Here is a 334,042-nt window from a genome sequence, read left to right as displayed (position 1 = left end):
CTGTGTTGTTATTTTATGATAATGTCACCTTAGGATTAATTTTGGACTTTGTCACTTTTTGATATAAAATAATATTATGAAAGAAGGTAAAATAACATTATATTTATTTCCACTATTAAGATAATGATTGAAATACTTTCTTTTTAAATTCGAAGTTGTACTTAGTCATAAAAATACCGACCTCCAATTGTTAGAATATTGTTCTGACTTTTGGTGATCGGCCTAATTTGTATGATATTATCACATAATTTTTTTAATTATTATCAACACAATTTGACAAAGAATCTTTATTTTTTAGGTGGCATCCATCCTTCTTGATAATGCACTGACTTGAGGAAGGCTTTTCCTGTTTCCAAAACCAAACACGGTACACCATTACGGATTACTACCCCTCCATTTTTTTCTTCTTCGGTTAATTCAATATATACAGCTTTTCTAACTTTAACATCACAAGCATAGGTTTTACCAACATCAATATAACCTTTAGTCTCATACACTCTTAATATATTTTCTGCATCATTTATTACGATTGAATAATCACAATCATACAACAGCAATATAGCCTCAATATGATATTTTTCTCCATTTGTAGTTACTACGCTAATATCATCATTACACCCTATGGTAATCTGATAGCATCCAGTAGAAAAGTCTTTAAAAATGTTAACTGCTATATGGTGCTCCATAGTCTTAGAATCTACATCAAATACCTGCCCTTTTGCGGTATTATATGCCTTTTTTAAGAATTCAAGATTTGATATTCTACAGTCAGCATGTCTATTATTCATGTGGTCAACAACATATCCTTTTTCTGTCATCTCCTCTAGCACATCTTCGCCATACCATTTAGCAACAATATAACGATGGAGTAATCCTAACGTTCCATTCAACAAATAACCCTTATCCTCAGTATCATTATTGAGTTTAGTTAATGTCCAAGTCTTTGATGTTAATTCCTCATAATAATCTTCTCTGTATGTAGTAAGTCCTACTAATGTCCAACCTTCTCGTGTGATATGTATTTCGTTATTAACGATATCAAATTTGTTCTTACTTCGCCTAGGCATAACAACCTCCTCCTATAACATCTAATCCACTTCCTAAAGCCTTTGATTATTTTTTAAGTTGATATGTTTTAATATAAAAATTAGTTTTAATAAGTCCTGCCTTACTACTACTGATTGGTATTGAACCATTTTTACTCATTCACAATACCTTTTACTGAAAGTTTAGTGAAATACATTTGACAAGTGCTATCTATAATATAAAAATAGCATTTTGATTTATTCTTTCTTTGCATTAGTAGATTTACAGTATCTATCATATTTTGAAATTCTATTTCAATCGTCATACTCTCACCCGGCCTTAAAGTATTTGAATATGAAGTTGCTAAGTCTTTAGAACTAAAGCTAGAATTTACAACCCCCTGAAAACATATAGTACTATTAAAGTATTTCCTATTAAATAATGATAGTCCTTCATCAATGACAGTAGTCGGAATAGTCCCTATATTTACAATCTCAAAAATATGTGTCTTTTCAACCAAATCAGAACTATAGTTCATACAATAATGGACATATAATCGGGGTAGCTCATTTCTCCTAGATAACCACAAGGATAATACAACCGCTCCAATCGTTCCGATTGCTGACAGCATCTCCCAGATGTTCCCTAAATCTATAATAATATTCATAAAATTCTCCCTTATAAAAATCTACTGTTATTAATCTTAATAAAAACCCAAATAATTTTTTCAGACATTTTCTTAACTCTAGACTTGATATCAACACTACACTCTCCACATGAAACGATAATACAGTTTGAATTTTTTTATATCATTTCTTATTTTTGAACTTCCACCTGTATGTGACAATAAATCAATAACTTAATAAGATCGTTTTATATTAAAAAACTTAAAGGATACCGTACTTATTTTTCAATTCATTTATAACTAATTCAGCCTCTTTATCCGACAGATATGGACTCTTTATAGTTGATGCGAAGTAAAAATTCTTACCTAAAAGAACACGTAATTCCGATGCAGATATACTATGTATTCCTTTTTCATCTTTTATTTGTGGTGTGATTAGCTTTACATCACGATATAGTTCCTCATTTGCTTTATCCTCTCTAATAGTTGAATTCTTAATTATTCCAGCTCCAATTACACCCCATCCTTTATGATAATATAAAACGTTCACCTTTATTAAAACTTTTTATATATCTAGAAGCCTTCCCATAGGCGCTTATCTTTCTATTCTCAAACATCTCCCAAACAGCATTCTCATTGTACGAACAATTCGTGTCAAATAATATACTTAAAAACTTGCTTGAAAAAAGGAATATGGATTTAAAAAATACTAATATCAGAAAATATATGGCTAAACTCAATCGTTTTATTAACGATATGAATGACTCCCAATATATAAGAACAGAGCTATGGAAAATAGAAAACCTATTGTTTATAATCGTCTAGCTTTAACGGCTGTATCCGTATTGGCTTTAAGCCACTGGAGATTAGATATTACAGTTGTAAATTATATAGTTCAAAAATATATTTCATATACTTTAATAAATCTATTATTAAATTACTATTTTTAAATTTTTATATTAATTAATATAAAAGTATTTATTTAAGCAACTTATCAATCAACTCTTCTGCTTTTAGCCAAGGCCTTTTTCTATGTAACATTTTATGACAATTAGAACAAACCATAATTATATCTTTGATTTCAGTTTTATCGTTTTCATTTAGTTCTGATATAGGCCTTATATGATGACCTTCAATGAAATCTTTACCTATCTCACCATATGTTTTTTCAAAATCAAACTCACAAATTTCGCATATAAGCCTTCCATTTTCAGCCTTATACTTAGACTTTGCTTCTTTTATTATTTTATAGTTTCTCTCTCTACATATATGAGCTCTTAACATTTTCTTTCCTTCTGGAAACCCTTGATCGTCTTCTGTCATATCAACATCATTATCATGAGGTTCAAAATTTCTAATTCCCCAATGACCATCACCTTTTTCTCCAACTAAATAAAATATGTCTTTTTTTGATTTTTTTTTATAAAAAACATCTGAATCACTTGAAAACCTTTCTATAGTACCTCTTACCTGTGCTTTATAATCTTTAACAGATGATGTTTTTTCTGGATATAAATCTTCAATCATATCATATAAATCTTTATATTCTGCATGCCCACCTAATTTTTCCATTGAATTTATTATCATATCTATCCAACTCATATATACACCTCTCTAATTTTGCAAATTCTCTCCTATAATTCTTTGTAATTAGTTTTATATAATTTTTTACATACAACTTTAATAACTTCTGGAATTAAAAATAAGTTTTCTATTTCTGCAACTTCAGGAGCAAATATATTATAACTTTTATAACTTAATATCTCCTCATCACTTCTTCTATCTCTATCGATTATTCCTTTAACTTCAGTATAATGTGCACTTTTTAATTTTTGAAACGCTTTAGTGTATTGAATAACACGATTGCAATTATCAACAGGTATAACATTATAATCAGGAAATAAAACAGAATATAATTTTTTATCTATACTTTTTTTTGAATTTCCTTCAACAAGAAGAACTTTTTGTCTATTACCAAGTATTTCAAGTTGTAATTTTTCATATTTACTTACTTCATCAACTAATTCATACTCCCATTGAAAATCACTTTTTATATTCTTAATCCATACTATCTGACTGTTAATTCTTGAACTTGCAAACTCTATATTGTGTGTTATATATAAAAAAGTACAATCTTCCCTATGAGATTCTATTGAATTCCATAATCTAGATAATATGGAGTTATGCAAATGATTCTCAGGTTCATCAATGATTATCAAACTTCCTTCTGGCACTGATAAAACTTCTCCTATAAAATAAAAAATTGCTCTTTCTCCATCACTCATTTCACTAGCATTATAAAGCTTATCTGAACCATATACATTTGCATCATATGCTTCTATTTTACCTAAACTAATTTCAAGTTTTCGATGAAGAATAACATCCTCCCAAACGCTTTTTATTTTTTCTAACTTTGTTTCATTATTAAATTCAGTATCTCCACTTTTATGGATTTTACGAAATTCTATACTTTTTTCATAATCATCAGTAACCAATAATTCCATTAACTCATTGAAATCATTTAATAAATGTGTCACCGGTTTATCATTCCATCTAATTAATTTCTTTCCATGTTCTTTAAGCCATTCTTTATCATTAGATGAATTTCCGTACAAAAATTTTTCATTAGCTATTCCAGACTCTATCAGACTTACAGTTTCTGGCATATTTAAAGACTTTTGAGCTGATATTCTATGAACTGAAATATTTTTGTTATTTTCTTCAATCCAAATGCTCATTCTTGTTTTTCCTGAACCATTGGCACCTATTAATATAATTGATTGTTTGTTATCTATATATATTTCTTCTCTATCAATATCTGGTAATTTTATTTTCATAAATTTTCCTCCTCAAAAATAACACCATCCATTACTATTAATAAAACAACATTATTTACATCATCTCAAACCACTCTAAAGCCTCTTCTATAGCCTTCTCTTTTTCCTCTGGGCATTGTATGGTATTACTTTGCCTTTACTTGTGCTAAATATAGATTAGATACCTTAAATCCATATTTATCTAAGACATACTTCCTTATCTCTTCATAAGTAGCATCTTTCAAAAAATCTATTTCAGCTAGTTCATATTCACCAATTTTTATATTTATATGGTGGTCGACATCAGGTTTGGACAATAATGCTACACACTCCACATGTGTTGTCAATAGGATAGGAATACAAATTATTAACCTCGTCGCTTGATTGAGGATACAATTTGCCGCCAGTTTCCTCATTAACTTCCTTGGCATTTTTTCTTCTGCTCTTAAATAATCTCCCGTCCTGAGAATCTTTTTTCCCGGTCTTGTATATGATAGTAATCATTGCAGGATCAATTTCGCCTTCATCGTTAGTTCCCCCAATAATGATTTTATCTACTATACTTTCAAATACAGCTCTATCAAATTCCTCAAGGTATTTATTGGATTCAAGTAATTTTTTAAAACCCTCAAGCCTTTTCTTCAATGCTTTTTCATCAGTAAGTGTTACTTCTAAAGTCCTTTTTTCTGCAAGTAATTTCTCTTTGCTAATGGCTATTTCATTATACTTGTCCTGATATATATCCATGCTGATTGACTCATTCAGCCTTAATTCAACAAGATCTTTTTCTTTCTTTATTATTTTATCAAGTTGATTGCTTATCTTCTTCAAGTCTTTAGCTAAACTGTTGTCTTTCAATTCTTCTTCAACAGTTTTAAGGAATTCGTTGGTAATTTCTACATTATTGTGGCATACTTGACGATAACTTTCCATAAATGCTTTTTCTATAGCTGCTTCTTCAATTCCTTTGCTATGCGGACAATACTTTTTCCCATTTTTAGTAGCATTGACACACTGCCATATCACTTTTGTATATTCTGAACTTGAATGCCAATTTCTTCTTGAAAGATTATGACCGCAAAATCCGCATTCCAGCATGCTGCTAAAAGCATATTTTCTTGAATATTTTTCTCTTTTACCACCATTGTTAGCAACGGTATTTCTATTTTTTGACCTTCTTAATCTAATGCCTTGAGCTTTTTCAAAATCTTCTTTCGAAATAATTGGCTCGTGATGGCTTTCTATATAAAACTTATCCTGTTCTCCAAAATTATCCAATCTTCTCTTTGAAATAGGATCAACCGTATAGGTCTTTCCCATCATGAGATCCCCTTTATATTTCTCGTTTTTTATAATTCCTAAAACTGTTGTTTCAGTCCACCTTTTATTTCCTCTTGGTGATAAATATCCCTGTTCTTCCAACTCTCTTGAGATTACCATTCCACCGACGCCTTCAATATATCTTCTGAAAATATATCTTACAATTTCAGCTTCTTTTTCGTTTACAGAAATGCTTTTTGTCTCCGGATTATAGTCATAACCTAAACATCCTTGAAAGCCGACCATTTCTCCTCTTTCCATTTTCATTCTCAAGCCTTTTTTAACATTAGCTGAAATGTTCTCTACTTCCTGTTGAGCAACTGAACTTAAAATAGTCAAAAGCAATTCGCCATCCATTGTTAGAGTATTTATGTTTTCTTCTTCAAAAAATACCGCAACATTAAACTCTTTTAACTTTCTTACATACTTTAAAGTGTCTAATGTATTTCTCGCAAATCTTGATATAGACTTTGTAATTATCATATCTATATCGCCATTCATACAGTCATTTATCAGCCTTTGAAAGTCAATTCTTCGATCAACCTGTGTTCCTGTTATTGCTTCATCAGCATATATTCCAGCAAGAGTCCACTCTTTATTTTTCTGTATAAATTCTGTGTAGTGTTCTACTTGAGAATTATAGCTGTTAATCTGATCTTCAGTATCTGTACTAACTCTGCAATAAGCTGCCACTCGCTTTATTGAGCGTTCAACACAGCCTGATGCAGTTCTTTTCAGTGTGGTATCACCTTTAATAACTTTTACATCTTTCTTCACTGCATCCCCTCCTTATTTGTATCTTTCTATGCAGTTTAATTATACCACACTTACAAAACATTATAAATATAATTCTGTCAAAATGTTATACTTTTTCATTAGTTTTAACTTTATCTTTCTGTATTCAATATCGTTTAGTAAATGTTCTGAAAGTAAGATAGATAGCATAGATAATTGGAGGCTATATTTTAGTAATTCGTTATTCATTCTAAACCCTCCTCGTTAAAATTCATTTTTAAGTTTTATGACATTGACGGGTGCTTTGGATCAGCAACATTGGAATCTCACCACCGCCCCTGTTAAGATGAGCCGGCTTTCACTAAAGAAGTATCATTATCATCACTTAGGTCATGGCTCACAAAGTTGTCCTTGTTCTTTGCTTTAGAATCTTTATCTATCGCTCGTTTCCTTATATCCTCGCTTATGGCAGTATTCATTTAAACCGAATTTAATCAGCAGGAAAGTCATGGCGTAAATATCTTTTGCTCACTAAGTAATTAAAAGTCCCGTCTTGGTCTATTCAATTGTCAAAGAACAACTGCCTAATGGCTATAAGAGAGAATTCCCTTTAAATATCTTGAATTTCATTTCCTATCTTCTAAAAAATTAAAGAGGACAGATCTCCCTTCACTTTATAAAGGAAAATCCGCCCTCACATACAGAGTATTTTCTACAATAATTTTTCTAAAATCTCTTTGAGCTTTCTTAAAATTCTATCCTTTCGCCATTGTATAGTCTGATAAGTTACTCCCTTATCTCTTGCAACACTTGATAAAGTTTCATCATTGAAATACAAGCGTTCAATAATATCTCTTTCTTCTGCATTGAGCCTTGATATAGCATTTCTGACTGCTTCAATCATCATCTGAGTTTCCACAATCTTTTCTACATCAACACTCTCATCAATAATACTATCCACAAAATGTCCGTCATGATCCAATGACGAAAAAAAGAGCAAGTGGTTTTTCTTGTCCATCTGCTCTAAATACTTCTCGTGTTCTTTTTCTCGCCAGTAGACTTTATATATCTGCTCGCTGACTCTAACCTTTTGTCCATTCACATAAAGGTAATATTCTTTTTGCATATATGTTTCCTCCATTTCTTTTTTTTTCTGCGTTTTAAGACAAAAAAAAGGAGGACTTCTGCATCTTGGCATAAAAAGTCCTCGAAAATGAAAGAAACCTGTTCTTCCTTTAAGTTTATTTAATTGGTAATGAAAGTGCTCGTGAAAACATAAAAGTACTACAGTTATGGAAAAAAGGAGAATGCTTATTTCCATGTTCTATCTTTAATGGGTATATAGTTGCATTCATTCTTCTTCCTCCATCTCTTATAGCAAAAATATCTTCATAACACTCCCTTTCCAAAACAATTTCATTGCACGACAAAGCAGAGTTTTAAACTTTTACCTTTTCTTTCCCCATTTTATTCAACTCACTAATCATCATAAATATTCCAACAACAATCATAATGAAATCTACAAGCGGTTGAGTAAACCAAACGGCTTTTACACCAAACATCATTGGTAATAAAATCATGGCAGGAACAAACAAAAACAATTGTCTCAGCATTACAATGATTCCGGCTTTTTTTCCATTTCCGATTGATTGGAAAAATGTAATACTCATAACCATTACTCCATACAAAACAAATACAGAATAGAACAGCCTGAAATTACCAACTCCATGTGCAATAATATCTGCTTCTACTCCAAACAATGAAAGTATCTGACTTGATAGCAACAAGGATGGAATCCAAAAAATTGCTGCAAGGATAAGCCCTCCAATAGAAAATACTTTCATAGCCTGCCTTACTCTATCATATTGCTTTGCTCCAAAGTTTGTTCCGACAACAGGTTGTAAGCCTTGGCTCATTCCCCAAAGAGGAATAAATGAAAAGGCATATACACGAAGTGAGGCTGCCATCAAAATCCCATTCGGATCTCCGCCATATTTAAATGCCATTTTATATAGCATTGTCTGTTGTATCATAAATAGGAGTTGCATCATCATAGCGGAAGAACCCACACCGAACATTTCTTTTTTTATTTCAGCATCCGACTTTATCCTATGGATTTTAACAACCTTACTCTTCTTCAAGAAATAGTGCATCGTTACAACAGCTTGAACAAACTGTGCTATAATAGTTGCAAGAGCAGCACCTTCAATAGCATATTTTCCCATAACAGTCATTAGGATTGGATCAAGAATAATATTCAGCAAAGCTCCAAGCCCCATAATCGTCATAGCTTTTTTCATCAGCCCTTCACCACGCATAACCATGTTGGCTGACTGTGTAAAGTTCACAAATAGGGAGCCAATGAAAATTACTCTAAGGTATCTAATGCCATAGGCTTTGATTTCACCTGTTGCACCCACCATAGATAAAAAGTGTGGTGCAAGGATTATTCCTCCAACTGTGATAATTACAGAGAAGAAAATTACCCAATAGATTAAGTTCCCCATAATTTTATCGACAGTTTTCTGATCTCCTTTTCCTATTGCTCTGGAAAGAACGGATGCCGAACCAACACCAAGAAGTGTAGACACTCCACTGTTAAAAAATGTTAATGGCATTGCAACACCACAAGCTGTCATAGCCGTTTGTCCTATAATTTTCCCGGCAAATATTCCGTCCATCAAAGGATATAGACCGATAACTATCATTCCTATAACCGCTGGAATAGATAGCTGAAATAGTAAATCTATCGGTCTTTTAGTTAGTAATTGTTCTTTCATCTCTTGTTTCACTCTATAGCTCCTCCCTTAATCATTTAATTTCCACTGAATAGCTTTTTCTCTTTGTTCTATAAACTTTTTATATATTGAAGATGATTTCATCAGTTCATCATGAGTTCCTACATTCTCAATACTTCCTTTATCCATTACAATAATCTGATCAGAACTCTTAATTGTTTCAAGTTTATGGGCAATCACTATTACAGTCTTATCTTTTAACAAATCATTAAGAGCAGCTACAAGCTCTTGTTCATTTTCAGGATCTACACTTGAAGTAGCCTCATCCAGTATGACAATTTTACTTGGCTTAAGCATTGCTCTTGCAATAGAAATTCTCTGTCTTTCTCCTCCCGATAAGTTGGAGCCACCTTCTTGTAAAATGGTTTCATATCCATCCGGAAGTGCCATAATAAAGTCATGGCATCTTGCGTGTTTTGCAACCTCAACGATCTCATCATCTGTAGCATCAGGATTTCCAAAAGCGATGTTATTTTTCACTGTGTCATCAAATAAATAAACATCTTGGAAAACGAAACTGAAATTAGACAATAGATTGTCATATCTATAATCCTTTACATTCGTACCATCAATGATTATTTCACCACTATCCACATCCCAAAACCTTGCTATCAAATTACATATAGTGCTTTTTCCACTTCCGGACGCTCCAATCAATGCTGTTGTTTTCCCTGACGGTATAAAGGCACTTACACCCTGAAATAATTTTTTATCATCATAGGAAAAATCAATATTTTTTAAGTATATATCAGAGTTTTCAATTGTTACTTTCTGTCCCTCACTAATTGTTTTTATATCTCTAAGTTTTGTAATCGCATCAAGGTTTTGCACAGCAATTCCTCTTAAGTTCTGCATACTTCCTGCCATCTCAAAACCTGCAAAAACGATAAAACTCGAAACAATGAGCATTACTGTTTTATACGGCTCTAATTCTCCATTACTATATCTCACAATGGAACTTAAAATAATTGCACACATACCTAATTTGAACACAAGAAGAAAAATCAAATTTACCGGTACAATTACTTTTTCAACATTAAAGTATCCTTTTTTGTTATCACTGATGCTGTTTTCCAAATCTCCAAGCATTTCTTTGTTCTTGCCGAAAGATTTTATAACACCAATACCTTTTACAAATTCTAAAGTGTTTGCATTTAATTCTACCTTCAATTTTTGCAATTTCTTGGTTAGTTGATCCGCTTTATTTTGAAAAACCGCATTAACAAATAATCCAATCATTAAAGTTATCAGAATAATAACTCCTGTAATGAAATCAAAAGGCAACATAAAACATGCCATAATAACAGTCTGTATTATTCCTACAAACATCATTTCAATGATATTGACACCTACTGTTTCCAGTTCTCCTATTACGCTTGTTAATCCTCCTGAAATATGTCCCAATCGGTTAGAGTTGAAGTATCCCATATTTACTTGCTTTAGCTTATCTCCAATATACAGTCTATTTTCTGCACCCAAATTATAAGTTGCTATATATTTGTTGCGGTCTGCCAAATAGCCAAACACTATTTTGCCTGCAACACTAAGCACAGCTATTCCAAATACTATATAGACATCATTCATAACTACTTCTTTTTGCTCAAATAGTTTCTCAAAAATTTTAAGCAAGAGGAATAATATCGCCCCAAGCGAAATACCTTCAAAAATACTTTTCAATATTTCAAAAACTATCATTCGGCTTAATTTTTGCGACTCTTTTCCTGCAATACTATACAGTTTCTTTAGAAGTTCTCTCATTTATATCACCTCCCCATTTAAGTACACGCTGTTATGTGCATTCCACATTTTGGAGTAGGTGTCGCTACTTTGAAGCAGTTCTTGATGTGTACCTTCTGCTTCAATTTTTCCCGAATTGACTACAATAATTTTATTCGCATGAATAATCGTTGAAAGTCTGTGAGCAATCATAATAACAGTCTTATCTTTTACCAAAGCATCAAGAGATTTTTGTATTTCAGCTTCGTTGTCCGGATCTGAATATGCCGTTGCCTCATCAAGAAGGACAATCGGGCTATCTTTTAGTAAAGCTCTTGCAATGGTTATTCTCTGTCTTTCTCCTCCCGATAAGCTATTTCCCGACTCACCGATAACTGTTTCATATCCATTGGGTAAATTCATAATAAAGTCATGGCAACTTGCTTTTTTACAAGCACTTTGAATTTCTTCAATGCTTGCATCAGATTTTGCCATTCTCATATTGTCAACTATACTTTTTTGGAATAAATAATTTTCTTGAGAAACATAAGTTACAATATCCATGTTTCTTTCAAGAGAAATATCATTTAAATCTACATTCCCAATGCTTATTTTTCCGGAATCAATATTCCAAAAACCTGCAATCAATTTTGCCAAAGTCGATTTTCCTCCACCAGAATATCCGACAATAGCTGTAAGTTCTCCTTCCTTTGCAGTAAAGGATAAATCCTGAAATACTTTTTTATTTTTGTCATAGCCAAATGTAACATTATCAAAAGTTACATCGTATGAATTTATTTTCTGTGATGTATTTCCTCTTTCAAGTTCAGGAAGTTTCATAACATCTTTTATCTCCTCAATGACCACTTTTATATTAGCCATAGTATCTAAATGGCTCATAGCCTTAATAAGTGGTTTATAAGAAGCATAAGATAATAAAACGCACATGATCAAAGTTCCTATATCAACAGTTCCTTTCATGAATAAAAATAAGGAAGTTGGAAGTACAAATATTAAAGTTGATGGTAAAACTTCCATAGCTGCTGTCATATAAAAGCAAATGCTTAGATACCAATCCAGCATACTATTTTTATTTCCTTCAACTGCATTTACAAATTTATCATAAGATGATGCAGATTTATTAAACGCCTTAATAATGTTAATGCCACGAATATATTCAACAACTGTGGTATTCATATTTTTAGATGCTTCTTGATAGCGTTTTGATTTTTCTTCATATCCACCCATCATTAGCATTGAAAATAACAAACCTAATGGTAATGTTATGAGATTGGCAAGACCTATTCTCCAATCCATAACAAATATACTGATTAATAAAACAATAGGGATAATGATATTTGCAATGACTTCAGGAATAACGTGGGCAATTGGTTGTTCCATTTTATTCAAAGTTTCAACCATAAACTGTGTCCACTCTCCACTTCCTTTCTTTTCTATTGTTCCCATTGGAAGTTTGCTAAATTTCTTTGCTAATTTTTTTCTTGAATCTTCAATAACACAAAATGCTAAATTATGTGAAATCAATGTTGATAATGTATGAAATGCTACACTTCCAACCAATCCAAATAATACAATCATTATCTGTTTACTAAAAACCATAAAGTCTGTACTGCCATTTGCTATTTGCGTTACAATATTTGCTACCGCAAAATATGGTAACACGCTACAAACAACACCTATTATGGCTATAAATATTGACAAAATTATTTGTCCTACATGCTTTTTCATCACATCCATGGTATCACCTCTCATATCCCATTGAATTTAGCAAAGTATTTATATCTTTAAGATAGTAATCTTCTGTAATCCTTCCATCTTCCATTTTTATTACTCTCTCACTAATCTTTACAATAAACTCTATATCATGTGAAATAATCAAAAATTTTGTTCCCAAGTCCCTTTGCTCTCTAATTAGATTTGCGACTTGTTCCATACTTCCATAATCCAAACCTGATGTAGGTTCATCTAAAATTACAACCGAAATATTTCGCATCATCGCTACACCTAAAACCAATCTTTGTTTCTGACCTCCGGATAAAGTTGACGGGTGCTGATTTTTTAATTCAAACAAACCCAATCTTTTTAAGATTACTTCCGCTTTTTCTATATACTTTTCTTTATCTTTTAATCCCGTAACAAGTTCATCTACTAAATCTTCTCCAAATAATTGAGAATCAAGATCTTGAGGAATATACCAAATTTTATCTAATCTGCTCTTTCTCTTAATAGGTTTGTCTTCTAAAAATATTTCTCCTGATGTTTCCTTTTGAAGTCCAGAGCAAATTTTACCTAATGTACTTTTACCTACACCGTTAGAACCAATTAGGGCAATAATTTCATTGCTGTCAAATTTGAAACTTATATTATTCAATAACAAATTTTTTCCATATTTTTTTGAAATTCCACTTATCTCAAAACTTTTATATCCTTGAGTACTCTGATTCGTAAAACCATCTAAAAAAATATCTTCAAAATGCAATGAGCGTAATCCTATATCATTTAACTCTTTTGAACTTATATTATTAAACTCATCAGATGTATAATTTTTCTTTATTTTCCCATCTACCATAAAAATATAGTTATCTACTATTGAATTTAAATAAAATAACCTATGTTCTACAATAATGATAGTTTTTCCTTCCTTCTTTAATTTTTGAATCAGTTTTGCAAATTGGTAAGTTGATTTTAAATCCAAATTTGCAGATGGTTCGTCCAATACATAAATATCAGGTTGCATAGCCTTAGCTGAACATATTGCAACACGTTGACGCATACCATAAGACAATGTATATATACTTGTATTCAACAGTTCTAATATATTCATCTCTTTAGCAGACTTATGAACTCTATCGACTATTTCATTATGTGATAGACCTAAATTTTCACAGCCAAAAGCAATTTCTCCTGCTACTTCATTAGCAAAAAATTGACTTCTCGGATCTTGAAACACATTTCCAACAAAAGAACCTATTTCCCAAGTGTTTAACTCCCCTAAGTTTTTATCATCAATGAACACATCCCCATCTAAATATCCCTGATAAAATGATGGAATTAGTCCATTTATTACTCTCGTCAACGTGGACTTTCCGCAACCGGATTTGCCTACTATCGCCAAACATTGTCCACTTAAAATAGTTAAATTAATATCGGTTAATTGCTTGTCATTTCCTCGATAGGAGAAGTTTATGTTATTAATTTTTATCTTATTTTCCATAACCTTCCCTCCTATCTAAAAATGCAGGCTATCATTAAGCAAATACTAATAAATAAAATAATGACATCTACTTTTGTAAATTTTGTTTCATAATAACTATATTTCTTAGCCGGATTTTCAATTCCTCTTACAATAGATGCAGCCGCCAATTCATCTCCAACCTTTATTGACCGAAAGATTAAAGGAACGACTGCATATTCCATTGTTTGTAAAGGGTGGAACAAAACTCTTTTTACACTTCCCGTAAAACCTCTAACTCGCATTGCTTCTCTAATGGTTTTAAATTCTCCTGATATTGTTGGAATAAATCTAATGATTACAAGCAAAATCAAGATGATATTCTGAGGTAAAGCACACTTTTGAAAAACTGCAATTAGTTTCCCTGACGGTATCTTAAAAGTTAAATATGCAGCCATAATAGGAACAATGAATTTGTACACCATACCTAATAGCATTGGCGAAATAAAAACTATCCCTTTAGGAATCATTTCTAAAAGCCAAAATGCTGTAAAAGTATATATCACAACATAAAACAAGCTCTGCTTGTAAAAGCCGAAGTATATCAAAATGATACAAAGCCATCCTACAAACAGAGCATGCATATAGTAATCTTTTGTAAAAATAGATACTGTACAGGAAATCAGAGTTAAGAGTAAGCAAGCCAATCCACCAAGACTGTCTATTTTTCTCATTCTCTGTTCCATAGCATTAATCTAATATACCCGCCTTCTTAAAATGTTTTTTCAATATTTTTTGTGCAAATAAAATTCCTAATGCAGATAAAATAACTGTTACAGCTACTCCTACTAATATCAATGATGGTGAAGATACCATTTCATACTGAAGCTTTAATGTAGTATCCGCAAATCCACCTGCAAGTGCTTGTTTTTGATAGCTTTCCCATGCAATCCAACAAGGTACCCCTATACCAAGAAACATTCCTATTGCATAGGTACACCAGCCAATCATGTTTCTAATTGGATTTCTATAAGTATTCTTTCCAATCATTGTAAGTTCACATATAATTGCTAATCCGATAAAATATGGAAGCATAAACACATATCCCATCGCTGCTGTTATCAAACCATAAATTAAAATCCAAATAAATAGTAGTCCATGCTTATTGACTCTATTTGCTGCAACAAGATAAAATATTGCTCCTATAAACATTTCAATTCCTGCTGTACCATACAAATATAAAATCGGCATAGTAACTGTCCCCATACCAATAACAATCGAAATAGCAAAAAATAATGCTATCATAATTGCAACTGTTACAATATCTCTTACTGTTAATTTTTTTTCTGACATCTTCTTCTCCTTTTTAAAATATTAGACATGGCTAACTTATTGGCATTAATCCAGCAAAAAATACCTGTCCTTGATAAATATTTTATCAAAGAACAGGTATTTCTCTTACTACCCAAAAGGTATGTTTTTGCTCCAATCAGGTCAAATTATTTTTCCTATATTGTTGAGGTGAAACTCCAAAATAAGTTTTAAAAGCAGAAGCAAATTTACTCGGATTTAAATATCCTGCAAAATCAGCAACTTCCCCTATCGTAATATGTGGTTTATCAATTAGCAACTTTGCAGATTCTTCCAAACAAGTATTTTTTATAAAACTTCCAATAGATTGTCCTGTTAAATGCATGAAGCAACGCTTTAAACTGGATTCAGAAATCGCATACTGTTTTGCAAGTTCAGAAATAGAATATTTATCAAATGGATTTTCAACAAGTGCCTTATAGCAATCTTGTGTTGCTTCATAAATTGGTTCAGAAAAAGTTGGTATTTTTTTCATATCTTCTGTTTTTATAAGACTTAAAAAAAGTAACAACTCAATGATTTTGATAATAGAATATGATATGCGAATGTCCTCACTAACCGTATATAATTCGTTTAATATATGGTTTATTTCTTTTCTTGATTTTATTATTAATGCCGGACCATTTTTACACAACATATCCATAATTTCTTTTATATTGATCTTTGCAAAAGGAAAATATTTATCTATGGATCTTTGGGCAATTTTTATATCTATAAATACAGTCAATCCAATATATCGTTTCATAGGTATGCTCGAACTTTCAAAAGGAACTTTTCCTAAATCCACAACACTAAAATCACCTTTCCCTACGAATGCTCTTTCATTACTTTTTAACTTAAATTCATAGCAGCCATCCAAACAATGGTCAATTTGAATTATACCCTTACAAGGATTAATCTTCTGATGCGAAGATTCCATGTTTAAATTGTTATAAGACAAAGTAAAACCATCTATTAAATTATAGCAACACATTTCTCCTGTACCCGTTTCATTGCTAAGTTTATAAATTTTCTTATGTCCTAATTCGTTCATGTCAGAAAAATTATATCCCTTATAGGCATTTTCTACTATTGTCTTTTCACTCACAGGTATCATCACCTCACTTTTATTTAAAAATTATTATGTATATCAGATTTAATAAATTAAAACACCGCTCAGTTAGTTTATGCTAATTATTTTTCAATCATCTCACACAAATAAAAAACATCTTCAACTCGTTTTTCTAACACCTCACAGATTATAAGAGATAATTTTGTTGTAGGATAAAATTGTTCATTTTCTATTGAGTTAATAGTCTGCCTTGATACCCCAACAAGTTGAGCAAGTTCATTTTGAGATATTCCAAAATTTATTCGTTCCTCTTTGAGTCTATTTTTTAATATCATCTCAGCACGCATGAGCAACCTCATTCTATATATCAATTATTATTTATTTTATTCTATATTCTATATGTCAATAAGTCAAGTTTACTTGACTTATTATGATTTATATTATAAAATTAACTTATAAATTTTTAAGTATATGCTTAGAGCTATTCTTATACTATTAGTATATGAGCAAGCACAGTAAGTGTACGGACACTTACGGAAAAATTGATGAAGCAGCCCTTTGGGAACTGCTTCTTTTTTTATCAATTTTTAGCTTGTTAGGGAGACCCTAATACCCCGAAAATCATACAAAGGAGGAAATATCTATGGCAAATAGGATACGAAATGAACGACTTGAAATTAAGTTGACCAAAGAAGAAAAAGCTCTTTTTGAGGAGAAAAGAAAGCTCGCAAGGTGCAGAAATATGAGCCACTTTGTCCGCAAATGCGTTTTAGAAAAAGAAATTTATCAAATAGATTTAGAACCGTTTAGAGATTTACAAGGCTTACTTTCCAACGCAACAAACAATATCAATCAGATTGCAAAGCGAGTAAATTCGACCGGTGTTATCTACAAAGAGGACATAGGCGATATGAAAAAAGAGATTGAACATTTCTCAAAAGAACTGTGGCAAATTCATTCCTTGCTTCTAAACAGGACTTCGGGAGGTGATTAGTTTTTATGGCTATTACAAAAATACATCCTATAAAATCAACCCTTAATCTTGCCATTTCATATATTGTTAACGGAGAAAAAACAGATGAGCAAATCTTAGTAACAACTCATAAATGCCATCAGGAAACTGCCCATACCCAATTTTTAAGAACACGAAATGATGCCGGAACAAACGGAACTGTTCTTGCAAGACATCTTATTCAATCCTTTTTACCGGGAGAAGCAACTCCGGAAATGGCACATCAAATCGGTCTTGAACTGTGTAAAAAGATATTAAAAGACGAGTACGAATATGTCTTGTCTACCCACATAGATAAAGGGCATATCCACAACCATATCATCTTCAATAATGTAAATATGGTAACGGGCAAATGCTACCAATCCAACAAGAAAAGCTACCACCAAATCAGGTATCAAAGCGATAAGCTATGCAAGGATAATAACCTTTCTGTGATTGATGAATTCTACGAGAGCTATAAGAGAAAGTACAAAACAAATGGTAAGTCATGGTATGAAAATGAGCAATCTAAGAAAGGTACTTCTTGGAAAAGCAGGCTTCAATTTGACATTGATCGTTTGATAAAACAGTCTAATGATTGGGAACAATTTCTAAATAAGATGGCGGAACTTGGTTATGAAATAAAGCATGGAAAACATATAGCCTTTAAGCCAAAAGATAAGCAGAGATTTACAAGGGCTAAGACGATTGGTGAGGATTATACCGAAGAAAGATTAAAAGAGCGTATTACAGAAAATCAAAATATCAAAGCCTCACCTGTCAAAAAACGAATCGGAAATGTCATCAATATGAATACCAATGCCAAAGTGAAAGAGAGCAAAGGCTATGAATATTGGGCAACAAAACATAACTTAAATACAATGGCTGAGTCAGTTGTTTTCATCAGAGAACATGGCATTAACTCCGTTAAGCAGCTTGATGAATACATCAAGAAAAGTGCTGAAGAAAGACAGAACTTACAAGATAAAATCAAAAAAATTGACAAGGATATGCAGCTACTTTCTAATACAATGGAACAAGTTCATACTGTTAAAAAATATAGAGCCTACTACAAGGAATATAAAGCAAATCCTTCTGATAAGGCATTTTTTGAGGAGCATAAGGCTGAAATCACACGCTACGAAACGGCTCTTGCAAAACTAAAAAAGTCCTATTCAAAGCTACCTGATTCAAAGGATATTTTAGATAAACTTGATAAATTGCAAGAAAAAAAGAATACCCTAATGCAAGAGTATTCTTCTACAAAATCTACTATGGACGAGCTTTATAAAATACGAAAGAATTATGGAATTTACATGGGTAAGGAGATGGAGAGATAGTGTTCTCTCCTCTTTTTAAATTTATAAATTTATTTTCATAACTATTTTTTACGAACTCTCATTTTCTTTAGTATTCTATGTGAAATAAAACAGCAACCAATATTTACGATTATGCTAATCAGCAATTCCATAACTGGTGTTTTATATAGTCCCGATAAAACGAATACAGATGATATTGGATATATGGCTCTTACAACTTCCTTTGAGGCAAAGAAAATTCCTATAAAGGAGTATATTTCAGCGATAATCAGAGCTATCCAGTAGCTTCTTTTTACAAGTCCAACGAATGCAATAATTGGAGATATTGCCATAAAAACACCTATTCCAGTTAATACATATACAACAAAATAATGAACTACTTCACTCATGTTTACCGCATTTAAATGCAATACCGCTTCTATAATTAAAGATACCATAAACAATATTAGATAAACAAAAATGCTACCCAACAGAGTAATTACCATTTTTGCAGTAATCATATTACTTTCATCTATCGGTATTAACTTTAATGATTTGAGTACATCTTCTTGTTCCTCACGACAAATAATATATCCTCCAAACAATGCTATCAAACTTGGCAATACAAAATATGTTGTTAAAGACTGCACTTGTAAAATATACCATCCAAATGTGTCTATATACTTTTTCCCACCAAATGAAAATTGTCCTTGAAGAAATACAACTCCCAAAGTCATCATGAGTGCAAATACAAGCAAAAATATCAATTTTGATCTGTGAAGTTTTTTATATTCAGCTAATAAAAGGGTCTTCATTTACCATCCTCTCCTTTTCAATAATAATTTTGTAACTATTGTAAATCCAACTACCCATCCTCCTATACAAAGAAGAGAATAAACTATATTTATATCTTGATTTAATACTATTCCCGGAACATCTCTCAAAACAATTGCTGTAGAGCTCGATAATGGGTGTACATACATATTAACCATCAAAATTACAAATCCCGAAAAAGCATAAACAATCGTCAAACAAATAGGTAAAATATATTTTTTTGTCAAAAATGCGATAGATAAAATGGGAAGCATAGAAACTGCTAAAAGTACACTAATCTCAAAACACTTTCTAATAAGAAAAATACACAAAGAGTAATCTATCTCTATATGATGAATAAATTTCCCAAAAAGAAGTGTAAAGAAAATTGACAAACTCATAAATACTAAAGTGTAAATAAGCATAATTACAAATTTGCTAATCAAAAGCTTCGTCTTTTGTATAGGAACAATCCACAACATCTTAAAAGTATCATTCTCATACTCTGCTGACACAATCATTGTGGAAAATATTCCTAATATAATTGGCAAAATCAGCCATAAATTATAACTAAAGATTGTCCATTTGAAATATTTCATTGCATTATCTGAAAGATCTATATTCCCAAAATATATAGTGGCAAGCAATGGCATTAAGAGTGTTGCCAGAAACATCATCCAAACAATCTTTTTCCTTTTCAATTTAAGAAACTCTACTTTAACTAAATTAAGCAATTCCCTCTCCTCCGGTTATTTTCTTGAAGTAATCTTCCAAAGACTCATTGCATGTTTGTGATGAAATCACTGATATTTCATTCATAACCAACAACTTATTAATTTTTGCCATATCTAATCCATGACTATATATCCTTATATGATTATTATCTTCAACGGAATAATTTGTTATTCCAAACTCTTTTTCCAAAATAGTCGCAGCTTTTGATACATCTGATACTTCCAAAATAATGTACTTTCTATTTTTCTTATTTAATTCTTCCATACTGTTTTCTTCTAATAAAACTCCTTTATCTATAATGCCCACTGTATCAGCAAGGAGTGTTATTTCAGATAGAATATGACTGGAAATCAAAATTGTTTTTCCTTTTTTTACACTCAAATCTTTTATAAAATCTCTAACTTCTGCTATACCTATTGGATCTAATCCATTTGTCGGTTCATCTAAAATTAAAACCTCAGGATCATGTAAAATTGCATTAGCTATTCCCAGTCTTTGTTTCATTCCTAAAGAATAATTTCCAAAGAGTTTTTTATCTTTATATGGCAGACCAACTACTTCTAAAGCATTTTTAACCGCATTAGGAAAAGCCGTTCCTCTTAACATTGCAAATATTTCCAAATTTTCTGTCCCTGTAAGATTAGGATAAAATCCGGGTGTTTCAATAATTGCACCAATTCTTGGATAAATCTTTTTCTCGTTACCTTTTATGTTTTGATTGAAAACACTTACTTCACCATTCGAAATATCCGTAAGACCCAATATCATCTTCATAATGGTTGTTTTACCTGCTCCATTTCGACCTAATAACCCATATATGGAACCTTTTTTGATGTGCAAATTTACCGAATTTACAGCCTTTTGTTCTCCATACACTTTTGTTAAATTCTTTGTTTCAATAATATAATTTTTCATTTTATTTTTCTCCTTAATAGTTTTGTCTTTTCATGGATTTTATAGCGAGTATAAAAAATACTATTCCGATTGATAAAATAGATACTAAACAACTAAACGGGGATGCATTTAGTGAATATCCACCAATACTATTTTCTACCATTTCTTTGGCAGCCGATGACACATTTTGATAAACCCCTAATAAGCTTGCAAGCGGATGTATATGGACTAATATTGATGCTCCAAATATCCCAATTCCTAAATAAAGCAAGCACATAGAAATAGGTAAAACATAACTCTTAGAAAAAGTAGCAATGTAAATCACTGGAAGCATTGCAATCGGAATTAACAAAGCTGCTAATATATATAAAATAGCTGCTTCTTTCAATGTGGCTAAATTAAAATCTAAGAATCCTATGCTTAATACAGCCCCCAAAACAGACGAGATATATGTTAATGTCATTAAAAAAAGTGTCAGTAATTCTATCAAAATAAATTTCACAAAAAATACTTCAAATCTACTAACCGAAGTTATTAGTACATTCTTTAAAGTGTCATTCTTCCTTTCGTCAAAAAATAACATTGTAGAAATTATTCCAATTACGACTGGCAAGAACACAAAGGTTATATTCTTGAATGCTAAACAATATAAATCTCCAAAACTATCCATGATAGGACTTTCTCTTGAAATTGAAAATGCTCTTTCGATTGCAAATAAATTTAAGACAACAGTTAATATAAAAATACCTATCAAAATTCTGCTTCTCTTCCATTTTTTTATTTCAGCTTTTATTAAGAGCATATCGCACCTCCTTACAATAAATATTGTAAATGATTAACCTTGCCATAATCTTGCGGCACTCTTGTTTTTATCTTGTTTCAATAAAAAAAGCCCCAAAAGAGACTTTCTAAATCAGCTATTTACATTGCAAACTCTACAGTAAAAACAGTTTTTATATTAGGCACACTACTTACGCTTATTTTAGCATTATTCACCCTCAACAATTCTTTAGCAATTGATAAGCCAAGCCCTGAACCTTTTGTTAATCTTGAACAGTCTGCCTGATACATTCTGTCAAATATATATGGTAAGTCCTTTTCGCATATACCATTTCCATTATCTAAAATTGTCAAAGTAACTTTTGTATCCGATTCTTCTAATTTCAAATGTACTCTATCACAATTACTATGAACAATAATATTATTTATAATATTGTTTAAACTTCTAAAATAAGCATTTTCATCTATCTTTATATTACATTCCTGTTCCGGAATTTCAATTTCATAGCTTATATGTTTTTCTTCAAAAATAGGAATCCAATCACTTATCACATTTCTTGTTAATTCGTTCAAATCCTTATCCGCAAAAGAAAACTTCCATTCTCCTGAATCCAATTTTACCCAATCAAAAAGTTTTTCTACAAAATCCTTTAAGTAATGTGCTTTACTTAAAGAAACTTTTATATAGTCATCTTTTTCATCTCCTATAACAAGTCCTTCTTGAACTGCTTCCAAATACCCAACCATAGATGCTAAAGGAGTTTTTACATCATGAGATAAACTTGTCATGAGTGATTTATATGCCTGCTCCGACTGTTTTTGCTCTATTAGTTTATTTTGACTTTGTAGTGTTATCTCATTTATATCGTGGCAAATTTTTTCTGTAGTATCATTTTTCTTAATTAAAATTCTACGATTGTAATCACCATGTTTGATATCAACAAGTACCTCCCTAATCCTATCTATTTCCTTTTTTATATGCGTGATCTTTTTTACTAAATATAGGATCACACATAAAAGTATCAAGATTATGATATTTTTTATATCCATACATCATTCCCCCTTACTAAAACGGTAACCCACGCCTCTTACTGTCAAAATATAGGTCGGTTCTTCAGGGTTAGGTTCTATTTTTTTTCGGAGTTTACTTATAAAGGACATGATATTACTATCATCAAAAAGGTAATCTTCTTCCCAAACATTCGTATATATTTGTTTTTTTGTAAAAATTTTCCCTTTATTAGATGCGAGAAAATATAACAAGTCAAATTCTTTATTTGTTAATTCGATACTGTTATCGTTTATTTTTACAGTTCTATTCTCTTTATCTATTCTCATATCTTCTATTATGATTTCTTTAAACTGGTCTATGCTTTTCTGATTAAAGTCTGTGAATCTTCTAACCATAGCTTCAACTCTTGCTTTAAGTTCATTGATATTAAAGGGCTTAGTTAGATAATCATCCGCACCTTGTTTAAGTCCATAAATTTTCGAATCATCATCAGACTTTGCAGTCAACATTAAAACTGGAACAGTGTATTCTTCTCTTATCATCTCCAAAACTTGAAATCCATCAAAGTCAGGGAGCATAATATCTAATAAAATCAAGCACAGATTGTTTGAACTTCGGATTTTTTTATATCCATCTAATCCATTATTAGCAATGTCTACAGAATATCCATCTGTGCTTAAACATTTTTTAATTAAATTACATAATGCAATATCATCATCTATAATTATTATCTCTCTCATATTTCATAACTCCATACTTCTTATTCAATATAATTATCATCAAAGGAAAATACATCATTTGATATACAATCTAAAGTCTAAAGGTTATTTATTAAAATTAAAACTTATTTATATTATTCGTCCTATTCAATGAGATTAGTTCACCGAAATCTGTGTCCAGTTCAATACAAATTCTATAGAGAATTTCCATGCTGACAAATTCACCTTTTCCCATTTTAGCTATCGTTGCAGGAGCTATACCAACTTTTTCCTGTAGGTCTCTTTTGTTCATATTTTTATCTATTAAAAGTTTCCACAGCCCATTATAGTTTATTTTCATATTACCATCCTTAATATTCATATAATTGAACTTTTATTTCGTTAATTATATCATAATTTCACCAAATAAAAAAGAGCCGGTACAGTCCTAAGACCACACCGACAATAAATTTATCTCTCAGCTTCTTTGTTTACTTCTTTCTTTTCTTTTGGTTTTTCCTTATCTTCAGCCTGATATTTCTTGATAGCTCCAAGTACAGACTCTTTCTTTTCTTCTTGTCCTTTCATTTGTTCCTTTGCCTTTAGTAGCTTTGAAGAAAGTATTCTGATATTGCTATGTTCCTTTCCGTTATCATCAATGGAAGTTCTGATTTGTCCAAAGAGCTTAACGAAATCTCCCTGCTTAAAGTATTTTGGAATATCGCTTTTTTCTCCATAAGCGGAGCAGTTGTGATACACCTTATTACCCTCATCATCTTTGGATACTACGGAAAAATTAGCTACCTTAAAGGCTTCTCCGTTTTTATTTTCTCTTTCAACTACATCAACCTCTCCAACAATGTTTCCAACTATATTGATAAGATTATCCTTTTCTTCCTTAACATAAGGCAGGTCTTTTATCTGCCCCTGTTCCCTTAAATCCTCAATCATATAGTCAAATTCCTCATGCAGTAAATTAAGGCTGTCATTGTCCATATAGGCGTTATATAGCTTATCTAAAGCACTTTCATCATTAATACCTTTTTCCATGCTTATAATCGCTTTTACAAAGTCCTTGTGGTTATCATTTACCATATCTTCTATTTGATTTCTCATTGTTTTGTAATCCATGTTTTTTTCTCCTTTCATGGCAAAAGGGAGGTTGCCCTCCCCTTATCTTAAAAATTCCTGTTCTTTTGTTTTTTGCTTTTCTTCAGTTTTACTTTCATTTTGATAAGCTCTTATCTGTCCTAAAATAGATGGCTTGTCATCTGATTTTTGTGCGGTTTCTTCTTTGTTATGAAGATTGTCCTCCACATCATAAGTTGACTCAAAATAATCACTGTCCTTAAAGTCATTGTCATATCTATCAGAAATACCGTCATTATCGAGGTCTTTAGAAAGCGGATCATAGAAGTTGCCTTCATCGTCAATATCAAGTCCCATAGCCTGCTTTAATTCTTCTTCATCCACAGAAACAAATGTACTAAATTCTCCATTTTCCATTTCAAACTTCATAACATCAAGAGCTTTTTCAACGCTACCATTTTCTTTTACATAATCATAATGGCTTACCGCCACATCATTTACATATTGAGTAGCTGTATATTCCTCAAGGTTTAACTCAAATTGAATACCATGCCTTTCATCCGGTGTATTGGTATAGGCGATACCGATATGCTTCAAGTCAGGATACAAGGTATTAAATTCATCATAGCTGTGATTTTCTTCGTACTCTCTGTTGCAGAAGTCAATGATTGCTCTTTTTACATCTTCTACAAGTGGATTATCATTTCTCTTTTCTTCCACTTCTCCCATATCAAGGAGCTTATTTAACTCTGCCAAGCGAAGCACTTTTGATTTTAGCTCATCTGCTTTTTCAAAAGGCTTTTTGAGTTCTTCTTTGGCATTTTCAAGTTGTTCCTTTGCGCTGATAAGTTTTTCTTCAAGCCTGTTTAATTTTTCAGGCATTTTCTCAAGAGCATTATCCAGTCTTGTAATGTTACCATCCGCACTTGTTCCAAGCTCTCCTGAATGCTTTGCAGCACCGTTTAGGCTAAAGTTATGCTCATTGGTAAAGAAGTTATAGCTTACCTCTAAATCCATATTTCTATACTTTCCTATAACCTTGCTTTCATTGATTTTAACCTTTGAAATAGCTTCAAGTAGTCTTTCTCCGGCTAATTTCTTATCGGTAATTTTTTCTCCTGCAATGGTAATGGAAGTAAACTTTTCCTCGCCTTCCGCTTTAGGCTCTACATCAGATATGTCTTTCTTGACAGCTTCTATGAGCTTTTCCGTTCTTGCGATTTCTTCAGGATAATTTTTCGCCACCTTATCCTCTAATCTGTAACGGTTAGACTTATAGTTCGCTTCAAGCATTTTTAGTTTTGTAACCTCATTGTCTAAGTCCATCTTCTCTTTAATCTTTGGATCACCTGTGGCAAGAGCTTTAATCTCTGCATAGTTAAGGGAGCTTTCATCCACATCTTCCGCAACTCTGACAGGTGTCTTACTGGTCATAATCTGAGAAATGAACTTCTGCTTATTTTCTATGGTCTGCCACAAATATGCATCAAAGGTATTCTCCGTAACATAGCGATAGATATTTACCTCTTTATTTTCATTTCCCTGTCTTACAATTCTGCCCGCACGCTGCTCTAAATCCGCAGGACGCCAAGGCACATCAAGGTCGTGAAGTGCAATCAGCTTGTTTTGCACATTCGTACCTGCACCCATTTTTTGTGTTGATCCCATAAGGATACGAATTTCTCCCTTACGCACTTTTGCAAAGAGTTCATCTTTCTGCTTGTCTGAGTTCGCTTCGTGAATAAAGGCTATTTCTTGTTTCGGAATTCCCATTGCAACGAGTTTTTCTCTGATGTCATCGTAAATGTTAAATTCTCCATCGCCTTTCGGTGTAGACATATCAGAGAAAAGAAGCTGTGTTGACTTATTTTCTTTGGTCTTATCCCAAATACTAAAGACATTTTTCACGCAAACATTCACCTTGCTGTCTGGATTATCAGGAAGTAGGGGATTGATCAGCCTTTGGTCGAGAGCCAGTTTCTTGCCGTCATTCGTGATTTTCAACATATTATCTTCATCAGGCTCTACCACTCTATTTCTTACATCATCAGCTCTTTCAGATAAGCTCTTCAAGATTTCCTTTTGTTCTTCACTTGGCAAAGTCTTAATAACTTCATAGTGTGCTTCAGGTGTTGGAAGATTGAGCATATCTGCTGTCTGAATATCTGCAACCTCCTTGAACATAGACATAAGCTCCGGAAGATTATAGAACTTTGAAAATCTTGTTTTTACCCTATATCCTGTTCCTTCAGGAGAAAGTTCAAATGCAGACTGTGTTTCCCCAAAGGTAGAAGCCCAAGAGTCAAAATGCTCTAAATTATTCTTTTTAAGGCTTTCGTACTGAAGATAACGCTGCATAGTATAAAGCTCCGTCATAGAATTACTTACTGGCGTTCCTGTGGCAAAAACAATGCCTTTTCCACCTGTCATTTCATCCATATATCTACACTTCATAAACATATCGGAGGACTTAAATGCTTCACTTTGACCGATACCTGCTACATTCCTCATTTTTGTGTAGAGATAGAGATTTTTGTAATTGTGTGCTTCGTCGATAAATAGCTTATCTACGCCGAGTTCTTCAAAGGTAACAACATCATCTTTCTTAAAATCATCATTTAATTTTTCAAGTCTTGTTTCAAGTTTCTTCTTGGTCTTTTCAAGCTGTTTTACTGTAAAGTTCTGATTTCTATCATGCTTATATTCCTCCACATAGTTAATGATTTCATCAATCTGATCCTGAATATGCTTCTCCTGATATTCCTTACTCATCGGAATTTTTTCAAACTGCGTATGCCCGATTACAACAGCATCGTATTCCCCTGTAGCAATCTTACCGATAAATCTTTTTCTGTTTTTCGGCTCAAAGTCTTTCTTATCAGCCACCATAATGTTAGCGGATGGATAAAGCTGCATAAACTCTCTGCCAATTTGCCCTGTTAAGTGATTCGGTACTACAAATAAAGACTTAGAACACATTCCAAGCCTTTTAGATTCCATTGCAGAAGCAACCATTTCAAAGGTCTTTCCACTACCCACGACATGAGCAAGGAGGGTATTTCCTCCATAAAGGCTTCTTGCTATGGCATTTCTTTGATGAGATCTTAAATCAATTTCTGTGGTCATTCCCTCAAAAGAAAGGTTACTTCCGTCATATTCTCTGTTACGGATGGAGTTAAAACGCTCGTTATATAATTTTACAAGACGGCTTCTTCTTTCCTGATCGTTAAATATCCAGTTCTTAAATTCTTCCTTTAAAAGCTCCTGTTTTTGTCCCGCAAGAAGCGTTTCTTTTTTATTTAGTACAGAAGTTTTTGAGCCGTCAGGATTTACAATCTGGTCAAATACCTTTGTTTCTTTAAGATTTAGGGCATCTTCAATCAGCTTATAGGCATTTACCCTTGATGTACCGTAGGTCATCTCTGCAAGGTCATTCCCTCTGTCCCTGCTTTTACCTTCTACATTCCATTCACTTGTCAGATTTGAAAACTTAACCTTTATATCCCATTTGGCATATCCCGGAGTTTTAAGCGTTTCAAAGATAAATTTTTCAATATCTTTAATCGGTATCCAAGTTGCTCCGAGTCGTACATTGATCTCACTTGCTTCAAGCTCCTTTGGTAATACTTTTGTAAGCTCTGCCTTTTGGTATTCCAAACGGTTCATCTCATAGCTTATCAGCTCTTTTTCTTTGCCATCTTCCGCATAGCCAAGATGAGGTAACTCTCTTTCTGTCTGTCTTAGCTTAGAAAGATAGCTATCTACTATGGCAATCTTATCTCTGATATTTCCACTTAGGTATTCATCTTTTGTTACATAGCCGTACTTATATGAATTGCTGCCATTAGCACAGGCAAAAGGCAAATCTCCATCTTCGGGGTTAAAGGATAATGGTCTATAAAAGTTTTGTTCTTCTCTGATGTTTAGGTATATTTCTCCCCTTAATTCTTCTATCAAAGTTGGTCTATCTTTACCTGTCAGGTTTTCCATGTATTCAAAGTCAACATAACCTTTTTCTGACATAGATAAAACAAGAGCTTCAAGGGAAGTATCTACATGGTCTATTGTCTTTGCCTTTGTGATTGTTCTCTTACTGAAAATATCTCCCTTTGCCTTAAAGTTTTCTTCTTCATCAAGAATTTCAATGGAAGATACAAGAGGGAAATTGCTATCCTCTTTTAAGGCTCTGGTATTGCTTAAATTATTTATAAAGCCATGCTTCTTTGAAAAGTTGTCATAGACTTCATTGAGCTTTTCTTGAGCTTTCTTTACCTCATCATCGGAATAGTCCTCTTTCTGCTTGTAGATAACATCTTTAAGGGCAGTATTCAGTTCAAGATAGTCCTTAATCTTTTCCTTATTCTTATCCGTTATCTCTTTCTTGATGAAAAGGGAGTTTTCTCTGTAATAGACTTCATCATCAATAACGGTATAGGAAAAGTTTTTGACATCATCCGTTGCAGGAACTGAAGTAATTTCATCATCTAAAAGCTCTATTTCTTCATACCTTGCATCTTTTGAAATTCTTTCTCCCGCAATCTCAAGTCTATCCTTTAAGGAAGCCATATTTATTTCTGCACCTAAATATGCAATTGGCTCACAAGTAAGTGTCTTGCCAAATCTTCCTGAAACTTCACACATTGTGCCGAGTACCTGTTCAGGATGATCTACAAAATATTTGTTATAGGTAAGTCCCTTATCATCTTCAGCAAGGTGAATCCAGTCCTCATCTCTTTCTCTGATGCTGTCCCTTTTCTTTAGGAAGATAATATCAGAGGTTACTTCTGTTCCGGCTACGCCCTTAAAGGTATTGTTCGGAAGCCTTATCGCCCCTAAAAACTCGGCTCTTGCTGCAAGATAGCGTCTAACACTTTCGTCCTTTTTATCCATCGTTCCACTTGATGTGACAAAGGCGATGATACCTCCGTTTCTTACTTTATCAATGGACTTTGCAAAGAAATAATCGTGGATAAGGAAATTATTTTTGTTATACTCCCTGTCATTTACCTTATATTCTCCAAATGGAACATTGCCGATAACTGCATCGAAGAAGTTATTGGAAAAAGAGGTTTCTTCAAGTCCTTTAATCTGTATATCACTTTCAGGGTATAGTAGTTTTCCAATTCGACCGCTTACCGAATCAAGCTCTACACCATAAAACTTTGACTTACTCATTTTATCAGGGATATTGCCTATAAAGTTTCCTATTCCCATACTTGGCTCTAAAATGTTTCCCTGTTTAAATCCCATATCCGAAAGCGTCTTATATATTCCGTCTATGACAGTTTTCGGTGTGTAAAAGCTCGTTAAAGTAGATTCTCTTGCAGCTTCGTATTCTGCCTGCGATAGATTTTCTTTTAAGAAACTCCTCGCTTTTTTCCACTGTCCTTCTCTGCTTTCGTCAAAAACTTCGGAAAGTCCGCCCCAGCCTACATACTTTGCTAAAACTTCCTGAGCTGTACTGTCAAGCTCTCTTTGTCCGCTTTCAATGCGACTCAGCATAGAGATTGCTTCAAGGTTATTATTTAACCTTTCACTTGGAGATAACTTGTCCGGGAGCGTTTCTTCCGTAATTTTGAAGTTATGAGCTTCCCCTTTCCTTATTTGAGTTTCTTCAGTATTCTGCTCTGGCTGTTTATATGTTTGATTTTGAAATACCCTCTCAAGGTCGCTTTCCAGACGATAAGGAATGACATCGGAGCCTGTTATCATACCGCCAAGATATTCGGTATTGTCCTTGACTGTTATTGTCTTTAGGTTATTTCCCATATCATCAAAGCGTGTGATGGTATAGTTTTTATCCTTATATTTAACTTCATCTCCAACAATAAAGTTAGGTCTTTCAAGACTTACCTGCTTTAATAAGTCCTCATTATCTTCAAAGGCTACAATGGGGATTTGATGATTTCCACTTCTTGCCGGATCAATCCATAAATCATATCTTCCTGTGATTTGGTTTTTAGAAATCTCCCTTACAGTGTATTCTTCATGGTTGAAATATACGGTATCGCCTGTTTTAACTGCAAAATCATCTAAAAGGCTTTCCTCTTTTTCATTAAGCTCTACTTCTTCTCTTTCTTTGAGGTAATCAAATAAGGTAGCTTGAACTGTGTCACGCTTTGTATCTTCTTCTGTTTCTTCAGGTGCTTCAAGCTCTGCTTTATTTTCAAAGCTAAGTTCTCCATTAAAGACAAACTGAAGTTCCTGCTCATCCATCTGCTTTTTAAGTTCACTGTCTTTAAGTTCTCTAAAGGTCTTTGGAAAATCTTCTAAAATGAGCCTTTGTGCGTTTAGTTCTTTCAACTCCTCAAGATTAAAATATCCCCATTCAGGCTCAATCCCAAGCACAAGTCCGAAAGCATCACCACTTTCCCTATCGTATTCTGTCATATACCAAGTCCAATTACTTCTCAATGGAATGATATATGCAGCATGAACTTGCTTATCTGCTAAAGATACATCTTCTTGTGCATAAAGTTCAGGCACTCTTTCAAGCATTTCATCCGTCATTAAGTTTTCAGGATTGTCTTTGGAATAATATTGCGGTTCTTTTTCTTCTATCTCTGTATTACTTTCTATTTTCTTTTCCTCAAGATAAAGATTTTTAGAAAGCAGCTCATCGATATGCTTTGCAACACTTGTCCAAGTAAGAAACACATCATTACAATCATTTTTCTGTAATTTAAGTCCCTTTGCATCGTGCCATTCATCACTTCCCATTGCCCCTGAAATTGCATGGGAATGTCCTCCGATTCCATATTCGTCTTTTAGGAAATTGGCTTTTTCCTGCAAAGTATGATTTTCTTTAAAAAACTTGGTGATTCGTTCTTTTCCTCTATCAATGCCGCTTCCTCTTGAAAGGCTTTCAAGGACTTCATCTTCTGTAATAAAAGGCTTTACCTTCGTAAGTTCTGTCAGATTGGTACTGTATTCCTTTCGTGGCAGTTCAAGTTCCTTGAGTCTTTGATAAAGGCTATCAACCTTGTGATAATGAAACCTTAGTACATCTCTGTTTTCTTTGTATCCTTCTAAAAATCTTTCGTATTCCCTGATTGTTTCTTTCAGATATTCAGGATTTTTTAATGCTTCAGATAATCTTTTCGTTTCTTCCGGAAATCCACCACCTCTTTCAAAAGAGTTGAAATATCCTTGCTCTATTCCTTCTTCGCTTAAATCGTGCGTTAGATACCATAAGGATTCTGAATTTCTATCCCTTTCATAGTCCTGTGCCTCTAAAAGTTCTACATTTGTAGCAAACTCACCTCTGTCAAGAAGTTCATTTATCCTACTTGCTGCATCACGCCAGCTTAAAATTTGTGTATTATCCTCTCTTGCCGATGTTCCATAAGCTAAATGAATACCTTTATCCGAATACCAGGAAGATACTTCTCTTTCATCAATGTAAAATCCATTTCCGCCTCTAAAGGTATCTTTAAGGTATTCTCCCAATTCTTCATTGCTTTTTCCTTTGGAAAATTCAGCTATAACAGGAAGTCTACCGCCATCGTGATTTCCTCCGTCAATAAGGACGGTATCTATATCCTTCTCAGTTAGCGGAATCGTAAGGCTTATCTGTCCATAAGAATTTTCGGGTAAAGAAAAAGAAGCCTTTTCAGCTTCTCTAATCTCTTCCTCTGTATGTTCTTTTAGATTTCCACTACTTCCTTGATGGTCACTTCCTTTAGGGCTGAAATCATCGCCCCATACTGCGGATTGTTCTCGTCCTCTATCTTCCAAGCTGCCATCAATTTTGGCTTCTCTCTTCTCATAAATTCTATTGCCTGTTTCTGAATATCCATCAGGTGTCCTGTCAGCTTCTTCTCCTTGTATAGATCTAAAAGCATCTCGAAGTGGCTCTGCTCCTCGCTCTGTGAAAGGTAATTCAGCCTCATCACTGCGTAGGTCGGATTCGGATATTCCATCATGAAATCTGTCTGTTCCTCCAAGCTGTTTAGCGTATTCTCCCTGATTTTCTCTATTATCTCGTCCGTACTCTCCATTTCGGAGAACTCGCTCGTTTTCATTTCTTTCCTGATCATCTCGTCGAAGTACATTTTCTTCTACCTCCTCTAATTCTTCTTTAATCCTATTATATCCTGCTTCTTTTCCTCTTAAAACTTTTTTTTGAAGCTCAAGTTCTTTGCTTTTTTGAATGGTCGCATCAATAATCTTTCCGCTAATATCCGATACGGTGTCACCAAGACTCATTAGAGATATGCTGTCAAGTCTTTGAAAATTCTCTCTTAAAAGCTCATAATCTATCGGATAATCTAACTTAAATCTTGACGCTACCGCATAGCTTACCGAATCCCTCACAAACTTGGTAAAGGATATTCTATCCTCATCCGCTATTCTAAGCTCATTCATAAGGCTGTCTATCTTTTCATCACCATAAAGCCTGCTTAAAGAAAATATATTTTCAAGAGTGCTTTCACTTTCCTCATATCCCTCACTTGTTATCATTCCCTTTAAGACATCCTTATGAGCTTCCTTATCAAATCTCCAAAGATTGACCTCATTGACATCTCTGTTTCTTGAAACTGTCTGGCTTATATCAAAGATATATGCCACTTTTTTGTATGTGCCGTAGTCCTCTAAAATAGGGATACCCTTTTGACCTCTCATAACGGTACGGTTAAAGCGTTCCCTCCAATAGTCGAACTTGGCACAGGCTGTCGCTTCAGAATTTCTATCATAGATACTTAATTGACTTCTAAAGTCGTATCTTTGATTATTTCCAACAACCTTTAAGAGCTTCAGGTATTCTGCTTCACTTTGCAAAATATCCTGTTTTATTAGCTCCAAAATGTTATGAAAATCATTTATTCGCATTTTTACCTCCTTCTTTTTTCAAACAAAAAAGGCGGTTAGATTTTACTCTAATCACCTTCGCTATATACCAAATATTATTACTCTATTTCAATTTTTTAATTGATTCACTTTCAGATAGTATCTTCATTTGTTCAATAGCTATTGCATTTAATTTTTCCAATCTTTCAGATTGGCTCATGCCTTCATTTATAAATACCGCATTAAGATTCTCAAGATTAGAAAGGCAGACAAGCTGTGATATATCCGCATAATCTCTAATATTGCCTTTTAAATCCGGATTTTCATCACGCCACTCCTTAGCTGTTATTCCAAATAGAGAAACATTAAGAATATCCGCTTCACTTGCATAAATAAAATTGATTTTTTCTTTTGAAAGTTTATCCGGTACAAGTTTGTTTTTAATGGCATCTGTGTGAATTCTATAATTGATTTTTGCCAAATTTCTCTTAATATCCCATCCTAACTTCTTTTGTTCTTCTTCCTTTAGGCGTTCAAATTCCTTGATTAAATATAATTTAAAGTATGGCGATACCCAAGAAGCAAACTCAAACGCTATATCTTTATGAGCATAAGTTCCACCATATCTTCCTGCTCTCGCAACGATACCGATAGAATTAGTTTTTTCCACCCATTGCTTAACTGATAATATAAAACGGTTAAATCCTGCTTCATTTTTAATTCCCTCGAATTCGGGGGAATTAAAATTCGTGTTATACATTTCTTCCCAAATACCTAAAAACTCTATTGTATTCTTGTTTCTGAGCCACTTTTCAATCAAAGCAGAACCGTTCTCAATATTTCTAACCATATCCGTTAAAGAAATATAATCTCTATTGTCTATGGCAATAATGCTGATTTCTGAACCTTCAACATTTATTTTAGACACATAATCACCTCTCAATCATTAAATTGATTACTTTGTATTATAGCATTTTTAGAGGATTTTTTCCACGCTGAAATTAGTGGCATCTTACTTGCGATATGTCAAAACAGCCTCTTTTATCTCATTTTCAATATCTTTCAAAAATTCTTCCTTTGAAGATTTTCCTTGAGCAATATACGATAATTCCATTTCCCACTTCGCTGTCGTTTCTGCCGACTTAAAGTTATCCGCTACAATCGTTACAAGGCTAATTCCTTTATGAGTGGCTATAAGATTTTTCTTATCTCTTTCTACAAATCCCTTATAAATTAGATTTTCGATAATCCCTGCCCTTGTTGCAGGTGTTCCAAGTCCTTTTCTTTCCACTTCTACACCTTTTTCTAAGGCATCATTTCCCGCAATCTCCATAGACTTTAAGAGAGTATCTTCCGTAAAGTGTTTTGGAGGTTTGGTAAATTTTTCTTTAATCTCTTTATTTTCAATGCTTAAAACATCACCAACACTTACATTAGGAAGTACAGCATCTTCATTCTTTTTTGATTTGTATTCTTTAAGGTATTTGCTAAAGCCTTCATCCTTAATTACCTTGCCTGAACTTGTAAATTCAAAACCGTCAAATGAAGCTACAATCTTTGTTGTATTTTCAATAAGTGGATAACCTACACTTGCGTGAAATTTATCGGATATAAGAAAGTAAACTTTAGCTTCGCTTAGAGGAAGCTTAGAAACATCTTCCTTTAATGAACTGATTGTCGGAATAATAGCGTGGTGATCCGTAACCTTTTTAGAGTTAAATACCGTCTTGATGCGCCCTGTATCAAAGTCATTTTTGCCCAAAATGTTATTGATGGTACTTGTAATCATATCCTCTGTTAAACACCTGCTGTCCGTTCTTGGATAAGTAATCAGTTTCTTTTCATACAGGCTTTGAGCATAGTCAAGTGTCTGCTTGGCACTATATCCGAAATACTTATTGCATTCCCTTTGAAGTGTTGTCAGGTCAAAAGGTAAATCAGGCTTTGTTATTTTCTCTTTCTGAATAACATCAGTGATTTCAATCTTATCGCCAACTAAATTGATTAGCTGTTCGGCAGCAACCTCATCATCAATTCTATCCGTTGATAGTGTAAAACCATTCATAGATAGCTCCACTGTATAGTATTTCTCTTTCTTGAAATTAGCTATCTCATCATCTCTTTTTACAATCATGGCAAGAGTCGGTGTCTGCACTCTTCCTACACTGTAATTTTGCTTATATAGGCAAGAATAGAGCCTGCTGATGTTCATTCCGACAAGCCAATCTGCAATCGCTCTTGCCTGTGCCGATTCAAAGAGATTGTCATAGCCCTTTCCGTCTTTTAGATTATCAAAGCCCTCTTTAATGGCACTATCCTCCATAGATGAAATCCAAAGGCGTTTCATCTTCTTTTTGCATTTAGCTTCGTTATATACCAATCTAAAAATGCTTTCTCCTTCACGACCTGCATCACAAGCGTTGATAACCGTATCAATCTCTTTATCATTCATCAGCTTTTTAAGGATGTTAAACTGCTTCTTGGTTGCCTTTGCTACTTCATACTTGTAGGCGCTCGGAATAATCGGTAAATCAGCCATATTCCACTTGGCGTACTTTTCATCATAAGCATCCGGATTTGCCATTTGAATTAGGTGTCCAACGCACCAGCTCACCCTATATCCGTTTCCTTCATAATATCCGTCTTTCTTTTTATTTGCTCCAATAACCTTTGCAATGGAGATTGCAACACTCGGCTTTTCTGCAATAACTAACTTCATCTATGTTTTCCTCCTGTTATAAATCAAAATAGGGCGAAAGATGTTACTCTCCCGCCCTAACTTTGCACCCAAAATAATATGTTTTTAGGTGCGTTTATTCTTCATCTTCTACTTCATCTGCATCATTTATTTCTTCCTCGCTTTCAGATTCAGAAAAGAAATCATCATCTTCCTCCTCTAAGGCTTCAAGTTCTTTATCTTCTTTCTTTTTCACAACCTTAAAATAGTAGCCTGCTCCTAATGCACCACCTACTACAAGAAGCAAAATAATATAGGTTCCTAAATTACTCTTTTCGTCCTTCTTCTCAGGCTTTACTTCTTCCTTAACAGGTTCTTCTTTTACTACTTCCTGCTTTGGTACTTCTTTTTTCTCCACCATGTTAAGCAAATCATCTTCAGATACTTCCGTAAGAAGCATTACATTCTCACTATCTTCATCATGATTGATGATTAAATGAAAAGTCTTACCGTTTTTCGTTTGAAAGGTAATAAACTGCCTTGCATCTGCCGAATACTGATCCGTTTCTTTGTTATCGCTGCTATCTCCATGATGAATCGGATACTCCTTATTTGCATTATCTTTATTCTCCGTAACGGATGCTCTCGCCTTTGACGGAGATGAAGCTACTCCCTTGTTGGTGTTTACACTCTTACTTGCAGACCCCATTGATGAATCCTTACTGTTATTCGCAGGAGCTTTTGCCGTCAACTTATTGGGATAGCGAACTTCCTTTTCTTTCTCCTTTACTTCCGTTTTGCCTTTACCGGTATCCTTTGTAGTATTACCTGAGCTTACCGAATCCGATGAGCCTTTACCGGTACTACTTACAGAAGTCTGTGGTGTTTGAGGAGAAATACCTGAACTTGTCTTAATTCCGGAAATAGGACTAATCGGTGTAACTGATTGTGATGTTACAGGAGCTTTATTTGTTTCAGTTGCCTTTTTCTCAAGCTCTTTCACCTTTTCCGTCAGCTTATCTATTTCCTTTTTCATATCTTCTGATAAGTCCTTATTTCCCTTATCTTTCTTCATTTTTTCTTTCAGGCTATCAATTTCATCTTCAAGGTCTTTAATTTTATTCTTTTGCTTATCACTTAATTTGTCTTTGTCCTTAAGTTCGCAATTTAACTTATCAAGTTTATCCTGAAGCTCTTTTGCCTCTTTTTCTATTTTTGAAATATCGTCTTTAGAAAGCTCTGTCTGCGTTCCCTTATCTTCCGTCTGAGTGCATTTATCCTGCTTTGGCTTTTCTTCTTCCGTCTGCGTTTCCTTATTCTTAACCTCTATCTTTGCTACCTTACGGATAATCTCATCTTTTCCATCTCCCTTTACCTCATAAAACAGAAACTCATCAATGAATTTCATATCATCAGGGAGCATTGGAAGATCTCCGCTATCAATAAGTTGTCCTTTCTCAGCCTTTATCTTTTCTTCCTTAAAGACCTTTTCATCTTCAAAGATATACCTTACATTTACTTCAACTTCCGTTTGAACAGCTTCGTTTTTTGTTGGAGCTTCAGATTTTTGCTCCTGTGCATAAACAACCGTCCAAAGACCTAAAATACAACTAATACTTACAATTACCGCAAGTGCTACCGTCCAAAACTTATTATTCTTTTTCAAACTGGTTTTCATTTGTTTTCTCCTTTTTCATTTCTGCTTTTTGTCTGTTTACCTTTGCCATTAAATCACCGATTGTGATGTTGTTCTTTCTGCAAATGGCAATGATTTCTTCATTTTCAAGCTCTTCTTCACGAATGAATAAAGGCTCCAATTCTTCATCAATCAGAGCCTTTTTATCCTTTAACTTTTTTATTCTGTTTTTTACTGCTATCAGTTCCTTTTTCAAATTCTTACCTCCTATTTCTTTACATTTGGCGGAAAACCGAATCCTACGGGATGGTGCTTACAAAATGTTGCTATCCAATCATCTAAGGTAGTTACTCTTATTCGACCGATGTTATCAATCACTTTTCCATCTCCAATGTAAATACCTACATGACCATAGGTAAGCCCTGCACTGCTTCCGCTACTGCTGCTTTCGACTGCCACAAGCATTCCGACCTTGAGCTTTGATCTGTCTGATGTAAAGGTATAGTTTCGGTACATATCACAGGCATTCCCGCCTATATATCCAAGTCCTGCATTTTGATAGACCTGTGATACCCACATGGCACACCAGCCTGCACCCGGAGATGGCGTAATGTATGCAGCATTAACAATCTTCTTTTGTACTTCCGTAGATGCCTCATACTCTTTTCCACCGCCGATACCTCCATTTGCACTGATAAGGTCAGAATTACCAAAGGCTTCTCCCATATTGCCTTGTGCAAGGAACAAGGCTTCATAGTGCTTTAGATTATCGGGATAGTTTGCAAAGATCTTTCGGATAATGCTGTCCATCTCTTTTTTATGAAGCGTTACGATGAGTTTTTTATACTCATAAGGTTCTTCGTGGCTTTCGGTATATTCATTGCCATCTTCATCGGTATAGGTTTTTGTAACCGTCCTGTATCTGATTTCAATTTCTTCCCTATACTCAAGGTCATACATGGACTCAAATAATTCTTTTAATATGGATTCTACTTCCGATACACTCTTTACCTCTCCGCACCTTGATGTAATGTAGGATAAAAGCTCATGGACATTATGACCGATGTATTCTGTATTATTTAAGATATATTCATCATATCCGGGATAATTTTCTTTCACATGGTCAACTTCACTTTGAAGCTCACCCTCCATATCTGAAAATTTCTGATTGATTTCACTTAGGACATTTGGCTTTGATAAATAGCTTGTTGTAAGCACAGAGCTTGTAGAGTTCATAAAGCCTGTCATTCCCGTTCCTGCAAAGTTAATCACAAAAGTCCCTAAGATAATGATACCTATGAAAATAAGCATTAGTCCTTTTGCTTTTCGGATAATCATATCCTTTGAGCTTTTCAGTGTTCCGATAAGTCCCTCTTTAATTCGATCTCTAAGCCTTGACTTATTCTCACGAGAAATTGCTACCTTTACCTGATTTTTCTTTTGAAATCTTTTATATGCACTTGCTCTTTTATACTCATCCGTCTTTTTTAGTTCCTTTTTGGCATCACGAAATTCCAACTTTGACTTACGCTTTCTGATTTTATAGTCCTTTTTCGTAAGGTCATAACCTTTATTCGCTTTTTTCCTATCCGAGTAATTCTTTATGCCATGAATGAGCTTTGAGCTTGTATCTGCTGTCTTTTCTCCTGCCTCTACGCCCTGATTTTCATCACTTCCATGAGATAAGTAATCTCTTACGGTTTCACTTCCTTTGGCAAGTCCTGAAAGGGCAGATACCTTTACCATATCTTTTTTTAGCTTTTTCTTTTGGTCTTTTGATAGGCTGCTATGAACTTTTTCGCTGACAGCATCTTTTCCCGCCTTTTTATCATCAGCCTTATTTTCCTTTGGTGCATCGTCCTTTTTCCTTGTATAAAGGCTTTCAGAATAGTTCTTCCTTTTGTACCTGCTTTTTTGAGTCTTATGATTTTTAAAGGAATTTTCTAATGATTTTTCTTTATGGGAAAGATTATCCTCCACATCATAGGTCGATTCAAAATAGTTGCTGTCTCTAAAGTCATTATCGTATCTGTCTATAATCCCGTCATTATCAAGGTCTTTCCCTAAAGGATCATAGATTTTTCCATCCTTAACCTCCGTAATATAATCTGATCTTCCCGTTTCAATTGCGGAATTTACGTCTCCCTTATCTGAAGTTCTATATTTTTCGTTTCTCTTGGATGTTCCATAAGACTTTTCATTATCAGCACTTACCTTACTTGTTTTTTCATACACTTTATCCTGAAACCGTTCTTTCTCATGAACGATTTTACCTCTGTAATCATCGTTATGTTTTAGCTTACTTTCTTCAGGTATCGTATCTGTTTTACTATGAAACATCTCTCTTTCAAGGCTTGCCTTATGCCTTTCCTTAAAATCCTTTTTCAGCTTCTTTCCCATAGGCTACCTCACTTCTTCCGGCTTGGTAGTCATCTTCTGATAAAGAATCGTATCTTTCGGGAACTTATCAATGAAAGGCACAATGGTATTTCCAAAGAATAAGAGTCCCTCACCTTCATTTGAATTAGTAACATATCTGAGCTGTGGAAGTGAGATTTTAAGTTTTCTTGCAAGTATCTCTCTATCTCCCGATGCTTGATTAAGCATTAAGACAAAGTCTGTATTGTCAAAGATATTTTCTATCTCCTTACTCATAAGTAGGTCTTTGACATTCTGCGTAATACCTGTTGGAATACCTCCCCATTTACGAAATCTTTTCCAAATCTCTACGGAATAGGATGCTGTCTGCTCATCTTTTAAAAGCAAATGGAACTCGTCGATATAGTACCTTGTAGCCTTGTTTCCTCTGTTTTGTGACACCTTATTCCACACCTGATCCTGAATAACAAGCATTCCTATTTTCTTTAATTGACTTCCAAGCTCCTTAATATCAAAACAAAGGAGCTTCTTATTTAAATCCACATTTGACCTGTGATTAAAGACATTGAGAGACCCCGATACATAGATTTCCATCTCTGTTGCCAGCTTCTTACCGACCTTTTCTTCCTGCCCTTTTAACATATCGTATAGGTCTTGAAGTATCGGCATATTGTCAGGAGTAGGATGTTCAAAATACTTTTCATAGATTTTAGGAAGGCACCTATCTATAACGGACTTTTCTTCTGCTGTAAGACCACTACCGCCTACTACAAGCTCAAGCATACTCATGATAAAGTTTGCCTTGTCTTTCAGCGGTGCATCCCCATCACCGTAGTTCATATTTATATCAAGGGGATTCAGGTAATCCTTCGACTTACTGCTGACCTTAATGACTTCTCCCTTAAACTGCCTTACGAGGTTTCCATACTCTCCCTCCGGATCGCAGATAATCACATCATCATCTGTTACTAAAATCGCATTTGCCATTTCTCTTTTGGCACTAAAGGACTTACCACTGCCCGGAGTTCCGAGGATTAGACCGTTTGGGTTCTTTAATTTCTTTCTATCTGCCATAATCAGGTTATGGCTTAAGGCATTTAGTCCGTAGTAAAGACTATTACTTGAATTGATAAAAAGCTCCTCTGTGGTAAATGGCATAAATACTGCCGTTGAGGAACTTGTCAGTCCTCTATCTATTTCAATCTTATTTACACCAAGAGGCAGCACGCTCACTAAACCTTGTTCCTGAGAATGGTCAAGTCTTTTCAGCTTACAGTTATGCTTGTTTGCAATAGAGCTTATCTGAGCAATGGTATTATCAAGCTTTTGCACTGTCCTTGCAAAGTTCATAAAGGCGATACTTACCACAAACATTCGCTCATCTCTTGTCTGCAAGTCTTTTAAGAGGCTCTTTACATCCTCACCATAGGTAATTAAGTCCGATGGAAGAATGTCCATATCATAACCGCTTCTTACCGCCTTCTTATTTTCCTCAATCTTCATCTTATCAATATCAGTGTTTTTTCGTTTTACCATCTTAATGGCTTCCGATTGGTCGATTGCCCTAATATGAAAGGAAATATTGATGTTATCGTCAATATCCAAAAACTCGGATAACATCCTATCTGAAAGCTCACTGGCAAGGATTTGAAAATGACTTGTTGCTCCGATGAATTTGCCGAACTTAAAGTATCTACTCGGTGTAAAGTTAAACTCATCAGGCACAATATATGTCTTTGTGCTTTCTCTTTTCTTTAGGTCTTTATAGGAAAATTCAAATGTTTTATTTGGATTTAAAACATCGTGGAGTATCTTTAGCCTTTCTTCTCCGTTTAGGCTTTCTGCTCTTACTCCCATGCTCTTTAAATTAGACAGTATATCTATCTCAAGTCTTTCAAGTTTTGATGTGGCTTGCTCTAAATTATCCGCTTCCACTGTAAAGGTTACATACTTTGATTTTTTAAGTCCGTTATTTCCCTTTACAATCTGGCTTTTAAGCATCTCTCTAAATTCAAAGCGTATATCGTCGAAACCGTCCTTTTTATCCGGTATCTGAATTGCCGACTTCATTTCTTCGTTTCGTCCGAGCTGATTGATATATGAAAACTCAATGCTGATGCTCGGATCAAAGGAATTTAGAAAGTTTGCAAACTGATTAAAAATCAAGTCCCTATCTTCATCTAAGGCAAGCTGATAGTTAATGTCCTGAAAGGCTATACTTTTACTGAAGTGCCTTTCATCAAGCTGGCATATTCCGCTTTTTAAAAGCCTTAGATAGGGAATGGTATCTTCTACCGTATATCTTTTCGGTTCTTTCTTAAAGATAAGGTCAAGGATTCCTCCCTTATCTTTTTTTGACTTGCAATTACTTTTCTTTAAGTCCCGCTTTTGACTTCTCAATGCCTTTTCGTTTTGCATGAGTTTTATTTGCTGAATTTTTCTTTTCTTGTTCAAGGTAAACCTCCTTTCTCACTCTCTTTTTTGGCTGATAAAACTTATGAAGGTAGATGTGCTTAAAATATTTCTCAAAGGTCAGTCCGTCCTTTTCAAATAGTGTGATGAAAAAGATAGGAAGCGTGGACACGATAAGGAATATGACAGCTATGTCATTTGGCACAAACTTCCTCATAAATAAATAGACTGGTATTCCAACCAGTCCTGCAAGTGTGAAGCCTATGAGCTGCCTTTTAGTTAGGTTAAAAGCAACCTTTGTCTTTACCCTATTTAAGTCTTTAGGGATTGGTACATATGCCATATCTTACCTCCCATCTTCTTTACCCTTTGACAGCTCCTCAAAGTGTTCATATACAGAGCCGATTTCTTCCTGAATAGTCGCAAGCTGTTCGTCTGTGTTCTTGTTATATCTTTGCTGCATTAGGTAAAAATCGTTATGGCAGCGACCAATGTCCTCTGTTTTTTCTTCCAATTCTTCCACCTTATTATGAAGTCTGATCCTATCAATTATCGCCATAATACCTGCTCCGATTACTACTGTTGTAAATACTGTTTTTCTTTTATCCATACTATCTTTCCTTTCTTTTAGTGTGCATTTAATATGCTTTTGGCCAGTGTTCCGCTCTTTAGCATCATTAACCCCAGCAAAACCGCATAGCCAAGTATCGTCATGGTGCTTGTGTGTATATCTGTTATCTTAATTGTCTTAACTAATACTGCGTATATTCCAAGACAAACCATTAAAAAGAGTCCCTGTAGTCCAAGTGCAAATAGTCCTTTGATGTAGTTTGTTCCAATCTGTCCCCACTCCTTGTTTCCCATTGTGGCAAATGGAATGGCTGAAACTGATGAGTAAACATAAATCTCAAACATTCTTCCGTAAACTACAAGCATAATCACAACGGATATTACCTGTATAGCAACCTTGATGAGTGAGGTTTCAAAGAGAATCATGACAAGTTCTCCAAGCCCCTTTTCTTTTAGGGTATCCATCATTGCCACTATCTGATCTCCGGAAACGGTGGCAGAGGTATTTATCACCCCTGCCGCCTTATTTACCATGTGCTGTGCCACATCAAAAACTGCCATTGAAAACTCAAAGGCATGGGATACTAACCATATAGCAATCCACATCTTGATGATGTACTTGAAAAATTCAAAGGTATCTGTATCGTGCATATTGTTCTTTTGCATTACCATATTGATAAGCTCGATACAAAGAACTGCTGTGATGATTAGTCCCGCTATTGGAATGATAACGGAATCGTTAATGCTTTTGATAAAGGCAAATACATCTCCGTTCCACCCCATAGGCGTTTTACCTACATCTGTTGCAACCGCACCAACTTTATCGTTGATATCAAGAAACATGGACTCTAAGTTTGCTTGGATACCGCCCAGTAGAAGTTCCTTAAAGAATTCTTCTATCTTGTCGAATATTCCAAACATCTAAGCTCTCCTTTTCTTCTTAATTGAGTACATTGGCAAGTAGTGGAATGAGCTTAAGTCCGATAAGAACGATACCTCCTCCAGCCATAAGCTGCTTAATACCTTGGCTCTTAGCACCGGGATTGTCATTACCATATCCTTCCATCAGGTTGATAACGCCCCATGCTCCAAGTCCTGCACCTACTGCCATAACCAAAATCTTTAATACATTAACTGCCTGTGTAAAAAATGCCATAAGTCATTCCTCCTCATTTTCTTCTTTCTTTTCAATTTTGTTGTAGGACTTCACTACAAAGTTTTTGTAAGTCTTTCCCTCTTTTTCACGCTTCTTAAAGTAGCCAAAGATATGGATTAAATCACCTTTTTCAAAGTCCTTTGCCTTCTCTGCTTTTTCTCCATAGGCTGCACAGTTGATGTACTCCTTACCCTTACCGTACTTTTTTACAAGCGTGAAGTTTGCAACTTCTACTTTCTTTCCTTCATTTTCAAAACTTGAGAAGGTAGGCTCTGCCAATAAGTTGGCGTTGATGTTAATCATTTCCTGCTTCATTAAAAATTTCTCCTTTTCATTTCAATAAAAAAAGCGACCAGAAGTATTACTTTTCCAATCGCTGATACTCTTACTATTTAGTTTTCGTTTAAGTGGGACTTCTGATCCTTATCATCTTGCCTCCTGATTTTGAATAAAAAAACAGCAAATCTTTTTAAGACTTACTGCATTCTTGTAATAACCGTTTCTCTATTTAATTTTGCTTTTCCTTTTCGCTTCATATAGCTCTCAATATTAAACACATTCTTCTTATCATAATCTTCAAGTAGCTTATAATTCTTGTGCTTTGTAATATCGTATTTATCTGAAAGAAAAGGTCTGACACCTCTAAGCTGAAAGATACATTTACCACCGTCCATTACAGTAATCTCATCTTGACTCATCAGTTCCTTACCGGTCTTTTGATAGTTTAAACCAAAGCTCTTTTGATTTGACCTTGTTTCCGATGTGTTATATAAATCTATCGTTTCTTTTCCCAGTGTTTCAGAAAGTTCCTTTAATGTGGTCTTTTCCTTGCCACCAAGAAACAAGGTACTATCACAGTTACCTACGATTGTGTCAGCGTTATCCTTGTAGATTGCCTTTAGCTGAGATTGTGCCTGTAATATAATACTTGCCGAAATCTCTCTACTTCTGATGGTTGCAATCAACTTTTCAAACTTTGGAATCAAGCCGATGTTTGCAAACTCATCAAGTAGGCATCGCACATGGACAGGAAGTCTTCCACCATATACATCATCGGCTTTATCACATAAAAGATTAAATAACTGAGAGTACATAATAGATACCACAAAGTTAAAAGTATCATCGGTATCGGAGATGATAACAAAGAGTGCAGTCTTTCTATCTCCCAGTGTATCCAGTTCCAACTCATCTTCTTTCATCAAATCCCTAAGTTCCTGAATATCAAAGGGGGCAAGCCTTGCACCACAGCTTATAAGAATCGATTTGGCAGTTTTTCCTGTTGCTACTTGTCAAGGACTTTTTAATCAAAATCATCTTTTTTTTCGTCCGATTTTCTCCTAAGCTCCCTCAGCATTATTCTTGTCAGCTTATCTTGCATTGTTTCAGTTGCATTTTCATTGAAATGGACAACAACCTCATAGGTGGTCTTTCCAATCTTTCTCTTTGTGCTAATGCCTTTTTTATCTGTGTTTTTCAGTTCTTCCATAAATTATCCTTTCCTCGTTGAAATAAAAAAAGCGATTAGATTTTTTATTTTCTAATCGCTCTTACCAATATTTTGAAATTAGTTCTAAAACCAAGAAGCTCCATCATCTCTAAATTGAGGTTTCTCGCTATTTTCATAAGGATTATAATGATTGATGTTGCAACCAAATTCTTTTAGTTTCTTGATTTTATTCTCTTTTGTCCACTCAACCAATGATATACCATCAAATTCTTCTATTCTTCCATCATTCATCTTATTTTTGAAGTACCATTCAACAACTGTTTGATGTTCACTATGGAAAAACTGCTTTATATCCCACGCAAGCACTTTTCCTCTTGTATTCCACTCATTAAACCAATGCTTTACAGTTGCTCGATTTTCATATTTAGGACACCAACTTTCAGTATAAACAACATCTTCCGCAAATATATCGTCTATTCCTAAATCTTGTTGTTTGAGCCACATATCAAACCATAAGCTAATGATCTTCTCTCGGTTTTTCATATTTATCACGCTCCTAATGATCAGACTTATAAATCCATTTTTAGATAAATCATATCTACTAATTGGACACCTTCTTCGTAAATCGGATGTTCATAATTATCTATAAAAAAATTCTTGATGATATGAGAACGAATAAAGCCACATTTTTCATAAAAAGGGATGGTAGTCTGACTTTCTCCTGTTCCTACTTGCAATACGGAATATTCCCCTTTGTATTTCTCTATAATAAAATCAATGAAAGCCTGTCCGTATCCTTTTCTTTGATAATCCGGATGAATGGCGATATTTTTGATTTCAAGAGTATTATTCCCCACATTTAGGACAACACACTCGCCCTTTACTCCATTATCGTCTAAAACATACATTGTGCCATCTGCTATATACCTGTCAATCATATCTTCTTGTTCATCTGCCAATAATAAAAGCGATAAAAACTGCTTCTTATTTTCTACAACTTCTCTTATTTCTATCAATGTGAATACCTCTCAAATCAATGATGTTTTATTTCTCTTAAATTTTATTATACCATTAATTCCCAAGCCTTTCCATTTCCAAATACCATAAAAGAATATTTTTAGTAAACCCACTATAAAACGGTGGCAAGCGTTTTAAGGCTCTTTTTCTCTCTCGACTTATCTTTGTACCTATTTTGCATTTAGAAACAAAATAGAGTGCTTGCACCGTCTTTTAAGCATATCTTAAAGATGATCTCCTATCATATATTCTTCAATCGTCGGAGCTTTGCTTCTATCATTTGTTTTCTTTCGCAATTCTTCCTCATCTTTCTCATACCAATGAAGCAAGGTTGCATAATGGTCTTGATAGGTTTTTCCACTGCTTTGCATATACCTTGATAGCTTTTCAATCATAGTATGTGCGTGGCTTTTTAACTTTTCCTTTAGTCTTTGATATTCTTCATCGCTTAGATTGACATTTTGAAATTCCCCGTAGATTTTTGAATTTGGGGGTGGGGGACTTTCTTCTTCTCCTCCTCTCCCCTTATCTATACTACCCTTATCTAACCTATCCTTACCTATCCTATCCTGTGTATCCAAATCGGATACATTTTGGATACAGATACGCTCCGTTTTCTCATAAAAATTGTTGTTACTGATGTTTAGATAGCTTTTTTCGTCTTTATAGATTGTCCCCTTGTACCTATCTTTCTGAATGTAGTTGTTTCGTTTCCAATGGGTAATCACAATAATTCCGCTCTCAAAAACAATCACAAAACCTTTGGTAACTAATATCTTAAAATCATCTTCACTTGCTCCTATCATCCTCAAGATTGTTTTGGGATTGCCTACAAATCCGTCATCATCGGCACTCATATTCAGGTGCATATACAGTGCCTGTGAGGATAAAGGCATTTCTAAAAACATATCGCACCAGATAACGGACTTGGAAAACATTCGTCTTTCTGCCATTTTTCTCTCCTTTCTTTTCTTACGCAGAAGGGAGTAACAAATCATTACTCCCCTCATAGTCTTTAAGGAAGTCGTGATTTACGACACCCTTCGTTTTTGTGCAAGTCCCTAAAACCGGGTATGCAAAACTTATGCACTGAAACAGTGCGTCAGCTTATAGGAGTGAACGATTTGTTCACCCCTTAAATGGTATCCCATTTCAGGACTTCATCTTTCCTCATTCCTGTGATAGTCCTTTGTCCTCTCCTTTCGTTTTTCGTAGGCTTCTTGTTGCTCTTGGTATTTCTTAATCTGTGCAATGACACTTGGTTTTTCTCCTCTCTTGATTGCCTTATCAATCTCAATGGATAGGTCAATTCCATAATCCTCATTGACCGTTTTGACGGCATATTTGATATGGTTGATTTGCTCGTACTCCTCTTTGATAGATTGAGATTGTCTGTTGAGTTTCGATATTTCACTTTCAAGACTTTCGATCTCTTTCTTCCAACTCTTTGGCTTTAAGGCACTTTTTCCGCTTAATTTTTCAATCCGTCCTTTTGCTCTTTGGTATTTGTCGATTTCTTCTTGATGGGCGTTGTAGAAGCTGTCTTTGAATAAAAAGGTTTTGCCTTTCCACTCCTCATAAACCTTTCTGTTTGCTTTAATGATGTCTGCATAGACAAGGCACTGATGAAATGTTTCTATTCTTTGGGTTTTGGCTTTGATGTCCTGATAGATGTTCTTATTCTTGCCTTGTAGTTCAGTGATTTTCCCTTGCAAATCTGCAATGGTCTGCAATCTGTTATCGGATAGATATATCTTTGCTTTGGAAAATCGGTTGAGGTCTGCACTGATCTTTTTGTTGCTTGCATAGGGCTTTAATTTTCTCGCTTTTTCTCCCTGTAAATCATAATAAATACTGATGTACTCATAGAGATTAAAGAGTTCCGCTTTGTTCTCATACTCTTCTTTCTTCTCCTGTTTGTACTGCTCATATTTGTCAAATAAGACTTTGGTAAAATCATTCAACCAAGAGGTGAGTTCAGCTATTCTTTCTCGGACTGCTCTCACAATAAAGTTATGCTTTTTGATTTCTCGGTTGATATTTCCTTTCTCGGTTTCCACTCCTTTTCGCTCTAAGGCATTGGCACTTGCTCCTAAATGAATGGTCGGGATTTCTTCTTTCCCTTGTCTTTTGTAGGAGCGATGATCCACTCGTTTTTCTTCTCCGGCTTTTTCTAAATACTGATTGCAAAGCGTGGCAAAATGTTCTCTCCATTTCTCCGCATTTTCTTTGTTGTTCCAATCAGTGAGGTCGATTTTCCTTGTTTTAGGTTTTCCGTTTTTACCTAAAATCTTGTTCCCCTGTTCATCAAGAAGATATTCTTTTTTGCTCTTTGCTCCCCAAGTGCCATCTTGATTTAAGGGGCGAACAGTGGTCATTATATGTGCGTGAATATTTCCGTTTCCCTCGTCATTTCCTTGATGAATGGCAAGGTCTGCAATCATTCCTTTGGATACAAAATTCTCCCGTATAAACTCTCTGATGAGGTCTTTGTTTTCTTCCAAACTTAACTCTTTGGGTAAGGCAATAATGAAGTTTCTTGCAAGTTGTGCATTGATGGCTTTTTCATTTAACTCCACACTGTTCCACAAGGTGGAGCGGTCTAAAAATTCTTTCGGTGCATTTTCCGGCAAGAAAATTTCTTTATACTCCAACCCTTTTTTGTTGTAATAATCGTGGGTTACTCCGTCCCATTCATTCGTCAGTTTCTCACAAGAAATATAGGCAGCACTTGCCACAGCACTTTTTCCTTTTCCTCTTGAGATGATGGAAATATTAAAGTGAAAACTGTCTGCCACTCTTATCAACTCCTTTCGCTTTTAGATTGTCTTTGTTCTTTTCTTTTGTTGTTTCAGGTGTCGGTCTTAGCGGTTTTCTTCTCGGATAGTCCGTAAAGTCAATGACCGTTTTGAAACGGTACAATAGAAAAAGCCGACTATACTGCAACTGTTTTTGTTGTTTCAGTATGTCGGCTTGCCGAATGGTATCCGTTTCAAATTTTTAGGGTCAAGGGTGAGCGATAGCGAATGCACTTTACCCTTGACGATAAAAAAGGGAATGGGGGATATGCGATCATCTTCGCTACTTCTCGATTGCTCCCTGCAAGGGTAAATGCTCCGCAGGACGCAAGGACACCCTTTAGGGTGTATAATTGCGCCCTTAGAAAATCTAAGGGAATTGCGATTATGTTACCTCTTTTCATTTCCATATTTTTTCTACCTAACAGAACGATCAGTTCAGTCAGCTTTTTGAAATGTTCTTTGTAAAATAGCCTTTATTTCTTGATTACTTTTTTCACTTGCTCCCTCAATAAAACTTTCTAAGATTGCCCCTCGTTCTATCAATCTATGGTTTCGTTTTTTTCGTTCTTCAAGGCTCGCCCTCTTTCTGATTTTCTTTTCCTGATTTTTTAACTGCACCAACTTTTTTTCGTACTTTTCAAGTTCATTTTCTTTGAGTTCAATTTCCGATTTTACTTTTTGTAGTTCTGTCCTATTGTCTTTCATATCCATTCCTCGCTTTCATTTTTATGAGAAAAGGTTAAGCACATTTCGCACTTAACCTTTCCGATTTATTAGATTTTACCCTCTAAGAGTTTTCTTAATTTCTCTAAAATCTTATCCCTCCTTTTCCCGATTGCCTGATAGCTTCTGTTTTTTCTTTCTCCGATAGAGCGTAAGCTCTCCTCTCTGAAAAATATGGCAGTAATGATGTCCCTTTCTTCTTCTGTAAGGGAATTTAATGCCTTATTCAGTTCTTCGATTTGCATTTTTACTTCTACAATTTTTTCAATATCAATGCTTTCATCTACGATGTTATCTATAAAATGACCGTCATAGTCAAATACAGAAAAGGGAAGTACATTATACTTCCAATCTTTTCTTTGGAGATACTTTTCGTGTTCCGTTATTCTCCAGTAAGCTCTGTATATTTCCTCATTTACCTTAACCGCTTTTCCTTTGACATAAAGGAAATATTCTTTTTTATCCATTGTGTAATCCTCCTTTTTCTGCTCTCTGATTTTGGTTTTTGAGCATAAAAAAGGAGGACTTCTACACTTTGGCATAAAAAGTCCTCTTATATTAAAAAACAATATTATTAGGAGTTCATCATATAAAATAAAATGATGATTTCTATCTCCAATTTTTTTGACATTTTCTTATTATTGCTTCTTTTTTGTATCCTCCCATTTTTCTCATCCTTATTATCCCAAACTCTTTAGATTTTTCCGATATTCCCTCATTTCTTCTTCGGATACTGTTTCTAAAATATATTGCAATTCACCGATTGCGTTTTCTCTTTCCTTTGGTAAATATGCAGTAATCGGATAGAAATTGGAAATGGTATTTGCAAAGACGTGGACTCGAATTTGAAGATGTTTGAGAAATGTTTGTAGTTCTTCAAGCCTTTCTTTTTCTCCCGCCGGTATAAATTCTCCACGCTGACTCATTTGGTAAAGCTCCGTATCTTCAAATAAAGTTAAAGAGTCCACCGATATAAATCTGGGATTTAACTTGCTAAACAATTTTGCACTGTTGATTGCATTTCTCTGTCCATTTCCTTGCCCCGCAAGTCCTGTCATATAGACAAAATAATATTCGATATTTGCTTCGTCCAGTTTCCTACACTGTTCAATAATATCCTTTGGCGTATATCCTTTATTGGCAAGTAACAGTGTCTTTTCATCACCGGACTCTGTACCGATACTCAATCCATTGATTCCCATTGCTTTTAATTTTCTTAATTGCCATACTTTTTTGTTCTTTATATCTCGAATACTTGCAAACATCGCCATTGTCTGACATTTAATGAGATAATCTCTGACAATCAAAGCTCTGATTTTTAAGTTTTCATAACTCATCGCAAAGGGATTTGCTCCTGTCCAAAAAATCCGTCTTGCATTTGGTTGATAGAACTTTAATTCTTCAAGATCTTCCTCCCACTCATTGAGTGGCGACATACGAAAACATTCGTGTTTATATAAACTGCAAAATCTGCACTTGTTATAAGTACAACCACTGGTTGCTTGAATAATAAAAGAACTGGCTTCATAGGGAGGTCGCCATGTTCTTCCTGTAAAATGCATAATTTTCCCCCTTTCCCTCTTAAAGATGTCGAATACTGTTTCGATAGTGTTCTAAAAGTCCTTCATCTGTGTGTTCCATCGTTTTTTGAAGCATATTCAGTATCTTTTCCCGATCTTTTGGAAGTTCTCCCACAAAAGGTGCTAAATTCGATATGGTATTTGCGTAGATGATGCTTGAAGTCGTCAAATGCTCAATAAAAGTATATAATTCATGGAGTTTCTCCAGTTCACTCGAAGGTTCATAAGTACCGTTCTTGATTTCCTGATACAAATCCGACTCCGGAAAAATAGTGAGTGCCACAATGTTAATACTGTTCGGTCTAAGCTGGTTATACACTTTTGCACTTTCCAATGCATTAATTTCTCCTTTACCCGCTCCTGCTAAGCCATTCATATATACAATGTTATAGCTGATTTCCGCCTGCTCTAATTTCTGACATTGCTCTATGGTATCTCTTGCTGTATTTCCCTTTCTCATATATCGCAAGACTTCATCATAGCCGGTTTCTGTTCCTATGCTAATACCGTCCAGTCCCAACTGATGAAGCTCTCTCAGTTCTTCCAAAGACTTTGTTTTAATATCCGTTATCCTCGCAAATCCCCCGATTGTTTTTACATGAGGTAAATAGCTTTTAATTTTCATTAGGAGCATTTTTAATTTCTCAAAACTTAAAACCATAGGATTTGCTCCTGTCATAAATACTCTTTTTGCAAAATGATGAAATACTCTTAGTTCTTTCAAATCGCTTTCAATTTCCTCTATGGGCGACATACGAAAGGGGACATCATATAAACTACAAAACTTGCACTTATTATGTGTACACCCTGATGTAATCTGCAATAATGCCGAAGCAGACTCAAACGGCGGTCGCCAAATCGTTCCTGTAAAATGCATATTCAACCCTCCCTTTCTATTCGTTGTACTAATTTTATCATTGTACAATAATTATTAAAATACTGTACTTTTTTGTAGTGCTTATTTTTGTGATGTACATTGATTTTTTAGTGTTGTCCTTGTATAATAGAATATAAGGAGGATCAGAGATGAGAAAAAACGAACAATCCATTCAGCGTTGTGTTACGGTTTCAACTGTCCAAAAGATACTCGGCGGAAAATGGAAAATCGAAATTCTGTATTATATCGGTATGCAAAATATTCATCGCTTTGGAGAATTGCGTCGCCATGTCGGAGAAATTACAGAGTCCTCTCTAACAAAACAACTCAGGGAATTAGAAAGTGATGGCTTTCTCCACAGACACGATTTTAAAGAACTCCCTCCTCGTGTGGAATATACCTTGACCGATCTCGGAAAGAGTTTTATGCCGGTACTCGAAGTCATTCGACAATGGGGAGAAGCAAATTTGAAATAAGCTTTGAAATGCAAAAAGCAGCTCATTATAGGGCTGCTCTTTTGTATTGGTTTTTATCCTGATTTTCTCATATTGCCTATTTCATCTTTTGCCAAATGATAATTTTTTGGTAGCGTTTCTTTTTTCTTATCTCTTATCTTTATTCTTTGCTCCTTGTACCTGTCCTCATATTCTTTTTGTTTGCCGTTTGCTTTACGCTTGAGGTAGTTTTGATGAAGCCTGTCTTTTCTTGCCCGTTCTTTTTCTTCCTCCTCCCTTAATTTCTGCATTTCTTCTTCGGATAATTCTTCTTTCGGCGGTTCATAGTTGCCAATAAAGTTGAAGTAGATTTCGACTTTCTGATTGGCGGTTTGACTGCCTTTTCGATCTCGTTCGTGGACTAAGATTTTTTCTACAAACTCATTGATGATGGTCGGTGTCAGTTCGTCAAAGTTATCATAGCGTTCAATCAACCGGATAAACTTTTTGGCTCTGTCGGTTTCTTTTTCGTATCGCTTGATGGCTTTTTCCAACCCATCAATTTCTTTGCTGAGTTCCCTTTGCTCGGTTTCATACTGATTGTTTAAGATTTCATATCGGGTATTCGGTATCTTCTCCAGTATCATATCTTCGTATATCCGGCACATTAAGCGTTCCAGTTCCTGAAGCCTGTTTTTACTATCTGTGAGCCTTGTCTTTTTCTTTTCCATTTCCATTTTTTCACTTTCTTCCATTTCGTTTTGAATGGAATGGAGAAAGGCTTCGTTATCTTCATCAAGACTTTTCTTAATGTCTTGTAGGGTGCTTTGAATGAGATTTAATACCACTTCTGCCCTTATTCGGTGTCCTGATTTACAAAGCGTTCCACAAGGCACTTTCGTGTAGGCACTGCAATTGTAATAAGGGATATTCTTGTAGTTATTTGTTCTGTGAACATACATTTTACTGCCACAATCGGCACAATACATTAGTCCTGTGAGTGGGTGGTATTCGCCCCAACCGTCAGGATACCGTTTGACATTTCCTCGTATTCTCTGCACATTATCAAAGGTTTCTTGGTCGATAATCGGTTCGTGGGTGTTCTCAAAGATGAGCCACTTATCTTCGGATACATAGGTGCTTTTCTTGTCTTTGAAATGCTTCCTTGTTTTGAAGTTTACCGTATGCCCTAAGTATTCTTGTTTTTTTAAGATACTTGCAATCGTGGAACTGCACCAACGATATGGATATTCAAACACTTTGCTTTGATGTAGTCCATATCCCAATTTCTGCTGATGATAGGCGGGTATATCTACCTTGTCGGCTTCTAATATCCTTGCAATGGCATAGGGTCCTTTTCCGTCCATCGTCAGATGGAATATTCTTCGGACAACCTCTGCTGCTTTCTCGTCGATAATCCACTGATTTTTATCGTCCTTGTCTTTGATATATCCATAGGGTGGACTGCTTCCCGTATGCTTTCCGCTTTCTCCTTTCGCTTTGAATGTGGACTTGATTTTCCTTGAGGTATCCCTTGCATACCACTCGTTCATAATATTGCGAAAAGGGGTAAAATCATCGTCTTTGTAAAAGCTGTCTACATTGTCGTTGATGGCAATGAGCCTAACTCCCTTTTGTCTTAGTATTTCCATACATTGACCGACTTTGAGGTAATCTCTGCCAAGTCTACTCATATCCTTTACGATGATACAACCGATATTTCCTTGATTAACTCCGTTCATCATTGCCATAAAGCCCGGACGATCAAACTGCGTTCCGCTGATTCCGTCATCGGTAAAATGAACGATGTTCTCCAAATGATTTTTCTTTGCGTATTCTTCCAAAATTTTCTTTTGATTGATGATCGAATTGCTCTCGCCTTGTAGTTCATCATCTCGGCTTAACCTTTCATACAAGGCGGTTATTTTCTCGTAGTTCCTCACGATACCCTCCTTTCTCCGGATTCTTAATACCAAGTATAAGAATGAGTATAGTGATACCATTCTCCATTTTTCAGCCTTGCACAAACAACCCCTTTTTCCAACCATACCTCTACAATGCTGATTCCATCTTTGTAATCCTTGCCGACTGCATTTTTATGGAGTTCATTGGTTTTGAATAGGATTTCTTTTTGTCTGTCATTTAGTTTTTCCAAGTCTTTTATCATAAATCACTCCTTTCAAACAATAAAAAAAGAATTAAGCAAAACATCTTTCACTCAAATAGTGATGAAGTGTTCTTCTTAATTCTATAACTCCCGCAGCTAATTTGTACTTTTTATATTGCTTCACTGCAAAGTGTGTAGGCTCTTTCCTTTCCAGTGCTTCAAAGAGTCTGTCTATCGGATTCATATAGCTCTCATCATCTTCTCTAACTTCTGAAGCATCTATCATATCAAGGAGCGTTGCGAAGTTCTTTTCCTCAAATGGAGCTTCATACCAAATGTATCCAATAAGTGCTGTGTAGTAGAGCTTCTCAGCTTTGACCCAAAAATCTTCACCTGCTTTTTCTCCCTCTCCTTTCGTATTTGCTATAATTGTCTGCACCAATTTCAAAATATCTTTCTCAGAACGGATATAGGCAAAAGGATTGTATTTCATAGACTTTTTGAAGTTAATGGTATTTAAGATTTTTATCTCATAGCCGTTATCTTCAAGCATCTTTCCACATTCAAGGACTATCGTTCCTTTCGGATCGGTTACGCAATATGACGAGTGCATCTGCATTAAGTTCGGCTTTACATAAAATCTCGTTTTTCCACTTCCTGATCCACCGATTACAAGCACATTTTTGTTACGAGCATATTTAGGATTAGCCGGTCTGCCATTCATGGTTAATCGTTCTGTTTGCGTAAGTAGGATATTGTTTTGAAACTTTTCATCCATATATGGCTCTATATCTTTTTTCGTTCCCCATCTTGCTGAGCCATACTCTTTCCCCTGTCTAAACTTTTTAGCATTTTTCCCTTTGGTATATACGATAATTTTGATTAAAACAGCTACTACCACGCCCATTATAATATCCGTAGGATGAAGGCTTGGAAGAAAGCTCATCGTATTAATCTCTAATATCCCTTGAAAAATTTTGTCAATAATATCGCCACCTATATAGGCTCTTACATGATGTGAAAAGATATTACCTATATAGAAAAATGCAAGATAGGGAATGTTCTGCTTTAGAAACTTTACCTTATCTTGCACCTTAAATAAGCCTTTGATGTCCTTTAATATTTTATCTATCATAGGCTCTGCTCCTTTTGTTTATTCTTGATTTTATCTTTGGAAACAGAGTTTTTAGCCATCTCCTTGAACTTCTCAATATTCTTATGGATAGATTCTTTTCTTTCCGTTTTCTTTTCCGATTCTGACAGGGCATGCTTAAATGCTTTGTCCATAACCTTCATATCTTTAGCCTGAAAGAATACTGAGTATTTCCCACTTTCCTTATCTTTCATGACTGAAAACTTTACCCCATACCGATTAAGTTCCTTTTTGAGTTCCTTAAGTTCTGCTTCTTCAACTGGAATTTCTTCAAGCTGCCCCTTTTTAACCATATCTTTTAGCTTTACTTCATTTCCGTTAGTATTAACCAGCTTTTCAAGTCCTCCAAGTTTTTCTGCTTCTTTCATCAATTTCTTTAACAAGTTCAGAATTAGCTTTCCTGTTACTTTAGCAGCTCTAACTTCCATATTCAGTGTTTTTCTTGCTATTTCTTCATTGATCAACTTCTCTCACCTCCATTCAGCAGTCTGTCCCTATTGCGATTCAGTTTGTCCTTTTGAATAACCTTTCTAAAATCCTCACCTACAACCATAACAGGAATACACATCTCTATGATTCTTGAGTAGATTCTTTGATACTCTACGCTATCCTTACAATTTTGGATTGTGTCGTAGGAAAGGTTAGTAGTGAAGATAGTCGGTTTCTGTTTTAAGTACCTGTTATTCACGATGTTATATACTTGCTCTTTGGCATAGCTTGTATCTCTTTCTATTCCTAAGTCATCCAAGATAAGAACGGAAGTATTTACAAGGGATTCAATATATGCGTTCTTGTCAAAATCAAATCCTCCCTTTTGCAGTTCATTGATAATCTGTGCAAAATTTCTTATTTTAACGCCTATTTGATACTGTTCAATAAGGCTATTTGCAATGGAGCAGCCAAGATAGGTCTTTCCGCTACCTACTGAGCCATAAAAAAGAAGTCCGATATTTTCTTTTTTCATTTCCTCATAGTCTTTTACAAAGTTCTTTGCAATGATAAGGCTTTGATTTTCTTCTCCCTGATAATTTTCAAATGTGTATGACCACTGAATAATCGAGTTAAAGCAGCTACTCTTTAATCGTTCAATCTCCATCTGCTTTTGTCTTTCTTTTTCTCTTTCCTCTCTATCTCTGTCGCATTTGCAAGAAATCTTAAATATCATCTTGTTATCAAAGAACTCCATCACTTTTCCGTCTTTTCTTTCATGGCAAACTTTACAAAATGCGTGTCCATCTTTGATATACTCTTTTTCAGGATCATAAGAGTACTCTACATCCTCTATCATTACTTTTTCCAATTCTTTCATCATAGGTGTTCTCCTTTATCATATTCTTCCCATGTCGGGATATTTGATGTTTTCACTTCTTTTCCTCTCCCCTGATCTTTATAAAACCAAGAAAGGATTGTCGCTTTATGGTCTTTATAGGTCTTTCCGGTGCTTTTGATATATGCTGATAGTCTTTCAATGTAATTATCAAGCTGTGAGTTCATTATGATTTGTAAATCGGATATATCTTCTACCGTTAAAAATACATTTTGAAATGTTCCAAGTCCGTTTTCGCTAAAACTATATTCTCTCTTACTATACTTACTCTTATTATTCTCTATATAGTTAGAGTCAAGATTTTGAACTTCCTGAAGTTCATTTTCTTTACTTCTGAGGTTAAAATCTTTTACTTCTGAAGTTAAGTTTTTTGACTTCTGAAAGTCATTTTCTTTTACCGCTAATATGCTCATAAAGTCTTTAACATATATGACATTCGGCTTACCAAGCCCAAGCCTTACTCTTTCAATCAGTCCGATTCCTTTTTTCATATCGAGTTCATCTAATGTTTTTATAGCTGTCGGCTTTGAGATATTTCTTCTTCTCATAATTTCTTCGACTGTGAAATAGATAAATACTCTGCCTTCCTTGTCCACCCAATTATTCTTAAAGGACATTCCTGTTCGTTTCAAAAGCATAGAATAAAGAATAATTGCTTCAGCAGACAGTCCCTTAAATTCTTCTTCGTCTACCAATATTTCAGGTACTTTTAGAAAGTTAAATCTTTCTGCTTCTCTGTTATAGAAATAGTCAAAGTCCATCGCTTCACCTCCTCCCCAAAAAATTTGCAAAGAAAAAGACGATAGTTTTTCTTCTATCGCCTTTGGTAACCATTTGTATGAAATTTTTTAGATTGATTTTATTGCTTCATTGATTCCCTGAAGGAACGCTATAACAGCTGCTCCGATCATCGGTATTCCATAAGGACTTAACAAAAATCCTAATACCAATGCCTCAATGCCAAGTGATATATCTTTTTGCATAAATGATCCTATTGCAGCAACTATACACATAAGCATTAAGAAATATAAAATAGTTGTTCCTATGCCAAGTATAAATGTCAGAAAGGCAGTAAGGATACTCAGCAGCAAGCTGATTGGAAATAAGATTATTTTTATTATCCATCTCATCATTTCTTATTCCTCACTTCCCAATTCATACTTTGTATCTCCACACACCATATCAATGCAAACATTCACATCTATATAATTTTTTAGGACTTTTTTTCGTCCACCTTCGCCATCTTCTACAAATACATAATGCTTGTAAAACTGCTTAAAATGCAGGATTTTCACGATTTCACTCTTTGTATCAACGCTATGCACTCCACATGAATACTATGCGGGAACATATCAACAGGCTGCACAATTTGACATTGATAACCCCTTTCATCTAAATACTTCAAATCCCTCGCCAAAGTTGAAGGATTACAGCTTACATACACTATCCTTTCAGGTTTCATTCCTACAATAGTATCCAATACTTTTTCATCGCATCCCTTTCTAGGTGGATCAACCACGACTATATTGGCTCTTTTACCCTTCTTATAAATTTCAGGCACGACCTCCTCAGCCTTTCCAACGAAAAACTCCAGGTTGTCCATATTATTTAATCTTGCATTTTTATTCGCATCATCTATTGCCTCCGGTACAATTTCAACTCCATATACTTTTTCGGCTTTTTGAGCGAGGAACAAGGATATCGTTCCTATTCCGCAATATATATCAAATACTTTATCGCCTTCTTTTATATCTGCAAATTCTAAAGCCTTATTATATAGGACTTCCGTTTGTATTGGATTCACCTGGAAAAAAGAAAGGGGCGATATTTCAAATTTTAATTTTCCAATATAGTCCGTTATCTTTCCATCTCCGTATATATTTATATTTTTTCTGCCAAGTACTACATTCGTTTTTTCTTTATTAATATTTATGACAAAAGTTTTAAATCCATCTATCTTGGATTTGAGTTCTTCCACCAAAGCCTCAGTCCCAGGCAACTTTTCAGTAGTTGATACCAATACTACCATAACTTCGTCAGTAGCATACCCTACTTTTGTAACTATATGTCTTATTCCGCCTTTATGTGTTTTTTCATCATATACACTCACATCATTTTTAATAATATATTCTCTTATTATTTCTATGATTTCATCATTTTTTTCATGTTGAATTACGCATTTTTCTATATCTATAACATCGTGAGATTTTTTCTTGTAGAAACCTATTTTTAACTTTCCATCTATCATTTTCACCGGAAATTGTGCTTTATTTCTATATCTGAAAGGTTTTTCCATCCCTATAGTGTCTTTTATCTCAATATCTTCCAATCCGGCAATTCTTTTTATATCTTCTTTTACCTGATTGGTTTTTATTTCCAGCTGCTTTTTATAATCCAATTCTTGAATCTGACATCCTCCACAGTTTCTGTATTTCATTGGACAGACTCTTTCGACCCTGTATTCAGATGCTTTTTTTATTTTAGATATGACTCCTTCTGCATATTTTTTCTTTGACTTTGTTATCTTTACATCTACTATTTCACCCAATAAAGCTCCATCAATAAATACGGTGAAGCCTTCATATTTCCCTATTCCTACTCCACCTTGACCAATATCAACTATTTTACATTCATATTTTTTTCCAATTTCTAACATTTTATCTCCTAATATTTTTCAATATATTATAAACTTATTGAAATTAGTATATCATATAGATATATATTTTTCAATTTAAAAAGAAAATAGGACTGAGTCAAAGGTCAAAATGCTTCTTTATCAAAATCAAAACCATCGAAAATGGTTCTTTTTTTGATAAGAGAAAAAATTGACTTTCGATCAGTCCTATTTTCTTTATTATTTTTTCTAGTATTATTTATATATCTATTTCTCTTCCCTTGTTATAACACCTACTGATGGCTCAACTTTTATTTTATCTCCATCATTTATTTTAAAAGTAATTTCAGGAACGGATACCACAACCGGAAGACCTAAGTTAATACCCACAATAGCAGCATGTGAAGTCATTCCTCCCGTTTCAGTTACTATCGCACTTGCTTTTTCGATATATTTTATCATATCTTTGTCAGTTCCGACTGTCACCAGTATGTCCCCTTCATTAAATTCCCTATCCTGACCCGGCATTATAACTCTTGCAATTCCTTCTACACAAGATTTTCCTATGCCGACTCCTTTACCTAAAAATTCCGTTATTATACTTACTCTTATTAAATTTGTTTTACCTGTCTTGCCCACCGGAACACCTGCTGTCACCACAACTATATCACTAGGATTGACAAAACCGGCTTTTTTTGTGGCTTCGATTGATGCTTCTACCAATTCATCCGTGCTTTGAGCCACTTCGCTAATTACCGGATATGTTCCCCAATTGATAGATAATTTTCTCATAACTTTTTCGTCCTGAGTTGCTGCAATAATTGGAGCCTGTGGTCTAAATTTAGATACCATTCTAGTGGTATAACCAGATGAAGTACAAGTAATTATAGCCTTTGCATCAAGATCCAAAGCTGTTGTACAAGTTGCATGGCTTATTGCATCAGTAACGGTTATATCACACTTTTTGGAATTGTAGTTATTCGCTAATGAGTATTCCAAGGTTTCCTCAGTTCTTATTGCTATTCTGTTCATAGTCTTTACAGCTTCAACAGGATACTTGCCGGCTGCTGTTTCACCGGATAGCATAATTGCATCTGTACCGTCATATATAGCATTGGCAACATCTGTCACTTCAGCCCTTGTTGGTCTTGGATTTCTAATCATAGAATCCATCATCTGAGTAGCCGTAATTACCGGTTTTGCAAGTTCATTACACTTTTTGATTATCATCTTTTGAACAATCGGCACTTCTTCGCTAGGTATTTCTACTCCCATATCTCCTCTTGCAATCATTATACCATCAGATACTTGAAGAATGGAATCTATGTTGTCCACGCCCTCCTGGTTTTCTATTTTAGAAATTATATGTATGTCATCAGCATTATTGTCTTCTAATATCTTTCTTATTTCGAGTACATCCGAAGCTTTTCTTACAAAAGATGCCGCTATAAAATCTATCCCCTGCTCTATCCCGAATTTTATGTCTGAAATATCTTTTTCAGTGATAGCTGGAAGATTGATTACTACACCCGGTAAATTAACTCCTTTTTTAGAAGATACTTTTCCTGAATTTTCAACTACCGTATGAATATCATTTCCCTCTATAGATTTAACCAATAACTGAACTAATCCATCATCGATAAGTATTCTATCTCCGGTTTTTACATCATTTATCATTTCCTTATATGAAACTGTACATTTTTCTCTGTTACCGATACAATCATCCATAGTTATTACAAATGACTCGCCCTCTTCAAGAACAACGGGGTCTTCAAAATCTCCAGTTCTTATTTCAGGTCCTTTCGTATCCAGAAGAATAGCAATTGGCTTATCTAATTCTTCTCTTATCCTTTTTGTACGATCCATTCTTTCTTTGTGCTCATCATGAGTACCGTGTGAAAAATTGAATCTGCATACATTTAGACCATTTAATGCCAATTCTCTAAGTATGTCATCAGAATCAGTTGAAGGTCCCATCGTACATACAATTTTCGTTTTCTTTAAATTTTCCATCATAATCACTCCTATCCAGTACTATATAGATAGCACTTTTGCCATTTCATACGTTTCTTCATCAAAAGTATTTGTCATTGATAAAGCTTCATCTATATCTAAGTCTATAATTTTATTGTCTTTGATTCCAACAACTCTTGAGCTCTTGCCTTCAATTAATAATTCCACTGCTTTATTCCCCAACCTGCTTGCAAGAATTCTATCAAAAGCTGATGGTGCTCCACCTCTTTGAACATGTCCAAGAACAGTTACTCTAACATCTGCACCTTCATCACCTTCATTTATTGCTTTTTTCAAACCAATAGCTCCGTCTGCAATTGATGTGGCACCTTCCGCAAGCACGATTATACTGTGTTTCTTACCTCTTTTCTGAGTTGTTTTTAATCTTTTTACTATGTCGTCAGTTTTTATATCCATTTCCGGTACAACTATTGATTCTGCTCCACCTGCAAGACCCGCATATAAAGCAAGATCTCCACAATGTCTTCCCATTACTTCCACTATGTTAATTCTATCATGTGAAGATGAAGTATCTCTAATCTTTGATATAGCATCTATTATAGTATTCATAGCAGTGTCAAAGCCTATTGTATAATCCGTATAAGCAAGGTCATTGTCTATTGTTCCGGGAATACCTATTGTAGATACTCCCAGTTCACTTAGTTTTTTAGCTCCGTTGAAAGAACCGTCACCACCAATTACTACCAGATTTTCTATGCCGAATTTCTCAAGAATTTCAACCGCTTTTTTTCTTCCTTCTTCAGTTCTAAATTCATCACATCTTGATGATTTCAGTATAGTTCCTCCTCTTTGAATGATATCACCTACCGATGATAAATCCATTTCAATTATCTCTTCACTTAATAGTCCTTTATATCCTTTTTCTATTCCATATACTTTATATCCATAGTAAATAGCAGTTCTTACCACTGCTCTAATAGCCGCATTCATTCCCGGAGCATCTCCTCCACTAGTCAATATACCGATTGCTTTCATAGTTTACCTCCTGTTACAATAAAAATCTTTCAACTCTTTTATATTATATTATTATCACCAAATCAAAGTATTTTTAAACATATTTATTACACTTGATTTGAATTCTTCTTATTAAAGGGACTTAATTAGTCCACATTGTACGTTTAATATCCCATATTGGATAAAAAATTTTGTGGTATTTTTCAAAAATAAAAACATCCACCATTTGTTATTATAACACATGATAGATGTTTTAAAAATACTTTTTACAAATTTACTTTATTATTATATTTTCTTTCGCAAGAGCCCTACACAAATCTTCTGATAGATTTTCGTCAGCAAATGTTCCCATTCCTGAAAGCTTATATGTTATTTTGCCACCATTTTCGTTTTCATCAATTGGAAAAAACAATACATCATCAGTTCCCTGATGTCTACGAATTATTTTGCAAATTTCATCAATTAACTCTTGATTTTCCATGGAGTCAATTCTGATATATACTTTTTTTCCGGTTCCACTATGTCCATTGTTATAGTTACTATAGTTATTTTTCTTATATGAATTTAAATTGGCAAAGTCGGAGTCGTCTTCAATATTTTTTACTTCTCCAATATTCAAAGAAACCATATCGTCTCCACGTACAGATATTTTTCCCTTTACCAGAACTATATTGTCTTCTTTCAGTAAATCCTGATATTTATCAAGTTCCCCCGGGAAAGCTACCATATCAACCTTTCCAAATAAATCTTCAAGTTCTATGAAAGCCATAATTTGGTTTCTTTTTGTGGTGCTCAATCTTTTCCCCTTTATCATTCCGCCCATTATGTGTTCTTTATTATTTAATTCCAATAAAGTTTGAGGATCCTCTTTAAGTTTATTGATTTCTGCACAATTAATGGATGTTCTTTTTTCCAATATATCTTTATACTCAGACAGGGGATGCCCGGATACGTACAGTCCTAAGACCTCTTTTTCCAATTCCAATCTAATTTTATCTTTAAATTCCTCTACAAATGTCAATGTATTATTTTCAGACTCCGCAACAAGTTCATCATCACCGGAATTTGCCATTATTTCAAATAAAGATATTTGCCCATCGACATTTTTCTTTCTGTTTTTTGAAATGCTCTCCATTAGCGTTTCAAATCCACTCATCAAAGTGGCCCTGTTCTGACCTAATGAATCAAAAGCTCCACATTTTATAAGGCTTTCTATTACTCTTTTATTGGTGTATTTTGAATCCAGTCTCTTTAATAGATTCGCTAAATCCGTAAAATCTCCATTTTCTTCTCTTTCAGAAACTATCATATCAATCACGTTTGAGCCGACATTTTTTACAGCAGCCAAACCGAATCTGATATTATCACCATCTACTGAGAATTTGGAATATGATTTATTAATATCAGGTGGAAGTACCTTAATACCTATTGCCTCACATTCCCCTATATATTCAACTACCTTATCCGTATTTCCCATTACAGAGGTCATTAATGCCGCCATAAATTCCACCGGATAATGAGTTTTTAAATATGCCGTTTCATATGCCAATACACCATATGCCGCAGCATGGGATTTATTAAAAGCATATTTTGCAAAATCGATCATCTCATCAAAAATTTGGTTTGCAATATCTTCCGGGACACCATTTCTAACACATCCCGGTATTTCTATCTGATCATCCTCATCTAATTTGCCATAAATGAAATACTGTCTTTCCTCTTCCATTACATCCATTTTCTTTTTACTCATGGCTCTTCTAACCAAATCGCTACGTCCGAAGCTGTATCCACCTAATTCTCTAACTACCTGCATTACCTGTTCCTGATATACAAGACAACCATAGGTAACTTCAAGTATAGGTTTTAATTTCTCATGCAAATATTTCACCTCATGAGGATTGTGTTTGCAATTTACATATGTCGGTATGGAATCCATTGGACCCGGTCTAAAAAGAGATATACCCGCTACTATATCTTCAAAATTACTAGGCTTTAATTGTTTCATAAAGTTTCTCATTCCTGCACTTTCAAGCTGAAATACTCCTAATGTATTTCCCAAAGAAAGTTGTTCATATACTGTCGGATCATCATATTCCATTTTTGCAAAATCTATTACTTCTTTATATCCTTTTTCTTTTCTGTTTAGTTCAATTAAATCAAGTGCATCTCTAATAACCGTCAGCGTACGAAGTCCCAAAAAGTCCATTTTTAAAAGTCCCAGCTCTTCAAGTGTAGTCATTGTAAACTGTGTCGTAATAGAATCTTGATTCCTGTATAGCGGAACGTATTCATATACCGGTTTTTTGGAAATAACGACTCCCGCCGCATGCGTTGATGCATGTCTTAACATCCCCTCTAACTTTTTAGATACATCTATTATTTCCTTTACATCTTCGTCATTTTCGTACATCTTAACTAAATTATTATTTTCATCAAACGCTCTATCGATAGTCATTCCAAGTGCAAATGGTATTTCTTTGGCGACGGAATCTACTTTATTATATGAAATATCCATTACCCTGCCGACATCTCTAATGGCTAATTTTGCACCCATAGTACCGAATGTTATAATTTGGGCAACATGGTCATCTCCATATTTTCTTTTCACATACTCTATTACTTCTTCTCTTCTTTCATAGCAGAAATCAATATCAATATCGGGCATTGTAACTCTTTCAGGATTAAGAAATCTCTCAAACAACAAATTGTATTTAATAGGATCTATATCGGTAATATGAAGGGTATACGCTACTATCGATCCCGCCGCAGATCCTCTGCCCGGACCTACCATTATTTTATTATTTTTAGCATATCTTATAAAATCCCAGACTATAAGGAAATATTCCAAATATCCCATTGATTTAATTACGTTTATTTCAAAATCCAATCTTTCCTTTATCTCATCAGTTATAATATCGTATCTTTCATCCAGACCTCTATAGCAAAGCTCTCTTAAATATGATTCTACCGTATATCCGTCCGGTATATCAAATGAAGGTATATGATATGTATTAAAATCAAAATCAACATTGCATCTATTTGCAATCTTTAATGTATTATCTATTGATTCCGGAGCAAATGAAAAAAGTTCTTCCATTTCTTTCCTGGATTTTATATAAAACTCATCATTGGGAAATTTCATTCTTGTTGGATCTTCCAGTATCTTTTGCATCTGTATACACATCAATACATCGTGATTTTTTGAATCCTCTCTGTTTACATAATGTGCGTCATTTGTAGCCACCATAGGAATATTCAATTCTTTTGAAAGCTTCATTATACCTGCATTTACTTCTTTATCTTCAAATAGCTTATGATCCTGAACCTCTAAAAAGAAATTGTCTCTACCATAAATATCCAAATACTCGTTTGCAATCCTTTTTGCCAAATCATAGTCTCTTGCTATTAATGCTTTTGGTATTTCCCCATTCAAACAAGCTGAAAGGCATATTATCCCCTCAGAGTATTTTCTTAGTTGTTCCTTATCAGTTCTAGGTTTATAATAAAATCCCTTAACATACGAGTCCGAAACTATTTTTATCAAGTTTTTATAACCGGTATTGTTTTCTGCCAACAAAATTAAATGAGATGAGTATTTATCTAAATTGGGATCTTTATCTTCCAGACTTCTTGACGCTACATATACCTCACACCCTAAAATAGGTTTAATTCCATATTTTTTGCATTTTTTATAAAAATCTACTACTCCAAACATTGAACCATGGTCTGTAATTGCACAGGAGGTCATTCCCAATTCTTTTATCCTTGGAATCAACCAGTCTAATCTTGAAAATCCATCTAATAAGCTATACTCTGTATGAACATGAAGGTGACAAAAATCAGTTTTTTCCGGATTAACTTCTTGACTGTCGATATCGATATCTTTATCATTTTCTTTATTATCCACATTATTATCTTTATTATTAACTATAGTATCTTGCAATTTATTCATCATTTCGCCTCCCTTCAAAAATAGCTGATGCATATGCATCAGCCAAAACTTACGATAATTTCAAGCTTATAGCTATATTATCACTCTTATATTAAAACAAATCTTCCAGAGATACCTCATCTCTATACTTATCTGCTATTTTCTCAATATTTTTGAATCTGTGATTTACTCCCGATTTACCCAATGGAGGATTAAGCATTTCTCCTAATTCTTTGAGACTCTTATCCTCATGCTCTAACCTTAAAATGGCTAATTCCTGCAAATTTTCCGGCAATTTGCTTATACCTATAGTTTTTTGAATAATAAGTATGCTTTCAACCTGCCTTACTGCAGCATCTACGGTTTTTGATAAATTTGCTGTTTCGCAATTTACGATTCTGTTTACATTATTCCTCACTTCTTTAGCTATAATAGTATTTTGAAATGCAAACATAGCATTTGTAGCACCTATAATCGCTAATAAATCAGAAATTTGCTCACTTTCTTTTAAATAAACCACATAATTATTTTTTCTGATTACTATTTTACTATTAAATCCCATAGAATTTATTAAATCGCATAGCTCATATGAATAGTCTTCATTATTTGTCACAAATTCCATGTGATAATTTTTTTCAGGATCATTAATAGATCCTCCTCCTAAAAAAGCCCCTCTAATATATGCATGTGCATGTTCAGGCTCACTTACTATTGAGTTTGGTATATCATTTCTTGGAAAAAAACTTCTTTCATTTTCAAGTATACCTAAATCCACCAATAGTTTACTTGCACCCATTTCCGGTGTGACAGTTAAAATATAACTGTTATTTTTTTTTAACATCTGATTTTTATTTACTGTGATACTAGTATTTATATTGAAGTGATTTTTAAGCATTTTAAATACTTTTCTAGCTATTGAGTTTAATTCAGTAGATATTTTTAGACTTATCTGCATATTTCCGGACAATTGTATACTTCCTGCTAACCTTATAAGTGCCGATAATTCAGCCATGTCTAAAGTTTTACTTTCAGGATTGACTCTTGATAACTCATTTTTAGCATCAGTTGAAAAAGACATAAGTTACTTTTTTAACTCCTTTTTTATCTCATCAAGGGCTACTTTTATTATTTCTTTTTCATCATCATAACGAGCCATATCTGCCACTCTGTCAATATGAATAAACTTGGCATCCACAAATCCTTCTTCTTTTTGTGGAATAGTATCCATATTTTTTGTATGCATTAAATACCAAAATACAATTTTATGTACCCCTTTATTGAGGTCCCAATTCTCTTTATAAGTATAGTGGATTTCGCCTAAATATTTATCTATTTGCGCTTTTACTCCCGTTTCTTCTCTAACTTCTCTAAGTGCTGCTTGTTCGCGGGTTTCTCCTTCTTCAACCTTTCCTTTTGGTAGGACCCAATCGCCATTGTATTTTCTCAATAACAGAATTGCATTGCCGAAAACTACAACACCACCTGCACTTACCTCTTCTCTCATAATATCACTCCCCAAATCAAATGTTAACTAAATATTATTTTTATAATTATGCTTTATAGCTATTTTCATAACAGCATTGGCAACTAATTCAGAATCATGTCTTATATATCCATTTTTTATTTCTATTAGTTTTTGCTCCAGATAGGTAATTCCCATCATATTAAGCGTGTGTTTTTGTTCATCATCTAATAATACTAACTTGGCACCATCTTTGGCATATCTTTCAAATACTCCAACAGGAAGTTCTTCGTTGTTGGATATTACATAATCTATAAAATTTATGCCTGCATGTTCGACTAATACATTTACATGTTCAAGTACATTCTTTCCATCTGTTTCTCCCGGTTGAGTCATTATATTGCATACATATATCTTAGGTGCCTTTGATGCTGACAATGCATCTATTATACCATCAACCAATAAATTGGGCAAAATACTGGTATAAAGACTCCCCGGTCCGATTACTATTGCATCGGCATTTTTAATGGATTGAATAACCTCGTCAAGTGGTCTGGCATCATTCTTATCCAAGTATAATCTTTTTATAGGACTATTCATTTTCTTTGATACCTTTGGAATATGTGATTCACCAATTACAACATCGCCATTTTCCAATTCAGCAACTAAATTTATATCATCCATCGTAACAGGAAGAACCCTTCCTGTTATAGCAAAAATCTGACTCATTTTATATACAGCTGTTTCAAAATTATCATACAACCCAGTCATAGCTGCTATAAATAAATTCCCAAAACTCTGACCTTTTAATGCCCCTTCCGGAAATCTATACTGCATTACTTCATTCATCGTCGGTTCTATATTAGCAAGTGCCAGTAAGCAATTTCTGATATCACCGGGTGGCAACATTCCAAGATCCTCTCTCAATGCTCCTGAACCACCACCATCATCAGCAACTGTAACTACTGCAGTTATATTCTTTGTTACGTGTTTCAAACCTCTTAAAGAAATTGATTGACCCGTACCACCGCCTATAACAACTACATTGGGTTCGAAATCCGCATGCTGAAATCTTGTAGTATTATTCTGACTTTGAACAAGAGATTTTTTATATAGTGAAATTAGTTTATATATAACTATAATAGCTACTATAAAAGCTATCATACCCAATAAAGCTAGTACAGATAGTATTATTTCTAATTTAGATAATTGAATTTGCATAAAATCCTCCATCAATCTAACTTAGCATCTCTATGCTTCTTTACTGTTCTATATCCCTTTTTATTTAGATAATCATACGTTAGGTTTACAAAAGTAACAGATCTATGTCTACCGCCTGTACAACCTATCCCTATTACAAGATGCTGTTTTCCCTCATCAATATATTTAGGAATTAGAAAATCATACATATCAAATAGTTTATCTCTAAATTCTATGCTTACATCCGAATTCATAACAAAATCCCTTACATCGTCACTGTCACCCGTCTTTGGTCTCAACTCCAAATCATAAAACGGATTTGGTAAAAATCTTACATCAAATACCAAATCGGCATCTAATGGCAATCCATATTTAAACCCGAAAGACACAACTGAAATAGTTATATTTGGACTATCTAATCCATCACCTTCATCATATATACTTGCTATTTCAGCTTTTAAATCTTTTGGTTTCATGTTAGTAGTATCTATTATCATTTTAGAGTATTTCTTCAGAGGCTCCATTATAACCCTCTCTTTTTTTATTCCATCAGAAATACGTGAATTCACTGCAAGAGGATGATTTCTTCTTGTCATCTTGTATCTTTTTATTAATACATCATCATCACAGTCTAAATATATCATATCAAACTTAAAATTAGCTGAGCCAAGATGCTCTAATGCCGAATTTAATTCTTGAAAAAATTCTCTTCCTCTTATATCAATCCCTAGAGCCACCTTATCTATATTTGAATTTGCGTGGAAAAATAATTCTGCAAAATTTACTATTAATGCAGGAGGTAGATTATCTACACAATAGAATCCCATGTCTTCTAGTGCTCTCATTGCTTCACTCTTTCCAGAACCGGAAAGTCCGGTTACTATTACAAACTTCATATTCCACTCCTCCTTTTTCATCGCATATTCAAAACTTTATATACTTTTTTTAATTATTGATTTTCTATCTTATTTTGATTATTGATATTTCTCAAACCTTTTCTAATATTAACTTAAAAACTATTTTTTATATTAATTTATATTTTTTCATCATTATTTTTGAATGTTTACTATTCTATCCAACTCTAATTCTGATTCTCTTACTATTTTCATAGCTTTTTCAAAGTTAGCTACATTTTTAGGGTCATGTGCATCGGACCCTATATAAAATTTTATATTTCTATGTTTAATTTTTTTTATCATATCCACATCCAATTTTGCATGATGCCCATTTATTTCAAGACCTGTGTTTGTTTCTTCTGCGACTTCTGCTATCTTTTCTATATCAACAGCACCCTTATCCCCTGGATGAGTAATATATAGTATATCATATTTTCTCATAGCATTAATCACTGCTCTGGTATTATATTCTTTTGAAAATTTACCTCTAAATAAAAAATTATCTATATGATGTAACAAAGATTCAAAAGATGTAGATTTAGAACCAAAATGATAACCTGCAAGTATATAGTCAAATTTTTCAATTTGATCGTCAGGCATATCTATTCTTCCCGTATCATCTAATATGTTGCACTCCATTCCCATTAAAATATTTATTTCGGCATACTTTTCATTAAGTCTATCAATTTCTTTTCTCTCTTTTTCAGCATTTTCCTTCGACAAACCATACATTATATGAGAAAAACCATGTTCTGAAATTCCAATGGTCTCAATACCTTTTTTTACTGCAGAAATCACATTATCCTCAATAGTACCTTTGGCGTGTCTTCTTTTATCGTTACCACCACAACTAAAAATAGTGTGGGTATGGTAATCTGCAAGAATTTTCATAATATTACACCTCCAGATTACTCCATCTCCTCTTTTAGATTAATTGCTTTACTAATCTTCGCCTAATATCTTTACTTCTTCCTCTAACTTAACCCCATGAACATCATATACTTTTTCTTTTACATGATCTATCAAGTTTACAATATCAGTGGCAGTAGCGTTATCGTAATTTATTACAAATCCCGAATGCTTTTCAGATACTTGTGCCCCACCTACTGACACTCCTTTTAAATCAGAATCCTGAATCAATTTACCGGCGAAATATCCTTCCGGTCTCTTGAAAGTACTACCCGCACTTGGATATTCAAGTGGTTGTTTAGTTCTTCTTTGATGAGCCAAATCTCTCATTTTTTCTTTTATTTCATCAAAATTGCCCTTTTCTAATTCTATTACAGCTGTAATAGCTATCATCTTTTCATCAGTCAATACACTGTGTCTATATCCGAATTTCATATCTTCATTTGTATATTCTACAATTTCACCTTTAGCATTTATCATCCTTACTGACTTGACTATATTTTTCATTTCACCGCCATATGCACCTGCATTCATTGCCAAAGCTCCACCAAGGGAACCCGGTATTCCGGATGCAAATTCAAAACCGGTAAGATTGGCATTCATAGCTTCTTTCCCTATAATAGAAAGTAATGCTCCAGTTTGAACAGTAATAGTGTTTCCCTCAACATGATAATCACTGAAATTATCAGCTATTTCAATTACTAATCCTCTAAACCCACCATCTTTTATAAGTATATTAGAACCATTTCCCTTTACGAAAAACGGTATATTATTATCTATTGCAAGCTTGAATACTTTTTGTATTTCCTCCTCTGTTGTTGGCCTGACAAGAAAATCTGCAGGACCTCCTACCTTGAAGGAAATATGACTATTCATTGGTTCATCTACAAAAATAGAATCTTCTTTTAGTATAGATTTTAACAATTTATGTAAATCATTTTTACACATAATTTCCTCCTTACAAACTTTTGAACAATAAGTACCACCTTATATAATAACCAATATACAAAAAAATGACAATAGTTAGAGAAAAAATAATTAACATTTTTATGTAAATATATTTTTATTATTGATAGAATATTAGATTTATTTGCTTTTTATTACATCATTAAGTCTATTCGTAAATTCTACGGCCGAATCTTTTCCCATCTGTCTCTGTCTATAATTCATTGCCGCTACTTCAAGTACCATTGCTATATTTCTGCCGGGTTTAACCGGAACTACAATTTTTTCTATTCTCTCACCAAGTATATATTCATAATCCCTGTCCAAACCAAGCCTATCATAATAATTATTATTATCCCAACTTTCCAAATATGCAACCATATCGATTCTCTTACTCAAATTTACACTTCTTGCACCATACAAACTCTGTATGTCAATTATTCCTATACCTCTTATTTCAAGATAATTTCTAAGTAATTCAGGAGCCTGACCCACTAATATTCCATCGTCTATTCGCTTTATTTCGACAGCATCATCAGCAACCAATCTATTTCCATTTTGGACCAAATCCAATGCCGTTTCAGATTTTCCTATACTACTTTCACCTCTAATAAAAACTCCAACGCCATTGATATCTACTAATACTCCATGCAAAGTTTCTTTTGGAGCCATTCTATCTTCTAAATATGAAGAAAGCTTATTAATAAACCTTGTAGTTTCTCTATCAGTTGAACACACTATTGTACCTGATTTTTTTGCCCAATTATAAAAATCTTCTCTAAGTTCCATACCTCTTGTGACAATTATTATAGGCATATTGTATGAAAAAAAACTCTCTAGAGTTTCTTCTCTGTGAGCTTCATCAAAATGACCAAAAAACGTATATTCAGTCTTTCCTATTATTTGAATTCTCTCAGGTGTAAAATAGTTAAAATAACCTGCAAGCTGTATTCCAGGTCTATTTATCTCTTTCTCTTCTATAAACATTTTTTCTGCTTTTCCAATAGGACAAATTATCTCTTTTAATTTTAGATCATCTATCAATTCCCTTACAGTAACTTTATTCATAATTTCTCCCCTTATACACATAAATGGTATTAAATTTCTATGATATATTGTAATTATTACCCAATATAACACGTTTATCTTAATTTACTTTTTATTTTTTCTGCGATGGATATACTTATACCTTCAACTTCAGTCAATTGCTCTATACTTGCCTTTTTCATATTTTCTATATCTCCAAATTTTAACATTAGAGCCTTTTTTCTTTTCGCTCCTATTCCTGAAATTTCGTCCAAAACAGATTTGGTCATTTTTTTATCCCTCAAACTTCTATGATAAGATATAGAATAATTATGAACTTCTTCTTGTATACCTGAAACAAATCTATATAAACTTGTAGTTCTATCTAATTCAACTTCTCTCTCCAAGTTGACTAAACCTTTAGTCCTATGTTTATCATCTTTATACATTCCCCATAACGGAATATCTTCTCCATTTAATTGAAGCACCTTTTTTACGGTTGAAACCTGACCTTTTCCCCCATCTAATAATATCAAATCCGGAAGGTTTCCATGTTTAAGTCTCCTATCAATAACTTCAGACATAGAAGCATAATCGTTAGGTCCATCAACCGTTTTGATTTTAAACCTTCTATATTCTTTTCTATCTTTTACTCCATTAGTATACACTACCATAGTACCTATAGAATCAACCCCCTGTATATTTGATATGTCATATGACTCAATCCTAATTATAGGTTTATCAATATTTAGTAATTGTCTTAATTCTTCCAATGCACCAATACTTTTCTCGTATTTTTTCTTTTTGATATCATCAAATTTCATTAAATATTCATCCGCATTTTTTCTGACCATAAGTACAAGTGCCTTCTTGTCACCTTTCTGGGGAACTTTTATATTCACCTTACTACCCCTTTTTGATGTCAACATTTCTTGAATTATACTTTGATCGGCAAATTCCTCTTCGACAATTAACTCCTTTGGTGTATACTCTTGAGATAGATAAAATTGCTTAATAAACGAACCTAAAATATCTGCTCTGCTACTGTCTCTTACCCCTTCAAGCATAAAATTTTCTCTTCCGGATATTTTACCATTTCTAATAAAAAATACTTGTACACATGCCTCCTGATTCATATTTGCCATAGCTATTACATCTTGATCCGTATCATTTTGAACATTCGATACTTTTTGCTTTTCAATTACATCTTTCAGGCTTTCAATTTTATCCCTATACTGTGCGGCTTCCTCAAACATAAGATTTTCTGAATAATACATCATTTTTTCAGTCATAGTAGAAATTAGTTTTTCTTCTCTTCCTGATAAAAAAAGCAATATTTCACTTATCATATCATTATACTCTTTTTTATCACATACTCCCGTGCAAGGTCCAATGCATTTTTTTATGTGATAGTTTAAACATGGCCTTATTCCAAGTCGAATTGATTTTTCTATATCTATATTACATGTTCTTATTGGATAGTTATTTCTGATTATCTCAAGTGTGTCATTGACAGCCGAAACATTTGAATACGGTCCGAAATATTTTGAACCGTCTTTTATTATTCTTCTTGTCTTTAAAACTCTGGGAAATTCTTCTGTCACAGTAACCTTTATATAAGGATATGTTTTATCATCTCTTAATAAAACATTGTATTTAGGTTTATACTTTTTAATCAAATTACATTCTAAAATTAAAGCTTCCAACTCAGAATCCGTCATTATATATTCAAAACTACTTATATTCTTAACCATTGATTTCACTTTATTAGAATGATTTTTTGATGACTGAAAATACTGCCTGACTCTATTTTTAAGAGATATTGCCTTTCCAACATATATAACATTACCATACTTATCCTTCATAATATATACACCCGGATTATCCGGCAAAGTCTTCAAATGAACTTTTATATCAAACAACTTTTTCCTCCAATCACCTTCGCCAATAGCAAATTCATTTTAATAAGTATATAATACCATAATTTTTATATTTTCTAAAAGAAACAAAAATATAAAAGGAGACCGAAAATACGATCTCCAATAGCATTATTATTTTTAATATCCACTTTAAAATTAATTTTTCATTTTCAAAACAATATTTTTCTCTAAACACAATATTAAATCATGTTATATAAACTTATTTATATATCAGCATTTTCTATATTATATTTAATTGCATCTGCCTTTACTGTCTGATAGTCAACCTTTCTTCCTGCTTTTCTTCTTTCAGTAAGTTCTGCTGTTGCAGTAAATAGTACGTCAGATGCTGAGTTAAGACCTGTTTCACAAGAATCTTGTATAACACCTATTATAAATCCTACACCTACTACCTGCATAGCTATGTCATTTGGTATACCGAATAATGAACAAGCAAGAGGTATAAGCAATAATGATCCACCGGCTACTCCGGATGCACCACAAGCTGAAATTGCAGACAATACTGATAATATAAAAGCAGTTGGTAAATCCACTTTTATTCCAACAGTAAATGCTGCAGCCAATGCCAATACGGCTATTGTCACAGAAGCTCCTGCCATGTTTATAGTAGCACCTAAAGGAATTGAAACCGAATATGTATCTTTATCTAATCCTAAATCTTTACATAATTTCATATTTACCGGAATATTAGCAGCAGAACTTCTTGTAAAAAACGCATATAGTCCACTATCTTTAAGTGTTCTGAATACTAATGGATATGGATTAGTTTTTATATTAAACCAGACTATTAAAGGATTTACAACTAAAGCCACGAAAAGCATACAACCTACTAATACACCTAAAAGTGCAGCATAATCTTTAAATACATCCAAACCATTTGTAGATACAGTATCAAATACAAGACCTAAAATACCAAATGGAGCAAAACTGATTACCCATCTTACAGCTTGTGATACTGCTTCAGAAATATCAACTAATAGTTTCTTAGTACTTTCAGCGGAATGTCTTAAAGCAAGACCAAAAATAATTGCCCATGTTAAGATACCTATATAATTTGCTGTTATTATTGCATTGACCGGATTGTCAACAATTCTCATCAATAAAGATTTTAAAACTTCAACGATTCCACCGGGTGCGGTCACATCTGTCGCTCCCTGAGCAAGTACTAATTTAATCGGGAATAAAAAGCTGGCAATCACTGCCACTAACGCTGCTGAAAACGTTCCTATCAAGTATAAAACTATTATTTGTTTCATATTAGTCTTGTGACCACTCTTATGCTGAGCAATCGCTGCTATTACTAGAACGAATACAAGTATCGGTGCTACTGCTTTTAACGCACCTACAAATAATGAACCCAGTATAGCTATTTCAGACCATTTAGGAACAACAACACCTAGAATAGCACCAATGATCATACCTACTATGATACGTTTTACCAAACTTATGCTATTCCATTTGATGAATAAGTCTTTCATAGTTAATACCTCCTATTTATAATATTTTGTCAATTAAAAATAATAAACCATTTCATTCAACAAAACACTGTGTAATAATTCAACACAGTGTTTTATTAAGTTATTTGATATTATATACTAAAACTTAAGAATAATCTAGTTTAAACTTAATTTTTTCTTAAATTCTTAATAATTTCAAATAAATATAAATAAACAGTTAACTTTATTTTTGCATTTATTGTTTTTTAATTAACTTTGATAGGTATTTACCCGTATAACTATTATTAACTTCGCATATTTCGCCAGGAGTTCCTGTCGCGACAACTGTTCCGCCCTCAGTTCCACCTTCTGGTCCCAAGTCAATTATATAATCTGCAGTTTTTATTACATCCAGATTGTGCTCTATTACAACAACTGTATTCCCAGTATCTGTAAGTCTTTGTAACACCTCAATTAACTTTCTTACATCTTCCGAGTGTAGACCTGTCGTAGGCTCATCAAGAATATAAATAGTCTTTCCGGTAGGCCTTTTACTCAATTCAGTAGCAAGTTTTATCCTTTGCGCTTCACCACCCGATAACTGGGTTGATGGCTGTCCGAGTTTTATATATGAAAGACCAACATCCATTAATGTTTCCAGCTTTCTTTTTATAGTTGGAATATTTTCAAAGAAATTTAAAGCCTCTTCTACATTCATATCTAACACATCAGAAATACTTTTATCTTTGTATTTAACCTGAAGAGTTTCTCTATTATATCTTTCACCTTTACATACTTCACATGGTACATATACATCCGGAAGAAAAAACATCTCAATTTTTAATATTCCATCACCTTTACAAGCTTCACATCTTCCACCTTTTACATTAAAACTAAATCTACCTTTTTTATACCCTCTAGCTTTAGCTTCATTTGTTGATGCAAATAGATCTCTTATCATATCAAATACTCCGGTATATGTTGCCGGATTGGATCTAGGAGTCCTGCCTATCGGACTTTGATCTATGTTTATTACTTTATCAACATTTTCAATACCTTTTATTTCCTTATGATTTCCCGGCCTAACCCTTGACTTATTCAATTTCCTGGCAAGTCCCTTGTACAAAATTTCATTTACAAGTGTGGATTTCCCGGATCCGGATACTCCGGTGACACTGATAAATTTTCCAAGTGGAAACTTTACATTTATATTTTTTAAATTATTTTCACAAGCACCTTTAACTTCGATATATTGACCATTTCCTTCCCTGACAGATTCGGGAACTTCTACACTCACTTCACCGCTTAGATATTTTCCGGTAATTGAATTCGGATTATTTATTATATCTCCTACTGTGCCTTGTGCGACAATTTCTCCGCCGTGTATACCCGCAGCCGGTCCTATATCGACTATATAATCAGCAGCTCTCATAGTATCTTCATCATGCTCAACTACAATCAGAGTATTTCCAAGATCAGTTAATTTTCTCAATGTGGCTATTAATTTATCATTGTCTCTCTGATGAAGCCCTATACTAGGCTCATCGAGAACATATAATACGCCGGTTAAAGCCGAACCTATCTGAGTTGCGAGCCTTATACGCTGTGCCTCGCCACCTGATAATGTACCTGCTTTTCTGGACAAAGTCAAATATCCCAAACCAACATTACTCAAAAAACTGGCTCTTTCCTTTATTTCTTTTAAAATATCCTTAGCAATAAATTGATTTTTCTCACTTAGTTTTATCTTTGAAATAAAATCTATCAAATCATCTACTGAAAGATCTGTGACTTCCATTATATTCTTTTCGCCGACTTTTACAGCCAGTACTTCTTGTTTTAATCTGTTTCCATTACATTTTGGACAAGGTTTTTCAGACATAAAGTCCTCTAATCTATCCCTCATTGCATCAGAATTTGTTTCTCTGTATCTTCTCTCAATATTTGTTATTACACCTTCAAAATAATTTTTATACTCTCTTATTCCACCAAACTTTGACTCAAATTCAAATGTGACAATTGTATTTTCTTTTCCATACAATAATTCATCCACAAATTTTTGAGGAAGATCTTTAAATGGAGTTTCAACTGATACCCCAAACTTTTCGCAAAGAGCTAACAACATTTTTGTATAATATGTATTATCGTTAAGGCCATTACTAGACCATGCAGCTATAGCCCCCTGTTTCAAACTTAAATCTTTATTTGGAACTACTAAATCCACATCTACTTCCTTACTTTCTCCAAGTCCATTACATACTTCACAAGAACCAAAAGGAGCATTGAATGAAAACATTCTCGGCGACAACTCTTCAATACCTATACCATGTTCTGGACAAGCAAATTTCGTCGAGTAAAGAGTTTCACTGGCATCAATTTCCTGAACTATTACCAAACCATCTGATAATTTCACAGCCGCTTCAATAGAGTCGGCTAATCTAGCCTCTATTCCATCTTTTACTATTATTCTATCTACTACAACATCTATATTGTGCTTTTTATTTTTTTCCAAATTTATATCATCAGTTACCTCATAGTTTTCTCCATCGACCCTGACTCTTATATACCCTTCTTTTTGTATATATTCAAGGGTCTTTTTATGAGTTCCTTTCTGTCCTCTCACAATTGGTGATAATATTTGAAGTCTAGTTCTTTCTTCATATTTTATAATATTATCTACTATTTCCTGAATGGTCATCTGACTTATTAAACTTCCGCAGGTTGGACAATGTACATCACCCACTCTTGCAAATAAAAGTCTTAGATAATCATAGATTTCCGTTACTGTTCCTACTGTAGATCTAGGATTTTTGGACGTGGTTTTTTGGTCGATAGAAATTGCCGGAGATAAACCTTCAATATAATCTACACTTGGTTTATCCATTTGACCTAAGAACTGACGAGCATATGAAGATAAGCTCTCAACATACCTTCTTTGACCTTCAGCATAAATAGTATCAAATGCCAGAGATGATTTCCCTGAGCCCGATAAACCAGTAAAAACTATAAATTTATTTCTTGGCAATTCTAAATTAATATTTTTTAAATTATTTTCTCTCGCACCCCTTATTATAATTGATTCTTTCATGATACCTCTCTTTCATTAGAGATTTTTCTTAATAATTGTATCTTCCGTAACAATTTTCGGTACATGATGTACCCCATTTTTATCTCTGTAGTATTTTATATCTTCACCCACTTTTATATTATCAATCACGGCTTCTTCAACCGGATATCCAATAGCCATAACTAAATGAATATTATATTTATCCCCTAACTCCAATATTTCTTTTATTGGTTCTTCTTTATAGGCCTTAAATATACAAACTGCCATTCCTTCAAATCTTGCTCCAAGAGATATTGTTTGAGATGCTATACCAACATCCTCAAGCATTGGTTTTCCATATTGACTATCGCTTACAAATACAATATATCCAGTGGGTCTTTCTTCTTTAACCGGACCATCCCAATCTTTTAGATACCCAGCCCACGCTATATTATCATATATTTTTTCATTTATTTCTTTATCATTTATCAATACAAATCTCAAAGATTGTCTATTTGCTCCACATGGTGTATATCTGACTAAATCTACTAATTCTTCCAGCTGTTTCATAGAAACCTTTTTTGAATTATCATATCTTCTACAAGTTCTATTGACTTTTACTAATTCCTTAAAATTCATTATAACCTCCACAATTAATAATTTAAACTTTCTTCTCTAATTCCATTATTTTATCTCTTAGTTCGGCCGCCTTTTCAAACTCCAGATTTTCAGCTGCCAACATCATTTCAGATTTTAGAATTATAATCATACTTGTAATTTCACTATCGTCTTTTAATTTTTTCACATCGACATTTGTATATGCTTCTACTTCTTCTGCTATTCTTGTAGCTTCTATATTATCTCTAATATCTTTTCTAATCGTCTTAGGAACTATATTATGCGACTTATTATAAGCCATCTGTATACTCCTACGTCTTTCCGTTTCATCAATTGCTCTCTTCATTGAATCCGTTATTCTATCTGCATACATTATAACTCTACCATTTGAATTTCTTGCAGCACGACCAATGGTCTGTATTAAAGATGTTTCAGACCGCAAAAATCCTTCTTTATCAGCATCTAATATAGCAATCAAGGATACTTCAGGAATATCCAAACCTTCCCTAAGCAAATTTATACCTACCAGTACATCAAATTTTCCAAGCCTTAAATCTCTTATTATTTCAGTTCTTTCAAGAGTTACAATATCTGAATGAAGATACTTAACTTTAATTCCCAACTCCACTAGGTAATTTGTCAAATCTTCACTCATTTTTTTAGTGAGAGTAGTGATTAATACTCTTTCACCATTTTCTATATTTCTATTTATTTCCACCACCAAATTATCTATCTGATTTTCAACAGGCCTTACATCTATAATTGGATCTAATAGTCCCGTCGGCCTTATAATCTGCTCGGCAAAAACATTCGTATGCTCTATTTCATATGGTCCCGGGGTAGCAGTGGTAAATAATATCTGATTTATATTTTCTTCAAATTCTTCAAAATTTAGAGGTCTGTTATCATAGGCTGATTCCAATCTAAAACCATTTTCTATAAGAGATTTTTTTCTAGATTTATCCCCTGCATACATTCCTCTTACTTGAGGAATAGTCACATGTGATTCATCAACTATAAGCAAAAAATCATCCGGAAAAAAATCCATCAACGTGTATGGTTTTTCTCCGGGATTTCTGCCTGTAATATGTCTTGAATAATTTTCTATTCCCTGACAAAAACCTATCTCTCTAAGCATTTCTATATCGTAATTTGTTCTTTGCTCAATTCTCTGGGCTTCAAGCAACTTATCATTATCTTTAAATTTTTTTACAGTATCAACCAGTTCCGATTCAATGGTTTTAATAGCCATTTCTATTCTTTCCGGAGTAGTTACATAATGAGATGCAGGAAAAATAACCACATGATTTCTCTCTCCTATAATTTTTCCCGTAACATAATCTATCTCAGTTATTCTATCAATTTCATCGCCAAAAAATTCCAATCTTATGGCTCTTTCATCATTTCCGGCCGGAAAAATTTCTAGAATGTCACCTCGTACTCTAAATGTTCCACGTATAAAATTAATATCATTTCTCTCATATTGAATTTCAACCAGCCTTTTTATTACATCATCCCTGTCTTTAAGCATCCCCGGTCTGAGAGACAGCATCAATTCTTTATAATCCTTTGGATCACCCAATCCATAAATACATGATACCGAAGATATTATTACGGTATCCCTTCTTTCAAGGATAGAAGCAGTAGCTGAATGTCTAAGCTTATCGATCTCGTCATTTATACTCGCATCTTTTTCTATGTAGGTATCACTATGGGCTACGTAAGCTTCCGGTTGATAATAATCATAATACGAAACAAAATATTCTACTGCATTATCAGGAAAAAATTCTTTAAATTCACTATATAACTGTGCCGCTAAAGTTTTATTATGTGCTAATACCAAAGTCGGTTTTCCGACATTTTTTATGATATTTGCCATGGTAAAAGTTTTGCCCGATCCTGTTACTCCCAATAATGTCTGATATTTATTTCCATTTTTTATAGATTCTGTAATTTTTTCTATAGCCTGAGGTTGATCTCCTGTCGGCTTATAATCTGAAACCAATTTAAACTCCATAACTCCCCCTTTAACTTTTAACTTTATAAACGCTATTTTTTATTGATTTTTTCAACTTCCTCTATCATCTTTAGGGCTATCAATTTTTTTTCTGTATTATCAATCTCAAAATAATATTCCTTACCCCACTCACTTTTCAAATATAAACAATCATCTTCATCTTTTTTTGCCAATTCAAATTTGACAATATCTTCTATTGGTATATTTAATTTTGTCACTTTTTTAGGTTTACTCCCATGTAGACTTTTTCTACTATACTCTGCAAAAAATGTCTTTTCAGTCAATATCAGTGTATATAAATCTGGAACTATACCAGAACTCTTTGAATGTCCTAATAGACAATTTGCCACCATATTTGTGCCTTTATTTGTCATATTAAGTTTTCTATGGGTTTCAAAACTCATCAATATCTTTTCATCATTATATACATCCATCATCTCAATTACCTCCTAAAAAATTCTTCTAAATATATTACATATACTATAAAATAAATTAAATATGCTTTTTAAAATTATGTAAATTTATTAACTCTATTTTATCATAAATTTTAGTTATTGTATTTGCTTTTTATTTAATATAGAATAGAAATATATGCATAGATTGGAGGTCTTTATGGAAAATAAATTTAAAATTAAAAATACATATAAAATATTATTATTTTTTGGGTTTATTCTAGCTATAGTTTTTAATATTAAAGAGATAAAAAATACAGTAGGAATAGTTATGTCCGTATTAAACCCGGTATTTGTCGGATGTCTAGTCGCATTTATATTAAATATACTAGTAACTCAATGGGAAAAAATATATTTTCCAAATACTAATAATAAATATCTAATAAAAACCAAAAGAGGAATTTGTATACTTCTTTCTTTATTTTCTATAACTTTGGTTTTACTGCTGGTTTCCAAACTGGTAATTCCTCAGGTACAAGAATCAGCATCAGTTTTTTCAGATTCTTTTCCTAAGATGTATGATACTTTTAGAGAAAAATCATTTGAGCTTTATAAACATTTTCCAAATTTCAAACAGATAGATAAAAATCTGGACGGTAAAGCAATTTTGGAAAATAGTATAAATATATTATCTACTTGGACAGGCGGTTTTTTATCATTTGTAGGCTCATTTTTCAGTTTCTTAATGAACATAATTATCGGCTTGATTATAGCTATATATATTGTGTCTACCAAAGAAACTTTAAAAAGACAGTTCGACAAATTATTCAATAAATTTATGCCGTCGAATATCAAGAAAAAATTTTATTATATACTTGACATAACAAATGAAACCTTCCACGCTTTTATAGTAGGACAACTTATAGAAGCAATAATATTAGGTACTCTATGTACTCTTGGTTTATGGATATTTAGATTTCCATATGCTCCTATGATAGGCTCAGTAATAGGGTTAACTGCTCTAATCCCATTAGTAGGTGCATATATAGGTGGTCTATTTGGTTTTTTAATGATTCTTACAATAAGCCCTTTTAAAGCTGTTTTATTTATAATATTTTTGACTGTACTTCAACAAATCGAAGGGAATTTGATTTATCCAAAAGTCGTAGGAAATTCTGTCGGCCTTCCCGGATTATGGGTAATTATATCTATAATAATCGGTGGCGGATTATTTGGTATAACGGGTGTATTCTTCGGTCTTCCAATAGCTGCAACTATATATAAAATTTTAAAAGACTTTGTTAATAATGAAAATAATTAAAAAAATAGCATTGTGGAAATATAGATAATCACTATATTTCATCAATGCTATTTTAATTTTTATCAAACTTTTAATTTGAAAATTATATTTAATTTTACTCTAGCTAAGCCTGAAACTTCTTATTTATAATCAGCCATTAACTTTTCAAACACTGGAAGTGCTTTTTCACACTTTTCAGTTTCAACGCAGTATGATAATCTCATATGAGCCTTAGAACCAAATCCAGTTCCAGGAACAACTAACATATCATATTCTTTTGCTTTTTCAGAGAATTTTTCTGAATCTCCATCTGGAGCTTCAATAAATAGATAAAATGCACCAGCTGGTTTAGCAACCTTATATCCTAACTTAGTCAATCCATCATATAATAAATCTCTGTTTTTCTTATAAACAGTTAAATCAGGTTCAACATCAACACATCTTTCAATTACCATCTGGAATAAAGTTGGAGCACAAACATATCCAAGAACTCTGGCAGAACCTGCTACTGCAGCCATAAGCATTTTATCTTCTACTGTGTTAGGAACTAGTACATAACCAATTCTTTCTCCTGGTAGAGATAAAGATTTTGACCAAGAATAGCAGACAACTGTATTGTCATACATATTTGGTATAAAAGGAACTTCTAGTCCATCTATAAGGACTAATTCTCTATATGGTTCATCTGTAATTAAATAGATAGGATGTCCATATTCTTTAGATTTTTCTTTTAGTAATTCGCAAAGACCCTCTACTTCTTCTTTAGTATAAACAACTCCTGATGGATTATTAGGAGAATTAACAACTATTGCTTTTGTATTTGGAGTAAGTGCTAACTTAATTCCTTCAAGGTTAAGTTGCATATCATCTTTACAAGGAACTAATACTTGTTTACCACCCTGTCCCTGAATAAATACTGTATATTCTGGGAAGAATGGAGCTAATACCATTATTTCATCTTCTGGAGAAGATATTAGAGCTTTGAAAACTATATTTAATGAAGCAGCAGCACCACAAGTCATCAAGAAATTGTCCATCGTATAATCAGTACCAAATCTCTTATTAAGATTTTCAGCTATTGCAGTTCTACAAGCATTGTGACCTGCACCTGAACTATAACTATGATATACCTTTGGCTCATAATTATTAATTATATCAACTATAGCATCCTGAACTGCTTTTGGAGCCGGAACGCTTGGATTACCTAAACTAAAGTCAAGTACATTTTCAGCACCTACAATTGCAGCTCTCTGAGCTCCAAAACCTGCAAGTTCTCTAATTATAGACTTAGCTGTACCTAATTTTACCATATCCTGTGAAATCATGTTGATTACCTCCCACTATTATAAAAATTATTTATATTCAAGCTCCTTTTCCCATTGAAAAGGAGCTTGAAATAATATATACACAATTATTTTTAAATTATCCTATTTACAAAAATTTATCTATCTATAGGATCATTTATTGTTTTACCTTTCTTAGTTGCCATACTGATTACTGTTAATATTATTGAACAAACAACTGCCGGTAATATCCATTCAAAACCAAATGCTGCAAGCGGTAATGATTTTACTACAGCAACTTGATCGGCAAGTAAATTTCCACCTCTCATTACAGAAGCTAAGTTAATGCTTTCTATCAAAGCAACTACAAAAGCACCTATTACTGCACCAGTATAAGTCCAATTGTACTTTATTTTGTGGTCAAATATAGACATTACGATAAGTACAATAATAACTGGATAAATTGCTGATAATATTGGAACTGCTATAGCTATAAGTCCATCAACACCGATTAAAGATAATACAAATGCAACGGCAACGCAAGCCATTACTATGTATTTATATTTTAATTTTCCGCCTGAAATAGTTTCAAAGTAATTTCCGCAAGTTGAGCTAAGACCTGTTGAAGTTGTCAAACAAGCAAGAGCAACAGCTACACCCATAAATACTTTACCAACATTACCTAACATCAATTCTACCATACCAATTAATAGTGCAGTTCTTTCTGTTTCACCATCAAAGTGTCCACCAACTGTAGCACCAGCATAAGTTAAACCACCATATACTAATGCAAGTAGTACAAACGCTACTATACCTACCTGAACACTAGCTTTGAACTGTGTTTCTTTATCACTATATCCACGTCTGATTAAGTCTGTCATAACTATACCAGCCATTAGAGGTGATCCAAGAGCATCCATTGTCTGGTAACCTTCTGAGAATCCCATTGTAAATAAGCCAGTAGCCTCAGTAGTAACCTTTGGATCAGGAGGATTTACTATTGATATAACAACAATTAAAGTTAATATTACCAATAATGCTGGAGTAAGATATTTACCAATAACATCTATTACTTTACCAGGATTAAGTGTAATATATAGCGTTAAACCAAAGAATACTATCGCAGTTGCCCAAATCGGCACACTTGGAAATAATGGTTTAACAAAAATTTCATGAGTAGTAGCACCAGTTCTAGGAACGGCAAAGAATGGCCCAATTGTCAAAATAGCAATAGTACCTATTAATTTTGCAAATGCAGGACTAACTCTCTTTCCTAAATCATCTGCTCTACCACCTAATCTTGCAGTAACTATAACCCCTAGTATAGGTAAAACTGGATCTGATAGTAAGAATGCAAACATAGCAACGTACCATCTGTCACCAGCAATTACTCCAAGATGTGGCGGGAATATTAAGTTACCAGCACCAAAGAAAATTGCAAATAAGGCAAATCCACACACAATAACGTCTTTTCTCTTAATTTCCATACTCGTCACCTTTTTCTAAAATAAATTCAGCAATAATGCCGTATAAATACTAAAGACCATTAACTATATTATTTGGTCTTTCACCATTCATAACCTTAACCATATCTGCATAAGACCACTCAGACATTCTTATAAATGCATCATCTGTTGTACCAGCTATATGTGGTGTTATAGATAATCTGGCTTTTCCAGCTTCAGTAAGGTTGAATATTGGATGATCAGCTGTAGGTGGTTCAGGAGCAATTACATCAAGACCAGCAAATATTCTTCCGTTGTTAAGAGCTTCAGCAAGATCTTCGTTATTTATTATTTCCCCTCTGGCAACGTTTATGATGATAGCATCTTGCTTCATCATATCTATTGTTTCTTTACGAACCATATCTCTTGTAGAATCAAGAACTGGAACATGGTAAGAAATAATATCACAATTCTTAAGTATCTCTTCATAAGTGCAGAATGTTAAGTCATTTTCTATTTCGTATTCCTCAGATGCTCTAAACACATCATAGTACATAATTTTACAACCAAATGCTCTAAGCATTCTAACAGCAGCCTTACCAATAGCCCCAAGACCAACTAGCCCAACTACTCTAGAACTTAATTCACTCTGTCCTTTAACTTGATATTCTTTGAAACTCTCATGAAATCCTTCTGCTCCCTTAGCCTTAATTTTTGCATCAGCTTCAGGCATTCTTCTTAAACAAGTAATCATATGACCAACTGCTAATTCAGCAACTGGAACTGCATTAACCGCTCTGTTATTACAAACATAGATTCCTTTTTCTTTAGCAGCTTCAAGATCTATCTTGTCGAATCCAACTCCCAAAGAGTGTATAAGTTTACAATTATCAAGTTTTTCTATTACTTCTCTTCTGAAATAGTCTACTGGTCCACAAAACACTATATCTGCATCCTTACACTGTTCAGCTAACTCTTCATCAGAACAAGGATAGTTGATATACTGGAAATCCCAGCCTTCTGGTTTCTTAACTCCGAATCTTTCAATAATGTTCTTGTTGCAAGTAACTCTTACCTTAACCATTTTTTCTCCTCCTATTTTGTTATTTATTTAACTATTTTTTTAAAATTTTTTAGATAAATAAATTTTACAAATTATAATGATATAGTTATATATCTAGGAGGAAAATGATCTCCTAGATATATTATACTATATTTCAAACATGTTTACTATTATTTATTAAAGTTAAATATACTTTTTTTGTAATGCAAACAATTTGTCTATAAACTATGTATTTCTCATTGATTACATATCTTTTTTAGATTCTTTTAATGCTTTTACCTTTTCAATTAATATAGGCATTATCTTATGTACATCCCCTACAATACCTAAGTCAGCAACACCAAAGATAGGCGCATGTGAATCTTTATTAATAGCAATTATATATTCAGAATCTTCCATACCAGCTAAGTGCTGTATAGCTCCTGATATACCACAAGCCATATATAAATCAGGTCTTACTGTTTTACCAGTCTGTCCAACCTGTCTTTCTCTTCCAATCCATCCAGCATCAACATTTGCTCTTGAAGATGTAACTAAGCCACCTAACTCATCTGCAAGCTCTTTTAATACATCAAAATATTCTGGACTTCCTATACCTCTACCACCTGAAATAAGAACCTTAGATTCAGTTATATCTACCTTTGCATGTTTAGATTTAACAACCTCTCTTATTTTTATATTCATATCTTCTGGAGTAAATTCAACCTTGAATTCTTCAACTTCACCAGTTCTGCTTGCATCTTTTGGAAGAGCTTGCATAACTCCTGGTCTAACAGTAGCCATCTGTGGTCTATGTTCTTTACAAACAATAGTAGCCATTATATTACCACCAAATGCTGGTCTAGTCATTAATAATAACTTAGTTTCCGGATCTATTTCCAACTTTGTACAGTCAGCTGTCAAACCAGTGTGAACTCTAGCAGATACTCTAGGAGCCAGGTCTCTACCTATTGAAGTTGCTCCATAAAGTACAATTTCCGGTTTTTTAGCTTCTATTACTGCATTAAGGGCTTTTGTATATGGTTCAGTTGCATAAACAGCCAACATTGGATCTTCTACAACTATTACTTTTTCCGCTCCATGATGAATTAGATTATCAGCTAATCCTTTTACATTATCGCCAAGTACAACAGCTACCACTTTCTGTTCCAAGTCTGCAGCTAACTGACTTGCTATACCGATAAGCTCGATGCCTACTTTTTGTACAACACCGTCTACCTGTTCAACTACTACATAAATATCTTTGTTCATTAGGTAATCTTCCTTTCAAATTATTATATTAAAATTTCTCTTCTCTTTATTCACAGTATCTTATATAAAATACTTTTCCTGTAGCTTAGCAAGAATTGCATCTGCTGCTTCTTCAGGAGTTAGGCCTTCTAATTTAACACCTTTACCCTTAGCCTGCTTAGTGAATGATCTTTTAACATTTGTAGGTGAACCCTTTAAACCGATATTTGATATATCTAGTTTGTCTTCTATGTCCTTAAGTCCCCAAACTTTAATTTCTTTCTTGTAAGCATTAAATATTCCGCCTATTGACATATATCTTGGATTGATTTCTTCAGCTAATGTTGTCAACAGACAAGGAGTTCCGATTTCTATCATGTGATATCTATCTTCAAATTGTCTTTTTACTATAAATTTATCTCCTTCTACTGTTAAACTTTCACAGTAAGAAATCTGTGGTATTTGTAAGTGTTCAGCAATCTGAGGTCCAACCTGTGCTGTATCTCCATCTATTGCCTGTCTACCAGCTATAATTATATCGTAATCTATATTTCTCAATGCACCAGCTATTGTTGATGATGTTGCCCATGTATCCGCACCACCAAATGCTCTATCTGATATTAATATAGCATCATCGCATCCCATAGCTAATGCTTCTCTTAACGCAACTTCCGCCTGAGGAGGTCCCATTGATACTACAGTTAAAGTACTTCCTGGAACAGTTTCCTTTATCTGAAGTGCCAGCTCTAAACCTGCTTTATCATCAGGGTTGATGATACTTGGAACTCCATCACGGATCAAAGTATTTTTAACAGGGTCAAGTTTTACCTCTGTTGTATCTGGTACTTGCTTAATGCAAACTACAATTTTCATCTATTTTACCTCCCCTTATTTCAATACGCTTGATGCTATAACCATCTTCTGAACTTCTGAAGTACCTTCATAAATTGAAGTTACTCTTATATCTCTGTAAATTCTTTCGATTGGATACTCTTTAATATATCCATATCCACCATGGATCTGTAAAGCCTTATCAATTATCCATTTAGCTTCTTCAGTTGCAAATAATTTAGCCATAGAAGCTTCCTTATCAGCACTTTGTCCCATATCCATTTTATAAGCAGCATCGTATACAAGGTGACGCATAGCAGCTAATTTAGTTTCCATTTCAGCAATTAAGAACTGAGTATTCTGGAACTTGGCTATTGATTTACCAAACTGGTGTCTAGCCTTAGCATATTTAATAGCTTCTTCCATTGCCCCTTCAGCAAGGCCAAGAGCCTGACAAGCTATACCTAATCTACCAACGCTTAGAGTCTTCATAGCATTTAAGAAACCTTTACCTTCTTTACCTAACATATCTTCTTTAGGTACTCTAACATTTTCTAAAACTACATCACTAGTCGGGCAACCAATCATACCCATCTTGTGTTCAGGTTTACCAAAAGATACACCCTCAGCCTTTGAATCAACTACAAAAGTAGATATTCCCTTTGCACCGTGTTGTTCACTAGTCTTAGCAAACACTATAATGTAGTCAGAAACCGGTGCACCAGTAATAAATGTCTTTCTTCCGTTTAATATATAGTCATCTCCATCTTTTACTGCTGTAGTAAGTATAGATGCCGCATCAGAACCTGCTCCCGGCTCAGTCAATGCAAAACAGAACATCTTCTCACCAGTAACCATAGGTCTTAGATATTTTTCTTTTTGCTCTTCAGTACCATCTCTTAATATTGGAGTAGACTGTAGTGAATTTGGTGATGAAATCCATATAGTAGAAACACCAGATGCCTTAGCTAATTCTTCCATAACTATTGCATATGAACGATGGTCTCCACCTGAACCGCCATATTGCTGAGGTATCTTAATACCTAAAAACCCAGCATCAGCCATTTTTTTGTAAATTTCCATTGGAAATTCGCTTGTTTCGTCAACTTCTTCTGCAGTTGGCTTAATTTCTTTTTCAGCGAATTCTCTTGCTAGCTGACGAACTAACTCATGTTCTTTTTCGAAAATCATAGATTGCCTCCTTAAAATTTAACTTTTATTAAATCATGTCTGCAAATGTCTGCAATGCAGTATTTGCTTGTTCGAAGTTAGTCATTTGTTGATCCACTTCAACTAAAATATTCATTATTCCTGCCTCGTTAAGTTCATTTCTGATAATAGGATAATCAAATTCATCTGAATCACTGAACTTAGTCAATAGATAAGCCACACCATCAGCATTGTGTTTTTTAACCTTATCCATTATTATTTTACCTCTTAGTTTTTCTGGATCGTACAGTAATGTACTACCTTCTATATCTGAAATCCACTTAGCTAAAGCTCTAACTGGATTGTCAGTTCCTTCATCTACTAAGTAGTCAAACTGTCCTGATTCATGGTTGATATTATCATCTACTATTCCTAGTTTATGATTCTCAAATATCTTTAAAATTTCTGGGCTGTTTGCCAATAGACCAGTTGTAACTACTTTCTTTCCATCAAATGCTTCTTCTGGCATAGCTTTTAATTCGTTGTTTATTTCTTCAACAATTGCTAAATGTTCTGCCTTATCCATAAAATATGCACTTGACATTACTCTAGCCCTATAAGTTGGAGTAATAGTATTTAAATGTTTAGCAGCTAAAGTATTGAATTCCTGCAATGCTTTTCTATGTTTATTGTATAGTAATATAGCTTCTTCAACTTTACTGTTTTCCAATTTACAGTCAGCTATTTTTTCAAGTTCAGCGATTAATTTTACATACTGTTTTTCATTAAAATCTAATCCTGCCTTGATTTTTCTGTTTTGTCCATATCCTATATACAAACATGGAACATTCTTCACGGCTCTTTTCCAGTTCTGGCTAAGACTCTTTAATCCATCACTTAGACCCGGTATAATCATACCTGACATTTTATCAAGCTTTCCTTCTAGTCCCAAATCCATAAGTCTTAAAATTGGAGCAGCATAAAAAGCAGGGAAATATTCTTTTGATAAAGTTACTTCACCTTCAGCCCCCCATATACCCATAGGTATCATTCCAAGTGCATATACTAATTCTTCCGGAGCGTAAACAGGTGCACAACCAATTACCTTTTTACCTTCAGCTACATATTTATCTAGCTGTTCAAATGGACATACGTCTAACTTATTTAATAATGCTTCTATATTACTCATTTGCCTGCCCCTCCTTCATTTTAGCTGCTTTATTAGCTTCCATTACTTCTATAAGACCTTGAACTCTTGTATCATATTGAGCTTCTGAGAAGTTTCTTGGATCCGCCTGGTCGCCATCAAATGTAGCAGTTGGGATACCAGTCTTTTCTCTTATTTCTCTTTCCATTTCATACATGATACCGCTCCACTGCTTACAACTTCTATTTATGTGAATCAACATACCATCTATGTTATTTTCCTCAACTAATTTAAGTCTCATATCAGTCGCTCTTTCATAAGAAATAGCATTTGGAGTTCCACAATAAGCCTGCATTAACTCATAAGTATTATTATAAATATATCCAAATGCATCTGCATATACCGTACCACAAACATTAACACCGTTATCCTTCAACTGTTTAAAAGTATGTCTTAAATGTGGCCAACATGCAATTCCTTCAAATAATATTCTATACTTTTCTTCTCCTTTAAAAGTCGACTTACCTGTTTTTACATTCTCATCAAATTCTTTTGCAAGTTTTTCAAAAGCAATAGCTGATTCTTCTTTACCTCTAGCACAAACAGCAACTGCCATATGGTTAAATACATCAAATCCACTGAATGGAGATGGAGTATACTTAGCATAGCCAGTAGCATCTAACCATGCTCTACCAGTTCTCTGAGAAGTTTCCATTACTTTTTCAAATTTTTCTTCATCCCACTTCTTACCTGTCAAATCTTCTAACTGTTTTATCGCATAATCAAACTGTCCCCTTAAATATTCTACTCTGTCTTCTCCAGCTTCATAGTCATTATTATAAGGTACATCTATTAAAATTAGTGGAACATTACATTCTTTCGCTAAATTTTCATACCATTTGATCATACAGTTACAGATATTGTTACAACAAGCAACGAAATCCGGCTGTGGCATATTTAACTCTGGAGCATCTTTCACATCCATATAAGCCAAACTTATTCTTGCATATGCACAAATATCATTAGAATATCCTTCATTTTCAGCAATTTCACACATTCTCTGTCCGCCGCCTTTTGCTGATATAGCCGCTGCCTGATTTTCCGGATAAACTACTTTTATTCCCATAGTTTCAAATATTTCTTGTGGGAAATTAGAAGCACACCAACCAACTTTTTCTCCATTATTTTTTGCATCCCATGCATCTTTATAATGTTTTGCAACAATCTCGCCCAACAATACTTTTGCTGGCTTTTCTTCAACCATTCCTGTATTACTCATGATAAGCTCCTTTCTAGCCCTTTAGATATTCATCGTAAGCGTATAAAGCCGCTCCAATCGCACCAGCCATTTGTGAATCTGGTGATATTTTAATTTCTGTTTCCAATTCTTCTCCCAATGCTCTTACTATTCCGGAGTTCTTTGTTACACCACCAGTCATTGCTACTGGTTGTGTTAACCCTCCTCTTTTTGCAAGTCCAGCTACTCTCGTAGCAACTGAAGCATGTATTCCTCTCAATATATTAGGAATAGGGATTTTCTTTGCCATACAAGAAATTACTTCTGATTCGGCAAATACTGTACAAGTAGAACTAATTGGTGTCTTTTCAGTTGCTTCTTTGTCAAGATCTCCCATGTCTTCTAACTTGACATCCAAAACTCCTGCCATTACTTCCAAAAATCTTCCTGTACCTGCAGCACATTTATCATTCATCAAGAAATTCGTCAATTGACCTTTGCTGCTAAGCTTAAGAACTTTTATATCCTGTCCGCCAATATCTATAATTGTTCTAACATCTCCAAATATAAAAGCTCCTCCTCTAGCATGACAACTAAGCTCACTCATCGTCTTTCTAGCACCTTCGTAACTGTTTCTACCATATCCGGTAGAAACAATCACATCGATGTCTTCATATGTTAAATTTGCTTTTTTAAGAACTTCATCAATTACTTGATCGGCACCTTTTGTACCAGCTCCTAAGTTTACTACGCCTTCACTTATAACTTCTTTTCCATTTTTGAGTATTACACACTTTGATGACGTTGAACCTATGTCAATACCCATTGTATATATATCGCTCATCTTCATTATCCTCTTATTTTATTTAGTTTTGTCCCTTAAAATCTTCAAACATAACAAATAATCGAATTAGTAATACTCAACTACTAATTAACCTTATTTATCTTCCCAAACGTAAAGAATTTTTTCTTCCAACATCTTATTAACTTCTTCGTCAGAATATCCTATTTCCTTAAGAATTTCTACCCCGTGCTCGCCGATAAATGGTCCTCTATTATATGGAGTAGGTCCCATTTCATGATATTTTACCGGCTGTTTAACAAGGACTCTTTCTGCATTTGGATATTGCATCTTGTGGAAGCAATCATTTGCCCAAGCCTGCTTGTCTTCTAATATTTCTTCCCATGACTGAGCTAATGAGAAAGGAATATCAGCATTTGTTAACACTTCTTTCCATTCAGAATAATCTCTTTCCCCAAATCTAGCCATTATTCTATCATATACTGTAACTCCTAATCCATTTTCAGCTAACTTCTGAACTGGGAATAAATTTTCATCATCTGCCATATCTTCTAATCCTAATGCTGTTGTAAATTTTTTAAAGTAAGTATTGTAGTCAGGCATACAAGTCTGAATATATCTATCATCCTTTGTGTGCCAAGCAGCATTAAGAGGATTATTAGCCTCTCTAATATTTATAGGATATTTAACACCATAATCTGGATATTGAGCAGCCTGAACCATCATACCCATATTGAATACGGCACTTTCAAATAAACTTGTTTCAACTTTTTCTCCTTCTCCAGTCTTCTTAGCATGATAAAGAGCAGCCAATATACCAGCAGCAAGATTCATACCAACATTATGATCTCCTATACCTGGAACCATATTCATAGGTACATCTGTTTTCTGTCTTAAAGTTTCAAGATAACCTGCTCTTGCAAAGAACGCTGTAAAGTCAAATCCTGGTAAGTCTTTATCAGGACCATATTCACCATAACCAGTACAAATACCATAAACCAAACTTGGATATTTAACCTTTAAAGTTTCATAGTCTAAACCTGCTCTTTCTAAAGCCTGAACTCTCCAGTTAGTTATCATGATATCTGCACCTTCTAATAATTTAAAGAATGCTTCTTTTCCTACTGGATCCTTCATATTGATAGAAATACATCTCTTGTTGGCATTTTCAAGTTCCCAAGTAGTATTTTCATACATATCTAGAGGTCTTCCTTCAGTTGGTGCAGTAAATCTCAACGGATCTCCTTTTGCACTTTCGACCTTTATTACGTCTGCCCCTAAGTCAGCTAAAAATCTTCCTGTAGTTGCCGCAGCAATAAAGTTTGCAAGTTCAACAACCTTAATTCCCTCTAACGGTTTTCTTTTTGTGCTCATTACAATACCTCCCAAAATAATATTAAAAATTACATTATTTAATTAAAATATATAAATGATATACATCATATTTTAACTTATTTGACTTACCTTGCAATCTATTCCTTCCAACTTCATATCAACCATTTCCTTTAGTTCTTTTTCATTAATCTTTCCTGTTGAATTTTTTGGAAATTCATCTATAAATACAAAGTATCTCGGAATTTTATATTTACTTATATTTTCTTCAAGATATTCCCTTATTTCCCTTTCTAACTTTGGATTATCCCTACCTTGAATACAAGCTACAATTTCTTCTTGTAGAACTTCGGATTTTTTACCAAATACGAAGACTTCTACTCCTTTTCTTGCTTCTTTAATAAATTTTTCTATCTCATTAGGCGAAATATTTTCTCCACCTCTTATAATCAAATTTTTTCTCCTACCTACTACATATAAATAATTGTTATCATCTAAATACGCTAAGTCTCCTGTTTTTAACCACCCATCTGATTGAACAGCATCACATATTACCGGATCAGATGATAAATAACCTTGAGTTACGTTATAACCTTTTACGTAAATTTCCCCAACCTCTCCTATTGCACACTCTTTTTTTGTTTCTAAGTCCACTATTTTTACAGTTACATTATCAATAATTTTCCCTGAAGAAATCGATTTTAATCCAACTGTATCATCATATCTAGCAATTGAAACACATGGGGATGCTTCAGTAAGACCATAAGAAGTTTGCAATTTTATATTAGGCAATTTATCACAAATCTCTCGATATTCATCTTCAAATATAGGAGAACCTGCTATAATACCACTTCTAACTGTGCTTAAATTATAATCTTTCATTTTAGGATTTTTTACCAATGCAAGAAACATACTCGGTACTCCATTCAATATTGTACATTCATCCTCTTCAATGGTTTGACACACATTTATAGTTTTATACTTTTCTAAAAGTGATATACTCATTCCCCCTATGATGCTAGTCATTAAACTTACCGTTATTCCGAAACAGTGAAACAGAGGAACTGCTAGACACATCCTATCTTTTGCATTCCATCTCATTTGTTTGACTACCTCTCTGGCATTATTTACTAACGAATAATGACTCAACATTACACCTTTACAATCATTTGTTGTTCCAGATGTAAAAAGTATACAGGACAAATCTTTTGCCTTGCTATTATTAACTTCTATGTCAAATTTCAACTTACTTCTTTGAACAAATTTTTCCCATTCTTGATATGTTTTCTCAATATTAAAAGTTCTCAATTTTTTCATCTTAATATTTTTTCTTAGGTTTTTTACTACAGTACTAATCGAATCGTTTTCTGAAAAACCTGTATAAAATAAATATTTAATATCTGCAATCTCAATGCAGTTTATTAATTCTTTTTCTTTATAACATGAATTTATCAATACTGCCACAGCACCTACTTTTTGAAGTGCTATAAAAGATATTATCCAACTAGGACTATTTAAACCAATTATTCCAACCTTTTCACCTGACTTTAATCCTTGTTCTATCAAAGCAGCCGCCATTTTACTGGTTATATTATTAACATATTCCCATGTAAAGACCTCTTGATTATTTTTTATAAAGATTTTATCAGGTGTCTTGGATACTCTTTCGGCAAAACACTCATGTATTGTTTTGTTAATTAGCTCCATAGCAATACCTCCAAACTGAAAACAATAAAAGCCTTTTAATAAATACAAATATCTTTTATAATTACTATAATATTATAAATCCAGTCATCCAGTAATTAATTTGTATTCCCTTAGGCTACTTGTATACCAGTTTTACTCTTAAGATAAGTTTACCATTTTTTTATAAATAAGTAAATAGAAAAAATTATTGTTAAAAAAAAATTAACAAACCTATAAACAAAATAACTTTTTGTAAAAAATAAACTTACCAATAGTTTAATTTCTAAAATAATGTTTATATTCATCACTTGATTTTATCACATATGAAACTGTATCTATATGATGAGACATTGAATCCAGTGCTTTTTCTAAATTATTATCCTTTATATGTTTTAAAATAGTATCATGTTCATCTATTAATCTAGATATTTTGTACCCGGATTTTATATATACATTTCTCCAACGACTAATATGCAATAAGTGTTCATTAATCAAACGAAGTATATTTTTAGTCTCCACACTCAACATTATATACTCATGAAATTGTTCATCCAATCTTTTAAAATCAAGAAGATATTCTTTGGCATCATAAAATTTTTTTTGTTGTTCGATATTTTCTTCCATTTTTTTTATTACACTAGATTTATCTTCTTTTTTCATGAATCTGTACAACATCTCCTTTTCAACAGATATCCTGATAAGTAATGCTGTCTTTATATATTCTAAATCGATTAAAGTAACATATGTACCTCTTTGCGGATAAACATCAAGAAAGCCAAGTTGTGCTAACCTCGCAATTGAATTTCTAACAACAGATCTAGAAACCTTATACTCTTCTGCAATCTTGTTTTCGCTTATTTTACAACCAGGCTCAAGTTCAAGATTAATTATTCTATCCAAAAGATTATTATATATAATATCTGAAGATGCTGGTTTTTCCATATAATCAACTCCAAACTATTTTTTCTATATACTAGTATACCACATTTTTATTTTTAATCAATGCAAACATTTTCTTTTTATACCAAACACTACAGAATAGATGTATTTTTCATTTACATTAAATATATTTTGTGTGCATTAGGAACGCTTATATATATCAATAAGTTTTTTTAATAAATGATATTTTTTTCGTTAAAGTGTACTTCTCTTTAAAAAGTAAAAAACCGTAGGAAATATTTCTATTTTCTACGGTAAAATTATTTATAATACAATCCACTTGATTTTTAATCCAAATTTTCAAAAACAAAATCTGAATCTTCCAATGGTTCATATATTCCTTTTTGATATCCATTCCCCTTTGTAGAGAAAAAATCGTGAGTTTTAGTTTCTGTGCTTAGACCGTTTAAAACAATCGCATTTACAGGCTCGACTTTATAAAATTCTTCAAACCCCATATTAGTAAGAGCTGTGTTAGCATTGTACTTTAAAAAATTAATAACCTGTTCTTCAAGCCCGGAACCTTCATATATTAATCTTGTGTAGTTTTCTTCATTTTCCATCAATTCTTTTAAAAGGGAATATACCTTATCTTTTAATTCATTTTTATCATCATAAGAAAATTCATTAAATTTTTCTTGGGCTAAAAGACCTATATATTTACCATGCAAAGATTCATCTCTCAGTATCAGAGAAATTATTTCGCCACTTGATATCATCTTACCCTGTCCTGCCAAAAATAGAGGATAGAAAAATCCACTATAAAACAGAAAACTCTCCAAAAATACACTTGTGGCCATTGATAAATAAAGACTTTTAGGATCTGTCGTATTTTTATATTGTCTAAGTATTATTTTTGCTTTATTTTGTAAAAGAGGCTCTTCTTCTATCCATACAAAGAGTTCGTCAATTTCTTTTTTTGAGAGAAGAGTCGTAAAAATACTGGAATAACTTTTTGCATGTATTTCCTCCATTGTTCCCATGAATGATAAAACTGCTTTTCTTTGAAAATTCTCAGTTAAATCCATCATAGACGGAATACCGTCGTTCCCCTGCTTGGTATCCAATAAGGTAAGTCCAGCTAAAACTCTTTTATAAAGTATTCTTTCTTTTTCAGACAAATTACTCCAACTGGGAATATCTTTTGATATCGGCACTTCTTCTGGTAACCAAAATTGCTTTACATTTTGTTCCCAAAATGCCTGCGTAAAATCATCATCCTCTGTATCCCAATTGACCGCTTTATGGACTTTATTTACTTCATCTTCAATAGTTTTATTACTCATATCATCCTCCATATTCCAAAAATTATACCGAACAAGATAAACATTCGTTATTTAATTCTCTCAACATCTTTGTTCTAGTATAATATAGACTCTTTAGTCCTTTTTTATAACCATATATATAATATCTTGCAATATCTCTAGTCGTTTTATCATCAGTTATAAACAGTGTAGTAGAAATTCCCTGATCCACATGTGCCTGCACAGTTGCAACTACATCGATTACTTTTAACATATCTGTATTGTAAGCACTCCTATAAAATAACATATTTTCATTAGTCAAAAATGGCATTGGATAAATCGTAGTTGAATCACCATAAATTCTCACTTCAATCTGCTCGGTTATAGGCATTACTGAAGATGTAGAATTTTGGACATAACTAATACTTTGAGTTGGTGCAATAGCCATAAGATATGCATTATATATCCCTGCTTCTTTTACCTCATCTAACAATTTTGCCCAATCATTTTTTGTAGGTATATATATACCATCAAATAGAGATTTAACTTTGTCAGTATTGGGTAAAAAATCTTCTCTATAATATTTTCCCAAAACATCACTATTTTTTCCCTTTGCATATTCTGACTTTTCAAAACCCTGGAAAGTTTCATTCTTTTCCTTTGCAATATACATGGAAGTTCTGATAGCATAGTATCTCATCATAGCAAAAAATACATTGCAAAAATCCACTGCCTCTTCCGAATCATACACAATATTATTTTTTATTAAATATCCGTGTAAATTCATGGCTCCTAATCCCACAGAATGACTTCTATCATTCCCTCTTTTCACAGTAGGTACTTCTTTTATACTAGTTCTGTCACTTACATCAGTTAAAAATCTTATAGCTGTTTCAACCGCCTCATCAATTTTTTTATTTTCCATCACATTAGATATATTTAAAGAACCCAAATTACAACTTATATCTTGTCCCCAAATACTTTCTTCTGAACCAAAACTTTTTATATCAGACGGCTCTTGATATTGAAAAATTTCACAGCATAAATTTGACATTCTAATCATTCCTACATCTTTTAATGTATGTTGCTTATTGGCGGTATCTATAAATACTATATATGGATAACCACTTTCCATTTGTGTGGCAGCAATTCTAGTAAGTATTTGTCTAGGATTTATTTCTTTCTTTATAACATCGGGATCATCAACCAATTTATCATACCATTCTTCCATGTTTAAATCATCTAAATGCAAACCATATTTTTTAAAAATAGAATGTGGATAAAATGCATATCCTATCGTATTTTTTTCTGCAAGTTCCATAAATTTATCCGGAATTATAGCACCAATTGACAATGTAGCTAATCGAACTCTTTCATCTGCATTTATCTTTTTTGTATCCATCAAATTATCAAAGTCAGCATGCAATACATTTAAATATACTGCACCAGCACCTTGTCTGGCTCCCATCTGATTAAAGTAGCTAAAACTCTGTTCCAACATCTTAGCAACTCCAACGACACCACCACTTGCACCTTCGATTCCTTTGATAGACTCTCCCCTAGCTCTAAGTCTAGTAAGATTCAAAGCTACACCACCGCCTATTTTAGAAAGATGATTTGCCGATGCTACAGCATAACTAATCCCTTCACAACTATCTTCCACCGTTATTAAAAAACAACTAACCAATTCACCGGCTCTTTTTCTGCCAAGATTTAAAAATGTAGGAGTTGCCGGTTGAAACTCTTGATTTATTAGTTTTTCTGCTACTCTTCTTGCTACATCTTCATTACCATTGGCTATAGCTAAAGAACATATCATTATTTTGTCTTCATAATTTTCAAGTATATACTTTCCATCATCTGTTTTTAAAGCATAGTTTTCATAAAATTTACTAGCACTCATAAACGACTGAAATTCAAAACTAAAACTATTTATAAAGCCGTATAACTCTTCAATAAAATCTAATGAATATTTATTTATTATCGATTCTTCATAATAATTTTCTTTGACTAAATATTTTATTTTTTCCTTTGTCGAATTAAATTTTTTTGTTCTTGCATCTATAGAATCACTTAGGTAAACTGATAAAGCCTCTTTATCCTTGTGTAGTTGATATTTACCATGAATATCTCTGACAATTACCTCATTGTTTAATTCAATATAGTTAGTTGTATTATTACTCATTACAATCTCCTCTTAAATATAACCTTCTATTATTTTTTAGTTATTTTATCCTAAAATCAAAATATATATCTAATAATAGATAAATATTTTTGATTTATAAATTACTCCTTTTTACAATACCCAAAAAATGAAAAAATACGCATTCAAAATCAATATATTGGTTTTAAATACGTATTTTTTATTCAAACACACTATATTTAGTATATATTTTGTATCTGTAATATGCTTATATTTATGTATACCTATCTTTATGTGATTATTATTACTTCTAAATTATAGTTTTTTAATAGTTCAAAAAATTCGTCTCATAAAAACTATTTATTTATCTTAATAATGCACTACAACCGGCATCCCTTCTTTTGCTAAAGAATAAAATTGAGCCATACTTCCATAAGGCGTATTTATACAACCATGAGAACCAGCATATAAATATCTGGAACCTCCATATACTGGTTGCCAACTTGCATCATGAATACCTATATCGCCATTGAATGGCATCCAATAGCTAACTGGTGAAGCATATCCAGGTCCTCTAAGAGTCGCATGTCTAGTCTTATAATTAAGAGGATAAATTCCAGTAGGAGTTGCATCTCCTCTATTAGGATTACCAGACACTATAGGCGTTGAAACTATTGCTTTTCCATCTCTCACAAACCACATATGCTGACTTCCTAAATCAATTTCTATAAATTCATTTCCCATATCATTTTTACTTCTCGATACAGCCGTTTGTGCATAAATAGGTTTTCTTTTTACAATATCTTTCTTTGCCTCAACTAATTTTAAGAGTGCATCTGTTTCTTTCTCCCTGTCAATAAGCCAGCCATAAACTCCACCACTTACTTTTAGCATCTCACCTGTAGAAGCAGATTTTATTTCCCTAGTATCGCCATAAGTAGAATATTTTCTACTTAAACTTCTAACAAATTCTCTGACATTATCTCTACTTAGTTCTACACTATAATCTTTTTCTGAATCGACTTTAAACATCTTAACTATGTCCTGCCCGGTAGCTGTAAATGTCTCATATTCAAAATCATACTCGATTTTCATATTTGTATAAGGTTCTATTTCATCTATTGCCTTTTTTAAACGAGAATCCTTGTATGTATTTTTTTGTGGTAAGTATACATAATCATCATAATTTGCAAAAACAGCTTCTGCCTTTATAGAATCTTTTACAAATTTATATACTTTTTCTTTGACGGGAGTACTTCCAATATCTCCTTTATTAGCAAACATCTTTTTTTCCTTGATATTATAATCTGGAAATGCACTTATAGGTGGCGTTATATTCTTCTTATCAAATATATTAAAATCGTCAACTATTTTTTCAAGCTTTGATTCATCAAATTTAATATTAAGCTGTCCGTCTATTTTTGAATCACTAAAAAATGCTTTCGGCCACGTCAAAAAACCTTGCTCTTTTTTAATATTTGTAGCACTTCCATCTGAAATATATTCTATTTCAATATCATCTCCCTTAATAGAATCTTTCACATTTTTTCTTCCATTAAGCGTTAATTTATATCCCTCCAACCTTGCTTTTGCTAAAGTATCAAGTTCTTTTGGGGTTTTAAATGATACATTAATTCCATTTACATATGTATTTGGATAAAATCTACCATTAAATAATACACATCCTATAATATATATTATTAGTAAAATTGCTATAATTATTCCAATAACTTTCTTAAAAGTTCTATTTTTCTTTGGTTTTTCATCCACTACACTATTGATATTTGAAATTAAAGGTGCAGACTTAACTTTCTTTTTTTCTATTTTATTCTTTTTAGCCTTTTTATCTTCGCTGGCATTATTATCTTTAGAATAATTGGATTTATTTATGTTTGCCTCTTCTTTTAAATCATTATTAGAGTCAGAGCCATTTGAATTATTTTTATCTTCTTTTTTATCATCTAACGATTTGTCTTGATTATTTAATAACTCTTTTTGCTTTTTCTTTTCTTGTTCTGCTTTCTGTTGTCTAATCAACCCTTCTTCTTTTCTTTTTTCTTCAGCAAGTCTTTTCTCCTCAGCAATCCTTTTTTCTTCCTCTTGCTTTTTTAATAGTTCTTCCTTTTTCTTCTTTTCCTCTTCCATTTTTTTCTCCTCAAACTCTGCTGCTAATCTGGATTCTGCAACTTTCACAACATCTTCAAATGGAGCATCTTCAATATCCAGTTTTTTAATACTATTAATATCTATTTCTTCATCTCCACTTTTTTCTTGTACTATAACCTCTTCATCATTAATTCCATTTTTTATATCCTCTGCAGTAAAAATAGAATCAACTGTTAATACATCCTCTTCATAGTCTTTACCACCCTCAGTTCGATTCTTTTTGTTATTTAAATACATTTTCTCATCTTCAACAGAAATTATTCTATCTGCAGTTTTCATCCTACTTGATGACTTTTCATTGCTTTTACTGTAAACATAACTACTCGTTTTACCAAAATCGTCTTCATTATTACTTAATGTTTGGACATTAGATACAACTTCCGGTTTATTCTTCGGTGTATCTTTTTTTTGCATTTCTTCTATTTCTTTAAAAGAATTTGCCTCTAAATTATATATATTCTCATCGTAATTAGAATCTACACTTGCCTTTTCTTCTTTATTCTTCTCTAAAACTATATCATTAGTTTTTTTTGAGAATGGAAATAACTTCTTTTTTCTAGACTCTTTTTCAAGCCTTTTTCTCTCCACTCTTGACATAAAACTACCCCTTTAAATTACACTATATTTTTTATATAAAACCATGAAATATCTTTAAGAATACATATGTTTTTAAAAGTAGCTTATAGACTTTCTAATCCGCTATTTTCAATATGTATTTTAAAATATAATCACTTAAAATATAGTTTAACATACTTACAAGTTCTATGTGTATATATTTACCGAATTGTTACTTTTATACTCAATTTTTCTATTAAAAAATCAAATTTAAACATTTTTTATTTTTTCCTCTAGTAAATTATATAATGTTTGATCAAAATAAAATTCTCTTCTTAAATTTTCGATTTCCATTAAAGATTTCTTTCTTTTATCACTACTTATATTAGATTTCACTGCTCTTATTAATATATTCTTGGGAGAATGTGAAATATCTATAAACTCCAGTAGTTGCGTTCTATATCCCATAACCTCCAGAAGATTCGCCCTGATTGCATCTGTAAATAGAGCAGACACTCTTTCTTGAACAATCCCATATTTGGTAAGTATATTCAAATTTTTTGCTTTAATACTGGAATTTATTTCATGCTGACAACACGGTACGGAAAATATCATCTTTGCATTCCAATTTATTGCATTGTATAATGCATAATCCGTGGCTGTATCACATGCATGAAGAGTAATAACCATATCCACATTATTTTCATATCTGTATCCGTTTATATCCCCTATCTCAAATTTAAGATTTTCATATCCATATTTCTTTGATATTTCATTACATCTATCTATAACATCTTGTTTTAAATCCAAGCCGATAACATCAACCTTCATTTTCTTTATTTCAGTAAAATAATAATAAAGTATAAAAGTTAAATAAGATTTTCCACAACCGAAATCCAGTACTCTTAAAGTATTATCAGACTTATCAGAATAATATTTCTCTACTTTTTTAATTTCATCATCTATTATTTCTATAAATCTATTAATCTGTTTATATTTATCGTATTTTGAATTAACAACTTTTCCATCTTGCGTAAAAATTCCTAAATCTTTTAATGGCGGTATATCCATTCCTTCTTTTAAAATATAATTCTTCTTTTTATTATGTTCTCTATTTATGGAAATAGTATTTTTTTGTTCCTTTTTTGAGAAGAATATCTTTCCTTTTTTTGAGATTCTCATATCGCAACTGTAATTTTCAGAAGTAGAAGAAAGTTGTTTATATTTTCCCATAAAATATATTAATTTTTCTCTTAGTTCTTTATCCTCAATATTTTCGTGAAATACCTGTTTTTCTGTAAAAAATTCAATCTGATAATATGATTTCTCTTTAGAGTAGTTTTTATTTATCTTAACCTTATTGTATTTATACTCTTTATCAGACTTATTACTTATAACAATCCTTATAGGATTTAATTTAATTATTATATCTATATATTCTTCTATTTTTTCCATGTAAATTTTCAATATATCCTCCATCTATGTATTATTAATCATAGTTAGGGGGCCAACTTGTGAAAAATAACCTTTATCAAAAATAAAATACAACAAAATGTTATTTTTACTTTTGAAAGATAAAATTTCATACTTCTAGTCGCCCCCTGTTTCAGTTATACTATCCAAGTTGATTATTTTATTTTTTTATGTTCACTATACTCTGTACCTAAATATTATTAATTAAAGTTTTGAATTTACGGATTGAAGTTTTTGTTCCATACTGGATTTTTTATCTCTTCTATCATCAACCTTTATTATTGAATAAACTCTATCTACTCCTTTATCAAAAACATCCTCTTGTATTTTTCTAATTAATCTAAATATTTCATCTATGTCACCTTCCATAACAGTCCCCATTGGATTCAACATATATTTTACTTTTTCCTGCTCACTTAAGATTTTTTGTGCTCCGGCTACATATTTACTTGCACTTGTAGTTCCTGTCCCCAAAGGACAAACTGTTAATTCTACTATTGCCATAACAATACCTCCTAAAATTATTCAGACTTTTCTTTTGATATATATATTGGTCTACTTTTTACCTCCAAATACGTTTTTGATAAATATTGACCTAATATTCCAATAGTCAACAACTGTATTCCTCCCAAGAAAAATATTGAACAAATAACAGTTGGAAATCCCTTTACAACTTCACCAAATATTATCGCCTTAAAAAAGAATATTAAAAGTAACACCGAGGATATTATAAAAGATACTATACCTAAAATACTAGATACAAATAGTGGCATAGTAGAAAAAGCTACTATACCTTCAATTGAATACTTAAATAAATTCATAAAATTCCATTTACTTGTACCTGTTGTTCTATCTATATTTTCATATTCAATATCAATGTTATTATATCCAACCCAACTAAAAATCCCTTTTGTAAACCTATTGTACTCACTTAAATCCAAAACAGAATTCACAAACTGTCTTGTCATCATTCTGTAGTCAGTCGCATTTTGCTTGATTTCCGTATCAGACAGTAAATTTATAAATTTATAAAATGTAGTAGAAAGAAATGCTCTCAATTTAGATTCTCCTACTCTATTTTTTCTGATTGTCCCAACGCTATCATAACCGTGATTCACTATTTTATCAATCATTTCATGTATTAATTCAGGCGGATGTTGTAAATCTGCATCCATAAGAACAACTAAATCACCTTTACTGGCTTTAAGTCCGGCATAAATAGCCGCTTCTTTCCCAAAATTTCTGGAAAAAGAAATATATCTTATTAAATCATCGCTTTTTTTCAATCTTTTTATATCTTCAAGAGTTTTATCTTTAGAACCATCATCCACAAAAATTAACTCATAACTCGAAATTTTTTCATTTTTATTTATTTCTTTTCTTAATACTCCATATAATTCATCTAAAACCCCTTCCTCATTAAAGCAAGGAATAACTATGGACAGAAACATTAAACCATCTCCCTCTTCTATATGATTGATAAGTAATTTTTTTATATCTCCAATCTGCATAACTACTTTATTACAATAGATATTATAACTACTTTTCCTTTATAAAAATTTAACTCTTATATATTTATATACACTTACTATTTAATATTTTTTAAACACCAATACTTTACTAAATATATAGTTTAGTATAACAACGACAAATGCAACTACTACTTTTGATATGTTTTCACCAAAATTAAACAGGTCAATCATGCAAAATAAAATTGCCGTTTCTGCAACACCAGATATTAGTCTTGACATAAAAAATAGGCACATTTCACGAAAAACGAATTTGAAACCTATATTTACTTTTTCAAATACGTATAACCTATTTGTCACATATGCAAACAAAACAGCCGCAATCCAAGCAATAATGTTAGCAATCAAATAATGTATATTTAATAGATTTGTAAAAGAAAAATATACTATAAAATTTACAAGTGTTGTAAAACCCCCAAATATAATATAGTTTATTATTTCCTTATTCTTTTTATATATTTTTATTATATTCTCCATAAAATACCTCTTTAACTTAATATATCTATTATTTTACTATATCATTAATATAATTTCAAAGAAAATTAAAATAGAGTTAACTTTTAGATATAAAGACGACTATATTTAATTTCACTATCTTGTTTAATATAAAATAGTATAATAATCATTGATTTATAGCCTTTATATATTTTATTATTTATCTCGTTTTATTTTCTCAAATTGTAATAACATTTTCTAGTTTTATTGATTATTTTTTAAGAATATGATACAATTTTATAAATAAACCTTAGATACTACGTTTGTTTATTTAAGTAAACAATCGGGGATGTACCGGTTTCGACGTGGGTTTTGAACTTGAGGTTGCATGTCGTGTTACTCTGGGTCACGTAAAAACTGGGGAAATTAAAACAAACGCAAACGAAAATAATTTATTAGCTGCCTAAGCAGCTCGTCCTTCTTAATCCTCCTGCCGATTAAGAACTGACGCCATTTATGCAGGGAACTACTTTAGGGGTGTCTTGACCTAAAAGTCGATTTATTAAGACTGGACTCATTTGAATCCTGTCACTCGGAGTCAAATGAGTCAAGAAAATAAAAGAGATGGCTAAACATGTAGATACAGCAGGGAATAGATTTACGGACAGGGGTTCGACTCCCCTCATCTCCACCAAAAAACAAATAGTTTATTAGTGGATATATTAGAAATACTAGATTGTAAAATTCGGTATTTCTTTTTTTATTGATAAAATAACAGAACTGTACAATTCTAGATTTTTTGGGGAGTGGATAGTGCAGATATTATGCGAATCAATTATATCGAGTCTATGAAAAATTAAGTTTTAATAATTTATGAAAACCCAAACAAAACCAACCAATACATTTAAAAATAGACTGTTATAAGTATCAGTCTATTTTAAAATTGCTATATCTATAGCTTCTATTAGTTATTTGGATCAAAAAACTGGAAATTGCTTATTTCTTCTTTTTAGGTTTTGAGGCTGGAAGTTCATCAAACATAGTATTAAATAAACCTGCCAAATATTCTTTATCATCTACATTATCTACTAATATCATTTCTTTTGCACCTTCATATGGTAACTCATATTCTGGAGTTGATATATAATTTATTGCTGATTTTACGGGTTTAACAAGCAATCTATCATCATATATTCCTCCAACAATCTTGCCTTTATAATATAGGATATACTCTCCCATCATTGCCCTATAATTTATATCCTCTAGCCCAGATAATTGCTCCATAATAAAATCTAAATACTCCCTACTGGATGCCATAATATCACCTCAATTCAAATCTCCAGTTGAAATTTTAATTTATTATAACATTTTTTCTGATTAATCAGCATCTTTTTGTTCTTTTAAATATTTTTCTACTTCTTCAGCATTCAGTCTTCTGATTTCCGAATTGGGAAACTCCATATATTCTGAATGCTGATAGGCAGGAGTCATTGTCTCACATGTCTTACCCTTGTTATTTTTCAAGTATTTACGTAGCTCTATTTCATTAGGAAAAATCTTATACAACTTTCTTCCTTTAGCACTTTTTATTTCATAGATACCACAATTAGTTTTATTTGTCACATCTGCCGTTCGTAAATATAACTTCGCTATTTCTAATGTTTTGAAAGGAAAATTCCACCTTTGCAAACCGCCTTTTTCAGTCTTATTTATACAAATACATCTACCACAAGTTCCGCAAATATATTGCAAATGATTTTCTAAACATTCGCGTGGCTCTATCATTGGTGTGATTCTTTTATTACTGCTATAACATTCTCTACATTCACTCATTTTCTTTCCCTCCTTTTGTTTCAATTATAATTTATCTAAAATAATTCAGACCATTATAGTTAGTTTCATAAAGTACGTATTCAAATTTACTCCTTTAGTATCATCTGTATTTTGACTGCAATTAGTTTTACAAAATACATATTTAAATTCTATTTCGTCGGCTTCTTTCTTTTGATATAATATTAATTATAAACGTTGTCACAGTTGCAAGGTCAATAGTAAATTTATGAAAGTAGGAATAGTTATGCTTAAGATAAGAGAATTTTCAGTTCTGTCTCAGATAGGAGTACGCATGCTTAGACACTATGATAAAATAGGTTTATTGAGTCCTGCCTATGTAGATAAAAGTAACAGTTATAGGTATTATAATGAAGAACAATTACTGATAGCAAATACAATACAAACTCTGAAAAGTCTGGGTATAAGCTTGAAAGAAATAAAATCTTTGTTAGACAAATGTAATGATTCAAAGTATATGAGTTCGTATCTAAATGATCTACTGATAAAACGTCAAAAAGAATTAAAGGATATAGAAAATAATATTACACATATTAATTCTGTTTTAAAAACTATAGATAACAGCTCAATTTACAGTTTTAAAATCAATTTGAAAAAAATTCCTCGACAAAATGTAGTAAGTTTGCGTAAAAAAGTAAATTCTTATCAAGAGGAAAAAGAACTTTTTCAAACTATACTTCGCGAAATTACTGAACAGGATATAAAGTTACAAAACCCTCCATATAATATATCAATTTATCATGACAAAGAATTTAAGGATGCAAATATTGATATTGAAATACAATGTAGTGTAATAGGAGAGTATTCGAATTTACATAATATAACTTTTAAAACTGAGAGTCCTAAGACTATAATTTCAGTTGTTATGCAAGGCGACTTTGATTTCATGAATGGACTAAATTTAGCTGTAGCAAACTGGTTAAAGGATAATCATTATGTTTTTGCCGGTTCTATGTATAACATATATCATAAACCGCCAAACGATTGTGTTGGTTCTGAAAATTGGCTTACTGAAGTTTGCTTTCCCGTTGAAAAAGAAACAAGCTAACCCAAGCTATAAGGATTAAAAACCATCATGAAAAACAATAGCGCAAATAAATATGTTATTTTTTTAACATAGGACTATATTAGTTTTTATCACATTGATTTCTGATAAAATATGTATTATAATAATGTAAAGATGATATTAGTAATTCTAAAAGAAGGGCGTACATACATTCGTAAGTTGCCTGTAATGGTAACCCCCTTTTAGTTGATATCATTTTTTTTATTCCAAAAACTCTTTTATCTTACAACTTGATTTAGGAAAATACTCACATTTTTCAAGGTTGCCAATTTTTATTTCATTAAATAAATCCATAGCCTTTCTTTGATCTACTTCGTTATTTTTTCCCTTTAGTAACCTCCATAAGAAATTTGCAAATACATCTGCTATCTGAATCATTGTATTTTCTTTTGAATCTAAATAACTAACTCTTACTTCATATAAAAGATCTTCCTCAACACAAAACTTTGTCGTCATGTAGTCTTGCAAAGATTTCAAGTTTTCTATAGCAACATTTCTATTGTCCAGATTAATATGCAATGTATCACAGTCATAAATTAAATGTTTCATCAATAAATACATTAAATAATTAAACGTTATTGCCGGTTTTGTCCTCATTTTATAAGGTGAATGGTAATTATCGAAAACTATAAAACTAAATTTAATATCGGTTTTTCTTATCAACTCTTCCAGTATAAACCTTTTAAAATCCAGATTCATCTGAGATCCTTTTATTTCATATCTGACATCTAACTCTAACTCCGGATTTTTACTTAAATACTTCACTTTTGCTTTTCTGAAAATTCTTTTGGTATGTTCAACATTATTAGTTTTCAATCCAGCTATAATCAAAAATCTATGATTCCCATTATTATATGTAGTTATTGTCCCTGATTCATCAAAATAATATATTTTTTCTGCCAATGCATCCATCTTTTCACCACCTATTTATTTGATTATACCATATGAAACAATAATCAGTTTCATTTTTTTATATAATGTAACTAATAAAAATATTTGCATAGTACATTTATATAATATAATATGATATAATAAAATAATTTTTAAAAAAGGGAGACCTTAATCTCCCCTAATATTTATCACTCATTTCTCTTTGAATCCTTCTTTCAGCATCTTTTTTAGCCATATCTTGACGCTTATCATATAGTTTTTTACCTTTTGCCAATCCTAATTCAACTTTAACTTTTCCATTTTTTAGATACATACTCAAGGGAATTAGAGAATATCCCTTTATAGTCGTCGCTCCAATAAGTTTTCTAATTTGATATTTATGCAAAAGAAGTTTTCTTACTCTAAGTGGATCCACATTGAATCTATTTCCCTGCTCATAAGGACTAATATGAACTTGTCTTAAAAAAACCTCACTATTATCAACAGTTGCATATCCTTCTTTCAAATTTATTTTTCCCTGTCTTATAGATTTAACTTCCGTTCCTTTAAGTTCTATTCCACATTCGTACACATCTTCAATGAAGTAATTATGTCTTACAACCTTATTTTTTGCTAGTATTTTTATTCCAGCCATAATTTTCCCTTTCAAATCCCTTTCTTAATATGAAATATACTAATAAAATAATTATACCTGCAATACTCGCATAATTCCCATAATTTTGCCATGGTCTTTTATATTCAAAATCAACATTATGCTTTCCTGCTTTTAATTTAATTGCCATAAAACCGGTATTTGCCCTTATTATCTCTGTTTCTTTTCCATTGTCTTTGGCAATCCATCCTTTACTATATGGTATAGATATAAATAGTATTTTATCTTTATCTAAGTCTATTTTACCATTAAATTTATCTTTTCCAATATTTACTTCTTTTAAATGATTTTTGGATAATTTTTCTTTATTATTTTCTAAATTATCTAAGTCTATACACTCTAACTTTATATCATTTATACTAAAGCTTCCTTTTTGAGGAATATTTATAATAACGGTATGTTTTCCTTTTTTTATATAACCAAGATTACATAGTTTTTCTTTTTCGCCTGAATACCAGTTGGAAGATTCTTTTGTAAATTTTATGGTAGATTTATTTTTTCCATTATCAACATATATTACATCATTGTTTATAAATGTGTCTTGAGATTTCAATCTCATATACAATTCCCCATCAAATCTTGTATTGAAATCCAATACCAAATTATATCCTTGATGATTATTGATATATGAATCACTTAAATCTACTTTATTTCCATCTTTTATAAAACCCGGCTTAAAATGTACGTCTGATTTTTTTAAATAATTCTTTTTAAAATAACTATTGTCTAATTTTTCAATATTTGACAAATCGTATTTTTCTTTTCTGTTTTTACTAAGAAATCCTATTTTATCAGGTGTATATGAATTTATTATACACGCATTCATTAATATGTCTTCCTTATCCAAAGGATTCATATATTTCAAATATTCTTCTTCTATATATTTATCATAAGTAAATCCAAATGGTATATAATTGCTATCTTCATATATTTTGCCTTTTTTTTCATATCCAAAAGGTACTTTATCACCATAATAGTACTTTGTGGATAAAATACTGTTTAATCTTGCTCTTGAATCAAAACTATGTAATTTTGTTACTGGTGCGGCTGCAGAATTCATGTATTCAAGATTAAACTCCGATAAATTTTTATTTTCAATACTGTAATACACAGATCCGGATTTATAATTATAGATATCAGATAAATTATATCCTCCATTCATTTGATTATCAAATCTAGAAAATCCATCATTCTTATTTTTTTCTACACTTTCATATTTGATCTTATACATTTTTTCTAGCTCTTTTTTATCGACTAAAGCACCATTATTTATACCACTCCATATATATACGAAGTTACTCATTAATAAAGAAGCTATCAACAACATATATATTAACCTTTTTTTGCTTCCAGCAAGCAATATAATCATATATATAATTCCCACAAATATAGGAATCGAAATGCCTAATATATATGATTTGTATATGTTTCCACCTTGAATTTGATTTGATATTATATTATAAGTTTTTAAAGTATATCCTCCAAGCAAAATAAAAGTTATTATTATCATTAATACTTTTTTATTTTTCTCTAAATTTTTTAAACTATCATATCTGTCTACAAATATATATGATAACAAAAGAATTATAATAAAATACCATCTAAAATTGTCATATGAAAATGCACCCATGACTTTATGTATTTTGGGAGACAATATAAGTAAAATAGAAAGAATCATTAATATTTTTAACTTGTAATTTCCTCTATTTATCCATAAATCAACAATACTAAACATTGTAACCATAGATATACCAACCACTGCAAAATTAGTCATATTTGGTAAGACAAACATATTATAGAAATAGTTTATGATCTCAGTTTTACTCATTAGATAGGACGGTTCAATTTTCCCTATTGTTCTAATACTATTGGTAAATAAGCTGTAGATGACTGGAACAAATACAACACCTGCAATTAGTATAGATAATAAATATGAACTAATACCACTCACAAATATTTTTACCGATTTTCTAAAACCGTTTTCTCTCGACAATAATAATATGCTCACAATTGCATATACAAATGCAGTCAAGGATAGCATATAAGCAAAATAAATATTCATAAATACCGCAATAACCATTGTAAATATAAATAAAAATGGTTTGTTCTTTCTTATCAATCTATCTACACTCAATATTAATATTGGCAGTATAATCATGGAATTGGTAAAATACAAATGCATAACCCCGGGAGTCAATGTATAGTTTGAAAAAGTGTAAATCAGTGCTCCGGCAACTATAATCTCTTTATTTTTCTTAAAATGTATACACATAATAATAAACGCAATTCCCGATAAGTATATTCTTAAAAATATTCTTATGGTATATAAAATTTGAGGTTCTATATTTTTTGAAAAAACCATTATTAAATTCAGTGGATCCGTTAATCCATAATAATGATATGTTGTCAATATATCTTGTCCAAGTCCCAAATTAAAATTAAAACTTGCAGCATTTTTTCCAAAACTTCTTATTGCATCATAAATATAATCATTCATAAAAAACTGAGCAGGAAAATGCTGAACCAATGCATCTGCATCATATACTAAACTTACTTCTTTAAAATTGGCAACCAATAATATTACTGATGATAACAATAAAAAAGCAATTGTATAGAGTAAAAAAATGTTATTAATTCTTAATTTTTTATGCATATAACCTCCAAAATTCATTTTATATTTAACAAAATAATAGTTTCATTTAGATTATATATTATTATAATATAAAAAACTTAACTTTTTATTACACCAGAGAAAAATCTATCTCTCTTAAATCAACATTTACATTTTCTACTTTTACCTGCAATTTTTGACCTAATCTATATATTTTTCCACTCTGTTTACCTACGAGAGTTTTTGATTTTTCAACATATTCAAAGTATTCCGGTATGTTTTGAAGACGAATTAATCCTTCTACTCCATTTGGTAATTCTACAAATATTCCAAATGAAGTTACGCTTGATATATGTCCTAAATATTTTTCACCAATTTTATTTTCCATATAAACTGCTTTATAATAATCATCTACATCTCTTTCGGCTAACTCTGCTTTTCTTTCCTGAATTGATGATTGATTACATACTTCTGCTAATAGATGTTCATAATGTTTAAATCTTTTTTTGTTATACTTTTTATTTATTATTTCTTTGATAATTCTATGTATCTGTAAGTCAGGGTATCTTCTTATTGGAGATGTAAAATGGCTATAATATTTGGCTGCGAGTCCAAAATGTCCCAAACTTTCCGGTGAATATCTTGCTTGTCTTAGAGTTCTCAACATCACTCTTCCTACAGATTGCTTAGTATCTAAATCTTTAATTGAGTTAAGTGCTTTCTGTAAATCCTTCGGTCTTACTCCTGTTCTTGAAAATATCATCTTATATCCTAACATATTCAAATACTCTTTTAACTCAATGATTTTATCCTCTTCAGGCTCCTCATGCACCCTATATACAAATGGAATCTTCATCCAATGATAATGTTCCGAAATAGTCTCATTAGTCAATAACATAAATTCTTCTATAATTTTATTGGATGTTCTTCTTTCATATGGAGAAATATCTATTGGTATCCCTTCTTCATCCAGTATTATATACGATTCTGGAAAATCAAAATCTATAGCTCCACGTTTTAATCTTCTATTTCTTAATACCAATGCTAATTTTTCCGCATTTTTTAAATTTTCAAGTAGAAATTCATATTTTTCTGAAAGTTCTTTGTTTTCATTTTCCAAAATATCACTTACTTCTGTGTACGTCAGTCTAGCCTTAGAATTTATTACTGATTCAACGATATCATAATTAATTACTTTCCCATTTTGTGGATTAATTTCCATAATACAGGAAAGAGTTAATCTATCTACATTTGGATTTAGCGAACATATTCCATTCGATAATTTAGGTGGTAACATAGGTATTACTTTATCAACCAGATAAACAGATGTAGCTCTTTTTAAAGCCTCTCTATCCAACGGAGAATTCTCTGTTACATAATGAGTTACATCGGCAATGTGTACACCCAATTTGAAATTACCATTTTCCATAATTTCAACGCAAACTGCATCATCAAAATCCTTAGAATCAGCTCCATCAATAGTATATATTATTTCATTTCTTAAATCTAATCTACCGTTTATTTCTTCTTCACCTATGTAATCAGGAATATCTTCTAATTGGTCGATAACTTTTTTAGGAAATTCTTCCAGTAGACTGTGATGTTTTATAATAGAATCAATTTCAACATAGCGATCGCCTTTTTTACCAATCACTTCTATAATCCTGCCTTCAGGTTTTTTACCATTTTCCGGCCATATATCTATCCTGCACACGACTTTATCATTATTTTTTGCACCACTAAAATATTTTTTTGGAATAAATATATCCATATCAAATTTTTTATTATCCACAATTACAAAACCGAAACTTGTATTTTGATGGAAAACTCCAACCACATCGTGATTTGCTCTTTTTATTATTTTTACAATTACGGCTTCGGCTTTTTTTTCAGGTGTTGAATTTTTTATTACTTTGACAATAATTTCGTCACCATCAAAAGCTCCATTTCTATCTTCTTCGTTAATAAAAATCCCTTCATCTTCTCCATCTACATCCACAAATCCATATCCATTCTTTGTAGAAGAGTATTTCCCTTTTTTCATAGAAAATAAATCCAATGTACCTACTTTTCCTTTTTTATTGATAAATAATTCTCCATTTGCAGCCAACTCATCTAATATGGAATTAAATTCTTCTATATCAGATTTATTTTCAAGAAAAATATCTGCCAACTCATTTCTTTTGATTATTTTATAGTCAATATGATTTATAAATCCCAAAATTCTTTCTTTTATATCTATCGGTAACATTCCCAGCCCTACCTTTCATTAATATTTAATTGAAAAAAAACACCTTTACAATGAATTGCAAGGTGCCTAGATTACAATTATTTTATTACAGTTAAAAGTGCAATAGCATTTATAAAGAATAAAATCGATAATATTTTAGTCATTTTGTTTAAAAATGCTTCTTTTCCCTTTGGTTTAAAATATGCTTGTGAATCAGTATCTTCTATAAATACCTGTGTCTGAGTCTGTTTACTTTCTTGAGGTAAAACAACTATAATTAATAGTATACTAAGAAGTAACTGTATACCCATCAATATATTTCCCATATTATATCCTCCCTTAATCTATCTCTTTGCAATAATTTTTATTAGTTATTTAAAATCCAAAACCTATTATATCATAAAGCGATAACTTTAACAAGATTTGGCAATATAATATTACGGTAAATTTCTTAATTATCAGCATATATATTATACTTCGAGAGTAATCTGCTACAATTCAATTTAACTATTAAAGCTAAAATTGTTTTAGTTGTATTTATTATATCTATAATTTATGTTTTTTAATAATTATTAAAACTTTATCCTTTATTTTAAAGTCACTGAATTTACGCCATAATACCAACTTATACTTTTATTCATCCAATTTTTAGGATTATCTTTTTCTATATCATCCAACTCAAAAGCCGCTTCATATTTATCTCCTCCTGCTTTTACCTCTGGCACGACTATATTATCTAAAACTCCTTTTTTCTTACTTTCATAAATAATTCTTTCTCTTTTTTCATATTTTTTTTCATATTCTATATTTTTTGATAAAGCTTGAGGATAATTCTTAATAAAGAAAAATGAACCAAGGCATAAAGCAAATAAAATTAACAAATATCCACATATTTTTGTATATAAAAATATATTGTTTATAGATATCATTATTGCTATAATTAAAAAAACCACTGTCATTATCATTGCTCTCGCAGGAAATGTAGGTGACATAATCATAGAGAAAAAGGTTGCCAAAGCTGCTAAAATATATATCTCCGACTCACTTTCAGATTCATTGGATTTAACAATACTTGATAATATATGTATCGTAATAGCAAGTAAAAAAAGTATTAATATATACATATAAAATTTATGAAACATATTATCTAATCTATTCAAATATCTCTCTATTAAATAAGGAGATTCTTTAAAGTAATTGATTCTTTTAAAATTCCCTGGAGCTGTGAGCATTAAAATATATCCAGTTAACATGCTTATTAACATTGCAATATAAATTTTTATGCTTTCTTTATGTCTAAATTTAACCAAATACATATAAGCGAATAATATGACTATTACTCCAACTACTGGATTTTCATTTGTTGAACCCGTTATAAATGATAATATTATATATAGAATAATTTTTTTTATTTCTATATTATTTTTTCCATTTTCTCTTACACATCTATCTTTATACACTTTTTTAATGGATAAAACCATAGCTAATATAAATACACTTGTCCACAAATAATTTGCAGCTCCTATTCTCCAAAGAAAAACTTGCCCAAATGCTGGTATAAATTTCCAGATTAATAAAAAAACTATCAATATATATAATATGGAAATTATTACTTTAGAGTTTTTAGACTCATATTTTTCCATGTCTATAAATCTATATATTTGGTATATAAAAATACAGAAGATAGTAGAATTTAATATTGCTATATACTTTTGATTAAACATAAGTAAAATACCACCTATACCATGAGAAAAAATTCTTCCATTTTCATTATAATATCGTCTTATTAAATTTTGAATAACTTGAAAAATAGAATTAATTCTGTTATGATTGATATCTATCTTGTTTAAAAAATCATCTGCCATCAGTGGTATATGTAAATTTAATACTAATATTGCAGAAAATATAAATATCAATGGCAAAATAATAAAAATATCTTCTTTTTTTACTTTAAATAATTTAATTTTCTCTTTCATTTATTTTCACTTCCTTTTCGTAATATATATCTTTTTTATTTTTTACCAGTATTTTTAAACAAGTTTAAAAATACTGGTAAAAAATAAAATCGTCTTCCTATAAGATTTAATAAAGCTATCTCGATAAAATGAAAATCACAGTATAAGAAGATATACTTCTTATACTGCAATTTTTGCTTAAACTTACTGGAAAAAATTCTTTATCAAATTTTTTCAGTATCAATTATTTACTTAAATTATAGAATGATTTTAATTGCTCGTATCTTGATGATTCTCCTACAATTTCTTCTATTCTTAATAACTGGTTATATTTCGCAACTCTATCAGTTCTTGATGGTGCACCAGTCTTAATCTGACCGGCATTTACAGCTACTGCAATATCAGCTATAGTTGTATCCTCTGTTTCACCCGATCTATGTGAGATAACAGCTGTATAACCAGCTCTTTTAGCCATTTCAATAGCATCTAGTGTTTCTGTAAGAGTACCTATCTGATTAACTTTTATAAGAATTGAGTTAGCTACACCAGACTCAATACCTCTTGATAACCTTTCAGTATTTGTAACAAATAGGTCATCTCCAACTAACTGAATTTTCTTTCCTAATCTCTCAGTCAAAGCTTTCCAACCTGTCCAATCTTCTTCATCAAGACCATCTTCTATTGTTATAATAGGGAATTCATTTACCCAACCTTCGTATAACTCAATCATTTCTTCTGAAGAAAGAACTTTTCCTTCTCCCTTTAATTCATACTTTCCTGTTTCTTTATTATACATTTCTGAAGAAGCAACATCCATTCCCAGCATGATGTCTTTACCAGGCTCTAATCCTGCACCTTTAATCGCATCAACAATTAATTCTAATGCTTCTCTATTTGAATTAAGGTTTGGAGCAAATCCACCCTCATCACCTACGCCGCAAGCAAGTTCTCTTTCAGCAAGAACTTTCTTTAATGAATGGAATACTTCTGCCCCCATTCTCAATGCCTCAGCAAATGAAGATGCACCCACAGGTAAAATCATAAATTCCTGAACGTCAACATTATTATCCGCATGTTCTCCGCCATTTAATATATTCATCATTGGCACTGGAAGTTGTTTTGCATTCACGCCACCAATATATTGAAATAATGGCAGACCTAATTCATCAGCTGCTGCTCTGGCTACGGCCAAAGAAACACCTAAGATAGCATTAGCCCCTAATTTGCCTTTATTTGGAGTGCCGTCAATTTCACACATTAATTCATCTATTCCCGGTTGATCAAATGCGTCCAATCCCTCAACTTCAGGAGCAATTATTTCATTTACATTATCTACTGCTTTCTGGACACCCTTTCCAAGATATCTTCCTTTATCACCATCTCTTAACTCTACGGCCTCAAAAGCACCAGTTGAAGCTCCTGATGGCACTATAGCTCTTCCCATAGCTCCACTTTCTAATACTACTTCAACCTCTACAGTTGGATTACCTCTTGAGTCTAATACTTCTCTTGCATATACTAATTCAATAATTGACATTTTCATTCCCCTTTCAATATATAAAATAGATTAAGTACAATAATATTATATCACAAACTAACGTATTTTAAGTATGTATAAAAATCCTATTATTAATTTTGTTTTGTTTACAAATAAATTGATGGGTAAATTTGTAAAAGTCTTTATCATATTATATTTCGAATTATACCTCAAACTTTTACCTGTTTGTTGATATTATTGTTCTTTCTAAAATATTTTTAAATTCCATCAAATCTACATCAATATGCAGCTTTTTTAAAATTGCACCTTATTTCTCACTACAACAGCTATCTTTTTATTAGTGAGTGACCTGTTATTTCTTCTGGCTGTACCATATTCATCATATCAAGTACTGTAGGAGCAATATCAGATAGTTTACCATCACTCAACAATTTAACATCTTTAAATGCTTCTCCAACTACTATAAATGGTACGGGATTCGTAGAATGAGATGTAATTGGTCTACCAGTTTCTAAGTCAATCATCAATTCGGCATTACCATGATCAGCAGTAATTATGCCACTACCACCTTTGGATAACACTTTATCAAATAATTTACCAACACATTCATCTACTGTTTTTATAGCTTTTTCAGTTGCTTTCATATCACCAGTATGACCTACCATATCAGGATTTGCAAAGTTTACAGCTATAAAATCATATTTATCTTCATCTATCTTTTCCAATAATTGTTCTAATAACTCATATGCCGACATTTCGGGTTTCATATCATAGGTTGCAACCTTTGGCGAAGCAATTAGTAATCTGTCTTCTCCATCATAAGGTTCTTCTTTTCCACCATTGAAAAAGAAAGTGACATGTGCATACTTTTCTGTTTCAGCTGCTCTTAACTGTAGTTTACCATTTTTAGATAGATATTCACCTAATGTATTCACTATATCTTCCGGTTCATAAGCCACTTTTACATTTTCCATAGTTGCATCGTAAGTTGTCATACAAATAAACTGAGTCGGAATAATATTTCTTTCAAATCCATCAAATTCTCTATCCGTAATAGCTCTAGTTATTTCTCTAGCTCTGTCCGGTCTAAAATTAAAAAATACAACTGAATCTTCATTAGATAATTTAGTAAGTGGCTCTCCACTATCAGTTATTATTGTAGGTACAATAAATTCATCGTTTATACCTGCATCATATGAATCTTTAATGCATTTCATAGCTGATTCAGAGTAGTTTCCTTTTGCATAAACAATGGCATCATATGCTTTCTCTACTCTATCCCATCTCTTATCTCTATCCATAGCATAATATCTTCCGGATATAGTAGCAATCTTTCCTACTCCAACTTTATTCATATAACTTTCAATTTCTTCCACAAAATCTATAGCACTCTGAGGATCCGTATCTCTACCATCAGTAAATGCATGAACAAAAACATTTTTCAAACCATTTTTACTTGCCATATCTATCAATGCTTTCAAATGATCTATATGTGAATGTACTCCTCCATCAGATAATAACCCTAATATATGAAGGCTTTTATCTTTTGCATTAATCATGGCTGATTTCAATGCTTTATTTTCAAAAAAATCTCCGTCCATTATAGATTTTGTTATTCTTGTCAAATCTTGATATACTACTCTACCGGCACCTATATTAGTGTGTCCTACTTCTGAATTTCCCATCTGTCCATTCGGAAGTCCTACATCCATTCCACTTGCTTTAATTAATGTATGCGGGAATCTTTCACTTAGTGCATCCAAGTTAGGTGTTCCTGCCAAAACTATGGCATTACCTTCCTTGTTTTGCGTATAACCAAAACCATCCATTATTGTTAAAACTACTGGTTTTTTCATAAACTCTTCCTTTTTTAAATATTTTTACATATTTTTATACACTTATACTTTTCAATATATGCAATACAATTTACCCTATATTTTATATACTACTAGAATCTTAATAATCCTAAAAAATCATTTGGATTAAGTGATGCACCACCTACCAATGCACCATCAATATCAGATTGTCCCATTATTTCCGATACATTTGACGGTTTTACACTTCCACCATATTGTATTCTAACCTTATCTGCCAAATCTCCAAACATACTTCTTATTATAGTTCTTATTTCTGCTATAACCTCATTAGCCTGTTCTGAAGTAGCTGTTTTACCTGTTCCTATAGCCCATATTGGTTCATATGCTACGACTACTTTATCAATATCCTCAGATTTAACATTAGCTAGACCTTTTATTATTTGCCCTTTTACCTTTTCTATTGTTCTGTTTGATTCTCTTTCTTCAAGAGTTTCACCGCAACAAAGTATTGGATTTATTCCAACTTCAATTGCTTTTAAAACTTTTTTATTACAAGTTTCATCTGTTTCATTAAAATATTCTCTTCTCTCAGAATGTCCAATTATTACATAATCAATTCCAAGTTCAACTAAATTTGCAGAAGATACTTCACCTGTAAAAGCACCAGAATTTTCAAAGTGCATATTCTGAGCACCAATTTTTATATTAGTACCTTTACTTGCTTCCTTTAAATCTTTTAATAAAGTAAATGGTGCACAAATTAATACTTCTGTTTCACCATCACTTTTTCCTTTTATTTCATTTATAAACTCAAGACCTTCTGCAATTGTCTTATTCATCTTCCAGTTTCCTGCTATAATTGGCTTTCTCATTTCATTCTCCCTTCGAATCTATTTATTTCCTAACGCGGCAATCCCTGGCAACTCCTTACCTTCTAAAAACTCTAATGAAGCTCCTCCACCAGTTGATATATGGCTCATCTTATTTCCAAATCCTATCTGATTTACTGCGGCTGCAGAATCTCCGCCACCTATAATAGTAGTTGCTTCTGCATCTGCCATAGCTTGAGCTATTGCCTTAGTTCCATTTGCGAAATTTTCGAATTCAAAAACTCCCATTGGTCCGTTCCATACTATTGTTTTTGAAGACTTAACAGCTTCTGTAAATAATTCCCTAGTCTTCGGTCCAATATCAAGTCCCATACAGTCGGATGGTATATCTCTGCCCTCTGTAATGTGTGGTTGTGCATCTTCTGCAAATCTATCCGCATACACCACATCAACTGGCAACAAAAGTTTAACACCTTTTGATTTGGCTTTATCTATCATCTCTTTTGCATAATCTATCTTGTCTTCCTCTAAAAGAGATGTACCTATTTCATGACCTAATGCTTTTATAAAAGTATAAGCCATTCCTCCTCCTATTATTAAAGTATCTACCTTTTCCAACAGGTTGTTTATAACGCCTAATTTATCACTTACTTTTGCACCACCTAATATTGCTAAAAATGGTCTTACTGGGTTTTCAACTGCAGCACCTAAAAAATCCAGTTCTTTTTGAATAAGGTAACCGCAAACTCTTTCTTCTAAAAACTCCCCTGCACCTACTGTTGAACAATGTACCCTATGTGCAGTACCAAAGGCATCATTTACAAATATTTCTGCCAATGAAGCCAGCTCCTTTGAAAAGCTTTCTTCATTTTTAGTTTCTTCTTTTCTATATCTTGTATTCTGTAATAATACTACATCCCCATCATCCATCTTTTCAATTGCATTTTTTGCATTTTCTCCTACAACATTATCATCTGCAGCAAAAACTACTTCCTTACCCAACATTTCAGATAATCTTTTAGCAACTGGTTCTAATGATAGCTCCGGTTTTGCTTCTCCTTTTGGCTTACCAAGATGTGAACAAAGAATTACTTTAGCTCCGTTTTCCACTAAATATTTAATAGTCGGCATCGCTCCTACCAATCTATTTTCATCAGTTATTTTTCCTTCTTTTAGTGGTACATTGAAATCACATCTCACTAGGCATTTTTTTCCCTTTACATTAATATCTTCAATTGATTTTTTATTTAGCATTGACATAATAGTTCTCCTTTTCAAAATATATTTACCTAAAACATTTACAATAAATATATTATATCATATTTGATAAAATAATTGAATTATGATGATTATATATTTATATATTGTATTATAAAAGATATATTCTTAAAAAAGTCCGAAGCATATTATACTATGCCTCGGACTGATTTTACTAAAGCCAACGAGGCCTTTTTGGCCATACGCCAGTTTTTTCTATATTATTTAGTTAAACTACCTACTAAACCTAATGTTCTAACCAACTGAGATGTATAAGACATTTCATTGTCATACCAAGCAACAGTTTTAACCAACTGCTTTCCTGCCACATCTATTACCTTTGTCAATGTAGCATCAAATAATGAACCGTAGCTTATTCCAACTATATCACTTGATACTAATTCTTCCTCAGTATATCCAAATGACTCATTTGAAGCAGCTTTCATTGCAGCATTTATTTCTTCTACACTTGTATTCTTTTCAAGTACGCATACTAATTCAGTTATTGAACCAGTTGTCACAGGTACTCTCTGTGCAGCTCCATCTAACTTTCCTGCTAATTCAGGTATTACTAAACCAATTGCTTTTGCAGCACCAGTAGTATTAGGAATAATATTTGCAGCAGCTGATCTTGCTCTTCTTAAATCCCCCTTTGCATGTGGTCCATCTAATGTATTCTGGTCATTTGTATAAGCATGAATTGTAGTCATAAGACCTTCTACTATTCCAAATTTATCATTAAGGACTTTAGCCATTGGTGCAAGACAATTAGTTGTACAAGAAGCGCCTGATACTACTGTTTCGCTTCCATCTATGATATCTGAGTTTACATTATAAACAACAGTCTTTATATCGCCAGTTGCCGGTGCAGAAATAAGAACTTTTTTAGCACCTGCTTTAATATGGGCTTCTGCTTTTTCCTTTGATGTAAAGAAACCTGTACACTCTAATACTATATCAACATCTAATTCACCCCATGGTAAATTTTCAGGATTTCTTTCAGAAATAACTTTTATTTCCTTACCATTTACTATAAAAGCACCTTCTTCAACTACAATTTCTCCGTTAAATCTTCCTTGAGATGTATCATATTTCAATAAATGAGCCAACATATTAGCATCTGTTAAATCGTTGATTGCCACAACTTCAAATTTATCTTCCTGTTCCATCATCTTTCTAAGAGCTAATCTTCCTATTCTACCAAAACCATTAATTGCTACCTTTACCATTTCAATACCTCCAAAAATTTCTTTTTTACACATTAATTTTAAAACTTATTATATACATTTTTATTTATATAAATATATCGATTACAAACACTAAAATTCAGTTGTTGTAACTTTTGTCAACATTTCTTTTGCACTTGCCTCATCGGTGATAAGCGAAATATTTTTATTTAACTTATATAAAGCTAAAAAAGAATCAACTTTATCATTACCGGCAAATACTGCAATTGCATTTTTCGAATTTTTATACATATCTATATCAATCCCAACGGTGTTTACCTTCATTACTATATCACCATCTTTATCAAAATAGTATCCAAATGCTTCACCAACTGCTTTCTTGTTTTTCAATATTCTCTGTCCTTCTTCCGACATTCCTCGTCTTTTTGACATAACATCTGCCCTACCAACACTAAACAATATCTTATTAGATATTTTTAAATGCTTTAGTGTATTTTTTATATCAGGAACAGACATCAATGTTTCTCTTGCATTTCCATCTAATTCATCAGGAACATATAAAAACTCTACTTTTGCTCCTAAATTTTTAGCTAATAATGCCGCAATACTATTTGCTTGTATATCTATATCCAAACCGACACTTCCTCTTGTAGGTAATACTATTACATCTTCAAACCCTTCTGCTTTGCTTATTCCAAGGGCAACTTCTCTCATTGTAGTACCACCTGCAATCGCAATTATATCACTATGATTTAACGTTTTTAAAAGATAATCTGCTGCTACTTTAGCAACGCCCTTTACAATACCTTCTTTAGTATCATTGACATTTTTTGAAATAGCTACAAATTTTATACCTAATTTTTCCTTAAGTTTTGATTCAAGTTCAGATATTCCCATTACTTCTCCCATAACCAATTCAAGTTCTTCTAAAACTTCTTTTCCTTCATCAGTAATCGTCATACCTGAAACAGCTATATTTATTAATCCTTGTTCCTTTAAAAAATCAATTTCAGTTCTAGTAGTCCTTTCACTCAAATCAAGGGTAGCAGAAAGCATCCTTCTCCCGATTGGTTGACTGATTGATATCTGCCTAAGTATCGCATATCTTTTTTCCATAAGCTCTATTGCCTGTGGAATAATTTTTCTTTGGATTTCTATTAAATTATTCATAATACCCCCTTCTTTTCGATTCGGGTTATTTTCTGTCCCATATATTTAACATCCGTCCCACAGGTTTATTATATACCCCGTAAAAGAAAAAATCAATACCTTTTTTAAATAATCGTTATATTATTTAAAAAAGGTATTGATTATATATACTTACTAATTAGTTATACTTCTTTTCTCATAGATGAACTTAGATAACCTATCTCTTCCCTATATTTTGCAATAGTTCTTCTCGCAATATCATAACCTCTAGTTTTTAAAATGGATTCAATCTTGCTATCACTTAAAGGTTTTCTCTTATCTTCATTTTCAATTATTTTTTTTATTTCATCTTTTATAGAATTTGTCGAAATAACTTCTCCATCGCATTTTTTAAATGATGTAGAGAAAAAATATTTAAATTCAAGTAATCCTTTCGAAGTTAACATATACTTTCCATTCACCCCTCTACTGACAGTGGATGGATGAAAATCTAATTTATCGGCAATATCCACCAAAGACATTGGCTTAAGGTCTCCATTATTTTTGAAATAATCTTCTTGAATTTCCAATATTACATTCGCTATTCTTACTATTGTCGAGTTTCTTTCATTCACTTCATTTATAAATTGCTTTGCACTGTTAAGTCTTTCTCTAATATAAGACTTAACGCTTTCATCATTGGTATTTAGCATTAAATCTCTATAAAATTGATTAATATTCATACTTATTTTTTTATCGTTATATGGCTTTGCTACATATTTTTTACCATCAAATTCAACTATTATATCTGGATAAGTATACACTATTTCTTCATTAGATAATTGAACCGGCTTTGGATTTAAGGCTTTTATTCTATCTATATAATTTTCAATAACATTCTTTTTTACATGGTACTTAGACGATAATCTTTTATAGTCTAAATTTGCAACCAAATTAAGATCTTTTTCGATAATTTTCTCTATTACAGGATCCTCTATTCCCTCTCTTTTCAATTGAATCAACATACATTCCTGTATATTTCTAGCTCCTATACCTGCAGGTTCAAGTTGCTGAACAATATCAAGACATAAATTAACTATATCTACATCTTCATTCAATTCTTTCGCGATATCCTCTGTTTTTTCTCTAAGGTACCCATCCTTATCTAAGCTATCAATTATATAATTTGAAATAATTTTATACTTAGGTTCCATATACATTATATTTATTTGTCCATAAAGACTATCGTACAATGAGTCAATACTCTTGGTCATGTTTTCAAAGTCATATTCAGAATTATCTCTATAGGCAAATTCATTTTTATCATAAATATAACTATCCTTAGCATCTTTGAGATATTTCTCCCAATTTATTTCATTTTTTTCTATAGTTACATCTAATAATGGATTTGTCATTGACTCAACTTCTATTTCCTCTTCTAACTCCATTCTTGACATATTTAGTATCTTTAATGATTGAACCAAATTTGTGGTCATAATCAATTTCTGACTTTGAACTTGCTGAATCTTATTTTTAAAAGACAAAGAATACACCTCATTCCATTTTTAAATTGAATTTTATCTTACTTTTTTAACATACATTATCAGCGAAATAATACCACTAAAAATAAGGGCAAAATAAAAATTTGCTATCCTTGTAAGCAACATTCCAGGTATTATTAAATCACCGAACAACCCCTTAAACATATCCAAAAAAACGGATTCACTTGCTCCAACAGAACCCGGAAGAGGCAAAGATGAAACTGCTATGTTTAAAATAGCTTGTGTCAATAAAATTTCCCACATACTATATTTACCCAATCCGAACCCAATATAAATAAAATACGGTATAATAAATAGTGACAAAATCTGAAATATTGTAACAATTGTTACGCATAGAATAGGTATAGGATTATTTCTCATATACCTTGCACCTGCCTCATATTCTTTAATTGATCTATCTATTCTTTTATGAAGCTTTTCTCTATTTTTTATCAATTTAACTTTATATAACAGTATACCTACTGTATTTAATATTTTAAATACCAATTTAGGAGAAAATATAAACATTAATATTCCTATTAAAATTATAGCATTTGATATAAATCCATAAAACAATAATATATTAAATCCTGTTTGATATGTTAAAGATACATCCGGTTTTATAAAAAATGCTATTATACCTAATACTATTATAACCAATTGATGGGCAAATAATAATATCATTAAGCTTAAAGAAGATGATGTAAATGTTATTCCATCTCTTTTCATAAAATATGCTTGAGCTGGTTGACCACCGGATGCAGATGGAGTTATAGAACTAAAATAAAAACCTACAAATCCATATCCCAAACAATTTATAAAAGATGCCTTTATTTTGAGAGCTTTCATGGTTATCCATATATTGATTCCCTCACATAAATTATAAAAAATCATCATTGATATGGACAATATAATAAAATTACTATTCGCACTGGAAATAACTTGTAATATTGAGTCTACAGATTCATCTTTCAATATATATGAAATAACAGCTATCATAAGAACTATCATAAATCCTATTCCCATTATTTGATTTTTCTTATTTTGTAATCCTTCCATAAACTCTCCTTTATCTATTTACTGCTATTATTATTTTCACTAAACTATACCCAACTTTACTAATCAGGCAATATAAATCTGTACCCTTTTTCCTTCAACTTTGGTATAGCTAGTCTTAATCCTTCAATTGTATTTTCAGTCGCACCTTTATCTCCACCTGAATTCTCACCGGCATCATGAAGACAAATTATACTCTTATTTTTTGTCCTCCTTAAAAGCTTATCACATATAGTTTTGGCATTACTCTCAATCTTCCAATCTTCTGCCATCACATCCCAGTATATAACCTCCGCTTTATATTTTCTAGCAAAGAACATTGAAAATATATTTGTGTGCCCCCATGGGGGTCTATAATAAAATTTATTTATATTTAGTTTATTTCTTACTCTTTCGGTATTTTTAAAATCTTTTTTTGTATAGTTATAACTATATAACATTGCATTCTTATGTTCCCAAGAATGAAATCCTATTTTATGTCCGTTTTTTATAATATCTGTAATAATACCTCTATTTTTTTCAGCATTTTTTCCCACTACAAAAAATATTGCTTTTATGTCAAAATCATCTAGCAATTCCAATAATCTATAAATATATCTGGAATCTGGTCCATCATCAAAAGTGAGCATTACTTCATTTTCTTTGTCTGTTTTCCTTATACAACTGGTATTAAAGTACTTATTATAGTATGTAGGAATAACAGAATGTATGAAAAAAATTATAATCAATATCAATATGATATAAGCTCCAATCATACAAATACCTCCCTATTTAATTACAAACTATTATACTTTAAATATCTTTACTCAAGCTTGCATTTATAAAAATAAATAAACGACTGCTAATTAATATAAATAATTAATTTACAGCCGTCTAACTTTTAAATAATATATAAATAATATATAAATAATATATAATTACACCAATTTATACCAACATTATAGTATCTTCTCAACCTCTTTCCTATGTTCATCAATTTCGTTTATAGTCTTTATATCATATAAAAAGTCTTTAAAATACTCTTGATCCAAACTAGATACAAATCTAATCATTGATTTTTTTATATTCTCTCTTTTCTCCACATCATTAATAAACTTTATAATTCTATCTATGTTTTTTTCCGCACTGGTGTGAAGAGAAATCCCAAAATTACCGTCCTCAATAAAATTAATATTATTTAACTCATTAGGCAAAATTGTATCAAATGAAATTACAGGCGTTAGTGAATATATAGCTTCAAAAACCGTTATTCCTCCCGGTTTAGTTACAACACAATCGGCATTTTCCATCAGCTCACTTATTTTATCAGTATACCCTAGCACATCTATATTTTCGTATTTTCTATTTAATTGATTATAAATCTTCCTATTACTTCCGGTTACTATTGTAGTATGCAAGTCAGTTACAGAGTTTAGCTTTTTATAAAAACTTTCGTTCTCTGGTAACATCCCCAGACCGCCTCCCATAATCAACAGTTCTTTTCTTTTTCTATAATTTCCAATTTTTATTAATTTTTTTTCATTTTGCATAATATCAACCTGTTTACTATGAAGTTTTTTAAATACATCGGATACGGGTATTCCATATACAGATAATCTTTCTGATCTTACTCCTTTACTAATCAGTTCATATTTTGAATCCACACAAGGAACTAAATACTTATCTGTATTCTCAGATATCCATTCATAGTGACTACTTATATCAGTTATACAAGTGATTAAAGGAGTATTTATACCATACTTTTTCTTACATAATGATATTGCCTGCGATATTATTGGAAATGTAGATATTATTATATCCGGATCCTCTTCTGCAACAAGTATTTGTGCAGAATTTGCAAGAATTCTAGTTACTGGCCCATATTTTGAACCTGGCTTATCATTTTCAGAATAGAATTTACCGTATAATTTCGTTGCATGCTTGAGAATGAAACTAAAAGCATCATAAAAATATCTCGATAATGATGAGAAAGTATAATTATAAAAATCTATTATTTTGACTTCTGCATCACTATTATATTTAATGATATCTTGTTTTATAGAATTTGATGCTGATATATGTCCCATACCATATCTAGCTGTCAAAATTAAAACTTTCATAAGACCTCCTCCTATTCCTTATATTCTTATCCTTATATTCTTATCCTTATATTCTTACCTATATTATACATAGTAAAACTAAATTTTAACTATACTTATTTCTTAAGATTTCATAAAGATAATTCTCTTTTTAACTATAACTATATAAACTGAATTCATATAAAAAGACTCCAGAACTGGAGTCTTTTTATACAATCATATGCTAGTTTTAACTTTTATAAGTTGGCAATAATTAAAGTGAATCTTTTGATCCCAATACGTCATCAATTTTCCCTATAACAACATCCTTAATTGCATCTCTACCAGCTCCAAGATATTTTCTTGGATCAAATTCCTTTGGATTTTCTGCAAGGAATTTTCTAAGAGATGCTGTCATAGCTAATCTCAAATCAGTATCCATATTTATCTTACAAACTGCCATTGAAGATGCTTTTCTAAGCATATCTAGAGGTATACCTTTAGCCCCGGCTATATCTCCACCATATTGATTACAAGTAGCGACTGCATTTTGATCCACTGCAGAAGCTCCATGAAGAACGATCGGGAAGTTTGGAAGTTTAGACTGGATTTCTTCTAATATATCAAATCTTAACTTAGCTTCACCCTTGAACTTAAAAGCACCATGAGAAGTACCAATAGCGATTGCTAAAGAATCAACTCCTGTTCTATTTACAAAATCAACCGCTTGATCCGGATCAGTATAATGATGAACATCGCTAGTTACATCATCTTCTGTACCAGCCAATACACCTAACTCAGCTTCAACTGTTACGTTATGTGCATGAGCATACTCTACTACTTCTTTAGTAATTGCAACATTTTCTTCATAATCAAAATGTGAACCATCTATCATAACAGAAGTAAATCCTGCATCTATTACTTTTTTAGCCATTTCAAAGTTTGGCCCATGGTCTAAATGAAGGGCACAATCTACACCTATTTCATCAGAAGCAGCCTTTACAAGTGAAACTAAAGTATCAACACCTGCATAATTTATTGCAGACTTAGAAGCCTGAATAATTACTGCAGAATTTCTTTCTTTACAAGCTTGTAACACACCTTGTAACTGTTCTAAATTACTAATATTGAAAGCTCCTATAGAATATCCACCTTCATACGCCTTTTTAAACATTTCTTTTGTATTAACTAATGCCATAATTTCCTCCTTATAAACTTTTAAAACTTACCCATCAAGGTAATTATACCAAAAAATGTAAATAATTACACAAATAAAAGCAAAAAACTGGCAAAACATTTTTTCATCATTACAATTTTCACCGTTAAAAATACTATAATTTTCTTTGAACTATACTAAATACCTCATTCCAGTTATCAAATCTAACCATGTTTTTCTCACTTAGTTCTTTATTATAATTTGCATTTTTTAATATTACTTTTATATCATTACATAATAATTTCTTCGCATTTTCCGGATCATCTTCAATAAATATATTAGAGTTCAATGACTTAGCCAAATAGGCTTTTTCATCATTTTCTCCCAATGAATATAGTTCTATATCACCTAAGCCAACATCAACAAGCCATTTTTTTGTAATTTCATGAATAGTATGAGCTCTTGCTGTAACAAAAAACACCTCATATCCATTTTCTATTAATTTATAAATAGTTTCATTTACACCAGGTAGTAACTTTGCCTCTTGATATATATATGAAAAATCCTCATCAAAATTATTGTATATCCACCCAAATTCCGTTCCATATACTAAATTCCAGTCAGTAGAAATATATTCTTTGCTCGTAATTTTTTTCCCAGTCAATTTATTTAGATATGGTATAAAATGGTATGGATCAGTTATTGTTCCATCTATATCAATACATATTTTATTCATAAATACCATAAACCTTTCCGACATCTTGAACAAAAATAATTCCATTTCCAGGTTTATCAATATTTACTTCTTTTCTTATAGAATCTACTATTTCATTTGTTATTTCTTTTTTAGAAATAATTATTACCATTTCTTTTTCAGGTTCTATTTCCATATTAAATAGCTTCATCGTTTCATGAATACCGGAACCTCTTGCATTAACAATAGTTCCACCTTTAGACCCCGCCAACTTAGCAGCGTCTATTACATCTTCCCCTATACCCCTATTGACAATTGTGAAAATAACTTGATACATATTTTCCTCAACACCTCTTCCAATATTTTTGCACGAACAACTTTTTGAACCTATTATTTCACAGGTTTTAACAGTAAAAATTATACCATGATTAGGTTTGCTAAACTGAAACTGTTTATTAAGTTTTTCTAATACATCTTCAATCAAAATACTCTCGGCACATATAACTATTATTTCTTTCTTTTGTTCACAAAGAGATAAAAAGTTCATTAATTTATTATTTACAGTGCCTTTCCCACGAAATATAGTTCCTCCTGGTATACCGTATTTTTTTGCTTTGTGTAAAACTTTACTAGCCATACCATCATTTACTATAATATACGCCAATTCAAATGATGAAACCCCAATTTTATTCATCTTTGTTTTCCTCGCTCCTTTTATTAGAAATAATCAAAAATATTATACCTAAAATTTCAAGTGTCAGAATAGGCATTAATGCAACCATTGCTATCATACCAAATCCATCCACCAAAACATCCGCTCCTTCGAAAGCATTCGCTGCCCCTTGTATAAAAGATAAAATAAAAGTTGCAGTCATGGGTCCGGTAGCTACGCCACCAGCATCAAATGCAATACCGACAAATAATTTTGGTGTAATAAACATGAGACAAATACATATCAAATATCCCGGCAGTAGATAATACCAAAGTTGTACTTCAGATACCAAAATCCTCACGGTAGATAATGCCACTGCAAGCCCAACCCCCACTGCTAACGGAAATAAAACTGCCTTTCTATTTACATAACCACTAGTCACATCTTCTATTTGATGAGTTAAAACATATACAGCCGGCTCAGCCAATATAGTTACAACCCCCATGATAAATCCAATTCCTATTATATATATTTTATTATCTTTTAGTGCTAAAGTATTACCTATACTTATTCCTACATCCATAAATCCGGCATTTACTCCCAAAAGAAAAATAAATAGACCTATAAATGCAAAAGTAAACCCCGTTAGTAACTTTCTAAATTCTCTTTTTTTTAAATTAAATGATATTTTTTGTAAAATTAGCAGTATTATCAGAACAGGTAATATTGCAAAAAAACTTTCTTTTAGATGTGCTATAATTATATTAATATATGATTCAAATATACTAGTCTTACTTACACTTCCAAATTCCAATCCAGATGCAAATTTTTCATTATTTTTAAAAATTCCTAATAATAATACAGATATAATAGCTCCTGTTGATGCTATTGCTACCAAACCAAAACTATCTTTTTCAGAAGCTTTGCTATCTTTTTTTAATTTCGAGATACCTGTTGATAACGATAATATAAACGGAACAGCTAATATACCGGTTGTCGAACCTGATGAATCAAAAGCAATTCCTAAAAACTCACTAGAAGAAAAAATAGCTATTCCCAATACTATTAAGTATAATATCATTAAGACTTTATACAGTGGTACATTGTAAAATATTCTTAAAAATCCTACAGATAACATTAAAGCCAAACCTATGGATACTACCATTAATATACTATTACTGGAGATATTGCCATTAGTTACTAAATTCACTTGACTTGCTAAAACCATTAACCCAGGTTCTGCTATTGAAATAAAAAAACCTAAAATTAATCCAGCCACAAGAACAATCCATATTTTATTTGTTTTTGCAAGCGATATTCCAGTTAAATCTCCTAATGGTGTAATGCCAATATCTACTCCTAATAAAAAAATTGTCAAACCTACTACTACGAAAACCGTTCCTATTAAAAATTTAATTATTAATGAAGTCTCTATTGGTGATATAGTAAAATTAAGTAGTATAACCAATATAGTTATTGGTAATACCGAAAAAAATACCTCTTTCAACTTCGATAATATAATATTCAAACTATCTCCTCTTTTCAAACTTATCTACATTTTTTAAAATTTGAGTTTTTATATAGCTTCAACTAAGAAATTATAATATAAATCAACTCTATTTTTTCAGTTTATTTACTTATATCTTGTTTCAGACTCTCTGGCCATATCTACTACTTTCATTACATCCATACTATGTTTCATCCGGATTTTTACAAAATCCATGTCCATATTTTCAATTACTTCAATAAACTTGTAAAATTCACTAAACATCCTGTGATCGTGAATATTTATATTAGTTTTTTCCACATTCATATCAATGCTTTTCAAAGTATAATTAGGCACTCCATTATTAGGACCGCTCACTGATAAAATACCTCTATCACCTTGAATAAATGAATAACTATTATCAAAAGTATCTTTGGCTGCTATGCAAATAGCTTTAAATTCAATATAATCAAGCATTAATACACCGGATGAATCTACTTTATTAACTATATTAGGATAATAATCAACTTTTTTAGGCAGTCCAAATAATCCAACTACAAAATGAATATTATAAATATTCAAATCCACTAAAGCTCCTCCACCCTTACTTTTATCAAATACAGGTGCCACTATACCCTTTTTAAAATTCTCCCATCTAGATGATAATTGAGAATAATTACATTCAACTATTTTAATATCACCTATTTTATCTATGTTTTTCTTTATCTCTCTATAGTTGGGAAGATATTGATTCGTAATAGCTTCAATTAATACTAAATCTTTTGATATAGCTAAATTATAAATTTCTTCCAATTCTTTAAAATTAGAAGTAAATGGTTTTTCACAAATTACATGTTTACCCGCATTTAAACTCTTTTTTACAACCTCATAGTGCATATTATTTGGTACAGCTACATACACTGTATCTATATCACAATTTTCTAAACATTCGTCTATATCAGTATAAACTTCTTTTATTTCATACATCTTCTTTAAATTAAAAAGATTTTCCACATTTCTATTGGTACCCACTATCGCCTGAAGATTTATTTTTGGTAAATCTTTGACTATAGTAAGAAAATCCTTAACGATAAGCCCCGCTCCTATAATTGCTAACTTCATATAATCCTCCCTAATTATTTTCTATATCTAGTTAATCACTCTTCAGTATCTAATTCTAAAATTTCCTTGACCTTAAAATTGATATAATCACATGAAACCAAATGATATTCTGTTCCCTTTACTTTACCTTTTATCCCATATGCAAAGCTTTCTTCTCCATGTAGATGCCCATAAATAACATATTGGGGCGAATATTCTTTTATAACCTCCATAAATAATGTTTCATTCAGCTCTTCATTAGTCGGAGGATAATGCATAAGAACTATAAACTTTTTATATCCCATTTTTTTTGCATTTTCAAGCGAAAGTTTAAGTCTATGTGCCTCTCTTTTATATATTTCAGAATCTTTTTGTTCAAATTTAATATCATTTGGTGTAATCCATCCTCTGGTTCCACAAATTGCATATTCTCCAAGTCCATATACATTTGTATTCATAAATATCATTTTATCATCATATAATTTATTTAATCCTGTTGCCGTAGTCCACCAATAATCATGATTTCCCTTTACAAAATATTTCGTTCCGGGAAGTTTCGATATCTTATCCAAATCTAATTTTGCATCTTCTAATTTCGATGCCCATGAAATGTCCCCAACAACAAACACAATATCATCCTCATTAACTTTTTCGATCCAGTCAGAAAAAATCTTTTCTTCATGATTTTCCCAATTGTCACCAAAAATATTCATTGGCTTATCAACCGCTGTAGAAAGATGTAAATCACCAATTGCATAAATTTTCATAATTTGGTAATATCCTCCCCTCATTTATCAAACTCTTTATCAAAATAAATCCTCTCTTGCCCTACCTATTTTCATCCCCTTCAAAACTTCATCTAACTCTTTCTTTAATTCAATAATTCCCATAATATCATTGATTTTGGATTTTTCATTAAGCTTATTCCTATAATAAAAATATTTTTCCATATCTCCAATTTCTTTTAGTTTTTGAACTCTTGCAAATGTATCAGTAGTTGCATACTCTTTTTCAGAAAACAATTCCTGTGCTTTGATAATATCTTCTCTTATTTCTCCCATTTCCTGATCAAGTCTAAATGCAGCATCTGCAGCTCTTTTTAATCTGGTTGCCAATTCATCCGGGATATAATGATCATATTTATATTTTAGAGAATGTTCAATAGTAGCCCAGAAATTCATAGAAAGGGTTCTAATCTGTATTTCGCATTGAACTTCCTTAAATCCATCGATACTGTGAAGAGGATACATAATAATAACATGATAACTTCTGTATCCACTTTCCTTTGCATTACTTATATAATCCTTTTCAAGAATTATCCTCATATCATTTCTCTGTTTAATTAAATCTACAATTGCATATATATCTTCAACAAATTGACACATAAGTCTAATACCGGCAATATCTTCTATATCCTCCAAATGATCTGTATCCAGCTTTTTCATCTTTGACATTATGGAAGATATCTTTTTAGTTCTCCCGGTAACAAATTCTATAGGGGAATGCTCTCCTTTTTCTAAAAATTCTTTTCTTACATTTCTAAACTTTATTTTAAGTTCTTCAACGGCATTAGAATATGGACCAATTGCAGTCATCCAACTTTGATAATCCATAAATCCTCCCTTCTAATTTACTAATATAATAAATATTAACAATAATTAACTCATCAGAAAGTTTTTTATATTATTTTATATCATAAATCTATATTCTATATAAATTATACACCTTCTTATAAGATTAAACTTTAAAAAATCTTTCGAATCAAATCTTACAAAACATACTTCCGCTTTCAATTAAAGTTTCATCAGAAAGTACGTACTTTAATATATTATCATCTAAAATATATTTTATGACGCCTGCATCAAGTAAATATGCAATTGTTGCATTTAAAGAATTTCTATATTCTAAATACGCTATGTAATTACATCTTAATTTTTTATGATCTAGAAAAGCTTTTATTATTTCATCAAAGTCTCGTGGTTCTTCTAATTGATTCAACACAAATTCTATCAATCTCATCAGAGTATCATAATTGTAATTTGCAATCTCAAGCGTTTCTCTCTTTGTAAATATTCCACTTGAATGTCCCAACACAGAATATTCAAAGTCTATATTTCTCAAATTATCCAATGATCTAATTTGACTTTCATAATCACACATAAATAAAAAATCAAATTTATCCAGTGAGTTTCTTGAAATCATCAAATCTCCTAAAAATAATATTCCATCATCCGTGACCACCCCTATACTTCCTTCTGTATGTCCTGAACAATCTATTATTTTAAAAATATGACCTTTAATCTCCAATTCGTCTCCCGGTTCTATAATATAATCAACTTTCGCCTCTTTAAATATATATTTTCCCATTTCATCCACAAGTTTTTGAGTTCTTCTACCACCTGTTATAAAATCCATATAAATATCCGGATTTTCAATATAAATTTTTGCCTTATGTGATGAGTATACTTTTACATCTTTAAAATACTCTTTTATTTGGTAATTTCCACCACTGTGATCCTCATGCTCGTGTGTATTTATAATATATCTTACTTTTAGTTTTTGTTCTTCTAATATATTTATTATTTTTTCTTGCCTATCTCCACCTATTCCGGTATCAATCAAAAGGACAGTTCTATCTTCAAATATATACACTCCTGTATTCGTTCCTCCTCGAATCCAGTTTGTCTTTCCTTTTATATTCTTTAATTGCATAAAATCACCTACCTTTATACAATACTTTCCTTATATATTTTACCATATATTCGATATTAATATTGATTTTGATTTGTTTTTCATATATAATTTTTGAGAACAGAATATGAATTTCAATTATATATTTTACATTTATTTTCATTAACATAAATATAAAACATATAAATCACATAAAAAAGTAAAATAATAGGAGGAAAAATGAATAGATATACCAAGATAATAAACATGATGGGAAGTTATTATACAAAAGACTATGAAAAAGAAAAAAAGAACATAATAAAAGTAAGAGAAATAAAGGAAGAAACTGTAAAAAAGTTTTTCTTACAGGGAAATACGGAGGTACTTGTAGTCTTTGAAGATACCGGACGAGAAATATTGATAGATGATTTTTCCTCCGATGAGGATATAAAAAAATATCTAGGTTCATCATTTATAAATAAGAAAAGATAAACAATTTGATTATGAGTAAAATATTGTAAAATTGCTAAGAATATGGCATTTTTGCCTATTTTATATGACCATTAAGAAAAAAACATAGAGTTATATTAACAAAATTATAATAAACTAACCAGACTGTCAAAAATTCATTGACAGTCTGGTTGGCTTACAAAATATATATTTATTTAAGGTAAGTTTTTATTGATTACCATATCATAATTATGTATACTTTTTAATTTATTTGAATATTCTTTGCCTCTAAATATGCCTAAGTTATAAAACCTTTTCGAGATTATTTCTAATTTCATTTGTATTATTTTCTCTATACAAAATTCTAATATTTTTTCTACAATTTTTCTTCATATTCATTTATTTTTCTTGTCTATCATATCAAGGAATTCTACTATTTTATTAATGTATTCCTTCGGTTGGTCAACATGAATATTGTGTGTAGAATCAAATCCTTCAACTAAAATGCTCTCAGGAATTAATTCATTTATACGTTGAGCATCTTTTTCATCCATTGCAGAGATGAGCATTCCTTCTGCTGTGTAATAAGAAGGAGCTGTTTCTTTTGGCGGATTCACATGGAAAATGCAAGTCGGAATGCTAATTCGTTTCAAAATTTCTTCTTGGTTTGTATCATTAAAAAAACTAAAATCGTAAAATGTATTCCCAAATCTTAAGTCAAAATCTCCTGTTCTATCCTGTAAGTTCGCTGACAATTGAAGTAAGGTATTAACACCTAACTCGGGAGGATAGTACCAAATGACAGGTATTTTTGTCATATCTTTTCTAAATAATTTCATAGCAGGTTCAGCCACAATTTTATGCCAGTTATCATTACCGTTTTTATTAAACAATATCCTCATCGGATTATTTTTTAAATAATATTCAAAATAAGTTACATTAGGTTTTTCAGTTAAATAATTGTGGATACTTTGAAAAGTTTTGTAAGAAAATGTACTTTCTGCCCGCCCCTTTTCTGTAGCGAAAAAAGGTCCATCCTCAAGGATTATAGCTTTGAGATTTTCCGGAAATTCAGCAGCAATATAGGCAGTAATTAATGCCCCAGACGAATGTCCTGAAATTATAGTGCTTAAACCAACTTTTTCTTTTATAAATAGAGCAATATCGGAACTTATACGCTCAATATTGTATAAATCGGGATTTTTGCTTGATTTTCCATGTCCGTAATAATCAAGGGCAAATACATGAAATTCTTTTGTTAGTTTAGGCAAAACTGCACGATAATCCTTCCAATCTACCATCTGTCCATGCAATAAAACTATATCTGGACCATTATCCGGACCTTCCGCATAATTGATTACACTCCCATCATCTAATCGAAACTGTTTTTCTTCAAGACCCAACTTTGAAGATTTATTTTTTAAAAATTTATCTCCGGAATAATCATAATTTATATTTCTAAATATATAAAATACAGCCATTATAATAATAATGAAAAGAAATATAACAATAAATTTTAATATTTTCATTTTCAAGACCTCCTTGGATGCTAATCAATATTTTTGTTGAAGCATCACCATTCACAATCGCTAAACTTCCTTCTTTTATCTCCAAGGATAGTTAGAATTTATTATCATCTATAAATTCTAATTTATTTACTATTATACCATTTTCATAGATATTTTTCTATTCTTGTAAGTATCATAAACTTTATCTTTCATCCCCTTTAAAAGTTTGTGTTTTTTATTTTTCTTTGGCTTTTTGTTTGTATGCTTCGTCTTTATCTATTTGTTTTTTATAGAATTATAATTGACTAATAATACTTTCTTTTCCACCATTTTGAATGGCATTATCTATGACTATACTTAAATCTATTTCATATTCTTCATTTACTATTTTTGTTGCATATTTGATGTGATTGATTTGATTGTAATGTTTTTTAATTTCTTCTTTTTGGTTATTGATTTCTTTTAGTTCTTGCTTTAATTCTTGTATTTATTTCTCCCATTTGTTGTAAAAGTGGTTGTTTGTTCAAATATACTTTCAAATACTGCTCCTTTTTCAATTATTCGTTTATTTCTTTTTTTACGATTTTTTCACTAAGTTTTCTCTTTAGTATTTTAATTTGATTCCTATCTTGTTGCAACTTTTCTTCTTTAATTTTTATCTGTTCTTCAATGCTTGTTTTTACTTTTTTCTTGTTTTCTGCTTGCATATTTGCTACTTTCGTAAATAAAAAAGACGACTGGATTTTCATTTCTAATCGTCTAAAAAATTTTTATATATCAAAAAGTTCTGTTGGGTCTATTTTAAATTGCAACATATTAGCAGTTTGTCTTCTTGTTTGTCAACACATATGTTACACTTCTAATCTTGACATTATTATTTTTCCCTACAAATACAGATTTATTGTACCCTTGTTGGAATAAAAACTGTGTTCTTTTCAAAAATACCAAATGCAAATCCGAAGTTATAAAACAAAGGCATGTTTTCAAATGAATTAAAACTTGTCCTATTTACAAATTCATTTAAGGAAATTATTTCAATATATCCGTATGGGTTTGCAATTATAACGCTGTTATTTCTTATGTCCATTCCAACTGCCAGTGAATAATGCAATGTCCATTCGTCATCATGTTTTGCTGCCCATTCAAATGGAACAGGAACACCATCTGCTAAACAGTCATATACTTTGTCAATCAACTCGCTATTGGTAAGGTATTTGTACATTGTTGTCTGAAATTCGGGGAACTGATGGTTAAACTCATCACAAAAAGCTTTCCCTGTGGAAGTCACGACTTTTCCATATTTTTCATAAAGATCTTCTTCCGTAACTTTTCCGCCATTCCATGCAGAAAACATTTCAATTACAGCATATCCACAAGAAACATCTTGATTTATGACCTCTATACCATCAACAAAAACTGGTGTCTGATACTTTTCACTATTTATAGCAACAGAATAGTCATCTTTGATTCTATTTGTTTTTACTGCCAACACTGTAAAAGCTATTCCAACAATAAAAATTAGAATGATAGCAAATAACAAGATAGCAATCAACGCTATTTTTCTATTATTTTTCTGCACCCCTTTAGCCTCCGCAAATTCTAATTTGTTTTACTCGATATTTATAGTATTGTACCATATTTTTGATTAGTTTTACAGATCTAACTCATGCTTCTTTGCCTGTGTCAGTTCTCAATTTTCTTGTTGTAATTTCTCTATACAGCTTCTAACACTTTCTGCTTGTTCCACTTCTTTTCATATATCTCTAATTTTGAAATATAGATTGTCTTTTTATTTCTTCAAAATATCAACTTCTGATTTCTACTTGGATATATTTAAGGTCTTGCTTTCGCCTAAATGTTTCCAAATCCAAGCCTTACCCTTTCAATAAGTCCGATTCCTTTTTTTCATATCAAGCTCATCCAATGTTTTTATGGCAGTAGACTTTGAGATATTTCTTCTTTTCATAATTTCTTCGACTGCAAAATAGATAAATACTCTGCCTTCCTTGTCTATCGCCTTTGGTAACCATTTTTATGAATTTTTTTAGATTAATTTTATCGCTTCATTGATTCCTTGAAAGAATGCTATAACAGTAGCTCCAATCATCGATATTCCGTATGGACTAACTAAGAATCCAATAATCAGTGCTTCTATACCAATACAAACATTCACATCTATATAATTTTCAGGACTTTTTTTCGTCCTCCTTCGCCATCCTCATTAAACACATAATGCCTGTAAAACTGCAAATACATGATTTTCACGATTTCACTCTTTGTATCAATACTACACTTTCACAATGAGGCGTATTAGCAAAAAGGTCCATCAGTTTAACTTTTTTTACTTTATATCCTCTACTTTCAAATTCCACTAAATTTTCAATCAAGGATCTAGGATTACAACTTACATATACAATTTCCTTTGCACCAAATTCAGCGATTTCTTTTACTCCGTTACCCAGTATACCGGCTCTAGGCGGATCTACTATAATCAACTCCGGCTTTTCAGGTAAAGAACTTACCACCTTTGAAACATCACCGGCTATAAACTCGCAATTTCCCAGTCCATTTAATTTGGCATTTTGATTAGCGGCTTCTACGGCCTCTTCTACAAGTTCTATACCATAAACCTTTTTTGCGGTTTTAGCCATTAATTGACCTATGGTTCCCGTCCCACTATATAAATCAAAAACCACTTTTCCGTCTCCTTTTCCGCCTGCAAACTCTCTCGCTATTTCATATAGAACTTCTGCTCCTTTTGTATTTGTTTGAAAGAAAGAAAAAGGTGATACTTTAAATCTCAATCCTAAAACTTCTTCATAGAAAAAATCTCTTCCATAAAGAATTCTCAATTCATCACATTGAACGGCATCAGCTAATCCATCATTTACAGTATGTAATATACTTACAATTTTATTTTTAAGCTCAAGATCTCTCAACATACTCACATATTCTTCCATATTGAAATCAATTTGAGAAGAAGTGACTATATTGACCATTATTTCACCGGTATTTTCGCCTTTTCTTATCACTAAATGTCTCAAATATCCTTTGTGATCAAAACTTCTGTAATAGGGTATTTTTCTATCATCAAAGAAATTTCTCGTGTTTACCATTATTTTTATAAAGTCACTGTCGACTAATCTACAATCATCTACTGTTACAATATCTATAAATCTTCCTTTTTTATGCATACCCAACGAAAGAGGTCCACCTTTGATTTCATCTCCAAAAGTGAATTCCATTTTATTTCTATATTCGGTGTTTTGGGGACTTCCCTGAATACCAAGATATTCAAATCCTGTAATGTTATTTTCATTAAGTAATTCCAAAATTTGATTTTCTTTTATTTCCAGTTGTTTTGAATATTCGACTGAAAGCATATTACATCCGCCACATTCCCTAAAATGACGACAAGTTAATGCAGTTTCCAGTGGAGATGCTTCCAATAATTCCAACATTTTTACTTCTCCACTATCACTTCTAGATTTTTTTACCACTGCTTTTACAAGCTGTCCGGTAATACCACCTTTCATTTTTATTCGTTTGCCTTCATAAAGTGAACGTGTTACTCCTCCAAATTCCATTTTTCCAACTTTTAATTCTATTACATCTTTTCTTTTCATTATTACCTCTTTATTTTCCTTCCAACATTGAAATTTCTTCGGCAGTCAATTCTCTATATTCACCTAATTCCAAAGTTTCATCAAGTTGAAGCTCACCCATTTTTATTCTTTTTAAGTATAATACTTCCTTACCCACAGCATTAAACATTCTTTTAATTTGATGAAACTTGCCCTCACTAATAGTGATATATACTTCAGCTCCTAATCCATCTTTAAAGTCGAACTTCTTTTCCACAAAAAATTCATTTTCTGTATTGAATAGATTGTCAAAATCGACATCTGTACCTTTACCAATAAATTCTAATTTGGCAGGCTTTGTCATATGTTCTTCTCCTATATCTATTCCCTTTTCAAAATATTCTATATCGCATGTTTTTACAAGTCTATCAATTATTGCATAATATTTTTTAGGAACATGCTTTTTAGGTGATAATACTCTGTGAGATAGCTGGCCATCATTAGTTAATATTAGTAATCCCTCAGTATCCTTATCTAACCTGCCTACCGGAAAAGGCTCAAATGTATAATATTTTTCATCAATTAGTTCTATGACAGTCGGTTCGTATTTATCAAATGTGGCCGAAACATATCCGGATGGTTTATTCAGCATTAAATATATAAATTCTCTGTAATTAACTTTTTTGCCATTGAATAAAACTTCGTCTAATTCAGGATTTACATGGATATCAGACTTTTTTGCTTCTTCTCCATTAACAATTACCATACCTTGCCTACAGAATTTTTTAATTTCTGATCTGGTTCCATATCCAAGATTTCCTAACATTTTGTCTAATCTCATTTTTACACCTACATTTCATTATATATATCTCTCAACTCTTCTTCTGTAAAAGTATAATGTTCATTACAAAACTGGCATCCTACTTCCGCTTTTCTATCTTTCTCAATAATATCTTTTAATTCCTTTTTTCCAATGGCTACAAAAACCTCTGATACCTTATCTTTTGAGCAGTCGCATCTGAATTCTACCCCTATCTTATCAAGAATAACCGGGTTTAATCCATTTAATACTATTTCCATAATATCTTCCGGAGTTTTTCCTTCTTCAAGGAGTTGTGTTATGGATTTCAAATTACTCAAATTATTTTCTATTGTGGTAATTGTTTCTTCTGTGGCATCCGGCATCATCTGTATTATAAATCCACCTGCTTGTTCAACCTCATCAGATTTAGTTAGTATACCTAGTGCAACGGCTGATGGCGTTTGCTCTGAAACGGTAAAATAATATGTAAAATCTTGTGCAATTTCCCCACTCATTATATCGTATTCACCATTATAAGGCTCTTTTAATCCCAAATCTTTAATTACTTTTATTGTACCCTCATTTCCAACAACTCCCGCAACATTTAGTTTACCATTGTCATAATTGGGAACATCCGCTTCGGGATTAGTCACATAACCTTTTACAATACCATGAGAATTTGATGTTGCAAGTATGGTTCCAATAGGTCCTCCACCTTTAATAATTACTGTTACTTTATCCGTCGGATTTTTCATCATAAGTCCCATCATAGAAGTCGCTGTAAGTGTTCTACCCAATGCGGCAGTTGTGACTTTTGTAGTATGATGAAATCCCCTGGCTGTTTCTACCATATTTTTTGTAGTTGAAAAAAATCCTCTTACTTCTTTATTCTCAGTTGTAACTCTTATACAATAATCCTTCATATTTACCTCTTTTCCTTAATTAATTTCCTTTTTTCTTTATCGCCGTAAAAAATATTCTTTCTGATTTTTCATCTGGTTTTAAGATACTAAAATCACCATAACAATTTATATTTTTAAATCCCACTTCATTTAAAATAGATTCTATTTCATTTATTTTGTGAGCTCTTTGCTGATGAGTTTCATGATAACGTTCAAATAGATTATCTTCTTCCTCATCATCTGCCTGTACTTTCACAAAAAAATCTAAGTCCATATCAATTAGTTGAGTTTTATCATCATAATAGTTAGACCACATATAAGCTATGTTTTCTCTGGCTTCTCCCATAAAATTATTTCCCAATATTTTACTGATTTTATAGTATGAACTTATATCAAATAAAAGTATACCACCATTTTTCAAAAGCTCATAAGACTTAGAAAAAATTCCTTTTAATTCTTCTAATGAAGTGACATAATTGAATCCGTCACAGGCACATAATATGCAGTCCAAATCGTAAATATCAAAGTCTAACTTTACCATATCCTGTTGTAATAAAACCAGTGGTATACCCATGTTTTCCGATTTATTTAATGCTACATCTAACATTTCCTCTGAAATATCAATTCCGGCTATGTCATAATTTTTTCTGGCTAACGGTATTGTTAAATTTCCCGTACCACATGCAAGTTCAAGTATATTTTTCACTTTTACACCATTTTCTATAAATAAATTTTCTATGTGATTCACCCATTTTTCATAATCAACATCATCCATTAATTCATCGTATATATATGCAAAGTTACCGTACTGTTCCATATAATATCACCTCTCATAAATTTCTATCTTATACTTAAATCTTATTTTATTATAATACAAAATCTATTTTAAAATTTCACGAAAAAAAGAGGACATATTTTGAAATATCCCCTCTATATTATACATCATATTCTTTTTAATATCATTATTTACTTTAGTATTTTCCGGAATTTATCTTTCATAGACTATAAGTACTAACATTCAAACCACTTAGCTAAACCACCTTTTGCAGTTTCTCTATATTTATCCATTAAATCTATTCCCGTTTCTTTCATGGTAATTGTAACCTGATCAAATGATATTGTGTGACTTCCTTCAGTATTTAAAGCATATTTTGCAGCGGCAATTGCCCTTTCAGCAGCCATAGCATTTCTCTCTATACAAGGTATTTGAACATATCCATAAACCGGATCACAAGTCATACCAAGATGATGTTCTAAACCTATTTCAGCAGCATATTCAATTTGCTCTAAAGTTCCACCAAATAAGTATGCCGCACCGGCTGATGCCATTGAACAGGCACTTCCTACTTCTCCCTGACATCCTACTTCGGCACCAGATATAGATGCATTTGTTTTTATTAAATTACCTATCAATCCCGCAACTATTAATCCTTCTATTACATGTTGTTTAGTATACCCATTATGTACCATTAATGAAAAAAATACTCCCGGCAATACCCCTGCGGCACCACAAGTAGGAGCGGTAACAATTGTTCCTCCTGAGGCATTTTCCTCTGATGCTGCAAGTGCAAAGGCATAATCTAAAGTAGTATAATCCTTTGTTGCAAGATATTTTTTATAAAATCTTGATGCTCTTCTTTTTAATAATAATTTACCCGGTAAAATTTCTCTGCTTTCAATCCCCTTGTCAATAGCCGCCTTCATTGTATCAGCTATTTTTTCCATATATTCTAAGAAATCATCATCTTCTCTATCCAATACATATTCAACAAAATTCTTATTATTTTCCTTGCAGTATTTAATTATATCGTCTAATTTGTTATGCTCATAATAAACTTTACCATCGGGCTGATTTCTTTTTCCTTCTTCAGCTAAAGAACCGCCACCAACAGAATAAACAGTCCATTCATCGAAAGGATTACCATCTTTATCTAATGCTTCTAATTTCATTCCATTTGGATGAAATTCGGGATTTATATCCTCTCTCCAAATTATCTCAACTTTTTTTGGCTCAATTGTCTTTTCAATTATATAGTCAGTCAAATGACCTTTTCCAGTAGCAGCAAGACTTCCATAAAGTGTACATCTGTAGCTTTCTGCATCTGGATTTTTTTCTATAAATCTTTTTGTGGCTCTCTGCGGTCCCATTGTATGTGAACTAGATGGTCCACATCCTATTTTGTATAATTCTTTTAAAGTATCCATAATTTCCTCCACTCTCTTAACACATATTATATATTTTGTCACTTTTCTAAAAAAAAATCAAGGAATAATTTTAAATTTATTACAAAAGTATCTATGGATGAATACTTTATTTTTTTATTGGGTATTAGTAAAAACACAAATAAAATAAAAATGTACTCAATTGAATTATATAATCACACAATAACACAATTATGTTATATAATTATAGTTGCTGAAATTTATTTATTTTTTCAAAAATATTTAAATTTGATATTGGAATTTAAGAGTAAAATATTATAAAGGAGTAAAGTATTATGTTAAGAGGATTAGGTATAAATGTTATCACACCATTTTTAGAAACCAATGAAATTGATTTTGAAAATATTGAACGTCAAGTTGATACTTATATCAATAATGGAGCTGATTTTATCGTAATAGGAAGAAACACTGGAGAATTTTATACTATGGATGATAACGAAATTATTTCCGTTATAGAAACCGTAGCCAAAAGGGTAAACAAAAGAATCCCTGTAATTGCTCAAACAGGATTTAATGACACAAGTAGATCTATAAAACTTTCAATCAAAGCGAAATTAATGGGTATTGATGGAATTATTCTATCGCCACCCTACTATAATATAGGAAATGAGCAGGGATTATTAAGCCACTATAAATCTATATCTATGGCAGCCAACCTTCCTTGTTACATAGAAAATGATCCCGAGAAATCAGGAGTCAACATATCTCATTCATTGCTTATGGAATTATCAGAAATTAAAAATATCGTTGGAGTAATCGAAAATTCATCCGATATTAAACAATATATTGACATTAAATCAAATTCTCCATATAACTTTGAAATAATATGTGCAAATGATTCTTTATTGTTCCCTTCGTTATCTTTGGGTGCCACAGGAGTAATCTCTACAGTTGCTAACATATACCCGGATATTATATCTAGAATTATAAATAATTTTGATAAGGGAAATATTTCCGTATCAAGAGACATATATTTTGGAATGCTTAAAATTAATGAAGTTCTAACACAAGAAGTTAATCCTGTACCTATAAAAACTGCAATGAATATGCTAGGATATGAAGTAGGTGATTTTAGACTACCTCTAGGTTCTATGAATCCGGATAAGGCGGCTAAACTTGCTACACTTTTAATGGATGAAAAAATACATAAATTATAGATTTAAAAACAGGCAGGATAATATTAATCCCGCCTGTTTTTTTATTTAACATAAGTTCTTCTTTATATTATATTTTTTATCATATTCTCTGTCCAACTCAAGGCTCAGCTCCATATTATGCATAAGCTCTAACGCAAAGAAAGTTTCATCCTCAAAAATTTCTCCAAATTTTTCTATCGCAATTTTTTGTTTGGCATGAAAAATTTCTTTATTTTCATGGATTTTTTTTCTTGCAATATAATTTTCTTTCTTCTTCATAATAGACACCTCTCACCTGTTTTTTTAAACACTCTTTCAATTATATCATAATTTCAAAAAAAATCTATTACTTTTTTTGTGAACTAAAATTTTTCATTTCTTATGCATAAGTTCTCATAAATTGTATATTTTTAAATACCATCCTTTAAAATTCAAAAATAGTATAAATGCTATTTTTCAAATAAAATCAATATCACAACCTTTTAGATTTATTTAAAAAAGTATATGTATTATTTTTTAAACAATATTTATGGTAAATCTAACTCTGATTTTTACTGTATTTTTTAAAAATTAAAAAGCCATTTATGAGAACTTCTCATAAACAGCGTTTTGAAATTATAAAATAATCAATTTAATTTTTTCTTTTATAAAGTTTATACGATTGTCAATTTCTAATTTTAAATTATTGAGGATATTTTGTAATTTTTCCTTTCCATCTTTTATTTTGTTTATCTTGTCCTGAACTTTATTTATAAAATTTTCAACTTCTTTCGAAATTTCCTTTATTTTCTTATTTATTTCCGCTATTTTATTTATCTTTTCAGCAATTGAAATATCTTTTCCGTCGTTTAAACTTTTAATTGCATTTTCTATATCATTTAGTTCATTAATTATTTTTTTGCCTTTCAACTCAATTTCGTCTAATATAATTCTTTCATCTTCACTCAATCCTGAATTATCGACATTTTTATCAAGCAATATATTTTCGGTAAGTTTATTTACCGAGTTTTTTCCTCCAACTATAGTTAATTTATCTATCGTTTTTGACATCTTGATCACATCGTAATAAGGTATAGTTGGTACCGGCATAATTATAGATTTATCTAAAATTACAAAATTACTGGAAGACAGTGCATCTGCATAATCTTTTCCACTGACTACAACCATCCTTTGAGGTTCGGATATCATTTGGGAAATTTTGATAGCTGTTTCATATCTCGATGTTCCATTGATTCTTTCTCCTCCATCTTGCTTGACAGAACTTTCTCCACCAAAAGTATACTTTACGCTTATTCCATCAGGTAATTGATATGACTTATTTCCTTCCACGAGTAGTAATCCTAAGGCCTCTTGATTCAATAATGGAGCCGCAGACAATGCATCAGGATAATTTCTTCCATCTGCTATACCTACCCTTGAGTATCCTGCAATATCTATAGTTTTTTTTGATGTTTCATACCTGTTTTTTCCTGCAATTCTCTCTACTTTAAAATCCATTTTTAGATTTGTTTCATATGATTTCGGTATAGTTTGATTGCCACCAATAATATATACTTTTTTTATTCCTCTATTTTTGAGTTCTGAATTAATAATCGTATTTCCATCTGTAAGTATTATCATTGCATCAAATCTATTTGATATATTTACTGAACTTAAAGCATCAGCAAAATTTTTTCCACTGGCAAGAACCGCTTTTTCAGTTTTAATAAATGATGATACCTTTAAAGATGTATCATATCTATCTCTTCCTTCTATTCTCTCAAATTCACTGTATGCATTTACACTAAATTTTGAGAAAATAACTACATTTATAAAGGAGAGCCCTACAAGAATCAGTTTATATAACTTATTTTTCATAATAACCTCCTAGCTTTAAAGACTTAGTCTTTTTTCATGATTATTATAACATAAATTTACTAAAAATATAAGAAATATAACCAATTCTTGTTAACTTTATATTTATATATAATATGTTTTTATATAAATAAATTTAAATTACCATCTTCTGCGTTAGATAGATAACTTGCTACTCCAGCTATTTCTACTCCGTCGATTAATTCTTCTGCTGTAATTCCCATTATATCCATACTCATTGAACAAGCGACAAATTTAACTCCCATTTCCTGAGCTCTTTTCATAAGAACTTGAATACTATCGACATTTTTCTTTTCCATTACGTCTTTAATCATCTTCGTTCCCATACCTGCCATATTCATTTTGGAAATCTTTAATTCATCAACACCCTTAGGCATCATTTTACTAAACATTTTTTCCATTCCTTCTTTTTTAACTTCTATATCACTTCTTCTAAGTATATTCAGTCCCCAGAAAGTAAAGAACATCGTTACTTCTTTGCCCATAGATGCTGCACCGGTTGCAATTATAAAGGAAGCAATTGCTTTGTCTAAATCTCCGCTAAATACTACCATTGTAGCACCATTTTTAGATGAGGAAGTTTCACATATAGATTCAATGTTACCTATTCCGGACTTTTGAATTACAGCTTTTGTACAACCATCTTCTATAGATGATTCAATTAACTTATATCCCATTTTTGCACACCAAGCAGCTATATCTTTTCCAAATCCGGGATCAGTAGCTTTTACTTCCACAACATCACCATCATTTGCTTCATTTAAAGCTGAATATACTTTCGCTATAGGTCCCGGACACTGTAGTCCCCTTGCGTCAACTTTAATTATTTTTCCTGTGCAGGGTATTATGGTTTCTTCTTTTATCTCTCCATTATAACTAGACGAATCATTAGTTAGTTTTTTTTTAAGTACATTTGAATTGTCAGTACAAGCCAAACCAGCTACATCCGGATTTTCTTTTGAAGATTCCCCTTTTAATTGTTCATAAGATTCATATCCGCCATCTAAATTCATTGCATTAATTCCATTTTGTCTTAATATCCTAAGAGCTACATACCCTCTAAGACCAACCTGACAAGATACATATATATTCTTATCCTTAGGTATTTCATCTAACCTGCTTCTCAATTCATCCAGCGGTATATTTATAGATCCCGGAATTGTCCCTAATATACATTCTTCCGGGTTTCTTACATCTATTAGTACACCCCCATCAGAAATTAAATCATCAATTTCTGCGACTGAAACGGAATCTGAAATTCCATCTAATATATTTGTAGCCACATAACCGGCCATATTTACGGGGTCTTTAGCTGATGAAAATGGCGGTGCATATGCCAATTCTAAATCCTGTAACTCTCTTACAGTAAGACCACCTGCAATTGCAGTAGAAATCACATCTATTCTTTTTTCTACTCCGGATGTACCAATCGCCTGTGCTCCCAATATCTTACCGCTTGGAACTTCAAAAATAAGTTTTAAATCAAGTGGTGCCGCAGTTGGATAATATCCTGCATTTGACAGTGGATGAATATGTACGGCTTTATAATTTTCTTTACCCATCATTTTTAATCTTTTTTCATTATGACCTGTTGATGAAGCATTCAAATCGAATACTTTAGCTACCGATGTTCCTAAAACACCTTTATATTTACTATCTATTCCATTGATTCTATCAGCTACTATTCTTGCCTGTCTATTAGCAGGAGAAGCAAGGGCTATACTTGATGCTTCACCATAAATAAGTCCCTGTGTTTCAATTGCATCTCCTACTGCATATATATGAGGTTTAGAAGTTTCAAGATTCTCATTAACTTTTATGTGTCCTCTAGGTCCTAACTCTAATCCTGCAGAAATTGCCAATGAATTTTCCGGTTTTACCCCAATTGAAAGAATAGTCATATCCGTTGAAACTTCTTTTCCACTATTTAATACAATTGTCTTTCCGTTATCTTTGAAAGAATTTACACCATCTCCCAAAATTAAGTCAACGCCTTTTTCAGACATATGAGCATGAAGAATCTGCGCCATTTCAAAATCAAATGGAGCCATTACTTGATCAAGCATTTCAATTAAATGAACCTTAACTCCTCTTTCAACGAGATTTTCCGCCATTTCAACACCTATAAATCCACCTCCGATTACTACTGCCTCAACAGGCTTTTCTTCATCAACATATTTTTTTATAGCATCGGTATCCGGTATATTTCTTAAGGTAAACACATTGTCAGCTTCACTTAATCCCGGAATAGGCGGCTTTATAGGGTTCGCTCCCGGAGAAAGAATTAATTCATCATAAGACTCCGTATATTCTTCCCCTGTATTAACATTTCTAACAGTTACTTCCATTTTTTCGGCATCTACAGCCACTACTTCGCTAAAATTCCTAATATCAAGATTAAATCTTGCACTCATCCCTTCAACCGTTTGAACAAGAAGAGCATCTCGACTTCCTATAACTTCACCTATGTAATACGGAAGTCCACAGTTTGCAAAAGAAATATATTCTCCCCTTTCAAACATAATTATATTAGCAGTTTCATCCAATCTTCTAAGACGTGCTGCAGCCGTAGCCCCACCAGCAACACCTCCGACAATTAATATCTTTTTCATATTTTTTCTCCTTTCAATTCAATAAATTGATAATCATTTTTTTAATCTAAAACTCAACAGTCATTATAACTTTTCACTAATCAAACAGTGATTCAATAACTTTTTTCACTTTTTCATTATCTACATAATATGAGATTTCTGTACCACTTCTTTCACCCTTTATTATTCCGGCCGACTTAAGCTTTGCCAAGTGTTGAGAAATTGTAGACTGGGGAGTTTCTAGACATGAATGCATTTTAGATACATTGCACGATCCATTTTCAATTAAGCCCTTCACAATACATAATCTTATTGGATGTGCAATTGCTTTTAATATTTCTGCATGCTCTTCAAATTCCTCCATAGTGTTACTAATCTCCATCTATATTACCTCCTTACTATATTTTATAATCCATATATTTATATATTACGATATATAAATATAGTTTGTCAATTAGTTTTTTAGTTTTTTCTTTCTATACACAAATTATGGATTATAAAACTCTAAAAAATAATAAAAACCTCTAGAAAAAGAAATTTTCCATAATAAATAATTTATTTTCACTTTTTTATAAATTTATTTTAAATATTACAATGCTCTGTGATATAATAAAAATTATTAAAGTTAAAGGTTTCATTTTATTACATGGAGGTTATAATGAATATAGAGGAAAGAAAATGGGAAATAATGTTTGATGAGAATGCCATAGATAGTAAGCTTACAGAACTTGGTAATATGATAAAAAATGATTACAAAGATAAAAATCTGCTTATTATAGCACTTTTAAAGGGAAGTTTTATATTCTGTGCTGATTTGGTAAGAAAAATAGATATTAAAACTCTAAGAGTAAACTTTATGACAACTTCTAGTTACGGACATGAAGAAGTATCATCAGGAAGGGTAAAAGTTCAGTCGGATATTACTATTTCGGATATTACTGACTATGATGTACTTATAGTAGATGATATAGCTGATACTGCCAATACAATGAATTTTGTATTAAATCATATCAAAGCGAAAAATCCAAAATCACTAAAAACTTGTGTATTACTTGACAAACCAAGTAGAAGGGAAGTTGAATTTAAACCTGACTACTGTGGATATACTATTGAAGACAAATTTGTTGTTGGATATGGATTTGATTTTCATGATAAATATAGAAATGTACCATATATATTTAATGTGACTAACGAACTTAGATAATTAATTATATATCTATTATAAAAAATATTATATATTAAGTATTGCCTTATCACTTGCAAAATAACTCTTATATAATATTTTTTATTTAAAACTATTTTTGGTAAGTTATTTGATAAACGTGATACTTAAAAAGGATAAAAATGAATATACAGAAATCCGCCAGCCTAGCTGGCGGTTCTTCATTTTCGGCCGTTAAGATCTTATTTACTAGCAGTATCTTAAAAATGTTGTGGTTCGACACTCGCAAATTTTACCTGCTACTCTTTAAAAAGGGCATTTATTTTACCTTTTGTATAATTCTCATCATTTACATTTCATCTTGCATGTGATAAACTGTGTATGTCTTTTGAAATACAAAATCCTCCTTCGTAAATAATTTTTGTAATTGTCAGACCACAAATTAATTATATGCTCTGGAGGATTTTTAATAGTTTTTCAATGCTAAAGCTAAAACAGAGCCTCAGTCTAACCGGGGGTTTCATTCATACAAAAAATCCTGGATAATAATATCTTCTAAGGTTTTTATCATGTTTTTAGTCGCTTTCTTTTTCACATACAATCGCTCTGATAAATTCTATTGCTCTTTTTTTTATTTTTCCAACTGTTGTAACTGAGATATTTAGCTCTCTAGCAACTTCTATTTGAGTCCTATCGTCTATAAAAATGCGTTTTATTATATAAAATTCACGCCTCGGCAATTTATGCATCGCATCTAGCACCATTCTATAGTCAAATGATATGTCGGTTTTTTCCTTATAATCTCTAAATACATTATTAAAATATTTATCAACAGAGTATGAATCTGCATCAACAACTTCTTCATTAGTAAAATAACACATACTATTTCTGCTTTTTATGGCTAAAAAGCTTTCTAAAATTTTTGTTCTTTCAATCTTCATATTTTGACTCAGTTGCTCTAGCATATTTGAACTAATTTTATCATCCAAAATATCAATTTTATCAAAGCATTTTTTATATACAGCTCCGGCTTCTCTAGAAACTGAAACTGCACCATATTTTCTAAAGTCATTCCTGATACTAAATCTAATATTATTAGCTAGAAAAGTTCTTACTTTTACATCTTTTCTAAAATCATATCTTCTCAATGTGTATAATACACCGATCATTCCGACTTGAAATAAATCTTCATCGTCAAGTCCTCTATTTTTATATGACATAATTTCCTTATCATACTTTATAACTTTTTTGACGAAATCGATTTTATCTCTGACAAATATTTCTTTTGTATAAGGATTCCCGATTCTACACTCCCAAATTAACAATCTATCCACCAGATCATATTTGTCATTAACATTAAGACAGACATTTTCCGGCAGTTTGAAATCCTCATCTTCAAATTTTCCCCTATATATTTTTAACAATTGCTCAACATCACAAATAAATTCTTCATTCACCATAATATACCTCCTGAACTTTCAATGCTAACAAATAAAGATTTTTAATATTGCAAAAACAATTATTATAACTATATATTAAATTATTATACACACTAAGTTTTTACACTTTTTAGAGATGATAAATTAGGTCAAAAATACTAATCTCTATATAAAAATTAGTAAATCTATAATTTTACATTTCTATTACAATATAGACTTTTTTATAAAAAAATCACACTTTTATTATAATTTATATTAAAAATTTTTTCTATACTAAAAAAATATTAGAACAAGTCATAACTTTTGACCTGTTCTAATATTTTTACTAATATGGCTATTTATATTTTATACTATATCTACAAGATTATTATTTTTACAGAGAAAACATGAGTTAAAAACATACTAAATGCACAAATTATGAAGTATATTCTCATAAAAATTTCTATTAATCTATAATTGATTTCTAATTAAATCATGCAATGATTCTCTTTTTATGACAAGCTTTGAATTTCCATTTTCCACAAAAACCACTGCCGGTTTTGTCATTTGATTATAGTTTGAAGCCATTGAATAATGGTATGCCCCCGTACAACTTACTACCAAAATATCACCTATTTCAGGATTTGCTATATAAACATCTTTTGCTATTATATCTCCGGATTCACAACATTTACCTGCTATCGTCGCAAGATAATCAGTATTTTTATTCATTTTATTAGCTATTGCAACTTCATATTTGGCACCGTATAGAGCAGTTCTAATATGATCACTCATTCCTCCATCTACTGAAACATAATTTCTCACATGTGGAATTTCTTTTTTTGTACCTACTTTATATAAAGTATAACCTGCTTCACCTACTATAGATCTTCCGGGTTCAAGCCATAATTGTGGCATTTGAACGTTATACTTTGAAGATAAACTTTTAAGTGAGTTAATTATTTTTTTTAACGAATCCTCTATCGGATAAGATATATCTTCATTAGTATATCTTATTCCAAAGCCCCCTCCGATATTCACGACTTTTGCCTTAAATAATATAGATTTTTCCAGTTCACTCAGCCATTTAAATATTTTTTCCATGGCAACAATAGTTCCATCTACTCCAAAGATTTGAGAACCTATATGAAAATGAACACCGATAATTTCCAAATATCTTGATTCTAAAATTTTAATTATAGCTTTTTCTGCCTGTTTATTATCTATATTTAAACCGAATTTTGAATCTGTATTACCCGTTGTAATAAATTCATGTGTATGTGCCTCAATCCCGGGAGTAACTCTGAGTAAACATTTCGTTTTTTTATCTAATTTTCTTAAATTTTTCTCCAGTTTATCTACTTCATCCATACTATCAATCACAAAACAACCTATATTATTTTCTAGAGCATAAACAATTTCTTCTTCTGTTTTATTATTTCCATGAAAATGAATTCTATCTGCCGGAAAGTCTGCAGCTAAAGCATTATATAGTTCTCCAATAGATACTACATCCAATCCCATACCTTCTTCTTTAATAATTTTTACCATTTCCTTACAAATAAATGCTTTACTTGCGTATGATATATGAAAGTTGGTTCCTGATTTTGAAAGCGTCTCTTTAAATCTTCTACATTGTTGTCTAATTAACTGTTCATCATATACAAATAGAGGTGTACTATAATCATTCACCAGATTAATGCAACTAACCCCTCCTATAATTAAATTACCGTCAATATCAACTTTACTCGTACCATTTAACTTCATATTAATTCCCCTTAACTATATTATCCTTTTATGAATAATGAAGTATTTATTTTACTTGTCCTAAATACTCTATATTTTCATATACTACGTTTAGCGTGTTATGATTAAAATATGATATTTGTTCTGAACAGGAGCCTACTCCTCTAAAAGTAAATTCATGAACAGGTATTTCTTTTCCATAATATCTAGCAATATCGCCTACATTTACGCTATTATCTACAATCGCTACGGTATGACTCATCATTATTGATACTAACTCATATCTTCTCCCATTTATTTCCACAATGTTATTCTTTATTCTTTCTCTTTTTAATCCGTCACCATAGCCTATATTTATGACTGCTAATCTTGTATTATCTTTTTCAGCTACATATGATGAACAATAGCCTATACTTTCGCCTAAATCCAAATTAATTATTGAAATTACACTAGCCGTTAAATCTAGTACATGTTGAATTTTATTATATACTTCGCTAGTTGATTCAATTTCATATGGCATACACCCATATAAAAATATTCCCGGACGAATATGGGTATGCCCTTCTAATTTACCATCTCTAGCAAAAGACGGACTATTTTGAGAATGGACATATTGGAAATCACATAAACTACACGCTTTTTTTTGTATATCAATCCATCTACTCTTTTCTGTTAAATACGTATTTTTATCATCAAACTCATCAGCATAGGAAAAATGAGTCCATATTCCATCTATATTTATATTATTATTACTTGCAAACTCTAAGGCTTGGAAAAATTCTTCCTCACTCCTGCAACCTGATCTCCTCATAATTCCTGCCCATTCCAGATGCCAATATATATCGTACATATTTTCTTTATTTTTTAAAAGAAAATCGTATGATGGTAATGTACAACTTATTTTATATTTTCTCAAAAGTTCAAACTCCTCACATGGATTTAAAAGAAATACCATAACATTAGGATATAGTTCTCTAATATATATACTATCTTTTAATGAGGTTGTTGAAAAAGCTCTTATTCCTGCATTATAAAATGTATGCAATACTTTTTCCAATCCAAAATTATATGCATTATTTTTAACTGTAGCAATTACACCACCATTTGTTTTCTCTATTAAATATTTTGCGTTATTATATAGTGCAGCAATATTTATTTTAAGAGTTGCCTCAATCATAAATCACCATATCCTTTCACTATTTCCACAAAAAAATCAATTCCATATACTAAAGCTTCTTCTCTCATCATAAGAGTTGGTGTATGGAGTCCACTGGTATAACCTAATTTTTCATTTCTTATACCGACAAAAGTGTAGTTTATAGGTGATATCCTTGAAAAAAATGAAAAATCTTCACCTAATAAATATGGTTCTTTGATTAGAATAAAATTAGCATTAGATTTATTTGCTGCCTTTTCAGCTGAATCAATTAATTCTTCTGAATTTACTACAGCCGGATACCCTTCTCTTACCTCTAGTTGTATTTCACAACCCGTCGATACTGAAACTCCTCTACAAATAGACTCCATTTTTTCTTTTATAATAACAAAGTCCTTTGAATTATATGTTCTAATAGTTCCTTCCATTTTAGAATATTCCGGCACCGAATTCATCACTTCACCGGAAGTTAATGTTCCTGTGTGAATGATACAAGTATGATTACTCTCAATATTATAAGCTACTATATTGGCAAACTGTTGGTATACTTGTATAATGGCATTTAATGAATCAATCCCACAATTCTTTTTGGCTACGTGAGCTGATTTTCCTTTTGCCTTGACCTCAAACTCATTGCAACTTGCCATTATATTTCCACTTTTTGTAGCTATATCTCCCTCATTATAGTCCGGATTTACATGAAGTGAGTAACTTGCAACTATATCATATTTTGAAAAATCATATTTTTCTATAAGTATATTCGCTCCTCCAAATGATTCTTCGGAAGGCTGAAAAACAGCAATAACGTTAATATCTAAATCATCATTCTTCGACATATTATAAATTTCATTTACTGCTGCAAGAAGCATAGTAATGTGGGCATCATGCCCACAAGCATGCATTATACCAATATTATCTGAAGCATAATATACTTTATTATCTTCTTTAATGGGAAGTGCATCGATATCAGCTCTTAATAAAATATATTTATTGCCTTTTCCCTCTATCTTCGCTATAGTAGCCGTTTCCATAGATTCTTCAAATTCGATACCCATTTCTAATAATTGTGTTCTTATATATCTTGATGTGTTGAATTCTTTTAGTGAAATTTCTGGATATTTATGAAAATATCTCCTCCATTTTTTAATTTGTTCCAGTGATGTATACCTCATTTACTTCTCCTAATCAAGATTTCTTAATGCATCAATTATACTGATCTTTTTATTATCTACTTCAGCAACACTTTTTATTATCCTTGCCGGTACTCCTGCAACTACACAATTTTCCGGCACATTTTCAGTCACTATTGAACCAGCTGCAACTACAGAATTCTTTCCTACTCTGACACCTTCGAGAATTACAGCATTAGCTCCAATTAGCACATTATCTTCAATAATTACAGGATTTGCATTTGCCGGCTCAATTACTCCTGCCAGAACGGCACCCGCTCCTACATGAACATTTTCTCCTGTTGTTGCTCTTCCACCAAGTACTGCTCCCATATCTATCATAGTTCCTTTTCCTACAACTGCCCCAATATTTATAATAGCGCCCATCATTATCACCGCATTTTCACCTATCACTGCGTGTTCGCGAATAATTGCCCCCGGCTCGATTCTTGCATTTATGTTAGTTAAATCCAACATTGGTATTGCACTATTTCTTCTGTCATTTTCAACTATATAATTTTTTATTAAATCCCGATTATTCTCCAATACAAGATTCCATGTATCAATATCTGTAAATAGTACCCTTGAATTGTCTGAGCCAAATTCAACTATATTTTCAGGTAATACCAAGTTATTCAGTTCTCCTTTTATATAGACTTTTACTGGAGTCGTTTTTTTCGAAGTCGCTATATAATCAATAATTTCCTCTGATGTTAAAAATTCTTTTGTCATATTCTCTCCTGTTAATAATTTTAAATTGTATCAAATGAATATATTCCATTTTGTTTTTCTTTTAATAAACACGCTACCTTTAAGGCCCCTTCAGCAAATATTTTTTTTGATTGGGCTGTGTGTGTAATTTCTATAACTTCGTCATTTCCTGCAAAAATCACACTATGTTCTCCTACAATTGTCCCTCCCCTTACAGAGCTTACACCGATTTCACCGAGTTCTCTTTTATGAGGTTCAGTAAACCTTTCATAAAAAGGATGTAAATTATCATTTGAACTAATTATTGTATCAATAATTTTTAAAGCTGTACCACTAGGAGAATCAATTTTTTTATTATGATGTTTCTCAATGATTTCTATATCAAACTCATCAAGAAGAGGTACTAAGTATTCCAATAATTTCGTAAAAACGTGAATTCCATAACTCATATTTTCACTGAAAAAAATCGGACAAAACTTAGCTGCATCCTCTATAGCTTTAATAACGTTATTTCTATTTCCTGTTGTAGCTACTATCATGGGTATTTTATGTTGCTTTGCCCCCTCAAGTAAAGCTATTATATTGTCCGGGTGCGAAAAATCTATAATTATATCAGCACTCGGCAAAGATTCAACATTCGAAAATATAGTATATGGAGATTCAATATTAACTATTGAAAATACCCCTTCTATGGTATGTCCCTTTTCTAATGCCATTTTTTCAACAATCTTACCCATAGTTCCATAGCCGCTTAATATAATTTTCATTAAAGATTATCCTCCTCTCCTTTTAGTAAGTTATACTCACGTATCACATTCTTTCTGACAGTGTCAGTAGTAGAAATAAGAGGAAGTCTAAAATATTCTTTTAAATATCCCATTTCAGCTAAAACAGCTTTTATCGGAGTTGGACTTACATCTGAAAATAAGGTTGAAATAAAAAGGTTTAACTTTATTTGAAGATCTCTAGACTTATTAATTTCAGCGTTACTATATAAATTGTAAATTTCTTTAAACATCTTTGGAAGACAATTTGAAATTACACTTATTACTCCATCTCCCCCATGTACAAGGAAATCAAAAAATGTTCCGTCATCCCCACTATATAGAGCAAATTCATCCTTACTATCCAATAGAGATCTAACCTTATCCATATATTTCATATTCCCGGTAGCATCTTTTAAAGCAATTATATTTTTATGAGTTGATAGTTTTGCCACTGTTTCCGGCTCAATTGTCATTCCTGTTCTACCTGGAACATTGTATAATATTAATGGTATATCAACATTATTAGCTATTTCAAAATAATGGGCAATTAAACCTCTTTGACTAGTTTTATTATAATAAGGAGTTACTAATAAGGCAGCATCCGCACCATTTTCTTTAGCAGACTTAGTCTGTCTGATACTCTCAGCGGTATTATTTGATCCTGTTCCCAATACAATAGGACAATCATATATATCTCCTCTGCATTCTTTTGCTATCTCTAGAAGTTTCAGTTTTTCATCCAAACTTAAAGTTGAACCTTCTCCCGTAGTTCCGGAAACTATAAGAGCATCAATCCCACTTTTTAATTGGAATTTGACTAATCTTTCAAAATTTTCATAATCAATCGTTCCATCTTCATTCATAGGCGTAACTATTGCTGTAGCAACACCTTTAAATAATCTAGTCATAACTATACCTCCAATTAATTAAAATACTTTTCACAATTTTTAAACGTACTTCCAAGTTTTTTATTAAATCATAAAATAATTTTATTTTGTTAAATCCTCAAGCATTTCAGCTATTTGAACGGCATTTGTAGCCGCACCTTTTCTAATATTATCTGCTACACACCATATATGAAACGCATTATCTTGAGAAATATCTTTTCTAATTCTTCCAACATAGACTTCATTTTTACCTGAAGTCATTATAGGCATTGGATATTTATTGTCTTGAGGATTATCAATAACAACTACTCCCGGAGAATTGGAAAGAACATCTCTTATTTCTTCAACAGTTGCTTCTTTGTTAAAAGACACATTAATTTCTACACTATGCGAATTAAGAACCGGAACCCTTACACAAGTAGCTGTAATACTGACATCATCACCTAAATCTAATATCTTCTTAGTTTCATCAATCATTTTCATTTCTTCTTTAGTGTATCCGTTATCCAAAAACGAATCTATATGAGGAAGAACATTATTATAAATTGGATGAGGATAATTAGTCGGATCCAATCCTTTTTGGCCATTTTTCAAGTCATCAATACCTTTTTTACCAGATCCTGATACAGCCTGATAAGTCGTATATGCAATTCTTTTTATCCCAAATTTATCATTTAATGGTTTTAATGGTACTACAGACTGAATAGTGGAACAATTTGGATTAGCAATAATTTTTCTATTCAGTTTTGGCTCATTACATTCCGGTACTATTAAATCTATATCTTCATGCATTCTCCAAAAACTTGAATTATCTATTACTATAACACCTTTTTTTTCCGCTATTGGTGCATATTTACCGGAAATAGATCCACCCGCTGAAAAAAGAGCGTAATCTATATCTCTATCAAATGAATTTTCATTTAACTCCTCTACTTCTATATCTTCACCTCTAAACTTCAGTACTTTACCTGCTGATCGATTTGAAGAAAATAAATATAATTTATCTATCTTTAAATTACTTTCCTCTAAACACTCCAACATTTTATTACCTACTACTCCAGTAGCTCCAACAACTGCAAAATTTGCCATTATATAATCTCCTTTCTTATAAAAAACAACAACCATTATATTTAATATTTTATATTTAACACTTAATATTTATACTATAGTTCAAATTCTTTACAGAATAATTGAACCGCCTTTTCAGAATCAGATAAATCTATTGCATAAGAAATAGATATTTCAGAGGTTGTTACCTGATAAAACTTTATATTATTTGAACAAAGAGTTCTAAATGCTCTAGCAGCCACACCGCTTACATCTCTCATTCCAGATCCGACTATGGATAATTTTGAAAAATTACTCTTTATATCATATTGTATATCCTTATATTTACTATCAATAATTTCTAATATAGAATTCAAAAAATTTCTATCACTATTCTTGCATGTAAATGAAACGTTTACCTTGTCATCAAATACAACTTGACTTATCATATCAATATTTACACTATAATAATCTAGTTGATTGAACAGTTCCTCAATAAAATCAGAAGAAAAGTCTTTACAAATTATTGTCACATGCAACACATCTTTATCTAATGCAACCCCCGTGACAACTTTCTTCTCTAGTAAATTTTCTTTCGACATAATCCATGTTCCTTTCTTACCTGATAAAGTCTTTGCTAAATAAATTGGTATATTATAGTTCTTTGCTATCTCAATACATCTACTTTCCAGAACACCAGCACCCAATGCAGAAAGCTCAAGCATTTCTTCATAACTAATCTCATCCAGTTTAATAGCTTCCGGATATACTCTTGGATCAGTGCTATATACCCCATGAACATCCGTATATATTTCACAAGGCGATTCAATAGCTGCAGCAATTGCAACAGCACTGGTATCGGATCCGCCTCTTCCTAATGTAGTAATTTCCTTATTTTCATTAAAACCTTGAAAACCTGCCACTACAAGCACATCAAATTTTTTAAGTTCATCCTTTATGAAGTCAGAATCAATATTTGCTATTTTACTTTTAGTGTGTTTTCCAAATGTTTTAATTCCAGCCTGCATTCCAGTAAGAGATCTGGATTTTATCCCAATTTCATTCAGTGTTATAGCCATTAATGAAATTGTATTTTGTTCTCCTATTGCAAGTAGAGTATCTAATTCTCGTATATCGGGATTATTAGTTATTTCCTCCACCTGTTTAATAAGGTTATCCGTAGTTTTTCCCATTGCAGATACTACTACTACCAATTTTTCACCTTTATATACTCTTTGTTTCAAATAATTAGAAATTTTTTTAATTTTTTCTATTGTACCTACTGATGTACCTCCAAATTTCAGAACAACCGTGTTCTCCATTTCACATTTCCCCCTCACATACTCAGAGCCATTAATAAATTATAATAATTGAGTATAAAAAAAAGACAAATTTCTAGCCACATCTGTCTCTATCAGAATAACATAATCAAATTCAATATATGTTTGGCTAGCACTCCATTAAAAAAGACAAATACAGTGTACCCGCATTTGTCTAGAATTCTAATAAAACATCTATTGATTATCATTGACGGCTAGCACTCCATTATCATAATAATGACAGAATAATTGCTCTTAACAAATATTCCAACAGTATTCACCAAGCAATGTAAATACTATTTCGGCAAAATCCCCTTTCTCAAAAAACTGATTGCTTTCATTATTTTTAGATACTCTTGTCATTTGCTCCTCTATCCTGTGTTATTTAGTTGTATATCATTATATGGTATGTAGTAACATTTGTAAAGCCTTTTTTAGAATTTTTTCTATATAACAAATATTTAAATAGTAATTTTTCTTTAAATAAATGCTCCAAATGCTTAATATAATATGAAAATAATATTATAAAATTTATATTAAAAAATAATATCCACAAAAATCCACTTAATTCTTTTATTTAATAAGATTTTATATGAATATTATTTTTACAGATATTGAGTATAGTTACTTAGTTAACTTTTGTGACATATAATTATTAATAAAAATAGTATTATATATTTAAGTTTTTAGTATTTGGTATTATTACTTCTTTTAATAGTCTTTCCTCTTCCTTTATTCTAATATACATTACTATGGCATAAAGTGGCAACACTACAATAGCAGTAAGTTTTGCATGACAAAGTAGTGCAATACCAATTAATTCAGGAGTTATATTTAGAAAATAATTTGGATGCTTTACCGTTCTAAATAACCAATGATCGTTATATTGATGATTATTTACCAACATAAGTTTTATAGTCCAAATTCCTTTTAGTAAATTGGATACTGTATAAAGCATAAAAAGTGAAAAGCCTATCAATATAACCCCTATTATTCCATAGATATCAAATTCAGTTTTTCTTACAATGGCTTCAATAATACACATCATATAGAATAGTATATGAAGTATCGTTATCCTTTTAGAATTAGCTACGCCATATTCTTTTCCGCCATTTTCAAGAATTTTCTTCTCGTTTTGCTTCGATATTTTTAAAAAATATAATCTTATTATAAATACTCCCAATACAATTAGACTAACAACCATTACTATTCCTCCCATACAGTTTATTATAAATGCCATAGCAACTTCAGATGCAACTGACATTCTTTTGATTCTTATAATACTAATTTTTATATTCCGCATGATATTATATATTTGAATAGTTGTAATTGCAATGGTTTTGACCTATTCTTTTATTATTCTTTAGTATTATGGGGCTTTATAAATTTTATCTAAAGTATTCTTAATAATTTATTAATTTTATATCTTATTCATTTCATTCATTACATCTAGAATCGTCTCATCAGTAGGACTCATTCCAATATTACTTACTTTCCCCAGATTTCTTATAGTTTGATCTACATCTAATGACACTATTCCATTCATTGTTTCGGGATAATTTCCTTGTTTTGCCAATAATGCATTTCTAACAGCTGACGATGCTGCCGTTGAAAGTTTCAATGCACATCCGGCTTTCGCACCATCACATATTATTCCGCTTAAATCTGCAATTGCATTTTTTACTGCACCACCGATTTGTTCAAATGTTTCATCCATCAACCAGGCTATACCGGCAGTAGCTCCAGTCGCTGCTGCCACTCCACACCCGCACATTGCAGAAAGCCTACCTGTAAAATTTTTAATATATGCAGTAGTAAGATGAGATATCGCCAACGCTCGACATAGTCTTTCATCACTTTGCTTATTTTTTTGACTATAAGCCACTATCGGTAAAATTGCAGTCAATCCATGATTCCCACTTCCGTTAGAACTCATAACAGGCATATCAAGACCAGCCATTCTGGCATCCGACGCACCTGCTGTCAACATCATAGAATTATTCAATATATCATCGCCTAATATGCCTTCCTCTATAGATTTTTTTATACCATAACCTACCCCTATACCAGTTTTATGTTCCAGACCGGCTTTTGCCATTTTTAAATTCATATCTATTCCATCTAGTAAAAATTTGATTTCTTCAAATTCTATAGACTCCACATTTTTTATTATTTCTTCCAGCGTTGCATCGTCCATTATAGTATTACTTTCTGTGGAATTGCTAATCTCAGGAATTTCTTCTTCCTTACTAAAAATTACATCTCCATCCTTTTCAATGTATACAAAATTATCATGTCTATTTCTAATTACAACCTTAGCATATGAAGATTTTCCCCAAAATTCGACCAAAATATATACCTTCTCTTTTGTATCAGCCGGTTCAATTGATAATTTCCCTTCATCCATCAAAGCTTCTGATTTTTGAATCTCCTCTTCAGTTGATCCCTCTAATACACTTAATCCTTTTTCCGAATTACCGGTCACTATTCCAATAGCTGCTGCTATTTTAAGTCCAAGTCTAGTGGTGCCGGGTATCCCTACACACATACCATTTTTATATATATTAGGACTTACAAGTATCTTATTCTTTTCTATTTCCTCGCAAAGTATCTCCTTACATTTTGCGCAGGCAAGAGCTACTGCAACCGGTTCGGTACATCCAACTGCAGGTTTAACCTCATTTTTAAGCATTTCTACAAATTCTTTTTCTAAACATCTCATATATTTCTCCCCTATCAAATCACATAATAATAAAACTCTTATCCTTTTTACTATTAAAAAGGATTTCATAAAAAAACTTAGTTAAATACGTTTTTTTACCACTTTCATTATACATTTTAAATATAAAATGGGCAATAGTTAAATACTATCACCCATAAAATTTAAAAATAATCTTTTTTTCTAGAAATATTTACACTATCTTTTTCAATATCTTTTCTATCCACTTTAATATTAATCTGTTTTAGAATCATCAATATTTTATTTAATGTAATTTGAATAGAAATCAATATTACAAAAAGCATAACACCAGCTATTAATTTGAAATTTATACCAAACACTTTATACCTCACAAAGTTCTTCTAATTCATCGACTATATCTTTAAATATTTTTAAAGCATTATCTACGCTTTCCTTCTTTTCCATATCAACTCCGGCTTTTCTCAGTTGCTCAAGAGGATATTCAGAACCACCGCTTTTTAAAAATTCAATGTATCTCTCAACTGAAGATGAATCTTTTAAAATCATATCGCTTAATACAGAAGCCGCAGAAAAACCTGTAGCATACTTATATACATAAAAATTTGAATAGAAATGAGGTATTCTAGCCCATTCTATACCTACCAATTCATCTACTTCACAAGAATTTCCATAATACAACTTATTTAAATCAAAGAATATTTCAGTAAAATCCTTAGCTGTCATCGGAATTCCAGATTCTACCTTTTCATGAGCAATTTTTTCAAATTCTGCAAAAAGAGTCTGTCTATATACAGTTGTTCTATATTGTTCTGCATAATAATTTAAAAGATATATTTTTTCTTTTTTACTATTTGAATTTTTCAATAAATATTTAATTAATAACGTTTCATTCACAGTCGATGCTACCTCTGCAACAAAAATCTTATATCCTGAATAAATATATGGTTGATTCTCTCTGGATAAATAACTGTGAATAGAATGTCCTAACTCATGAATCAATGTAAACACAGAGTTTAAATCGTCTTTATAACTCATTAATATATATGGATGCGAATCATAACTTCCCCATGAATAAGCACCACCTCTTTTACCTTCATTTTCATATACATCTATCCATCTTTCATCAAAAGCCCTTTTCACTAACGATAAATAATATTCTCCCATTGGTTCAAGAGCGTTAAGTATGATTTCCTTGGCTTTTTCATAACTGATCTCCATTTTAAAATCTCTAGCCATTGGAAGATATAAATCATACATATGCATTTCATCTAACTCAAAGTACTTTTTCTTTAGGTTATTATATCTATCTAATGAGTCTATATTTTCATGAACAGATGCAATCAAATTATTATACACATCTAAGCTTATATTATCTGCAAACAAAGAAGCAAATATAGCAGATGGATAGTTTCTTATACTTGAATTGAATATTTCAGCCTTAATTCCGCCAAACAAAGTTGATGCCATTGTATTAGAATACTTTTGATATGTTTTAAATTCTGCCTCAAAAGCCTCTTTTCTAACTCTTCTATCCTTACTCTTAATATATTTTGTATAATTAAAATGATCTATTCTAACTATGTTACCATCTTCATCTGTTATTTCAGGAAATTCCATATCTGCATATGAAAGCATCTCATAAGTAGACTCCGGAACAGTTGCCAACTCCGATGCAGCTGCCATTATTTGTTCTTCTTTTTCACCAAGTGTATACGGTTTTTCTCTAAGAATTTCATCTATCATCTTTTTATAATGTGAAATCTTTTCATCACTCAAATAATTTGCTAAAATATTTTCGTCCATTGCTATTATTTCAGGGACTACATAAGAATTTGCCTTACTTAATTCAGTTCCCAGCATATCGGTCTTAGTTGCATCGGCCAGATTTTCATTGATTCTGGTATCTTCATGATGTTTCATATGTGAATATACATGAAGATGAGACAACTTTCTGGAAGTATCTTCCATAAGTTTCAATACTTTATAAAATACTTCCGGAGATTCAGATAACTTTCCTTTATATAGTTTTATTTCTTCAATTGAAGATTTTATATAATCAATATCCTTTTGAATTCTCTCTTTTTCAGTATACATGGATTCAAGATCCCATTTGTATTTCGCTTCTATATCTTTTCTATCTATTCCCATAATAAACCTCCTAATATTATACAAATCATATTGTTTTCTATAAATATATTTTACCATAATAACTTAATTTAAAATTATATTTGCATATTTTATTTAATAAATTGCAATAAATTTTCAATTAATTATTATTACGCTTTATGATATAATAATTATTGTTGGATAAATCTTTCGACAGGTAACAAATTACTATTAAATATAATACTAAGAATTAGGAGAACAACTTATGAATAAAATAAATACTAAAAAACTTATATTACTCGGGTTAATGGTATCTTATAGTTTGGTTTTATTCTTAATAGAAACTATAATACCAAATCCCCTGATTGCAATTTTTCCGGGAGCAAAGCTGGGTCTGAGTAATATTATAACCCTTTTATGTTTGATTAATTTTGGATTAAAGGATACGTTTAAAATTTTAACTGTAAGAATAATTATATCGTCTATGTTTGCCGGACCGATATCAACTCTATTATTCAGTATAGCTGGTGGATATATGAGCCTTTTCGGTATGTATTTAGCATTAAAAATAAGAGATTTATCAATAATTGGTGTCAGTGTGTGCGGTGCGATAATGCATAACATAGGTCAATTGTTAATGGCAGCTATAATTATAAAAAATATCTCAATGATGTCTTATCTTCCAGTAATGCTTGGAGCTTCCGTTGTGACTGGAGTATTTATAGGAATCGTGGCAAAATATACTGAGCCTGTCCTAAAAAGACAGTTTAGAAAAATCAGTTAATATGTCGTTACTGCAAATTAAAGTCAATGAAAACAAAAACATGCTAAATCTCATCTCATCAATTTAACAGAATTGATTTTCTGACGAGTTTAAGCATGTTTTCTAAAATTGACAATACTTTTAAATTAAACTTATAAATATTATTTTAAATCCTTTTCAACTTTCTGTGTGATAGAATTCTCTCCACCAACTATAATTATTTTCTTTATATTCTTATTTGAATTTATATATTTCTTAGTATCCTTGTTTAGATACCTAGAATTAGTTAATAATATAGCTGCATTTTCTTTAATGGCCAATGGTGATGCTGATAATGCATCTGGAAAATCTTCACCACTTACCAGTACAATAGTTTCTATATCCTTATTAAGCATGGTTTTATACCTTTTTCCAATTTCAACGGCAGTTTTATACCTATCACTTCCATAAACTCTAATCTTTTCATTAAGGTCAGGAATTGAATTTTTTCCTCCAAAAACGATATCTGGAGTTCTTGTTTGATTTTTTATGTCTATTGAAAAGAATGGCATAAAATCATACTTTTTGTCTCTGTTATACTGGAACATAAAAGGTGTTGCTGTTAGTGAGTCAGGATAGTTATAAGAACTGTATACTGCCGCCATATCTGGAATAGCAAGCATGCCTTTTTTCTTCAAAATAGGTTCATATATTAACTGTGAAGTCTCTATTCTATTTTTCCCAAAAATTCTTGTAACATCACCATACTTAGAAATTTCATTTTCTACATTTTTAGATATTGTTTTTTCACCTCCAACTACAAAAATTGATGTTTCTTCTTTATCTGATATTTTTGAAATATAATCATAAATTTTATCGTTGGATTTCATACTGCTTACAAGTAAAAGCGGAGCATTAAACTCCCCAGCTAAAACACCTGCTGATAAGGCATCAGGATAAATATCACCACTGGCTATTATAATATATTTAGCTAACTTATCTTCTGTATTAATAAACTTAGATACTTTTATAGATGTATCAAATCTATCCTCTCCATAAATTCTATCTATACTTATATTCTGATCTTTTTCAGTAAAATTTTCATTTTTATCTAAGCAAAAGGATGCTATCGATAATTCTGTCATAATAAACACAGATAGAATAGTACTTAAAATTATTTTTCTTTTAGCAATCTTCATTTTAATCCCTCCTCAGTATTTTATTAAGTTCAAATAAATAAAAAGTTTATAATTTTTTTAACAATAATTGAAATATTTTTAGTGTACATCTCAATTATTATATCCAGAATAATTAATAATAACTATATCTCAAAGAAAAATATATATCAATATTGGGCTAATAACCTAAATATTTATTCTGGGTACAGAGTCTAATAAATATTTAGTATATTCATGTGTAGGATTTTTAAAAACTTTCTCAGTATTTCCCGATTCACATATTTTTCCATCAAGCATTACACACACTCTGTCAGTTAGATATCTGATTACACCCAAATCATGAGAAATAAATATCATAGCAATACCCAATTCTCTTTTGATATTTTTAAGTAAATTTAATATTTGAGCTTGAACAGATACATCTAACGCAGATACCGGTTCATCACATATTACAACTTTAGGATTACAGATTAATGCTCTGGCAATTCCCACCCTTTGCAACTGACCACCGGATAAATATTTTGATTTTTTTCCTAAATAACTTTTATCTAATCCCACTAACTCCATAATATCACTTATACGCTTTTCTCTTTCATTTTTATTCCACTCCGGTCTCAAACTTATCATCGGTTCTTCTATTACTTCCCTTATATACATAGTAGGATCTATTGATAAAAAAGGGTCTTGGAATATCATTTGAATTTTTTTACGTCTTTCAAACAATGATTTTTTATCAAGATTTTCTTGGATTTCCGATTCAAAATAAAATTCTCCACTGCTCATATTTTCCAGACCTATAATGATTTTGCTAAGTGTAGTTTTGCCACACTCTCTAATATAAAATATATCCAATATATGTTATTTATAAAAATTATTTAAACCTTATTACATATCATTTTATAATATTGTTCCTTCTGAAAGGATATCAACGTATTTTCTATATACATACTGTCTATATCGTTTCTTATCCTCAACTTTTAACTCTATAATTTTTTGTATAGATGAAATTGCATCCTCACATATTTCTCCTACAAAGAATTTAATCCATTCTTCAAACTCTCCTTTTATACGAACATTATTCAGCAGTTCATAATATCTGTTTCTATTTTTTTTAAAAAAGTAACTTAGATACAAAACGGGATATTCCATTAATCCCTGCTCTTTTAAAAATAATACAATAAGTAATCTTCCCATCCTTCCGTTACCATCCAAGAATGGATGTATTGTTTCAAATTGATAGTGAATTAAGGCAATCTTTATCAAATTTGAAATAGAACTATCTTCATTTATGTATTTCTCTAACTCACTTAAAGATTTTTCCATTTCTTTCGGAGCAGGCGGAATAAAGCTTGCAGTATTTAATGTACATCCGGCATATCCAATCCAATTTTGAGATTTTCTAAATTCTCCTGGTAACTTTTCATTGCCTCTAACATCGGATAATAAAATAGAATGCGTTTCTTTAATCAATCTCATACATAAATGCAAATCTTCTAATCTTCTAAATGCATAATTTGTTGCTTTTGTATAATTGACAATTTCTTCAGTATCTTTTATTTTTTCATTATTTCTATCGTTTTGCAAAACATCAATCAGCGAGGCCTGTATACCCTCTATTTGCAAACTGATAACCGCTTTTTTTTGAACATAAATAGATACAAAAAGATCAATATCCGGCAATGTAATTGCCATACCATCTAATCTTCCCAAGAGTAAATAAGCCTAATTTATTAAATTCTGAATTTCACTATCTACATCTAATTTCAAATCTTTTAAATCATTAGGAATAGAACACTCATAGTTACTTTGCATCTTTTTCGATACACCTGCTCTATTCGTTTCTAATTTTATAATCATCATCCTCTAAGTTAAATTTATTTTATTTATATTTAGTATACTTTTTTAAGTAAAATTTTCAAAGAATTTAACTTAGACTTTTATTATCTCTCTCCAAGTTAAATTCTTTGAAATACCATACTTATTTCTGACATAAATTCAGATAATGAAATGTCTTTAATATTTATACCTCTAATCAAAATTTCTCCTGAATCAACATCCCAAAATCTTTTCAAAAGATTAGCTACTGTAGATTTACCGCCACCTGACTGACCGACAAGAGCTGTAATTGTATTTTTTTGCATTTCAAAATTTACATCATGTAAAACCTCTTTATCACCATAAGAAAATTTCACGTGATTAAATTTTATTTCCGGTACAGAAACGTTAGACATTGAAAGCTGTTTTTTACCTATATCTTCAAGTTCTGTTTCATTTAATACTTCTTCAATATGATCTAAAGCAGCATTCATAACTATAAGTCTTGTAGCCTCACCATAAAGAGTTTTTAAAGGACTAAATAAGTCAAATACAAATAATATTAATCCTAAATTTTTTTAAATAAAAAACCAACCGGAAAAATTCCAGTCGGCTTTCAAAAATTTATATAAAGGGAGTTTCATCTTATATATTATTTAAATTCAATATTTAATTCTTTTTTCTTTCCATCTCTAATAATTGTTATTTTATCTTTAGACCCTTTTGTATAAGTGTACATTTTCTTACTTATGCTACCCATATTTTTTATATCTGTTTCACCTATTTTTATAATTATATCTCCTACTTCAATTCCAGCTTTATCTGCAACAGCACCATTTTCAACACGTCTAATTACAACACCATTATCTACATCAAGCTGATTTCCGGTATAAGTCACATAAGTTTTTACATCTATACCTGCAACACCTAATACAGGCTTTTTGTAATTATTATCTTCAATAACTCTCTGTGCTACTATCTTTGCTGTGTTTATAGGTATTGAAAATCCTAAGTTATCTGCATTAGCTTTAGCAGTATTTATACCTATAACCTGCCCCTCCTGATTTAGTAAAGGCCCTCCACTATTACCAGGATTTATACTTGCATCTGTCTGCATTAAATCAGACATATTTGAATTTTCCGTGCTAACATCTCTATTTAATCCACTAATAATACCTTGTGTTACGGATGATAATAATTCAGTTCCTAAAGGATTTCCAATAGCAATTGCAATATCACCTACTCTTACATCATCACTATTTCCTAGTTCAGCAGGTACTAAACCACTAGTATTAACTTTCACAACCGCTAAATCAATCGTAGAATCATACCAAACCACGTTTCCTCTAACTAACTTATTATCATGCAAAATAACTCGTACACTTTTTGCATTTCCATCTGATACAACATGTGAATTAGTTAATATATAACCTCTTTTATCAACTACAAATCCTGTTCCACTCCCTTGAACTTTATGTTTTACACTAAATAAATTATCCTGTGATACCGATTCTGATAATATTCCAACTACAGAAGGCGATGCCTTTTCTGCAACTGCTTGATATACATTCTGACTTTTTGTAGTTCCATCGTTGACTATCTTGATATGTTCTTTAGGTTGTTGATTTAATTGATTATTATATTCTAAATATTTTAACGTTGCATAACTACCTGCGGCAGATGCAAATACTGCAACTAGTACAATAGATATTAGAGTTCTAAAAAATTTCAAGACTACCACACCCTCTCCTTTTTATATTGTTATTATATTATTCCATTCTTAAATGTAACTTAAAATAATCATAATTTAAACTTAATCATAAAAATAGACTGCCCAATAGTCCGGATTTACTTTTTCAAAAACAAACTTCATAAACATGATTATTATATTTTGAAAATTGTAAAAACTGACTTAAGCAGTCTTTAAATTCTTTTTCTAATTAATTATTCATTTTCCATTAATAAAAAAATTGTATCTATCAATCTTTTCGAATATTTATAGTCTTGCTTCTAATGATTTTTTTTCTTCCTCATATCCAGGTTTACCAAGCAATGCAAACATATTTTTCTTATATGCTTCTACCCCCGGCTGATTAAAAGGATTTACCCCAAGTATGCAACCGCTTAGAGCACAAGCTTTTTCAAAGAAATATACCATTTGTCCAAAAGTATACTCATCTAATCTCGTAATATTTAATATTAAATTAGGAACATTTCCATCTGTATGTGCTAATAAAGTCCCTTCGTATGCTTTATGATTTACAAAATCCACTGTTTTTCCAGCAAGATAGTTTAATCCATCCAAATCTTCTGCGTCTTTCTTTATCTCCAAATCTCTTCTAGGATTTTCTACATTGATTACTGTCTCAAATATAAATCTTCTTCCCTCTTGAATATACTGTCCCATAGAGTGTAAATCCGTAGAAAAATTAACTGATGCCGGGAATATACCTCTATTGTCTTTACCTTCACTTTCTCCAAATAACTGTTTCCACCACTCGGCGAAATACTGTAACTGTGGCTCATAATTTACTAGAAGTTCAGTTTCTTTTCCCTTCCTTTGAAGAATTGTTCTCGCAATGGCATATTGATAGGCCTGATTTTTTTCCAAATCATCAACACCGTATTCAATCATGGCATCATATGCCCCTCTCATAACCGCATCTATATCAAATCCAGCCGCAGCTATTGGAAGTAGACCAACTGCAGTTAATACTGAAAATCTTCCTCCTACATCATCAGGAATAACAAAAGTTTCATATCCTTGGGCTTCCGATAGAGATCTTAATGCCCCTTTAGAAGCATCCGTAGTTGCATAAATTCTTTTTGCCGCTTCTTCTTTTCCATATTTAGCTTCCAAATGTTCTTTGAATATTCTAAATGCTAAAGCAGGTTCAGTAGTTGTTCCAGACTTAGATATCACATTTATTGAATAATCCCTGTTTCCTATAACATCTAAAAGATCTAATATATATGATGAGCTTATACTATTTCCTGCAAAATATATTTCCGGAGCTTTTCTTTCATCTCTAGAAATATTATTCTTGAAAATATTTCCAAACATATCTATAGCTGCTTTTGCCCCTAAATATGAACCACCTATACCTATTACCACTAAAACTTCTGAATCAGATTTAATTTTTTCAGCAGCTTTTTTTATTCTGGCAAATTCTTCTTTATTATAATTTTCAGGAAGTTCCATCCATCCCAAATAATCACTTCCTAACACCTTTTCATCATGCAATAAATTATGCGCTACACTTACAAAAGGCTGAATAGCCTCAATTTCTCTTTTTTCTAGAAATTCTTCTGCCTTACTAAAGTCAAATCTTAAATTACTCATAGTTTCTCCTTTTCCAATTATTTGTTTACCTTTAATCTATTATAATCACCTAAATATTATATCATAAATATCTTAAAATACTCTTTAAATACCAATTTTCATAAATAAATTACGTCAACGTAGAAGAATCGTATTTCTCAATAATTTTTTCTGCACATTTGATTCCGTCGACTGCAGCTGTAACTATTCCACCAGCATATCCGGCACCTTCACCACAAGGGTAAAAATTTGAAATATTGACAGATTCCAAAGTATTTATATCGCGTTTTATTCTAACCGGTGCGGATGATCTTGTTTCAATACCTGTCAACACTGCATCTTCCAAAGCAAATCCTTTCAGCTTTTTATCTAACTTTACTATCCCTTCTCTCATAGAATCTACTACAAATTCCGGCAAACAATCGGATAAATTTGCCATAGTTACACCAGGTTTATAAGAGGGTTTAACCTTACCTATTGATGTTGACTTTCTGCCTTTTATAAAATCACCAACAAGTTGACAAGGAGCCTTATAATTTTTTCCTCCCAATTCAAAAGCCAACCTTTCATATTTTTCCTGAAAATCTATACCAGCTAAAGGATGTTTTGAATTATAATCCTCTACATTTACATTTACCAAAAAACCACTATTTGCATTTTCTTTATCTCTAGCATGCTCACTCATACCATTAGTTACAAGCTCTCCTTTGCTACTTGCAGAAGCAATTACAGTGCCTCCAGGACACATACAAAAAGTATATGCACTTCTTCCGTTTTCAGTTTGCACAGTCAGTCTATAGTCTGCTGCACCTAATTTTGGATGATTTGCAAATTTTCCATACTGTGATTTATTAATCATTTCCTGTGGATGCTCTATTCTAGCTCCTATAGCAAATGGCTTTTGTTCCATAAATATTCCATTTTTGTAGAGCATTCTGTAAGTATCTCTTGCACTATGTCCTATAGCAAAAATAACATGTTCACAATTTATTTTTTCATTTCCATTGATTTCTAAAACACATATTTTTTCATTCTTTATAAATATATTTGTCACTAAAGAACCGAATCTGACTTCTCCTCCAAGCTTGATTATATTGTTTCTCATATTCTTTATCACATCTTTTAAGATATCCGTACCAATATGTGGTTTATGAGAATACATTATTTCCTCTGGCGCTCCAAATCTAACAAATTCAAACAATACTTTTTGACATCTAATATCCTTCATTCTAGTGGTTAGTTTTCCGTCTGAAAAAGTACCGGCTCCCCCCTCTCCATATTGTACATTTGAGTTTGGATTAAGTTTACCATCATTCCAAAATTCCTCTATATCTTTTGTTCTTTGATCTACATCATTCCCTCTTTCAAGTAATATTGGTTTATATCCTCTTTGCGCTAATAACAAACATGCAAATAATCCTGCTGGACCAGAACCTACAATTATCGGTCGCCTTGACATTTTTAATGTTCCCATTTTTACATCGATATACTTGTTAGTTTTTATCTGGATAGTATCTTTTGGTTTATTTTTAAGAATTTTCTTTTCATCCTTTAATACTATATCTACAGTATAGACAAGATTAATAGTATCTTTTTTTCTAGCATCAATAGATTCTTTAAAAATACTATAATCATATAAATCTTTCTCACTTATTTTCAGTTTCTTGACAACTTTTGTTTTTACCAATTCTATTGGATCATCTATATCTATCTTTATATTTGATACCCTTAACATAAAATTCCTTTCAAAAAATAATATTGCTGGATATATAGTAATATATACTACATTTTTCCTCAATATTGTCATTTTCATCTAAACTATATCTGCATCTGCAAAGTAAAAATCATTATGATTTTTAAAAAGAGCTACTGAATACAGTAGCTCCAAAGTTAATTTAATCATTAGTTATTAAACCTCTAATCACCTTCATATTATTGAATACTTTTTCAATAAAGTCTTCGGCAATTTCATCATCTAAAAGTTTTATTTCAACATTTTTATCCCTATCGATGCCTTTTTCTACACAGTAATTTTTAGCTATCGTTATTATTTCATCTCTATCTTCATCACCAAGATTATAATCTTTGTAGTCGACTATTATATATTGAAAAACCTCTTGGCTGCCTTCTTTATTGTATCCTATTTCAATATGATATATCACAGCATATAAATTTTCGATATTTTCTTCACCTTTATATACTGGAATAGCAGGATTTGACTTTACAAAACTAGTCGCTACAGGTATGCTACTTCCTACATTAAAATTCATGTTTCTACCTCATTATTTTCCACAAACAAGTGCAGAAATTTCTTTATTTCTCTTAGCTAATGTGCTTGTACTTACTCCATATACATTGGCAACTGCATTCTGAGTTCCACCTATTCCATTTTCTTTTCTGTAATAGTACTCTAATCCAGCCGCCCATCCATTTTCAAAGCCTTTATAATTTGCACTGGACGAAATCTTGTTCCAAATTTCTATCATACCTTGTAATGCTGATTCGTCTTCAACATTATCGGAAAGCAATTTTATCAGGCTATCTTCTTCATTTTCCAAATTAACATCTTTATCATCAGAATCTTCCATATCATTAAGAGATTCCTCTAGTTCTTCATCTTTATAATCACTCAATTGAAGTAATTGCAACATATACTTGTAGAAGAATAATGAATTTATAAATACAAAGTATTCTATGCTAGGCACAGATTCTTTATTTTTATTATATACGTCCATCAACGTATTATATATAACATTTTTAGTTTCTTCTTGTATTCTTATTGTCAAATCAATTAAAATGTATATATCTCCAATGCGAACCGGTCTTCCCAATAGGTAGTTGCCTACTTCAAAATCACCTAATATTTTAGAATCAAGTGTATTGTACTCTATCCCTGTAAATATATCTTTAATTACAACCATCTTATCTTCTGCCCTTGCAATTTCAAATAAACTTGGATAAGAATTAATACAGTTCACTACTATATTACTTTCTTCTTTAGTAAAGTTCTTATTTTTCAATACATACATAGCCGGAGTATTATTTTCATCTACATAACAGTCATATGAAAAATATGATGCAAAGAATCTATTAGCCGCTATGTTTCTCACTATCATATCATCAAAGAAATCTTCTCTTGTTTTTTCTTCCATCTTAGCAAATTCTTCATTTTCATTTATAAATTCTTCAAGATATGCACTCAGTTTTAATATTGAATCAGTATATAACTTATCAGCTTTTTCCTTTTTTTGCTCTAAAATGTTATCCTTTTTTTCTTTTGCTGCTTTTGCTTTATCTGACTCCATACAACATTTTTTATATTTCTTACCACTTCCACAATGGCACTTATCATTTCTTTTCAACATATATAATTGCTCCCTAAATACTTCATAATACTACTATATTTATATACGACATATATACATCATAATACCTTATTTTATATACCATAATTGAGAATGTCATTTATACAGTACGTTTTATTATAACATAGAATATCTAAAAATGGAATAAAATAACTTATTTATTTACAAGTATGCAAATCATTTATTCAAAAATAGGAGGTTTAGGCACGGGAACCCTTTTATGTTCACTAACCCTATTTAGCCTATCTATTATTTCCAAATCCTTTTTAGGAACCTCATTTCTTCTTCCTTCGACTACCATATCTATATAATTATATGTTGTTCCCATTTCATTTTCATCAGTTTGCCCTTCCCATAAACCGGCAGAAGGAGCTTTATTAATCAAGTCATCATGTATTCCCAGTTCTCTTGCCCACTCATAGACTTCTTTTTTAGTCAAATTTGCTATTGGTAAAATATCCACTCCACCATCACCGTATTTGGTAAAATATCCAGTCAATAATTCTGCTGCATTATCAGTACCTGCGACTAAATATCCTTGATTATTAGCTACTGCATAAACTGTTCCCATCCTTATCCTTGCTCTAAGATTTGCGTCAGTAATTTTTAGATTTTCATCTTTATATAGCTCTTTTTTCTTTAACTCACTATTCACAGCATCTAATATGAAATTTTGTGGTTCATCTAAAGTTATTTCCAAATATTCTATACCACAACCTTCAATTACTTTCATTGCATCAATTCTGTCTTGAGGATTACTTTTAATATTCATTATCACTCCCATCGAATCCTCTGGAAAGGCCTTCTTAATAAGATATGCTACTACAGCGGAATCTATACCACCGGATACTCCAACTACAACCCCTTTACAATGAGCTTCAGTAACTTTATCCCTTATCCATTGAACTGTCTTATCTATTTTTTCTCTTCTAGTCAACATACTGATTTCTCCTTCATTATTTTTTGCATTAATATACCTTTATCTAAATTTATATTTACTAACTTTTATTATTTTCGATTATTTTTCCATCTTTCACAGAAATATACTGTTTGCACTTTTCCGTTATTGTAGAATTTGCATTTGTAGTTTCAACAATTAAGTTTTTTAACTCTTCCAATCTATTATCTTCACAATATACTGAAATAACAACATTTTCAGCATATTCAATCCCCTTTATAACAAATCCTTTATTAGATAAACTATTTTGCATTTTTCCTAACAATGTATAATCAATTAATATATCAATTTGAGTAAACGGCACCTTTTCTACTATTTTACCAGCTTCAATTCCTATTTTGGCTCCTTTAGTATATGCCCTAACAAGCCCACCTGCACCTAATTTTATTCCACCAAAATATCTGGTAACTACAACTACCACATCCCTCAAATCTTCCTTTTTAATAACCTCTAATGTCGGAATTCCTGCTGTTCCTTGCGGCTCCCCATCATCGCTATATCTTTGTATATTCATATTTTGTCCAATAGTATAGGCCCATACATTATGTGTTGCATCTTTATGTTTCCGTTTTATCTCATCTATAAATTCACGTGCTTCTTCTTCTGTACTTATGGGTTTTGCATATCCGATAAATATAGATTTTTCGATAGTTACTTCATCACTTCCAGACTCGTGAATGGTTTTATATACTTGCATATACACTCCTTTATCTAATATTATTCCTCATTACGACTTTATAATTTTCTGTTATCATTATACCATATTATCATATTTTTGCATAAAAATGAGAGAATCTCAATAGGAAATTCCCTCACATGTTGCATATCTATATTTTAAATTACTTTAATGCTCCTTCTTAAAGTTTTTATACTTTTTATAAGAAACATCAACCAATGATTTTTCTTTACTATGTGTAAGCATTTCTAATGCATCTGATACTTTATAGAAACCACCTTCCAAGAATTCTGAACATATATTAGTATTAGGATTATCTGATTCCATTACATACCACATTATCGCATTACAAACTCTTTGATTTCTACTTCTAGAGAAGAATTCATATATAGTATCCCCCGCTATGTCGAGAATTTTTGAATCAACACCTGTTTCAAGTTTAACTCTTTCAACAGCACTTTCATGAGGAAGTCCATCACCAACTATTTTTCCTTTTGGTAAGGTCCATTCTCCCTTGTCATTTTTAACTAACAACACCTTATTTGCATAAAAAACAACACCACCAGAACAACGTCTTACTATCATATTGAATCCCTCCATTTTCTTAGTAATATTACTGTAACCACGCAGCTACGTGGCTTATTTATTAATATTGAATTTAGAGTAAAGGTTGCAAATCGAATCTCTGCAAGCCTTTAAAACATACTCTTTTTCAAAATTAGACTTGTTTTTGACAAAATTTTCTAAAATTCTAATACTATTCCTATTTCCAATTATACCGAGATATTTTGCACAATATTGTCTGATTTGAGGATTGCTGTCAGATAATCCCATTTCTAAATATTGGATACTCTCTTTGTTGGCAATTTTACCAATGGCAGAATATGAAATACGCCTAATATTAGAATGCGGCTTATCAATAAATGGATAGATAATATTTAAAAATCTATCATCTCTAAATTCACCAGCAGTCCAAACTAGTATCATCAAATCATCTATATTATTTATTTTCAATATACCTCTATATATCAGTCTCTTAAATGATTCCAGTTTATCATCTGATAAATCGGACATATATAATAATCTTTCATCCTTTGACATAGATAGGTAATTAGTCAAAATATCCTCTTTATTATCAGATTTTTTATTTTCCAGCCTAATATACATTTTGGCTTTAATTAAATCATCGTTTATTTCCTCAATGGATTTATTCCTAATTCTAGAAATTTGGGGAACTGTAAGAGAATCCAGATATAGTAGATATGTTATAAAGTAATCTTCAAGGCTGTCGACATTTTCCCATCTTATTACCAACTTGATTCCTCCTATAATATATGATTCTTCAAAACTTTCAAAACCAATTTTAAAAACACGAGTTTTTTAAAATTCAGAAAATTTTGTTTCTTATACTCATTATAACATAAACAACATTAAATAACACTTATTTTTTATAATTGTAAGCGCATTTTATAAAAAAAGAACCACTGCAATATTGCAATGGTTCAAAACATTTCTTTTTTCTAATTTTATAATGAAGATTTTGAGTAGAATTCGACAACTAGTGCATCATTGATTTCTATTGGCACTTCGTCTCTTTCCGGTAATCTTGTAAGAACAGCCGAGAAGTTTGCCTGATCTTTTGTTAAATAAGGATATTCATTTAAAGCTGCTGCTTCAAAGTTTGCCTTAAATAACTCATTTGATCTGTACTTTTCTCTTAGCTGAATTTCATCTCCAACACCAACTATAAATGAAGGTATATCAACTTTCTTTCCATTAACTAGCACATTTCCGTGACCTACCATCTGTCTAGCCTGTCTGATAGAGTTAGCAAGTCCCATTCTGTAAACTAGATTATCAAGTCTACACTCTAGAGTTCTAATAACTGCAGTACCAGTAGTTTCCTTGGCCTTCTGCGCTTTCTTCATATAAATTCTCATCTGTTTTTCACTTACACCATAGTAAGCTCTTAATCTTTGCTTTTCAAGTAACTGCTGTCCATATGGAGAAAGCTTCTTGTCGCTTCTTGCAGTTCCCTTTCCTGCTCTGTTCATAGCCTTTGGATGACCACAAACATTAAGCCCTAATCTTCTTGATAATTTGAACTTTGGTCCTCTTGTAATTGATGACATTTTTTCTCTCCTTTTTAATCTTTTCATTATGGATGTGCCCTTTGCACATTATCCACTTCTTATAAAATGGATGTGTGAATGCAAGCTGCATTACGCTACATTGTCCATTTAAAGGCATTGCCTTCATCGTAGCCCTCGCTACATAACATTAATATTATACTATCGATATTACTACTTGTAAAGACTTTTTTACTTTTTTCTGACAATATCAACTATTTCATTAAATTTATTAATAATATAATCATAGTTTTCTCTCTTATGTGGTAATAAACATAGTGTGCAATCCTTAATTCCTTTTTTGCTATACCTGTAGTTTCCGCCACATTTCTCTCCAAGTGCATATAAAGGACAATAGCAGAAAAGACAATTAAAATTTTCAGTATCATCTACTTTATGACAAGGAAAAAATTCACATTTTTTATTCGAAAAAAATTTATAGTTCTCTGACAAAATATTTTCCCCCTCTTCTATACTTCTATACTTCTATACTTCTATACTTCTATACTTCTATACTTCTATACTTCTATACTTCTATACTTAATTATACATCAATATATGTATGAAACTATAAGATTATCAATTTTTTTTAATTCAAGAATAAAGAAAATTAAAAACCCTCCAAACTATGATATAATCTAGTTAATACATGAAAGAAGGGAGGAAATTCTTTTTTAGAATAGAATTTTATGAATGATTTAAATATTAATAATGAAGATCTTATAAATTTAAAAGAAAAGGCCTTGTGTATAGGCTTAAATCTTACTACCACATCTAAAAGAACTTCCAATGTAGATATTGAAGATTCAATGACTGAGCTAAAAGAGCTAGTAAAAGCTGCTGGTGCTGAGGTAGTTGGTGAATTAGTACAAAATAGAACTTCTATAGATACCGCTACATATTTGGGCAAAGGAAAGATAGAAGAGATAAAAATATATGCTGATAGTCTGAATGCAACTATGATAGTATTCAATGATGAACTTTCTGGAGCTCAAATTAGAAATATAGAAGATATCATAGGAAAAAAGATAATAGACAGAACTACTTTAATTCTTGATATATTTGCACAACGTGCACTAAGTCGAGAGGGAAAATTACAGGTAGAACTCGCACAGCTAAAATATAGACTCCCGAGACTATATGGTATGGGAGGAGAAATGAGTCGAACTGGTGCAGGTATTGGTACAAGAGGCCCCGGTGAACAGAAATTAGAAAAAGATAAAAGACATATACTTAATAGAGCTGCCAACATAAGAAAGGAATTAAAAGAAGTAATTAGAATAAGAGAAACCCAAAGGGCTAAAAGAACAAAAAATAAAATTCCTATAGTTGCTCTGGTAGGCTATACAAATGCTGGAAAATCAACTCTTTTAAATGAACTAATAAAAACTCATCCCGATTATGAAAAAGAAAAAGAAGTATTCACTAAAGATATGCTTTTCGCCACACTTGATGTAACTCTTAGAAAGGCTCTTTTGCCAAATAAAAAAGAATTTCTGGTTGTCGATACGGTTGGTTTTGTAAGTAAGCTTCCCCATGATTTGATAGATGCATTTAAATCAACGCTTGAAGAAGTTAAATATGCAGACATAATACTTCATGTAATAGATGCAACAAATGAAAGTTCCTATATTCAGAAATACACAACGGAATCTGTTTTAAAAGATCTAGGAGTGGAGGATAAAAAAATGATTACTGTATATAATAAAATTGATAAGTTAGATCTTGATTTTTATCCGAAAAACCATGATGATCTTGTATATATTTCCGCAAAAAAGGGAATAAATATGGATAAGTTGATGAATATGATTCAAGATGCTCTTATGAAAGATACATTTAAGGTAAATCTACTCCTTCCGTTTGAAAGAGGAGATCTATTTAGTACTATAAAAGACAAATATGTAATAGATAATTTCGAGTACACCGAATATGGAATAGATTTAATAGTATCACTTGATGAGATAGATTATAATATTTATAAGGAATATATCAAATAATTTATTAGTTAAGTAGTTTTTAGTATTTATAAAAATTTTTATGGAGGTTCATATGGAAAGACTTACAATTTCAAACAAAGATGTTAGTAATTTTGATGAAGTAGCAATCGCCATAGCCGTTGCTGAAGGTAAAATTATCCATGCCACAACGGTGGATGAGTCAATGACTGAACTTTGCGAATTAGTTCAAGCTGCCGGTGCAGAGGTAAAAGCAAAACTGATTTTACATCAGAATATAGATGAAAATTATTATCTAGACAGAGATTCCCTTGATTATGTTATCAGACAGGGAAAAGAATTAAATGTAAATATACTCGTATTTATAGATGAACTCTCCGGAAAACAAATAAAAAATATAGAAAAATTGTCCGGCATGAAAGTTGTTGATAGAACTATGCTTTTATTTGAAATCTTATCAAACAGAGCAAATAGAAGAGAGGGAAAAATAGAAATTGAAAAAGCTCAATTGACTTATAGATTAACTAGAATAGAAGGTTTTCAAGGCATATATAAATATGGGACAGGTATTTGTGTAAATAATCCCTATGGAAATAGACTTCTGACTGATCTAGATGAAATAAAGTCAAAAATAGAATCATTAAAAGTAGATCTTAGTGTAATAGTAAAAAACCGATTTGTTCAGAGATCTAAAAAAATCGGTGATTCACTTCCTTTAGTTGCCTTTACAGGGTATACAAATTCCGGAAAATCAGCTTTAATGAACAAATTAATTGAATTGGATCCTGAACATACAAAAGAAAATGAAGTTATAGTTAAAGATAAAATGCTTTCAACTATGGACGTTTCTCTTAGAAAATCAATTCTGCCAAATGGTAAAGAATTTCTTGTTGTAGATACAATAGGCTTTGTAAGTGATGTTCCAAAATTAATGCTTACTGCTTTTAGATCAACCTTTGAAGAAATAAGTTATGCAGATTTAATCATCAATGTATTTGATGCCAGTTCTAGCGGATTGGATATACAAAAAAATATAATGGATTACACAATTGAAAGAATAGGAGTAACAAATAAAAAGAAGATATCTGTATATAATAAGGCAGATAAATTAGATACCATTCCGGAAAGTACCGATGATAAAATATATGTATCTGCAAAAACAGGATATAATATAGATAAGTTATTAGAAGCTATTCAAAAAAATCTTTCACAGAAAATGGTTGAAGAAATACTTTTAATTCCTTATGAAAAATACCATGTATTTAACTCTATTAAAGATAATAGAATAATCGAAATAAATGATTTCAAACTTATTGAAAACGGAATTGAACTAAGACTTGTAATGAATTCTGATGAATATGAAAAATACAAGGAATTTATTAAATAACGGTATTCGAATATCCATAATTTAATAAGAGTTGTTGTGATTATATAAAGCAAATGATATATAACTCTTAATAGAATCCAAATAAAAAGACTGATTTGTAATTATGCCAATAAAAATTATATATTTTATGGTGTTATTACAACATCAGTCTTTAATACTTTTTTTAAAATATAGTTACTACAGGATAATCTAATTCTGAACTATCGATATTTCTAAGTTGCATAAACATAGAAGTCATTGAAATCATCATTCTTTTTAAAAAAGACATTTCAGAAAATGGCTTTTGTGAGTATAGCTCTGTTTTTGAAATAACATTTCCATTAATATCTTTTACCACATGATATGCCAATGGCTTGTTAGATTCTTTCATTATATTTATCATATTATAGTCAATACTATAATCCAATTTTTCATCTACTCTCTTCATTACCTTTAAGTCTTTTTTGGCAACTAAATCAGTTTTCAATAACCCTACTCCATTTATCTTCGTAGATATCACCTTAGCATCCTTTCTAGTTAGTAGTCTTGTCTTATAATTTCTGGAAATAAAATTTAATGTATTATAAGATGCTATTTTTCTATTTTCTTTGCTTGTAGTTCCCATGCTGACGCCAAGCAATCTCCCACTAGCCTCATTTCCGTCCCCACGATTAATTTTCATTGAATATGCCAAACAATAACCTGCACTATCTGTAAATCCAGTCTTTAATCCATCCACATCGTCTACAATAGCAAGCAGAGGATTAGTATTTTCTGAATTAATTCCTTTATTTGAATTAACATATCTTAATTTATCCGTTATCCTGATCAATTCATTAGGATAGTACTCATATAGCCAAGTTGCTAATTTTAGTACATCTCTGGCTGTAGTTTTATTTTCAGTTATATATTGTTTGCCTTCATAACTAACCTCTTCAGGAAGACCATTTGGATTATAAAATACAGTATTATTCATACCTATATATTTCGCTTTATCATTCATATTCTTCACAAAGGTTTTATAATCCCCTCCCACATGTCTAGCTACTGCTAAAGTCGCATCATTAGCAGAAATTATCATCATACCATCAATCAAATCACGTAGAGGTATTTTATCACCTGCTAATAAATTCATATGAGTTCCCATTCTATTGACATCAGATTGAATTATTTCTACCAAGTCGTTTTGTGAAACTTTTTTTTGTTTAATAGCATCAAAAGTAAGCAGCAAAGTCATCATTTTAGATAAACTCGCCATAGATGTTTTTATATCAGCATTTTTTTCATATACTATTCTCCCAGTGTCAAATTCTGAAACTATTGAAGATCTTGAATAAGCATCACTAAATCTGTTAGTTGCCGCAAAAGAGGAACTAGGTAATAGCAATACCATGGACATGCCAATCAAGCCCACTTTTTTAATTAATTTGCTAAGTACTCTCATTATTAGCATACACCTTCCTTATTTATAATTTTAATAAATTACAATATAAATTACTAGCTTTTACTATATTACAATATAAATCTAAAGAAAACAATGTATTCTCGTATTTTGTCATTATATTTTAATTAAATAATTAAATCAGCTATTTATAATAACATAAATACGTTTTTTATAATATTAAAATTGTATTTTAGTAAATTTTTATTGCTAATATGATACTTTTATGTCGATAATATATTTCAAATTCGATAACTAGGTTACAATTTGTTTATTATTTAATATATTCGTATTAAACAGATATTATTTTTCTTTGACAATATGCGTTACTTAATCTAAAATTAGATATATAATATCAGTATTTAGAACTGGAGGTAGACTATGTTTGAAAATAATACAGACGATTTAATACTTGAAAAATTAACAGTATTATATGCTTTAAACAATATATCAGATGATCTTACAGATTCTCAATTAACCCAAATCATTTTAGGCACAAATGTAATGAACTATTTTACTTTAATGACTTTATTACCAAAAATGATAGAATCAAAGTTTATTACAACACATAAAAAGAATGATTCTACGCTTTATACAATCACTCAAAATGGACTTGAAGTACTTATATATTTTAAAAACAGAATACCGGACTATTTTAAGGAAAAAATTGATGAATATATAAAAGAAAATCGAGAAGAATTACTTTCTCACAAGATTTCATACAAATCAAATTATATTCGCAAAGATGAAAATAGTTATATTGTAACCTTAATTGCAATAAAAGGTGGAGAAAACGTAATGAGCCTTAACCTAATAATGGCTTCGGAGGAAAAAGCTCTAAATACATGCCATAGTTGGAATAATTCAATAGATGACAAATATTCATTAATTTTAGATATACTTTCTGAATAAACATAAGATTTTTTTCAATCGCATAGAAAATCTTTTAATATCACTTTTACATTAGTAGAAATAATAAGTAAAAAATGGAAATACCCAATTAGAAATCGGGGTTCTATTTGGGAAGAATTGTTAATTATGTTTGAAGAATTTATTAGTTATTAGCTTTAAAACTGACTATATATTCACTCTTATTAACATATAAAAAACCAAATTATATTATAAAAACGGGAGAGCTATACTTTTTCTATTTTCTCCCGTTTCATGAGCGATTGTCATAAATAAATCTAAAAATGACTGTTCATCTGATATCATAGTAGAGTCATCTTCAATTCGTACAACATTGGTGCTATCTTTTAAGGCTAATATTCTGTACATCACTGAATTCCCTCCAAATTATTTTTTGCTATTCTAAATCCCAAATCATCAATTCTAAATTCCGGAAAACTCTTCCTCCTCGAGGTAACACCACAAGCTCTTTCTTCGCTTGCAAAGCTCCCACCTCTAAAAACTCGATAGTTTCCATATCGTTCCTCATCGTATAAATCAAAGCACCACTCCCAAACATTTCCAATCGTATCAAAAATTCCGAAATTATTCTCTTTTTTTCTTTTTACCTCGCACAATTTTCCGTCCGAATTTTCTTTAAACCACGCAATCTCTTCAATATTATCATATCGATATCCTTTTGTATTTGCCCTACAAGCATATTGCCATTCTGCTTCTGTTGGTAATCTAAATCCATTTTTTGAATTATCGAATACGATTTTTTCTGAAACAGAGTTCAATGTATAGCACTTTTCTAATGAAAGTTTTTCAGAAAGTATATTGCAAAATTTAATTGCATCTACCCAACTCACATTTACTACCGGATAATCTTTTGTTTGAATATCGCTGTCCATCTCCATTACATAATTATAGAGTTCATTGGTTACAGGCGTTTTAAGCAATGAAAAAGATTGAACCGTCACTAATTCTTCTCTAACAACTTTTTCTTTGTTTGTTCCGGGAACAGACATCTTATAATTTGAACTTAACCACTTAATTGGATCAACAAAATCCCTTATTAACTCCTGCCCATCCGAAATTAAAACCATATTTTCTTTTATATATTCCATTAAGTTCATTTAATACTTCCTCATAACTTTTAATACTATTTTAATCAACGATATTATTTTATCATTTTTTCCATGTTTTGTCAGTTAATCAAGCTAAACATTTATTTTGTAACTATATTTTCTACTTTGTGTTCCATTAAAACTCAATCCAAAACGGTGACAGGCGTTACTCTATTCCTTGCTCTTATAAGTATGTTCTCGATTTCATTATAAAAACTATTTTCCACAACACATTATCCTATGACTTATCATTAAAAGAGCTACAACTTATAGACTTTTTACTGTTTTCCCTACTAAACTATTCTAAGTTTTTAAAATCCATTCTGTTTATGGACATCTTCATTATATTATCACATATTCTTGCAAGTAAACGATGACTGAAGCGAATATTAGGACTTTTCATATCATAATAGCCTAACATATAACCATTTGATGTAACTTTGATATTTTCTGACCAGTTCAATTCTTGTATTGGATCATTTATGTAAAATAATCCTTCTATATCTCTGATACCCATATTTTTTAGCACCTTTGACATCATCAACTTTAAACCAAATTTACCTACGCTATCAAACACCAAGCAGCCTCCGGAATATCTTTTAGAAAGCTCTAATGCTAATTTCTTTACTTCATCTCTCTTAAAATAATGGAAAACTCCCGCCGCAAATAAAATAACTCCGTTAGTTCCATCTACTTTATCCATCCATGAGTAATCTTTTAAATCGCAAGCAATATTGATTTCTCTTTCGCATTTTAAAATTAGTTGATTTCTAATTTCTATAACATCAGGAAAATCTACATTGACTATATGACAAACGCCATTATCACAAGCTTTACCTGTTTCGTCCAAGCCACAGCCAAGATTTACAATCGTTGCTTTAGGATATTTCTTAAGATATTCTTTAATCTCCCACATAATATCCAGTTGTCTCATTGCTGCTTCAAGAGAACCAAATTCATATAAAAATGAATTTTTCTTTTTTTCTAACTCAGAAAAATCATAGTCTAATCTATCGCATAATTTCTCTGCAAAAATATCTGTATAAATTTCAGGGAATTTTTCAGAACACATTTTTCTACCATATAACGGAACAATCAATGTTTCTTGAACAGTATTTTTTTCTATCTTTACCTTTTCCATATAAGTAGAACCTCCTACGAATTGAATTCGCATTTATATATTCTCTCTTTATAACTAAGTTTATTACCATATAATTAATATTATATAACAAATGAGAATTTTTTTCTATATCCATAACATCTTGATTTTTTTATTCCAATCCTCTTTTTTATAAAAAAGGAAGTATCAGCTGTTTACTTTTACTTCCTCTCAGTGATCTTATTTAATTTTTTTACTTAGAAAAACTGCGATTTATCGATTTTCAATCATCAATTCTTTGCATTTCCATTCTTCTCCCAAAACATAATATGTTTCTGTCTTATCAATAATTATATCATCAAAACCAACTGCTTTGTAACAGAAATATGCAGATTCATTGTTTTCAAAAACACTTAATGAAACCTTTTTTGCACCATAAATTTCAAATGCAAATTTTAAACCTAACCGAAGCATCTCCTTGCCATATCCTTTGCCACGCTTTGAAGGGTCAATAACTACAAAGCCAAACCTCAACTCGTCAAAGTTTTCTGAAGGTCTTCTCATTGTAAAAAAACCTACTGTCTCATCATCTTCAATCGCTGTAAAAGCCATTAGATTATTAACAAAACTAAACTGCTCTTTGGTTATCGGATATTCTCCCAAAACACCTGCTGACCATTTATAAAAAGCTATTTCATCTTTGTTCCAAGAAAGAATTATATCTGCATCATTTATATTATAAGGTTTTAATCTCAACACTATTATTTTCCTCCATAAATTCTAATTTGTCAACTATTCATCGGTTTTATTATATCACGTTTCAAACATTTTGTCATTTAATCAATCTGAATATTCATTCTTATAACCATTGTATTTTTATTTATACTTATCTAGCCCATCCTTTACAATACTTATCCCATTTTGTAATCATTGCCGACTGCATTTTTATGGAGTTCATTAGTTTTTCCAAGCCTTTTATCATAAATCACTCCTTTCAAACAATAAAAAAGAATTAAGCAAAACATCTTTCACTCAAATAGTGATGAAGTGTTCTTCTTAATTCTATAACTCCTGTAATAAATATTTAAATTTTAAAACTGACTAACTCATAGATTAGCCATATAAAGCTAATTTATGGAAAAAACTCTTATACTCATTTTATTGTTTAAACTATCTTCTAGACAACATAAACACTGTGTCATCCAAGGTTTTAAATTCTATATCCGTTTTTTCTAATAACCCATGAATAAATGCTCTTCTTAAAGGAATATAATATTTCTTAAAATCTATATCGTGACATACCCAATATCTCACAGTACTAGGCCTGGCTCTAGTCCAAACAATTTCATCAACTGATTCATCTACAAGTTTGTTTAATTCTTCTGATTTACCACCGTCAAGCAAAAAATCTCTGATAACTTCATACATCTCTTTCATAGGAAGATCTTTATACTCTATATTAACTTCCTGTCCTAATTTATAGAATTCTTCTTTTAAATTTATTATTTGTCCTTCATCCGCTTCTATTACCTTTTTTACTGCATAAGCAAGTCTATTTTCAATAATAGAAAGATTTTTCTCAAGCCACTTTGGATTATTTTCATTTTTTTCAATAACTTTGTCTATATCATCAAACTCCACATTACCAAACCTTTCATCTAGTTCGTGAGATAAATTTAGACCAAGCATCTGCTCCTCTGAAACTTTTATTACAGCTTGAACAAATTTTTCTTGTTGAACAATTCTATTATAACATTTTACAAAATCCATATTCTTATTCTCTACCATAATAATTCTCCTATATATCTACCAATCTCTATATTTTTTTCAAAAAACATTTTCATAATTTATAATCTATATTATACATTATTTAACAAACTTTTTGTAGTACTTATTAATAAATTTTATTAATTTCTTTAATTTATTAATTATTGTATTCATATAATAGGCATTATCTCATTAAAATTAAAAAAGTCACATAGTTTACAATTTATGACAATATAATATGTGACTTTTATAACGAAATTAATCAATTTTCTGACAAAACTTTTTTTATTTAAATAAATATTCTTACCTTTTTACAAATCCTCTTATATGACCTATCAAGAATAATGAGCCTGCAGCAACTACAGCATATTTATTTTTTAAAGAATTATTATTCTGTATACTTTTCAGAGATTTATTTTTTATTTTTGATAAACTATTACTTTTTTTAGTGCTTTTTTCTTTTTTTATATCTTCAATCCATTTATATGAATAATTTACGGCTTCCTCAATATTTTCAATACATATAATATCATCTATATACATACCTACTCTGTACGCAAGCTCCTCTACTTCCAAAGCTCTTGGACTATCCGGCTTAGTGACTATAACTCTGTTGAATTTCGGAACTAATACCTTTACTATTCCATCAACATCTTTATCTGATAAAACTCCTAAAATCAAGGTTTTGTCATATTCATTTCCTAATAATCTTTCGACTTCATCTGATAATAAAGTTGCAGAGTCTTTATTATGTGCACCATCGATTATATATAATGGTTTTTCACTGATAACCTCAAATCTTCCTGCCCATCTAGTATTTAGTAATCCTTTTTTTATACTTTCTTCATCCACTTTACAAAGATATCCTTTGCTCATTAATATAGAAATTGCATCAATAGCCAGTATCGCATTTCTTATCTGATGTTCTCCAATCATTCTTATTTTCAAATCTTTATATTTTTTACCATTAAAATTCGTAAATGAAAATATCTGATTATTCAAATTTGATTTCTTAATATCTATGTTCTTATTTTCTGACACAAACAACTCTGCTTCTTTACTATCGGCATATTTTTCTATCACATCTATTATATTTTTTTCCTGTCTATAGACCACTACCAAACCATTTTTTTTGATTATTCCCGCTTTCTCATATGCAATTTTTTCTACAGTATTTCCAAGTATACCTACATGATCCAAGCTTATTGAAGATATAACACTTATAAGGGAGTTATCTATGACATTTGTTGCATCAAATCTTCCTCCTAGCCCTACCTCTAGTACCAGAATGTCTACTTTTTCTTTATTATAAAAATTGAATGCAGTTGCCGTAACTATCTCAAATTCTGTAGGATGCGAAAAACCATCTTCCAACATTTCTTCTACTTTCTCTCTAACTTCTGATACTGATAATGCCAACTTTTCATCATCAATATTTTTTCCGTTTATTTTTATTCTCTCATTAAACACTTCTAAAAATGGGGAAGTATACAAACCAACCTTATATCCACTTTCTATTAATATATTTGATATAAAAGATGATGTAGAACCCTTTCCATTCGTACCGGCAACGTGTATAATATCAAGATTATTTTGAGGATTACCAAGTTTATTTAATAGTTCCCTTATAGAATCCAACCCCAACACCATACCGAACTTATCCACACCATGTATATATTCCAAAGCTTCACTATAATTCATACTATCTCCTCCATAAAACATCTAATAAAAATATATTACTAAATTAATCCTAATTTATCAAATATTTTTATATTGTTTCTCCAAAACTATTCTTATTGTATTTTATAAATAAACTATATATAATGGAAATATAGATATCTAAAAATTAAATTAGCAAACAGTGTGATAATGCGGGAGGTATATTTTAAAATGAAAAAAGTAGATATTTACGAAGAACTTAAAAATAGAATAGTGAAAAACGAGTATAAGCCCGGCGATGTATTGAATGAAATAGAAATATCGAAAGAATTTGGTATAAGTAGAACTCCTGTTAGAAATGCATTTCAAAAATTAGAAATTGACAGACTTATTAATATAGTTCCCAGATATGGAGTTCAGGTATCTTTTGTTGACTTTACAAATATGAAATCTCTTTTTGAGCTTACAACAATATTAGACCCTATCGCTACCAAAAATGCAATTAAATCCATTACAACAGAACAGTTGAAAAGGCTGAAGGAAATAACGAGAGAACTTGAAGAGCTATCTTCTGAAGATAATTACCAAAAGGCGATAAACCTTGATGAAGAATTTCATGATATAATTATATCCGCTTGTGGAAATATTTGGCTTGCAGATACGCTTTCCTCTCTTCATTTACATACAGAGAGACTTTGGCATTATTGTAAGGAGTATTTTAATGATATGACTATATTTACAAGAACATTTAATAAAATTATTGAAGCTATTGAATTACAGGATGAAGAAATGGCTGAACAATATTCAAAAGAACATATAAATGATTTTGTATCCAAAATAAAAGAAGCTTTATTTTAATTTTTATAACTCCAGATAAAATACAATAATATTTTATCTTTATATTGAATTTTAATAATGGTAAAAAACTTGTTTTTTTACCATTATTATTGTATTATTAAGAGGTAATATAATAATTTTTTTATTTATTTTACATATAAAGCCTTAATATTTTTGGCTATAATATATTAAGACTTTTTATATCAAATTTTAGGAGGTCTAACTTAATGAATAATCTTAGTAATTTAGAACCAAAGGAAGTATTTAAATGGTTTTATGAAATTAATCAGATTCCAAGAAGTTCTGGTAAAGAAAAAGAAATCAGTGATTTCTTAGTTAAATTTGCAAAGGATAGAAATCTTGAAGTATATCAGGATGAAATTCTAAATGTAATAATTAAAAAACCTGGTACTCCGGGATACGAAAACTCTGAAACGATAATATTACAAGGACACATGGATATGGTTTGCGTTAAGGCTGATGGCTCTGATCATAACTTTGACATAGATCCTATTGAAATGATAGTCGATGGAGATATACTTAGAGCAAATAAAACTACTTTAGGTGGAGATGATGGTATAGCAGTTGCTTATGGTCTTGCACTACTTGACTCAAATGATATTCCACATCCGCCGTTAGAAGTTTTAATCACTACTAATGAAGAAACCGGTATGGATGGAGCTATGGCTCTTACTGCTGAACATCTAACAGGAACACGTTTACTTAATCTTGATACTGAAGAAGAAGGAGTATTTCTAGTAAGCTGCTCTGGTGGTTCAAATATTGATATGACTTTTAATATTGAAAAACAACCTGCTAAAGACAGTGCTTATGAAATTGTTGTTTCCGGATTGAAAGGCGGTCATTCTGGAGCAGAAATCCATTTACAGAGAGGTAATGCAATAAAAATAGCCACTAGATTTTTAAGCAAAGTAAGATCGAATATAACACTAGCAGCTATAGAGGGAGGTATCAAACATAATGCCGTTCCTAGTTATGCTAAGGCTATATTTACAACTAAAGATTTTTCTTCTATTGAAAGTTGTCTAAACTCTCTAATCGATGATATCAAAGAAGAATATAGAGTCGAAGAACCAAATCTAACAATAGCCATAAATCCTTCTTCAGCATCTGAAACTTATACTGATAAATTAAGTAAGGATATTATAGATTTCTTAATGGTACTACCTGATGGGGTTCAATATATGAGTAAAGATATAGATGGTCTTGTACAAACATCACTAAATAATGCCATAATAAGTGAAAGTGATGGTAAATTAGTCCTTGTAACTTCTGTTCGTTCAGCTTCTTCAAGCTCACTAAGAGAAATCTTGGATACTCTTGCCATCATATGTGAAAGATTCGGTGCAGATAGCAAAGAGTATGCAGCTTATCCGGCATGGCAATACGAAGCCGATTCAAAATTAAGAGATATAGCTGTTAAAGCATTTAATGATATATATGGAAAAGATCCTGAAATTTCTTCTATCCATGCAGGATTAGAATGCGGTCTTTTAAAGGGAATCCTTCCAAATACTGATATGCTAAGCTTTGGACCAGATATAAAAGATGCACATACTCCATTAGAACATATGAGTATTTCTTCTGTTGAAAGAGTTTGGGACTTCACTAAGAAATTATTAGCGGATTTAAAATAATATAAAAACTTATACAAAAAGATGGAGCTTTAAACAAACTCCATCTTTTTTATTGCTAATCCTCTATAATAATTTTTACAGAAGTACATTTTCCTCCATTACACTGACTTTCTGAAACACTACAAGCGGCAACACCCAACCTTACATCCGACTCGGCTCTAAGTATTATTTTATCTCCCGCTTTGGAAAGTGGGGCTTTTACTTCGATTGTTCCATCGATATTTATTTTTGTATACATAAATAAATTTACAGGTGTTATAATATCTCTCTGTCTTGATAAACTTGTATTAATATTTTCCAAACAGTTTTTATGACCTTTTCCATTTCCATAAAAAAATTCATACATTTCCGGACGGCAACAAGGGTGTATTAAATCATGTTCTCCAACATCATCAAACAATACCTTGAACATTGAGCGATACTTATTTGAGAAAATTAAATCTCCTACTTTTAGCCTTAAAGATTCATTACAATCAATTGTAACACCGGGAGATAAAAATTCATTTTCAGAATTTTTAACTTCTGCAAAAAAATCTACAACTTGACCGCCCTCAATATCAATGACAGTTATTCTTTGTCCTTTCATAACATCAATAGATACTCCGGAACACGAATTTATAATATATTCCATAAAGCTCCCTCCTTCATTTTATCTTTTAATTATAATTTATTACTTAATATTATAGCATTATTATTTACATTGTCCACCTAAATATCATACCGATACAATTCGTGTTTTTCATAAAATTGTATCGATTATATTTATTACTTTTTTTATTCCATATATAATATAAATGTAATTGAAATATTATACTATAAATGGAGGTAAATGATGATTAATAAATACAACTACTCACCTGGTCCATCATACGTAAAAGAAAACGTCAGACTTGCCAGAGCATATGAAGTTACAAATTCGGATATAGATATTGACTTTGTAAAATACTATAAAGATACCTGTGATTTATTCAATAAAATTATCGATTCAGACAATGAAACATATATAATTTCAGGTGAAGCAATTCTAGGACTTGAAGCAGCTTGCGCAACTCTCACAGAAGATGGTGACAGAGTGTTGGTACTTGACAATGGATTATATGGAAATGGATTCAAAGATTTTGTATCAATCTATGGAGGTCAACCGGTTTTATTTACCCAAGACTATCATAATGAAATATCATCGGAAGCATTAGAGGAATATCTAAAAGAAGATTCAAATTTTAAATACGCAACTTTAGTACATTGCGATACACCTACAGGCATGATAAATGATATACATAAACTATGTCCAATACTTAAAAAATACGGAATATTGACCGTTGTTGACTCTGTCTCAGGTATGGTAGGTGAACGCGTATCCGTAAAAGAATCTAAAATAGACATATTATTGGGCGGTTCTCAAAAAGCAATTTCTGCTCAACCGGGAATAACCATTGTATCTGTAAGCGAAGATGCTAAAAAATCCTTTAAAAATAGAAAAACTCTTGTAAGAAGTTTCTATGCAAATCTTAGAATATGGGAAAATTATTTAGAGGAACAATATTTTCCTTATACACTACCGGCTAGTGATATAGTTTCTTTTAGAGTCGCTCTTGAAAACATAGTTGAAGAGGGAATTGAAAATGTTCTAAAAAGACACGAAAAAATTGCCAACGCTGTAAGAAAATCTATAAAAGATTTTGGACTTGAGCTTTTCTCGGAAAATGACAATTCAAATACTGTAACTGCAATAAAAATGCCTGAAAAAATAAAAGCCACAGATATCAGTGATTATATATTAAAAAAACACAATGTACTCATAGCCACATCGTTAGCTGAATACAAAGATTCTATACTTAGAATAGGGCACATGGGAGAAAATGCAAGAATAGAAAAAACTCTATATATTTTAAATTTGTTAGAAGAAGCTTTTAATTCATTTGGCTTTAAATCAAAAAAATCTCTAACAGAATCCTTTATTGAAAATATATATTAAAATACAATACTAAATTAGGAGGAATATATGTCTAATACTTTAACAACTAAAAAATCCAATATTTCAACTAGAGACCTAGTTGAATGTGCACTTCTTACTGCACTTGTATTTATAGCCACAAAATTTATAAATATAACACTTCCAATATCTATGAAAGGCGGACTAATTCACCTCGGTACAGGTATGTTATTTATAGCATCAATAGTATTTGGTGAAAAAAAAGGTGCAATCTCGGGAGCATTCGGAATGGGATTATTTGATATTTTATCAGGATGGGCAGTCTGGGCACCTTTTACTTTTATTATCCGTGGAATTATGGGCTACATTTTAGGTAAAATTTCCAGAATAAATGGAAATAACGGTAATAATATTCTAATAAATCTATTGGCAATGTTAGTGTCTACAATTTGGATGATAATAGGGTATTATTTTTCAGAAGTAATATTATATGGAAACTGGATTCAACCATTCACATCTATACCTGGTGATGTTCTTCAAGGTATAATAGGCGGTATGATAGCTCTACCTATAATCAAAGGACTTAAGAGATTTCACCTAGGTGAATAATGTGAAAATTTATTATGAGATTAGAAGTATTACACTATTATTATAAACTAATCTATTTATATTCATAAATAGATATTTGTTTTTACAGGTTAAACATTAGAATTTGACTATTTCCGTGAATGAGAGTATAATTCTATTGATGAATTCTATAAACAATTATTTTGGAGGTATAAATAATATGAATAAAAATAAAAAGATCATCGCATCAATATTATTGTCACTAATAATATTAATCAACGGCAGTAGTATATTTGCCAATGAAAATGTATCATCTGAAATAGAACATTCCACAGATATTGCTGCAACAAATAATAAGTCCAATGAAAATGTTGAAAGTGATAAAAAAGAAGATGAACAAAAAAAGGATAAATGTTACCAGAATTGCAGGTATTAACAGGTATGAAACGGCATTAAAAACTAAATACTATTATTTAGATGAAATAGCATCTTCTAAATTTCTAGTTGTAACTAGTGGAGAATCATTTGTAGATGCCTTATCAGGTGGTTTGTTAGCTAGTGAATATAATTGCCCATTAGTTTTTGTTAAAAATAACAGTTTGAATAATGATTTTAAAAAAGGATACAATCCTTTAAAAATTCAAAAAGTTTTTGTAGTTGGTGGAAAATCAACTATTTCTGATAAAACAATTAAAGATTTAGATATATCTAATATGGAAAGATTATCAGGAAAAAATAGACTTGAAACAGCACACAAAGTAGATACTGAAATTAAGAATTTAATGGCAAGTAGAAATCCTAAAATTTCTGCATATACAGATATAATTGCTGTATATGATGGCTATAATTTCCCGGATGCCCTGTCTGCGATACCTTTTATGTATCAATATAATAGAAGACCAAATGATAATTATTTATCTTTGTTTCCAAATATAGAAAAATCAAAAAATAAGATAGAAGGTTCGGCATATTTAATTTTTGGTGGTAAATCATCAGTTCCGGAATATTCTTATGAAAAAACTAGATTTGATGGTAAAAACAGATATGAAACGGCTGTTCTTGTTGCAAAGGCTTATAAAGAGATGATCAATAAGGATATCGATACTATTGTACTGGTCTCTGGTAAGGATTACGCTGATGCATTATCATCAACACCATTAGCAAGTTCAAAAAAAGCAGCAATACTATTAACAGAATCAAATAATTTAAATGCCTATACGAAAGAGTATTTATCTACTAATAAAAATATTAAAAATGTGATAATAGTAGGTGGAGAATCTTCAGTATCAAATAGTATAGTAAACGAATTAGAGGCTATAAAATAGTAAATATTATAAAATATATTACCTGAAAAATGTCCAAATAAATTGGTATAAAGGTGGATATTCTCAACATTTGTTTTGTTGAAAATATCCATTTTTTTTATGATATTTTAAAAAATATATTGACTATAACATAACGTGATGGTTTATACTAAATATCGTTAGGAGGTGGTTAATTGTATTTAATAAAAAAAGCAAGCGAAATCAGTGGTGTATCGGTGCGCACTTTACATCATTATGATGAAATTGGACTTTTGTCTCCACAAAAAAATCAAAATGGCTATAGGTATTACTCTGAGGAAGATATGTCAATCCTGCAAACCATATTGTTTTATAGGTATTTAGGATTTTCCTTAAAACAGATCAAAGAATTATTAACAAAAGAAGATAAAGACCTATTGATTCATTTTAAAAAACAACTAAATTTGATGCAAAATGAAAAAACTAGACTCTTAACACTAATAGACACTCTAGAGAAAACAATAGAATCTGAGGAAAGGAGATTGACTATGCCAACAAAAGAAAAATTTAATGGTTTCACTTATCAAGACAATCAGAAATACACTCAAGCTGCCATTAAAAAATATGGAAAAGAAGTGATCGAAAATTCAATTAAAAAACAAAAGGGAAAAGAACAAGAAATCGCTGATGGATTTAATGAGATTTTCTTTGAATTTTCAAGAAACATGTCAGATGGAATGGAAGCTACTTCTAAAGAAAACGTGAATTTGTCACAAAAATTGCATAAAAATTTATGTAAATACTCTTTTGATTGTTCATATGAAGTATTCTCAAGTATTGGTCATGGCTACGTTCAAAACAATGAATTTAAAGAAAATTTGGATAAATTTGGCGATGGGACTGCTCAATATGTATGCGATGCAATTCAACAATATGTTAGCGAACTTACTAGATAATAATGAAGTAGCTTAAAGTTATTTATCTGTTTTTAATAGTATTTGTTGCAACAAAATTATTAATCTAATACTAATCAGAAAAAAAGTCAAAAATAGTAAAATTTATTATATGACAAAAATATGAAATAATAGCGTTGATAGAAAATTATCCATTCTTATCATTAATAATTATGGATATTTACCATCAACGCTAAATCCCGTTCAATATCATCTACACTAGTAGAAATTCTTACTATATTATATAGCTACCTTAATTAAACTTTTTCAATCTTTCTTCAATAGTTTTTAGGATTTCTTCAAATTTTTCCTTTTTCGCTTTTTCTTCCTCTACTAACTTTTCCGGAGCTTTATTCATAAATCCAGGGTTATTTAGTTTGCCCTCTACTCTCTTTATTTCTGACATGGCTTTTTCTTTTTCTTTATTCAGTCTTTCTTTTTCTTTTTCGAAATCAACAAGCTCGTCAAGAGGTATAAATAATTCAACTCCATCAATCACTATAGATACGGCATCTTCAGGTATTCCTTCTTTGGTGTCTTTTATTTCAACCTCAGATGCAGAAGCAAGTGATTTAAAGTACTCTTTTCCATCTTCCATCGCTTCTTTTTTGCCATTTACCGGAACAATTATAATTTTAGCCTTCTTTGAAGGTGGAACATTCATCTCTGCTCTTACATTTCTAACATTCCTAATAGCTTCCATAATTAAGTCCATTTTAGTTTCTTCAATTTCCATGTTGTCATTCTCATCAAAATGTGGATATTGAGCTTTAATAATTAAACCTTCAACAGTTGGAAGATATGAGTATATCTCTTCCGTAATAAATGGTATGAACGGATGGAGCAATTTAAGAATTTTTTCAAGTACATAAGTTAAAGTATATAAAGCTGCTCTTTTAGCCTCTCTATCTTCTCCGTACAGTCTTGGCTTTACTATTTCTATGTACCAATCACAGTATTCTGACCAAGTAAAGTCATAAGCCTTAGATAAAGCGATACCCAGTTCAAATTTGTCCATATTTTCTCCGACTTCTTTAACTATTCTGTTTGTTCTGGAAATTATCCATTTATCTGCCAAAGTTAGATTATTTTTTATCTCATCTCTAGTTAAATTCTCTAAAAGAGTTTCGTCTTCTAAATTCATAAAAACAAATCTTGATGCATTCCATAATTTATTGTTAAAATTACGTGCAAATTCAACTCTTTCCATATAAAATCTCATATCATTTCCAGGAGAATTTCCTGTTGTCAGAGTGAACCTAAGAGCATCTGCACCATATTGTTCTATTATTTCTAATGGATCTATACCGTTTCCAAGAGATTTAGACATCTTTCTTCCTTCAGAATCTCTAACTAATCCATGTACTAATACATAATCAAATGGCTTTTCATTCATACAGAACATCGCACTAAATGCCATTCTAACTACCCAGAAAAATATTATATCATATCCGGTCACTAATACTCCAGTAGGATAGTAGTAATCTAATTCTTCAGTTTTTTTAGGCCATCCAAGTACTTCAAAAGGCCATAACCCGGATGAAAACCAAGTATCGAGAACATCATCATCTTGTTTTATATTAGTTGAACTACATTTTGAACATGAAGCAGGATGTTCTTCTGAAACCATGATTTCACCACATTCCTGACAATAGTAAGCGGGAATTTGATGTCCCCACCATAATTGACGTGATACACACCAGTCTCTTATATTTTCCAACCACTGCAGGTAAGTCTTATCAAATTTTTCCGGAACAAACTTCAAGTCTCCATTTTTTAATATATCTATTGCAGGCTTAGCAAGTTCATCCATTTTAACAAACCATTGTAAAGATAATCTAGGCTCGATTACAGTATGACATCTATAACAAGTTCCTACCGCATGGTCGTGTTTTTTGATATTTATCAAGTAACCTGATTCATCTAAATCTTTAACAAGTTCTTTTCTACATTCATATCTATCCATTCCTCTATATTTTCCGGCAAGTTCATTCATTGTAGCATCATCATTCATTACATTTATTTCTTCTAATCCATGCCTTTTACCAACTTCAAAATCATTAGGATCATGAGCCGGAGTCATTTTAACTGCACCGGTACCAAATTCCATATCTACATATTCATCTGCTACTATGGGCAATTCTCTTCCAACTAGTGGCAATATTGCATATTTTCCTATCAAATGTCTATATCTGTCATCTTCCGGATGAACTGCTATACCACTATCACCAAGCATTGTTTCCGGTCTGGTAGTCGCTATTTCAAGAAATTCATCACTATCTTTAATAGGATATTTAATATGCCAAAAATTACCATCTTTATCTTCATGTTCTACTTCTGCATCAGATAGAGTAGTTAGACAGTCTGGACACCAATTTATAATTCTATTGCCCCTGTATATATGTCCCTCTTCATAAAGCTTTACAAAGAATTTGGTAACGGCCTTATTACATCCTTCATCCATTGTAAATCTCTCTTTATCCCAGTCACATGATGCTCCCAGTTTTTTTACCTGATTGACTATCTTTCCTCCAAATTCTTCTTTCCAGGCCCATGCTTGTTTTAAAAATTCTTCTCTGCCTACTTCATACTTTGTTTTTCCGGTTTCCTTTTTAATTCTATCTACTACTTTTACTTCAGTAGCTATAGACGCATGATCAGTTCCCGGAATCCATAGTGCTTCAAATCCATCCATTCTCTTCCATCTTATAAGAATATCCTGTAGGGTATCATCAAGAGCATGACCCATATGAAGTTGTCCAGTGATATTTGGAGGAGGCATTACAATAGTAAATGATTTCTTATCTTTATTAATTTCTGACTTAAAGCAGCCTTTTTCCTGCCATTCTTGATAAATTCTCTCCTCAAAATCTTTGGGATTATAGTTTTTCGCTAAATTCCTTTCCATAATTTGTACCTCCTATTATAATTGCCAATGAATAATTTATATATAAATATAATTCTAATACTAAAAAAGAGCTTCTCATCCAAAAAAGGACGAAAAGCTCGCGTTACCACCTTTATTCCGAATTTATAAATTCGACACTCAAAATCTTTAACGAAATTACCCGTACCGTATTACACAACTAAATTTATCTTAAAAACTCAATAGAAAAAGACTAATGGCTAAATGTTCAATAAGTATTTTCATTTATAAGACATTTAATTCTATCTAAGAATAATTTAACCTTCATACAGTCCACTCAAAAGCTACCTTCAAAATATCCTGTCTAAAAAATTTCCACCAAACATTTTCTCTCTATAAAACCAGATATTTTTACTCCTCTTTATCAAAGTGATTAAACTATTAATGTAATGTCTAAATTATATAATATATTACTCCCTTTTGCAATATTAAATCGATATTGATTATATTATATAATCATCAATATTATTATAGTCTTTACATATACTCCTTTGACAAAAAATGTAGCTATAAACATTTTATATTTCATCATAAATATTTAAATTGTTCTCGTATTTTGTAGGAAAAAGTTTTTTTAAATGGTTTGTTGGTATTTTGTTGGGTATATTTTAAATACAGATTTTTATTTTAAAAAATTTATTTATATGTTATGGAGGTAATAATATGCAGAAAAATAATTATATTGATATTCTAAAATATGCAATGAACATGGAGAGAAAAGCGGGCGAGTTCTATAAAATGTATATGGATAAAGTTGAGGAAGACTCAAATAAAGAAATATTTAAACAACTTGCTGAAATGGAAGATGAACATTATGAAATCCTTGAAAAACAACTTAAAAAAGTTGAACAAGATGGATTATTTGCAGAATTTGATATTAAATCTATAGGTAAGGCAGAAGATATCTTTAAAACAAATGAAAGAGATATCAAGAGTATAGATTTTTCAAAAGCCGTTTTAGATTTACCAATACTTAGAATGGCATATGGTATGGAAAGTGATTTTGCCGATTTTTATTCAAAGGCTGCCGAAAAAGCCGAAGATCCTAATGCTAAAAAACTACTTGAAACTTTGGCTGATTGGGAAATTGTTCATAGAGATTCTTTCAATGAAGAAATAAAACTGGCGACTGAACATTCTTGGTTTAGCAATAGTTTTGCACCATTCTAAAAAAGAACATAAAAATACCTAAAATTAAATATAAGATTACATAAGGGATGACTCTAGAATCTATAATTTTGATATATTATATAAATACATATTTTTAATAATTTGTATTCTCAGTTTTTGATAACTATTTTGAAGAAATATATCTTAGACTTAAGAGACATCCCTTTTATATAAAAATATCTTTAGAAATATAATTACAATTATTTCTTCTATAATAATTTAAATTACTTTGTTAAAAATATTTTTGTCGACATAGAAAAAGTTTTGACTACATTGAAATACTTTTTTACCATTTTTTATTTACTCTTATACTATTCTTTATGAACATCAAATTAAATAAAATACAATAATAAGTTAATTTATTGTTAACAAATACTGTTTTTTATTAATTTTTTATTATACAAAATAAATAATATGAATTTTCTATAATTTCAGTTTTTATCACTTTTTTTAATAAACTAAAGTTAAATAGCCATTATTCACTTTTAAATTTTATAAACAATGTTAATTTTTTTTAAAAATATTGCAACAAATTGTGTTCCTTTTCATTAATAAATATGTTATACTTGTAACGCTAAGAGTAATTAAGAGTATTTCAGGGGAGGTAAAGAAATGAGCTTAAAAGGTATTTTCACGGTAATAGCGAAAGTACGTCGTGATGTTTTCACCGAAGTTGCTAGATTTGCTTATGAAGGTGAAGATTACAATAAATTGGAAGAAATTCCTTACAAGATAGTTCCTGGGGAAGTTGCCCAGATAAGAGAAAGTATTTTTCTTGAAAGAGCAATTGTTGGTGAAAGAATCAGATTGGCAATGGGATTACCTCTTAGAAAGGTAAATGAACATGCCCCTCTGTCAACTGGAATAGATGAACATACTGTTCAAAATATTATATATAAACCACCATTTGTTAATATTATCAAATTTGCATGTAATTCATGTCCAGACAACGTATACAAAACAACAGATATATGTAGGGGTTGCTTAGCCAGACCTTGTATTGAAGTCTGTCCGAAAAATGCAGTTTCAATGGTGAATGGCAAATCATTTATAGATCAGGAAAAATGTATAAAATGTGGAAGATGTAAAAACGTTTGTCCTTATTCTGCAATCGTTAAATTAGAGAGACCATGTGCCGTTTCTTGTGGTATGGATGCCATAAAATCAGATGAACTTGGAAGAGCTACAATAGATTATGATAAATGTGTTTCTTGTGGTGTATGTATATCTTCATGTCCATTTGGAGCAATAGCAGATAAAACTCAAATATTTCAGTTAATCAATGAAATGAAAACTGGAAATAAAGTCATTGCTGAAATAGCACCTGCTTTTGCCGGTCAATTTGGACCTAAGGTTACTCCAGAAAAGTTAAAAGCTGCCCTTCTTGAACTCGGTTTCTTTGATGTTGTTGAAGTTGCTATAGGTGCAGATTTATGTACTATCGAAGAAGCTGAAGATTATCTTGCAAAAGTACCAGAAAAATTAGACTTCATGGCTACATCTTGTTGTCCGTCTTGGTCAGTTATGGCAAAAAAACAATTCCCAGAATTCAAGGAAAATATCTCCATGGCTATGACACCGATGGTATTTACAGCCAGATTTATAAAGCAGAGATATGAAGATTCTAAGGTTGTTTTTATAGGACCTTGCGTATCTAAAAAACTTGAAGCAACAAGAAAATCTGTTAAGAGTCATGTCGATTATGTTCTTACTTTTGAAGAAGTAATGGGTATGTTTGAAGCTAAAGGAATCAAGCTTGAAGAGATGGAACCAGCTACTAATTTTAATTATGGTACTGGTGCCGGTAGAGGATTTGCTGTATCAGGAGGAGTTGCTAGTGCAGTTGTGGATGTAATAAAGAAAATAGATCCGGATAGAGAAGTACCTATTGACAAAGCGGATGGATTAAAAGAATGCAGAAATATGCTTTTACTTGCAAAAGCGGGGAAAAGAAATGGATATCTTCTTGAAGGTATGGCCTGTCCTGGAGGATGTGTTGCAGGAACTGGAACTATACAACCGGTCAACAAAAGTACTGCTACCATAAATAACTATAAAAAGAAGGCAGAACTTCAAGTAGCCAATGAAAGTAAATATGCAGAAGTTTTAGCAAATCTTGATGATTCATGGTATGATGATTGGGATATTGAAAAATAAAACATATTAAATAGTATTTTGAGTGTATATAATTTTTTCTGTAAATTAGCCTTCTGTGGCTAATTTTCCTATTAGACAGTTTTTAAAATTTAAGTATTTACTACAGGAGAGACTAGAAATAATCTAGCTCTCCTGTTTTCATAGAGTATATATTTTATAGCCTTGCCGCTTCTATCAGACTTTTAACATAATCGGTTTGTGGACTTGATATAATTTCTTCAGGAGTAGAGATTTGTTGTATTTCTCCATTTTCAAGCACTAAAACCCTGGTTCCCAACTTTATGGCCTCTGATATATCATGTGTTATAAATACTATTGTTGCACCAATTTTTTTGTGTATTTCTTTTAGTTCTTTCTGAATTTGATTTCTAGTAATTGCATCCAATGCCCCAAATGGTTCATCCATCAATATTATTTTGTGGTTGGCTGCTAATGCCCTTGCAATACCGACTCTTTGTTTTTGACCTCCGGAAAGTTCGTTGGGATATTTTTTCTTAGCATCAGCCGGTAAATTAACTAATTCCAACATATTATCTACTATATCATCAATTTCACTTCTATCAAGCTTTAATAATTTGGGTACATAGGATATATTTTCATATACGTTCATATGAGGAAAAAGCACATTTCCTTGTATTGCATAACCTATACCTCTTCTTAACTCTATAATATCGACCTGGGAAATATCTTTTCCATTTACTAATATCCTTCCCTTATCAGGCAATACAAGACCATTTATCATTTTCATCAAAGTCGTTTTTCCACAACCGGAAGCTCCAATAATGGTTAAAAACTCTCCTTTATATATATTTAAATTAAAGTTTTTGATAATGGTCTTTTCATTGTATGACTTAGATACATTTTCATAAACGATCTCACCCATTATTTCACCTCCAAAAATCCATTTTCTTTTAAAAATTTATATGCTACATCGTAAGGTTTCATGCCTTTAGTTTCAACTAAGTTATTCAACACTGACATTTTTGAATCGTCCAAACATCCTTCTAATCTTTTCATCTGAACTTGAATTTCGGGATATTTCATTAATATCTCTTCCCTTGCAACTGTTCCTGCAAGATATGAAGGATGTAAATGTTTATCATCTTCCAATAAAACTATATTGGGATTGCTTAATTGCCCATCAGTAGTAAAAACAGTAATCGCATCTACTTCATTATTTAATAAAGCTTTATACTTCAACCCATTATCCATATCAATTATTTTCTTAAAATTAAAATTATATGTATCTTTTAATGGTTTGTATCCATCCTCTCTGCCAAAATAGTCATATCCTGCAGCATACACCACTTTGTCCGATATTTTTTGTAGATCACTATATGTTTTTAAATTATATTCATCTGCTAATTCTTTCCTTACTGCTAGTCCAAATGTACTATTAAATCCTAATAAATTTATCCATTTAATTTTAAATTTATCATAGTATTTTTTTTCTAATTCCGGAAACATACTTTCATCATATTTACTTTTTTCTTTCAATACTACCTGCCATATAGTACCTGTATAATCAGCATATAAATCGAAATCACCCTTTACCATTGCAGGATGTATATTTCCGGTTCCTCCTGCTACACCATCTGTCATAACTACCTTTAAATCCGTATTTTCCTCTATCATTATTCTTAAAATCTGACCTACAATCAAGCCTTCAGTAACCGGTTTTGTCGCAATTCTCACTTCATGCTTATTTGTACTAAGATTAAAGATAAAACTGAAAACTATCAATAAACTTAGTACAGGTATTAATATTTTTCTGTATTTTTTGCCTGAATCTTTTCTATCTTGCAATATTTTTCCTATCAATCCCAAAATGGCATCAAAAACAATTGCCAATAATGCCACTAATATACTCCCGGCCAGAATCATAGTAGGATTATTAGTTGTAATCCCTCTATATATGGCTACACCCAGACCACCTGCGCCAATAAAAGATGCAATACCCGTCAAAGCTATTGTCATTACAACCATATTTCTTATTCCAGACATTATTATAGGTGTCGCTAATGGCAATTTTACCTTTAATAAAAGCTCTTTTTCCGTACTTCCCATGGCAACAGCAGCTTCCAGTATATCTTCATCAATACTTTTTATACCTGTGTATGTACTTCTAACCATTGGTAGTAGAGCATATATTGTAAGAGCTACTATTGCCGTAGAATTTCCAATCCCGGTAAGTGGAATAAGTACTCCTAATAATGCAATAGCTGGTATAGTATACAATACATTTACCACTCCTAGAACTATGCTTGCAATTTTCTCTCTCCTACTTATAAATATCCCTATAGACAAACCTATTACTATTGCTATAAAACTTGAAAAAAGTGCTATCTTTATATGATCAAAAACTAAATTCATAAATAAATCTTTCTGATTAAATATTAGATTTATTACTTCTCCCATTATTTTTTACACCTCCTTATTAAAAAAGAACTGGTTAAATAAATCATGCACTTATAATGCATTGATAAATATTTTAACCAGTCCCCTCCATTTTTCTATTATTTTTAAATTTTAATTTTTTATATATAATACTCTAATTATAACATACACTTTATCGTTGGCAATAACTATTTGGATTTGAGTTTCAATTCATAATTGGTTTTCAAATGCCCCCTATACAATTTTTGTTGTAAAATCTTCTATATTCCAAACATCATTTACCACATCATTATAAAATTCCGGCTCGTGACTTACCAAAAGAACTGTACCTTTAAATTCCTTAATAGCCTTCTTCAATTCATCTTTTGCATCTACATCCAAATGATTAGTAGGTTCATCAAGAACCAAAAAATTAATATCTTTTAACATAATTTTACACAATCTTACCTTTGCAGCTTCTCCACCTGAAAGAACTCGCATTTGACTCGTGATATGTTCGTTTGTCAGACCACATTTGGCAAGTGCTCTTCTCACATCTATATTATCTAATCCCGGAAATTCGTTCCATACTTCTTCCATCGCAGTGTTTGTATTTTCATGAGAGCTTTCTTGTTCAAAATATCCAACTTCCAGGTAATCCCCTAACATAACTTCTCCTTTAAATGGTTTAACAATTCCCAACAGGGTTTTAAGTAAAGTTGACTTACCAATACCATTCATTCCCTTTAGAGCTATTTTGTTACCTCTTTCTAACCTAAAATTTACGGGCTTTGTAAGCGGCTCATCATATCCAAGAACCAAATCTCTAGTTTCAAATACTACTTTTCCACTTGTTCTGGCATTCTTAAATTCGAAAGTCGGCTTAATCTTTTCCCTGCGTTTTTCCAGAATTTCCATCTTATCAAGTTGTTTTTGCCTTGAATTTGCCATTCCTCTTGTAGCAACTCTGGCTTTATTTCTAGCAATAAAGTCTTCAAGCCTCTTTCTTTCTTCTACCTGCTTTTCATATGCTTGATCTTCTTGACGTTTCTTTATTTCATTCATTCTGACAAACTCATCATAATTTCCTTTGTATCTATTTAATTCCCCATTTTCCAGATGATAAATTACATTACATGTATGATTAATAAAATCTATATCATGTGAAACAAGTACAAAAGCATTTTCATATTCCTGTAAATATCTTGTAAGCCATACTATATGCTCTTCATCCAAAAAGTTAGTGGGTTCATCAAGAACTAAAATAGTCGGATTTTCAAGTAATAATTTTGTTAATAGCACTTTTGTTCTCTGACCACCGGATAAATCCGATACATCTTTATCAAGACCTATCTCTCCAAGTCCTAAGCCATTTGCAACTTCTTGAATTTTGGCATCTATTGTATAAAAACCACTATGTTCAAGAACGGTCTGTATTTCAGCGGTTTCTTCAAGATATTTTGTCATTTCTTCATCACTAGCTTCTGCCATTTTATCATATATTTCAAGCATCTCTTTTTCAAGCTCGAACATATTCTTAAAAGCATCTCTTAAAACACCTCGAATATCCTTACCTTTCTCTAATACGGTATGTTGATCAAGATACCCCACAGTAATCCTATTTGACCATTTAATTGTACCTGCATCCGGCATTAATTTCATTGTTATTATATTTAAAAAACTAGATTTTCCTTCACCATTCGGACCTACTAGTGCAATATGTTCACCTTTTCTTATTCTAAAGGAAACATCTTCTAAAATAGTCCTTGCACCAAATCCATGGCTAACATTTTCTACAACTAGCATAAATTACTTCCTTTCAAAATTTATATTATTCTACTTATATATCATATTATTAATTATCAATAAATACAAGTAAATGTTGTGTAAAACTCATATTTAATGATATAATTATTAGATAGTAAGGAGGTTACAAATTATGAAAAAAGAAAACCCTGAAGCTAATAATAAAGTAAGAAGAAAATCTGTAAGTTCAAGAAATTCTTCTAGCTCTAGAACTGGCTCTTCAACCAGTAGAAAAGACTTTTTACTTCCATCAGAAAGGAAAAAATCTAAAATGAATTCAGATGGAAAAACTAGAGCAAATTCAAATACTTCAAGGAAATCAACAGCAAGTACTAATCCTTCATCGAAAACTAGAGCTGTAAGTGCTTCTTCTGCATCTAGAAATAGAAAAGATGTTGATGGTTCAAACCTTTCTAATAAAAACGATAGAAGAAATAATAATAATAAAAATATATCCGGTAAAAAGAATGGATCTAAAGCTTTGAAACGCAAATTAAAAAATAAGCGTAAGAAAAAAATTATCGGTGGTTTAATAGCTGCTATGATCTTAGTATTTGCAATCGGACTTGGATTTATATTTGCATCATTGAAGGATGTAAAACCCGTTAATGAAGCTTTATTGGATAAGTTGACACATCAAACTACTACTATAAAATATTCTAATGGAGAAACAATGTCTACGGCTCCAACTTTATATAAAAAGACTCCGATACCTCTAAGTGATATGTCTCCATACCTTAGAAAGGCAATAGTATCTATAGAAGACGAACGTTTTTATTCACACAGCGGTGTTGACTACTGGGGATTAGGTCGTTCAGTCGTAAAAACACTTGTAGGTAAAAAACAAGGTGGTAGTACTATTCCTATGCAGGTATCTAAAGTTTTGCTTACAAGTAGTGATCAGACACTTAGCCGTAAAATTAAAGATATTTACTATGCACTGGAAATGAGTAAGACTATTAGTAAAGATAAGATTTTGGAAACATACCTTAACAACTATTTCGTTGGTAGAGGGCTTGTTGGTGCAGAATCGGGTTCTATGGGATATTTTAACAAACACTCCAAAGATCTAACTTTAGGAGAAGCAGCTATGCTTGCCGGTATCACTAGAAATCCGGCTAAATATACACCTTATATAACTACTAGAATAACTGGAAATGAATCAAAAGGAGATCTTGATCATAAACTGCTATTTTTCCTTCCTACAGGAGAATTGCAGCCTGCGAATTCAGTAGAAAAAGATATGTATGAAAAACTTTATGAATGGGAATTAGTAGATTGGGATACATATAAACAACTTAAAGGTGGAGATCTTTTAGTTAGAAAAGCTATAAATAATCCTAAATCTAAAGAAAGGCAAGAAATTGTCTTAAACAAGATGAAAGAACTTAACGTCATAACTGAAAAACAGTATATATCGGCAATAAGAGAACCTATAAATATACGTTTCCCTGATTCAAAGGAAAAAATTGCAAATTCAGTCGAAAGTTTAATTGAATATGACGTGATAGATGCTCTTATGGAGCAAGGTAAAACTGAAGAAGAAGCTAGAAATATGTATTATAATGGAGGTTTAATTATAAATTCCACAATAGATCCTAAGATTCAAGAATCCATTGAAGAAGAATATGATAACAACTCAAACTTCCCTAACCATATTATAGCTGCAAATGGTCTTAGCCAACCTCAATCGGCAAGTGTAATTATTGATTACAGAACCGGTAATATAAAAGGATTAATTGGTGGAAGAAACATAAAGGCCAGAAAAACACTTAATAGAGCCATAACTCCTTATCAGCCTGGTTCAACTATTAAACCACTTTCTGTATATACACCTGCAATAGATACTCAGAAGGTAACTCAATCAACATTGATTTCAGATGTACGTGGTGGATACAGATTTAAAGAAAATCGAGCTGATAATCCGGAAACGACTACTCAAGGTTATGGTACTATGTCAATAAGACATGGTTTAGCTCTTTCATCGAATACTATAGCTTATAAAGTTGGTGAATTACTTGGTCCTACATATGATGATTCTATCGATGTCATGATGGACTATTTGAGAAACTTTGGTATAACTACTATACTTGACTTTAAAGAAGAAAATAAAGCTGGTTTACAGCGTAGTGATAGACACTTCAACTCTCTTGTACTTGGAGGTCTTACTAAGGGAGTTACTCCTCTTCAAATGGCATCTGCCTTTGGTACTCTTGCAAATGGAGGAGTTTATGTAGAACCACATATTTATACAACTATAACAACTTATAATGGCGAAATGCTAATAAAAAATACTCCTCAAACACATAAAGTAGTAGATCCGGATGTTGCCTTTGTCCTTACTGATATGCTAAAGGCCGTTGTAAAAGAAGGTATCGGTACAAATGCCGCACTTTATTCCGGAATCCCTGTAGCTGGAAAAACAGGTTCCACAAATAATTATTTGGACACTTGGTTTGTCGGATATACACCTTACTATGTAGGTGCAGTATACATTGGTGACGATGCCGGAATAAAAAACGAAGATGGAACAACTATGCAGAGACGTCGTATTGAAGGTGGTAGTTCTACATCTTCCGCAAGACTTTGGGGTAAAATAATGAATAAAGTACACCAAAATCTAGAGTATAAACAATTTACCAAACCTGAAAATGTATATCTAACTACTATCAATCCAGTTGATGGAGGTAGAGCAGCATATGGCGTTCTAGCAGCATATATAGAGGGAACTGCACCGGATAGATATAGTTATGTAGCACCAAGAAGAACTATTCAACCTAGAAATAGGGTAACTCCTGGAACTACAACCCCTGGAAATAATCCTGGTGGAGTTACACCTGGTGTGACACCTGGAAATACTCCTGGTACAACAACACCGGGCAACGGAAATAACGTAAGAGGAAACCAAAATTATCCTCGAAATAATGGTCAACCATTTTCTCAACAAAGATAATAGTTTATTAATAATCAAGTAAATATATAGACAATTATTTCAAAATTTAAATAATAAAAACAGCCATCAAGATTTAACCCTTGTATGGCTGTTTTTATTATATATTATCTCTTTCTATTTGCACGTTCAATATTCAATTTATTACCTTTTATTTTTCTATTCTTCATCTTTAAAATTATTGTCTTAGCTTTACTTTTATCTACATCTACAAAGGTATATTTGTCATATACATCTATATTTCCAATATGCTTTCCTCTAACACCGGTTTCTCCGGCTATCGAACCTAATATATCCTTAGGCTGTATTTTTTGGTTTCTACCTACATTTAAGAAAAGTCTAATCATATTAGAATCACTATATTTTCTATTTCTTTCTCTTCCATTTTCTCCTGAGAAATATTTTTCTTCTTTTATTTCCTGCTTTTCTTCATCACCCAAACTTGTTTTTACAATTGCAGCACATATGTCTATTAAAGAATAATCCTCTTCATTTAAGAAATCTTCTACCCATTGTAATTGCTTTGCAAAGTTACCTTCATCCAGAGTTTGCTTTACAGTTTCAAAAAATTGGCTTACCTTTTTTTGTTCAACATCATTTACAGTTGGAATAGAATGCTTCATAATTTTGGATTTAGTATATCTTTCAATATCTTTTAGTTTTCTCATCTCTCTACCAAATGCAAAAGAAAAAGCTATTCCTTCTCTACCGGCTCTACCTGTTCTACCAATCCTGTGAACATAATACTCTTCATCTTGAGGAAGCTCATAGTTTATTACACACTCTACGTCATCTATGTCTATACCTCTGGCTGCAACATCAGTAGCTACAAGAATATCTATTGTAGATGTTCTAAACTTATCCATCACAATATCTCTCTGAATCTGTTTCATATCTCCATGTAGGGAATCAGCTCCATATCCCCTGGCCTGAAGATCGGAAACCAATTCATCCGCCCCTTTTTTTGTATTGGTAAATACAACAGTTAATTTAGGATTATACACATCAATCAACCTAGTAAGTACCTCTAGCTTGTTTGCTTTTTTTGTCTCTATATAGAATTGTTTAATATTAGATACCGTCAATTCTTTTCTTACTACTTTAATATGGACAGGATTTTTTTGATATTTGTCTGTTAAATCTAATATTGATTTGGGCATAGTAGCAGAAAACAATGCTGTTTGTCTGCTTTCAGGCACATTTTTCAAAATAGTTTCTATGTCTTCTCTAAATCCCATATCCAACATTTCATCAGCTTCATCTAATACAACTATTTTTACATCTTGCACTTTCAATGTTCTTCTGTTTATGTGATCTATCACTCTTCCTGGAGTACCGATTATAACCTGCACACCGCCCTTTAAAGCTTTTATCTGTCTATCTATAGGCTGTCCACCATAAATAGGCAAAGTTTTTATACCATGAGTATACTTTGTAAGTTTTCTCACTTCCTCAGATACCTGAATAGCAAGCTCTCTTGTAGGACAAAGAATTATAGCTTGAAGCCTTTTATCAGAAGGATCAATTTGATTTAACATCGGAATACTAAATGCCGCTGTTTTTCCCGTGCCGGTCTGCGCTTGACCTATTATATCATGCCCCTCTAAAAATACTGGTATTGCTTTTGCCTGTATTGGAGATGGTTGTTCATAACCTAAATCCTCTATTGCTTTTTTAATTTGTTGGTTTATTTCTAATTCATTAAAATTTGTTATTTCCATAAAACTTCCTTTCTATAACATATCATTTAATTATACGTCTTTATTAACTATATTGCAAATTTATTTTTACTTTCACAAATTATAAATAAAAGTAATATTTTTTTATAATTTTTTTCAGAATATTTCTTTATTTATTAAAAAGATATTTTAAATATATATTATATAAATACCATTGTATATGTAATTATAAACTTTCATCTACAATTTTTTAAACTTTAAAAATTCGGAATATATTTCACTTATGCTTTTATATTTTACCTTCCAAATTTTTTAATAAAATATCAATTTTTTTAATTAAAAACTAAAAAGAACTATGAATAATATATTATTTCTATAGTTCTTTTTAATAATTATTAATTATTTGGCACTATATAGAAAATTCTTCCATTTTTCTACATCTCTTTGACCTATTTTACATCCCTGATTATAGGTTTGAATTAATTTTATTTTATCCTTTTCTCTATTTGTTATATCCATTTTTTCCGGATAGACTACCATTGCCAATCCTGCTTTTTCAAGCCTTTCAACTAGGTTACATGTTTCATTGTAAATATACGGTCTTTTAAACATAGTTTCTGCTACCATAGGAGTATTCTTAAAAAATCTCTTTATAGCACTTTTATGTTTGACAGGATTTTTTCTATAAGATTTCTCCTGAGTTCTGACAATAAAAAATTTCTTATATCCATCCTTTATAGCTATATCAAGGGCAATTCCTCCACAAAGACCACCATCATAATATACGCCTGTTTTGTATATTGTAGGTGGCATCAAAATAGGCAGAGAAGAAGATGCTCTTGCTATTTTCATAATATCTTCTATACAATTTACATCTTCATTTGTAAAATATTTAGAGGCATTTGATAACACATCATATGTTCCTATTCTAAATCTAGCCGGATTATTTTTGAATTCGTCATATTTAAATGGTAATGGCTGACCTGGATGAGCTATTTGCTCATATATATACTCGCCATTAAAAAATCCCTTACCTTTTACAAATGAAGACCAACCTCCAAAATTTGGATCATCCACTATATCTATAAATGACTTTTTTCCTCTCTCAACATCTTTTGAAAGATAATTCAATAATACACTTGCACCAGCAGAAATTCCGGATGCATAGTCGAAATATATATTATTTTCCAAAAGGGTATTTGCAATACCAGTAGAAAAAGCTGCTCTCATTCCTCCGCCTTCGAATATCAGAGCAACATCATATATGTTATTTTCCATAAATTACGCTCCTCCCTATCATAGATAAATATAATCTTACTATTTATACATTCTATTACTTAAAATCATCATTAAATATTTATAAATCTTGTATTATTATACAATTTAATTTTATACTTATCCTTAATACTATTATTGATATCAAATTATATATTAATATTTTGACAAAATCCACCAGTCTATTCATAACTAATTACTTCCATAACAGAAGCATCAATTGCTGATTTAATTAATTTATCTACATCTAATTTTGACTCAGACTTTTCTATTCTCTCAAGTCTTGGTTTTGTTACCGGCTTTTTAGGAGAAAAAAGAGAACAACAGTCCACTTCAGGTATAATTGATGTCTCATAGGTTCCTATATTTTCCGCAGTTTTTATAATGTCTATTTTATCCATAGCTATTAAAGGTCTAAATACCGGAATACTTACTGCTGCATTAGTACAAGTGATTCCTTGCATAGTTTGTGAAGCTACCTGACCTATGCTTTCTCCTGTAATAAGTGCATCACAATATCTTTTTACACCTATTTCTTCAGCTATTCTCATCATAAATCTCCTCGAAAGTATTGTTGTTTCTTCTTCATTACAATTATTTGCAATAGACTTTTGAATTTCCAATATATTTACCATATGTAATTTAATAGGTCCACAATATTTCGATAATATTTTAGCAAGTTCCCTTACTTTTTCCTGTGATCTTTCATTCGTGAATGGATATGAATGAAAATGAACCGCTTCAATATCTACTCCTCTCTTAGCCACAAGCCAAGATGCAACCGGGCTATCTATTCCCCCTGAAAGTAACGTCATAGCCTTACCATTAGTTCCTAAAGGCAATCCTCCAAATCCGGAAATAGAATCCGCATAGACTAAAATATGTTCGTTCCTATATTCACATGTAATAGTGACATCCGGATTTCTAACATCTACCGAAACATCCTTATTATTAATATTTGATAATACATATCCTCCGATATCTATGCTCATCTCCTGTGATGTAAATTTAAATGACTTATCTCCTCTTTTGGATGCTATTTTAAATGTTTTTGCTCCCATACTTATTTTTTCTCTAAGCAACATAAGTGCTGTTTCTTTTAGCATGTCGTAGTCTTTTTCTCTTTTTATTGCCGGGCATACTCCTACAACACCAAACACTTTTCTAACTTCCTCAACAGCCACTTTATAGTTAGAGTCATTTACATCAATATATATTCTTCCATATTCTTTGTATACATTAAATTCACCTATAGATTTAAGCATATTTCTTATGTTTCTTATTAGTTTATTCTCAAATATATATCTATTTTTTCCTTTTACACCTATTTCTCCATATTTCGCAATTAAAATATTATACATAAAATTATCCTCTTTCATTTAAATATTTTTATCTTCCCTTTCTTTTAGATATAAGTCTGATTGTATCTATGTGAGACTTTAATTTGTCAACAGCATAGTCTATTTCATCATTTGTAGTTGTATCAGACACACTGAACCTTATAGCCCCATCAATCTGGGATGGAATTAATCCGATAGCATTTAATACATGACTACCTTTTTTCTTGGAAGAGCACGCTGAACCGGTTGAAACACAAATATCATCTCCTTCTAAATAATGAAGTAGAATTTCTCCTTTTATGTCTTTAAAAGATATATTTAATATATGACAAACTCCATTATCCAAATCGGTATTAATCTTAAAATCTTCTATTTTTTCACTTATTCTATCAAATAAATAATTTCTTTTTGATTTCATCGATTCTATATTAGAATCTATATCTTTAAACAATATCTCTATTGCCTTTCCCATACCATATATTCCCGGTACATTTTCTGTTCCCGGTCTAATATTGAATTCCTGACCACCACCGGTTATAAGCGGACTAAATCTATTTACATCTTTTATATACATAAAACCGATTCCTTTTGGTCCGTGAATTTTATGACCACTAACACTCATAAAATCAATTCCTATATTATTTAACTTAAAATTTATTTTTCCATAAGCTTGCACGGCATCTACATGAAAATATATATCATTGTAATTATCTAATAAAACTGCTATATCTTCAATAGGTTCTACAGTGCCTATTTCATTATTTACATACATAATACTCACTAAACAAGTCCTGTCCGTAATAGAATTTTTCAATTCTTCAAGAGATACCATTCCCTTGTTATCTACATTTAGAATAGTAATTTCAAATCCTTCATTTTCCAAATCCTTAACAGTATTCAAAACAGCCGGATGCTCAATTGCAGAAACAATTATATGATTTCTTTTATTTTTATTAAGTTTTGCAACACTTCTTATTATTGCATTGTTACTCTCTGTTCCACCCGATGTAAATATAATACTTTTATCTTCAACTCCTAAAGTTTTGGCTATATTATTTCTAATTATCTTTATATTTTTTTCAACTTCAAAACCCTTTCTATATGCTGCAGAAGGATTCGCAAAATCAGTAGTTAATGCTTTTACCATAGCATCCACAACTTCATTATATGGTTTAGTTGTAGCACTATTATCTAAGTATGCCTGCATATTATCAACTCCTTTTCAAAACTTTATTATATCACATCTGATTAAATAATATTTATATAAATTCTCTTTTTCTGAAAATGTATCAAAATAAAATAAGATTTATATAATTTGAAACTCAGATTGCAATCCATATATTCGTCAATTTTATAATTTGATGATAAATGATATAATATAATCATACTGGATATAATTTAAAATTAATATCGGAGGGTAATGATGAATAATTTTATTTTTGCATTAAATGCCACTATGCCTATTTTCTTTGTAATATTGATTGGAAATATACTTAGAAGGCGAAACATCATTAATAAGGAATGGATAAAAATGTCCGATAAGTTAGCATTCAAAATAGCTATGCCGACTATACTATTTTTGGATATTGCAACAATGGATAAAATGGATGGTGGAAATCTAAAATTTATTGCCTTTTGTATAATAGCCACAACTATTATGTTTTTTGGAATATGGATAATAGCAAAAATATTTATAAAAGATAAAACAATGGTGGGGTCTTTCACACAAGGTGCGTCCAGAGGAAGTGCAGCAGTACTTGGCATACCGTTTGTGCAAAATATATATGGAAATAGCGGCTTAGTACCTTTAATGATACTTGCAGCTGTTCCGCTATTTAACGCATATTCGATAATTATATTGGCATTTTCTTCAAAAAGCAATCTCAAAAATATTGAAAACTCAGATAAAAGTAACAACTGGAAGTCTCACGGAAAAACAAAGAAAAAGGTAAGAATTAATTACGGACTTATATTGAAATCTATACTAACTAACCCGTTAATTATAGGCATAGCAGTCGGTTTTTTATTTTTCATATTCGGAATAGAAATACCAAATATAATATTAAAAACACTGAAGACTATTGGAAATATGGCAGTTCCACTAATGTTGATTTCTATTGGTGGCGATTTCACATTAAATGATTTAAACTCGAGATTTGGTATATCATTTGTAGCTACTATTATTAAATTGATAATTCTTCCTTTAATCACCCTTCCTGTTGCGATACATTTTGGAATTGAAAAAAGCGGATTATTGGCAATTTTAATAATGGTAGGTGCACCCAGTGCCATTTCCGGATATATAATGTCTAAAAATATGGATAATGATTATGTGTTGATGTCAAATATAGTGGTTATGACGACTCTGTTTTCTTCTGTAACATTCACACTATGGCTATTTATATTAAAATCATTTAATCTACTTTAGAAAAATATTGTTATAAAGCCAAAGAAATTACAGAAAAATCTTAATTTCCATTATATAGTTAAGCATAATGCAAAAAACCATCAAAATATAAAAGGGACTTACTCAAAAACAAACTTTCTTCGTTTATATAAATAAAATATCATTGAAAATAGATATTTTTTATTTATAGACGATTTTCTTTGATTGTTTTGAGTAAGTCCCAACTAAATAGAAAGTTTTTAAAAACAATGGGTCATTTATTTTTTTATAATATTTTATCAAAAAATTCTTTTGCTCTATCGCTCTTAGGATTATTAAACACCTCTTCAGGAGAATCATCCTCCACTATTGAACCGTAGTCTACAAACAAAACTCTGTCAGCCACTTCTTTAGCAAACCCCATTTCATGGGTAACTATTGCCATTGTCATTCCTTCATTGGCAAGCTCTTTAATTACATCCAAAACTTCTTTTACCATCTCCGGATCTAATGCTGATGTAGGTTCGTCAAACAACATCATATCAGGTTCCATAGCAAGTGCCCTGGCAATCGCTATACGTTGTTGTTGACCACCTGAAAGTTGAGATGGATATGCATCTTTCTTTTCCTCTAATCCCACTCTTTTCAAAAGTTTTAACGCTTTTTCCTCAGCTTCCGCCTTATTCAACCCTTTAACTTTAATGGGAGCCAGCGTTATATTCTCTATAATTGTTTTATTTGGAAAAAGATTGAAGTTTTGAAAAACCATTCCTATTTTTTCCCTTATTTTATCAATATTTTTTTTGTTTTTAATTATGCTTTTTCCCTCAAAAATAATATCTCCTGAAGTCGGCTCTTCCAATAAGTTCATACATCTAAGAATAGTACTCTTACCGGAGCCGGATGGACCTATAATTACTATAATCTCGCCCTTTTCTATTTCTATATTTATACCATTTATTACTTTTAAATTTCCAAATGATTTATGCAAATCTTTTATATCTAATAATATATTTTTCTCTGACATACGATATCTCCTTAAAAAACCTTGTATTCATCATTATCTCAAACCTCTAGACATCCTCTTCTCAAATATTCTCAATACTCTTGAAAGTGTAAATGTAATTATAAAATAAATGGCAGCAGCTAGTAGATATGGACCAAAAAATTTATATGTCGAGTTCTTAACACTTCCTGCTACAAACATTATATCTGTAATTCCTATATAGCAAACAATTGCAGATTCTTTAATTAAAGTTATAAATTCATTTCCTAAAGCCGGCAGAATATTTTTAATTGCCTGAGGTATAATTACATATCTCATTGATTGCCAATAACTCATTCCAAGAGAACGACTTGCTTCTACTTGTCCCTTATTTATAGATTGTATACCCGATCTCAATATCTCTGCTATATATGCTCCAGAGTTTAATGTAAGGGCTATAATACCTGCCGTAAACTCAGACCCTAAACCAAAAAAATCAGGATATTTTAGAATACTTGGCACAGAAAGACCGATTATTACTATCTGAACCATCAAAGGAGTCCCTCTTATGACTTCTATGTAAGTATTAGAAATAGTATTTAATAATTTATTATTAGATAATTTTGCCAAACTCGTAAACAGTCCAAGAATAAATCCTAATATAACTGATAATAATGATAGCAAAATTGTAACACCTGCTCCGGAAGCGTATGCCCCCGAAAATTTTAATAAATAACCCATTTTTCAAAATCCTTTCAACTAATAATTATATGAAGAATATGTTTAAAACCTTTTATCTAGTTTTTAATTTAAAATTTATTTTTCTTCTTGTTTGGAAACTAAATCAACAGCATCTGCCAGTATTTTGTCATACTCCTTAGTTTCATTTAGCTTTTTGATTAAATTATTCATCATATCTATAAATTCTTTATTATTTCCTTTTTTTACAGCTATTGCCATGGCTTCTTCATCTCCACCACTAGTAAATTCAATATTTTTTACAACTTTAATACCTTTATATTTCTCAGAATTTATATTTGCTACTTTATCATTTAATATTATTGCATCTATATTTTCATTTTTCATATCCATAACCAAATCCGGAACAGAAACCAATGCCTTATAATCACTCATTTTTAACTGATCCTTTACATAAGTTTCTTGCGTTGATCCCTTTTGAACACCTAGTTTTAATTTTTTCAAATCATCTTCACTTTTTATCTTATCTACATCTTTAGATTTTACTATTACTCCATTTTTTCCTTTAAAATATATATCTGTAAAGTCCACCGATTTCTTACGTGTTTCATCCGGTGTCATACCGGTAATTACAATGTCGACCTGTCCAGATGTCAATGCAGGAATCAAAGTATCAAAATCCATTCCCTTTATTTCGAGCTCAACTCCGGCTTCTTTTGCTATCCTTTTTGCAAGTTCAATATCTGCCCCAACTATGTCACCGGATCCTTTTCCTGCTACTAAAAATTCAAATGGTGGATAATCTGGTGATGTACCAACAACCAATTTTCCACTGTCTTTTATCTCCTGTAATTTAGAAGTATTTTCCGATGTTTTTTTAGAATCTGTCTTTTTTCCACATCCAACCATTCCAGCAGCCAATACTGCAACTAAACCTAATGCCATTAATTTTTTTAATCCTTTTTTCATGTCATTCTCCTTTTTAAAATATTGTTTTATCAAATATAAAAAAGTCTCTTGGTCATATGACCAAGAGACGAATATACCGCGTTACCACTCTTGTTGACAGATTATCAATAAAAAATTTGGTCATGTGATTATCTCGAAATGATAATAAAAAAAGCCCCTTGATCCATATGACCAAGAGACGAATATACCGCGTTACCACTCTTATTGACAAAAAACTGTCCTCTCAAACCCTTAAGGCGGGAAACCTACTAAAATACTTATTTTCTTCTAGTATTCTCAGAAGCTCTCTTCACATAAACTTCAATACCGGGCTTGCACCTTTTCCCAACTCGCTGAAAATCCATTTAAGCTACTCTCTTCATCATAGAATTTTTATATTGATTTATGATTTTTATTATACGTTTGACTTTTGTTTATGTCAAGCACTTTTCAAAATTATTTTTGTATTTTCAATTTTTATTTTCCATACAACTCTTTAATAAATCTGGACTGATTTATTTTTTTATTAAATTTCTTTTGTGGAATGCTGATTGTAAGGCTCTCTTTAGCTCTTGTAACAGCAACATACATTAATCTTCTTTCCTCTTCCAGATTCATATCCTCAATATCTTCCGAATTGTTAAAAGGAATTGTTCCTTCATTTACGCCAACTACGTATACGTTTTTAAATTCTAAACCTTTAGCCGAGTGCATCGTAGTCAATATAACACCTTCACTCATAATTGAATTCATCGAATTATTGACCTTATTTTCGGTTCTCTTTTTTATCTCTACTTTTACTTCGGAAATATGTTTAAAAAAATCTAAGATAGTCTTATATCCTTTAGAAGATATTTCAAACTCGTCCATAACCTCTATTATTTGTTTGGATTTTATCTTTCTATCATGACAATATTCAAGTATGTATCTATCATAATCTAATGTAGATCTTATGTATGAAATGGCATATTCCGGTGCTAATCCCTTAATATAATTTAAGTCTTCATATAAATCTTCCAAGTCTTTTTTTTGAAAAGATTTAATATCATCAGTTTTTATAAGATATTCAAAAAAATCATCACTATCAATAGCCTTTTTTATAACTGACTTAGAAATATATCTGTACGGCTTATTTATTATTCTTGCCCAGTCATCGTTTGAGGATATACCAACTGCTACTTTTAAATACGCTATTAAATCTAAGCTCACCCAATGATCATATATGCTTCTAGGTACATCTTTTAATATAAAAGGTATTCTATTATCCATAAAGACATCTACAAATGCCCTTGATTGTCTATTTGTTCTATATATAATTGCAAAATCACTATATTCTCGACCTTTTTCTACAAGTAACTTTATTTCAGATGCTATTTTTTTAGCTTCATCATCAATATCTAAACTATATTGTATTTTTATATCACCATCTTGTTTTATTTCCGGTATTATTGTTTTTTTATACCTGTTTGTATTTTTTGAAATTAAATTTTGGGATATCGATATTATATTTCTTTTTGATCTATAGTTTTTCTTCAAAAATATTTTTTTAGCATTTTCAAAGTAATTCGAAAAATCGACCATAAAGTCGGGTCTTGATCCCCTAAATCCATATATACTTTGATCTTCATCTCCCACTACAAACAAATTATTTTTATTATGAGCAATTAATTTTATTATTTCAAATTGCACTTTATTTATATCTTGAAATTCATCAATGAGAATATATCTAAAAACTTGTCTTATTATGTTTAATATTTCTTCATTTTTGAATAATATTTCATAAGTTTTTATTAGCATATCATCAAAGTCAATTTTATTGATTTTATTTTTACCATTTTCATATGAATTATAAATATTCTCAAAAACATCGCTATCAAATTTACTAGATTTAAATTTTTTTGCATTCATTAATTCATTCTTCACATATGATATTTCAGACAATACTTCCCCTATATCATCTTCGCTAAAATTAGTGATTTTATTTTGTTTTAGTATTATTTTCATAAGTTGATATCTATCATTTTCAGATATCAAATCTTCAAGTCCTATATTATCATATCTTCTAAGTATTCTAAAAAATATAGAATGAAATGTCCCAAAATTAACCTTTTTTATCCTGTCATCATTAGATAATTCTATAGTTTTTTTCTTTATATCAAGAGAAGAAACTTTTGTAAAGCTTATTGCTAATATTCTAGTAGGAGGAATATTTTTTTCAACGACTAAATTCACTATTCTATGGGCAATTACTCTTGTTTTACCAGAACCGGGACCTGCCAATACCAAGCATGGACCATCTAGATGTTCTACAGCTTTTTTCTGTTCGTTATTCAGTTCCTGCATAATTCCTCCTTGTATAAAATATTTTCTGATATTCCTATCAGTCAATAAATATCACGTTATGGCAAATCAATATAATAGTTATCTTCACTATCGCTGTATGGTCAAACTATTTAGATAATCAAGCATTCTTGGCGATTCAGTTTGATTTACCATTATCAATAACATATCACCTTCAAGTATCATGGTTTTACCTCTTGGTATTATTTCATTTTCCCCTCTATATATTGCCACGACAAGACAGTTTTCCGGCCATTTGATATCAGAAACGTATTTTCCCTCAACCTCACTACCAAGATGAACGGAAAGTTCAACCAACGTTTTTTTATTTTTTTCACCTTCGTACATCTCATTATTTTTATTTCCAAGTATATCTTCTAATAACATATCATATACAGGTTCGACACCTAATAAATCAGAAACTATCATAGCTACAAATACTACAACCGACAGTGGCAGTAAATGTTCAAATGAACCTGTCATTTCATATATTAATATAATTCCTGTAATAGGTGCTTTTACTATTGCAGCAAAATGACCTGCCATTGCAAGTATAGCAAAATTTATTAAATATTCTTGTGGCACTCCCAAATATCTTATACATATCATGGCAAACATATTGCCTATAATGGCCCCTAAAGCAAGTAATGGAAAAAATATTCCCCCTGGTACTCCGGAACCAAATGAAATAAATGTAAATATATATTTTATAACTAAAATCATTAATACCATAAGAATACTAAATTTCATTGCACTTATTTGCATTATTAATATATGACCTCCACCTATTAATAGAGGGAATGTCATACCAATTATACCTGAAAGTAAAAAAGGTATCATTATTTTATACTCTAACTTTATAGGCATCTTTTTATAAAAATGTTTAGTAAATAATAATCCATTATTGAAAATATAACTACTTAATCCGACAAGTATTCCTAATATTATTAATGACCAATAGTATTTTATCGGCATTACATGAAGCATAGAAAATCTCAATGATGGATTAATACCTAATACGGACTTCGTCATTATATCAGCTGTAACTGCAGAAACCATTGCAGACATCAGAACAACCGGAGAAAAATTCTTATGAACCTCCTCTAATGCAAACATCACACCGGCTAATGGTGCATTAAATGCAGCTGCAAGACCGGCCGATGCTCCACTAGTCAACAAATATTTCTGTTCGTGATCCATTCTATTTGTTTTTTTGGCTATACCTTCGCCAACAGCAGCTCCCATTTGTATTGAAGGACCTTCTCTACCTACAGATAAACCTGCCGCTAATGTCATAACTCCACCTATAAATTTAAAAAATAATACTTTTTTCCAGTCGGTTTTAATTCTTCTCGTAATTGTACCCTCAACCTGTGGTATACCAGAACCCGAGATATTTGGTTCCATTTTTACACAAAAAGATACAAATAATGAAATGCATACTAGCAATGCAAAAATAATTATCATATATAATAAATGCCCATTTGCTTTTTTATACATAATTTGAAAATGTTCAAGCAAATACTCGCCTAATATTCTATATACTATTATTACGCCGCCACTTATTAATCCTATTAAAAATGAATATAATATCATTTTATATTTTAATGTTCCTGTAGTTTTTAATATACTGGCAACATTTTGATCCTTAGAATTTCCAAATATTCCAAACATAATATATCTGCCCACTAACTATTTTGTTTTATACAGGTCTCTAACACGTGCTTTGCCAAAATAGAAGTAGTGACAGAACCAACACCTCCCGGAACTGGAGTAATTTTTCCTACAATATCTCTGATATCCTCAAAATTCACATCACCAAACATATTACCATCATTGTCAAAATTGATTCCTACATCTATTACAGTACTACCTTCTCCAATATATTTTTTGTCAACCATTTTTAATTTCCCCATACAAGAAACTAAAATATCAGCTCCCTTTGAAATATTTTCTATAGCTTCTGTCTTAGAGTGGCATATTGTAACGGTTGCATTTTTATTTAGAAGCAACATTGATAGTGGCTTTCCTACTAATAATGACCTGCCTAAAATCACGACCTTTTTCCCTTGAACATCTACATCGTAATAATTTAAAATTTCCATAACTCCCTCTGGTGTACATGGTGGAAAACATTTTTCTCCCATAACTAGTCTGGCTATATTTTCTGGAGAAAAACAATCCACATCCTTTTCAGGAGAAATTGTTTCTGCTATTTTCTTCTCATCTAAACTCTTTGGTAGCGGTCTAAAACATAATATTCCATTCACCGATATATCATCATTTAAATTTTTAAGTGTGTTTATATACTCGTCTTGACTGCAATTTTCATCTAATTCTACTATTTCAGTTAATATTCCGCATTTAGAACATCTATTACTGGCAGCTTTTTGATAAGATAGATCATCTTCTCTGTTCCCTACTCTAACCATAGCAAGCTTCGGAAATATATTTCTTTTATTTAATTCCTGTGTTTTTTTTATAAGTTCTTCAGTCAGACTATCAGCCACTGGTTTTCCTTTTAATAGACCATTATTTTCCATAAAACCTCCATTTTTATATCGATATTAAAATTAGTTTTATAAATTTTTAAAATTTACAATAAAATATCGACTACATTTTCGTATACATAATCACAAATATCCGTTATTCTTTCGACTAAATTATCCATTTCTTTTTTATAGTTTTGAACAAATTCAACATCATCTATGTATTTTATATTTATTAAAATATTCAATTTCGCACTTAATACACTCGCTTTTAACATTTGTACACCCACTCCGACATCACTAATTAACATTCTGGAACCTTTAACCAGTAATTCTTTGTGAAGTTTAGCTATTTTATCTGCTGTTTTTAATGTATTTAGAGGCACCTTCGCCGCATTCTTCAAACAACGCTGTATTTCAATTTCTTTAATCTTTTTTTCTTCTTCGCTTCTTTCTGTCATTTTATAAGCTTCTGCTAGAGGAAGATACTCTTCTATATCAAGATCTACTAATTCCAAACATTCTTTTTCTAAATCATAAGCCTGCTCCAAAATTAATTTTATATCATCTTCATATTCCAAATATTTCTTTTTACCGATTGTAAAATTTGCAACCATAGATGCAAGAGAAGAAGCCAAAGTAGCTGAATATGCAGCCACACTTCCTCCACCGGGCATAGATTTTTTTGCTGCTACTTCTCTCGAAAATTCATTTAAACTTAAATTAATATATTTCTCCATAATAATACCTCTCTATTTTTTTCGCCATAAATATTATTATACCATAACTGCAATATATTTTTAAGTAATCCGAACAATATGATAAATAAATACTATGTCTAAAATAATTACTTTTATTTATCAATTTTCCTTGCTTTTCTTATAAAATTAATAGACTCCTTATAAGATGTAATTTGATACATTTTTTCTCTTTCTCCATTTAAAAATGCATAACTTACATTATTCACAGTAGTTATATCTCGTCTGTATTCTTTACATGAAGAATGTACCAATTTTGTTCCGGTAAATTCTATAAAATCCATTATATTGTCAGAATTTAGTCCTGAACCACAAATTATTTCTATTTTATCACCGTAATTTTCTATTAGATATTTCAAAGTATCCCTACCCTCTATTGCATTACTTTTTTGCCCACTTGTTAAAACTCTGTCTATCCCCAATTCTATTAACAATTTAATTGATTTAACAGGATCTGCAGTATTATCAAATGCTCTATGAAAAATTGCCTTTTTTCCACTTTTATGTATTTGTTCTATAAATTCTTTAGTTCTTTCGGTATTTATTTCAAAATTTTCATCTAAAAAACCAAAAACTATACCCGTGATATCTTCTTTAAGAAAAATTGATAACTCCCTTTTCATCTCATCATATTCGGCATCTGTATAGCAAAATCCACCAGCCCTATTTCTTATCATAACCATCGTATCTATATTTAAATTTTCTAATATAGATTTTACCAATCCTAAGGTCGGAGTCAATCCTCCCAAAAATAATGAAGAATTTACTTCGACTGAATCGTATCCTAATTTGGATGCTATTAATGCACCTTCATAATTATCTATACATAGTTCTACCAACATAATCTTCACCTCCATAACATTATAGTTATTATTATATCAAATATATCAAAAAAACAAAGCTAACCAACCTTGAGTTTAAGATTGATTAGCAATTTTAATAATCCATGTTTTAATATTATCTAGGTCTAAATTTTTCCGGTAATAAATCTATATATTCATTTTCAGATAATCTAATCCTATCCGGATCTTTAAAGAAATCTCTTATCATTATAATGACAACTTTAGACAATAGCAATAGACCAACTAAGTTTGGTAATGCCATCAACCCATTAAGTGTATCTGAAATCGCCCATATAGACTGAAGACCTCCTATAGCACCTACAAAAACAAGAGGAATATATATCATTCTATAATATCTAACAAATTTTTGCCCTAATAAATATTGAGTACATTTTTCACCATAATAAGACCAACCAAGAATTGTAGAGAATGCAAATAATGTTAATCCAATTGCAACTATATACTGGCCACCATTAAATCCTTTTTGAAAAGCTGCTGTAGTAAGTGCAGCCCCCTGTAAACCGGAATTCCAAGTTCCTGTAACAATAACTACTAATGCAGTCATTGTGCATATTAACAAAGTATCCATAAATACTTCAAATACACCCCATAATCCCTGTCTAACCGGATGATCCGTTGTTGCTGCAGCATGTGCTATTGGAGCACTACCAAGACCCGCTTCATTTGTGAATACACCACGAGCTACACCATTTCTTAAAGCCATCATTAAAGTAGAACCCGCAAAACCTCCGACTGCTGCCTGTCCTGTAAATGCACTTGAAAAAATTAATGAAAATGCGTGTGGAATTTGGTTGGCATTCATAATTATTATAATTAAAGCTCCAACTATATAAAATAATGCCATTAGCGGTACAAATTTTTCTGTTACTGCACCTATTCTCTTAATTCCACCTATTATTACAATTCCTGCTAATAAAGCTAGTACTATACCTACTATTCTTGTATCAAAACTAAATGATGCTTTAAGTGCTTCAGCAATTGAATTTGATTGAGTCATACATCCTATACCAAACGAAGCAACACCACCGAAAAACGCAAATATTTTAGCAAGTTTCTTATACCCAAGACCTCTTTCAATATAATACATCGGACCACCGGAAAAAGTTCCATTTTCTTCTTTTTTCCTATAAGTTACAGAAAGTATAACCTCAGAAAATTTGGTAGACATTCCTAATATAGCTGAAAACCACATCCAAAAAACTGCTCCTGGTCCCCCTATAGCTATTGCTAAAGAAACACCAGCTATATTACCTGTACCAACAGTAGCTGCCAAAGCTGTCGATACAGCCTGAAATGCAGATACTTCTCCTTCTCCATCGCGATCTTTTTTAAATATTTTAAACAACGTATTTTTCATCACATATCCAAATTTGGATATTGCGATAAATCTAGTCATTACCCCCAAAAAAACTCCTGTTCCTAATAACATAATCAGCATAGGCCATCCCCATACTATGGAACCTATAAAGCTATTAATTTCTAAAATTTTACTCATCTCATTGCACCCCTTTTTAAATTTATAATTTCCTAAATAAATAATATTATTTCAGTATGAAAGTGTAATGAAATTTATAATAATAATCTTTTCTTGATAATCTTTAATTTATTAAAGTTAATTATTTTTAGTAATATCCTGAAAACTACTCTAAATCATGTGCATATTTAAAATTTAATTCTATTATTTTTTTGTTTTTTTTAATAAATTTCTTGGATTTTAAATAATGTTAACAGTAAATCAAATAGTATTTAGAAGTCTTAAAATTTTATACAATTTATTTTTATAAATATTTTGGAACACTTTTCTTTATTTTCTTTCGTATACCTAATGTAAAATTAATGTGAATTTTATATTATTAAGTACAAAATTAGCATTACCGATTTTATTATTTTTTTATTTAAAAATATAAGCCAAAATAATAAAATAATCTTTATTTTAACAAAATTATAATTTTCAATAAATATTATTCATATATAGTTTTTTTCGAAAATAAAATTAAACACTAATCGATAAACCATGTATTTAAATTTGTATAATAAAATCTCTATTTTGTATCTATATATATAACAATTCTGTTATATGTGATATATTATAATTATATAATTATAATATGGAGGTTAAAAAAATGAATTATATTTATGAAGAAAACAGAATTTCTATTGTTGATGAAAATGAAGAAATGTTAGCAGAAATACTATTCCCTATTATCGGAGAAAATGTGGTCGAAATAACACGTACTTACGTTTCTCCTGTTCTTCGTGGACAGGGAATTGCCGGAAAATTAATGCAGGAAGCTGTCAAAGTCATTGAAAAAAATGGATGGAAAGCAGTTCCTAGTTGTAGTTATGCTGAAACCTGGATTCAAAAAAATAATGATAATCCAAAATATACAAAATTATTTCTTCTTTAATTCTATATATTAAAATATCATTTAAATCAGAATCAATAAGTGTCATTTAATGGGGCTTATTCAAAAGCCCCTTGAAAAAGATATTTAATAGAAAAAACTTCCATTTTAAATTTCAGAAGTTTAAAATGGAAGTTTTTTTATTTACATATGAAAATTTAAATAATAATAATATAATGCTAGAATAATTTATTTTTTAGCTATTCTAACAGCAAATATTATGTACTAATAATTATAACTAACTAATATTTTCTCTATTATTTCCTGCATTTCCATAACAATACTTCCACCCTTAATTACTATAAATTTCACACTATATAATGAATTTTTAAGCTCCTTTAAAGACCTTATATCCCTTTCGTATGAATCATCCAAATCAAACTCTTCTATGATAAAATCATGAAACTCATCAATAGACGAAAATTTATTAAAATCCAAAACTACATTCATAACCTATCTCCTTTACTGAAATATATTTCTTTACTAAATACAGAAAATTATAACCTTTAATAAAAAAACTAAAAGTTTGAAAAATTCATACTTTAAATCATAACTTTTTTTAAAATTTATAAATAGTAGGTTTAATCTCTTTCCATCTAATATTTTAACATTTTTTAAATTCTTTTTATTAATCTATACTATAGAAAATATCAATATATATTATAGAAAAAAACTATATCATATATTAAGTACCCTTAAGTTAATATTAAAATTTTATAAATCGTTTTCTAGTGATATTCTTGTATTTTTATGGTATTATTAATTTAAATAATGCTATTATTACAATATTGTAAATATTAACGGGAAAACGAACATCATTATTAGGAGGAATTTATGGGATTAATTAAAGCAGGAATCACAGCAGTAAAAGGCAATTTGGCGGATCAATGGAAAGAATTTTTCTATTGTGACTCTCTTGACTCAGATATATTACTGGTTAGAGGTAAGAAAAAAACATCTTCAAAATCGTCCAATAAAAAAGGACACGAGAATATCATCTCAAATGGAAGTGGAATTGCAGTTGCAGATGGACAGTGTATGATAATAGTAGAACAAGGTAAAATTATTGATGTGTGTTCTGAACCTGGAACTTACACTTTCGATTCAACTTTAGAGCCAAGTATATTCGCAGGTAATTTAGAGGATGGTATTCAAGCTACATTTGAAAATATTAAGAAAAGATTCACATATGGGGGAGATACTGGAACAGATCAGAGAATATATTATATAAATACTAAAGAAATAGTAGATAACAAATATGGAACACCTAACCCTGTTCCTTTTAGAGTAGTTGATAAGAATATAGGTCTTGATATAGATATTTCGGTAAGATGTAATGGTATATATTCATTTAAAATCATAGATCCAATTCTTTTTTATACAAATGTAACAGGAAACGTTGAAGAAGATTTTAGAAAAATAGATATCGAATCACAATTAAAATCCGAACTTCTTACTGCCCTTCAGCCTGCATTTTCAAAAATATCAGATATGGGAATCAGATACAGCTCCTTACCTGGACATACAATGGAATTAGCCAATGTGTTAAATGAGGTACTTAGTAAAAAATGGACTGAATTAAGAGGTTTAAAAATAATATCATTTGGTGTAAATTCAGTAATTGCAAATAAAGAAGATGAAGAAATGATCAAACAGCTTCAAAGAACTGCAGTTATGAGAGATCCGAATATGGCAGCTGCCAATCTTACATCTGCTCAAGCAGATGCTATGAAAGCAGCAGGAGCTAATAGTGCTGGAGCTATGACCGGATTTATGGGACTTGGTATGGCTCAAAATGCCGGTGGAATAAATGCTCAGAGTTTATATGAAATGGGTGCTGCACAAAAACAAAATCAACAGCAAAACAATATAAATATCGATGTGGAGAAAAAAGCGCAGGACTCTTGGAATTGTAACTGTGGAAATATTGCTGCAGGAAAGTTTTGCACAGAATGTGGTGAAAAAAGACCTCAAGATGGATGGACATGCCCGAATTGTTCTAATGTAAATAAAGGTAAATTCTGTTCGGAGTGTGGCGAAAAGAAACCAGCAGATGACTTATTATATAAATGTGATAAATGTGGATGGGAACCGGAAGATCCTTCCAAACCTCCTAAATTTTGTTCAGAATGTGGAGATATTTTTAATGAAAATGATGCAAAATAAATTTTTTCTTTATAATTTGTCACAATTTTAAATAAAAATATATTTTTGTAATTTTTGCAAATATTCATATAAACCCCAAAAGTCGAATATAAAAATTCAACTTTTGGGGTTTAGTTTAGCATTATTCTTAGTTAAAGAGTATTTTTAATATTCAAACATAGTTTTAAAAACTACCGGAACTTCCACCACTTCTACCACCTGATGAATTTGAATGCGTACTACTACCAGAGTTATTATCCGATTTTTTTGTTCTTGTTACAGAAGTTCTAACATATCTCTCGCTTACTACTCTTAATTTTTTATCGCTATCATCCAAATATGCAATGGCTTTTTTTTCACTGCCTACACTTTTTAACTGTCCAAATAATACACCCATTATTATCACAGTTGGTATTATAGCCACAAGGGCAGCATATAAATAATCCTTTCCAGTTTTGGGTAAGTCTAGATTTGATTTATCATAAGGACTTCCAGTTGCTGCCTGCCTGTAAAAATCTGCCACATCCCTACCAAAAGTTAAATATGCCAAATCAAAATCATCATCCTTTAATGCAGTAGCCACTTTGTCCATTATATATTTTTGTCCAATATCTGTAAAGGTATCAATACTTTCACCGTTTGTAGAAATAGCCCATTTTCTTTCATTAACTGAGACTAGAAAAACTATACCATTTTTATCATTATCTGCCCCATATCCATTATTATTAAAAAAATCATCTGCATATTCTGTAGCAGTTTTATCAGATAGTGTTTCGACAGAAACAAAAACTACATCAGCATTATATTTGCTCTTAATGTCTTTAGAAATTTTATTTAGTTTGCTTTCTGTATCTTCATTTAATATCTGAGCCTGATCAAATACATTAGGCTTGTTAGAAAGCAACAAAGAACCTCCCTTTGAATAATCAGGAGTTTGCGCACTAATATTTATTGTAAAAAAACTTAATAGTAATATAAATAAAGAAAAAATTTCAAATAATTTTCTTAATTGGACAATCACATTATTTTTAAATAAATTATAACTTTTACTTTCATTATGTAATGCTTTATTATTTACCATGAACTTTTCCCCCTATCTCAAAAAAATTGCAAATCCTATTATTGCAAAAAATATTAATGAAATTAATGTGACTGCAATAAATTTGAACCAATCAACCGGCAAATCACCCACGAATTTGCCCGTTTGACCATTCATAGCAAATATGTATTTTTTATTTTTCCATGATGTATTTAATATCCATACCGGCATCATAGCATATCTTACATTTTTATCATAATATTTATAATTAGATCTATCCAAATGAATTGTAGTATATCCAGAGATAGTATTTGCTAATTCATCGGAAAAAGTATTTTTCACTCTATTTTTTACAATCTCGTCCACTTCACTTTCATCCACATCATATCTTTCTGATAAAAATCCTGATAAATAGATAGTTTGGAATTCTTTATTATCCTGATAATCAAAAGGTTCTATTGACTCCATGAGACTATCATCAAGTTTTGACGATCCGTCAGCTGGAACCGAATAAAATTTGCAATCTCCCTCGGCAACTATATCATAATATCTCGTTTCTGTATAGTTATATTCCGAGTCAGAATAATGCCTGACTTTCGTGCCTGTAAAATTGGCTGAACCTTCTATTTTATAATCAAATATCCAATATGGAACATAAATCCCTTTTATTTCATCTATATGATTCTCATCCTTAAAAACTTTAGGTAGTAAAAACTTATTTTTTGTATGATCTTTCAATGCTTTTTTTGCAGCTTCTTTATCATGCTTGAAAGGAATAATAAAATCAGGTTTCAATTGTTCTGATACTCTTCCTGTAAACACTACTTCACTATCACAATATGGACATCTCGTAGCAACTGTGTTTTCATCACAAAGTAATTGCGCAGCACAAGAGTTGCAAGTGTACATCTGAAATTCATCATCTATTACTTCTTTCTGTTGATTCTCATTTTCTTCTTCCAATACTCCACTTTTGAAATCGTTTGCTCCTTCGTTATATGATACCGTTGCCTTTTGAAAATCTTCAACCCTATCCACAAACTCATTTATATCAAAATTAGTCCCACAAGATGGACAAGATACCATTTGGCTACCAGCATCAAATACAACTGAAGCACCACAAGATGGACATTTATGATCTAAAACCTCTGACATTGCTATCCTCCTATCATATTTTATAATAATATTCTCCCTTATACATTTTTTTCAAATACTTTTTTTTACTATATATATTTTATCATATTTTTTTTTCAAATACTTTTTTTACTATATATATTTTATCATATTTTTTTTCAAATGCTTTTTTAATTATTATATACTCATGATTATTTTTTACAGATAAAATACTTTCTCTATAATCAACTTCAAAATTTGCAAAAGCAGAAAGCAAATCTATATCCCTCAATAAATGGACAGTCACCAATGTACTATTTTTAGATAATCTCAATAATATTATTCTAACTCTAGGAAATTGTATTCTTGAATCAAAAAAATCACTTCCTTCATCATATATATTTACTGTTCTGTTATCCGTTTCTATAAAAATATCTATACTATTATCTTCTCTATCTATCACTCTAAAATCTAAATCACAATCAAAGTTTAAATTCTTAATTAATTGCATTTTTCCTCACCTATTTTTCTTAATTTAAAAATAAATATATTTTATACAAACAAATGAATTTATAATATATTTATTACAGGAACTTCATAGGGATGAGCCTTTTTAATTAAATAATTTGCAAGCTCTTTATATTCTTTTTTTACTCTAAATCTCATTAGTTTTTCTTTAACAACACTATGTTTTCCGATTTTTCCATCAAACGGATTCGCACCTTCAAGCGATGTCCAGTGCCCTTCTACATCTATAACTGCGAAAACATCATTATAGCATCCTTCTCTTAACAATTCATATTTTGCCAATTCATCAACAATCACCTGAATGTATTTTTCCGGAACGAATACTTCAAATACAGTATACTCTCGATCTACAAACTCCAATTCATGACTTACTAAATTATCGTTGGCATAGTTTAATGTTAGGTAAAAGAAAGGAGAATTTTTACCTATCAAATCTAAAAAAATCCTATCTCCTTCCCAAAGGTTCAAATTTGATATTTCATCTTTTGGAATCCACTTTAATTCTCCCTCATTGCATTCCTTTAATTTACCGTAAAAATCTTCACAAGTATATAAATACATATATTCGGAAGGATTTTCATTATAATTAAAAACCACGATTCCTCTAAATTCACACCTATTTGCTGTATATCCGGTTTCTTCTTTTATTTCCCTTATTATACCATTTTCAGGTTTCTCATTTTTTTCTAACTTTCCTCTGACTCCAATCCACTTTCCTCTGTTTACATCGTTTTTCTTTTTATTTCTGTAAAGCATCAATACACTATTTTCAGTTTCCATATAGCACAACGTCATTAACATTAAAGAACCTCCAACTTATTTTTTATCCGGATTTACATGTACCATACAATGTTTACAATCAGGAAATTCCTTTTCTATTCTATCATGAAGTATTTCAGATATTCTATGAGCATTTCTTAGACTTAAATCACCATCTACTGTTATTTCTATATCCACAAACATCTTTGCCCCAAATTCCCTAGTTCTAAGAACATCTATACCTAAAATTCCGTCTTGTTTCAAAGTAATGACTCTTATTTTTTCTTCTATTTCATCCGAACAACTTTTATCCATCATTTTTCCAAAACCATCTATAAATATATCATACCCTACTTTTATAATTAATGCACATATTATTATACTTGCTATTGGATCAAATATCGGATATCCCAACCTGGCAAGACCTATACCAATAAGAGCTCCTACTGATGAAAGTGCATCAGATCTGTGATGCCATGCATCTGCCAAAAATGCCTGGGAATTTATTTTCTTTGCATAATACCTAGTATACCAAAACATAGATTCCTTGATTAATATAGATACGATAGCTGCGATTAATGCCATAATTCCCGGTTTTTCTATAATTGCAGTCTTGTAATTTATTATCTTATCCAATCCTGTATATCCAATAGCAACTCCTGTTCCTAAAAGTATAAGGGCTAAAATAATAGATGCAACACTTTCAAACCTATCATGCCCATATGGGTGTTCTTTATCCGGTTCTTTTTTTGATAATTTCACTCCTATAAAAGCTATCAAAGTTGCAAAAACATCTGAAAGAGAGTGCATAGCATCAGAAATCATCGCACCTGAATTTGCAAATATACCTGCCATCAATTTAAATGCGGTAAGAAAAATATTTCCAAAAATACCCACAGATGAAACTTTATTGATAATTTTATTTTCAAGAACTTCTTTTGCAGTCAAGTTGTTCATATTGAAACCTCCTACTATAATTTTAATATCTAAGATAACATATTTTCACTTGATTGTCAATCGATAATTAGTTTGATTTAAAAATTAAAAAGGGGATATACCTTAAGCCAAAAAGAACTTCTAAGCTACCCCCTCTTTATTGTATAATATTCAATTTAACTTCTATATAAAATACTTACTTGTTAAGATATTATATTAAAAATTTAAAACTCTACAGGCCTGTCATAATAACAGCATTTTAGAATCTCTGCCATCTCTTCTACACTAGGTATTCTTGGATTAGTACCTGTACAAGCATCTGCAATTGCATTTTCTGCTATACTTGGTAATTTAGCAAGGAATTCTTCTTCTCCAACTATTCCTTCTTCTGCTATTACACCGCCCGGTCCATAATTTTTTATGCCAAGAGGTATATCTAGAGAAACATTCATAGCTCTTAATTCTTCAACCAGGGCATCTACAAGTTCAGCAGTTGAATTACCTTTTAAACCTATAAATCTTGCAATATCTGCATAACGATTTGCAGCGACTTCATTTTTCGCATTAAATTGAATTACTTTTGGCAGATACATAGCATTTGCACAACCATGAATTATATGACCATTATCAAATATAGCACCGGTTTTATGTGCCATTGAATGAACTATACCAAGCAATGCATTTGAAAATGCCATACCTGCAAGACATTGTGCATTATGCATATATGCCCTTGCTTCCATGCATCCATCATATGAATCTTTCAAATAAGAATGAATCATTTTTATTGCGTGTAATGCAAGAGGATCTGTATAATCACAGTTCATAGTTGAAACATAAGCCTCAATTGCATGTGTCATTGCATCCATTCCAGTATGGGCCACCAATTTTTTAGGCATCGTTTCAGCTAATTCAGGATCTACAATTGCCACATCAGGAGTTATGTTAAAATCAGCTAGAGGATACTTTATTCCGTTCTTATAATCAGTAATAACTGCAAATGCAGTCACTTCTGTTGCAGTTCCCGAAGTTGAAGGGATAGCACAGAATTTAGCCTTTGTTCTTAATGTTGGAAAATTAAAAGGCACAACTAAATCTTCAAAAGTAACATCCGGATATTCATAGAATGCCCACATAGTTTTTGCAGCATCAATTGGAGAACCGCCGCCCATTGAAACAATCCAGTCCGGCCCAAAATCCTGCATTTGCTTAGCACCTTTCATAACTGTTTCAACAGATGGATCTGGTTCAACACCTTCAAAAATTTGAACCTCCATACCAGCTTCTTCCAAATAAGCTTTTGCTTTATCTAGAAAACCATTTCTTTTCATTGATCCACCACCAACAACAATGATAGCTCTTTTTCCTTTTAAATTTTTTAGTTCTTCTAATGATCCCTTACCATGGTAAAGGTCTCTCGGTAAAGTAAATCTTCCCATATTACTACCTCCCAAAAATAATAAAAATTAAAATATTTAGTTAGTGATTATAAATATACACAGGTATTATAAAAAACCACCAATAGATATTTTTTTGACATACTAATTTATAGGATTTTTTATATTTCAAAATATGCTTAATTCATAATATCATATATAAAGTTTCCCATATAATTTATATTCTTATTATAACATTTTTTAGTTGATTTTTGTAAAAAAATGTCAATATTTTAATATTTTTTAACAAAGTAAAAAAATACTTCTCTAAAATATGATATAGATGTCATCTATTCATAAAGAGAAGTATTTTTTAATGAATTTTAATAAACTTCTTTATAATAATACATTAAAATATTTATTTTAAAATATTATTCTGTATTTCATTTCCAACGGAATTCATTCCACCAACAATAAGAACTTTAGAAATCCCGTTTCCTTTTACAAATGCTGATAAGTCATTTGAAATATTTCTTCCGTCAACTAATACTACAGGACTAGATTTTTTAACGGAAATCGCACCTGCTGCCAATGCATCTGCAGCTTTTAAACCATTTGCAACTATTATAGATTTCGCCTCTGGGAATGCAGCCTTTGCAACCGCTACAGAAGTAGCAAACCTATTAGAACCTGCAATTCTACTCTTTGAATTAGATTTTACATTGTTCATAACAGTATCACTTACAGATGATTTTCCACCAACAATAGTAACGCTATTTAAATTCCATTCATCCAAGGCTTTCTTAGTATCTGAATTTAGCATATTAGATTCAGTAAGTAAGATCGGTGCACTCTTTCTGGATGCTAATGATGATACTGCCAATGCATCTGCAAAATTACGACCATTTACTAAAACTGCTGAAGAATTATCTTTCGAAATATTTCTTATCTTTTTAGCAATCTCTATAGAAGTTTTATATCTGTTATTACCAGAAACTCTTTCTACATTTAGTCCCATTGATTTTAAAGTGGACTCTACTTCACTAGATACAGATCCTAATCCACCAGTTATTAAAACTTTCTTTGCATTTAATCTCTTTATTTCATTTTTAGTCTCTGCTGGCAATTTATTAGTATCTGATAATAAAATAGGAGCTTTATATAAAGTTGCCATAGGAGATGCTGCTAGTGCATCGGCCTCTTTATATCCGTTTGCCAATACTACTGTATCTGCATTTTCAAAACTTGATTCACTTATTTTCGCTGCTGTAGCATATCTATTTGAACCACTTATTCTTGTTACATCCCCCGGTTCTTGATTAGGAATTTCAATTTTTTTAGCATTGCTATAATCTAGAACTAACTTAGCTTTTTGTGCGCCTGAACCTTTCTTTATATTTTCATATGATGTCGCACCGCCACTACTAATAGCATCCATTGCATCAACTTCAACTTTTATTAGAATTTCACTCTCATCAGTTTTATTTCTTTCAAATTTTAATACCTTTGGAAAAACTCTCTCTTTTCCTTCTAAGTCTTTATCTTTAAAAGTTTTTTCAACTATAGCTGGTGTTTCATTTGAATTGGCATCTGATTCGAATGCACTTGCACCCCATAGATGACCATACATGTTAAGGAAACTTAATCCCTTAACTGTTAGATAAATAGATGCTTTTCCATCTTTCACAACAACTCTTGCCGGTCCATCTAATGCTTCATTTCCCATTGATGGTTTATTTTCATTTGCATTCATAAGTTTTACAGGAACTGAATATTCTACTGCAGACTCTGCTAGTGCAATATTTCCTAAACCACTTACTGAAACTGCTGATACAGCAGCCATTGACACTGTCATTGTTTTCTTAAATAACTTATTCATTTTTATACCTCCAAAATTTTTAATTAATTATTAGTTATTACTTTTTTAATAAAAGATAATTTATATCAATATATTTTCACAAATGTGACTATATATTCATTATGACTTTATTGCCATCTATATTGGCAATTTTTAACTTGACTCCATAAAGAGACTCTATTACATCTTCTGTAATAACCGAATTTGGCTCTCCATTAATTAATATTTTTCCATTTTTTAAACCTATAATTGTGTCTGAATACGCAATTGCTTGATTTATGTCATGAAGAACCATGATTATCGTGATTCCAAGTTCTCTATTTAATCTTCTTACCAATTTTAATGTTTCCAACTGATACTTAATATCTAAATATGTAGTAGGCTCATCTAGAAATAGGTACTCCGTTCCTTGTGCAAGAGCCATAGCAATCCAAACTCTTTGCTTTTGCCCGCCGGACATTGAATTGACGGTTCTATCTCTGACATCTTCCAGGTCGGTTACGCTTATTGCCCAATCTATCATTTTATCATCCTCGTCACTTTGACGTTTCATCATGGCTTGATAAGGAGTTCTGCCATAGCTCACTAATTGTCTCACTGTTATATCATTTGCAACCTTATTGTATTGGTGGACTATGGCTACTTTTTTTGCAAATTCCCTATTAGTCATGGAATCTATTTTTCTATATCCTAAAACAACTTCTCCATGTCTTGGACTCAAATTCTTTGTCATAAGATAGAATAATGTAGATTTGCCACATCCATTAGGACCAAGAATAGTTGTTATTTTTCCCTCTTCAATTCCGAATGATATATTATTTATTATTAATGGTGAGTCTTTTGTGTATGAAAAACTTAAATTCTTAACTTCCAAAACTATCACCTCCTCTTCTCAACAAGAAGATGAAGAAAGGACCTCCAATTACTGCCATTATAATAGCTGCTGGGATTTCATACGGAGCGAATATAAGTCTTCCAACTGTATCTGAAATCAGTAAAACTAAAGCCCCTAAAACCATGGTATATGGCAATTTTATCCTGTGATCACTACCTACTAAAAGTTTTGCAATATGTGGAACTATCAATCCTAAAAACCCTATTACTCCAACAGTTGCTGTAGATATACTTACTATTACTATTCCTACTAACGCAACTATAAATCTATCTCTATCGACATTTACTCCAAGTCCTCTCGCCGTTTTATCCTCCAAAGAAAGAATATTACACTTTTTGGATAACAACATTGCTACTATTAAACCGATAATTACATACCAGAATAACATATTGACATCAGCCCATGTTTTTTGCGCTATATTCCCTTCTATAATAGATTGAACTTTGGAAAGATTAGAACCTTGACCACCTGCAGCCTTAAAAAACTCTCCTAATCCAACAAAAGTCATATTTAAAGCAACCCCTACTAAAACAAGTTTTACAGGATTTACACCGCCATCCCAAGCAAGTGAATATATTAATAGATATGCTCCCAGCCCTCCTAAAACAGCAAAAAATGGAATTGAAAAGTATAGCGCTGGAACAAATGTCGCTATTAATACTGCTGCCAAAGATGCTGCAGATGATATTCCTATAATACCAGGATCTGTTAAAGGGTTTTTCATCACTGCCTGCAAAAGTGCACCCGATACTGAAATACCTGCACCTGCAAGCATAGCTATTATCACTCTGGGAAATCTCAAATCCCAAATAGTAGCTACATCTGGGTTTCTTTGTATAAACAGTCCATGTATCAGTTGGCCAAAAGAGACTTTCAGACTTCCTGCTTTAACAGAAAAAAAGAATATTATTATCAGTAATAAAATTGTAACTGAAAATATCATCGTTTTTCTTTTATTGTTTATAGCAAATCCTCTGGTATCTGATCCTAAAAGAATCCTTGCTATTTTTTCTCTCAAGGTAAAACTACCCACTATTTATCACCTCCATATAGAATACTATCTAAGTCCTTAAGTGCCTTTGGATAGTTAAATTTCGCCGACATACCAAATGCCTTATAATCTAAATCATATACCTTATTATTTTTTACTGCATCAAAGTGCGACCAAATATCATTATTTTTAAATTCATCATTGAACATTTTTTGGACATCATCCGGAAGTGCATGAGCTGTTCTCAAAATAATGTCCGGGTTTTTCTTCAACATATCCTCAGTATTTATATTTAAAAATTGATCTGAATTTGAAGTGTATACATTTTCCGCACCTGCAAGTTCCACTAAAGAGCCTACATAGGATTGGTTAGTAGCTACTATATAACTTCCGGGTAGCCCCATCAATACCAAAACTCTCGATTTCTTTTTTCCTTTATGCTTTTCCTTATAATCTTTCATAAAATCTTCATAATCTTTAATCAACTTGTCTGCTTCGGCTTCCCTGTCCAAAATTATACCTAAATCTTTTATCGATTTATACATTCCTGGTATATTATTCAAGTTGAGAAATCCGTATCTTAAATTTGCATTTGAGTATTTTGGCTGTAAATCACTAATTAAGCTCACGGGACTAAATATCCAGTCAGGATTTAATCCCTTTACTATTTCTATATCAGGAGCCATAGCCATCCCAACTTTAGTCACATTTTTATACTTTCCCGGCATTTTCGAAATTTTACTATCAGGAACTCCAACTAGGTCCACATTCAACTTTTCCATTATTTCTACTGTTGCCATAGAAGTCGCAACGACTCTTGGATTTTTTAAAGTTGGTATTTGCCTTAAATCATTTATTACCGTTTTTTTATCACCTTCCGGATGTTGATTTACACAACCCGAATTTCCAATGATAATGATACAAATCAGTAGAGAAAAAGCCATTATCTTTTTCACAATATTATACATTTGCACCACCATCCTTATTTACTCTATATTTTCCATTCCAGTTATCCACATTCTTTTTTGCTACAGATTTGCTATTTGCCGAACTTAAAATCTCTTCAATAGCCAGATTATTTCTTTTTTTATAATGATATAGAAATGCTACTGAACCACCGCCAAGCAAAAATATGCTAAATAAAATACCTATAATTACTATAACAATTGTAAATACAGCCTTAGTAAAGGGTCCCCAGGGATGATTTGATTCATTCTCTTGAGTAGTTCCGAATAAGGTTTGTGAATCATCAAAATCCTTGTTGGTAAGTAAACCATGCTCATAACCTAAATCCGACTGGTTTATTTTTTTATTTGCAGAATCATTTTTTTCTCCATTATTCCCTACTACTCCTTGGCCATGAGGAAGATCTATTTTTTTATTCTTTTGACTCAATTTTTGGCCTGTATTAATATTTTTATTTGTATTTTTGCTATTTTTATTCGTATTCCTACTTGTGTTATTTGGAGAAGAATTTGAACTATTCCCAGATGAATTTGCATTACCTGAACTTGATCTCACTGATGCTTGTGTTGGAGCTGTTACCTCTCCTGTACGATCGTTTTGCCTATTGGTAGATGTATCCCCGGATACATTTACCATTACTTTAAAGTCACCACTTCCACTCTCCAAAGACGAAAAATCTATATAAAAGATCACATCTCTTGACATCGGTCCAACAAAAAAACTGGATCTTACTACACATTCCGTGTTTGGTATTTCAAATCTAAAATCCCCTGTTGGACCTGTATTTGCAGTTTCTTCAGATGATACTGGTGCAAATCCGTTGTCACCTCTATTTTGAACCCAAAATTTAATATTTTCTATTTTATCTCTCAAATTTAATCTTACTGTTGCATACAATTTTCCGTTATCATCTTTCTCTATCAGCGCTAAACCATATACTGTATTACTTACCATACCATCCCCAATTCCAGGATTGTTTCCTGAATCTTCTATTTCTCCAGTTACGGGATGTTTATAGTACCCTCTTGCTTCTGCCGTGTATACTTCTGCAGCCTCTGCTTTTCCATAAAGACAAAATATAAAGCATATTACCAAAAGAAAGGCACTGAACTTTTTTAAATTATTATTTACCATGTTCTAACCTCCTTTTTCTAATATTGAATTCTGTCATTTACAGTTTTCACACCATTTAATTTTTCTTTCAATTGCTCACCAAGTTGTATTTCATATAATAAACTTTTCCCAAACTTGATATATGAGTAACCTGCTAACCCACCACAAGCCAATAAAAGTAATATCGAGAAGAACAGAACTTTAGCATTTTCTTTAGGCTCATAATTTTGAATATTATTTTTATTTTCCTCTGTATCCAAATTATCTTGATTCTTAATGGATTCATTGAAATTACTATCATCATTAGTTAAACTAATAGGTGTATTTTTTTTATCTGAATCACCATCACTATTTCGATTATTATTACTATTATTTTTTTTATTGTTTGAAGAGCTTTTCCCAGATGTATTTTTTGATTTTAAATTATTAGCACTTCTTTTTGTATTTCTATTTGGTGAAGATACTCCGTTTCTATTAGAAGGAGTCGCTACATTCCTACTACCTTTCCCCGAACTCGTATCAACCAATGCTATTTCTCCAAATTTTCTCAATGTTAAAGTCGCATATCCACCTGATACCTCAGATTTTAGTTCACTCATATCTGATGCTCTTATAGCCTTTATAGATTTTATTCCAACAGGAAGTTTAATTTTTATTTTTACGTCTTTTTTTGCCTTCATAGGAATACCAAAATCATTCTCTACTTTAAATTCATACATATGTATAGCTGTAGTCCTTCCAACAGATTTAACGATTTTTAAATAATTGGCTCCCCCTTGTATTTTATTTACTTTAAAACTTACATTTTCATTAAATGAACTTGGTGGTCCAAATAATTCAATTCCATCTACAACCTTGTATAATTTCTCATTTGGATTAAATTTTTTTCTAGGAGTACCATTTATCATTTTTTTATATAAAATAGTTTCAGACCTATCTATTTTTCTCAATGTATTCCAATCGAATTTCAATCTTGCACCTACGGGTATTTCTCCCATAGGTTTAACTTTTGGATCCACTTTTACATAAATCATTGGATCTTTTCTTTCTATATCAAAACTAAATACTTCCGGTCTTTTATCTTGTTCTCCGGGAATTGATAAATCAAAAGCATGTGGTTGAGCAAAATGATAGTAGGCATTATCATCTCTAATTTGCAGTGATACCAAAGAAGCAATTATTCCTTGTAAACTCATTTTATCACTTCCAATAAGCATTTTAGCTTTTCCATCTTTGACATATAATTCTCCATCATGTATCATTGCTGCATTACCCATAGAATCCTTTTCTTCACGCTCATGATAAAGTGATACTTTTACAGAATAATGACCATTTTCCAAAGATATTTTTTCACCCTTTTCAAGCACTGGTAAGTTTCTATTATCCTTTGATCCAAAAGCCCGATTTATTAAATCATCTTCTGAAATACTAGGAGCATCAGCTGATGATGTAGATGAATCTTCGTCAAAACTTTCGCCTGATATTTTAACGGCATTATAATTATTTGGCCAATTTATTCTTAATCTGGCATCCTGATCTCCACTCGCCAATTCTCCCATTACCGGAACATATACATGTACGGGAATGTCTCTAGCTCCTATTTCAATATCAAACTCCATATCTTTGGGATATTTTTTACCTTTAAATCTTTTATCCTTACCTGTTTCAGGGTGATTGTAACCATCATATATATCATAGGTAGATAATATATTTACAGGTTTATTATCAACTAAAAATTCACTCAAATATCCTGTAAAATTAAGAAAAGTTAAAGCGACAAATCTTACTTTCATGGTAGGTTTTCCATTTCTAACCTTTAAAATACCATACTGAACTATAGCATTATTTCCCATTGAATTTACTTCATCATATTTGTGCATTAATGTTATCGGAATTTTATAATTCCCATCTGGTATATTTTCTGCATGTGACTTGAAAAAAGAAAAACTAGATACCAATATTCCTACTACTAAAAACAATATCACTAGATAGTTAATATTTATTAAAAATCTTTTGTTTTGATTCTGCATATAAAAAACTCCAATCTCTAAAAATATATTTATCTTAAATATTATGTAAATACATAAAATTTTGTATCAGATACCTCTACCTTATAATAATATCAAAATCAATTCTTATTATCAATTAAATTTTTTAGGGAATTATTTAAAAATTATTAGGTTTATACTTAGAAATTTGTCATTAATTTGATTTTATAGACTAAATAGTGTATAATTCAATTTGAATAATGATTTTATTTTTCAATTCAATTCAATTATTACTTTTAGAAAAATTAAGTTTATATACGATTCGTATTTGCATTTCTTAATTAAAGGGGGGAAACCATGGAACTAATCAATTTGGATAAATTCGATCTTCATTTAGATTATAAAGTTTTATGTGAAGATTTATGCAAAGGCAAACACCAAGAAGCGTATGATCACTTTATTTTAAGAACTAAGAAACTGGTTGGATTTAATAATACTATCGGCTATAGATTGGCCTTGAATAATCTAAACTACAGTATATACCATTATTTACTGTTTATATATGATATATCCCTTACAAAATGCTGTTATGCAAATATTTTACTTATGCATAATCATCTTGATAAGGATACATTTATGAAAATTTCAAAAAGTATTATAGACTCATATTATTCTGAAATGATTGATATGCAAATAGTTTCACGAAATCCTTTAGTTCAAAGTGTAATAGATTATATAGAAGAAAATATAGGCAAACAAATATTAATAGGTGATATTGCAGATATATTGCACATAAACAGTACTTATTTGTCTCAAACTTTTAAAAAACATATGGGGCAAAGTTTTACCTCATACCTTGCACAACACAGAATTCATCATGCAAAGCTTCTTTTACTCCAAACCAATAAAACCATGGAAGTAATTAGTTCTGCTTGTGGATTTGGCTCAGCTTCATATTTTTCAACTGTATTTACCTCACACACGGGTATGTCTCCTGGTATTTTTAGAAAAAATCATGCTTTATCCGGTATGGTGGAATAAACTAAAATAAAAAAAGCCACAATAAAAATATAAATGGCTTTTTTTATTTTAGTTTATTTAGTTTAGGGTTATAAAAAATCTATTATTAGTATAACACTTTTACAAGAATAATAATATTCAAAAATAATAGTATTTCTTTAGATTTTTTTAGATTTTTATAAACTTATTCTATTTTTTTATAAATCAATAAAAAAGCTATTTCTTTTTTTAAATTTAATTATTTTTTTTCTAACTTAACTTCTTCTAATTATTTTGTTATTTTTTATAATTTTGTGAATACAATCTAATCTGATGGGTATTTTAATATCATAGTGATTAATTCAAATAAAATGTATTATACATTCAATATTAAGGAGGATATTAAAAATGGAAAAAAGATCAATAACTACTTTTGCAGGAAATCCTGTAACATTGTTAGGAAAAGAAATAAAAGTTGGAGATAAAGCCCCGGAATTCGTTGCACTTAGAGGAGATTTAAGCCCTTTTACATTAAAGGATGTTGAGGGAAAAGTTAAGCTTATAAGCATTGTACCCTCTGTAGATACCGGAGTTTGTGAGCTTCAGACTATAAGATTCAATCAAGAAGCTTCAAAATTAAATGATGTAGCGATCATTACTATAAGTTGTGATCTACCTTTTGCTCAGGCGAGATTCTGTGGTGCTAAAGGAATAGAAAATGCTATAGTTGTATCTGATTATAAAGATACTACTTTTGGTCTGAACTATGGATTTTTAATTGAAGAATTCAGACTTCTTAATAGGGGTATTGTAGTAATAGATAAGGATGATGTTGTGAGATATGTTGAATATGTATCAGAAGTAACTGATCATCCGGATTATGATAAGGCTTTAGAAGCTGCTAAATCACTTTAATTTTTATAAGTTTGCCAACTTAAAATAAATATAAGATTACTCTACAAATAAAAATAGGGTAGTTCAGGAACTGTTCTTATTCCAGAAAGTCGATCTAAAATCAACTTGGAAAATATCAGCTTTTCGAACCACTCTATTTTTTATGTACTATTTTCTCAGTATTTGTAATTATTTAATTTCTTTTAGAAACTTCTTAAATCTTAGATAAGATATAAGAGCTACTCCCGCTGCTATTAATAAAATAAATGCTATCAACGGAATCGTCAATCCCATTGTAGCTACAACTCCTAGTATTGCAAATGATACTGAAAATATTATTATAAATACAATAAATACAGTTATTGCAATTGCCTTAGGCATTCTATTTTGAAGATCCGACACGTTATGCCAATCAATCATTAAATGTTTATAATCATATATCAACCAATTAGCTGAAATTGATGTGGACATTATTACAAAAAGTGATATACTTATCAATATATTCACAAATCCAAATTTCATTAGATAACCGGATACTATAATCGTTATAATTGGTACTATCAAACTTATTTTTAAGACAAATTTTAGTTTTTCCATTATATATTTTCTCAAGTCTATAGGCAAAGCCTTAAAGTATATAAAATTTTCTCTGTCCAACGAAATAATTATAGCTGCCAAATTGGTAGGATAAAAATTTATCATGACTCCTAGAAATACTCCCATTACTATGCTTATTAGTGTGGCATTACTCGATATAAAGTTCATCCCTCCACTGTACCTTAAATTATTTATCAAAGATGGAACGAATATAATTATAGGCAACATAGTAGGCATTATAATAGATTGAGTTATTACGGTAGAATCATTTATCAAACTTAAATTATATTTGAAAAGACTATACTTCGATTTTGTTTTCTTTGAATTTAGTTGATCGCCACTTTGCAGATGATTATACTTTCGGGAGCCATCTTCTCTTTTCGTACTATTTTTTGTATTTTTACCAATATTATTTATATCGTTAATACTTTTATAAAAATTACCCTCAATATTTCTTAGTATAAATTTATAAGTTATTCCAACAGTAAAAAATGTTACTAATATAAAAATTATACATCCATAACCACTTAATAATAACTTCGATAAAAACCCGTACACAATTTTTTTATTAGAGATGCTTTTAATAGCATATTTGCTCGCTGTATTTTGTAACATGATAATAAAAACAATATTTGCAAACATACCGACTGTACTTATCACTGTTATTATACTCGTTTTAAACTTAGAAAGTATTGCTGTTTTGACAAGAAGCTGCATTATCCATAAATCTATAACAATAACCAAAGCTCCAATCAGAACAAAGTAAACTATCCCTAATAAAATAGATATCAATAGATTTATACCATTATGAAAATAAAAAATGCTTACCAAAGATATAATTGGAATAGATAATTGTATGGTTGCTATTGATACTACTGCTAATTTTGCCTTAAATACAGTTCTTTCAGAAACAGGAAGTGGCATATATGCTTCCATATCTCTACTTTCATAAAACACATTAAAAAAATATGTAAATGTTTGTATAATATTCATAATTAGAAAAAATCCTATTGAATAATCAAGCATATATGGCATTTTTTTAAAATCTACCATCAAAAAAAGAAATCCATATATTATCAACATTGCAATTGATCCGAGTATATATGTATATAGAAATATAGATTTATATAACTCCTCCGGATTTTCTCTATATTTTTCTTTTTTCATAGCTTTTGAGGTATACATCGGATTTGCATACAAGAGATTCAAGTTGAATATTTTAGTAAAAACACTGTCAATACCTAACAATTTTTTCATATACTTTATCCTCCTATGCTTCACCTATTTCTAAATGATGTTCTGTGTTAACCATATCAAGATATATATTTTCCAAATTTTCTCCGGGATAGGTTGCTCTAAGCTCATCCATTGTCCCGACAAAAAGGAGTTTTCCTTTACTCAATATTCCAATTCTATCACAAATCTGTTCGGCAACTTCCAATACATGAGTCGAAAATAAAACAGTATTACCGGCTTTTGAATGTTCTTTCATCATTTCTTTCAGGTTATATGATGACTGTGGATCTAATCCTGTCATAGGTTCATCTAGTATCCAAATCTTCGGATTTGATAAAAGAGCTGCAATTACAAATATTTTTTGCCTCATACCATGAGAAAATTCTTCAATAGTTCCCATTAAACTGTTTTTTAAAGAAAAAATTTCACTTAAATATTCTATTCTTTCATCCCTTTTATCATCGTCTATTCCATAAATGTCCGCAATTAGTTCCAAAAACGATCTGGCGGGTATTTTCAAAAACATATCAGGGGAATCTGAAACATAACCTATTATATTTTTTATTTGAAGTCTATTTTCCTCCAAATTGAGCCCATCTACAAAGATTTTTCCTGCTGTGGGCTTAATAATACTTACTAATGACTTTATGGTAGTGGATTTTCCTGCACCATTATGTCCTATTAGTCCAAAAATTTCTCCATCTTTTATTTCCAGATTTAAATTTTCAATTGCCACCTTACTTCCATATTCTACTCTTAGTCCTTCAATATTAATCATATGTAACCCCCATTATTTTATTCAAAGTAGCTTTTCCAAATATTTAGTCATATAGATAAAACCGTTATTTTATAATTATAGGTTTTATTTAAATAAATATATTTCTAGTTCATCTTATAATTTTCAAATTTATCATTCAGTAATTATAAGTTTTATTTTATGGTCATGTTCTTCTATTGGAACTTTATCTACCATTTGCTTTTTTCTTATTGGTAGGAGTTTATTTCCAGTGTACTCATCCATAAATCTATCGTAATATCCCTTTCCAAATCCAAGCCTATTTCCACTTGAATCAACAGTACAACACGGTACTATAATTAGATCAATTTCACTTTTTAATACTTCTTTTGAAATTTCCGGATCAGGTTCCGGTATTCCAAACTTTCCCTCTTTTAAGTCATTTAAAGAATTTATTCTATATGCCTTCATATTGCTATTATCTATACATAATGGCACCGATATCTTTTTGCCATCTTCTATGGCTTTTTCTATAAATAATCTGGTATTAATTTCCGGATAATCACCTATATAGCAAAAAATATTTTTAGCTTTCTTATATTCCTGAGAATTCAATATTTTATCCGTAATAGCTTTATCTGACTCCATCATATATTCTAAACTTATTGTTTTTGAAAGTTCTTTCATATCCTCTCTTAATTTCTTTTTTTCTGATTTAATCTTTCTGATTTCGGCTTCCCTTTTCGAGTATTCACATCCACAATAATCTTGTCTGTAGAGTCCGGCTTCTCTAGTTATTTCAACAGATCTTTTGTATCCGTTATTTTTCTTAAAATCTGATGGCAAATGATTTACTCCAAACTCTTTAGCAACTTTTTCGCCTATCCTATTTAATACCTGAGAATTTTTATGTGGACTTATGGTCAGCGTTGTCGTAAAATAATCAAAGTTCTCTTTTTGTGCTATTTTGGCTGCCTCCCTTAATCTCATTTCATAACATAGATGACATCTATGCCCTCCTTCCGACATATCTTCCATACCTTTCGTCATATTATAAAATCTTTCTACATCATATTTTCCCGTTATCAAATTTATGGAATTTTTAGCACTTGTCAAATCTATTATTTTTTGTTGTTCCTCTACTCTGTACCAATATTCATTTGAAGGATATATATTGGGATTATAATAAAAAACAGTTATACTAAAATATTCTGAAAGATATTCCAAAACATAACTGCTGCATGGTCCACAACAACTATGTAATAATAATGTTGGTACATATTCCTCATTTTTTATGTCGTTTATTATTTTATCCAATTTCATCTGGTAGTTAATCTTCATAGACTATACCTCTCTATTTCACATTAAATTTTTACTAATCTATATCAAATAGTTAATTTTATATTATTTTTTTAATAACTTCCCATATAATACTATTCTATATTATTTTCATTATAATGTATACTATTTACTCTATTTTTATTTTAAGCTTATTTTAATTATAAGATTTATTTGGTATAATATTAGGGTAATAAATAAGTATATATTAAATAATTATAAATCGAAAGGGGAATAATAATGAGTTTATTAGTATTCGGACATAAAAATCCAGACACAGATTCAATTTGCTCAAGTCTGGTAATGACAAATTTCAAAAAATCTTTAGGAATTGACGCAGTTTCATGTCGACTAGGTGAATTAAGAAAAGAAGCGGAATTTGTTCTTAACTATTTTGGTGTTGAACCTCCAAAAATGTTGAAATCAGTAGATGAAAATGACAAGTGTTGTCTAGTAGATCACAATGAATTTGGACAAAGTGTAGACGGTCTGGAAAAAGCGACTATAGTAGATATTGTAGACCATCATAAATTAGGAGGAATGACTACTGCAGCACCTCTTAGTATGACTTTAAGACCTGTAGGATGTACAAACACTATCCTTTATTCTATGTATAAAGAAAATAATGTCGAAATAACAAAACAAATAGCAGGACTTATGTTATCAGCTATATTATCAGATACTCTAATCTTTAGATCTCCTACTACTACAAATGATGACATAGAAGCTGGAAAAACATTAGCAGAAATAGCCGGCGTTGATTATGAAAAATATGGTATGGAAATGTTTAAAGCAGGTACATCTCTTGATGGATATACAGTTGAAGATATTGTAAATATGGATTTTAAGGCTTTTGAAATGGGCTCAAAAAAAGTTGGTATCGGTCAGGTAATGACTCTTGATATAGATGCTGTAATGAGTAAAAAAGACGATTTCTTGAATTATATAAATGAATCCGATTATGATATGCTTTATCTTGCAATAACAGATATAATAAATGAAGGTTCATATTTACTTTACAAATCACCAGATGAAATAGTTGGAAACGCTTTTAACGTTACTCCTATTCAAGGTGTATTTGTGGAAGGACTTGTATCAAGAAAAAAACAGCTGGTACCTAATTTAACTCCAGAAGTTGAGAAACTTTAATAAATTATTATAAACAGAGGTGAAAAAATGGAACAAAACTATCCAATAGTAACAATAGAAATGGAAAATGGTAGTGTAATCAAAGCTGAACTTTATCCTCATATCGCTCCAAATACAGTAAAAAACTTTATTTCTCTTATAAACAAAGGATATTATAACGGTTTAATATTCCATAGAGTTATAAATGGATTTATGATTCAAGGTGGTTGTCCGGAAGGATCCGGAATGGGAGGTCCCGGATATACTATAGCAGGTGAATTTACATCAAACGGATTTATAAATAATCTAAAACATGAAAGAGGAGTTCTTTCAATGGCTAGAGCCATGAATCCAAACTCAGCCGGATCACAGTTTTTTATTATGCATCAAAACTCTCCGCATTTAGATGGTCAATATGCTAGTTTTGGTAAGGTTATTGAAGGTATTGAAGTCATTGATGAAATAGCAGAAACAAAAACAGGATTTGGTGACAAACCTAAAGTTGAACAAAAAATCGAATCTTTTACAGTGGATACAAAAGGAATAGACTACGAAGAACCAGAAAAAATGTAAGTATAAAGCAGACCGAATTTGGTCTGCTTATTTTAATATAATGTTTCACAAATGAGAGATAGTATTATATAATATAATTATTGAGTTTAGGGAGGAAAGAAAATGGATAAGAAAAACTTAAAAATAATTGCATCTCTATTAGTTCTTGTAATACTAATAGGGGTGTATATATTTGGAAAGCAAAATAAAAAGGAAGATGTGTCAGCTACATACTATTATCTCGGTACGGTAAATGACATAAAAATATTGAAAGATAATAAAAAACACTCTGAAGAAATCTTAAAAAAATCAGAAAAAATACTTATAGATGTGCATAATAAGATGAGTTCACAACTTAGTAATACAGAAGTTGATAAAGTTAATAAAAATGCCGGTATAAAGCCAGTTAAAGTATCTGAAGAAACATTTTATGTTATGGAGAATGCATTAAAATATGCCGGTTTAACAGAGGGTGTATTTGATCCTTCGATAGGTGCAATCTCATCTTTATGGAATATAGGAAATGAAGAAGCTAGAGTTCCTAAGAATGAAGAAATTAAGGATAATTTAAAGTTTGTAAATTACAAAAACGTCTTGTTGAATAAAAAACAAAATACAATTTTTCTTAAGGAAAAGGGTATGAAAATTGATTTAGGCGCAATAGCAAAGGGTTATGCTGCCGACAGAATAGCCAATTTAATGAAAGATGAAAAAATATCTAGTGCTATCATCAATTTGGGTGGTAATGTTTATGTAGTTGGAAAAAAGGACGATTCTAATTTCAAAATAGGTATACAAGCTCCATATGAAAAAAAGTCTGAAGCTATAGGATACATTAAAGGTAGTGATATTTCAGTAGTTACATCGGGTACGTATGAAAGATATATAAAAGATGGAGACAAAATCTATCACCATATGATGGATCCAAAAACAGGTTATCCTTTTGACAATAATTTAAACTCTGTATCAATCATTTCAAAAGTTTCTATGGATGGAGATGCTCTTTCAACTTCTACTTATGGACTTGGTATTGAGAAAGGAAAAAAATTTATTGAAAATCAAAAAAATATTGAAGCAATTTTCGTTACAAAAGATAAAAAAATAATTCTTACAAAAGGATTAAAAAACAACTTTGTATTAACTGATGATACTTATGAAATAATTAAATAAATAAAAAGAGGCTATATAGCCTCTTTTTATTTATTTAAATTTAATACTAAAGCCCTACTTATATAAAAATCATAAATATAAAGTGTGCAACGATACCCGCTACAATACCACCTATAGTATGAGATAAAATAGCTTTTCCTGCTAGTTCTCTAGCTTTTAAAGCATCCATCATACCTATATGAGTACTTAAATACCCTGACCAACACATACCCATTGCTGTAAATACTGCTATATCATTTGCACTTACTTTGCCAGTTTTAATTAACTCAGGTATTAAAGATATGGCCGCGCCAACTGCACCTAATGATGTTATTGGTACTGCAATAGCTTCTGCTGATTTAAACCCGAACATTGGTTCTAGTATAAACTGAAGCTTTGATCCTAATAATGGAAGAAGTTTAACCCCTTCATAGGCTGCACCTGTGTATCCATTTTCACCAGGTCCGAATGTTAGCATCATAACAAATGTACATACAATAAGTATGCCAGGAATAATGGCTAATCCCATTTCAACCCCATTCTTACCGCCTTCCAATAGTGCGTCCAATACCCTTTGGAATAAATTACCTGTCCTAATGTATCTAAATTCGTTCTGATCTTCTACCCCATCAGTATCCAATGTCTCATATTGTTCGTTTGCTGAACTACCATAGTACCTTTTAGTTTGAATTAACATTAATCTTACACTTACTATTGATCCAATAATAGCTGCCAAATTACCAATCAATGCAGGTGCAATGTATTCATCACCTTGAGACACCATAAATGTTGTAACTATAAGTCCCATACCAAAAGATGTTCCTAAGTTACATAGAGCTGGTACCTGATATTTCTTAAAGTATTGAGTGAATGTCTTATCACTTGCAAAAGGTATAATTGCTGGATTATCAGAAAGATACGTTGCTACTGCACCAGTAACACCAGCACCTGGAAGTCCCCATATCGGTTTCATCAATGGCGCAAATATTTTATTAACTAACGCTATTACTCCGAATTCTGATAGCAATGCACTTATAGCACCAGCCAATACCGCCATTGCCATTATGAAAAATGAAGTTTGCAATAATAAATCATGGGCGGTCGCCATCATCGTTTTAAACATCATACCTACACCCATAATACTTCCTAGCCAAATAAATCCACCAAGAAATATTGCCAAAAATACAAAGGTTTCAACGCTTATCGCTTTGACTTTCTTCTTGTGTTCCATGATATCACCTCTTTAAATATAAATTTTTAAGTTCGATTAGTTTGAAAACAACCTTTTTTACATTATACCATATTTGTGAAAGTGTTACCATGTTTTTTTCAGATTTGTCAAAAAATTGTATTTAATTATTCAAAAAAATAATACATTGACATATAATAATTCATATAGTCATCTACAAATGCCAATTCTCTTATAGAATGCATAGCTAATATAGGTATACCAACGTCTACAATAGGTATAGGAATACTTGATGTGATTATTGAACCTATAGTACTTCCACTTTTCATGTCAGAGCGATTTACGAAAATTTGATAATCAATATTGTTCTTCAAACAAAGAGATTTAAATACAGCAACCGAAAATGAATCACTAGCATATGCTCTTCCTGCATGGACTTTTATAGTTGGCCCTTTGCCAAATATTGGTTTATTAGTAATATCAGCCTTTTCTTGCTTATTAGGATGAAGTGCATGGGCAAGATCAGCAGAAATCATAAAAGAATTTTCAAAACTTCTTAACATATCTTCCCTGTCTTTATTTAGTGATATGCATATTCTTTCTATAATATTCAATAATGAATTGGAACCTGCCCCCTCTTTTGAAAGACTTCCAATTTCTTCATTATTAAATAATGATACAAGACTAATACCACTAAATTCACTTTTTTTATTTTTCGAACTGTCTATCAGAGCTAGTATACTTGAATGAGCACTTGCAAGATTATCTAATCTTCCACAAGATATAAATTCATTGCAATCACCTACAACACTTCCTTTTTCATATTCATATAGGTAAAGCTCAAAATCTAATATGTCTTCTATTTCAATTTTTTCGTCTAATTCTTTATGTATTAATTTCAAAATATAATTTTCTTCTAAATTTTCTCCTGATTCCAATACGACAGGCATCATGTCATTTTGCTGGTTATATTCATATCCCGAATTTATATTTCTATTCATATGAATTGCCAGGTTGGGAATAATACAAACAGGTCTTTTTATATTTATAATATATTCATTAGGTGAAAATACATTTGCTTTATTTTTAGTCATTACTTTACCAGCAATTGCCAAAGGTCTGTCAAACCAAGTACTTGCTATCATACCCCCATAAGGCTCTACATTTAACTTAATGCCGTTTTTTGTGCTTATTTCCGGGTTGGGTTTTAATTTATATCCCGGAGAATCACAGTGACTTCCTATTATTCTAAAACCATACTCCTCAACCCTGTCACCATTTATAATAAATGCAAAAAGAGCGGAGGAGTTAACACTTACATAATATTTGCCTCCTATTTCCAGTTTCCATTTATTTTTGCTGTCCAATTCCTTAAATCCATTTTTTTCAAGCATTTTTATAGAATTTTGAACAGCATTAAACATTGTCGGTCCTTTATTGATATAATCAACTAAGTCATTAGCCAGTTCGCTAGCATTTTTTTTAATCATCTCACACCTCCGTATAATGCTTTTTTGAATATATACTCTCATACATTCTCATAATTTTCCATATTACAAGTTGTTTTCAATGCACTTTAATTATACTAATATTTCAATACTTTTATAGTTGTATATTCCAAATTTATCTTTTTCACACCTTTTTTATTAAAAGCTACTGTAATCTCTCCTCCTAATTTTGATATTACTGCCCCTTCACCAAAACTCGGATGGTTTATTATAGTACCTTTTTTTACCTTTGGAATACTTTCTACATTATACGAATCTGCCCCTTTTCCTTCACTACGCTTAATATCAACATCCTGATCTATTTGTATTTCATTTTTATTATCAAGTATTCTAGCACCTATTTCTTTGGCCTTATTCACACTCATTGAATTTTTATATTTTTGTGCATAATTTTGAAGTAAGCTGTAGTCTTTTCCTGCATATTCTACCGGTTTTATAGTGGAATCTAAAATTTCAATACTATCATCGGGAAGCTCTTTCAAAAATCTGGACTTTAAATTCACATTAGTCTTACCATAAAGAGTTCTACTTGCTGTATGTGTTAGATATAACTCTCTCATAGCCCTTGTTATTCCTACATAGCAAAGCCTTCGCTCCTCTTCTATATCAGAATCATTCAGACTGGAAATCGCTCTAGCTATAGGAAATACTTTTTCCTCCATACCAACTATAAAAACTACTGGAAACTCTAAACCTTTTGACGAATGCATTGTCATCAAAGATACTTTTTCCATTTCCTTAGAATTTTCATCATCCATATCACTTGAAAGAGATATATTGGCTAAAAAATCACTTAAATTTTTTACTTCCTCACTGCCATCATCTCTTTTTTCATATTCTATAGCGATAGATTTAAACTCTTGTAGATTGTCTATCCTGTCTTGTGCTTCCTCAGATTTTCCATTTTGTAATTTTTCATTTTTTAGCTTTTGTGCCTCTAATTCAGCTAAATATCCTGTCATCTCCAGTATTTTATCCACCATAATACTAGGTGGATAACCATCAGAAATGGATCTGAATATTCCTATCAAATCTACAAATTCATTTATTCCTTTCTTTGATTTTGTAGAAATATCAGAATTGTTATCTACATCTAAAAGAACAGAGTACAGACTCTCTTTCATCATACTTGCTCTATCTTCAAGTTTTTCAATAGTCTTTAAACCTATTCCTCTTCTAGGAACATTTATTATTCTCTTAACGGATATATCATCTTGAGGATTTACTATCACTCTCAGATATGCAATTAAGTCCTTTATTTCTTTTCTTTCATAGAACTTCGTGCCTCCATATATATTATAAGGTATTTGAAATCTATTCAATGCATCTTCCACTGCTCTTGCCTGAGCATTTGCCCTGTATAATACTGCATATTCGCTAAAATTTCTTCCAGTTTCCATAGAATTTTCATATATTTCGTTTACAACATAATTAGCTTCTTCTACTTCATTTTTTAAGAGCTTTACTTTGACGGGTTTTCCATCTTTTTTATCACTCCAAAGTTTTTTCTTTTTTCTTTCTGTATTATTTGCAATTAGATAGTTAGCGGTATCCAAAATTATTTGCGTGGATCTGTAATTCTGTTCCAACTTAACTACAAATACATTATCATAATCTTTTTCAAATTCCAGTATATTTCTTATATCAGCACCTCTCCAGCCATATATACTCTGATCATCATCCCCAACTACACATATGTTCTGGTGTCCCATTGCCAGCATCTTCACAAGCTCGTATTGGGCTCTTGAAGTATCCTGATATTCATCGACCATTATGTATCTAAATTTTCCTCTATAAAAATTCAATACATCTTCATTTGTTTTTAATAATTCTACTGTCTTGAATATCAAATCATCAAAATCTAAAGCACTACTTCTAATTAAACGTTCCTGATAAATAGCATAGACTTCCGCTACTGTTTTTAGCCAAAAATCTGTACCTGCCTGTCTTGCAAACTCTTTTGGATCCATAAGCTTGTCTTTTGCAGATGATATTGTAGAAATAATGGATTTTGGTTCAAATTTCTTATCATTAAGATCTAATTCTTTTATACATTCTTTTACAAGTGTTATCTGGTCTGAAGCATCATAGATAACGAAACTTCTATTATAACCTATTTTATTAATATCTTTTCTTAATATCTTGACACAACAAGAATGAAATGTAGAGATCCACATATCATGTGAACTTTCCCCAACCATATTTTCAACTCTCTCACGCATTTCATTAGCTGCTTTATTTGTAAATGTAATAGCAAGTATATTACCCGGATTCACATTTTTATCCTCTACCAGATAGGCAATTCTGGTTGTCAAAACTTTTGTTTTGCCCGAACCTGCTCCTGCTAAAATAAGTACGGGGCCTTCCGTTTTTTCTACAGCCTGTTTTTGAGCAGGATTTAAATCATCAATATACATAATAATACTCCTTGTCATTCAACTTACACAATCTAACTTACATAATACATAGATATTTCATGTTTTCAATCTCTATTCAAAAAAATATTTCAACTTATTTTTTATCCTTTTTAAAATTGCTGGATTTTTGCCCAGGCAAGATACACTTACTATTATATCATTACTATCATATTTCGTTTCAAAAAAGGCCATGTTAATAAAATTAGAATTTTTATGATTATCTACAGAATTTATTAATATTTTTTTATTCTTACAATACTCACTAATACTGCTATTTAATTCGGTATTATCTGTGGCCGCAAAAACTAAATCCATATTGTCAATATCCACATATTCAACCTTTTTCTTAATCAAAATGACACCTTCAAACTTTTTCTCCAGTTCCAGAAAATCATCTATAAATTCCGGTGAAATAATGATAATTTTTTCTACATAGCCAATCATTGAATAAACTTTTCTATATGATATTTTTCCACCACCGATTACAAGTATATTCAGTTTTTCTAAATCCACCATTATAGGATAAAACATTGCTTCCTCCTAATATCTATCTATATACTTTGCCATGTCTTTTGCAAAATATGTAATTATAATATTTGCACCGGCTCTTTTTATTGACATAATTGATTCGTATATTACGTCCTCTTTTAACAGTCCTTTTTTTACCGCAAGTTTAAGCATAGAATATTCTCCACTTACATTATATGCAGCTAGAGGCACATCAAAAATCTCACTTGCTCCTTTTATCACATCCAAATACGAAAGTGCTGGCTTTATCATTATAATATCTGCACCTTCCTGAATATCATATTCACATTCCAACATAGCTTCTTTATAATTTGATGAATCCATTTGATATGTTTTTCTATCTCCAAAAGATGGTGCTGATTCAGCAGCTTCTCGAAATGGACCGTAAAAATTAGATGCATATTTCGCACTATATGCCATAATTCCTACATTCACATATCCGTTTTTATCTAAGGTCTCTCTAATTGCTCTCACTCTTCCATCCATCATATCGGACGGAGCCACCATATCTGCACCTGCTATTGCATGACTCAATGCAATTTTTGACAAAAATTTTAGACTTTTATCATTATCTACATAACCATTATTATCTATAATTCCACAGTGACCGTGATCAGTATACTCACACATACAGACATCGGTAATAATCACTAACTCTTTATTTACTTTTTTTATTTCTCTTATAGCTCTTTGAACTATACCATCATCTTTAAAACCGGAACTTGCACACCAATCCTTATCTTTAGTAACACCAAAGATCATTATGCTTTTAATTCCACAATTAACTATTTCTTCTACTTCTTCTTTTAACTTATCTATTGAAAAATGATATACGCCCGGCATGCTTTTTATTTCTCTTTTTATTTTTTCTCCCTCAACAACAAATATTGGATATACAAAATCCTTCATAGATAATCTTGTTTCTCTTACCAAACTTCTTATTGAATTATTCTTTCTTAATCTTCTAGGCCTTCTCATTCTTATTCCTTCTCTTCCATTTTTATTTTTAAAAATTTTTCTCTACATCAGATAATATTATATCTACCAAGGAGTTTATATTCGCTTTATCCGACTCCAAATCGGGATTAATACCACTATACGTCATATTTTTGCTGGTAATACTCCCAATAGATACTTTTTTTATCATTTTCAATTTTTCTATATTTTCTTTTCCAATCAGTTCTACCAAATTATTGAAAGTAGATGAACTTGTAAATGTAATATAATCTATTTTATCATTTTCAAATATATTTATGACCTCTTCCTTTGCTGCTAAATTTACCTTATTAGAATAAATATTCAACCTATGGACTACAGCCCCATTTTCATTCAATTTTTCCTCAAAATCACCAGGTGCTATTTCAGAACATGGATACATTATCCTGTTATTTCCGTTAATTTTTATATCATCTATAATTTTGTCAGCAAGTGAGTTCGCATAAAAATTATCGGCAATAATATCCGGGTATATATCCTTTCCTTCTATTTCTGAAGTGGTAGCTTCTCCAATGCTGCAAATTTTTGAACCCGCCAGTATTCTTTTATCTATCCGATGTTTTCTAAGTGCATTAAAAAAATATTTAACTGAATGTTGACTCGTGAATGCTATATAATCATTATTTTTTATCATTTTTTTTAAATATTCTTTTTCTACTTCAATTCCTTCAATTTGTATAGTCGGTATTTCAATCACTCTAGCTCCTAAATTTTCTAATTTATATCTCAATTCACTATTTTTTGCTCTAGTTCTGGTAATTGCTATTGATTTTCCAAAAAGTGGCCTTTTTTCAAAAAAACCTAATTTTTTAGTAAGAGCCACAACCTCTCCGACAACAAATAATGCAGGCGACTTTACTTTTTTTTCTTCCACAAGTAAATATGCTTTTTCTAAGCTGGATTTTACTGTTTTTTGATCATATTTTGTCGCCCAGGAAACAAAAGCTACAGGTGTATTAGGATCTCTACCATTTTCAATCAACATTTTAGTTATATGCTTTATATTTCCAATACCCATTAAAAAAATAACTGTTCCCTTTTCTTTCGCAAGAGCAGGCCAATTTATATCAAGGTTATCATCATATTTTGAATGTCCTGTTACAACATGAAATGAAGATGCATAGTCTCTATGAGTAACTGGAATACCTGCATAGGCTAATCCACCAATAGCTGAGGTAACACCTGGAACAACCTCAAAATCAACATCATTATCATAAAGTATTTCTGCCTCTTCTCCACCTCTGCCAAAAACGTAGGGATCGCCTCCTTTAAGCCTCACAACTATTTTTCCTTGTTTTGCCTCTTCTAAGATTTTGTGATTTATTTCATTTTGTGGTAAAATGTGGTTACTGGATTCTTTTCCAACAAAAAATAGTTCACATTCTTTTTTTCTATAATCCAGCAATTCTTTATTGACCAATCTATCATAAATAATTACATCCGCTTTCTTTAAACATTCCAAACCTTTTATGGTAATCAAGCCCCTGTCTCCCGGACCAGCACCTACTAAATACACTTTAGACATCATTAGATATTACCTCTCTTTATCGTGCAATTTTTTATATAATATTTTTGCCAATTCATTTCCAATTTCAACCGCATCAACTTTTTTGCCCTCAAGTTTTGCAGAGACAATATTTTTACATTCACTATCCCCATACATAGCTCTTAACCTCAAAATATCACCATCTATTTCTGAAATTGCACCTACCGGCATATGACATCCTCCATCTATACTTTTAATAAAACTTCTTTCAGCAATTACTCCTATATCACTTTCCAAATCCGCAATTTCATCACATATTTTTCTTAAAAAGCTGTCATTTTCTCTTATTTCTATAGCCAAGGCACCCTGCCCTGGAGATGGTATCATCTCATCATAATCAAAATAGTATATTTTTAATTTTTTTTCCAACCCTAACCTTTCAATACCGGCTGCAGCAATCACTATACCATCAAAATCTTCCAATTCCATTTTTTTTATTCTAGTATTTATATTTCCTCTGATTAAAGGAACTTCTATACCGGGATTTATTTTCAATAACTGACTAATCCTTCTTTTGCTTCCAGTTGCTATTTTTATATTTTTTGAATTTTTTAACCAGTCATGAATTTCATCATGATTCATATTATACTTTGAATTTAAAACCAAAATATCTGCCGGATTTGCACGGTTGGGAGTCTTTGTAAGCAAGAGCCCTTCTGAGATAATAGTAGGCATATCTTTTAAACTATGAACGGCAAAATCTATCTCACCAGATAATATTTGTTTTTCAATCTCGGAAACAAAAATACCCTTATCTCCTATTTTATCAAGCGCTCTATCCAATACTTTATCACCTTTAGTAATAATTATTTTCTTTTCTATCTCTATATCAGGATAAAGATTTCTTATTTTATCTATAACTATATCAGTTTGAATTATAGCAAGTTCACTACCTCTAGTACCTACAATTAATCTCATATACTACCCCTTTTTTATTTAATCCTTAAATTATAATTAATATTTTTTATTAAATACGGACTACTCTATAATAATATATATCCTTATCTTCATCAACTTAATATATTATATATTCATCTGCCATTACTTATTTTATCACTTTTTCATTTGTTATTACAAATTTATACACTTCTATAGATTATTAATAAATAATGGACTCTTTTTATCACATTTTAGTGTATAATAAATAGTAATATTTTTATAAACATGGAGGAAAATTTTGAAAACCAATATAAATAATATAAGCAAAAAATATTTTAGTATGGCATTTTTTATGAAAAACACTATTTCTATATTTCTAGTGATACTGACAATTTTATTTACATTTTCTTTTAAACATCTTTATTATTTTGATATAGATTTTTTAAATATAGACTTGTACAGCAATTTTTCTAAAGAAATACTTATACGCAATTACAACTATATAATTGACTTCACAATGTCATTTAAAGACTCTACATTTGATATTCCTGATTTTCCATCTTCATTATACGGAAAATTACACTTTATTGAAGTCAGAAATATAATACAAATTCTTATAAAACTTAGTTTTGTACTTCTTATCACATCAGTGATAGGAGCTGTGTCTTGCTACAAAAAAAAATATTATAAAATTTTTAGAGAAGTTTCAATACAGATAATTGTTTTTCCTATTGTATTATTGCTCCCATTTTTGATAAATTTCTCTAAAAGCTTTGAAATATTTCATAAAATATTATTTAGAAATGATTACTGGTTATTTGATAATAATACTGATCCAGTAATAGATATACTCCCTGAAAAATATTTTTTTCATGTAGGAATACTAATTCTCGTTATTTTATGTTTATTAAGTGTAGCTTCATATATAATATATTATATTTTTTTACATAAAAATTCAAATAAAAAAATATAGAATCTAAGTTATTCCTACTTTTATAATATTATTCGTTTTTTATATAAACAATATAAAAATTTATCTTGTTTTTTGATATTTTTGTTACTTTTAAATCAATACTTACGTTTTTTATCGAATTATGTTATACTATTTTTAATAAATATTCGCTTTTTATAAGGAGGAATTAAATGTATAATGAAACAATTGACAAACTTAGCAATGCCGCTGTATATAAGGCAAATTTTTGCAAAAACAGAAAATTTTCATATATCATATCTTCTGCCCTTGCAGGTGCTTTTATAGGGACTGGCGTTTTATCTTCTTTTATTTCCGGAGCTCTTATATCAACTTCAGAGAGTCCGGCTACTAAACTTATAATGGGATTAACCTTTACTATTGCTCTTACACTAGTAATCTTTACCGGAACAGAACTATTTACCGGCAATAATCTCATTATGACAATAGGAAAACTTGATAAAAAAATAAGCTTTACAGACTTGATTAATGTATGGATATATAGTTGGATAGGCAACTTATTAGGAGCTATAATACTATCCATTATTTTTGTTATTTCAGGACTGGTTTCCACTAATCCATCAGCTGAGTTTTTTGGTGAAGTAGCAAAAATGAAAGCCACTATTCCAGTTTTTCAGCTATTCGGAAGAGCTATTCTTTGTAACTTCATTGTTTGTCTTGCTGTATTAATAACAACCAGAACCCAAAATGATGCAGCAAAAATTCTTTTAATAATTATGTGTTTATTTACTTTTGTCGTATCAGGGTTCGAACATAGTATCGCAAATATGACTGTATTTTCTATAGCTCTATTTGCAAAAAACATAACTACTATCACTTTTGGACAGGCTATTTATTCTCTGATCATAGCAACAATAGGAAATATTATTGGAGGTGTATTTTTCGTCGGTTGTTCTATATACACTTTCAAAACTAAGTAAATTTATAGGACTTTTACTAGTTAATAGATTAATAGACAATTTATAAAATAAAGGGGCTGACTCAAAAGCCCCTTTTAATATAATATAAATATTTTTTTCATTCATAAGAATTTAAAATACTACTTATCTACAAATTATCTAAAATAACTATATTTCAGAAACAAAGATATCCTTGGCTGCAATTATACCTATTTGAACTTCCAACTTATCCTCTTTTCTAATCAATATACTTCCATCATATTTGTCGATTTTTTCCACGTAAATAAAGTCTCCCAATGATAATTTTTTTCTATCCATATATTCCAATAAATCTTTTATATCTGCAAGCCTTTCTATCATCACTCTGTTTCCTTCATCTACATTCGACAATGAAATCAATTTTTTATCATAATCATCATTACTATTTATAAAAATATATCCACCATGAGGACAAGCGATAGGTTCTTTCAAATATTTATTTAGCCTATTCATCAATTTATCTGATGTGGAATACTGAAGGGCTTTTGCTTCTTCATGCACTTCCCCCCAATCATATCCTAATTCATTTTTAAGAAAATACTCCCATAATCTATGTTTTGACATTATTTTTTTTGCTTCTAATACTCCCTTTTCTGTCAAAAATAAATTACTTTTTCTACCATCTACCAATCCTTCCGATTTTAATTTTTTTATCATTTCTGTTACGGAAGGAGGTGATATATCAAGTTTCTCTGAAATCATTTTATTATTAATATTACACCCAAGTTCATTTAGCTCAAAAATTACCGTTATATAGTCTTGCCAACTTGAATTCATTAAATTTCCCCCTCATTATTTAATTTATAATGCTCATTTAAAAAATTATATCGCTTTTCTCCCAGCTCAGTTAATTTATATTCATTATCGGCTATTTCTATCAATCCTTTTGTAAGTAAACTATCAGCTGTTTTTTCAATATCATCCTTGCTCCAATTGAAATGCTTATACATTCCATCAATCCTATTTTCCTGCTTATTTGTACCATCATTAATATGATTTCCTATATGAATAATAAACATATCATTAACGACTCTTGTGAGAATTTTTTTATTGTTGATATATTTTGAAACTGCTCCCTTTTTATTAAATACCACAACAGCTAAATACACTAACATTCCTATAAAAGCACACATTCCTGACATTGATGCATTATAATGTACAGCTAACAAAGTTCCTAAGGTACAATTTATGACAGAAAAAACAGTACTTAATAATATCATTTTCTTTAAATCCTTTGCTACCAAATATGCCGTTGCCGCAGGTGTTATAAAAAATGAAAGAACCAAAATGCTACCCACTGCATCAAATGATACTACTGCCGTTAATGATGTTAATGTCATAAAGATATAAAATATAGCAGCTACCGGTATTCCCAGTAAATAGGCATATTCCTGATTAAATGTAGATATTTTCATCTGCTTGTAAAATACAATTATAAATATTAAATTTATAATTGCTACTATACCGACTTTTATAAAACTCACAGGGAGCATGATCCCCCCTATGCTAATAGTGTCTAGTGATGCAAAAATAACTTCCCCAACTAAAACTATATCCGTATCAATATGAGCATTTCTTGCATATCTGCTAATTAAAATAACGGCAAGTGAAAAAAACATAGGAAATACAACTCCAACTGCATCACTCCTCATAATTCTCTTACTTTTTCCAAGCATTTCTATCGCAGCCACAGTTACAACTCCAAAAATTCCTGCTCCTACAATCAGCCAAGGCGAACTTATGTCTTGAGTTATAAAGAAAGCAATCACTATACCAAGAAGTACTGAATGTGATATGGCGTCTGCTATCATAGACATATCTCTAAGAACAAGGAATACACCTAACATACTGCAACATATTGATGTAATTAATAATACTAAATATGAATCTATCATTGTTTACTCCTTAATCTCAACATATTTACAACCACTCCATATTTTCCAAACAACATCGAAATAAGTGTTATACTTCCCATTGTAAGAATTATAGTCGGACCGGTACTTAAACCCCTATGTATTGAGCTAAAATACGTTCCCAAAACTGCGGAAAAAGCGGCTACAATCGAAGCTATAATCAACACATTTCTCAATTTTTTAGACCAGTGATTTGCACATACACATGGCAATATCAAAAAAGAACTTATTAATATTGAACCTACAGCCTTTAAACCTACACTTACAAGTGCAATTGTCATTAATAGCAATACGAATTCAATTAAACCGGTATTTAATCCTATTGTCTTTGCAAACTCTCTATCAAAGATAAAGGCAATTATTTCTTTTTTAAATAATAAAAATAATGTAATAACTATAATAGAAACTATAATAATTAATTTGACATCCTTTTCTAACATATATGCAGCTTGCCCAAAAATATAATTTTCCAACCCCGATTGAGAGGCACCTTGAAATTTCGCATTTCCTTGTATTACACTTTTAAAAACCATTCCGAGTCCAAAAAAACCAGATAAAAATATAGCCAAATTGGCATCCAATCGCACTTTGGAATATTTCGAAGACATTTGAATCAAAAAATAACTTATTCCGCCAGTCAACATCGCTCCTAATAATAATATAGATGGTTCTCTCGTCTGAAATATCATAAAAAATAAGACTATTCCCGGAAAAGTTGAATGACCAATTGCATCTCCTATCAAACTTTGCCCCTTATATAGATTTAGAGATCCTATTATAGCTGACGAAATTGCCAGAAAAAGAGTACCAATCGAAATTATAATGAAGGTATAACTCCTCAATATTTCCATTTTATCTCCTCCTTGCCATCCATTCCATAGGCGTTGTATTTTTAAATACCTCGCTACACTTTCCTTGTCCTTTAACTACTTTGTCTATTACAACTACATGATCGAAATAATCTATTAAAGTATTCATATCATGGTGAACCACTATTATAGTTTTACCATGCTTTTGAAATTCTTTAAATTTTTCCATGATTATATGTTCGGTATTTTTATCAACTCCTGCTAGAGGTTCATCCATGATATAAATATCAGCATTTTGATTTATGGCTCTTGCAATAAAAACTCTTTGCTTTTGACCGCCAGATAAATCGGCTATATGTCTATCTGCAAACTTTTCCATCTTCATTTGCGTTAATGCATCGTATGCCATTTCCTTTTCTTTTTTGCTAATTCTATGAAAGACACCTTTATTTCCATACTGCCCCATCATAACTACATCCAATACCGTTATCGGAAAATCCCAATTTACAGATTCGGTTTGAGGAACATAGGCTATTTTCTCTCTCACATCTTCATATCTTTTTCCCCAAAATCTGGTAGTTCCGGTAAGTGGTTTCATCAAACCCATCATTCCTTTTAATAATGTTGACTTACCGGCTCCATTTGGACCTATTATAGCAGTTATAGATCCTTCTATAAAATCCACATCTATATCCCAAATTACAGGAGTATCAACATATGCCATTGTCATATCTTCAACTTTTATTATCGTATTTTCTTTCAAATTTATCTCTCCTATCTTAATTAAATACTATATATCGATTAATTATTACTTTCAATAACTTTATAAATGGACATAGTCAGCCAATATCGGCTGACTATGAAATACAATACTTATTTTAAATTATCATATATTAATTTTACATTGTGTTTATACATATCAATATATGTACTTCCTTCTTTACCTGTTGGTGCCAACGAATCTGAGAAAAGTTCTTTTCCCTCTCCTGATACTACATTTACATCAAATCCCTTTGCTTTTACGATTTCTTTTAATTTATTCATTCTTTCAGGATTTGTTGTACTTTCAGAAAATATAGCTTTAATTTTATGTTTAACTATAAAATCAGCTGTTTTTTCAATATCTTTATTTGCTATTTCTGAATCAGTACTTACACCTTGTGGTGCAACAACTTCTATATTATACATTATAGAAAAATAATTAAATGCATCATGTGGTGTAATTAAATATCTATGTTCTGCAGGTATTTCATCCAACATTTTCTTATTTTCTTCATTAAGTTTATCTAACTGCATATTATATTCTTTTGCTTTTTTCATAAACTCATCTTTATTATCCGGCAATAATTCAGAAAGCTTTATACTTGCTTCATCTACAGCTTTTTTATAAAGATTGATGTCAAACCAAAAATGAGGATCTATTATTTGATTTCCGTCTTCCTCCATTTTTCCGACTTCTTTTTCAGTAAAATTTTTAGTCACAGGCGCACCCTTTTTTTCAAGTATATCATTCATCTTTCCTTCAAAATGAAGTCCATGGTATAAAACTAAATCTGCTTTTTTAATCTTATTTAAATCGTCCGGTTTTGCAACATAAAGATGCGGATCTTCACCAGCTGGAATCACCATTTCCACATTAACCTTGTCCCCTGCAATTTGATTCACCATATCAGCAATAAAAGATGTAGTTGCAACGACAGTTTTTTTATCATTATCCACACCACCATTGTTTGCAGTATTTCCACAACCTGCGGAAATAAGAAGTACGAAACACAATGTTATTATTGAAAGTATTTTTTTCATTATTAGCCTCCTTAAAAAAAAATTTTAGCTTTACCTAAATTATATCATAATAAAAACTAATTTCAAGTATTTTTTCATATTTTATGCGTTAATATCAATTTTTATATATTTAAAATCTAATTATATTTTTTAGTATTTATAAAAAAATAGCTTTCTGAAAATTAATTTAGTCAGAAAGCTATTTTCCATTAATTTTATAACTCTTTATTCTTACTAGAAATATTTAAAACCACGTATAATCCAATATAATTTTTATGCAAAACATTATATATTACCGATCAAAATCAACATAATACTGAGTCCACATTGCAACCTCACTCAATGCCGGATGTGGCACCATAGTCTCATTTACAGTAGTTACTAAGTTTGGCTGAAGATACCTGGTATGATTTTTATCCCTCAAAATATTTGTCGTTTCAGAACCAATATCTTCATTTAATACTCTAATACTAAGCTCTCCAGTATTCATTAAATTTAAAAACGGTTGAATTAGCATGGATGCTTCCGGACCTATTGCATGAACTCCCAAAAATTCTTTTGTATTTTTATCAGCAACAACTTTAATAAAACCATCATCCGGATCTCCCGGTTCAAATCCAAGGGCATATCCTTTTGCCGTAGATGAATAGTGATGTGTTCCCACTGTCAATTCATATCCTGCATTTCTCGCCTGTGTTTCTGTCAGTCCTACATTTGCTACTTGAGGATAAGTATATGTAACAGCTGGAACCAGATCATATCTTGCAAATCTGTAATCATCTATACTTTCTGCTATAAATAAATTGTGTGCCAATATATCAGCTTCATAATTAGCCTTATGTCTAAACTGTGCAAGACCATTGATATCTCCAAATGCATAAATGCCGTCGACACTGGTTTCAAGAAATTCGTTAGTTACTATCCAGCCTTTTTCATTACATCTAATATTTGTATTTTCCAATTTTAACCAATCACCATTAGATTTAATTCCCGGCGCAATCAAAATCTCCTCACCTTTAACTTCAAATTCCTCTTTAGTTTCTTTGTTTTTAAATTTCAATACTTTTAAGCCATTTTCTATTTTGATAGATAGCGTTTCAGAGTTTAAAAATACATTAATTCCAAGTTTTTCAACGTCGTTTAATATCTGAGCGGAAATCTCCTCATCTTCTTTTGGTAAAAGTCTTACATTACGCTGAATGATATTAACTTCTGTCCCGGTAGCTGAAAAAACATGGGCGAATTCGACTCCAATTGGACCTCCTCCTACAATAATAAGACTCTTGTACGGTTTATCCGGATATTTTTCACCAAACAAACTTTCTGAAGTTATATATCCTACCTCCTCAAGATTTTTAATTGGAGGAACATTAGTCCTGCCACCGGCACCTATAAATATTTTATCAGCACTCATCACATCAGATTTTCCGCCTGAATTTAAATCTACTTGTATCTCTCTATCAGAAAGAAAATATCCCATACCTTCGTAAACATCTAAGTTTTTGACTTTATTGTAAAAATTCTTTAAACCTTCACTCTCATTAATTTTACTCCATACTCTTTGTGACATCTTATCCCAGTCAATTTCGGCCTTACTTGCTTTCACTCCGATTTTATGAATATCCTCTGATTTTCTAACATAGTCAGCTGCTGTAACCATTATTTTAGTAGGTATACATCCCCTCGTGAGACAGGTACCGCCAAATCGTCCAACTTCAATTTGTGCACATTTCAATCCTTTTTCCAATGCAGCTTCAAGTATAATATTCGCGCTTCCGGTACCAATAAAAATTGCATCATATTTTTTCATAACCTATCTCCTTTTTATACAAACCTTTTTTATAATAAAAATAAATAAAAAACAGAAATCAGATACTTATAAAATTTATATGTTAACTTATATTATACCATTTATATGATTGCTAAATTAAAATCTTCTCTTATAAATTCTTGGACTGAACAATAATAATATAGGGAATATTTCCAATCTTCCAAGTAGCATATCTAAAGATAATACTATTTTTGAAAGATCTGAAAATGTAGAAAAATTCCCGGTTGGGCCAATCAAATCACCAAATCCCGGCCCTACATTATTTATACAAGTCATTATAGAGGTAATAGTAGTTTCAAAATCGAACTCATTAATTGATACTATCAGAAAAGATAATACCAATAATAATGAATAGATTAATAAATATGCAGATACACTCCTTATTACATCATCACTAATTATTTTACCATCCATTTTTATATTTGATACAGCTCTCGGATGTATCACTCTTTTTAATTCCAACTTGATATGCTTTAGCATAATTAAAACTCTTGAAACTTTTAATCCACCACCAGTAGAACCGGCACACGCTCCTACCAACATAAGTATAAGTAATATTGACCTGGAAAAATGAGGCCATAAATTGAAATCAGTAGTCATAAAACCTGTAGTGGTTATTATTGTAGCAACCTGAAATGATGCATATCTTATTGCTTCCGGTATTGTATCATATACATTTCTTAAATCAATGGTTATCAAAACAATTGCAGTAAGTATTATAATCAGATATACACGTAATTCTTCACTTCTTACTATCCTTGAAAATTTATTTAATATGGCTAAATAAAATAAATTAAAATTAATCCCAAATAATATCATAAAAATTGTTATTACACCATCAATGTAGGCGCTATCATAATGTCCAATGCTATCTGATTTTATGGAAAAACCTCCCGTTCCAGCTGTTGAAAAAGCATGAACTATACTATCAAAAAGTGGCATTTTTCCCAGCATCAAAAATATTATCTCAAATAACGTCAAAGCAACGTAAATAAAATACAATATTTTTGCAGTTTGTTTGGTCTTTGGAACCAATTTATCCATAGTAGGCCCCGGAACTTCTGCTTTCATAATATGAACGGATTTACTTCCTGCCAACGGTATTATAGCCATTACAAATACCAGTACTCCCATTCCTCCTATCCAATGAGTAAATGAACGCCAAAACAATATCCCTTTAGACAATGATTCAATATCTACAAGTATGGTTGAACCGGTAGTTGTGAATCCTGACACTGTTTCAAAAAAAGCATCTATAAAACTTGGTATACTTCCTGTTATATAAAATGGAAGAGAACCTATTATCGAAAATATAATCCAAGCAATACCTACTATTAATATTCCGTCCTTTGCAAAAATATCAATTTTTCTAGGCTTTTTCATCGTAAATATATACCCTACTAATATAAAGAATACAGCAAGTAAGCCTATTTTCTTAGCAACATCATGTTCACCGTATATCAGCGAAACGATTGTTGGAATAAGAAGAAGCATTCCCTCTATTTTCGATATATTCATAAGTATATAGACCATCATTTCATAATTCATTTTTTCCTCTACTTATCAACACTAACTACAATATCTTCAACATCACTAATATTTAAACTTGAAGTTACTATAATTATGTTATCTCCTTCACTAATATAATCATTTCCTTCAGGAATTATTATTTTTCCCTCTCTAACTATACATGCAACTAATATATCGTTTCTAATTTTTAATTGCGCAAGGGGAATATCTGCTATCTTACACCCTTTTACCACAGTAAACTCCAAAACTTCAACTCTATCATTTATAATTCTATATAAACAATTAAGTTTACTTCCCATAGAATTGTTCATACCTTTTACATATCTTAAAATAATATTACTTGTCAAATCTTTTGGGGATATTACAGTATCTAAATTAAATGAATCGGTTAAGTTTTCAAATGTCGACTGACTTAATTTTGTAATTACCTTTGATACATTTTTCGAATTTGCAAACATAGAAAGTATTATATTTTCTTCATCCATTCCAGTTAAAGATACAAAAGCATCAACATCATCAATGCCTTCTTCTTCGAGTAATTGTTTATCCGTACCATCTCCATGAATAACATCTATATCTGGCAATAATTCAACCAATCTATTACAAGCATTCATATCTTTTTCTATCACTTTAACTTTTATATTAATATTTTGCAGTGTCTTACAAAGATAGTATGTAATCTTTCCAGCTCCAATTACCATAACCGTTCTTATTTTTCTTTTCAAACCACCAATTTTCTTTAAAAATATCTCTAAATTCTCATGTGAGGCAGCTATATTCAGCTTATCTCCCTCTTGAAGAATAATATTTCCTTTTGGTATAATTACCTCACTATTTCTCTGTAAGGCACAAATTAGAAATTTTACATTGAATGAATTTCTTATCTCATACAAAGATTTCCCTACTAGCGGGGATTCCTTGTATAACTTAAATTCTAATAATTCTACTTTTCCCTTGGCAAAAGTTTCTACCTTTATTGCTGATGGAAATCTTATAATTCTTGAAATTTCATTAGCTGCTACAAATTCAGGATTTATTACCATACTTAACCCTAACTCATCTCTTATATAGTTAAGCTGATTATAATATGCCGGATTTCTTACTCTTGCAATCGTATTTTTTGCCCCAAATTTTTTCGCAAAAAGACACGAAAACATATTTGTCTCATCAGAAGATGTGCAACCTATTACTAAATCTGCAGATTCTATACCCGCTTCTTTTTGGACTTCATAATCTATTGCATCACCACATATACAAGCCACATCTTGATGTGAATTAATTTTATTGATTACTTCTAAATTTTTCTCTATAACAGTTACATCATGAGCTTCTTGTGACAGTTGCTCAGAAATCTTTTTACCTACCTTACCGCCACCAATTACCACTATTCTCAAGATTATTTCCTCCTGCATTAAATAATTCATTATCTATTATTCAAAATTCATAAGCTAATTATATCATATATACTTGCTTTTGTAATTAAAGATAAGCTTATCTTCTAAATGTTATTTTATAACATTAGAACTTTAGTTTAAAGAAATTTTTATATGTTGACTCAGATTCATTAAACAGGTTTTTTATTATATTTTAAAATAAATATAATAAAAATAAAAAAAATATATTATATAGTAAATTAACCTCATTACTATTGTAAGAAATTTGACAATAATATATAATTAATATATAATAAATTATACTGATAATTCTAAATTTAATGAATTTTTCAATTCATTTTTTTATGATTTATTTACCGTTTTTATACTATATTAACTTATATATATTTGAAATTAGTTAATAATAGTATTTCAACAAATATTTTCATAGGAGGTATTATATGAAAAACAAGAAGATAAAGATTCTTTTAATTCTTACAATTGTATTTTCTTTTATTTTTCCAATTCTTTTTAGCAATCCCTCATTTTCTGCAAAGAAAAATCAAGAAATAGTTTTTGCTGATTCAGGCTGGGACAGCATTAAGCTTCATAATGCAATTGCAGGATATATCGCTTCTGAATTATATGGATATAAATGGAGGGAAGTTCCGGGTTCTTCAACAATAATGCATGAGTCATTGAAGTCAGGGGAAGTCGACATCATTATGGAATGTTGGACAGATAATATAGCCGACTATAAAAAAGACAAAAACAAAAACAGATTTAAGGAACTAAGTATAAATTATGCTGATAATAGACAAGGATTCTATGTACCTAGATATGTAATTGAAGGTGATAAAGATAGAAATATTAAGCCACTTGCTCCTAATCTAAAAAATGTCTGGGATTTAGAAAAATATGCATCAATATTTAAAGATCCGGAAGATCAGAGTAAGGGAAGAATATATGGAGCTATTCCAGGTTGGGAAGTAGACAGCATACTTTATAAAAAATATAAACATTATAAACTTGATAATACTTTCAACTACTTTAGACCAGGTTCCGATTCTGCTCTCTCGGCAGCTTTAACATCTGCGTATGATAAAGGAGAACCAATAGTTTCATATTATTGGGAACCTACATGGCTTATGGGAAAATATGATTTTATACTACTTCAAGATAAGCCTTACACAGAAGAAGGAAATAGAAATGGTGAAACGGAATTACCATCGGTTAAGGTCACTGTTGCTACAAGCAATAAATTTTTTGACAATAATAAAGAACTTGTCACATTCTTAAAAAAATATAAAACTTCCAGTGATCTCACAAGTGAGGCACTAGCTCATATGCAGGAAACAAAAGAAGACTATAATAAAACCGCAAAATGGTTTTTATCTAAACATCCTGAATTATTGGATCAATGGTTAAATAAAAAAGATGCTGAAAAGATAAAAAAATCTATTTCAAAAAATGCCACTAATCCTTTCTCATCTTTCTTATATGATTTTCCAATAAAAACAAGCTTTGATATTTCAAACATCGATAATAGCGTTAGAAACTTTAGTGTTAAACATAAAACCTTTTTCGATGCTATAAGAAATTCACTTATGAATTTAGTATCTTTTATCCAAGGTATACTAAATTTAATCCCATGGCCGTTATTTATGATTATAGTATATATTAGCGCTTATAAATCTTCTAAAAAACACGGCTCATCGCTTTTATATGTATTTTTCCTTTCATTAATAGGCGTATTTGGACTTTGGGGTCATATGAATGAAACACTGGCAATAGTTATAGCCTCTGTACTTATATCACTGCTATTTGGATTCCCTATTGGAGTTTTAGTATCTACAAGTGACAGACTAAATTCTATTATACGGCCAATACTTGATACTATGCAAACTATGCCGGTATTTGTTTATTTGATACCAGCATTACTGTTCTTTGGGCTTGGTAAAGCTCCAGCCGTCATTGCTACTACAATTTATGCTATAGTCCCTACAATAAGGATGACATCACATGGAATTAGACAGATAGATATAGATGTAATAGAAGCTACACAATCATTTGGTTCAACAAAAATACAATCTCTGGTAAAAGTAGAAATTCCACAAGCCTTGCCTACAATAATGACCGGAGTAAATCAAACTATTATGATGGCAATGTCAATGGTTGTTACAACATCTATGATAGGTGCTACAGGACTAGGTATGGAAGTATTAATCAGTGTAAATAGAGTTGAAATAGGAAGAGGACTTGTATCAGGAACTGCAGTGGTTATAATTGCTATAATTCTTGATAGAATAACTCAAGGTATGGTTAAAGGTGAGGTGAAAAAATAATGGAAAAGATAATAGAAGTAAAGGGAGTATATAAACTTTATGGAAATGATAAAAACCAAGCCTTAAAACTGGGAAAAGAAGGCAAAGATAAAGCTGAAATACACAAAAAGACAGGTGTTACAACCGCACTTTGGGATATAAATCTGGATATAAATCAAGGTGAAATTTTCGTAATAATTGGACTTTCAGGTTCTGGAAAATCAACTTTAGTCAGATGTTTCAATCTACTAAATAAACCTACCTATGGAGAAATTTTATTCAAAGGCAATAACATAAGCAAAATGAGTAAAAAAGAAATTTATGATTTCAAACGAAATAATATATCCATGGTATTTCAAAACTTTGGTCTATTAAGCCATCGAAATGTTATAGGAAATGTTGAATTCGGACTTGAAATAAGAGGTATGTCTAAAGAAGAAAGATATAATAAAGCTATGGAAATGATTAATTTAGTTGGTCTTGAGGGATTTGAAAATAGTCCTATTGACAATCTTTCTGGAGGTATGAAGCAAAGGGTAGGATTGGCCAGAGCTCTTGCAAATGATCCTGATATACTTCTTATGGACGAACCTTTCTCAGCACTTGATCCACTTGTTAGAAAAGACCTTCAATTTGAGCTTATGAAAATTCAAAGAAAATTAAACAAGACTATTATTTTCATCACCCATGATATAAATGAAGCCTTTAAACTTGGAGATAGAGTTGCAATTATGAAAGATGGTAAGATAATACAAATTGCCACTCCTGAGGAAATGACTACTAATCCAGCTAATGAATATGTTAGAAACTTTATAGAAAACGCTGATAGAAAAAAAATAATTAGCGTAAAAAATATTATGATTACACCTAGCTCAATAGTTAAAATTCATGATACGCCTAGTTTTGCAATTACTACTATGAGAAACAACAGTGTTTCTTCTGCTTACGTAGTTTCAGAAAAAATGAAATTTATGGGTATATTAAATATTGAAAGTGCAATTGAAGCTAAAAAACAAAATTTAAAAATAGAAGATGTAATCGAAAAAAACGTTTCAAAAACTGGAGCTGATTCTCTTGTAAAAGATATCATAGATACAGCTATAGTAACCAGATATCCTATTGCTGTAGTTGACGATGATGAAATATTAATGGGTATAGTAACAAAAGCAGATGTACTGTCCGCAGTATAAAAAAATATAATAGCTCAAAATTTTTATACCATAAACATAAAAATAGCGGTCTGATAAATTTGAAATTGATTTAACCAAAATTCCACACAAGGATATATTTTTCCTTCTAAAATCAATTTTAAAAACAAAGGCCGCTATTTATTATTTTAAAACGATTCTAATTAGTTTTTTTACTTAGAACACCTCTTTTTTTACAAATTTCAAAGCATTCTTCAAATCATTTTCATCCGGATGCCCTTTACTAATACCGCCTATCAACTTCCATGGTCCATACGTATCAAACCCTTTACAATGAAACTTTGATTTCAATTCCATTCCATTGTTATCTAAGTATTTCTCTAAATCACCACCATAATTTACAGTTACAAGGCCGGACGTAATAATTGCATATATAGACTTATTTTTTATAGTATCGATATTTTTATCCAGCCAGGAATATATTTCTTTTGATATTTTTCCATAGTAGATACCAGACCCTAAAATAATCTTTTCATATGAGCCGAGTTTATCTTCTATATGTATATTATTGCTATTTACCTCATCTATTTCTTTTCTATTATTAGCAATATTTAATGTATCTATCTCACAATTTTCAGCTAAATAATCTATTATCTTTTTAGTATTTCCATGATGTACCGAGTAATATACGACTAATATCTTGTTCATAAAATCACCACCTTCAAAATTATCTATTATATGTTTTGTTTATTAATATTGTAGTAAAATACGGAACTGAATCCATTTTTTTGACCTCCGATAAATCTTTAATTAAAACCTCATCTTCCATAGATGAATTTGAAACCATTATTGAACTTTTCTCAAGTCCTTTTTCAAAAATCAAATCTATTATACTTTTAAAATTTTTATAAACTTTCATCAACACAATTGATTCAAAATTATCTAACACATCATAAATTCTATGCATATCATCTGTACAAGATACTATAGCCAGCGATTCTCTATCCATAACCAATGGAAAATTATTGGAAGATGCTATATTTATAAATGATGAAATACCTGGAATTGTCACGACTTCTATATAATCTTTCAATCTTTCATATACGTATAGATAAGTTGAGTATATCATAGGATCACCTAGCGTTACAAATCCAACATTTTTGTTCTGTTTCACATCATTTACTATTTCTTTTGAAATGCTATTCCAAACATCAATTTTTTCATCCATATTATAATTCATCGGAAAATATCTTTCCTTAATCAAAATATCTTTATTCAAATATGGATTGGCTATTTTTTTTGCAATACTTTCTTTACCATTTTTAGATTGGGGAACATAAAGTATATCCAAAATTTCAAATATTTTAGCTGCTTTTATCGTAATCAATTCGCTATCTCCCGGACCTACCCCTATTCCATAAAATTTACAACTCATAGTAATTCCTTCCAATTTCAAATTTTCAAACTATATTTTAGACAATTGTTTTACTATATTCTATCACCTTTATAAAAATAATAATATGCTTTTTCGTTTCTTTTTACAGAAAACATTTAAATCAACATTATCATTTTAGAAAATACTTTTTTATAATTCATCCTTGAGGTTTTCAACAAATTTTCTCTGTATTTCGTCAAATTGACCTATTCCTTCTAAATGTACCTCGACTTCAAATCCTTTTTTTTCTAATATTTTTTTCCATGACTTATCATTATTTCCTGCCATATCATTTTTAGCATGATCACCTGAAACTAATAATAATGGTCTTAAATGAACTTTTTTTATGTTATTTTTTTCTAAAAAAAATAATACATCTTCTATTTCCGGGTAACCTTCCACCGTACCAATAAACGCTGGAGATTCTTTTACTCTCAATCTATAATCCAAAGCAGCATAAGACGAATGAGCTATATGCTCTGTTCCATGTCCCATCCATACTACTGCTGAATATTCTTTTTTAAAATCATTTTCTATATCTTTTTTACTTTTAATATCTATAAATTCTGCTATATATTTATAGTCTTCAAGTGTAGACAACAAAGGTCTTCCAATACAAATTTTACTGAATCTTTTTTTATAGGAATTTATTATATCAAGTAATTTATTATACTCCTCTCCACAAATCAAATGCAATGACTGAATATAGACCTCATCATAGCCTTTTTTACATAACATATCCATTAGTTCATCCGGAAAAAGAATTTCTTCATTATCTCTATTCTTTATTTTTTTAATAATCATTTTAGATGTCCATGCTCTAAAAAAATCATATTCTAGAAAACTTTTCCTCAATTCATTCTCACAAATTTCAATTGTTTTTTTTCTTGTATCTGAATGAGAAGTACCAAAACTAACAACTACCAATGCTTTTTTTGACATATTCCCCTCCTAACCAAATATTATGCTTTCCTCTATCTCTGATATATCATGTACTACCCTCTGATAATCAATTGTTTTTCTTTTTATAATTATAATTGGAATATCCAACTCATAACATGCATCTATTTTATCTAGAAAACCTCCTGCATATCCGCTTTCTTTTGTAATCACTACATCAACTTTAGCATGTTTTAAAAGAGCAATATTTATATCTTTACTAAATGGCCCCTTTATCGCTATAATATTATCAGCATTCAATCCCATGGCTTCACAACTTCTTATCACTTCACCTGTTGGAAGTACCCTAGCAACCACTCTTTTAGATTTTAGAAGTTTTATATATGTCCCCAAATTTTTACTACCGGTAGCAATAAAGACGTTTTCCCAATTTTCATTTTTCATTACCATATCACATGCTTCCTCTATCGTATCTACAATAAATTCTCCCTGATATCTTATTTTTTCAAGCAGAGATTTTCTCTCAAACCTAATATATTTTATATCGGTTTGCTCACACGCATCCATGGCATTTCTAGACACTTCAACCGCATAAGGATGTGTGGCATCTATTACCTGTCTAATTTCATTCTCTTTTATAAATTCAATCATCTCTTTTTTATCCATTTTGCCATTAACCACAATTTTAGCATGTGATGATGCTAATTCTTTACCATATTCAGTTGCAACCGAAAGTATGAAATCATTTATACCTAATTCATATAATCTATCACATATTTTCAAACTATCTGAAGTTCCTCCTAATACCAAAATCATATACTATACCCCCTAGGTGTTATTATTTTATTTCCATCTATGTAAGATTCTTTATTTCCTATAATAATCATAGTAGACATATCACACAACTCAAAATTCATCTTTTGAAATTCCACAATATACTCTTCTTGATTCATTCTACCTGAGTTTTTTACAATTCCAACTGGTGTTTCTGCGCCTTTAAACTCAGCCATTATTTCGAAGGCTTTCTTTAAGTGGTCACTTCTTCCCTTACTTCTTGGGTTGTATATACATATCACAAAATCAGCTTCAGAGGCAAGTTTTAACCTCTTCTCTATAACATTCCAAGGTGTCATAAGATCACTCAGACTTATCTGGCACATATCATGCATAATAGGTGCCCCAAGAACTGCTGCTGCTGATATGCTTGATGTTACACCCTGTATAACTTTTATTTCCTGCTTCTCTATTTCCTTTGTGTTTAGTTCGTATACTAATCCAGCCATACCATATATACCTGAATCACCCCCACTTATTACAGCTACATTTTTGCCTTTTTTAGATAAATCAATTGCAATTCTACATCTATCTATTTCTTGCCGCATTTCATTTTTTATTATTTCCTTGTCTTTAATCAAATCCTCTATTAGAGATATATAGGTTTTGTATCCAACTATCACATCACAATTTTCAATGGCTTCAATTGCCTGTAATGTCATATACTCCCTTTTTCCGGGTCCTATCCCTACCATATATATCATAATTTCAATTTCCTTCCTATAGATATCGTTATCCCGTTTTTTTTCAACTTTTGAGATATTACATTGCCATCAGTTGATATATGGCAAGATGGTTCTGCAACTGAATAAACTCCTATACTGTCCTTTACAAAATTTGACTTTTCATATAAAGAATCTACATTTGAAATTTCTTCTTTCGTATAAAAATGAGTTTCTATATTATATTTTTTTGCAAATTCCAAAATACATTTCTCATCTTTTTTTAAGTCAATACTGGATATACTTTTAATAGATGATATATTAATATTATTTTCAACCAAATATTCAATTACATTATTTTCAAAATCTCTTGCTTTAGTATATCTTTTACATCCTATGCCTAATACATTAAGTTTTGGAATTACAATAATAATATTTTTCTCACATAATTTTAAACCGGTATTAAAACACTTATCAATCTTTAAATCAATATTAATACTTAAATTTTTACCCATATTAAAATATGCATTATTATTTTTAATATTATTTAAATCTATATCAGTTATAAAAATACATTTTCTATCCACAAATTCTACAGATTTATCAATATATAAAATAATAGTTTCAATTTTTTCCTTAGATATAAATTCTACATCAAAACCATTCAAAGCATTTGAATATTTGCCATTTTCCTCGATAAAAAAACTTTTATATTCATTCTGAATAAACAATTTATATGAAATACCTTTTAACAAACCACTATTTATTTCTAGTGATAATTCTCCAAAGTTATCTACATATCCATTAATTTTTTTAACAATTATGTCAAATGAACCCTTGTTATTTATATCTGTAGCGGTTGTAATTACAGGATTTGAATTTATAACTTTGCTTATTTTAAGGGTTAATTCATTTGCACCACCTATATGCCCACCCAATAGACTTATTGTATTTTTGCCAAGTTCATCAATAACTATAACACCAGGATCAGTAAACTTACTTTCAAGCAACTCAGAAATACTCCTGACAACTATTCCAGTTGCCATGATAAATATTAAAAAATCAGCATTATTAAAAATCTTTTTGGAATGATTTTTAAATTGACTGTATGAAATTATTTCCCCCTCAAAAAAACTTGATATTTTTTCACATAGTTTTTTTGATTTTTCCGTAATGTAAATGTATTTAATGTCCACTTTTTAAAAATTCCTACTTTCTTAACATATATAGTTATAAAACTGTATTTTCATCATTTGCTTTCCTGTATTCATGCTCAAAATATTTATCATACAATTTTGAATAATTATATTTATCACCTAAAAAGTCACCTACTAGTATTAAAGCCGTTTTTCTTATACCCTCTGATTTTACCTTATTTGATACATTAGATAATACGCCTTTTACTATTTTTTCATCTTTCCATGTCGCTTTGTAAATCACTACTGCAGGAGTTTCTTCATTATAGCCACCTCTTAATAATCTTGACACCACTTCATCTATACTTTGTACAGAAAGAAAAATAACCATAGATGTCCTATGCGATGCAAAAAATTCCAATTTTTCAAGTTGAGGCACCGGAGTTTTTCCTTCTAATCTGGTAATAATAAGGCTTTGAGATATTTCTGGCACAGTGTATTCAATTCCTAATGAAGATGCAGCACCCAAAAATGAACTTACACCTGCAATGCTTTCATATTCTATTCCCAGTTTTTTTAATTCTTCCGCCTGTTCTCTAATTGAACCATATATTGAAATATCACCTGTTTGAAGTCTGACAACCAGTTTATCACTATCATATCCTTTTTTCATAACTTTGATAATTTCTTCTAGATTCATTTTCGAACTATCATATATATCACAACCATCTTTGCAATATTCAAGCAATTCGGGATTTACTAAAGATCCGGCATATATTACTATATCGGCTTTTGAAAGTATCTTGTATCCCTTTAATGTTATTAATTCCTTATCACCGGGACCAGCTCCTACAAAATACACTTTATTCATAATTTTTCTCCTTAAAACTTACTTTTTTGCAGATATAACAAATACCGGATTAAGAGGCTTAAAATAACTTCCTTTTCCTAATTTTTCCATCTTAGAAATTGATATCTGAATCATTTCAATATCTCTAAATCCTATCTCCTCAAGTTTTTTTTTGCATTCATAAAAATTATCTAGAAGTATAAAATTAGCAACTAAAACCCCTTCGTCAACCAAATTTTCATAAGTCCATTCAAGTATATCAGATAAATTATCTTTGCTACCGCCTATAAAAACAGCATCTGCTTTTTCATTCATTTTTATGAATCCGGGAGCTTCCCCATATATTTGCTTTACATTAGTCAATTTAAACTTTTCGATATTTTTTCTAGTTAATTCATATGCACTTTTTTCCATTTCTACTGAAATAACCGATATGTTTTGAAATTTATTTGCTACTTCTACAGTTATACTTCCGGTTCCCGAACCTATATCTACAAATAATTTTGCATTTTCTAAATTCATCTTGGAAACTGAAATTGCACGCACTTCTTCTTTGGTAATTGGAGCTTTACCTGTTATGAAATCGGAATTTTTCATAAAACCAACCTTTCTGATTATCTATTTAAAATAATAACACACATACCATAATTACATTTTTGCAGTATTTTATTGGCATCACCTATTATGATATTCTCATCGTCATAAGAGAGATTTTCACACACATAAATAGTATAGTCGAGTTCTCGACTTAATATTTCTTTTGCAATTTCAATTGGACCTATCTTGGAATCTGTAACCATTGCAATTTTATCATGCAAAAAAATAAAGTCAAAATTTGGCTCTCTCCCATGGCTACTAGTAATATACACATTGTTCATATTTAATTTTACTTTTGAAAAAGCATATTGAATTGAACTTATTCCGGAAATAATATTTATTTCTGTCATTTCTGAAAATGCTCTTTCAATATAATCTGCTATCCCATATACTGATGGATCTCCGGAAGCCAGTACAGTAATATCTTTTTTTATATTGTCCAATATATATTGTTTTAAATCCGAAAAATTTGAATCAAGTATGTAATATGATTTTTCTGACATTGCATTATTTCTATTTATCGTATCATTTTTATCTAATATAAAATTATGTTTTTCATTATTTATAATTTTTTTTAAAACATCTATATTTCTCTTTCCTCCAACCACTATATCAGACATCGATATGGAGTCCATAGCTATTTTAGTTATATAATCAATATTTCCCGGTCCAATTCCAACTACTGTAATCAACTTAATACCTCTCAAGTTTCTTCTCTGTAAAATACCATTTACTATAATACCTACTTCTATTTTTGTACTGTTTATACATAGTTACCACTTACACACCAAATTTTTTACTAAATATCTCTATATTTCCGATATTTTTCTTGCTAATAAATTTCCATCCATGCTAAATAAAAAAACCTCTATGTCTATATTATTTTCATCATTTCTCATATATTTTTTTGCTCTATCAGTTGCCTTTTGAGCTAAAATATCAAACACGTCTTCATAGCCTTTTTCATATATTATTGGAATCATTGCATCAGTTGTTATGCATGAATTTATTTCATCTAAAAAATCTTTTTCAGCCCCCATTAAAGCTAAATTTGATATCATTATTTCTGTCCTTGCATCAGCAACTCTACTGTGCGTATTCATTATACCTGCAGACAACTTTATAAGCTTACCTAAATGACCGGCTATAATAATTTTTTTAAATCCAAATCTCTTGCATTCCATCAAAATATATCCTATAAAATTGCCTATTTTTAGAATTTTATTTTCATCATAGCCATATTTTTCGACCATATTTTTAAATCCTATATTTCCGGGAACTAAAATAATCTCATTTAAAGCTTCTTCTTTTTTTATAGATAACTCTGCTGAAAGTGCTTTTTTCCAACCATCATCACTCATTGGTTCTACAATTCCCGTCGTTCCTATAATAGATATTCCATCTACTATACCCAAATTTCGGTTAAATGTTTTTAATGAAATTTCCTTTCCTTTAGGTACAGTAATGGTGACTAAAATTTTTCTGCCATACAGGAAACTGTTAATATCAATATCATATTCGTCTATTGCTTTTTCTATTTCGCTACATATCATTTTTATAGGTACGGGATTTATTGCCGGTCTACCCACTTCTACGCTAAGTCCTTTTTTTGTAACAAGTCCTACTCCTTCTCCGGATGTTATCTCAACATAATCAAGTTCAGATTTACACCTATTCTCCGGTAATTTATCACTATTTATTATTTCTACTTTTGACAAAATATCTATGCCATGAGTTGAATCAATATCATCACCGCCATCTTTTTTTACTGAAGTTAATACATATTCTTTTAATATTTCTTGATTTTCAACTTCAATGGATATGCAAATTCCCTTTGGAACATCAATTTCTATACTTTTAAGTTTTTTTCCTGTTATAAATGATATTAAAGAAGCCTTTGTAGCTGCAGCAGCACAAGTACCTGTTGTATATCCTCTTTTATATTTTTTTCCATCAACATATACATATTCTTCCATAAATTTATCCAATCCATATAAATATATATCTATTTAAAATAATAGTATAGTATTGCATTTATTATAGCTGCCGCAAGATTACTCCCACCTTTTCTCCCTTTGGAAATAATACATTCAATTTCAGAGTCATATAACTTGTTTTTAGAATCCTCTGCTCCAACAAATCCTACCGGAACTCCTATTATTACGCTTGGTTTCAATAATTTTAGTTTATGTAATTCAATTGCTTTATATACTGCAGTAGGTGCATTACCAAATACAAAAACTTTATCTCCACTCTCTTTACTTGCTACCTCAACTGCAGCCATTGATCTTGTAATTCCCTTTTCTTTTGCTAATTTTACTGTTCTGGAATCTGAAATAAGACAGGAGTATTTACATCCTATTTGTTCTAGCATATGCTTATTTATTCCACTTAGAGCCATCGTTGTATCAGTATATATAGTAGCACCATTTTCTAATGCATTTTTAATATTATCTATGGCATTCTCAGATATTTTTAAAATATCTAAATAATCAAAATCGGCAGTTGTATGAATGGCTCTTTTTATTATTTCTTCTTCTATTTCATTTTTAAACTTATATTCAGGTCTGATCTCATCAATTATTTCCTGAATTATTTCAAAACTCTTTTCTTCTATTTTCATCGGATTTTTTATGTAATCCATCATTTTGCCATCCTTTCCTTAATCCGCCTTCTACAATTTTTCTAATATATTGCTTTTTATATATTTTAGAAATATCAGAGTTTCTTATTTCATCTATCATTCCATCTTTATTTGTCTTATCGGACACCAAAATTCCGACAACTGTTCCCGTATGAGATATATTTACAAATCCTGCATTATATTTTTTAGAGATTTTTATTATTTCTCTTAAATATGGAGTAGTCTTTATTTTTTCATTTGCCAAGGCACTATTCTCACAAGCTCTTCTTACTTTTTTCATATCTTCATTTCTAATTCCTTCAGCCAAAAGATTAAATGAGTTTGTTGTAAAAGATTTATTTTCAATCAAATTTGTATAATAATCGCTTTTTTGTCTTATTTTAACTGTATTAATTCTTCTATATGGCTCCAAAATCAATACTTCATCATAAGGTAAAGCTCCTAACTCTTCTATCTTTTTCCCTTTTATTGGATCAAAGACACAGATTTTTTTGTAAAAAATAGAATCTGTCGGTTCTATTTTTGCTACTAATTTAGAAATTTCATCTTCACTTAAATCTTTATCAAGATAATCTAAAGCTGCCATTACACTGGCACCAATATCAGCAGTAGAACTGGCCATACCTTTTCCAACGGGTATATTACTTTTAATAAATAAACTGATATCAAGCAATTCCAATTTAGGGATACCAAAATAATCAAATACCAATTCAACAGCCTTCATCGATTTTGTTTTATTAAAGCGATTACTTTTTTTTCTATTTCTCTTCTCCACTATCTTTGCATTGGAATAAAGATCTATACAATATGAGCTAATACATTCATTTTCCCCCATATAACCTTGCACTAATTCTCCACAAGTTGATGGACATGATCCTAATCCTATCTTCATAAACTAAACCTTTCTCAAACTAGAGAATATCTCCTCTAGAGCATTAATTATTTTTAAATTATCTTTTCTTCTCTTGATTGCTATTCTGAAATAACTATTATCTAGTCCGGCAAATGAACTAGCATCTCTTATTATTATATTGTATTCCCTTATCATTAAATCCTTAAGAAATTTAGAATTAAATTCATTATTATTTATTTTTATAAGTAAAAATGCCGAATCCGATTTATATATCTTTAGATTATCTATTTTTTTCAAACTAGAAAGTATAAATTCCCTTTCTTTTTTATATTTAAATCTGCAAATTTCAGCAAAATCATTATCTTGAAGTAACACAGGTATAAGATTTTCCACTATTGAATTCACAGTCCAAGGCTCTTTTATACTCCAAATATAATTTATATAGTTCTTATTTTTAGACATCATATATCCAAATCTCAATCCCGGAATCCCATAGAACTTGGTCACCGCTCTTATCACAAAGATATTACCATAATCTAAATTAATAGCAGAATACCTTCTATACTCTTCACAAAACTCTATAAAGGTCTCGTCTACCACTATCTTTTTTCCATATTTTTCACATGTTTTAATAAGTTCTGACAAATCTCTTACTCTTCCATCAGGATTGTTGGGATTACAGACAAATACTACTTCTACATCCTTTATTTTCTGTTCATCAACAACTATTTCAAAAGTATCTTCTAACTCATTCATCATTATTTCAACGACTTCAAGGCCGACTATTTTAGCTGCTCTCGCATACTCAGTAAATGTCGGGGATATTATACCTACCTTACCGGAAATTGATCTTATAAATAAAAAAATCAGTTCGGTTGCACCATTTCCTACACAAATATTATCCTCATCTATAAATACATTTTCTTTTTTAAAGATATAATTAGCAATATTCTTCCTTAATGAAATATATTCTATATCAGGATAATTTTTTATACATAAAAAATTCTTGCATATATGCTGAGCTATATTTTCAGGTAAATAAGGGTTAGTATTTGAGCTGAAATCCAGTAAATCCTTATCTGCCCCATAAATCCTTTTAATTTTCTCACTATCTGCTCCGTGAATAAACATAAATCCCCCATATAAAAATAAATAATACCAATGTGACAAAAGTTGAAAAATACAAAAGTTTTATGCTTTTTCTTATATCATTTCTTTCTATCTCTCTCCTTTTATCACCAATTGTAGGTTTAAATACGCTTTCACCAAAATAAGTGTTAGTTCCTCCAAGCTGTATTCCCAATGCTCCTGAAACCGCTCCTTCAGGATATGCACAATTTGGACTTTTGTGATTTTTCCTATCTCGGATACCTACCTTAAAGCAATTTTTATAATCGTAACCGAGAAAAAAGCTGGCTATTGAAAATGATATTAATGAAATTCTTGCGGGTATATAATTAAATAAATCATCCATTTTTGCTGAAAACATACCTATATCTTTATATCTCTCATTTTTATAACCGATCATAGAATCCATGGTATTAATCGCTTTATACATAATAGCTAATGGCACACCTCCACAAAAAGCATAAAACATCGGTGAAATAGTTCCGTCTACTGTATTTTCTGCTACAGTTTCTACAGTCGCTCTAATTATTTCATTTTCTGATAAATTGACAGTATCTCTGCCAACTATATAAGATAATTTTTTTCTGGCCTCATCTATACTCCCCTTTTCCAAAGCTATATAAACCTTAATAGCCTCATTAGCAAGACACCTGGTTGAAAAACATGTACACAACAATACTATTGTAATAATACTATCTAATATTGTATTAAAATTAAATACTCTACAAACTATATAGGCTGCTATATATGATATTGATGAAGTAAGTATCCATATCCCTATTCCAGCAGTTTTTAACCTGATAAAATGATTTCTTGAAAATTTTTCTAAAATAGATATCATTCTTCCTATAAATATAACCGGGTGAGGAAACCAATAGGGATCTCCTACTATTAAATCTAAAATATAAGAGATAATTATAATTACTAAAAATAAATAAGATTCCATAATATCTCCTTGCCAGTTTTATTTTACATTACTTAATAAATAGCATACAATACTCAAATTATTATAAAAATGTATATGTTGATAAGTAGCTAAGGTATTATTCACATAATATCCACCTTCCCACTCATCTATCACCTTATCATTGTCAATTTTTTTAAATGTAAAAGCAGTATCCGTATCAGAATGAAATACTGAATGATGAAACTCATGACCGCAAATTTCTTGTCCTTTGTAAGAGATTAGATTATCATTTTTAGAAACGGCTACACAGTATCCAAATCTTTTAAGACTGTCAGTCATTTGGCTATACCCACTTAATGCCCCTACCATTTCATATTTATTACCATGTATATCTACAAGATATTCACCCAGATACATTAAACCTCCACATTCTGCATAAATCGGAATTTTTTTGTCATGGGCTTTTTTAATGCTCTTTCTCATTTCTATATTATTTTCTAATTCTTTTGCAAATACTTCTGGAAAGCCTCCACCAAAATATATCAAATCGGCTTCAGGTAATTTTTTATCTTCTAATGGCGAAAATCTTATAATCTCTACACCTATTTTCTCCAGTAAATCTATATTATCGCTATAGTAAAAATTAAAGGCTTTATCATATGCCATAGCTATTTTTTTACCTCTTCCAAGTTCAATAACCTCAGGATCTTCTATAAACATATTCAATTCAAAAGAAGAATTTATCATTTCACTTTCTGATAATTCTATTATCCTATCTATATCTACATATGATTCCATCATATCTGCCAATCTTTCTATCCTTGTTTCCAAATCATTCACTTCATCATTTGGCAATAATCCTAAATGTCGTGAAGGTAACTCAATATCCTTATTGTTGGGAAGATATCCCAAAACTTCTATGGCACAATACTTTTCAATAGACTCCTTTAGTATTTTATAATGTCTTTCAGAATTTACGTTATTTACTATTACACCTACTATATCGACATCCTTATCAAGTAATTTGTATCCCAATACCATCGCCGCAGCTGATGCCCCCATAGATTTACCATCAATTACCAAAATAACAGGGGCTTTCAATATTTTGGAAATACTCGATGTGGAACATTTATTAATACTCGTTCCTACGCCATCATACAGACCCATGACACCTTCTATTAAGGATATATCTTTGTTCATTGAGGCATTTTTAAATACAAACTTTATTTGTTCGTCATCAAGCATATACGAATCTAAATTCTTAGAATATTCACCTGTAATAAACCTATGATACATAGGATCAATATAATCCGGTCCAACTTTAAATGGCTGAACTAATTTTCCTCTTCTTATTAAAATTTTCATAAGACCTAGACTTATAGAGGTCTTTCCAACGCCACTTTTAGAACCAGCTATTACGATTTTTTTCATAATTACTTACTCCTAACTACCATTAAATATAATGCTATATAATTTCTCAATATTTATATTTTTTCTCAGATGTTGCTCAAGTTTATCAAATTCTCTTTCCTTTTCCTCTTGAGAACTGAAAAATGAACTCAAATCTTTTCCGCCAGCTCCATCTTCTTCTTCAAGGTTTATATCCATAAATGGAATAACCCCTAAAACAGGAATTTTCACGATATCTTCAAGCATTTTCACACCATCTTCAAAATATTTTTTATTACCTCTAAATTTATTTATTATAATACCCTTTACTTTTTTACTGTCTTTTCCAAGTAAAAATAACGTACCTACGATTGATGCGAATACACCTCCCCTATCAATATCCGCAATCAAAATCACAGGAGAACCCGAAATTTTTGCCATTTCCATATTAGATAAGTCTAAACTATTCATATTTATTTCAGCCGGACTACCAGCACCTTCAATAACAACAATCTCATTTTCTTTCTCAATTTTTTCAAATATTTCCCTAAGTTTTGGTACTAAACTTGGTTTATAATCTCTATATTCCTCGGAGGACATTTTACCAACTGATTCACCATTCACTATTACTTCAGATATATGATTTCCACATGGTTTTAACAAAATCGGATTCATATATGAAAATGCCTCTTTATTACATGCTTGAGCTTGCAATACCTGTGCCACTCCCATTTCCTTGCCATTTGAGTCCTTCTTTGATTGAATCGACATATTTTGAGACTTAAAAGGAATCACATTATATCCATCATTTGTCAATATTCTGCAAACTCCAATCGCTATTGTACTTTTACCCACATTGGACGCTGTTCCCTGAAACATTATCTTACCTTTTTTCTTATACTCCATCTACTTTTCCTTCTTAGGATATGTTCTTATCAATGACCTGTCATACGGAATATAGCCCATACCAGTCAAAGCTGGAAATTCGTTGAAAAATTCAATTTTTGTAACTGTAGCATTATGTACATTAAAATTCCAATGTAATTTATAGCTACCAACCAAAAGGTGGGAAAGTAAATTTCTAATAGTTCCCATATGAGCACATATCATTATATTATCCATATCTTTACTTTCTTTCATAATATCGTTAAGAGCTTTTATATTTCTTATATAAAAATCCTCTATATTTTCTCCCTCTGGAAATCTATATAAAAAATCACTTCTTAACATCTCCGAAGATTCTTTTGGGAATTTTTTCTTTATTTCCTCCAAACTATACCCATCAAAAATACCAAAATTCATTTCTTTTAAGCCATCCAGTTTTACTATTTCCTGATTTTTAATTTTTGCATAATCATCTATAGTCTGTGCAGTCCTTTTTAATGTAGAAGCATATACTCTGTCTACATCTATATCTTTTATATAATCTGTCAGACCTTCGACTTGTTTCCTGCCAACTTCACTCAAATCACAGTCACTAAATCCTGAATATCTATAATTTTCATTATCTACAGTATGACCGTGTCTAATTAAATATAATGACTTCATTTTGTACCTCAATTCTTTATACTTTTCTAATTTTTTCTACTATCCAATAATAATTATAATATATATTAAAAATATAAGCTCTGCTAATTCTATTCCACATCCAAGTACATCACCTGTAAGCCCATCAATTTTTTTATATATTAAGTATTCAAATATACCAGCAAATACATACAAAAGAGGTATACTTGCCAATGTAAATATAGATATCATAATATTTGCTGTAAAAACTAAGGACACAATCATTGCTACAAGTCCACAGATTGAACTTGTTGCGACCAGCGTACCTATATCACATTTGCCTATAAACATGTTACCCATTCCCGAACTTCTGGCGGGAATAGTTTTATATGAAAGAACAACACAAACATACCTTCCTAATATTGGCATTAAAAAAATCGGCCATATATTCTTGCTTCCCAGTAATAAAAATATTGCTAATACTTTAAACAATATTAGAAATATCACTGCTAATAAACCATTTGTTCCCAGCCTGGGATCTTTCATTATTCTTAAAATTTCATCTTTATTTCTATAACTAAGCATTCCGTCAAATGTATCTCCAAAACCATCTATATGAAGACCACCCGTCAAAACTACTTCTGTAAATACTACTAATGTGGCTATTATTATATTTGAATACTGTACATTTATCAGCTTTGATAAAATCAAACCAACAATCGTCATCAACAACCCTATAATAGCTCCTACTAACGGAAAATAAATTAATCCACTTCCCATATTTCTTTCATAAGAAATGTTTTTATCAATTGTTATTCTTGTCAAAAATTGTAAAATATTTATAAATTTTTTCATTCGTTCCCCCCCTTCTAGTTCAAAGTATTATTTTATCTTCATAGGTATACCGGAAACTACAAGGTATACATCATCTGATATTTCTGCTAAAATCTGGTTTATTTCTCCTGCTACCTCATTAAAAAACCTAGATAATTTATTAGATGGCAACACTCCCATGCCAATTTCATTTGTAACAAGTATAAAATCAGATTTTTTAGACTTTATAGATTTAGTAAACTTTTCTACTTCTGTTAAAATTTCTTTTCTTTTTTCATTTCTATTTTCGGTATTGCCTGCATCAAAATTCACATCATCTTGAAACATTAAATTGGAAATCATCATAGTAATACAGTCTATCAGGACTATTTCATAATCGAATTTTTTGGAATAAAAAAGTTTATCCAGATTTTCATATTCCTCTATTGTATCCCATCCTTTATTTTTCCTACGTTCAATATGCTTTTCTTTTTTTGATTTTAATTCTTCATCAAAAGGTATACCTGTAGCAATATATACTACATTTGACCTATTAGCCTTTAATAATCTATCATCTATATATTCTCCATAGCTGTAATTATTACGAATATCACAACATATATTATCCTTTTTTGAAAGTCTGTCTTTAAAATTTAAAGGTTTTTCCAGTTGTTCACAAATTTTTTCGGCAAATTCACTTTTTCCCGAACTGGCGCCACCTGTTATTAGTATTATTTTTCCCATAATGTTAAACCTTTAAAATTTCATGTATTTTCCTATGGGTTCTTCACTAAGTTTACCCATATTATTATATGCAAATATTGCAGAATCTATTATTCCCATTGCCAAAGCTGCACCGCTTCCTTCTCCTAGTCTCATATTCATATTCAACATTGGTTCAAGTTTAAGCATGTCCAAAGCCGTCTTAGAACCGGTTTCTCCAGACAGATGAGATACTATCAAATAATCTTTACTTTTAGGATTTATTCTATATGCAATCAACGCCGCAGCATATGAAATAAAACCGTCTATTACAACTGGTATTCTATTAGCTGCACATCCTAATATAACCCCTACCATTCCACCTATTTCAAATCCACCAACTTTTGACAAAACTTCTATTCCATCAGTTGGATTAGGGTTATTTATTTCAATAGATTTTCTTATAATCTCTGCTTTATGTCTTACTTTTTCTTCATCAAGACAAGCTCCTGAATCAGTAATTTCTATTGGATCTTTACCACTCATTACAGATACTATCGCAGTAGCTGGAGTTGTATTTCCTATTCCCATTTCTCCTATTCCGATTATTTTATAGCCATCGACAATACATTTTTCAGAAACTTCTATCCCTACTTCAATAGATCTTACAGCCTCATCAACACTCATAGCAGGCCCCTTTGACATATTACTAGTTCCTTCTCTTATCTTATAATCAAGCACTCCATAAAGTCCGTCTTTCCCTTTCATTCCTATATCTACCGGAATAATATCTGTATTATTGCACTTTGCAATAGCTCCTACTGCACATTTTCCATTTGCAAAATTTTCAAATTGTAATCTGGTGATATTCTGCTCTTGAGGAGAAATACCCTCTTCAAATACACCATGATCACCGGCAAATGCTATGATACATTTCTTTGGTCTATCTTCAATATTATAGTTACAATATACTCCAGACATCATAATTACCAGATCTTCTAATCTGCCAAGCGTACTAGGTGGATGTATTAAATTATCCCATTTATTTCTAGATAATCTCATACTTCTATCATCCAGTGAATATATATTCCTGGATATACTTATCAAAAGATTCATTTTCTTTCCCCCTATAAATTACGTATATTTATATATAACCTTCCGAGTTTTCAAAACAACAGAAGGTTATAATACTTTGCTTTTTTATTACCATTTTAAATTTTCGTCTTCAAATATTCTATTGCTCTCGGCAACTGTTCCTTTGGATTTTTTACTTCTATCGTTGGCTTAATACCTTTTTTGTTGATATAATGGCCCTTTGGTGTAAAGTATTGAGAAGTCGTAAGCTTGTAACCACTGCCATCTCTTAACTGTATTACAGACTGTACTAACCCCTTTCCGTAAGTTGTAGTTCCAACAGATATACCAGCACCATTGTCTATCAATGCACCTGTAAGAATTTCAGATGCAGATGCCGAATTTTTGTTAGTTAAAATAGCAATAGGAATATCTACCTTTTGCTTGTCATCGCTCTTTTTAATATATTTTTTCCCCTTATTATCTTTAGTATATACTATCACTGCATTTCCAAGTAATCTGTCGGATATCTTTTGCACGACATCAAAATATCCACCACCATTATCCCTAACATCAATAATAAGTCCTTTTATATTCTCACTTTCCAGTTTATCTATGGCTTTCATAAAACTCTTATCAGTATCTTCATCAAATGCTATTATTCTAATATAACCAATATCATTCTCAAGTTTCTTTTCTACAATAGACTCAAGTGTTATTTCCTTTCTAGTTATGACTTTGCTAAAAGTTTTATTATCTCTAGAAAAAAGTATATCTACACTTGTACCTTCATCCCCTCTCATATTCTTTACAGCTATATCCATTTCCTGATATGAATACTTTTTACCATTTACTTCAATTATCAAATCTCCTGATTTTATTCCTGCAGCTTTAGCAGGTCCATTTTCAATTACCTGTTCAACCTTTATAGCACCACTTTTCTTATCCGGTGATACTACTATTCCTATACCTTTATATTTCCCAGAAGACACCTCTAACAACTGATTCATCTCATCCTTTGTATAGTAAGAAGAGTATTCATCATCTAAACCAGCAAATAAGCCCTTATAAAGAGACACTGAAAGTTTTTCATCATTAGGTTTTTTATAAAAACCGTCTTCTATTGCTTCATTTAACATCATCAGCTTTTTATACTTTTTATAGTCTTTATATGGTATTATTCTAGCAAATCCTATACTTGTAACAACAAAAGTCGTAATTATAGCAGTTATTACTACAAGCAGAATAGCCCCAAAAATTATTTTTTTCTTATCTTTCATTCTATTATTCCTTTACTATCTACTTATTACAAAACCATTTTCATTCATTATTTCATCACTTCAATTTTTAAACCAAATGTTTTATTATCTCAAAACTTTATTTATTACTAACTGCACTAATTAGTTTATATCAATTAATTTTTATTCATAGTTTTCATTCATTAGTTCAAGTGCTGTATCCACTATATTATTGTGAGTAAGACCGAAATGTTCATAAAGTTCTTCTGTACTACCGGAAACTCCAAATTTATCACAAACACCTATTTTTCTGACTATAGCAGGATTATTTTCACACACAACTTCAGAAACAGCAGAACCTAACCCACCTATTATGCTGTGATCTTCAACTGTAATAATGATTTCTGTCTCCTTAGCACATTTTACTATCATTTCAGTATCAATAGGTTTAATAGTAGACATATTTATAACTCTTGCAAGTATTCCCTTTTCCCTCAATATCTCAGCTGCTTTAATAGCTTCCCATACCATTGGACCACAGGCTATTATAGTCAGATCATCACCTTCACTAAATTGCTTAGCTTTTCCAAACTCAAATATATAATCCTCTTCTAAATTGATATTTTCTAAATCATCTCTAACAAGTCTCAAATACATAGGACCATTATTTTCAGACATATATTTCAGCATTTGTCTTGTTTCTTCAGCATCTGATGGGACCATTATACTCATATTGGGCAAAGCTCTCATAATAGCAATATCCTCTATGCTCTGATGTGTTCCACCATCCTCACCTGTCATAAGACCTGCATGAGTTGCACAAAGCTTTACATTTAATTTAGCGATACAAACCATATTTCTAATTATCTCAAATGCTCTTCCAGTCTCAAATACAGAAAAAGAGCTGGCAAAAACCGTCATACCCGCTGAGGCCAAACCTGCAGAAACTCCTATTAAATTTTGTTCCGCAATTCCTACATTCACAAACCTTCCCGGAAAAGTTTTTTTAAAATAATCCGTTTTGGTAGAAACTGATAAATCAGCATCAACGACGACAACTTTTTCATCTATTCTTCCAATTTCTACAAGAGACTTTCCAAAAGCCTCCCTTATTGACTCCTTGTCCATATCCTACTCCTATCTCAATTCGTCCATAGCAATTTTATAATCTTCTTTATTTATAATATTACTATGCCACTCACATTTATTTTCCATAAAAGAAACACCTTTGCCTTTTATTGTATTTGCAATTACTAATACAGGTTTAGAATCCACCTTGTCAAAAATATTAAATGCACCAAATATCTGATCAAAATCATGTCCATCTATTTCTATTACATACCATCCAAAAGATGTGAACTTCTTAGTAATCGAACCGAGACTCATTACGTCGTCAGTACTTCCGTTTATTTGTAGTCCATTCATATCAATAATCGCCATTAAATTATCCAATTTGTACTGGTTGGCAAACATAGCTGCCTCCCACACCATCCCTTCCTGAAGTTCTCCATCACCTAAAAGAGCATAAACATTATAATTTACATTTTCTATTTTAGAAGCCAATGCCATGCCGCAAGCTGCCGATAATCCCATGCCAAGAGATCCTGTGGATATATCTATACCATTTACTCTCAACATATCTGGACTCCCTTGAAGAGTTCCGTTGAATTTTCTAAATGAAGCCAATTCCTCTTCAATTAAAAAACCTCTCTCATACAAAGCACCATAAATAGCTGGAGAAGAATGCCCTTTTGACATTACAAATCTATCCCTATCTTTTTTCATTGGATCCTCAGTATCTATATTCATTCTTCCAAAGTATAATGCCGTTATAATATCAACACAGGATAAAGCCCCTCCCGGATGACCGGACTTAGCATTATAAATCATCTCTATTACACTTCTACGTATATTTTTAGCTTTCAATGAAAGATGTTCATAATCTATCATATCATTTATATTCCTTTCTGTTTAATTGACATCATTATTAATTATACCATAAACAAATACCTATGTTAATATATGCTAAATTTATATCTATATTATATAAAAACATACTTTAAAATATAAAAATAACTGTTGAATATGTTATTATTAAATGCAAATATTTAATATTTTCTATGATATAATATACAACATAATAATATTTATTTTAAATTCTAGTTAGTAAAATGAGGAAATTAGTATGGAAATATACGGTATAGGAACGGACATAATAGAAATAGACAGAATAAAACAATCACTAAACAGAAATTTAAAGCTCCTTGATAAGCTTTTTTCAAAAAATGAATTAGAGGAACTAAAGAAAAAAAACTATAAATCAGAGTCAATAGCAGGAAACTTTGCCGCAAAAGAAGCCGTAGTTAAATCAGTTGGAACGGGTCTAAGAGGATTTAATGTAAAAGATATTGAAATACTTAGAGATAATCTTAACAAACCTGTTGTTGTGGCCTCTGGAAATTTTAAAATTTTTTTGGATGAAAATAATATAAAAGATATAAAAGTAAGCATATCCCATTCTAAAAGCTATGCAACTGCAACTGCAATTGCTATAAAATAATTTTTATATTAATTTGATACAACCAATTTTTAATTTGGCATTACTTTTTCCCATATTATGATATATAATTAAATTAATTAAAAAAATATCAATAGGAGGCTATCATGAAAGGTAATACTGCACTATCAAACTTAAAAATTTTGGACTTTACAACACTCCTTCCCGGACCTTACGCTACTTTAATGCTTGCAGATATGGGAGCAGAAGTACTAAAAGTCAGCTCAAAATCAAAGTTAGATTTGGTATATGAAATGGGAGCATTTGACGAAGAACTTCAATTAAGCGCCAATCAACTTTGGCTTAACAGAAACAAGAAAACAATTTCCCTTAATCTGAAATCTCAAAAGGGTATTGAGATAATAAAGGAACTAATCAAAGAATATGATATTGTATTTGAACAGTTCAGACCGGGCGTAATGGAAAAATTGGGGCTTAGCTATGAAGAACTTTCCAAAGTAAATCCTAAATTAATCTATTGCTCTATTTCCTCATATGGAAATTCAGGACCACTTATGAATCTAGCTGGGCATGATAACAATTTTCTTGCAAAAAGTGGACTTTTATCTCTCGCCGGAAGAAAATCAACCGGCCCTTCACTTATGAGTACGCAAATTGGAGATATTGCAGGTGGTGCATTGCACTCAATAATAGGTGTTTTAGCAGCCGTAAATTATAGAAATATAACCGGAAAAGGTCAATATGTGGATATATCTATGCTAGATACCATTATACCTATGAATACTTTTGAGGGTATATCATATCTAATGTCAGGTGAATTAAAGGAGAGAGAAAGTTTTGAACTTAACGGAAAAGGAATATATGATATATACCAAACTTCAGATAATGAATATATAACAATAGGCTCCTTAGAACCAAAATTCCTGAAAAAATTATCTGATGCTGTAAAACTTCCTGAACTAGCTGAAAAAGGTTCCACACCTAACGATGGTGGTATTTTAAAAACAAAACTAATTGAAATTATAAAATCAAAGCCACTGTCTCACTGGAATGAGATCTTTGGAAACCTGGATGCCTGCATTGAACCAGTTCTTAATTTTAAACAGTCATTTGATCAAGATCCTCAAATAAAAGCCCGTGAAATGATAGTTGATGTAGATGCCGGTAAAAAGACGGTAAGACAATTTGCCATGCCAATAAAATTTTCTGAATCTGATGTAATTTATGAGTTTGCAGGAAGAGAGATTGGATATGACACGTATGATATAATGAAAAAACTTGGATATAACGAAGAAGAAATATCCGAATTTGAGTCCCAAGATGTTTTCAAGTAGATTAAGTATATTAAATTAATAAGATTATAAAAAGCTGTACTCTGCCAAATATTAGCAAAATACAGCTTTTTTATTTTTAAAATTATCTCTAATTGATCTTATATAAATTTTGCCACTATCACATAAGCCATAACCTCTGTAGATTCCTATATATTTGCTGAAAATACTTTTCCATTTATATAATCAGCATTTGCTACTTTGAGTATTATATAATCGAGACAGTTTAATATATGTTTATAAGATTTATTTACCTTACAGAATCCCTTCCACCAAGAATAATAACATTATTTGCTGATTCAAGAGCAGTTTTCACATCATCAGTTATTTGATTTTTTTTAACTAATAATATAGAAGCATCATTTTTTGCTGCATATACTGCTCCAGTTAGACAATCAACATAATTTATTCCACTAGCTATAAATATATTTTTACTGTCTTTTAAATATTTATTTCTGATTTGAACCGATGTATCAAACCTATCTCTTCCACCTACTCTTTTTGCATTCAAGTCTCTTTGTAGACTTTCAGATATGCTTGCTGTTCCTCCTATTACAGTTCTGTCTTTATATTTTTTAACTTTATCCATTATATCATTATCTATTTTTATACCATTTGTTAAAAGTATTGGCATATTTCTTTTAGCACTTATTGGAGAAATGGCAACAGAATCTATTTCAGTTCTTCCATTTACAATAAATATATTTTCTTTATTTTTTATATTTACTTGATCAAGTAATTTTTGTGAAGTTTTATATCTATCTTTTCCACTTATTCTAACCACATTATATCTCTTATCTTTAAACTTTCTAACAATAGTTTTTGATATACTTTTTTCTCCACCAACTATATATATATTCTTAGCACCTAGTCTATTAACCTCATTTTCTGTATCAATTGACAGTTTATTCGTATCTGTCAGAAGAATTGGAGCGTCTTTATCTTTTGCAAATAATGCTGAAGTTAAAGCGTCGGAATTTGATTTATCTGATACTATAACTACATTGTCAGCCTTTTTAAATGTTTTCTTAGATATCATTACAGCGGTTTGTATTCTTGTTTTTCCAGATACTCTTTCAACGGGTATTTTTAAGTTTCGAATTGTCTTTTCTACTGATATTTCATCATATTTATTTATATCTAGACTTTCATCAGCTGGGGATTGTGGTGACGGAACGAATCCAGGATTTGGAGATGGAGCCACACTATCATTAATAACTGTTACGCCTAGTCTAATCTCCGTTTTAAATCCATTATTATCTGACAATTCTATTTCAAGTATTTGTTCTCCAACCTTTTTCACTGGATTTTTTACAAATTTTTTATTAGGAGCATTTGTGTCTATTATATTATCTAAATTATCCAATTCACTTAATTTTATTTGACTTTTCTTTAATTTATAATTATATTTAATAAACTTAATTTTGTACTCTCTCTCAAAGTATTTATTATCCTTAGTAAATTTGGCTTTAAAAGTAACTTCTCCCGGATTTGATGCATCTATTTTATTCTTAATTATGACATTTGCACCATCAGATAAATCAAATAACTGAGAATATTTTGTAAGTGTTCCCATTGAAAACTCTGTTTGCTTTAATTCCCTATCTAAAAGTTTATCTAATTCTTGATTAATATCTTCTTCTACTATTTTCAATGTATATTCTTTTTCCTTTTTAACACCAAACTCATTCGAAAATTCTACCTTTATTTTAACGTTATGCTTTGTTTGATTACCATACTCTAATACCTTTGCTTTTATTCCATTATTGAGATTAAAGATATTATTTATATTTTTTATTTCATCTTTTGTAAACATCTCTTTCTTTAGTTCGGGAATAACTACAGATGAAATAGCACCATGTTCTTTTTCAACTTTCTTTTCTAGAAAAGTCTTATTTCCAGCAAGATCCATGGCAATAATAGCAATATTATAATTACCTTCCTTTCCAATAACATCATAATCTTTTAATTTTGTCCCCGGCCTGTACTCTTTTCCATTTACTGTCACTATTGTAGTTACGTTATATTCTTTATTATCATCTTCTATATTATCAGTTATATCGTAATTTAGTATTGAGTCCGAAGTCAATAAATTTTCATTTTTCAAATTTATAACAGGTTTTTCATCATCAATCTTCACTTTTAATTCAAATGTTTTTGAATTTCCTGACGAATCCTCTAATACTATATGCACAAATTCTCCATCAATAGCACTATAATCATATTTGAAATTTGTTCTATTATGTTCCGGTCCAAAATGTCCTTTTAAACCTGCTCTTTTTACTACATCACCATTTATTCTTACAACATATTTATCAAGATTATCTTGTACTATACCATAAACTGTACCTTGTTTAGAATTGGAGTATATTAGTCCATTTCTAGTAGTAGATGTTCCATCGCTTTCATCACTGTCATCTTCAACAGGTTCAAGAGATATATTATCGCCAAACTCTATACTTGGAGCATTGATGTCCATGTAAACTGTATATTTATTATCATAAACTACTTTATCACCATCATAAACCCTTATTTTAATATAATTGTCTCCTTCTTTTATTTTTATATACCCTTCATCTTCTTCTGCATTTAATTCTAATATATCAAGTGGTTTATATTGATCTTTTTCCTTATTAACCCAATTCCAATGAGTATTTGTATTTGTAATCACCGCCCTTTGATTTCCCGACAGGCTCATACCTACTTCATATTTTATATCATTTAAATTATCTGAATTGACAAGATTATGCTTTAAACCTATATCGTGATTTATAAAATGTCCATTAATAGACGTTATACTCCTTGGATCAAATGAGCTCTTTACTTCATTATCATCTGAAGTTTCTGAAGCTGAATCATTATCCTCTTCATCATTATCTTTTACATTATCTTCTTTTTCAAGTAAACTCCTATCATTTAAATCAGTTTCATTTGATATAGGATTTCCAGCATAATCCATCGCTTCTATTCTAAGTGTTTGCTTGGTAATCTCATCATTCGGAACATCTATTTCATACTTGTCCCTTCCAGAATTTCTCATATGAACAAATTTACCATTTATAGTTGCTCCGACATACTCTATACCTTCATTATCATGCAGGTGCACAGTAACCTTTTCTGAACTTTTGTCATATGTTGTAGTCATCGAAGGTTTAGTATTATCTACTTTGATAGGCATATATACACATTCCCAAGGATCTCTTTCGGATTTTTTAGCTCTTATTCTATAATAGTATTGCCCTTCAGGTGCAGCTTTAAACCAACTTGATTCCCAACCGCCTCCACTTGATTTAGGGTTATATACTCCGCCATCCCATATAGCATTAGGATCTATATTTTTAAATATCTTTTGGTAAGATTCTCCAAATTCTTTAAAAGAATTATCCATATATTTCTCAGGATAATATCCTTTATTAATTACTCTTAAAGGTTTTATATTATCATCTTTTTTATCAACTATTGAAACATCAAATTGATTAGTTTCTCTTAAAAATACAATAGATGGCGCAACCTTTTTAACCTCTGTTATATAGTTTGGTCTACCATCCCTTATAGAATTTATATAATAAGTTGATGGGTCATCCACTCCATTTTTATCCTTTTTGCCAAGTTGTTCAAATATGAATTCACCCTTATGATCATCATATTTTAGATATTTTTGAAGGCGTGAAAGCTTTGTTATAGATTCACTTTCCCATTGAGGTTTATCAAGTATATTTTCTTCTGCCCATTTACCTTTGAATCCCATATACGGAATATTTAAAGTAGGTTGATCATTTTCTTTTGACACAAACCTTATATAACCTTCTACAAATTGATTTTTTGCTTCTCCTGTATTAAGAGTAAAACTTACATTAGTCGTTGAATGTGGTTGAATTACTATTGCACTAGGTCCATTAATTTTAGCTCCATTTATAACCGTTTCATGTGCTGTTCCAGATGTTATTTCCTGATAGTCATCTTTTATATGTCTAGGACTTGTTTTTTGAGTCATCACTTCAAGAGGTTCAATATCAAAACTTTTTTCTTTATCTGAAAAATTTATAAGTTTTAATGTGAATTTTTCAATTTGCTCTATTTCTTTTAGTGAAGCTGCGCCTTTATTTCCATCATATGTAATTAAAACATCTGTTTCTAAAGCTTTATCTAAATCAACTAATCCAGCACCTTGTCTTCTAGGAGAATAAGGAAGTATTTTTCCACTTTCTAATTTTCCATAATCTTGCAAAATATTGGCTGTGTTCATAAGCATAATTTTAGTCAAATCCGAAACATTAATTTTATTTATATTAGCATCCTTAATATTTCTAGTCTTACTTAATAATAAGGTAGAAATACCAGCAATATTTGGTGATGCCATTGATGTTCCACTCATAATCTTATATGTTCCACCATTTCCTGTTGAATAAATATTTTCTCCCGGAGCTACCATATCAGGCTTCATTTCTAAATCATAATTCGGACCCCAACTTGAAAATCCTGAAATTAAACTTGTATTTGCTATTTTTGTCTGTCTTGCAACAGGATCAAATTTAATTTTTAATTCTTTATTATTTTTTACTTTCTCTAAAAGCTTCATTCCATCATTATACGACATGCTAATTGCCCAACCCTTGTCAATAGAAAGATGTTCATTACCAATAATTGGTTGATCTTTATATTCCCCTCTACTGTAATCTGATAAGTAATTTAAAACAATTACTCCTCTTGCACCTTTATCAAGGAATCTATTCACTTTTTCTTTAATAGCTTCTCCACCTCTTAATAATACAACAACTTTACCTTCAACATCACTTTTTTGTAAAATTTCTTCATTCATCCCCCTTTTTGCAAATACAAATGAACTTGAAATTTCTTTATCCGGCAAATTCTTCCTATTTTTTTGAGGAACTATATTATCATTAAATCTACTTAAATTGCTATATGCGAAATTCATATCATTTATTTTTACACTTGGCAGTCTCAAGTAAGTATTTCTTGTACTTCCAACACCAATAACATTTCTATTTGCTGCTACTGAAACTGAGGAGGATGTATCTTTTCTTTCAAAAGCGACATCAGCTACCGAATCATATGACGATTCAGAATTTGATGCTGATCTATTTCCCATAGCAGCCACCACTACAACTCCTTTTTCATGGCATTTTCTAACTACACTTTCCCATACATCATCACTGCTACCACTACCAAAATCACCTATGCTCAAGCTTATAATGTCTGCACCTTTTGATATAGCATCTTCCATAGCATGATACTGAGCATCTTCCCCAATGTATTCAATTTCATGCGAATCAGCATCCGGTCCTTTTCTATCATATGTTATAACTTTGTATACCAAAAGTTGTGCATTTGGTGCAATCCCTTTAAAGCCGTCTTTATTAGGTGAATTTCCTGCAAGTATGCCTGCAATATGCATTCCATGTGGTTGTCCATCTATCCCCTTTAAATTTTCCTTTTCTGATTTAAAATAATTATACCCAAAAGGAACTTTATTGGTAAAAGGCGGTTTGATATCCTTTTCCTTTATCTTCATATCTTTTATAGCATCATCATCAATCCTCATATCAGGATGATTTATATCTACCCCTGAATCTATTGTAGCAATTAGCATTCCCCTGCCATCAAGACCATATTTATTAGAATATTTTGCTTTTGATTGAATCACTTTTGTAATTTCTCTTGAGTTAAACATTTGAGGAATTAATTTTTCACTTTTTTTAACTTTCTTAACTCCTTCAATTGAATTCAATTTTGAAATACTATCGCTCGGTATATCTATTGATACACCATTTAATAAATTATCATATGTGTAATGTATTTTGACTCCAGGTATTTTAGATATTTCATACTTTGCTTGATTTTCATTTTTCTCATCAAGTTCAATTATTACTCTGACTTTTTCATTTTTATTATTTTTAGCTTCCATCTTTACCTTAGATTTAAGATAATTTTCCAATATTGGATAACTTTCTTTATCTTCATGAGCAAAAGACATATAAGATAATGTCTGTACTATAGAGATTGCAATAATCATCAATAAAATACCACTTTTTTTAAATATATTCTTCATAATAAACCTCTTTATTAATATTTTTACCATTTCATAATTATTTTATTTCTTTTTATATTTCAAAAATCTAATGAACTATTAATGTGAAAACCTTGACTAAATTGGATGTTTTTTTATTTTATTCATGCTTAATCTCCTTTAAAATAATGTATTTAGATTATTAAAAATAATCTATCCTTTAACAAATCAAGTATTATTAAATTATGTTTTATAATACTGCGAATGATTAAAACGAATTCGCTTTATATTTGGAATTTACTTTTCTAAAAAATAATTCCTTTGAATATTTTAAATAAAATAACTATATAATGTCACATATCATATGATAACACCAATCATTCTATTTGTCAATTTATTCATTATATTTTAATCTTATTATGATGAGTGAATTAAAACTAAATTGCGATTTAATTAATTTAGTAAAAACATTATTGGATGTAAATTCAATCGAAAAAGGATGATAAAAAATAATAATATATTTTAAATTAACGAAATTACTAGAAAACCATTTAAACTTCATAAAAAAGCTGTATTTTGCTAAATATTAGCAAAATACAGCTTTTTATATTTTAAATTATATTATTTTTATAAAAATTTCACTGCTGTCCCATAAGCCATAACCTCTGCTGCCCCTTGCATGATTGCTGAAGTCGCATATCTTATGTTAATTATAGCATCTGCTCCCATTTTTTCAGCCTCTTCCACCATTCTCTTAGTTGCCAAGGCTCTTGCATCATTCATCATTTCATTATATGCTTTCAATTCTCCACCGACAATTGTCTTGAATCCTTGGGTAATGTCTTTTCCTATGTGTTTTGACTGAATAGTACTTCCTTTTACTAATCCCAACATTTCAAATTCTTTTCCACTTATATAATCAGTATTTACTAAGATCATCTTCTTCTCCTCCTTTGATTTCCCTTATTCTACTAATTAAAACACCAAGCATTACTCCTGATAATATAATCGATATAACTATATAAATAATCTTTGAAGGTGTGTTTACATTATTCATTAACAGATAAAAAATAACATTTCCCAATAGCCATACTATGACTATAATTGAAACTATTATTGGTGCTATCATTTTTTTACCATGATTCATAATTATACCCCCTAGAATTATTGTAGAGAAATTATATTATTCTAATACTTAAAATGTTTATTACTTTGAGTATATCACATAGTTTTATAAATTGTATATAATTTTTATATATTGTTTAAAACTGAATTTATAAATCAATTATTATAATATTATACAACAATCACTGAATAATTATAAATAATTCAATTATTAATGTACTCTTTTTAATTCTTCCATTAACGCACGTCTTCGTTTATATTTAACTTTCCAGTCGTTTACTATTTGATCTACTCTTTCTCTACCGCCCTCTATGTCTAACATTCTATTTAAGTAAGAAACCCACTGTCTATATGTATCTCTACTGCTTGTATGTGATGACATTTCAGCTAATAACTTGGTATAGAGATCCAGTGTTTCAGACGGATAAATGTCTTTCAATATACTTTCATGTTCAATCAACTTATATACACTACTGCTTGTTAAAACATAATCTAACAATCTTTCATAACATCTTTCTTCTTTATATAATATATCAATATTGAAACTATTTTTTAAAATTAAAAATATATCTTCACGCACAGAGTTCCACTCTTCCGGAGTATATTGTTTTTTCAATTCATTAAAAAATTCAAGATTACCTATATCATCCCTAATAATTAGATACCATAGCTGTTCTTTATACAATTTGATGTTTCCGGTCTTTTTATATATTTCCTTTAACTCAATACGATATTTCTTTCTTAAAAACATATTATTTTCATCTAATATCAAAGATTCCTCCAAAACTCGAATGGCCTCTTCATAATCACTTCTTTCTATACATTTATAAATATAATATATTCGTACATTCGAGTTATAATTATACTCCTTGCAAAACTCAAATATATCGCTAATACTATAATTCAACTTTTCCATAATTTCAATATAGTATAATGCCCATTTACCTACCTCATAATCATATTCATACTCTTGATATTTCACTTCTTCAAGTTTTAATTTCAAATATGCGAGTTTTTTCACTAAAAATTTTTCTTTATTAAAATACTTCATGAGATATTCTTCAAAAAAATTTTCATAATAAACTTCCAAATTTGTCAAATTTCCTATGAGTTTTTCATATATTTTTTCCTCTGTAGCTTCATCAATATTATCACATATTTTTTCCCATATTTTTTCATATCTGTACTCAATTCCATATCTTGCTCCACCCGAATCATCCACTTCTATTTTTGAAATTTCAGTAAAAATATAATAACTTAAATCAAAGGCATCAAAGTACAGTCCGGATTTTACCATTGCATCTATATATTCATCAAAAAAATCTTCAAGTTCAGAATAAAAATCAAATGAGCCATAATATGAAATATATTCATCATCATTTAAATAGCTATCTATTATATTAATAACCCGTTCTTTATAAGAATTCATATCTAAATTGGATAATTTTTTTGGTTCAACTAATAATTTAAACCTCAAAAACAAACTGCTATTGTTTTTCAGAACATAACTAAGAAACTCTTTGATTTTTTTCTCATCTGCAAGATTAATTAGTCTGTTAATTTCATCAAAATCTTCCGCTTTATTCATCTTATCATCAATACTATTAAACCTGCTGTCACCTGATTTATAATCTTCCCACTCAAACAACACTGCTGCCATATGTTTACAGTTATTCATATCTTGAGCATATGGGCAAGAACAATACATACTTTTTATCGCATCTTTGTAAAAACGAATTTCAACATCATAATCTTCCGTTCCATTAACAACCGCAGTTATTGTATCCCTGTCGAATTTGAAGTCACATATAACATCATCGCAATAATAGTCGTAACCTCTTTCCAAAATGTGATGACTAAAATATCTCTTCCAATACATATTTTCCTCCATTCTTTATTATTCAAAATAGCTTTTTAATAACTCCCCTTTAAAATAAATGAATTTTTTATAATATTATATATCAAAATCAGCAAAAATGTCGTATAATAGCAAATATTTTTCTATTATGATTTAATATTGGCTACTATAAATCTTTCTAGTCATATGCCTTAGGAATTTCCTGGAAGTTTGGCACCCTATTTTGTAACTTATGAAAATCAAAATATATTTAATTAAACATTGAAAAAATAGAAAATATATGATTAAATGTAGTTAATAATATATATCAATTACGATATAGATTAGAAAATAAAAAGAAGGAAGGTGTTGTTATGCAAAAGAAAATAACTATATTAGTTGGTAGCTTACGTAGGGAGTCAATTGCACGCAAAATAGCAAAAAATGTTATAAAATTATTTCCAGATGGCTATGAAGCAAAGATTTATGAAATAGGTGACTTACCGCTATACAATGCAGACTATGATAATATAAAAGAAACTTATGCTCCATTACCGGAGTCATATACTCGTTTTAGAGAACAAATCAAATCTTCGGCAGGTGTACTTTTTGTAATCCCTGAGAATAATCGACTTGTTCCGGCAGTAATCAAAAATGCCATTGATATCGGTTCTAAACCTAATGATGATGTTGCCTGGACAAAAACACCAACTGGTATTATAAGTCATTCAGTAGGTGCAATGGGAGGATACAGCTCTCAAAAAACATTAAGGCTTGCTTTATCATACTTTAATATGCCTATCACAGGACAGCCAGAGGTTTTTTTAGGTAAATCCGCTCGGTATTTTGATAAGGATAGCGAAGAAATAAACAACACAGATACTCTAAAATTTTTACAAAAATATATTAATGTTTTTGTCGAATTAGTAGAAAAAAATCCTAAAGAGTAAACAAATTTTGATATACATATATTAAAGAAAAGAGTGTGTTTAAATGAAATTAGTGTTAGTACGACATGGTCAAAGCGAGTGGAATCTGGCTAATCTATTCACCGGATGGACAGATGTGGATTTAAGTGAAAACGGTGTTAAAGAAGCAAAACTAGCCGGACAGTTGATAAAGAAAGCAGGAATTGAATTTGATATTGCTTATACTTCTGTATTAAAGCGTGCAATAAAAACTTGCCAGTATATTTTAGAAGAATCTGACCAACTTTGGATTCCTATGGAAAAACATTGGAGACTGAATGAACGTCATTATGGTGCTTTGCAGGGATTAAATAAAGCCGAAACTGCTGAGAAATACGGTGAAGATCAGGTTCATATTTGGCGTAGAAGTTATAATATATCACCTCCTGAAATGGAGCCGGAACAGGGAAAAGTATTTCGTTCTGACAGAAGATATTCTATGTTAGATGAAAAACTAATCCCTCTAACTGAAAATCTGGAAATCACTTTGGAGAGAGTTATGCCTTTTTATGAAGATCACATCGCCCCCAATCTAAAACAAGGAAAAAATATTTTGGTAGCTGCACATGGAAACTCCTTGCGAGCATTGTGCAAGTATTTAGAAAATATTTCTAACGAAGTAATTCCTAGTTTAGAAATTGCGACAGGACAACCAATTGTATATGAATTATCAGATAAATTGGAAATTATAAATAAAAAAATATTAACAACAGACGAATAAATTTGTTATGTATAATGCTGATAGTAATAAATCCGAAATTGTTGTAGACAAAGGCGGAAAAATTTCTATTGGCATTATTATTTTGTAGAAAAACAATTCTAAAATTTTTTTGTATTTTGTATATAATATCTTACAAAACCCGGTATACGAAAAAACACATAGCCAAAAGATGTTTTAATAATCTTCAGTCTATATGTTTTTAAGATAAAATTATACTAATTGAAATTTCAATTAACTAAAGTTAAATAAAGTTTCTTTAGATATAGTATTAGCCTTTTCTTCACCTTCAATCAATTCTACCAATTTAATCGCAAAAGAAAATGCCGTTGAAGGTCCTCTTGATGTTAATACATTCTTATCTACCACTACCGTTTGTTTTACATATTCTTTATAACCGACATCTCCCTCGCACCCGGGATAGCAAGTACCCATAATTTGAGGTGCTATCTCCGCTTTATTAAGAATAATTGGTGCGGCACAAATAGCAGCTATCACTTTATTCGGTTTTTCATAAAAATACTTAAAAATATCAATTACAGTATTATTATCTCTTAGATTAGTTGCTCCCGGTAATCCGCCCGGTGCTATAACAGCGTCATAACTATATATATCTATGCCCTGAATTTTGATATCTGCTTTAAGTTTCACTCCATGTGCTCCTGTAACATCTAGACTATCATTTATACTACACATATCCACATGAATATCTGCTCTTCTAAGGATATCAACTACTGTAAGAGCTTCTATTTCCTCGAAACCATTTGCCATAAAAACAATTGCTTTTTTCATAGAATCACTTTCCTTTCTTTTATTGTTGAAAACAGGTTAAACTTTTTCTATTTAATCTAGAACTATCATTTTTATAGATAGTATTTAAATTATTATACATCATTTTATAACAGTTTATCAATGCTGAAGATATACTGAATCTCCATTTTAATAGAAAGTTTTCATTTATAAAAATGCGGGTAGTCAAATTGACCACCCACACCATTTATAGCCCTTAAAATTACCTTTGCTATTTTTTATTTATTAATTGCTTTACTAGATTATTTGAAATACTATTTTCTCCACCTAAAACTGTAATATCTTTATTTTGAAATTTATCTAGCATTTCTTTTATCTTAGGGTTTATATCTTTCTTTTTAACAAGAATTCCGGCTGCATCATTTTTACCCGCTAAGCTGGAGCCGCAAAGAGCATCCGCATAATTTTCTCCACTAGCTACAATTATTTTTTTGCTATTTGGATAAAGTTTATTTTTAATTTGTAATGCAGTGTCATATCTGTCTTTTCCTGAAATCCTTGTTACTTTTTTAAACTCTTTTTCGACCTTTTTACTTACGGAATTTTCTCCACCAATAATAATGGCTTCATTTATACCATTTTCTTTAAGAAAATCTTTACTGTAATTTATATCATCAAAATTTGAAAGTATTATAGGTATTTTGTTTCCATACGAGTATCCTGAAATAGCCAAAGCATCTGGATAGTTTCTTCCATCTGTTATTATTACCTTATTTGATTTCGGATTCAATTTAACAATTTTTTTGGCAATATTTAAAGATGTTTTGTATCTGTTATTTCCAGATATTCTTTCTATATCACCTAAATTAGAATAAAACTTATATTCTTGGTTTGAAATGGATTTTTCTCCACCTACTAAAATTATCTTACTAGCACCAAGTCTTTTTATTTCCTGTTCTATTTCACCAGTTACTCCTTCTTTAGTCAAAAGTACAGGTGCATCCTTAATTCCTGCCAAAGCTGATGCGGCTAGAGAGTCTGAGAAATCTTTTCCAGTTGCTATTACAACAGTCTCCGCCTTTTCAAAAGTCTTCTTACTAATTTCTATTGATGTGTAATATCTATCTTTTCCAAATACCCTAATTCTATTTATTAATTTATCTTCAAGGTCATTCTCTTCGTTATATATGTCGGACTTATTATTTGATGAGTGACCAGGTTTAGATATATCTTCAATATTATATACTAAAACAATTTCACCTTTAGAATTTATTAATTCCGGTATATTTTTGTCATAATAATAGTGTATACTATGTCCAAAATCTTCTCTACCTTTTACCAGCTCATCGCTATCACCTAGTTTGTAGCCTAAAAATCCACCTTTATACTCTCCATTTTCTGTATATATAGGTAACATATAGTGGAATACATTTGGTGGTAAATGTTTATATGCCTTAATACTTCTAGGCTTTATAATATCTTTTCCCGACTTATTTACATGTCTAACAGTTACATCAATAAGTTTATCATCAAGAGTAATTTTATCTTTGTAGTCATCATTTACAACATTGGCTGTAACTGTCACATCTTTATTGAAGTTTACTCCATCCGCAGCTACTTCATACTTATATACTCTACCATCGTGACCCTCTTTTGGCTTATATGCATTAGGCAAAATAACCTCCATAAGCATATTGTTACCCTTTCCAGTCATACCAAAACTCTTGCCATCTTTCATTCCATCAAGCATAGTCATTAGAATTCTATTACCTGAATCATGAGATGAATCATATATAGGTGATAAGTAAACACCATTTTCATCAATAAATCTTATCCTACTTTTGCTTGCATCTAAATTAGTTCCACTTATCCATAAAAGGGTCTTTTTAGATTCCTGGTTTGTAGGCAGGTTAGTATGAGTGATATCTGCGCTTTCACCGCCACCTTGAGTACCATAAGATTGAATTTGTATAAAATCTATCGCAGGTTTCTTTGTATCCGCTCCTTCAGGAAAAACAGCTATTATACTCTTCTTGAATCTATCCTCTAATGTTGCTCCTAGAGTTGAATAATAATTAGCACCACCATTAACAGAAACCATAATCGTATAAGTTTCTAATGATTTACTAGTATTTTCCGGTGCTGTAAAAGTTATAGTTTTTTCTTTATCACTACCCTCTATTTTAAAATCTTTGATTTTATTATTTTCTTCATCACTAGAATAATATATGTCTTTCTGTTTATTATTCTTTTGAATTTTGAACTTCAAATTTTTATTTAAATTATGCCCCTTCAATTCATAAACAACCTGAGAATTTTTAGATGGATTTTGATATCCTTTCGTAATCTTTGATTCCAATACTATCGCATCGTCTTTAATGACTTCAGATGTAAATTGTTTGTTTGGATTTTTTTTAGCATCCATCAAAGTTCTCTGATCGACATAAATTTTATATGACTTATTCATATCAGCGAAAACCGCTGAGTCAAAGGTCAATTTAATAAAGTTCCCTTCGACTTTCACCTTATCTTTATCTAAAGCTTTGATATTCTCATTTATAGTAATACCTTTTTTAATAGAATCTTCTTTATAAGGGAAAATATCAGTGTAAAATTCCATAATCAAAGTCTTATCATCTACTATAAATGATTTTTTAGGTACTATAATTTGAGGTTCATTAGTATTTGCTCCTTCAATTTGAGAAAATTGAATTTCCCTAATTACTCCATCAGCTTCGACCACAAGCTTATACTCGGTATCTCTTTCTACTTTGTTTAACCTAATCTTAGCTGTTTTGATTTTATCATTTCCTATAAATTCCTGTTCTAAGCTATATGAATTTTTATCTAATAATATACTCTTACCATCACTTATATCAAAAAGTTTTAATTTAATATCTTTTGCACTGTTAAGTCCTACACCTTTTAAAGTGATTGTTTGTTCTCCACCTTTAAGGCTTAACTCAGGAAATTTAACATTTAATTCTTTTATTAAATCTTCCTTATTAATAATATTAGCACCCGATACTTTTACTGTAACTAAAGGATTATCAAGTTCATTTTCTTTTCCTTTAGGCTTTACATATAAGTAATATATCTGCTCTTTAGATGTAGTATTTTCAGGAAAAGTCACTTTTATAGTTCTTTTAGCTTTTTCGCCACTTACAATATAGTTTAAATTTATAATTTCCCCATCTAATTTTGAAATAAGTATTATATTATCATTAGAAGGTTTGTTTGTTACTACAACACCAAATGATAAATCACCCGCTTTGGCTTCAAGACTATATTCTTTTTCATTATTTGGAGCCAAACCTATAGAAAAATCTTCTCCACTTGGAGGATTAACGGCTTTACTTGATTTCACAGTAATTATCTTATTTTTGAATAATTTATCATCTTTACCCTTAAATTTAAAATTATATACTATGTCTTTATCAGTATCATTTTTAGGTAGATTAGCTGAATAAATATATTTTCCATTAAGATTATTTAAGTTACCTTCAATAGTACCTTCATCAATTTTTTCTCCATTTACCAGAACTTCTCTTTCTATCTCTGAATTAGAGTTATTGTTTGTTAAAATTTTAAGTGTAATATTTCCGCCTTTTGAATCAAGCTCAGAATTTTTGGAAGTTACCTCCTTGACAAAATCATCTTCGGTTGGCTGAGGACTGATATTTTCTCCAGCTAGTACCTTAATTTCTAAAGTTTTCTTTTTTCCACCTTCCAAATAAAAATGAACCTTGTAAGAATAATCGTCTCCCAAAGTATTTTTATTTACTATAATTTTTGCACTTGCAGGGATAGTATAAAAAGGATCTAATATAGAAACCTGTAAATCAGGTGATTTTTCATTTGTTTTTTCTATATCATATTTTATAACTTCTTTATTAAGCTCTTTACCAAAAATATTCACATCGATTTCTCTGCTTGTACTTTTATTATCTATTGTAACAACGGATTTAGATAAACCAACAATTTCTTGTTTTTCAGTTTTCCCAAATACAGTAAATTTCAAAATATTTTTTGAATCAAAACCAGGATCTTTTTTCTCTTTAATATAAATTTCATAAATTTGGTCTTTATTAGTCTCGTTTTTATCAAGTTTTCCATTGAATTCTATTCCATCCATAGCTTGACCATCATGAGCTATAATTGTGGAAAATTTATAATCTATTTTTTTTCCATCTTTAAAAACCAGATACTCAATATCACTTGCATTTAAGTCAACTGAATCATATCTGAACTTAAAAGTTCCTCCATTTTCAGAAAAACCTCCCTCATTATTTGATGATGACGGTTCTTCAAGTATAACCTTATATCTGGAATTGTGTCCTACTTCCGGTTTTGAAGTAAGATTTTGATTATCTCTAATAGATATTACTTCGTCTTCTTTAGTATTTTGCAATTTTTCCGTACCTAATTGTGCATTTACCGGCACGCTAATAAATGCAGATGTAAATACCATTACAAATGCAAGTAAATTTGATAAAAATTTTTTCATTTTTTTACCTCTCCTTTTATTTATTGATAGTTAACTATATTATATATCCATATTTATATTTAATATATATATTATAGTTATTTTAAATAGTTGAGGTATGTAAAATAGATAATATATTAGTATCTTCATCTAAAATAACTGATACAAATTGAAAATTTTAATTCAATGAAGTTTAAATCACTCCGGCTTTTTTAAAATGCTTTTTAAGAAGCTTTATTGCAATAAATGCACCTATACAAGCAAGTATAAAAGTTAAAATTCCAAACCCTATTGTCCATGATACTGAAAAATAAGAAATAGCTTGATTAATTTGTTCCTCTGACATTTTCCACTTTGTTGCTCTTTCTACAAATGATGCCGTTCCAAACAAAAGTATTGGTACAACAGTACCTAAAAAATCAGCCAATGCAAATAACCCATATCCTAAAATTATTCTTCCTTTATTCTCGTAATTTCCAATAACAAAATCACAAATAACTCCACCTATCGCTGCAAATATCGAGTGCGGTATATGCCCACCGGATAAAGCAACAAGTCCTAATAGTATTCCTGATATTGTAAATACACCTTTCTTTTTTATCTTTACGCCCATCAGTAAATAGCTGATTGCCGCAATCATAAAAGCAGTTCCCGAAGCTACAAATCCTCCAATTATCGTAGTAGATAATACAAATGCAACTGCCATATAAATTACAATTCCTATTGCATTAAATATACATCATAGTTATACCTCATACTGTGCTTTCCATAATTTTGTATAATAACCGTCTCTTTTAAGAAGTTCTCCGTGTTTTCCTTTTTCAAGTAAATTACCTTTTTGGAATACAAGAATTTGATCTGCATTTCGGATTGTCTTTAGATGATGCGCTACAACAAGCACCGTTTTATTTTTTGCAAGTTCTGTAATAGCATCTTGTATTAATGACTCATTTAAGGGGTCAACATTGCTTGTCATTTCATCAAGAATTAAAATTGGCGCGTTCTTTAAAAAGGCTCTTGCAATAGATATTCTCTGCCTCTGTCCTCCCGATAAAATCCCTCCATTTTCTCCAATATCCGTTTCGTAACCATTCGGTAATCCCATAATAAAGTCATGTATTCTTGCTTTTTTAGCAGCTTCAATAATTTCTTCTTTCATTGCATCTTTTTTCCCCACCCTGATATTTTCTTCAATAGTGTTATCAAATAACTGAACATTTTGCATCACAATACTGATACGATCCAAAAGCTCATCATAAGGAATATCTCTAATATCTACACCACCAAGTGTTATTTTTCCCTGCTGTACATCGTAAAATCTTAAAAGCAGATTAGTTATAGTAGTCTTTCCACTTCCGGATTCTCCCACAAATGCCGTCATTGTTTTTTCATTAATATCAAAACTTAAATTATCAATTTTAAATTCATCTTTTTCATAGGAAAATCCTATATTTTCAAAGGCTATATCATTATGTTTTGGTACAATTCCGTCGACCTTATCCGGTATCACATCTGCATATAAAATTCTTCCTAATCTCTTATAGGAGTCTACTGCTGATATATAATACATATAATGCTGTTCCATTGAAGCATATGGCTTATAGAACTCCTTCGAAATAACGGCAAAAATTATAAAATTCAAAATATCTATTTTCCCATTTATTACAAATACAGTACCTGAAATTAACAGAATTAAATAGCCCATATCAAGCAGAAATCCAAATACGGAAAGTTGCTTTGCTTTAAATTTTGATGCTTCTTTACTTGTTTCTCCAAATTTTTCAGTTCTTCTCATTAAATCTTCATCTAAACTCTTGTTATTTGAAAAACTTTTTAAAACCGGTATTCCTCTGATATATTCAACAAACAAGCTAACCATATCCAATAGTGCCAAATTGTTTTTGTTTTCAATCCCCTTTGATCTTTTAATAGTCATAACTAAAAATACAAGTGCAATTGGAACTGATACAGCCATTATAAGTGCCAACTCTGTATTAATACTCGCAAGTCCTATAAATACAATCGTTGAAATTAAAAAATCTCCAATCATTCTTGACCACATATGCCCTACAACCATAGACATATTATCAACATCCTTGTGGAGTATCATATTTATTTCCCCAAGTCTTTCATTAGTATAAAATCCCAAGCTGAATTTTTTTAGCTTAATAATCATCCGTTCTCTAATCTGCTGAACAATATCAAATCCTGCACTATGTTTTTTTAAATCCGCAACCATATTACAGATTCCTTTGAATACAACAAAAAATACAATGGCAATGAAATATTTATATAAACACTCTAAACTTGTTCCGTCAAATATTTGAAATAATATTGAAAAGACGATGACAATCATAGCTATGGAACTTAATCCATAAAGGGCAAAGAATATGCTTGATATAACTAAATCCCTCTTACCTGTTTTTGTAAGTAATTTCAACATCTCTTTAAACATTTTCTCGTCCCCCTTCTTTCAAATTCCATTTGTCAACCCTATTTTGAGCTTCTACCATATCCCGATAAAAATCACATTTGCCCATTAGTTCTTCATGCGTTCCGGTATCAAGAACAAGACCTTTATCCATAACAATAATTTGATCCGAATTCCTAATTGTATTCAAGTGGTGAGCAATAGTAATGACAGTTTTATCTTTGCTTAAATCATCAATCGCTTCACTGATAAGATTTTCATTCTCACTATCTACCGCTGCCATTGCTTCATCTAAAATAAGAATAGGGGAATTTTTAAGTATCATTCTCGCAATAGAAATTCTTTGCTTTTCTCCGCCTGAAAGTTTTACTCCCATTTCTCCCACTCTTGTATCATATCCATTTGGTAAAGATTCTATAAAATTATGGCATCTTGCTTTTTTTGCAGCCTTTATTATCTCTTCTTTAGTGGCTCCAGATTTGCCGATTGCTATATTTTCAAAAATGCTTAAATCAAAAAGGATTACCTCTTGCTGAACACTTCCAATCAAGGCAGATATACTTTCAGCACAGTAGTCTTTTATATCTTTTCCGTTTATCTCAATTTGTCCGCTGTCAGCATCCCAAAATCCCATCAGCAAATTTGAAACCGTACTTTTTCCGCAACCACTTGCTCCAACAAAAGCGTTCAAACTATTTTGTTTAAAAATCAGATTGATATTTTTAAGTTGAAAGCTATTTTTACCATATGAAAAATTTACATTCTTAAATTCAATATCTCCAAATTGTAAATCTCGTTCTGATTTCTTATTAGGAATTGGAACAGTTAGAACTTTGCCAATTGCCTTCAGTGCCTCTTTAAATACAATAGAAAAATGTTGTAATGTAGCCGTCTTGCTTATTGATGCAGTAAATGCGGAAGATAATATGATTGCAAGTATAAATTCAGGTGTTGTAATGCTTTTTTGATAAAGCAATATACTTCCCAAAATCATAACAACTACCACACCAATTTCCATAAATATATCAATTAATCCCATTGGTATGGTAACGCCACCCATGCTTTTTTTTAGATAACTTACATAAGATCTTGCGGTTTTCAAGGTTCTCTCGCTAAATGTTTCTTCTTTAGCAAAAGCTTTAATAACGGCAATATTTTTTACATATTCCATCAATTCTTCACGCATTTTCATTTCTTGATTAAAATAAATTTGGAATCCTTCTTTCATAGTTTTTGCTGATAACACTTTTACCAAATACATAAACGGTACTCCAACAATCATTCCAAGTGCAAGTCTATAATCTACAAATATCATCGCTATAAAAATTATTATTGGCAGAAGTGTAACAGACATAATTTCAGGAAGCCCATGAGCAAGATAAACCTCAATCTGCTCGACATCATGCTGGATAATATTGGTAAGTTCTCCAGTATTGTGCTCTTTAAAAAAACCTAAATTTAATTTCTTAAGGTGTTCTATTATATTCAATCTAAGTTCAGTTAATTTCTCATAGGCTTTTTCATGTGCAATCTTGGTAGAAAAGTAGTAGAAAATTCCTTTTAATGCAAAAGACGTAAACATTGCGAGAAAAATATATTTAACTTTTTCTATTTCTACATTTTTTGTAATTAAAGAACTGATAAGATAAACAAGTAATACTTGTGGTATTAAATCAAACACTATTTTTAATGTTAGAATCAAATTGGATAAAATATTTTTGCCAACGACACTTTTTCTTAATTCCTTTTCAGGCATAACAATCACCTCTTTCAAAATTGAATAATATTGAATTTTAATTCAGTTTTATTTTTTAAAGTAAGACTTTGCGTTAATTTGCAAAGTCTTTTAATATATAGAAATTATAATAAATCCGATTGTTAATACATCGGCCACAATATAATATTAATTTAAATACACTTCTTAGTGCGACATTTTATAGCGACTCTACTCCGGTATAATAACACTGAGCCATCAATTTCAGCATATTTTCAGCCCATTCCTTGCTTTGATAATGCCTTGCTATTTCAAGAAGCCCTTCTGTAAAATTGCTCGCTAAAATATGTGCAAGCATTGGATCATATTTCTCTTTCGCTTGTCTTTTAAGACTTATATCTATGTGTTTTTGCATTTGAGCGATAAGTTCATGCTTTGCTCTTTCATGCCTTGTTCCCGAACTCTTATCCATTAAAATAATAAGTCTTTTGCGTTCCTTTAGTAATTCATGAATATATTTTTCTCCAACCTCATAAAATCTTTCAGATGCTGTTCCCTGATCTAAAGCTTCTTCCTCATAAATAGCTGAACCGATATTCAAATATATAGAATCTACTATTGCATCAAATAGCTTTTCCTTATTTTTAAAATAAGTATAAATAAGAGCAACAGGAATATTTGCCTCATCTGCTATATCTGTCAGCTTTGCACTTCGATAATCTTTTTCATAAAAAACTTCCTCGGCTGCATTGAGTATTCTATTCCTGATCTCTTCTTTTAATACCTGTGCCACAATACCCCTCTTTTCCATTTTTAAAACTGAATTTATATTTAATAATAAACCAATATTCAATATTTGTCAAGATGACTTTTGAGTTATTTTAAAATATTAAAAAATAATTGCAAAAGAAAAAAATATGTGGTATATTTATAACATAATGAGATGTATTTATCACATAAGTAAATTAATTTATAATATTATAGACAAAATGGGAGACTTTTATGAAATTAAATAAATTAGCTTATAGCTCTTTGGGACTTTTATCTCTATTTGGATTTTTAGGATTTATAACAACAAATAAATTTTTCTTTGCATTTTTTGCTTTTGCAATTTATTTTAAATATTTTTTTATTCAACCCGATGAGATGATGGAAAAATACATGAATAAATCAGCTGCATATGCTTTTTATTTGGGGTGTTTATCTTTACTTCCAGTTACAATAATATGTTTTTTTATATTAGAAAAAAACATAGCAAATTCATTAATTATTGCGTTTGCAGTAAATTGGATTATTTCTATAATAGTTTATTCTCTTTTGACATCCTACTATGAATATAAAGAAAGCAAAGGACTAGAAAATGATTAAAAATAGAATTAAAGAATTTAGAGCTATTCACAATATGACGCAAAGTGATTTAGCAAAAAAAGTGAAAGTTAGAAGAGAGACTATTGGAAATCTGGAAAAAGGAAAGTATAATCCATCACTTGTTCTCGCATGGAATATTGCTGATGTTTTTGGAGTAAAAATCGAAGAAATTTTTACTGTTATTGACTAATATGAAAATGGAGGGTTGAAATGAGAAGATTTATCAAAATTGTCGAAAAATTAAAATGGCTTGGTTTACTAGGACTTCCAATTTTTATATCAGATAATTCAATTTGGAAAATGCTATGGTTATTTTGGCTATTTGGTATTTTAGAATTACTTTTGAAACTTCCACTAACAATACAATCATTTGAACAATTATTATCAATGCTCATAATACCTATTATTGATAATCCATTACCTAGCTTAGAAAATTATCGAGGAAAAATAAAATATTCTCTTCCCTTAAAAGGTAATTGGGTTGTAGTAAATGGTGGAGTTACCAAGGATTTTTCTCATTCTTGGTCTATTAATTCACAAAGGTATGCTTATGACTTTATTAAATTAGACAAAAATGGAAAGAGTTACTCGGGAGATAAAATGAACTTAAATTCATACTATTGTTATAATGAGGATATTTTGGCTCCTGCTGACGGATTAGTTGTGAAAGTTTACAATAATCAAAAATATTCAAGCATTATGCAAAACAATGGTACAGATCCATTAATAAAACATTTAGCCGGCAACCATATTGTTATTAAGCATAATAATAATGAATATTCATTTTTGGCACATCTAAAACAAAATAGTATAACAGTCAAAGAAAATGAAGAAGTAAAGAGAGGTCAAAAAATAGCCTTATGTGGAAATTCCGGAAATACTACGGAACCTCATCTTCACTTTCAAATACAAAACAGGAAGAGTTTTATTTTTTCATCAGGAATACCAATTTGCTTTAAAGATTTAGAAATAGCAGATACAGTAAATTATAATGTATATGATGATAGAGCTTTACCAAAAGAAAAAACTTATAATGATAGTTGTCAGTATATTTATCGAGCTCAAACTGTTTCTAATAAGTAAAAAGCGGAAACAAACAATTAGAAATTTGGGATCCATTTTTAGAGAGTTGTCGATCATTTTTTTCGAAAAACGTATTAGTTATTAGTTTTAAAACTGGCTATAAATTGATTTTATTGATATGCAAAAATTAAGCTATATTATAAAAACAGGAGAGCTAGGTTTTTTCTAGTCCCTCCTGTAGTAAATACTTAAATTTTAAAAACGTCCTAATCAACAACCATTCATAAAAAGCTAATTTACAGAAAAAAATTCTATATACTTTATTTTGGATTCCTTTCTGATAAAAATATATTTTGGTTTATACAAATTTGTTATTTCCAAAAATGTATTTATAATCGTCAGAATCACATATCACCTGATTGTAAAAGTCATGTTATTATATAAATTATATAAATCAAAAATTCATCTTATTAAGCCATTCTCTCATCTTCTCACTACGAATATCTTCATCATTTTCGGTGTACTTACCTAAAGATAAAATTTCTTTAATCTGACCATCTTCAAGATAAATTATCCGGTCAGCTCTCACGGCAACCTTTGCATCATGAGTAACAATCAAAATAGTAGTTCCTCTCTTATTAATTTCAGTCATAACTTCCATTACTTCCTGTGTTGCAGCAGAATTTAACGCTCCTGTAGGTTCATCGCCAAATAATATATCTGGCTGATTAATCATAGCCCTACAAATAGCAGCTCTCTGTAATTGTCCGCCGGAAACTTCTCTTATATCATTTTCAGCCACTCCAAAAATATCAAGTCGTTTCATCAGTTCCTTTGCATTTCCTAAAATCTCTTTGCGACCTTGCTTACCAAGCTGAAATGCAGGAAATATAATATTATCAATTATCGGCAGGTTTTTAAGAAATGTCGCCTTTTGAAAAATAAATCCCATATGTTTTAACCTTAATTTTTCCATATCGTTGTCATTTAGATTTATCATATCATTTCCATCAAAAATCACATTACCGAAAGTCGGTCTATCCATTCCGCTTATACAATAAAGCAGAGTAGACTTGCCACAACCCGATCTTCCCATAACAGATATAAATTCACCCTTTTGGATTTTAAAAGAGATATTTTTTAAAATTTCATTATCATTATAATCCTTACACATATTAACTATTTCAAATATACTATTTCCCATCTCTTTTTCCACCTCTAATCATTTATATAATTCATAACATCTATTTTCTTTATCTGACGCAACATACACATACCTACAAAACCCAAAACACTTGTCAAAATTAATGGAAGAACCGCAAATTGCCATATTGGAATGTCGACAAATATAAATTCCTTTAAACCCATTCTAAGAATTGTAAAAATACCACTAATTAACTGTTCGCCAAACAATTCGGCCAAAAATACTCCACAAAATGAACACACACTTCCAACACACAATATCGGATATAATTCTTGTTTCTTAATTGAAGATAACGGAATACCTATAGTTTTTTTCAAAGCTAAATCACAACCTTCTCTAGTCAAAAGTAACTTTATAAAAAGCATCATAATTAAACAACTCAAGCTAATTCCAATTATAAATACGGCATAACCTGCCCGTCTTATTTGCGAAGTAACATTTCCCAATGTTTGATTTAGAAATTCGCTCATATCTTTAGTACTGTAACCACCTCCGAGATTCTTTCTTAAATCATCGGCTATTCTTGACGCATCATCACCCGTTAATTTAATTCCATAACTATATTTCACGGATGGAGCTCTTAAAAACGGATAAGTGGTTTTAGCAGTTTTACCGCCACTGGTAACATCCTGATATATTCCGGATACTACAAATTTTTTACTTTTACTCCCATCTACAATTTCAACATTATCTCCGACATCTTTTTTAAGTTCATCCGCTGCTAAGTATGAAAGTGCTATTTCATTATCTTTATTAGGAAAACCTCCTGAAAGATATTTTAAACCTCTTCCCGCATTTTTACCGATACCTACATGTAGTCCCAAAATTTCACCATTTTCAGAAGTACCCTGTAGACGAACAATACGCAACGTATCAATTTCTTTAACCATCTTATTATTTTGCAAAATATTATTCGCTCTATTATTTTTGATTTCTATATCTTCACCTTGCTCTACTTCCACCAACAAATCATATTCCGAACTTCCCATATAAGTAACAAACTCATTATGCCCCATAGTCTGCACTGCTCTATACGGCAACATTATGAAAAAGCTGACAATAAGCATCAATATAAAGACAATTCCATATCCATGCCTAATTTTGTGTAAACTTACTAAAAAATCGAAAGAAAACAGCCTACTCTTTCCAATTCTATGAGTAGATCTCTCTTTATTGTTGAAACCTTTTTCAGTTACTAGAAGGTCAACGATACTTACCTTTGTTAATCTTTTTAAAATTATTTTTGAAAAAACAACTATCATAAAATATATGATTACTACAATTAAAACTGTAAATAGAATATTTATTACTTCCAATTTTTGGTTACCGAATGTACCGCTTAAATGTTTATTAATCATAATTGAACTCAGTAATGCAATCAACAAACCAAAAACAGAACCAACGAAAGCTATTATTTTTATCTTTATAAGATATAAATTACAAATGCCACTTTTAGGAATACCTATAGCCTTCATTGTTCCTATTTCCCTCATATCCTCTTCCAAATCGGCTAAAATTGAGTATCTTAAACAGATAAAAGAAATAACAATCAAAAGAATTCCCGTAAGCGAAAAAATCAACGATATAAATATATCCGTTAAAGCACTTAAAAGAAAAATCATTGTGTATGTAACAGCTTGTCCATTCTTGGGCAAATTAAGAGAACTTTCTTCATATAGGTTTTGATAATCAGAAGCCTGTGCTTTATCAGAGAACCATGTTTCTATCATATATTCTTTTTCATATGATTCCCCAAGTAAGTCTTCAAAATCAGGGTCACTTATTAAAAACCTTGTAGAAGATGTCAATGTAGAAGATGTCAATGTAGAATTCATTTGTCCGTCATAAGCATATGAGCTCACCTTATATTCTTTTTTCATCTCTCCATTTGCAAGAGTTAATGTATCTCCAATATTAATATCAAAACTTGATGCTAAAATAATAGGAACGGCAATTTGTCCTTTGTTTAATTTCAAAGGTTTTCTATCCTTATCAAGCAAAACATCATATTGTTTATTTTGTTTTACAAAAGCAATATCCAATCTGCATTCTTCTAAAGAAGCCTTTTTGTCATTTTTATTAGAAACTGTAATCTCATTACCATTGATATTAATGAGTGTAACAGTCTGAGAATGATCTATCCCTGAAAATCACTATTAAATTTATCCAAATTTGACTGCGATATTTCTCCCTTATGAAGCTGTAAAAAATGAGGAGGATTTGCTATTCTGTACATAGAAGAAATAGAAGTAAAAAGCTGTGTTAATAAAATAGCTACTGAAATCGCTACAGCAACTGACAAAGTTATAAACATCAACAATATGACATTACTCCATGTATTTTTCTTAAAATCATTTATTAAAAGTTTTCTATACATATTTGCTCCCTTAAATATTACACTATCAATTATTATCTAATTACTACAGTTAACTTCCAGCTCCAGTATATTTTTATTCTTTCCAATCAAAAATGTTGCTATAAGCATACCAATTCCGGATATAATCAACATAAATCCAATACCTCTACCCTGACCTACTCCAATAATACTTCCCACACTTTTTGCCAAAAAACCGTCCTTTAATAAAAAGGGCTCAAAGATATAATCTGCCATTACACCGCTTAGAGCATATGCGATTGCAGTTCCCGCTTGAGAAAGCAAACTTATAATACCCCAAACTCTTCCCTGAATTTCATTTTCCACATTATTTCTGACCAAAACATCTGCAGAAGCATTGATGAACGGAAGCGAAGTAAAAAACAAAAACATACCTATTCCTGTTATATATAAATAGGCACTCATGCCTGTCATTGCCATAAATATAGATGCCGACATTCCCGCCAAACTTAAACAACGAACATACTTATTTTTAATGCCAAATATCCCAATAATAACACTGCCTACAAGCATTCCCATAGCGCATGCAGATTCTAAAAATCCCAATATTTTTGCATTACTGACAGCAAGTATCATTGGAATAGCAAGATTTTGAACAAAACCTATAAAAAAACAGACTGCAGACATCAGTATAACCAAAGTACGAATACCGGTATGAGATTTTAAGATTGCAAACCCCTCTTTTATTTCAATTAACATACCTCTATTTTCTTTTTTCAAAGGTTTAGCTATCGATTTTCGAACCAGACTAATAGTTATAACTGTTACAAAAAAAGTGCAGATATCCAAAATTAAAATAAGCCTTATATCATATATCGTAAGTAACATTCCGGCTAAAACCGGAGAAATGAGATATCTTGAATTTGTCGCAATTTGTATCATTCCGCTGGCTTTTGTATAATCCTCTTTTGGCAACAAGTCCGTAATAGTTGCTTTAAATGACGGTTCAAGTAGCGCAACGAAGATTCCATTAAAAGTCACCCCAATAATAATAGGAACTATACTATTTATTCCAATATGAATATTCCAAAGAATATATACCACACCCAAACCCGAAAATAAGTCACCAATAAGCATAAGCATTCTTCTATCATAACGATCTGCAAGTACACCGCCCAGTGGACTCAATAAAATAGTCGGTAAAAACACTGCCAAAACAATAACCGATACAGAACTTACACTACCGGTCATCTCAAAAACATAAATTGACAATGCAAACGCAGTCATTCCACTGCCTATACCGGAAATTAATTCTCCAATCCATATTATCATAAACTTTTTCATAAAGCCTCCCCTCCGCCGACCTCATAAATGGCAGCCAATTTTGACGAGATTTCATTATTACTTACACCCAATATTTTTTCTGTCGTAAAGAAAAGGGCTTGGAATATAAGTTTTTCCTTTTCTCTGTCAAAATTAAAAATACCGTCATCAAGGAGAGTTAAAGCAGACGACAATAAAATCTGCATGCATTGCTCAGGATATGGACAATTAAAGATACCGGACTTATTGCCCTCTTCGACAATATCAGCAAATACCGGAGTAAGCATATTCAAAATTGAAACCAATGTCTTCTGATGAAGCAGTGCATTATTTACCTTATGCATCTCTTCTATCAATATATCGGCAGACTTATCATCTAGTCTGATTGCCATCATAATTTTAATCATTCTATCGACAGGAGAACTTTGCTTATCCTTTGCAATTTCTTTTACTCTTGTAAAAACCGTTTCCGATAATTGCTCCACACCCGCATCCAGAACATCTTCTTTTGATTTAAAATAATAGTAAAATGTTCCCTTCGCAATGCCTACAGCTTTTAAAATATCATTTACACTACACGCATCATATCCCTTTTCAATGAATAAATTTATAGCAGTTTGTATTATTTCATTTCTACGCTCATCATATTCTTTTACAACTCTCATTTCATTCTCTCCCTGTATCTGTTTATATTTGCTAATTAATTTTATACGTTATTTTTATAGACCGACCGTCAGTCTATAATCGAATTATAATCTTTCTTACGCAATTTGTCAATACATAAAAAGACTTCTTGTTGTTATTC

General features: G+C 31.0%; 293 protein-coding genes, 1 other RNA gene, 4 pseudogenes, 1 riboswitch and 1 other annotated feature. Of the genes and pseudogenes, 42 read left to right on the top strand and 256 right to left on the bottom strand.

Annotated elements, in window-relative coordinates:
* Window positions 1-287: 287 nt before the first annotated feature.
* From HLB29_RS02510 to HLB29_RS02425, 18 genes are all read right to left on the bottom strand, one after another.
* Window positions 288-1,067 carry an HNH endonuclease gene (locus tag HLB29_RS02510; RefSeq protein WP_185623553.1) on the bottom strand — a complete coding sequence of 260 codons (780 nt, stop codon included), beginning with the start codon at window positions 1,065-1,067 and terminating at the stop codon, window positions 288-290.
* A 131-nt stretch (window positions 1,068-1,198) separates the two neighbouring features.
* Complete coding sequence (locus HLB29_RS02505; protein ID WP_185623552.1) at window positions 1,199-1,693, bottom strand: hypothetical protein; 495 nt, start codon at window positions 1,691-1,693, stop codon at window positions 1,199-1,201.
* A gap of 220 nt (window positions 1,694-1,913) precedes the next feature.
* Window positions 1,914-2,201: a hypothetical protein gene (locus HLB29_RS02500; RefSeq protein ID WP_185623551.1), complete on the bottom strand. Its 288-nt coding sequence runs from the start codon at window positions 2,199-2,201 to the stop codon at window positions 1,914-1,916.
* A 428-nt stretch (window positions 2,202-2,629) separates the two neighbouring features.
* Window positions 2,630-3,253, bottom strand: coding sequence for an HNH endonuclease (locus HLB29_RS02495; RefSeq protein WP_185623550.1), 624 nt, complete (start codon window positions 3,251-3,253; stop codon window positions 2,630-2,632).
* A 32-nt stretch (window positions 3,254-3,285) separates the two neighbouring features.
* Complete coding sequence (locus HLB29_RS02490; protein ID WP_185623549.1) at window positions 3,286-4,488, bottom strand: AAA family ATPase; 1,203 nt, start codon at window positions 4,486-4,488, stop codon at window positions 3,286-3,288.
* 125 nt (window positions 4,489-4,613) lie between these two features.
* Window positions 4,614-4,784: a hypothetical protein gene (locus HLB29_RS02485; RefSeq protein WP_243155063.1), complete on the bottom strand. Its 171-nt coding sequence runs from the start codon at window positions 4,782-4,784 to the stop codon at window positions 4,614-4,616.
* Entirely contained in the window at window positions 4,771-6,564 is a 1,794-nt protein-coding gene (locus tag HLB29_RS02480) for a recombinase family protein (protein WP_185623548.1), read from the bottom strand. Before HLB29_RS02480 ends, HLB29_RS02485 begins: the two co-directional genes overlap by 14 nt.
* Window positions 6,565-6,624: 60 nt before the next feature.
* On the bottom strand, window positions 6,625-6,771 hold the full coding sequence (locus HLB29_RS02475; RefSeq protein WP_011860805.1) for a hypothetical protein: 147 nt from the start codon (window positions 6,769-6,771) through the stop codon (window positions 6,625-6,627).
* 92 nt (window positions 6,772-6,863) lie between these two features.
* Entirely contained in the window at window positions 6,864-7,001 is a 138-nt protein-coding gene (locus HLB29_RS02470) for a conjugal transfer protein (protein WP_011860804.1), read from the bottom strand.
* A 233-nt stretch (window positions 7,002-7,234) separates the two neighbouring features.
* Window positions 7,235-7,648 (bottom strand): sigma-70 family RNA polymerase sigma factor, encoded by a 414-nt coding sequence (locus tag HLB29_RS02465; protein WP_185623697.1) that lies wholly within the window; start codon window positions 7,646-7,648, stop codon window positions 7,235-7,237.
* Between the two features lie 313 nt (window positions 7,649-7,961).
* On the bottom strand, window positions 7,962-9,314 hold the full coding sequence (locus HLB29_RS02460) for an MATE family efflux transporter (protein WP_011860801.1): 1,353 nt from the start codon (window positions 9,312-9,314) through the stop codon (window positions 7,962-7,964).
* 15 nt (window positions 9,315-9,329) lie between these two features.
* The gene (locus tag HLB29_RS02455) at window positions 9,330-11,078 is read right to left on the bottom strand and encodes an ABC transporter ATP-binding protein (RefSeq protein ID WP_011860800.1); all 1,749 of its coding nucleotides are present in this window, start codon (window positions 11,076-11,078) and stop codon (window positions 9,330-9,332) included.
* Window positions 11,079-12,794, bottom strand: a complete 1,716-nt coding sequence (locus tag HLB29_RS02450; protein ID WP_011860799.1) for an ABC transporter ATP-binding protein — start codon at window positions 12,792-12,794, stop codon at window positions 11,079-11,081.
* Between the two features lie 4 nt (window positions 12,795-12,798).
* Window positions 12,799-14,271, bottom strand: a complete 1,473-nt coding sequence (locus HLB29_RS02445; protein ID WP_011860798.1) for an ABC transporter ATP-binding protein — start codon at window positions 14,269-14,271, stop codon at window positions 12,799-12,801.
* Window positions 14,272-14,282: 11 nt separating this feature from the next.
* On the bottom strand, window positions 14,283-14,975 hold the full coding sequence (locus HLB29_RS02440) for an energy-coupling factor transporter transmembrane component T family protein (RefSeq protein ID WP_002843381.1): 693 nt from the start codon (window positions 14,973-14,975) through the stop codon (window positions 14,283-14,285).
* 4 nt (window positions 14,976-14,979) lie between these two features.
* Window positions 14,980-15,582 carry an MptD family putative ECF transporter S component gene (locus HLB29_RS02435; protein WP_011860796.1) on the bottom strand — a complete coding sequence of 201 codons (603 nt, stop codon included), beginning with the start codon at window positions 15,580-15,582 and terminating at the stop codon, window positions 14,980-14,982.
* Between the two features lie 136 nt (window positions 15,583-15,718).
* Window positions 15,719-16,696 (bottom strand): helix-turn-helix transcriptional regulator, encoded by a 978-nt coding sequence (locus HLB29_RS02430; RefSeq protein WP_207719494.1) that lies wholly within the window; start codon window positions 16,694-16,696, stop codon window positions 15,719-15,721.
* A gap of 77 nt (window positions 16,697-16,773) precedes the next feature.
* On the bottom strand, window positions 16,774-16,998 hold the full coding sequence (locus tag HLB29_RS02425) for a helix-turn-helix transcriptional regulator (protein ID WP_185623547.1): 225 nt from the start codon (window positions 16,996-16,998) through the stop codon (window positions 16,774-16,776).
* 296 nt (window positions 16,999-17,294) lie between these two features.
* Between HLB29_RS02425 and HLB29_RS02420 the strand changes: the two genes are divergently transcribed.
* The gene (locus HLB29_RS02420; protein WP_009644452.1) at window positions 17,295-17,645 is read left to right on the top strand and encodes a plasmid mobilization protein; all 351 of its coding nucleotides are present in this window, start codon (window positions 17,295-17,297) and stop codon (window positions 17,643-17,645) included.
* Between the two features lie 5 nt (window positions 17,646-17,650).
* A complete protein-coding gene (locus HLB29_RS02415; RefSeq protein WP_185623546.1) occupies window positions 17,651-18,982 on the top strand; it encodes a relaxase/mobilization nuclease domain-containing protein in 1,332 nt (443 codons plus the stop codon).
* A 41-nt stretch (window positions 18,983-19,023) separates the two neighbouring features.
* Here HLB29_RS02415 and HLB29_RS02410 read toward each other — a convergent pair whose 3' ends face one another.
* The 31 genes and pseudogenes from HLB29_RS02410 to HLB29_RS02260 all read right to left on the bottom strand — a co-directional run bounded on the left by HLB29_RS02410 (window position 19,024) and on the right by HLB29_RS02260 (window position 53,026).
* Window positions 19,024-19,755, bottom strand: a complete 732-nt coding sequence (locus HLB29_RS02410) for an ABC transporter permease (protein ID WP_009644461.1) — start codon at window positions 19,753-19,755, stop codon at window positions 19,024-19,026.
* Complete coding sequence (locus HLB29_RS02405; RefSeq protein WP_185623545.1) at window positions 19,756-20,487, bottom strand: ABC transporter permease; 732 nt, start codon at window positions 20,485-20,487, stop codon at window positions 19,756-19,758.
* Window positions 20,480-21,403 (bottom strand): ABC transporter ATP-binding protein, encoded by a 924-nt coding sequence (locus HLB29_RS02400; RefSeq protein WP_009644465.1) that lies wholly within the window; start codon window positions 21,401-21,403, stop codon window positions 20,480-20,482. Before HLB29_RS02400 ends, HLB29_RS02405 begins: the two co-directional genes overlap by 8 nt.
* A 13-nt stretch (window positions 21,404-21,416) precedes the next feature.
* The gene (locus HLB29_RS02395; RefSeq protein WP_009644460.1) at window positions 21,417-22,184 is read right to left on the bottom strand and encodes an ABC transporter permease; all 768 of its coding nucleotides are present in this window, start codon (window positions 22,182-22,184) and stop codon (window positions 21,417-21,419) included.
* 119 nt (window positions 22,185-22,303) lie between these two features.
* The gene (locus HLB29_RS02390; protein WP_185623544.1) at window positions 22,304-23,212 is read right to left on the bottom strand and encodes a sensor histidine kinase; all 909 of its coding nucleotides are present in this window, start codon (window positions 23,210-23,212) and stop codon (window positions 22,304-22,306) included.
* Window positions 23,213-23,215: 3 nt separating this feature from the next.
* Complete coding sequence (locus HLB29_RS02385) at window positions 23,216-23,914, bottom strand: response regulator transcription factor (RefSeq protein ID WP_185623543.1); 699 nt, start codon at window positions 23,912-23,914, stop codon at window positions 23,216-23,218.
* 97 nt (window positions 23,915-24,011) lie between these two features.
* Complete coding sequence (locus HLB29_RS02380; protein WP_000701009.1) at window positions 24,012-24,233, bottom strand: helix-turn-helix domain-containing protein; 222 nt, start codon at window positions 24,231-24,233, stop codon at window positions 24,012-24,014.
* 110 nt (window positions 24,234-24,343) lie between these two features.
* A complete protein-coding gene (locus HLB29_RS02375) occupies window positions 24,344-25,003 on the bottom strand; it encodes a single-stranded DNA-binding protein (RefSeq protein WP_185623542.1) in 660 nt (219 codons plus the stop codon).
* A gap of 42 nt (window positions 25,004-25,045) precedes the next feature.
* A complete protein-coding gene (locus tag HLB29_RS02370; RefSeq protein ID WP_185623541.1) occupies window positions 25,046-33,793 on the bottom strand; it encodes a helicase-related protein in 8,748 nt (2,915 codons plus the stop codon).
* A gap of 82 nt (window positions 33,794-33,875) precedes the next feature.
* Complete coding sequence (locus HLB29_RS02365; RefSeq protein ID WP_004804477.1) at window positions 33,876-34,679, bottom strand: KilA-N domain-containing protein; 804 nt, start codon at window positions 34,677-34,679, stop codon at window positions 33,876-33,878.
* An 84-nt stretch (window positions 34,680-34,763) separates the two neighbouring features.
* Window positions 34,764-36,470, bottom strand: a complete 1,707-nt coding sequence (locus tag HLB29_RS02360; protein ID WP_185623540.1) for a DNA topoisomerase 3 — start codon at window positions 36,468-36,470, stop codon at window positions 34,764-34,766.
* Window positions 36,471-36,564: 94 nt separating this feature from the next.
* Window positions 36,565-38,106, bottom strand: a complete 1,542-nt coding sequence (locus HLB29_RS02355) for a CD1107 family mobile element protein (RefSeq protein ID WP_185623539.1) — start codon at window positions 38,104-38,106, stop codon at window positions 36,565-36,567.
* Window positions 38,081-38,320: a conjugal transfer protein gene (locus HLB29_RS02350; RefSeq protein ID WP_146996282.1), complete on the bottom strand. Its 240-nt coding sequence runs from the start codon at window positions 38,318-38,320 to the stop codon at window positions 38,081-38,083. Before HLB29_RS02350 ends, HLB29_RS02355 begins: the two co-directional genes overlap by 26 nt.
* An 11-nt stretch (window positions 38,321-38,331) precedes the next feature.
* The gene (locus tag HLB29_RS02345) at window positions 38,332-40,464 is read right to left on the bottom strand and encodes a CD1108 family mobile element protein (RefSeq protein ID WP_185623538.1); all 2,133 of its coding nucleotides are present in this window, start codon (window positions 40,462-40,464) and stop codon (window positions 38,332-38,334) included.
* A 3-nt stretch (window positions 40,465-40,467) separates the two neighbouring features.
* The gene (locus HLB29_RS02340; RefSeq protein ID WP_185623537.1) at window positions 40,468-42,897 is read right to left on the bottom strand and encodes a VirB4-like conjugal transfer ATPase, CD1110 family; all 2,430 of its coding nucleotides are present in this window, start codon (window positions 42,895-42,897) and stop codon (window positions 40,468-40,470) included.
* Window positions 42,809-43,198, bottom strand: a complete 390-nt coding sequence (locus HLB29_RS02335; protein WP_005542007.1) for a PrgI family protein — start codon at window positions 43,196-43,198, stop codon at window positions 42,809-42,811. The genes HLB29_RS02340 and HLB29_RS02335 overlap by 89 nt, the downstream gene beginning before the upstream one ends.
* 3 nt (window positions 43,199-43,201) lie before the next feature.
* On the bottom strand, window positions 43,202-43,465 hold the full coding sequence (locus HLB29_RS02330) for a conjugal transfer protein (RefSeq protein ID WP_185623536.1): 264 nt from the start codon (window positions 43,463-43,465) through the stop codon (window positions 43,202-43,204).
* A 17-nt stretch (window positions 43,466-43,482) separates the two neighbouring features.
* Window positions 43,483-44,346 carry a VirB6/TrbL-like conjugal transfer protein, CD1112 family gene (locus HLB29_RS02325; protein ID WP_185623535.1) on the bottom strand — a complete coding sequence of 288 codons (864 nt, stop codon included), beginning with the start codon at window positions 44,344-44,346 and terminating at the stop codon, window positions 43,483-43,485.
* A gap of 19 nt (window positions 44,347-44,365) precedes the next feature.
* On the bottom strand, window positions 44,366-44,581 hold the full coding sequence (locus HLB29_RS02320) for a Maff2 family mobile element protein (RefSeq protein WP_000863833.1): 216 nt from the start codon (window positions 44,579-44,581) through the stop codon (window positions 44,366-44,368).
* A gap of 3 nt (window positions 44,582-44,584) precedes the next feature.
* The gene (locus HLB29_RS02315) at window positions 44,585-44,896 is read right to left on the bottom strand and encodes a single-stranded DNA-binding protein (protein ID WP_185623534.1); all 312 of its coding nucleotides are present in this window, start codon (window positions 44,894-44,896) and stop codon (window positions 44,585-44,587) included.
* Window positions 44,897-45,057: 161 nt separating this feature from the next.
* Window positions 45,058-45,870: pseudogene (locus tag HLB29_RS02310) on the bottom strand (VirD4-like conjugal transfer protein, CD1115 family); the annotation flags it as partial.
* 11 nt (window positions 45,871-45,881) lie between these two features.
* Window positions 45,882-46,067, bottom strand: coding sequence for a transposon-encoded TnpW family protein (locus tag HLB29_RS02305; RefSeq protein ID WP_154293436.1), 186 nt, complete (start codon window positions 46,065-46,067; stop codon window positions 45,882-45,884).
* 84 nt (window positions 46,068-46,151) lie between these two features.
* Window positions 46,152-46,571 carry a nuclear transport factor 2 family protein gene (locus HLB29_RS02300; RefSeq protein WP_185623533.1) on the bottom strand — a complete coding sequence of 140 codons (420 nt, stop codon included), beginning with the start codon at window positions 46,569-46,571 and terminating at the stop codon, window positions 46,152-46,154.
* Window positions 46,572-46,597: 26 nt separating this feature from the next.
* Window positions 46,598-47,044: a GNAT family N-acetyltransferase gene (locus HLB29_RS02295; protein ID WP_185623532.1), complete on the bottom strand. Its 447-nt coding sequence runs from the start codon at window positions 47,042-47,044 to the stop codon at window positions 46,598-46,600.
* A 225-nt stretch (window positions 47,045-47,269) separates the two neighbouring features.
* Complete coding sequence (locus tag HLB29_RS02290) at window positions 47,270-47,998, bottom strand: replisome organizer (RefSeq protein ID WP_185623531.1); 729 nt, start codon at window positions 47,996-47,998, stop codon at window positions 47,270-47,272.
* Window positions 47,999-48,205: 207 nt separating this feature from the next.
* Window positions 48,206-49,843 (bottom strand): MobQ family relaxase, encoded by a 1,638-nt coding sequence (gene mobQ, locus HLB29_RS02285; RefSeq protein WP_185623530.1) that lies wholly within the window; start codon window positions 49,841-49,843, stop codon window positions 48,206-48,208.
* Window positions 49,821-49,967 (bottom strand): hypothetical protein, encoded by a 147-nt coding sequence (locus tag HLB29_RS02280; RefSeq protein ID WP_185623529.1) that lies wholly within the window; start codon window positions 49,965-49,967, stop codon window positions 49,821-49,823. Before HLB29_RS02280 ends, mobQ begins: the two co-directional genes overlap by 23 nt.
* A gap of 314 nt (window positions 49,968-50,281) precedes the next feature.
* Window positions 50,282-50,551 carry a DUF3847 domain-containing protein gene (locus HLB29_RS02275; RefSeq protein ID WP_185623528.1) on the bottom strand — a complete coding sequence of 90 codons (270 nt, stop codon included), beginning with the start codon at window positions 50,549-50,551 and terminating at the stop codon, window positions 50,282-50,284.
* 68 nt (window positions 50,552-50,619) lie between these two features.
* The gene (locus HLB29_RS02270) at window positions 50,620-51,036 is read right to left on the bottom strand and encodes a sigma-70 family RNA polymerase sigma factor (RefSeq protein WP_185623696.1); all 417 of its coding nucleotides are present in this window, start codon (window positions 51,034-51,036) and stop codon (window positions 50,620-50,622) included.
* Between the two features lie 213 nt (window positions 51,037-51,249).
* Window positions 51,250-52,131, bottom strand: a complete 882-nt coding sequence (locus tag HLB29_RS02265; protein ID WP_185623527.1) for a radical SAM protein — start codon at window positions 52,129-52,131, stop codon at window positions 51,250-51,252.
* A gap of 19 nt (window positions 52,132-52,150) precedes the next feature.
* Window positions 52,151-53,026 (bottom strand): radical SAM protein, encoded by an 876-nt coding sequence (locus tag HLB29_RS02260; protein WP_185623526.1) that lies wholly within the window; start codon window positions 53,024-53,026, stop codon window positions 52,151-52,153.
* Between the two features lie 149 nt (window positions 53,027-53,175).
* Here HLB29_RS02260 and HLB29_RS02255 point away from each other — a divergent pair, with 149 nt between their 5' ends.
* On the top strand, window positions 53,176-53,502 hold the full coding sequence (locus tag HLB29_RS02255) for a winged helix-turn-helix transcriptional regulator (protein WP_185623525.1): 327 nt from the start codon (window positions 53,176-53,178) through the stop codon (window positions 53,500-53,502).
* Window positions 53,503-53,555: 53 nt separating this feature from the next.
* Here the strand turns inward: HLB29_RS02255 and HLB29_RS02250 are convergent, their stop codons facing one another.
* The 25 genes from HLB29_RS02250 to HLB29_RS02130 all read right to left on the bottom strand — a co-directional run bounded on the left by HLB29_RS02250 (window position 53,556) and on the right by HLB29_RS02130 (window position 83,512).
* On the bottom strand, window positions 53,556-55,403 hold the full coding sequence (locus HLB29_RS02250; protein ID WP_185623524.1) for a DUF4368 domain-containing protein: 1,848 nt from the start codon (window positions 55,401-55,403) through the stop codon (window positions 53,556-53,558).
* Between the two features lie 23 nt (window positions 55,404-55,426).
* The gene (locus tag HLB29_RS02245) at window positions 55,427-55,627 is read right to left on the bottom strand and encodes a hypothetical protein (RefSeq protein ID WP_154293426.1); all 201 of its coding nucleotides are present in this window, start codon (window positions 55,625-55,627) and stop codon (window positions 55,427-55,429) included.
* A gap of 31 nt (window positions 55,628-55,658) precedes the next feature.
* Entirely contained in the window at window positions 55,659-56,702 is a 1,044-nt protein-coding gene (locus HLB29_RS02240; protein ID WP_185623523.1) for a type IV secretory system conjugative DNA transfer family protein, read from the bottom strand.
* Complete coding sequence (locus HLB29_RS02235) at window positions 56,699-57,184, bottom strand: PcfB family protein (protein WP_004832485.1); 486 nt, start codon at window positions 57,182-57,184, stop codon at window positions 56,699-56,701. The genes HLB29_RS02240 and HLB29_RS02235 overlap by 4 nt, the downstream gene beginning before the upstream one ends.
* A complete protein-coding gene (locus HLB29_RS02230) occupies window positions 57,181-58,032 on the bottom strand; it encodes an ATP-binding protein (protein WP_185623522.1) in 852 nt (283 codons plus the stop codon). Before HLB29_RS02230 ends, HLB29_RS02235 begins: the two co-directional genes overlap by 4 nt.
* Window positions 58,029-58,808, bottom strand: coding sequence for a replication initiator protein A (locus HLB29_RS02225; RefSeq protein WP_185623521.1), 780 nt, complete (start codon window positions 58,806-58,808; stop codon window positions 58,029-58,031). Before HLB29_RS02225 ends, HLB29_RS02230 begins: the two co-directional genes overlap by 4 nt.
* A gap of 87 nt (window positions 58,809-58,895) precedes the next feature.
* A complete protein-coding gene (locus HLB29_RS02220) occupies window positions 58,896-59,177 on the bottom strand; it encodes a CD1845 family protein (RefSeq protein ID WP_049517621.1) in 282 nt (93 codons plus the stop codon).
* 6 nt (window positions 59,178-59,183) lie between these two features.
* Entirely contained in the window at window positions 59,184-59,342 is a 159-nt protein-coding gene (locus HLB29_RS02215) for a hypothetical protein (RefSeq protein ID WP_003042651.1), read from the bottom strand.
* Window positions 59,339-60,703, bottom strand: a complete 1,365-nt coding sequence (gene rlmD / locus HLB29_RS02210; protein WP_185623520.1) for a 23S rRNA (uracil(1939)-C(5))-methyltransferase RlmD — start codon at window positions 60,701-60,703, stop codon at window positions 59,339-59,341. The genes HLB29_RS02215 and rlmD (HLB29_RS02210) overlap by 4 nt, the downstream gene beginning before the upstream one ends.
* A gap of 225 nt (window positions 60,704-60,928) precedes the next feature.
* Complete coding sequence (pyk, locus tag HLB29_RS02205) at window positions 60,929-62,677, bottom strand: pyruvate kinase (protein WP_185623519.1); 1,749 nt, start codon at window positions 62,675-62,677, stop codon at window positions 60,929-60,931.
* 18 nt (window positions 62,678-62,695) lie between these two features.
* Entirely contained in the window at window positions 62,696-63,670 is a 975-nt protein-coding gene (gene pfkA / locus HLB29_RS02200) for a 6-phosphofructokinase (protein WP_185623518.1), read from the bottom strand.
* A gap of 253 nt (window positions 63,671-63,923) precedes the next feature.
* The gene (locus HLB29_RS02195) at window positions 63,924-67,604 is read right to left on the bottom strand and encodes a DNA polymerase III subunit alpha (RefSeq protein WP_243155062.1); all 3,681 of its coding nucleotides are present in this window, start codon (window positions 67,602-67,604) and stop codon (window positions 63,924-63,926) included.
* 88 nt (window positions 67,605-67,692) lie between these two features.
* The gene (whiA, locus tag HLB29_RS02190; RefSeq protein ID WP_185623517.1) at window positions 67,693-68,658 is read right to left on the bottom strand and encodes a DNA-binding protein WhiA; all 966 of its coding nucleotides are present in this window, start codon (window positions 68,656-68,658) and stop codon (window positions 67,693-67,695) included.
* 3 nt (window positions 68,659-68,661) lie between these two features.
* Entirely contained in the window at window positions 68,662-69,084 is a 423-nt protein-coding gene (locus HLB29_RS02185; protein ID WP_185623516.1) for an NUDIX hydrolase, read from the bottom strand.
* 27 nt (window positions 69,085-69,111) lie between these two features.
* Entirely contained in the window at window positions 69,112-70,263 is a 1,152-nt protein-coding gene (locus tag HLB29_RS02180; RefSeq protein ID WP_185623515.1) for a gluconeogenesis factor YvcK family protein, read from the bottom strand.
* An 11-nt stretch (window positions 70,264-70,274) separates the two neighbouring features.
* On the bottom strand, window positions 70,275-71,138 hold the full coding sequence (gene rapZ / locus HLB29_RS02175) for an RNase adapter RapZ (protein ID WP_185623514.1): 864 nt from the start codon (window positions 71,136-71,138) through the stop codon (window positions 70,275-70,277).
* A gap of 153 nt (window positions 71,139-71,291) precedes the next feature.
* Window positions 71,292-72,029: a PHP domain-containing protein gene (locus HLB29_RS02170; RefSeq protein ID WP_185623513.1), complete on the bottom strand. Its 738-nt coding sequence runs from the start codon at window positions 72,027-72,029 to the stop codon at window positions 71,292-71,294.
* 51 nt (window positions 72,030-72,080) lie between these two features.
* Entirely contained in the window at window positions 72,081-72,995 is a 915-nt protein-coding gene (gene murB / locus HLB29_RS02165; RefSeq protein ID WP_185623512.1) for a UDP-N-acetylmuramate dehydrogenase, read from the bottom strand.
* 138 nt (window positions 72,996-73,133) lie between these two features.
* On the bottom strand, window positions 73,134-74,060 hold the full coding sequence (gene hprK, locus HLB29_RS02160) for an HPr(Ser) kinase/phosphatase (protein WP_185623511.1): 927 nt from the start codon (window positions 74,058-74,060) through the stop codon (window positions 73,134-73,136).
* Between the two features lie 74 nt (window positions 74,061-74,134).
* Window positions 74,135-75,940 carry an excinuclease ABC subunit UvrC gene (gene uvrC, locus HLB29_RS02155; protein WP_185623510.1) on the bottom strand — a complete coding sequence of 602 codons (1,806 nt, stop codon included), beginning with the start codon at window positions 75,938-75,940 and terminating at the stop codon, window positions 74,135-74,137.
* 221 nt (window positions 75,941-76,161) lie between these two features.
* Window positions 76,162-77,436: a serine/threonine transporter SstT gene (sstT, locus tag HLB29_RS02150; protein ID WP_185623509.1), complete on the bottom strand. Its 1,275-nt coding sequence runs from the start codon at window positions 77,434-77,436 to the stop codon at window positions 76,162-76,164.
* A 214-nt stretch (window positions 77,437-77,650) separates the two neighbouring features.
* The gene (uvrA, locus tag HLB29_RS02145; RefSeq protein WP_185623508.1) at window positions 77,651-80,482 is read right to left on the bottom strand and encodes an excinuclease ABC subunit UvrA; all 2,832 of its coding nucleotides are present in this window, start codon (window positions 80,480-80,482) and stop codon (window positions 77,651-77,653) included.
* 15 nt (window positions 80,483-80,497) lie between these two features.
* Window positions 80,498-81,079, bottom strand: coding sequence for a nitroreductase family protein (locus tag HLB29_RS02140; RefSeq protein ID WP_185623507.1), 582 nt, complete (start codon window positions 81,077-81,079; stop codon window positions 80,498-80,500).
* 22 nt (window positions 81,080-81,101) lie between these two features.
* Window positions 81,102-83,075 (bottom strand): excinuclease ABC subunit UvrB, encoded by a 1,974-nt coding sequence (gene uvrB / locus HLB29_RS02135; protein WP_185623506.1) that lies wholly within the window; start codon window positions 83,073-83,075, stop codon window positions 81,102-81,104.
* A gap of 32 nt (window positions 83,076-83,107) precedes the next feature.
* Window positions 83,108-83,512: a hypothetical protein gene (locus HLB29_RS02130; protein WP_185623505.1), complete on the bottom strand. Its 405-nt coding sequence runs from the start codon at window positions 83,510-83,512 to the stop codon at window positions 83,108-83,110.
* A gap of 175 nt (window positions 83,513-83,687) precedes the next feature.
* Between HLB29_RS02130 and HLB29_RS02125 the strand changes: the two genes are divergently transcribed.
* Window positions 83,688-84,788, top strand: coding sequence for an AI-2E family transporter (locus HLB29_RS02125; RefSeq protein WP_185623504.1), 1,101 nt, complete (start codon window positions 83,688-83,690; stop codon window positions 84,786-84,788).
* A gap of 119 nt (window positions 84,789-84,907) precedes the next feature.
* Here HLB29_RS02125 and HLB29_RS02120 read toward each other — a convergent pair whose 3' ends face one another.
* The 19 genes from HLB29_RS02120 to HLB29_RS02030 form a co-directional block, all read right to left on the bottom strand.
* Window positions 84,908-86,092, bottom strand: coding sequence for a pyridoxal phosphate-dependent aminotransferase (locus tag HLB29_RS02120; RefSeq protein ID WP_185623503.1), 1,185 nt, complete (start codon window positions 86,090-86,092; stop codon window positions 84,908-84,910).
* Window positions 86,093-86,208: 116 nt separating this feature from the next.
* Window positions 86,209-87,537, bottom strand: a complete 1,329-nt coding sequence (gene brnQ, locus HLB29_RS02115) for a branched-chain amino acid transport system II carrier protein (RefSeq protein ID WP_185623502.1) — start codon at window positions 87,535-87,537, stop codon at window positions 86,209-86,211.
* A gap of 49 nt (window positions 87,538-87,586) precedes the next feature.
* Window positions 87,587-88,579 (bottom strand): 2-hydroxyacid dehydrogenase, encoded by a 993-nt coding sequence (locus HLB29_RS02110; protein ID WP_185623501.1) that lies wholly within the window; start codon window positions 88,577-88,579, stop codon window positions 87,587-87,589.
* 222 nt (window positions 88,580-88,801) lie between these two features.
* Entirely contained in the window at window positions 88,802-89,809 is a 1,008-nt protein-coding gene (locus tag HLB29_RS02105) for an electron transfer flavoprotein subunit alpha/FixB family protein (protein WP_185623500.1), read from the bottom strand.
* Window positions 89,810-89,869: 60 nt separating this feature from the next.
* The gene (locus tag HLB29_RS02100) at window positions 89,870-90,661 is read right to left on the bottom strand and encodes an electron transfer flavoprotein subunit beta/FixA family protein (protein WP_185623499.1); all 792 of its coding nucleotides are present in this window, start codon (window positions 90,659-90,661) and stop codon (window positions 89,870-89,872) included.
* Between the two features lie 15 nt (window positions 90,662-90,676).
* On the bottom strand, window positions 90,677-91,810 hold the full coding sequence (locus tag HLB29_RS02095; protein WP_185623498.1) for an acyl-CoA dehydrogenase family protein: 1,134 nt from the start codon (window positions 91,808-91,810) through the stop codon (window positions 90,677-90,679).
* 28 nt (window positions 91,811-91,838) lie between these two features.
* The gene (locus tag HLB29_RS02090; RefSeq protein ID WP_185623497.1) at window positions 91,839-92,957 is read right to left on the bottom strand and encodes a 2-hydroxyacyl-CoA dehydratase subunit D; all 1,119 of its coding nucleotides are present in this window, start codon (window positions 92,955-92,957) and stop codon (window positions 91,839-91,841) included.
* Complete coding sequence (locus HLB29_RS02085; protein WP_185623496.1) at window positions 92,950-94,194, bottom strand: 2-hydroxyacyl-CoA dehydratase subunit D; 1,245 nt, start codon at window positions 94,192-94,194, stop codon at window positions 92,950-92,952. The genes HLB29_RS02090 and HLB29_RS02085 overlap by 8 nt, the downstream gene beginning before the upstream one ends.
* A 13-nt stretch (window positions 94,195-94,207) precedes the next feature.
* The gene (locus HLB29_RS02080; RefSeq protein ID WP_207719491.1) at window positions 94,208-94,996 is read right to left on the bottom strand and encodes an acyl-CoA dehydratase activase; all 789 of its coding nucleotides are present in this window, start codon (window positions 94,994-94,996) and stop codon (window positions 94,208-94,210) included.
* Between the two features lie 93 nt (window positions 94,997-95,089).
* Window positions 95,090-96,328, bottom strand: a complete 1,239-nt coding sequence (locus tag HLB29_RS02075; protein WP_185623495.1) for a CaiB/BaiF CoA transferase family protein — start codon at window positions 96,326-96,328, stop codon at window positions 95,090-95,092.
* Between the two features lie 72 nt (window positions 96,329-96,400).
* Window positions 96,401-97,993: a class I adenylate-forming enzyme family protein gene (locus HLB29_RS02070; RefSeq protein WP_185623494.1), complete on the bottom strand. Its 1,593-nt coding sequence runs from the start codon at window positions 97,991-97,993 to the stop codon at window positions 96,401-96,403.
* A gap of 255 nt (window positions 97,994-98,248) precedes the next feature.
* Entirely contained in the window at window positions 98,249-98,914 is a 666-nt protein-coding gene (locus HLB29_RS02065) for a GntR family transcriptional regulator (protein WP_185623493.1), read from the bottom strand.
* A gap of 284 nt (window positions 98,915-99,198) precedes the next feature.
* Entirely contained in the window at window positions 99,199-100,197 is a 999-nt protein-coding gene (gene nrdF, locus HLB29_RS02060) for a class 1b ribonucleoside-diphosphate reductase subunit beta (protein ID WP_185623492.1), read from the bottom strand.
* A 22-nt stretch (window positions 100,198-100,219) separates the two neighbouring features.
* The gene (gene nrdE, locus HLB29_RS02055; protein WP_185623491.1) at window positions 100,220-102,340 is read right to left on the bottom strand and encodes a class 1b ribonucleoside-diphosphate reductase subunit alpha; all 2,121 of its coding nucleotides are present in this window, start codon (window positions 102,338-102,340) and stop codon (window positions 100,220-100,222) included.
* 327 nt (window positions 102,341-102,667) lie between these two features.
* The gene (locus HLB29_RS02050) at window positions 102,668-105,061 is read right to left on the bottom strand and encodes a L,D-transpeptidase family protein (protein ID WP_185623490.1); all 2,394 of its coding nucleotides are present in this window, start codon (window positions 105,059-105,061) and stop codon (window positions 102,668-102,670) included.
* 228 nt (window positions 105,062-105,289) lie between these two features.
* Complete coding sequence (locus HLB29_RS02045) at window positions 105,290-106,486, bottom strand: class I SAM-dependent methyltransferase (RefSeq protein WP_330604342.1); 1,197 nt, start codon at window positions 106,484-106,486, stop codon at window positions 105,290-105,292.
* Window positions 106,487-106,696: 210 nt separating this feature from the next.
* Window positions 106,697-106,996, bottom strand: coding sequence for an MTH1187 family thiamine-binding protein (locus tag HLB29_RS02040; protein WP_185623489.1), 300 nt, complete (start codon window positions 106,994-106,996; stop codon window positions 106,697-106,699).
* Between the two features lie 17 nt (window positions 106,997-107,013).
* Window positions 107,014-107,943 carry a glycosyltransferase family 2 protein gene (locus tag HLB29_RS02035; RefSeq protein ID WP_185623488.1) on the bottom strand — a complete coding sequence of 310 codons (930 nt, stop codon included), beginning with the start codon at window positions 107,941-107,943 and terminating at the stop codon, window positions 107,014-107,016.
* A gap of 141 nt (window positions 107,944-108,084) precedes the next feature.
* A complete protein-coding gene (locus tag HLB29_RS02030; RefSeq protein WP_185623487.1) occupies window positions 108,085-108,498 on the bottom strand; it encodes a GtrA family protein in 414 nt (137 codons plus the stop codon).
* 303 nt (window positions 108,499-108,801) lie between these two features.
* Here HLB29_RS02030 and ssrA point away from each other — a divergent pair.
* Window positions 108,802-109,150, top strand: a transfer-messenger RNA (tmRNA) gene (ssrA, locus tag HLB29_RS02025).
* A 302-nt stretch (window positions 109,151-109,452) separates the two neighbouring features.
* Here the strand turns inward: ssrA and HLB29_RS02020 are convergent.
* Both HLB29_RS02020 and HLB29_RS02015 read right to left on the bottom strand, forming a co-directional pair.
* Window positions 109,453-109,773: a TfoX/Sxy family protein gene (locus HLB29_RS02020; RefSeq protein WP_185623486.1), complete on the bottom strand. Its 321-nt coding sequence runs from the start codon at window positions 109,771-109,773 to the stop codon at window positions 109,453-109,455.
* Window positions 109,774-109,833: 60 nt separating this feature from the next.
* The gene (locus tag HLB29_RS02015) at window positions 109,834-110,289 is read right to left on the bottom strand and encodes a hypothetical protein (RefSeq protein ID WP_185623485.1); all 456 of its coding nucleotides are present in this window, start codon (window positions 110,287-110,289) and stop codon (window positions 109,834-109,836) included.
* A 244-nt stretch (window positions 110,290-110,533) separates the two neighbouring features.
* On the opposite strand from HLB29_RS02015, the gene HLB29_RS02010 reads away from it, so the two are divergent.
* Window positions 110,534-111,355: a MerR family transcriptional regulator gene (locus HLB29_RS02010; protein WP_185623484.1), complete on the top strand. Its 822-nt coding sequence runs from the start codon at window positions 110,534-110,536 to the stop codon at window positions 111,353-111,355.
* 219 nt (window positions 111,356-111,574) lie between these two features.
* Here HLB29_RS02010 and HLB29_RS02005 read toward each other — a convergent pair whose 3' ends face one another.
* From HLB29_RS02005 to HLB29_RS01890, 24 genes are all read right to left on the bottom strand, one after another.
* Window positions 111,575-112,285, bottom strand: coding sequence for a DUF3800 domain-containing protein (locus tag HLB29_RS02005; RefSeq protein ID WP_185623483.1), 711 nt, complete (start codon window positions 112,283-112,285; stop codon window positions 111,575-111,577).
* Between the two features lie 157 nt (window positions 112,286-112,442).
* Window positions 112,443-112,898 (bottom strand): SsrA-binding protein SmpB, encoded by a 456-nt coding sequence (gene smpB / locus HLB29_RS02000; RefSeq protein ID WP_185623482.1) that lies wholly within the window; start codon window positions 112,896-112,898, stop codon window positions 112,443-112,445.
* Window positions 112,867-115,569: a YfhO family protein gene (locus tag HLB29_RS01995; protein WP_185623481.1), complete on the bottom strand. Its 2,703-nt coding sequence runs from the start codon at window positions 115,567-115,569 to the stop codon at window positions 112,867-112,869. Before HLB29_RS01995 ends, smpB begins: the two co-directional genes overlap by 32 nt.
* Window positions 115,570-115,657: 88 nt before the next feature.
* Window positions 115,658-117,778 carry a ribonuclease R gene (gene rnr / locus HLB29_RS01990; RefSeq protein ID WP_185623480.1) on the bottom strand — a complete coding sequence of 707 codons (2,121 nt, stop codon included), beginning with the start codon at window positions 117,776-117,778 and terminating at the stop codon, window positions 115,658-115,660.
* Window positions 117,779-117,855: 77 nt separating this feature from the next.
* Window positions 117,856-118,083, bottom strand: coding sequence for a preprotein translocase subunit SecG (gene secG, locus HLB29_RS01985; protein ID WP_185623479.1), 228 nt, complete (start codon window positions 118,081-118,083; stop codon window positions 117,856-117,858).
* Window positions 118,084-118,344: 261 nt separating this feature from the next.
* Window positions 118,345-119,733, bottom strand: coding sequence for a DUF3329 domain-containing protein (locus tag HLB29_RS01980; protein WP_185623478.1), 1,389 nt, complete (start codon window positions 119,731-119,733; stop codon window positions 118,345-118,347).
* A gap of 223 nt (window positions 119,734-119,956) precedes the next feature.
* Window positions 119,957-121,249: a phosphopyruvate hydratase gene (gene eno, locus HLB29_RS01975; protein WP_185623477.1), complete on the bottom strand. Its 1,293-nt coding sequence runs from the start codon at window positions 121,247-121,249 to the stop codon at window positions 119,957-119,959.
* A 287-nt stretch (window positions 121,250-121,536) separates the two neighbouring features.
* Window positions 121,537-123,066 carry a 2,3-bisphosphoglycerate-independent phosphoglycerate mutase gene (gene gpmI, locus HLB29_RS01970; RefSeq protein ID WP_185623476.1) on the bottom strand — a complete coding sequence of 510 codons (1,530 nt, stop codon included), beginning with the start codon at window positions 123,064-123,066 and terminating at the stop codon, window positions 121,537-121,539.
* A gap of 92 nt (window positions 123,067-123,158) precedes the next feature.
* Window positions 123,159-123,899: a triose-phosphate isomerase gene (gene tpiA, locus HLB29_RS01965; protein ID WP_185623475.1), complete on the bottom strand. Its 741-nt coding sequence runs from the start codon at window positions 123,897-123,899 to the stop codon at window positions 123,159-123,161.
* 18 nt (window positions 123,900-123,917) lie between these two features.
* Window positions 123,918-125,117 carry a phosphoglycerate kinase gene (locus HLB29_RS01960; RefSeq protein ID WP_185623474.1) on the bottom strand — a complete coding sequence of 400 codons (1,200 nt, stop codon included), beginning with the start codon at window positions 125,115-125,117 and terminating at the stop codon, window positions 123,918-123,920.
* 218 nt (window positions 125,118-125,335) lie between these two features.
* Window positions 125,336-126,343, bottom strand: a complete 1,008-nt coding sequence (gap, locus tag HLB29_RS01955; protein WP_185623473.1) for a type I glyceraldehyde-3-phosphate dehydrogenase — start codon at window positions 126,341-126,343, stop codon at window positions 125,336-125,338.
* 90 nt (window positions 126,344-126,433) lie between these two features.
* Window positions 126,434-127,471 (bottom strand): sugar-binding transcriptional regulator, encoded by a 1,038-nt coding sequence (locus HLB29_RS01950; RefSeq protein WP_185623472.1) that lies wholly within the window; start codon window positions 127,469-127,471, stop codon window positions 126,434-126,436.
* A gap of 161 nt (window positions 127,472-127,632) precedes the next feature.
* Window positions 127,633-128,982 carry an RNA polymerase factor sigma-54 gene (gene rpoN, locus HLB29_RS01945; RefSeq protein WP_334298236.1) on the bottom strand — a complete coding sequence of 450 codons (1,350 nt, stop codon included), beginning with the start codon at window positions 128,980-128,982 and terminating at the stop codon, window positions 127,633-127,635.
* A gap of 24 nt (window positions 128,983-129,006) precedes the next feature.
* The gene (locus tag HLB29_RS01940; RefSeq protein WP_185623470.1) at window positions 129,007-130,029 is read right to left on the bottom strand and encodes a lysylphosphatidylglycerol synthase transmembrane domain-containing protein; all 1,023 of its coding nucleotides are present in this window, start codon (window positions 130,027-130,029) and stop codon (window positions 129,007-129,009) included.
* Window positions 130,030-130,088: 59 nt separating this feature from the next.
* A complete protein-coding gene (locus HLB29_RS01935; RefSeq protein ID WP_185623469.1) occupies window positions 130,089-130,781 on the bottom strand; it encodes a polysaccharide deacetylase family protein in 693 nt (230 codons plus the stop codon).
* Between the two features lie 183 nt (window positions 130,782-130,964).
* Entirely contained in the window at window positions 130,965-132,125 is a 1,161-nt protein-coding gene (locus tag HLB29_RS01930) for an MGDG synthase family glycosyltransferase (protein WP_185623468.1), read from the bottom strand.
* 232 nt (window positions 132,126-132,357) lie between these two features.
* A complete protein-coding gene (gene fba / locus HLB29_RS01925) occupies window positions 132,358-133,281 on the bottom strand; it encodes a class II fructose-1,6-bisphosphate aldolase (RefSeq protein WP_185623467.1) in 924 nt (307 codons plus the stop codon).
* A 133-nt stretch (window positions 133,282-133,414) separates the two neighbouring features.
* Entirely contained in the window at window positions 133,415-133,984 is a 570-nt protein-coding gene (locus HLB29_RS01920) for a 5' nucleotidase, NT5C type (protein WP_207719490.1), read from the bottom strand.
* Window positions 133,968-134,627, bottom strand: coding sequence for a P-II family nitrogen regulator (locus HLB29_RS01915; RefSeq protein WP_185623465.1), 660 nt, complete (start codon window positions 134,625-134,627; stop codon window positions 133,968-133,970). Before HLB29_RS01915 ends, HLB29_RS01920 begins: the two co-directional genes overlap by 17 nt.
* Window positions 134,620-136,113, bottom strand: coding sequence for a DUF1538 domain-containing protein (locus tag HLB29_RS01910; RefSeq protein ID WP_185623464.1), 1,494 nt, complete (start codon window positions 136,111-136,113; stop codon window positions 134,620-134,622). The genes HLB29_RS01915 and HLB29_RS01910 overlap by 8 nt, the downstream gene beginning before the upstream one ends.
* A gap of 105 nt (window positions 136,114-136,218) precedes the next feature.
* Window positions 136,219-137,193: a Gfo/Idh/MocA family protein gene (locus HLB29_RS01905; protein ID WP_185623463.1), complete on the bottom strand. Its 975-nt coding sequence runs from the start codon at window positions 137,191-137,193 to the stop codon at window positions 136,219-136,221.
* Between the two features lie 35 nt (window positions 137,194-137,228).
* Window positions 137,229-137,939: a metallophosphoesterase gene (locus HLB29_RS01900; protein WP_185623462.1), complete on the bottom strand. Its 711-nt coding sequence runs from the start codon at window positions 137,937-137,939 to the stop codon at window positions 137,229-137,231.
* A 39-nt stretch (window positions 137,940-137,978) separates the two neighbouring features.
* Window positions 137,979-138,785, bottom strand: coding sequence for a GTP pyrophosphokinase (locus HLB29_RS01895; RefSeq protein ID WP_185623461.1), 807 nt, complete (start codon window positions 138,783-138,785; stop codon window positions 137,979-137,981).
* Window positions 138,786-138,933: 148 nt separating this feature from the next.
* Window positions 138,934-139,884, bottom strand: a complete 951-nt coding sequence (locus HLB29_RS01890; RefSeq protein WP_185623460.1) for an MBL fold metallo-hydrolase — start codon at window positions 139,882-139,884, stop codon at window positions 138,934-138,936.
* A 198-nt stretch (window positions 139,885-140,082) separates the two neighbouring features.
* Here HLB29_RS01890 and HLB29_RS01885 point away from each other — a divergent pair, with 198 nt between their 5' ends.
* Entirely contained in the window at window positions 140,083-140,334 is a 252-nt protein-coding gene (locus HLB29_RS01885; protein WP_185623459.1) for a hypothetical protein, read from the top strand.
* A gap of 353 nt (window positions 140,335-140,687) precedes the next feature.
* Here the strand turns inward: HLB29_RS01885 and HLB29_RS01880 are convergent, their stop codons facing one another.
* The 10 genes and pseudogenes from HLB29_RS01880 to HLB29_RS01840 form a co-directional block, all read right to left on the bottom strand.
* The gene (locus HLB29_RS01880; RefSeq protein ID WP_185623458.1) at window positions 140,688-141,821 is read right to left on the bottom strand and encodes an alpha/beta hydrolase; all 1,134 of its coding nucleotides are present in this window, start codon (window positions 141,819-141,821) and stop codon (window positions 140,688-140,690) included.
* A 536-nt stretch (window positions 141,822-142,357) separates the two neighbouring features.
* The gene (locus HLB29_RS09620; protein ID WP_207719488.1) at window positions 142,358-142,549 is read right to left on the bottom strand and encodes a hypothetical protein; all 192 of its coding nucleotides are present in this window, start codon (window positions 142,547-142,549) and stop codon (window positions 142,358-142,360) included.
* A 149-nt stretch (window positions 142,550-142,698) separates the two neighbouring features.
* The gene (locus HLB29_RS01870) at window positions 142,699-143,379 is read right to left on the bottom strand and encodes a C39 family peptidase (protein WP_185623457.1); all 681 of its coding nucleotides are present in this window, start codon (window positions 143,377-143,379) and stop codon (window positions 142,699-142,701) included.
* 281 nt (window positions 143,380-143,660) lie between these two features.
* Window positions 143,661-143,814, bottom strand: a pseudogene (locus tag HLB29_RS01865) (replication initiator protein A); the annotation flags it as partial.
* 30 nt (window positions 143,815-143,844) lie between these two features.
* A pseudogene (locus HLB29_RS09660) lies at window positions 143,845-143,961 on the bottom strand (CD1845 family protein); the annotation flags it as partial.
* 100 nt (window positions 143,962-144,061) lie between these two features.
* Window positions 144,062-145,426 (bottom strand): 23S rRNA (uracil(1939)-C(5))-methyltransferase RlmD, encoded by a 1,365-nt coding sequence (gene rlmD / locus HLB29_RS01860; protein WP_185623456.1) that lies wholly within the window; start codon window positions 145,424-145,426, stop codon window positions 144,062-144,064.
* Between the two features lie 10 nt (window positions 145,427-145,436).
* Window positions 145,437-146,225, bottom strand: coding sequence for a pseudouridine synthase (locus HLB29_RS01855; protein WP_185623455.1), 789 nt, complete (start codon window positions 146,223-146,225; stop codon window positions 145,437-145,439).
* A gap of 8 nt (window positions 146,226-146,233) precedes the next feature.
* A complete protein-coding gene (hslO, locus tag HLB29_RS01850; protein WP_185623454.1) occupies window positions 146,234-147,109 on the bottom strand; it encodes an Hsp33 family molecular chaperone HslO in 876 nt (291 codons plus the stop codon).
* Window positions 147,110-147,128: 19 nt separating this feature from the next.
* The gene (locus tag HLB29_RS01845; protein ID WP_185623453.1) at window positions 147,129-147,905 is read right to left on the bottom strand and encodes a class I SAM-dependent DNA methyltransferase; all 777 of its coding nucleotides are present in this window, start codon (window positions 147,903-147,905) and stop codon (window positions 147,129-147,131) included.
* Between the two features lie 194 nt (window positions 147,906-148,099).
* On the bottom strand, window positions 148,100-149,293 hold the full coding sequence (locus tag HLB29_RS01840) for an L-serine ammonia-lyase (protein WP_185623452.1): 1,194 nt from the start codon (window positions 149,291-149,293) through the stop codon (window positions 148,100-148,102).
* Window positions 149,294-149,586: 293 nt separating this feature from the next.
* Here HLB29_RS01840 and dapA (HLB29_RS01835) point away from each other — a divergent pair, with 293 nt between their 5' ends.
* Window positions 149,587-150,468, top strand: coding sequence for a 4-hydroxy-tetrahydrodipicolinate synthase (dapA, locus tag HLB29_RS01835; protein ID WP_207719487.1), 882 nt, complete (start codon window positions 149,587-149,589; stop codon window positions 150,466-150,468).
* 45 nt (window positions 150,469-150,513) lie between these two features.
* On the opposite strand, the gene HLB29_RS01830 is transcribed toward dapA (HLB29_RS01835), so the two are convergent.
* From HLB29_RS01830 to HLB29_RS01815, 4 genes are all read right to left on the bottom strand, one after another.
* Complete coding sequence (locus HLB29_RS01830) at window positions 150,514-150,726, bottom strand: hypothetical protein (RefSeq protein ID WP_185623451.1); 213 nt, start codon at window positions 150,724-150,726, stop codon at window positions 150,514-150,516.
* A gap of 336 nt (window positions 150,727-151,062) precedes the next feature.
* Entirely contained in the window at window positions 151,063-152,304 is a 1,242-nt protein-coding gene (locus tag HLB29_RS01825; RefSeq protein WP_185623450.1) for a cell wall-binding repeat-containing protein, read from the bottom strand.
* A gap of 119 nt (window positions 152,305-152,423) precedes the next feature.
* Window positions 152,424-154,934 carry a CoA-disulfide reductase gene (locus tag HLB29_RS01820; RefSeq protein WP_185623449.1) on the bottom strand — a complete coding sequence of 837 codons (2,511 nt, stop codon included), beginning with the start codon at window positions 154,932-154,934 and terminating at the stop codon, window positions 152,424-152,426.
* Between the two features lie 76 nt (window positions 154,935-155,010).
* Entirely contained in the window at window positions 155,011-155,295 is a 285-nt protein-coding gene (locus tag HLB29_RS01815; protein WP_185623448.1) for an ArsR/SmtB family transcription factor, read from the bottom strand.
* A gap of 276 nt (window positions 155,296-155,571) precedes the next feature.
* Between HLB29_RS01815 and hpt the strand changes: the two genes are divergently transcribed.
* Window positions 155,572-156,117 (top strand): hypoxanthine phosphoribosyltransferase, encoded by a 546-nt coding sequence (hpt, locus tag HLB29_RS01810; protein ID WP_185623447.1) that lies wholly within the window; start codon window positions 155,572-155,574, stop codon window positions 156,115-156,117.
* Between the two features lie 533 nt (window positions 156,118-156,650).
* Here hpt and HLB29_RS01805 read toward each other — a convergent pair.
* From HLB29_RS01805 to pepF, 13 genes are all read right to left on the bottom strand, one after another.
* Complete coding sequence (locus HLB29_RS01805) at window positions 156,651-157,535, bottom strand: sigma-70 family RNA polymerase sigma factor (protein ID WP_185623446.1); 885 nt, start codon at window positions 157,533-157,535, stop codon at window positions 156,651-156,653.
* A 429-nt stretch (window positions 157,536-157,964) separates the two neighbouring features.
* Window positions 157,965-159,260: a diaminopimelate decarboxylase gene (gene lysA / locus HLB29_RS01800; RefSeq protein ID WP_185623445.1), complete on the bottom strand. Its 1,296-nt coding sequence runs from the start codon at window positions 159,258-159,260 to the stop codon at window positions 157,965-157,967.
* Between the two features lie 46 nt (window positions 159,261-159,306).
* On the bottom strand, window positions 159,307-160,416 hold the full coding sequence (locus HLB29_RS01795) for an alanine racemase (RefSeq protein WP_185623444.1): 1,110 nt from the start codon (window positions 160,414-160,416) through the stop codon (window positions 159,307-159,309).
* Entirely contained in the window at window positions 160,413-161,567 is a 1,155-nt protein-coding gene (locus tag HLB29_RS01790) for a M20 metallopeptidase family protein (RefSeq protein WP_185623443.1), read from the bottom strand. The genes HLB29_RS01795 and HLB29_RS01790 overlap by 4 nt, the downstream gene beginning before the upstream one ends.
* Window positions 161,568-161,576: 9 nt before the next feature.
* Entirely contained in the window at window positions 161,577-162,296 is a 720-nt protein-coding gene (gene dapD / locus HLB29_RS01785) for a 2,3,4,5-tetrahydropyridine-2,6-dicarboxylate N-acetyltransferase (RefSeq protein WP_185623442.1), read from the bottom strand.
* Between the two features lie 20 nt (window positions 162,297-162,316).
* Entirely contained in the window at window positions 162,317-163,042 is a 726-nt protein-coding gene (dapB, locus tag HLB29_RS01780) for a 4-hydroxy-tetrahydrodipicolinate reductase (RefSeq protein WP_185623441.1), read from the bottom strand.
* On the bottom strand, window positions 163,042-163,950 hold the full coding sequence (dapA, locus tag HLB29_RS01775; RefSeq protein WP_185623440.1) for a 4-hydroxy-tetrahydrodipicolinate synthase: 909 nt from the start codon (window positions 163,948-163,950) through the stop codon (window positions 163,042-163,044). The genes dapB and dapA (HLB29_RS01775) overlap by 1 nt, the downstream gene beginning before the upstream one ends.
* Window positions 163,951-164,031: 81 nt before the next feature.
* Entirely contained in the window at window positions 164,032-165,018 is a 987-nt protein-coding gene (locus HLB29_RS01770; protein WP_185623439.1) for an aspartate-semialdehyde dehydrogenase, read from the bottom strand.
* 74 nt (window positions 165,019-165,092) lie between these two features.
* A complete protein-coding gene (locus HLB29_RS01765) occupies window positions 165,093-166,298 on the bottom strand; it encodes an aspartate kinase (RefSeq protein ID WP_185623438.1) in 1,206 nt (401 codons plus the stop codon).
* Window positions 166,299-166,503: 205 nt separating this feature from the next.
* Window positions 166,504-166,677: riboswitch (Lysine riboswitch) on the bottom strand.
* Between the two features lie 288 nt (window positions 166,678-166,965).
* Window positions 166,966-167,559 carry an isoprenylcysteine carboxyl methyltransferase family protein gene (locus HLB29_RS01760; protein ID WP_243155061.1) on the bottom strand — a complete coding sequence of 198 codons (594 nt, stop codon included), beginning with the start codon at window positions 167,557-167,559 and terminating at the stop codon, window positions 166,966-166,968.
* Between the two features lie 156 nt (window positions 167,560-167,715).
* The gene (locus tag HLB29_RS01755) at window positions 167,716-169,017 is read right to left on the bottom strand and encodes an L-cysteine desulfidase family protein (protein ID WP_185623437.1); all 1,302 of its coding nucleotides are present in this window, start codon (window positions 169,015-169,017) and stop codon (window positions 167,716-167,718) included.
* Between the two features lie 161 nt (window positions 169,018-169,178).
* Window positions 169,179-169,355, bottom strand: coding sequence for a hypothetical protein (locus tag HLB29_RS01750; RefSeq protein ID WP_185623707.1), 177 nt, complete (start codon window positions 169,353-169,355; stop codon window positions 169,179-169,181).
* 1 nt (window position 169,356) lies between these two features.
* The gene (gene pepF / locus HLB29_RS01745; protein WP_185623436.1) at window positions 169,357-171,144 is read right to left on the bottom strand and encodes an oligoendopeptidase F; all 1,788 of its coding nucleotides are present in this window, start codon (window positions 171,142-171,144) and stop codon (window positions 169,357-169,359) included.
* Window positions 171,145-171,367: 223 nt separating this feature from the next.
* Here pepF and HLB29_RS01740 point away from each other — a divergent pair, with 223 nt between their 5' ends.
* Window positions 171,368-171,886, top strand: coding sequence for a Gx transporter family protein (locus tag HLB29_RS01740; protein WP_185623435.1), 519 nt, complete (start codon window positions 171,368-171,370; stop codon window positions 171,884-171,886).
* A gap of 140 nt (window positions 171,887-172,026) precedes the next feature.
* Here the strand turns inward: HLB29_RS01740 and HLB29_RS01735 are convergent, their stop codons facing one another.
* The 16 genes and pseudogenes from HLB29_RS01735 to HLB29_RS01665 form a co-directional block, all read right to left on the bottom strand.
* Window positions 172,027-173,043 carry a cell wall-binding repeat-containing protein gene (locus HLB29_RS01735; RefSeq protein ID WP_185623434.1) on the bottom strand — a complete coding sequence of 339 codons (1,017 nt, stop codon included), beginning with the start codon at window positions 173,041-173,043 and terminating at the stop codon, window positions 172,027-172,029.
* Window positions 173,044-173,208: 165 nt separating this feature from the next.
* Window positions 173,209-173,874, bottom strand: a complete 666-nt coding sequence (locus HLB29_RS01730) for an ABC transporter ATP-binding protein (RefSeq protein ID WP_185623433.1) — start codon at window positions 173,872-173,874, stop codon at window positions 173,209-173,211.
* 45 nt (window positions 173,875-173,919) lie between these two features.
* Window positions 173,920-174,732, bottom strand: a complete 813-nt coding sequence (locus HLB29_RS01725; RefSeq protein ID WP_330604332.1) for a Fic family protein — start codon at window positions 174,730-174,732, stop codon at window positions 173,920-173,922.
* Window positions 174,733-174,744: 12 nt separating this feature from the next.
* The gene (locus tag HLB29_RS09760; RefSeq protein WP_330604330.1) at window positions 174,745-174,882 is read right to left on the bottom strand and encodes a hypothetical protein; all 138 of its coding nucleotides are present in this window, start codon (window positions 174,880-174,882) and stop codon (window positions 174,745-174,747) included.
* 98 nt (window positions 174,883-174,980) lie between these two features.
* Window positions 174,981-175,409, bottom strand: a pseudogene (locus HLB29_RS01720) (ATP-binding cassette domain-containing protein); the annotation flags it as partial.
* 80 nt (window positions 175,410-175,489) lie between these two features.
* The gene (locus HLB29_RS01715; protein WP_330604328.1) at window positions 175,490-176,578 is read right to left on the bottom strand and encodes a S1C family serine protease; all 1,089 of its coding nucleotides are present in this window, start codon (window positions 176,576-176,578) and stop codon (window positions 175,490-175,492) included.
* A 255-nt stretch (window positions 176,579-176,833) separates the two neighbouring features.
* Window positions 176,834-178,180, bottom strand: a complete 1,347-nt coding sequence (locus tag HLB29_RS01710; RefSeq protein ID WP_185623432.1) for a glucose-6-phosphate isomerase — start codon at window positions 178,178-178,180, stop codon at window positions 176,834-176,836.
* Window positions 178,181-178,289: 109 nt separating this feature from the next.
* A complete protein-coding gene (locus HLB29_RS01705; protein WP_185623431.1) occupies window positions 178,290-179,894 on the bottom strand; it encodes an NAD(P)/FAD-dependent oxidoreductase in 1,605 nt (534 codons plus the stop codon).
* Between the two features lie 160 nt (window positions 179,895-180,054).
* The gene (locus HLB29_RS01700; protein ID WP_185623430.1) at window positions 180,055-180,429 is read right to left on the bottom strand and encodes a hypothetical protein; all 375 of its coding nucleotides are present in this window, start codon (window positions 180,427-180,429) and stop codon (window positions 180,055-180,057) included.
* Window positions 180,430-180,441: 12 nt separating this feature from the next.
* A complete protein-coding gene (locus HLB29_RS01695) occupies window positions 180,442-181,524 on the bottom strand; it encodes an SEC-C domain-containing protein (protein ID WP_185623429.1) in 1,083 nt (360 codons plus the stop codon).
* Window positions 181,525-181,705: 181 nt separating this feature from the next.
* On the bottom strand, window positions 181,706-182,464 hold the full coding sequence (gene nadE / locus HLB29_RS01690; RefSeq protein ID WP_185623428.1) for an NAD(+) synthase: 759 nt from the start codon (window positions 182,462-182,464) through the stop codon (window positions 181,706-181,708).
* Window positions 182,465-182,522: 58 nt separating this feature from the next.
* Complete coding sequence (locus HLB29_RS01685; RefSeq protein ID WP_185623427.1) at window positions 182,523-183,179, bottom strand: YigZ family protein; 657 nt, start codon at window positions 183,177-183,179, stop codon at window positions 182,523-182,525.
* Window positions 183,180-183,326: 147 nt separating this feature from the next.
* Complete coding sequence (locus HLB29_RS01680) at window positions 183,327-183,743, bottom strand: NUDIX domain-containing protein (protein ID WP_185623426.1); 417 nt, start codon at window positions 183,741-183,743, stop codon at window positions 183,327-183,329.
* Window positions 183,744-183,797: 54 nt separating this feature from the next.
* A complete protein-coding gene (locus tag HLB29_RS01675; RefSeq protein ID WP_185623425.1) occupies window positions 183,798-184,472 on the bottom strand; it encodes a HEAT repeat domain-containing protein in 675 nt (224 codons plus the stop codon).
* Window positions 184,473-184,684: 212 nt separating this feature from the next.
* Window positions 184,685-185,290: a 30S ribosomal protein S4 gene (rpsD, locus tag HLB29_RS01670; RefSeq protein ID WP_185623424.1), complete on the bottom strand. Its 606-nt coding sequence runs from the start codon at window positions 185,288-185,290 to the stop codon at window positions 184,685-184,687.
* A 189-nt stretch (window positions 185,291-185,479) separates the two neighbouring features.
* Entirely contained in the window at window positions 185,480-185,740 is a 261-nt protein-coding gene (locus HLB29_RS01665; RefSeq protein WP_185623423.1) for a cysteine-rich small domain-containing protein, read from the bottom strand.
* A 236-nt stretch (window positions 185,741-185,976) separates the two neighbouring features.
* On the opposite strand from HLB29_RS01665, the gene hflX (HLB29_RS01660) reads away from it, so the two are divergent.
* A complete protein-coding gene (gene hflX / locus HLB29_RS01660) occupies window positions 185,977-187,284 on the top strand; it encodes a GTPase HflX (RefSeq protein ID WP_185623422.1) in 1,308 nt (435 codons plus the stop codon).
* Window positions 187,285-187,336: 52 nt separating this feature from the next.
* Window positions 187,337-188,629, top strand: coding sequence for a GTPase HflX (gene hflX / locus HLB29_RS01655; RefSeq protein ID WP_185623421.1), 1,293 nt, complete (start codon window positions 187,337-187,339; stop codon window positions 188,627-188,629).
* 163 nt (window positions 188,630-188,792) lie between these two features.
* On the opposite strand, the gene HLB29_RS01650 is transcribed toward hflX (HLB29_RS01655), so the two are convergent.
* Window positions 188,793-190,061, bottom strand: coding sequence for a D-alanyl-D-alanine carboxypeptidase family protein (locus HLB29_RS01650; protein ID WP_185623420.1), 1,269 nt, complete (start codon window positions 190,059-190,061; stop codon window positions 188,793-188,795).
* Between the two features lie 369 nt (window positions 190,062-190,430).
* Here HLB29_RS01650 and HLB29_RS01645 point away from each other — a divergent pair, with 369 nt between their 5' ends.
* Window positions 190,431-190,961 (top strand): DUF4364 family protein, encoded by a 531-nt coding sequence (locus tag HLB29_RS01645; RefSeq protein ID WP_185623419.1) that lies wholly within the window; start codon window positions 190,431-190,433, stop codon window positions 190,959-190,961.
* 207 nt (window positions 190,962-191,168) lie between these two features.
* Here the strand turns inward: HLB29_RS01645 and HLB29_RS01640 are convergent, their stop codons facing one another.
* The 6 genes from HLB29_RS01640 to HLB29_RS01615 all read right to left on the bottom strand — a co-directional run bounded on the left by HLB29_RS01640 (window position 191,169) and on the right by HLB29_RS01615 (window position 196,634).
* Window positions 191,169-191,330, bottom strand: coding sequence for a hypothetical protein (locus HLB29_RS01640; protein WP_207719486.1), 162 nt, complete (start codon window positions 191,328-191,330; stop codon window positions 191,169-191,171).
* Window positions 191,327-192,076, bottom strand: a complete 750-nt coding sequence (locus tag HLB29_RS01635; protein ID WP_185623417.1) for a formylglycine-generating enzyme family protein — start codon at window positions 192,074-192,076, stop codon at window positions 191,327-191,329. Before HLB29_RS01635 ends, HLB29_RS01640 begins: the two co-directional genes overlap by 4 nt.
* Window positions 192,077-192,365: 289 nt before the next feature.
* Window positions 192,366-193,208, bottom strand: coding sequence for a class I SAM-dependent methyltransferase (locus tag HLB29_RS01630; RefSeq protein WP_185623416.1), 843 nt, complete (start codon window positions 193,206-193,208; stop codon window positions 192,366-192,368).
* 231 nt (window positions 193,209-193,439) lie between these two features.
* Window positions 193,440-193,925, bottom strand: coding sequence for a GNAT family N-acetyltransferase (locus HLB29_RS01625; RefSeq protein WP_185623415.1), 486 nt, complete (start codon window positions 193,923-193,925; stop codon window positions 193,440-193,442).
* 411 nt (window positions 193,926-194,336) lie between these two features.
* The gene (locus HLB29_RS01620; protein WP_185623414.1) at window positions 194,337-194,954 is read right to left on the bottom strand and encodes a hypothetical protein; all 618 of its coding nucleotides are present in this window, start codon (window positions 194,952-194,954) and stop codon (window positions 194,337-194,339) included.
* A gap of 282 nt (window positions 194,955-195,236) precedes the next feature.
* The gene (locus tag HLB29_RS01615) at window positions 195,237-196,634 is read right to left on the bottom strand and encodes a bifunctional folylpolyglutamate synthase/dihydrofolate synthase (protein WP_185623413.1); all 1,398 of its coding nucleotides are present in this window, start codon (window positions 196,632-196,634) and stop codon (window positions 195,237-195,239) included.
* 189 nt (window positions 196,635-196,823) lie between these two features.
* Between HLB29_RS01615 and HLB29_RS01610 the strand changes: the two genes are divergently transcribed.
* Both HLB29_RS01610 and HLB29_RS01605 read left to right on the top strand, forming a co-directional pair.
* Window positions 196,824-197,450: a GntR family transcriptional regulator gene (locus HLB29_RS01610; RefSeq protein ID WP_185623412.1), complete on the top strand. Its 627-nt coding sequence runs from the start codon at window positions 196,824-196,826 to the stop codon at window positions 197,448-197,450.
* A 206-nt stretch (window positions 197,451-197,656) separates the two neighbouring features.
* Window positions 197,657-199,087, top strand: coding sequence for an aminoacyl-histidine dipeptidase (locus tag HLB29_RS01605; RefSeq protein ID WP_185623411.1), 1,431 nt, complete (start codon window positions 197,657-197,659; stop codon window positions 199,085-199,087).
* A 55-nt stretch (window positions 199,088-199,142) separates the two neighbouring features.
* On the opposite strand, the gene HLB29_RS01600 is transcribed toward HLB29_RS01605, so the two are convergent.
* Entirely contained in the window at window positions 199,143-199,718 is a 576-nt protein-coding gene (locus tag HLB29_RS01600; RefSeq protein WP_185623410.1) for a DUF1989 domain-containing protein, read from the bottom strand.
* Window positions 199,719-199,919: 201 nt separating this feature from the next.
* Between HLB29_RS01600 and HLB29_RS01595 the strand changes: the two genes are divergently transcribed.
* From HLB29_RS01595 to HLB29_RS01575, 5 genes are all read left to right on the top strand, one after another.
* Complete coding sequence (locus HLB29_RS01595; RefSeq protein WP_185623409.1) at window positions 199,920-201,062, top strand: pyridoxal-phosphate-dependent aminotransferase family protein; 1,143 nt, start codon at window positions 199,920-199,922, stop codon at window positions 201,060-201,062.
* 27 nt (window positions 201,063-201,089) lie between these two features.
* On the top strand, window positions 201,090-201,629 hold the full coding sequence (locus tag HLB29_RS01590) for an ECF transporter S component (protein ID WP_185623408.1): 540 nt from the start codon (window positions 201,090-201,092) through the stop codon (window positions 201,627-201,629).
* A 178-nt stretch (window positions 201,630-201,807) separates the two neighbouring features.
* Window positions 201,808-202,023: a hypothetical protein gene (locus tag HLB29_RS01585; RefSeq protein WP_185623407.1), complete on the top strand. Its 216-nt coding sequence runs from the start codon at window positions 201,808-201,810 to the stop codon at window positions 202,021-202,023.
* Window positions 201,980-202,912, top strand: coding sequence for a cell wall-binding repeat-containing protein (locus tag HLB29_RS01580; RefSeq protein ID WP_185623406.1), 933 nt, complete (start codon window positions 201,980-201,982; stop codon window positions 202,910-202,912). Before HLB29_RS01585 ends, HLB29_RS01580 begins: the two co-directional genes overlap by 44 nt.
* Before the next feature lie 173 nt (window positions 202,913-203,085).
* Complete coding sequence (locus HLB29_RS01575) at window positions 203,086-203,826, top strand: MerR family transcriptional regulator (protein WP_185623405.1); 741 nt, start codon at window positions 203,086-203,088, stop codon at window positions 203,824-203,826.
* Between the two features lie 250 nt (window positions 203,827-204,076).
* Here the strand turns inward: HLB29_RS01575 and HLB29_RS01570 are convergent, their stop codons facing one another.
* Window positions 204,077-206,731 (bottom strand): valine--tRNA ligase, encoded by a 2,655-nt coding sequence (locus HLB29_RS01570; protein WP_185623404.1) that lies wholly within the window; start codon window positions 206,729-206,731, stop codon window positions 204,077-204,079.
* A gap of 681 nt (window positions 206,732-207,412) precedes the next feature.
* Here HLB29_RS01570 and HLB29_RS01565 point away from each other — a divergent pair.
* Both HLB29_RS01565 and HLB29_RS01560 read left to right on the top strand, forming a co-directional pair.
* Window positions 207,413-207,919, top strand: a complete 507-nt coding sequence (locus tag HLB29_RS01565) for a ferritin-like domain-containing protein (RefSeq protein ID WP_185623403.1) — start codon at window positions 207,413-207,415, stop codon at window positions 207,917-207,919.
* 612 nt (window positions 207,920-208,531) lie between these two features.
* Window positions 208,532-210,076, top strand: coding sequence for a 4Fe-4S dicluster domain-containing protein (locus tag HLB29_RS01560; RefSeq protein ID WP_185623402.1), 1,545 nt, complete (start codon window positions 208,532-208,534; stop codon window positions 210,074-210,076).
* A 154-nt stretch (window positions 210,077-210,230) separates the two neighbouring features.
* On the opposite strand, the gene HLB29_RS01555 is transcribed toward HLB29_RS01560, so the two are convergent.
* From HLB29_RS01555 to HLB29_RS01545, 3 genes are all read right to left on the bottom strand, one after another.
* Window positions 210,231-210,959, bottom strand: coding sequence for an ATP-binding cassette domain-containing protein (locus tag HLB29_RS01555; protein ID WP_185623401.1), 729 nt, complete (start codon window positions 210,957-210,959; stop codon window positions 210,231-210,233).
* Window positions 210,959-212,494 (bottom strand): ABC transporter permease/substrate-binding protein, encoded by a 1,536-nt coding sequence (locus HLB29_RS01550; RefSeq protein ID WP_185623400.1) that lies wholly within the window; start codon window positions 212,492-212,494, stop codon window positions 210,959-210,961. Before HLB29_RS01550 ends, HLB29_RS01555 begins: the two co-directional genes overlap by 1 nt.
* Before the next feature lie 213 nt (window positions 212,495-212,707).
* Window positions 212,708-214,258 (bottom strand): ABC-F family ATP-binding cassette domain-containing protein, encoded by a 1,551-nt coding sequence (locus HLB29_RS01545; RefSeq protein ID WP_185623399.1) that lies wholly within the window; start codon window positions 214,256-214,258, stop codon window positions 212,708-212,710.
* A 133-nt stretch (window positions 214,259-214,391) separates the two neighbouring features.
* Between HLB29_RS01545 and HLB29_RS01540 the strand changes: the two genes are divergently transcribed.
* Complete coding sequence (locus tag HLB29_RS01540) at window positions 214,392-217,211, top strand: transglycosylase domain-containing protein (protein ID WP_185623398.1); 2,820 nt, start codon at window positions 214,392-214,394, stop codon at window positions 217,209-217,211.
* Window positions 217,212-217,315: 104 nt separating this feature from the next.
* Here HLB29_RS01540 and HLB29_RS01535 read toward each other — a convergent pair whose 3' ends face one another.
* The 4 genes from HLB29_RS01535 to HLB29_RS01520 all read right to left on the bottom strand — a co-directional run bounded on the left by HLB29_RS01535 (window position 217,316) and on the right by HLB29_RS01520 (window position 222,709).
* Entirely contained in the window at window positions 217,316-218,929 is a 1,614-nt protein-coding gene (locus HLB29_RS01535) for a DEAD/DEAH box helicase (protein WP_185623397.1), read from the bottom strand.
* A gap of 357 nt (window positions 218,930-219,286) precedes the next feature.
* Window positions 219,287-220,165: a patatin-like phospholipase family protein gene (locus HLB29_RS01530; RefSeq protein WP_185623396.1), complete on the bottom strand. Its 879-nt coding sequence runs from the start codon at window positions 220,163-220,165 to the stop codon at window positions 219,287-219,289.
* A gap of 179 nt (window positions 220,166-220,344) precedes the next feature.
* Window positions 220,345-221,523 (bottom strand): tRNA uracil 4-sulfurtransferase ThiI, encoded by a 1,179-nt coding sequence (gene thiI / locus HLB29_RS01525; RefSeq protein WP_185623395.1) that lies wholly within the window; start codon window positions 221,521-221,523, stop codon window positions 220,345-220,347.
* A 28-nt stretch (window positions 221,524-221,551) separates the two neighbouring features.
* The gene (locus tag HLB29_RS01520; RefSeq protein WP_185623394.1) at window positions 221,552-222,709 is read right to left on the bottom strand and encodes a cysteine desulfurase family protein; all 1,158 of its coding nucleotides are present in this window, start codon (window positions 222,707-222,709) and stop codon (window positions 221,552-221,554) included.
* A gap of 216 nt (window positions 222,710-222,925) precedes the next feature.
* Between HLB29_RS01520 and HLB29_RS01515 the strand changes: the two genes are divergently transcribed.
* On the top strand, window positions 222,926-223,930 hold the full coding sequence (locus HLB29_RS01515; protein ID WP_185623393.1) for an AEC family transporter: 1,005 nt from the start codon (window positions 222,926-222,928) through the stop codon (window positions 223,928-223,930).
* 244 nt (window positions 223,931-224,174) lie between these two features.
* On the opposite strand, the gene HLB29_RS01510 is transcribed toward HLB29_RS01515, so the two are convergent.
* The 9 genes from HLB29_RS01510 to HLB29_RS01470 all read right to left on the bottom strand — a co-directional run bounded on the left by HLB29_RS01510 (window position 224,175) and on the right by HLB29_RS01470 (window position 234,465).
* Window positions 224,175-224,915 (bottom strand): amino acid ABC transporter ATP-binding protein, encoded by a 741-nt coding sequence (locus tag HLB29_RS01510; RefSeq protein ID WP_185623392.1) that lies wholly within the window; start codon window positions 224,913-224,915, stop codon window positions 224,175-224,177.
* Window positions 224,916-224,948: 33 nt separating this feature from the next.
* On the bottom strand, window positions 224,949-225,614 hold the full coding sequence (locus tag HLB29_RS01505) for an amino acid ABC transporter permease (protein ID WP_185623391.1): 666 nt from the start codon (window positions 225,612-225,614) through the stop codon (window positions 224,949-224,951).
* A gap of 75 nt (window positions 225,615-225,689) precedes the next feature.
* On the bottom strand, window positions 225,690-226,541 hold the full coding sequence (locus HLB29_RS01500; protein WP_185623390.1) for a transporter substrate-binding domain-containing protein: 852 nt from the start codon (window positions 226,539-226,541) through the stop codon (window positions 225,690-225,692).
* Between the two features lie 171 nt (window positions 226,542-226,712).
* Window positions 226,713-226,915 (bottom strand) — a binding site (T-box leader).
* Window positions 226,916-226,997: 82 nt separating this feature from the next.
* Window positions 226,998-228,863: an ATP-dependent helicase gene (locus HLB29_RS01495; RefSeq protein WP_185623389.1), complete on the bottom strand. Its 1,866-nt coding sequence runs from the start codon at window positions 228,861-228,863 to the stop codon at window positions 226,998-227,000.
* Window positions 228,864-228,950: 87 nt separating this feature from the next.
* Window positions 228,951-230,534, bottom strand: a complete 1,584-nt coding sequence (locus HLB29_RS01490; RefSeq protein WP_185623388.1) for a ClC family H(+)/Cl(-) exchange transporter — start codon at window positions 230,532-230,534, stop codon at window positions 228,951-228,953.
* A gap of 14 nt (window positions 230,535-230,548) precedes the next feature.
* Window positions 230,549-231,403 (bottom strand): bifunctional 5,10-methylenetetrahydrofolate dehydrogenase/5,10-methenyltetrahydrofolate cyclohydrolase, encoded by an 855-nt coding sequence (locus tag HLB29_RS01485; protein WP_185623387.1) that lies wholly within the window; start codon window positions 231,401-231,403, stop codon window positions 230,549-230,551.
* Window positions 231,404-231,456: 53 nt separating this feature from the next.
* Window positions 231,457-232,089, bottom strand: coding sequence for a cyclodeaminase/cyclohydrolase family protein (locus HLB29_RS01480; protein ID WP_207719485.1), 633 nt, complete (start codon window positions 232,087-232,089; stop codon window positions 231,457-231,459).
* A 113-nt stretch (window positions 232,090-232,202) separates the two neighbouring features.
* Window positions 232,203-232,949, bottom strand: coding sequence for a copper homeostasis protein CutC (locus HLB29_RS01475; protein ID WP_185623386.1), 747 nt, complete (start codon window positions 232,947-232,949; stop codon window positions 232,203-232,205).
* Between the two features lie 115 nt (window positions 232,950-233,064).
* Window positions 233,065-234,465 (bottom strand): alanine/glycine:cation symporter family protein, encoded by a 1,401-nt coding sequence (locus HLB29_RS01470; protein WP_185623385.1) that lies wholly within the window; start codon window positions 234,463-234,465, stop codon window positions 233,065-233,067.
* A gap of 628 nt (window positions 234,466-235,093) precedes the next feature.
* Here HLB29_RS01470 and HLB29_RS01465 point away from each other — a divergent pair.
* On the top strand, window positions 235,094-235,378 hold the full coding sequence (locus HLB29_RS01465) for a GNAT family N-acetyltransferase (protein WP_185623384.1): 285 nt from the start codon (window positions 235,094-235,096) through the stop codon (window positions 235,376-235,378).
* Window positions 235,379-235,600: 222 nt separating this feature from the next.
* Here the strand turns inward: HLB29_RS01465 and HLB29_RS01460 are convergent, their stop codons facing one another.
* The gene (locus tag HLB29_RS01460) at window positions 235,601-235,825 is read right to left on the bottom strand and encodes a barstar domain protein (protein WP_185623383.1); all 225 of its coding nucleotides are present in this window, start codon (window positions 235,823-235,825) and stop codon (window positions 235,601-235,603) included.
* A 384-nt stretch (window positions 235,826-236,209) separates the two neighbouring features.
* Here HLB29_RS01460 and HLB29_RS01455 point away from each other — a divergent pair, with 384 nt between their 5' ends.
* A complete protein-coding gene (locus HLB29_RS01455; protein WP_185623382.1) occupies window positions 236,210-237,541 on the top strand; it encodes an SPFH domain-containing protein in 1,332 nt (443 codons plus the stop codon).
* A gap of 163 nt (window positions 237,542-237,704) precedes the next feature.
* Here the strand turns inward: HLB29_RS01455 and HLB29_RS01450 are convergent, their stop codons facing one another.
* From HLB29_RS01450 to HLB29_RS01395, 12 genes are all read right to left on the bottom strand, one after another.
* Window positions 237,705-238,601, bottom strand: a complete 897-nt coding sequence (locus tag HLB29_RS01450; protein WP_185623381.1) for a TPM domain-containing protein — start codon at window positions 238,599-238,601, stop codon at window positions 237,705-237,707.
* A 12-nt stretch (window positions 238,602-238,613) separates the two neighbouring features.
* Complete coding sequence (locus HLB29_RS01445) at window positions 238,614-239,714, bottom strand: TFIIB-type zinc ribbon-containing protein (RefSeq protein ID WP_185623380.1); 1,101 nt, start codon at window positions 239,712-239,714, stop codon at window positions 238,614-238,616.
* 82 nt (window positions 239,715-239,796) lie between these two features.
* Window positions 239,797-240,183 (bottom strand): hypothetical protein, encoded by a 387-nt coding sequence (locus HLB29_RS01440; RefSeq protein ID WP_185623379.1) that lies wholly within the window; start codon window positions 240,181-240,183, stop codon window positions 239,797-239,799.
* Window positions 240,184-240,242: 59 nt separating this feature from the next.
* Window positions 240,243-241,001 (bottom strand): NUDIX domain-containing protein, encoded by a 759-nt coding sequence (locus HLB29_RS09755; RefSeq protein WP_185623378.1) that lies wholly within the window; start codon window positions 240,999-241,001, stop codon window positions 240,243-240,245.
* Between the two features lie 15 nt (window positions 241,002-241,016).
* Window positions 241,017-241,916: a cation diffusion facilitator family transporter gene (locus tag HLB29_RS01430; RefSeq protein ID WP_185623377.1), complete on the bottom strand. Its 900-nt coding sequence runs from the start codon at window positions 241,914-241,916 to the stop codon at window positions 241,017-241,019.
* Between the two features lie 203 nt (window positions 241,917-242,119).
* Entirely contained in the window at window positions 242,120-243,331 is a 1,212-nt protein-coding gene (locus HLB29_RS01425; protein WP_185623376.1) for an iron-containing alcohol dehydrogenase, read from the bottom strand.
* Between the two features lie 355 nt (window positions 243,332-243,686).
* Window positions 243,687-245,147, bottom strand: a complete 1,461-nt coding sequence (locus HLB29_RS01420) for a cell wall-binding repeat-containing protein (RefSeq protein WP_185623375.1) — start codon at window positions 245,145-245,147, stop codon at window positions 243,687-243,689.
* An 88-nt stretch (window positions 245,148-245,235) separates the two neighbouring features.
* A complete protein-coding gene (locus HLB29_RS01415; RefSeq protein ID WP_185623374.1) occupies window positions 245,236-246,000 on the bottom strand; it encodes an ABC transporter ATP-binding protein in 765 nt (254 codons plus the stop codon).
* Window positions 245,990-247,054 carry a FecCD family ABC transporter permease gene (locus HLB29_RS01410; RefSeq protein WP_330604311.1) on the bottom strand — a complete coding sequence of 355 codons (1,065 nt, stop codon included), beginning with the start codon at window positions 247,052-247,054 and terminating at the stop codon, window positions 245,990-245,992. Before HLB29_RS01410 ends, HLB29_RS01415 begins: the two co-directional genes overlap by 11 nt.
* Window positions 247,054-247,980, bottom strand: a complete 927-nt coding sequence (gene isdE / locus HLB29_RS01405) for a heme ABC transporter substrate-binding protein IsdE (RefSeq protein ID WP_185623373.1) — start codon at window positions 247,978-247,980, stop codon at window positions 247,054-247,056. The genes HLB29_RS01410 and isdE overlap by 1 nt, the downstream gene beginning before the upstream one ends.
* Complete coding sequence (locus HLB29_RS01400; RefSeq protein WP_185623372.1) at window positions 247,973-249,112, bottom strand: heme-binding Shp domain-containing protein; 1,140 nt, start codon at window positions 249,110-249,112, stop codon at window positions 247,973-247,975. The genes isdE and HLB29_RS01400 overlap by 8 nt, the downstream gene beginning before the upstream one ends.
* A 17-nt stretch (window positions 249,113-249,129) precedes the next feature.
* On the bottom strand, window positions 249,130-251,121 hold the full coding sequence (locus HLB29_RS01395) for an NEAT domain-containing protein (protein ID WP_185623371.1): 1,992 nt from the start codon (window positions 251,119-251,121) through the stop codon (window positions 249,130-249,132).
* A 315-nt stretch (window positions 251,122-251,436) separates the two neighbouring features.
* On the opposite strand from HLB29_RS01395, the gene HLB29_RS01390 reads away from it, so the two are divergent.
* Window positions 251,437-252,120 carry a helix-turn-helix transcriptional regulator gene (locus HLB29_RS01390; protein WP_185623370.1) on the top strand — a complete coding sequence of 228 codons (684 nt, stop codon included), beginning with the start codon at window positions 251,437-251,439 and terminating at the stop codon, window positions 252,118-252,120.
* Between the two features lie 366 nt (window positions 252,121-252,486).
* Window positions 252,487-252,993, top strand: coding sequence for a thiol peroxidase (gene tpx, locus HLB29_RS01385; RefSeq protein ID WP_185623369.1), 507 nt, complete (start codon window positions 252,487-252,489; stop codon window positions 252,991-252,993).
* A 168-nt stretch (window positions 252,994-253,161) separates the two neighbouring features.
* On the opposite strand, the gene HLB29_RS01380 is transcribed toward tpx, so the two are convergent.
* From HLB29_RS01380 to HLB29_RS01370, 3 genes are all read right to left on the bottom strand, one after another.
* Window positions 253,162-254,826, bottom strand: coding sequence for a hypothetical protein (locus HLB29_RS01380; protein WP_185623368.1), 1,665 nt, complete (start codon window positions 254,824-254,826; stop codon window positions 253,162-253,164).
* Window positions 254,827-254,839: 13 nt separating this feature from the next.
* Complete coding sequence (locus HLB29_RS01375) at window positions 254,840-255,583, bottom strand: ABC transporter ATP-binding protein (protein WP_185623367.1); 744 nt, start codon at window positions 255,581-255,583, stop codon at window positions 254,840-254,842.
* Between the two features lie 132 nt (window positions 255,584-255,715).
* Window positions 255,716-256,882 carry a 5-formyltetrahydrofolate cyclo-ligase gene (locus HLB29_RS01370; protein WP_185623366.1) on the bottom strand — a complete coding sequence of 389 codons (1,167 nt, stop codon included), beginning with the start codon at window positions 256,880-256,882 and terminating at the stop codon, window positions 255,716-255,718.
* Between the two features lie 237 nt (window positions 256,883-257,119).
* On the opposite strand from HLB29_RS01370, the gene HLB29_RS01365 reads away from it, so the two are divergent.
* From HLB29_RS01365 to HLB29_RS01355, 3 genes are all read left to right on the top strand, one after another.
* Window positions 257,120-258,028, top strand: coding sequence for a manganese-dependent inorganic pyrophosphatase (locus HLB29_RS01365; RefSeq protein ID WP_185623365.1), 909 nt, complete (start codon window positions 257,120-257,122; stop codon window positions 258,026-258,028).
* Window positions 258,029-258,055: 27 nt separating this feature from the next.
* Window positions 258,056-258,580, top strand: coding sequence for a peptidylprolyl isomerase (locus tag HLB29_RS01360; protein WP_185623364.1), 525 nt, complete (start codon window positions 258,056-258,058; stop codon window positions 258,578-258,580).
* Window positions 258,581-258,682: 102 nt separating this feature from the next.
* Entirely contained in the window at window positions 258,683-259,729 is a 1,047-nt protein-coding gene (locus HLB29_RS01355) for an FAD:protein FMN transferase (RefSeq protein ID WP_185623363.1), read from the top strand.
* Window positions 259,730-259,787: 58 nt separating this feature from the next.
* Here the strand turns inward: HLB29_RS01355 and HLB29_RS01350 are convergent, their stop codons facing one another.
* The 7 genes from HLB29_RS01350 to hemC all read right to left on the bottom strand — a co-directional run bounded on the left by HLB29_RS01350 (window position 259,788) and on the right by hemC (window position 268,810).
* Complete coding sequence (locus HLB29_RS01350; protein ID WP_185623362.1) at window positions 259,788-260,939, bottom strand: CD0519/CD1768 family membrane protein; 1,152 nt, start codon at window positions 260,937-260,939, stop codon at window positions 259,788-259,790.
* A gap of 125 nt (window positions 260,940-261,064) precedes the next feature.
* Window positions 261,065-262,387, bottom strand: a complete 1,323-nt coding sequence (locus HLB29_RS01345; RefSeq protein ID WP_185623361.1) for a M18 family aminopeptidase — start codon at window positions 262,385-262,387, stop codon at window positions 261,065-261,067.
* Window positions 262,388-262,482: 95 nt separating this feature from the next.
* Complete coding sequence (locus HLB29_RS01340; RefSeq protein ID WP_185623360.1) at window positions 262,483-264,822, bottom strand: ATP-dependent helicase; 2,340 nt, start codon at window positions 264,820-264,822, stop codon at window positions 262,483-262,485.
* Between the two features lie 72 nt (window positions 264,823-264,894).
* Window positions 264,895-265,353 carry a precorrin-2 dehydrogenase/sirohydrochlorin ferrochelatase family protein gene (locus tag HLB29_RS01335; protein WP_185623359.1) on the bottom strand — a complete coding sequence of 153 codons (459 nt, stop codon included), beginning with the start codon at window positions 265,351-265,353 and terminating at the stop codon, window positions 264,895-264,897.
* Window positions 265,354-265,362: 9 nt separating this feature from the next.
* Complete coding sequence (hemB, locus tag HLB29_RS01330; RefSeq protein WP_185623358.1) at window positions 265,363-266,328, bottom strand: porphobilinogen synthase; 966 nt, start codon at window positions 266,326-266,328, stop codon at window positions 265,363-265,365.
* A gap of 28 nt (window positions 266,329-266,356) precedes the next feature.
* Window positions 266,357-267,874 carry a uroporphyrinogen-III C-methyltransferase gene (cobA, locus tag HLB29_RS01325; RefSeq protein ID WP_185623357.1) on the bottom strand — a complete coding sequence of 506 codons (1,518 nt, stop codon included), beginning with the start codon at window positions 267,872-267,874 and terminating at the stop codon, window positions 266,357-266,359.
* A gap of 6 nt (window positions 267,875-267,880) precedes the next feature.
* Window positions 267,881-268,810 (bottom strand): hydroxymethylbilane synthase, encoded by a 930-nt coding sequence (hemC, locus tag HLB29_RS01320; protein WP_185623356.1) that lies wholly within the window; start codon window positions 268,808-268,810, stop codon window positions 267,881-267,883.
* A gap of 259 nt (window positions 268,811-269,069) precedes the next feature.
* Between hemC and HLB29_RS01315 the strand changes: the two genes are divergently transcribed.
* Window positions 269,070-269,744 carry a TIGR01906 family membrane protein gene (locus tag HLB29_RS01315; RefSeq protein WP_185623355.1) on the top strand — a complete coding sequence of 225 codons (675 nt, stop codon included), beginning with the start codon at window positions 269,070-269,072 and terminating at the stop codon, window positions 269,742-269,744.
* Window positions 269,745-269,914: 170 nt separating this feature from the next.
* On the top strand, window positions 269,915-270,682 hold the full coding sequence (locus tag HLB29_RS01310; protein ID WP_185623354.1) for a formate/nitrite transporter family protein: 768 nt from the start codon (window positions 269,915-269,917) through the stop codon (window positions 270,680-270,682).
* 147 nt (window positions 270,683-270,829) lie between these two features.
* On the opposite strand, the gene HLB29_RS01305 is transcribed toward HLB29_RS01310, so the two are convergent.
* The 8 genes from HLB29_RS01305 to trkA all read right to left on the bottom strand — a co-directional run bounded on the left by HLB29_RS01305 (window position 270,830) and on the right by trkA (window position 279,950).
* Window positions 270,830-271,477: a metal-dependent transcriptional regulator gene (locus tag HLB29_RS01305; protein ID WP_185623353.1), complete on the bottom strand. Its 648-nt coding sequence runs from the start codon at window positions 271,475-271,477 to the stop codon at window positions 270,830-270,832.
* On the bottom strand, window positions 271,477-272,595 hold the full coding sequence (locus tag HLB29_RS01300) for a metal ABC transporter permease (protein ID WP_185623352.1): 1,119 nt from the start codon (window positions 272,593-272,595) through the stop codon (window positions 271,477-271,479). Before HLB29_RS01300 ends, HLB29_RS01305 begins: the two co-directional genes overlap by 1 nt.
* Window positions 272,592-273,464 (bottom strand): metal ABC transporter permease, encoded by an 873-nt coding sequence (locus tag HLB29_RS01295; protein WP_185623351.1) that lies wholly within the window; start codon window positions 273,462-273,464, stop codon window positions 272,592-272,594. Before HLB29_RS01295 ends, HLB29_RS01300 begins: the two co-directional genes overlap by 4 nt.
* A gap of 1 nt (window position 273,465) precedes the next feature.
* Entirely contained in the window at window positions 273,466-274,185 is a 720-nt protein-coding gene (locus HLB29_RS01290; protein WP_330604306.1) for a metal ABC transporter ATP-binding protein, read from the bottom strand.
* 110 nt (window positions 274,186-274,295) lie between these two features.
* Window positions 274,296-275,225: a metal ABC transporter solute-binding protein, Zn/Mn family gene (locus HLB29_RS01285; RefSeq protein ID WP_185623350.1), complete on the bottom strand. Its 930-nt coding sequence runs from the start codon at window positions 275,223-275,225 to the stop codon at window positions 274,296-274,298.
* Window positions 275,226-275,496: 271 nt separating this feature from the next.
* Window positions 275,497-277,014, bottom strand: a complete 1,518-nt coding sequence (locus HLB29_RS01280; protein ID WP_185623349.1) for a dihydrolipoyl dehydrogenase family protein — start codon at window positions 277,012-277,014, stop codon at window positions 275,497-275,499.
* Window positions 277,015-277,131: 117 nt separating this feature from the next.
* A complete protein-coding gene (locus HLB29_RS01275; RefSeq protein WP_185623348.1) occupies window positions 277,132-278,583 on the bottom strand; it encodes a TrkH family potassium uptake protein in 1,452 nt (483 codons plus the stop codon).
* 8 nt (window positions 278,584-278,591) lie between these two features.
* On the bottom strand, window positions 278,592-279,950 hold the full coding sequence (gene trkA, locus HLB29_RS01270) for a Trk system potassium transporter TrkA (RefSeq protein ID WP_330604371.1): 1,359 nt from the start codon (window positions 279,948-279,950) through the stop codon (window positions 278,592-278,594).
* Window positions 279,951-280,399: 449 nt separating this feature from the next.
* Here trkA and HLB29_RS01265 point away from each other — a divergent pair, with 449 nt between their 5' ends.
* Together HLB29_RS01265 and HLB29_RS01260 are read left to right on the top strand one after the other, a co-directional pair.
* Entirely contained in the window at window positions 280,400-282,283 is a 1,884-nt protein-coding gene (locus HLB29_RS01265; RefSeq protein ID WP_185623346.1) for a glycine betaine ABC transporter substrate-binding protein, read from the top strand.
* Complete coding sequence (locus HLB29_RS01260) at window positions 282,283-283,452, top strand: quaternary amine ABC transporter ATP-binding protein (protein ID WP_185623345.1); 1,170 nt, start codon at window positions 282,283-282,285, stop codon at window positions 283,450-283,452. The genes HLB29_RS01265 and HLB29_RS01260 overlap by 1 nt, the downstream gene beginning before the upstream one ends.
* A gap of 174 nt (window positions 283,453-283,626) precedes the next feature.
* Here the strand turns inward: HLB29_RS01260 and HLB29_RS01255 are convergent, their stop codons facing one another.
* The 23 genes from HLB29_RS01255 to HLB29_RS01145 form a co-directional block, all read right to left on the bottom strand.
* On the bottom strand, window positions 283,627-284,118 hold the full coding sequence (locus HLB29_RS01255; protein ID WP_185623344.1) for a flavodoxin domain-containing protein: 492 nt from the start codon (window positions 284,116-284,118) through the stop codon (window positions 283,627-283,629).
* Window positions 284,119-284,137: 19 nt separating this feature from the next.
* On the bottom strand, window positions 284,138-284,845 hold the full coding sequence (locus HLB29_RS01250) for a cobalt-factor II C(20)-methyltransferase (protein ID WP_185623343.1): 708 nt from the start codon (window positions 284,843-284,845) through the stop codon (window positions 284,138-284,140).
* 150 nt (window positions 284,846-284,995) lie between these two features.
* Window positions 284,996-285,787 carry a sirohydrochlorin cobaltochelatase gene (locus HLB29_RS01245; RefSeq protein WP_185623342.1) on the bottom strand — a complete coding sequence of 264 codons (792 nt, stop codon included), beginning with the start codon at window positions 285,785-285,787 and terminating at the stop codon, window positions 284,996-284,998.
* 9 nt (window positions 285,788-285,796) lie between these two features.
* Window positions 285,797-286,561 carry a precorrin-6A reductase gene (gene cobK, locus HLB29_RS01240; RefSeq protein WP_185623341.1) on the bottom strand — a complete coding sequence of 255 codons (765 nt, stop codon included), beginning with the start codon at window positions 286,559-286,561 and terminating at the stop codon, window positions 285,797-285,799.
* Complete coding sequence (cobJ, locus tag HLB29_RS01235; protein WP_185623340.1) at window positions 286,558-287,283, bottom strand: precorrin-3B C(17)-methyltransferase; 726 nt, start codon at window positions 287,281-287,283, stop codon at window positions 286,558-286,560. Before cobJ ends, cobK begins: the two co-directional genes overlap by 4 nt.
* Window positions 287,280-288,437 (bottom strand): cobalt-precorrin 5A hydrolase, encoded by a 1,158-nt coding sequence (locus HLB29_RS09750; RefSeq protein WP_185623339.1) that lies wholly within the window; start codon window positions 288,435-288,437, stop codon window positions 287,280-287,282. Before HLB29_RS09750 ends, cobJ begins: the two co-directional genes overlap by 4 nt.
* Before the next feature lie 34 nt (window positions 288,438-288,471).
* Window positions 288,472-289,248 carry a cobalt-precorrin-4 methyltransferase gene (locus HLB29_RS01225; RefSeq protein WP_185623338.1) on the bottom strand — a complete coding sequence of 259 codons (777 nt, stop codon included), beginning with the start codon at window positions 289,246-289,248 and terminating at the stop codon, window positions 288,472-288,474.
* Window positions 289,249-289,266: 18 nt separating this feature from the next.
* Window positions 289,267-289,824, bottom strand: coding sequence for a decarboxylating cobalt-precorrin-6B (C(15))-methyltransferase (locus HLB29_RS01220; protein ID WP_185623337.1), 558 nt, complete (start codon window positions 289,822-289,824; stop codon window positions 289,267-289,269).
* A gap of 17 nt (window positions 289,825-289,841) precedes the next feature.
* Window positions 289,842-290,516: a precorrin-6y C5,15-methyltransferase (decarboxylating) subunit CbiE gene (cbiE, locus tag HLB29_RS01215; protein ID WP_207719484.1), complete on the bottom strand. Its 675-nt coding sequence runs from the start codon at window positions 290,514-290,516 to the stop codon at window positions 289,842-289,844.
* Window positions 290,517-290,633: 117 nt separating this feature from the next.
* Complete coding sequence (cbiD, locus tag HLB29_RS01210) at window positions 290,634-291,800, bottom strand: cobalt-precorrin-5B (C(1))-methyltransferase CbiD (RefSeq protein WP_185623336.1); 1,167 nt, start codon at window positions 291,798-291,800, stop codon at window positions 290,634-290,636.
* A gap of 29 nt (window positions 291,801-291,829) precedes the next feature.
* Window positions 291,830-292,468 carry a cobalt-precorrin-8 methylmutase gene (locus HLB29_RS01205; protein ID WP_185623685.1) on the bottom strand — a complete coding sequence of 213 codons (639 nt, stop codon included), beginning with the start codon at window positions 292,466-292,468 and terminating at the stop codon, window positions 291,830-291,832.
* Window positions 292,422-293,360: a GHMP family kinase ATP-binding protein gene (locus HLB29_RS01200; RefSeq protein WP_185623335.1), complete on the bottom strand. Its 939-nt coding sequence runs from the start codon at window positions 293,358-293,360 to the stop codon at window positions 292,422-292,424. The genes HLB29_RS01205 and HLB29_RS01200 overlap by 47 nt, the downstream gene beginning before the upstream one ends.
* 3 nt (window positions 293,361-293,363) lie before the next feature.
* Entirely contained in the window at window positions 293,364-294,452 is a 1,089-nt protein-coding gene (locus HLB29_RS01195) for a pyridoxal phosphate-dependent aminotransferase (RefSeq protein ID WP_185623334.1), read from the bottom strand.
* Complete coding sequence (gene cbiB, locus HLB29_RS01190) at window positions 294,430-295,395, bottom strand: adenosylcobinamide-phosphate synthase CbiB (protein ID WP_185623333.1); 966 nt, start codon at window positions 295,393-295,395, stop codon at window positions 294,430-294,432. Before cbiB ends, HLB29_RS01195 begins: the two co-directional genes overlap by 23 nt.
* An 18-nt stretch (window positions 295,396-295,413) precedes the next feature.
* Window positions 295,414-296,787, bottom strand: coding sequence for a cobyrinate a,c-diamide synthase (locus tag HLB29_RS01185; RefSeq protein WP_185623332.1), 1,374 nt, complete (start codon window positions 296,785-296,787; stop codon window positions 295,414-295,416).
* Between the two features lie 12 nt (window positions 296,788-296,799).
* Window positions 296,800-297,651, bottom strand: a complete 852-nt coding sequence (locus HLB29_RS01180; protein WP_185623331.1) for a cobyric acid synthase — start codon at window positions 297,649-297,651, stop codon at window positions 296,800-296,802.
* Window positions 297,652-298,293, bottom strand: a complete 642-nt coding sequence (locus HLB29_RS01175) for a histidine phosphatase family protein (protein ID WP_185623330.1) — start codon at window positions 298,291-298,293, stop codon at window positions 297,652-297,654.
* A gap of 39 nt (window positions 298,294-298,332) precedes the next feature.
* Window positions 298,333-299,106: an adenosylcobinamide-GDP ribazoletransferase gene (gene cobS / locus HLB29_RS01170; RefSeq protein ID WP_185623329.1), complete on the bottom strand. Its 774-nt coding sequence runs from the start codon at window positions 299,104-299,106 to the stop codon at window positions 298,333-298,335.
* Between the two features lie 27 nt (window positions 299,107-299,133).
* Complete coding sequence (locus HLB29_RS01165) at window positions 299,134-299,808, bottom strand: bifunctional adenosylcobinamide kinase/adenosylcobinamide-phosphate guanylyltransferase (RefSeq protein WP_185623328.1); 675 nt, start codon at window positions 299,806-299,808, stop codon at window positions 299,134-299,136.
* Window positions 299,809-299,820: 12 nt separating this feature from the next.
* Window positions 299,821-300,882 (bottom strand): nicotinate-nucleotide--dimethylbenzimidazole phosphoribosyltransferase, encoded by a 1,062-nt coding sequence (gene cobT, locus HLB29_RS01160; protein ID WP_185623327.1) that lies wholly within the window; start codon window positions 300,880-300,882, stop codon window positions 299,821-299,823.
* A 95-nt stretch (window positions 300,883-300,977) separates the two neighbouring features.
* Entirely contained in the window at window positions 300,978-302,120 is a 1,143-nt protein-coding gene (locus HLB29_RS01155) for a S41 family peptidase (protein ID WP_185623326.1), read from the bottom strand.
* A 141-nt stretch (window positions 302,121-302,261) separates the two neighbouring features.
* Window positions 302,262-303,206, bottom strand: a complete 945-nt coding sequence (locus tag HLB29_RS01150; RefSeq protein ID WP_185623325.1) for a transketolase family protein — start codon at window positions 303,204-303,206, stop codon at window positions 302,262-302,264.
* Between the two features lie 9 nt (window positions 303,207-303,215).
* Window positions 303,216-304,028, bottom strand: a complete 813-nt coding sequence (locus HLB29_RS01145; protein WP_185623324.1) for a transketolase — start codon at window positions 304,026-304,028, stop codon at window positions 303,216-303,218.
* A gap of 235 nt (window positions 304,029-304,263) precedes the next feature.
* Here HLB29_RS01145 and acpS point away from each other — a divergent pair, with 235 nt between their 5' ends.
* Window positions 304,264-304,638, top strand: a complete 375-nt coding sequence (gene acpS / locus HLB29_RS01140) for a holo-ACP synthase (protein ID WP_185623323.1) — start codon at window positions 304,264-304,266, stop codon at window positions 304,636-304,638.
* A 104-nt stretch (window positions 304,639-304,742) separates the two neighbouring features.
* Window positions 304,743-305,930 (top strand): CaiB/BaiF CoA transferase family protein, encoded by a 1,188-nt coding sequence (locus HLB29_RS01135; RefSeq protein WP_185623322.1) that lies wholly within the window; start codon window positions 304,743-304,745, stop codon window positions 305,928-305,930.
* Window positions 305,931-306,177: 247 nt separating this feature from the next.
* Here HLB29_RS01135 and HLB29_RS01130 read toward each other — a convergent pair whose 3' ends face one another.
* The 4 genes from HLB29_RS01130 to HLB29_RS01115 form a co-directional block, all read right to left on the bottom strand.
* Window positions 306,178-311,997: a cell wall-binding repeat-containing protein gene (locus HLB29_RS01130; protein WP_185623321.1), complete on the bottom strand. Its 5,820-nt coding sequence runs from the start codon at window positions 311,995-311,997 to the stop codon at window positions 306,178-306,180.
* 585 nt (window positions 311,998-312,582) lie between these two features.
* Complete coding sequence (locus HLB29_RS01125; RefSeq protein ID WP_185623320.1) at window positions 312,583-312,894, bottom strand: YbjQ family protein; 312 nt, start codon at window positions 312,892-312,894, stop codon at window positions 312,583-312,585.
* Complete coding sequence (locus HLB29_RS01120) at window positions 312,875-313,102, bottom strand: hypothetical protein (RefSeq protein WP_185623319.1); 228 nt, start codon at window positions 313,100-313,102, stop codon at window positions 312,875-312,877. The genes HLB29_RS01125 and HLB29_RS01120 overlap by 20 nt, the downstream gene beginning before the upstream one ends.
* Before the next feature lie 189 nt (window positions 313,103-313,291).
* Window positions 313,292-314,959, bottom strand: coding sequence for an SWIM zinc finger family protein (locus tag HLB29_RS01115; protein ID WP_185623318.1), 1,668 nt, complete (start codon window positions 314,957-314,959; stop codon window positions 313,292-313,294).
* 332 nt (window positions 314,960-315,291) lie between these two features.
* On the opposite strand from HLB29_RS01115, the gene HLB29_RS01110 reads away from it, so the two are divergent.
* On the top strand, window positions 315,292-315,867 hold the full coding sequence (locus HLB29_RS01110; protein WP_185623317.1) for an NADPH-dependent FMN reductase: 576 nt from the start codon (window positions 315,292-315,294) through the stop codon (window positions 315,865-315,867).
* Window positions 315,868-315,910: 43 nt separating this feature from the next.
* On the top strand, window positions 315,911-316,606 hold the full coding sequence (gpmA, locus tag HLB29_RS01105) for a 2,3-diphosphoglycerate-dependent phosphoglycerate mutase (RefSeq protein ID WP_185623316.1): 696 nt from the start codon (window positions 315,911-315,913) through the stop codon (window positions 316,604-316,606).
* 231 nt (window positions 316,607-316,837) lie between these two features.
* On the opposite strand, the gene HLB29_RS01100 is transcribed toward gpmA, so the two are convergent.
* The 6 genes from HLB29_RS01100 to HLB29_RS01075 form a co-directional block, all read right to left on the bottom strand.
* The gene (locus HLB29_RS01100; protein WP_185623315.1) at window positions 316,838-317,395 is read right to left on the bottom strand and encodes a DJ-1 family glyoxalase III; all 558 of its coding nucleotides are present in this window, start codon (window positions 317,393-317,395) and stop codon (window positions 316,838-316,840) included.
* 229 nt (window positions 317,396-317,624) lie between these two features.
* The gene (locus tag HLB29_RS01095; RefSeq protein WP_185623314.1) at window positions 317,625-321,860 is read right to left on the bottom strand and encodes a cell wall-binding repeat-containing protein; all 4,236 of its coding nucleotides are present in this window, start codon (window positions 321,858-321,860) and stop codon (window positions 317,625-317,627) included.
* A 172-nt stretch (window positions 321,861-322,032) separates the two neighbouring features.
* Window positions 322,033-322,575 carry an MptD family putative ECF transporter S component gene (locus tag HLB29_RS01090; protein ID WP_330604370.1) on the bottom strand — a complete coding sequence of 181 codons (543 nt, stop codon included), beginning with the start codon at window positions 322,573-322,575 and terminating at the stop codon, window positions 322,033-322,035.
* A gap of 9 nt (window positions 322,576-322,584) precedes the next feature.
* Window positions 322,585-324,294, bottom strand: coding sequence for an ABC transporter ATP-binding protein (locus tag HLB29_RS01085; RefSeq protein WP_185623312.1), 1,710 nt, complete (start codon window positions 324,292-324,294; stop codon window positions 322,585-322,587).
* Entirely contained in the window at window positions 324,287-326,026 is a 1,740-nt protein-coding gene (locus HLB29_RS01080) for an ABC transporter ATP-binding protein (protein ID WP_185623311.1), read from the bottom strand. Before HLB29_RS01080 ends, HLB29_RS01085 begins: the two co-directional genes overlap by 8 nt.
* Window positions 326,027-326,204: 178 nt before the next feature.
* Window positions 326,205-326,777, bottom strand: a complete 573-nt coding sequence (locus tag HLB29_RS01075; protein WP_185623310.1) for a TetR/AcrR family transcriptional regulator — start codon at window positions 326,775-326,777, stop codon at window positions 326,205-326,207.
* 209 nt (window positions 326,778-326,986) lie between these two features.
* On the opposite strand from HLB29_RS01075, the gene HLB29_RS01070 reads away from it, so the two are divergent.
* Genes HLB29_RS01070 through HLB29_RS01060 form a run of 3 tightly spaced genes read left to right on the top strand, consistent with a single transcriptional unit; the run spans window position 326,987 to window position 328,435 of the window.
* Window positions 326,987-327,352 (top strand): DUF3796 domain-containing protein, encoded by a 366-nt coding sequence (locus tag HLB29_RS01070; protein ID WP_185623309.1) that lies wholly within the window; start codon window positions 326,987-326,989, stop codon window positions 327,350-327,352.
* Window positions 327,345-327,542 carry a helix-turn-helix transcriptional regulator gene (locus tag HLB29_RS01065; protein ID WP_185623308.1) on the top strand — a complete coding sequence of 66 codons (198 nt, stop codon included), beginning with the start codon at window positions 327,345-327,347 and terminating at the stop codon, window positions 327,540-327,542. Before HLB29_RS01070 ends, HLB29_RS01065 begins: the two co-directional genes overlap by 8 nt.
* Window positions 327,543-327,562: 20 nt before the next feature.
* On the top strand, window positions 327,563-328,435 hold the full coding sequence (locus HLB29_RS01060; RefSeq protein WP_185623307.1) for a M23 family metallopeptidase: 873 nt from the start codon (window positions 327,563-327,565) through the stop codon (window positions 328,433-328,435).
* A gap of 394 nt (window positions 328,436-328,829) precedes the next feature.
* Here the strand turns inward: HLB29_RS01060 and HLB29_RS01055 are convergent, their stop codons facing one another.
* The 5 genes from HLB29_RS01055 to HLB29_RS01035 all read right to left on the bottom strand — a co-directional run bounded on the left by HLB29_RS01055 (window position 328,830) and on the right by HLB29_RS01035 (window position 333,902).
* Window positions 328,830-329,579: an ABC transporter ATP-binding protein gene (locus tag HLB29_RS01055; protein ID WP_185623306.1), complete on the bottom strand. Its 750-nt coding sequence runs from the start codon at window positions 329,577-329,579 to the stop codon at window positions 328,830-328,832.
* Window positions 329,580-329,593: 14 nt separating this feature from the next.
* On the bottom strand, window positions 329,594-331,621 hold the full coding sequence (locus HLB29_RS01050; protein ID WP_185623305.1) for an ABC transporter permease: 2,028 nt from the start codon (window positions 331,619-331,621) through the stop codon (window positions 329,594-329,596).
* A 95-nt stretch (window positions 331,622-331,716) separates the two neighbouring features.
* Window positions 331,717-331,956: a hypothetical protein gene (locus HLB29_RS01045; protein ID WP_185623304.1), complete on the bottom strand. Its 240-nt coding sequence runs from the start codon at window positions 331,954-331,956 to the stop codon at window positions 331,717-331,719.
* A gap of 36 nt (window positions 331,957-331,992) precedes the next feature.
* Window positions 331,993-333,258, bottom strand: a complete 1,266-nt coding sequence (locus HLB29_RS01040) for an MFS transporter (RefSeq protein ID WP_185623303.1) — start codon at window positions 333,256-333,258, stop codon at window positions 331,993-331,995.
* Window positions 333,255-333,902, bottom strand: a complete 648-nt coding sequence (locus HLB29_RS01035; RefSeq protein ID WP_185623302.1) for a TetR/AcrR family transcriptional regulator — start codon at window positions 333,900-333,902, stop codon at window positions 333,255-333,257. Before HLB29_RS01035 ends, HLB29_RS01040 begins: the two co-directional genes overlap by 4 nt.
* Window positions 333,903-334,042: the final 140 nt, after the last annotated feature.

Origin of the sequence: Peptostreptococcus canis (assembly GCF_014229965.1) — a bacterium.
Taxonomy (GTDB): Bacteria; Bacillota; Clostridia; order Peptostreptococcales; family Peptostreptococcaceae; genus Peptostreptococcus; species Peptostreptococcus canis.
This window is presented reverse-complemented; position numbering and strand designations above follow the sequence as displayed.

Excerpts from the sequence above, each read along its gene's own strand:
- HLB29_RS02510 (WP_185623553.1), bottom strand. The coding sequence starts at position 1,067 with ATGCCTAGGCGAAGTAAGAACAAATTTGATATCGTTAATAACGAAATA.
- HLB29_RS02505 (WP_185623552.1), bottom strand. The coding sequence starts at position 1,693 with ATGAATATTATTATAGATTTAGGGAACATCTGGGAGATGCTGTCAGCA.
- HLB29_RS02495 (WP_185623550.1), bottom strand. The coding sequence starts at position 3,253 with ATGAGTTGGATAGATATGATAATAAATTCAATGGAAAAATTAGGTGGG.
- HLB29_RS02490 (WP_185623549.1), bottom strand. The coding sequence starts at position 4,488 with ATGAAAATAAAATTACCAGATATTGATAGAGAAGAAATATATATAGAT.
- HLB29_RS02475 (WP_011860805.1), bottom strand. The coding sequence starts at position 6,771 with ATGAATAACGAATTACTAAAATATAGCCTCCAATTATCTATGCTATCT.
- HLB29_RS02470 (WP_011860804.1), bottom strand. The coding sequence starts at position 7,001 with ATGAATACTGCCATAAGCGAGGATATAAGGAAACGAGCGATAGATAAA.
- HLB29_RS02465 (WP_185623697.1), bottom strand. The coding sequence starts at position 7,648 with ATGCAAAAAGAATATTACCTTTATGTGAATGGACAAAAGGTTAGAGTC.
- HLB29_RS02455 (WP_011860800.1), bottom strand. The coding sequence starts at position 11,078 with ATGAGAGAACTTCTAAAGAAACTGTATAGTATTGCAGGAAAAGAGTCG.
- HLB29_RS02450 (WP_011860799.1), bottom strand. The coding sequence starts at position 12,794 with ATGGATGTGATGAAAAAGCATGTAGGACAAATAATTTTGTCAATATTT.
- HLB29_RS02445 (WP_011860798.1), bottom strand. The coding sequence starts at position 14,271 with ATGGAAAATAAGATAAAAATTAATAACATAAACTTCTCCTATCGAGGA.
- HLB29_RS02440 (WP_002843381.1), bottom strand. The coding sequence starts at position 14,975 with ATGGAACAGAGAATGAGAAAAATAGACAGTCTTGGTGGATTGGCTTGC.
- HLB29_RS02435 (WP_011860796.1), bottom strand. The coding sequence starts at position 15,582 with ATGTCAGAAAAAAAATTAACAGTAAGAGATATTGTAACAGTTGCAATT.
- HLB29_RS02430 (WP_207719494.1), bottom strand. The coding sequence starts at position 16,696 with ATGATACCTGTGAGTGAAAAGACAATAGTAGAAAATGCCTATAAGGGA.
- HLB29_RS02425 (WP_185623547.1), bottom strand. The coding sequence starts at position 16,998 with ATGCGTGCTGAGATGATATTAAAAAATAGACTCAAAGAGGAACGAATA.
- HLB29_RS02420 (WP_009644452.1), top strand. The coding sequence starts at position 17,295 with ATGGCAAATAGGATACGAAATGAACGACTTGAAATTAAGTTGACCAAA.
- HLB29_RS02415 (WP_185623546.1), top strand. The coding sequence starts at position 17,651 with ATGGCTATTACAAAAATACATCCTATAAAATCAACCCTTAATCTTGCC.
- HLB29_RS02410 (WP_009644461.1), bottom strand. The coding sequence starts at position 19,755 with ATGAAGACCCTTTTATTAGCTGAATATAAAAAACTTCACAGATCAAAA.
- HLB29_RS02400 (WP_009644465.1), bottom strand. The coding sequence starts at position 21,403 with ATGAAAAATTATATTATTGAAACAAAGAATTTAACAAAAGTGTATGGA.
- HLB29_RS02395 (WP_009644460.1), bottom strand. The coding sequence starts at position 22,184 with ATGCTCTTAATAAAAGCTGAAATAAAAAAATGGAAGAGAAGCAGAATT.
- HLB29_RS02390 (WP_185623544.1), bottom strand. The coding sequence starts at position 23,212 with ATGGATATAAAAAATATCATAATCTTGATACTTTTATGTGTGATCCTA.
- HLB29_RS02385 (WP_185623543.1), bottom strand. The coding sequence starts at position 23,914 with ATGAGAGAGATAATAATTATAGATGATGATATTGCATTATGTAATTTA.
- HLB29_RS02380 (WP_000701009.1), bottom strand. The coding sequence starts at position 24,233 with ATGAAAATAAACTATAATGGGCTGTGGAAACTTTTAATAGATAAAAAT.
- HLB29_RS02375 (WP_185623542.1), bottom strand. The coding sequence starts at position 25,003 with ATGGATTACAAAACAATGAGAAATCAAATAGAAGATATGGTAAATGAT.
- HLB29_RS02370 (WP_185623541.1), bottom strand. The coding sequence starts at position 33,793 with ATGCGAATAAATGATTTTCATAACATTTTGGAGCTAATAAAACAGGAT.
- HLB29_RS02360 (WP_185623540.1), bottom strand. The coding sequence starts at position 36,470 with ATGAAGTTAGTTATTGCAGAAAAGCCGAGTGTTGCAATCTCCATTGCA.
- HLB29_RS02355 (WP_185623539.1), bottom strand. The coding sequence starts at position 38,106 with ATGAAAACCAGTTTGAAAAAGAATAATAAGTTTTGGACGGTAGCACTT.
- HLB29_RS02345 (WP_185623538.1), bottom strand. The coding sequence starts at position 40,464 with ATGGGAAAGAAGCTGAAAAAGGATTTTAAGGAAAGGCATAAGGCAAGC.
- HLB29_RS02335 (WP_005542007.1), bottom strand. The coding sequence starts at position 43,198 with ATGGCATATGTACCAATCCCTAAAGACTTAAATAGGGTAAAGACAAAG.
- HLB29_RS02330 (WP_185623536.1), bottom strand. The coding sequence starts at position 43,465 with ATGGATAAAAGAAAAACAGTATTTACAACAGTAGTAATCGGAGCAGGT.
- HLB29_RS02325 (WP_185623535.1), bottom strand. The coding sequence starts at position 44,346 with ATGTTTGGAATATTCGACAAGATAGAAGAATTCTTTAAGGAACTTCTA.
- HLB29_RS02320 (WP_000863833.1), bottom strand. The coding sequence starts at position 44,581 with ATGGCATTTTTTACACAGGCAGTTAATGTATTAAAGATTTTGGTTATG.
- HLB29_RS02315 (WP_185623534.1), bottom strand. The coding sequence starts at position 44,896 with ATGAAGCAGGAAATGATTAACATCAACGCCAACTTATTGGCAGAGCCT.
- HLB29_RS02305 (WP_154293436.1), bottom strand. The coding sequence starts at position 46,067 with ATGGAAGAACTGAAAAACACAGATAAAAAAGGCATTAGCACAAAGAGA.
- HLB29_RS02300 (WP_185623533.1), bottom strand. The coding sequence starts at position 46,571 with ATGAAAAACCGAGAGAAGATCATTAGCTTATGGTTTGATATGTGGCTC.
- HLB29_RS02290 (WP_185623531.1), bottom strand. The coding sequence starts at position 47,998 with ATGGCAGAAAGACGAATGTTTTCCAAGTCCGTTATCTGGTGCGATATG.
- HLB29_RS02275 (WP_185623528.1), bottom strand. The coding sequence starts at position 50,551 with ATGAAAGACAATAGGACAGAACTACAAAAAGTAAAATCGGAAATTGAA.
- HLB29_RS02270 (WP_185623696.1), bottom strand. The coding sequence starts at position 51,036 with ATGGATAAAAAAGAATATTTCCTTTATGTCAAAGGAAAAGCGGTTAAG.
- HLB29_RS02265 (WP_185623527.1), bottom strand. The coding sequence starts at position 52,131 with ATGCATTTTACAGGAAGAACATGGCGACCTCCCTATGAAGCCAGTTCT.
- HLB29_RS02260 (WP_185623526.1), bottom strand. The coding sequence starts at position 53,026 with ATGCATTTTACAGGAACGATTTGGCGACCGCCGTTTGAGTCTGCTTCG.
- HLB29_RS02255 (WP_185623525.1), top strand. The coding sequence starts at position 53,176 with ATGAGAAAAAACGAACAATCCATTCAGCGTTGTGTTACGGTTTCAACT.
- HLB29_RS02245 (WP_154293426.1), bottom strand. The coding sequence starts at position 55,627 with ATGATAAAAGACTTGGAAAAACTAAATGACAGACAAAAAGAAATCCTA.
- HLB29_RS02240 (WP_185623523.1), bottom strand. The coding sequence starts at position 56,702 with ATGATAGATAAAATATTAAAGGACATCAAAGGCTTATTTAAGGTGCAA.
- HLB29_RS02230 (WP_185623522.1), bottom strand. The coding sequence starts at position 58,032 with ATGATGAAAGAATTGGAAAAAGTAATGATAGAGGATGTAGAGTACTCT.
- HLB29_RS02225 (WP_185623521.1), bottom strand. The coding sequence starts at position 58,808 with ATGGACTTTGACTATTTCTATAACAGAGAAGCAGAAAGATTTAACTTT.
- HLB29_RS02220 (WP_049517621.1), bottom strand. The coding sequence starts at position 59,177 with ATGAGATGGATAATAAAAATAATCTTATTTCCAATCAGCTTGCTGCTG.
- rlmD (WP_185623520.1), bottom strand. The coding sequence starts at position 60,703 with ATGTTAGAAATTGGAAAAAAATATGAATGTAAAATAGTTGATATTGGT.
- pyk (WP_185623519.1), bottom strand. The coding sequence starts at position 62,677 with ATGATGGAAAATTTAAAGAAAACGAAAATTGTATGTACGATGGGACCT.
- pfkA (WP_185623518.1), bottom strand. The coding sequence starts at position 63,670 with ATGAAAGCAATCGGTATATTGACTAGTGGAGGAGATGCTCCGGGAATG.
- HLB29_RS02195 (WP_243155062.1), bottom strand. The coding sequence starts at position 67,604 with ATGATGAATAAATTGCAAGATACTATAGTTAATAATAAAGATAATAAT.
- whiA (WP_185623517.1), bottom strand. The coding sequence starts at position 68,658 with ATGTCTTTTTCAACTGATGCTAAAAATGAGTTATCAAGAGTCAATCCT.
- HLB29_RS02185 (WP_185623516.1), bottom strand. The coding sequence starts at position 69,084 with ATGAGAGAAGAGGTAAGTGCAGGTGGTGTTGTAGTTTTCGGCAATGCA.
- HLB29_RS02180 (WP_185623515.1), bottom strand. The coding sequence starts at position 70,263 with ATGCAAATTCAATTATCTAAATTAGAAATAATACTATCTGTACTAGCT.
- rapZ (WP_185623514.1), bottom strand. The coding sequence starts at position 71,138 with ATGAAGTTTGTAATAGTAACCGGACTTTCCGGTTCTGGAAAGAGTGAA.
- HLB29_RS02170 (WP_185623513.1), bottom strand. The coding sequence starts at position 72,029 with ATGAAAATTCTTGCAGATTACCATACCCACACTATTTTTAGTTGTGGT.
- murB (WP_185623512.1), bottom strand. The coding sequence starts at position 72,995 with ATGTGTAAAAATGATTTACATAAATTGTTAAAATCTATACTAAAAGAA.
- hprK (WP_185623511.1), bottom strand. The coding sequence starts at position 74,060 with ATGAATAAAGTTACTGTAAGGGAATTGATAGATGATCTAAAATTAAAA.
- sstT (WP_185623509.1), bottom strand. The coding sequence starts at position 77,436 with ATGAAAGACTTATTCATCAAATGGAATAGCATAAGTTTGGTAAAACGT.
- uvrA (WP_185623508.1), bottom strand. The coding sequence starts at position 80,482 with ATGAAAGAATCAATTATAATAAGGGGTGCGAGAGAAAATAATTTAAAA.
- HLB29_RS02140 (WP_185623507.1), bottom strand. The coding sequence starts at position 81,079 with ATGAATTTTAAGGAATTAGTAAAAGTCAATAGAACTTGTAGAAGATAT.
- uvrB (WP_185623506.1), bottom strand. The coding sequence starts at position 83,075 with ATGGAGTTTAAATTGGTTTCAGATTATAAGCCGACAGGAGATCAACCT.
- HLB29_RS02130 (WP_185623505.1), bottom strand. The coding sequence starts at position 83,512 with ATGATGGATGTATATAATGATGAAAAGATATTGATGAGTTTTGAAACC.
- HLB29_RS02125 (WP_185623504.1), top strand. The coding sequence starts at position 83,688 with ATGGAAAATAAATTTAAAATTAAAAATACATATAAAATATTATTATTT.
- HLB29_RS02120 (WP_185623503.1), bottom strand. The coding sequence starts at position 86,092 with ATGATTTCACAGGATATGGTAAAATTAGGTACAGCTAAGTCTATAATT.
- brnQ (WP_185623502.1), bottom strand. The coding sequence starts at position 87,537 with ATGGAAATTAAGAGAAAAGACGTTATTGTGTGTGGATTTGCCTTATTT.
- HLB29_RS02110 (WP_185623501.1), bottom strand. The coding sequence starts at position 88,579 with ATGGTTAAGGTAAGAGTTACTTGCAACAAGAACATTATTGAAAGATTC.
- HLB29_RS02105 (WP_185623500.1), bottom strand. The coding sequence starts at position 89,809 with ATGAACAAAGATATTTATGTAGTAGTTGAACAGGTAGACGGTGTTGTA.
- HLB29_RS02100 (WP_185623499.1), bottom strand. The coding sequence starts at position 90,661 with ATGAAAATTGTAGTTTGCATTAAGCAAGTACCAGATACAACAGAGGTA.
- HLB29_RS02095 (WP_185623498.1), bottom strand. The coding sequence starts at position 91,810 with ATGATTTTCGAAAAAGAACATGAGTTAGTTCGTCAGCTAGCAAGAGAA.
- HLB29_RS02090 (WP_185623497.1), bottom strand. The coding sequence starts at position 92,957 with ATGAGTAATATAGAAGCATTATTAAATAAGTTAGACGTATGTCCATTT.
- HLB29_RS02085 (WP_185623496.1), bottom strand. The coding sequence starts at position 94,194 with ATGAGTAATACAGGAATGGTTGAAGAAAAGCCAGCAAAAGTATTGTTG.
- HLB29_RS02080 (WP_207719491.1), bottom strand. The coding sequence starts at position 94,996 with ATGAGCGATATATATACAATGGGTATTGACATAGGTTCAACGTCATCA.
- HLB29_RS02075 (WP_185623495.1), bottom strand. The coding sequence starts at position 96,328 with ATGAGCACAAAAAGAAAACCGTTAGAGGGAATTAAGGTTGTTGAACTT.
- HLB29_RS02070 (WP_185623494.1), bottom strand. The coding sequence starts at position 97,993 with ATGGAGCTAATTAACAAAACAATACATGAGTGTTTTGCCGAAAGAGTA.
- HLB29_RS02065 (WP_185623493.1), bottom strand. The coding sequence starts at position 98,914 with ATGGAAAAACCAGCATCTTCAGATATTATATATAATAATCTTTTGGAT.
- nrdF (WP_185623492.1), bottom strand. The coding sequence starts at position 100,197 with ATGAGTAATAAAACTATTGAAGATGAAGTAAATAAAGTCCATAAAGCG.
- nrdE (WP_185623491.1), bottom strand. The coding sequence starts at position 102,340 with ATGAGTAATAATACAACTAACTATATTGAATTAAACAATGAGGTAATT.
- HLB29_RS02050 (WP_185623490.1), bottom strand. The coding sequence starts at position 105,061 with ATGTCAAGAGTGGAGAGAAAAAGGCTTGAAAAAGAGTCTAGAAAAAAG.
- HLB29_RS02040 (WP_185623489.1), bottom strand. The coding sequence starts at position 106,996 with ATGGCAATAGTAGAATTAACAGTTTGTCCTTTGGGGACAGGAACTACA.
- HLB29_RS02035 (WP_185623488.1), bottom strand. The coding sequence starts at position 107,943 with ATGTTTCTGTCCATAGTTATTCCTTGCTTTAATGAGGAAGGGGTTTTA.
- HLB29_RS02030 (WP_185623487.1), bottom strand. The coding sequence starts at position 108,498 with ATGGAGAATATAATAAAAATATATAAAAAGAATAAGGAAATAATAAAC.
- HLB29_RS02020 (WP_185623486.1), bottom strand. The coding sequence starts at position 109,773 with ATGGCATCCAGTAGGGAGTATTTAGATTTTATTATGGAGCAATTATCT.
- HLB29_RS02015 (WP_185623485.1), bottom strand. The coding sequence starts at position 110,289 with ATGAGTGAATGTAGAGAATGTTATAGCAGTAATAAAAGAATCACACCA.
- HLB29_RS02010 (WP_185623484.1), top strand. The coding sequence starts at position 110,534 with ATGCTTAAGATAAGAGAATTTTCAGTTCTGTCTCAGATAGGAGTACGC.
- HLB29_RS02005 (WP_185623483.1), bottom strand. The coding sequence starts at position 112,285 with ATGGATGCATTGGCAGAAAAAATATATTATTTTGATGAATCAGGGACA.
- smpB (WP_185623482.1), bottom strand. The coding sequence starts at position 112,898 with ATGGCTGGAATAAAAATACTAGCAAAAAATAAGGTTGTAAGACATAAT.
- HLB29_RS01995 (WP_185623481.1), bottom strand. The coding sequence starts at position 115,569 with ATGCATAAAAAATTAAGAATTAATAACATTTTTTTACTCTATACAATT.
- rnr (WP_185623480.1), bottom strand. The coding sequence starts at position 117,778 with ATGTTACCGATAGATATAAAAGAAAGAATTTTGGGATTTATAAATCAT.
- secG (WP_185623479.1), bottom strand. The coding sequence starts at position 118,083 with ATGGGAAATATATTGATGGGTATACAGTTACTTCTTAGTATACTATTA.
- HLB29_RS01980 (WP_185623478.1), bottom strand. The coding sequence starts at position 119,733 with ATGAAAGAGAAAATTAAATTATTTAAAGTAAAAAAAGAAGATATTTTT.
- eno (WP_185623477.1), bottom strand. The coding sequence starts at position 121,249 with ATGTCAATTATTGAATTAGTATATGCAAGAGAAGTATTAGACTCAAGA.
- gpmI (WP_185623476.1), bottom strand. The coding sequence starts at position 123,066 with ATGAAAAAACCAGTAGTTTTAACAATAATGGATGGTTTTGGTTATACG.
- tpiA (WP_185623475.1), bottom strand. The coding sequence starts at position 123,899 with ATGAGAAAGCCAATTATAGCAGGAAACTGGAAGATGAATAAGACAATT.
- HLB29_RS01960 (WP_185623474.1), bottom strand. The coding sequence starts at position 125,117 with ATGTCAATGCTAAATAAAAAATCAATTGAAGATATTAATGTAAAGGGA.
- gap (WP_185623473.1), bottom strand. The coding sequence starts at position 126,343 with ATGGTAAAGGTAGCAATTAATGGTTTTGGTAGAATAGGAAGATTAGCT.
- HLB29_RS01950 (WP_185623472.1), bottom strand. The coding sequence starts at position 127,471 with ATGAATAATTTAATAGAAATCCAAAGAAAAATTATTCCACAGGCAATA.
- HLB29_RS01940 (WP_185623470.1), bottom strand. The coding sequence starts at position 130,029 with ATGGAAGGATTACAAAATAAGAAAAATCAAATAATGGGAATAGGATTT.
- HLB29_RS01935 (WP_185623469.1), bottom strand. The coding sequence starts at position 130,781 with ATGATTGGAGCTTATATCATATTGATATTGATTATAATTTTTTTCATA.
- HLB29_RS01930 (WP_185623468.1), bottom strand. The coding sequence starts at position 132,125 with ATGAAAGTTTTAATTTTGACAGCTAGATATGGTATGGGACATATATCA.
- fba (WP_185623467.1), bottom strand. The coding sequence starts at position 133,281 with ATGGCATTAGTTAATACAAAAGAAATGTTTAAAAAGGCGTATGAAGGT.
- HLB29_RS01920 (WP_207719490.1), bottom strand. The coding sequence starts at position 133,984 with ATGGTATTTATGAATAAAATATGTATTGATATAGATGGAACAATAACT.
- HLB29_RS01915 (WP_185623465.1), bottom strand. The coding sequence starts at position 134,627 with ATGAATAAAATTGGGGTTTCATCATTTGAATTGGCGTATATTATAGTA.
- HLB29_RS01905 (WP_185623463.1), bottom strand. The coding sequence starts at position 137,193 with ATGAAGTTAGCAATTATAGGAGCGGGGCTTATCGTTAAGGATTTTCTT.
- HLB29_RS01900 (WP_185623462.1), bottom strand. The coding sequence starts at position 137,939 with ATGAAAATTTATGCAATTGGTGATTTACATCTTTCTACAGCGGTTGAT.
- HLB29_RS01895 (WP_185623461.1), bottom strand. The coding sequence starts at position 138,785 with ATGGATTATCAAAGTTGGATGACTGCAATTGGTCCATATTCTAATGCC.
- HLB29_RS01890 (WP_185623460.1), bottom strand. The coding sequence starts at position 139,884 with ATGCAATTAAAGAATATAAAAGGAAAGACAAACTGGATTCGAGGAGGA.
- HLB29_RS01885 (WP_185623459.1), top strand. The coding sequence starts at position 140,083 with ATGAATAGATATACCAAGATAATAAACATGATGGGAAGTTATTATACA.
- HLB29_RS01880 (WP_185623458.1), bottom strand. The coding sequence starts at position 141,821 with ATGAAAATATTAAAATTTATTGTTATATTTCTTTTCATTATTATTATA.
- HLB29_RS09620 (WP_207719488.1), bottom strand. The coding sequence starts at position 142,549 with ATGAAAATCCAGTCGTCTTTTTTATTTACGAAAGTAGCAAATATGCAA.
- rlmD (WP_185623456.1), bottom strand. The coding sequence starts at position 145,426 with ATGAAAAGAAAAGATGTAATAGAATTAAAAGTTGGAAAAATGGAATTT.
- HLB29_RS01855 (WP_185623455.1), bottom strand. The coding sequence starts at position 146,225 with ATGAGATTAGACAAAATGTTAGGAAATCTTGGATATGGAACCAGATCA.
- hslO (WP_185623454.1), bottom strand. The coding sequence starts at position 147,109 with ATGAAGGATTATTGTATAAGAGTTACAACTGAGAATAAAGAAGTAAGA.
- HLB29_RS01845 (WP_185623453.1), bottom strand. The coding sequence starts at position 147,905 with ATGGAACAGTACGGTAACTTTGCATATATATACGATGAATTAATGGAT.
- HLB29_RS01840 (WP_185623452.1), bottom strand. The coding sequence starts at position 149,293 with ATGGATACTTTAAAAGAATTATACAAAATAGGATGTGGACCATCTAGT.
- dapA (WP_207719487.1), top strand. The coding sequence starts at position 149,587 with ATGTTAAGAGGATTAGGTATAAATGTTATCACACCATTTTTAGAAACC.
- HLB29_RS01830 (WP_185623451.1), bottom strand. The coding sequence starts at position 150,726 with ATGAAGAAGAAAGAAAATTATATTGCAAGAAAAAAAATCCATGAAAAT.
- HLB29_RS01825 (WP_185623450.1), bottom strand. The coding sequence starts at position 152,304 with ATGAAAAATAAGTTATATAAACTGATTCTTGTAGGGCTCTCCTTTATA.
- HLB29_RS01820 (WP_185623449.1), bottom strand. The coding sequence starts at position 154,934 with ATGAAAAAGATATTAATTGTCGGAGGTGTTGCTGGTGGGGCTACGGCT.
- HLB29_RS01815 (WP_185623448.1), bottom strand. The coding sequence starts at position 155,295 with ATGGAGATTAGTAACACTATGGAGGAATTTGAAGAGCATGCAGAAATA.
- hpt (WP_185623447.1), top strand. The coding sequence starts at position 155,572 with ATGAATATAGAGGAAAGAAAATGGGAAATAATGTTTGATGAGAATGCC.
- HLB29_RS01805 (WP_185623446.1), bottom strand. The coding sequence starts at position 157,535 with ATGGTGAATGAAGAATTTATTTGTGATGTTGAGCAATTGTTAAAAATA.
- lysA (WP_185623445.1), bottom strand. The coding sequence starts at position 159,260 with ATGAAGTTAAATGGTACGAGTAAAGTTGATATTGACGGTAATTTAATT.
- HLB29_RS01795 (WP_185623444.1), bottom strand. The coding sequence starts at position 160,416 with ATGATTGAGGCAACTCTTAAAATAAATATTGCTGCACTATATAATAAC.
- HLB29_RS01790 (WP_185623443.1), bottom strand. The coding sequence starts at position 161,567 with ATGAGGTATACATCACTGGAACAAATTAAAAAATGGAGGAGATATTTT.
- dapD (WP_185623442.1), bottom strand. The coding sequence starts at position 162,296 with ATGACAAAAGAATTTTTAACATCAGAGGAAATTATTGATTATATAGCG.
- dapB (WP_185623441.1), bottom strand. The coding sequence starts at position 163,042 with ATGAAAATTATATTAAGCGGCTATGGAACTATGGGTAAGATTGTTGAA.
- dapA (WP_185623440.1), bottom strand. The coding sequence starts at position 163,950 with ATGACTAGATTATTTAAAGGTGTTGCTACAGCAATAGTTACGCCTATG.
- HLB29_RS01770 (WP_185623439.1), bottom strand. The coding sequence starts at position 165,018 with ATGGCAAATTTTGCAGTTGTTGGAGCTACTGGAGTAGTAGGTAATAAA.
- HLB29_RS01765 (WP_185623438.1), bottom strand. The coding sequence starts at position 166,298 with ATGGAGAACACGGTTGTTCTGAAATTTGGAGGTACATCAGTAGGTACA.
- HLB29_RS01760 (WP_243155061.1), bottom strand. The coding sequence starts at position 167,559 with ATGTCAGTTGCATCTGAAGTTGCTATGGCATTTATAATAAACTGTATG.
- HLB29_RS01755 (WP_185623437.1), bottom strand. The coding sequence starts at position 169,017 with ATGAGATGTTTAGAAAAAGAATTTGTAGAAATGCTTAAAAATGAGGTT.
- pepF (WP_185623436.1), bottom strand. The coding sequence starts at position 171,144 with ATGGGAATAGATAGAAAAGATATAGAAGCGAAATACAAATGGGATCTT.
- HLB29_RS01740 (WP_185623435.1), top strand. The coding sequence starts at position 171,368 with ATGAATAAAATAAATACTAAAAAACTTATATTACTCGGGTTAATGGTA.
- HLB29_RS01735 (WP_185623434.1), bottom strand. The coding sequence starts at position 173,043 with ATGAAGATTGCTAAAAGAAAAATAATTTTAAGTACTATTCTATCTGTG.
- HLB29_RS09760 (WP_330604330.1), bottom strand. The coding sequence starts at position 174,882 with ATGATGATTATAAAATTAGAAACGAATAGAGCAGGTGTATCGAAAAAG.
- HLB29_RS01710 (WP_185623432.1), bottom strand. The coding sequence starts at position 178,180 with ATGAGTAATTTAAGATTTGACTTTAGTAAGGCAGAAGAATTTCTAGAA.
- HLB29_RS01705 (WP_185623431.1), bottom strand. The coding sequence starts at position 179,894 with ATGTTAAGGGTATCAAATATAAAGATAGATATAGATGATCCAATAGAA.
- HLB29_RS01700 (WP_185623430.1), bottom strand. The coding sequence starts at position 180,429 with ATGAATTTTAATGTAGGAAGTAGCATACCTGTAGCGACTAGTTTTGTA.
- HLB29_RS01695 (WP_185623429.1), bottom strand. The coding sequence starts at position 181,524 with ATGTTGAAAAGAAATGATAAGTGCCATTGTGGAAGTGGTAAGAAATAT.
- nadE (WP_185623428.1), bottom strand. The coding sequence starts at position 182,464 with ATGTTGACTAGAAGAGAAAAAATAGATAAGACAGTTCAATGGATAAGG.
- HLB29_RS01685 (WP_185623427.1), bottom strand. The coding sequence starts at position 183,179 with ATGCAAGTATATAAAACCATTCACGAGTCTGGAAGTGATGAAGTAACT.
- HLB29_RS01680 (WP_185623426.1), bottom strand. The coding sequence starts at position 183,743 with ATGATAGTAAGACGTTGTTCTGGTGGTGTTGTTTTTTATGCAAATAAG.
- rpsD (WP_185623424.1), bottom strand. The coding sequence starts at position 185,290 with ATGTCATCAATTACAAGAGGACCAAAGTTCAAATTATCAAGAAGATTA.
- hflX (WP_185623422.1), top strand. The coding sequence starts at position 185,977 with ATGAATGATTTAAATATTAATAATGAAGATCTTATAAATTTAAAAGAA.
- hflX (WP_185623421.1), top strand. The coding sequence starts at position 187,337 with ATGGAAAGACTTACAATTTCAAACAAAGATGTTAGTAATTTTGATGAA.
- HLB29_RS01650 (WP_185623420.1), bottom strand. The coding sequence starts at position 190,061 with ATGCTAATAATGAGAGTACTTAGCAAATTAATTAAAAAAGTGGGCTTG.
- HLB29_RS01645 (WP_185623419.1), top strand. The coding sequence starts at position 190,431 with ATGTTTGAAAATAATACAGACGATTTAATACTTGAAAAATTAACAGTA.
- HLB29_RS01635 (WP_185623417.1), bottom strand. The coding sequence starts at position 192,076 with ATGAACTTAATGGAATATATAAAAGAAAATATGGTTTTAATTTCGGAT.
- HLB29_RS01630 (WP_185623416.1), bottom strand. The coding sequence starts at position 193,208 with ATGGAAAAGGTAAAGATAGAAAAAAATACTGTTCAAGAAACATTGATT.
- HLB29_RS01620 (WP_185623414.1), bottom strand. The coding sequence starts at position 194,954 with ATGGTAGAGAATAAGAATATGGATTTTGTAAAATGTTATAATAGAATT.
- HLB29_RS01615 (WP_185623413.1), bottom strand. The coding sequence starts at position 196,634 with ATGAATTATAGTGAAGCTTTGGAATATATACATGGTGTGGATAAGTTC.
- HLB29_RS01610 (WP_185623412.1), top strand. The coding sequence starts at position 196,824 with ATGAAAAAAGTAGATATTTACGAAGAACTTAAAAATAGAATAGTGAAA.
- HLB29_RS01605 (WP_185623411.1), top strand. The coding sequence starts at position 197,657 with ATGAATAATCTTAGTAATTTAGAACCAAAGGAAGTATTTAAATGGTTT.
- HLB29_RS01600 (WP_185623410.1), bottom strand. The coding sequence starts at position 199,718 with ATGGAATATATTATAAATTCGTGTTCCGGAGTATCTATTGATGTTATG.
- HLB29_RS01595 (WP_185623409.1), top strand. The coding sequence starts at position 199,920 with ATGATTAATAAATACAACTACTCACCTGGTCCATCATACGTAAAAGAA.
- HLB29_RS01590 (WP_185623408.1), top strand. The coding sequence starts at position 201,090 with ATGTCTAATACTTTAACAACTAAAAAATCCAATATTTCAACTAGAGAC.
- HLB29_RS01585 (WP_185623407.1), top strand. The coding sequence starts at position 201,808 with ATGAATAAAAATAAAAAGATCATCGCATCAATATTATTGTCACTAATA.
- HLB29_RS01580 (WP_185623406.1), top strand. The coding sequence starts at position 201,980 with ATGAACAAAAAAAGGATAAATGTTACCAGAATTGCAGGTATTAACAGG.
- HLB29_RS01570 (WP_185623404.1), bottom strand. The coding sequence starts at position 206,731 with ATGGAAAGGAATTTAGCGAAAAACTATAATCCCAAAGATTTTGAGGAG.
- HLB29_RS01565 (WP_185623403.1), top strand. The coding sequence starts at position 207,413 with ATGCAGAAAAATAATTATATTGATATTCTAAAATATGCAATGAACATG.
- HLB29_RS01560 (WP_185623402.1), top strand. The coding sequence starts at position 208,532 with ATGAGCTTAAAAGGTATTTTCACGGTAATAGCGAAAGTACGTCGTGAT.
- HLB29_RS01555 (WP_185623401.1), bottom strand. The coding sequence starts at position 210,959 with ATGGGTGAGATCGTTTATGAAAATGTATCTAAGTCATACAATGAAAAG.
- HLB29_RS01550 (WP_185623400.1), bottom strand. The coding sequence starts at position 212,494 with ATGGGAGAAGTAATAAATCTAATATTTAATCAGAAAGATTTATTTATG.
- HLB29_RS01545 (WP_185623399.1), bottom strand. The coding sequence starts at position 214,258 with ATGCTAGTTGTAGAAAATGTTAGCCATGGATTTGGTGCAAGGACTATT.
- HLB29_RS01540 (WP_185623398.1), top strand. The coding sequence starts at position 214,392 with ATGAAAAAAGAAAACCCTGAAGCTAATAATAAAGTAAGAAGAAAATCT.
- HLB29_RS01535 (WP_185623397.1), bottom strand. The coding sequence starts at position 218,929 with ATGGAAATAACAAATTTTAATGAATTAGAAATAAACCAACAAATTAAA.
- HLB29_RS01530 (WP_185623396.1), bottom strand. The coding sequence starts at position 220,165 with ATGGAAAATAACATATATGATGTTGCTCTGATATTCGAAGGCGGAGGA.
- thiI (WP_185623395.1), bottom strand. The coding sequence starts at position 221,523 with ATGTATAATATTTTAATTGCGAAATATGGAGAAATAGGTGTAAAAGGA.
- HLB29_RS01520 (WP_185623394.1), bottom strand. The coding sequence starts at position 222,709 with ATGCAGGCATACTTAGATAATAGTGCTACAACTAAACCATATAATGAA.
- HLB29_RS01515 (WP_185623393.1), top strand. The coding sequence starts at position 222,926 with ATGAATAATTTTATTTTTGCATTAAATGCCACTATGCCTATTTTCTTT.
- HLB29_RS01510 (WP_185623392.1), bottom strand. The coding sequence starts at position 224,915 with ATGTCAGAGAAAAATATATTATTAGATATAAAAGATTTGCATAAATCA.
- HLB29_RS01505 (WP_185623391.1), bottom strand. The coding sequence starts at position 225,614 with ATGGGTTATTTATTAAAATTTTCGGGGGCATACGCTTCCGGAGCAGGT.
- HLB29_RS01500 (WP_185623390.1), bottom strand. The coding sequence starts at position 226,541 with ATGAAAAAAGGATTAAAAAAATTAATGGCATTAGGTTTAGTTGCAGTA.
- HLB29_RS01495 (WP_185623389.1), bottom strand. The coding sequence starts at position 228,863 with ATGCAGGAACTGAATAACGAACAGAAAAAAGCTGTAGAACATCTAGAT.
- HLB29_RS01490 (WP_185623388.1), bottom strand. The coding sequence starts at position 230,534 with ATGTTTGGAATATTTGGAAATTCTAAGGATCAAAATGTTGCCAGTATA.
- HLB29_RS01485 (WP_185623387.1), bottom strand. The coding sequence starts at position 231,403 with ATGGAAAATAATGGTCTATTAAAAGGAAAACCAGTGGCTGATAGTCTG.
- HLB29_RS01480 (WP_207719485.1), bottom strand. The coding sequence starts at position 232,089 with ATGGAGAAATATATTAATTTAAGTTTAAATGAATTTTCGAGAGAAGTA.
- HLB29_RS01475 (WP_185623386.1), bottom strand. The coding sequence starts at position 232,949 with ATGTTGGTAGAACTATGTATAGATAATTATGAAGGTGCATTAATAGCA.
- HLB29_RS01470 (WP_185623385.1), bottom strand. The coding sequence starts at position 234,465 with ATGAGTAAAATTTTAGAAATTAATAGCTTTATAGGTTCCATAGTATGG.
- HLB29_RS01465 (WP_185623384.1), top strand. The coding sequence starts at position 235,094 with ATGAATTATATTTATGAAGAAAACAGAATTTCTATTGTTGATGAAAAT.
- HLB29_RS01460 (WP_185623383.1), bottom strand. The coding sequence starts at position 235,825 with ATGAATGTAGTTTTGGATTTTAATAAATTTTCGTCTATTGATGAGTTT.
- HLB29_RS01455 (WP_185623382.1), top strand. The coding sequence starts at position 236,210 with ATGGGATTAATTAAAGCAGGAATCACAGCAGTAAAAGGCAATTTGGCG.
- HLB29_RS01450 (WP_185623381.1), bottom strand. The coding sequence starts at position 238,601 with ATGGTAAATAATAAAGCATTACATAATGAAAGTAAAAGTTATAATTTA.
- HLB29_RS01445 (WP_185623380.1), bottom strand. The coding sequence starts at position 239,714 with ATGTCAGAGGTTTTAGATCATAAATGTCCATCTTGTGGTGCTTCAGTT.
- HLB29_RS01440 (WP_185623379.1), bottom strand. The coding sequence starts at position 240,183 with ATGCAATTAATTAAGAATTTAAACTTTGATTGTGATTTAGATTTTAGA.
- HLB29_RS09755 (WP_185623378.1), bottom strand. The coding sequence starts at position 241,001 with ATGTTAATGACGTTGTGCTATATGGAAACTGAAAATAGTGTATTGATG.
- HLB29_RS01430 (WP_185623377.1), bottom strand. The coding sequence starts at position 241,916 with ATGAACAACTTGACTGCAAAAGAAGTTCTTGAAAATAAAATTATCAAT.
- HLB29_RS01425 (WP_185623376.1), bottom strand. The coding sequence starts at position 243,331 with ATGGGAAGATTTACTTTACCGAGAGACCTTTACCATGGTAAGGGATCA.
- HLB29_RS01420 (WP_185623375.1), bottom strand. The coding sequence starts at position 245,147 with ATGAATAAGTTATTTAAGAAAACAATGACAGTGTCAATGGCTGCTGTA.
- isdE (WP_185623373.1), bottom strand. The coding sequence starts at position 247,980 with ATGTATAATATTGTGAAAAAGATAATGGCTTTTTCTCTACTGATTTGT.
- HLB29_RS01400 (WP_185623372.1), bottom strand. The coding sequence starts at position 249,112 with ATGGTAAATAATAATTTAAAAAAGTTCAGTGCCTTTCTTTTGGTAATA.
- HLB29_RS01395 (WP_185623371.1), bottom strand. The coding sequence starts at position 251,121 with ATGCAGAATCAAAACAAAAGATTTTTAATAAATATTAACTATCTAGTG.
- HLB29_RS01390 (WP_185623370.1), top strand. The coding sequence starts at position 251,437 with ATGGAACTAATCAATTTGGATAAATTCGATCTTCATTTAGATTATAAA.
- tpx (WP_185623369.1), top strand. The coding sequence starts at position 252,487 with ATGGAAAAAAGATCAATAACTACTTTTGCAGGAAATCCTGTAACATTG.
- HLB29_RS01380 (WP_185623368.1), bottom strand. The coding sequence starts at position 254,826 with ATGAAAAAATTGTTAGGTATTGACAGTGTTTTTACTAAAATATTCAAC.
- HLB29_RS01375 (WP_185623367.1), bottom strand. The coding sequence starts at position 255,583 with ATGATTAATATTGAAGGACTAAGAGTAGAATATGGAAGTAAGGTGGCA.
- HLB29_RS01370 (WP_185623366.1), bottom strand. The coding sequence starts at position 256,882 with ATGAAGATTAACTACCAGATGAAATTGGATAAAATAATAAACGACATA.
- HLB29_RS01365 (WP_185623365.1), top strand. The coding sequence starts at position 257,120 with ATGAGTTTATTAGTATTCGGACATAAAAATCCAGACACAGATTCAATT.
- HLB29_RS01360 (WP_185623364.1), top strand. The coding sequence starts at position 258,056 with ATGGAACAAAACTATCCAATAGTAACAATAGAAATGGAAAATGGTAGT.
- HLB29_RS01355 (WP_185623363.1), top strand. The coding sequence starts at position 258,683 with ATGGATAAGAAAAACTTAAAAATAATTGCATCTCTATTAGTTCTTGTA.
- HLB29_RS01350 (WP_185623362.1), bottom strand. The coding sequence starts at position 260,939 with ATGGAACACAAGAAGAAAGTCAAAGCGATAAGCGTTGAAACCTTTGTA.
- HLB29_RS01345 (WP_185623361.1), bottom strand. The coding sequence starts at position 262,387 with ATGATTAAAAAAAATGCTAGCGAACTGGCTAATGACTTAGTTGATTAT.
- HLB29_RS01340 (WP_185623360.1), bottom strand. The coding sequence starts at position 264,822 with ATGTATATTGATGATTTAAATCCTGCTCAAAAACAGGCTGTAGAAAAA.
- HLB29_RS01335 (WP_185623359.1), bottom strand. The coding sequence starts at position 265,353 with ATGTTTTATCCTATAATGGTGGATTTAGAAAAACTGAATATACTTGTA.
- hemB (WP_185623358.1), bottom strand. The coding sequence starts at position 266,328 with ATGAGAAGGCCTAGAAGATTAAGAAAGAATAATTCAATAAGAAGTTTG.
- cobA (WP_185623357.1), bottom strand. The coding sequence starts at position 267,874 with ATGATGTCTAAAGTGTATTTAGTAGGTGCTGGTCCGGGAGACAGGGGC.
- hemC (WP_185623356.1), bottom strand. The coding sequence starts at position 268,810 with ATGAGATTAATTGTAGGTACTAGAGGTAGTGAACTTGCTATAATTCAA.
- HLB29_RS01310 (WP_185623354.1), top strand. The coding sequence starts at position 269,915 with ATGTATAATGAAACAATTGACAAACTTAGCAATGCCGCTGTATATAAG.
- HLB29_RS01305 (WP_185623353.1), bottom strand. The coding sequence starts at position 271,477 with ATGAATTCAAGTTGGCAAGACTATATAACGGTAATTTTTGAGCTAAAT.
- HLB29_RS01300 (WP_185623352.1), bottom strand. The coding sequence starts at position 272,595 with ATGATAGATTCATATTTAGTATTATTAATTACATCAATATGTTGCAGT.
- HLB29_RS01295 (WP_185623351.1), bottom strand. The coding sequence starts at position 273,464 with ATGGAAATATTGAGGAGTTATACCTTCATTATAATTTCGATTGGTACT.
- HLB29_RS01285 (WP_185623350.1), bottom strand. The coding sequence starts at position 275,225 with ATGAAAAAAATACTTTCAATAATAACATTGTGTTTCGTACTTCTTATT.
- HLB29_RS01280 (WP_185623349.1), bottom strand. The coding sequence starts at position 277,014 with ATGAAAAAATATGATGCAATTTTTATTGGTACCGGAAGCGCGAATATT.
- HLB29_RS01275 (WP_185623348.1), bottom strand. The coding sequence starts at position 278,583 with ATGAATTATGAAATGATGGTCTATATACTTATGAATATATCGAAAATA.
- HLB29_RS01265 (WP_185623346.1), top strand. The coding sequence starts at position 280,400 with ATGAAAAACAAGAAGATAAAGATTCTTTTAATTCTTACAATTGTATTT.
- HLB29_RS01260 (WP_185623345.1), top strand. The coding sequence starts at position 282,283 with ATGGAAAAGATAATAGAAGTAAAGGGAGTATATAAACTTTATGGAAAT.
- HLB29_RS01255 (WP_185623344.1), bottom strand. The coding sequence starts at position 284,118 with ATGAACAAGATATTAGTCGTATATTACTCGGTACATCATGGAAATACT.
- HLB29_RS01250 (WP_185623343.1), bottom strand. The coding sequence starts at position 284,845 with ATGAGTTGTAAATTTTATGGAATAGGGGTAGGTCCGGGAGATAGCGAA.
- HLB29_RS01245 (WP_185623342.1), bottom strand. The coding sequence starts at position 285,787 with ATGTCAAAAAAAGCATTGGTAGTTGTTAGTTTTGGTACTTCTCATTCA.
- cobK (WP_185623341.1), bottom strand. The coding sequence starts at position 286,561 with ATGATTTTGGTATTAGGAGGAACTTCAGATAGTTTGAAAATATGTGAT.
- cobJ (WP_185623340.1), bottom strand. The coding sequence starts at position 287,283 with ATGATATATATGGTAGGGATAGGACCCGGAAAAAGGGAGTATATGACA.
- HLB29_RS01225 (WP_185623338.1), bottom strand. The coding sequence starts at position 289,248 with ATGAATAAAGTGTATTTTGTAGGAGCTGGTCCCGGTGATAAGGAATTA.
- HLB29_RS01220 (WP_185623337.1), bottom strand. The coding sequence starts at position 289,824 with ATGAAAAATTCCGATTTCATAACAGGTAAAGCTCCAATTACCAAAGAA.
- cbiD (WP_185623336.1), bottom strand. The coding sequence starts at position 291,800 with ATGGAAGAATATGTATATGTTGATGGAAAAAAATATAAAAGAGGATAT.
- HLB29_RS01205 (WP_185623685.1), bottom strand. The coding sequence starts at position 292,468 with ATGGATTACATAAAAAATCCGATGAAAATAGAAGAAAAGAGTTTTGAA.
- HLB29_RS01200 (WP_185623335.1), bottom strand. The coding sequence starts at position 293,360 with ATGAAGATAGGATTAGGATCATGTCCATCAACTTGTGGAGAATTAGTG.
- HLB29_RS01195 (WP_185623334.1), bottom strand. The coding sequence starts at position 294,452 with ATGTTTATTCACGGAGCAGATAGTGAGAAAATTAAAAGGATTTATGGG.
- cbiB (WP_185623333.1), bottom strand. The coding sequence starts at position 295,395 with ATGGAATCTTATTTATTTTTAGTAATTATAATTATCTCTTATATTTTA.
- HLB29_RS01185 (WP_185623332.1), bottom strand. The coding sequence starts at position 296,787 with ATGAAAAAAATCGTAATAGCTGGTTCTAAAAGTGGCGTTGGAAAGACC.
- HLB29_RS01180 (WP_185623331.1), bottom strand. The coding sequence starts at position 297,651 with ATGGAGTATAAGAAAAAAGGTAAGATAATGTTTCAGGGAACAGCGTCC.
- HLB29_RS01175 (WP_185623330.1), bottom strand. The coding sequence starts at position 298,293 with ATGAAGTCATTATATTTAATTAGACACGGTCATACTGTAGATAATGAA.
- cobS (WP_185623329.1), bottom strand. The coding sequence starts at position 299,106 with ATGAAAAAATTTATAAATATTTTACAATTTTTGACAAGAATAACAATT.
- HLB29_RS01165 (WP_185623328.1), bottom strand. The coding sequence starts at position 299,808 with ATGGGAAAAATAATACTAATAACAGGTGGCGCCAGTTCGGGAAAAAGT.
- cobT (WP_185623327.1), bottom strand. The coding sequence starts at position 300,882 with ATGAATCTTTTGATAAGTATATCCAGGAATATATATTCACTGGATGAT.
- HLB29_RS01155 (WP_185623326.1), bottom strand. The coding sequence starts at position 302,120 with ATGAAAGATAAGAAAAAAATAATTTTTGGGGCTATTCTGCTTGTAGTA.
- HLB29_RS01150 (WP_185623325.1), bottom strand. The coding sequence starts at position 303,206 with ATGGACAAGGAGTCAATAAGGGAGGCTTTTGGAAAGTCTCTTGTAGAA.
- HLB29_RS01145 (WP_185623324.1), bottom strand. The coding sequence starts at position 304,028 with ATGATAGATTATGAACATCTTTCATTGAAAGCTAAAAATATACGTAGA.
- acpS (WP_185623323.1), top strand. The coding sequence starts at position 304,264 with ATGGAAATATACGGTATAGGAACGGACATAATAGAAATAGACAGAATA.
- HLB29_RS01135 (WP_185623322.1), top strand. The coding sequence starts at position 304,743 with ATGAAAGGTAATACTGCACTATCAAACTTAAAAATTTTGGACTTTACA.
- HLB29_RS01130 (WP_185623321.1), bottom strand. The coding sequence starts at position 311,997 with ATGAAGAATATATTTAAAAAAAGTGGTATTTTATTGATGATTATTGCA.
- HLB29_RS01125 (WP_185623320.1), bottom strand. The coding sequence starts at position 312,894 with ATGATCTTAGTAAATACTGATTATATAAGTGGAAAAGAATTTGAAATG.
- HLB29_RS01120 (WP_185623319.1), bottom strand. The coding sequence starts at position 313,102 with ATGAATCATGGTAAAAAAATGATAGCACCAATAATAGTTTCAATTATA.
- HLB29_RS01115 (WP_185623318.1), bottom strand. The coding sequence starts at position 314,959 with ATGTATTGGAAGAGATATTTTAGTCATCACATTTTGGAAAGAGGTTAC.
- HLB29_RS01110 (WP_185623317.1), top strand. The coding sequence starts at position 315,292 with ATGCAAAAGAAAATAACTATATTAGTTGGTAGCTTACGTAGGGAGTCA.
- gpmA (WP_185623316.1), top strand. The coding sequence starts at position 315,911 with ATGAAATTAGTGTTAGTACGACATGGTCAAAGCGAGTGGAATCTGGCT.
- HLB29_RS01100 (WP_185623315.1), bottom strand. The coding sequence starts at position 317,395 with ATGAAAAAAGCAATTGTTTTTATGGCAAATGGTTTCGAGGAAATAGAA.
- HLB29_RS01095 (WP_185623314.1), bottom strand. The coding sequence starts at position 321,860 with ATGAAAAAATTTTTATCAAATTTACTTGCATTTGTAATGGTATTTACA.
- HLB29_RS01085 (WP_185623312.1), bottom strand. The coding sequence starts at position 324,294 with ATGTTTAAAGAGATGTTGAAATTACTTACAAAAACAGGTAAGAGGGAT.
- HLB29_RS01080 (WP_185623311.1), bottom strand. The coding sequence starts at position 326,026 with ATGCCTGAAAAGGAATTAAGAAAAAGTGTCGTTGGCAAAAATATTTTA.
- HLB29_RS01070 (WP_185623309.1), top strand. The coding sequence starts at position 326,987 with ATGAAATTAAATAAATTAGCTTATAGCTCTTTGGGACTTTTATCTCTA.
- HLB29_RS01065 (WP_185623308.1), top strand. The coding sequence starts at position 327,345 with ATGATTAAAAATAGAATTAAAGAATTTAGAGCTATTCACAATATGACG.
- HLB29_RS01060 (WP_185623307.1), top strand. The coding sequence starts at position 327,563 with ATGAGAAGATTTATCAAAATTGTCGAAAAATTAAAATGGCTTGGTTTA.
- HLB29_RS01055 (WP_185623306.1), bottom strand. The coding sequence starts at position 329,579 with ATGGGAAATAGTATATTTGAAATAGTTAATATGTGTAAGGATTATAAT.
- HLB29_RS01045 (WP_185623304.1), bottom strand. The coding sequence starts at position 331,956 with ATGTATAGAAAACTTTTAATAAATGATTTTAAGAAAAATACATGGAGT.
- HLB29_RS01040 (WP_185623303.1), bottom strand. The coding sequence starts at position 333,258 with ATGAAAAAGTTTATGATAATATGGATTGGAGAATTAATTTCCGGTATA.
- HLB29_RS01035 (WP_185623302.1), bottom strand. The coding sequence starts at position 333,902 with ATGAGAGTTGTAAAAGAATATGATGAGCGTAGAAATGAAATAATACAA.